Source organism: Bradyrhizobium sp. PMVTL-01, assembly GCF_051861855.1.
In the GTDB taxonomy this organism is placed as follows: Bacteria; Pseudomonadota; Alphaproteobacteria; order Rhizobiales; family Xanthobacteraceae; genus Bradyrhizobium.
In genome coordinates, this window is the sequence record NZ_CP193982.1 from 113,784 (window position 1) to 564,756 (window position 450,973).

At 64.8% G+C, this 450,973-nt stretch carries 407 protein-coding genes, 6 tRNA genes, 9 pseudogenes and 1 riboswitch (1 of these 423 running past the window's edge); of the genes and pseudogenes, 205 read left to right on the top strand and 217 right to left on the bottom strand.

From position 1 onward, the window contains the following. Positions 1 to 88 precede the first annotated feature (88 nt). The 4 genes from ACRQ5Q_RS00510 to ACRQ5Q_RS00525 all read right to left on the bottom strand — a co-directional run bounded on the left by ACRQ5Q_RS00510 (position 89) and on the right by ACRQ5Q_RS00525 (position 3,854). A complete protein-coding gene (locus tag ACRQ5Q_RS00510) occupies positions 89 to 838 on the bottom strand; it encodes an LptA/OstA family protein (RefSeq protein ID WP_439372417.1) in 750 nt (249 codons plus the stop codon). Between the two features lie 5 nt (positions 839 to 843). Continuing rightward, positions 844 to 1,566 carry an LPS export ABC transporter periplasmic protein LptC gene (lptC, locus tag ACRQ5Q_RS00515; protein WP_439395524.1) on the bottom strand — a complete coding sequence of 241 codons (723 nt, stop codon included), beginning with the start codon at positions 1,564 to 1,566 and terminating at the stop codon, positions 844 to 846. A 252-nt stretch (positions 1,567 to 1,818) separates the two neighbouring features. Next, entirely contained in the window at positions 1,819 to 2,433 is a 615-nt protein-coding gene (locus ACRQ5Q_RS00520) for a ribonuclease D (protein WP_439372415.1), read from the bottom strand. 101 nt (positions 2,434 to 2,534) lie between these two features. After that, positions 2,535 to 3,854: a UbiA family prenyltransferase gene (locus ACRQ5Q_RS00525; protein WP_439395526.1), complete on the bottom strand. Its 1,320-nt coding sequence runs from the start codon at positions 3,852 to 3,854 to the stop codon at positions 2,535 to 2,537. A gap of 264 nt (positions 3,855 to 4,118) precedes the next feature. Here ACRQ5Q_RS00525 and ACRQ5Q_RS00530 point away from each other — a divergent pair, with 264 nt between their 5' ends. After that, on the top strand, positions 4,119 to 5,390 hold the full coding sequence (locus ACRQ5Q_RS00530) for an MFS transporter (protein WP_439395528.1): 1,272 nt from the start codon (positions 4,119 to 4,121) through the stop codon (positions 5,388 to 5,390). Positions 5,391 to 7,112: 1,722 nt separating this feature from the next. On the opposite strand, the gene ACRQ5Q_RS00535 is transcribed toward ACRQ5Q_RS00530, so the two are convergent. Next, positions 7,113 to 8,201, bottom strand: coding sequence for a hypothetical protein (locus ACRQ5Q_RS00535; protein WP_439395529.1), 1,089 nt, complete (start codon positions 8,199 to 8,201; stop codon positions 7,113 to 7,115). Next, positions 8,198 to 10,711 (bottom strand): caspase family protein, encoded by a 2,514-nt coding sequence (locus tag ACRQ5Q_RS00540; protein ID WP_439395530.1) that lies wholly within the window; start codon positions 10,709 to 10,711, stop codon positions 8,198 to 8,200. Before ACRQ5Q_RS00540 ends, ACRQ5Q_RS00535 begins: the two co-directional genes overlap by 4 nt. Positions 10,712 to 11,354: 643 nt before the next feature. Between ACRQ5Q_RS00540 and ACRQ5Q_RS00545 the strand changes: the two genes are divergently transcribed. After that, positions 11,355 to 13,634, top strand: coding sequence for a caspase family protein (locus ACRQ5Q_RS00545; protein WP_439395532.1), 2,280 nt, complete (start codon positions 11,355 to 11,357; stop codon positions 13,632 to 13,634). 255 nt (positions 13,635 to 13,889) lie between these two features. On the opposite strand, the gene ACRQ5Q_RS00550 is transcribed toward ACRQ5Q_RS00545, so the two are convergent. Next, complete coding sequence (locus ACRQ5Q_RS00550; protein WP_439395534.1) at positions 13,890 to 14,360, bottom strand: hypothetical protein; 471 nt, start codon at positions 14,358 to 14,360, stop codon at positions 13,890 to 13,892. A gap of 203 nt (positions 14,361 to 14,563) precedes the next feature. Here ACRQ5Q_RS00550 and ACRQ5Q_RS00555 point away from each other — a divergent pair, with 203 nt between their 5' ends. The 10 genes from ACRQ5Q_RS00555 (at position 14,564) to ACRQ5Q_RS00600 (ending at position 24,331) form a co-directional block, all read left to right on the top strand. After that, positions 14,564 to 15,823, top strand: coding sequence for a patatin-like phospholipase family protein (locus ACRQ5Q_RS00555; protein WP_439395536.1), 1,260 nt, complete (start codon positions 14,564 to 14,566; stop codon positions 15,821 to 15,823). Between the two features lie 558 nt (positions 15,824 to 16,381). Continuing rightward, positions 16,382 to 17,098 carry an FAD-binding oxidoreductase gene (locus ACRQ5Q_RS00560; RefSeq protein WP_439395538.1) on the top strand — a complete coding sequence of 239 codons (717 nt, stop codon included), beginning with the start codon at positions 16,382 to 16,384 and terminating at the stop codon, positions 17,096 to 17,098. Between the two features lie 67 nt (positions 17,099 to 17,165). Beyond that, positions 17,166 to 17,828 carry a BBE domain-containing protein gene (locus ACRQ5Q_RS00565; protein ID WP_439395540.1) on the top strand — a complete coding sequence of 221 codons (663 nt, stop codon included), beginning with the start codon at positions 17,166 to 17,168 and terminating at the stop codon, positions 17,826 to 17,828. A 35-nt stretch (positions 17,829 to 17,863) separates the two neighbouring features. Further along, positions 17,864 to 18,817 (top strand): FAD-dependent oxidoreductase, encoded by a 954-nt coding sequence (locus ACRQ5Q_RS00570; protein WP_439395542.1) that lies wholly within the window; start codon positions 17,864 to 17,866, stop codon positions 18,815 to 18,817. A gap of 106 nt (positions 18,818 to 18,923) precedes the next feature. Further along, complete coding sequence (locus ACRQ5Q_RS00575) at positions 18,924 to 19,844, top strand: thiamine pyrophosphate-binding protein (protein ID WP_439395544.1); 921 nt, start codon at positions 18,924 to 18,926, stop codon at positions 19,842 to 19,844. A 19-nt stretch (positions 19,845 to 19,863) separates the two neighbouring features. Then, positions 19,864 to 20,598, top strand: a complete 735-nt coding sequence (locus ACRQ5Q_RS00580; protein WP_439395546.1) for a thiamine pyrophosphate-dependent enzyme — start codon at positions 19,864 to 19,866, stop codon at positions 20,596 to 20,598. 428 nt (positions 20,599 to 21,026) lie between these two features. Next, on the top strand, positions 21,027 to 22,004 hold the full coding sequence (locus ACRQ5Q_RS00585) for an AraC family transcriptional regulator (RefSeq protein ID WP_439399958.1): 978 nt from the start codon (positions 21,027 to 21,029) through the stop codon (positions 22,002 to 22,004). Positions 22,005 to 22,098: 94 nt separating this feature from the next. Further along, entirely contained in the window at positions 22,099 to 22,779 is a 681-nt protein-coding gene (locus ACRQ5Q_RS00590; RefSeq protein ID WP_439395548.1) for a nitroreductase family protein, read from the top strand. 34 nt (positions 22,780 to 22,813) lie between these two features. Next, positions 22,814 to 23,359, top strand: a complete 546-nt coding sequence (locus tag ACRQ5Q_RS00595) for a carboxymuconolactone decarboxylase family protein (protein ID WP_439395550.1) — start codon at positions 22,814 to 22,816, stop codon at positions 23,357 to 23,359. Between the two features lie 54 nt (positions 23,360 to 23,413). Continuing rightward, on the top strand, positions 23,414 to 24,331 hold the full coding sequence (locus tag ACRQ5Q_RS00600) for an NADP-dependent oxidoreductase (RefSeq protein WP_439395552.1): 918 nt from the start codon (positions 23,414 to 23,416) through the stop codon (positions 24,329 to 24,331). A 298-nt stretch (positions 24,332 to 24,629) separates the two neighbouring features. Here ACRQ5Q_RS00600 and ACRQ5Q_RS00605 read toward each other — a convergent pair whose 3' ends face one another. From ACRQ5Q_RS00605 to ACRQ5Q_RS00620, 4 genes and pseudogenes are all read right to left on the bottom strand, one after another. After that, positions 24,630 to 24,767, bottom strand: coding sequence for a hypothetical protein (locus ACRQ5Q_RS00605; RefSeq protein WP_439395554.1), 138 nt, complete (start codon positions 24,765 to 24,767; stop codon positions 24,630 to 24,632). Then, positions 24,767 to 25,255: a DUF899 family protein gene (locus tag ACRQ5Q_RS00610; RefSeq protein ID WP_439395556.1), complete on the bottom strand. Its 489-nt coding sequence runs from the start codon at positions 25,253 to 25,255 to the stop codon at positions 24,767 to 24,769. Before ACRQ5Q_RS00610 ends, ACRQ5Q_RS00605 begins: the two co-directional genes overlap by 1 nt. A 245-nt stretch (positions 25,256 to 25,500) precedes the next feature. Continuing rightward, a pseudogene (locus ACRQ5Q_RS00615) lies at positions 25,501 to 25,762 on the bottom strand (hypothetical protein). 169 nt (positions 25,763 to 25,931) lie between these two features. Beyond that, a pseudogene (locus ACRQ5Q_RS00620) lies at positions 25,932 to 26,590 on the bottom strand (SOS response-associated peptidase family protein). Between ACRQ5Q_RS00620 and ACRQ5Q_RS00625 the strand changes: the two are divergent. Then, positions 26,533 to 27,041: pseudogene (locus tag ACRQ5Q_RS00625) on the top strand (Ku protein); the annotation flags it as partial. The pseudogenes ACRQ5Q_RS00620 and ACRQ5Q_RS00625 overlap by 58 nt on opposite strands. A gap of 1,661 nt (positions 27,042 to 28,702) precedes the next feature. Here the strand turns inward: ACRQ5Q_RS00625 and ACRQ5Q_RS00630 are convergent. The 5 genes from ACRQ5Q_RS00630 to ACRQ5Q_RS00650 all read right to left on the bottom strand — a co-directional run bounded on the left by ACRQ5Q_RS00630 (position 28,703) and on the right by ACRQ5Q_RS00650 (position 33,683). Next, positions 28,703 to 29,122, bottom strand: a complete 420-nt coding sequence (locus tag ACRQ5Q_RS00630) for a hypothetical protein (protein WP_439395558.1) — start codon at positions 29,120 to 29,122, stop codon at positions 28,703 to 28,705. Between the two features lie 349 nt (positions 29,123 to 29,471). Next, positions 29,472 to 30,215, bottom strand: a complete 744-nt coding sequence (gene istB / locus ACRQ5Q_RS00635; RefSeq protein WP_439392912.1) for an IS21-like element helper ATPase IstB — start codon at positions 30,213 to 30,215, stop codon at positions 29,472 to 29,474. A gap of 15 nt (positions 30,216 to 30,230) precedes the next feature. Continuing rightward, the gene (istA, locus tag ACRQ5Q_RS00640; RefSeq protein ID WP_439392910.1) at positions 30,231 to 31,769 is read right to left on the bottom strand and encodes an IS21 family transposase; all 1,539 of its coding nucleotides are present in this window, start codon (positions 31,767 to 31,769) and stop codon (positions 30,231 to 30,233) included. Positions 31,770 to 31,919: 150 nt separating this feature from the next. Further along, on the bottom strand, positions 31,920 to 32,780 hold the full coding sequence (locus tag ACRQ5Q_RS00645; protein ID WP_439395559.1) for a hypothetical protein: 861 nt from the start codon (positions 32,778 to 32,780) through the stop codon (positions 31,920 to 31,922). 6 nt (positions 32,781 to 32,786) lie between these two features. Then, positions 32,787 to 33,683 (bottom strand): hypothetical protein, encoded by an 897-nt coding sequence (locus ACRQ5Q_RS00650; protein WP_439395561.1) that lies wholly within the window; start codon positions 33,681 to 33,683, stop codon positions 32,787 to 32,789. A 958-nt stretch (positions 33,684 to 34,641) separates the two neighbouring features. Between ACRQ5Q_RS00650 and ACRQ5Q_RS00655 the strand changes: the two genes are divergently transcribed. The 3 genes from ACRQ5Q_RS00655 to ACRQ5Q_RS00665 all read left to right on the top strand — a co-directional run bounded on the left by ACRQ5Q_RS00655 (position 34,642) and on the right by ACRQ5Q_RS00665 (position 36,703). Next, positions 34,642 to 35,769, top strand: coding sequence for a PGN_0703 family putative restriction endonuclease (locus ACRQ5Q_RS00655; protein ID WP_439395563.1), 1,128 nt, complete (start codon positions 34,642 to 34,644; stop codon positions 35,767 to 35,769). A 10-nt stretch (positions 35,770 to 35,779) separates the two neighbouring features. Continuing rightward, positions 35,780 to 36,118 (top strand): DUF2958 domain-containing protein, encoded by a 339-nt coding sequence (locus tag ACRQ5Q_RS00660; RefSeq protein WP_439395565.1) that lies wholly within the window; start codon positions 35,780 to 35,782, stop codon positions 36,116 to 36,118. 351 nt (positions 36,119 to 36,469) lie between these two features. Continuing rightward, positions 36,470 to 36,703, top strand: coding sequence for a hypothetical protein (locus ACRQ5Q_RS00665; protein ID WP_439395567.1), 234 nt, complete (start codon positions 36,470 to 36,472; stop codon positions 36,701 to 36,703). Positions 36,704 to 36,741: 38 nt separating this feature from the next. Here the strand turns inward: ACRQ5Q_RS00665 and ACRQ5Q_RS00670 are convergent. From ACRQ5Q_RS00670 to ACRQ5Q_RS00680, 3 genes and pseudogenes are all read right to left on the bottom strand, one after another. After that, positions 36,742 to 36,972, bottom strand: a pseudogene (locus ACRQ5Q_RS00670) (transposase); the annotation flags it as partial. 987 nt (positions 36,973 to 37,959) lie between these two features. After that, entirely contained in the window at positions 37,960 to 39,561 is a 1,602-nt protein-coding gene (locus ACRQ5Q_RS00675; RefSeq protein WP_439395569.1) for a DUF6538 domain-containing protein, read from the bottom strand. 84 nt (positions 39,562 to 39,645) lie between these two features. Then, a tRNA-Leu gene (locus tag ACRQ5Q_RS00680) sits at positions 39,646 to 39,732 on the bottom strand. Positions 39,733 to 39,884: 152 nt separating this feature from the next. Between ACRQ5Q_RS00680 and ACRQ5Q_RS00685 the strand changes: the two genes are divergently transcribed. Beyond that, on the top strand, positions 39,885 to 40,850 hold the full coding sequence (locus ACRQ5Q_RS00685) for a complex I NDUFA9 subunit family protein (RefSeq protein ID WP_439395570.1): 966 nt from the start codon (positions 39,885 to 39,887) through the stop codon (positions 40,848 to 40,850). A 162-nt stretch (positions 40,851 to 41,012) separates the two neighbouring features. Here ACRQ5Q_RS00685 and ACRQ5Q_RS00690 read toward each other — a convergent pair whose 3' ends face one another. The 3 genes from ACRQ5Q_RS00690 to ACRQ5Q_RS00700 all read right to left on the bottom strand — a co-directional run bounded on the left by ACRQ5Q_RS00690 (position 41,013) and on the right by ACRQ5Q_RS00700 (position 44,083). Then, positions 41,013 to 41,753, bottom strand: coding sequence for an SDR family oxidoreductase (locus ACRQ5Q_RS00690; protein WP_439395572.1), 741 nt, complete (start codon positions 41,751 to 41,753; stop codon positions 41,013 to 41,015). 3 nt (positions 41,754 to 41,756) lie between these two features. Continuing rightward, positions 41,757 to 43,088, bottom strand: coding sequence for an FAD-binding oxidoreductase (locus ACRQ5Q_RS00695; RefSeq protein WP_439395573.1), 1,332 nt, complete (start codon positions 43,086 to 43,088; stop codon positions 41,757 to 41,759). A gap of 188 nt (positions 43,089 to 43,276) precedes the next feature. Continuing rightward, positions 43,277 to 44,083: an undecaprenyl-diphosphate phosphatase gene (locus tag ACRQ5Q_RS00700; RefSeq protein WP_439372409.1), complete on the bottom strand. Its 807-nt coding sequence runs from the start codon at positions 44,081 to 44,083 to the stop codon at positions 43,277 to 43,279. Between the two features lie 169 nt (positions 44,084 to 44,252). On the opposite strand from ACRQ5Q_RS00700, the gene ACRQ5Q_RS00705 reads away from it, so the two are divergent. The 3 genes from ACRQ5Q_RS00705 (at position 44,253) to ACRQ5Q_RS00715 (ending at position 47,036) form a co-directional block, all read left to right on the top strand. Continuing rightward, on the top strand, positions 44,253 to 44,945 hold the full coding sequence (locus ACRQ5Q_RS00705; protein WP_439395574.1) for a glutathione S-transferase family protein: 693 nt from the start codon (positions 44,253 to 44,255) through the stop codon (positions 44,943 to 44,945). Further along, on the top strand, positions 44,894 to 46,069 hold the full coding sequence (gene queG, locus ACRQ5Q_RS00710; protein WP_439372407.1) for a tRNA epoxyqueuosine(34) reductase QueG: 1,176 nt from the start codon (positions 44,894 to 44,896) through the stop codon (positions 46,067 to 46,069). The genes ACRQ5Q_RS00705 and queG overlap by 52 nt, the downstream gene beginning before the upstream one ends. 169 nt (positions 46,070 to 46,238) lie before the next feature. Continuing rightward, on the top strand, positions 46,239 to 47,036 hold the full coding sequence (locus tag ACRQ5Q_RS00715) for an acyl-CoA thioesterase domain-containing protein (protein ID WP_439372406.1): 798 nt from the start codon (positions 46,239 to 46,241) through the stop codon (positions 47,034 to 47,036). Between the two features lie 9 nt (positions 47,037 to 47,045). Here ACRQ5Q_RS00715 and ACRQ5Q_RS00720 read toward each other — a convergent pair whose 3' ends face one another. Beyond that, a complete protein-coding gene (locus ACRQ5Q_RS00720; protein WP_439395576.1) occupies positions 47,046 to 47,513 on the bottom strand; it encodes a nuclear transport factor 2 family protein in 468 nt (155 codons plus the stop codon). Between the two features lie 135 nt (positions 47,514 to 47,648). Next, a complete protein-coding gene (locus tag ACRQ5Q_RS00725) occupies positions 47,649 to 48,437 on the bottom strand; it encodes an alpha/beta hydrolase (protein WP_439395578.1) in 789 nt (262 codons plus the stop codon). A 251-nt stretch (positions 48,438 to 48,688) separates the two neighbouring features. Between ACRQ5Q_RS00725 and infC the strand changes: the two genes are divergently transcribed. Then, complete coding sequence (gene infC / locus ACRQ5Q_RS00730) at positions 48,689 to 49,228, top strand: translation initiation factor IF-3 (RefSeq protein ID WP_439375776.1); 540 nt, start codon at positions 48,689 to 48,691, stop codon at positions 49,226 to 49,228. A gap of 236 nt (positions 49,229 to 49,464) precedes the next feature. Here infC and ACRQ5Q_RS00735 read toward each other — a convergent pair whose 3' ends face one another. Then, positions 49,465 to 49,869, bottom strand: a complete 405-nt coding sequence (locus ACRQ5Q_RS00735) for a hypothetical protein (protein WP_439372403.1) — start codon at positions 49,867 to 49,869, stop codon at positions 49,465 to 49,467. A gap of 271 nt (positions 49,870 to 50,140) precedes the next feature. Here ACRQ5Q_RS00735 and rpmI point away from each other — a divergent pair, with 271 nt between their 5' ends. Further along, positions 50,141 to 50,341 carry a 50S ribosomal protein L35 gene (gene rpmI, locus ACRQ5Q_RS00740; RefSeq protein ID WP_008539890.1) on the top strand — a complete coding sequence of 67 codons (201 nt, stop codon included), beginning with the start codon at positions 50,141 to 50,143 and terminating at the stop codon, positions 50,339 to 50,341. A gap of 84 nt (positions 50,342 to 50,425) precedes the next feature. Further along, the gene (gene rplT / locus ACRQ5Q_RS00745; RefSeq protein ID WP_027550107.1) at positions 50,426 to 50,785 is read left to right on the top strand and encodes a 50S ribosomal protein L20; all 360 of its coding nucleotides are present in this window, start codon (positions 50,426 to 50,428) and stop codon (positions 50,783 to 50,785) included. 8 nt (positions 50,786 to 50,793) lie between these two features. Here rplT and ACRQ5Q_RS00750 read toward each other — a convergent pair whose 3' ends face one another. Continuing rightward, positions 50,794 to 51,219 carry a hypothetical protein gene (locus ACRQ5Q_RS00750; RefSeq protein WP_439372402.1) on the bottom strand — a complete coding sequence of 142 codons (426 nt, stop codon included), beginning with the start codon at positions 51,217 to 51,219 and terminating at the stop codon, positions 50,794 to 50,796. A 151-nt stretch (positions 51,220 to 51,370) separates the two neighbouring features. Between ACRQ5Q_RS00750 and pheS the strand changes: the two genes are divergently transcribed. From pheS to ACRQ5Q_RS00770, 4 genes are all read left to right on the top strand, one after another. Continuing rightward, a complete protein-coding gene (pheS, locus tag ACRQ5Q_RS00755) occupies positions 51,371 to 52,453 on the top strand; it encodes a phenylalanine--tRNA ligase subunit alpha (RefSeq protein WP_439372401.1) in 1,083 nt (360 codons plus the stop codon). 80 nt (positions 52,454 to 52,533) lie between these two features. Continuing rightward, positions 52,534 to 52,995 carry an endonuclease domain-containing protein gene (locus tag ACRQ5Q_RS00760; RefSeq protein ID WP_439395580.1) on the top strand — a complete coding sequence of 154 codons (462 nt, stop codon included), beginning with the start codon at positions 52,534 to 52,536 and terminating at the stop codon, positions 52,993 to 52,995. After that, the gene (pheT, locus tag ACRQ5Q_RS00765) at positions 52,992 to 55,400 is read left to right on the top strand and encodes a phenylalanine--tRNA ligase subunit beta (protein WP_439395582.1); all 2,409 of its coding nucleotides are present in this window, start codon (positions 52,992 to 52,994) and stop codon (positions 55,398 to 55,400) included. Before ACRQ5Q_RS00760 ends, pheT begins: the two co-directional genes overlap by 4 nt. 20 nt (positions 55,401 to 55,420) lie before the next feature. Then, the gene (locus ACRQ5Q_RS00770) at positions 55,421 to 56,191 is read left to right on the top strand and encodes a sulfite exporter TauE/SafE family protein (protein ID WP_439372398.1); all 771 of its coding nucleotides are present in this window, start codon (positions 55,421 to 55,423) and stop codon (positions 56,189 to 56,191) included. Positions 56,192 to 56,215: 24 nt separating this feature from the next. Here the strand turns inward: ACRQ5Q_RS00770 and ACRQ5Q_RS00775 are convergent, their stop codons facing one another. Further along, positions 56,216 to 57,604 (bottom strand): flavin monoamine oxidase family protein, encoded by a 1,389-nt coding sequence (locus ACRQ5Q_RS00775; RefSeq protein ID WP_439395584.1) that lies wholly within the window; start codon positions 57,602 to 57,604, stop codon positions 56,216 to 56,218. Positions 57,605 to 57,795: 191 nt separating this feature from the next. Between ACRQ5Q_RS00775 and ACRQ5Q_RS00780 the strand changes: the two genes are divergently transcribed. Further along, positions 57,796 to 58,761 carry a YiiX/YebB-like N1pC/P60 family cysteine hydrolase gene (locus ACRQ5Q_RS00780; RefSeq protein WP_439372396.1) on the top strand — a complete coding sequence of 322 codons (966 nt, stop codon included), beginning with the start codon at positions 57,796 to 57,798 and terminating at the stop codon, positions 58,759 to 58,761. A gap of 166 nt (positions 58,762 to 58,927) precedes the next feature. Here ACRQ5Q_RS00780 and ACRQ5Q_RS00785 read toward each other — a convergent pair whose 3' ends face one another. Further along, the gene (locus ACRQ5Q_RS00785; protein ID WP_063198826.1) at positions 58,928 to 59,203 is read right to left on the bottom strand and encodes a metal-sensitive transcriptional regulator; all 276 of its coding nucleotides are present in this window, start codon (positions 59,201 to 59,203) and stop codon (positions 58,928 to 58,930) included. Between the two features lie 62 nt (positions 59,204 to 59,265). Here ACRQ5Q_RS00785 and ACRQ5Q_RS00790 point away from each other — a divergent pair, with 62 nt between their 5' ends. From ACRQ5Q_RS00790 to ACRQ5Q_RS00800, 3 genes are all read left to right on the top strand, one after another. Further along, positions 59,266 to 61,719: a heavy metal translocating P-type ATPase gene (locus ACRQ5Q_RS00790; protein ID WP_439395586.1), complete on the top strand. Its 2,454-nt coding sequence runs from the start codon at positions 59,266 to 59,268 to the stop codon at positions 61,717 to 61,719. A gap of 57 nt (positions 61,720 to 61,776) precedes the next feature. Further along, on the top strand, positions 61,777 to 62,223 hold the full coding sequence (nikR, locus tag ACRQ5Q_RS00795) for a nickel-responsive transcriptional regulator NikR (protein ID WP_439395588.1): 447 nt from the start codon (positions 61,777 to 61,779) through the stop codon (positions 62,221 to 62,223). Between the two features lie 173 nt (positions 62,224 to 62,396). Beyond that, positions 62,397 to 63,137, top strand: a complete 741-nt coding sequence (locus ACRQ5Q_RS00800; RefSeq protein ID WP_439395590.1) for a sulfate transporter family protein — start codon at positions 62,397 to 62,399, stop codon at positions 63,135 to 63,137. A gap of 22 nt (positions 63,138 to 63,159) precedes the next feature. On the opposite strand, the gene nth is transcribed toward ACRQ5Q_RS00800, so the two are convergent. Next, entirely contained in the window at positions 63,160 to 63,942 is a 783-nt protein-coding gene (nth, locus tag ACRQ5Q_RS00805) for an endonuclease III (RefSeq protein ID WP_439395592.1), read from the bottom strand. A 22-nt stretch (positions 63,943 to 63,964) separates the two neighbouring features. Here nth and ACRQ5Q_RS00810 point away from each other — a divergent pair, with 22 nt between their 5' ends. Further along, positions 63,965 to 64,483 (top strand): DUF2244 domain-containing protein, encoded by a 519-nt coding sequence (locus ACRQ5Q_RS00810; RefSeq protein WP_439395594.1) that lies wholly within the window; start codon positions 63,965 to 63,967, stop codon positions 64,481 to 64,483. A gap of 54 nt (positions 64,484 to 64,537) precedes the next feature. Then, positions 64,538 to 65,434 (top strand): methylated-DNA--[protein]-cysteine S-methyltransferase, encoded by an 897-nt coding sequence (locus ACRQ5Q_RS00815; protein ID WP_439372390.1) that lies wholly within the window; start codon positions 64,538 to 64,540, stop codon positions 65,432 to 65,434. 40 nt (positions 65,435 to 65,474) lie between these two features. Here the strand turns inward: ACRQ5Q_RS00815 and ACRQ5Q_RS00820 are convergent, their stop codons facing one another. The 8 genes from ACRQ5Q_RS00820 to dnaK all read right to left on the bottom strand — a co-directional run bounded on the left by ACRQ5Q_RS00820 (position 65,475) and on the right by dnaK (position 72,914). Next, positions 65,475 to 66,098: a 2,3-bisphosphoglycerate-dependent phosphoglycerate mutase gene (locus ACRQ5Q_RS00820; protein WP_439372389.1), complete on the bottom strand. Its 624-nt coding sequence runs from the start codon at positions 66,096 to 66,098 to the stop codon at positions 65,475 to 65,477. 23 nt (positions 66,099 to 66,121) lie between these two features. Further along, positions 66,122 to 66,937: a 4-hydroxy-tetrahydrodipicolinate reductase gene (gene dapB / locus ACRQ5Q_RS00825; protein ID WP_439395596.1), complete on the bottom strand. Its 816-nt coding sequence runs from the start codon at positions 66,935 to 66,937 to the stop codon at positions 66,122 to 66,124. Between the two features lie 130 nt (positions 66,938 to 67,067). Continuing rightward, positions 67,068 to 67,379 carry a DUF1330 domain-containing protein gene (locus ACRQ5Q_RS00830; protein WP_439395598.1) on the bottom strand — a complete coding sequence of 104 codons (312 nt, stop codon included), beginning with the start codon at positions 67,377 to 67,379 and terminating at the stop codon, positions 67,068 to 67,070. A 96-nt stretch (positions 67,380 to 67,475) separates the two neighbouring features. Beyond that, complete coding sequence (pyrF, locus tag ACRQ5Q_RS00835) at positions 67,476 to 68,189, bottom strand: orotidine-5'-phosphate decarboxylase (RefSeq protein WP_439372386.1); 714 nt, start codon at positions 68,187 to 68,189, stop codon at positions 67,476 to 67,478. 6 nt (positions 68,190 to 68,195) lie between these two features. Next, entirely contained in the window at positions 68,196 to 68,774 is a 579-nt protein-coding gene (locus tag ACRQ5Q_RS00840; RefSeq protein WP_439372385.1) for an NADPH-dependent FMN reductase, read from the bottom strand. A 171-nt stretch (positions 68,775 to 68,945) separates the two neighbouring features. Further along, positions 68,946 to 69,545: a class I SAM-dependent methyltransferase gene (locus ACRQ5Q_RS00845; RefSeq protein WP_439372384.1), complete on the bottom strand. Its 600-nt coding sequence runs from the start codon at positions 69,543 to 69,545 to the stop codon at positions 68,946 to 68,948. An 88-nt stretch (positions 69,546 to 69,633) separates the two neighbouring features. Continuing rightward, positions 69,634 to 70,767 carry a molecular chaperone DnaJ gene (gene dnaJ, locus ACRQ5Q_RS00850; protein WP_439372383.1) on the bottom strand — a complete coding sequence of 378 codons (1,134 nt, stop codon included), beginning with the start codon at positions 70,765 to 70,767 and terminating at the stop codon, positions 69,634 to 69,636. A gap of 245 nt (positions 70,768 to 71,012) precedes the next feature. Continuing rightward, on the bottom strand, positions 71,013 to 72,914 hold the full coding sequence (dnaK, locus tag ACRQ5Q_RS00855; RefSeq protein WP_197954174.1) for a molecular chaperone DnaK: 1,902 nt from the start codon (positions 72,912 to 72,914) through the stop codon (positions 71,013 to 71,015). Positions 72,915 to 73,306: 392 nt separating this feature from the next. On the opposite strand from dnaK, the gene ACRQ5Q_RS00860 reads away from it, so the two are divergent. Both ACRQ5Q_RS00860 and pncA read left to right on the top strand, forming a co-directional pair. Further along, positions 73,307 to 74,248, top strand: a complete 942-nt coding sequence (locus ACRQ5Q_RS00860; protein ID WP_439395600.1) for a hypothetical protein — start codon at positions 73,307 to 73,309, stop codon at positions 74,246 to 74,248. A gap of 85 nt (positions 74,249 to 74,333) precedes the next feature. Then, positions 74,334 to 75,056 (top strand): bifunctional nicotinamidase/pyrazinamidase, encoded by a 723-nt coding sequence (gene pncA / locus ACRQ5Q_RS00865; RefSeq protein WP_439375775.1) that lies wholly within the window; start codon positions 74,334 to 74,336, stop codon positions 75,054 to 75,056. Between the two features lie 131 nt (positions 75,057 to 75,187). Here pncA and grpE read toward each other — a convergent pair whose 3' ends face one another. Together grpE and hrcA are read right to left on the bottom strand one after the other, a co-directional pair. Then, on the bottom strand, positions 75,188 to 75,805 hold the full coding sequence (gene grpE / locus ACRQ5Q_RS00870; RefSeq protein WP_439372381.1) for a nucleotide exchange factor GrpE: 618 nt from the start codon (positions 75,803 to 75,805) through the stop codon (positions 75,188 to 75,190). Between the two features lie 96 nt (positions 75,806 to 75,901). Then, positions 75,902 to 76,990 carry a heat-inducible transcriptional repressor HrcA gene (gene hrcA / locus ACRQ5Q_RS00875; protein WP_439372380.1) on the bottom strand — a complete coding sequence of 363 codons (1,089 nt, stop codon included), beginning with the start codon at positions 76,988 to 76,990 and terminating at the stop codon, positions 75,902 to 75,904. A 182-nt stretch (positions 76,991 to 77,172) separates the two neighbouring features. Here hrcA and rph point away from each other — a divergent pair, with 182 nt between their 5' ends. From rph to hemW, 3 genes are read left to right on the top strand one after another with little or no spacing between them, the layout of a single operon-like run. Next, positions 77,173 to 77,886: a ribonuclease PH gene (gene rph / locus ACRQ5Q_RS00880; RefSeq protein ID WP_439372379.1), complete on the top strand. Its 714-nt coding sequence runs from the start codon at positions 77,173 to 77,175 to the stop codon at positions 77,884 to 77,886. Between the two features lie 11 nt (positions 77,887 to 77,897). After that, entirely contained in the window at positions 77,898 to 78,533 is a 636-nt protein-coding gene (gene rdgB, locus ACRQ5Q_RS00885; RefSeq protein WP_439372378.1) for an RdgB/HAM1 family non-canonical purine NTP pyrophosphatase, read from the top strand. A 16-nt stretch (positions 78,534 to 78,549) separates the two neighbouring features. Further along, positions 78,550 to 79,734 (top strand): radical SAM family heme chaperone HemW, encoded by a 1,185-nt coding sequence (gene hemW, locus ACRQ5Q_RS00890; protein WP_439399959.1) that lies wholly within the window; start codon positions 78,550 to 78,552, stop codon positions 79,732 to 79,734. A gap of 217 nt (positions 79,735 to 79,951) precedes the next feature. Here the strand turns inward: hemW and ACRQ5Q_RS00895 are convergent, their stop codons facing one another. Then, entirely contained in the window at positions 79,952 to 81,187 is a 1,236-nt protein-coding gene (locus tag ACRQ5Q_RS00895; protein ID WP_439395602.1) for a penicillin-binding protein activator, read from the bottom strand. A gap of 340 nt (positions 81,188 to 81,527) precedes the next feature. Here ACRQ5Q_RS00895 and rsmI point away from each other — a divergent pair, with 340 nt between their 5' ends. The 7 genes from rsmI to ACRQ5Q_RS00930 all read left to right on the top strand — a co-directional run bounded on the left by rsmI (position 81,528) and on the right by ACRQ5Q_RS00930 (position 88,591). After that, complete coding sequence (gene rsmI, locus ACRQ5Q_RS00900) at positions 81,528 to 82,478, top strand: 16S rRNA (cytidine(1402)-2'-O)-methyltransferase (RefSeq protein ID WP_439372376.1); 951 nt, start codon at positions 81,528 to 81,530, stop codon at positions 82,476 to 82,478. Beyond that, positions 82,465 to 82,866, top strand: coding sequence for a YraN family protein (locus tag ACRQ5Q_RS00905; protein WP_439372375.1), 402 nt, complete (start codon positions 82,465 to 82,467; stop codon positions 82,864 to 82,866). The genes rsmI and ACRQ5Q_RS00905 overlap by 14 nt, the downstream gene beginning before the upstream one ends. A 10-nt stretch (positions 82,867 to 82,876) precedes the next feature. Further along, on the top strand, positions 82,877 to 83,821 hold the full coding sequence (gene gshB, locus ACRQ5Q_RS00910) for a glutathione synthase (RefSeq protein WP_439395604.1): 945 nt from the start codon (positions 82,877 to 82,879) through the stop codon (positions 83,819 to 83,821). Positions 83,822 to 84,179: 358 nt separating this feature from the next. Next, entirely contained in the window at positions 84,180 to 84,992 is an 813-nt protein-coding gene (cpaB, locus tag ACRQ5Q_RS00915) for a Flp pilus assembly protein CpaB (protein WP_439372373.1), read from the top strand. 10 nt (positions 84,993 to 85,002) lie between these two features. Beyond that, on the top strand, positions 85,003 to 86,523 hold the full coding sequence (locus tag ACRQ5Q_RS00920) for a type II and III secretion system protein family protein (RefSeq protein WP_439372372.1): 1,521 nt from the start codon (positions 85,003 to 85,005) through the stop codon (positions 86,521 to 86,523). A gap of 44 nt (positions 86,524 to 86,567) precedes the next feature. After that, a complete protein-coding gene (locus ACRQ5Q_RS00925) occupies positions 86,568 to 87,302 on the top strand; it encodes a CpaD family pilus assembly protein (protein ID WP_439372371.1) in 735 nt (244 codons plus the stop codon). Then, positions 87,299 to 88,591 carry an AAA family ATPase gene (locus tag ACRQ5Q_RS00930; RefSeq protein ID WP_439395606.1) on the top strand — a complete coding sequence of 431 codons (1,293 nt, stop codon included), beginning with the start codon at positions 87,299 to 87,301 and terminating at the stop codon, positions 88,589 to 88,591. Before ACRQ5Q_RS00925 ends, ACRQ5Q_RS00930 begins: the two co-directional genes overlap by 4 nt. A gap of 223 nt (positions 88,592 to 88,814) precedes the next feature. Here ACRQ5Q_RS00930 and ACRQ5Q_RS00935 read toward each other — a convergent pair whose 3' ends face one another. Both ACRQ5Q_RS00935 and ACRQ5Q_RS00940 read right to left on the bottom strand, forming a co-directional pair. Continuing rightward, on the bottom strand, positions 88,815 to 89,594 hold the full coding sequence (locus ACRQ5Q_RS00935; protein WP_439395608.1) for a tetratricopeptide repeat protein: 780 nt from the start codon (positions 89,592 to 89,594) through the stop codon (positions 88,815 to 88,817). A gap of 132 nt (positions 89,595 to 89,726) precedes the next feature. Beyond that, on the bottom strand, positions 89,727 to 89,972 hold the full coding sequence (locus ACRQ5Q_RS00940) for a PilZ domain-containing protein (RefSeq protein WP_018644993.1): 246 nt from the start codon (positions 89,970 to 89,972) through the stop codon (positions 89,727 to 89,729). Between the two features lie 225 nt (positions 89,973 to 90,197). Between ACRQ5Q_RS00940 and ACRQ5Q_RS00945 the strand changes: the two genes are divergently transcribed. The 3 genes from ACRQ5Q_RS00945 to ACRQ5Q_RS00955 all read left to right on the top strand — a co-directional run bounded on the left by ACRQ5Q_RS00945 (position 90,198) and on the right by ACRQ5Q_RS00955 (position 94,655). Continuing rightward, complete coding sequence (locus ACRQ5Q_RS00945; protein ID WP_439395610.1) at positions 90,198 to 91,736, top strand: YifB family Mg chelatase-like AAA ATPase; 1,539 nt, start codon at positions 90,198 to 90,200, stop codon at positions 91,734 to 91,736. Between the two features lie 98 nt (positions 91,737 to 91,834). Then, positions 91,835 to 92,308 (top strand): hypothetical protein, encoded by a 474-nt coding sequence (locus ACRQ5Q_RS00950; protein WP_439372367.1) that lies wholly within the window; start codon positions 91,835 to 91,837, stop codon positions 92,306 to 92,308. 121 nt (positions 92,309 to 92,429) lie between these two features. Then, positions 92,430 to 94,655, top strand: coding sequence for an ATP-binding protein (locus ACRQ5Q_RS00955; RefSeq protein ID WP_439395612.1), 2,226 nt, complete (start codon positions 92,430 to 92,432; stop codon positions 94,653 to 94,655). Positions 94,656 to 94,908: 253 nt separating this feature from the next. On the opposite strand, the gene coaA is transcribed toward ACRQ5Q_RS00955, so the two are convergent. The 7 genes from coaA to hisB all read right to left on the bottom strand — a co-directional run bounded on the left by coaA (position 94,909) and on the right by hisB (position 99,809). Then, complete coding sequence (coaA, locus tag ACRQ5Q_RS00960) at positions 94,909 to 95,865, bottom strand: type I pantothenate kinase (protein ID WP_439372365.1); 957 nt, start codon at positions 95,863 to 95,865, stop codon at positions 94,909 to 94,911. 21 nt (positions 95,866 to 95,886) lie between these two features. Then, the gene (locus ACRQ5Q_RS00965; protein ID WP_212348423.1) at positions 95,887 to 96,213 is read right to left on the bottom strand and encodes a phosphoribosyl-ATP diphosphatase; all 327 of its coding nucleotides are present in this window, start codon (positions 96,211 to 96,213) and stop codon (positions 95,887 to 95,889) included. An 89-nt stretch (positions 96,214 to 96,302) separates the two neighbouring features. Continuing rightward, a complete protein-coding gene (hisF, locus tag ACRQ5Q_RS00970) occupies positions 96,303 to 97,076 on the bottom strand; it encodes an imidazole glycerol phosphate synthase subunit HisF (RefSeq protein WP_018646048.1) in 774 nt (257 codons plus the stop codon). A gap of 3 nt (positions 97,077 to 97,079) precedes the next feature. Next, on the bottom strand, positions 97,080 to 97,820 hold the full coding sequence (hisA, locus tag ACRQ5Q_RS00975; RefSeq protein WP_439372364.1) for a 1-(5-phosphoribosyl)-5-[(5-phosphoribosylamino)methylideneamino]imidazole-4-carboxamide isomerase: 741 nt from the start codon (positions 97,818 to 97,820) through the stop codon (positions 97,080 to 97,082). A gap of 154 nt (positions 97,821 to 97,974) precedes the next feature. After that, positions 97,975 to 98,625 carry an imidazole glycerol phosphate synthase subunit HisH gene (hisH, locus tag ACRQ5Q_RS00980; protein ID WP_439372363.1) on the bottom strand — a complete coding sequence of 217 codons (651 nt, stop codon included), beginning with the start codon at positions 98,623 to 98,625 and terminating at the stop codon, positions 97,975 to 97,977. Continuing rightward, complete coding sequence (locus ACRQ5Q_RS00985; protein ID WP_439372362.1) at positions 98,622 to 99,152, bottom strand: DUF2628 domain-containing protein; 531 nt, start codon at positions 99,150 to 99,152, stop codon at positions 98,622 to 98,624. Before ACRQ5Q_RS00985 ends, hisH begins: the two co-directional genes overlap by 4 nt. Positions 99,153 to 99,215: 63 nt before the next feature. Next, positions 99,216 to 99,809: an imidazoleglycerol-phosphate dehydratase HisB gene (hisB, locus tag ACRQ5Q_RS00990; protein ID WP_439375773.1), complete on the bottom strand. Its 594-nt coding sequence runs from the start codon at positions 99,807 to 99,809 to the stop codon at positions 99,216 to 99,218. A 240-nt stretch (positions 99,810 to 100,049) separates the two neighbouring features. Here hisB and hslV point away from each other — a divergent pair, with 240 nt between their 5' ends. From hslV to ACRQ5Q_RS01015, 5 genes are all read left to right on the top strand, one after another. Continuing rightward, positions 100,050 to 100,610, top strand: coding sequence for an ATP-dependent protease subunit HslV (gene hslV, locus ACRQ5Q_RS00995; protein ID WP_018646043.1), 561 nt, complete (start codon positions 100,050 to 100,052; stop codon positions 100,608 to 100,610). A 174-nt stretch (positions 100,611 to 100,784) separates the two neighbouring features. Continuing rightward, a complete protein-coding gene (locus tag ACRQ5Q_RS01000; protein WP_439395613.1) occupies positions 100,785 to 101,243 on the top strand; it encodes a GNAT family N-acetyltransferase in 459 nt (152 codons plus the stop codon). Beyond that, on the top strand, positions 101,240 to 101,857 hold the full coding sequence (locus ACRQ5Q_RS01005) for a DUF2585 domain-containing protein (RefSeq protein ID WP_439395615.1): 618 nt from the start codon (positions 101,240 to 101,242) through the stop codon (positions 101,855 to 101,857). The genes ACRQ5Q_RS01000 and ACRQ5Q_RS01005 overlap by 4 nt, the downstream gene beginning before the upstream one ends. A 53-nt stretch (positions 101,858 to 101,910) precedes the next feature. Next, positions 101,911 to 103,215 (top strand): ATP-dependent protease ATPase subunit HslU, encoded by a 1,305-nt coding sequence (gene hslU / locus ACRQ5Q_RS01010; protein ID WP_439372359.1) that lies wholly within the window; start codon positions 101,911 to 101,913, stop codon positions 103,213 to 103,215. A gap of 28 nt (positions 103,216 to 103,243) precedes the next feature. Beyond that, entirely contained in the window at positions 103,244 to 104,365 is a 1,122-nt protein-coding gene (locus tag ACRQ5Q_RS01015) for a hypothetical protein (protein ID WP_439395617.1), read from the top strand. Positions 104,366 to 104,487: 122 nt separating this feature from the next. On the opposite strand, the gene ACRQ5Q_RS01020 is transcribed toward ACRQ5Q_RS01015, so the two are convergent. Genes ACRQ5Q_RS01020 through ACRQ5Q_RS01030 form a run of 3 tightly spaced genes read right to left on the bottom strand, consistent with a single transcriptional unit; the run spans position 104,488 to position 107,289 of the window. Next, on the bottom strand, positions 104,488 to 105,078 hold the full coding sequence (locus ACRQ5Q_RS01020; RefSeq protein ID WP_439395619.1) for a Smr/MutS family protein: 591 nt from the start codon (positions 105,076 to 105,078) through the stop codon (positions 104,488 to 104,490). Continuing rightward, positions 105,075 to 106,604 carry a murein transglycosylase A gene (gene mltA / locus ACRQ5Q_RS01025; protein ID WP_439395621.1) on the bottom strand — a complete coding sequence of 510 codons (1,530 nt, stop codon included), beginning with the start codon at positions 106,602 to 106,604 and terminating at the stop codon, positions 105,075 to 105,077. Before mltA ends, ACRQ5Q_RS01020 begins: the two co-directional genes overlap by 4 nt. Then, complete coding sequence (locus ACRQ5Q_RS01030; RefSeq protein ID WP_439395623.1) at positions 106,582 to 107,289, bottom strand: Tim44/TimA family putative adaptor protein; 708 nt, start codon at positions 107,287 to 107,289, stop codon at positions 106,582 to 106,584. The genes mltA and ACRQ5Q_RS01030 overlap by 23 nt, the downstream gene beginning before the upstream one ends. 415 nt (positions 107,290 to 107,704) lie before the next feature. On the opposite strand from ACRQ5Q_RS01030, the gene secB reads away from it, so the two are divergent. Beyond that, positions 107,705 to 108,193 (top strand): protein-export chaperone SecB, encoded by a 489-nt coding sequence (gene secB, locus ACRQ5Q_RS01035; protein ID WP_018646030.1) that lies wholly within the window; start codon positions 107,705 to 107,707, stop codon positions 108,191 to 108,193. Between the two features lie 8 nt (positions 108,194 to 108,201). Here the strand turns inward: secB and dnaQ are convergent, their stop codons facing one another. The 4 genes from dnaQ to ACRQ5Q_RS01055 are packed head-to-tail and all read right to left on the bottom strand — an operon-like array spanning position 108,202 to position 111,038. After that, entirely contained in the window at positions 108,202 to 108,918 is a 717-nt protein-coding gene (gene dnaQ / locus ACRQ5Q_RS01040) for a DNA polymerase III subunit epsilon (protein WP_439395625.1), read from the bottom strand. Positions 108,919 to 108,958: 40 nt separating this feature from the next. Then, positions 108,959 to 109,558, bottom strand: coding sequence for a dephospho-CoA kinase (gene coaE / locus ACRQ5Q_RS01045; protein ID WP_439372353.1), 600 nt, complete (start codon positions 109,556 to 109,558; stop codon positions 108,959 to 108,961). Positions 109,559 to 109,581: 23 nt separating this feature from the next. Beyond that, a complete protein-coding gene (locus ACRQ5Q_RS01050; protein ID WP_439395626.1) occupies positions 109,582 to 110,190 on the bottom strand; it encodes a Maf family nucleotide pyrophosphatase in 609 nt (202 codons plus the stop codon). 8 nt (positions 110,191 to 110,198) lie between these two features. Then, positions 110,199 to 111,038 (bottom strand): pyruvate, water dikinase regulatory protein, encoded by an 840-nt coding sequence (locus ACRQ5Q_RS01055; protein WP_130364019.1) that lies wholly within the window; start codon positions 111,036 to 111,038, stop codon positions 110,199 to 110,201. A gap of 459 nt (positions 111,039 to 111,497) precedes the next feature. Here ACRQ5Q_RS01055 and hemJ point away from each other — a divergent pair, with 459 nt between their 5' ends. The 8 genes from hemJ (at position 111,498) to ltrA (ACRQ5Q_RS01095) (ending at position 122,357) form a co-directional block, all read left to right on the top strand. Next, the gene (gene hemJ / locus ACRQ5Q_RS01060) at positions 111,498 to 111,932 is read left to right on the top strand and encodes a protoporphyrinogen oxidase HemJ (protein ID WP_439372351.1); all 435 of its coding nucleotides are present in this window, start codon (positions 111,498 to 111,500) and stop codon (positions 111,930 to 111,932) included. Between the two features lie 245 nt (positions 111,933 to 112,177). Next, the gene (rho, locus tag ACRQ5Q_RS01065; RefSeq protein WP_011083462.1) at positions 112,178 to 113,443 is read left to right on the top strand and encodes a transcription termination factor Rho; all 1,266 of its coding nucleotides are present in this window, start codon (positions 112,178 to 112,180) and stop codon (positions 113,441 to 113,443) included. A 321-nt stretch (positions 113,444 to 113,764) separates the two neighbouring features. Further along, positions 113,765 to 115,117 (top strand): tRNA uridine-5-carboxymethylaminomethyl(34) synthesis GTPase MnmE, encoded by a 1,353-nt coding sequence (gene mnmE, locus ACRQ5Q_RS01070; RefSeq protein WP_439395628.1) that lies wholly within the window; start codon positions 113,765 to 113,767, stop codon positions 115,115 to 115,117. Positions 115,118 to 115,720: 603 nt separating this feature from the next. After that, positions 115,721 to 117,601: a tRNA uridine-5-carboxymethylaminomethyl(34) synthesis enzyme MnmG gene (gene mnmG, locus ACRQ5Q_RS01075; protein WP_439395630.1), complete on the top strand. Its 1,881-nt coding sequence runs from the start codon at positions 115,721 to 115,723 to the stop codon at positions 117,599 to 117,601. Between the two features lie 22 nt (positions 117,602 to 117,623). Beyond that, on the top strand, positions 117,624 to 118,397 hold the full coding sequence (rsmG, locus tag ACRQ5Q_RS01080; protein ID WP_439372348.1) for a 16S rRNA (guanine(527)-N(7))-methyltransferase RsmG: 774 nt from the start codon (positions 117,624 to 117,626) through the stop codon (positions 118,395 to 118,397). Positions 118,398 to 118,423: 26 nt separating this feature from the next. Beyond that, complete coding sequence (locus ACRQ5Q_RS01085; RefSeq protein ID WP_439372347.1) at positions 118,424 to 119,290, top strand: ParA family protein; 867 nt, start codon at positions 118,424 to 118,426, stop codon at positions 119,288 to 119,290. Positions 119,291 to 119,427: 137 nt separating this feature from the next. Then, a complete protein-coding gene (locus tag ACRQ5Q_RS01090; RefSeq protein ID WP_439372346.1) occupies positions 119,428 to 120,315 on the top strand; it encodes a ParB/RepB/Spo0J family partition protein in 888 nt (295 codons plus the stop codon). Between the two features lie 662 nt (positions 120,316 to 120,977). Further along, positions 120,978 to 122,357, top strand: coding sequence for a group II intron reverse transcriptase/maturase (gene ltrA / locus ACRQ5Q_RS01095; protein ID WP_439368145.1), 1,380 nt, complete (start codon positions 120,978 to 120,980; stop codon positions 122,355 to 122,357). An 82-nt stretch (positions 122,358 to 122,439) separates the two neighbouring features. Here the strand turns inward: ltrA (ACRQ5Q_RS01095) and holA are convergent, their stop codons facing one another. The 5 genes from holA to ACRQ5Q_RS01120 all read right to left on the bottom strand — a co-directional run bounded on the left by holA (position 122,440) and on the right by ACRQ5Q_RS01120 (position 128,972). Then, entirely contained in the window at positions 122,440 to 123,468 is a 1,029-nt protein-coding gene (gene holA, locus ACRQ5Q_RS01100; RefSeq protein WP_439395632.1) for a DNA polymerase III subunit delta, read from the bottom strand. A 133-nt stretch (positions 123,469 to 123,601) separates the two neighbouring features. Next, entirely contained in the window at positions 123,602 to 124,153 is a 552-nt protein-coding gene (gene lptE / locus ACRQ5Q_RS01105) for an LPS assembly lipoprotein LptE (protein WP_439372344.1), read from the bottom strand. Then, positions 124,140 to 126,776 carry a leucine--tRNA ligase gene (gene leuS / locus ACRQ5Q_RS01110; RefSeq protein WP_439395634.1) on the bottom strand — a complete coding sequence of 879 codons (2,637 nt, stop codon included), beginning with the start codon at positions 126,774 to 126,776 and terminating at the stop codon, positions 124,140 to 124,142. Before leuS ends, lptE begins: the two co-directional genes overlap by 14 nt. 288 nt (positions 126,777 to 127,064) lie before the next feature. Then, on the bottom strand, positions 127,065 to 127,253 hold the full coding sequence (locus tag ACRQ5Q_RS01115; RefSeq protein ID WP_439372342.1) for a hypothetical protein: 189 nt from the start codon (positions 127,251 to 127,253) through the stop codon (positions 127,065 to 127,067). Positions 127,254 to 127,268: 15 nt separating this feature from the next. Next, entirely contained in the window at positions 127,269 to 128,972 is a 1,704-nt protein-coding gene (locus ACRQ5Q_RS01120; protein WP_439395635.1) for a diguanylate cyclase domain-containing protein, read from the bottom strand. 109 nt (positions 128,973 to 129,081) lie between these two features. On the opposite strand from ACRQ5Q_RS01120, the gene ACRQ5Q_RS01125 reads away from it, so the two are divergent. Continuing rightward, on the top strand, positions 129,082 to 129,771 hold the full coding sequence (locus ACRQ5Q_RS01125; protein ID WP_439372340.1) for a YggS family pyridoxal phosphate-dependent enzyme: 690 nt from the start codon (positions 129,082 to 129,084) through the stop codon (positions 129,769 to 129,771). A gap of 162 nt (positions 129,772 to 129,933) precedes the next feature. Here ACRQ5Q_RS01125 and ACRQ5Q_RS01130 read toward each other — a convergent pair whose 3' ends face one another. Both ACRQ5Q_RS01130 and ACRQ5Q_RS01135 read right to left on the bottom strand, forming a co-directional pair. Beyond that, on the bottom strand, positions 129,934 to 130,719 hold the full coding sequence (locus tag ACRQ5Q_RS01130) for a 2-keto-4-pentenoate hydratase (protein ID WP_439395637.1): 786 nt from the start codon (positions 130,717 to 130,719) through the stop codon (positions 129,934 to 129,936). A 6-nt stretch (positions 130,720 to 130,725) separates the two neighbouring features. After that, on the bottom strand, positions 130,726 to 131,319 hold the full coding sequence (locus ACRQ5Q_RS01135; RefSeq protein WP_439372338.1) for a L,D-transpeptidase family protein: 594 nt from the start codon (positions 131,317 to 131,319) through the stop codon (positions 130,726 to 130,728). A 178-nt stretch (positions 131,320 to 131,497) separates the two neighbouring features. Between ACRQ5Q_RS01135 and ACRQ5Q_RS01140 the strand changes: the two genes are divergently transcribed. Then, positions 131,498 to 132,184 (top strand): response regulator transcription factor, encoded by a 687-nt coding sequence (locus ACRQ5Q_RS01140; protein ID WP_008142830.1) that lies wholly within the window; start codon positions 131,498 to 131,500, stop codon positions 132,182 to 132,184. Positions 132,185 to 132,242: 58 nt separating this feature from the next. Continuing rightward, positions 132,243 to 132,686: a cyclic nucleotide-binding domain-containing protein gene (locus ACRQ5Q_RS01145; protein WP_439395639.1), complete on the top strand. Its 444-nt coding sequence runs from the start codon at positions 132,243 to 132,245 to the stop codon at positions 132,684 to 132,686. Positions 132,687 to 132,809: 123 nt separating this feature from the next. Here the strand turns inward: ACRQ5Q_RS01145 and ACRQ5Q_RS01150 are convergent, their stop codons facing one another. From ACRQ5Q_RS01150 to ACRQ5Q_RS01185, 8 genes and pseudogenes are all read right to left on the bottom strand, one after another. After that, on the bottom strand, positions 132,810 to 133,625 hold the full coding sequence (locus ACRQ5Q_RS01150) for an exodeoxyribonuclease III (protein ID WP_439395641.1): 816 nt from the start codon (positions 133,623 to 133,625) through the stop codon (positions 132,810 to 132,812). A gap of 91 nt (positions 133,626 to 133,716) precedes the next feature. After that, the gene (locus tag ACRQ5Q_RS01155; protein WP_439375772.1) at positions 133,717 to 134,472 is read right to left on the bottom strand and encodes an outer membrane lipoprotein carrier protein LolA; all 756 of its coding nucleotides are present in this window, start codon (positions 134,470 to 134,472) and stop codon (positions 133,717 to 133,719) included. Between the two features lie 151 nt (positions 134,473 to 134,623). Continuing rightward, entirely contained in the window at positions 134,624 to 137,101 is a 2,478-nt protein-coding gene (locus tag ACRQ5Q_RS01160) for a DNA translocase FtsK (protein ID WP_439372336.1), read from the bottom strand. Positions 137,102 to 137,110: 9 nt separating this feature from the next. Further along, a complete protein-coding gene (locus ACRQ5Q_RS01165; protein ID WP_439395643.1) occupies positions 137,111 to 138,325 on the bottom strand; it encodes an aminotransferase class I/II-fold pyridoxal phosphate-dependent enzyme in 1,215 nt (404 codons plus the stop codon). A gap of 388 nt (positions 138,326 to 138,713) precedes the next feature. Beyond that, the gene (locus tag ACRQ5Q_RS01170; protein WP_439395645.1) at positions 138,714 to 140,162 is read right to left on the bottom strand and encodes an ammonium transporter; all 1,449 of its coding nucleotides are present in this window, start codon (positions 140,160 to 140,162) and stop codon (positions 138,714 to 138,716) included. Between the two features lie 37 nt (positions 140,163 to 140,199). Continuing rightward, entirely contained in the window at positions 140,200 to 140,538 is a 339-nt protein-coding gene (locus ACRQ5Q_RS01175; protein ID WP_008142813.1) for a P-II family nitrogen regulator, read from the bottom strand. A 314-nt stretch (positions 140,539 to 140,852) separates the two neighbouring features. Next, positions 140,853 to 140,990: pseudogene (locus tag ACRQ5Q_RS01180) on the bottom strand (ammonia channel protein); the annotation flags it as partial. A 113-nt stretch (positions 140,991 to 141,103) separates the two neighbouring features. Next, positions 141,104 to 141,442 (bottom strand): P-II family nitrogen regulator, encoded by a 339-nt coding sequence (locus ACRQ5Q_RS01185; RefSeq protein WP_439372333.1) that lies wholly within the window; start codon positions 141,440 to 141,442, stop codon positions 141,104 to 141,106. Between the two features lie 250 nt (positions 141,443 to 141,692). On the opposite strand from ACRQ5Q_RS01185, the gene ACRQ5Q_RS01190 reads away from it, so the two are divergent. Then, positions 141,693 to 142,580: a DUF4339 domain-containing protein gene (locus tag ACRQ5Q_RS01190; RefSeq protein WP_439372332.1), complete on the top strand. Its 888-nt coding sequence runs from the start codon at positions 141,693 to 141,695 to the stop codon at positions 142,578 to 142,580. A gap of 3 nt (positions 142,581 to 142,583) precedes the next feature. Here ACRQ5Q_RS01190 and tesB read toward each other — a convergent pair whose 3' ends face one another. After that, the gene (tesB, locus tag ACRQ5Q_RS01195; RefSeq protein ID WP_439372331.1) at positions 142,584 to 143,444 is read right to left on the bottom strand and encodes an acyl-CoA thioesterase II; all 861 of its coding nucleotides are present in this window, start codon (positions 143,442 to 143,444) and stop codon (positions 142,584 to 142,586) included. Between the two features lie 149 nt (positions 143,445 to 143,593). Between tesB and ACRQ5Q_RS01200 the strand changes: the two genes are divergently transcribed. Then, complete coding sequence (locus ACRQ5Q_RS01200) at positions 143,594 to 144,814, top strand: ubiquinone biosynthesis hydroxylase (protein ID WP_439372330.1); 1,221 nt, start codon at positions 143,594 to 143,596, stop codon at positions 144,812 to 144,814. 186 nt (positions 144,815 to 145,000) lie between these two features. Here ACRQ5Q_RS01200 and ACRQ5Q_RS01205 read toward each other — a convergent pair whose 3' ends face one another. Beyond that, positions 145,001 to 145,198 (bottom strand): Trm112 family protein, encoded by a 198-nt coding sequence (locus ACRQ5Q_RS01205; RefSeq protein ID WP_007598651.1) that lies wholly within the window; start codon positions 145,196 to 145,198, stop codon positions 145,001 to 145,003. A gap of 61 nt (positions 145,199 to 145,259) precedes the next feature. Continuing rightward, positions 145,260 to 145,790, bottom strand: a complete 531-nt coding sequence (locus ACRQ5Q_RS01210) for a TetR/AcrR family transcriptional regulator (RefSeq protein ID WP_439372329.1) — start codon at positions 145,788 to 145,790, stop codon at positions 145,260 to 145,262. Positions 145,791 to 145,897: 107 nt separating this feature from the next. Between ACRQ5Q_RS01210 and ACRQ5Q_RS01215 the strand changes: the two genes are divergently transcribed. The 4 genes from ACRQ5Q_RS01215 (at position 145,898) to ACRQ5Q_RS01230 (ending at position 150,079) form a co-directional block, all read left to right on the top strand. Further along, entirely contained in the window at positions 145,898 to 146,248 is a 351-nt protein-coding gene (locus tag ACRQ5Q_RS01215; protein WP_439372328.1) for a hypothetical protein, read from the top strand. Between the two features lie 192 nt (positions 146,249 to 146,440). Beyond that, entirely contained in the window at positions 146,441 to 146,719 is a 279-nt protein-coding gene (locus ACRQ5Q_RS01220) for a PepSY domain-containing protein (protein ID WP_439395647.1), read from the top strand. A gap of 61 nt (positions 146,720 to 146,780) precedes the next feature. Beyond that, a complete protein-coding gene (locus tag ACRQ5Q_RS01225; RefSeq protein ID WP_439395649.1) occupies positions 146,781 to 147,371 on the top strand; it encodes a cytochrome b/b6 domain-containing protein in 591 nt (196 codons plus the stop codon). A 206-nt stretch (positions 147,372 to 147,577) separates the two neighbouring features. Beyond that, positions 147,578 to 150,079, top strand: coding sequence for an EAL domain-containing protein (locus ACRQ5Q_RS01230; protein WP_439395651.1), 2,502 nt, complete (start codon positions 147,578 to 147,580; stop codon positions 150,077 to 150,079). A gap of 122 nt (positions 150,080 to 150,201) precedes the next feature. Here the strand turns inward: ACRQ5Q_RS01230 and ACRQ5Q_RS01235 are convergent, their stop codons facing one another. Together ACRQ5Q_RS01235 and trxA are read right to left on the bottom strand one after the other, a co-directional pair. After that, positions 150,202 to 150,879 carry an LON peptidase substrate-binding domain-containing protein gene (locus ACRQ5Q_RS01235; RefSeq protein WP_439372324.1) on the bottom strand — a complete coding sequence of 226 codons (678 nt, stop codon included), beginning with the start codon at positions 150,877 to 150,879 and terminating at the stop codon, positions 150,202 to 150,204. Positions 150,880 to 150,909: 30 nt separating this feature from the next. Beyond that, positions 150,910 to 151,833, bottom strand: coding sequence for a thioredoxin (gene trxA, locus ACRQ5Q_RS01240; protein ID WP_439395652.1), 924 nt, complete (start codon positions 151,831 to 151,833; stop codon positions 150,910 to 150,912). Positions 151,834 to 152,107: 274 nt separating this feature from the next. On the opposite strand from trxA, the gene ACRQ5Q_RS01245 reads away from it, so the two are divergent. The 4 genes from ACRQ5Q_RS01245 (at position 152,108) to ACRQ5Q_RS01260 (ending at position 155,705) form a co-directional block, all read left to right on the top strand. Continuing rightward, a tRNA-Gly gene (locus ACRQ5Q_RS01245) sits at positions 152,108 to 152,182 on the top strand. 75 nt (positions 152,183 to 152,257) lie between these two features. Then, complete coding sequence (locus ACRQ5Q_RS01250) at positions 152,258 to 153,244, top strand: NAD-dependent epimerase/dehydratase family protein (protein WP_439395654.1); 987 nt, start codon at positions 152,258 to 152,260, stop codon at positions 153,242 to 153,244. Positions 153,245 to 153,623: 379 nt separating this feature from the next. After that, a complete protein-coding gene (locus ACRQ5Q_RS01255; RefSeq protein WP_439372321.1) occupies positions 153,624 to 154,898 on the top strand; it encodes a PQQ-dependent sugar dehydrogenase in 1,275 nt (424 codons plus the stop codon). A 213-nt stretch (positions 154,899 to 155,111) separates the two neighbouring features. Beyond that, on the top strand, positions 155,112 to 155,705 hold the full coding sequence (locus ACRQ5Q_RS01260) for a c-type cytochrome (protein ID WP_439372320.1): 594 nt from the start codon (positions 155,112 to 155,114) through the stop codon (positions 155,703 to 155,705). An 87-nt stretch (positions 155,706 to 155,792) separates the two neighbouring features. Here the strand turns inward: ACRQ5Q_RS01260 and panE are convergent, their stop codons facing one another. The 4 genes from panE to ACRQ5Q_RS01280 all read right to left on the bottom strand — a co-directional run bounded on the left by panE (position 155,793) and on the right by ACRQ5Q_RS01280 (position 159,564). Further along, a complete protein-coding gene (gene panE / locus ACRQ5Q_RS01265; RefSeq protein WP_439395656.1) occupies positions 155,793 to 156,716 on the bottom strand; it encodes a 2-dehydropantoate 2-reductase in 924 nt (307 codons plus the stop codon). A 112-nt stretch (positions 156,717 to 156,828) separates the two neighbouring features. After that, positions 156,829 to 157,437, bottom strand: a complete 609-nt coding sequence (locus tag ACRQ5Q_RS01270; protein WP_439395658.1) for a 2-hydroxychromene-2-carboxylate isomerase — start codon at positions 157,435 to 157,437, stop codon at positions 156,829 to 156,831. 90 nt (positions 157,438 to 157,527) lie between these two features. Next, a complete protein-coding gene (locus ACRQ5Q_RS01275; protein WP_439395660.1) occupies positions 157,528 to 158,877 on the bottom strand; it encodes an MATE family efflux transporter in 1,350 nt (449 codons plus the stop codon). Between the two features lie 90 nt (positions 158,878 to 158,967). Further along, the gene (locus ACRQ5Q_RS01280) at positions 158,968 to 159,564 is read right to left on the bottom strand and encodes a DUF2239 family protein (protein WP_439372316.1); all 597 of its coding nucleotides are present in this window, start codon (positions 159,562 to 159,564) and stop codon (positions 158,968 to 158,970) included. A gap of 148 nt (positions 159,565 to 159,712) precedes the next feature. Between ACRQ5Q_RS01280 and ACRQ5Q_RS01285 the strand changes: the two genes are divergently transcribed. Next, on the top strand, positions 159,713 to 160,378 hold the full coding sequence (locus tag ACRQ5Q_RS01285; protein ID WP_439395662.1) for a glutathione S-transferase family protein: 666 nt from the start codon (positions 159,713 to 159,715) through the stop codon (positions 160,376 to 160,378). Positions 160,379 to 160,492: 114 nt separating this feature from the next. Here ACRQ5Q_RS01285 and ACRQ5Q_RS01290 read toward each other — a convergent pair whose 3' ends face one another. After that, a complete protein-coding gene (locus tag ACRQ5Q_RS01290; protein WP_439395664.1) occupies positions 160,493 to 161,788 on the bottom strand; it encodes an MFS transporter in 1,296 nt (431 codons plus the stop codon). A 95-nt stretch (positions 161,789 to 161,883) separates the two neighbouring features. Continuing rightward, positions 161,884 to 163,632 carry a gamma-glutamyltransferase gene (gene ggt / locus ACRQ5Q_RS01295; protein WP_439395666.1) on the bottom strand — a complete coding sequence of 583 codons (1,749 nt, stop codon included), beginning with the start codon at positions 163,630 to 163,632 and terminating at the stop codon, positions 161,884 to 161,886. Positions 163,633 to 163,734: 102 nt separating this feature from the next. Here ggt and ACRQ5Q_RS01300 point away from each other — a divergent pair, with 102 nt between their 5' ends. Further along, the gene (locus ACRQ5Q_RS01300; protein WP_439372313.1) at positions 163,735 to 165,120 is read left to right on the top strand and encodes an MFS transporter; all 1,386 of its coding nucleotides are present in this window, start codon (positions 163,735 to 163,737) and stop codon (positions 165,118 to 165,120) included. A gap of 153 nt (positions 165,121 to 165,273) precedes the next feature. Here the strand turns inward: ACRQ5Q_RS01300 and purH are convergent, their stop codons facing one another. The 3 genes from purH to ACRQ5Q_RS01315 form a co-directional block, all read right to left on the bottom strand. After that, on the bottom strand, positions 165,274 to 166,866 hold the full coding sequence (gene purH / locus ACRQ5Q_RS01305) for a bifunctional phosphoribosylaminoimidazolecarboxamide formyltransferase/IMP cyclohydrolase (protein WP_439395668.1): 1,593 nt from the start codon (positions 166,864 to 166,866) through the stop codon (positions 165,274 to 165,276). A 24-nt stretch (positions 166,867 to 166,890) separates the two neighbouring features. Next, positions 166,891 to 166,972, bottom strand: a riboswitch (ZMP/ZTP riboswitch). Positions 166,973 to 167,031: 59 nt separating this feature from the next. Further along, on the bottom strand, positions 167,032 to 168,750 hold the full coding sequence (locus ACRQ5Q_RS01310) for a heparinase II/III family protein (protein WP_439395670.1): 1,719 nt from the start codon (positions 168,748 to 168,750) through the stop codon (positions 167,032 to 167,034). Between the two features lie 158 nt (positions 168,751 to 168,908). Beyond that, on the bottom strand, positions 168,909 to 170,255 hold the full coding sequence (locus ACRQ5Q_RS01315; RefSeq protein ID WP_439372310.1) for an RsmB/NOP family class I SAM-dependent RNA methyltransferase: 1,347 nt from the start codon (positions 170,253 to 170,255) through the stop codon (positions 168,909 to 168,911). A 187-nt stretch (positions 170,256 to 170,442) separates the two neighbouring features. On the opposite strand from ACRQ5Q_RS01315, the gene ACRQ5Q_RS01320 reads away from it, so the two are divergent. After that, positions 170,443 to 170,643, top strand: a complete 201-nt coding sequence (locus ACRQ5Q_RS01320) for a DUF1674 domain-containing protein (RefSeq protein ID WP_439372309.1) — start codon at positions 170,443 to 170,445, stop codon at positions 170,641 to 170,643. Between the two features lie 89 nt (positions 170,644 to 170,732). Continuing rightward, a pseudogene (locus ACRQ5Q_RS01325) lies at positions 170,733 to 171,322 on the top strand (thermonuclease family protein). A gap of 54 nt (positions 171,323 to 171,376) precedes the next feature. On the opposite strand, the gene ACRQ5Q_RS01330 reads toward ACRQ5Q_RS01325, so the two are convergent. After that, entirely contained in the window at positions 171,377 to 171,892 is a 516-nt protein-coding gene (locus ACRQ5Q_RS01330) for a L,D-transpeptidase (RefSeq protein ID WP_439372307.1), read from the bottom strand. A 425-nt stretch (positions 171,893 to 172,317) separates the two neighbouring features. Continuing rightward, positions 172,318 to 174,264, bottom strand: a complete 1,947-nt coding sequence (gene acs / locus ACRQ5Q_RS01335) for an acetate--CoA ligase (RefSeq protein ID WP_439395672.1) — start codon at positions 174,262 to 174,264, stop codon at positions 172,318 to 172,320. A 392-nt stretch (positions 174,265 to 174,656) separates the two neighbouring features. Here acs and ACRQ5Q_RS01340 point away from each other — a divergent pair, with 392 nt between their 5' ends. Beyond that, the gene (locus tag ACRQ5Q_RS01340; RefSeq protein ID WP_439372305.1) at positions 174,657 to 175,826 is read left to right on the top strand and encodes a DNA topoisomerase IB; all 1,170 of its coding nucleotides are present in this window, start codon (positions 174,657 to 174,659) and stop codon (positions 175,824 to 175,826) included. Positions 175,827 to 175,839: 13 nt separating this feature from the next. On the opposite strand, the gene ACRQ5Q_RS01345 is transcribed toward ACRQ5Q_RS01340, so the two are convergent. Further along, the gene (locus tag ACRQ5Q_RS01345) at positions 175,840 to 176,295 is read right to left on the bottom strand and encodes an SRPBCC family protein (protein WP_439395674.1); all 456 of its coding nucleotides are present in this window, start codon (positions 176,293 to 176,295) and stop codon (positions 175,840 to 175,842) included. A 101-nt stretch (positions 176,296 to 176,396) separates the two neighbouring features. On the opposite strand from ACRQ5Q_RS01345, the gene ACRQ5Q_RS01350 reads away from it, so the two are divergent. After that, positions 176,397 to 177,488 carry an adenylate/guanylate cyclase domain-containing protein gene (locus tag ACRQ5Q_RS01350; protein ID WP_439399960.1) on the top strand — a complete coding sequence of 364 codons (1,092 nt, stop codon included), beginning with the start codon at positions 176,397 to 176,399 and terminating at the stop codon, positions 177,486 to 177,488. Between the two features lie 3 nt (positions 177,489 to 177,491). On the opposite strand, the gene ACRQ5Q_RS01355 is transcribed toward ACRQ5Q_RS01350, so the two are convergent. The 3 genes from ACRQ5Q_RS01355 to tsaD all read right to left on the bottom strand — a co-directional run bounded on the left by ACRQ5Q_RS01355 (position 177,492) and on the right by tsaD (position 180,141). After that, positions 177,492 to 177,905, bottom strand: coding sequence for an EVE domain-containing protein (locus ACRQ5Q_RS01355; protein WP_439372303.1), 414 nt, complete (start codon positions 177,903 to 177,905; stop codon positions 177,492 to 177,494). Between the two features lie 2 nt (positions 177,906 to 177,907). Next, positions 177,908 to 178,888, bottom strand: coding sequence for an NAD(P)H-dependent glycerol-3-phosphate dehydrogenase (locus ACRQ5Q_RS01360; protein WP_439395676.1), 981 nt, complete (start codon positions 178,886 to 178,888; stop codon positions 177,908 to 177,910). A gap of 179 nt (positions 178,889 to 179,067) precedes the next feature. Beyond that, complete coding sequence (gene tsaD, locus ACRQ5Q_RS01365; RefSeq protein WP_439395678.1) at positions 179,068 to 180,141, bottom strand: tRNA (adenosine(37)-N6)-threonylcarbamoyltransferase complex transferase subunit TsaD; 1,074 nt, start codon at positions 180,139 to 180,141, stop codon at positions 179,068 to 179,070. Between the two features lie 152 nt (positions 180,142 to 180,293). Here tsaD and ACRQ5Q_RS01370 point away from each other — a divergent pair, with 152 nt between their 5' ends. The 5 genes from ACRQ5Q_RS01370 (at position 180,294) to ACRQ5Q_RS01390 (ending at position 185,458) form a co-directional block, all read left to right on the top strand. After that, positions 180,294 to 181,037, top strand: a complete 744-nt coding sequence (locus ACRQ5Q_RS01370; protein WP_439372300.1) for a uroporphyrinogen-III synthase — start codon at positions 180,294 to 180,296, stop codon at positions 181,035 to 181,037. A gap of 89 nt (positions 181,038 to 181,126) precedes the next feature. Next, a complete protein-coding gene (locus ACRQ5Q_RS01375) occupies positions 181,127 to 182,341 on the top strand; it encodes a COG4223 family protein (protein ID WP_439395680.1) in 1,215 nt (404 codons plus the stop codon). A gap of 36 nt (positions 182,342 to 182,377) precedes the next feature. Continuing rightward, a complete protein-coding gene (locus ACRQ5Q_RS01380; protein WP_439372298.1) occupies positions 182,378 to 184,183 on the top strand; it encodes a heme biosynthesis HemY N-terminal domain-containing protein in 1,806 nt (601 codons plus the stop codon). A 100-nt stretch (positions 184,184 to 184,283) separates the two neighbouring features. Continuing rightward, positions 184,284 to 184,359 (top strand) — tRNA-Thr (locus ACRQ5Q_RS01385). 349 nt (positions 184,360 to 184,708) lie between these two features. Beyond that, on the top strand, positions 184,709 to 185,458 hold the full coding sequence (locus ACRQ5Q_RS01390) for a DUF3800 domain-containing protein (RefSeq protein ID WP_439395682.1): 750 nt from the start codon (positions 184,709 to 184,711) through the stop codon (positions 185,456 to 185,458). A gap of 538 nt (positions 185,459 to 185,996) precedes the next feature. Here ACRQ5Q_RS01390 and ACRQ5Q_RS01395 read toward each other — a convergent pair. Further along, complete coding sequence (locus tag ACRQ5Q_RS01395) at positions 185,997 to 187,064, bottom strand: hypothetical protein (protein WP_439395683.1); 1,068 nt, start codon at positions 187,062 to 187,064, stop codon at positions 185,997 to 185,999. A 582-nt stretch (positions 187,065 to 187,646) separates the two neighbouring features. Beyond that, positions 187,647 to 188,312, bottom strand: coding sequence for an integrase arm-type DNA-binding domain-containing protein (locus tag ACRQ5Q_RS01400; protein WP_439395684.1), 666 nt, complete (start codon positions 188,310 to 188,312; stop codon positions 187,647 to 187,649). A gap of 303 nt (positions 188,313 to 188,615) precedes the next feature. Here ACRQ5Q_RS01400 and ACRQ5Q_RS01405 point away from each other — a divergent pair, with 303 nt between their 5' ends. Then, positions 188,616 to 188,789, top strand: a complete 174-nt coding sequence (locus tag ACRQ5Q_RS01405; protein WP_439372297.1) for a hypothetical protein — start codon at positions 188,616 to 188,618, stop codon at positions 188,787 to 188,789. Between the two features lie 73 nt (positions 188,790 to 188,862). Here ACRQ5Q_RS01405 and ACRQ5Q_RS01410 read toward each other — a convergent pair whose 3' ends face one another. Continuing rightward, a complete protein-coding gene (locus ACRQ5Q_RS01410; RefSeq protein ID WP_439372296.1) occupies positions 188,863 to 189,918 on the bottom strand; it encodes a polysaccharide deacetylase family protein in 1,056 nt (351 codons plus the stop codon). 252 nt (positions 189,919 to 190,170) lie between these two features. Here ACRQ5Q_RS01410 and ACRQ5Q_RS01415 point away from each other — a divergent pair, with 252 nt between their 5' ends. Together ACRQ5Q_RS01415 and ACRQ5Q_RS01420 are read left to right on the top strand one after the other, a co-directional pair. After that, positions 190,171 to 190,479 (top strand): hypothetical protein, encoded by a 309-nt coding sequence (locus tag ACRQ5Q_RS01415; RefSeq protein ID WP_439395686.1) that lies wholly within the window; start codon positions 190,171 to 190,173, stop codon positions 190,477 to 190,479. A 173-nt stretch (positions 190,480 to 190,652) separates the two neighbouring features. After that, on the top strand, positions 190,653 to 190,868 hold the full coding sequence (locus ACRQ5Q_RS01420; protein WP_439395687.1) for a cysteine rich repeat-containing protein: 216 nt from the start codon (positions 190,653 to 190,655) through the stop codon (positions 190,866 to 190,868). A 95-nt stretch (positions 190,869 to 190,963) separates the two neighbouring features. Here the strand turns inward: ACRQ5Q_RS01420 and ACRQ5Q_RS01425 are convergent, their stop codons facing one another. Then, complete coding sequence (locus ACRQ5Q_RS01425) at positions 190,964 to 192,652, bottom strand: MFS transporter (RefSeq protein ID WP_439372293.1); 1,689 nt, start codon at positions 192,650 to 192,652, stop codon at positions 190,964 to 190,966. A gap of 147 nt (positions 192,653 to 192,799) precedes the next feature. On the opposite strand from ACRQ5Q_RS01425, the gene ACRQ5Q_RS01430 reads away from it, so the two are divergent. The 7 genes from ACRQ5Q_RS01430 to ACRQ5Q_RS01460 all read left to right on the top strand — a co-directional run bounded on the left by ACRQ5Q_RS01430 (position 192,800) and on the right by ACRQ5Q_RS01460 (position 200,619). Next, positions 192,800 to 194,173, top strand: a complete 1,374-nt coding sequence (locus ACRQ5Q_RS01430; RefSeq protein ID WP_439395689.1) for a hydrolase — start codon at positions 192,800 to 192,802, stop codon at positions 194,171 to 194,173. 35 nt (positions 194,174 to 194,208) lie between these two features. Continuing rightward, a complete protein-coding gene (locus ACRQ5Q_RS01435) occupies positions 194,209 to 195,576 on the top strand; it encodes a cytochrome P450 (protein WP_439395691.1) in 1,368 nt (455 codons plus the stop codon). 49 nt (positions 195,577 to 195,625) lie between these two features. Next, complete coding sequence (locus ACRQ5Q_RS01440) at positions 195,626 to 197,035, top strand: adenylate/guanylate cyclase domain-containing protein (protein WP_439395693.1); 1,410 nt, start codon at positions 195,626 to 195,628, stop codon at positions 197,033 to 197,035. A 232-nt stretch (positions 197,036 to 197,267) separates the two neighbouring features. Then, positions 197,268 to 197,756 carry a TerB family tellurite resistance protein gene (locus tag ACRQ5Q_RS01445; protein ID WP_439372289.1) on the top strand — a complete coding sequence of 163 codons (489 nt, stop codon included), beginning with the start codon at positions 197,268 to 197,270 and terminating at the stop codon, positions 197,754 to 197,756. A gap of 220 nt (positions 197,757 to 197,976) precedes the next feature. Continuing rightward, positions 197,977 to 198,756: an SDR family NAD(P)-dependent oxidoreductase gene (locus ACRQ5Q_RS01450; protein ID WP_439372288.1), complete on the top strand. Its 780-nt coding sequence runs from the start codon at positions 197,977 to 197,979 to the stop codon at positions 198,754 to 198,756. Between the two features lie 129 nt (positions 198,757 to 198,885). Then, positions 198,886 to 199,680 carry a glutamine amidotransferase gene (locus ACRQ5Q_RS01455; RefSeq protein WP_439395695.1) on the top strand — a complete coding sequence of 265 codons (795 nt, stop codon included), beginning with the start codon at positions 198,886 to 198,888 and terminating at the stop codon, positions 199,678 to 199,680. Positions 199,681 to 199,806: 126 nt separating this feature from the next. Continuing rightward, the gene (locus tag ACRQ5Q_RS01460) at positions 199,807 to 200,619 is read left to right on the top strand and encodes an enoyl-CoA hydratase (protein WP_439395697.1); all 813 of its coding nucleotides are present in this window, start codon (positions 199,807 to 199,809) and stop codon (positions 200,617 to 200,619) included. A gap of 97 nt (positions 200,620 to 200,716) precedes the next feature. Here ACRQ5Q_RS01460 and ACRQ5Q_RS01465 read toward each other — a convergent pair. Then, positions 200,717 to 200,792 (bottom strand) — tRNA-Ala (locus ACRQ5Q_RS01465). A 206-nt stretch (positions 200,793 to 200,998) separates the two neighbouring features. Here ACRQ5Q_RS01465 and ACRQ5Q_RS01470 point away from each other — a divergent pair. The 3 genes from ACRQ5Q_RS01470 to ACRQ5Q_RS01480 are packed head-to-tail and all read left to right on the top strand — an operon-like array spanning position 200,999 to position 202,558. Beyond that, the gene (locus tag ACRQ5Q_RS01470) at positions 200,999 to 201,289 is read left to right on the top strand and encodes a YggT family protein (RefSeq protein ID WP_018645113.1); all 291 of its coding nucleotides are present in this window, start codon (positions 200,999 to 201,001) and stop codon (positions 201,287 to 201,289) included. 15 nt (positions 201,290 to 201,304) lie between these two features. Continuing rightward, positions 201,305 to 201,664, top strand: a complete 360-nt coding sequence (locus ACRQ5Q_RS01475) for a DUF167 domain-containing protein (protein ID WP_439372286.1) — start codon at positions 201,305 to 201,307, stop codon at positions 201,662 to 201,664. Positions 201,665 to 201,673: 9 nt separating this feature from the next. After that, positions 201,674 to 202,558: a bifunctional methylenetetrahydrofolate dehydrogenase/methenyltetrahydrofolate cyclohydrolase gene (locus ACRQ5Q_RS01480; protein ID WP_439372285.1), complete on the top strand. Its 885-nt coding sequence runs from the start codon at positions 201,674 to 201,676 to the stop codon at positions 202,556 to 202,558. Positions 202,559 to 202,751: 193 nt separating this feature from the next. Here the strand turns inward: ACRQ5Q_RS01480 and ppa are convergent, their stop codons facing one another. Then, positions 202,752 to 203,288 carry an inorganic diphosphatase gene (gene ppa / locus ACRQ5Q_RS01485; protein WP_247299836.1) on the bottom strand — a complete coding sequence of 179 codons (537 nt, stop codon included), beginning with the start codon at positions 203,286 to 203,288 and terminating at the stop codon, positions 202,752 to 202,754. Positions 203,289 to 203,467: 179 nt separating this feature from the next. Continuing rightward, positions 203,468 to 203,977, bottom strand: coding sequence for a GNAT family N-acetyltransferase (locus ACRQ5Q_RS01490; RefSeq protein WP_008136728.1), 510 nt, complete (start codon positions 203,975 to 203,977; stop codon positions 203,468 to 203,470). A gap of 262 nt (positions 203,978 to 204,239) precedes the next feature. Here ACRQ5Q_RS01490 and ACRQ5Q_RS01495 point away from each other — a divergent pair, with 262 nt between their 5' ends. After that, positions 204,240 to 205,139, top strand: a complete 900-nt coding sequence (locus tag ACRQ5Q_RS01495; RefSeq protein ID WP_439395699.1) for an alpha/beta hydrolase family protein — start codon at positions 204,240 to 204,242, stop codon at positions 205,137 to 205,139. 137 nt (positions 205,140 to 205,276) lie between these two features. Beyond that, on the top strand, positions 205,277 to 205,684 hold the full coding sequence (locus ACRQ5Q_RS01500) for a thiol-disulfide oxidoreductase DCC family protein (protein WP_439395701.1): 408 nt from the start codon (positions 205,277 to 205,279) through the stop codon (positions 205,682 to 205,684). A 92-nt stretch (positions 205,685 to 205,776) separates the two neighbouring features. Here the strand turns inward: ACRQ5Q_RS01500 and ACRQ5Q_RS01505 are convergent, their stop codons facing one another. The 6 genes from ACRQ5Q_RS01505 to ACRQ5Q_RS01530 all read right to left on the bottom strand — a co-directional run bounded on the left by ACRQ5Q_RS01505 (position 205,777) and on the right by ACRQ5Q_RS01530 (position 212,762). Then, positions 205,777 to 207,021, bottom strand: a complete 1,245-nt coding sequence (locus ACRQ5Q_RS01505) for a flavin monoamine oxidase family protein (protein WP_439395703.1) — start codon at positions 207,019 to 207,021, stop codon at positions 205,777 to 205,779. Positions 207,022 to 207,242: 221 nt separating this feature from the next. Then, positions 207,243 to 209,069 carry a translational GTPase TypA gene (gene typA / locus ACRQ5Q_RS01510; RefSeq protein ID WP_439372281.1) on the bottom strand — a complete coding sequence of 609 codons (1,827 nt, stop codon included), beginning with the start codon at positions 209,067 to 209,069 and terminating at the stop codon, positions 207,243 to 207,245. Positions 209,070 to 209,308: 239 nt separating this feature from the next. Beyond that, complete coding sequence (locus ACRQ5Q_RS01515) at positions 209,309 to 209,590, bottom strand: hypothetical protein (RefSeq protein WP_439372279.1); 282 nt, start codon at positions 209,588 to 209,590, stop codon at positions 209,309 to 209,311. Continuing rightward, positions 209,587 to 211,032, bottom strand: coding sequence for a radical SAM protein (locus tag ACRQ5Q_RS01520; RefSeq protein ID WP_439395705.1), 1,446 nt, complete (start codon positions 211,030 to 211,032; stop codon positions 209,587 to 209,589). Before ACRQ5Q_RS01520 ends, ACRQ5Q_RS01515 begins: the two co-directional genes overlap by 4 nt. Next, the gene (locus tag ACRQ5Q_RS01525) at positions 211,013 to 211,729 is read right to left on the bottom strand and encodes a prolipoprotein diacylglyceryl transferase (RefSeq protein WP_439395707.1); all 717 of its coding nucleotides are present in this window, start codon (positions 211,727 to 211,729) and stop codon (positions 211,013 to 211,015) included. Before ACRQ5Q_RS01525 ends, ACRQ5Q_RS01520 begins: the two co-directional genes overlap by 20 nt. 271 nt (positions 211,730 to 212,000) lie before the next feature. Then, positions 212,001 to 212,762 (bottom strand): Crp/Fnr family transcriptional regulator, encoded by a 762-nt coding sequence (locus ACRQ5Q_RS01530; RefSeq protein WP_439372276.1) that lies wholly within the window; start codon positions 212,760 to 212,762, stop codon positions 212,001 to 212,003. A 185-nt stretch (positions 212,763 to 212,947) separates the two neighbouring features. On the opposite strand from ACRQ5Q_RS01530, the gene ACRQ5Q_RS01535 reads away from it, so the two are divergent. Continuing rightward, positions 212,948 to 213,331 (top strand): response regulator, encoded by a 384-nt coding sequence (locus ACRQ5Q_RS01535; protein WP_439372275.1) that lies wholly within the window; start codon positions 212,948 to 212,950, stop codon positions 213,329 to 213,331. A gap of 213 nt (positions 213,332 to 213,544) precedes the next feature. On the opposite strand, the gene ACRQ5Q_RS01540 is transcribed toward ACRQ5Q_RS01535, so the two are convergent. Both ACRQ5Q_RS01540 and ACRQ5Q_RS01545 read right to left on the bottom strand, forming a co-directional pair. Beyond that, positions 213,545 to 215,086 (bottom strand): alkaline phosphatase D family protein, encoded by a 1,542-nt coding sequence (locus tag ACRQ5Q_RS01540; RefSeq protein ID WP_439395709.1) that lies wholly within the window; start codon positions 215,084 to 215,086, stop codon positions 213,545 to 213,547. 101 nt (positions 215,087 to 215,187) lie between these two features. Next, entirely contained in the window at positions 215,188 to 216,633 is a 1,446-nt protein-coding gene (locus ACRQ5Q_RS01545) for a TAXI family TRAP transporter solute-binding subunit (RefSeq protein WP_439395711.1), read from the bottom strand. A 153-nt stretch (positions 216,634 to 216,786) separates the two neighbouring features. On the opposite strand from ACRQ5Q_RS01545, the gene ACRQ5Q_RS01550 reads away from it, so the two are divergent. Both ACRQ5Q_RS01550 and ACRQ5Q_RS01555 read left to right on the top strand, forming a co-directional pair. Then, positions 216,787 to 217,086, top strand: a complete 300-nt coding sequence (locus ACRQ5Q_RS01550; protein ID WP_439372272.1) for a 4a-hydroxytetrahydrobiopterin dehydratase — start codon at positions 216,787 to 216,789, stop codon at positions 217,084 to 217,086. A 103-nt stretch (positions 217,087 to 217,189) separates the two neighbouring features. Further along, positions 217,190 to 217,573 carry a YkvA family protein gene (locus tag ACRQ5Q_RS01555; RefSeq protein WP_439372271.1) on the top strand — a complete coding sequence of 128 codons (384 nt, stop codon included), beginning with the start codon at positions 217,190 to 217,192 and terminating at the stop codon, positions 217,571 to 217,573. Positions 217,574 to 217,749: 176 nt separating this feature from the next. Here ACRQ5Q_RS01555 and ACRQ5Q_RS01560 read toward each other — a convergent pair whose 3' ends face one another. The 3 genes from ACRQ5Q_RS01560 to ACRQ5Q_RS01570 form a co-directional block, all read right to left on the bottom strand. Beyond that, complete coding sequence (locus ACRQ5Q_RS01560; RefSeq protein WP_439395713.1) at positions 217,750 to 218,904, bottom strand: TAXI family TRAP transporter solute-binding subunit; 1,155 nt, start codon at positions 218,902 to 218,904, stop codon at positions 217,750 to 217,752. An 18-nt stretch (positions 218,905 to 218,922) separates the two neighbouring features. Further along, positions 218,923 to 219,822, bottom strand: a complete 900-nt coding sequence (locus ACRQ5Q_RS01565; protein WP_439399961.1) for a hypothetical protein — start codon at positions 219,820 to 219,822, stop codon at positions 218,923 to 218,925. Between the two features lie 426 nt (positions 219,823 to 220,248). Beyond that, positions 220,249 to 221,223, bottom strand: a complete 975-nt coding sequence (locus ACRQ5Q_RS01570; protein ID WP_439372269.1) for an NADPH:quinone oxidoreductase family protein — start codon at positions 221,221 to 221,223, stop codon at positions 220,249 to 220,251. A gap of 219 nt (positions 221,224 to 221,442) precedes the next feature. On the opposite strand from ACRQ5Q_RS01570, the gene ACRQ5Q_RS01575 reads away from it, so the two are divergent. The 6 genes from ACRQ5Q_RS01575 (at position 221,443) to argG (ending at position 227,360) form a co-directional block, all read left to right on the top strand. Next, a complete protein-coding gene (locus ACRQ5Q_RS01575) occupies positions 221,443 to 222,282 on the top strand; it encodes an SDR family oxidoreductase (protein WP_439395715.1) in 840 nt (279 codons plus the stop codon). A 116-nt stretch (positions 222,283 to 222,398) separates the two neighbouring features. Continuing rightward, a complete protein-coding gene (locus tag ACRQ5Q_RS01580) occupies positions 222,399 to 223,061 on the top strand; it encodes an invasion associated locus B family protein (protein WP_439395716.1) in 663 nt (220 codons plus the stop codon). Between the two features lie 177 nt (positions 223,062 to 223,238). After that, positions 223,239 to 224,441 (top strand): 23S rRNA (adenine(2503)-C(2))-methyltransferase RlmN, encoded by a 1,203-nt coding sequence (rlmN, locus tag ACRQ5Q_RS01585; protein ID WP_439372266.1) that lies wholly within the window; start codon positions 223,239 to 223,241, stop codon positions 224,439 to 224,441. Positions 224,442 to 224,574: 133 nt separating this feature from the next. Beyond that, positions 224,575 to 225,069, top strand: coding sequence for a hypothetical protein (locus ACRQ5Q_RS01590; RefSeq protein ID WP_439395718.1), 495 nt, complete (start codon positions 224,575 to 224,577; stop codon positions 225,067 to 225,069). Between the two features lie 82 nt (positions 225,070 to 225,151). Continuing rightward, positions 225,152 to 225,928, top strand: coding sequence for a phosphatase PAP2 family protein (locus ACRQ5Q_RS01595; RefSeq protein ID WP_439372264.1), 777 nt, complete (start codon positions 225,152 to 225,154; stop codon positions 225,926 to 225,928). Positions 225,929 to 226,022: 94 nt separating this feature from the next. Next, entirely contained in the window at positions 226,023 to 227,360 is a 1,338-nt protein-coding gene (argG, locus tag ACRQ5Q_RS01600; protein WP_439395719.1) for an argininosuccinate synthase, read from the top strand. A 245-nt stretch (positions 227,361 to 227,605) separates the two neighbouring features. Here the strand turns inward: argG and ACRQ5Q_RS01605 are convergent, their stop codons facing one another. The 10 genes from ACRQ5Q_RS01605 to sdhC form a co-directional block, all read right to left on the bottom strand. Further along, positions 227,606 to 229,846, bottom strand: coding sequence for an OmpA family protein (locus ACRQ5Q_RS01605; RefSeq protein WP_439372262.1), 2,241 nt, complete (start codon positions 229,844 to 229,846; stop codon positions 227,606 to 227,608). 187 nt (positions 229,847 to 230,033) lie between these two features. After that, positions 230,034 to 230,276, bottom strand: coding sequence for a hypothetical protein (locus tag ACRQ5Q_RS01610; protein ID WP_439395721.1), 243 nt, complete (start codon positions 230,274 to 230,276; stop codon positions 230,034 to 230,036). Between the two features lie 83 nt (positions 230,277 to 230,359). Beyond that, positions 230,360 to 230,746: a VOC family protein gene (locus ACRQ5Q_RS01615; RefSeq protein WP_439395723.1), complete on the bottom strand. Its 387-nt coding sequence runs from the start codon at positions 230,744 to 230,746 to the stop codon at positions 230,360 to 230,362. Between the two features lie 25 nt (positions 230,747 to 230,771). Beyond that, positions 230,772 to 231,596 (bottom strand): FkbM family methyltransferase, encoded by an 825-nt coding sequence (locus ACRQ5Q_RS01620; RefSeq protein ID WP_439395725.1) that lies wholly within the window; start codon positions 231,594 to 231,596, stop codon positions 230,772 to 230,774. A gap of 78 nt (positions 231,597 to 231,674) precedes the next feature. Then, positions 231,675 to 233,621, bottom strand: a complete 1,947-nt coding sequence (locus tag ACRQ5Q_RS01625) for an ABC transporter ATP-binding protein/permease (RefSeq protein WP_439372258.1) — start codon at positions 233,619 to 233,621, stop codon at positions 231,675 to 231,677. A 51-nt stretch (positions 233,622 to 233,672) separates the two neighbouring features. Beyond that, positions 233,673 to 235,826: an ATP-binding protein gene (locus ACRQ5Q_RS01630; RefSeq protein WP_439395727.1), complete on the bottom strand. Its 2,154-nt coding sequence runs from the start codon at positions 235,824 to 235,826 to the stop codon at positions 233,673 to 233,675. Positions 235,827 to 236,015: 189 nt separating this feature from the next. Continuing rightward, on the bottom strand, positions 236,016 to 236,798 hold the full coding sequence (locus ACRQ5Q_RS01635; protein ID WP_211405230.1) for a succinate dehydrogenase iron-sulfur subunit: 783 nt from the start codon (positions 236,796 to 236,798) through the stop codon (positions 236,016 to 236,018). A gap of 24 nt (positions 236,799 to 236,822) precedes the next feature. Next, entirely contained in the window at positions 236,823 to 238,658 is a 1,836-nt protein-coding gene (sdhA, locus tag ACRQ5Q_RS01640; protein ID WP_439372256.1) for a succinate dehydrogenase flavoprotein subunit, read from the bottom strand. A 3-nt stretch (positions 238,659 to 238,661) separates the two neighbouring features. Continuing rightward, entirely contained in the window at positions 238,662 to 239,066 is a 405-nt protein-coding gene (gene sdhD, locus ACRQ5Q_RS01645) for a succinate dehydrogenase, hydrophobic membrane anchor protein (protein WP_439372255.1), read from the bottom strand. Next, a complete protein-coding gene (sdhC, locus tag ACRQ5Q_RS01650; RefSeq protein WP_027561807.1) occupies positions 239,063 to 239,461 on the bottom strand; it encodes a succinate dehydrogenase, cytochrome b556 subunit in 399 nt (132 codons plus the stop codon). The genes sdhD and sdhC overlap by 4 nt, the downstream gene beginning before the upstream one ends. A gap of 509 nt (positions 239,462 to 239,970) precedes the next feature. Between sdhC and ACRQ5Q_RS01655 the strand changes: the two genes are divergently transcribed. Further along, a complete protein-coding gene (locus ACRQ5Q_RS01655; protein ID WP_439395729.1) occupies positions 239,971 to 240,831 on the top strand; it encodes a sulfite exporter TauE/SafE family protein in 861 nt (286 codons plus the stop codon). A 123-nt stretch (positions 240,832 to 240,954) separates the two neighbouring features. Here the strand turns inward: ACRQ5Q_RS01655 and ACRQ5Q_RS01660 are convergent, their stop codons facing one another. Then, positions 240,955 to 242,484 carry a malonate--CoA ligase gene (locus ACRQ5Q_RS01660; protein WP_439395731.1) on the bottom strand — a complete coding sequence of 510 codons (1,530 nt, stop codon included), beginning with the start codon at positions 242,482 to 242,484 and terminating at the stop codon, positions 240,955 to 240,957. 95 nt (positions 242,485 to 242,579) lie between these two features. Between ACRQ5Q_RS01660 and ACRQ5Q_RS01665 the strand changes: the two genes are divergently transcribed. From ACRQ5Q_RS01665 to ACRQ5Q_RS01680, 4 genes are all read left to right on the top strand, one after another. Further along, positions 242,580 to 243,341 carry an SDR family oxidoreductase gene (locus tag ACRQ5Q_RS01665; RefSeq protein ID WP_439372253.1) on the top strand — a complete coding sequence of 254 codons (762 nt, stop codon included), beginning with the start codon at positions 242,580 to 242,582 and terminating at the stop codon, positions 243,339 to 243,341. Positions 243,342 to 243,660: 319 nt separating this feature from the next. Continuing rightward, positions 243,661 to 244,215, top strand: coding sequence for a fasciclin domain-containing protein (locus ACRQ5Q_RS01670; protein ID WP_439372252.1), 555 nt, complete (start codon positions 243,661 to 243,663; stop codon positions 244,213 to 244,215). Positions 244,216 to 244,401: 186 nt separating this feature from the next. Then, on the top strand, positions 244,402 to 245,031 hold the full coding sequence (locus ACRQ5Q_RS01675) for a cytochrome b/b6 domain-containing protein (protein ID WP_439395733.1): 630 nt from the start codon (positions 244,402 to 244,404) through the stop codon (positions 245,029 to 245,031). A gap of 14 nt (positions 245,032 to 245,045) precedes the next feature. Then, positions 245,046 to 245,828: a molybdopterin-binding protein gene (locus ACRQ5Q_RS01680; RefSeq protein WP_439372250.1), complete on the top strand. Its 783-nt coding sequence runs from the start codon at positions 245,046 to 245,048 to the stop codon at positions 245,826 to 245,828. Positions 245,829 to 245,861: 33 nt separating this feature from the next. Here the strand turns inward: ACRQ5Q_RS01680 and ACRQ5Q_RS01685 are convergent, their stop codons facing one another. Continuing rightward, complete coding sequence (locus tag ACRQ5Q_RS01685) at positions 245,862 to 247,052, bottom strand: YbfB/YjiJ family MFS transporter (RefSeq protein ID WP_439372249.1); 1,191 nt, start codon at positions 247,050 to 247,052, stop codon at positions 245,862 to 245,864. A 132-nt stretch (positions 247,053 to 247,184) separates the two neighbouring features. Between ACRQ5Q_RS01685 and leuB the strand changes: the two genes are divergently transcribed. Both leuB and ACRQ5Q_RS01695 read left to right on the top strand, forming a co-directional pair. Beyond that, a complete protein-coding gene (gene leuB / locus ACRQ5Q_RS01690; protein ID WP_439372248.1) occupies positions 247,185 to 248,297 on the top strand; it encodes a 3-isopropylmalate dehydrogenase in 1,113 nt (370 codons plus the stop codon). A gap of 113 nt (positions 248,298 to 248,410) precedes the next feature. Beyond that, the gene (locus ACRQ5Q_RS01695) at positions 248,411 to 249,046 is read left to right on the top strand and encodes a DapH/DapD/GlmU-related protein (RefSeq protein WP_439395734.1); all 636 of its coding nucleotides are present in this window, start codon (positions 248,411 to 248,413) and stop codon (positions 249,044 to 249,046) included. Positions 249,047 to 249,261: 215 nt separating this feature from the next. Here the strand turns inward: ACRQ5Q_RS01695 and ACRQ5Q_RS01700 are convergent, their stop codons facing one another. Beyond that, positions 249,262 to 249,645, bottom strand: a complete 384-nt coding sequence (locus ACRQ5Q_RS01700; RefSeq protein WP_439372246.1) for a hypothetical protein — start codon at positions 249,643 to 249,645, stop codon at positions 249,262 to 249,264. Positions 249,646 to 249,801: 156 nt separating this feature from the next. Further along, the gene (locus tag ACRQ5Q_RS01705) at positions 249,802 to 250,596 is read right to left on the bottom strand and encodes a hypothetical protein (protein WP_439395736.1); all 795 of its coding nucleotides are present in this window, start codon (positions 250,594 to 250,596) and stop codon (positions 249,802 to 249,804) included. 116 nt (positions 250,597 to 250,712) lie between these two features. Between ACRQ5Q_RS01705 and ACRQ5Q_RS01710 the strand changes: the two genes are divergently transcribed. Then, on the top strand, positions 250,713 to 251,747 hold the full coding sequence (locus tag ACRQ5Q_RS01710) for an aspartate-semialdehyde dehydrogenase (RefSeq protein ID WP_212287415.1): 1,035 nt from the start codon (positions 250,713 to 250,715) through the stop codon (positions 251,745 to 251,747). Between the two features lie 235 nt (positions 251,748 to 251,982). Here the strand turns inward: ACRQ5Q_RS01710 and ACRQ5Q_RS01715 are convergent, their stop codons facing one another. Then, on the bottom strand, positions 251,983 to 252,627 hold the full coding sequence (locus ACRQ5Q_RS01715) for a carbonic anhydrase (RefSeq protein ID WP_439395738.1): 645 nt from the start codon (positions 252,625 to 252,627) through the stop codon (positions 251,983 to 251,985). 111 nt (positions 252,628 to 252,738) lie between these two features. On the opposite strand from ACRQ5Q_RS01715, the gene ACRQ5Q_RS01720 reads away from it, so the two are divergent. After that, the gene (locus ACRQ5Q_RS01720; RefSeq protein ID WP_439372240.1) at positions 252,739 to 253,620 is read left to right on the top strand and encodes an HpcH/HpaI aldolase/citrate lyase family protein; all 882 of its coding nucleotides are present in this window, start codon (positions 252,739 to 252,741) and stop codon (positions 253,618 to 253,620) included. Between the two features lie 48 nt (positions 253,621 to 253,668). Here ACRQ5Q_RS01720 and ACRQ5Q_RS01725 read toward each other — a convergent pair whose 3' ends face one another. The 5 genes from ACRQ5Q_RS01725 to ACRQ5Q_RS01745 all read right to left on the bottom strand — a co-directional run bounded on the left by ACRQ5Q_RS01725 (position 253,669) and on the right by ACRQ5Q_RS01745 (position 257,587). After that, complete coding sequence (locus tag ACRQ5Q_RS01725) at positions 253,669 to 254,433, bottom strand: Crp/Fnr family transcriptional regulator (RefSeq protein ID WP_439375769.1); 765 nt, start codon at positions 254,431 to 254,433, stop codon at positions 253,669 to 253,671. 378 nt (positions 254,434 to 254,811) lie between these two features. Then, positions 254,812 to 255,231, bottom strand: a complete 420-nt coding sequence (locus tag ACRQ5Q_RS01730; RefSeq protein ID WP_439395740.1) for a hypothetical protein — start codon at positions 255,229 to 255,231, stop codon at positions 254,812 to 254,814. A 363-nt stretch (positions 255,232 to 255,594) separates the two neighbouring features. Next, the gene (locus ACRQ5Q_RS01735; RefSeq protein ID WP_439395742.1) at positions 255,595 to 256,380 is read right to left on the bottom strand and encodes a hypothetical protein; all 786 of its coding nucleotides are present in this window, start codon (positions 256,378 to 256,380) and stop codon (positions 255,595 to 255,597) included. Positions 256,381 to 256,459: 79 nt separating this feature from the next. Further along, entirely contained in the window at positions 256,460 to 257,065 is a 606-nt protein-coding gene (gene leuD / locus ACRQ5Q_RS01740; protein WP_439372237.1) for a 3-isopropylmalate dehydratase small subunit, read from the bottom strand. Between the two features lie 123 nt (positions 257,066 to 257,188). After that, positions 257,189 to 257,587 carry a metallopeptidase family protein gene (locus ACRQ5Q_RS01745; RefSeq protein WP_439372236.1) on the bottom strand — a complete coding sequence of 133 codons (399 nt, stop codon included), beginning with the start codon at positions 257,585 to 257,587 and terminating at the stop codon, positions 257,189 to 257,191. Positions 257,588 to 257,759: 172 nt separating this feature from the next. On the opposite strand from ACRQ5Q_RS01745, the gene ACRQ5Q_RS01750 reads away from it, so the two are divergent. Together ACRQ5Q_RS01750 and ACRQ5Q_RS01755 are read left to right on the top strand one after the other, a co-directional pair. Next, a complete protein-coding gene (locus ACRQ5Q_RS01750; protein WP_439375768.1) occupies positions 257,760 to 258,053 on the top strand; it encodes a hypothetical protein in 294 nt (97 codons plus the stop codon). Positions 258,054 to 258,096: 43 nt separating this feature from the next. Continuing rightward, complete coding sequence (locus ACRQ5Q_RS01755) at positions 258,097 to 258,360, top strand: hypothetical protein (protein WP_439372235.1); 264 nt, start codon at positions 258,097 to 258,099, stop codon at positions 258,358 to 258,360. 4 nt (positions 258,361 to 258,364) lie between these two features. Here the strand turns inward: ACRQ5Q_RS01755 and ACRQ5Q_RS01760 are convergent, their stop codons facing one another. Then, positions 258,365 to 258,661 carry a DUF1330 domain-containing protein gene (locus ACRQ5Q_RS01760; protein WP_439372234.1) on the bottom strand — a complete coding sequence of 99 codons (297 nt, stop codon included), beginning with the start codon at positions 258,659 to 258,661 and terminating at the stop codon, positions 258,365 to 258,367. Between the two features lie 163 nt (positions 258,662 to 258,824). On the opposite strand from ACRQ5Q_RS01760, the gene ACRQ5Q_RS01765 reads away from it, so the two are divergent. After that, on the top strand, positions 258,825 to 259,364 hold the full coding sequence (locus tag ACRQ5Q_RS01765) for a hypothetical protein (RefSeq protein ID WP_439395744.1): 540 nt from the start codon (positions 258,825 to 258,827) through the stop codon (positions 259,362 to 259,364). 306 nt (positions 259,365 to 259,670) lie between these two features. Here the strand turns inward: ACRQ5Q_RS01765 and leuC are convergent, their stop codons facing one another. The 6 genes from leuC to ffh form a co-directional block, all read right to left on the bottom strand. Next, the gene (gene leuC, locus ACRQ5Q_RS01770) at positions 259,671 to 261,077 is read right to left on the bottom strand and encodes a 3-isopropylmalate dehydratase large subunit (protein WP_439372232.1); all 1,407 of its coding nucleotides are present in this window, start codon (positions 261,075 to 261,077) and stop codon (positions 259,671 to 259,673) included. A 408-nt stretch (positions 261,078 to 261,485) separates the two neighbouring features. After that, positions 261,486 to 261,866 carry a 50S ribosomal protein L19 gene (gene rplS / locus ACRQ5Q_RS01775; protein WP_018643929.1) on the bottom strand — a complete coding sequence of 127 codons (381 nt, stop codon included), beginning with the start codon at positions 261,864 to 261,866 and terminating at the stop codon, positions 261,486 to 261,488. Positions 261,867 to 261,975: 109 nt separating this feature from the next. Beyond that, complete coding sequence (gene trmD, locus ACRQ5Q_RS01780; RefSeq protein WP_439395746.1) at positions 261,976 to 262,731, bottom strand: tRNA (guanosine(37)-N1)-methyltransferase TrmD; 756 nt, start codon at positions 262,729 to 262,731, stop codon at positions 261,976 to 261,978. Positions 262,732 to 262,836: 105 nt separating this feature from the next. Continuing rightward, complete coding sequence (gene rimM, locus ACRQ5Q_RS01785) at positions 262,837 to 263,415, bottom strand: ribosome maturation factor RimM (protein WP_439395748.1); 579 nt, start codon at positions 263,413 to 263,415, stop codon at positions 262,837 to 262,839. A gap of 9 nt (positions 263,416 to 263,424) precedes the next feature. Further along, the gene (rpsP, locus tag ACRQ5Q_RS01790) at positions 263,425 to 263,754 is read right to left on the bottom strand and encodes a 30S ribosomal protein S16 (protein WP_439395749.1); all 330 of its coding nucleotides are present in this window, start codon (positions 263,752 to 263,754) and stop codon (positions 263,425 to 263,427) included. Positions 263,755 to 263,842: 88 nt separating this feature from the next. Further along, positions 263,843 to 265,390: a signal recognition particle protein gene (ffh, locus tag ACRQ5Q_RS01795; protein ID WP_439395751.1), complete on the bottom strand. Its 1,548-nt coding sequence runs from the start codon at positions 265,388 to 265,390 to the stop codon at positions 263,843 to 263,845. Between the two features lie 459 nt (positions 265,391 to 265,849). On the opposite strand from ffh, the gene ACRQ5Q_RS01800 reads away from it, so the two are divergent. Beyond that, positions 265,850 to 266,914 (top strand): MBL fold metallo-hydrolase, encoded by a 1,065-nt coding sequence (locus ACRQ5Q_RS01800; RefSeq protein WP_439395753.1) that lies wholly within the window; start codon positions 265,850 to 265,852, stop codon positions 266,912 to 266,914. Between the two features lie 227 nt (positions 266,915 to 267,141). On the opposite strand, the gene ACRQ5Q_RS01805 is transcribed toward ACRQ5Q_RS01800, so the two are convergent. Both ACRQ5Q_RS01805 and ACRQ5Q_RS01810 read right to left on the bottom strand, forming a co-directional pair. After that, complete coding sequence (locus ACRQ5Q_RS01805) at positions 267,142 to 267,843, bottom strand: SIMPL domain-containing protein (protein ID WP_439395755.1); 702 nt, start codon at positions 267,841 to 267,843, stop codon at positions 267,142 to 267,144. Positions 267,844 to 267,848: 5 nt separating this feature from the next. Further along, the gene (locus ACRQ5Q_RS01810; protein ID WP_439395757.1) at positions 267,849 to 268,607 is read right to left on the bottom strand and encodes a GyrI-like domain-containing protein; all 759 of its coding nucleotides are present in this window, start codon (positions 268,605 to 268,607) and stop codon (positions 267,849 to 267,851) included. Between the two features lie 233 nt (positions 268,608 to 268,840). Here ACRQ5Q_RS01810 and dapF point away from each other — a divergent pair, with 233 nt between their 5' ends. Continuing rightward, positions 268,841 to 269,716, top strand: a complete 876-nt coding sequence (dapF, locus tag ACRQ5Q_RS01815; RefSeq protein ID WP_439395759.1) for a diaminopimelate epimerase — start codon at positions 268,841 to 268,843, stop codon at positions 269,714 to 269,716. Continuing rightward, positions 269,716 to 270,969, top strand: coding sequence for a tRNA (N(6)-L-threonylcarbamoyladenosine(37)-C(2))-methylthiotransferase MtaB (gene mtaB / locus ACRQ5Q_RS01820; RefSeq protein WP_439395761.1), 1,254 nt, complete (start codon positions 269,716 to 269,718; stop codon positions 270,967 to 270,969). The genes dapF and mtaB overlap by 1 nt, the downstream gene beginning before the upstream one ends. Positions 270,970 to 271,138: 169 nt before the next feature. On the opposite strand, the gene ACRQ5Q_RS01825 is transcribed toward mtaB, so the two are convergent. Together ACRQ5Q_RS01825 and ACRQ5Q_RS01830 are read right to left on the bottom strand one after the other, a co-directional pair. Further along, the gene (locus ACRQ5Q_RS01825) at positions 271,139 to 272,248 is read right to left on the bottom strand and encodes a DUF2336 domain-containing protein (protein ID WP_439372222.1); all 1,110 of its coding nucleotides are present in this window, start codon (positions 272,246 to 272,248) and stop codon (positions 271,139 to 271,141) included. A gap of 164 nt (positions 272,249 to 272,412) precedes the next feature. Beyond that, the gene (locus tag ACRQ5Q_RS01830; protein WP_439395762.1) at positions 272,413 to 273,114 is read right to left on the bottom strand and encodes an RluA family pseudouridine synthase; all 702 of its coding nucleotides are present in this window, start codon (positions 273,112 to 273,114) and stop codon (positions 272,413 to 272,415) included. A 57-nt stretch (positions 273,115 to 273,171) separates the two neighbouring features. Here ACRQ5Q_RS01830 and ftsY point away from each other — a divergent pair, with 57 nt between their 5' ends. Continuing rightward, positions 273,172 to 274,116: a signal recognition particle-docking protein FtsY gene (ftsY, locus tag ACRQ5Q_RS01835; protein ID WP_439395764.1), complete on the top strand. Its 945-nt coding sequence runs from the start codon at positions 273,172 to 273,174 to the stop codon at positions 274,114 to 274,116. A 122-nt stretch (positions 274,117 to 274,238) separates the two neighbouring features. Continuing rightward, positions 274,239 to 274,841 (top strand): septation protein A, encoded by a 603-nt coding sequence (locus ACRQ5Q_RS01840; RefSeq protein ID WP_439395766.1) that lies wholly within the window; start codon positions 274,239 to 274,241, stop codon positions 274,839 to 274,841. Between the two features lie 9 nt (positions 274,842 to 274,850). Here ACRQ5Q_RS01840 and ACRQ5Q_RS01845 read toward each other — a convergent pair whose 3' ends face one another. The 5 genes from ACRQ5Q_RS01845 to ccmA form a co-directional block, all read right to left on the bottom strand. Then, a complete protein-coding gene (locus ACRQ5Q_RS01845; protein ID WP_439395768.1) occupies positions 274,851 to 275,444 on the bottom strand; it encodes a DsbE family thiol:disulfide interchange protein in 594 nt (197 codons plus the stop codon). Continuing rightward, positions 275,441 to 275,626, bottom strand: a complete 186-nt coding sequence (ccmD, locus tag ACRQ5Q_RS01850) for a heme exporter protein CcmD (RefSeq protein ID WP_439372218.1) — start codon at positions 275,624 to 275,626, stop codon at positions 275,441 to 275,443. The genes ACRQ5Q_RS01845 and ccmD overlap by 4 nt, the downstream gene beginning before the upstream one ends. Beyond that, complete coding sequence (locus ACRQ5Q_RS01855) at positions 275,623 to 276,408, bottom strand: heme ABC transporter permease (protein WP_439372217.1); 786 nt, start codon at positions 276,406 to 276,408, stop codon at positions 275,623 to 275,625. The genes ccmD and ACRQ5Q_RS01855 overlap by 4 nt, the downstream gene beginning before the upstream one ends. A 91-nt stretch (positions 276,409 to 276,499) precedes the next feature. Further along, positions 276,500 to 277,168 carry a heme exporter protein CcmB gene (ccmB, locus tag ACRQ5Q_RS01860; RefSeq protein ID WP_439372216.1) on the bottom strand — a complete coding sequence of 223 codons (669 nt, stop codon included), beginning with the start codon at positions 277,166 to 277,168 and terminating at the stop codon, positions 276,500 to 276,502. 265 nt (positions 277,169 to 277,433) lie between these two features. Then, the gene (gene ccmA, locus ACRQ5Q_RS01865) at positions 277,434 to 278,036 is read right to left on the bottom strand and encodes a heme ABC exporter ATP-binding protein CcmA (protein ID WP_439399962.1); all 603 of its coding nucleotides are present in this window, start codon (positions 278,034 to 278,036) and stop codon (positions 277,434 to 277,436) included. 241 nt (positions 278,037 to 278,277) lie between these two features. Between ccmA and acnA the strand changes: the two genes are divergently transcribed. From acnA to ACRQ5Q_RS01880, 3 genes are all read left to right on the top strand, one after another. Next, the gene (gene acnA / locus ACRQ5Q_RS01870) at positions 278,278 to 280,998 is read left to right on the top strand and encodes an aconitate hydratase AcnA (RefSeq protein ID WP_439372215.1); all 2,721 of its coding nucleotides are present in this window, start codon (positions 278,278 to 278,280) and stop codon (positions 280,996 to 280,998) included. A gap of 232 nt (positions 280,999 to 281,230) precedes the next feature. Further along, positions 281,231 to 282,007, top strand: coding sequence for a DUF1223 domain-containing protein (locus ACRQ5Q_RS01875; RefSeq protein ID WP_439372214.1), 777 nt, complete (start codon positions 281,231 to 281,233; stop codon positions 282,005 to 282,007). 636 nt (positions 282,008 to 282,643) lie between these two features. Continuing rightward, a complete protein-coding gene (locus ACRQ5Q_RS01880) occupies positions 282,644 to 283,015 on the top strand; it encodes a DUF2794 domain-containing protein (protein WP_439372213.1) in 372 nt (123 codons plus the stop codon). Between the two features lie 17 nt (positions 283,016 to 283,032). Here ACRQ5Q_RS01880 and ACRQ5Q_RS01885 read toward each other — a convergent pair whose 3' ends face one another. Then, complete coding sequence (locus ACRQ5Q_RS01885; protein ID WP_439395770.1) at positions 283,033 to 283,563, bottom strand: GNAT family N-acetyltransferase; 531 nt, start codon at positions 283,561 to 283,563, stop codon at positions 283,033 to 283,035. A 631-nt stretch (positions 283,564 to 284,194) separates the two neighbouring features. On the opposite strand from ACRQ5Q_RS01885, the gene ltrA (ACRQ5Q_RS01890) reads away from it, so the two are divergent. Next, on the top strand, positions 284,195 to 285,574 hold the full coding sequence (gene ltrA / locus ACRQ5Q_RS01890; protein ID WP_439371053.1) for a group II intron reverse transcriptase/maturase: 1,380 nt from the start codon (positions 284,195 to 284,197) through the stop codon (positions 285,572 to 285,574). A gap of 116 nt (positions 285,575 to 285,690) precedes the next feature. Here ltrA (ACRQ5Q_RS01890) and ACRQ5Q_RS01895 read toward each other — a convergent pair whose 3' ends face one another. The 3 genes from ACRQ5Q_RS01895 to ACRQ5Q_RS01905 form a co-directional block, all read right to left on the bottom strand. Next, the gene (locus tag ACRQ5Q_RS01895; protein ID WP_026312126.1) at positions 285,691 to 286,482 is read right to left on the bottom strand and encodes a Bax inhibitor-1/YccA family protein; all 792 of its coding nucleotides are present in this window, start codon (positions 286,480 to 286,482) and stop codon (positions 285,691 to 285,693) included. Positions 286,483 to 286,751: 269 nt separating this feature from the next. Continuing rightward, positions 286,752 to 289,322: an ABC transporter permease gene (locus ACRQ5Q_RS01900; protein WP_439395772.1), complete on the bottom strand. Its 2,571-nt coding sequence runs from the start codon at positions 289,320 to 289,322 to the stop codon at positions 286,752 to 286,754. Continuing rightward, complete coding sequence (locus tag ACRQ5Q_RS01905) at positions 289,319 to 290,035, bottom strand: ABC transporter ATP-binding protein (protein ID WP_439372210.1); 717 nt, start codon at positions 290,033 to 290,035, stop codon at positions 289,319 to 289,321. The genes ACRQ5Q_RS01900 and ACRQ5Q_RS01905 overlap by 4 nt, the downstream gene beginning before the upstream one ends. A gap of 55 nt (positions 290,036 to 290,090) precedes the next feature. On the opposite strand from ACRQ5Q_RS01905, the gene ACRQ5Q_RS01910 reads away from it, so the two are divergent. The 12 genes from ACRQ5Q_RS01910 to ACRQ5Q_RS01965 all read left to right on the top strand — a co-directional run bounded on the left by ACRQ5Q_RS01910 (position 290,091) and on the right by ACRQ5Q_RS01965 (position 304,245). Then, a complete protein-coding gene (locus ACRQ5Q_RS01910; protein ID WP_439372209.1) occupies positions 290,091 to 290,726 on the top strand; it encodes an arylesterase in 636 nt (211 codons plus the stop codon). Positions 290,727 to 290,900: 174 nt separating this feature from the next. Then, positions 290,901 to 291,437, top strand: a complete 537-nt coding sequence (thpR, locus tag ACRQ5Q_RS01915) for an RNA 2',3'-cyclic phosphodiesterase (protein ID WP_439372208.1) — start codon at positions 290,901 to 290,903, stop codon at positions 291,435 to 291,437. Between the two features lie 226 nt (positions 291,438 to 291,663). Next, entirely contained in the window at positions 291,664 to 292,851 is a 1,188-nt protein-coding gene (zapE, locus tag ACRQ5Q_RS01920) for a cell division protein ZapE (protein WP_439395774.1), read from the top strand. A gap of 261 nt (positions 292,852 to 293,112) precedes the next feature. Continuing rightward, positions 293,113 to 294,081, top strand: a complete 969-nt coding sequence (mdh, locus tag ACRQ5Q_RS01925) for a malate dehydrogenase (RefSeq protein WP_439372206.1) — start codon at positions 293,113 to 293,115, stop codon at positions 294,079 to 294,081. 211 nt (positions 294,082 to 294,292) lie between these two features. Further along, on the top strand, positions 294,293 to 295,489 hold the full coding sequence (gene sucC / locus ACRQ5Q_RS01930; protein ID WP_439372204.1) for an ADP-forming succinate--CoA ligase subunit beta: 1,197 nt from the start codon (positions 294,293 to 294,295) through the stop codon (positions 295,487 to 295,489). Positions 295,490 to 295,493: 4 nt separating this feature from the next. After that, positions 295,494 to 295,973 carry a DUF1579 family protein gene (locus ACRQ5Q_RS01935; protein WP_439395776.1) on the top strand — a complete coding sequence of 160 codons (480 nt, stop codon included), beginning with the start codon at positions 295,494 to 295,496 and terminating at the stop codon, positions 295,971 to 295,973. Positions 295,974 to 296,009: 36 nt separating this feature from the next. Next, positions 296,010 to 296,894, top strand: a complete 885-nt coding sequence (sucD, locus tag ACRQ5Q_RS01940; RefSeq protein WP_439372201.1) for a succinate--CoA ligase subunit alpha — start codon at positions 296,010 to 296,012, stop codon at positions 296,892 to 296,894. A gap of 136 nt (positions 296,895 to 297,030) precedes the next feature. Continuing rightward, entirely contained in the window at positions 297,031 to 299,988 is a 2,958-nt protein-coding gene (locus tag ACRQ5Q_RS01945; protein ID WP_439372200.1) for a 2-oxoglutarate dehydrogenase E1 component, read from the top strand. Between the two features lie 172 nt (positions 299,989 to 300,160). Continuing rightward, positions 300,161 to 301,405, top strand: coding sequence for a 2-oxoglutarate dehydrogenase complex dihydrolipoyllysine-residue succinyltransferase (gene odhB, locus ACRQ5Q_RS01950; protein WP_439372199.1), 1,245 nt, complete (start codon positions 300,161 to 300,163; stop codon positions 301,403 to 301,405). 55 nt (positions 301,406 to 301,460) lie between these two features. Continuing rightward, positions 301,461 to 302,222, top strand: a complete 762-nt coding sequence (locus tag ACRQ5Q_RS01955) for an SDR family oxidoreductase (protein ID WP_439372197.1) — start codon at positions 301,461 to 301,463, stop codon at positions 302,220 to 302,222. Between the two features lie 57 nt (positions 302,223 to 302,279). Further along, complete coding sequence (gene lpdA / locus ACRQ5Q_RS01960; protein WP_439372195.1) at positions 302,280 to 303,680, top strand: dihydrolipoyl dehydrogenase; 1,401 nt, start codon at positions 302,280 to 302,282, stop codon at positions 303,678 to 303,680. A gap of 34 nt (positions 303,681 to 303,714) precedes the next feature. Continuing rightward, complete coding sequence (locus ACRQ5Q_RS01965; RefSeq protein ID WP_439372194.1) at positions 303,715 to 304,245, top strand: hypothetical protein; 531 nt, start codon at positions 303,715 to 303,717, stop codon at positions 304,243 to 304,245. A gap of 139 nt (positions 304,246 to 304,384) precedes the next feature. Here ACRQ5Q_RS01965 and ACRQ5Q_RS01970 read toward each other — a convergent pair whose 3' ends face one another. Further along, positions 304,385 to 304,975, bottom strand: a complete 591-nt coding sequence (locus ACRQ5Q_RS01970; RefSeq protein ID WP_439372192.1) for a DUF4337 domain-containing protein — start codon at positions 304,973 to 304,975, stop codon at positions 304,385 to 304,387. Positions 304,976 to 305,062: 87 nt separating this feature from the next. Continuing rightward, a complete protein-coding gene (locus ACRQ5Q_RS01975) occupies positions 305,063 to 306,028 on the bottom strand; it encodes a tyrosine recombinase XerC (RefSeq protein ID WP_439372191.1) in 966 nt (321 codons plus the stop codon). Positions 306,029 to 306,149: 121 nt separating this feature from the next. Here ACRQ5Q_RS01975 and ACRQ5Q_RS01980 point away from each other — a divergent pair, with 121 nt between their 5' ends. Continuing rightward, entirely contained in the window at positions 306,150 to 308,360 is a 2,211-nt protein-coding gene (locus tag ACRQ5Q_RS01980) for a primosomal protein N' (protein WP_439395778.1), read from the top strand. A 211-nt stretch (positions 308,361 to 308,571) separates the two neighbouring features. Here ACRQ5Q_RS01980 and ACRQ5Q_RS01985 read toward each other — a convergent pair whose 3' ends face one another. Continuing rightward, positions 308,572 to 309,069, bottom strand: a complete 498-nt coding sequence (locus ACRQ5Q_RS01985) for a septal ring lytic transglycosylase RlpA family protein (protein WP_439372187.1) — start codon at positions 309,067 to 309,069, stop codon at positions 308,572 to 308,574. A 648-nt stretch (positions 309,070 to 309,717) separates the two neighbouring features. Here ACRQ5Q_RS01985 and ACRQ5Q_RS01990 point away from each other — a divergent pair. The 6 genes from ACRQ5Q_RS01990 (at position 309,718) to ACRQ5Q_RS02015 (ending at position 316,627) form a co-directional block, all read left to right on the top strand. Then, entirely contained in the window at positions 309,718 to 310,278 is a 561-nt protein-coding gene (locus tag ACRQ5Q_RS01990) for a F0F1 ATP synthase subunit delta (RefSeq protein WP_439372186.1), read from the top strand. After that, positions 310,278 to 311,807, top strand: coding sequence for a F0F1 ATP synthase subunit alpha (gene atpA, locus ACRQ5Q_RS01995; protein ID WP_439372184.1), 1,530 nt, complete (start codon positions 310,278 to 310,280; stop codon positions 311,805 to 311,807). Before ACRQ5Q_RS01990 ends, atpA begins: the two co-directional genes overlap by 1 nt. A gap of 143 nt (positions 311,808 to 311,950) precedes the next feature. Continuing rightward, complete coding sequence (locus ACRQ5Q_RS02000; protein WP_439372182.1) at positions 311,951 to 312,826, top strand: F0F1 ATP synthase subunit gamma; 876 nt, start codon at positions 311,951 to 311,953, stop codon at positions 312,824 to 312,826. A 34-nt stretch (positions 312,827 to 312,860) separates the two neighbouring features. After that, the gene (gene atpD / locus ACRQ5Q_RS02005; RefSeq protein ID WP_439372181.1) at positions 312,861 to 314,303 is read left to right on the top strand and encodes a F0F1 ATP synthase subunit beta; all 1,443 of its coding nucleotides are present in this window, start codon (positions 312,861 to 312,863) and stop codon (positions 314,301 to 314,303) included. Positions 314,304 to 314,392: 89 nt separating this feature from the next. Beyond that, on the top strand, positions 314,393 to 314,800 hold the full coding sequence (locus ACRQ5Q_RS02010) for a F0F1 ATP synthase subunit epsilon (RefSeq protein ID WP_439372179.1): 408 nt from the start codon (positions 314,393 to 314,395) through the stop codon (positions 314,798 to 314,800). A 147-nt stretch (positions 314,801 to 314,947) separates the two neighbouring features. Next, positions 314,948 to 316,627 (top strand): adenylate/guanylate cyclase domain-containing protein, encoded by a 1,680-nt coding sequence (locus ACRQ5Q_RS02015; RefSeq protein WP_439395779.1) that lies wholly within the window; start codon positions 314,948 to 314,950, stop codon positions 316,625 to 316,627. 385 nt (positions 316,628 to 317,012) lie between these two features. On the opposite strand, the gene ACRQ5Q_RS02020 is transcribed toward ACRQ5Q_RS02015, so the two are convergent. The 10 genes from ACRQ5Q_RS02020 to proB all read right to left on the bottom strand — a co-directional run bounded on the left by ACRQ5Q_RS02020 (position 317,013) and on the right by proB (position 326,640). Then, complete coding sequence (locus ACRQ5Q_RS02020; protein ID WP_439372444.1) at positions 317,013 to 317,513, bottom strand: RNA pyrophosphohydrolase; 501 nt, start codon at positions 317,511 to 317,513, stop codon at positions 317,013 to 317,015. Positions 317,514 to 317,576: 63 nt separating this feature from the next. Further along, positions 317,577 to 318,083, bottom strand: coding sequence for an RNA pyrophosphohydrolase (locus ACRQ5Q_RS02025; protein ID WP_439372445.1), 507 nt, complete (start codon positions 318,081 to 318,083; stop codon positions 317,577 to 317,579). Between the two features lie 72 nt (positions 318,084 to 318,155). Continuing rightward, the gene (locus ACRQ5Q_RS02030) at positions 318,156 to 319,364 is read right to left on the bottom strand and encodes a divergent polysaccharide deacetylase family protein (RefSeq protein ID WP_439395781.1); all 1,209 of its coding nucleotides are present in this window, start codon (positions 319,362 to 319,364) and stop codon (positions 318,156 to 318,158) included. Between the two features lie 161 nt (positions 319,365 to 319,525). Next, positions 319,526 to 320,881 (bottom strand): S41 family peptidase, encoded by a 1,356-nt coding sequence (locus ACRQ5Q_RS02035; protein ID WP_439372447.1) that lies wholly within the window; start codon positions 320,879 to 320,881, stop codon positions 319,526 to 319,528. Beyond that, the gene (locus ACRQ5Q_RS02040; RefSeq protein ID WP_439395783.1) at positions 320,878 to 322,236 is read right to left on the bottom strand and encodes a murein hydrolase activator EnvC family protein; all 1,359 of its coding nucleotides are present in this window, start codon (positions 322,234 to 322,236) and stop codon (positions 320,878 to 320,880) included. Before ACRQ5Q_RS02040 ends, ACRQ5Q_RS02035 begins: the two co-directional genes overlap by 4 nt. A 31-nt stretch (positions 322,237 to 322,267) precedes the next feature. Then, entirely contained in the window at positions 322,268 to 322,750 is a 483-nt protein-coding gene (gene rlmH / locus ACRQ5Q_RS02045) for a 23S rRNA (pseudouridine(1915)-N(3))-methyltransferase RlmH (protein WP_439372449.1), read from the bottom strand. A 97-nt stretch (positions 322,751 to 322,847) separates the two neighbouring features. Beyond that, the gene (rsfS, locus tag ACRQ5Q_RS02050) at positions 322,848 to 323,204 is read right to left on the bottom strand and encodes a ribosome silencing factor (RefSeq protein WP_439372450.1); all 357 of its coding nucleotides are present in this window, start codon (positions 323,202 to 323,204) and stop codon (positions 322,848 to 322,850) included. Positions 323,205 to 323,412: 208 nt separating this feature from the next. Next, positions 323,413 to 324,057 (bottom strand): nicotinate-nucleotide adenylyltransferase, encoded by a 645-nt coding sequence (locus ACRQ5Q_RS02055; RefSeq protein WP_439372451.1) that lies wholly within the window; start codon positions 324,055 to 324,057, stop codon positions 323,413 to 323,415. A 20-nt stretch (positions 324,058 to 324,077) separates the two neighbouring features. Beyond that, positions 324,078 to 325,385 (bottom strand): glutamate-5-semialdehyde dehydrogenase, encoded by a 1,308-nt coding sequence (locus tag ACRQ5Q_RS02060; RefSeq protein ID WP_439395785.1) that lies wholly within the window; start codon positions 325,383 to 325,385, stop codon positions 324,078 to 324,080. A gap of 133 nt (positions 325,386 to 325,518) precedes the next feature. Then, positions 325,519 to 326,640: a glutamate 5-kinase gene (proB, locus tag ACRQ5Q_RS02065; RefSeq protein ID WP_439372453.1), complete on the bottom strand. Its 1,122-nt coding sequence runs from the start codon at positions 326,638 to 326,640 to the stop codon at positions 325,519 to 325,521. A gap of 200 nt (positions 326,641 to 326,840) precedes the next feature. On the opposite strand from proB, the gene ACRQ5Q_RS02070 reads away from it, so the two are divergent. Then, positions 326,841 to 327,806, top strand: a complete 966-nt coding sequence (locus ACRQ5Q_RS02070) for a Bug family tripartite tricarboxylate transporter substrate binding protein (protein ID WP_439395787.1) — start codon at positions 326,841 to 326,843, stop codon at positions 327,804 to 327,806. Between the two features lie 208 nt (positions 327,807 to 328,014). Here ACRQ5Q_RS02070 and ACRQ5Q_RS02075 read toward each other — a convergent pair whose 3' ends face one another. The 3 genes from ACRQ5Q_RS02075 to ACRQ5Q_RS02085 all read right to left on the bottom strand — a co-directional run bounded on the left by ACRQ5Q_RS02075 (position 328,015) and on the right by ACRQ5Q_RS02085 (position 331,357). Beyond that, the gene (locus tag ACRQ5Q_RS02075; protein ID WP_439395789.1) at positions 328,015 to 329,649 is read right to left on the bottom strand and encodes an alkaline phosphatase family protein; all 1,635 of its coding nucleotides are present in this window, start codon (positions 329,647 to 329,649) and stop codon (positions 328,015 to 328,017) included. A 99-nt stretch (positions 329,650 to 329,748) separates the two neighbouring features. Continuing rightward, positions 329,749 to 330,789 carry a GTPase ObgE gene (gene obgE, locus ACRQ5Q_RS02080; protein WP_439372456.1) on the bottom strand — a complete coding sequence of 347 codons (1,041 nt, stop codon included), beginning with the start codon at positions 330,787 to 330,789 and terminating at the stop codon, positions 329,749 to 329,751. 85 nt (positions 330,790 to 330,874) lie between these two features. Beyond that, positions 330,875 to 331,357: a MaoC family dehydratase gene (locus ACRQ5Q_RS02085; protein WP_439372457.1), complete on the bottom strand. Its 483-nt coding sequence runs from the start codon at positions 331,355 to 331,357 to the stop codon at positions 330,875 to 330,877. Positions 331,358 to 331,611: 254 nt separating this feature from the next. Here ACRQ5Q_RS02085 and ACRQ5Q_RS02090 point away from each other — a divergent pair, with 254 nt between their 5' ends. Next, entirely contained in the window at positions 331,612 to 332,526 is a 915-nt protein-coding gene (locus tag ACRQ5Q_RS02090) for a DMT family transporter (RefSeq protein ID WP_439395791.1), read from the top strand. Positions 332,527 to 332,568: 42 nt separating this feature from the next. Here the strand turns inward: ACRQ5Q_RS02090 and ACRQ5Q_RS02095 are convergent, their stop codons facing one another. The 3 genes from ACRQ5Q_RS02095 to rplU form a co-directional block, all read right to left on the bottom strand. Continuing rightward, positions 332,569 to 333,162 (bottom strand): GNAT family N-acetyltransferase, encoded by a 594-nt coding sequence (locus ACRQ5Q_RS02095; RefSeq protein ID WP_439372459.1) that lies wholly within the window; start codon positions 333,160 to 333,162, stop codon positions 332,569 to 332,571. A 151-nt stretch (positions 333,163 to 333,313) separates the two neighbouring features. Next, positions 333,314 to 333,583: a 50S ribosomal protein L27 gene (gene rpmA, locus ACRQ5Q_RS02100; protein ID WP_018643862.1), complete on the bottom strand. Its 270-nt coding sequence runs from the start codon at positions 333,581 to 333,583 to the stop codon at positions 333,314 to 333,316. A gap of 102 nt (positions 333,584 to 333,685) precedes the next feature. Beyond that, positions 333,686 to 334,072, bottom strand: a complete 387-nt coding sequence (rplU, locus tag ACRQ5Q_RS02105) for a 50S ribosomal protein L21 (RefSeq protein WP_439372460.1) — start codon at positions 334,070 to 334,072, stop codon at positions 333,686 to 333,688. A 331-nt stretch (positions 334,073 to 334,403) separates the two neighbouring features. Here rplU and ACRQ5Q_RS02110 point away from each other — a divergent pair, with 331 nt between their 5' ends. Beyond that, a complete protein-coding gene (locus ACRQ5Q_RS02110) occupies positions 334,404 to 335,534 on the top strand; it encodes an ROK family protein (protein ID WP_439395793.1) in 1,131 nt (376 codons plus the stop codon). 190 nt (positions 335,535 to 335,724) lie between these two features. On the opposite strand, the gene ACRQ5Q_RS02115 is transcribed toward ACRQ5Q_RS02110, so the two are convergent. Next, positions 335,725 to 336,588: an alpha/beta fold hydrolase gene (locus ACRQ5Q_RS02115; protein ID WP_439395794.1), complete on the bottom strand. Its 864-nt coding sequence runs from the start codon at positions 336,586 to 336,588 to the stop codon at positions 335,725 to 335,727. Positions 336,589 to 336,724: 136 nt separating this feature from the next. Here ACRQ5Q_RS02115 and ACRQ5Q_RS02120 point away from each other — a divergent pair. Further along, positions 336,725 to 336,814, top strand: a tRNA-Ser gene (locus ACRQ5Q_RS02120). Between the two features lie 45 nt (positions 336,815 to 336,859). Here the strand turns inward: ACRQ5Q_RS02120 and ACRQ5Q_RS02125 are convergent. Further along, positions 336,860 to 337,621 (bottom strand): annotated as a pseudogene (locus ACRQ5Q_RS02125) (integrase core domain-containing protein); the annotation flags it as partial. Here ACRQ5Q_RS02125 and ACRQ5Q_RS02130 point away from each other — a divergent pair. Both ACRQ5Q_RS02130 and ACRQ5Q_RS02135 read left to right on the top strand, forming a co-directional pair. Further along, the gene (locus ACRQ5Q_RS02130) at positions 337,535 to 337,921 is read left to right on the top strand and encodes a hypothetical protein (protein WP_439395796.1); all 387 of its coding nucleotides are present in this window, start codon (positions 337,535 to 337,537) and stop codon (positions 337,919 to 337,921) included. The pseudogene ACRQ5Q_RS02125 and the gene ACRQ5Q_RS02130 overlap by 87 nt on opposite strands. Before the next feature lie 78 nt (positions 337,922 to 337,999). Beyond that, positions 338,000 to 338,980 carry a Bug family tripartite tricarboxylate transporter substrate binding protein gene (locus tag ACRQ5Q_RS02135; RefSeq protein WP_439395798.1) on the top strand — a complete coding sequence of 327 codons (981 nt, stop codon included), beginning with the start codon at positions 338,000 to 338,002 and terminating at the stop codon, positions 338,978 to 338,980. A gap of 126 nt (positions 338,981 to 339,106) precedes the next feature. Here ACRQ5Q_RS02135 and ACRQ5Q_RS02140 read toward each other — a convergent pair whose 3' ends face one another. From ACRQ5Q_RS02140 to ACRQ5Q_RS02150, 3 genes are all read right to left on the bottom strand, one after another. Further along, on the bottom strand, positions 339,107 to 340,321 hold the full coding sequence (locus tag ACRQ5Q_RS02140; protein ID WP_439372468.1) for an EAL domain-containing response regulator: 1,215 nt from the start codon (positions 340,319 to 340,321) through the stop codon (positions 339,107 to 339,109). A 286-nt stretch (positions 340,322 to 340,607) separates the two neighbouring features. Next, positions 340,608 to 341,033 (bottom strand): hypothetical protein, encoded by a 426-nt coding sequence (locus tag ACRQ5Q_RS02145; RefSeq protein WP_439395800.1) that lies wholly within the window; start codon positions 341,031 to 341,033, stop codon positions 340,608 to 340,610. 355 nt (positions 341,034 to 341,388) lie between these two features. Beyond that, positions 341,389 to 342,552 carry a hypothetical protein gene (locus ACRQ5Q_RS02150; RefSeq protein WP_439395802.1) on the bottom strand — a complete coding sequence of 388 codons (1,164 nt, stop codon included), beginning with the start codon at positions 342,550 to 342,552 and terminating at the stop codon, positions 341,389 to 341,391. A gap of 338 nt (positions 342,553 to 342,890) precedes the next feature. Here ACRQ5Q_RS02150 and ACRQ5Q_RS02155 point away from each other — a divergent pair, with 338 nt between their 5' ends. Further along, positions 342,891 to 343,514, top strand: coding sequence for a LuxR C-terminal-related transcriptional regulator (locus ACRQ5Q_RS02155; RefSeq protein ID WP_439395804.1), 624 nt, complete (start codon positions 342,891 to 342,893; stop codon positions 343,512 to 343,514). Between the two features lie 56 nt (positions 343,515 to 343,570). Here the strand turns inward: ACRQ5Q_RS02155 and ACRQ5Q_RS02160 are convergent, their stop codons facing one another. From ACRQ5Q_RS02160 to ACRQ5Q_RS02175, 4 genes are all read right to left on the bottom strand, one after another. Beyond that, complete coding sequence (locus tag ACRQ5Q_RS02160; protein ID WP_439372472.1) at positions 343,571 to 343,816, bottom strand: hypothetical protein; 246 nt, start codon at positions 343,814 to 343,816, stop codon at positions 343,571 to 343,573. A gap of 95 nt (positions 343,817 to 343,911) precedes the next feature. Beyond that, a complete protein-coding gene (locus tag ACRQ5Q_RS02165; RefSeq protein WP_439395806.1) occupies positions 343,912 to 344,289 on the bottom strand; it encodes an Hpt domain-containing protein in 378 nt (125 codons plus the stop codon). Positions 344,290 to 344,436: 147 nt separating this feature from the next. Next, positions 344,437 to 345,135 (bottom strand): Crp/Fnr family transcriptional regulator, encoded by a 699-nt coding sequence (locus ACRQ5Q_RS02170; protein WP_439372474.1) that lies wholly within the window; start codon positions 345,133 to 345,135, stop codon positions 344,437 to 344,439. Positions 345,136 to 345,323: 188 nt separating this feature from the next. Further along, positions 345,324 to 346,034, bottom strand: a complete 711-nt coding sequence (locus tag ACRQ5Q_RS02175) for a Crp/Fnr family transcriptional regulator (protein WP_439395807.1) — start codon at positions 346,032 to 346,034, stop codon at positions 345,324 to 345,326. A gap of 717 nt (positions 346,035 to 346,751) precedes the next feature. Between ACRQ5Q_RS02175 and ACRQ5Q_RS02180 the strand changes: the two genes are divergently transcribed. The 6 genes from ACRQ5Q_RS02180 (at position 346,752) to ACRQ5Q_RS02205 (ending at position 352,357) form a co-directional block, all read left to right on the top strand. Then, complete coding sequence (locus ACRQ5Q_RS02180; protein WP_439395809.1) at positions 346,752 to 349,541, top strand: hybrid sensor histidine kinase/response regulator; 2,790 nt, start codon at positions 346,752 to 346,754, stop codon at positions 349,539 to 349,541. A 24-nt stretch (positions 349,542 to 349,565) separates the two neighbouring features. Further along, a complete protein-coding gene (locus ACRQ5Q_RS02185) occupies positions 349,566 to 350,039 on the top strand; it encodes a chemotaxis protein CheW (protein WP_439372477.1) in 474 nt (157 codons plus the stop codon). A 33-nt stretch (positions 350,040 to 350,072) separates the two neighbouring features. After that, complete coding sequence (locus ACRQ5Q_RS02190; protein WP_028143851.1) at positions 350,073 to 350,459, top strand: response regulator; 387 nt, start codon at positions 350,073 to 350,075, stop codon at positions 350,457 to 350,459. Positions 350,460 to 350,521: 62 nt separating this feature from the next. Beyond that, on the top strand, positions 350,522 to 351,400 hold the full coding sequence (locus tag ACRQ5Q_RS02195; RefSeq protein WP_439372478.1) for a CheR family methyltransferase: 879 nt from the start codon (positions 350,522 to 350,524) through the stop codon (positions 351,398 to 351,400). Between the two features lie 2 nt (positions 351,401 to 351,402). Beyond that, positions 351,403 to 351,720, top strand: a complete 318-nt coding sequence (locus ACRQ5Q_RS02200) for a PilZ domain-containing protein (RefSeq protein WP_439372479.1) — start codon at positions 351,403 to 351,405, stop codon at positions 351,718 to 351,720. Positions 351,721 to 351,853: 133 nt separating this feature from the next. Continuing rightward, the gene (locus tag ACRQ5Q_RS02205) at positions 351,854 to 352,357 is read left to right on the top strand and encodes a response regulator (protein ID WP_439395811.1); all 504 of its coding nucleotides are present in this window, start codon (positions 351,854 to 351,856) and stop codon (positions 352,355 to 352,357) included. A 51-nt stretch (positions 352,358 to 352,408) separates the two neighbouring features. On the opposite strand, the gene ACRQ5Q_RS02210 is transcribed toward ACRQ5Q_RS02205, so the two are convergent. Further along, a complete protein-coding gene (locus tag ACRQ5Q_RS02210; RefSeq protein WP_439395813.1) occupies positions 352,409 to 352,714 on the bottom strand; it encodes a hypothetical protein in 306 nt (101 codons plus the stop codon). Positions 352,715 to 352,865: 151 nt separating this feature from the next. Here ACRQ5Q_RS02210 and ACRQ5Q_RS02215 point away from each other — a divergent pair, with 151 nt between their 5' ends. Then, a complete protein-coding gene (locus ACRQ5Q_RS02215) occupies positions 352,866 to 353,501 on the top strand; it encodes a response regulator transcription factor (protein WP_183248584.1) in 636 nt (211 codons plus the stop codon). Positions 353,502 to 353,584: 83 nt separating this feature from the next. Here ACRQ5Q_RS02215 and ACRQ5Q_RS02220 read toward each other — a convergent pair whose 3' ends face one another. Both ACRQ5Q_RS02220 and ACRQ5Q_RS02225 read right to left on the bottom strand, forming a co-directional pair. Further along, complete coding sequence (locus tag ACRQ5Q_RS02220) at positions 353,585 to 357,190, bottom strand: PAS domain S-box protein (protein ID WP_439395815.1); 3,606 nt, start codon at positions 357,188 to 357,190, stop codon at positions 353,585 to 353,587. Beyond that, entirely contained in the window at positions 357,168 to 357,587 is a 420-nt protein-coding gene (locus tag ACRQ5Q_RS02225) for a response regulator (RefSeq protein WP_439372482.1), read from the bottom strand. The genes ACRQ5Q_RS02220 and ACRQ5Q_RS02225 overlap by 23 nt, the downstream gene beginning before the upstream one ends. A 252-nt stretch (positions 357,588 to 357,839) precedes the next feature. On the opposite strand from ACRQ5Q_RS02225, the gene ACRQ5Q_RS02230 reads away from it, so the two are divergent. From ACRQ5Q_RS02230 to ACRQ5Q_RS02245, 4 genes and pseudogenes are all read left to right on the top strand, one after another. Next, a complete protein-coding gene (locus ACRQ5Q_RS02230) occupies positions 357,840 to 357,980 on the top strand; it encodes a hypothetical protein (RefSeq protein ID WP_439395817.1) in 141 nt (46 codons plus the stop codon). Positions 357,981 to 358,259: 279 nt separating this feature from the next. Continuing rightward, positions 358,260 to 358,373 (top strand): annotated as a pseudogene (locus tag ACRQ5Q_RS02235) (ABC transporter permease); the annotation flags it as partial. Further along, positions 358,370 to 360,106, top strand: coding sequence for an L-arabinonate dehydratase (araD, locus tag ACRQ5Q_RS02240; protein ID WP_439395818.1), 1,737 nt, complete (start codon positions 358,370 to 358,372; stop codon positions 360,104 to 360,106). The pseudogene ACRQ5Q_RS02235 and the gene araD, both read left to right, overlap by 4 nt. Positions 360,107 to 360,228: 122 nt before the next feature. Further along, a complete protein-coding gene (locus ACRQ5Q_RS02245) occupies positions 360,229 to 360,948 on the top strand; it encodes a ribonuclease activity regulator RraA (protein ID WP_439372484.1) in 720 nt (239 codons plus the stop codon). Positions 360,949 to 361,104: 156 nt separating this feature from the next. Here ACRQ5Q_RS02245 and ACRQ5Q_RS02250 read toward each other — a convergent pair whose 3' ends face one another. The 4 genes from ACRQ5Q_RS02250 to ACRQ5Q_RS02265 all read right to left on the bottom strand — a co-directional run bounded on the left by ACRQ5Q_RS02250 (position 361,105) and on the right by ACRQ5Q_RS02265 (position 367,326). Continuing rightward, positions 361,105 to 363,204, bottom strand: a complete 2,100-nt coding sequence (locus ACRQ5Q_RS02250) for a S9 family peptidase (RefSeq protein ID WP_439395820.1) — start codon at positions 363,202 to 363,204, stop codon at positions 361,105 to 361,107. A 229-nt stretch (positions 363,205 to 363,433) separates the two neighbouring features. Beyond that, positions 363,434 to 364,621 (bottom strand): pyridoxal-phosphate-dependent aminotransferase family protein, encoded by a 1,188-nt coding sequence (locus ACRQ5Q_RS02255; RefSeq protein ID WP_439395822.1) that lies wholly within the window; start codon positions 364,619 to 364,621, stop codon positions 363,434 to 363,436. 105 nt (positions 364,622 to 364,726) lie between these two features. Beyond that, positions 364,727 to 365,449, bottom strand: a complete 723-nt coding sequence (locus ACRQ5Q_RS02260) for a thermonuclease family protein (protein ID WP_439372487.1) — start codon at positions 365,447 to 365,449, stop codon at positions 364,727 to 364,729. Between the two features lie 149 nt (positions 365,450 to 365,598). Then, on the bottom strand, positions 365,599 to 367,326 hold the full coding sequence (locus tag ACRQ5Q_RS02265; protein ID WP_439395824.1) for a hypothetical protein: 1,728 nt from the start codon (positions 367,324 to 367,326) through the stop codon (positions 365,599 to 365,601). 422 nt (positions 367,327 to 367,748) lie between these two features. On the opposite strand from ACRQ5Q_RS02265, the gene ACRQ5Q_RS02270 reads away from it, so the two are divergent. Further along, positions 367,749 to 368,600 (top strand): caspase family protein, encoded by an 852-nt coding sequence (locus ACRQ5Q_RS02270; RefSeq protein ID WP_439395826.1) that lies wholly within the window; start codon positions 367,749 to 367,751, stop codon positions 368,598 to 368,600. A gap of 612 nt (positions 368,601 to 369,212) precedes the next feature. After that, positions 369,213 to 370,592 (top strand): group II intron reverse transcriptase/maturase, encoded by a 1,380-nt coding sequence (gene ltrA, locus ACRQ5Q_RS02275; RefSeq protein ID WP_439368145.1) that lies wholly within the window; start codon positions 369,213 to 369,215, stop codon positions 370,590 to 370,592. 45 nt (positions 370,593 to 370,637) lie between these two features. On the opposite strand, the gene ACRQ5Q_RS02280 is transcribed toward ltrA (ACRQ5Q_RS02275), so the two are convergent. From ACRQ5Q_RS02280 to ACRQ5Q_RS02295, 4 genes are all read right to left on the bottom strand, one after another. Next, positions 370,638 to 371,528, bottom strand: coding sequence for an efflux RND transporter periplasmic adaptor subunit (locus tag ACRQ5Q_RS02280; RefSeq protein WP_439395828.1), 891 nt, complete (start codon positions 371,526 to 371,528; stop codon positions 370,638 to 370,640). A 187-nt stretch (positions 371,529 to 371,715) separates the two neighbouring features. After that, entirely contained in the window at positions 371,716 to 371,886 is a 171-nt protein-coding gene (locus tag ACRQ5Q_RS02285; RefSeq protein WP_439395830.1) for a hypothetical protein, read from the bottom strand. Between the two features lie 68 nt (positions 371,887 to 371,954). After that, complete coding sequence (locus ACRQ5Q_RS02290; protein WP_439395831.1) at positions 371,955 to 373,079, bottom strand: lactonase family protein; 1,125 nt, start codon at positions 373,077 to 373,079, stop codon at positions 371,955 to 371,957. 123 nt (positions 373,080 to 373,202) lie between these two features. Then, positions 373,203 to 373,340, bottom strand: coding sequence for a hypothetical protein (locus ACRQ5Q_RS02295; protein WP_439395833.1), 138 nt, complete (start codon positions 373,338 to 373,340; stop codon positions 373,203 to 373,205). A gap of 145 nt (positions 373,341 to 373,485) precedes the next feature. Here ACRQ5Q_RS02295 and ACRQ5Q_RS02300 point away from each other — a divergent pair, with 145 nt between their 5' ends. The 3 genes from ACRQ5Q_RS02300 (at position 373,486) to ACRQ5Q_RS02310 (ending at position 376,122) form a co-directional block, all read left to right on the top strand. Further along, positions 373,486 to 373,662 carry a hypothetical protein gene (locus ACRQ5Q_RS02300; protein ID WP_439372493.1) on the top strand — a complete coding sequence of 59 codons (177 nt, stop codon included), beginning with the start codon at positions 373,486 to 373,488 and terminating at the stop codon, positions 373,660 to 373,662. A gap of 85 nt (positions 373,663 to 373,747) precedes the next feature. Then, positions 373,748 to 373,870 (top strand): hypothetical protein, encoded by a 123-nt coding sequence (locus tag ACRQ5Q_RS02305; protein ID WP_271580850.1) that lies wholly within the window; start codon positions 373,748 to 373,750, stop codon positions 373,868 to 373,870. A 152-nt stretch (positions 373,871 to 374,022) separates the two neighbouring features. Next, positions 374,023 to 376,122, top strand: a complete 2,100-nt coding sequence (locus ACRQ5Q_RS02310) for a methyl-accepting chemotaxis protein (protein WP_439395835.1) — start codon at positions 374,023 to 374,025, stop codon at positions 376,120 to 376,122. Positions 376,123 to 376,214: 92 nt separating this feature from the next. Here the strand turns inward: ACRQ5Q_RS02310 and ACRQ5Q_RS02315 are convergent, their stop codons facing one another. Beyond that, the gene (locus ACRQ5Q_RS02315; RefSeq protein WP_439372495.1) at positions 376,215 to 376,574 is read right to left on the bottom strand and encodes a hypothetical protein; all 360 of its coding nucleotides are present in this window, start codon (positions 376,572 to 376,574) and stop codon (positions 376,215 to 376,217) included. A 363-nt stretch (positions 376,575 to 376,937) separates the two neighbouring features. Between ACRQ5Q_RS02315 and ACRQ5Q_RS02320 the strand changes: the two genes are divergently transcribed. After that, positions 376,938 to 377,453, top strand: a complete 516-nt coding sequence (locus tag ACRQ5Q_RS02320; RefSeq protein WP_439372496.1) for a Spy/CpxP family protein refolding chaperone — start codon at positions 376,938 to 376,940, stop codon at positions 377,451 to 377,453. Between the two features lie 200 nt (positions 377,454 to 377,653). On the opposite strand, the gene ACRQ5Q_RS02325 is transcribed toward ACRQ5Q_RS02320, so the two are convergent. Continuing rightward, positions 377,654 to 380,317, bottom strand: coding sequence for a bifunctional diguanylate cyclase/phosphodiesterase (locus ACRQ5Q_RS02325; RefSeq protein ID WP_439395836.1), 2,664 nt, complete (start codon positions 380,315 to 380,317; stop codon positions 377,654 to 377,656). Positions 380,318 to 380,578: 261 nt separating this feature from the next. Continuing rightward, a complete protein-coding gene (locus ACRQ5Q_RS02330; RefSeq protein ID WP_439395838.1) occupies positions 380,579 to 381,274 on the bottom strand; it encodes a hypothetical protein in 696 nt (231 codons plus the stop codon). Between the two features lie 184 nt (positions 381,275 to 381,458). Between ACRQ5Q_RS02330 and ACRQ5Q_RS02335 the strand changes: the two genes are divergently transcribed. Next, on the top strand, positions 381,459 to 382,439 hold the full coding sequence (locus ACRQ5Q_RS02335) for a LysM peptidoglycan-binding domain-containing protein (RefSeq protein WP_439395840.1): 981 nt from the start codon (positions 381,459 to 381,461) through the stop codon (positions 382,437 to 382,439). Positions 382,440 to 382,620: 181 nt separating this feature from the next. After that, entirely contained in the window at positions 382,621 to 383,889 is a 1,269-nt protein-coding gene (locus ACRQ5Q_RS02340; RefSeq protein WP_439399963.1) for a Spy/CpxP family protein refolding chaperone, read from the top strand. Positions 383,890 to 384,216: 327 nt separating this feature from the next. Here the strand turns inward: ACRQ5Q_RS02340 and ACRQ5Q_RS02345 are convergent, their stop codons facing one another. Both ACRQ5Q_RS02345 and ACRQ5Q_RS02350 read right to left on the bottom strand, forming a co-directional pair. Then, positions 384,217 to 386,667 (bottom strand): adenylate/guanylate cyclase domain-containing protein, encoded by a 2,451-nt coding sequence (locus ACRQ5Q_RS02345; protein WP_439395842.1) that lies wholly within the window; start codon positions 386,665 to 386,667, stop codon positions 384,217 to 384,219. 210 nt (positions 386,668 to 386,877) lie between these two features. Next, a complete protein-coding gene (locus ACRQ5Q_RS02350; protein ID WP_439395844.1) occupies positions 386,878 to 388,941 on the bottom strand; it encodes an AsmA family protein in 2,064 nt (687 codons plus the stop codon). A 235-nt stretch (positions 388,942 to 389,176) separates the two neighbouring features. Between ACRQ5Q_RS02350 and ACRQ5Q_RS02355 the strand changes: the two genes are divergently transcribed. Beyond that, positions 389,177 to 389,851 carry a Crp/Fnr family transcriptional regulator gene (locus ACRQ5Q_RS02355; protein WP_439372501.1) on the top strand — a complete coding sequence of 225 codons (675 nt, stop codon included), beginning with the start codon at positions 389,177 to 389,179 and terminating at the stop codon, positions 389,849 to 389,851. Positions 389,852 to 389,921: 70 nt separating this feature from the next. Here ACRQ5Q_RS02355 and ACRQ5Q_RS02360 read toward each other — a convergent pair whose 3' ends face one another. The 4 genes from ACRQ5Q_RS02360 to ACRQ5Q_RS02375 form a co-directional block, all read right to left on the bottom strand. Next, positions 389,922 to 393,071: an efflux RND transporter permease subunit gene (locus ACRQ5Q_RS02360; protein ID WP_439395846.1), complete on the bottom strand. Its 3,150-nt coding sequence runs from the start codon at positions 393,069 to 393,071 to the stop codon at positions 389,922 to 389,924. Next, entirely contained in the window at positions 393,071 to 394,000 is a 930-nt protein-coding gene (locus ACRQ5Q_RS02365) for an efflux RND transporter periplasmic adaptor subunit (protein ID WP_439395848.1), read from the bottom strand. The genes ACRQ5Q_RS02360 and ACRQ5Q_RS02365 overlap by 1 nt, the downstream gene beginning before the upstream one ends. 157 nt (positions 394,001 to 394,157) lie before the next feature. Further along, positions 394,158 to 394,829: an OmpA family protein gene (locus ACRQ5Q_RS02370; protein ID WP_439372504.1), complete on the bottom strand. Its 672-nt coding sequence runs from the start codon at positions 394,827 to 394,829 to the stop codon at positions 394,158 to 394,160. Positions 394,830 to 394,975: 146 nt separating this feature from the next. Then, complete coding sequence (locus tag ACRQ5Q_RS02375) at positions 394,976 to 396,517, bottom strand: caspase family protein (RefSeq protein WP_439372505.1); 1,542 nt, start codon at positions 396,515 to 396,517, stop codon at positions 394,976 to 394,978. 413 nt (positions 396,518 to 396,930) lie between these two features. On the opposite strand from ACRQ5Q_RS02375, the gene ACRQ5Q_RS02380 reads away from it, so the two are divergent. After that, on the top strand, positions 396,931 to 397,737 hold the full coding sequence (locus ACRQ5Q_RS02380; RefSeq protein WP_439372506.1) for an N-acyl homoserine lactonase family protein: 807 nt from the start codon (positions 396,931 to 396,933) through the stop codon (positions 397,735 to 397,737). A 39-nt stretch (positions 397,738 to 397,776) separates the two neighbouring features. Here the strand turns inward: ACRQ5Q_RS02380 and ACRQ5Q_RS02385 are convergent, their stop codons facing one another. From ACRQ5Q_RS02385 to ACRQ5Q_RS02395, 3 genes are all read right to left on the bottom strand, one after another. Continuing rightward, entirely contained in the window at positions 397,777 to 398,805 is a 1,029-nt protein-coding gene (locus ACRQ5Q_RS02385) for a c-type cytochrome (RefSeq protein ID WP_439395850.1), read from the bottom strand. Positions 398,806 to 398,946: 141 nt separating this feature from the next. After that, positions 398,947 to 399,666 carry a class I SAM-dependent methyltransferase gene (locus ACRQ5Q_RS02390; RefSeq protein WP_439375778.1) on the bottom strand — a complete coding sequence of 240 codons (720 nt, stop codon included), beginning with the start codon at positions 399,664 to 399,666 and terminating at the stop codon, positions 398,947 to 398,949. Between the two features lie 83 nt (positions 399,667 to 399,749). Continuing rightward, complete coding sequence (locus tag ACRQ5Q_RS02395; RefSeq protein ID WP_439372508.1) at positions 399,750 to 400,292, bottom strand: MarR family winged helix-turn-helix transcriptional regulator; 543 nt, start codon at positions 400,290 to 400,292, stop codon at positions 399,750 to 399,752. A 110-nt stretch (positions 400,293 to 400,402) separates the two neighbouring features. Between ACRQ5Q_RS02395 and ACRQ5Q_RS02400 the strand changes: the two genes are divergently transcribed. From ACRQ5Q_RS02400 to fahA, 5 genes are all read left to right on the top strand, one after another. Further along, complete coding sequence (locus tag ACRQ5Q_RS02400) at positions 400,403 to 402,019, top strand: FAD-dependent oxidoreductase (RefSeq protein ID WP_439395852.1); 1,617 nt, start codon at positions 400,403 to 400,405, stop codon at positions 402,017 to 402,019. Positions 402,020 to 402,027: 8 nt separating this feature from the next. Beyond that, positions 402,028 to 402,261, top strand: a complete 234-nt coding sequence (locus ACRQ5Q_RS02405) for a DUF2783 domain-containing protein (protein WP_439372510.1) — start codon at positions 402,028 to 402,030, stop codon at positions 402,259 to 402,261. A gap of 18 nt (positions 402,262 to 402,279) precedes the next feature. After that, the gene (locus ACRQ5Q_RS02410) at positions 402,280 to 403,236 is read left to right on the top strand and encodes an MBL fold metallo-hydrolase (RefSeq protein ID WP_439372511.1); all 957 of its coding nucleotides are present in this window, start codon (positions 402,280 to 402,282) and stop codon (positions 403,234 to 403,236) included. A 2-nt stretch (positions 403,237 to 403,238) separates the two neighbouring features. Then, a complete protein-coding gene (hmgA, locus tag ACRQ5Q_RS02415; RefSeq protein ID WP_439395854.1) occupies positions 403,239 to 404,585 on the top strand; it encodes a homogentisate 1,2-dioxygenase in 1,347 nt (448 codons plus the stop codon). A 229-nt stretch (positions 404,586 to 404,814) separates the two neighbouring features. After that, positions 404,815 to 406,089, top strand: coding sequence for a fumarylacetoacetase (gene fahA, locus ACRQ5Q_RS02420; RefSeq protein WP_439395856.1), 1,275 nt, complete (start codon positions 404,815 to 404,817; stop codon positions 406,087 to 406,089). Positions 406,090 to 406,221: 132 nt separating this feature from the next. On the opposite strand, the gene ACRQ5Q_RS02425 is transcribed toward fahA, so the two are convergent. Beyond that, entirely contained in the window at positions 406,222 to 406,533 is a 312-nt protein-coding gene (locus ACRQ5Q_RS02425; protein WP_439372514.1) for a DUF1272 domain-containing protein, read from the bottom strand. A gap of 73 nt (positions 406,534 to 406,606) precedes the next feature. After that, entirely contained in the window at positions 406,607 to 407,086 is a 480-nt protein-coding gene (locus ACRQ5Q_RS02430) for an Lrp/AsnC family transcriptional regulator (protein WP_439395858.1), read from the bottom strand. A gap of 121 nt (positions 407,087 to 407,207) precedes the next feature. On the opposite strand from ACRQ5Q_RS02430, the gene hppD reads away from it, so the two are divergent. Further along, positions 407,208 to 408,326 carry a 4-hydroxyphenylpyruvate dioxygenase gene (gene hppD / locus ACRQ5Q_RS02435; protein WP_439395860.1) on the top strand — a complete coding sequence of 373 codons (1,119 nt, stop codon included), beginning with the start codon at positions 407,208 to 407,210 and terminating at the stop codon, positions 408,324 to 408,326. 104 nt (positions 408,327 to 408,430) lie between these two features. On the opposite strand, the gene ACRQ5Q_RS02440 is transcribed toward hppD, so the two are convergent. The 4 genes from ACRQ5Q_RS02440 to ACRQ5Q_RS02455 all read right to left on the bottom strand — a co-directional run bounded on the left by ACRQ5Q_RS02440 (position 408,431) and on the right by ACRQ5Q_RS02455 (position 413,529). Then, positions 408,431 to 409,543, bottom strand: coding sequence for a CaiB/BaiF CoA transferase family protein (locus ACRQ5Q_RS02440; protein ID WP_439372517.1), 1,113 nt, complete (start codon positions 409,541 to 409,543; stop codon positions 408,431 to 408,433). Between the two features lie 256 nt (positions 409,544 to 409,799). After that, positions 409,800 to 410,600, bottom strand: coding sequence for an FAD binding domain-containing protein (locus tag ACRQ5Q_RS02445; RefSeq protein WP_439372518.1), 801 nt, complete (start codon positions 410,598 to 410,600; stop codon positions 409,800 to 409,802). Between the two features lie 15 nt (positions 410,601 to 410,615). Then, positions 410,616 to 412,958 carry a xanthine dehydrogenase family protein molybdopterin-binding subunit gene (locus tag ACRQ5Q_RS02450; protein ID WP_439372519.1) on the bottom strand — a complete coding sequence of 781 codons (2,343 nt, stop codon included), beginning with the start codon at positions 412,956 to 412,958 and terminating at the stop codon, positions 410,616 to 410,618. A gap of 85 nt (positions 412,959 to 413,043) precedes the next feature. Further along, the gene (locus tag ACRQ5Q_RS02455; protein WP_439395862.1) at positions 413,044 to 413,529 is read right to left on the bottom strand and encodes a (2Fe-2S)-binding protein; all 486 of its coding nucleotides are present in this window, start codon (positions 413,527 to 413,529) and stop codon (positions 413,044 to 413,046) included. A gap of 529 nt (positions 413,530 to 414,058) precedes the next feature. Between ACRQ5Q_RS02455 and ACRQ5Q_RS02460 the strand changes: the two genes are divergently transcribed. The 5 genes from ACRQ5Q_RS02460 (at position 414,059) to ACRQ5Q_RS02480 (ending at position 419,534) form a co-directional block, all read left to right on the top strand. Beyond that, positions 414,059 to 414,508, top strand: coding sequence for an SRPBCC family protein (locus ACRQ5Q_RS02460; RefSeq protein ID WP_439372521.1), 450 nt, complete (start codon positions 414,059 to 414,061; stop codon positions 414,506 to 414,508). A gap of 356 nt (positions 414,509 to 414,864) precedes the next feature. Continuing rightward, positions 414,865 to 416,580 carry a PQQ-dependent methanol/ethanol family dehydrogenase gene (locus tag ACRQ5Q_RS02465; protein ID WP_439372522.1) on the top strand — a complete coding sequence of 572 codons (1,716 nt, stop codon included), beginning with the start codon at positions 414,865 to 414,867 and terminating at the stop codon, positions 416,578 to 416,580. Positions 416,581 to 416,719: 139 nt separating this feature from the next. Continuing rightward, the gene (locus ACRQ5Q_RS02470) at positions 416,720 to 417,898 is read left to right on the top strand and encodes a c-type cytochrome (RefSeq protein WP_439395864.1); all 1,179 of its coding nucleotides are present in this window, start codon (positions 416,720 to 416,722) and stop codon (positions 417,896 to 417,898) included. Between the two features lie 153 nt (positions 417,899 to 418,051). Beyond that, on the top strand, positions 418,052 to 418,741 hold the full coding sequence (locus ACRQ5Q_RS02475) for a response regulator (RefSeq protein ID WP_439395866.1): 690 nt from the start codon (positions 418,052 to 418,054) through the stop codon (positions 418,739 to 418,741). A gap of 103 nt (positions 418,742 to 418,844) precedes the next feature. Further along, positions 418,845 to 419,534 (top strand): response regulator, encoded by a 690-nt coding sequence (locus ACRQ5Q_RS02480; protein WP_439372525.1) that lies wholly within the window; start codon positions 418,845 to 418,847, stop codon positions 419,532 to 419,534. A 127-nt stretch (positions 419,535 to 419,661) separates the two neighbouring features. Here the strand turns inward: ACRQ5Q_RS02480 and ACRQ5Q_RS02485 are convergent, their stop codons facing one another. Both ACRQ5Q_RS02485 and ACRQ5Q_RS02490 read right to left on the bottom strand, forming a co-directional pair. Then, positions 419,662 to 421,017 (bottom strand): hybrid sensor histidine kinase/response regulator, encoded by a 1,356-nt coding sequence (locus ACRQ5Q_RS02485; protein ID WP_439399964.1) that lies wholly within the window; start codon positions 421,015 to 421,017, stop codon positions 419,662 to 419,664. Positions 421,018 to 421,022: 5 nt separating this feature from the next. After that, a complete protein-coding gene (locus ACRQ5Q_RS02490; RefSeq protein ID WP_439395868.1) occupies positions 421,023 to 422,189 on the bottom strand; it encodes an FIST N-terminal domain-containing protein in 1,167 nt (388 codons plus the stop codon). Positions 422,190 to 422,427: 238 nt separating this feature from the next. On the opposite strand from ACRQ5Q_RS02490, the gene ACRQ5Q_RS02495 reads away from it, so the two are divergent. Together ACRQ5Q_RS02495 and ACRQ5Q_RS02500 are read left to right on the top strand one after the other, a co-directional pair. Continuing rightward, a complete protein-coding gene (locus ACRQ5Q_RS02495) occupies positions 422,428 to 424,467 on the top strand; it encodes a methyl-accepting chemotaxis protein (RefSeq protein WP_439372527.1) in 2,040 nt (679 codons plus the stop codon). A gap of 251 nt (positions 424,468 to 424,718) precedes the next feature. Continuing rightward, on the top strand, positions 424,719 to 426,752 hold the full coding sequence (locus ACRQ5Q_RS02500; protein WP_439395870.1) for a methyl-accepting chemotaxis protein: 2,034 nt from the start codon (positions 424,719 to 424,721) through the stop codon (positions 426,750 to 426,752). 110 nt (positions 426,753 to 426,862) lie between these two features. Here ACRQ5Q_RS02500 and ACRQ5Q_RS02505 read toward each other — a convergent pair whose 3' ends face one another. Beyond that, positions 426,863 to 427,246, bottom strand: coding sequence for a DUF3175 domain-containing protein (locus ACRQ5Q_RS02505; protein ID WP_439395872.1), 384 nt, complete (start codon positions 427,244 to 427,246; stop codon positions 426,863 to 426,865). 174 nt (positions 427,247 to 427,420) lie between these two features. Here ACRQ5Q_RS02505 and ACRQ5Q_RS02510 point away from each other — a divergent pair, with 174 nt between their 5' ends. From ACRQ5Q_RS02510 to ACRQ5Q_RS02520, 3 genes are all read left to right on the top strand, one after another. Then, positions 427,421 to 428,908: an MFS transporter gene (locus tag ACRQ5Q_RS02510; RefSeq protein ID WP_439395874.1), complete on the top strand. Its 1,488-nt coding sequence runs from the start codon at positions 427,421 to 427,423 to the stop codon at positions 428,906 to 428,908. A gap of 4 nt (positions 428,909 to 428,912) precedes the next feature. After that, positions 428,913 to 429,734 (top strand): trehalose-phosphatase, encoded by an 822-nt coding sequence (otsB, locus tag ACRQ5Q_RS02515; RefSeq protein ID WP_439372530.1) that lies wholly within the window; start codon positions 428,913 to 428,915, stop codon positions 429,732 to 429,734. 239 nt (positions 429,735 to 429,973) lie between these two features. Continuing rightward, positions 429,974 to 431,437 (top strand): trehalose-6-phosphate synthase, encoded by a 1,464-nt coding sequence (locus ACRQ5Q_RS02520; RefSeq protein ID WP_439372531.1) that lies wholly within the window; start codon positions 429,974 to 429,976, stop codon positions 431,435 to 431,437. A 132-nt stretch (positions 431,438 to 431,569) separates the two neighbouring features. On the opposite strand, the gene ACRQ5Q_RS02525 is transcribed toward ACRQ5Q_RS02520, so the two are convergent. Further along, positions 431,570 to 431,911 (bottom strand): hypothetical protein, encoded by a 342-nt coding sequence (locus ACRQ5Q_RS02525; RefSeq protein WP_439395875.1) that lies wholly within the window; start codon positions 431,909 to 431,911, stop codon positions 431,570 to 431,572. 195 nt (positions 431,912 to 432,106) lie between these two features. Between ACRQ5Q_RS02525 and ACRQ5Q_RS02530 the strand changes: the two genes are divergently transcribed. Then, positions 432,107 to 432,196, top strand: a tRNA-Ser gene (locus ACRQ5Q_RS02530). A gap of 174 nt (positions 432,197 to 432,370) precedes the next feature. On the opposite strand, the pseudogene ACRQ5Q_RS02535 reads toward ACRQ5Q_RS02530, so the two are convergent. From ACRQ5Q_RS02535 to ACRQ5Q_RS02545, 3 genes and pseudogenes are all read right to left on the bottom strand, one after another. Further along, positions 432,371 to 432,598, bottom strand: a pseudogene (locus tag ACRQ5Q_RS02535) (LysR substrate-binding domain-containing protein); the annotation flags it as partial. 187 nt (positions 432,599 to 432,785) lie between these two features. Continuing rightward, a complete protein-coding gene (locus ACRQ5Q_RS02540) occupies positions 432,786 to 434,399 on the bottom strand; it encodes an amidohydrolase family protein (protein ID WP_439395877.1) in 1,614 nt (537 codons plus the stop codon). Beyond that, positions 434,396 to 435,214: a uracil-DNA glycosylase gene (locus ACRQ5Q_RS02545; RefSeq protein WP_439395879.1), complete on the bottom strand. Its 819-nt coding sequence runs from the start codon at positions 435,212 to 435,214 to the stop codon at positions 434,396 to 434,398. Before ACRQ5Q_RS02545 ends, ACRQ5Q_RS02540 begins: the two co-directional genes overlap by 4 nt. A 238-nt stretch (positions 435,215 to 435,452) precedes the next feature. Here ACRQ5Q_RS02545 and ACRQ5Q_RS02550 point away from each other — a divergent pair, with 238 nt between their 5' ends. The 5 genes from ACRQ5Q_RS02550 (at position 435,453) to recQ (ending at position 442,583) form a co-directional block, all read left to right on the top strand. Beyond that, the gene (locus ACRQ5Q_RS02550) at positions 435,453 to 437,024 is read left to right on the top strand and encodes an amidase family protein (protein WP_439395881.1); all 1,572 of its coding nucleotides are present in this window, start codon (positions 435,453 to 435,455) and stop codon (positions 437,022 to 437,024) included. 255 nt (positions 437,025 to 437,279) lie between these two features. Continuing rightward, the gene (locus ACRQ5Q_RS02555; RefSeq protein WP_439395883.1) at positions 437,280 to 438,581 is read left to right on the top strand and encodes an O-acetylhomoserine aminocarboxypropyltransferase/cysteine synthase family protein; all 1,302 of its coding nucleotides are present in this window, start codon (positions 437,280 to 437,282) and stop codon (positions 438,579 to 438,581) included. 12 nt (positions 438,582 to 438,593) lie between these two features. Further along, positions 438,594 to 439,595 carry a homoserine O-succinyltransferase MetA gene (gene metA / locus ACRQ5Q_RS02560; protein WP_439372537.1) on the top strand — a complete coding sequence of 334 codons (1,002 nt, stop codon included), beginning with the start codon at positions 438,594 to 438,596 and terminating at the stop codon, positions 439,593 to 439,595. A 106-nt stretch (positions 439,596 to 439,701) separates the two neighbouring features. Beyond that, positions 439,702 to 440,445 (top strand): polysaccharide deacetylase family protein, encoded by a 744-nt coding sequence (locus ACRQ5Q_RS02565; protein WP_439372538.1) that lies wholly within the window; start codon positions 439,702 to 439,704, stop codon positions 440,443 to 440,445. A gap of 272 nt (positions 440,446 to 440,717) precedes the next feature. Continuing rightward, a complete protein-coding gene (recQ, locus tag ACRQ5Q_RS02570) occupies positions 440,718 to 442,583 on the top strand; it encodes a DNA helicase RecQ (RefSeq protein ID WP_439372539.1) in 1,866 nt (621 codons plus the stop codon). A gap of 206 nt (positions 442,584 to 442,789) precedes the next feature. Here recQ and ACRQ5Q_RS02575 read toward each other — a convergent pair whose 3' ends face one another. Continuing rightward, on the bottom strand, positions 442,790 to 443,803 hold the full coding sequence (locus ACRQ5Q_RS02575) for a 1-aminocyclopropane-1-carboxylate deaminase (protein WP_439395885.1): 1,014 nt from the start codon (positions 443,801 to 443,803) through the stop codon (positions 442,790 to 442,792). A 160-nt stretch (positions 443,804 to 443,963) separates the two neighbouring features. On the opposite strand from ACRQ5Q_RS02575, the gene ACRQ5Q_RS02580 reads away from it, so the two are divergent. From ACRQ5Q_RS02580 to ACRQ5Q_RS02590, 3 genes are all read left to right on the top strand, one after another. Beyond that, positions 443,964 to 444,428 (top strand): Lrp/AsnC family transcriptional regulator, encoded by a 465-nt coding sequence (locus tag ACRQ5Q_RS02580; RefSeq protein WP_439395887.1) that lies wholly within the window; start codon positions 443,964 to 443,966, stop codon positions 444,426 to 444,428. Between the two features lie 45 nt (positions 444,429 to 444,473). Continuing rightward, a complete protein-coding gene (locus ACRQ5Q_RS02585) occupies positions 444,474 to 445,637 on the top strand; it encodes a PLP-dependent cysteine synthase family protein (protein WP_439372542.1) in 1,164 nt (387 codons plus the stop codon). Positions 445,638 to 445,746: 109 nt separating this feature from the next. Continuing rightward, a complete protein-coding gene (locus ACRQ5Q_RS02590) occupies positions 445,747 to 446,307 on the top strand; it encodes a carboxymuconolactone decarboxylase family protein (RefSeq protein WP_439395889.1) in 561 nt (186 codons plus the stop codon). 16 nt (positions 446,308 to 446,323) lie between these two features. Here the strand turns inward: ACRQ5Q_RS02590 and ACRQ5Q_RS02595 are convergent, their stop codons facing one another. Both ACRQ5Q_RS02595 and ACRQ5Q_RS02600 read right to left on the bottom strand, forming a co-directional pair. Then, complete coding sequence (locus ACRQ5Q_RS02595; protein ID WP_439395891.1) at positions 446,324 to 447,904, bottom strand: diguanylate cyclase; 1,581 nt, start codon at positions 447,902 to 447,904, stop codon at positions 446,324 to 446,326. Between the two features lie 185 nt (positions 447,905 to 448,089). Beyond that, the gene (locus ACRQ5Q_RS02600) at positions 448,090 to 448,962 is read right to left on the bottom strand and encodes a hypothetical protein (RefSeq protein ID WP_439375780.1); all 873 of its coding nucleotides are present in this window, start codon (positions 448,960 to 448,962) and stop codon (positions 448,090 to 448,092) included. 214 nt (positions 448,963 to 449,176) lie between these two features. Between ACRQ5Q_RS02600 and ACRQ5Q_RS02605 the strand changes: the two genes are divergently transcribed. Next, a complete protein-coding gene (locus tag ACRQ5Q_RS02605; RefSeq protein ID WP_439372545.1) occupies positions 449,177 to 449,425 on the top strand; it encodes a hypothetical protein in 249 nt (82 codons plus the stop codon). A 174-nt stretch (positions 449,426 to 449,599) separates the two neighbouring features. Here the strand turns inward: ACRQ5Q_RS02605 and ACRQ5Q_RS02610 are convergent, their stop codons facing one another. Next, the gene (locus tag ACRQ5Q_RS02610) at positions 449,600 to 450,535 is read right to left on the bottom strand and encodes an alpha/beta hydrolase (protein ID WP_439372546.1); all 936 of its coding nucleotides are present in this window, start codon (positions 450,533 to 450,535) and stop codon (positions 449,600 to 449,602) included. 141 nt (positions 450,536 to 450,676) lie between these two features. Here ACRQ5Q_RS02610 and ACRQ5Q_RS02615 point away from each other — a divergent pair, with 141 nt between their 5' ends. After that, positions 450,677 to 450,973, top strand: partial view of a branched-chain amino acid aminotransferase gene (locus ACRQ5Q_RS02615; RefSeq protein WP_439372547.1) — the 5' end (the start) only. Its footprint extends 591 nt past the window's final position; only the first 297 of its 888 coding nucleotides appear in the window; its start codon is at positions 450,677 to 450,679; its stop codon lies off the right edge, out of view.

Sequence of the window (450,973 nt, forward strand, 5' to 3'; positions counted from 1 at the left end):
CCCGTTTCGAAGGCCCTTCGCGCTAGATACAGTCTCGCCGGGCAAGCTTCAACCTCGGATCGGGGGCATCCGGAACAAGCCGCTGAATTTACTTTGGTTTACTTGCGCCGGGCAGTTGCGAAGGCGACCCCGCGGCGGGCTTGCCCCCCTGCCCGCCCTGGGCACCCGGGCCACAATCATTGCTGCCCCCCTGGGGCAGCAGCGCCTGTACCCGGCCGCTATCCGACTCCACCCGCGAGACGCCCGTCGTCATGTCGACCATCAGGCGGTCGCCGCGCAGCACGTTCTTGCACTGCGTCAGCACCACCTGGCCGCCGGTGCCCCCGAGCATGGTGATGAGGTTGGTCCTGGTGTCGAACACGGCGGTCTCGCCGGTCACCACCTGATCCTTCTGGGTGACCACCACATTACCGCGTGCCTCCAGCCGCTTGATCGACGAGCTGCCGCCGGGGCCCGGCGTCGCCGATTGCATCGGCGCACCGGTGCTGCTGTTCTTGGCGCCCTTCGCCGCGGGCGGCGGCGTGGCCGGCTTGTCGCCACCCGATTCGTAGAACACCACCAGCGTCTTCGAGGTCATGGTGGTGTCGCCCTGCACGACCTTCACGTTGCCGGCGAAGGTCGCCTCCTTCTTCTTGTCACGCATCTCGAGCGAAGCGGCCTCGATCTGGATCGGCTGATCGCGGTTTTGCGAGAAGCCCTGCATCGCATTCGGCACGCCCTGCATCGTGCTCTGCGCGATGGCCGCGCCACCAGCGAGCAGCGCGGCGCCCAAGGCCAGCGCGGCCGCAGCGATGATGGCGCGACGCTTGTCCTCGTTGCGCGGAAAAATCCTGATCATGAAAATCACTTCGAATTGGCAGACTTGTGCTTTGACTTGGCCGGCGGCGGCGCGGGCTCGGCCGGCGCAGGCTGCGCGGCGGCACCGTCGTCGAGCTTGTCCAGATGCATCACCACATTGCCTTCGAAGCGGATGACGTCGCCGCCCTCCGTGATTCGCAGGCGATCCGCGGTCAGCGTGCCGTTGGTCAGCTTGACGTCGACGCGCTCGTCGGAGGAGACCGTGCCCTTGCCCATGTCGACGAAGGCCGAGTTCAGCCGTGCCTCATAGCCGGTCGAGGTGCGCAGGAAGATGTCCTTGTGCAGGTCGAGCTGCTGCTGCTTGTTGTCGAAGCGGCCGGTGCGGGCATCGAGGAACAGGGTCGACTGATCCTCCATCAGCACCTTCGCGCGCAGATCGGCGAGATCGACATGATCGGGATCGGTGATGTCCTGCGTCGCGGTCCTGGCCCAGAGCTCGTAGGGCCGACGGTCCGGCGTGAAGCCGGACATATGCGGCGATTCCATCGTGATCCTGGTGCCTGTCACCACGAGGCTGCCGGAATCGAGCTTGATGGGGATTATGTAGGGATTGAGAAAGGTCGAGACGGCGACGATCGCGGCGATGGACGCGATCACCGTCGCCGGCACCGCGACGCGCAGAATCCGCACCATGCGGCTGTGCCGCGCCGCGCTGGCAAACTTCGCCGCAAGCGCGGCGTCGTAGGTGGGATTCTGGGCCGAATTCACCGCTGCTCCAGAGCGTTGCTCGCCTTGTCCGGTTGAAGGCCGCGCCATTGTACCCGGCGGCGACCGAATGTGCAGCCCGCGAGAGGCCGCAGGAAAGTGTCCGAAACGGGGCGGCCGTCTCTCCCGCTCCCGCTAGCGGGAGAGGGCTGGGCAGAGGGTGTCACCGCAATGGGACACTCCCCTGGAGGAGAAAACCCTTACCCGCGCCTTCGGCGCGACCTCTCCCGCAAGCGGGAGAGGTTAAAGCACCCCTCAGGAATGCGCAAAGATGTCCTCTTCGTCCCAGCCCTGGAGGTCGAGCAGAGCGCGGGTCGGCAGGAAGTCGAAACAGGCCTTTGCCAGCTGGGTGCGGCCCTCGCGGACCAGCATGGCGTCGAGCCGCTCGCGCAAGGCATGCAGGTGCAGCACGTCGGAGGCGGCGTAGGCGAGCTGCGGCTCGGTCAGGCTGTCGGAACCCCAGTCGCTGGACTGCTGCTGCTTGGAGAGGTCGACATTGAGCACCTCACGCACGAGGTCCTTGAGGCCGTGGCGGTCGGTATAGGTGCGGGTCAGGCGGGAGGCAATCTTGGTGCAATAAATCGGCCCGGTCATGACGCCGAAGGTCTGGTACAGCACCGCGACGTCGAAGCGGGCGAAGTGGAAGATCTTCGTGATGTCCGGATTGGCCAGCAGGGCCTTCAGGTTCGGCGCGTCGGTGTGACCCCTGGGGATCTGCACCACGTCGGCGCTGCCGTCGCCGGGTGAGAGCTGCACCACGCAGAGCCTGTCACGGTGCGGATCGAGCCCCATGGTCTCGGTGTCGATCGCCACCGCTCCGGTGTAACGGGACAGGTCCGGCAGGTCGCCGCGATGCAGGCGTACGGTCATGGCGTTTCAAAACCTCGGGTCGAATCGGTCTTCTGGAACAATAGGCTCATTTCGGATTGCCCGCGATGTATCCACTCGGGGCAGGCCGCGCAAGCGTCCGTTCAGATCGCGACCAGCATGATGCAGATCATCGCCGCGACCGCGGTGCGGCTGGGGCCGTCGCGGAAGGCATACAAAATCGGATCATCCGGCATCGCGCGGCGATGCGCCATCATCAGGGCCCGGCCGAACCAGTACAGCAGCAGCGGGGTCATCAGCCACAGCATCCAGGGACGGCTGTAGAGCGGCGTCACCGCGGACGAGGACACATAGAGCGAGAACACGGTCACCGCGTTCATGGCGCTCGCCGCCGCCATCGCGGCGATGACGTGCAGATCGGTGATCCGATAATCGCGGTTGGAGGGATCGGCGAGCCCGGCGCCCTCGCGCATGCTGAGCTCGCTGAAGCGCTTGATCAGCGCCAGCGAGGTGAACACGAACAACGAGAAGATCAACAGCCATTCCGACAGCACGACGCCGGCACCGACGGCGCCGGCCACGATGCGCAAGCTGTAGAGGCCGGCGAGCGTGACGACGTCGACCAGCATCTTGCGCTTGAGCGCGAGCGAATAGGCGATCGTGGTGGCGAGATAGGCGCCGAGCACGCCCAGGAACAGCGGCGAGATGAAGAGGGAAGCTGTGACCGCAAGCGACCACAGCAGGGGGATCGCCCACAGCGCGGACGAGATCGGCAAATCGCCGGCCGCGAGCGCGCGATGACGCTTGGTCGGATGCTGCCGGTCGGCCGCGAGATCGAGCAGATCGTTCATCAGATAGGCGCCGGAGGCGCAGGCCGAGAACGCCAGGAACGCGAGCAACGCGTAGCCGAGCGTCGAAAGATTCATCTGGTGCGCGGTGACAACAGGCACGAACACCAGCGTGTTCTTGGCGTATTGGTAGATGCGCAGCGCTTTCGCCCAGGTTTTAAGGCTCGCACGGTTGCCGTTGCGTGCGTCGATGCGCTCGATCGCGGCGCGATCGAACGGCAGATTGCCCGCGGCGAGATCGGTCGGCGTGACGACGCCATCGAAGCCGAGATGCGCGGCAATGCCGGCAGCGTGCCCGGCGAAGCGTGCGGCAACGAGATAGATCTTCTCACCCCGCGCCCGCGCCGCGAGCGCCCGGTTCAGCACGTCGGGATCATAGGGCAGATGAGCGTAGTCGATCCTGGCGCCCGCCAGGATCGCCGTGAGCGCCGCCATGCCGGGCCGTCCGCCCGCGCCGAAGCGGGCCAGCATGCGCCCGGGACTGGAGAACAGCGCCTCCATCAGCAGCTCGGAGCGCAGCAGGGCGCCCTCGAGATCGATGACGAGCGTCCGCGCCGCCGGGGTTGCCGACGGCTCTGATACGCCAGGATCGTAACTCCAGGCAGGCTGCTCCATCCGAAAACGCTCTCAACTGCCGCGACATGACCGGCCCCAAGGACTAGGGAGGACCGGGGAGCAGGACAATGGATGGCCGGAACCTTATGCGAGCATTCGCTAAAGGCGGCTTAACCAGGCGGCAGACGGGCTCTCTCCGTCCCTCCCGCCTTGTGGGGGAGGGAACGCAGCTTCTCGGGGGCGGTCGCCGGGCGCCCCGTGAAAATCGTCCTGGCATACCTATCTGTTGCGAGCTTCCCGCCCGCTCACTGTGAATGAAATGTGATGCCTGACCAAACGCTCGCCGCGCCGATTGACGATCAAAGGGAGCGCCAGCGCGGCTTTTCGCGCTACCAGGCGCTCCTCATCGCGCTGCTGGCGTTCACGCAATTCACGATCATTCTCGACTTCATCATCATGTCGCCGCTCGGCGCCATCCTGATGCCCGCACTCAGCATCACGGCCGCGCAGTTCGGCGTCGCGGTGTCGGCCTATGCGTTCAGCGCGGGACTTTCGGGCATCCTCGCCGCCGGCTTTGCCGATCGCTTCGATCGCAAGCGCCTCTTGCTGTTCTTCTATGTCGGCTTCACGCTCGGCACCCTGCTCTGCGCAATGGCGCAAAACTACCATGTGCTGCTGATCGGCCGCATCGTGACCGGATTGTTCGGCGGCGTGATCGGCTCGGTCGTGCTGGCCATCATCACCGATTTGTTCGCGCTGCATTTGCGTGGCCGCGTGATGGGCTTCGTGCAGACCGCGTTCGCCGCGAGCCAGGTGCTCGGGATTCCCGCCGGGCTGTTTCTCGCCAATCACTGGAGCTGGCAGGTCTGCTTCGTCGCGATCGTCGCGCTCTCGATCGTCACGATCGCCATCATCGCCTTCGTCATGGAGCCGGTCGACGCGCATCTGCGGCTCAAGCAGGACAGGAATCCATTCCAGCATCTGATCGCGACGATCGCAGAGCCGCGCTATACGCTGGCCTTCGCCGTCACGACGCTGCTTGCGACCGGCGGCTACATGCTGATGCCGTTCTCCAGCGCCTACACCGTGCACAATCTCGGCATCGACATGCTGCATCTGCCGACGATCTATCTCGTCTCCGGCCTGTTCAGCATCGTCACCGGGCCGCTGGTCGGCCGCGCCAGCGATGCCTTCGGCAAATATCCGACCTTCGTGTTCGGCTGCGCGATGACCGTGGTCATGGTGCTGATCTACACCCATCTCGGCCACGTCTCGCTGGCGACCGCGATCACCGTGAACGTGCTGATGTTCGTCGGCATCTTCTCGCGCATGATCCCGTCGCAGGCGCTGATGTCGGCGATCCCCGACGCGAGCCAGCGCGGCTCGTTCAGCGCGGTCAGCGCCTCGCTGCAGCAGCTCTCCGGCGGTCTCGGCTCGGTGCTCGCCGGCGCCATCATCGCGCAGGCGCCGGATGGCGCGCTGATCCATTTCGACCGGATCGGCTACGTCGTGGTCATGACTACGATCGTCACGCTGGTCGCGATGTATTTCGTGCAGAAGGCGGTGGCGGAGCGGGCGGGCAAGCGGGTGGTGTGAGGGGAAGGCCCATCGAGGACCGAAAGCGCGGCGATACGCGGATCGCCGCCCAGCCATCTCTATCGATCGAAGGTAGGTCTATTTTGGGACCAAATCCCGCAATGGTGCCCAGGAAAGGATTGGGACCGGATCCGTCAAACTATAGCAAAAACAGCCACTTACCTCTGCGCCAAGTTCGGCGTTTGTACCACTGGACTGTGCTCGTGTCGACCCCTGCTCTGATCGCCGAACCCCACGCACTCGCAGGGCAGCGAGACTGCGCGTGGGAGAGCGGGTTGGGACAGTTTAGCACGACAACGCTCGGCTCACTTCGTCCGAACGGCCTCGTGCCCGTTACCCTTCAGAGGCTCGGTGATCCTCTCGGGGTCCTCGCCATGGAAGTCGACCGACCCCTGAGCCCTCACGCTTTCTCAATTCGTCCGGCTCAGGCGCGGTTTGGCCTCGGTGCCCGCAGTACGCGTTCGGCCGAGTTCGTGCCGGCAGCAGCGGCACGCCCCTTGGGTGAGCCGGCGCGCCCGCCCGTCGAGGAGCCGCAGCGCTTCGGCGCGACCTGGTCCTCGATGTGGATTCCGGCGGGGGAATTTCAATTACATGGGATCGCCGGACGGAGGGCTGGTGCATTATGGCCTCTACGACAAGCCCGAACCGGCGGGACAGGCGCTCGCCAGGTACCATTCTTCAAGGAACATCTGGGGCAGCCCACAAGCCGGGAAAGGCAGCGTGAGGGAATCTGCCGTTGATCGGCTTCGACAAAGGCCGGCACCAACGATCTATCAGCCCTAACATTTTCATGTCGGGAAGAAAAAGATGCGTGTCGGCGTTCTCGGTTCAGGCCTGATCGGCGGCAAGCTGGCACTGTGTTTGCTCGGGCCGGCGATGACGTCGTGTTCAGCTATTCGCGTAGCAGCAAGAAGCTCGAACAGCTTGCACCCGAAGCCGAACCAAGGCACGCGCGGGAACGCCGGCGGAAGCTGCCCATGGCGCTGATCTTACACAGCTCCCGGTGCATTGCACGCGCGTGGGACGATGTCTTGAACCAGGGTGGCGCGTTGTTCGGCAACCGTGCTGACCTGCTCGTTGTCAATGAGCGAGGACGATAGCCCACTTTGCCATCGGTCACACCAGTTCCGGCGCAGAAACTCTGACAACGAAGGCCCATATGATGCCGGCCTTCAACGCTGCGACGCGCCCGTGGAAAGTACGGGATCGCTGCACACAGCGCGCCAATAGCCGACACCTCGGTTGGAGTTGCGATGCCCGTGTAGATCACGCCGGTGACTGCGCCGAGAAGCCCAAGCATCAGGCCCGACACGCTTCAGCAGCAGAAGCTCGAGCCGTGGGCATCGGAGCGTCATAAGCTGCTGGCGGCGAACGCGGCCAAATCCGCTCGTGAACAGCCAACTGTGAATCGGCATGGAGTCCCGACGCCGATCGGCACGATAAGTCACCGACAGCATTGAGATGGGTGCGGTCATCCATCGCGCCGATTCACAAGCGTTTCATCGTTCCTGATTGCCCCGAGCATTTCGATCCTGCGATCGAGGCCGGCGAGCGAGCAAGCGCCGTTCCGGCACGCCATGACCGGTCGGGTCGGCTCGGACTGCCGGGATTATGCCGCAAGTCGAACCGAATCCAAACTCAATATGCAAATCTGGGTGCGCCTACGCTCTCGCGGCCTCGACGTTCGCGTCCAAGCTCACCTCGAATCACAGATCCATCGGATCATACGTCAATCGTTACTCCGGAGGCATGTTTGGGCGGGATGACGCATTCGTAGTCGTACCGTGCCCGGAGATCCGGCCGATCCCAAATTGCCGCCTGATCTTGGTTGACATTGAAATAGAAAATTTTCTTCCTGGTCCGATCGTTGACCAGGATGCGTGCGATCGTCTCGGGATCGGGATGGTCGTGCCGCGTTCCATCAGTCGAGATCGCGAAACATGTGCAATCGAGTATCCGCAGGAGGGATGGCGAGGTATTGGCCTTGCTGCCGTGATGGCAAAGCTTGAACAGGTCTACCTTAAGGCGGTTCTGTTCGCTATAGCCGCGCGCTCGCAAAGAGCGCTCGATCACGCCCGGGTGGGCATCGGCTCCGAGCAGCACACTTCGGCCTCGGAACTCGGCAAGAAATGCGATGCTGGTGCCGTTCGGCTCCGACGTGTCGGCGACGAACGGCTTTCGCGCGAGCGCCTCGACGTCGAGGGTGCCTAGGCGCTCGAACCCGGACGGTGGGACGGCGGGACTCTCGTCGGGATCGAGCGGGCGGAGATGAGCCCTGGCAAGCTCCGTCAACCAGACCGGCTCCAGCGCGGCCAACTCACGGTCGCCTGGCGAAAGCAAGGTGACGCCGAGCCCGTCGATCAGGAATGGTGTGCGCGCCGCAGGGCTGTCGACCGACACGATGCCTTCGCGACCGAAGGCCTGATTCCAGGGCCAGCCAAACCGCAAGATGCCGGCCGAAAGCTTCTCGCCCTGCTTGGCGCTCAGCCTCTCCAGCGTCTCATTGCCCGCGAGTCGGTTCTGCGCGTTCTTGAGGTGGTGCCAAGCGTTGAACCAGACATCCGCGGGACGGAATGGCGCGGTGGGTTCTTTCATCAGTGGCATCGCACCTTCGATATGGTCGGCATCGATGTGGCTGATTGCGAAGAGTGCAAAGCGGTCGATATCTGCCAAGCGCGACCGCAGAGCCTTATAGTCACCACTACGGCCCAAGTCGATCAGCGCGTGGCTGAGGCCAGATTTCTCTCCCCAGCTTAACAATAGGGCATCGCCCTCCGAGGCGGGATTCATTGTCAGAGCGAAGACACTCATGCGTGGTCTTCCTGCACTTCAGGAGAAATACGAACCACCGTAAAGGCGCGCATAGGGTCGACGAGCTGTGACAAGGACCGGGCACTGTGGGCCAGCGCCTCCGCATCGGTATCACGGGCGAATAGTGCAAGTCCCTGCGCGAGCCAGTCGACCGAGAGCGAAAAGACTGGAACGCCGCGCCGGCACGCGTCGAGCAGCAGGGCCTTGGCCTCCGTGCGATGCGATGCAAAATCATGTCGCGAGAGAAGCCGCCGCGCCTTGATAACCGGACCGTCGGGCAGGCCCGGAAACCACGCAGCCAGATTCGAGAACCATTCCTCGGGAATGCGTGCCGTCGCCAGACGTTCGGTCCCCACGGCGACCAACGCAGCCGCAGTAGCGGCGAGCGGGTTATCTATCTTTTGGAGCAGAGCCGTCCTGATGGTCATCTGCGATAACAGGTGCTCAAGTATGACTGCGCTGCGCTCGAAATCGCGCGAGCCTAGGAAGGAGAGCAGCCCAGACCATTGTCGCGTTGGGACTTGAAGCTCGATGTGAGACGAGGCCGCACAGTGAGACGGCTCGACCTTCAGTTTAGGCAACCAAGGGGCCGGGCGGCCTGCCGAATCATACTGAAATCTGCCGGCGAACCCGCCAATACTGGGCACAAATGCCAGTTCACGCCATCCCGAGCCGGTGACCGCCACCCAAGCCGGCCAATCGGAAAGGCTCGGCGGCCGCTCGTTGGGGCCCGCTCCTAGCCGCCGCACTTCTTGGTCGTGAATGGCGAATCCAATCCCTGTTCCAGGCTCGGATGTAAAGGCTAGCTCCGCAACTCTGGGGGCGGCGCCCTCATCCGGGGATGCGCGGAGCAATTGGGGCGGTGCGACGTTGGCCAACAGAATGCGATCATCCCCCTCTCCGTGGGCCACGATTTTACTCTCGCTCGCTCCCAGGGTCGCGAGCCACGCGCGTCGGTCAGGCTCATCCGTTGAAGAGATCTCGCGAGAACGTTCCGCCGAGGCAATTTCGGTCGCCGCGGCGCTGACCGGCGCCGGTCGCCCGCCCTGGGTGAGACCTAGAAGGTCGAGATGTGCCGTTACTTGGCCGCCGGGTTTCACCTCGAACTCGGTGGAGAGTAACCTTCCGTCGCCTGCAGCAAAGTCGATCGCGTACCAGCCGGGATCGACTTCGAAACCCGTCTGGCTGGCGTCGGCCGAGACTGCGACCCGCATCGGCGAGCAAGCCTCCGCGCTCCGTTGCAGGGTCGCCACGACGCTCGTCACGTTCGGCAGTGACGCGCTCACCGAGAGAGAGATGCGCCCCTTAACGTCACGGCCTAAGCCCTTTGGCGCGCCGCCCCACACGATGTGGAAGCGTTCGGGCAACTCCGCAAAGGCCACTGGGGGCAATGGCTCAATTTGCGTCTGTCCGATCAGGGCTCCGCTCGAGTCGAGCGCCTGAATCGTCCGTGGCTGGTATTTCAGGAGCTGAAGACGCGCGAAAGGCGGATCGTCTTCACTTCCCACCACCTCCGTAACCAACGCCTCGCCATCCATGACCCGAATGCGGCTTCCCACGAAATCGAGATTAGGCGCGAGCGACACGAAAACGGTCGCAGTCTCCGTTGGAGGGGTGACGCTCACGAGGAAGCGCCGGGATATTTGGCTATCCGGTTCCTGCAATGGGGTACCATCGCGAAGATGCAGACCGAGCAGCCGGGCTGCAATGTCTGCCAACTTGTAGTTGTCGATCGCCCAGCGATCGGTCGGTGAAGCCGCCAGACCTTTGAGAGCATCCAATAGAGCTTGCGTGAAGAGTGTTGGCTTGTTCTTGCGTCCGAAGGCCTCCGCGCCAAGCGTGGTCGAGCGCAGTACGTACGGGCGGCGCGGCAACCCCGCGCGTGCCGGCGGCTCGACGAGAGTGATTCCGAACTGCTGATCGTAGCGAAGGCGCAGTGAGGTTGGTGATCGACAGCAATCGAAAATGAGCAGTTGGTTCTCTGATTCAATCTCCGCCAGCGCATCGACGAATTGCTCAATCTCCGTCATCCCAGCGGTTGGGCGCCTTTCGTTGCTTCCATAGTCTTCGAGCAGAACTGCGGTACGCCGGCCGAAGCTTTCTCCGTGGCTCGCTACGAAAAGAAGTAACAGGTTGCCGCGATGCGAGCCTGCGCGGGTCGTCCACGTCTCGACGGCGCGTTGGACATTTGTGAAGGTCGCGCGCGGAACGGTCGCGCCCTCGACTTCCGAGAGCGCGCCTCCCGGCTGCTCTGAGAGTAAAACTGCAAGGCTTCCAAGAGGGGTAAGCGGATTGCTGAAGCCGGCCCGATCGCGGCCCAGTGTGCCGTCAAGAATCCAAGCGGCGATGGCACGCGCCGATAATGAGGGCGAAGTCACAGAGGGTGGGTTGCCCGTCGAATACTCTCCGACGCCTATCACAAGCGCATGCGTTGCAGGTGCATTCTGCAAAGCCGGATCGAGATAGACTAGGCCAATGGCGCGATCGGCCTCGGATGAGAGGATACCCATTCCCCTTCTCTTTGCGATCCGCGGACTCGCGCTCGAAGCACCGTACCGTGCAGCAACGCGAGGGCAGCTCCAGTGAACCAAGGATGATCGATTGTAACGCTTGGTGTGAGGCTAACATGCCACTATCGGGAGAATAAAGCAAAATGCCTATGCATCTGCGAACGAACAACTTAGTGGCGAGTACGCACTCTACTGAGCCACGTCCTATCCATGCTCTTGCAGGTCACCTTGGCTGTCTCGGCTTCTCGTGAGAGTCACTGCCGCTTCCGGCCCTCGTCGACCAGCCAGGAGCGTGAGCGCCTCCCCCCACGCTTTGGACCTGGACGTCCAGTTACTCGACGCGCCCTCGGGCGGATAGCTCGCCGGCTCCTTTTGGGCGGCGCCGATCCGGTGCACGCTGGCAAGCTCGACGGAAGCATTCGATCTCAAGTGGATGTCATCATCGAGCCCTTGCTCCGGGCCATCAGCCAGAAGACCTTCTTCAACTTCGACCAGGATTGCGCTATCCTCTAGAACCGGTCGGGCCTGCTGCCGCAGTACAACTGCATGTGCGTTATTTCACGTTGGGCTCCCGCGGCCTGGCGAACGTTAAATATTTCGTAATGGAGTGATCGGCGCAGAGCCGCAGCTCCACGAGGTCAGAATGCCCAGCAAAGCGGAAAGGCGCGTCGCGCTCGTGATCGGCAATGCCGCCTACAGGGTGGCGACTGCCCTTGACAATCCGGTCAACGACGCGCTGCGAATGGCGGACACGCTCGAGCGGCTCCGCTTCGAGGTCAAGATGGTGTCCAACTGCGACATAAACGATCTCGACAGCAATTTGCGGGCTTTCACCCGCAGGCTCGAGGGCACCGATGTCGGCCTTTTATACTACTCGGGTCACGCGATCCAGTTCAACGGCGAGAACTACCTCATCCCAGTCGACGCGCGGCTTGAAGAGCCTGAGGACCTGGAGAAGCGAGCGTTCAGCCTCTCGGCGCAGCTGACCAACATGCGGCGAGTGGCGCACGTCAGTCTCGTATTCCTCGACGCGTGCCGCGACGATCCATTCCGTCTGGACCGCGCGGCCGCTTTTCCAGGAAGCCGCAGCGTCGCGGTCCAGCGCGCCGGTCTGAAGGAAGTAGAGAAGGACGCCCTCAAGGACGCGCTGATCGCGTTCGCGGCCGAACAGGGCCATGTTGCGGTCGACGGCGAGAAAGGTGGCCTGAGTCCCTTCACCCGGGCTCTCCTCGAGTGCATTGACAGGCCGGGCTTGGAAGTCACCGAAATGATGCGTCTTGTGCGACGCAGCGTCCGTGAGGCCACCAATGGCAAGCAAGTTCCTTGGTCGAACGACGCCCTCACGAGCGCCTTCTTCTTCGTCCCACCGGGCGAGTGGGCCACGCCCTGGGATGGTGCACCGTCGGAACGACCAACTGCGCCCGAAGACACCGGCGCTCGTGTGGCTCAAGCCGACGACCCGGGCTCGCGTGGGAACCAGAAAGACCAGCCGTCGTCGCCCCTGCGAAGTAACCATGACATTCCAGGCGCCATGAGTGCCTTTGTTGGAAGTGATCCAGTCACCGGCGAAGCCGCGGTTGCTGTTCTCGCGACTTTAGGACCAAGCGCATTGACGGATATCCTTAAGCAGACATCCGGGTCGTATCAGCAGAAGGTTCGATTGCGAAAGCTGTGCAGACGACTTGGGCCTGCTGCAGTCCCACACCTCTTGAATGCTATTGAGAATGGCGAGTGGCAATTGAAACTAGCGGCTGCGCCCTGCTTTTCGGCTTTCCGCGGCAATCGTAGCGCAATGGATGGGTTGTATCAGTTATTAAAGGTGCGGGATTTCGACGTGCAGCGACTGGCTATCGAAGCGATCGGTCATGTCGGTTATGACGTCATAACATCGGCAATTGTACGCCTGACCACTCATGATGACCTTGATGCGCGTTTTGAGGGTATTGAACCAGTAAATCGGTATTCGCTACAGAAGCTTCATACCTATGTCATAGAAGCTCTTATGCGTATTTTTGGGCAAACAGGGCAAGGTGCTATCTTGAACGAGATTGAGCAACTTGCGGATATTTGCGCAAAAGAGGGCTATGAAACTCACATTTCTAGCTCCATTCGGTATGCGAGAGACGATCTGGCGCCCGTCGCGGCCGACGCGCTGATGAATACTTGGCTCCGACATCCAGAGCAACAGTTTCGAGAATACGCGGTAGACTGCCTGGCTCATCTACGCCTTCGCCGAACGATGTCGTCTTTGGGCATCGTGCTGCTGAACCCGAATGAAGCAGCTCAACTGCGGCAAAGTGCAGCAATTGCAATTGGTGCTGTCGATAGTATCCACGCGGCCCGCTACCTTGCTACCTTGGTGGAGAAAAATCCGCAGGGCGCAAACATTAATTGGGCATTCTCTACTTTGTACTGCCAGCCGATCGAGTGGCCAGAAGCATCCCGCCATGTTGAATCTTCGCTTTCCTCAACGGCAGAGATACGACAGCAGATGCTGGTGTCGCTGGGTTGGCGCCGCGACGCTACATTTCGAAGTGATATTGAGAAAGGTCTTGACGGCGACGACTCATTCGACCGCGGAACCTGCGCTCTCGCCTTGGCGCATCTCTCAGGACGCGACGCGATTGATGCCCTGATGCACTGTGCCGATGAGGCCAGCACCGAAATAGAGAGGCTATTTGCCATCGCTGCACAGGTTCACGCCGGAACAGCTGGACGGGCCGATTCTCTACATCGAGCACTTCAAGAATTGCCGCAATTGCCGAGCTTACGTCCGATCTGGCGGCGAGAGGTGCTATCGGCTATGGCTTTCGCAGATAACGATCCGTTGCGGGCGCAGCTTTGGGCCGAGATTGCCGGGGAAGACCTTCAAGCGATTACTTCAAATGTCCGGACACTTCAATTAGCTGCCAGTCACGGCTAGGTTCAAGGGCGCGCGCCACTTCGCATTCGCATCCGGACAAAGCCTCGCTATTTCCGAGCGAAACGGATATCGCGCAATTGGCTAAGAGAAGAATTGGCTGCTGAGGTCATCGCCACGCGGCGGGGGCATCCCACGCCGACCTCGGCGAGCGTTGAAATAGCGCTACAAGGTCGGCGAATGCCTCGTGGAATGCGAGCACGTCCACGTTCGTTGGTTCGAGGAAGTAGCGGCGCAACCGGTGTACGATCGCGTGCGTCACTTCATGCGCAGTGACGTCATAAGACCGGCAAGTAAACACCATTTGCCCGGGCAATTAGGCCCCGGGTTCAAAGCGCTCGCCCTGAAGTATCCGAAGAAAACGGCATTGCAGTTGGGCTCGAAGAATGCAATTCGCGCCGTAGAATGCATGCGGAAAAAGCCTGATCTTCTTTTTGCTGCGACTGTGATAAAAGCTGATTGGCCGGCCCAATGCACGTCGGGCGGTCTCATGACTTTGATCGCGACCGCGTAAACCATCTGTTGATGGAATCGTGGGTCCGATTCCTTTGGGGAGAGCCCGTTTTCCATCAAAAGTTCGGGCTTGTTGAGATCAACAGGTGCGTAGAAGCGCGTGTGCTCGGCATCGTAACCAATGACTTCGATCACGGCGCCGGCGGGGCCTGCTTCGAGGAGAGGCTCGTGATTGACATCGATCGCCGTTCGGTAGCGCGGTCGGCGCCCTGACATTGGGTCGGCGCCGTAAATATTGCCTGTGGTCGGGCATCCGTTCGGCATACTGGGAGGTGAAACGCTTCCGCGAATCCATCGAACTTCCTTTCGTGATCCCGCTTCAGCGAATGGTCATAGTTCGGGTGGTAGCGCTTCAATGTTGCACGGGAACGATGTATTTTGACAAGGCCAAATACGTTCCCGAGGCGGCAGGAGGCACAATGGCTGTCATCCCGAAGGCGGACGAGCCTGTTCAGCGAGCCCGACACAGTCGCGATCTTGAGCTGGGTTTGTGCCTCTCCGGTGGCGGTTACCGGGCAATGCTATTTCACGCCGGCGCGCTCGCCCGACTGAACGAGCTAGGCTGGCTGCAAAGATTGGATGCAATTTCGTCCGTGTCAGGTGGATCTATAGCCGCCGGGCTCCTTGGAGCCGTGTGGAGTCGGATCACCTTCGATCAGAGTGGCGTCGGAACGAATTTCGCCCTGATGTATCTGTGCCCGCTACTCGAGTTTGCGAAAACTACGGCGGATTTTTCGTCGATTTTCCTTGGCGTTGCCGCGCCGTGGACGACGGCGTCGCAACAGGTTGCCAAGCGATACCAAGCGCTGCTCGGCGTCGGCGCGAACTTGCGAGCGCTGCCTGATCGGCCGCGCTTTATCTTCTGCTCAAGCAATCTGACGACAGGTTCGCTGTTTCGTTTCTCGAAGCGATACATTGCCGATTACCGACTAGGCCAGCATTTCGATCCAGATCTCGACCTAGCGATAGCGGTTGCTGCCTCGGCGGCTTTTCCCCCGGCGCTCTCGCCGTTGCGGCTGGATCTGCGCCCCTTTAAATTCGTCATGCAGCCGGTTGATGACAGGGAGCCCGAACCGGCCCATCCTTCCTTACTTCGCCGCGCGGTGCTGACGGACGGCGGCGTCTACGACAATCATGGTTTGCAGCCGCTGATCGAGCGCTGCCGCATGCTGCTGGTCAGCGACGGTGGCGCGCCGTGGTCGACATCAACGAGAGGATTTTATCGCTGGCTGCCCCAACTCAAACGCGTCCTTGACACTACCGATAACCAGGTCCGCGCACTGCGTCGGCAGGATTTGATAGGCCGTTTCATCGCTGCCGCCGACCCAACCCTGGACCAGCTTCCGGCGGACTCCAAGCTGAGGCGGTATCTTAGCCTGCGCGGTACATATTGGGCGATTTCGACCGATCCGGCGCGTTATCCGGCTGACCGCGGCGATCTTGCGCAGGATAGATGGCGGCGGCTTTCCAGTATCGGGACCTGGCTACATTTTCTGGGCGCGCGGGAGACAGAAGACCTAGTGAATTGGGGCTACTTGGTGAGTGATCTGGCCTTACGAAGCTTCATCGATCCCAAGATCCCCGCAGTCACCTCGCTGCCGATCCCTGCTGGCACCGTCAACGCCGGCTGGCAGGCGAAGGCAGCCAAATGGCTGGGCGATCACTTACCGCTGGGATGAGAAGAACATCTGGGACGCGTCGCTTTCATCCTTGCGTCGGCTCGATTGAGCAGCCGTACGACAACACCAGTTGCAATTGTTCGACTTACCAGCTTCGACTCCATGCCTAATTTAGAATCGCCTCAACGGAGTGATAAAGGCGCATTGCGTCGATGGCAGCCAATACTTGCGCCGCAGCGGTAGGCCAGCGCGTCCCCCACCTCTTCCCCCAGGCAGCACTGCGACTTAGCATTGCGCAGCCGCGATTTGAAAGTGCCCCGCCGGCCGCGCAGCGGCGAGTCGAAATCACTTCCCGTGTTCTCTTTGCGCACTTCGTTGAAGGTAGGCGGCACGCCACAATGAATATGATGGCATCACACGTTGCGCGATTGTCAACCAAAAATTGACAACGATGCGCACTCCATCTTACCGTAGCAGCCGTTGAACGTGACATCGAGAAGTTCGGAAGAGCAGACCGAGCGAATCGCTGCGTCGGGAAGAGCGCTTGCCGCTGGACCTTACCGTGCGGGCAAACTTCGCGGCGAGCCAGCGCGGCGCGGCTGGTGTTCATGGGGAGAGTTGGAAAGTCCCTATCATTTTCCGGACATGGATCGGGGGTCGGCGCCGTCCGATGAGGCAGCCGACGAACGGCCTTCGCCAGATACGTCGCCAGCGCCGATCCGTCTGCCGCCTTTGCCGACCATCCCCGGCTGCATCATGCTCCGTCCAGGAGACGCCGATTTCGCAACGTATGTCGGGGTCTACAACGCCCGGACGAGGATTGCACCGGCGTTGTTTGCGATATGCTCCACGACGAACGCCGTTGCCGCCGTCTTTGCGTGGGTCAAGGCGAACGATCTACCGTTCGCGGTGCGATGTGGGGGACATTCCTATGAAGGATTCTCCTGTAGCCCGGGAGTCGTCATCGACATCAAGAATCTCGGCAGCGTAACGTTCGATCGGAAGAGCATGACGGTGACAGTCGGTGCCGGCGCGTCGATCGGCGATATCCAGAAGGCGCTTAAGGGCAAGGACGTCGCATTCGTTGCGGGCACTTGTCCAGACGTCGGGATTTCCGGTCATGTCATGGGCGGCGGGTATGGTCTGCTTGCCCGAGCCTATGGGCTTGCATGCGACAACATGAAGGCGGTCACGTTGGTCACCGCTGCGGGAACCGTGGTGTCGGCAAGCAAGGACAAGATCCCGACCTGTTTTGGGCGTGCCGTGGCGGTGGCGGTGGATCGCTGGGCATCGCAACCGGATTCGTGTTCGGGGTGCATCCGATCTCGAACGTGACCGTCTTCGTACAACACTGGGTACTGCCGGTGGCGCGCGCGACGAGAGTCGTCGATGCCTGGCAGAAATGGGCGCCTACGGCGGATCCGGGCATCACGGCCTTGCTCAAGATCAGCCGGATCGACAGCCGCAGCGTTTCGCTACGATGCATCGGTCAAAGTATCGCGCCGCCTCAGGTGCTCGATATCGGCCTCCGGGCACTCGAAGCGATAGAACCGTTGAGCGGCGCGAGGACTCTACAAACCATGACGTTTGGGAGGCGTATAAGTTCTTTGCCGGCACAGGCTCCGACCCTCGGTATCAAAAGGAAAAGTCGGACTTCGTTCCTTCGCTTTCGCCCGCGGCCGTGACGACATTACTTGCGGCGCTCGTCGGCCAGTCATCCAGCCAGATCGCGCTGATCTTCAACGCCTACGGTGGTGCGATCGATGGCCTCGGCGAGGCCGATACCGCCTTCCCGCATCGTCGGAGCATCAGCTTCATGATCCATTACTATTCCGGTTGGGACAGCGCCGGCGCGACGAAGCAACGTGTCCGTGCCATGGCGGCGTTCTATGCCGGGATGCGACCGTACGCCCCGGGCAAGGCATATATTAACTACTGTGACAGCGAATTGCAGAACTGGCCGACCGCCTACTGGGGCCCGAACCTTGCCCGCCTCATGGCCGTGAAGCGCACCCTCGATCCTGGGAACGTCTTCCGCTTTCCGCAAAGCATACCGTTGGTCTAGCCCTATTCGATTTGAGTATTTGTTTGGAGCGATCAATGAAAGTCAGTCCAAACTTGGTCCTGCCGTCGCCCGACTTCACCTGTAATCCACCGGGGTGCGTCTTCAAGGCAGGAGTTCGACCGTTTCGGCGGAAGACCTATAGGCTGGAAATTCAGGCTTTCGGACCAAAACACGTCGTGCACAACTACGGCCACGGCGGCGCCGGCATCACCATGAGTTGGGGCTGCGCCGACGCCGTCACCAAACTCGTCGGAACGCTCGTGCCCACCGGTACTCGCGCGCGGATTGCGGTCATGGGCGCCGGTGTCATGGGCCTCACGGCCGCGACGCTGCTTCCGAACCACGACGTGACGATCTATGCCGATCGCGCGACAGGCACGACTTCCGACGTCGCCGGCGGACAATGGGCCCCGTCCGTTGTCAAATACGACGCAAAAAATGCCCAAGCCAAGCAGCAATTCGAGGATATCCTCCGGACCGCGTACGCCATGCACCAGTCTCGGGGACCAAGTTTCGGTGTTTATCCGCGTGTCAACTACACGAAGGTCGAGAGCGATACCTTCGGAAAGATACCCAACGACGTCGTCCGGCCTCCCGACAAACTAGATCACCTTCCTTTCCAGCACCTGAGTTCGCCCGGCTTCGGCTACCATACCCTGTTGGTCGAGCCTCCGGTTCTGCTGAAGCGCTTGAGAGACGACCTCGCGGCGGCGAACATCGTTCCGCAACACAGGATCTTCCGATCCGTCCAGGACGTGATCAACCTGCACGAAACGATCATCGTCAACTGTACCGGGTTGGGCTCGGGAAAGCTGTTCAACGACCCGGACGTCATTCCGATCACGGGCCAGCTCGTGTGGTTGCCGGCTCAGGGCGGGCTCGACTGGCTGTACAGCACGGGCAGACCTACGTCTTCCCACGTTCCGATCATGTCGTCGTCGGTGGCTCCTACGAATGCAAGGTCGACGACGAAAATCCCGATCCCGTGAAATGCGCTCACATCCTGAAGATGGCGCGTGACGTCTTTGCGGGCCGCTCCTTCGCTACCGCCGACGCGAGACCCTGGTTGATGCGCAACAAGTAGGAGATTGCGAGATGGCATTCAAAATCTCAGACTACGTCATCGCACGGCTGAAGGAGCAGGGCGTCGATACGCTTTTCGGTGTGCCATCCGTCTACAATGCCGCACTCTATTACTCCGCCGAAAAGGCGGCCGACTTTTCAACCATCGTCAACAGCAGCGATCTCGAAGCGGGTTATGCCGCCGACGGATATGCCCGCGTACGCGGCCTGTCGGTGGTCGCCGTTTCATACGGTCCGGGAACGCTCAGTCTCGCCAACGCCGTCGCCGGGGCATACGTGGAGCGCAGCCCGGTGTTCATCGTCAACGGCGGTCCTTCCGACAAGAACATTGGCGACCAAACGAGAACCGGCGTGTTGTACTCGCACTCGATAGGGCGGCCGCACACCGACATGGAAGTGCTTCAACCGTTAACGGCCTTCTGCGAGCGTGCCACGGACCCGGCGCTGATCCCCGGAAAGGTCGATCAAGCCATCCGCACCGCGATGGTACGCAAGCACCCGGTCTACCTCGAAATCCCGCAGATTATGCTGGGCGCGAACACCTCTCGACCTACTGCGCCCCTCGATCTCTCTATCCCCGCGGGAGCCGCAGCGAAGACCGCAAGCGCAATTCTGAAGGCGATCAAGGCCGCTAAGGCTCCCGTTCTGATCGTCGGCGTTGAGGTGCCGCGCTATGGCCTCGCCGCCGAGATGCTGTCGATCATCAATAAGCTGAAGATCCCGTGGGCCACCACCTTGCTTGCTCGAACGACGTTGTCCGAGCAGCACGCGAAATTTCTCGGCGTCTTCAACGGTGAGAAGGCCCCGCAGCCTTTGAAGGCGGCCATCAGCGGAGCGGATCTCGTCGTTTCGCTGGGAGCAGTGTTTGGCTCCGGTCACGCGACCATAATGGTTCCGCAGTCCACGAAGACGATCCTACAATGGCGCGCCTGAACAGCTGAGCTTCCCCGAATTGATCGCTCAGCTCGACCGCAATGCTGTCGCCGAAAGCGACAAGCCGTTGCCTGCTTTGCCGCCATACCGGGTACACGAACTCGGTGAGGCCGCCTGGGACGGTGACCGGGACGCGGCCTTGCCGCCTACCAGCCGGACCTCGGCGACAGTCACGACGGCCGTCGCGCCAGGGTTAAGCTACGACGAGTTGTTTAAGGTCATCGAGCAGAGCGTGGCGCCCGATCCCGGGTTGATCATGATCGCCGACACGTTCCTCGGCATCTATCCCTGCGCGCGCATCCGCATGCCGGGACCAAACAGCTTCCTGGCGAGCGCGATTTGGGCCTCGATCGGACATTCGGTAGCCGCGGCGGTCGGCGTTGCCGCAGCGAAGGCGAAGCGCCCGGTCGTGATCTGTGGTGATGGCGGCTTTCAGATGACCGCTCAGTCGCTGTCGACCATGGCACGTTATGCGCTCGACGCGATCGTGGTGGTCGTCGACAATGGTCTTTATGGCTATGAGCAATATCTGCTCGACCCCGGCTATTATTCCGGCACCTCGGCGCCGCTGCCGATCTCCGTCATTGGACGTTGGGACTACCTTGGTTTAGCGCGCTCAATGGGTATCGCTCAGGTCGCCGTCGCCACTACTGCGGCCGAGCTGAGCACGGAAATCGCTACCGCGAGGGCACAGAACGGGCCGGCACTTATTCAGGCCATAGTCCCGTCTCGATCCCTGCCGGCGGGGTTGTAGCCTTCGGTTCTATCTTGACTGGACACGCGATGGCCGGCGCATCGCCGCAGTAGCGGCGTAAAAGCGAACTCGCGCCGGGCGCGACTGACCGTCTCAACCGGCCAAACGATGCGCCCGTTCGATCAGCCTGACAGCACTGCGATTAGTCGACACGGCGAGTTCAGCAACGCTTAATCGGAGAAAGTTGCTGGCCTTGAGGATAGACCTGATCGTCGTGCAGCGCGCCGCCCGACCTCCGGCGCGAGTCCTGAGCACCCATGTTCTAACTGGGTATCGATGATAATTGAACCGAGCGCCGATAGGAAGGCAATCAGCAGGTGAGAGTGCTGGCCTTCATCGCCGCGACCAATGGGGACGAACTCGAAGCTTTCGCCGAAGGCGTTGCTAAAATTGATATGCTGCGTCGGCGATTCACGTCTCGAGGTCTTATGTCTCAAGTCGACTGGTTGAGTCATCTCCTGCAAATCATAACCGTTACCGGCCAACTCGAGGTCCGCTGCGCCTACGGCGCACCATGGCGAGTTCTCTGGCCCAGAGCGGCGGCGAACGAGATCCCCTACCATGTCATCGTCAAGGGCCGGGCCATTTTCGAGGACCCGGATTCGAGAACGGTGCAGGAGCTTGGGAGCGGGGATATCGTGCTGCTTCCTCACGGTTCGGCGCACATGCTGCACGACGGCAGCGGCAAAAAGCCAATCAGCACGCGTCAAAGCCGGGGCTCCGCAGGATGGATGTTGAGCGAGAACGATGGACCGGGTGAGCAACTCGATCTGCTGTGCGGACGGTTTTTCGTCGGGCCGCCCCATGAACGTTTGATCCGCAACTGCTTGCCAGCAAATCTGGTCGTGCGGGCTCTGAAAAACCACGGAGAAGAGGACATCGCCTCCGCATCGAGTCAACTTTCCGGACTGGTCAGCCTAATGCGAATGGAGTCCTCGGGCGACAGAGCGGGAGGACGCGCCATTCTCAATGCGCTTTCTTCGGTGTTATTCACTCTAGTTCTGCGCGCCGCGAGCGAAGCCGGAAAATCCACTGAGGGCCTGTTGGCCCTTGCTGGCCATCCGAGATTGGCAGCGGCCATTGCGGCGATGTTCGCTGATCCGGCGCGAGCTTGGAAGCTTCCCGATCTGGCCGATCTATGCGGCATGTCACGCGCGACATTCATGCGCCAATTTCAGGACAAGTTAGGTCGCTCCGCCCTCGACCTGTTGACCGATCTTCGCATGAGCATGGCCGCCAACGGGCTCAAGAACCCAGGGACCAGCACGGAAGCTGCGGCCGAAGCGGTCGGCTATCAATCCGTTTCGGCATTCCGGCGTGTGTTTGCGGAGAGGATGGGAATGACGCCAGGGGAATGGCGCCGACTGGCGCACAAGTGTGATGAGGCTAGGTCGCCATCAGATTGATCCTTTTAAGCATCAAATTGAGCATATAGAGGCTCGAAACGATCATTTCCATCGGTAAGTTGGGCTTCGTCATCACTGATAACGGAGCAACCCAATGCACGACACCGCTACAACTGCCGCCAATCGCGAAACCTCCCGCGGGCTCGCGGGGAAGCTGCCGACAAACGCCGTCATCGAAACCATACTGAGCCGCAGCGCTGCCAAGTACTATGACTCGACCGCCACCTTAAGCGATGATCAGATCCGTGACCTCGTGCGGATCGGCACTTCAGCGCCGACATCCTTCCATCTGCAGAACTGGCGCTTCATCGCCGTGCGCTCAAGCGAAGCGAAGGCGCGGCTGCTTCCGATCGCCTGGAATCAGCCCGCAATCACCGAAGCAGCCGTCACCTTCATCATCATCGGTCAGTTGGCCGATGCCAGCACTGTCCCTGAGCGCTTGGCGCCGGTCGTGGAAGCCGGGATCATGCCGGCACATATGGTGCCGGAATGGGAGGGGCCTGCGCGAGGCCTGTACGACAATCAACCGCAGCGCCAGCGCGACGAGGCCGTCCGCTCCGCGACCTTCGGCGCCGCAGCTATCATCTATGCCGCCCGCTCGCTCGGCCTGGGGTCGACTCCGATGATCGGTTTCGATGCAGAGGCCGTGCACAGAGAGTTCGGCCTGGCCGAAGACGAAGTCCCTGTGACGCTGCTAACCGTCGGGCCGGAGCGGCCCGGCAACTGGCCGCAGAAGCCGCGCCTGCCCGTGGCCGATGTGCTGCACTTCGCGTAACCGACCCTGAAATCAACCATCAAGGAGAAATACCATGGCTAGAGCTGTTGCTCTGAAGCCGGAACACGTGCCGGCCGCTTCGAAACCGACCCTCGATACGTTCACTAAGAACATCGGGTTCACGCCAAACATGATGGCGACCTTCGCGCAAACCCCGATCGCATTCAACGCATGGGCTGCGCTGCTCGGCTCGTTGAGCAAGGCGCTTGACGTCAAGACGCGCGACAGCATCGGCCTCGCGGTCTCCGAAGTGAACGGCTGCAATTACTGCCTGACGGTGCACAGCTTCACGGCGGAGCATATGGCCAAGCTGCCGGGCGAGGACATCATTCTCGCCCGAAAGGGTCACGCAACCGACCCAAAGCGGGATGCCGCCGTCCATTTTGGACGCAAGATCATCGAGAGCCGTGGTCATGTCACCGACTCCGATCTGCAAGCCGTCCGCGATGCCGGCTACACGGATGCGAACATCATGGAGATCGTCGCGCTTGTGGCCATGTACTCGCTGACGAACTTCTTCAACAACGTGTTCCATCCCGACAAGGACTTCCCAGCGGTCGCACCCGCCGGCTCAATCTAAGCACGGTCGGGAAGTTCGGAATCTGAAAACACACCACACATGAAGGAGTCGAAGATGAAAGCGATTATCGTGACGGACCAGGCTGCCGGGTTTGCCGGGATGAAGTTTGTGGAACGGCCCGACCCTCAACCAGCGATAAACGACGTTCTCGTAGAGGTTCACGCATCGGGATTCGTTCCGACGGAACTGGAATGGCCTTCGACGTGGAGGGATCGCCGCGAACAGGACCGAACTCCGTCGATCCCTGGGCACGAATTCTCCGGCATCGTTACCGCTCTTGGCTACGGCACCACGGGACTGTCGGTGGGGCAGCGCGTATTCGGCCTTGCCGACTGGTATCGCGACGGCTCGCTCGCCGAATATATCGCCATCGAGGCGCGCAATCTGGCGCCATTGCCGGGCGACGTCGATTTCAAGGTGGGCGCGAGTCTGCCGATCTCGGGCCTCACAGCGTGGCAAGGGCTTTTCCAGCACGGCCGTCTTCAGGGAGGCCAGAGCGTGCTTGCGCATGGCGCGGCCGGCGCAGTCGGCTCCATCGTGGTTCAACTCGCGCGAGAGGCTGGTGCCTATGTCATCGGAACAGGACGCGCGGCCGACCGGCAGAAAGCACTCGACTTCGGCGCGAATGAATTCGTCGACCTGGAGAACGATGCGCTCAAGGATGTCGGCGGGGTCGATCTCGCATTTGACGTCATCGGCGGCGACATCCAGAAGCAGTCTGCAGCCCTTGTGAGAGCCGGAGGCACGCTGGTGACTGTCGTCAGCCCGGTGGAGGCTCGGCCGCGAGACGGTTTAGCCATCGGCTTCGTTGTGGAGGCTGATCGTGGTCAATTGAGTGAGATCGTCCAGAGAGTGCGGGACGGAAGACTGCGGACAAACATCGGAAAGGTCTCCTCCCTCGACGATGCGGTCGCCACGTTCAACTCGGCCCAGCGACGTCAGGGTAAGACCATTATTCAGGTCCGCTCGTAAGAGCTTGGGCGGGACGAGACTCTCCCCAGCGAGTTATCGTCCCGCCTGTGGATCTGCCGAGTGTATCCAGGCGAAGGACGCGATCGTCGGTCTGGTTTGGTCAAACTCAACAAAACTCAAGATGAGCATCTTGCGTCCACTTCGGCGCATCTCGAAGCCGCGTCGGCCAGGGTTCACTTTGTCTGACTCCGGAGCCATGACGGCGGGGGCACCGACTCCGGATATCTTCGGAGCGCACGTTGTCACAGGGATCGTAGTGGGCGATCTCCGCAGAGCGGCCGCCAGTCGCCGGAAGCTGTCAATGACAGCGAGGCCCCGCGCCGCTCGGTCGCCCGATTGTACGGACGTCCCGGCTGTCGTCGCTAAGCCGGCTGTGACCATCATCGAATTGATGGCGGCCCCTGGGCGTGAGATCGAGCCACATGAAGGCACCCATCAAATTTTCAATGCCGCGGGAGTAGGCCGAGTAGGTGTGGAAGATCTAGCGGTCTCGTTCTTGGCAAAGATGCTGGCGCACATCATATCTTCGCTGCTCTTTAGCGGGATCGTATCGTAGTTGAACCTGGCTGCGCCAGCGACCAGGTCCTCCTTTTTGAATGACACCCCGAAATCATAGTTGAAATCGCTGCCATAGGATGACACCCACGGAAAGGTCCAGCCCAAAGCGCGTTTCACTTGCTGGATTCGCTCGATTGGCGCGCGTGAAATCACCGCAAATGACAGATCGGCATCATCGAAGTGCTTGCGCGCCGCGTCGAAATGATCGGCCACGAATGAGCATCCTTTGCAAACGTGGTTGGAGCCTGGTGTCAGCATGAAATGATAGCCGGCGAGCTGGCCGCGATCATCGAACAGATCGGCAAGTGTACACTTGCCATCCGGTCCCTCGAAGACGTAGGGCTTATCAATCTTAACCCACGGCAACTGGCAGCGCTTCTTCTAAGTTCGTCGAGTTTGTGCGTAATCTCCTTCTCTTCGGCGAACAATGCCTTGCGTGCGGAAAGCTATTCCTCACGTGAGACGATTTTTGGTGGGAAGAGGGTACCTGCTGCCATCGTCAAGACTCCTCTGATCGTGGTGTCTAAACGTAGGTCCTCGCCGGCCGGTTCCCGCCTCTGCCTGCAAGCACAGGCGATGTCGTCGCCTGGCTAAGCCGCGCACCGTTGGACCTAATCGACCTGTTGCGAACACTCCGGGCAGGTGTCGCCGATGCCGTCCAGCACTTCCGTGACCGCGCCAACTGTATCCTGCGCAGACGCGTCCTGAGGCGGGTCCCGACGAGCGATGTCGAAGGCGCGATCGCGGGCGTGCGGGTCCGCGCGGTCCTGCATCCAGCCGTGCTCCTCGCATTCGCGGATAGTGCCGATTTCCTGCAGCACGGAGGTCGCCCAGCCGCGGGTTCGCCGGTCTTCTCTGCTTCGTCATCAGCATCGAGATCGCTCCCGCCCGGACGAATCCTTGCGCCGCCGGCGTCGTTCCCGGCGGTTAGCACAGGGCAGGGATTCGAAATCGCTGGAGCCGCCGCTTGTCCACGTGTTCCGCCGCCCTGTGCACAGCCGCGAACTCAAACTGGCAGCAGCTTGCTGCCCAATAGCCTCGCTCACGCGGCCAGTGCCGGGTCTTCCTTCTCGCGAGTGGCGACAATCCGTAGCCCGCCGTCCGGGAGGGGCCGCTGCAGCGACTTCGCCTCGTCCCAAGGGGCGCGGAGCCAGACCTCGTACTCCTCCGCCGTCGCCAGGATCACCGGCATCGCCCTGGGGTGGACGGGCTTGACCTCCGCGTTCGGCTCACAGGTGAGGAATCCGAAGAAATCGGTGGTGATCTCGCCTTCCTTCGCCTTGTGCGCACACTGGTCCAATTGGTCCACAGCCCAGCAAATGCGATCAGAGGTCGCGTCTCGTCCAGCGCGAACCAGACCGGCATTTTCTTGCCGTCGATCGTGTCGGAGTCGCAAAACGACGTGAACGGCACCAGGCAGCGATGCTCCGGTCCGAGCCATCGCTTCCAGTGAGCGCTGCTGACATTCCTGATGTTCGTCTCCATCCGGAGCAATTCCTTGAAATCGACGATCTTGCCCTTGGCCTGCAATTTCTCCGCTCGCTTTTTCGTCGCATCCATCAGGGCCCGCTGCGAGCTCGGCATGCCCCAGCGTGCCATGACGATCTCGCGTAGATGGCCCCCGTGCCAACTGGAAAGGCTTCCTGCGTCTGTCGCTCGTGACGTGCCCAGTGGCGCTCTATCCGGCCACCTCCGAGTCAGAGAAGATCTCGTTCAATCAGCTCAACCGGCAGACGGGCCATCGCATCAAGTACTTGAAGGTCGACGCCGACACCGGCGACGAGGTGCCGAACGAGGACATCGTCAAAGGATATGAGCTGGACAAGGGCCAGTACATTGAGGTCACGAAGGGGGAACTCGAGGAGATCGCTACGCGCACCATCGAGATCGACGAATTCGTCGACAAGGCCGGCATCGACCCCCGCTACCTGATCCGCCCGACTACCTGCGGCCCGACGGAAAGGTGGGCCACGACGCCTTCGCGGTGATCCGCGAAACCATCCGTGAAATGTACAAGGTCGCGATCGGCCGGGTGGTGCTGACCAACCGCGAGCACATCATCGCGCTCGAGGCGCTGGACAAAGGACTCGTCGGCACACTGCTCCGCTATCCCTATGAGGTGCGCAGCGAGATGGGCCAATACCTTCAGATCGCAAGGCTGTTTAAGGCAAGCTGAAGGTATAACTCTGCGCTACGCCGAGTTTCCATCGACTTGGAACGCGATCGATGTTGCGAGCGCTCACGAGGCCAGCGCATCATGTTCTCTGCTCTGGTTTCGCAATAGCCGGGTGGGTGGAGTGGCAGAGGAGCATGGGGAAGATTATGCGCAATAGGGAGTCGGTTGAGGGCTTCGGCCTCGGTTGGTCCTCCTTCGCAGCCGAATAAAGGAAGATCCTGTCCCCTCTTGAATTCGCAAAGAGACCTACTTTGCTCAGTTGCGAAGATAAGGTCTACCCGCGATCGAGTTGTTGGCGTTTTGCGCAATCAGGACAAGACCGTTCCTGGGACCTTCCTCGGGATTTTATAAGGCACATCCAAGGCCGCTGTGAGGTTCGTCGTAGTGCCCGAGGTGGGCCCCACCTCCCCAAGGGGAGCTGTCTGACTGATCAATGCCACGAAAATCAATTCTTCTCTCGAAAACGAGGCAGCCTTTGGATAGAAGCCGCGGCTTTCATCATTTCAGTCGGCTAACGCCTTCATTAGGCACTAGCAACTGTTGAAGTGGTTAGTATTCTCCCTTGGCACATTCCTCGTCCGGCCTGAAGAGCATTTGCGTCCCGGTGTTCGATTAGACCTCGTCGGCAAAGCGCACTGAAACTTTGCGAAGCTTGCGCCGACGAGAATAACGCTCCCCTGGTAGGCCAAGAATGGTGGAGTTTCGGGCTGGTTGAAGCTAGCGAAGCGCAGCATATTATCAACCCCTTACGCCGGCATAGCCGGCGCCACCACCACCACTACTCCATTCCTACCTCGCCGGCTCCTCTCCGCTTCCCTCCCTCTTCCTCCGCCGACCGACCTCCTTGCACGTACTGAACGGGTTTCAGGGTTGCGCAATGTAGCAACGCCGCTCCTCGTACAGCCTAGATTTGCAAGCTCCGGATGAGCTCTTCCTCTTCTGCCATTAGTCTCAGGTTTTCGCGATGGTAGCGGCCCTCATCGAGCGATCGGCCGGCATACAATTCCAGTCATACCGCGCTTAGCGAGATACAAAGGCATCTCGCTTCTGAGCATCCTTCCCAAAATTATGGGATGCCTTACTCAACGAGATCTACCTCGAAGGGCGCCTTTGCGTGCAACCACCGGCGCGTTTCATGTAGGTAACGACCTAGAATTCTAGCTCCACTCTCCTCGTTCAAATCCATCACGGACCAGACAACGACGATGTGCGTATTCAGGATGATCCCTGCCACAGCGAAAAAGCAATTGCATCGTAGATTTTACGGACGTCTTTGTCCGTCAGCGGAGAGCGCTTTAACTTCGGTGGGGCCGACCAGAACGGATTGACCATTGCCCCCGTAGGCGATAACCGGGCGGTGGGCAGCCGAGCGACAACCCGGGGTCGGCTTGATCCGCGCAAGGTCGTCTTCCCTGCGGCGTAGCCGTACGTGAAGGATCGATGACGCTCCCGACCGATAATCGGCTGGCCAGTAGAAACCCGGATTTGCAACCCAAACTAAGCTGTTGATTTTACGTGGCATTTTTTCAACAAGGCAATTTTCGCTTCCAAAACGCCGTTATTACGCTTCCAAAACTCCGACGGAGGCGATCGCTTGGCACGTCTCCGTCTCAAGTCCCATTGCGCAGGGATGCAGCTTAGACTTGAAGAGACTGAATCAGCTCCTGGTGTTCCTTCTGCCAGCACTCGTCTGCGATGCGTTGTCGCCACTCGAACAGCTCGTGGCCAGAATAAATGCGCTCGAAATGACATGCCCCCCAAAAGGATACGTACTTGTCCTTACGCTGAGCGCCTGTACCGATGTTTCGAGAAACATTCGCTAGCGTCTGCAACGGAAGCGGCGGACTTTTGCGGATCGGCCACGGCTTAATGACGTCGCGCGCAAATGTTTCGTGAATCCCTGTCTCGCTGTCGCGCCAAAAGATCTTTTCATCTGGCCCGAGCTGCTTGCTTAAATACCGGAACCAGCCCCAGCCGCGCTTAATCGCGCCTTCCTCCGTCTTTTCGTAGCTCAAGACCAGACGAAAAGCTTTCCAGGGGAAATGCTTGCCGACCATCTCCGCAAGAGCTTTCCGCGACCATGTCTCAAAATCCTTTCGAGCGCTCCGCGGGAGACGAAGCAAGACATGCGAGTGAAAGCTGCGCATTCCAGGGATGGTGATCAGGTGTTCCAGGCGATGGTGATCACGGATTCCAGCGATCGTGATCAGATGCGGAGGCGAACACGACTGACGGGTTTATGTGTGCTGGAAATGGTCTCCTGGTCAAGGCTGGCGGGTTGGTTCGGAGATCGTTCCGGCGGTCCATGGGAGGGCCCCGTGCGCGGCGCGGAGTGCCCCCATGAGCGACGGAGCGACGCGCGCGGGAGGGGCCTGTGGGCCGGCGGGGCGATCGTGCGCGAGGTGCTCACGGTTTTTTCTTTTCGCCAGCCTGACGCCGTAGACTGTCGCCTTTGAGCTCGAGGCGGTGCGCATTGTGAATGATGCGGTCCAATATCGCATCGCCAAGGGTGGGATCGGCAATGACGTCGTGCCATTGCGACACGGGGACCTGACTTGTGATCAACAAGGATCCCTTGTCGTAGCGATCATCGACAATCTCGAGCAGATCGCGGCGCTGGTCGGCGGTGAGCGGTTCGGGTCCCCAGTCGTCAAGGATGAGGAGATTGACGCGCTCGAGCGCGGCGATCAGGCGCGCCAGACGGCCTTCGCCGCGCGCCTGGGCGAGATCGGCGAACAGGCGGGATGTTCGCTTGTAGAGGACGGAGAAGCCGTCGCGGCAGGCCTTGTTGCCGAGCGCACAGGCAAGCCAGGACTTGCCGGTGCCGGTTGGGCCGACGATGACCAGGTGGTTGGCCTCACGGATCCATTGGCAGGTGGCGAGGGTTTGGAAGAGCGAACGGTCAAGGCCGCGAGCGGTGCGATAGTCGACGTTCTCAATGGCGGCGGCTTGCCGGAGCTTGGCACTGGTCAAGCGGCGCGTGAGGCGGCGGTTGTCGCGGGCGGTGACCTCGCGATCGACGAGGAGGCCGAGCCAATCGGCGTGCGGCATCTCGGCCGCCTCGGGGTTGTTCTGCAGTTCAGTGAGGGTATCGGCCATGGCGGCGAGGCCGAGGGCGCGCAAGCGATCGACGGTGGGGTGAATAAGCATGCTGATCTCTCCTGATCAATTGTAGTAGCTGCGGCCACGGATGTTGGCGTGGAAGAGGATGGGCGCCTCCTCGGCGGGAGGCGCGGTTCTGTCGGTGCCGTTCTTGAGGATGGCGGCGACCGTTTTGTACGAGCGGGCGTTGAGCAGCAGGGCCCGGGCGCAGGCGGCGTCGACGCGTTCCTGGCCGTAGCGCTTGACCAGCCCGAGAATGCCGATCGCGGAGCGGAAGCCCTGTTCCGGATGCGGCCGCGACCGCAGGATGACGTCGATCAGGGTGTCGGCGTCGGGGCCGACCTTGGCGGCTTCGGAACGAATACGCTCATGGGTCCAGTCACGATAGCGGCGATGCGAACTCGGCATATGCTCGGCAATCGTGGTCGGGCGATGCGGCAAGGTGCTGCGCAGATGCGAGGCCACGCGCTTGCCACGGAGGAAGATCTCGACGGTCTTTTGGGTGATGCGAGCCTCGACCTCCTGATGCAAGAGGTTGTGAGGGACGCTGTAGTAATGCTTGGCGATCTCGACGTGATAATCGAGGTTGACCCGGCAGCGCTTCCACTCGGCATACTCGTACGGTTCATCCGGCAAGGGGGTGAGCGCCTGATGATCGAACTCTTCGAACAGATCGCGCCGACTTCGCCCCCAGCTCCGGAGAGGTCGATCGTTCAGCTCGACAAGGAGGCTGTGGATCGCCTCGTTGAGGGCGGCGAGCGAGAAGAAGCGGCGGTTGCGCAGACGCGCCAGAATCCATCGCCCGACGATTTGGACCCCGACCTCGACCTTGGCTTTGTCGCGCGGCCGATACGGCCGCGCCGGGACGATGGCGGTGCGGTAATGGCGGGCGAGATCGGCATAGGTCCGGTTGACCATCGGCTCGTGAAAGCAGGCCCGGGTGATGCCGGCCTTCAAATTGTCGCTCACCGTCTGCCGGGCCACACCGCCGAAAAAGGCAAAGGCCCGCACGTGCGAGGCGATCCAGTCCGGCAGGCTCTGGGTGAGGCTGGCCTCGGCGTAGGTGTAGTTCGAGGCGCCGAGCACGGCGACGAAGATCTGCGCGCTGCGCACCTCACCGGTGAGCCCGTCAACTACCTCCATGGTGTGGCCGGAATAGTCGACGAACAGCTTCTCGCCGGCGACATGGACCTGGCGCAGGGTCGGCTTGAGGCGGCCGGCCCATTCCTTATAGCGTTCGCAGAACCACGCATAGCTGAAGCTGTCGGAGTTTGCGTCGCAATACTCCTCCCACAACAGCATCAGCGTGACGTTCGGGCGCCGCAGCTCGCGATGCACGAGCGCCCAGTCCGGATGCGGACGCTCGTCGCTGGGCCGATCGGAAGGCGGCGGAAACAGGCGGTTCTCGAGCTGGACGTCGTCATCGAGCTCCGTTGGCAACGGCCAGGTCAGACCGGCGCGGCGGGCTCGGTTGACGTACTTACTGACCGTGCCCTGGGCCAGACCGAGGCTGCGGGCAACGGCGCGTTGCGACATGCCGACGCTGTAGTGCAGGCGTAGAACTTCGCGAATGTGGCGCATGGACAGTCTCTCTGTCGGCATCTCGATCCTCTGCGGTTGGGCAAAAGACCGAGCTACCCCGGTTGCAGACTGTCAGCGGTGGGCGCCTCCTGGTTGTCCCCGATCATGATCGCTGGAAATAGCGATCACGATCGGCTGGAAACGGTGATCACGATGCTCTGGAATGGGTGATCACGATGGCCTGGAATCGGTGATCACGATCGGCTGGAACGCGCAGTGAAAGCCACGCTTTTGGTCGTTTTCGTGGACCCAGACGTATCGAAGCTCACTACCCACGCGCGCGTTTGCAACACGCCGTTGACGAGGCTTGTTGCCGACGCGAAACCATTTTTGCGCCTTGTGCAGATATTTGCCCAGAATTGCGTCACCCTCCGCTGGGCTCAGCCCCATCATGGACCACACGATGATGAGATGTGCATTCATCAGGACTCCATCCTTCCACATGGCGTACGATATGGCGTTGTAAATTTTCCGTACTTCGTCCTTCGTCAAGTAGGCCGGCCGCATCGGACGGTTTGAAGCGCGCTGGGCTACCACCGGCCAAAAAGGATTGACCATCGGAGCACGAGGACGACCGCCGGGCACCGACTGGAATGGTCCGATGAAATGAGGCCAAATCTCGTGACCGCACGGGCTGTCCTTTAGATAATGCCCGAGTTGATCGTACGGCGTCGCAGGAACGGATCGATCTCCGGCCGGCGTCTTTGGTGGCGATCCTGCATTAGTGGGCATATCAACCCAATCATCCGTGTTCTCGTCGAAGAGCTTCGAGTTCGGGCTCGGACGACGGTACTTCACCCGGCGAAAGCCTGGACGATCCGGAGGACGGCTTAGCGGAAGCGGTTTGGGCGGGGGCAACAAAGCGCTTAAGATGCAGGCATATTCATTGCGTCCTGTAGTTGCGCCTCGGACGAGATCTTTGAACTCAGGATCGTTTTGGTCGAGAACACAAGCCTGGAGAAGGCTTTGGGCACGATCAACCGAAGGAATCGATTCAAGGTAAGCTATCAAATCGTTCTTTCTTTTACGCATTGCGATTCACTCCGACGTTTTCGCGCCGACGCGAATTGCAATCGGCCAGTTAAGAACTCGCCGTGTGCGTGGCGAACCCCAAGTGTTTTTGAGAGCTTTGGAGAAGTTCCAGAGATCAATGTTTGCAATCGATCCGCTTGCCTTGACTCTCCGCACGACTGGCCATCCCTCAATGAAGTGATGAAGAGTGAACAGATTCCATGCGGCGCGCATAAACATGCGCGAACGGAAATTGCCGCTCGCAGCAACGGCGACTTCGTTGAACGGAAAGCTGACGCTCCTATATCGATCCAGTAAATGGCGCTCGTCCGGCGTGACGAATGCGCCCAGAGCTTGCTCGAACCCATGCTCAAGCACATCGTTGATGAGCTTCGTCGTCGCGCTATCTTTGAGGGGCTTTTGCCGCGCGACTGCTTCGAACGGCAAATAGCCCAAAAGAACCACTTTTCCATTTTTCCGCAACAGTCGCTTCGCCTCGGCTAGAGCAGCAGCGATTCCGAATTCGTGTCCCTGCTCTATAATGACCGTGCCAAACGTTTCCGCTTTGAAAGCTGTTTGCGGCAGTTGGCACCAGCGATAGCCAATAGCAGGACGGATCTCGTGCCGCCGCAAGATCGCCGGGTCCCGTTCGGGGTCGCGGAGATGATTTACAACAGCGGATTTGCTGCCCAATACTCGCGCTTTCATTGCCTCAACTACGGCTGAGTTGTGGTGGACCACAACCGCGCCGTTGCAGAGACATTCAGCCAACTGAACGGCGAAAATGCCCTCACCCCCGGACAGTACAATCGTGGGGCCCGTGCCGCTGCTTAGCGAACCGATGTAGTCGATTAATTCACATGTGGCTTCGGGACCTTTTAGCCGATCCCTTAGCTGATGCTCCCGAAGTTCTTCGGAGGACATGGGAGACAATTCGACTGGCTTCGCTTCTCGTGTCTGGGCTGGTGACCCAGTGGAAGAGAAGAAATCAGACCAGGAAGTCTGCGATTTAGATGTATTCGACATTGGGTAATCCTCTGGATGTTGAATGCAGAGGACGCCACCGCTGTTGCCCAGCGCTATTGAGACGGACGGTACCGATCTCTGCGCTTAGTTATTCAAGTTGAGGGGTATAGAAATTGCGGATAAACATCGATCTGCGACGTTATTTCTAGCAGCATAAATAATTCAATTATTACAGGGGCATGGCTATGTTGATACGGGCTGCCCTGCTTCACTTTCGGTGAAAACAATGGCGGAATCAGGCAGTACCCCGTAGGGGTACGACAGGCTGCGACGGTTTTTAGACTGACTGCCAGGTCAAGGCACCCCGCCAGGAACTTTCACTCCAAACGTCTTCCCTGGCCGATAGTCTTTACGAACTTCCAACCACGCGCCTCGCGAGTGGGCGCGAGAAGATGGAAGCTGGCGAAGCGGGCTTCAGGTTAGAGACTTTTCAGATCTCAATTGCCGACAATTAGCAGAGGCTGTCAGCAGATATCGCCACTAATCTTTACGTCCGTTGTCGTTCTACTAAATTCACCGCGCGCAACACCCCTCTTCCAATCCAGGCGCGTCCGCTGGGCGCAGCAGGCAATGCTCACCCCGTGGCGCGAGAATAGGCGTGCACTAACTGATTGGAGACTGGTGAAGAAGATATATTTTTTAATAGGCCCCCCTTACCTACACCCGGCGCCACCGGCGCCGCTCCCTACTCTCCCTACTCTCCCTACTCTCCCTACTCTCCCTACTCTTGCCTCTAGCACCAGGCACGAAGCTCAAGCTTCTTGCGCCGCCACTGACGCCTGCATTTTTACAAAAGCCCGCAACTATTCTCGTCCGGCCCTGAATCTCTTTGGCAATCCCAGCCAACGAGGTTCATATGCAGACTTCATCCCTCGCGGACGTTAAGCCCCTCTCTCGCGTTCCGCTCATTCCCGAACACATCGTTCGGCGCCATAACGTTCATTTCGAGATCGATACCCGCTTCCGCCGCGCAGCTCGCTTGCTGCAGTACCTCTGGCTAACTGACCACAAAATTCCGACCGGTATTCATGTTCAAGGAACTGGGGAAGATGCCATTACGATGGACATCGGCTCCTGCCTGAGCGCCGAAGCCGCCGAAGCCGGTAAAAACTTCATGTCGCCGGCCATTCATGGCCTGGTGCGCCACGAGCTGATCATGCGCGAGGAAGGAGCCATGATCGATGAGGACCGTCTTTTCAGAAATGCGCTGAGCTCGATGCCATTGGTCTTCAACCTGTTTGGACCAATGGTCATCGACCTTCGTCTCGCCACCGCCGTCTTCCGCGTCCTTCTTCCGAACTTCGTGGATACAGTCGAGAGGATCCGCTTCGAGCACTCGCCTGGCCGCCACGAAGACCGGTTTCTCTCGGATGGAACCGCCTTCGATCTCGCGATGAACGTCATCACACCTGACGGTGAAGAGGCAACGGTCTACATCGAGGTAAAATATTCGGAGGATATGACGGGCCCCGCCGCACGGCTCCGCCCCCGTTATGATGAAGCATCAATCCAGGTTGGGCTCTTCAAGGATCCTGACAGCCAGTTGCTACGGTCTCTCGCCCTTGACCAGCTTTGGAGAGAGCACATGACCGCTCAACTGGCTGTCGATCACGGCATTACGACCCAAGCCAAGTTCATAACCATAGCTCCTAAGCTCAACCGTCGCGTGAATGCCGCCTGCCGCGTCTACCGCAGTGAATTGCTCGATATTGATGAAGAGAAAAGCGATCGCGTCGACTTTCGGTCCCTTGATCTAGAAGCTGTCATCAAGGAACTCGACAAGGCTGGCGCTTCCGAAATGGCCGGTAAGCTCTGGGCCCGGTACTGCGATTTCGACCGCGTCTATCACCTCGCCATGAATGAATTTCCGGACACTGCGTGTCTCGTTAACTTCATTGGCGAGCCCGAAGCAGTCCGGAAGGCGCGGACAACTCGACGTCGCCGATCGAGCTCGCCCAACCCTTCATCAAACGCAAACGAGTGAGGAGGGACTGATGTCTAGCGTCGATCTCCTCACTGTGGCTGACCGCGTCCAACTTCTGGTCAACGCAATCAACGGCGGCGACCATATGCCGGTGGCAAAACTATTTACACCAGACGCACAGGCGACGTGGCTTATCACTGAAGTCGATCCAGACGATCCCGACCGCCTCTTCGGATTGTGCGACCTTGGCCTCGGCTGCCCGGAACTCGGCTACGTTTCCCTCGCTGAACTGTCCGAGCTCCGCGGCCCGCTTGGCTTACCCATCGAGCGCGACGCGTATTTCATTCCTGAGAAGCCGTTGTCGGCGTACGCCGAAGACGCGCGGTCTCTAGGTAGAATCGTTGCATAGTCGTCCCCCGAAGGTGTTAGCCTCCGAAGGCCTAGTAGGCATGATCAAGGTGCTGGGCCCCTCGATGCCCAGCGCCTTTCGCTCGAGCTTGTGAGCCGAACTATGAGCATTAGGCAGTCAAGGTCACAGAGCAACGGCCAAGCGCTTTTTTATCCGTGTAGACAGCGCCATATTGACTGAATTCCCGGGTGACCAATCTCGAGAAGATCAATTCACCTTGGGCTTTGTCATGTACGACCGTCAAGCTCGCCGCTCGGGACCGGCCTACTTGCAGAGCGGTCTCCGAAGTAACCCAGCAGACCGGACCGAGACCGCTCACTGTTGCCGTGGGCCTTCTCCGGAGGCTTCGTAGTGTACTCAATCGGAGACATGGTCTATTTCTGGACCGGGCGTGGCTCGCACGGCTATGCCTCCATCACGCGTCTCACCGCCGATCGCATCTTCCTCGAGCCAGAGCCTGACGCGCACCGAGGCTCTGACTATCGCATCCTCCATTCAGGCGCGGAGTGGTGGTCGCCTCGCAGAAAAGGCGTGCCCGTCGACCAAGTCGATACGCCCCCGCGCTTCTGGTACTGTAACTTCTAGCTAACTTCTGGCGCTGCATCTTCATGTCCAGCGCCGCCCGGCGTGCCGTACTTCGCCAGCGCCTCTTCCAGAGCCGCCACGCAGAACGAGACGTCCATCGTGTTCGACAACCGCCACGCCAGAACCGCACGGCTCGCCCAGTCGATGATGGCGACGAGATAAAGAAAGCCGCGGCCGATGGGCAGATACGTGATGTCGGCCGCCCACACCTGGTTTGGCCGGTCGATCGTCATGTTGCGCAGCAGATAGGGATAGATCTTGTGGCCCGGCGCAGCCGCTTTAGAAGCTGGCCATACGTCATGCCTGCATCGGCTCCAAAATCCGAAATCCAGGGACTAACCAGAAAGACCTTGTGCCAGTGATGACTTCGAGCAAGAGCGTCGATAAAGGTTTTGATGACCCGGCTAGTTGATACTCGAAGCCAGGTGACCGTCTCGCCGCCTTCCATTGCTTGGATCTCCTAGCTTATACATAGGCATCCTTGGCGCCCAAATCGTCGGCTGGCGTTAGCACGCCGAACCTTGACGCCACAACCTAGGCAAACTCCTGACACTTTAGCCAAATCGTTCTATGACTAAAATTGTGTGATCCGCAACATCGGTCCGCGGTTGGCGTCGCCCCACTTCGGGCTGTTGCGTCTCGCTGCTGGCAACTTTATTGGCAGAGCACCTGAGCGGCACACTGCAAAATTGCTCTGGAAAAGGTAAGGTAGTCCGAGCAGCGAAGTTGCCACGTCAGAATTAGATCGTCGGAGCGAAACAATAAAATTTGTGCTGAGCCAGGTTTGAGTCACAGTGCGAGCCTGCCTGGCAGGACCATCGTTACCGCCTATTGAAAGCGAGATCCCGAGGCCTGATTGGGAGGCCAATTTGCGACGCATTGGACCTGCTTCGAAGTCGAAAACACCCCGGACATTTTCGACGAGGGCAAGGATCCGGGTGAGTCACGGGCCCGTAAGGGCCGGTATATGCTGGTGCTCCACAAGAGTGCTACAAAGAAATTCACCGGTTCTAAGCGAATAGCCAATTTCGCTGTGGTTCCCCAATGTCCTCGAAGACGTGGCGGAGAGGGAGGGACTCTCACCCTCGTTACCAAACTAGATCGGTCAGCAGGCGCAACCACTCCATTTAGCGGCCTTCACGATCTCTGCGACGTTCGGTGGGGCGTGATCTCACTCCGCATTTTCGCGATCCCCGACTGATTCGAACGTCCGGCACTCGGATTCGTGGTGCAAGGTTGCTCTGGCGAAATGCTACCTAGCTGACGTTGATGTTTGGGAATCGTCCGATGGCCTTTGCCTTGGCGGTGATGGTTACATCTCCATAGTCCTCCGAAGCGTTGCGCGGCGCATGCCCCTGTATGGCATCGAGCACGCGCATGGCCACCTCCTGTTCAATGCCGACAGTCTTGAAGCGATGACGCCAGCCGTGACTCGGATCTACGTTTGGGTCCTTCACAACCTCACGCACGAAAGCATTGACCTTATTTCGCGCGGTCTTCACCGCCTTGCGGACGCCAAGGTCGCCGGCTTTAGGGTCTATGAAGATATAGCCGCTCTTTGAGTTCTCGTAGAACTCCAAGAAGCCTTCCTCAATGATTTGCCGGTGCAGTACGACGTCTCTGGCTTCGTCCGTCTTCACGGGGCCAGCTTCGGGCGTCACGCGCACGACCCAATGCTTGCCCTCGCGTCGAACATCCTCCTTGCGAAGCTGAAGCATCTCGCCAACCCGCGCCCCCGTGAAGGCGCACAACCATGGCACCCACCGTTTGGCTGCTGCCAGCTTCGGCGCCTCCCTTCCGCCCGCAAAACTCCGCGCGTATTTGAGAATGGCGGATGCCTCCTGGTCGTAAAAGCCCTTCGACCTGAGCTTGCGTGACTTGCCGACCTTAATGGTAAGTCCTTCGGCAGGATTGCTGGCCATCCGTCGATTCATGACTGCCCAGCCAAAAACCATCTTTAGCCCCGCGAGGTCACTATCCTTGACCGTCTTCGCGCTGGCGCCGCCTTGAAGCCTGTGATCCTTGTACCGAACAATGTCCTGCGGCGTCACGCGGCTCGCTTGGTCATGCTTCAGAAACCCCACTAGCTTTGCCACAGTGTTGCGGTAGCTCTCGTAGGTGCTCTGCTTGCGACCAGCAGCCTTCGCCTCCTTCCACCAATGCTCGACCAGTGCCGATAGTGAATCGTCGGAGGCGGCGCTGTTGGCATCATTCTTCGCCTGCTCAGCCCGTGCCGACCATTCCGGGAACCGAATCACCTGAGGTAGTGGCGAGCCTTCGCCTTCCCCTCTTGCGAGCTTCGCCAAAGTCAAACTTGCACGCTGAATGGCAGCGCCCAGTGCGCGGGCCATGGTTCGGCGGTTCTGATCGTCGACGATAATCCCGTTGCTCGTCAGATAGCCGTTTGCAGCGTCCAAACACGCTTGCTCCATCCGGAAGACCTTGTCCTCGGGCAGCTCCGGGGCGCCGACCAACGCCCGTTGAGACGCAGCCAGGATCTCCTCCCTGGTCTGTGGGGGGCCAAATAGGCGTGCCCCAGCAACGGTATCCCAGTTGGTCTGCTGGCTTGGGTTATCCCTGTACTGCTCCAGCCATCGCTCATAGGCGACCATGGCAAAACGGTGCGCTTCTCGCTCGGTCAGAGGCACCGGGCCAGCGCGCAAATTCGCCCAGCGAGCTTCGAGCTCGGCAAGCGCTTTCGCATGCCGCACCTTTGCCTCTGCAGGATCGCGCGTCTGGAGGCTTACCTTTTCCTCGCGCTTGCCAACAAGCTTACGCAGATCCTCCGGAACGGCTCTCCGAAGCTGATAGATTCCAGTTTTGGGGTGCTTCCACGGACGCGACATAGCTAACGGCATTGTACCACTCTTCTGTACCACTGAGGAGCGGGTAAGCCGTTGATTTCGCTAATTGCTTTGGATTTCACGCTCTTAGAAGAGCGGTGGTGCCCAGGAAAGGACTCGAACCTTCACGGCCGTTAAGCCACTGGCACCTGAAGCCAGCGCGTCTACCAATTCCACCACCTGGGCATGCCGTTTGGGGCACGGAGGCGGTTACTACGGTTCGGTGACGCCGTTGTCAATTCATGCGTTGTGATGCCGATTGCGCATCGCAAACCGGCCCGATACAAGCCTGATATTACGCAATCTTCCCGCAGGAATGGACCCCAGGAATAGATCTCATGGCATCGAATCTGGAAACTCTCGTCACGGTTTTCGGCGGATCGGGGTTTTTGGGCCGGAATGTCGTCCGCGCGCTGTGCCGGCGGGATTACCGGGTCCGTGTTGCGGTGCGGCGGCCGGAACTGGCCGGCTACCTGCAGCCGTCCGGCAAGGTCGGGCAGGTCCATGTCGTGCAGGCCAATCTGCGCTATCCGGCCTCGGTCGAGGCGGCGCTGCGTGATTCGGACGTCGTGATCAATCTGGTCGGCATCCTGGCCGAAAGCGGCGCGCAGACCTTCGACGCCGTCCAGGCCAAGGGCGCCGAGACCGTCGCCAGGGCGGCCGCGGCCGCCGGCGCGCAACTGGTGCATGTCTCGGCGATCGGCGCCGACGCCGAATCGCCCTCGCACTACGCCAGGGCCAAGGCGGCCGGCGAGGCGGCGGTGCTGGCTGCGGTGCCCTCGGCCACGATCTTCCGCCCTTCCGTGATGTTCGGCCCGGAGGACCAGTTCACCAACCGCTTTGCCGCCCTGGCCCGGATGTCGCCGGTGCTGCCGCTGATCGGGGGCGACACGAAGATGCAGCCGGTCTATGTCGGCGACGTCGCCACCGCGATCGCGGATGCCGTGGACGGCAAGGCCAGGGCCGGCGCGACCTACGAGCTCGGCGGGCCGGAAGTGCTGACCATGCGCGAGATCATCGAGGCGATCCTGGCGATCACCGACCGCAAGCGCATGCTGGTGCCGCTGTCGTTCGGCCTCGCCCGCTTCCAGGCCACCTTCCTGCAATTCGCCCCCGGCGCGTTCAAGCTGACGCCGGACCAGGTCACGCTGCTCGGGCGCGACAATATCGTGTCCGATGCGGCGAAGGCGGCCGGGCTCACGCTGGAAGGCCTCGGCATATCAGCCGATTCGCTGGAGGCGATCGCCCCGCAATATCTCTGGCGCTTCCGCGCGGCCGGTCAGTTCCAGCGCATGAGCGTGTGAGTTGGGTTCACCGCTCCCGCTTGCGGGAGAGGTTCGATCGCGAAGCGATCGGGTAAAGGGGTACAGGTCTCACGAAGGCCGCACGTGTAGAGAGAGGCCCCTCACCCCAACCCTCTCCCGTAAGAACGGGGCGAGGGGGCGTACCGTCAGCGCGGCGACACCTCAAAACTTCAGCTTCTTGAACACCGCTTCGGGCAGCGTCTTGATGATCAGCATCACGAGGCGCCATTTGCCGCTGACATAGACGACGTCGGTCTTGTTCTGGACGGCAGCGAGAATCGCATCGCCCACGACCGGCGCCTCGACGGTGAGCGGGCCGATCAGCTTCATGCCTTCGGTCATCCTGGTGCGGACGAAGCCGGGCTTCACCGTGACGACGTGCACGCCGCCGCGGCTGGCACGGGCGCGCAGGCCCGAGAGAAACGCCGAGAAGCCGGCCTTGGCCGAGCCATAGACATAGTTGGAGGCGCGGCCGCGATCGCCGGCGACCGACGACACGCCGACGAGCGTACCGCTGCCGCGGCCCAGGAACTTTTCCGCGAACAGGCCGAGGATCAGCGACGGCCCCTCGTAATTGGAGCGCATGATCGTGGTGGCCTGGGCGAGATCGCTCTGCGCGCTCTCCTGCGTGCCGAGCAGTCCGACGATCGAGATGACGACATCAGGCAGCGCAGGGAGACTGCCGACAAAGCCCTCGAAGGAGGCCGTGTCGAGCACGTCGAACCTGTGGACACCGACATCGACACTGTAGCGCGCGCGCAGATCGGCGGCGTCAGGCTCCAGCGCGGTGACGTCACGGCCCGCGAGACCGACGTCGTAGCCTGCCCTGGCAAAGGCGCGCGCCGCGGCGCGGCCGATGTCGGAGGAGCCACCCAGCACCAGAACGGACTTGCGTGACGTCATGGCCTAGACCTCATCGAACAGGCGTTGTGAAAGCTTCGAGCGGATGTTGCCTTTGGGATCGAGCGATTTGCGGATCGCGTTGAAGCGCGGCAGAGCAGGATAACCAGCCTCGAACGTGGTGCGCGACTGGCGCGCGTCCTTGGCGAGATAAAGCCGGCCGCCGGCTGCGACGACCAGACGGTCGATCTCGTCGAGGAAGCTCAGAATGTCGCCCTTCACCGGAAAATCCAGCGCCAGCGTGTAGCCGGGCAGCGGAAACGACAGGAGGCCGTCGCCATGGCCGAGCCTCTTGAGCACGGCGAGGAAGGAGGCATCGCCGCGCCGCGCGACGCGATCGAGGATGTCGCCGAGCACGTCGCGGGCGCCGGCCTCCGGGATCACGCATTGGTGTTGCAGGAAACCGCGGCTGCCATAGATGCGATTCCAGTCGGCAACGCTGTCGAGCGGGAAGAAATAGGGATAGAGCGAGACCACATGGCTGCCGCCGGCGCGCCGCGCGCCCATGCGGTAGTAGAGCTCGTTGAAGGCGCGGATGCTGTAGCGGTTCAGCGTCATCGACGGCAAATCGATCGGCACGCCGAGGCCGAGACCTTTGCCGACCGGAAATGCCTCGGCACCTTCGGCAAGCTCATCCTTGCCGGCGTGCTCGCCGAGATTGATCAGTGAACGGCCGAGGTCGCGCCCGCGCGCCACGCAATCGATCCACGCCACCGAATAGGTCGCGGCATCGCCTGCATCGAGCGCGCGCATCGCCGCCTCGAGATCGGATGCGGCGATCACCCGCTCGCGGATCCATCCCGTTTCGACCCGCCGCAGCCGCATCGTTGCTTCAAGGATCACGCCGGTGAGGCCCATGCCTCCGACGGTCGCGAAGAAGGCATCGGAGTTCTGCTCGCGCGAGACCTCGATGGTTTCGCCCTCACCGGTGAGCAGCAGGATGCTGTCGACATAGCGGCCGAAGCCGCCTTCGCAATGATGGTTCTTGCCGTGCACGTCGGACGCAATGGCGCCGCCGATCGAGACGAAGCGCGTGCCGGGAACAACGAAAGGCAGGAAGCCGCGCGGACCAAAAGTGTCGATCAGGTCGGACAGCAGCACGCCGGCCTCGAGGCGAATGCGCCCGCTTGCGGTATCGAACCACCTGATCCGGTCGAAGCCGGTCATCGCCACGGTCCTGGCAGTTCCGATCGCGGCATCGCCATAGGCGCGGCCGTTGCCCCGCGCCACCGAGCCCGTCACATCACCGACGGCCTCGCCCACCGCCTCGAACGACCGCGGACGCAGCAGATCGGTATCAACGACCGGGAAGCGTCCCCAGCCGGAGACGAGGGTCATGGTTCAGCTCCTGTGCCGGGCGGGGCCGCCCTGCGCTCGAAACTGCCTACCGGTCAAAAGCTTATTTTGCGTTGAAGGCGCATGGTGAGTTTGCCGCTGTTGCCGGCGTCCACCTCTCCCCTTGCGGTCCCCTTGCGGGGAGAGCTGAAACCGAGAGCTTCGGTCGGCAGCGCCCCGACCATGGATTGCTACCGCCCCAGCGCCAGCGCGATCAGGCCGAGCGTGCCGACGATGACTCGCCACCAGGCGAACACCACGAAACCGTGGCGGGTGACATAGGTCAAAAACGTCTTCACCACGATGACGGCCGTGATGAACGACACGACGAAGCCGATCGCGACGATGCCCATGTGGTCCATCGTCATCTCGGAGCGGTTCTTATAGAAGTCGTAGGCGAACGCGCCGATCATGGTGGGAATGGCGAGGAAGAACGAGAACTCCGCCGCCGCGCGCTTGTCGGCGCCGAGCAGCATTGCCGCGACGATGCTGGCGCCGGAGCGCGACACGCCCGGGATCATCGCCACGCACTGCGCGATGCCGATATAGAGATACATCAGCAGCGGGAACCTGGTGGCATCGTGCTCGCGCGGCTTGAGGTCGAGCCTGTCGACCCAGAGCAGGATGGCGCCGCCGACGATCAGCGTGAAGCAGACGACCCAGGGGTTGAACAGCACGCTCTTGATGTATTTGCCGGCAACGAGGCCGATGACGACAGCGGGCAGAAACGCCACCAGCACGCCGATGACGAAGCGGCGCGCATAAGCATCGCCCGTGAACATGCCGATCGCGACATCCCAGAGCTTCCTGAAATACAGCCCGACAATCGCGAGGATCGCACCCAGCTGGATCAGAACGGTAAATGAATCCCAGAAGGCGCCTTCACCAAGATGGAAGAAACGCTCGGCGAGCAGAAGGTGGCCGGTCGAGGACACGGGAAGGAACTCGGTCACACCCTCGATGATGCCGAGGATCACTGCCCGTATTGCATCCGACATATTTACGGTCCATTTCGGCTGGAAAAGCGGGGCTCTTCTCGCCTATTCCCCCCAATGCTGCAATCGCAAAATGCGCCATCACGCTCTTGCTTCGCGGGTTTGAAGGACTAGTGTGGCGCCGCACAAACGTTGATGGATTCTTAAGCACCATCAAATAGTCAAAGGTTTCATGTTTACGCTGTTTCATCATCCGTTCTGCCCGCATTCGCGCTTCATCCGCCTGATCGCGGGCGAATACGGGCTCGACCTCAAGCTGGTTGAAGAGCGCACCTGGGAACGGCGCGAGGCATTTCTGCTGCTCAATGCGGCGGGAACGACGCCGGTCCTGGTGGACGACGAGCAGCCGCCGATCCCGGGCGCGGCCATCATCGCCGAATATGTCGACGAGGCCTATGGCGGGGGGATGGGACCCAAGCGCCTGATGCCGGAGACGACCTTCGAGCGCGTCGAGGTGCGCCGGCTGATGGCCTGGTTCAACGAAAAGTTCTTCGAGGAGGTCTCGCACCCTCTCGTCACAGAGCGCATCTACAAGCGCTTCATGAGCGAGGAGAATGGCGGCGGGCCGCCCTCGGCCGACGTGATGCGCGCGGCCAAGGCCAACGTGCGCTATCATCTCGCCTATATCGGCTGGCTGGCGCAGACGCGTAACTTCCTCGCCGGCGACCGGCTCACCTACGCGGATCTCGCCGCCGCGGCGCATCTCTCGGCGATCGACTATCTGGGCGACGTGCCATGGAGCGAGGACGACGCAGCAAAGGCGTGGTACGCGCGGGTGAAATCCCGCCCCTCGTTCCGTCCGCTGCTGAGCGAATGGCTGGCCGGCGTGCCGGCGTCGCGGACCTACGTGGACCTGGATTTCTGAACTCCGACCCGACTGAACTGAAGGCGCAACTCACGCGCGAGGCGCGCGCGCTCGGCTTCGACTGCATCGGCGTCACGGCACCGGGCACGATCGAAGCTGCCGGAAAGCACTTCCTCGAATTCATCGCCTCAGGCGGACACGGCGACATGGACTGGCTCGCGGCACAGCCGGAGCGCCGGGTCGATCCGCGCGGGCTGTGGGCCGACGTGCGCAGCGTGATCATGCTCGGCGTCAATTACGGCCCCGACTCCGATCCGCTGGCGATCCTGACCCAGCGCACGCGCGCGGCAATCTCGGTCTACGCGCAGGGCGACGACTATCACGATCTCATCAAGAAGCGGCTGAAGGCGCTGGCGCGCTGGCTGGTCGCGACTGCGCCAAGCGACGTGAAAGTGTTCGTCGACACCGCGGCCGTGATGGAGAAGCCGCTGGCGCAGGCCGCGCATCTGGGCTGGCAGGGCAAGCACACCAATCTGGTCTCGCGCGAGTTCGGCTCCTGGCTGTTCCTCGGCGCGATCTACACCACGCTGGAGCTGCCGCGCGACGATGCCGAGATCGACCATTGCGGCTCGTGCCGGGCGTGTCTCGACATCTGCCCGACTGCGGCGTTCCCCGCGCCCTACAAGCTCGATGCTCGGCGCTGCATCTCGTATCTCACCATCGAGAACAAGGGACCGATCCCGCACGAGTTTCGCAAAAGCATCGGCAATCGCATCTATGGCTGCGACGATTGCCTCGCGGCATGCCCCTGGAACAAGTTTGCGCAGGAGGGACGCGAGGCCAAGCTCGCGGCGCGTGACGAATTGCGCGCACCTGATCTCGCTGGGCTGGCACGGCTCGACGATGCCGCATTTCGTGCGCTGTTCACGAAGTCGCCGGTGAAGCGCATCGGCCGCGACCGGTTCTTGCGCAACGTGCTGATTGCGATAGGCAACTCCGGCGAGGTGGCGCTGGCGGAAGAGGCGCGGCGACTGCTGAGTGACGAGAGCGCGCTGGTGCGTGGCGCTGCGGTGTGGGCGCTGGCGCAGCTGGTCTCGCGGGAAGAGTTTGAGCCGATGAAGTTTGCCGCGGCGAGCAACGAGCGCGACGACAGCGTGCGCCGGGAGTGGCGAGACGCTTCCTAATTCTCGGTGTGACCCGGGCATCCAGTACGCCGCGACGCCTCGACTCAATCACTGCCTTGCCGGAGTACTGGATCGCCCGATCAAGTCGGGCGATGACACCTGTGTTGTGGCTGGCACGCACTCTCACCACCCTTGATTTCCCCGCGCGTTGCCTCAAAAGTCGCGCGCCATGACAAACATGCCTTTCTTCACCCGCGAGGGCGATACATTCCATGCGACGGAAGTCGCCAACGGTCCGTGGGACCCGAAATCGCTGCACGGACGCGTCATCGTCGGCCTGCTCGGCTTCGCCATCGAGGAACGCCATTCCGGTCCTGAATTCGTGCCGGCGCGGCTCACCGTCGACATGTTCCGGCTGCCGACCATCGACAAGCCGATCGAGGTGACGACGCGGCTCGTCCGCGATGGACTGCGCATCCGCCTGGTCGAAGCGGAGTTCGTTTCCGGCGGCGTCGGCATGGCGCGCGCCTCGTGCCAGCTGCTGCGCAAGACGCAGAACCCGGATGGCAATGTCTGGTCGCCGCCGAACTGGGACGTGCCGAAGCCATCAGACATTCCGAAGCCGACCGATCCCAGGCTCGGCATGAACGGCAAATGGACGACGCGCCCCATCGTCGGGCACATGGGCTCGCTCGGCCCGCGCCGGCTCTGGATGAGTGAGGTGCGCGAGCTCGTCGCGGGCGCTGCGATGACGCCGTTCGTGCATGTCGCGGTGGGCGCCGACTTCGCCAGCCCCTTTGCCAATGCCGGCGACAAGGGGCTCGGCTACATCAACAGCGACGTCACGATCTATCTGCATCGCCTGCCGGTGACGAACTGGATCGGCTTCGACGTGGTCAATCACCAGGCGACGGATGGCGTCGCGATCGGCGAGTGCTGGCTCTATGACGAACAGGGCCCGATCGGCACGGCGACGGTCGCAGCGCTGGCGCAGCGCAAGCCGATGCCGAAGGTGTCGCCGCCGTAGGTTCCGCCGTCAGGCCAGATGCCGCTTCATCTCCGGCCGCGCCTTCAGCTCGGCGCCCTGCTTGGCGACGATCCTGGCAATGCGCTCCGGCGCGAACTTCAGATCGACGAATGCCGGCGCGGTGTTGGCGACCTCGTGATACCGAGCGATCCTGCCGTCACGCAACGTCATGATCGCAACGCCCTCGAACATCGCCCGCGCTCCGTTCGCCTCCGGCAGGGTCGAACGATAGCTGAAAGTGTAGCGCGCATAGAGCGTGGTGCCGTCGGTGACGGGATCATGCATGTCCCAGCGGAAATCGGTCGCCGTGCGATAGAACCGGTCGTCGATCATTGCAGCGATCTTCTCTCGGCCTGCGAACGCGCCATAGAAGACGTCGTGATAGACGCCATCCTCGGTGAACAGTTCGGCGAAGGCTTTCCCGTTGCGCTGCTCGACGGCGTCACAAAAGGCGCGCAGCATGGCGGCGGTGGTCATTGGCGCTTCTCCCAATTTCTCCGTCATACCGGCTTGACCGGGGCGTCCGGTACGCAGCGGCTTCTCGGTTCGAGCACAGCCGCCTCTGGAATACTGGATCGCCCGATCAAGTCGGGCGATGATTGGGCAGCAGTTTCACCCGATCTCCGCGACCGCGGCAAGGATGCGTGCGATGTCCTGCGGGCGCGACAGGCGGTGATCGCCGTCCTGGATCATGGTCAGCACGACGTCGTCGGCCGGCAGGCGATGCGTCAGCGCAAAGGCGTGCTGCCACGGCACGTCGGGATCCTGCGCGCCCTGCAGGATACGGACGGGGCAGCCGAGATCGATGGCGCTGCCGAGCACGAGATGGTTGCGTCCTTCCTCGATCAGCTTGCGCGTGATCGGATAGGGCGAGCCGTCGCCATAGTCCGACGGCCGCAGCCAGAAGCCCTTGGTCTCGATCTCCTTCTTCACCGCCGACGGAAATTTCTTCCACATCAGTTCCTCGGTGAAGTCGGGCGCCGGCGCGATCAGCACGAGGCCTGCCAGTGAGGCCTTGCCTGCACGTTTCCTGATCTCGCGCGCGAGCAGGAGCGCCATCCAGCCGCCCATGGAGGACCCGACCAGGACCTGCGGGCCGTCGCAGAACCGCTCGAACACCGCGACGCTGTCCTCGAGCCAGCTTCCGATGGTTCCGTCGGCGAAATCACCGCTGGATTCGCCGTGGCCGGAATAGTCGAAGCGGACCACCGCGCGGCCATGCTCATGGGCCCAGGCGTCCAGCGCGACGGCCTTGCCGCCCTGCATGTCCGACTTGAAGCCGCCGAGCCAGAGGAGGCCGGGACCCTTTCCGGCGCGGTGGCGCACCGCGATCCTGCGCGCGGACGGACCCTGGCCCACATTGATGAACTCGAGCGCGGCATCGGGAATTGCGTCGGTCATGGAACGTTTACTCTGGCTGTGCGGTTTGAACCGTCTGGGCCTGTTTCGCAAGCACGCCCGATATCGGCATTGTCCCTTTGGGACGCTTGCGGAACAGAAGCAAGGTGTCTATGTCGAGCAACGTGCCGTTGGGCGTGACCAAAATGCCTCGCATTTGAGGGTTTTTCACTCGTCGCACGAGCGACTTGCTTGCCGGCAACCGCATCTTCCTTCAAAATAGCCGCTTCTTTCACAACTTTGGAGAACCACCCATTCGCCGTCCTAATAAAGCTCCGCCCGCTGCCAGCAAAGACGGGCCGCGCATCAATGATGATATTCGCAACGCGCAGATCCAGCTGATCGATCAGACCGGTGAGAACAGAGGCACGGTCGAGACCGTCGTCGCCATACGGATGGCCCAGGAAGTTGGCATGGATCTGGTCGAGATTTCGCCGAATACCAGCCCTCCCGTCTGCAAGATCATGGACTACGGGAAATACAAGTATTCCGCTCAGAAGAAAGCCGCGGAAGCCCGCAAGCGGCAGAAGACCGTCGAGATCAAGGAGATCAAGCTCCGCCCGATGATCGACGACCACGATTACGACGTGAAGATGCGCGCGATGCAGCGGTTCTTCGAAGAGGGCGACAAGGTCAAGATCACGCTGCGCTATCGCGGCCGCGAAATGGCGCACCAGGAGATCGGCACCAAGCTGCTGGACAAGATCAAGACCGACGTCGCCGAACTCGCCAAGGTCGAGCAGGACGCGCGGTTCGAAGGTCGTCAGGTCGTCATGGTGCTGGCGCCGCGCTGACCGCAGCGCATTGGGACTTTCTAAGAGTGCAACGGCCCGTCCGGATCTCCGGCGGGCCGTTTTGTTTTGGTCAAGGTGCAAGCCGCGAGCACTGCTGCGCCCTCTCCCGCTTGCGGGAGAGGGTGGCGCGAAGCGCCGGGTGAGGGCTCTCGCCTCTTGGGGGTCCTCACGAGAGGAGACACCTCTCCCCAACCCTCCCCCGCAGGCGGGGAGGGAGCGCACCTACTGCTTGGCGGTCAGCTCCTTGTCGCCTGCCAGGTTCCGCTGCAGTAATCGCCGGAGATGATGCCCCTCCACCAGCCGGCGCCGTACATGCCGGCGAGCCGGCCGCCGCCGCTCGCATGGGAGGCGCCGACCGAGACCTGGACCGCGACAGCGCCGGAGCGGTTGACCCGGCCCGAGACCCGGCCGCCGCCGGCCGACGAGACGCGGCTGCCTGACACGGTGAAGGGAACGCTGTAGCCCGAACTGCAAGTGCCGCGGGTGGTCGCGAAGGTGACGTTCCAGATGCCGTCATAGCCGCCGGCGCGAGCCTCGGCCGTTGACGGCAGCGCCGCCGTGGCGAGGACGGCGAACAGCGCCAGATGGCGCGGACGGGCGAAATCCGCCAGCGAAGTCAGAAATTGAGGGGACTGGGCCATTTTTGACCTGCTTCAGCGACAAGACTTGGATATGAGGATAGCAACTTCCAATAGTCGGCGGGCCGGTTTCGGCGGTTCATCGTTGCCAATTGGCCTGTCCTCTGTCATAAGCCCAGCCTTCATCGCCCGGCTGATTAAGGGCTGCCGTGGCGGTGTTTCGTGCGGGTTTCGCGCTGGTTCGTAAAACCTGAGCACAATCAACGCTCTAACGAGCATTTTTGACGGCCAGCCGCCTTCGCGGGCGGATCTCTATGGCCATTAGGAGAGCCAAATGCCCAAGCTGAAGACCAAATCGGGCGCTAAAAAGCGCTTCAAGGTGACTGCCACCGGCAAAGTGATGCACGCCCAGCGCGGCAAGCGTCACGGCATGATCAAGCGGACGAAGAAGCAGATCCGTCAGCTCCGCGGCACCCGCGTGCTGTTCAAGACCGACGGCGACAACGTCAAGAAGTACTTCTTGCCGAACGCCTGATCGCGTCCACGATCACTGCCGCCTCGCGCGCCGCAGCTTTCGCGGCGATCCGAAACCGAAGTCATCTCTGAAGGATTTTTTGTCATGTCTCGCGTCAAACGCGGTGTGACCGCCCACGCCAAGCACAAGAAAGTCTACAAGGCCGCCAAGGGTTTCTACGGCCGCCGCAAGAACACCATCCGCGCCGCCAAGCCGGCCGTGGAGAAGGCCCAGCAATACGCCTTCCGCGACCGCAAGCGTCGTAAGCGCACCTTCCGCGCGCTCTGGATCCAGCGTCTCAACGCTGCCGTCCGTCCGTTCGGCCTGACCTACAGCCGATTTATCGACGGTCTCGCCAAGTCGGGCATCACCGTGGACCGCAAGGTGCTGTCGGATCTCGCGATCCGCGAGCCCGCCGCGTTCCAGGCGATCGCCGAGAAGGCCAAAGCCGCTCTGGCTGCTTGAGGCTCGCGCTAGCGGGCCTTCGGGCCCGCAGCCTTCAGCGCGCGCTGCGAGAAGCGCTGGGCGACCTCCGCCCGGCAAAAAGCTGCGAACGAGAGATACATGGTGCCGGACTTGTTCCGGTACTTCTGGTCGCAGACGCGCATCTCGCGTTTGTAGGCCTGCTGCTTGGCCGTGTTGAGGCCGGGCATGAAGTCCGCCTCGCACTTCTTTTCGACGGCGGCGCCGAGCTGGACATCGCCGCTCGCGGTCAATTGGCAATCCTGAAACACCTTCATCGCGCTTTCGCAGCTCTTCTGCTTGGTGATGGTGTCGACGACCTCGTCCAGCGTCATGGATGTCTCCATGCAGACCATGGCGCGCGCAGGGGTGCCGGCGACCGAAAGGAAGACGGCCAGAACGGCAGGAAGAACGACAAGGCAGGGTCTCGACAGCATCGCAAAGGTCTCCTCGTATTCCCCTTGGTGCCGCCTCCCCGCGCGGGGTTCAACCCAGCCGGCCATGTGCCCGAAATGACCGGCTTTTTGCTTGACGTTACGGCCTTCGTGCGGCGACAACCCAGCCGAATTCAGAGCCAAGGATTTGACTGTGTCCGACCTCGCAACGCTCGAAACATCCATCCTCGACCAGATCGCCGCCGCCGGCGATGAAGCCGCCCTGGAGGCGGTGCGCGTCGCGGCCCTCGGCAAGAAGGGCTCGATCTCGGCGCTGCTTGCCACGCTCGGCAAGATGTCGCCGGACGAGCGCAAGACGCAAGGCGCCGCGATCAACCTCGCCAAGGACAAGGTCACGCAGGCGCTCGCAGCCCGGCGCGACGTGCTGAAGGCGGCGGCGCTCGATGCGCGGCTCGCGTCGGAAACCATCGACGTGACGCTGCCGCTGCGCGATACGGCCACTGATGCCGGCCGCATCCATCCGCTGAGCCAGGTCTGGGACGAGCTGACCACGATTTTCGCCGACATGGGATTCTCGGTGGCCGAAGGTCCTGACATCGAGACCGACGACTACAACTTCACCAAGCTGAACTTCCCGGAAGGCCATCCGGCCCGCGAGATGCACGACACGTTCTTCTTCCATCCGAAGGAGGACGGCTCGCGCATGCTGCTGCGGACCCACACCTCGCCGGTGCAGGTGCGCACCATGCTGAGCCAGAAGCCGCCGATCCGCGTGATCTGCCCGGGCCGCACCTATCGCATCGATTCTGACGCGACCCACACGCCGCAATTCCATCAGGTCGAAGGCCTCGTCATCGACAAGAGCTCGCATCTCGGCCACCTCAAATGGATCCTGCACGAGTTCTGCAAGGCGTTCTTCGAAGTCGATCACATCAACATGCGCTTCCGGCCGTCGTTCTTCCCGTTCACGGAGCCGTCGCTGGAAGTCGACATCCAGTGTCGCCGCGACAAGGGCGAGATCCGCTTCGGCGAGGGCGAGGACTGGCTGGAGATTCTCGGCTGCGGCATGGTGCATCCGAACGTGCTGCGCGCCTGCGGCATCGATCCCGACGAGTACCAGGGCTTTGCCTGGGGCATGGGCATCGACCGCATCGCCATGCTGAAATACGGCATAGCCGACCTACGCCAGCTGTTCGACAGCGACGTCCGCTGGCTGAGCCATTACGGCTTCAAGCCGCTCGAGGTGCCGACGCTCGCGGGGGGATTGAGCACGTGATGCTTGTGCCCACGCACGCGAACACTCTCTCCGTTCCCTCCCCCCTTGTGGGGGAGGGTCGGGGAGGGGGGTAGCCGCGGATGCCGCACGCAGTTGTGAGCGAGCGTCAGCGCAGCCGGGCGAAACAGCTTCGCCGAGCGATGACGCGTGCCGAAACACTGCTGTGGCGCTACCTGAAGGCTAACCGCATGGATGGCGTTGGCATCCGTCGCCAAACGCCCATCGGAAACTACATCGCCGACTTCGTGTGCTTCTCCTCAAAGCTTATCATCGAGCTCGATGGAGAATCCCACGATTTCGAGGAACGCCAGAAGAAAGAAGAGCGTCGCGACGCTTTCTTCGCAGCCGAGGGCTTTCAGGTTCTGCGCTTCACCAAGGATCAGGTGATGACCAACCTCGAGGGGGTTGTTGAGGTAATCCGCCAGGCAGCTTCCGGTGGAGCCCGCGGCTCACCCCACTCCCTGACCCTCCCCCACGAGGGAGAGAACACTGACACCGACCAAAGCCATTCAACCGACAAGAGCCGAGGCACACAGCCATGAAATTCACCCTCTCCTGGCTGAAGGACCATCTGGAGACCGACGAGCCGCTCGATAAGCTCGCCGACAAGCTCACCATGATCGGGCTCGAGGTCGAGAACATCGAGGACAAGGCGAAGGCGCTGAAGCCGTTCACAATCGCCAAGGTGATCTCGGCCGAGCAGCATCCGAATGCGGACCGCTTGCGCGTCTGCATGGTCGACACCGGCGACGGTGGCGCGCCCGTGCAGGTCGTGTGCGGCGCGCCGAACGCGCGTGCGGGCCTCGTCAGCGTGTTCTCGCCGCCCGGCACCTACATTCCCGGCAAGGACATCACGCTCGGCGTCGGCACCATCCGCGGCGTCGAGAGCCGGGGCATGCTGTGCTCGGCGGCCGAATTGCAGATATCCAACGACCATGACGGCATCATGGAATTGCCGGCGGACGCGCCTGTTGGCGCTGCTTACGCCGAATGGGCCGCGCTCGGCGATCCCGTGATCGAGATCAATTTGACGCCGAACCGGCAGGACTGCACCGGCGTTCACGGCATCGCGCGCGATCTCGCCGCCGCCGACATGGGCAAGTTCAAGGACCCGACGATCAAGCCGGTCAAGGGCGAATTCCCCTGCCCCGTGAAGGTCACGGTCGAGGACGCCACGCTGTGTCCCGGCTTCGCGCTCCGCCTCGTGCGCGGCGTCAGGAACGGGCCGTCACCGGAATGGCTGCAGAAGCGGCTGACCGCGATCGGGCTGCGCCCGATCAACGCGCTGGTCGACATCACCAACTTCATGACCTACGACCGCGCGCGTCCGCTGCACGTGTTCGACGCCAAGAAGGTGAAGGGCAATCTCGTGGTGCGCCGCGCGCGCAAGGGCGAGACGCTGCTGGCGCTCGACGGCCGCACCTACAATCTCGATCCCGCCATTTGCGTCATCGCCGACGAGCACGGCGTCGAATCGCTCGCCGGCATCATGGGCGGCGAAGCCTCGGGCTGCGACGAGAACACCACCGACGTGCTGATCGAATCGGCGCTGTGGAACGAGATCAACATCGCCCAGACCGGCCGCAAGCTCGGCATCAACTCCGATGCGCGCTACCGCTTCGAGCGCGGGGTCGATCCGGCCTTCATGGTGCCCGGCCTCGAGCTCGCGACGAAACTGGTGATGGAGATGTGCGGCGGCGCACCGTCCGAGAACGTCGTGGTCGGCAAGGCCTTCGGGGACGATCGCGTGATCGATTTCCCCGTCACAGAGGTCAAGCGCCTGTCCGGCATCGAGGTGCCGCAGGTCGAGATGAAGCGCATCCTGACCCATCTCGGCTTCATGATGGCGGGCCCCGGACCGGTCGTGAAGGTTGCAGTGCCGTCGTGGCGCTCCGACGTGCACGGCAAGGCCGACATCGTCGAGGAAATCGTCCGCATCTTCGGCGTCGACAAGGTGCCGATGACGCCGTTCGAGCGCGGCGAGGACGCGCGCAAGCCCGTGCTGACGCCGCTACAGCTGCGCACCCGCCGCGCGCGACGGGCGCTGGCGAGCCGCGGCATGGTCGAGGCCGTCACCTGGTCGTTCATCGCCAAGCCTGCGGCCGAATTGTTCGGCGGCGGCCAGCGGGTGCTCGAAGTGGCGAACCCGATCGCGTCCGATCTCTCCGACATGCGCCCGACCCTGCTCGCGGGCCTGATCGCGGCGGCGCAGGCCAATGCCGATCGCGGCTTCGGCGATGTCGCGCTGTTCGAAGTCGGCCAAGTCTTCAAGGGCGATCGCCCGCAGGACCAGTTCATGGCGGCAAGCGGCGTGCGCCGTGGCCTGGCTTCGTCCGAAGGTCTCGTACGGCACTGGACCGGCTCGGCAGAGGCCAATGTGTTCGACGCCAAAGCCGATGCACTGGCGGTGCTGTCTGCGGCCGGCGCGCCGATGCAGGCGCTGCAGATCGTCTCCGGCGGTCCCGGCTGGCTGCATCCGGGCCGCTCCGGCACGATCCAGATCGGGCCGCAGAACGTGCTCGGCTATTTTGGCGAAGTGCATCCGCGCGCGCTCGAGGCGCTCGGCGCCGACGGGCCGCTTGTCGTGTTCGAGGTCATCCTCGACCGGATTCCCGAGGCCAAGAAGAAGCCGACCCGCGCCAAGCCCTTGATCGAGCTGTCGGCCTTCCAGCCGGTGTCGCGCGACTTCGCTTTCATCGTCGATCGCAGCGTGAAGGCCGGCGACATCGTGCGCGCCGCGCAGGGCGTCGACAAGAAGCTGATCATCGGCGTCAACGTCTTCGACGTCTACGAGGGCAAGGGCATCGAGGACGGCAAGAAGTCGATCGCGCTCGCGGTCACGCTTCAGCCGCGCGAGAAGACCCTGACCGATCAGGAGATCGAGGCCGTCGCGGCGAAGATCGTAGCGGAGGTGACCAAGAAGACCGGTGGCACGCTGAGAGCGTAAGGGCTCTGGAATAGCAGGGCATGAGTATCACCGACTTCCTCCCGAAGGACGTCAGCCTCACCATCGCGGCGGCGCTCTGCGCCGTCGCTTTCATTTCCGGCACCGCGCGCGGCTTCTCCGGCTTCGGCTCCGCGCTGATCTTCATGCCGCTGGCGAGCAGCATCGCGGCGCCGCGGCTGGTCGCGGCGCTCCTGCTGGTGATCGATTTCGTCGCGGCTGCGCCGCTGCTGCCGGATGCGTGGCGCAAGGCGGACCGAAGAGCCACCGCGGTGATCGTGCTGGGCGCGCTGATCGGCGTGCCTGTCGGCACTTATTTCCTCAGCGTGCTCGAACCCGTCACCACGCGCTGGATCATCTCCTGCTTCGTCGCGGCGCTGCTGCTTCTGCTGCTGTCGGGCTGGCGCTATCGCGGCAAGGACCACGCCTGGCTCTCGGTCGGCATCGGCGGCCTCTCCGGCTTCTGCAGCGGTCTGGCACAGACCGGCGGGCCGCCGATCGTCGGCTACTGGCTCGGCCGCCCGATCGCGCCGATCGTCGCGCGCGCAAACATCCTGCTGTTCTTCGGCGCATCGGATTTCTTCTCGATGGTCAGCTATGCGACGACGGGCCTGATCAGCCGCGAATCGCTGGTGCTGTCGCTGATCGTCGGCCCGGTCTACGCCCTCGGCGTCGCCTTCGGTGCATCCCTTTTCGGCCGCGCCAGCGAAAAGGTGTTTCGCGGAATCTGCTATGCGCTGATTGCGCTGGCGGTGATCTTTGGGCTACCGGCGCTGGACGGCGTGTTGCGGTAAGATCGAGCGAGATGCGTCGAGGTCCTACTGCCGCGGTGCCCGCCGCTTCTTCGTCGACTGCGTCGGCACATCGGCCGGCTCGTCCCTGATCGCGCCGATCTTGCGGAGCGCGGCATCCGCGGCGCGTTCGCCGCTTTCCCAGGCACCGTCGACGGTGCCCCACAAAGTCTCGTGGGTGGCTTCGCCGGCGAGGAACACATTGCCGATCGGCTCGGTCAGGATCTTTCGCGAGAGCTGGCCGCCGGGCGCGGAGGCCGACATCGCGCCCATCACGTAAGGCGAGGCGTTCCAGCGCGTCGCGCTGGTCTTCTGCACGGTGGCCGCCGCTTCGCTGCCGAACAGCTTCGTGATCCATTCCTTCGCGAAGGCGGCCATCGCCTTCTCGCCCTGCTCGGAGAGATCGCGCCCGAACGAGCCGCCGACATCGATCGCGCACAGCGAGGAGCCGCCGATATTGGCGTACATCAGCGCCGTGCGGGTCGAATTGCTCTGCTCGATAAGGATGTCGTCGCGCGACAGGCCGAGCGGATTGCCGGACAGCTGCAGCACGATGTGGTCGTAGCTGCCCATGGTGAGCTTTGATGCTGCGTCCAGCGTCCGTCTGGGGATGTCGGGCGCGAACTTGATCGCGCCCGATGTCAGCACGTTGGTCGAGACCGTGAGCACGGCGGCGCGCGCGGCGATCTTGCCGGATTGCGTCTCGACGCTGACGTCCCGGTTGCTCCAGACGATCCGGCTCGCCGGGGTCGACAACGCGATCGGCGCCTGCTCGCCGAGCTTGGTGATCAGGGTGCCCAAACCCTGGCGGCAGGCGATCGCGGCATTGCGGTCCTGCGCGCGCGCCTTGTCGATCGCGGAGAGCTCCTTCAAGTCCTTGCCGGCAAAGCTCGCACCCAGCATGAACTCGGCCGCGCCGGCCCAGTCGCCGAGGTCCTTCGGCAGCACCGACGCGCAGGAGGTGTCGAGCTTGCCGCGCGCGGCCTCGTCGATGGCGCGGTTGGCGCGCACGAGCGCCGCCAGGAATTCCTCGGTCTCGCCCGCGCGTGCGTTGCGGCGGCCGATGCGCATCTTCTGGCCGGCCGGCGCCTGCACCACGTCGAGCCCGGCGCTGCGCGCGAGCCGGATCATCGGGTTGGTCTCGGGATTGTGCATCCAGCGCGCGCCGCGGTCGAACGGCACGTCGAAGGTCGTTGTATCCGTGATGCATCGGCCGCCGACCTGCGAAGCCGCCTCCAGCACGACGACCTTGCGATTGGCGGCCATGATGCGCCGCGCTGCGGCAATTCCGGCCGCACCTGCGCCGATCACGACGATGTCGGCCTCCCGCGGCAGGGGCGCGGCGTTTGCGCGCAGGACCGGCATCGCGGCAAGGGCCGCCGACGCCGAAAGGAAACCGCGGCGCGTGATTGTCATGTCATGGTTTCCGGAGACTTGCGGCGAACGGGAACAGCCAGCGAACCTTGCCGCATCTGATGTTGCACGGCAACCATCATGGTGAATCAATCGTGCTTGATCTCACAGACCGATGAACCGAATGGCAACACGTTTCGACCATGATAGAGAAGGAAAAAAGACGGCCGGAAAAGGCCGTGGGGGAGTTCGACATGGGGACGGTCCTTGATTCAGTCGGCAAGCTGATTGCCGCGTACCTCTCGAAGGAGGTGCCGGGCTACGAGCCGTTCACGCCCAGCGACCCCGAGCATCTGCGCGGCATCATCGAGCCAGGCGACGTGCTGCTGGTCGAGGGCAACAACCGCATCTCCGGCATCATCAAATATCTGACGCAGTCGACCTGGTCGCATGCCGCGCTCTATGTCGGTCCGGTCGAGGGCGCCGTGGAGCCCAACGGCGAGCCGCATGTGCTGATCGAGGCCAATATCGGCGAGGGCGTGACGTCGGCACCGCTGTCGAAATACTTTCCGTATCACACCCGCGTCTGCCGCCCGGTCGGACTGTCCTACGAGGACCGCACCACGGTCTGCCGCTACGCGATCAACCGCATCGGCTTCGGCTACGACACCAAGAACATCCTCGACCTGATGCGCTTCCTGTTCCCGCTGCCGGTGCCGCAGCGCTGGCGGCGGCGCATGATCGCGCTCGGCTCGGGCGATCCGACCAAGATCATCTGCTCGGCGCTGATCGCGCAGGCCTTCGACGCCGTGCGCTACCCGATCCTGCCGAAGATCACCAAGGCCGGCAGCCGCGCCGCTCGCCGCGAGATCCTGCACATCCGCGATTCCTCGCTGTACATGCCGCGCGACTTCGACATCTCGCCCTATTTCGAGGTGGTCAAGCCGACCATCGTCAACGGATTCGACTACACCGCCCTGCACTGGGCGGACAAGCAAAAGCCGCTCGAGGAGGTGGCGGGCACTTTCAGTGTGTTTCCAGAAACGCTCCGTGCGCCGCCGCTCGTTCCTGAAGCGATTGACGAAGAAGCGCCGGCTGAAGTTCCGGCTGAAGAAGTGAAAACAGAGCCTGCGGAGATCACCGCCGCGTTCTCCGAGCATTTCGTGCTGCTGAGCGAGCTCGCGACGTACCGCGCGCGGGCGCGGGAGATGGCGGCGTAGCTCCACGGTCGTCCTGGCGCAAGCCAGGACGACGCTGAGGGAAACGGCGCGCGCTCTCTCCACCGTCATTGCGAGGAGCTCTTGCGACGAAGCAATCCAGACTGCCCCTGCGGTAACAGTCTGGATTGCTTCGCTGCGCTCGCAATGACGGTGGAGAGAGCGCGCGCTACCGCTCCGCCCGTCCGATCACCGCCATCAGCTCCGCGATTTTCGCGCGCTGGTCCGCCTTGTCGCCGCTCGCAATCGCGTGCTCGACGCAATGGGCGACGTGGTCCTTCAGGACCTCCTCCTCGACCCGGCGCAGCGCGGCGCGCACCGCCGAGATCTGCGTCACGATGTCGATGCAGTAGCGGTCTTCCTCGACCATTTTCGAGAGGCCGCGAACCTGGCCCTCGATCCGACCGAGACGTTTTCCGACCGATGCCTTGATGTCCTTGCGCATGGCGTCTATATACCCCTACGGGGTATGGGTTGCAAGCCCCGAGGGAAGGCCGGAGCATGGGAATGAACAACAGAGAACACGGGCATCATCACGACGCGGAAACGCATTCCGGGTGCGGCTGTTCCACGAAGGCCGCGGCGACGGCGGCGGCCTCCTCATGCTGCGGCGGCGCTGGCGATCATTCCGGCCATGCCCATCATCACGGCCATGACCATGGTGATGCCGCAACTGAGGTCAAAGATCCCGTCTGCGGCATGACGGTCGATCCCGCGACGTCAAGACATCGCTTCCAGCATCACGGCGAGACCTTCCATTTCTGCTCGGCCGGCTGCCGCACCAAGTTCGCCGCCGATCCCGCCAAATACCTCGCCAAGGAGAAGGCACCAGAGCCTGATCTGCCGGCAGGCACGATCTATACCTGCCCGATGCATCCCGAGATCCGTCAGGTCGGCCCCGGCACCTGCCCGATCTGCGGCATGGCGCTGGAGCCGGAAGTGGCGAGCCTCGAGACCGGCCCCAATCCCGAGCTCGCCGACATGACGCGGCGGTTCTGGATCGGCGCCGCGCTGGCGCTGCCGGCCGTGGTGCTGGAGATGGGCGGCCATCTCGCAGGTCCGCACAACTGGATCGACCAGACGCTCTCGAACTGGATCCAGCTCGTGTTCGCAACCCCCGTGGTGCTGTGGGCCGGCTGGCCGTTCTTCGTCCGCGGCTGGCAGTCGCTGGTCACGCGCAACCTCAACATGTTCACCCTGATCGCGATGGGCACCGGCGTTGCCTACTTCTACAGCGTCCTCGGCACCGTCGCGCCGCAGATTTTCCCGGCGAACTTCCGCGGCCATGAAGGCGCGGTCGCGGTCTATTTCGAGGCAGCGGCCGTCATCACGGTGCTGGTGCTGCTCGGCCAGGTACTGGAGCTGCGCGCCCGCGACGCCACATCGGGCGCGATCAAGGCGTTGCTGCAACTCGCGCCGAAGACCGCGCGGCGCGTCGACGTCGACGGCGGCGAGCATGAGGTCGAGATCGACACGCTCCATGCCGGCGAACGCTTGCGCGTTCGTCCCGGCGAGAAGGTGCCGGTCGACGGCGTCATCATCGAGGGCCGTTCCTCGCTCGATGAGTCGCTCGTGACAGGCGAATCCATGCCGGTCACCAAGGAAACCGGCGCAAAGGTCATCGCCGGCACGCTGAACCAGTCCGGCAGCTTCATCATGCGCGCCGACAAGGTCGGGCGCGAGACGCTGCTGTCGCAGATCGTGCAGATGGTCGCGGATGCGCAGCGCTCACGCGCGCCGATCCAGCGCCTCGCCGACCAGGTCGCCGGCTGGTTCGTGCCCGCCGTGATCGTCGTCGCCATCGCCGCCTTTGCCGCCTGGGCCTGGTTCGGCCCGGAACCGCGGCTCGCCTTCGGCCTCGTCGCCGCCGTCAGCGTGCTGATCATTGCTTGCCCCTGCGCGCTGGGCCTTGCGACCCCGATGTCGATCATGGTCGGCGTCGGCCGCGGCGCGCAGGCCGGCGTGCTGATCAAGAACGCCGAGGCGCTGGAGCGGATGGAGAGGATCGACACGCTGGTGGTCGACAAGACAGGCACGCTGACCGAGGGCAAGCCCAAGGTGGTGACGATTGTGCCGGCGTCCGGCTTTGCCGAAGACGACATCCTGCGCATTGCGGCCACCGTCGAGCGCGCCAGCGAGCATCCCCTGGGCGATGCCATCGTGCGCGCGGCGAAGGAGAAGCAGCTCGCGCTTGGACAGGTCGAGCAGTTCGATTCGCCGACGGGCAAGGGTGCGACCGGCAAGGTCGACGGCAAGACCGTCGTGCTCGGCAACGCAAGATATCTGTCGTCGATCGGCATCGACACCGGGGCGCTCGACGCCGAGGCCGAACGGCTGCGCGGCGACGGCGCGACCGTGATCAACATGGCCGTCGACGGCCGGCTGGCCGGGTTGTTCGCGATCGCCGATCCGGTCAAGTCCTCGACGCCGGAGGCGCTGAAGGCGCTGGCCGCCGAAGGCATCAAGGTGATCATGCTGACCGGCGATAATCGCACGACGGCGGAGGCCGTGGCGCGCCGGCTCGGCATCGCCGAGGTCGAAGCCGAGGTGCTGCCGGACCAGAAGAGCGCGGTGGTGACGAAGCTGCAGAAGGCCGGCCGCAGCGTCGCCATGGCCGGCGACGGCGTCAACGACGCGCCGGCGCTGGCTGCCGCCGAGGTCGGCATCGCCATGGGCACCGGCACGGACGTCGCAATGGAAAGCGCCGGCGTCACCCTGCTCAAGGGCGACCTCGTCGGCATCGTGCGGGCGCGAAAACTGTCGCAGGCGACGATGAGCAACATCCGCCAGAACCTGTTCTTCGCCTTCATCTACAACGCCGCCGGCATCCCGATCGCGGCCGGCATCCTCTATCCGACCTTCGGCGTGCTGCTCTCCCCGATCATCGCGGCTGCGGCGATGGCGCTGTCCTCGGTGAGCGTGGTCGGGAACGCGCTGCGGCTGCGGGCAACGCGGCTGTGAGTGTCGCAAAATCCGTGTAAAACAGGTCCATTCGGCGATATGCGCGGAGAGGACCTGATGCAGCGGATAACGATCACGATCGAGGAGGACCTCCTGGCGGAGATCGACGCCGCGGCCGAGGCGCGCGGCTACCAGAACCGCTCCGAGATCATCCGCGACCTCGCCCGCGCCGGGCTGCAACTGAGCACAGAGGACACGGCGCTGACCGGCCAATGCGTGGCCGGTCTCGTCTATGTCTACGACCATGCCGCGCGCGATCTGTCGAAACGGCTGGTGCAGGAATTCCACGGCCATCACGACCTCGCGCTGGCGACGCTGCACGTCCATCTCGACGACAACAATTGCATGGAGATGACGGCATTGCGCGGCGCAGCCGACGAGGTCCGGCATTTCGCCGACCACATCATCGCCGAACGCGGCGTGCGCTACGGCCGCGTGGTGATGATCCCGACCGGCGAGGGCAAGCACGTGAAGGCCCGCAAGCAGGGGCACCGGCACGAGTAGGGACGAGCCACATACGCGGTGCCGACCCCTCTCCCCTTGTGGGCCCTTGTGGGGAGATGGTGGCTCACCGCGTAGCGGTGAGACGGGTCTCGTTGGTGGAGAGACCGCCCGCCCTTGCCGAAGCCGCATTCGGTATCTACCTGTCGCGGATAATCTACCTCAGAGGGTCGCCCATGCTGGATGCCGCCGTGAAGGCGCTGTCGCAAATGATCTCGCCGCCGATGCGCTCGATCCTGTGGCGATCGATCGGGCTTGCGCTCGTGCTGATCACCGTGCTGGCGATCGGCCTGCAGCGGCTCTTGAGCTGGTTTGCGACCTCTGGCGAGGTCTGGCTGGAGGGCCTGCTCGGGCCGGGCTGGCACGCCTCGCTCGAAGTCTTGTCCTGGATCGTCTCGATCGCGGCGGGGCTTGGCGTCGTGTTCGGCGGCATCTTCCTGATGCCGGCGATCACCTCGCTGGTGGCGAGCCTGTTCGTCGACGACGTCGCCGAGATCGTCGAGCGCGAGCATTATCCCGCCGAGCGCCCGGGCGTCGCGCTGCCATTCAGCCAGGCGATCTTGGAGGGCATCAAGACCGCGCTGCTGACGATCCTGGTTTATCTCGCCGCGCTGCCGCTCGTGTTCTTCGCCGGCGCCGGCTTCCTGATCTTCTTCCTCGCCGCCGCCTGGCTTTTGGGTCGCGAATATTTCGAGCTCGCCGCGATGCGCTTCCGCACGCCGGAGGAAGCCAAGGCGATGCGGCGCGGCAACGCCGCGACCATCTTCACCGCCGGCCTGTTCATCGCCGCCTTCGTCTCGATCCCGATCGTCAATCTGGCTACGCCGATCTTCGGCATGGCCTTCATGGTCCACATGCACAAGCGCCTGTCGGGCCCGCGCCCCGAGCTGATCGAGCCGGCGCGTCAGATGCGCTGACGACGGCCGGCGCGCGGCGTGCTCACACCGTCTTCTCCGGCCAGCGGCAGAGATCGTTGATCAGGCACACCTCGCAGCGCGGCTTGCGTGCGAGGCAGGTATAGCGGCCGTGCAGGATCAGCCAGTGATGAGCGTGCAGCATGAACTCGGCCGGGATCACCTTTTCGAGGCCAAGCTCCACTTCGAGCGGCGTCTTGCCGGGCGCAAGTGCCGTGCGATTGCCGACGCGGAAGACATGGGTGTCGACCGCGATGGTGTGCTCGCCGAAGGCCATGTTGAGCACGACATTGGCGGTCTTGCGCCCCGCACCAGGCAACGACTCGATCTCCGCGCGGGTGCGCGGCACCTCGCCGCCGAACTCGCTGAGCACCTTCGCCGACAGCGCCATGACGTTCTTGGCCTTGGTGCGATAGAGGCCGATGGTCTTGATGTAGTCGCGCAAGCGCTCCTCGCCGAGATCGAGCATCTTCTGCGGCGTATCGGCGACCTCGAACAAGGCGCGGGTCGCCTTGTTGACGCCGGCGTCGGTCGCCTGCGCCGACAGCACCACGGCCACCAGCAGCGTGAACGGATTGACGTGCTCGAGCTCGCCCTTCGGCTCCGGATTGGCCTTGCGAAACCGGCTGAAGACCTCGTGGATCTCCGCCGGCGTCCAGGGTTTCATGGCCTTGAGCGATTTCTTCGCGGGCGTCGTGGGCTTGGCCTTGGCCTTGGGCTTGGGCTTGGGCTTGGCGACCGCCGCCTTTGCCTTTTTCTTCGGCATGGCGGCTTTGCGCGGGACCGGCTTGCGGATGATTTTGGCCATGATCGGGATATACTGAGGGACGATGAGCACAGGCAACGAAATTGAGCGGGAGAAAGAACCTCAGATCTTCTCCGCGCTGCTGACGCCGCACCGCTCGCTGAACCGCACCGGCTTCCTCGCGGTGATGCTGTTCTTGAGCGTCGTCAGCTTTGCCACCGGCCTCGCCTTCCTGTTGAAGGGCGCCTGGCCCGTGCTCGGCTTCTTCGGCCTGGACGTGCTCGTGGTCTGGTGGGCCTTCAAGGTCAATTTCGGCACGGGGCGGGCGCGCGAGGAGATCACCGTCACGACCTCCGAGCTGCGGGTGCGGCGCATCAGCCATCGCGGCCAGGTCGCCGAATGGACCTTCAATCCGCTCTGGGTCCGCCTCGACATGGAGGTCGACGAGGATTTCGGCATCGAGCATCTCTATCTGATCTCGCGCGGCCACCAGATCCAGATTGCGAAGTTCCTCGGGCCTGAGGAAAAGGCAAGTTTTTACAAAGGCTTGGTTGAGGCGCTCAACGCCGCCAAGCGTGGACCGACCTACAATCCGATCAGCTGATCGCAGTCGGAAATCGGGTGGTTTCAGACCCGCCCCCCTCCTACATTTCCGGTCATGATGACACTCGCAATCCATGACCAGCGCCTGGCCAAGCCGGGCCCCCAGAACGCCGCGCTGCGCGACTATGATTCCGTGCGCCGGGCGATCGCGTTCATCTCGGAGAACTGGCGCGCGCAGCCGACCATCGAGGCGATGGCGGATGCGGCCGGCGTCACGCCGGACGAGCTGCACCATCTGTTCCGCCGCTGGGCCTCGATCACGCCGAAGGCTTTCATGCAGGCGCTTACCCTGGACCATGCGAAGGGCCTGCTGCGCGACTCCGCCAGCATCCTCGATGCCGCGCTCGACTCCGGTCTGTCGGGGCCGGGCCGGCTGCACGATCTCTTCGTCACCCATGAAGCGATGTCGCCGGGCGAATGGAAGAATGGCGGCGCGGGGCTCACCTTGCGCTACGGTTTCCATCCCTCGCCGTTCGGCACCGCCATCGTGATCGCGACCGACCGTGGCCTGTCGGGCCTCGCCTTCGCCGATCATGGCGAAGAGAAGATCGCGCTCGCCGACATGACACGGCGCTGGCCGAAGGCGACCTATGTCGAGGATCACGAAGGCACCGCGCCGCTAGCCGCGCGCATCTTCGACCCGAAACTCTGGCGGCCCGACCAGCCGCTGCGCGTGGTCCTGATCGGCACCGATTTCGAGGTGCGGGTGTGGGAGACGCTGCTGAAGATTCCGATGGGCCGCGCGGTGTCCTATTCCGACATCGCCTGCAACATCAACAGCCCGAAGGCCTCGCGCGCCGTCGGCGCAGCCGTCGGCAAGAACCCGGTCTCGTTCGTCGTGCCCTGCCACCGCGCACTCGGCAAGAGCGGCACGCTCACCGGCTATCACTGGGGCATCACCCGCAAGCAGGCAATGCTGGGCTGGGAAGCCGGGCGGGTCGGGGTGCAGTAGCTCTCCTCCCTCTCCCCGCACGCGGGGAGAGGCGAAGGGATCAGGCCGCCAGATCCAGCTTCGAGGCCACCGTCGAATCGGCGTTCAGCCGGTAGATGATCGGCACGCCCGTGGCGAGCTCGCGCTTCAGGATGCCCTCGGGTGACAGCTTTTCCAGCACCATGATCAGCGCGCGCAGCGAGTTGCCGTGGGCGGCGACCAGCGTGCGCTTGCCGTTGAGCACGCCGGGCAGGATCTCCTGCACGTAGTACGGCAATGCGCGCGCCAGCGTGTCCTTCAGGCTCTCGCCGCCGGGCGGCGGCACGTCGTAGGAGCGGCGCCAGACATGCACCTGCTCCTCGCCCCATTTCTTGCGCGCATCGTCCTTGTTGAGCCCGGAGAGATCGCCATAGTCGCGCTCGTTCAGCGCGAGGTCCTTCGAGGTCGGCAGGCCCTCCTGGCCGAGCTCGCCGAGGATGAGGTCGAGCGTGTGCTGCGCGCGCGTCAGGACCGAGGTGAAGGCGACATCGAACACGAGGCCCTGAGCCTTCAGCTTGCGGCCGGCTTCCCTGGCTTCCTTCACGCCGAGCTCGGTGAGGTCAGGATCCTTCCAGCCCGTGAACAGGTTCTTCAGATTCCATTCGCTCTGGCCGTGGCGCACGAGCACGAGGAGACGTTCGCTCATTGACTGCTTTCCGTTGGGTTCGATCAGAAATCGGACAGGCCGAGCACGTCGGCCATGGAGTAATGCCCCGCCGCCTTGCCATGCGCCCACAGCGCCGCCTTGAGCGCACCGTGCGCGAACAGCATGCGGTCCTCGGCCTGGTGCGACAGCGTCAAGCGCTCGAACGGACCGAGGAAGGTCACGCTGTGGTCGCCGGCCACGGTGCCGCCGCGCAAGGAGGCGAAACCGATATTGCCCGGCCGGCGCGCGCCGGTGATGCCGTCGCGACCACGCTCGGAATGTTCATCGAGCGTGACGCCGCGGCCGCTGGCGGCGGCCTGACCCAGCATCAGCGCCGTGCCCGAGGGCGCATCGACCTTCATGCGGTGATGGGTCTCGACGATCTCGATGTCGAAGCTCTCATCGAGTGCCTTGGCGACACGCTTGACCACGGCGGCGAGCAGATTGACGCCCAGGCTCATATTGCCCGATTGCACCACCACCGCCCGGTTGGTGACGCTCTTGATGACGGCATTGTCGGAGCCGGACAGCCCGGTGGTGCCGATGACATGGACGAGGCCGCGCTCGGCGGCGATCGCGACATTGGCGATGGTCGCGGCCGGCACGGTGAAATCGAGGATCCCATCGGCGTCCTTCGACATCGCCCAGAGATCGGCGGATAGCTTGATGCCGTTGGCCGGCAGGCCTGCGAGCACGGCGGCGTCCTTGCCGAGCAGATCGGAGGCCGGCGCCTCCAGCGCGCCCGCCAGCACCGCACCTTTGCTCTCGGCAATCGCCCGCACCAGCGCGCGGCCCATCCGGCCGCCGGCTCCTGCAACAATCAAGCGCATGTCGGACATGGTGTGATCCTCTTCAAGGGCCGTTGTAGCGGGGGGATGCAGTTCCGGCAACCGAGAGGCATCAGCGCGTGACATGCGCGCACCCTCCCCTCGAGGGGCCCTCCAAGGGAGGGTAAGACGAGATCGCGCCTCAGCCGTCCTGCGGCTGCGGGCCGTCGTAGCCCTCGATGATGATGAGGTCGGCGATCGAGTGCGGCTGACGCACCTTGATGTTGGCCTGGTATTCCGGCGAGTTATAGCAGGCGATCGCGGTCTGATAGTCCGGGAACTCGATCACGACGTTGCGGGTGCGGCTGGCGCCTTCGACGGTGGTGAACTTGCCGGCACGAACGACGAAGCGGCCGCCCCACTTCTTGAAGATCGGGCCGTTGGCGACGGCGTAGGGCTTGTAGCCCTCCTCATTGCTCACGTCGACGCGCCCGATCCAGTAGCCTTTTGCCATTGATCCTCTCCCTCGTTGTTGGTGGTCTCTATTTGAGCATGGTCTGATCGGACAACCGCTTCACACTTTGCGCTGGCGCGGCCGTTCGGGTCGGGATCATGCTCCGAGCGCCTGCGCGATCTCGGCGTGGATGGCGTCAGCGACGGCCTTTGGATCAGCAGCTTCCACCACTGGTCGCCCGACGACGAGATAATCGGCGCCCGCGGTGATCGCGCGGCCGGGCGTCATGATGCGCTTCTGGTCGCCGCTGGCCGAACCCGCCGGGCGAATGCCGGGGGTGACGAGGCTCATCTGATGACCGACGATCTTGCGCAAGGCTCCGACTTCCTCCGGCGAGGACACGAGGCCATCGACGCCGAGCACCTGCGCCTGCTGCGCGCGCGCCTCGACCAGTTCGGAGACGCTGAGCCGATAGCCGGCGGCGTGCAGATCATCGTCGTTGTAGGACGTCAGCACCGTGACGGCGAGAATCTTCAGGCTGGCATTGCCGCGGCCTTCGACGGCGCCCTTCAGGGTCTGCGGATAGGCGTGCACGGTGACGAAGGTCGCGCCCAGCTTGGCGACGCTTTCGACACCGCGCGTCACGGTGTTGCCGATGTCGTGCATCTTGAGATCGGCAAACACCTTCTTGCCCCTGTCGGCGAGCTTGCCGATCAGCGGCAGGCCGCCGGCATAGGCGAGCTGATAGCCGATCTTGTAGAAGGTGACGCTGTCGCCGAGCTTCGCGATCATCGCCTCCGCGGCATCAACGCTCGGCAGATCGAGCGCAACGATCAGGCGGTCTTTCGGGGCGATCTCGGCGGGCGTCATGTCACCTCACATCATGCGTTGGGAAACGTCGATCAACTGCGCGACCAGCTCCTTCAACGCGGTGATATCGCGCTCGTTCTTCAGCCTGTCCATATCGTCATAGGCCTGGTCGGCAAAGGCGAGCGCGAGCTGGCTGGCAATCACATTGGCGTGGCAGGAGGTCAGGATCAGGCGCAAGGCCTGGAGCGCGCGGGCGGCGCCCAGCCGGCTCTGCGAAGCGCCGGCGAGCGCAAAGGTGCGATTGCGGAACACCGCGCCGCGCACCTCGTGCAAATCGTGGACGCGGCTGACCCAGTCGATCGCGTTCTTGAGCAGCGGCGGCACCGAGGCATTGTATTCGGGCGAGACGATCAGCACGCCGTGATGCGCGCCGATCATGCGCTTCAGATTGATCGCGTTCTTGGGCACGCCGGACTTGGCCTGGAGATCGCCGTCATAGATCGGCAGCGGAAAATCGGCGAGCGAGATGCGGGTGACGTCGACGCCGGCCCGCACGAACTCATACGCAATGACCGCCGCCAGCTTCGCATTGTGCGAGCCCGTGCGCAGCGAGCCGGGAATGACCAGGATTTTCGGTGCGGACATCCGGGCGGCAAACTCCGATCCACCTCTCCCGCTTGCGGTGGAGGTCGACGCGCGAAGCGCGGCGGGAGGGGGCTTTCTCCCAACGGGGGACGATCTCGACTGCGGAGAGACCCCCACCCCGACCCTGCCCCCGCAAGCGGGAAAGGGGCGCGCCGCGTTCGCAGCGACAGATTAGTCCTTGCGATACACCCAGACGCGTGCCGGCGGAAGGTTCATCCAGATCCGTTCCGAGGCCTCCGTGGACACGCCCGGCAACGATTTCGGGATCGGCGGCACCACCGCGTAGGTGAACTGAACGAAGGGCGCGCCGGGCGCGAGCGCCGTGAAGGCATCGCGAATGAGCCGCAGCCGCGTCAGCATCGGTTTTGTGACGAGCGGCAGGCCCGAAACAACCGCGCTGGCGGGCGCGCTCAGCACGTTCCAGAGCGTGTCGCGGAGGCGGTAGGCGTCGCCCTGCACGACCTTGGCTTGCGGGTAGCGGTCGCGCAGCAGCGCGCAAAAGCCGGGATTGTATTCGACGAGGACGAGACGCTTCTGCTCGACGCCGCGCTCGATCAGCGCCGAGGTGATGGCGCCGGTACCGGGTCCGAGCTCGACCACGGGAGCATCCGAATTGATGTCGACGTAATGCGCCATGGTGCGGGCCAGGAGCTTGCCCGACGGCATCACCGCGCCCATGTGGAGGGGCTTTTCGATCCACGATCTCAGAAAGCGCACCTCGTCGTCGAGACGGGGCTTCTTCAACGCTCGCGCGGACGATGGCAATGGCATGTCTGGACCGGACGGGACCGCGGGACCGCGGCGTGTCAGAAAATGGTCATAAACAGGTATAGGCCGCAGGCGGTACGGTCAAGCCGGGTCAACTCGCCCGATTACCGAAGAAGTCCTTGACCTTGGCGAAGAAACCCTCGGATTCCGGCTGGGTGTTGCCAGAGGAGAGCTTTTCGAACTCGGCCAGCAACTCCTGCTGCTTCTTGGTGAGGTTCTGCGGAGTCTCGACCACGACCTGAACGTACATGTCGCCGGTCTGGCGCGAGCGCAGCACCGGCATGCCTTTTGATGCAATGCGGAATCGACGGTTGGACTGGGTCCCGGCCGGCACCTTCACCTTCGCCTTGGCCTTGTCGATGGTCGGCACCTCGAATTCACCGCCAAGCGCGGCGGTCACCATCGAGATCGGCACGCGGCAATGCAGGTCGGCGCCGTCGCGCTGGAAGAACTGGTGCTGGGCCAGCGACAGGAAGATGTAGAGGTCGCCGGGCGGACCACCGCGAACCCCGGCCTCGCCTTCGCCGGCGAGCCTGATCCGCGTGCCGTCCTCGACGCCGGCGGGAATGTTGACCGAGAGCGTGCGCTCGCGGGTGACGCGGCCCTGTCCCGCGCAGGACGGGCAGGCGTCCTCGATCATCTGGCCGCGGCCCTGGCAGCCCGGGCAGGTGCGCTCGAGCGTGAAGAAGCCCTGCGACTGCCGCACGCGGCCGGCGCCGCCGCAGGTCGAGCAGGTCTTCGGCTTGGTGCCGGCCTTGGCGCCGATGCCCGAGCAGGACTCGCAGGTGACCGAGACCGGGATCTCGATCTGCGCGGTCTTGCCGCTGAAGGCTTCCTCGAGCGTGATCTCCATGTTGTAGCGCAGATCGGCGCCGCGCTCGCGGCCGCCGCGGCCGCGCTGTCCGGCCATGCCGAACAGGTCCTCGAAAATGTCGGAGAAGGAGGAGGCGAAGCCGGCGCCGAAACCGGCGCCGCCGCCGGGACCGCCCTGCTCGAAGGCGGCATGGCCGAAGCGGTCATAGGCCGCGCGCTTGTCCTTGTCCTTCAGGACCTCGTAGGCCTCGTTGATTTCCTTGAACTTGATCTCGCTGGTGTCGTCCCCGGGGTTGCGGTCGGGGTGAAACTTCATCGCCAGCTTGCGGAACGACGATTTCAGCTTGGATTCGTCGGCGTCGCGGTCGACTTCGAGGGTCTCGTAATAGCAGCGCTTGGTGGACGTGGACATGCTGGGCTCGGTCTATCCAATCGCGATTCAAGTTGGGGCGAAGCAACGTTGCCACGCAACGATATAGGCACCCTTCGACCTCGCGGCAGAGGGTTGCTTGGCAGCGTTGAGAATAACGGCTGGGAATTGATTGATCGTAGCGGGCGCATCACCCGACGAGCCCGACACGACGGCCTCCCCCGTGAGGGAGGAGGCCGTTAGCGCGTGTGGGGTCCAAGTCGTCCGCATCGTCACCCTCTCGGGGTTCAGGCGGACTTCTTGTTGTTCTTGTCGTCGTCGACTTCGGTGAACTCCGCGTCGACGACGTCGTCCTTGGCCGCGTCCTTCTTGGCGTCGGCCTCGGCCTGCTGCTTGTACATGGCCTCGCCGAGCTTCATCGAAGCCTGAGCCAGCGTCTGGGTCTTGGCCTTGATCGCCTCAGCGTCGTCGCCCTTCAGCGCTTCCTTGAGGTCGCTGACCGCATCCTCGATGGCGCGGCGCTCGCTCTCGGCAACCTTCGAACCGTGCTCGGCCAATGCCTTCTCGGTCGAATGCACCAGACCATCCGCCTCGTTCTTGGCGGTGACGGCCTCGCGGCGCTTCTTGTCCGCCTCGGCATTGGCCTCGGCGTCCTTGACCATCTTCTCGATGTCGGCTTCCGACAGGCCGCCCGAGGCCTGGATGCGGATCTGCTGCTCCTTGCCGGTGGCCTTGTCCTTGGCCGAGACGTTGACGATGCCGTTGGCGTCAATGTCGAAGGTCACCTCGATCTGCGGCATGCCGCGCGGAGCCGGCGGAATGCCCATCAGGTCGAACTGGCCGAGCATCTTGTTGTCGGCCGCCATTTCACGCTCACCCTGGAAGACGCGGATGGTGACGGCATTCTGATTGTCTTCAGCCGTCGAGAACACCTGGCTCTTCTTGGTCGGGATCGTGGTGTTGCGGTCGATGATGCGGGTGAACACGCCGCCCAGCGTCTCGATGCCCAGCGACAGCGGGGTCACGTCCAGCAGCAGCACGTCCTTGACGTCGCCCTGGAGCACGCCGGCCTGGATCGCAGCGCCGATCGCCACGACTTCGTCCGGGTTGACGCCCTTGTGCGGCTCCTTGCCGAACAGTTGCTTCACGACTTCCTGGACCTTCGGCATGCGGGTCATGCCGCCGACCAGAACCACCTCGCCGATCTCACCGGCGGTGACGCCGGCGTCCTTCAGCGCCTTGCGGCAGGGTTCGATGGTCTTCTGCACGAGGTCGTCGACCAGCGCCTCGAACTTGGCGCGGGTCAGCTTCATCGTCAGATGCTTCGGGCCGGTCTGGTCCGCGGTGATGAAGGGCAGGTTGATCTCGGTCTGCGTCGTCGACGACAGCTCGATCTTGGCCTTTTCAGCGGCTTCCTTCAGACGCTGAAGCGCGAGCTTGTCGTTGCGCAGGTTGATGCCCTGCTCCTTCTGGAACTCGTCGGCGAGATAGCCGACCAGACGCATGTCGAAATCTTCGCCGCCGAGGAAGGTGTCGCCGTTGGTCGACTTCACCTCGAACACGCCGTCGCCGATCTCGAGAATGGAGATATCGAAGGTGCCACCGCCGAGGTCGTACACGGCGATCGTGCCGGCCTTGGTCTTGTCGAGGCCATAGGCGAGCGCGGCCGCGGTCGGCTCGTTGATGATGCGCAGCACTTCAAGGCCCGCGATCTTGCCGGCGTCCTTGGTCGCCTGGCGCTGGGCGTCGTTGAAGTAGGCGGGAACGGTGATGACGGCCTGCTCGACCTTCTGGCCGAGATGGGCTTCCGCGGTCTCCTTCATCTTCTGCAGGATGAAAGCGGAGACCTGCGAGGGCGAGTAGGTCTGGCCGTCGGCCTCGACCCAGGCGTCGCCGTTGGAAGCCTTCACGATCTTGTAAGGAACGAGCTTCTTGTCCTTCTCGACCATCGGGTCGTCGTAGCGGCGGCCGATGAGGCGCTTCACTGCGAAGAACGTACGCTCTGGATTGGTAACGGCCTGGCGCTTGGCAGGCTGGCCGACGAGGCGCTCACCGTCGTCCGTCACGGCGACGATCGAAGGCGTCGTGCGCATGCCTTCGGAATTCTCGATGACTTTGGCGTTTTTGCCGTCCATCACGGCGACGCACGAGTTCGTGGTGCCGAGGTCGATCCCAATGACCTTTCCCATGGTCCTGATATCCTTCTTTTTGCGGCAGGTTGGCTGGGCCCAGAAGGCACCCAAACCGAAACCCCCTAAGATCAAACATCCGCGATATTGCGATGATTGAGGCTCATATAGGAGGGGGGCAGGGGCCCGCAAGGACCGGAGCAACGTTTCGGCCGTGAAAACATTGGGTTTTAGGACATCATATCCGGGCTCGACCGCCCTTGCGGGTGAGGAGATATTAACAGGTCCGGCGGATCGCCACCCCGCCCCGGCAACCCGCCACACCCTGTTACGGCAAGGCCAAACCCGCTAAAAGTCGGCCGGCCGACCGCCGCGCCAAGGGCTGCTTCGCGCGACAAAGCGCCCGGCGCCGACCATCGAACGGCCTCAATGTGAACCAATCAGAGTGCCCAATGAAGCTGATCCGCCCCCTCGCCGCGCTCACCCTCCTCGTTGCCTCCGCGCTTCCGGCCATGGCTGCCGACGCCGTTTTCCCGCCGGGCCTGCGCCTCGGCATGGTGCCGCTGGTCGGCCTCGGCACGGCAAAAACCTTTCCGGGCTTCGAGAGCGAGGACGGCAGCGTCAAGGTGCTGATCACCGAGCTGCCGCCGGCGGCCTATGGCGAGGTCGTGAGCGCCTTCAATTCCAATCCGGCCGGCGCTGGCGGCGTCAAGCAGGATAAGATCGAGACGCCCGCGGGCCTTGCCTATTTCACCACCGAGAGCGGCAAGGCCGGGGAGACCCCGGTGAAACGCTATTCGATGATCGTGCCGGGCGCCGGCTTCTCCGGCTATGTCGCGGTGCAGATCCCGGAGAATGCGACCAAGATCTACACCGACGAGGCGGTTCGGCAGATGTTCGCGAGCGCCACCACCCGCAAGCAGGTCTCGACCGAGGAGCAGATCGCCTTGATGCCGTTCAAGATCACCGATCTCGCCGACTTCAAGGACATCCGCACGCTGGCGCCGGGCTCCAGCATCATCCTCGCCGACGGCAACGAGAGCGCAGGCTATGAGTCGAAGCCGTTCATGATCCTCGGCCTGATCGGCGCGACCCCGCAAGCCGCCGACGATCGCGCCCGCTTCGCCCAGGAGGCCGCGCTCCAGATCCCCGGCGTGCGCGAATCCCGCGTCACCATGTCGGAGCCGATCCGCATCAACGGCCAGCAGGGCTTCGAGACCCGGATTGACGGCGTCAGCGGCAAGGACAAGACGCCGGTGACCGTGGTGCAGTGGATCCGCTTCTCGAGCGGCGGCGCCTCGCTGCGCATCATCGCCAGCGCCCCGCGCGACCAGTGGCAAGCCGCCTTCACCCGCTTCCGCGCCGTGCGCGACGGGATCCAGCCGAAGGGGTAGCCCAAGCCCTCACCAAACCCGGCTGCATTTTCGGGCTTCTGTTCGTATACTTCCCCGGTTGGATCATCCCGGCGGGAGACGAATGATGCTGGATCGGCGACAAATCTTGGCAATGCTTGGAACGACGGCGCTGGCGACCCTCGCGCCAACCGCGCCGTTTGCAGCGGCATCGATCAAGCCGGACGATGCGTCCGCGCTGCTCGTGATCGACGTGCAAAACTGTTTCCTGCCCGGCGGCAGCCTTGCGGTGAAGGAAGGCGAACAGGTGGTGCCCGTCATCAACAAGATGGCCAAAGCGTTTGCGAACGTGGTGATGACGCAGGACTGGCACACGCCCGGCCACGTGTCGTTTGCGTCGGTGCATTCCGGCAAGAAGCCGTTCGAGACCATCGACCTGCCCTACGGCAAGCAGGTGCTGTGGCCGGATCATTGCGTGCAGGGCACCGATGGCGCCGCGCTGTCGAAGGACCTGTCGATCCCGCATGCCGAGCTCATCATCCGCAAGGGGTTTCACAAGGACGTCGACAGCTATTCAGCGTTCCTCGAAGCCGACGGCAAGACCTCGACGGGCCTCGCCGGCTACCTGAAGGGCCGCAAGATCAAGCGCGTGTTCGTCGCTGGCCTTGCGACGGATTTCTGCGTCGCCTGGACCGCGCTGGACGCACGCAAGGCGGGCTTCGAGGTCTATGTGGTGGAAGACGCCTGCCGCGGCATCGACACCCAGGGCTCGCTGGCAAAGGCCTGGGCCGACATGGCCAAGGCCGGCGTGAAGCGGATTCAGTCCGCGGATATCGCGGTGAGTGCGTAGGCGGCGCTGAGGAGCGCGCTCCTTCGCGCGCGCCTCGAAGGATGAAGGGCCCCGCCGTAACATCTTGCCCTTCATGGTTCGAGGCGCCGCGCAAGGGCGCGGCTCCTCACCACGAGGGAGGGTTCTAAGACTCAGTTCGTCGCGCCGCTCGACTCGTTGTTGTTCGCCGCGGGCGCAGGCTTCGCGCCGCCCTTGGCGACACCGACCAGCGCCGGGCGCAGCACGCGCTCGCCGATGGTGTAGCCGGCCTGCACGACCTGCACGACGGTGCCCGACGGCACCGACGCATCGGGCACTTCGAACATCGCCTGCTGGAAGTTCGGGTCGAATTTCTGGCCCAAGGGATCGAACTTCTTCACGCCGTGCTTTTCCAGCGCGTTGAGCAGCGAGCGCTCGGTGAGCTCGACGCCCTCGATCAGCGAGGTCAGCCCGGGATCGGCCGCAGCACGCGCTTCGGCCGGAACGGCATCGAGCGCGCGCTGGAGATTGTCGGCGATGTCGAGCACGTCGCGGGCAAAGCCGGTGATGCCATAAAGACGGGCGTCAGCGACCTCCTTCGTGGTGCGCTTGCGCAAATTCTCCATCTCGGCCAGCGTCCGCAGCATGCGATCGCGCGCCTCGGCTGCTTCCTTCTGCAATGTCTCCACCGAGCCGGGCTCGGGATCGTCGGGCATGATGTAGGGTTTTGACACCACGGGCTCGCCGGTCGCTGCAGTCGTGTCTTCGGGTTGCCGGTCTTGCTCGGTCATCGGCTCTGATCTCGAACTCGTTTCCAGGGATTGTTGGCCCGGATATCGTGCCTAAGCGTCCGAAAATCAAGCGCCCGTGATCGGCGCAAACGCCGGTCAGCCCCCCAGGAGGCGGCTGACGATGCGGGCGGCGTAGTCGACGGTCGGGATCACGCGGGCGTAATTCAGCCGCGTCGGCCCGATCACGCCCAAAACACCGACGATGTGGCCGGCGGCATCCCGATAGGGCGAGATGATCGTGGAGGAGCCGGACAAGGAAAACAGCTTGTTCTCGGAACCGATGAAGATGCGCACGCCCTCCGCGGTCTCGGCCCGGCCCAAGAGGTCGATGACGCCGCGCTTGGTCTCGAGATCGTCGAACAGCAGGCGCACGCGCTCCAGATCCTCCAGCGCGTGCAGATCTTCCAGCAGATTGGCGTGGCCGCGGACGATCAGCTGGCGGTCCTCGTTCTCGCCGCCGGACCAGCTGGCGATGCCGGCCGAGATCACTTTCTGCGTCAATTGATCGAGCTCGGCGCGGGCTTGCCCGAGCGCGGTTTCGAGCTCGAGCCGCGCCTCGGCCAGGGTCCGCCCGCGAATCCGCGCATTGAGGAAATTGCCGGCTTCGGTGATCGCGGACGATGGAACTCCGGGCGGCAGCGTCAGCACGCGGTTTTCGACCTGGCCGTCCTCGCCGACCAGGATCACCAGCGCCTTTTCCGGTTCCAGCCGGACGAATTCGATGTGCTTGAGCCGCGCATTGGATTTCGGGGTCAGCACCACCGCTGCCGCACGGGTCAGGCCCGACAGCCGCGTCAGCGCCTGGTCCAGTGCCGCCTCGACCGACTGGGCCTGGCCGACCGTGGCAAGCTGGCTCTGGATCGACTGCCGTTCGGCCTCGGTGAGATCGCCGACCTGCATCAGGGCGTCGACGAAGAAGCGCAGCCCGAGTTCCGTCGGCAGCCGGCCCGCCGAGGTGTGCGGGGCATAGATCAGGCCGAGCTGTTCCAGGTCCGCCATGACGTTACGGACCGAGGCCGGCGACAGCGGCGTGGCGATCAGGCGGGAAATGTTGCGCGAGCCGACCGGCTCGCCGGTTGCGAGATAGCTTTCGACAATTTGACGAAAGATGTCGCGGGAACGCTCGTTGAGCTGGGCGAGGCCTGCGCGCGGCGCGATCAGATGGATCGGATCGTGATGGGCCACAGACGGTTAACTCCTCTCAGATGCTCATAATTTGTCCATCCGGGACGGTTCTGACAAGCGTGGCGTTTGCGGGGTGGAAAACCGGGGGCGATTAAGCGCTGATCTTCCCCCTTGCCGCTCACCCTGACCCCACCTACAAGCACCGCGAACAGCCCTTTTCCGAAAGTTTTGGAGGATTTCCCATGCGGCCAAGCCGCCGTGCGCCCGACGAATTGCGCCCCGTGACGCTGGAGCGCGGCGTGGTCAAATATGCGGAAGGCTCGTGCCTGGTGAAATTCGGCGACACCCATGTGCTGGTCACCGCCACGCTGGAAGACCGCCTGCCGCCGTGGCTGAAGGGCCAGGGCCGCGGCTGGGTCACCGCCGAATACGGCATGCTGCCGCGCGCGACCTCCGAGCGCACCCGCCGCGAGGCCTCGGCCGGCAAGCAGAGCGGCCGCACCGTCGAGATCCAGCGCCTGATCGGCCGCTCGCTTCGCACCATCGTCGATCTCGAAGCGCTCGGCGAGCGCCAGATCACGGTCGATTGCGACGTGCTCCAGGCCGACGGCGGCACCCGCACGGCCTCGATCACCGGCGCCTGGGTCGCACTCGCCGATTGCATCAACTGGATGAAGGCGCGCAACATGATCAAGGCCAACGTGCTGCGCGACAACGTCGCCGCGATCTCCTGCGGCATCTACAACGGCACGCCGGTGCTCGACCTCGATTATGCCGAGGATTCCGAGGCCGAGACCGACGCCAATTTCGTCATGACCGGCGACGGCCGCATCATCGAGGTGCAGGGCACCGCGGAACGCGAGCCGTTCACGGAAACCGAGTTCCTGGCGTTGATGGCGCTGGCGCGCAAGGGCGTCGCGCGTCTCGTGGACTTGCAGAAACTGGCTGTCGCGTAGTCAATAGGCCCATGCACCGCCGAATCACCGGAAAGCTCGTCATCGCCACCCACAATCCCGGCAAGCTCGCCGAGATGGAGGAGTTGCTTGCGCCGTACGGGATCGAGGCGGTGTCGGCCGGTGAGCTCGGCCTGGACGAGCCCGCGGAAACCGGCAACGACTTCGGCAGCAACGCCGCGATCAAGGCGATCGCGGCGGCGAAGGCGACGAAGCTTCCCGCGTTCGCCGATGATTCCGGTATCGTCGTCGACGCGCTCGACGGCGCGCCCGGCATCTACAGCGCGCGCTGGGCCGGCCCGACCAAGGATTTCAACGCGGCGATGGCCCAGATCGAGCGGCTGTTGCAGGAACGGGGCGCGACCACGCCCGACCGCCGAACGGCGCATTTCGTCTCCGCGCTCTGCGTGGCGTGGCCGGACGATCATCTCGAGGAGGTCGAGGCCCGGGTCGACGGCACGCTGGTGTGGCCGCCGCGCGGCACTGCCGGCTTCGGCTACGATCCGATGTTCCTGCCCGATGGCCACAGCCGCACCTTCGGCGAGATGGAAAGCATCGAGAAGCACGGCCTGCCGCCGCTCGGCCTCGGCCTGTCGCATCGCGCCCGCGCCTTCGTGAAACTGGCGGAGATCTGCCTTGAGCCGCGCTAGAGCGTTGTCGAGCGAAGTGGATGCCGGTTCGCGCCGGGAAAACGCGTCAAGACAGGAATCGGAAGCCTTCGGCGTCTACGTGCACTGGCCGTTCTGCCTGTCGAAGTGCCCCTATTGCGACTTCAACAGCCATGTCCGCCACGCCGCGATCGACGAAGCGCGGTTTGCGTCGGCCTTCGCGCGCGAGATCGCAACCACGGCCGAGCGCGCGCCCGGACGTGAAGTGACCTCGATCTTTCTGGGCGGCGGCACGCCCTCGCTGATGCAGCCTTCAACAGTCGGCGCGGTGCTCGATGCGATCGGCAAGCACTGGACCGTCGCCGGCGACGTCGAGGTGACGCTCGAAGCGAACCCGACCAGCGTCGAAGCCACGCGCTTTGCCGGCTATCGTTCAGCCGGCGTCAACCGCGTCTCGCTCGGCGTGCAGGCACTCGACGATGCCTCGCTCAAGGCGCTCGGCCGCATGCACAGCGCGCGCGAGGCGCTCGATGCCGTCGCCATCGCGCGCCGCTCGTTCGACCGCTATTCGTTCGACCTGATCTACGCCCGCCCCGACCAGACGCCGGCGATGTGGGCCGACGAGCTCAGGCACGCCATCGATGAAGCGGCCGAGCATCTGTCGCTCTATCAATTGACGATCGAGGAAGGCACGCCGTTCTTCGGCCTGCACCAGGCCGGCAAATTGAAGACGCCGGACGAAGCGGTCTCACGCGCGCTCTACGACGTCACGCAGGAGACCTGCGACAAGCTTGGGCTACCCGCCTACGAGATCTCCAACCACGCGCGGCGCGGCGCCGAGTGCCGGCACAATCTGGTCTACTGGCGCGGCGAGGAATATGCCGGCATCGGTCCCGGCGCACACGGCCGTCTCGACATCGACGGCGTGCGCCATGCCACCGCCACGGAGAGGCGCCCCGAGGCCTGGCTGCTGCGGGTCGAGACCAACGGCGACGGCGTCGTCACCGACGATCTCCTCAACAGCGAGGAGCGCGCCGACGAATTCTTGCTGATGGGATTGCGCCTCGCCGAAGGCATCGACCCCGAGCGCTACAAGGCGCTGTCAGGCCGACCGCTCGACCCCAGGCGCATCGCGTTGCTGCGCGAGGAAGGCGCGATCACGGTCGATGCGACGGGACGGCTGCGCGTGACGAACAGCGGATTCCCGGTGCTGGATGCCGTGGTCGCGGATCTCGCGGCGTAGCGAGATCTTCGCATCTCCCCGCAAGCGGCAGGGCTATCGCATATGGCTCGTTGCGGCGGCCTGCGCGCACGCCTCGTCCTTCGAGACGGCGCTTACACGCCGCCTGAGGAGCCCGCCTGAAGCGGGCGTCTCGAAGGATGGCCGCGGGAAAAATTTTCAAATGTGAAAGCCTTGCCGCAAGCGGGGCGAGGGAGCGCAGCAGCATCCGCGGTGAGAACTACGCCCCAAAACTCTTCGGCGAGCCCGCCACCGCAACGCCGCCGCCGGACGTCACCTTCATCACGGCAAGGCCGCGCTCGTTGGTGCCGTCGGGGCGGAAGCGGAACAGGCCGTCGATGCCGGCGAAGCCGGAAGGATTGGTGAGGACATCGGAGGAGAAGCGCTGGCCACCTTGCGTGCGCGCCAGCGCGGCAACGAGTGCGACCGCGTCATAGGCGAGCGTCGCGGTGCGGATCGGCTCGGCGCCGTACTTCGTGCGGTAGCGGCCCGAGAACGCGCGAAAACCGGCCGGATCGGGCGCGGCATAGAGGCCGCCCTGCAGCGCCGAGTTCGCATAGACGCGCGGATTGTCCCACAGGCCGGTGCCGAGCAGCTGGATGTTGCGCAAGTTCGCCCCCGCCGCGGTCATCGCATCGGCTACCGAAACCACGGCATCGCCGTCGTCCGCAATGAACAACGCATCGGCGCTGCCGAGCTGCTGCGCCACGGCACGCGCGGGCGTGGCGCGATCGGCGCCGTATTTCTCGAACGCGACGATGCGGCCGCCGCGCCGCGGCACCGCCGCCTTCACCGCGGCCTCGACGACATTGCCATAGGCGTTATCGGGCAGCAGCACGGCAAAGGAGCGCTTTCCGATGCTCGCCGAATATTCGACGATGCGGTTGACGTCGGACTCCGGCAGGAACGAGAGCAGGTAGACGCCGCGGCCGGCGATGCTGGAGTCGGTCGAGAAGGCGATCACCGGGATGTTGCGCGTGCGCGCGACCTGCGCCACCGCCGGCACAGATTGCGCGAACAGCGGTCCCAGGATGATCTCGGCGCCTTCCTCCACCGCCTGCTGCGCGCCGGCTTGCGCGCCCTGCGGGCTGCCAGCGTCGTCCTTGATCAGGAGCTGGATGTTCGGGTTCTGGAACTCGGCCAGCGCCATCTCGGCGGCGTTGCGCATGGACTGCGCGGCAAGGCCGGCATTGCCCGCGGCCGAGAGCGGCAGGATCACCGCGACCTTGACCCCGCCGCTGCCCGCGGTCGTCCCCTGCTGGGGCGGACCTGCCGGCTGGGCCGGCGGCGCGGAGGAGCTGGAGAACGGGTTGGAGAACTGGCTGAGGCTCTGCTGCACGCCGGCGCACGCCGACAACAGCGGCGCGCCCAGCAACAGGCCGAGCGCGCTCCGCCGGGTCGCACCCAATGACAGGGGGTCCGGAACGGGAGATTTTGGATGACGCGGGCCCAGCATGACAGCTTCTCTTCCGGCCGGCTCTCGCCAGCCGGTTCACAACATTCCTTGCCGCGACACAAGCCGCGGATTCAGGCATAGTGTCGGTAAATAGTTAACCAAAACAAAAGGATAATGACCGCTTAACGCGGCCGTCTTCCCGTCCTGGCCAGCTCTTCGCCGTTCGTCGCGTAGCATCAAGGCGGCGTTCCCGTCGCGAATATGGCACGAGGGCCCTCACTCCCTCGCAACGTGACCTTGGGTCAATCACATTCCCGTCCGTTTATCGCCCCTCACCTCGGCACGATCTTTTCGAAGAGCAGTTCCCAGCCCTTCGGATCGTGCCTAAGTTGGCTCCATTATGCGCGCAAAGCCGGCCCCGATAAATACGCCTGAACGCCCAGACGCCCCCCCGCGCGGCTTCTCCATCGATGCCCATCGGCTCCCGGCCCCAAAGGCCGCGGCGGGCCTCCATCTGGTCGCGACCCCCATCGGCAATCTCGGCGATATCACCTTGCGCGCGCTGCAGACGCTCGCCGGCGTCGACGTCATCGCCTGCGAGGACACCCGCATCACCCGCCGCCTGACCGAGCGCTACGACATCGCGGCAACGCTCAGGCAATATCACGAGCACAACGCCGAAGCCGCGCGGCCGAAGATCCTGGAGGCGCTGGCGCAGGGCGGTTCGGTCGCGCTGGTATCGGATGCCGGCACGCCGCTGATCTCCGATCCCGGCTTCAAGCTGGTGCGCGAGGTCTGCGCCGCCGGTCATGCCGTGTATGCGCTGCCCGGCCCGTCCTCGGTGCTGGCCGCGCTGTCGGTCGCGGCCCTGCCGACCGACCGCTTCTTCTTCGAGGGTTTCTTGCCGGCGAAATCCGCCGCGCGGCGCAGCCGCCTCACCGAGCTCGCGCGCATCGATGCGACGCTGGTGATGTTCGAATCCGGCAACCGCGTCCAGGACACGCTCGCCGAGCTCGCCGAGATCATGGGGACGCGCGAGGCGGCGATCTGCCGTGAGCTGACAAAACTGCACGAGGAGATTTCGCGCGCGACGCTGCACGCGCTTGCGCGCGAGGCCGATACGCTGGAGACGCGCGGCGAATTCGTGCTGGTCATCGCTCCACCCGCGGCCGGCGCCGAGCTGCTGACGTCCGATGCGCTCGATGATCTGCTGCGCGAGCAGCTCGCCGCGCACAGCGTCAAGGACGCCGTTGCGCACGCAGTCGCGCTCTCGGGCCGGCCGCGCCGCGAAGTCTATGCCCGCGCGCTCGAGCTCGCAAAGGATCTGCGAGGCGGCGATGGCGAAGAGTGAGATGCCTGCGGAACCGAAGGTCGTCTCGCCCGAGCGCGTCGCCGCGTTCCGCACCGGCATCTCCGCGGAAAGCCGCGCCGCCGCCTATCTCATGGCCAAGGGCTACCGCATCCTGGCAAAACGCTACCGCACGCCGCACGGCGAGATCGACCTCGTCGCGCGTCGCCGCAACCTCATCGCCTTCGTCGAGGTCAAGGCGCGCGCCAGCCTGGACGATGCAGCCTATGCCGTGACGCGGCGGCAGCAGCAACGCATCATCGACGCCGCCCAAGGCTGGCTCGTGGCGCATCCCGAGCATGCCGAATTCGAATTGCGATTCGACGCCATGCTGATTGCACCGCGCTCACTTCCGCGCCATGTGTTGGCGGCATTCGACGCCTCGACCTGAAAGGCAGACCATGAAACTGAACGTCGCCGTCCAGATGGACCCAATCGCCCGCATCAACATCAAGGGCGATTCCACCTTCGCGCTGCTCCTGGAGGCGCAGAAGCGCGGCCATGGCCTGTCCTATTACACGCCCGACAAGCTTTCGATGGTCGGCGAAGAGCTCGTCGCGCCGGTGCAGCTCCTGACCGTGCGCGACGAGCCCGGCGACCATTTCACCCTCGGTGAGCCCAAGCGCGAGGCGCTGAGCGGCTTCGACGTGGTGCTGCTGCGCCAGGATCCGCCGTTCGACCTCGCCTACATCACCTCGACGCACTTCCTGGAGCGCATCCATCCGAAGACGCTGGTGGTCAACGACCCGGCCTCGGTTCGCAACGCGCCCGAAAAACTGTTCGTGATGAACTTTCCGCAGCTGATGCCGCCGACGCTGATCTCGCGCGACCTCGACGAAATCAACGCGTTCCGCGACAGGCACGGCGCCGTGGTGATGAAGCCGCTGCACGGGCACGGCGGCGCGGCGGTTTTCCGCGTGATGCCGCAGGACATGAATTTCGGCTCGCTGTTCGACATGTTCTCGGTGACGTTCAAGGAGCCCTGGGTGATCCAGCAGTTCATTCCCGAGGTGAAGCACGGCGACAAGCGCATCATCCTCGTCAACGGCGAGTTCGCCGGCGCGGTGAACCGCGTGCCGGCCGCCGACGACCTCCGCTCCAACATGGTGCGCGGGGGCGCCGCGCAGGAGACCGAGCTCACGGCGCGCGAGCGCGAGATCTGCGCCACCGTCGGACCCGCGCTGCGCGAGCGCGGACTCCTGTTCGTCGGCATCGACGTCATCAACGGCAACCTCACCGAGATCAACGTGACCTCGCCGACCGGTATCCGCGCCATCTCACGGCTCGGCGGCCCCGACGTGGCGGCGAAGATCTGGGACGTGATCGAGCAGAAGCGGAAGAAGTAGGGGCGCGCCATTCTCCTCATCGTCGTCGGGGCGAAGGCCGACCTTCGCCGGGACGACACTGATGATGTGGCGCAAATGCTTCCATCTCACGACCGTGTGCATTCGGCTCAAGCGAGCCACTAACCGCCCGTTCACCATGACGCCTCGCGCATCCCGGGAACGGGCGCGCCGGGATGCGTGATTCTACGGGGCCGCTGGCCGACTGAATAACGCCACGTTCACCATCTGCCGAAAACCAGCATCGTGACCGGCCGGCGCATTCGGCCTCGCAACAACCCTTATACTTTTACTCCCTACTCATCGAAGCAGGGGAACCCGCTAGGTGCGGTTCGAGTGACCCGCGTAAGAGTAAAAGCGTATGAACACCGCACGCATTGTCGTTCTCGTCATCGCGCTCGGCGCCGGCGGCGTCGCTGCGTATCTGGCGAGCGGGTATCAGAATGCACCCGCACCCGTCGCTCCCGTCGCCGAGAAGCTGCCGACGGTCGAGGTTCTGATCGCGAAGAACGACATCCAGCTCGGTCAGGCCGTAAAGCCCGACGACCTGCAATGGCAGACCTGGCCGGCGGCGACCGCGAGCAGCGCCTTCATCCGCCGCGACGCCAGGCCCGACGCCCAGATGCAGATCGCCGGCGCGATCGCACGCGTCCCGCTGATGCAGGGCGAGCCGATCCGCGAGCAGAAGCTGGTGAGGGCCGAAGGCTCCGGCTTCATGGCCGCGATCCTGCCCTCGGGCATGCGGGCGGTCTCCACCGAGATTTCCGCCGAGACCGCCGCCGGCGGCTTCATCCTGCCGAACGACCGCGTCGATGTCGTGCTGACGCGCCGCCTGAAGAATCCCGACCCCAGCGGCGCGAGCGCCGGCAACGACCTCATCGTGTCTGAGGTCATCCTGTCCAACATCCGTGTGCTCGCGATCGACCAGGCGCCGAAGGAAAAAGATGGCCAGACCGCCGTCATCGGCAAGACCGTCACGCTCGAGCTCAAGCCCGATCAGGTCGCGACGCTGTCGGCCGCGCGCCAGGGCGGCACGCTCCAGCTCGCGCTGCGCAGCATCGTCGATGTCAACGCAACCGAACTCACGGTCGAGGATCAGGCGGCCAAGCGTTCCGGCGGGGTGAACGTGATCCGTTACGGGGTGCAGGTGCGGCAACTGACGTCACAGAAGTGATGGGGATAGAATGAACTTTGGGGATGATCGGACGGGCCTGCGCATTCGGGGGAATCGCGCAAGCACGTTCTGGACGGGGGCGATGCTGATGCTGGGGCTGCTCGCAGCCCCCGAGATGGTCAGCGCTGCTGCAGATGCACCGGTCGGCGACCAGGCACCGATGCAGATGCCGGATCTCGGCGTCTCGACGGTCGGCTCGATCGCGCCGGCGAAGACGCGTTTTCTCTCGCTTGGCGTCGGCAAATCCGTCGTCATCGACCTGCCGCGCGAGGTCAAGGACGTGCTGGTGGCCGATCCCAAGATCGCCAATGCGGTGATCCGCTCGGCCCAGCGCGCTTACATCATCGGCGGCCAGGTCGGCCAGACCAACGTCGTTTTCTTCACCGCCGACGGCCAGCAGGTCGCCGCCTACGACATCGCAGTGAAACGCGATCTCAACGGCATGCGTTCGGCGCTGCGCCAGTCGCTGCCAGGCGTGCAGATCGAAGGCGTCGGCGACAGCGTGATGCTGACCGGCTCGGTGTCGAGCCCGGTCGAGGCCCAGCAGGCCGGCGACGTCGCCGCCAAGCTCGTCGGCGGCTCGGACAAGGTCGTCAACAATATCGTCGTGCGCGGCCGCGATCAGGTGATGCTCAAGGTCGTCGTCGGCGAAGTGCGCCGCGACATCGTCAAGCAGCTCGGCGTCGATCTCAGCGCCAGCCTGAATGCCGGCACCGCGGTAGTGAATTTCAACAACTCCAACCCGTTCTCGGTCTCCGGTGGCCCGCTCGTCAGCAGCAACGGGCTCGGTGTCACCGGGCTCGCAAAAGGCGTGGCCACGGTCAACGCCACGATGCGCGCGATGGAAAGCGCCGGCGTGATGCGGACCCTGGCTGAGCCCAGCCTGACGGCGATCTCCGGCGAGTCCGCCACTTTCATTGCCGGCGGCGAATTCCCGATCCCTGCGGGCTATTCCTGCGATCCGGTCACCCATGTCTGTACCACCCAGATCACCTACAAGAAGTTCGGCATCTCCCTGAACTTCACGCCGGTCGTGCTCAGCGAGGGACGCATCAGCCTGCGCGTGATGACCGAGGTCTCGGAGCTGTCGAATCAGAACGCCATCTCCGTGACGCAGGCGGTGTCCGCGGGCCAGACCAGCTCGATCACCATCCCGTCGATCCAGACCCGCCGCGCCGAGACGACGCTGGAAATTCCCTCGGGCGGCTCGATGGCGATGGCCGGCCTGATCCAGCAGCAGACCAAGCAGGCCATCAACGGCCTGCCCGGCGTCGACCAGGTGCCGATCATCGGCGCACTGTTCCGCAGCCAGGACTTCGTCAACAACGAAACCGAGCTGATGGTGATCGTGACGCCCTATGTGGTGCGCGCGGTCGCTCAGAAGGAATTGTCGCGGCCGGACGACGGCTTCGCGCCGGCCTCGGACGCGCAGACGGCTCTGCTCGGCCGCATGAACCGCCTCTATGGCATCGCGCGGCGCGTCGACCCGGTGGACGGCACGCCCGGCGATTTCGGCTTCATCATCGACTGAGACGACCGGACGGCTTGGGGAGCGGGGCAAGAGGGGATCAAGCGATGACGAACACGACAGAGGATCGACGTCGCGGCGTAAGCATCGCGCTGGTGCTGACGGGGCTCTCCGTCATGCTCGGCGCCTGCAACACCACAGGCGAGATCGTCACCGAGACGGTGCCGACCGACTATCGCCAGCGCCACCCGATCGCGGTGCAGGAAGGCAAGAAATCGATCGTGATCTTCGTCGGCAAGGCGCGCGGCGGCCTCTCGGACGCGCAGCACTCCGACGTCGCGGGCATCGCCCGGGACTGGGTGCGCGAGGGCACCGGCTCCGTCGTCGTCGACGTGCCGGTGGACACCGCGAATTCGCGCGCGGCCGCGGCGAGCTATCAGGAAATCCGTGCCGTGCTGGCAACCGGCGGCGTGCCGTCGCGCGCCATCGTCAAGCGTCCCTATCGGCCCGAGGATCCGGGCCTGCTGCCCACCATCCGTCTCAGTTATTCCAGGATCGCCGCGGTCGCCGGCCCCTGCGGGCTATGGCCGGAGGACATCGGGCCGTCCATTCTCGACCCCGGCTACAACGAGAACCACCCGTACTTCAATCTGGGCTGCGCCAGCCAGCGCAACCTCGCGGCGATGATCGACAATCCCGCCGACCTCGAGCAGCCGCGTTCGGAAACACCGGCTTACACCGCGCGGCGCGACATTGCCTTCGACCGCTATCGCAAGGGCACCCCGATCGCCACCATCAATCCCGACGCCGAGAAGGCCAAACTCAGCGACACAGGCAAATGACAGGCTTCAACGACGACGACGAAGCGGACGGTCCGCGGCACCCCGAGGAACACATTGCACCGGTTCCTCGCATCTCCGTGCAGGCTTTTTGCGAGACCGAGCAGACGCTCAAGGCGGTGACCGCCGCGGGCGAGGATCGAAGGCTCGCCAAGGCGCATCTCACCGCCAGGGAAGGCGGCTTAGCCGCGGCAATCGAAGCCTATGAATCGATGCCGACGCCGAACGTGATCGTGATCGAATCCGACGGCACGCGCGACATCCTCGAAGGCCTCGACGATCTCGCCGGCGTCTGCGATCCCGGCACCCGCGTGGTCGTGATCGGCAATCCCGGCGATACCGCGCCCTATCGCGAGCTGGTGCGGCGCGGGGTCAACGACTATGTGGTCGGCCCGGTCGAGACGCTCGACGTGGTCCGCTCGATCTGCAGCCTGTTCTCGGCCTCCGAAGCCATCATCACCGGCCGCGTCATCGCGGTGGTCGGCGCCAAGGGCGGCGTCGGCGCGTCCACCGTGGCGCACAACGTGGCCTGGACCATCGCCCGCGACCTTTCGCTCGATTCCGTCGTGATCGATCTCGACCTTGCCTTCGGCACCGCGGGTCTTGATTACAACCAGGACCCGACGCAGGGCATCGCCAATGCGGTGCTGTCGCAGGACCGGCCCGACACCGCGCTGATGGAGCGCCTGCTCGCGAAATGCACCGATCACCTCAGCCTGCTCGCTGCGCCCGCCACCCTCGACCGCGTCTATGATTTCGGCGCCGAAGCGTTTGACGCGGTGTTCGACACGCTGCGCATGACCACGCCCTGCATCGTGCTCGACGTTCCCCATCAATGGTCCGCCTGGACCAAGCGCGCGCTGGTCAACGCCGACGATATCGTGATCGTGGCCGAACCCGATCTCGCCAACCTGCGCAACACCAAGAACATGCTGAGCGTGCTGAAGGCGGCGCGGCCGAACGATCGGCCGCCGCTGTACTGCATCAACCAGGTCGGCATGCACAAGCGTGCCGAGATCGAGGTCAAGGCCTTCGCCAAGACCATGGAGAGCCAGCCGATCGCGGTGATCCCGTTCGATTCGAAGCTGTTCTCGACCGCGGCCAATAACGGCCAGATGATTGCGGAGGTCTCCAAGAACCACCGCACCACCGAGCTGTTCCAGACCATGGCCAACCGCCTCGCCGGACGTGGCGAGGTGAAGAAGCCGAAGCGTTCGCTGCTCGGCCCGCTCCTGAAGAAGCTGAAGGGCCGCTCGGGTCGCGGATCCGCCCCGCATCGCAAGGCGTCGTAGGCGCCACAACGATGTTCTCTCCGTTCCCTCCCCCTTTTGGGAAGGGACAGGGAGGGGGGTGCCACACGGGGACTCTTCCGTCGCGCACTCGCACCCGATGCATCGTCAACAACCGGCACCTTTTCCTGGGCTACCCCTCTCCCTAGCCCTCCCCCACAAGGGGGGCGCACCTCCGTCGAGGCGCGAGGCGAGGTTCATCCCATAAGGTCTCAAGAGAGGCGGGCTACTTCTCGGCCCGCTGCTGCTGCTTCTTCGCCAACAGCTGCCGCAGCGCCGCGACCTTGGCCGCGGCCTGGTCCGGCGGCAAATCTGCCTTCACGAGGATTTCAGCCTCGGCCTCGCGGCCTTGCAATCCCAGCACCAGCGCGAGATTGGCACGGATCCGCACATCGTTCTGATTGCGCTGATAGGCGCGGCCGAGCACCTGTTCGGCCTTCGGCAGATTGTTCTGCAGCATGTAGGACAGGCCGAGATTGGACAGAACCTGCGGCTCGTCAGGCACGATCTTCAAGGCGCTCGCGTAATATTGCTGCGCTTCCTCGTTGCGGCCGAGCTGATCGAGCGCCGCGCCCTGCGCCGACAGGATCCGCCAGTCGGGATCCTCGGGCGAATGCGCGCGGCCCAGAACATCGAAAGCCTGCTGGAAATTGCCGTTGTCGGCGAGCGCGCGGCCGTAGCCGGCGAGCAGCGCCTTGTTGCTGGGATGGGCGAGCACGGCCTGCTCGAGCACCGCGACCGCCTGGGCGCGCTGGCCGCTGCCGCGCAGCGCCTTGCCGTATTCGATCGCAATGGCGGGATCGCTGGGCTTGGCGCGATAGCGCTCGCGCAGCGCGTCCATGTCCGTCCTGGTGTCGGCCTTGCCGGCCGTTGTCTCCGTCTTGCCGCCGAGCGCGCCGGTGACGTCCTCGAGGCTCGTCGTCTGACAGCCGCCGAGGGCAAGCGCGACGAGGGCGGGAAGCAGCAATCTCGCCGGGCGGAAGGCGAGGGACGAACGCTTGGGCATACTCTGATCACTCGGCAACTGATCAGAGATGCTTACCGATTAACGCTAAAGTCCCGTTAAGGACGCGCGCCTGCCCTATTGTTTGAGCATGATCTTCCCGGAAAACCGCCTCAGACTTTTCCGGATCATGCTCTAGTCGACGAATTCGGCACCGAATTCGCAGCCGATGCGCCAGCGCAGGCGGCATTGGCGGGAATAGTCCGGCGCGAAGATGATGGTGAATTGCGGCGGCACTTCCAGAAATTCCGCCACGACCTTCACACCCCCGTCCGAGATATCCGTGATCGTGCAGTCCCTGGGCAGTGAGCCCGCCCCAAAATGAATCTTGGCGAGCCGGCTGCACACCCGACGTTCGCTTCTCCGGCGATTTGCAAGCATTGAACTGTTCACCCGTTAGACCACGGCCCATCCCGCAGCCTTAGGAGTAGCGGACATTCGTTGGGATGTGCTGAGGGCAGAAGCTCGCATTCGAAGCGTAGTGTCGGGATCGCGTTCACGGCTTGTTAGGGCTTTCCCCGCCGGGGCAATGTTCCTGTATTGTTCTTGCGGAGAGCGCCCTGCTCTGCTACCTTTGATTGTGCAAGAGGGGCAGGCTGGTTCGGCATGGTTCAACGGGTTTCTACCGTCGCCTTTGAGGGAATCGAGGCCCGCGCGGTCGACGTGCAGGTGCAAGTCGCGCCGGGCCTGCCGGCCTTCTCCATCGTCGGCCTGCCGGACAAGGCGGTGTCGGAGGCGCGCGAGCGGGTGCGCTCGGCGCTGATCGCCTCAGGGCTCGCGCTGCCGGCGCGGCGGATCATCGTCAATCTGGCGCCCGCCGACGTCCCGAAGGAAGGCAGCCACTACGACCTGCCGATCGCGCTCGGGCTGATGGCGGCGATCGGCGCGATCCCGCCGGATGCTCTGGCCGGCTTCACCGTGCTCGGCGAACTCGGGCTCGACGGCTCGATCGCAGCCGTCGCCGGCGCGCTCCCCGCCGCAATCGGCGCCAATCAGCGCGAGGAGGGCTTGATCTGCCCGGCCGCCTGCGGCTCGGAGGCGGCGTGGGCGAGCCCCGACATCCAGATCATCGCCGCACAATCGCTGATCCAGATCGCCAACCATTTCAAGGGCACGCAGGTGCTGTCGCGGCCCTCGCCGAAAGTGCACGAGGCCGCCACCTCAAAGCTCGACCTGCGCGACATCAAGGGCCAGGAAAGCGCCAAGCGCGCGCTGGAGATCGCGGCCGCCGGCGGACATCACCTCCTGATGATCGGCGCGCCCGGCGCCGGCAAGTCGATGCTGGCGGCGCGTCTGCCCTCGATCCTGCCGCCGCTGTCGCCGGGCGAAATTCTGGAAGTCTCGATGATCGCCTCCGTCGCCGGCGAGATCGAGGGCGGCGCGCTGACATCGCGGCGGCCGTTCCGTTCGCCGCATCACTCCGCCAGCATGGCTGCGCTCACTGGCGGCGGCATGCGCGCAAAGCCCGGCGAGATCTCGCTCGCGCATCAGGGCGTGCTGTTCCTCGACGAATTGCCGGAGTTCGATCCGCGCGTGCTGGATTCGCTGCGCCAGCCGCTGGAGAACGGCGAGGTCTCGGTTTCCCGCGCCAATCACCGCGTCACCTACCCTGCGCGCTTCATGCTGGTGGCGGCGATGAATCCCTGCCGCTGCGGCAACGCCTTCGAGCCCGGTTACGCCTGCAAGCGCGGCCGCATCGATCGCTGCACGTCGGACTACCAGGCCCGCATCTCGGGTCCCCTGATGGACCGCATCGATCTGCGCATCGAGGTGCCGGCCGTGACCGCCGCCGACCTGATCCTGCCGCCGCCGGCGGAGGGTTCGGCCGAGGTCGCAGCGCGCGTGGCCGCGGCGCGCGACATCCAGCTCGCGCGCTACACTGAAGCGGGCCTGCCCAACATCCGCACCAACGCCGAAGCGCCCGCCTCCGTGCTGGAGGAGATCGCAAAGCCCGATGCGCAGGGTCAAAAACTGCTCCGTGACGCCGCCGAGACCATGCGGCTGTCGGCGCGCGGCTATCACCGCGTGCTGCGGGTGGCGCGCACGCTGGCCGACCTCGATCACGCCGACAAGATCGGCCGGCTGCATCTCGCCGAAGCGCTGTCCTACCGCGCACTCGCGGAGGATGTACGCCAGCTCGCCTGATCATTCCGCGCGTCAACCCGGCGGTAACGAGTTTCCTTTACGCTCTGAAAACCATAAGGCCCGACGCGTTTTCCAAAGGGCCTGGCGAGTAGAGTGTCATGTTGCGTTTCAAGATCCTGGCCTCGGTTGTTCCCCTGTTGGCGGCTGCCGTGTTTTCCCGCGGCGAGATCGGATCGGTCTCGCATCCCTGCATCGCCTTCGGGGAAACCTCCGTCGAGCTGACATCACTGTTCTGGACCGCCGGCGTCCACGTCGCTTTCACCGACGATCCGGCGCGCGCCACGGTCAGGGTCCAGATCACCGACGACGCGGACGCCGCGGACTTTGCAGTCGTGGACGACGGCCTCGGTTCCGAGACCGACTCCTGCCAGCCCAATCCGGCAAATCGCCTCGTCACCATCGCGGCGCAGCCGGTCGATGGCGGCCCGGTCATCTATCTCTCGACTGAAGGCCCCGCCGATTACCGCATCTATGTACGCTCCAGGACGTTCTCGCAGCGCGAGGCCGCAGCGCTGATCGTCGGTGCGCATGCCGGTCATCGCCCGTTCCCGTTCCAGGCCGCCTCGCTCTGAGCCGTTAACACCTCGTCAACCCTGTTTGGAGGCGACCGCAAGACCTCAAGCTGTTCGCAAGGTCGGCGCGCCATCGTCGCAGGCAGCGGCGGTGGGGTTTCGGACAAGAGTCGGGGTGGCGATGGGTCGGACGTTCCGGATCAAGGTGCGCATGCGCCGCTTCAGGCGGCAGCATCCCCGAATCGCATTCGCGATTCGCTCCTTCATGATCTTCTCGGCCACGTTCGGCGGCGCCTATGGCTTCGTCTCCGGCAGTCGCTCCGAGAATTCCGGCTACGATCCCAACGCCTTTGCGATCGGTGCAAGCTTCCTGTTCGCCCTCGCCTGCCTCGGCCTTGCCACGCTGAGCATGCGCTTGCGCTTCGTCAGCAAGCGACTGCGTACCCTCGCCGTCCATAACGAGGCGCTGATCGACCGTAATTGGGAGCTGAAGGAAGCCGAGGAGCGCGCCCGCAGCCTGTTCGAGCAGCAGGGCGATCTGATCGTGCTGCGCGACCATCAGGGCCGCATCACCTTCGCCAACGACGCCTATTGCGCGCTCGCTGGACAGGCACGCGGCGCGCTGGTCGGCACGCGCTTCGATTTCGACGTGCTGGAACAGGGCGACAGCGCCCGCGAAAGCAACGGCACGCGCATCCACGACCAGAAGATCGCCACACCGCACGGCGCGCGCTGGATCGCCTGGCGCGAAGGCTATGTGCGGCTCGACGCCGGCCAGGCGGCCGAACTGCAGAGCGTCGGACGCGACGTCACCGATCGCACCGAGACCGAGCGTGCGCTATCGGAGGCGCGCGACCAGGCCGATGCTGCCAACCGCGCCAAGTCGCGCTTCCTGGCCATGGCCTCGCACGAGATCCGCACCCCCCTTAACGGCATCATCGGCATGGGCGGGCTCCTGCTCGACACCCATCTGACGCCGGAACAGGCGACTTATGCCAGAGCGGTGAAGACTTCCGGCGAAGCGCTGATGGCGCTGATCGAGGAGCTGCTCGACTATTCCAAGATCGAGGCCGGCAAGCTCGACCTCGAGCAGCGTCCGTTCGCGCTCTCCACTCTGATCGAGGAGATCACCGAGCTGCTGGCGCCGCGTGCGCAGGCCAAGCAGCTCGAGATTGCCGCCTATGTCGACGAGCGCCTGCCGCTGGAAGTCGTCGGCGATGCCGCACGGCTGCGCCAGGTGCTGCTCAACCTCGCCGGCAACGCCATCAAGTTCACAGCGAACGGCGGCGTTGCGCTGATGGTCGAGCCCGGCACCTGGCCGAACGAGATTTGTTTCCTGGTCCGCGACACCGGCATCGGCATCGCGCCCGAGGCGCAGCAGCGCATCTTCCGAGAATTCGAGCAGGCCGACGAGCGCGTCGCCCGCACCTATGGCGGCACCGGGCTAGGCCTCGCCATCAGCGAGCGCATCGTCAAGCGCATGGGTGGCCACATCACGCTGACCAGCGAGCCGGGCAAGGGCGCGACCTTCGAGGTCGCAGTGCCGCTCGCGCCGTCGCAGGGAGCCACAGGGCAGACGACGTTCCCGAGCCCTGATCTCGCCGGCAAGTCGATCCTCCTGATCGCCGAGGGCATCGAGGCCTCGCTGATCGCGCGGCGCCTGGAGCGCTGGGGCGCTCAGACCTGCCTGGTGACGGACGCCAGTGTCGCGGAGGCGCTGCTGCCGGAACGCTCCTGGCACGCGGTCCTGATCGATCGCGCCATCGGTCCTGCCGTCGCCGACCGGCTGGGCGAAACCGCCCGCGCGCATGCGCTGCAACGGCTGGTGCTGCTGACGTCGAGCTCGCGGCACGAGAAATTCTCGCTGGCCTTCACCGGCTTCCTGGTGAAGCCTCTTCGCGCCGCCTCGCTCGCCGCACGCCTCACGCTGACGACTGAGATCCCCTCGCCCGACCTCGCGCCGGAACCGCCGGCTGAAGCTCCCGGCGCAGCGCCGGCGCAAGGCCTGTCGATCCTCGTCGCCGAAGACAATGAGATCAACGCGCTGCTGATGCGCTCGCTGCTGACGAAGCTCGGCCACCGCGTCGTCATCGCCGTCCATGGCGAGGCCGCGCTGGAATCCTGGCTGGCGGCAAGCTCGGCCGGAACGCCCTACGATCTCGTCTTGATGGACATCCAGATGCCTCAGCTCGACGGCATCGAGGCGACCAAACGCATCCGCAGCCACGAGGCCTCGACCGACGGTCGGCATACGCCGATCCTGGCGCTGACCGCGAATACGCTGGTCGAGGATCGCTATGCCTGCTTCGAGGCCGGCATGAACGGATTTTTGATCAAGCCGCTGGATCGGGACAAGCTCGACGAGGCACTGGCGGGGCTGGCCGCGTCACGGCATCTGGCGATGTAGTCCCCGCTCTCTCCCCGTCATTGCGAGCGCAGCGAAGCAATCCAGAGTCTCTCCGCGGAGACAGTCTGGATTGCTTCGCTGCGCTCGCAATGACGATGTCGGAAGAGGCGTACTCAAGCAGAGATATCATAGGGTGGGGTTAGCCGAAGGCGTAACCCACCACTGGGTATCTCTGCGGACACGGAAGAGATGGGTTGCGCCGAGCGATGGCGCTTCGCGCATCGCCGGGCTAACCGACCCTCCGAACTGCGGCTCACAACCTCCGCAGCGCTACGCTCTCCACCACGTGATCCGGACCCTTCTTCAGGATCAGCGTCGCGCGGGGGCGGGTGGGCAGGATGTTGTCCTCGAGATTGGCGAGGTTCGTGCGCTCCCAGATCGCGGTCGCGGTCGCGGTCGCCTCTTCGTCCGAGAGCAGCGCATAGCGGTTGAAGTAGGACTTTGGATTGGTGAACGCGGTGTCGCGCAGCGCCAGGAAGCGCTTGATGTACCAGCGCCGCAGCGCGGCCTCGTCGGCGTCGATATAGACCGAGAAGTCGAAGAAGTCGGAGACGACGGGCACCGCCTTGCCGTCGCGCGGCAGCTTGCCGGTCTGCAGCACGTTGACGCCTTCGACGATCAGGATGTCGGGCTGGTCGACCTCGGCCCACTGGCCAGGCACGATGTCGTAGGTCAGATGCGAATAGACCGGCGCGCGGACATCGCGGCGCCCGGACTTGATGTCGGAGAGAAAACCGAGCAGCAGCGGCAGGTCGTAGCTTTCGGGGAAACCCTTCTTCTGCATGATGCCCTGCCGGTCGAGCACGGCATTGGGATACAGGAAACCGTCGGTCGTGATCAGGTCGACCTTCGGACGCGGCGACCAGCGCGCCAGCAGCGCCTGGAGCACGCGGGCCGTGGTGGACTTTCCGACCGCGACCGAGCCGGCAACGCCGATGATGTAGGGCACCTTGCGGTCGCGGATGTTGAGGAACTGGCGCTCCGCGTAATACAGCCGCTGCGTCGCATCGACGTAGATCGACAAGAGGCGCGACAGCGGCAGATAAATGTCCTCGACCTCCTGCAGGTCGAGGCGATCGTGCAGCGAGCGCAGCCGGTCGAATTCGCCCGGCTCCAGCGTCATCGGCGTATCGTCGCGCAGGCGCGCCCACTGCTCGCGCGTATAAACGCGGTACGGATTATACAGTTGCTCCGGTGCGCGGATATCCATGAAGCGACCTCTCCACCTCGGCTAGTTGCCGCTCTTGCGCGACGCCTTCTCTTCCAACCCTGACATGTTCGTCCGCTTGTCCAGCGCGGCTTCGACCTCTTCCAGCTTTATGCCGCGGGCCTTCAAAAGCACAAGGAAATGATAGAGCAGATCGGCACTCTCGGCGATCAGATGCGCGCGATCGTTTTCGACTGCTGCGATTACGGTTTCGACTGCTTCCTCGCCGAACTTCTTGGCGCAATGCTCGGCGCCCTTGTCCAGGAGCTTGCGGGTATAGGAGGCCTCGCCGCCGGACGCGGCGCGGGCGTCGATGGTCTCGGCCAGATCGTGGATCGTGAAACGCGACATCGGACTACTCAGAGACACACTTGGCAGCACACCCGGCCCACGGGGCCATTCCCCGCCGGCTTGTGTAGCATTTTTACGAACGGGAGTCGTCAGGCATCGAGGCGCATCGGCAGCCCGCGCCTCGCCATGTGCTCCTTGGCTTCGCGGATGGTGAACTCCCCGAAGTGGAAGATCGAGGCGGCCAGCACGGCCGTGGCGTGCCCGTCGCGGATACCGTCGACCAGATGGTCGAGATTGCCGACGCCGCCCGAGGCGATCACGGGAACGGGAACGCTGTCGGCAATCGCCCGGGTCAGCGGAATGTCGAAGCCTTGCCGGGTGCCGTCGCGGTCCATCGAGGTGAGCAGGATTTCACCGGCGCCGAGCGAGACCACCTCCTGGGCATATTCGATCGCGTCGATGCCGGTGGAGTTGCGGCCGCCATGGGTGAATATTTCCCAGCGGTCGCCGCCCGGGCGCTTGACGCGCTTGGCGTCGATCGCCACCACCACGCATTGCTCGCCGAATTTTTCGGCAGCTTCCTTGACGAATTCGCGCCGCGACACCGCGGCGCTGTTGATCGAGACCTTGTCCGCGCCGGCGCGCAGCAGCGTCTTGATGTCGTTGACCTCGCGCACGCCGCCGCCGACGGTCACAGGCATGAAGCAGGCCTCCGCCGTGCGTCGGACCACGTCGAGCATGATGCCGCGGTTTTCATGGGTCGCGGTGATGTCGAGGAAGGTGAGCTCGTCGGCGCCGGCGGCGTCATAGGCGATCGCGGCTTCGACGGGATCGCCGGCATCGCGCAGATCGACGAAGTTGACGCCCTTGACGACGCGGCCGTCCTTGACGTCGAGGCAGGGGATCACGCGCACCTTGAACATGTGTCAGCTCCCAGCGCGCGCGTTGCGGATCAGGGTGAGGGCGGCGGCGGGATCGAGCCGGCCGTCGTAGAGCGCACGGCCGGCGATCGCGCCGGCGAGCTTCTTCGCCCGCGGCGTCAGCATCGCCTCGACGTCCTCGATCGAGGCAAGACCGCCGGAGGCGATCACGGGGATCGAGATGGCATCGGCGAGCGCGATGGTCGCCTCCAGGTTCAGGCCCTTGAGCAGGCCGTCGCGCGCGATGTCGGTGAAGATGATGGCGGCAACGCCGGCATCTTCGAAGCGTTTTGCGATCTCCAGCACAGTCACCTGCGAAGTCTCGGCCCAGCCTTCGACCGCGACCTTGCCGTCGCGGGCATCGAGGCCCACGGCGACGCGGCCGGGGAATTTCCTGGCCGCCGACTTCACCAGTTCAGGATCGCGCACCGCGGCGGTGCCGATGATGACGCGGGTGATGCCCTTGTCGAGCCAGGCTTCGACGGTCTTCAGATCGCGAATGCCGCCGCCGAGCTGCACCGGGATCCCGATCGTCTTCAGCATCGCCTCGACGGCCTCGGCATTCACCGGCTTGCCGGCAAAGGCGCCGTCGAGATCGACGACGTGGAGATACTCAAAGCCCTGCTCGGCAAAGCTCTGCGCCTGGGCGGCGGGATTGAGGTTGAAAACGGTCGCGCGCGCCATGTCGCCTTGCTCGAGGCGCACGCACTGGCCGTTCTTGAGGTCGATTGCCGGAAAGAGAATCATGTCGTACCTGCTGTCGTCCCCGTCATGGGGACGGACTTGTCAGCTGAGCACTCCGTCATTGCGAGCGCAGCGAAGCAATCCAGACTGCCGCCGCGGAAAGACGCTGGATTGCTTCGCTGCGCTCGCAATGAAGAGGTGAAAGCCGTCGAATCCATCACGGTTTCCATCGCAAGAAGTTCGAGATCAGGGCCAAACCAAAGCGCTGGCTCTTCTCGGGGTGAAACTGCGTGCCGATTGCGGTGTCCTTCGCGACGATCGCGGTGACAGGCCCGCCGTAATCGGCGCGCGCGAGCACGTCCGCCTCGCTGGCGGGATTGAGGTGATAGGAGTGCACGAAATAGGCGTGCTGGCCCTCGGGGCCGAGCGGCAGCTTGTTCAGCACCGGATGGTCCCTCAGCACCTCGAGCGTGTTCCAGCCCATGTGCGGGATCTTCAGGCTTTCGTCGCGCGGCGTGATCTTCTCGACGTCGCCGCCGATCCAGTTCAGGCCTTCGGTGATGACGTGCTCCTTGCCGCGGCTCGCCATCAGCTGCATGCCGACGCAGATGCCGAAGAACGGCCGCGCCTTGACGCGCACCGCCTCGGTGATCGCCTCGACCATGCCGTTGACGGCATCGAGCCCGCGGCGGCAGTCGGCGAAGGCGCCGACGCCGGGCAGCACCAGACGGTCAGCCTCGTAGGCCTGATCGGGATCGCTGGTGACGAAAACCTTTTGCGGATTTTCGAGGCTGCGCGCCGCGCGCTCGAAAGCCTTGGCGGCGGAATGCAGATTCCCGGAACCGTAATCGATGATGGCGACGCTCATCTTGACCCTCCCGGTTCTGGAAACAATCCAATGATGCCGCCGGCCGGAATCGGCGGCGGGTTCGAAAACTGCTGGCCCGGCGTGTTGCGGGTCGGCGGCGGGCCGCCGCGGTCGACGGCCCATTGATCGTTGACGATGCCGTGCTGCTTCTGGCTCCAGCGCTCGAAGAAGCGACGCTCGGCGGTGTCATGGTCGTCGGCGATGACGATGTCGAGCTGCCGCCACTTGCCGCGGGACAGCGTCCAGCGCCGCAGGCTGGAGGCCTCGAGGCCCATCAGCAGCGCGAGGACGATATCGGCGAAGAAGATCGAGCTGCGGCCGAGACCCAGGCTGGAGAGCCCGGCATGGAAGGCCGCGATGAAGATCACCCAGCCGATCAGCGCCAGCCACAGCCGATTCCACAGCAGCCAGAACGGGCCGAAGATCATCGCCCAGAAATGGAAGCCGTCGCGCACGAAGACGAACTTGTCGGTCGCGCGCAGATCGGCTCCGCCAGGGAAGGGAGCATGTACTGTGTAGACAGGCATGGTGATGCCCCGCTCTCTATGTTCAGTGATGCCGCCGGCGGCGTTCGCCGCAAAACGGAGATGTCAGCCGCCGAGCGAGCCCTTGGTGGACGGGATTTCGCCCACAGCCTTCGGATCGATCGCAACGGCGGTGCGCAGCGCCCGCGCCAGACCCTTGAAGCAGGACTCGGCGATATGGTGGCTGTTATCGCCATATAGGGTCTCGACGTGGAGAGTCACGCCGGCGTTGATGGCGAAGGCCTGGAACCACTCGCGCACCAGTTCGGTGTCGAACTCGCCGATCTTGTCGCGGGGGAAGTCGGCCTTGAACACCAGGAACGGTCGGCCCGAGATGTCGATGACCACGCGCGACAGCGTCTCGTCCATGGGCATGTGAACGCCGGCATAGCGGGTGATGCCCGCCATGTTGCCGAGCGCCTGCTTGACCGCCTGGCCGAGCGCGATGCCGGTGTCTTCGGTGGTATGGTGATAATCAATGTGCAGGTCGCCCGCCGCCTTCACCGTGAGGTCGATGCGGGAATGGCGGGCGAGGAGATCGAGCATATGGTCGAAAAAGCCGATGCCGGTCGCGATATTGGCCACGCCGGTGCCATCGAGGTTCACGGACACCTCGATGTCGGTTTCCTTGGTCTTGCGCTTGATCGTCGCGGTGCGCATTGAAAGCTGGCTTTCGCTTCTATTGAGCATGATCCTCCCCGGAATCCGGTGCCCATTTTTCCGGATCATGCTCGGGGGCCGAAAACGCCAGTCTATTAACAGCCAAATGACACCTTCGCTACTGCGGGAACGGCCGGGCGGGCCTCTACTTCTGCCTATGGTGAGCGAAAATTCGGCCCGGAACGGCCCGTTGTGCCCCCGTCTCCGACCGCTTAAATCAAGCCGGACAGTGAGGTATTCATGCAGGACTCCCAGAACAGCTCGCCGGGCTGGCACGGCACCACGATTTTGACGGTCCGCAAGGGCGGCAAGGTGGTGGTCGGCGGCGACGGCCAGGTCTCGATCGGCCAGACCGTGATCAAGTCCAACGCCAAGAAGGTCCGCAAGCTCGGCAAGGGCGACGTGATCGGCGGCTTCGCCGGCGCCACCGCCGACGCCTTCACGCTGTTCGAGCGGCTGGAGAGCAAGCTCGAGCAATATCCGGGGCAGCTGACCCGGGCGGCGGTGGAGCTTGCCAAGGACTGGCGCACCGACCGTTACCTCAGGCGGCTGGAGGCCATGATGATCGTGGCCGACAAGGACGTCTCCCTGGTTCTGACAGGCACCGGCGACGTGCTCGAGCCCGAGGCCGGCGTGATGGCGATCGGCTCCGGCGGCAACTACGCCCTGGCCGCGGCCCGGGCCCTGCTCGACACCGACAAGGATGCCGAGACCATCGTCCGCCGCTCCCTCGACATCGCCGCCGACATCTGCGTCTACACCAACCGCAATCTGACCATCGAGAGCCTGGCGAGCGGCTAGGGCTTGATGGGAATAGCCTCAACTGGCGCATCGACGGTGGTGCGTTCCCTTCCCCCACAAGGGGGAGGGAACGGAGAGAGCGCTGCTGTCGGCCAAGGTCAATTCGACTCCAACTCGTCACGCCTTAGGCTATGGCGCCCACCTACACCTTCCGCCCCCTACACCTTCCGCCCGATGACCGCAGCCGACCTGCCGCTGATCCGGCGCTGGCTGGGCGAAGCCGATGTGCGGGAATGGTGGGGCGATCCGGACGAGCAGTTCGTGCTGGTGAGCGGCGATCTCGATGAGCCGGCGATGGACCAATTCATCGTCTTGGCCGGCGACAAGCCCTTCGGCTATCTTCAGTGCGATCGCCTGACCGCCTGGAACACGGGCTTCGGGCCGCAACCGGAGGGGACGCGTGGCATCGACCAGTTCATCGGCGAGGGCGACATGATCGCGCGCGGCCATGGCTCGGCGTTCGTCCGACAATTTGTCGATGAAGGTTTTCGGCAGGGTCTGCCGCGGATGGTGACCGATCCCTCTCCGCGCAACGCGCGCGCGATACGCGCATACGAGAAGGCCGGCTTCGTTCGCAACCGCATGGTCGAGACGCCGGACGGGCCGGCGCTGCTGATGGTGCGCGAGTCATGACGCTGGCGCACGCGCAGGAGAGCAAGGTCGCATTTCCGCCGCTCGCCTGGGCCGGCCTCGCGCTGCTGCTGCTGGCGCTGCAGGCCTCGATCTTGTTCGCGATGGGGCGGGTGCCGATCTGCACCTGCGGCTACGTCAAGCTCTGGCATGGCGTCGTGAACAGCTCGGAGAATTCCCAGCACATCGCCGACTGGTACAGTTTCTCGCACGTGCTGCACGGCTTCCTGTTCTACGGGCTGACCTGGCTGCTGTTCGCGCGTCTGCCGTCACTGACTTTGTCCTGGCCGGCCCGGCTGATCATCGCCATGCTGATCGAGGGCGCCTGGGAGATCGTCGAGAACTCGCCCTTCATCATCGAGCGCTACCGCGCCGGCACGATCTCGCTGGACTATTACGGCGACAGCATCGTCAATTCGGTGTCCGACAATCTGGCCATGATGCTCGGGTTCCTCGCCGCGCGCGTGCTGCCGATATCTGCGACCATCCTGCTCGGCCTTGCCTTCGAGATCATGCTGGCGCTCCACATTCGCGACAATCTGACGCTCAATATCCTGATGCTGATCCATCCGATCGAGGCCGTGAAACAATGGCAATCGGGCCCGCCGATCATCTGACGGCCGAAAAAAGCGGCTTGTCCCGGCCCGCATCTGACCCTAGCTAAGGTGCCATGACAGACTTCTCCCCCCGCGAAATCGTTTCCGAACTCGACCGTTTCATCGTCGGCCAGGGCGACGCCAAGCGCGCCGTCTCGATCGCGCTGCGCAACCGGTGGCGGCGGCAGCAGCTCGAAGGCTCCTTGCGCGAGGAGGTGCTGCCGAAGAACATTCTGATGATCGGCCCCACCGGCGTCGGCAAGACGGAAATCGCGCGCCGCTTGGCCAAGCTCGCGAATGCGCCGTTCCTGAAGGTGGAAGCCACGAAGTTCACCGAGGTCGGCTATGTCGGCCGCGACGTCGAGCAGATCGTGCGCGATCTCGTCGAGGTCGCGATCGCCCAGGTCCGCGAGAAGAAGCGCAAGGACGTGCAGGCGCGGGCCCAGCTCGCCGCCGAGGAGCGCGTGCTCGATGCGCTGGTCGGCGCCAATTCCAGCTCGGCGACGCGGGAATCCTTCCGCAAGAAGCTGCGGGCAGGCGAGCTCAACGACAAGGAAATCGAGATCGAGACGCAATCGTCCGGCGGCGGCATGCCGATGTTCGAGATCCCGGGCATGCCGGGCGCGCAGATGGGCGCGATCTCGATCGGCGACATCTTCGGCAAGCTCGGCGGCCGCAGCAAGACGCGGCGGCTGACGGTGGAAGGCTCGCACGAGATCCTGGTCAACGAGGAATCCGACAAGCTGCTGGACGCCGAGCAGCTCACACTGGAGGCGATCAGCGCGGTCGAGAACAACGGCATCGTGTTCCTCGACGAGATCGACAAGATCTGCGCCCGCGACGGCCGCGTCGGCGGCGACGTCTCGCGCGAGGGCGTGCAGCGCGATCTCCTGCCGCTGATCGAGGGCACCACGGTCTCGACCAAGCATGGCGCGGTCAAGACCGACCACATCCTGTTCATTGCTTCCGGCGCCTTCCATGTCGCCAAGCCGTCCGACCTGCTGCCGGAATTGCAGGGCCGCCTGCCGATCCGCGTCGAGCTGCAGGCGCTGACCCGCGACGACATGCGGCGCATCCTGACCGAGCCCGAGGCCTCCCTGATCAAGCAATATGTCGCGCTGCTGCAGACCGAGGGCGTGACGCTCGACATCACCGACAGCGCCATCGATGCGCTCGCGGACGTCGCGGTGGCCGTGAACTCCACCGTCGAGAACATCGGCGCGCGGCGGCTGCAGACCGTGATGGAGCGGGTGCTGGACGAGATCTCCTTCACCGCCCCCGACCGCAACGGCGAGACCATCAGAGTCGATGCCGATTACGTGCAGAAGCACGTCGGCGACCTCGCCAAGAACGCGGATCTCAGCCGGTTCATTTTGTAATTTTGGACGGTCACGCTATTGATGCGGCGTGACCGTCATCCTGCAAAACCCCTGGCGCCTGCTGCTCGCGATCAACGCCGCAATCATCGCCGGCGTGTTCGTCCACAAGATCCAGCTGCCGCCTTACGTTCCCTACATCCATCTCCTCGTCGACTATCATTTCGGCTTCATCAAGCGCGCGCTGATCGGGGCGATCGTCGCGCTGTTCACCGACAGGGTGCCGGTCTGGCTGGTGTTCGCGCTCGGCGGGGTGACGTGGCTGGTGACCTCAGGGCTCTATGCACAACTGTTTCGGAGGACGTTCGGCTTCACCGCGAAGACGCTGCCGCTGTTCGTCTTCACCGCGGGCTCGCCGTTCTTCCTGAAGAACTTCATGCACACGCTCGGCCATTTCGACATCTATGGCTGCGCGCTCGCGATCGTCCTGCTGCTGATGCCGGCCGGCTCGCTGCTGTTCGTCGCAACGGCGGCCCTGTTCTCGATCGTGCTGGTGCTGATCCACCACATTCATCTCTTGATGTACGTCCCGACCATCGTCACCATCGTGGTGATCAGGCACTACCTCGCTTGCGGCTGCGATCGCGGCAATGTCGCATTCGGCGGGATCGCCCTCGCCCTCGTCTCCGCGCTGTTCTTCGCCGCGCAATTTTTGGGAACGATGCCGATCCCGGAAGCGGAGTTCATCGAATTCCTGAAGACCCGGATGGCCGATCCCTCCCGCACCGACCTCTTGCAGTTCGCCTACATCTGGTACCAGCCGCTGGCGAAGGAGATTGCGGACACCTGGGGCCGACTGCCGCACAACATTCTCGGCGTGCCCGTGTTCGCGCTGCTGATCTGGCTGCACACGCCGCTGTGGCGCTTCTTCGCCAGCCTGATCGGCGCGCTCGCCAGCGATCTGCACAGGCGGCTCGTGGTCGCGGCACTAATAGGCATCAGCCTCGCCTATCTCGTGATGTTCGCGATGGTGTTCGACTATTCGCGCTGGATCTCGAACTGGGCGGTCTGCATGGTCCTGATCCTGCATGCGGTGAAGATGCTGCCGGCAAAGCAGGAAGCTCCGCTGATTCCGGCGGAGGACCGGAACACCAGCATCTTCGGCCTGGTCATCACCCTGATCCCGCGCGTCGGAATCGTCCGGCCGTTTTAGGCGGTGCGCTCCCTTCCGCTTGCGGGAGAGGGTGTGTCCGCGGGCGAGACCCCCGAGAGGAGAGAACCCTCACCCGTCGCTTCGCGCCGACCTCTCCCGCAAGCGGGAGAGGTGTAGAGCCGCTAACCTCTCGCCCGCCTGATCCGCACATACAGCGCGCCCTCGCCGCCATGGCCGATATGGGCGGTCTCGAAGCCGACGACGAAGGCGCGGAATTCCGGCAGGCTCAGCCATTCCGGCACCTGGCGGCGGAGCACGCCGCTTTCGCCGCCGCTGCGGCCCTTGCCGGTGATGACCAGCACGAAGGTCAGGCCGTCGTGATGGGCGCGGTGCAGGAAGCCGGTCAGCGCGTGATGGGCGCGCGTCTGGGTCATGCCGTGCAGGTCGAGACGCGCCTCGATCTCGCTGCGCCCGCGCGACAGTTTGGTGCGCTCGCGCTTGCCGAGCGGCGCCAAGGGCGGGACCTGCGGTTTCGCGGCGCGCGGCGCGGGTGGAGCGGCAACCGGCCTTGCCGGTGATGAAAGCCGGATCGGCTGGGCCACGGGCGAAGACCCGGCGGGCGGCGCAGCATGCGCCTTGGCCAGGCGATGCTTTCTGAGCGGCTTGACCTGCTTTGCGACCGTATCCCACAGCGCGCGCTCTTCCTCGCTCAGGGCACGGCGGCGCGGCGAGGGACGGGACTCCAGCACGGGCGGACGGGACGATCGCTTCATTGCTGCCGATGGGAACGATTCTTCACGGGCCGCCGCGGCTCGGGGACAGGCTCGATCGCGGGGCGCGGCACCGGTAGCGGGACAGGGCCGGCGACGGCAACCGTTTCGTTCCTGCCTTGCGCAACGGCGGCAGCAGGCGTGCCCGTCTTGGCCGGATCAGTTTGCGGAAACAGTTTTGCGATCTTCTCCGAGGGACGCGGATCCGGTACCGGCAGTCTTGCGGCGCGTAGGGAGGGATCGAGGCTCTTCGGCACCAGCATGACAAAGTGCATGGGATGACGCAGCCGTCCCGAGACGCGGCCGGCCTCCTGCCCGGCACCGAAATAGAGATCCGCGCGGGCAGGTCCGATGATGGCCGAGCCGGTGTCCTGCGCGATCATCAGGCGGTGAAACGGCGTCTTCGAGCGTTCCGAGTCGATCGGCAGCTCGCCCTCGATGAAGAACGGCGTGCCGTAGACATGCAGCGACTTGTCGACCGCGATCGAGCGTCCCGCGGTCAGCGGAATGCCTTGCGCGCCCACCGCCTCGTCCTTGTCGGAGAGGTTGACCTCGCGGAAGAAGATGTAGGCGCGGTTCTGGCGGCGCAGCTCCTTGGCGCCATCAGGATTCTGCGCCATCCACTCCCTGATCTTCTGCATCGACATCTCCTCTTTCGGAATGATGCCGCGCTCGATCAGGATGCGTCCCACCGCCGTGTAGGGATAGCCGTTATAGGCGTCGTAATTGAGCCGGAGCGTCGTGCCGTCCTCGAACTTGATCCGCGCCGAGCCCTGGATCTGCGCGAACAACAGATCGGTCGGATCCTTCAGCCAGGCGATCTCGAGTCCGCGCCCGGCGATCTTGCCATCCTCGATCTCGCCGCGGTCGTAATAGGGCACCAGCTTGCGGCGGCCGATCTTGCGGTAGACGGGGCCCTTGTTGGGCAGGCTGACGGAATCCTGCTTGTAGCCGCGCACGAACAGGTTCGAAGGCCGCCGATAGACCGGGACATTGAAGACGTCGGTCTGCGTCCGCGATCCCTCCAGCACCGGCTCGTAATAGCCGGTGACGAAACCATCGGGCTCCCCCAAGCGGGAGATGCGCAACGGCGCAAAATTATCCTCGAAGAAGGTTTTTGCTTTGGCGTCGTCGCTGAGCTCGAGCGATTTGGCGACGCGACAAGGCTCGCCCAGCGAAGCCCCCAGCGCTTTCGGCTCGGGCGCGCCGTTCTGGGCATTGATCGACTTGCAGCTGGCGCGAAACGTCTTGTAGGCGGCGAGATGATCGTCGTCGCCCCAGCCTTTCACGTCGGCCCAGGCCAGCGGCAGATATTGCGCGCCTGAGATCTCGAACGGCAGCGGCAGCTGCGGATAGGGCAAGGCCCGCGGCGGAGCGGCTGCCAATTGCGGGGGATGGTGATGGTGGCTGCGATAGTGGCGCCGCGCCGCCTCGGCGCCGAGCGAAAACGTCGACAGCACGACGACACCCGCGCAGAACGCCGTCGCGCTGTTCTTGAGGAAGAGTTTAATTCGCGCTTCCGGTGCCAACCAGCTTCCAGTTTGGATCGCGAGAGGTGGTGTCGCGGGCGAAAGTCCAGATATCGGTGATGTCGGCAACCGTGTCGGCGCTGCCGTCGACGATGTTGCCGGCCTTGTCGCGGGTTGCCGAGATCATCTGCGACACGAAGCGCACGGTGAGCTGCGCGGTGCGGTCGCGCAACTCGGCACCGACGAGTTCAGCCTTGTCGATCGAGACGAAGCGCGTCTCGGTCTTCTGCTCGTTCTTCTCGCGCTCCTTGATCGCGGCGTCGAAGCTTTCATAGACCTCCGACGACAAGAGGTCGCGCAGCGCGCGGCGATCACCATTGGCAAAGGCCAGCACGATCATCTCATAGGCACCGCGGGCGCCCGAGATGAAGTGGCGCGGATCGAAGGTGGGGTCCTTTTCGGCGATGGCATCGAGACCCCGGGCGAGTGCGGTGCCAGGTTCAGTCAGGCCCTTCCACCGGTCGCTGGGCACAACCGGCTCGGCCGCCGGCGCCAGCGGAGCCTGGTCGATCACCTTGCCCGGCATGGTCACGACGTTCTTGTCCTGGGCACCCCCCAGCGCATTGCGGGCGGCGGTGTGATCGAACGGCGGCCGTTCGTTGCCCGTGCGCTGTCCCAGCACGCTGCGCAGCCTCAGAAAGATGAAGACCGCCAGCGCCAGGAAGATGATGGTGTAGATATCCACGTCGTATTCGCTTTCTGGTCTTTGCTCTGGGTCTTCGCTTCGGATCGTCGCCGGAGAAAATCAATCCGGCCAGTAGACCGTTCCATACGGGAACGGCAAGTCTACATCACCATTTTAGGTCCGTGCGTCTGGTCCGTGGGATGTAGGCACGAAATCTTGCCCGGCCAATGGCGCCTTTTGGCACAGCGGCGAGTGTAGCGCGTTTTATGCTTAAGGGGAAACCCGATCCTGGGCGGAAATCGCGTATCTTCAATCGTTTAAGGCGCGACTTCGCCGAAAGCCCGCCTTGGACGCCATAGTTCCGGGCACGGTCTGGATTCTCCATCCGGGACCGTTCGTCCTTGTGGAACGAGGCGGCCCTATGTTAGCCAACCGCCGCGAAATTCAGCCCCAATCGGGTTAAGGAGACACTTCTATGACCAACGGTAACGGCACCCCTCCCGAGGCGGCTCAGGCTCCCCAGCTCAACGTTCTGGCGCAATATACCAAGGACCTGTCATTCGAAAATCCGAACGCGCCGAGCTCGCTCCAGCAGCAGGGCCAGCCACCCCAGATCAACATCCAGATCAATGTCGGCGCCAATAACCTCAGCGAGCAGGAGTTCGAGGTGACGCTGACGGTCGAAGGCAAGGCCGAGACCGCGGGCAAGGTGATGTTCTCGTTCGAGCTCGCCTATGCCGGCGTGTTCCGGATCGTCAACGTGCCGAAGGAAAACCTGCATCCGCTGGTCATGATCGAATGCCCGCGGCTCCTGTTCCCGTTCGCCCGTGAGATCATCGCAACCGCCGTGCGCGACGGCGGGTTCCCGCCCCTGATGCTGGACCCGGTGGATTTCGTCGGTCTCTATCGCCAGAACATGGAGCGGCAGATGGCCGCCCAGGGTGGCCAGACCGGCCAGGCCTAAGCGAAGGGTTAACCAGCCGCGGGGGCGACTGGAGCGGCGAGATATTCGTTCCAGATCGCCTTTTCGCCCATCGTTGCGATGAAGGCCCGGTGGGCCTCCCGCTCGGCATCCGAAACCCGCGGCGCGAGCGGCACCAGGCGCTGCCGCCGCGGCACATCGCCGGCGGTGCTGACGCGAATTTCTTCGGCATCCGACGCCAGCAGCAGCTGCGACTGCCGTGCCCCGACCAGATCGACATAGACTTCCGCAAGCAGTTCTGCGTCGAGCAGCGCACCGTGCTTGGTGCGGTGTGAATTGTCGATCGAATAGCGCGAGCAGAGATCGTCGAGACGGTTCGACACGCCCGGATGCTTGCGGCGCGCCAGCAGCAACGTATCGACCAGCCGCTCGCGCGGGATCGCCGCGCGCTTGATCCTGTCGAGCTCGGCATTGATGAAGCTGATGTCGAACGAGGCGTTGTGGATCACAAGCGGCGCATCGCCGATGAACTCCAGAAACGCATCGACGACCTCGTGGAACAGCGGCTTGGTCGACAGGAATTCGGCCGACAACCCGTGCACGGCGAAGGCTTCCGCCGGCATGTCCCGCTCAGGATTGATATAGACGTGATACGTCTGTCCGGTCGGCATGCGGTTGAATATCTCGACGCAGCCGATTTCGACCAGGCGATCACCGCGGAGCGGATCGAGGCCGGTGGTTTCGGTGTCGAGAACGATTTCGCGCATATTTCGGGATGCCGTGCAAGAAGCCGTGAAAGTCGGCGAATCAGGCTCGCCGCTGCGGCATCTTAACGACCTCGGCCAGGATGTGCTTGATTTGGGCGCGCACCGGCTCGAGTCCGTGTGAGGTATCCACCACGAAATCGGCCCGCTTGCGCTTCTCGGCATCCGGCGTCTGCTTGGCGATGATGGCGTCGACCTTGGCCTCGTCCATCGTGCCGCGCGCCAGCACCCGTTCGCGCTGCAGTTCCGGCGAGGTCGAGACGACAACGACCGCATCGACCCGCTTCTCGCCGCCGGTCTCGAACAGCAGCGGGATGTCCAGCACCACGACCGGCGCGTTGGCGGCCTCGGCGTCGGCAAAGAATTTCTGCCGGGAAGCACCGAGCATCGGATGGACGATCTGTTCGAGCTGCTTGATCGCCGCGGGATCGTGCACCACGCGCGCCGACAGCTTTGACCGGTTGACCTTGCCGTTCACGGTGGTGCCGGGGAAGGCGGCCTCGATCGCCGGCGCGGCTTCACCCTCGTAGAGCTGATGCACGGCGGCGTCGGCGTCATAGACGGGCACGCCAGCCTCCGCGAACAGCCTTGCGGTGGTGGATTTGCCCATCCCGATCGAGCCGGTCAGTCCCAGGATCCGCATCAGCGCCCAGCCTTCTCTCGCATCTACACCGCAATTAGCTGTTCATTCCGCAGGAACGCAAGCAGCGGCAGCAGCGGCAGGCCGAGAATGGTGAAATGATCGCCCTCGATGCGCTCGAACAGATGAATGCCGAGACCCTCGAGCTGATAGGCCCCGACGCTTCTGGTCACGGCATCGCCGGCGGCGTCGAGATAAGCCGAAAGCTCCGCCTCAGTCATTGGCCGCATGGTCATGCGCGCCACCGAGACATCCTCGAAAACGATCTTGCCGTCCCGCGCCACGGCTAAGGCGGAATTCAGCTCGTGGCTGTTGCCGGCGAGATCGCGCAGTTGCGCCAGCGCCTGTGCGCGGCCGGTCGGCTTGTTGAAGAGACGCCTGCCGAGCGCCAGCGTCTGGTCGGCGCCGATCACATAATTCCCGGGACGACCAGTGGAGACCGCCTTGGCCTTTTCGCGGGCCAGCATCAGAGCGATCTCGCGCGGATCGCCGAGATTGGAGCTCGCCTGGATGCCGCGCTCGTCGATGTCGGCCGTGACGGCCTCGAATGCGAGCCCCGCATTGGCCAGCAGCATTTTGCGCGCGCTGCTTTGCGAGGCCAGGATCAACGAAGATGTGCCGCGCCACAGAGCCATCGCGACAACTATTCCGAAGGCCGGTTGCGCTGGCGATCGCTGTAGAGCTTCATGATCGCCGCGGCGGTTTCCTCGATCGATCGCCGCGTGACGTCGAGCAGCGGCCAATCGTGCTTGGCGCTGAGCTTGCGCGCGAACGCGACCTCCTCGGTGACCGACTGCTTGTCGGTATAGGTGTCGCTGCCGGATTCGGCGCCCATGGAGAGCAGGCGGTTCTGGCGAATCTGGATCAGCCGTTCCGGCGTCGCATGCAGGCTCACCACCAGCGGACGCGTCAGCGTCTCGAGCTGCGCCGGCACGGGAATGCCGGGCACCAGCGGCACGTTGGCGGTGCGGATGCCGCGATTGGCGAGATAGATCGATGTCGGCGTCTTCGAGGTGCGGGACACGCCGACCAGAACCACGTCGGCGTCGTCGAGACCTTCGACATGCTGACCGTCGTCATGGATCATCGTGTAGTTCAGTGCGTCGATGCGCTTGAAATATTCCGCATTGAGCACGTGCTGGGCGCCGACGCGACCCGTGGTCGCAGCGCCGAGATAGGCTTCGAACAACTGCATCACCGGCCCGATGATCGACAGGCTCGGAACATTGATCTGCTTGCACTTGTCCTCGAGCCTGGCGACCAGATCCTTCTCGAGCAGCGTGAACAGCACGATCCCCGGCGCTTCCTCGATCTCGTCGAGCACGCGGTCGAGCTGCTTCTGGCTCCGCACCAGCGGATAGACATGCTCGACCGGCGTCACGTTCGCATATTGCGCGGCGACCGCGCGCGCGACGGTGATCAGCGTCTCGCCGGTGGAGTCGGACACCAGGTGCAGATGGAAATAATTGTTCGAGGTCGGCACAAAAACTCTTTGGATGAGGGCGGGGCGGTTTGTGGATTTCTGTGGAGCTTAACCGCTCGGAAAGGGATGTGCGACACCAGCGATGGGACAAGTGCCAATTTTCTTCACACCGCTGCCCGTCAGAACAAGTCCGCCGCCTCTCCAAGCGGGAAGCGGGATTGCGGATATAACCCCCTTGATAAGCTGCCGACAGGCGCAAGCAAGTCTTTGAGTCCGGACGACTTATCGGAACCGGCCGAACCAGCTCAGGATATGTTGATGGATGTGAACAAGCGCGCGTGAAGTCGCGGACGGATTTTCGTGAGTCCAATCCACGGTCACTCAGACTCAAACCTTTAAGAATCTAAGATTCTAGATTTGAGGAAGGCGCTACGGACGGATATGTGTGCAGGGCAAGACCTTAACGGGTTCTTACTATCCCCAGCTCCTTTCGCTGGGCATCAATCCGGACCCTCGAAAATGTTCGAAGACGTCTATCTCTGGATCAAGGCGCTGCATGTGATCGCCGTCATGTCCTGGATGGCCGGCATGCTCTATCTGCCGCGGCTGTTCGTCTATCATTGCGAGGCCGAGATCGGCTCGAAGCAGTCGGAGACGTTCAAGGTCATGGAGCGGCGGCTGTTTAAGGCGATCATTAACCCCGCCATGATCGTCACCTGGCTCGCCGGGCTGTTTCTCGCCTGGTCCGGCCACTGGTTCACCTTCGGCTGGCTGCACGTAAAACTGGCATTGGTCCTGGTGCTGTCCGCGGTCCACGGCTTTTTTTCGCGCTGGCTCAAGGATTTCGCCGCCGACCGGCGTCCGCGAAGTCAGAAATTCTATCGGATTATCAATGAGGTGCCGACCGTTTTGATGATTCTCATCGTCATCATGGTGATCGTGAAGCCGTTCTAGGCAGGCCACGCGCGGAATCGCTCAGCGCTTCGGCTTGCGGAGAAGGAAGCGATTTTCTATAGTATCGATATCCCACCCAACGCAGGCGGATGTGGTTGTGTCTGAGCTTTCCAGAGGCCGGACACCGCATCAGGTTTGAAGCCTCACCGGCACTCTCCTTGCCAGACCTGCGGACCTTATCTTCTCACGTCCGCATTTCAGAGCCTCCTCGCACCCCTCCAAGGTTACCCTACAGGACCACCCCAATGCGGGAAATTAAACTCCAGGACCTCAAGTCGAAGACCCCGGCCGAGCTCGTCTCGTTCGCGGAAGAGAACGGGGTCGAGAATGCCAGCACCATGCGCAAGCAGGAGCTGCTGTTCGCCATCCTCAAGCAGCTGTCGCTGGCCGAGACCGACATCGTCGGCGAAGGCGTCGTCGAGGTGCTCTCCGACGGTTTCGGCTTCCTCCGCTCGCCCGATGCCAATTATCTGCCGGGCCCGGACGATATCTACGTTTCGCCCTCGCAGATCCGCCGTTTCGGCCTGCGCACCGGTGACACCATCGAAGGCCACATCCGCAGCCCGAAAGAGGGCGAGCGCTACTTTGCGCTGCTGAAGGTCAACACACTCAATTTCGAGGACCCGGAAAAGGCCAAGCACAAGGTCAATTTCGACAACCTCACGCCGCTGTTTCCGAACCAGCGTTTCCGCATGGAGATCGACGATCCGACGCGGAAGGACCTGTCTGCACGCGTGATCGACATCGTGGCTCCGATCGGCAAGGGCCAGCGTGCGCTGATCGTTGCGCCGCCGCGCACGGGTAAGACCGTGCTGATGCAGAACATCGCGCACTCGATCACGCACAATCATCCCGAATGCTACCTGATCGTGCTCTTGATCGACGAGCGTCCGGAAGAAGTCACGGACATGCAGCGCTCGGTGAAAGGCGAGGTCGTGTCCTCGACCTTCGACGAGCCGGCGGTGCGTCACGTCCAGGTCGCCGAGATGGTGATCGAGAAGGCCAAGCGCCTGGTCGAGCATGGCCGCGACGTCGTGATCCTGCTCGATTCGATCACCCGCCTCGGCCGCGCCTACAACACCGTGGTGCCGTCATCCGGCAAGGTGCTGACCGGCGGTGTCGACGCCAACGCGCTGCAGCGCCCGAAGCGCTTCTTCGGTGCCGCCCGCAACATCGAGGAGGGCGGCTCGCTGACCATCATCGCGACCGCACTGGTCGATACCGGCAGCCGCATGGACGAAGTCATCTTCGAAGAGTTCAAGGGCACCGGTAACTCGGAGCTGATCCTCGACCGCAAGGTCTCGGACAAGCGCACCTTCCCGGCGATCGACATCTCGCGCTCCGGCACCCGCAAGGAGGAGCTCATCACCGATCCGCAGGTGCTCAAGAAGATGTACGTGCTCCGCCGCATCCTCAATCCGATGGGCACGATGGACGCGATCGACTTCCTGCTCGACAAGCTGCGCTCGACCAAGAGCAATTCGGAGTTCTTCGACTCCATGAACACCTGAACTTGAGCGCAGTGCAGCAAAGAATCAGAGGGCGCCTTCGGGCGCCCTTTTTTATTTTGCGGCTTTGCTGCAGCGAGCTCGCAGCATCGGATGCTGGCGGCGCCTTATCGAGACCCCCATTAATTCATTGATATATCTGAATAAAACTTGAATCCGTTTGGCCAAGCTCCTCCTGGAAGAAGCATTTCTGCTGCGAAAATGCTGCGGACATATTGCGGTGCAATAGAGAGATTCCGGCGATATTTGATGCACCAAAACTCTGCCTTCGGCGGAGCTGAAAACCGGTATTTGCCTTTTCACTGGCAGCCGGACAAATAGGCCATGCATCCGCGAGACCAGACCATTTTTGCGCTGTCATCCGGCCGGCCGCCCAGCGCGATCGCCGTGGTGCGCGTCTCTGGCTCGCAAGCCGGCCTGGCGCTGACGACGCTCGCGGGCCGGCTGCCGGCGCCGCGGCAGGCCAGCCGCCGGCTGCTCCGGGACGGGGCCGGCCAGGCGATCGATGACGCGGTCGTGCTCTGGTTTCCCGGGCCGGGCAGCGCGACCGGCGAAGACATCGCCGAATTTCACGTCCATGGCGGACGCGCGGTGGTGGCGGCTGTCCTAGTCGCAATTTCAGATATTCCGAATTCTCGCGCGGCCGAGCCTGGCGAGTTCACCCGGCGCGCCTTCGAGAACGGCAAGCTCGACCTCACCGAGGCCGAGGGCCTCGACGATCTCGTCCATGCTGATACCGACCGGCAGCGCCGCCAGGCGCTACGCCAGTTGCAGGGCCTGCTCGGCGACCGCGCGCGTGACTGGCGTGAGCGCATCATCGAGGCGTCCGCGCTGATCGAGGCCGGCATCGATTTTTCCGATGAAGGCGACGTGCCGGCGGAGCTGAGGGCGCCGGCGGTGAAAGCGATCCAGGCGCTGCACGCTGAAATCACAAAAGTCCTTGCGGCAAAGGGACATTCGGAACGCCTGCGCGACGGTCTCGTGGTTGCGATCGCCGGCGAGCCGAACGTCGGCAAGTCGACGCTGATGAATCAGCTCGCGCGCCGCGACGTCGCGATCGTCTCGCCACATGCCGGGACAACGCGCGATGTGATCGAGGTGCAGCTCGATCTGGATGGCTATCCGGTCACGGTCATCGACACCGCCGGCATTCGCGAAACCGAGGATCCGGTCGAGCAGGAAGGCGTGCGCCGCGCACGCGCGCGAGCCGAGGACGCGGACCTTGTGCTGTGGCTGGTGGAGGGCGGTCGAGCGATCGATCCGGAGGCGATGCGGTCGCTGAGGAAATCCGAAGACGATCGATCCAATGGCGCGGTCTGGGTCGTGCACAACAAGATCGATATCGGCGGGGCCGGAGGTGCCGAGCCGGCAGGCGAGTTCGCAATCTCGGCCAGCCGTGGCGACGGCATTCCCGAGCTAGTCGATGCCTTGGTAAAATTTGCCGCCAACTTCTTCGGGACAACCGAGGGCGCCTTGGTGACCCGGGTCCGCCAGCGCGATCTGTTGCGCGAAGCCTCGGATAGCTTGCGCCGGAGTCTCGACCTTGTAGAACAGGGCGAAGAGCTGGCCGCTGAAGAACTGCGTGCCGCCGCCTATGCCCTGGGTCGGCTATTGGGCCGGGTGGACGTCGAGGACGTCCTTGGGGCGATCTTCCAGAAATTCTGCATCGGAAAGTAGAGCTAGTTCTTGGTTGTAGAAATAGTCCTTGTTCCACTCCTTTTGTTTGACGTGAAACGCCCACAGGCGATTTCGGCTCTGTATACCTTGGAAGCATTCCTCGGGGTTCTCGCCGCGCCGGGAGTATCGTTCGCTTCGCCAACGAGAGAGGTTGCTTCTGTTTCACGTCAAACAGCGGGCGGCGCTGTCAGCAGCCTCCGTGGTTTCGCTTGAGGGGGTGTCTCTTTCTGTGAGCGGTGAGGGGTGAGGGCCGGCCGCCGCGCTCCGTCATTGCGAGGAGGCCTTGCGACGAAGCAATCCAGGCCGCCTCCGCGGAGCGAGCTTGGATTGCTCCGCTGCGCTCGCAATGACGGAGTGTGACGAGACCGTCTCGCCTCTGATTGGCACCTCGGCAACGGGCCGAGCAGGACGCGTCCATGCCCTCACGAGGGAAGCGTCGATCTTGTTTCACGTGAAACAGCAATCGGCTCAACCGCGCCTCTACGGTGCATGGGGTTGTTTTCGTCGGAAACCTTTGCCCTGGGCCGCCCCTGTTTCACGTGAAACACTGCTCCAACCAGTTTCCACTTCCGGCTTTTTCCGCTCTGGGATAGAAGTCCGCCGATGCAAACAGAGCGAGAGAGCTTCGACGTCATCGTGATTGGCGGCGGCCACGCCGGCTGTGAGGCCGCGGCTGCCGCTGCCCGGATAGGCGCAACCACCGCTCTGGTGACCCACCGCTTCTCCACGATCGGCGCGATGTCCTGCAATCCCGCCATCGGCGGTCTTGGCAAGGGTCATCTGGTCCGCGAGGTGGACGCCCTCGATGGCCTGATGGGCCGTGCCGGGGATGCCGGCGGCATCCAGTTTCGCGTCCTCAATCGCCGGAAGGGGCCCGCAGTGCGGGGTCCGCGCGCCCAGGCGGACCGGAAGCTGTATGCGGCGGCGATGCAGGCCGCGATCCTGGAGACCGAGGGCCTTTCCGTCATCGAGGGCGAAGCCGACGAGCTGATCCTGGTCGAGGGACGGGTCACCGGACTGCGTCTGGCCGACGGCCGGGAGCTTCGGGCAGGGGCCGTCGTCGTCACCACCGGCACCTTCCTGCGCGGTCTGATCCATCTCGGTGAGAAGAATTGGCCCGCCGGCCGGGTTGGAGAGGCGCCTGCGATCGGCCTTTCCAGCTCCTTCGAGCGGGCCGGCTTCGTGCTCGGGCGGCTGAAGACCGGGACGCCGCCGCGTCTGGACGGCACCACGATCGACTGGTCGGCGGTGGAAATGCAGCCCGGCGACGAGCCGCCGGAGCCGTTCTCGGTGATGACCGAGCGGATCACGACCCCGCAGATTCAGTGCGGGATTACCCGGACCACGCCGGCGACCCATGAGGTGATCCGGGCCAATGTTCATCGCTCCCCGATGTACTCCGGCCAGATCAAGAGCTCCGGTCCGCGCTACTGCCCCTCGATCGAGGACAAGATCGTCCGCTTTGGCGACCGCGACGGCCACCAGATCTTCCTGGAGCCGGAAGGGCTCGATGACAGCACCGTCTATCCCAACGGCATCTCCACCTCGCTGCCGGAGGAGGTCCAGCTCGCGATCCTCGCCAGCATTCCCGGCCTGGAGCGGGTGAAGATGGTCCGGCCGGGCTATGCCATCGAATACGACCATATCGACCCCCGCGAGCTCGATCCGACCCTGCAGACCAAGCGCCTGCGCGGTCTGTTCCTGGCCGGGCAGATCAACGGCACCACCGGATACGAGGAAGCCGCCGGGCAGGGCATCGTGGCCGGCCTGAACGCGGCGCTGTCCGCCAGCGGTGCCGCTCTGACGGTGTTTGACCGGGCCGATGGCTATCTCGGCGTCATGATCGATGACCTCGTCACCCGCGGGATCACCGAGCCCTATCGGATGTTCACCTCACGAGCCGAGTACCGGCTGACGCTGCGGGCCGACAATGCCGATCAGCGTCTGACGGAGAAAGGCATCGCACTTGGATGCGTCGGCAGTGCCCGGACCCGGCATCACCGCGCCAAGATGGACGCCCTGAACGCCGCCCGGATGTTGTCGAAGTCGCTCACCATCACACCGAACGAAGCGATCAGGCACGGGCTGTCCCTGAACCGGGATGGCCAGCGTCGCTCGGCCTTTGAGCTGATGGCCTATCCGGAGATCGGCTGGAGCCAGGTCCGCGCGATCTGGCCGGAGCTCTCCAGCATCGATCCCGTCATTGCCACCCATCTTGAGATCGACGCCAAGTACGATGTCTATCTGGAGCGCCAGAGCGCCGACGTCGAAGCCTTCCGGCGCGACGAGGGGATGGTGCTGGCGGAGGTCGACTACCAGCTGGTCCCCGGTCTCTCCAACGAGGTCCGCGCCAAGCTGGAGAAGGCGCGTCCGTTCACGGTGGGCCAGGCCGGCCGCATCGATGGCATGACGCCGGCGGCGCTCGGCATCCTCGCGGCCTATCTTCGCCGCGAGGCACGGAAGACTTCCAAGGCAATCGCATAAGCCAATTGGATAGGCGTTTCACGTGAAACAGCGCGGACCGGGCGGGGACAGGCCGCTATCGCGACGACCGGGAGCAGGCGAGGGCGTGGGTCGTCCATCCGAACCGACGCCGGCCAAACCCAGGATCGGCAAGGCCAGCGCGAACGATCAGTCGCTCGATTCAATCATCGCCGTGGACAAGATCGCGGCGCTCAAGCTCGCGCCCGTTTCACGTGAAACCGAGGACCGCCTCGATCGCTACATTGTGCTGCTGCGGGAGTGGCAGGCCAAGACCAATCTCGTCGCACCCTCGACCCTGCCGAAGCTCTGGAGCCGGCACGTCGCCGATTCGCTCCAGCTCGTCGACCTCGCGCCATCGGCAAAGCGCTGGGCCGACCTCGGCAGCGGCGGCGGCTTTCCCGGCGTCGTGCTCGCCTGCGCCATGGCCGGGACGCCGGGCGCCAGCGTCCACCTCGTCGAGCGAATCGCCAAGAAGGCCGCCTTTTTGCGCGAAGCTGTCCGCGTCACCGCATCTCCGGGAGTCGTACATCTCGCCGAGATCGGGGATAATGTGGATAGAATCACCGGCCCCGTCGATTGCGTCACTGCGCGTGCGCTGGCTCCGCTACATCAACTCATCGGCTTTGCGGAGCCGTTGATGCGCCAAGGCGCAAAGGCGCTATTTCCGAAGGGTCAAGATGTAGAGGCTGAATTGACCGAAGCCGCTAAATATTGGAATATTCAGCCCGAGCTCCACCATAGCCGCACGGGCGACGGCTGGATCGTGGAGTTGAATGCCGCCGAACGGCGCGGGTGAGACGTTCAGGGGAGTGGGGAATTTCGATGAGCGTGATGGACGAGCCGCAGCAAGACCAGACCGACCAAGAGAAGGCTGAGGTTCCGCACGGTCATCCGCGCATCCTCGCCCTGGCGAATCAGAAAGGCGGCGTGGGAAAAACAACCACAGCGATCAACCTAGGCACGGCGCTCGCGGCGATCGGCGAGCGCGTCCTGATCGTCGATCTCGATCCGCAGGGCAATGCGTCGACCGGCCTCGGCATCGACCGCCGCAACCGCTCCTGCTCGACCTACGACGTGCTCGTCGGCGAAGCGGCCTTGCGCGAGGCGGTGGTCTCGACCGCGGTGCCGCGGCTGCACATCGCGCCGTCGACCATGGATCTCTCCGGCCTCGAGCTGGAGCTCGGCACCACGCCCGGGCGCGCCTTCAAGCTGCGGGACGCGATCGGCGCGCTCAACAACAACGTCTCGCCGGATGCCGACTACACCTATGTGCTGATCGACTGCCCGCCGTCGCTCAACCTGCTCACCGTGAACGCGATGGCCGCTTCCGATGCGATCCTGGTGCCGTTGCAGTGCGAGTTCTTCGCCCTCGAAGGCCTGTCGCAATTGCTGCAGACGGTGGAGCAGGTGCGTTCGACGCTCAATCCGAACCTGTCGATCCACGGCATCGTGCTGACCATGTTCGACTCGCGCAACAACCTCTCCAACCAGGTTGTCGCCGACGTCCGCCAGTTCATGGGCGAGAAGGTCTACAAGACCATGATCCCGCGCAACGTGCGCATCTCCGAAGCGCCGTCCTACGGCAAGCCGGTGCTGGTCTACGATCTCAAATGTGTCGGCAGCGAAGCTTACTTGCGGCTCGCCACCGAAGTGATCCAGCGCGAGCGCGAGCTGCGCACGACGCATTGAAGATGCCGCAGGGTGAGCAAAGGCGTCTTTGCAGTGCCCACCGTCTTCCGCACATAAACAACCGGTGGGCACGCTTTGCCCACCCTACGCTGAATTCAGTTCTGGAGTGCTGCACCGTGAATCCAAGGGAGCTGGCGATGGCCGACGAAGCGCGTTCGCGACTGGGCCGGGGTCTTGCAAGTCTGATCGGTGACGTCGGCGGCGAAGCCCAGCATGTCGATCGTCCGCGCGCGCAGCGCAAGGTGCCGATCGAATTCATCAAGGCCAATCCCCGCAACCCGCGCCGCACGTTTTCGGACACCGAGCTCAAGGAGCTCTCTGACTCCATCAAGCAGCATGGCGTGATCCAGCCGATCGTGGTGCGTCCGGTGAAGGGCGCGCAGGATCGCTACGAAATCATCGCCGGCGAGCGGCGCTGGCGCGCCTCGCAGATGGCCGGCCTGCACGAGGTGCCGATCGTCCCGGTCGACATCAGCGACAGCGATGCGCTCGAGTTTGCGATCGTCGAGAACGTGCAGCGCGAGGACCTCAACCCGATGGAGGAGGCGCAGGGCTATCACGCGCTCGCCAACGAGTTCAAACGCAGCCAGGACGACATCGCGAAAGTCGTCGGCAAGAGCCGCAGCCACGTCGCCAACATGATGCGGCTGACGAAGCTGCCGGCCGAGGTGCAGGCCCTCATCGCGACTGGTGAATTGACGGCCGGTCACGCCCGCGCGCTGATCGGCGTGCCCGATCCGCTCAGTGCGGCCAAGCGCATCGTCGAGGAGGGCCTCAACGTCCGTCAGGCCGAGGCGCTCGCGCATGAAGAGGGCGTGCCTGAGCGCAAGCCCCAGAAGGCGCGCAGCACCGGGGGCAAGGAAAAGGACCCCGACACGATCGATCTCGAAAAGCGCGTCAGCGACGCGCTCGGCCTCAAGGTCACCGTCAATCACCGCGACCCCGGCGGCTCCGTGCAGATCAACTACCGCAACCTCGATCAGCTCGACGAGGTGATGAAGCGGCTCGCCAAGGGCGGGATTTAGGCTCACCTCGGTGTCGTCAGGGCCTGGTGCGCAATTGCGCACGGCGGCCAGGCCGACGGCTGAGGGCGTGGCGCGCATCTACGTCGACCCCGTCATTGCGAGCGCAGCGAAGCAATCCAGAGTCCCTTCGCGGAAAGATTCTGGATTGCTTGTGCGCCAGGCAAGCTGGCGTGGTCCAACCGGTGGAAGTCCGGTCCGGGTAAGCGGTAGCGAGCGCCCGGTAGTGAGTGTTGCGTGGCCGTCGGCAACGGCGGCTGCGAAGCGTACACAACGATGCTGTGGGGTGGGCTATTGAGCCGCGAAAGACAGAAACTCGCAGAGGCCGAGCCGGTAAGCAACGTCGAAGGCAACATGTGCGGCGCCGTTATGCGAGGCGCTGACGCTCTGCCGTGGTCGAAGACCCCATCACGCAGCAAAGGACCGCGTCGGAACCTGGGAGGTCCCGCATCTGACCGATGGCAACATGCCCCCAAGGTCCGCATCGGGAAGGCGAGGAGCCAAAGCCGATGACGAACGGATGCGGGAAGTCGGACGCGGCCGTAGTAGCGTCGAAGCCTGCGAACGAAGCGGAGCGATCCGCGGAGGAGTTGGTGGAGCGAAGGGCCGCGACCAAGGGGAATGCGGACCAGCAAAGCACGCCCCGGACGCCGAGCCGGACAAGCGTGACACAGGCGTTGGAACGCATACGGCGAACTGCAAGGGAAAGGAAGAAGGAGAGGTTCACTGCGCTGCTTCACCACATCACGCCTGAACTGCTCGAGGCGGAGTTCTTCGCGCTGAAGAAGCATGCCGCGCCGGGTGTGGACGGAATGATGTGGCGGGACTACGAGCAAGACCTCAAGGCCAATCTTGAGGACCTGCATGCTCGTGTTCACCGGGGAGCGTACCGGCCGCAGCCGTCGCGGCGGGTCCATATCCCGAAGCAGGATGGGCGGCAGCGACCGCTGGCGATTGCGTCCCTCGAGGACAAGATCGTTCAGCGGGCAACCGCTACGGTGCTCAACGCGATCTACGAGGAGGACTTCCTCGGGTTCTCGTATGGGTTCCGGCCCGGGCGCAGCGCGCACGATGCGATGGATGCGCTGCTGGTCGGAATCGAGAGCCGGCGGGTGAACTTCATTGTTGACGCCGATATCCGCTCGTTCTTCGACATGGTGGACCAGGAATGGCTCATCCGCTTCGTCGAACATCGGACCGGCGACCAGCGTATCATCCGTCTGATCCGCAAATGGCTCAAGGCGGGTGTTCTCGAAGAAGGAACGGTCAGGGTCAGCGAACAGGGGACGGCACAAGGGGCGGTGATCTCGCCGCTGCTTGCCAACATCTACCTGCACTATGCCCTCGATCTGTGGGCCGAACGCTTCAGACGGCGCGAGGCCGCGGGTGACATGATCATCGTGCGCTACGCTGACGACTTCATCGTCGGCTTCGAGCATGAGAATGAGGCCCGGCACTTCCTCGAAGAATTGCGCAAACGGCTGCAGGAGTTCGCGCTGTCACTGCACCCTGAGAAAACCCGGCTGATCGAGTTCGGACGTCATGCGGAGGACAACCGCAGGCGGCGCGGGCTCGGCAAGCCGGAGACCTTCAACTTCCTCGGCTTCACCTTCATCTGCAGCCGATCCAAGCAAGGCAAGTTCCAGATCAGGCGCAAGTCTCGCAAAGACCGCATGCGGGCGAAACTGCAAGCCGTGAAGCAGGGAATGCGACGGCGTATGCACCAGTCGGTGCTCGAACAGGGCAAATGGCTGCGGCAGGTCGTTACCGGGTACTTCAACTACCACGCGGTACCGACCAACAGCCGAGCGCTCAGCGCCTTCCGCTACTTCGTCACCGAACAATGGAGGCGGATGCTTCGGCGCCGCAGCCAGATTGACGGGACCACGTGGCAGCGGGTCGCGCGGCTTGCCTCCGACTTGCTCCCCAAGCCACAAATCCTCCATCCTTGGCCCCGAACACGCTTCACCGCTACTCACCCGAGGTGGGAGCCGTATGCGGGAAAGCCGCACGTACGGATCTGTGCGGGGGGCGCCCAGCAATGAGCGTCCCTACCGCGACCGCTGCGCTCGCAATGACGATTGAGAGAGTTGCGCTCGCAACGACGTGGAGCGAGCGGCGCCTATGCTAGCCCCGCCGCTTCGCATTCGCCGCGATCGCCATCAGCGTGCGCTGGGCGATGGCGGCGGCTAGCGTCGATTGCTTGCGGGTGTCGAGCGCGGCGGTTGCGAGCTGCTCGATCACGGCGGCGAGCCGTGCCACATTGAAATTGCGCAGCGCGGTTTCGACCATCGGCTTTCGTGAAAAGTGCAGCCGCGGATAACCGCCGTCGAGCACGGTGGAGGCAGGCTGGCCGTCGGCGATCGCGAGCGCGGATTTGTGCAGCCACGCGGCCTGGCGCTGCGCGGCCGAGATGATCACGCCGGGATAGGTGCCGGCGATCATGGCTTTTGCAAATTCGGTCTCGACGATGTCGGGTCGACCGGCGAAGGCGCCGTCCACGATCGGATCGAGCTTCAGCTCGGATGCATCCGCGACCACCGACATCACGTCATCGAGCGTGATCTCGCCCTTGCCATGGGCGTACAGCGTGAGCTTGCGCAGCTCGTTGCGCGACGCCTGGCGGTCGCCGCCGAGGAACGACATCAGCGCCGCGCGGGCATCCTGCGCGATGCGCAGGTTCGCGATGCGGAGCTCGTCGTCCATCAGCTTGGCGAGGTCGCGCTCGGTGTCGGGATAACAGCCGATCGCGACCGCCGTCTTGGCCTTCTCGCAGGCCTTGCGCAGCGGCGATTCCGGGCGCAACTCGCCGGCCTCGATCACGATGCGGCAGTCCTTCACGCTCATCTCGGCCAGTGTGTCGATGCCGGCGGCAAAGCTGCGCGAGCCGGCACGGATACGGAGGGCGCGGCGGCCGCCGAACAGCGGCACCGTCATCGCTTCGTCGACGAGGCGTGAAGGCTCGGCGGAGAGCTCGTCGCCGTCGAGCTTCACCAGCGAGAAGGGATCGTTGGGATCGTCGACCGCCGAGGCAATCAGCGCGTCGGCGCGTTCGCGCACGAGTCCGGCATCGGGACCGTAGAGCAGGATGATCGGCCGGCCCGCATCGGGGCGGGCGAGGAAGGCGTCGATCTCTTTTCCGCGCAGCGCGACCATCGGCCTAGATCGTCATTCCGGAGCGCCTCGTCAGAGGCGAACTACGGTGCGCAATTGCGCACCTGAGAATCCGGAGATTGGGCATCGAGATTCCGGGTTCATGCTTCGCAGGCCCCGGAACGACGGGAATGAACTACGTGCCCGCGGTGAAGAACGCGGCGAGCCGGGTGTTGATGTTCTCTGCGATTTCGTTGGCGGCACGATCCTCTGCATCGCGAACGGCACGATTGCGCGAGAAGCGCTGGTAGGAGCCGGGCATGTCGTAGGACACGCGCGAGAACGTGGTGCCGGTCATGACCGACCTGCCGCTGACGATCTCGACCAGATTGTACTGGCAGTCGATGCCGTAATTCTCGGTGCTCGGCAGACCCGTGTTGGGATCGACGATCAGGGACGAGCGGCTGGAGGTGAAGCGGATGTCCAGGCGGTGGGTCGGCGGCATGCCCGTGGCGCTGCCGTACAGCTTGAAGGCCAGGGCGTTGCGGACCTCGACGCCGACACGGGCCTCGCGGGAGGCGTTGGGCTTGTTGATTGGCGGCAACTCGACGCCCATCAGCTTCTCGCGCAGGCCGGGGGTGCCGTCGCCGCGCTCGGCATACATCGGCTGGAAGCAGCCAGCCGTCAGCGCCGCCAGTGCGGCGACTGCCAGCAGGCGGGCTGTGATGCGGATCCTAGCCGACAACATTCACGATCCTCTTGGGGACGATGATCACCTTGCGGACGGGCCTGCCGTCCAGGGCCAGCTTTACCGCATCGAGAGCCAAAACGGCAGCCTCGATTTCCGGATTCTGGGCCGCTGTTGCAACTGTGACCTCACCCCGCTTCTTGCCGTTGACCTGAACCACCAGGGTCACGCTGTCTTCAACCAACAAATCGCGTTCGATTTGCGGCCAACTGGCCTCCGAAACCAGCCCCTTTTGGCCCAGAACCTGCCAGCACTCCTCGGCCAGGTGCGGCATCATCGGGGAGAACAGCTGGATCAGGATCTGGCTGGCCTCCCGGATCGCCCAGGCCAAATCTGGAGTGAGGTCAGGGGCCGGCTGGCCGGGACGCTGGAGCACCTCTGAGAAGGCATTCGTGAATTCGCGGATATGGGCGAGGCAGACGTTGAAGTGCAGCCGCTCGATCCCGGTGGTGACCTTGTCCAGCGTGCCATGGGCGGCCTTGCGCAGGGCGGTCGCATCCGGGCCGAAGCTGGCGGGCCGGGCTGCCGGCGCGGCCTTGCCGAGCTCGACGGCGTCGTTCACCAGCCGCCACAGCCGCTGCACGAAGCGCGAGGCGCCCTGGACGCGCTCGTCGCTCCAGATCACGTCGCGGTCGGGCGGGGAGTCCGACAGCATGAACCAGCGGGCGACGTCGGCGCCGTAGGTCTCGATGATGTCGTCGGGGTCGACGGTGTTCTTCTTCGACTTCGACATCTTCTCGATCGGGCCGATCGTGATGTCTTCGCCCGACGCGAGCAGCGTCGCGCGGCGGCCGTTGCCGCCAACCTCGATCTTCACCTCGGCCGGCTGCACATAGGTGCCGTCGGCCGTCTGATAGGTCTCGTGCACAACCATGCCCTGCGTGAACAGGCCGGCGAACGGCTCGTCCAGCGCGATATGCCCGGTCGCCTTCATCGCGCGGGTGAAGAAGCGGCTGTAGAGCAGATGCAGGATCGCGTGCTCGACGCCGCCGATATACTGGTCGACCGGCAGCATCCGGTTGGCCACCTCGGGCGTCGTCGGCGAATTCTCGTTCCAGGGATCGGTGAAGCGCGCGAAGTACCAGGACGAATCGACGAAGGTGTCCATGGTGTCGGTTTCGCGCTGGGCCTTGCCGCCGCATTGCGGGCAGGTGACGTGCTTCCAGGTCGGATGATGGTCGAGCGCGTTGCCTGGCTTGTCGAAGGTCGCATCGTCCGGCAGCTTCACCGGAAGATCAGCAGCAGGTACCGGGACCACGTCGCACTTCGGGCAATGGATCACCGGGATCGGGCAGCCCCAATAGCGCTGGCGCGAAATGCCCCAGTCGCGCAGGCGGAAATTCACCTGCCGCTCGCCGACCGGCGCGTTGCCGCGCAGCTCGCTCTCCAGACGCTTCGCCACCTCTTCCTTGGCCTGATCGATGGTCATGCCGTCGAGGAAGCGGGAATTGATCATGCGGCCCTCACCGTCATAGGCGGTGTCGGTGATGACGAACGATTTCGGATCCTGGCCCTCGGGACAAACGACCGGCGTATTGCCAAGGCCGTATTTGTTGACGAAGTCGAGGTCGCGCTGGTCGTGCGCGGGGCAGCCGAAGATCGCGCCGGTGCCGTATTCCATCAGCACGAAGTTGGCGACATAGACCGGCAGCTTCCAGCTCGGGTCGAACGGATGCACTGCGCGGATGCCGGTGTCAAAACCCTGCTTCTCCGCGGTGTCGATGAGCGACTGCGCCGTGCCGATCTTCTTGATGTCGGCGATGAACTCCGCGAGCTCCGGGTTCTTGGCGCTAGCTGCCTGCGCCAGCGGATGATCCGCCGAGATCGCCATGAATTTTGCGCCGAACAGCGTGTCCGGGCGCGTCGTGAAGATCTTCAGCTCGCTTTCGCCAGCCGGCGTCGTCGCCGGATCCAGCGCGAACCGGATCAAGAGGCCCTCGGAGCGGCCGATCCAGTTGCGCTGCATGAGGCGCACCTTGTCGGGCCAGCGGTCGAGACCATCCAGCGCGGACAGCAGCTCCTGCGAGTATTTCGTGATCTTGAACACCCACTGGCTCATCTCGCGCTGTTCGACGATCGCACCGGAGCGCCAGCCGCGGCCGTCGATCACCTGCTCGTTGGCGAGCACGGTCATGTCGACCGGATCCCAGTTGAGCTTGCGCTTCTCGCGCTCGGCGAGGCCGGCGGCGAGCATGTCCAGGAACATCTTCTGCTGATGCTTGTAGTAGCTGGGATCGCAGGTCGCGAATTCGCGGCTCCAGTCCAGCGACAGCCCGATCGAGCGGAGCTGCTTCTTCATCGCGGCGATGTTGTCGTAGGTCCACGCCTTGGGCGCGACCTTGCGCTCGATGGCGGCGTTCTCCGCCGGCAGGCCAAAGGCGTCCCAGCCCATCGGGTGCAGCACGTTGAACCCCTTGGCGCGCATGAAGCGGGCCAGCACGTCGCCGAGCGTATAATTCCGGACGTGGCCGATATGGATGCGCCCGGACGGGTAGGGGAACATCTCGAGCACATAGTATTTCGGCCGCGGATCGTCGTTCTTCGAGACGAAGATCGCCTGCTGGTCCCAGGCAGCCTGCCAGCGCGGTTCGGAATCCCGGGCGTTGTAGCGTTCGGAGGTCATGGAATCGTTGGTTTTTCTTGGGTTCGGCCGTCTAAAGACGGCGGACTAGGCCATAGAAGCCCTCGGGGGGTCAATGGGTTGCCTCATGCAGGGAACCTGGGGCGCTGCTCCGCATAGCTACCGAGCCAGCTGTTGGGATGTGATTAAGGGGGCGATACGAGGTTGCGGCCCGCGGGGACCCCAAAATACTTGCAATGGACCCCAGCAACCCGACCATGATTATTTCCGCGTCCATCGCCGGACGGGCCATGCGGGGCGTGGCCGAGCAGCGGATTGCGCCGACGCCGATCAATTTTTGCCGTCTGGTTCCAATATTTCGCGGGCAGCCACGACGACTTGCGCAACGCCATCGATCTGCTGATCGACCACAATCGCCCGTTCGACGCCCGGACCAAGCAGAACCGGTTCGAGACCGCGCCGCAGGTACGCGCCCGTCGACACGTCCGAGCGGCTGCACGCCGTGATGGGTGCGACCAAGGAGTTTCTGGCTGGTCAGGCGCTCGCCGCCATCATCATGCCAGCCGCGCCGGTCTCGATCGCCTGCACGCCGTGCTCGACGACGTTGTTGCGGCCGCGATGTTTGGCGGCGTAGAGCGCGGCGTCGGCAGCTTCGATGAGATCGCCGGGGCGGAGCGCCTCGTTGGGCCTCGTCGCGGCAACGCCGATCGAGACGGTGACGATCATGTGGGCGGAGGTGATGTGCGGCAGGCACAGCTTCAGCACGGCCGCACGCACCTGCTCGCCGATCTCGACGGCGCGGTTCACGTCCGTGTTGGGCAAGAGCAGGCAGAATTCCTCGCCGCCATAGCGCGCGGCAAAGCCCATCGTGTCGGCGGCGATGCCGGAGAGCGACTCGCCGAGCCGGGTCAGGCAGGAATCGCCTTCGAGATGGCCGTAGGTGTCGTTGAACAGCTTGAAATGGTCGACATCGATCATCAGCAGCGCGAGGTCGCTGCCATATTGCTGCGCGCGCATCCACTCGAAATCGAGCCGGCTCTGGAAGCCGCGGCGGTTGGCGAGGCCCGACAGCATGTCGATCGAGGCCATCACGGTCAGGCGGTCGTTGCTCGCGATCAGCTCGCGTTCGCGCTGGCTGAGCTGCGCGGCCATCGCGTTGAAGGCGCGGGCCAGCGGCACGAACTCGGCCGGTAGGCGATTGCGCGCGGCGCGCGCCGACAGATCACCCTCGCCGAGACGCTTGGCCATGTCGGCGAGCATCTCGATCGGCTTGATCACGAGTTTCTCGGCCGCGATGAGCGCACCGAGCAGCACGAACACGACGACGAAAGCGAGCTGCAGATAGGCGGTACGGATGTCGCGGCTCACCGCAGCGGACACCTTGTCCTCGTCGATGCTGGCGATCAGGCGGGCATTGGTGTCGGCGATACGGATGTAGCTGACTGCGCGGCGGGAACCATCGGCGGCGAGAAAGGACAGCGAGCCCTCGTCCTGGTCCGAGCGCAGCGCCCTGTCGGCGATTGCGGACATCAGCGGCATGTTGTCGAGGGGACGGCCGACCGCGCTGTGCTGGTCGGCGGGGGTGGCCAGCACCGTGCCGGCGCTGTCGACCAGCACGGCGGTGATGCCGGCGCGGCCGCCGAGATTGTTCATGACCTTCGACATCCAGTCGAGGTTGACGGTCGCCAGCACGACGGCATCGGCGGCGCCGCTGAACGCGGACACCGGATAGACCGCCATCACGGTCGGCGACGGCACCGGCCGCGACAGGATGAAATCGCTCAGCACGAAGCGGCCGGTTTCCTGCGCCTTCTGGAAGTAGGGCCGGTCGCTGAGGTCGAGGCCGACATACATGTTGTTGGTGGCGCACTGGATGCGTCCGTCCTGGCCCGCGATCAGCAGCGTGCGGATCCAGGGCAGGTTCGAGGGCAGGCTCGCGCGCAGCACGTCGCAGCTCTTGCTGATGCCGCCCGCGGAGGCACGGATGAAGGCTTCCGATTTCAGGATGGTCTCGACCGACGAGATCACCTCGCGCTGCGCATCGGCGCTGTGCCGGGCGACGGTGATGAATTCGGCCGCGGCCTGCGCAATCTGCCGCGTGCGCGCGTCCTCGAGGGAACGAATGCGCTCGAGCATCAATGGCGCAACCAGAATCACGGCAAGCAACGCAAGCCGGGCCCGGATTCCGAGAACCTGCTTGAGTTTCGCTCGTTTGCGGTTGAAACTGACGTTTGCCATCTTCGCTGCCCACCCCGCGGGCTAAGGTAAAGCGAAGGGTTCAAAAACTCTTTCTTGAACTCGGTAAAATTGGACTTACCTCCCGTACGATCGCGGCCAACCCAACGTCATGACAGAAAAAAGCGCAGCGCCGATAACCGGCGATTCACCAAACGCACTCGCCTCGGTCGAGGCCGAAATTGCACGCGCCTGCAAGGACGCGCGGCGTGATCGCAGCTCCGTCACGCTGATCGCGGTATCCAAGACGTTCGCAGCAGATGCAATTACGCCGGTCATCGCCGCCGGGCACCGCGTATTCGGCGAGAATCGGGTGCAGGAGGCCAAAGGCAAGTGGCCGGCGTTAACGTCTGTTTACCCGGATATCGCGCTGCACCTGATCGGGCCGCTGCAGTCCAACAAGGCGAAGGAGGCCGTCGCGCTGTTCGACGCCATTCATTCTGTTGATCGTCCGAGCATTTGCCAGGCGTTAGCCAAGGAAATCGAATCCCAGAAAAAGCACCCGCAGTTGTTCGTCCAGATCAACACCGGGGAGGAGCCGCAGAAGGCCGGCGTCGCGCCCGGCGAGGCCGATGCCTTCCTCGCAAGCTGCCGCGACACCTATGGGCTGACGATTTCCGGACTGATGTGCATCCCGCCGGTCGACGAGCCGCCGGCCGCGCATTTTGCGCTGACCGCCAAGATCGCGGAGCGCAACGGCTTGAAGAATCTCTCGATGGGCATGAGCGCCGATTTCGCGACAGCCATCATGCTCGGCGCCACCCACGTGCGCGTGGGCAGCGCGATCTTCGGGCATCGGTAGGAGTCGTACGCGAGTCGCGTGCAGGACAACCGCTCTCGAATTCGTCATTGCGAACGTAGCGAAGCAATCCAGAATCTTTCCGCGGAGGGACTCTGGATTTCTTCTGCACTCGCAATGACGTGTGGAGAGAGATGGGCTCGCGATGACAGCGATGCGTGCCGCCTACGCAAACCCCACCGACACCTTCCCCAGCACGCCGAAGTCCGCGGCGATATCATCACCCGCTTGTATCGGCAGCGGCGGGTGGCACGTGCCTGTCGTCACCACCTCCCCTGCCCGCAAGGTGATGCCGAGCCCACGCAGCTCGTTGGCGAGCCAGGCGAGCGCAACGCGGGGATCACCGAGCACGTTCTTGCCGTGGCCGATATAGCGCTCGCCGCGCAGCGTGATCTGCGGCCGTTCCTCGACGAGATCTATCGCGCGCCAATCCGCAGACGTCGCCGCGCCCAGCACGAACAGATGCGCGCAGGCATTGTCGGCGATCAGCTGCGCCTCGCCCGCGCCGGCGAAATCGGTAAAGCGCGAATCCGGAATCTCGATCGCGGGATGGAAGCTGCCGACCGCGGCGAGCACCTCGTCGACCGCGTAAGGCGTCGCGCGCGGCGGCAGGTCGCGGCCCATGCGGAAGGCGAATTCCGGCTCGCCGACGCGCATCGCGTTGCCCTTCATCGACGCGGTGCCGCCATCGGCGATCACGGTGTCGCTCATGATGCGACCGGCCAGCGGTCCCGTGACATTGATATGCTTCTGCCCTGATACGCTCGTGGCCGCGATCTTCCAGCCGAACAATTTTCCGCGCGACAGCGTTTCGAGCCCGGCCTGAACGGCATAGCCCTCCGTGCGGCTCTGCGGCCGCAGCTTTGTCTCCAGCGCGTCGAGCTTGGTGCCGTCGCGCCAATGCTCAAAGAGGACGCGCGATGCGGCGGCGATCTGATCTTTCTCGAGCATGTGCCCTCACCCGATGATGATTCTTGTTCTTGGTCCCAGCCGCCGCAACAACTGCAGCATCGCCGCCTTGGTCATCGAGACGCAGCCCGCGGTTGGACCGAAATTGTCGCGGGCCAGATGCAGGAACACGGCGCTGCCGCGGCCGGCGATGCGCGGTCGCGTGTTGTGGTCTATCTCGATGATGAAGTCATAGAGATGGTCGGCCCGCTTGAGCCGGTCGCCGCCCTGCCCCGCGCCGAGCCGGATTCCCTGGTTGTAGTGTCGGTCGTGGGGATCCTCGCACCAGGCGTCCTCGCCGGTGATGATTCGCGCCGGCAGGAATGTCCGCGGTCGGCTGTGCCGGTCGCCGCGCCACCACAGGCGTTTGGGACGGAAGCTACCCCTTGGAGTACCGCCGTCGCCCTCGCGCTTGTTGGCGAGGATGCCGCCCCGCCCCAGCGCCACCGCTATCGTCAGCGGTCCGGCCATCAGCCAGCCCCGGCGCGGATTCCCGGCAGCAGGCTTAACGCGGATCGCCGACAGCGGTCCGGAGCTTCGATTTCTGGTGTAAGTCACTGAAACGACGTTGTTTTTCATGTGAACGTGCGATGTCGAATTCATTACAGGACATTCATCGAAGCGCCCTGCTATTCTGGGTTAGAGTGGTTCTGGCTTGAGAATCGGTAACAGCCCACTACTTCAACACGAACAACAATAATAACGGCGACCCTAAACTTCCCCTCGCGGCCGGGCGCGGCATGCATGCGCGCCGAGCCGGACTCCAAAAGGATGATACCCCATGGCCAATGCCCGCAAGATCCTGATCGTGGATGACGATACCGATCTGCGCGATACGTTGGTGGAGCAATTATCGCTGCACGAAGAATTCGAGGCCTCCGCCGTCGATACCGGCGCCAAGGGCGCGAGCGCCGCGAAGGCCAACTCTCCCGATCTGGTTCTGATGGATGTCGGCCTGCCCGACACTGATGGCCGCGAAGTTGTCCGCTCGCTGCGCAAGGGCGGCTTCAAGGCGCCGATCATCATGCTGACCGGGCATGACACCGATTCCGATACGATTTTGGGCCTGGAATCCGGCGCCAACGACTACGTCGCAAAACCGTTCCGCTTCGCCGTGCTGCTGGCCCGCATCCGCGCCCAGCTTCGCCAGCACGAGGCCAGTGAGGACGCGGTGTTCTCGGTCGGCCCCTACTCCTTCCGCCCGGGCTCGAAGATGCTGACGGCGGCCAATGCCCGCAAGGTGCGGCTCACCGAGAAGGAAACCGCCATCCTCCGCTTCCTCTACCGCGCCGGCCAGATGCCGGTGTCGCGCGAGACCCTGCTCCAGGAGGTCTGGGGCTACAATTCCGGGGTCACCACGCACACGCTGGAAACCCACATCTACCGCCTTCGCCAGAAGATCGAGAAGGACGCCGCCAACCCGGAGATCCTGGTCACCGAAGCCGGTGGCTACAAACTGGTGCCATGATACGCTTCAGGGGCGCACGAATCGTTTTAGATGGCGTGCCTTTGAACCTCGGACCTGAATGTCAATCGATGACGACGTAGCGCTTCTCGAGCGTGTCCCGACATTGCGCCTGTTGGGAGACGCCTCGTTGCGCATGCTGGCGATCGGCTCCGAGCAGCGTGACTTCGTCCGCGGCGACGTCCTCTTCAATCTCGGCGACGATGCCGATGCCGGCTACGTGGTCCAGCGCGGCGCCTTCCGGGTCGAGGACGGCGCCGGCGCCGAGATGATCGCCGGTCCCGGCGCGCTGATCGGCGAGCTTGCGCTGGTGGTGCCGATGAAGCGGCCGTCGAGCGCGATCGCGCTTGAGCATTCCTCCGTCATCCGTGTTGCGCGCAGCCTGTTTCAGCGCGTGCTCGAAAGCGACCCCCCCGCCGCCGTGCGTCTGCGCGACGAATTCGCGGTGCGCTCCAGCCAGATCGCCAGCGATATCCTGATGGCGGGCGCGAAGCTGACGTCCTAAGTCTCTCCGTTGTCATTCGGGGGCGCGCAACGCGCGAACCCGGAATCCATTCATCGACCAACTCTGCGGCTCGATGGATTTCGGGCTCGCGACGTCATCGCGCCCCGGAATGACGGCGGTGGCTCACACCTCCAGCGTCACCGTGACAGGCACATGATCCGACGGACGCTCCCAGCTCCGCGCATCGCGCAGAATCCTGAAGTCGGTGACGGCGTCCCTCAGCGCGCGCGAGACCCAGATGTGATCGAGCCGGCGGCCGCGGTCGCCGACGGTCCAGTCGGCGGAGCGGTAGCTCCACCACGTATAGACCTTCTCCGACATCGGGATGCGGTCGCGCGCGACGTCGACCCACTCGCCGGCCGCGAGCGCGGCCTTCAGCTTCTCGGTTTCGACGGGCGTGTGCGAGACCACTTTCAAGAGCTGCTTGTGCGACCACACGTCGTTCTCGTGCGGGGCGACGTTGAGATCGCCGACCAGGACGTGGCGATCCTCGCCGCGCGGATGCAGCGGCTCGCACGCTGTCATCTCGTCGAGGAAGCGGAGCTTGTGGTCGAATTTCTCGTTCAGCGCGGGATCGGGGATGTCGCCGCCCGCGGGCACGTAGAAATTATGCAGCACCAGCGGCTTTGCGATGCCGGCCTTTTCGCCGAACGATACCGAGATGTGCCGTGAATCGATCTTGTCGCAAAAGGTGCGGATGTCCTTCGAGTCGAACGGAATCTTCGAGACGATGGCGACGCCGTGATAGCCCTTCTGCCCGTTCAGCGCGACATGCTCGTAGCCGAGCCGCCTGAAGCGCTTCAGCGGAAAGGCGTCGTCGATGCACTTGGTCTCCTGCAGGCACAGCACCTCCGGCCGCGCGCTCTTGAGGAATTTCGCGACCAGGTCGATGCGCAGCCGCACCGAGTTGATGTTCCAGGTTGTCAGGGAAAGACGCATGGGGAATGCGTCTTAGCATGGATCGGCGCGGGGAAAATGCTTGTCCACAGGCGGTAGGCTGGGTGACGCCAGGGGACTGCGCTTCGCACCATCAACCCGGCGACGGGCCGTAGTTCGTGAAATCGATCTTGAACATGCTGGGATCGAGCTTCTTGCTCGTGTCCAGATTATAGACCGCAAACGTCGTGTCGTAGCCTTGCGGATCGGTTACCGTCCATTGCTTCAGCTGGCCGTCCTTGGCGCCGAGCATCAGCAGGAGGCGACTGGTGCCGACCAGCGCCTGCTTCTCCTCGATGGTGACGCTGATGAAGAGGTCGTCGGCCGTGACGCTTATGACGTTGGTGTCCTTCATCAGGTCGATGCGGTCGGACAAGAGGAAACGCAGCGGCGTCTGCGACAGCGGATAGACGTCCTGCGTCGCGAGCTTGCGGTCGCGCACCACCAGCGACGATCCATCGGCGACGATGTCGATCGGGCTCGGCGCGTCATATTCGACGCGCATTTTGCCGGGCTTCTGAATATAGAAATCGCCCTGCGTCTTGCTGCCGTCCGGGCCGACCTGGACGAAATTCCCGACCAGCGTCTGCAGCGAGGACAGATAGGCGCTGACCTTGGCGGCCTGTGCCTTCTGGTTGGCATCGAAGGTCTGGAAGATGCTGCTCGGCACGTTGCGGCGCGGATCCGGGATGATCGGATTTGGCGGCGCCTGCGTCGCGCCGGTGACGGCCGGTCCCCCGGCGGAGGTGCCGCCGTCGCGGCCCTTCGGCGCGGGCTTCGGTACCGGCACGGTTTGCGCGAGCGACGTTGCGGTCACCATCGCGGCGGTGACGAGAAGCACGCCGGCCACGCGCGCGCCTCGCGCGGCGATGGTGGCAGCGAATCGAATGTCCGGATGTCTGATCAACGCGTCGTCCTGTGTGGCTGGGCGCCCTTTTACCGTGATTTCGGGCAAAAGCAGATATCGATTTTGCGTGAAATTATGTTTAGGCGCCCCCGCCTCACATATGGCTGTCTTCTTCCTCGACCAGAATCTCGCGCTTGCCGGCGTGGTTGGCGGGGCCGACGATACCCTCCAGTTCCATGCGCTCCATCAGCGATGCGGCCCGGTTATAGCCGATTTGCAGGCGGCGCTGGATGTAGCTGGTCGAGGCCTTGCGGTCGCGTTTGACGATCGCAACGGCCTGCGCGAACAGGTCGCCGCCGCCATCGGCACCCATGCCGGTGGCGTCGAACACGGCGCCGTCCTCGTCCTCGCTCGGCTCCTCGGCCGTAACCGCCTCGAGGTATTCCGGCTGGCCCTGCGTCTTGAGGTGACGCACCACCTTCTCGACCTCCTCGTCCGACGCGAACGGTCCGTGCACGCGGCTGATGCGGCCGCCGCCGGCCATGTAGAGCATGTCGCCCTGGCCGAGCAGCTGCTCGGCGCCCATCTCGCCCAGAATGGTGCGGCTGTCGATCTTGGACGTGACCTGGAAGGCGATGCGGGTCGGGAAGTTTGCCTTGATGGTGCCGGTGATGACGTCGACCGACGGACGCTGCGTCGCCAGGATCACATGCAGGCCGGCGGCGCGCGCCATCTGCGCCAGGCGCTGCACCGCGCCTTCGATGTCCTTGCCGGCGACCATCATCAGGTCGGCCATTTCGTCGACGATGATGACGATGTAGGGCAGCGGGTCGAGCGAGAGCTTCTCTTCCTCGTAGATCGCCTTGCCGGTCTCCTTGTCGAAGCCGGTGTGCACCGTGCGCGTCGGCTCCTCGCCCTTGGCCTTCAGTTCGAGCAGGCGCGTGTTGTAGCCGTCGATGTTGCGCACACCGAGCTTGGCCATGTTCTTGTAGCGCTCTTCCATCTCGCGCACGGCCCATTTCAGCGCGACCACCGCCTTCTTCGGGTCGGTCACGACGGGCGTGAGCAGATGGGGAATGCCGTCATAGACGGAGAGCTCGAGCATCTTCGGATCGACCATGATCAGCCGGCACTGATCGGGGCGCAGCCGGTAGACCAGGCTGAGGATCATGGTGTTGATCGCGACCGACTTGCCCGAGCCGGTGGTGCCGGCGATCAGCATGTGCGGCGTGCGCGCGAGGTCGATGATGACGGGGTCGCCGCCGATGGTCTTGCCGAGGCAGAGCGGCAGCTTCGCAACCGTGTCGGTCGCTTCCTTCGCCACCAGCAATTCGCGCAGGTAAACCTTCTCGCGATGCGCGTTCGGCAATTCGATGCCGATCGCGTTGCGGCCGGGCACGACGGCGACGCGCGCCGACAGCGCACTCATCGAGCGGGCGATGTCGTCCGCAAGGCCGATCACGCGCGAGGACTTGATGCCGGGCGCCGGCTCCAATTCGTACAACGTGACGACAGGGCCCGGATTGGCCTTCACGATCTCGCCGCGCACGCCGAAATCCTGCAGCACGCCTTCGAGCGAACGGGAATTGGTCTCCAGCTCGGTCTTGCTGAGCGGCTGGCGGTCGCCGGCCTTCGGCGCGGCCAGCATCGAGACGGAGGGAAGGTCGAACTTGTCGGAGGATTTCTTGGAAGCGGCCTTTGGCGCAGCCTTCTTCTTCGGCGTGCGCGCGGCGGGCTCCTCCTCTTCCTCCTCGTCTTCCACTTCTTCCTCTTGCTCGTCCTCGTAGTCCTCGTCCTCGGACTGCGGCGAGATCGAGGGCGCGGTGCGGCCGCCACCCAGATTCGGTTCCTGGCGGCTGAACGCGGCCGCCTTGGTCTTCGGTCCGCTCGAGACCAGCGATCGATAGGCAGCGCCAAGCAGCCAGATCAGCCTTGCTTTCGTGCTCATCAGCGCATGGAATAGCCAGCCCAGCGAGACCGACCCGCGATCGCTCTCCTCGTCCTCGTCGAGCGGCTTGTCATCGTCCTCGATCTCGGGGAGCTCTTCGTCGTGCTCGCGTGCGCCGAGACCGCAGGCCATCGGGAAGGTCGCGGCCATGGCGGCGAACAGGATCGTACCGAGGATCATCCGATAGATCGTGCCGGGCGGTCCGAAGATCACCGCGGGCGCGCGCACCAGCGCGTCACCGACCACGCCGCCGAGACCGGTCGGCAGCGGCCAGGCGCCGCCATGCGGCCAGCAGCTGGCGAAGCCGGCTGCGATCGCGGTGCAGAGAATCCAGGAGCCGAGCCGCAGCGCCTCGCGATCGAACGGGCGATGCGTCATCATGCGCCAGCCCCAGACCGCGACGGTCAGGACCAGCATGATCGCGCCGAGCCCGAGGATCTGCATCGCGAGGTCGGCGCCGATGGCGCCGGCATAGCCGAGGATGTTGCGGATCGGCCGCGAGGTCGCGTGGCTGAGGCTGGGATCCTGCACCGACCAGGTCATCAGCGCCGCCGAAGCAACGCCCGACAGCGCGATCAGGCCGAGGCCGGTGAGCTCGCGCATGCGCCGCGCCAGCCCCTCGCGGATCGAGGGCGGCAGATGGCCGACCAGTGGAATGACACGTTCGATTGCCGACATGCTCACGGGCCCCGCCTAACCCAGAGTCTCGACCAGACGGTGCAGCGCCCGCGCCGTCGTTTCGCCATCCTGCACCAGCGCGAGGCGGATATAGTCTGCGCCGGGATTGAAGCCGTCCGGCTGCTGTCGCGCCAAGAAGCTGCCGGGCACCACGCGCACGCCCGCTTCCTTGAACAGCTTCAGCGTCACCGACACGTCGTCGCCGATCCCGGAGGTGTTGAGCCAGACGCAAAAGCCCGCATCGGGCCGGCGATAGCCGTAACGATTGCCGATGATCTGGTCGGCGAGATCGAACTTGATCCGGTACAGTCTGCGGTTCTCCTCGACATGCGCCTCGTCGCCATAGGCGACGGTCGCGACATGCTGCAGCGGTACCGGGACCTGGGGCGCTGCGATGTTGCGCAACTCGAGGAACGTGCCGATGAGCTTCTTGTCGCCGGCGGCGAAGCCGACACGCAGGCCCGGCAGGTTGGAGCGTTTCGACAGCGACTGGAACGCGACCACGCGGGTGAAATCGGGACCGGCGCATTCGAGCGCGCTGCCTGGGGCCTCGCGGGTGTAGATCTCGGAATAGCACTCGTCGCTCAGGATCACGAAACCGTAGCGGTCGGCGAGCTGTTTCAGGCGCTTGAAATAGTCGGGCCTTGCGACCGAGCCCTGCGGATTGGCGGGCGACGCCAGATAGAACGCCACCGTGCGCGCCAGCGTCGCCTCGTCGATCGCATCGAGATCGGGCAGGAAGCCGTTCTCGACCGTGGTCGGCAGATGGATCGGCTCGCAGGCGGCCGCGAGGGCGCCGGCTCCATAGACCGGATAGAACGGGTTCGGCATCAGGATCGCGGGCTTGCCCGGACGCGGGCCGACATAGCGCACGGCCGCGATCGCGGCGAGAAACAGCCCCTCGCGACTGCCATTGAGGACGAGAATCTCGCCCTTGGGGTCGAGCTGCCGTGGCAGGTTGAAGCGCGACGACAGCCAGGCGCTCGCAGCGTTCCGGAACGGCTCGGTGCCCTGGTTCATCGGGTAGCGGCCGAAATCGGCGATGTGCTTGGCCAGCACCGGGCCGACGAAGTCGGGCACGGGATGCTGAGGTTCGCCGACCGCAAGCGAAATCAAGGGCTTGCCCGGCTGATGCGGGGCCAAAAGCTCGTTCAGACGGACGAAGGGCGAGCGTGCGGAATCGGAGCTACCACCGCCCTGCGGCGCACGGGTTGAAGCGGTCAGAGCCATTCTGGGCGCCAGTACTCTTGGAACAGCCGGTCGCACGAAGGCGCCGGCGGGAAGCGGTTCAGTTCACCATAGATAGGGCGAGGTTAAGACGCGATTAACCATCGGCCGCCGCTCCCGTCCAGAGCGGGAAAAATGGGGCCGGATAACAACGGGATGTTATGGGCTACAGAGCCGGGCTGGTTCCTCCACCTCTCCCACTTGCAGGAGAGGTCGACGCGAAGCGTCGGGCAATCTTTTTCTTCGGCACGTGGTCAAAAAAGAAAATCTGCAAAAAGAAAGGGGCTCCAACTTGCGCTGGAGCCCCTCAACGGTCGGGGCATTGCCGGGTATGTGCCCAAACCGTAGTTGTGGACGCGGTCCTAGAGGAGACCACGTCCGGGAGGAGAGGTTACATGTTGTAGGCGCGCTCGGTGTGCTCGGTGATGTCGAGGCCTTCACGCTCACTCTCGACATTGGCGCGCAGGCCAACGATCACATCGACGACCTTGTAGAGGACCGCCGAACCGACGCCCGACCACACCAGCGTGGTGCCGACGGCCTTGAGCTGGGAGATCATCTGCGCCGCGAAGTCGTAATCGGCAACTTTCGGCGGGATCGCGGTGTAGTCGATGATGCCGGCGCCGCCGAGGGCGGGGTTGACGAGAATGCCGGTGCCGATGGCGCCGACGATGCCGCCGATGCAGTGCACGCCGAACACGTCGAGGCTGTCATCGTAGCCGATCGCGTTCTTCACGACGGTGCAGAAGAACAGGCAGACCACACCGACCACGAGGCCGAGGACGATCGCACCCATGACACCGGAGAAGCCGGCGGCAGGCGTGACGGCCACGAGGCCCGCGACAGCGCCGGAGATGACGCCGAGCACCGACGGATGACCCTTGACGATCCACTCCGCGAACATCCACGACAGCGCGGCGGCTGCGGTGGCGACGAAGGAGTTGGTCATGGCAAGCGCTGCGCCGCCGTTGGCTTCGAGGTTGGAGCCGGCGTTGAAGCCGAACCAGCCGACCCAGAGCAGCGAGGCGCCGATCATCGACATGGTCAGCGAGTGCGGAGCCATCAGCTCCTTGCCGTAGCCGACGCGCTTGCCGATCAGGAGGGCGCCGACGAGGCCGGCGATGCCCGCGTTGATGTGCACCACGGTGCCGCCCGCGAAGTCGATCGCGCCCGCCTTGAAGATCCAGCCGGCGTCGGCGTTGACCTCGTCGAGCTTGGCCTGCGCCGCGGTCTTCGCCGCCGCGTCACCCGCCGCAGCCAGAGCCTTGGCAGCGTCCTGGATCGCGTCCGGGCCGGGCCAGTACCAGACCATGTGCGCGATCGGGAAGTAGATCAGGGTGACCCAGAGCGGGATGAACAGAGCAATCGCCGAGAACTTCATGCGCTCGGCGAAGGCGCCGACGATGAGGGCGGGCGTGATCGCCGCGAAGGTCATCTGGAAGCACACATAGACGAGCTCCGAGATGTTGGCGTCGACCGAGAAGGTCGCGGCCTTCGAGTCGGTGGTGACACCCATCATGAAGGCCTTGGAGAAGCCGCCGATGAAGTCGGAACCGCCGGTGAAGGCGAGGCTGTAGCCGTACACGGCCCAGATCACCGTGACGACGCAGACGGTGTAGAACACCTGCATCAGAACGGAGAGCATGTTCTTGGAACGGACGAGGCCGCCGTAGAACAGCGCGAGGCCGGGGATGGTCATCAACAGCACGAGCACTGTCGATGTCAGCATCCAGGCGTTGTCTCCCTTGTTGACCGTTGGCTCGGCGTAGGCTGCGGTCGCAGCGAACAGGCCGGCTGCGAGAGCCGCCAATCCCGCGCCATAGGGACGCTTGAACGTCATATTGTTTACTCCTGATTGAATAAGGTTGAGCGCGAAATCAAAGGGCCGCGGCATCGGCCTCGCCGGTGCGGATGCGAACCGCATGGTCGAGATTGATGACGAAGATCTTGCCGTCGCCGATCTGCCCGGTTTTCGCAGCGGACGTGATGGCGTCGATGGTCTTGTCGACCTGGTCGGAGGCGACAGCGACCTCGATCTTGATCTTGGGCAGGAAGCTCACGGCATATTCGGCGCCGCGATAGATTTCCGTATGGCCCTTCTGGCGGCCATACCCCTTGACTTCCGTCACCGTGAGACCGTGAACGCCGATGGCGGTCAGGGCGTCACGGACTTCTTCCAGCTTGAATGGCTTGATAATCGCCATAACAATTTTCATGGGTCCTATCCCCGCTTGGGCCCGGTCCGGACGTGGCCGGGCGTTTCTCGACTGGTTCGCCACGAGGGAGAAGTTTCACTACGCGGGCACAGCCGGGACCCCTAGAATCAAATGCCGTGCCAGATCGGGCGTATTGCCTAACGGACTATGAAAACGGGTGTTTTCGCCCGTGGCCCCTATTGCGGTGCAGTGCGCTAATACGTCGCGCTCAAAAGCTGACCACCGCTGCTCAATATGCAGGCACGACAGGGTACCGACACAATGTTGCTCACGTGTCGGGCAGCAGGAAGGTAATTACGTAGCGTAGGCGCTTGTTGCAGGGCTTCGCCGTGCTGCGAAATATCAGGCCCTCGGAGCTCGTGCTCACGGGATACGCGCAAGGGCACGAACAGGCCGACCAGCTTGAGCAGGACGAAACTCACGCCCGCCGCCCAGACGAAGGTGACGGCGACGAGGAGCGCGCGCGCGCGCATCGCGAAGGATGGCCGCAGGCGAATCTTCGCCTTCATGGTTCGAGACGCGCGTTCCGCGCTCCTCACCATGAGGTCTCGTCCCGCGGTCAAATTCAGAGCGCGTCGCTGTCGGTCTCGCCGGTGCGGATGCGCAGCGCGTGGTCGATCGGCGTGACGAAGATCTTGCCGTCGCCGATCTGGCCGGTGCGGGCCGTCGCGGAGATCACGGCGACCGCCTTGTCGGCGACGTCTGAGGCGACCGCGATCTCGATGCGCAGCTTCGGCAGGAAGTTCACGACATATTCGGCGCCGCGATAGATCTCGGTGTGGCCCTTCTGGCGGCCATAGCCCTTCACCTCGGTCACGGTCATGCCGTGGACGCCGATCGCCGTCAGGGCCTGACGGACCTCATCGAGCTTGAACGGTTTGATGATCGCGACGACGAGTTTCATGGTCAGGCCTATTCCCCGGATGCGCCGCGCCGTATGTCCCCGGCGCCGGCGTCAATCTGGCATCTTTACGGGCAAATGGCACAAAAAAGTTGCAGGTTGAAGCGCAAAAACGTTTGGCCATGTGAATGGCCGCCTCTGTACAGGGCAGCTGTTCATCCTCCACAATGCATTTTTGGCATGGATGCGGTGAACCGAAGCGGTGAACCTAAGCGGTTTGGCCGGTACATAAGTAAGTTCGAGGGGACGTTTCATGGCGAGCTGGTTCTACGCATCCGAGGGCAAGCAGCAGGGGCCCTTTCCGGAAGGGCGGTTCCGCGATCTGATCGCCCAGGGCGTCGTCCGCCCGGACACGCTGGTGTGGACCGAGGGCATGGCCGGCTGGCAGAAGGCCCTCGAGATTCCCGGCCTGGTCGGCGGCGGCGGACCTCCGATGGTTCCGGCGGGCGGCCCGCCGATGATGGGCGGCAGTGGTTACGGGGGCGCGGCCGGCGGATCGCTGACGGCTGACTTCAGCGCGTTCGGTCTGCTCGGATGCAGCATCGTGTTCATTATTGGCATTCTGCTGGTGATCCCCGCACCCTGGGTCACGGTCTGGTTCTACAAATACATCACGTCGCACATCCAGGTGCCGGGCCGTCCGAATTTCGGTTTCGCCGGCCAGCCGATGGACGTCTGGTGGGCGTTGATGCTCAACGCGCTCCTGACCTACGCCGGTGCGACCGGTATTGCGTTCGCGCCGCTCCTTGCGGTGATCGCCAACGCCTTTCTCGCCTGGGTGATCCTGCGCTGGGCCGTCGCCAATCTCACCTCGAACGGCGAGCGGCTGCCGATCTCATTCCAGGGCAGCGCCATCGGCTATGTCGGCTGGTACCTGCTGATGATGATCTCGACCATCACCATCATCGGCTGGGCCTGGGTGCTTGCGTTCTGGATGCGCTGGAATTGCCGCAACATCGAGGGCACGCGGCGCGAGGTCGTTTTCAACGGCAGCGGCTGGCAGATCCTGTGGCGATCGGTGGTGTTCTCGCTGGCGTGCAGCTTCATCATCCCGATTCCGTGGATGCTGCGCTGGTACGGCCGCTGGTTCGTGTCGCAATTCGCACTGGTCGATCGCGGAGCAGCCGCTCGCGCCTATTGAGCGCTACCTCCGCTCGCGCACGGAGCCTTCCTGCGCGACGGAGGCGACCAGCGTGCCATCGGGCTTGAAGATCGAGCCGCGGGTCAGGCCGCGGCCTGATTGCGCGCTCGGCGAATCCTGCGCATAGAGCAGCCATTCGTCGGCCCGGAACGGACGGTGAAACCACATCGCGTGGTCGAGGCTCGCCGGCATCATGCGCTTGTCGAACAGCGTGCGGCCGTAACGCGCCATGATCGCATCGAGCAGCGAGAAGTCCGAGGCATAGGCGAGCGCGCACATGTGCAGCGCCGGATCGTCGGGCAATTTCGCCGCGGTTTTGATCCAGACGTGGATGCGGCCGTCGTCGATCTTCTGGCCGAAATAGCGGCCGAGCTCGACCGGGCGCAGCTCGATCGGGCGATCGGATTCGTAGTAGCGGCGAATGAACTCCGGCATCTCGCGGAACATCGGTTGCTTCGCCACTTCCTCCGCCGTGAGCTTCTCCGGCGGCGGCACGTCGGGCATCTTGTCCTGATGATCGAACGAGGTTTCCTCGTCGGCGTGGAACGACACCATGATCGAGAAAATCGCGTTGCCGTGCTGGATCGCGGTGACGCGCCGCGTCGAATAGCTCTTGCCGTCGCGCAGGCGCTCGACCTGGTAGATGATCGGGATCTGCGGATCGCCCGGCAGGATGAAATAGCAATGCAGCGAATGCGGCAGCCGGCCCTCGACCGTGCGGCAGGCGGCAACCATGGCCTGCCCGATCACCTGGCCGCCGAACACCCGCTGCCAGCTCGTCTTCGGGCTGTTGCCGCGGAACAGGTTCACCTCGAGCTGTTCGAGGTCGAGGATCGAGATCAGGTCGATCAGGCTTTTGGACATGAACACAACTCTCTGAAGCCGTCATTCCGGGCTCGCGACTTCGTCGCGCCCCGGAATGACACAGGTGGGCCGCTCCGCCCTTGTTCACCGCACTGTTTCGCCCAGCTCAAGTCTGCTAGCAAGGCCGAGAATTGACCGGGAAGCTTGGTATGTCGGTACAGGGAAGCATTGTCATTGGCGGCGGCGCATTTGCCGGCCTCGCACTGGCGCTGGCGTTGCGCCAGGGGCTCGGGCCGGAGATCCCCGTGATCGTCGCCGATCCCGCGCTCGGCACGCGGCCGAGCCGGGACCCGCGCGCCACCGCGATCGTCGCCGCCTGCCGCCGCCTGTTCGAGGCGATCGGCGCCTGGGACGACGTCAGGAGCGAGGCGCAGCCGATCCTCGACATGGTCGTCACCGACTCGAAGCTGGAAGATGCCACTCGTCCGGTGTTCCTGAACTTCGCCGGCGACGTCGCGCCCGGCGAACCGTTTGCGCACATGGTCGAGAACCGCCGCCTGATCGATGCGCTGGTGGTGCGTGCCGAGGCCGAGGGCATCGACCTTCGCGCCACAACAGTGTCGTCCTATGACGCGCGCGCGGAGGGCATCGACGTGACGCTCGGCGACGGCAGCGTGATCGCGGCCAGCCTTTTGGTCGCCGCCGACGGTGCGCGGTCGAAGCTGCGCGAGCGCGCCGGCATCGCCACCCACGGCTGGGAGTATGACCAGTCCGGCATCGTCGTCACGGTCGGCCATGAGCGCGATCACGAAGGCCGCGCCGAGGAGCACTTTCTGCCGGCTGGCCCTTTCGCGATCCTGCCGCTCACCGGAAAACGCTCATCGCTGGTATGGACCGAGCGCCGCAGTGAGGCCGCGCGGATCATTGCTCTCGGCGACGAGGAGTTTCACGGCGAGCTCGAACAGCGTTTTGGCCTGCATCTCGGCGAGGTGAAGGCGCTCGACAAGCCGCGGGCGTTTCCGCTGTCCTATTTCGTCGCGCGCTCCTTCATTGCCGAGCGCCTCGCGCTGGTCGGCGATGCCGCGCATGTCATCCACCCCATCGCGGGCCAGGGTCTAAACATGGGGCTGAAGGACGTCGCCGCGCTGGCCGAGGTCGTCGTCGATGCCGCGCGGCTCGGCATGGATCTCGGCGGCGCCGACGTGCTCGAGCGCTACCAGCGCTGGCGCCGCTTCGACACCATGGCGATGGGCGTTGCCACCAACTCGCTGAACTTCCTGTTCTCCAACCAGTCGACCCTGCTGCGCACCGTGCGCGACATCGGTCTCGGCCTCGTCGACCGCGCCCCGCCGCTGAAGAACCTCTTCATCCGCCAGGCCGCCGGCCTCACCGGCGAGGTGCCGCGGCTGCTGAAGGGCGAGGCGTTGTAGTCGTTGTTCTCGTCGTCCCGGACAGCCGCGCTCCCAAGCGCGCGCAGATCCGGGACCCTACGCCGCAGCATCAGTTTTGCGAAGACCCGGAGTTGCCAGCTCGCGCAACAACGCAGTTCGGGGATAACGGTCCTGGCTTTCCGCCAGGACGAGACTGACTGTGTTGCGCGGCCGTCGCGCAAAATCTCAATCGATCTTGCGCGCTTCTTCCGGCAGCATGATCGGGATGCCGTCGCGGATCGGATAGGCGAGCTTGGCGCTGCGCGAGATCAGCTCCTGCTTGGCAGAATCGAACTCCAGCGGGCCCTTGGTCAGCGGGCAGACCAGGATCTCCAGCAGTTTGGGGTCGACACTGGCTTCGGGGCGTTCGGTGGGCGCATTCATCATCGTCTCCGGCGGTCGGTTGCCTCTAGCACAGAAATCCGCCTCCGCCCATCGCGTCCGTTTACGCGGACACCATCTGCAGAAGCTCGTCGAGCAGGGTCTCGAGCCGGGCCGCCGGCAGCGGCGTTCCGGACAGGGCAAAGCCGAGAAAGGTCCAGTACAGGATCTGCGCGCGGGCCGTAGCCGTCGCGGGATCGAGCCCGCGCATCGCCAGCAGCTGCTCGATATAGTCGAGCCTGCGGCGGTCGATCGCGCGTACCGCTGCTTGCGCGCCCGAATCGAACGCCGCCCAGTTGCGCATCGCGCGCTCGAGATCGAGCCGGGCGCCGAACGAGCTGCGCAGCAGCGCCTGCAGCGGCTCGTCGCGGGCGGCCTCGACGTCGGCGATGATCTGTTCTGCCGCGATCTCGCGCCAGCGCTTCAGCACCGCGGCGTGGAACGCGCCGAGATCGGCAAAATGCCAATAGAAGCTGCCGCGCGACACACCCAGGGCTCGAGCCAGGGGATCAGCTTTCAAGGCGGTGAAGCCGTTTCTGGCGAGCGTCTTCAGGCCCTGGCTGGTCCAGTCGTCGGCTGAGAGCTGTTCGGTCATATCCGTTCCCGAAGATCACACCATACACTAGTGTATTGACAGGCCGTGCACCAGCGGTTACGTCACCATACACAGATGTATGGACGAAACCTTCGGGAGCCATGACGATGCGTGATCTCTTGCTCCAGTGCGCCGGCGTCCTGACCATTGCCGTGGCTCTCATCCACGGCTACCTCGGCGAGGCCAAGGTGTTCGTTCACGCCCGCATCGAGCCGGAACGGCTGCGCACCCTGATCCGCCTGGTCTGGCAGGCCTCGACCGTCGCCTGGATCGGCGGTGGCGTGCTCCTGATTGCGACGCCCTGGATGGGCTCGGAGCCGGCGCGCCACTGGATCGTCGCCACCATGGCCTGCGTGTTCTGCTTCTCCGCCTGCGCCAACGCATGGGCGACGCGCGGCCGGCACTTCGGCTGGATGATGCTCAGCGGGGTCGTCATGCTGGCGGTTGCGGGCTACTAGCTGCGCGCGAGGCGTTAGGCCGCAGAGGCGCGTCAAACTGCACGGCGCGCGGACAGCACTCGGCTTTTGGCTGATGTTAGAACTTATCTAAAGCGATCCGTGCCCGAACCCGATTGACTTCACCTCCTCCTTGGCTTCCTTCGGTGCCGCTCGCGGCTCCGCGCAGCGCCCACGACACAGGAGGAGAAGTTCGTGAAGGTCATTCGTGTTGTTGCCATTGCACTGACGCTCGGGATTGGCGCGGGATCGACCGCCATGGCCGACGGTTTCAAGGACTGCACCAAGCTCGACAAGGCGTCGTGGAAGCCGGCCAGCGAAGCTGAAGCCAAGGCCAAGGCTCTGGGCTACGAAGTGCGGCGCTCAAAGATCGAAGGCTCGTGCTACGAAGTGTATGGCGTCAAGGAAGGCAAGCTCTTCGAGCTGTTCTACAACCCGGAAGATCTCAGCCTGAAGCACACGATTGCCAAGTAAGGCTGCCGGTTGAGCTGCACGAGATCGTTCGCGCAGAGTGAGGCTTGAGGGTGGTCCCAGCTTGAACGAGGAAGCGGTGCCAGGGCCGCGCGGGGCGTCCGACAGGACCCCCGCGGATCGAACCGCCTCGCGGACGGTCGTGGTCTGGGATTTGCCGCTACGCCTCTGGCATTGGGCTTTCGCGGCCAGCATCCTGGCTGCGTGGTTCACGCCCACCGTCTATGACCGGCTTCACCGCATCGTCGGTTATACGGCGCTTGGGCTTCTCGCCTTCCGCCTGGTCTGGGGTTTCTGGGGCAGTCGCTACTCCCGCTTCCGCATGGTCGGCGTCCGGCTGCGTGCCGCGCCACGCTATCTCTGGAATCTGCGCCGCGGCATCATCGGCCGCTATATAGGGCTCAATCCCGCCGGCACGTTGATGCTGGTGGCGCTGCTGCTGGCGGTCGCCGTCTCGGCGATCACCGGCGCGATGTCGGTGACCGTGACCTTCTTCGGCCTCTGGTGGGTCGAGGACACCCACCGCTATTCATCGGACGCGGTCATCGTGCTGGTCGTGCTGCACGTGCTCGGCGTGCTGCTGATGGCTCTTCTTCAGCGCGAGAACCTGATCCGCGCCATGATCACCGGCCGCAAGCGCATCCGGCATCCGTGAGCGGAACCGGTTGAGTTCGGAGCAACGATGGTAGTTCCACGGGGCGGAACCATCCTGACCAGTGCAAACTACCTCCAACTTCCTGTGTCATTTGCCGGGAAAAGTTTACCTCACGATAGGCATGCAACTAGGCATTGCAGAAAATTAACGCGGACAAAGTCTGATCGGCTCAATCCTCGATAGTATTGACGAGGGAGCGATATTGAATGTTCCGCGTTTTTAATTGCCTCACGGCGGAGCACGACTGGCGGCTTGTCCTGCTGGCTGGCCTGGTTTGCTTCGCTGCAAGCATTGTAGCCGTCAGCATCTTTCATCGGGCAGTCGCCTCGCGAGCCTGGACGCGGCAGATCTGGATTGCGATTGCCGGCGCGTCGATCGGCTACGGAATCTGGGCAACGCATTTTGTCGCAATGCTCGCCTACGAGCCCGGCGTGCCGACCGGTTACGGCCTCGTGCTGACGGCGCTGTCGCTCGCCGCGGCGATGATCCTGACCTCGGGCGGGTTTGGCGTTGCCGTCAACAATTCCGGCCGTTGGCGCGCGGTTGCCGGGGGCGGCATCATCGGCGCCGGCATCGCAAGCATGCACTATATCGGCATGTGGGCCCTCGAGGTGCCGGGTCGTGTCACCTGGTCGCCGGCGCTGGTGTTCATCTCGATCGTCCTTGGCATGGTCCTGGGCTATGTTGCGCTCGCGGTTGCCTTGGACCGCAAGAACAAGTGGGGGACTTTTGCCGCGGCGCTGCTGCTCACGCTCGCCATCGTGTCGCATCATTTCACGGCCATGGGCGCGGTGCAGATCGTTCCAGACCCGACGCTGGCAAGCGATACATTGTCGCTTTCGCCGACCTTCCTTGCCGTCGCAATCGCGGGTGTGGCCCTGTCGGTGCTCGGAATGAGCTTCGTGGGCGTGCTCGCCGATCGCCGCCTTGCGGCCAGAACCAGCAGATTCGAGCAAATCATCAGTGAACTTTCGCTCGCCAGGCAGCAGGTGGAAGATTCGCAACGGGAAATCCAGGAGCAGAAACTCAGGCTGGATACGGCCATCAACAACATGGTCGAGGCGCTCTGCATGTTCGATGCGGAGAAGCGGCTTGTCGTCTGCAACGAGCGCTATGCCCTGCTCTATCAGCTGCCGCCGGAACTGCTGAGAACGGGGACCCCTCACGCCGACATCATCAGGCATCGCGTCATGACCGGTATCCTCAAGAGCGACAGCAGCGAGGGCGCCGCCGAGCAATTCATATCGAAACTGGCGGCCCTGCCGTTCAATGCCGTATCGAGCAGGATCGACGAGTTTTCGGATGGCCGGCTGATCTGCGTGACGCGACAGCCGATGGCCGGTGGCGGATGGGTGGCCACCCATCTCGACGTGACCGAGCAACGTCGGTCCGAGGCCAAGATCACCCATATGGCGCAACACGACGCGCTGACCGATCTGCCAAATCGCGTGCTGCTCAGGCAGCGGATGGAGCATGCGATTGCGGTGACGCGGAACGGCGGCCTCGATCTGGCCGTGCTCATGCTCGACCTCGATCGCTTCAAGGAAGTCAACGACACGCTTGGACATCCGGCGGGCGATGCGCTGCTGCGCGCCGTCGCTGCCCGTCTGCGCGAATGCGTCACGGAAACCGCGCTGATCGCACGACTGGGCGGCGACGAGTTCGCGGTGATCGATTACGTGACCAACCCGGCCGTGGAGGCCGCCGCGCTTGCCGAGAACATCAGAAAGGCGCTTTGCGAACCCTTCGATCTCGGCGATCACCGGGTCACGGTGGGTACCAGCATCGGCATTGCCATAGCACCCCGCGATGGCAACGATTCCGACGTGATCCTGAAGAGCGCGGATCTGGCCCTCTACTCGGCCAAGAGCGGCGGACGTGGTGCATTCCGCTTCTTCGAGCCGGAGCTCGACGAGCTCATGCATGCGCGACGCAATTTGGAGCGCGACATGCGGGCTGCACTCGCGGGGCGTCAATTCGAGCTTCACTATCAGCCGTTCGTCGACGCCGCGGCCGGAAAGACCTGCGGCTTCGAGGCCTTGCTGCGCTGGCATCACCCGCAGCGAGGCCTGGTCCTGCCGGGCGAATTCATCCCGCTCGCGGAGGAGACCGGCTTGATCGTGCCGCTCGGAGAATGGGTCTTGCGGACCGCCTGTGCGGAAGCGGCCACCTGGCCTCAACATGTCACGATCGCGATCAACCTGTCTCCCGCCCAATTCAGGAGCAAGGAGCTCGTTCCGGTCATTGTCGGCGCGCTGGCAAGCTCGGGGCTTGCGCCGCACAGGCTCGAGCTCGAGGTCACCGAGACGGTGATCATGCATGACAGCGAAGCCGTCTTTGCGGCGCTCGCCCAGTTGCGCGAGCTCGGCGTGCGCATCGCCCTGGACGATTTCGGCACCGGCTATTCATCGCTGAGCTTTCTGCAGAGATTTCCGTTCGACAAGGTCAAGATCGACCGCAGTTTCGTCAACGAACTATCAAGTCCGCGCGCAGAGGCGCGCCATCTCGCGCGCGCCGTGGTTCGTTTCGCGGTCAGCCTCGGCAAGACGACGACCGCCGAAGGCGTCGAGACGAAGGAGCAGCTCGACATCCTCCGCGAGGAAGGGTGCGTCGAAACGCAGGGCTATTATTTCAGCCGGCCGATGCCTGCATCCGACATTGCCGGAATGCTGCGGCGAGATTCCGGAGCAGCGATCCGCGCGGCGTGAGCCGTTGAAGCGCGATGAGATTGGGATGAATCGATTTGCGCTAAGGCTCGGTTCACCTCTCCCCGTCGGCGAGAGGTGAATCACCGACAGCCCGCCGACCTAATTTCATCATGTTTGGAGCCTCACTGCAGCGGCGGATCGCCGCTGGTGCGCTTCTTGGCGAGGTCCATCTCGGTGACCGCGATCAGGATCTCGGCGCGGGTCTTCAGGTCGGGCGCCTCGAGCATGGCCTGCTTTTCGGCGGGACCGTAGGGCGACATCATCGCCAGCGCGTTGACCAGCGCCTCGTTGGGCGCGCTCTCGACGCCCTCCCAGTCGACCTTGAGATTGTTGGCCTTCAGGAAGTCGGCGAGCACCGAGAGCAGCGCTTCGCGATCCACCTGGTCCTCGCCCATGCGCGCGGTGAAGTCGTCGACGAAGGCGAAGAAATCCACCTTGCACTGCCGGTAGGCGGTGAGCACCTCGAGCTCCTCGATCACCTTGAAGCGCGCGACGCCGGTGAGCTCGAGGATGTAGCGGCCGTCGCCGGATTCGGCGAGCTGGGTGATGCGGCCGACGCAGCCGACGCGGAACAGCGCCGGCTTGTCGGAATTCTTCGGCGAATGCGCCACGTCGGGCTGGATCATGCCGATCAGGCGATGGCCGTCGCGGAAGGAATCGTCGACCATCGCGAGATAGCGGGGCTCGAAGATGTTGAGCGGCATCTGGCCGCGCGGCAACAGCAGCGCGCCCGGCAGCGGAAACACCGGAATGATTTCGGGAAGGTCGGCGGGCCCGCGATATTCGATGTTGATCGGCATCTGGTCCCCGCTGACGCTGGTACGCTTTCCCTACGAAAACAGGATCGTCGACAGGCGCTTGCGTCCCTCGACGGTCGCATCATCCGTGCCGCCCCAGGCCTCGAAGAACTGCACGAGCTGCTTGCGGGCGCCGTCGTCGTTCCACTTGCGGTCGCGCTTGACGATCTCGAGCAGCTGCTCGGTTGCGGCGGCGCGATTGCCTTGCGCGTTGAGCGCGGTCGCGAGGTCGAACCTGGCCTGATGATCGAGCGGGTTTGCGGCGACTTTCTGTTCCAGCTCGGCCACGGGCCCGAGCTGCTCGGCCTGCTCGGCGAGATCGATGGTCGTCTGCACCGCTTTCACAGCGGGATCGTTGCGCTTGGATTCCGGCACCAGGGCCAGCGTCTGCTTGGCCTGCTCCATCGCGCCGGAGACGGCGTAGCATTTCGCAAGGCCCGCGAGCGCCGCGATGTTGGTCGAATCATGCTGCAGCGCCTCGGCATAGATCTGCGCCGCGGCCGCGGCGTCGCCCTCGGCAAGCACGGCATCGGCTTCCTGCACGATCTCGGCGACATTGACCTCGCCCGGAGCGGTGACGCCCTTGGTCAGCTTTTCGATGAAGGCGTTGAGCTGGCTCTCGGGCACCGCGCCCATGAAACCGTCGGCCGGCTGGCCGTTGACGAAGGCGATCACGGCCGGGATCGATTGGATCCCCATCTGGCCCGGGATTGCCGGGTGCTGGTCGATGTTCATCTTGACCAGCTTGACCTTGCCCTTGGCCGCCTTGACTGCCTTTTCCAGCACCGGGGTGAGCTGCTTGCAGGGGCCGCACCACTCCGCCCAGAAGTCGATCAGCACCGGCTGGCGCTTCGATTCCTCGATGACGTCCTTTACGAAGCTCTGGGTGGTGGTGTCCTTGATCAGATCGGCCGCAGCCGGGTTCGCGGCTCCGTTACCCTGGTCGATGATCGTCACGGGATCCCCTCGTCTGATGTCTGGAATGGCGGCTATTTAGCACGTCGCCAACGCCGATGCTTGTTGTCGGCTCCTAAATTGGGCCGAATGGGCCGAATTTCAATCCGTCCGGGCCGATTCTGCGGGTCCGGCGCGTTTCCGGGCCATTTGGCCGCATTCGGGGACCATTTAGGGCCCTTAATTGCGAATCTATGCTGCCGGTAGCTGTTGCATTCCCCTCCCGCTTTTGGCATACGACAGCCGTTGCCGGCGCGTCACGCGACCGACACAGGATGCGGGTGTAGCTCAGTGGTAGAGCACGACCTTGCCAAGGTCGGGGTCGAGGGTTCGAGCCCCTTCGCCCGCTCCAGTTTTTCCAGAGCACCCAGCTAGGCCGGATCGGACCGTGGTCTTCCACGCTGCTGGCGGCTGTATTGGGTTTGGAATGACAATTCTGGTCACCGGCAGCGCAGGGCACCTCGGCGAGGCCCTTTTGCGGACGCTCCAGGCGCGTGGCTCACCTGCCCGCGGGCTCGATCTGAAGCCCTCCCCCGTCACCGATGCCGTCGGCTCGATCGTCGATCCCGGCTTCGTGCGCGAGCAGATGGACGGCGTCGCGGCCGTGATCCACACCGCGACGCTGCACAAGCCGCATGTGGCGACTCACTCCAAGCGGGACTTCGTCGACACCAATGTCACCGGCACACTCAATCTGCTCGAGGCGGCCGCGGCCGCCGGCGTGAAGAGCTTCGTCTTCAGCAGCACCACCAGCGCGTTCGGCGCGCAGCTGCGCCCCGAAGCGGGACAGGCGGCGGTGTGGGTCACCGAGGAGCTGCCGCCGGTGCCCAAAAACATCTACGGGACGACCAAGCTGATGGCGGAGACGCTGTGCGAGCTGTTCTTTCGCGAGCGCGGCCTGCCGGTCGTCGTGTTGCGAACGTCGCGCTTCTTTCCGGAGGACGACGACGATCCGGCGCTGCGGTCGGCTTACCCGCTGGACAACGCGCAGGCCAACGAGCTGCTCTATCGCCGGCTGGACATCGCGGACGCGGTGAGCGCCCATCTGCTCGCCGTCGAGCGCGCGCCAAAGATTGGTTTCGCGCGCTACATCGTCTCGGCCACGAGCCCGTTCGAGCTGCATCATCTCGCGGCGCTGGCGGATGACGCGGCGGGCGTCGTGCGCGCGCTCTATCCGGATTGTGCGCCGCTCTACGCCGCGCGCGGCTGGCGCCTGTTTCCGCAGATCGACCGCGTCTATGTCAACGCGCGCGCCCGGCGCGAACTGGGCTGGCGGCCCGAATTCGACTTCGCGCATGTGCTGCAGAGCCTTCGTGGGGGCCAGGATTTTCGCAGCACGTTGGCGCGCCAGGTCGGGTCAAAGGGCTATCATGATGCGGTTTTCGACGATGGACCTTACCCCGTCGCCTTCTGATCACCGCTTTTGCAGTTTTGCTCGACCTGTCAAACGCCTGCGCGGTGTCGCCGCGCGCAAAATCGGCCTGAGGCATTCTACGGTGCATGGGGTTGTTTTCGTACTTTTGCTGGGGGCCTTCCCGCTGCGTGCAAACTGAACCACGCGCCATCTAGATTCCGCGTTGCAGCGAGATCGTCGCTGTTGCCGCGCGGGCGCCGGCAGCAAATCCGTCTCAACTTTTATTGAGCGCAACCGCAGCACATGCGATGCGCTTCTCACCGCTCGCAGATGTGCTAACCTTTTTGGGTCTGTCGTCCTGACAGACTCCGAACTTCGCCTACTCAAACAGCAAAACAAGAACGTGCAGCCCTGACGGCTGCCTTAGGGGAGTGACGCGATGACATCGATGTTCCATCGATCCGTGTTGGCGCTTGCAGCGGTTGCCCTTCTTGCCGGGACCAGCGTCGTCAATGCGCAGCAGCAGGACAAAAACCGGGCCCTGAAGAAATACGAATCCGGGACCAAGGAATTCTGGACCCATCCGCCGGATGACTGGTTCCTCGGCGACGAGACCGAGGCACAGAAAGGCCTCGCGCCGCCTTCGGGTCCGCCGACCGGCGCGTCGGAGGCCGAGCTGGCGGCGATGATGAAGAAGATCAAGCTGCCGCCGGGCTTCAAGATCGAGGTCTATGCGCCCGGCGTTCTCGCCGCGCGGCAGATGGCCTGGGGTGACAAAGGCACGCTGTTCGTCGGTTCGTTCGGCCTCGGCAACGTCTATGCCATCAAGGACAACAACGGAAAGAAGGAGGTCAAGACCATCCTCAAGGGGCTGAACATGCCCACCGGTCTCGCCTTCAAGGACGGCGCACTCTATGTCATCGCGGTCGACAAGCTGATCCGCTACGACAACGCCGAGGCCAATCTCGACAATCTCGGCGACGGCAAGGTCGTCTATGACGACATGCCGTCCTATGCCGCGCATGGCTGGAAGTACATCGCGGTCGACAAGGAGGGCTGGTTCTTCCTGCCGTTCGGTCCGCCCTTCAATGTCGGCATTCCCCCGACCAGCGTGTCGCAGATCCGCCGCGTCGATCCCAAGACCGGCAACGCCGAGATCTGGGCGCTCGGCGTCCGCAACTCGGTCGGCGGCGACGTCGATCCGCGCACCGGCAAGTTCTGGTTCACCGAGAATGCACGCGACTGGGTCAGCGACGATCTGCCCTCCGACAAGCTGAACATGATCAGCAAGATCGGCGAGCACTTCGGCTATCCCTATTGCCACCAGGGCGACCTGCCCGATCCGAAGTTCGCGATGGGCCACAAATGCTCCGAGTTCACGCCGCCGGTGCTGAACCTCGGCGCGCATGTCGCTCCGCTCGGCATGAAGTTCTACACCGGCGATCAATTCCCCGCCGAATACAAGAACAACATCCTGATTGCCGAGCACGGCTCCTGGAACAGGCACAAGTACCAGGGCGCACGCATCATGCGCGTGATCGTCGGGCCCGACGGCAAGAACGCCAAGCAGGAAGTGTTCGCATCCGGCTGGCTCGAGGGCGACCAGGGTTATCTCGGCCGGCCCAATGACATCGTCCTCGCCAAGGACGGCTCGATCCTCGTCGCCGACGACTGGGCCGGCGCGATCTATCGGATCAGCTACAGCAAGAAGTAGCGCTAGGCGAACCGGAGGCTGCGGTGGCCACGAGGCGGCCGCAGCCTCTTCCATTTTGAAGTCTCATGCTCTCGTTCCGGATTGCGCGCCAGCGCAGTCCGGAACCCATAACCCCGAGTCGTGTTTAGGATTGGCAGATGCGCAATTGCGCATCATAGCTCGTGCTCCGCACGCCACGGAACGACGACCAATCGATGGATCGGAAGCCTCATCATGCGCCGGCAGTTCATCTCGCACGTGATCAGCGTGGTTGCGGTCGCAGCGCTCGCATTCATCCCAGTCCAGGCTGCCGACAATTCCGCAATCAAGGACAAGGCATCCGTCTGCGCCGGCTGTCACGGTGAGAACGGCGTTTCGCAGACGGAGAACATTCCATCGCTGGCCGGCCAGCCCGATCAGTTCATCCAGTGGCAGCTGGTGTTCTTCCGCGCCGGCTCGCGCAAGAACGACCAGATGCAGCCGATCGCGGAGGAGATCACCAACGAGGACATCCGCAATTTCGGCGCCTATTTCTCGCAAATGACGCCACCGAAGGCAGCGTCAGACGACGATCCGGAGCTGTCGAAGAAGGGCGCCGAGGTCGCCGTCGGCCGCCGCTGCGCCTCATGCCACACCGACGGGTTTGCCGGCACCAAGGCGGTGGCGCGGCTCGCTGGCCAGCGCGAGGAATATCTCGTCAAGGCGCTGCACGACTACAAGGCGGGCGCGCGCGTCGGCGGCGGCGTCGCGGCGATGGCCGATGTCGCCTATCACATGAGCGACGAGGAAATCACGGCAGTCTCGCATTATCTGGCGAATTTCAAATAGCAACGAGGTCGTTGCGTCAAACTCTGCTGGTCGTCCCGGGCTCGCGCTGCGCGCGCCTCGGGACGACACCGAATGTGTGGCTACTACCTACCCCGCCCGCTGCCTCTCATACGCCTTCAGATGCGTGTACGCGATGCGAAGCTTCGGCACCGGCACCTTGGCGGCATCGGCGCGCGCGATGAGGTCGCCGATGACGTGATCGGCCTCGACCGGCAGGCCCGCCTTGATGTCGCGGAACATCGACGCCGTCATCGGCGAGCCCTCGGCGGTGAGGTTGCCTTTCACCCGCTCGAAGAACGGGCCACCCGGCGGGTAGCCGGACGCCGTGGCCACGGCGCTGGTCTCGTCGAGCATGCCGAGCAGGAAGTCCCGGCCGCCGGGCGCGGCGAGGATGTTGCCGACGGAGGTGCGCATCAGGCTGGTGCTTGCCGCGAGCGAGGAGAGGAACACCCACTTCTCCCACATGTCCTGCATGATGTTCTGGCTGGCAGACGCGCCATTGATGCCGCTCTTGAAGGCCTCGTCGATCGCCTTGACGCGATCCGACAGCTTGCCGTCGCGCTCGCCGTAATTGAGCGACTGCATCGGTTGGAGCTGCACCACCTCGCGCTTCTCGTTCAGCGTCGCGGCGATGGCGCACAGCCCGCCGAGCACCCGCTCCTTGCCGAATCTGGCATCGAGGATGTCGAGATGCTTCATGCCGTTGAGCGTGGGGATGATCGATGTGTTCGGCCCGACCGCGGGGGCGAACGATTTGATGGCGTCGTCGAGGTCGAACGCCTTGCAGCTGAGCAGCACGACGTCGAACTTGTCCTTGAGCGCGTCGGCCTGCACGGTCGGCGGATTCTTCAAGGTCACGTCGCCGTTCGGGCTCTTGATGACGAGGCCGTCGCTCGCAAGCTCGCCGGCGCGGCGCGGCCGGACCAGGAAGGTAACGTCGCGGCCGGCCTGTAACAGCCTGCCACCAAAATAGCCGCCGATGGCGCCCGCGCCGACCACGAGGATACGCATGGGATATTCCTTTTTGTTGCTATTGGCGGTCCATCTATAGTCGTCATTGCGGGCTAAGCGAAGCAATCCAGAATGCTGGCGCGATCACATTCCGTCGTCGGCGAAGGAGGGTCTACTTCTCCAGCACCATCTCCTCGACCTCGCGCAACTGCTCCTTGCCGAAGAACATCTCGTTGCCGACGAAGAAGGTCGGCGAGCCGAACGCGCCGCGGGCGACCGCCTCCTCGGTGTTCTTGATCAGCTTGCCCTTCACCTCCGGTTCCTGCGCGCGGGCGAACAACTTTTGCGCATCGAGGCCGGAAGACGTCAGCGCCTTTGCCGCGATCTCGGGATCGTCCATCTTCTTCGGTTCGCGCCACATGTGGTGAAACGCGGCCTCGACATATTTCTCGAACACGCCCTCGAGCTGCGCCGCGATCGCGGTTCGCATCAGGTTCAGCGTGTTGACGGGGAAGAAGGGGTTCATGACGTAAGGCTGCACCTTGAAGCGCTTGATGAAGCGCTCGGTCTCGACCTGATGGAATTCGCGCTTGTTCTTGATGCCGGCGAGTGTCTCGGCCGGCGATTTGTTGTTGGTCGACTTGAAGATGCCGCCGAGCAGGATCGGCACATATTCGAATTTGACGCCGATCCGCTGCTCGATTGCCGGGATCGCCAGATGGCTGAGATAGGCGTTCGGGCTGCCGAAATCGAACAGGAATTGCGGGGCTGTGCGGGGCAAGTTCGTTCTCCCTGGAGGCGCTTTTTTGGCATTGTGGCGCAGGCTGCGCCACAGGTCCATCGTTTAATGACGGCCATAATACTTTGACGGTCAGATCAGGCGCCGGATTGCCCGCTTGCGCCACACCAGAAGGTAATAGCCCATCTGCAAGAGGAACATGGCGCAGAACACGATGGGATATGCGGCCCACACGCCCTCGAGGCCGACGGTGCGGCTGAGGATGATCGCAGCCGGCAACTCGATCGCGACGACCGCGAAGATCGAGAGCAGCATGGGCGTGAAGGCGACACCGGCAGCACGCATCGCGCCCGAAAACACCGTGGCCAGACCGAACGGCACCGAGCTCCACAAGGCGATGTCGAGCAATTCCTTCGCCAGATCGAGCACGGCGCCGTCGGTGATGAAGATGCCGAGCACGGCGCGTGGTGCGAGATGGATCAGCGCGACCAGCCCGCCGGTCAGGGCGATGTTGAACGCAAGTCCGGTGCGCACGATGCCGTCGAGCCGTGTCCTGTCGCCGCCGCCGACGGCCTGGGCGCCGAGGATCGAGACCGCGATCGAAATCGACATCGCCGTGAACTGCGTGTAACCCATCACCTGGTTGACGGCGCCATAGGCGGCCGTGGCGTTCGAGCCAAAACCGTTGACGAGTCCGAGCAGCACCAATTCGGCGATCGCCATCACCATCATGCCGATCGCGCTCGGCAGCCCGATGCCGAGGATTTTTCCGAGCATGGCTCTGTTGAGCCGGAGATGACGCAGCAATGCAGCGTCCGGTGCGAGCGCATGCTTCTCCCGCAGCAAGTAAACGGCCAGCACGAGCAGCGTCAGTGCGTTCGCGATTGCCGCCGCCCATGCCGGGCCGGTGATGCCGACGGCCGGCAATCCGAACGTGCCGCGGATCAGCATCGGCGTCAGGATCAGGCCGATCGTGGTCGACAAGGCCAGCGCCAACAGCGGCCTCAGCGCGTCGCCGACGCCGCGGATCATTGCCGTCATCAGCAGGAAGACGAAGCCGAGCGGCATGGTGAACAGCATGATGCGGGCATACGCGCTGGCCTGGTCGAGAATGTCAGCGGGCGTCGCGAGCATCGTCATCAATTGCCGGCTGAAGATCCCGCCGACCAGCGCAACCGACATCGACAGCAGCAGGCCGACCGCGAGCGTCGTGCCGGCGACGCTTGTAATCTTGCCGTGCTCGCCCGCGCCAAAAGCCTGGCCGATCAGCACGGTGGCGCCGGTGCTGAGGCCCATGACGAAAGCGAACAGGAAGAACATCACCGGGAAGAACGCCGACACCGCCGCCAGTGCGTCGACGCCGATCATCTGGCCGAGATAGACATTGCTGACGGTGCCGAACAGCGATTGCAACGCATTGCTCAGCATCAATGGCGCGAGGAAGCGGAGGAACGTGGTCCAGTGTGGCTTTGGAGCAGACATTGGCTGGGCCTTTCATCAGGGCGTGCGAAGCCGTTGCCGCGCAAATGCGCGGCTTGGGCCGTCGATGGGGTGGAGAGAGGAGCGCCGCGCCTAAGCGCGGTCGCTGTAGGCGAGTTTGACGATGTGGTCGCGGATATCAGTCGGCCACTCGGCTATCAGGCCGGTGAAGCGTCGCCGGTCATCGGCGAACAGCGCGCGCGAGGCTTCCTCGAATTGCGGCAAATTGCCCGCCATGGTCGACATGAAGTGATAGGCCGCATCGCGCGCCTGCCGCGCGCGGTCCTTGTCGCCGCTGGCGCGCCTCGCCTCGTCGACGAGCCTCCGCAATGCGACCGAGGCGCCGCCCGGCTGCGCGCCGAGCCACTCCCAGTGCCGCGGCAGCAGGGTCACCTCGCGCGCGACCACGCCGAGCTTCGGCCGACCGCGTCCGCGCGGCTCGGCTGGCTCTGCGGTCACCTCAACCGGGGGCGGGACAAGCTTCGCGAGGCGCGCCAGCACCTCGCGGTCCCCGCCGCGCAGATCGAAGTCAATCGATCGGCCCGTGGCGTCCTCGAAGATGATGATGGGCTCGTCCGGCCGCGGCGCCACCCGCTTGACGACCAGCGCGACCTCGCCTGCCGGCCCGGACACCAGGCGCCGCTGGCCCTGGAAGGCGGTGAAAATCTTCTGCATTGGAAGCATTGCCATTTTGACGACGTTGGCAATTTAATACCCGGGTAAATTATCGACGTCAATATACCCGGGTGAAAATATCGCACCCGACGGCTCGACATTGTGTTCTTGGGCTGGCACGAACGCCCCGCCAACCGACCACGCCTAGCCCGGGGACCCCACGATGCTGACCGTTCACCACCTCAACAATTCGCGCTCCCAACGCGTGCTGTGGCTGCTCGAAGAGCTGGGCGTGCCCTATGAGATCGTGCGCTACCAGCGCCAGCCGGACATGCGCGCGCCGAAGGAGCTGCGCGCCATCCACCCGCTCGGCAAGTCGCCGGTCATCACCGACAGCGGCAACACCATCGCCGAGTCAGGCGCGATCATCGAATATCTCCTTGCCACCTCCGGCAACGGCCGGCTGATTCCGCCGCCGAACACGCCGGAGCGGCTGCGCTTCACCTATTGGCTGCACTATGCGGAAGGCTCGGCGATGCAGCCGCTGCTGCTGAAGCTGCTGTTCACGCTGATGCCGAAGCGCGCGCCGGCGCTGCTTCGCCCGCTGGTGCGCAAAGTCTGCAACCAGGCGCTGACCGCGCTGGTCAATCCGCAGCTCAAGCAACACATGGATTACTGGGAAGGCGAGCTCGCGAAGAGCGAATGGTTCGCCGGCAACGAGTTCACCGCCGCCGACATCCAGATGAGCTTCCCGCTGGAAGCGGCGCAAGCGCGTGGCGGCCTGGAGCAGGGCCATCCCAGGGCGATGGCCTTCCTGGAGCGCATTCATGCCCGCCCGGCCTATGCGCGCGCGCTGGAGAAGGGTGGGCCGTATCAGGTGGGGCGTTAAGCCACTCTTGTCATTCCGGGGCATGCGAAGCACGAACCCGGAAATCTCGAGACCTCAGGTGCGCAATTACGCACCAGAGTTCGCGCTCGCGTGCCCCGGGATGACCGCCAAAAACTAATCCGCGTGCAAAACGCGTCCGCGCGTCTCCGGCAGCGCAAACGCGGCGATGAAGAACACTGCATAGGCTACCACCGCGAACATCGCGATCGCATTCGCGAGCGACGTCGTCGCCGACAGCGCGCCGACGAGGAACGGAAACAGCGCGCCGATGCCGCGGCCGAAATTGTAGCAAAAGCCCTGACCGGAGCCGCGCAGCCGCGTCGGATAGAGCTCCGTCAGGAACGCGCCGATCCCTGAGAAATAGCCGGAGGCGAAGAACCCGAGCGGGAAGCCGAGCACCCACAGGATCTCGTTGGTCAGCGGCAGCTGCGTGTAGAGCAGCACCACCGCCATCGCGCCGATCGAGAAGATCAGGAACAGATTGCGCCGACCGATCCGATCGGCGAGCCAGGCGCCGGTGAGATAGCCGATGAAGGAGCCAATGATCAGCGTCGACAGATAGCCGGTCGAGCCGACGATCGACAGATGCCGCTCCTTCGTCAAAAACTGCGGCACCCAGAAGGTGATGGCGTAATAGCCGCCCTGGCAGCCCGTCGCCATCAGCGACGCAAGCACCGTGGTCTTCATGATCGGGAAGGTGAAGATCTCCCAGAGCTTCGGATGACTGCCGGTTTCCGCGTGCCTGGCGCGTGCCTCGGCCGCGATCTCCGGCTCGGTCACGGAGCGGCGGATGTAGAACACCAGCAGTGCCGGCAGCGCGCCGATCACGAACATCCAGCGCCAGGCCGTCTCCGCCGGCAGGATCGAGAACAGGATCGCCTGCGACAGTACGGCGAGGCCCCAGCCGACCGCCCAGCCGGACTGCACCGAGCCGACCGCGCGCCCGCGATATTGCGGCCGGATCGCCTCGCCCATCAGCACGGCGCCCGCGGCCCATTCGCCGCCGAAGCCGAGGCCGAGCACGGCGCGTGCGATCAGGAGCTGGTCGAAATTCTGCACGACGGCGCAGACCAGCGAGAAGAACGAGAACCAGATGATGGTGATCTGCAGCGTCCTGACCCGGCCGACATGATCGGAGAGATAGCCGCCGAGCCAGCCGCCGATGGCGGACGCCAGCAGCGTCACAGTGCCGGCGAGGCCTGCGGAGGCCGCATCGACCTTCCACAGCGCGATGATGGTGCCGATCACCAGCGGATAGATCATGAAGTCCATGCCGTCGAGCGCCCAGCCCGCGGCGCAGGCCCAGAACGTCCGCCGCTCCGGCGGGTTCATGTCTCGGTAGAACGCGAGAAGGCTGGTGTCCTCGATCTCGGCGCGTTCGATACGCTGGTTCGGATCGGCTGTCGTCATGTGCGTTTCCCCGGCAGTTTCTTGTCGCCGCGGTGGTAGCACGCGCCTCGGCCTGAGCAAGCGGGCGCGCGCTCCCTTGCCATGCAGCGCCGCGTTTACTGTCCTACGGCTTCCGCGCCGCGCGTGCGCGGATCGGGCGCGCCGAGGAGCCCGTTCGGCGTCACGAGAATCGAATTGGCCGACGTCTGCCCCATCGGCTCGACGATGACGTGGTCCATGGCCTTGAGCGCGGACAGGACCTCGTCGGAGAAGCCGCGCTCGACGCGCACTTCGTCCGGCAGCCATTGATGATGCAGCCGCGGCGTGGCGACGGCAGCGGCGACGTCCATTTTGTAATCGAGGACGTTGACGATCACCTGGAGCACGGTGGAGATGATGCGGCTGCCGCCGGGCGAACCCGTCACCAGCACCGGCTTGCCGTCCTTCAGGACAATGGTTGGCGACATCGAGGAGAGCGGCCGCTTGCCGGGGCCGGGTAGATTGGGCTCGTAGCCGACGAGGCCGTAGGCCTTGGAGGCACCAACCGCCGCGGTGAAATCGTCGAGCTCGTTGTTGAGCAGCACGCCGGTGCCTTCGGCGACGAGGCCGACCCCGTAGCTGAAATTCAGCGTGTAGGTGTTGCTGACCGTATTGCCGCGGCTGTCGACGACCGAAAAATGCGTGGTGTTGCTGCCCTCGCGCAGCGCGTCGACGGCTGAGGCCAGTTGCTTCGACGGCGTGGCGCGATCGGCGGAGATGCCTGCACGCAGCCTGGCTGCATAGTCCTTCGATGTGAGAGTCTCGATCGGCGCGTTGACGAAAGCGGGATCGCCGAGATAGCGCGCGCGATCCGCATAGGCGCGCTTCATGGCCTCGATCAGGAGATGCAGCGAGGCCGGCGATCCCTGCTTCAGGTCGCCGAGCTGAAAGCCTTCGAGGATGTTGAGCGTCTCCACCAGCACCACGCCGCCGGAGGACGGCAGCGGCATCGAGACGATGTCGTAGCCGCGATAGCTTCCGCGCGCCGGCGTGCGGATCACGGGCTGATAGGCCTTCAGGTCGGCCGTCGTCATGATGCCGCCAGCGTCGGACAGCGCCTTGGCGAGCTTGTCGGCAACCGGGCCCTCGTAGAAGCCGCGCGGCCCCTGTGCGGCGACGGCCGACAGCGTATCGGCAAGATCGCCCTGCACCAGTCGATCACCTTCGCCGAGCGAGCTGCCGTCCGGTCGTGAAAAGATCTTCGCCGACGAAGGCCAGCGCGCGAGACGCCGATGCCAGCCCGGCAGGCTGTCGGCGATGTCGTCGCTGACGACGAATCCGCCGCGGGCGAGCCCGATCGCGGGCTCGAGCAGTTGGGCCAGCGTGAACTGGTCCGAGCCGTATTTCTCCAAGGCCAGCGCCAGGCCTGCGACGGTGCCGGGCACGCCGACGCCGAGCGCGGAATCGCGCGACTTCGCGGCATCGGGCTTGCCGTCGGGACCCAGGAAGATTTCCGGCGTTGTCGCTGCCGGCGCGATCTCGCGATAGTCGATCGCGATGTCCTCGTTGCGCTCGGCGGAATGGATCACCATGAAGCCACCGCCGCCGATATTGCCGGCGCGCGGATAGGTCACCGCCATCGCAAACCCGGTCGCGACCGCGGCATCGACCGCATTGCCGCCACGCCGCAGGATGTCGGCGCCGACCTGCGCGGAGATCTTCTCCTGCGCCACCACCATGCCGCGCTCGGCGGCAACGGCGTGCACCGTATCGAGCGGCGGCGGAACATAGGCCCGCCGGGCATCCTGCGCGGTTGCAGGCGCAAGTCCGAACGCCAGAGTGGCCAGGAAGGCGACAAATGTCCGCCGGGTCCAATATGACGACATTATCGAATTTCCGCCGTGGTCTCGGGCCGGTTCACAAGCCTCTCCTTAAGCTATACCGTTTGCGCCAAGAGGGACAAAACTGTTCGTGATGAGGACTTCGGAATGACGACGATCGCCCCCGATGTGCGCATGGCCGGCGTGCAGCGGACCTATCCGCCGCGTGCGGCTGTCGTCAGCTGGATCTTCTTCGACTGGGCCGCGCAGCCCTATTTCACGTTGATCACGACCTTCGTGTTTGCGCCCTATTTCGCCACCAGTGTTGCGCCGGATCCTGCCACGGGCCAATCACTGTGGGGCTTCGCAATGGCGGCTGCGGGGCTCGCCATCGCACTGCTGTCGCCGGTGCTCGGGGCCATCGCGGATGCGTCCGGCCGCAGGAAGCCATGGATCGCAGGGTTCGGCGCGCTGCTGGTGCTGGCGTCCTGCACGCTGTGGATCGGCAAGCCCGGTGATCCCTCGGTCATTCCGCCGCTGCTCACGGCGGTGGCGCTCGCCAGCGTCGGTGCGGAATTTGCCACCGTCTTCAACAATGCGATGATGCCGACCCTGGTGCCGCCGGAGCGGATCGGCAGGCTCTCCGGCACCGGCTGGGCCACGGGCTACATCGGCGGTATCGTCAGCCTGATCATCGTGCTCGGCTTCCTCGCTGCCAATCCCGAGACTGGCCGAACGCTGCTCGGATTTACGCCACTGTTCGGGCTCGATCCCGTCAGTCATCAGGGCGATCGCATCGTCGGACCGCTGACCGGGCTGTGGTTCATCATCTTCGTGACGCCGTTATTCCTGTTCACGCCGGATTATCCGGCGAAGCTGCCGGTGCGTGAGGCGCTGCGCGAGGGCCTGCTGGAGCTCAAGCAATCGATCAAGGGACTGCCACAGCAGAAATCGCTCGCGGCGTTCCTGCTCGCCAACATGATCTACACCGACGGCCTGGTGTCGCTGTTCGCGTTCGGCGGCATTTACGCGGCCGGGACCTTTGGCTGGCACACGATCCAGATCGGCAGCTTCGGCATCATGCTCGCGATTGCCGGCACGTTCGGCGCGTGGCTTGGCGGCAAGCTGGACGATCATCTCGGGCCGAAGCGCGTCATCGCCGGCAGCCTGCTGGTGCTGCTGCTGTCGGTGGCGGCGATCCTTCTGGTCGACAAGGACAGCGTGTTGTTCGTCAAGGTGACGCCGCCGGAAGCAGGCGCGCCGCTGTTCTCGAGCGCGGCCGAGCGCGCCTATCTGGTGCTGGGTTGTCTGATCGGTGCCGCCGGCGGCCCGCTTCAGGCCGCCTCGCGCACGCTGCTGATCCGCCTCGCGCCAAAGGATCGCATCGCGCAGTATTTCGGCCTGTTCGCGCTGACCGGGAAGGTTACGTCCTTCATCGGCCCGTTGCTGATCGGCATGATCACCGCCGCGACCGCGAGCCAGAAGGCGGGTATGGCGGTGCTGGTGGTGTTCTTCGTTGCGGGGCTGGGGCTATTAGTGCGGGTGCGGGATTAGCCCCACTACGATCACACCCCATCATTGCGAGGAGCGAAGCGACGAAGCAATCCAGACTTCCTCTGCGGAAAGATTCTAGATTGCTTCGCTGCGCTCGCAATGACCGGGTCGATAGGATCGTCGTGGCTCTTGCGGCCCGCTCCGACCATCGGTTCAGTGCCTGAAGTGCCGCGTGCCCGTGAACACCATGGCGATGCCGTGCTCGTCGGCGGCCTTGATCACCTCGTCGTCGCGCATGGAGCCGCCGGGCTGCACCACGGCGGTGGCGCCGGCCTCGATGCAGGCCAGCATGCCGTCGGCGAACGGGAAGAATGCATCCGACGCGACGACAGAACCTTTTGTAAGCGGCTCGGCGATCTTCAGCTCGGCGGCCGCATCTTGCGCCTTGCGCGCTGCGATCCGGGCTGAATCCACCCGGCTCATCTGTCCCGCGCCGATGCCGACGGTGGCGAGATCCTTGGCATAGATGATGGTGTTGGACTTGACGTGTTTTGCGACCCGGAACGCGAACTTGAGATCGCGCATCTCGGCATCGGTCGGCGCGCGTTTGGTGACGACCTTGAACGTCATGTCGTCGACCACGGCGTTGTCGCGGCTCTGCACGAGCAGGCCGCCGGCGACCGTCTTGGCCGTGAGGCCGGGCGCGCGCGGGTCGGGCAGACTGCCGGCGAGCAGCAGGCGCAGGTTCTTCTTCCCGCCGATGATGGCGATCGCTTCCTCGGTCGCGTCGGGCGCGATGATCACCTCGGTGAAGATTTTGGTGATCTCGCGCGCGGTGTCGGCGTCGAGCGCGCGGTTCATCGCGATGATGCCGCCGAACGCCGAGGTGGAATCGCAGGCCAGCGCCCTGCGATAGGCCTCGACGAGGTTCGCACCTTCGGCGACGCCGCAGGGATTGGCATGCTTGACGATGACGCAGGCGGCAGTGCGCTTGGCGTCGAATTCGCCGATGCATTCATAGGCCGCATCGGTGTCGTTGATGTTGTTGTAGGAGAGCTCCTTGCCCTGGAGCTGCCGCGCGGTCGAGACGCCCGGGCGCTTGTCCGGCGTCGCGTAGAAGGCCGCGGTCTGGTGCGGGTTCTCGCCATAGCGCAGCGACTGGATCAGCCGACCGCCGAAGGCGCGGAAGTCGGGCGCGTCGATCTCGAGCTGCCGGTTGAACCAGTTCGAGATCGCGGCGTCGTAGGCCGCGGTGCGCGCATAGGCCTTCGCGGCGAGACGCCGGCGCAGCTTCAGCGTGGTGGCGCCGTCGTTGGTGGCGAGTTCGTCGAGCACGGCCTTGTAGTCGTCGGCCTCGACCACGACCGCAACGTCGTCGTGATTCTTGGCGGCGGCGCGGATCATCGCGGGGCCGCCGATGTCGATGTTCTCGATGCAATCCTCGAAGCCCGCGCCTTTGTCGACCGTCGCTTCGAACGGATACAGATTGACGACGAGCAGATCGATCGGCGCGATGCCGTGCGCCTTCATCGCCTCGGCATGTTCCTTGTTGTCGCGGATCGCGAGCAGGCCGCCGTGCACTTTCGGATGCAGCGTCTTGACGCGGCCATCCATCATTTCGGGGAAACCGGTGAGGTCGGAGACGTCCTTCACCTTGAGACCGGCAGCAGCGATGGCCTTGGCGGTGCCGCCGGTGGAAACCAACTCGACATCATGTGCGGCAAGCGCCTTGGCGAATTCGATCAGGCCGGTCTTGTCGGAAACGGAAAGCAGGGCACGGGTAACGCGGCGGGGATGGTCAGTCACGAGCAAGATCCTCTGCTAACGGAGTGTCTATGCCCAGGCGCGCGGCTGATATGTCCCGCGCTTCCCGATGGTGCTCCATCCAAGGTCGCCAGTCGCGCGAGCGAGGGCTCGATAGCAGCTTTTGGCGCTCGTCTCAACGGGTAGATAGGGCCGGATTACGCCTGTTTACAGCGGAAGTTCCGGCTCGCGCCTGGCGTTGCGGCGGGCATTGGTGACGGCCGGCGAGGCGGTGGAGCGGATAAAGCTCCAGCGGATCGAAGGGGACTGCCGTGCGTCCTGGCGGATCACGATCTGGGCAGTGCGGCGCGGGCCGTCATTGCCGGCCAGGAACACGCTGTCCTCGAGGTCCACCTTGTCGTCGAGCGCCTCGAAGGTCCAGACGTCGCGGTTCGGCAGCACCAGCATGACGCCGCGGGCATCCGACAGCCGGCTCGCCTTCACAGCCGGATGTAGATGAAAGCGCAGCGCGAAATCGGCATCGGCGCCCTTGAAGCGACCGCCCTGCGGCGGCGACAGCGTGTCCTCTCCATCGATGCGCGCGCCGTCATTGGTGATCATCAGCACGCGGCGATGGATCGCGCCGAATCTGGAGAGATAGCCGTCATGCGAGGTGGTGAGCAGCGTGCCGTCCTGCACGACCTCGCGATAGCTCTCGACCTGGACCGGACCGCTGGTGACGGGCGAGCCGTGCAGGAGCCGCTTCATCGCCGACATCTCGACGAACTGGCATGACGACGTGTCGCGATAGGCCAGCGTCGAATGCGCGGCGGTGCCACGGGCGAACGGCCGCCAATTGTCGCGGCCCGTGGTCGGCATGCCGCAATTGGTGACGATGCGGCTGCTGCCGGAGGACAATTCGAAGGACAGGCAGCCGGCATGGGCGTCGTGGCTGACGCCGGCCGGCGGCGGCGGGCCGGTGTCGATGATCAACGTGGTCTGGCCGGCATCGAGGCGCTGGAAGCCGGTATGCGGCATGTTCGCCATCGGCGCTCCGTGGGTGTCGTCATAGGCGAGCAGCGTCGCGAGCAGGTCGGAAGGCGTGGCGCTCATGCCGTTGAACAGCGCGAAATTGCCGTCTCCGTGGCGGAAGAAGCGCAGCATCGGCATCATGCGGTCGATGGCATTGAGCAGCGCCGGCGGCGGCGCGATGTTGCGCGCGGCAAAGGTCTGGCGCAGCGGCAGGAGGTCGATCAGGAGCTCGATGAGCGCGCCCGGATTGCGCGAGATGTGGCCGCCATCGGGCAGGATCTGCCGCTGCAATTCGTCCGAGAGTTTCTTCGAGGCGCTGCGGATGTGACGCGCCTGGTTGGCGAGGCACAACGCCGAATAGCACAGCGCGATCAGCACCTGCAGCTTCGGCACCCCGTCGGGGATGTCGACCATGGTGTAGCGCAGGAAGCGGATCTCGCGTGCGAGCGCGCGCAAATAGCGACGGTAGAATTTGTTGTCGGTGTCGTTGAGCACCAGCGGCGCCTGTGACAGCAGCGAGATCACGCGCCGCGCCAGCACGTCGGCGCGACGCGCGACGGGGCGGCGCTTGTTGGCGGGGTTGGCGATCCAGTCCTCGACCAGCGCGCGCGCATTGGCCCGCGTCAGCGCGGTGTCGGCAGCGCGCAAATGGCGCAGCCAGCCGAAGCCGAGCAGTGCGACCTCCCAATCCTCCGACGGCGGCTCGAGATCGAAGATCGAGCGACCGTGGCAATTGACGATCTTGCCGGCGAAGACGAAGCGGCCGGCATAGATCTCGGCGGCGCGGGTCGCATCCGCGGTGCGTAAATCATGCGGCGCGATGATCAGCCGGTCGGTGCGGCCGGGCCAGACCCGCGACAGCGCGACCGAGCCGCCACTCGCGCGCGCGAGCATGTTCCGCGCGAAGCGGTTCATGACCAGCGTCGAGATACGTCTGCGTTGAGCGACCGACACGCCTTGCCTTGAAGGGGGAGAGAGGATTCCGACGAATCCCTATTAATCCCAAAATCGGCCGCCTGACACCACCCTGAACGGCGCGAATCAGCGTCGGGATTGCAAAAACCAGTGCAAAATCAGGATTTAACGAGCCGGCTTGCAAAGAATCCATCGAGCCCGCCGAGCCTGGGATCGGCGTTCGGCAGATGGCTCGGCAGGGTGCGCAGGTCGCCATCGGCAGTGATGATCTCGCTAAGACCGGCGAGCTCGGAAGCATCGATCGGGACGCGGCGAAGCGAGGGCTCCGTGGCCAGCAGCGCGGCCACGGCCTGCTCGCCTTCCTCGGGTTCCAGCGAACAGGTGCAGTACACCAGCGTGCCGCCGGGCTTGAGCAGCGAGACGGATTTCTTCAGCAGCCGCTGCTGGAGCGCGGTCAGGGCGGCGATGTCCGATTCCTGCCGGAGCCAGGCGACGTCGGGATGACGGCGGATGGTGCCGGTCGAGGTGCAGGGCGCGTCGATCAGGATGCCGTCGAAACCTTCGGCAGGGCCGGCCCACTCCACCGCGTCGGCGACGACGGTCTCGGCCTGGAGCGACAGCCGCGCCAGATTCTCCCGCAGCCGCGCCACACGGACAGGCGAGCGGTCGATCGCCGTGACCTGCGCGCCTGATAGCGCCAGTTGCGCGGTCTTGCCGCCGGGCGCGGCGCAGAGATCGGCGATGGACTTGCCCTTGATGTCGCCGAACAGCCGGGCAGGCAATGCGGCGGCGGCGTCCTGCACCCACCATTGTCCCTCGGCGAAGCCGGGCAGCATGGTCACTGAGCCGTGCAGCAGCATCCGCACCGTCCCGGTCGGCAGCGTCTCGCCATGCAGGCGGCTCGCCCATTGTCCGGCGTCCGACTTCACGGTCAGATCGAGCGACGGCTCATGGCCGAGCGCCAGCGCCATGTCCCTCGCGGCGTTCTCGCCATAATGCGCGCTCCAGCGCGAAAGCAGCCAGGGCGGCAGATCCAGCGATTGCGCCGCGACCTCGTCGATCAGCGCCTTGCCCTCGCGCGCGCAGCGGCGCAGCACGGCATTGACGAGACCCGCATAACGGGCTGCGCGTCGGTCGGATTGCACGAGGCGGACGGAGAGATCGACGGCAGCGTGATCGGGCACGTCCATCCAGAGGATCTGGGCGGCGCCGATCAGGAGCGCGCTCTGCGCGCGCGGTGCGTCGGAGGGAATGCCCTTGTCGAGCAGGCGGGACAGCACATGGCCAAGCGTGCCGAGCCGGCGCAGCACGGTCGCAACCAGGCGGCGCATCAGTGCGCGGTCGCGGTCGGCCAGCGTCTTCAGTCCGGGATGGGCGCCGCCGCCGTCGAGCTGGTCGTCGAGCGTGCGGTGCTTGTGCAGCACGCCGTCGATGATGTCGGCGGCAATCCGCCGTGCCGCGAGACCAGGCACTTCGGATGGTGGGGCGAAACGTTGAGATGGCATGCGGAAGCAAGGTTCTGAGCGAGCGGCAGTTCCGCCGCTATGGCGCATGCCTAGAGAATTCGATCTGTGGCACGCGAATATGCCAAATGTAAGAATGGCGTCTCGCGTTTGCAGCCCGCCATGACCATTTCAGCAATGCGATTTTGGACCTCGCATGCCCCGTGATCTTGCGCTAGGGAGCGCCGACATGAGTGACCAACCCTCCGTTCCTGATCGCAAGCAGCTCCCGCCAGCTGCCCAGCGTGCGTTGGCCGAGGCCGACGCGCGCCGGCAGGCGGCTGCTGCGGCTCATGCCGAAGCGGGGCCCAAGGAATTGCAGGGACCGAAGGGGCCTGAGCCCACCCGTTACGGGGATTGGGAGCGCAAAGGCATTGCCTCCGATTTTTGAGCTGCAGATCCGGCATACCCTCGTCTTCCTACGTACTCTCCTCTTGAGGCACCTTGCCGGTTCGGCCGACTCAGCCGTAGCGTCTGCGCATGCCGCGCTTCGAGCCCAGCCCTCCACATCGGCGGTCCTACAGCGGCTCGCCCTTTGGCCGCCGCTTCTCCGGTTTGCTCCCGTGGATGTTCGTGGTCGGCGTCGCCGTCGCGATCGTGCTGACGTTCCGGCACGGAACCAACTGGCCCATTCCGCATGCGAATGACGGCCGGTCGCAGGACGTCGAGATCGTCCTGCAGCAGTCCGGCAACGCCAATGCACGCCAGCCGGTCGATGTCATCCGCACCATCGACGGCGATACTTTTCTCGCACGCGTGCTCCAGCGCAACGGCCGCGATCTCGTCGTGCGGGTTCGCCTTCGCGGCATTGACGCGCCGGAGATGAAAGCATCCTGTCAGGATGAACTGGACAAGGCCAAGGCCGCGACCGCCGCGCTGCGCGATTTGCTCGGCCAGGGTGACGTGACCATCAGCAATCTCGGAGCCGACAAATACGGCCGCGTTCTCGCCGACTCGCCACCAGGCGCACCGCCAACGTGTCCGCGGCGCTGCTCGCCGGCGGCTACGCGCGGAGCTACGATGGCGGCCACCGCGACGGCTGGTGCGCGCGGAGCAGACGCTTCTGGTAACAAAAAAGCCGCGTCGTTCGACCCGGCTTTTTCGATTCTCTGCGATCCTGGCGATCAGCGCGTCACGACAACCGTCGTGCCGACGGAGACGCGGCTGTAGAGATCGGTGATGTCGTCGTTGAGCATGCGGATGCAGCCATAGGAGACGAAGCCGCCGACCGAGCCCGGCACGTTGGTGCCGTGGATGGCATATTCGCCGCCGGCCAGAGTCATGGCGGCAACGCCCATCGGGTTGCGCGGCGAGCCGCCGGGAATGACGTCGGGTAGCTGCGGCTTGTCGCGCTTGACCTCGGCGGGCGGCGACCAGGCCGGGTTGCGATACTTGCCGTCGATGCGGGTGGTGCCGGCCCACTGCTTGCCGGACCTGCCGACGCCGACCGGGTAGCGCACGGCGTGACCGCTATCGAGGATGAGGTAGAGCTTGCGCTCGTTGGTCTTCACCACGATGGTGCCCGGCGAATAGTCGCCTGGATGCGCTCCCACCAGCTCCGGCCGTGCCTCGGCTGCCGTCGACATCACGACCCCTGCCCCGATGGTGGCGGCGACCGCCACAGCAATCCTCATCGACATCAATGCCTCCCTTCCGTTGGCCCGAACGGGTCGTCCAATCTACGCAAAATACCCGGCAACGGCCCGGCTCGCCCACACAGTATTGACCGCGCCCGTTAACCGGATGGTTTCCAAGCGTGGCCGCCCAGGGCCAGCCAATCGGTGAACAAAGGAAATGTTGGAAATAAAGTAAATGACCTGAAAACAACACTGGAGGGAAAGATGCGGCCACGCCGCCGCGCGCCCTGACAAGAGCGTGAGGATATGAATGGCTGTTGTTTCAGGCAGATCAACGCGAACCGCGGGTCGTGTCCCGGACAAGGCGCAGCACGAAGTGACGCGACGCAGCGCGGGGACCCAGGAGGCCGCAGGATCTGCCGTCGGGCCCAGCTCGGCAGCGCACCGCTGAAGGAGCGCTGCGCTGCGTCCGGGGCACGAGATCGGCCTTATGCCGACTTCTTGTTCTGCCGGTTCTTGACGAGATCGTCGACCACGGCGGGATCGGCGAGGGTTGAGGTGTCGCCCAGGCTGCCCGGCTCGTCCTCGGCGATCTTGCGCAGGATGCGACGCATGATCTTGCCGGAGCGGGTCTTGGGCAGGCTAGGGGCGAACTGGATCTGGTCGGGCGAGGCGATCGGGCCGATCTCCTTGCGCACCCAGGTCACGAGTTCTTTCCGCAGATCGTCGGTCGGCTGCACGCCGGCCATCAGCGTGACATAGGCGTAGATGCCCTGGCCCTTGATGTCGTGCGGGAAGCCGACCACCGCTGCCTCCGACACCTTCTCATGCGCAACCAGCGCACTCTCGACTTCCGCGGTGCCCATGCGATGGCCGGAGACGTTGATGACGTCGTCGACGCGGCCGGTGATCCAGTAATAGCCGTCGGCATCGCGTCGGCAGCCGTCGCCCGTAAAATACTTGCCCTTGTAGGTCGAGAAGTAGGTCTGCTCGAAGCGCGCGTGATCGCCATAGACCGTGCGCATCTGGCCCGGCCATGACCGCGTGAGACAGAGATTGCCGGTGGTCTCACCTTCCAGCACCTTGCCGTCGGCATCGACGATTTCAGGCACCACGCCGAAGAACGGCTGCGTCGCCGAACCCGGCTTGAGTTTCGTCGCGCCCGGCAGCGGCGTGATCAAAATGCCGCCGGTCTCGGTCTGCCACCAGGTGTCGACGATCGGACAGCGGTCCTCGCCGACGACTCGATGATACCATTCCCAGGCTTCGGGATTGATGGGCTCGCCGACCGAGCCGAGCAGGCGTAGCGAAGCGCGCGAGGTCTTCTTCACCGGCTCGTCACCGCTCTGCATGAGGGCGCGGATCGCAGTCGGCGCGGTGTAGAAGATGTTGACCTTGTGCTTGTCGATGACGTTCCAGAACCGCGAATTATCCGGGTAATTCGGCACGCCCTCGAACATCAGCGTGGTCGCGCCGTTGGCCAGCGGACCATAGAGAATGTAGCTGTGGCCGGTGACCCATCCGACGTCGGCGGTGCACCAGTAGATGTCGCCCTCGTGATAGTCGAAGACGTATTGATGCGTCATCGAGGCGAACACGAGATAGCCGCCGGTGGTGTGCAGCACGCCCTTGGGCTGGCCGGTCGAGCCCGAGGTGTAGAGGATGAACAGCGGGTCTTCGGCGTGCATGTGCTCGACCGGGCAATCCGCCGTCACCATCTTGGCGGCGTCGTGATACCAGAGATCGCGCGACGGATTCATATCGACCTGACCGCCGGTGCGCTTGACCACGACGACCCAATCGACGCCGTCCGCCTTGGCGAGCGCCGCGTCGACATTGGCCTTCAGCGGCACCTTCTTGCCGCCGCGCAGGCCTTCGTCGGCGGTGATGATCACCTTGGATTTGCAGTCGTTGATGCGCTGGGCGAGGCTGTCGGGCGAGAAGCCTGCGAACACCACGGAATGGATCGCGCCGATTCGCGCGCAGGCCAGCATCGCATAGGCGGCCTCGGGGATCATCGGCAGGTAGATGGTGACGCGGTCGCCTTTCTTGACGTTACGGGTGCGCAGGATGTTGGCCATCCGGCAGACCTCGTCGTGCAGCTCCTTATACGTGATGTGGCGGGATTGGGAGGGATCGTCGCCTTCCCAGATGATCGCGGTCTGGTTGGCGCGCCTGTGGAGATGCCGGTCGATGCAGTTGTGGGCGACGTTGAGGATGCCGTCCTCGAACCATTTGATCGAGATATTGCCGGGCGCGAAGGAAACGTTCTCGATTTTGGTCGGCGCCTTCATCCAATCGAGGCGCTTGGCCTGTTCGGCCCAGAAGCCGTTCGGGTCCGAGATCGAGCGCGCGTACATGTCCTTGTACTTGGCCTGGTCGACCCAGGCGCGTTTTGCCCATTCCGCCGGCACGTCGTAGATCTTCTCGGACATATTTCCCTCCACATGCGGCAAGCTCAGGCAATGCCGACCTTATCATTTGACGGATTATGCGTCGGGCTAACCGGACCCGACAAGGAGCACAAGCTGGACCTTCGGCGAGCCGCCGACCATGCGGAGGATCAAGGTCAGCCAGATTGGCTGTCGCAAATCTGAAACAGGCCGACAGGTGCCTTTCGGCTCTTTACTCAAATCGCCGGAACAGCCTCGTGCAGGGCGCCCATGCGTCGCAGACGGTATTTAGAAACCGCTTTTCATTGATTCGGGACTCGCAATACGGTTCGGGACACCCTAAGTGGCTACCCCGGGTCCAACGAGACCCCGCAGGGAACAAACATCAGAACAGCGGCATTGAACGGTAACACACAGGGCCAAGGCGTAAGACTATGATGGATCAGCAGAATCTCGGGACGATGCGGCCCGCTTCGGCCGATGCTGCTGCCATTGCGCTAGCTAAGGCCCTCGGACAATGGCCGAAACCGGCCGGTTCCACCCGCCCCAGCCCGAAAAAGGTGTTCGATTCGGCGTCCCCGGCGGCGGTCGAGGCGCTGGCCAAGGAGCTGGGGCTGCGGCTCGGCGACCAGAACGAGCTGACCATCCGCCGCATCAAGCGCGGCAAGGGCTATTCCTTCGTCCGCCCCAACGGTGCCCATATCCGCGACGCCCGCACCATCCGTCGGCTGCACGCCATGGCGGTGCCGCCGGCCTATCGCGACGTGCGTTACTCCGCCGACCCGAGCTCGCACCTCCAGGCGGTGGGTCGCGATGCCGCGGGCCGGCTGCAATACCGCTATCACGCCGATTGGGAGAAGGTCCGCGAGCACCGCAAGGCGCATCGCCTGGAGAAGCTCGTCGGCGCGCTGCCGAAAATCCGGCGCAAGGTCTCTGCGTTCCTCTCGGGCGACGAGCCGACGCGCGAATTCGCGCTCTCGGCCGTGATCGAGCTGATCGCCCGCACCGCGATCCGCCCGGGCAACGAATCCTATGCCCGCCTCAACGGCACCCGCGGCGCCACCACGCTGCTGAAGTCCAACGTCACGCTGGAAGACGACTGCTTCGTGCTGACCTTCAAGGCCAAGGGCGGCAAGGCGGTGCGCAAGGAATGCGACGCGGCCAAGCTGGTGCGCGCCATCGGCATTCTCCAGGGCGTCCCCGGCAAGCGCATGTTCCAGTACCGCGACGCCTACGGCATCGTGCGCGCGGTCAACACCACGCAGGTGAATGCGTTCTTGCGCGAAATCGCGGGCATCAAGATCTCGCTGAAGGATTTTCGCACGCTGATGGCGTCAGCCGTGGTCGTGGAATCGCTGTCGCGGATCACGCCGGCGACCAGCCAGCGCGGCCGCAAGAAGCAGGTGCTGGATGCGATCCGCGCCGCGGCCGACAAGCTCTCCAATACGCCGGCGATCTGCCGCAAGAGCTACGTGCATGACACCATCGTCACTGCCTTCGAAGAGGGCATCCTCGAGCGCTTTGCTGCGACGATGAAGGGCCAGCGCTCGCAGGCTCGGCGAGAGCAGCTGCTGGCGCAGGTGGTGGCCACCGCGGCGGTGTGACCCGCCCCCGTCGCTACATCTTGTCTGAAACACCTTTGTCGGGACCCGGATCGCGCCCCGCGGCGGCGTTCGTGAGCCGGGCTAGGTAGTGCGTCCATCCCTTCGCGTGCGCGGCCACCTGTTCCTCGGTCGGCAGCCCGCTATGCGTCATGCGCAGCAGCGTGCCACCATCCTGTTCGATCAGGTCGATCTCGATCAGGCTCGAGCCGGGCGGCACTTCCTGACCACCCTCCCAGCCGAACGTGTAAGCCAGACGATGCACCGGAACGACCTCGCGGAAGGCGCCGCGGGCGACGCTGGCGCGCGGGCCGATCCCCTTGAGCAGGTAGAGCCCGCCGGGATGAGGCTCGGTGGTCGCATCCGAGCCCATCCAGCTCAGGATTTTCTCAGGGTCGGTCAAATAGGCGAAGACGGTGGCGCGCGGGGCGGCGATCTGGGTCTCGCGTCGCAATACGAACTGCACGGTCATTTGCGATCATCCCTAAGGCGATACTGGCACATGGCGGCGCCAAGGCAGCCCGTCAAGGATTGCCCGTGACAAAGGCGGCCCTCCTTGGCCATCATCGGGGCATGCAATTCTCTCCAACCCTCGCCTGGCTTGTCGATGCCGCCTCCGATAGTCCCGGCGCCGACCGCCTGCTTGCGGACCTCGGTGCGCATCTGCTTGCCGACGGTGTGCCGCTTGCGGCAGGCGCCCTGACGCTGGAGGTGCCGCATCCGCTGATCGCGAAGCGGACTTGGCTGTGGCGCGCCGAGAGTGGCAGCGTCATCGAAGCGCTCGGCTTCGCGCCGGGTGGCCTTGCGCCCGATCCGCCCAACGATGCCGGCCGACGCTGGCTGCGCGACATCGCTGATGGCGAGGTGCATGAAGATGTTGTCGGGCGCGCAGCGCCGGTGCTCGGCTGGATCGCGCCGCGTCAATTCACGCCGGCCGAAATCGAGCAATTGCGCCAGGCCGCGCGCTTTGCCGCGACCCCGCTGGCTGTGCTCGCAGCGCGCGCCACCTTGCGGGCGACGCTGGAGGCTTATCTCGGCAAGCGCAGTGCCGAGCGGGTGCTAGCGGCACCGCTGCGGCGCGACCTCGGGGAGACCATCCAGGCGGCGCTGCTTTATGCCGATCTGCGCGGCTTCACCACCTTGTCGGAAACCAGTCTGCCCGCCGACATCATCGCCGCACTCGATGCCTGGTTCGACCGCATTGCCGGTGCCGTTCACGCCTTCGGCGGCGAGGTGCTGAAATTCATCGGTGACGGCGTGCTCGCGATCTTTCCGGTGGTCGAGGCGTCGCCGCGTCGCGCCTGCGAGGCGGCCCTGCGTGCCGCAGGCGCAGCCGAAGCCGGAATGGCGTATCTCAACGCAGAGCGACGGGCGCAAGGCTTGCCGCCGCTCGCGTTCGGCGCCGCGCTTCATCTCGGCGAGATGCTCTGGGGAAATATCGGCGCCGCCAATCGACTGGATTTCACCGCGATCGGTCCTGCCGTCAATCTCGTCAGCCGGCTCGAAGGCCTGTGCAAGCCGCTCGCCAGGACTGTGCTGGTCTCGGGTGCGCTCGCGGCGGAGACGGAGATGCCGCTGGTTGCGCTCGGGCGGCACAAGCTGCGCGGCATCGCCTCGCCCTGCGAGGTCTTGGCGTTGCCGGAGGCGCAAGCTGGGACTTCGTAGTTCCTACAGTCCGCCCATCTTGCAAACCAGCTTCCATTCCTCGGCCGTCACCGGCTGCACCGACAGGCGCGCATATTTCACCAGGGCCATGTCGGCGAGTTTCTTCTCCGCCTTGATAGCGGCCATCGTCACCGGTGTCTTCAGCGGCTTGTCGGCCTTGATGTCGACGCAGACGAATTTTTCGGTCTTGTCGGTTGGGTCGGTGTAGGCCTCCTTGATGATCTCGACGATGCCGACGATCTCCTTGCCCTCGTTGGAATGATAGAAGAACGCCTTGTCGCCCTTCTGCATGTTCACGAGGTTCTGACGCGCGGTGTAATTGCGCACGCCGGTCCAGGCTTCGCCCTTGGCGCCCTTCGCCACCTGCTGGTCCCAGGACCACACCGACGGTTCGGATTTCACCAGCCAGTACGCCATGCTCATTCCTCTGCCTTGAAGGGACGCGTCAACAATCCCGAAATGGCGGCGTCGATCGTGCTCCGGCCGCCCAGGATCGAAGCGACCGCTTCTGATACCGGCATCTCGATGTTTTGCGAAGCCGCGAGCTCGATCAGCACCGGCGCGGTGAACTCGCCCTCGGCGAGCTTGCCTGCAGACGGCTGCTCGCCGCGCCCGAGGGCGAGGCCGAGCGCGAAATTGCGCGATTGCGGGCTCGAGCAGGTCAGGATGAGGTCACCGAGGCCGGACAGGCCGGTGAGCGTCTCGCCGCGCGCGCCGAGCGCGCGGCCGAGGCGCGTCAGCTCGGCAAAGCCGCGCGTCGTCAGCGCCGCCTGGGCCGAGGCGCCGAGCCTGCGCCCGACCGCAATGCCGACCGCGATCGCCAGCACGTTCTTGGCCGCGCCGCCGATCTCGACGCCGCGGATGTCGGTGGAGTGATAGGGGCGGAATGTCGGTGAGCCCAGCGCCTGCACGAGGCTGCTCGCCAGCGCGTCGTCCTTCGCCGCCAATGTCACCGCCGTCGGCAGGCCGCGCGCGACGTCGTCGGCAAAGCTCGGACCCGACAGGATCGCCGGCATTGCATGCGGCGCGGCCTCCGCGATCACGTCGGTCATGAACTTGTGGGTGCCGTGCTCGATGCCCTTGGCGCAGGCGATGATCGGAATTGGCTTTGCGAGGTGCGAGGCCAGCATGTTGACCGCGCCGCGCAGATGTTGCGCAGGCGTTGCGATCAGCAGCATCTCCGCGCGCGATGCCTCCGCGAGATCGCTCGTCACCACGATCTCCGGCACCAGCCGCACGCCTGGTAGCCGCGGATTGTCGCGCGTCGAGGCAATCCGCGTCGCATGCTCCGCGTTGCGCGCCCAGAGCGTGACGCGTCGCCCTGCCCGCGCCGCCACCGTCGCCAGCGCGGTCCCCCAGGCGCCCGCTCCGATCACCGCGACGGATTGTAACGCGGTCATGGCTCGAGCCCTCCACTCCCTCGCGCTTGCGGGGAGAGGGTCGGGGTGAGGGGGAGTCTCTGCAGGGATGGTGACAGAGAGAGAAGGTCCCCCTCACCCGAATTCGATCTGCGATCGAATTCAACCTCTCCCCGCAAGCGGGGCGAGGTGAAGTGGAGCTCACGGCGACACCACAACATTCAATATCCCGCCCGCGTCTTGCCGTAGCCGGCCGGCGCCGTCGCATTGGCGTCGAGCAGCCAGCGTGCGCGCGGCTGCGCCTCCATCGTGTCGGTCAGTCCCAGCGCGAGACGTTCGGCGCCGGCCCAGGCGATCATCGCGCCATTGTCGGTGCAGAGCGCCGGCGGCGGCATGATCAGTTGCGTCCGGGCCTCCCGCGCGACGTCGTGCAGCGCGCCGCGGATCGCCTGATTGGCGGCGACGCCACCGGCGGCCACGAGCGCGCGCGGCGCGCCGAATTGCTCGCGGAAAAGCTTGAGGCCGATGCTGAGCCGGTCGGCGGTCGAATCCAGCACCGCGGCCTGGAAGCTCGCGCAGAGATCACTGATGTCCCGCGGCGTGATCTCGGCGAGCCGGCTTGCTTCGGTGCGGACGGCCGTCTTCAATCCGGACAGCGAGAAATTGGCATCGGGGCGCCCCTGCATCGGTCGCGGGAAGGCGAACCGCGCAGCATCGCCGCTTGCCGCCGCGCGTTCGACCTGCGGGCCGCCGGGATAAGGCAGCCCCAGCATCTTCGCGACCTTGTCGAAGGCTTCGCCGATGGCGTCGTCAACGGTGGTGCCGAGCCGCACATACTCGCCGACGCCGGTGACCGCCACGATCTGGGTATGGCCGCCCGAGGCGAGGAAGAGGCAGTAGGGAAAATCGATGCCGTCGGTGAGACGCGGCGTCAGCGCGTGTGCTTCCAGATGGTTCACCGCGACCAGCGGGGTGTCATGCACCATCGCGATCGCCTTCGCGGTGGTGAGCCCGACGATGACGCCGCCGATCAGCCCCGGCCCTGCCGCCGCGGCGACGCCGTCGAGCTGGGCATAGTCGATGCCGGCCTCGTGCATGGCGCGGTCGATGATCCCGTCGAGCACGTCGACATGCGCGCGCGCGGCGATCTCCGGCACCACGCCGCCGAAGCGGGCATGCTCCTCGACCTGCGACCGCACGATGTTGGACAGGATCTTGCCGCTGCCGCCGGGCGCGCGCTCGATCACCGCCGCGGCGGTCTCGTCGCAGGTGGTTTCGATACCCAATACCAGCATTGGCGAATCGTTATCCAATTTGCGCCCTTGCACTGAGCCATAAAGCAGCGTTCTGGTAAGTCCGGTAGCATCCCGGGGTCGGCTTGCGCAATCGTCACGCGCAGCCATCCTGATGGATGCTTCACCCGTCACGCGCCTCGGGAACAGCAGCGATGTCCATTCTTGTCACACGGCCGCATCCCGACAATGAGGCGACGGCGGAAAATCTGCGCGCGCGGGGGCATGTGGTGCTGCTCGCGCCGGTGCTCAAGTTCGAGCCCGTCGCCTTCCACGACGAGAGTGAAGCGGGCTATGGCGCCGTCATCGTCACGTCGGCCAATGCGATCCGCGCCGTCGCGCCGCAATTGCGGGACCTCGGTCTTCTGGAGCTGCCGCTGTTCGCGGTCGGCGAGCACACCGCGTCTGCCGCGCGCGACGCCGGCTTTGGCGAGATCATCGTCGCCGGCGGCAATGCCGCAGCCTTGCGCGATAAGGTCGTGCAAAGTGCGCGCGACAAGCTGAAGAAGAGAAGCACGTTGCTCTATCTTGCCGGTGCGGATCTGTCGCGCGATCTCGGCGGTGAGCTCGGTGCGGAAGGATTTAACGTGGTTACGCAAACGACCTATCGCATGGCGCCGGTCAAGCACCTGCCGCCCGAGGTCTGCGAGGGCTTTGCCGCCCACCGCGTCGAGGCGGTGCTGCACTACTCCCGGCGCAGCGCGCGGGCGTTTCTGGATGCAGCGCGGGATGAAGGCGTCGAAATTTCGGCGCTGGCGATCCCGCAATGCTGCCTGTCCGAGACGGTCGCCGGCGTGCTGCGCGATGCCGGTGCGCCGCAGGTTCTGGTGGCCGCGACGCCGGACGAAAATGCCTTATTTGACACCTTGGAGCGTGCTTTGCGTACCCGTTTGGCGTAAGAGGTCGGGCCGAATCCGACGCAATCGGGTCCGTTTAAGGATCTATGCCAGGATGTGTGCAAGGTATGGAAGTGTGAGGAACCGTCACGATGGCCGACGACAAGCCTGAAGAGGCAGGATTGGCTCCCGACACCGGTCGTGCCAAGCGCACCCCGCCCACCATCGATTTGGAGGCAACCGAAGTCTCGACCCAGCCGCAGGAGGCGGCGGGCGAGCCCGGGGCTCAGCCGGCGGCCGAGCAGGCCGCGCCTGAGCAGGAAAAGGTCGAGCAGACCAAGCCCGAGCCTCACCCCGAGTCAGCCGAGGAGCAGCCTTCCATTGCGCCCGCATCCGCCTCGCGGCCGGTTTCCCCCTGGGTCATCGCACCGTTCTCCGGTGCGGCGGCGGCAGCGCTCGTGATCGGGGTCGGCTGGATGCTGGGCTGGCCCGCGGTGCAGGCGCCGCCGGCCGAGCCGCAAGTGACGAGCGCGACGGTCGATGCGCTGAGCGGTCGCCTCGCCGCGGTCGAGGCCAAGACCGGCAAGCCCGTCGCCGATCCGGCGATAGTGGCGCGGATCGACGCGCTGGAGAAATCGACGAGCGCTCTGCGCGGCGACATCGCCAATTTGCGCGCGCAGTCCGACAAGACCGCAAGCGCGCTGAACGATGCGAAATCAGCGTCACCGGCCGCGCCCGATCTTGGCGCACTCACCGACCGCGTCGCGCAGCTCGAGCGCGCCAGCAAGACTGAACGCGCCGAGCTCGCGCAGCAGGGCGAGAAGATCGCCGAAGCAAAAAAGATCGATGACAAGCCGTTGCGCTTCGTGGTGGCGGCGGCCCTGCTCGATGTCGCGGTGCGCCATGGCGATCCCTATCAGTCGCAGCTGTCGGCGGCGCGGTCGCTCGCCGCCAGGCCCGACATGCTGAAGCCGCTCGATACGTTCGCATCGTCGGGCATTCCGACACCGGTGGCGCTGAGCCGCGAGCTTCTCAACATCGTGCCGAAATTGTCGCCGCCGGCGGAAGCCCCGGCCGCGAATGCCGGCATCGTCGAGCGCTTGCAGGCCGGCGCGTCGAAACTCGTGCGCATCGAGCGCACCGACGGCGTCGGCAACGATCGCGGCGCCATCGTCGCCCGGGTGACGGCCGCGGCGCTCCGCAACGATTTCGTCGAGGCGCGGCGCGAGCTGAAGACCTTGCCCGAGGCCGATCGCGCACCGGCGCAGGCCTGGCTCGACAAGGCCGATGCCCGCGACGCCGCGCTCGCCGCCTCCCGCAAATTCGCCGACGATGCCATGGCGGATCTCGCCAAATCTTCTCAATAAGATTCGCGCAACAATCGGCGCGTAATAGGGATCGCCATGCTTCGCATCGTCCTTTTCCTTGTCCTGATTGCGCTGGCGGCGGCCGGCGCGGCCTGGATTGCCGACCAGCCCGGTGATCTCGTCCTGACCGCGGGCAGCTTCCGCGCTTCGACGACGCTGCCGAGGTTCGTGTTCTTGCTCGGCCTGTTTGCCGCGGCCGTCGTGCTGGTCTGGAGCATCCTGACCACGATCTGGCGTACGCCGGGCCGCATGCGCCGCCGCCGTCAAGAAAAGCGTCACGCGCGCGGTCGCCACGCCATCACCCACGGCCTGCTCGCGATCGGCCATGGCGACACCGCGCTCGCCCGCCGGCACGCCGAGGCGGCGCGGCGGCACGCGCCGAACGATCCGCTCGCGCTGCTGCTGCATGCGCAATCGGCCCAGCTCGAAGGCAAGCGTGACGAGGCCCAGCGCGTGTTCCGCGCCATGGCCGAGCGTGAGGATACGCGCCTGCTCGGCCTGCGCGGCCTGTTCATCGAGGCGCAGCGCGCCGACGATGCGGTCGGCGCCGTGATGATCGCGGAGGAAGCGCTCAAGCTGTCGCCGTCCTCGACCTGGGCCTCGCATGCGGTGCTGGGCTTCCGCTGCGCCCGCGGTGACTGGAGCGGCGCGCTCGCGATCCTCGATTCGAATCTGTCCGCTGGCCTGATCGACAAGCCGGCCTATCGCCGCCAGCGCGGCGTTCTGCTCACGGCGCGCGCGCTGGAATTGGAAAAGATGGACCGCGACGTCGCGCGCGAGAGCGTGAGGGAGGCGGTCAAGCTCGCGCCGACCCTGGTGCCGGCCGCGGTGCTTGCCGCAAAATTCGAGAGCGAGGCGCATCAGGTGCGCCGCGCCATGAAGCTGGTCGAGACAGCCTGGCTCGCCAATCCGCATCCCGATCTCGCGGACGCCTATGCGCATGTGAAGCTCGGCGATTCCGCGCGGCAGCGCCTGCAGCGGGTCGAGACCCTTGCTGCGAAGACATCGGCCGACAAGCCGGGCCATGTCGAGGGCCAGCTCGCGATCGCACGCGCCGCGATCGATGCCTCCGAGTTCGCCCGCGCGCGCCAGGTGCTCGCGCCCTATCTCAACGATCCGACCCAGCGCGTCGCGCTGTTGATGGCCGAGATCGAGCGCGCCGAGCATGGCGATAGCGGCCGTGCCCGCGCCTGGACCCTGCGCGCGGTGCGCGCCCGCCACGATCCGGCCTGGACCGCGGACGGCTATGTCAGCGATCGCTGGCGCCCGGTCTCCCCGGTCACCGGCCGGCTCGACGCCTTCCAATGGCAGACGCCGGTCGCCAGCCTGCCCTCGGACAAGGCGACCACGATCGAATCCTCGGCCTTCGAGGAAGCCATGCTGGCGGCCCCGCCGCCGAAGCGGGTGACGGCGGCTCCGAGCGAGAGCCCGGTGGAACCGGTCGTGCCTACACCGGCTCCGGCACCCGCCGCCCAGGACAATTCTCCTCCTGAGACCAAGGAAACCGCCAAGGAGGACGTCAAGGAGGACGTCAAGGAGGCCGCCAACGAAGCCGTCAGGGACGAGCCGGCGGCGGAACCTGCCGACCCGGTCACTCCGGCCCCCGATCCCGCCGAATCAGCACCGCCGGCGGCAACGCCGGTGTTCCGGCCCCGCGCCGACGGCAAGCCGGCCCCTGCCCCGATCCCCGCCGTGATCCCGATCGTCCGCGCGCCCGACGATCCCGGGATCGACGACGACGGCCCGAGCGACGAATTTACGGAACAAATCGGCACACCCAAGGCCCAGGCAAAGGCCCAGGCCGGCGGCTGGCGCGGATTCTGGTCCCGCTGGGGCGCGTGAAGCGCATTTCGCGTCCCGCTTGTCCTTGCCAATTCAGGCCATGCCCGATATCAGGAGCGCGCGTATCGGGACCGGCATCGCCCCGGTCCCGGCAGGGTTCGCCGCAATAGCTCAGTCGGTAGAGCACGTCATTCGTAATGACGGGGTCGGGGGTTCGAATCCCTCTTGCGGCACCACCTTGAAATTTCAAGAGAATTCGGTTTCTTTTTGCGTGGGCGAATTTCGCCAAGGCCAGGCTCGGGTCAGCGCCGGGTCAGCAGCCAAGCGAAAAATCGCTCGCGGAGGAGCCTCACGTCCCGCCAAAGGCGGGCCATCCAGCCTGCCTAATCCGGAACGGCTACCCTGCCCTGTGAACAGCGGGATGACGGTCCGCACCATCACGGAAGGCAAATTTTTTCGGGTAGGAATCCCTGAGGAGTCACTGATGCCGCTTTGCAGCACCCGTATCGCTCCAGTGGAAGGGGTATTGGTAGCGGGCTATTGCGCGAACCTCATAGCTCATGCAACCTGCAAAGAATGTATTTGATGTATGTCGATGAAAGCGGCGATAGCGGTTTAGTCAACTCGCCAACCGAATATTTTGTTCTCTCAGGCCTTGTCGTGCACGAAAGCAGATGGCGCGACTTTTTGGCTGCCCTTATCGCCTTGCGGCGCAAGTTGCGCGCCAACTACGGACTGCCTGTGAGAACTGAGATTCATGCTGCCCATTTCATCAACAAAAAACCCATAGATCTGCCGAGAAATACAAGGCTGGCAACACTCCGGGTTACAATCGATGAATTGGCGAAACTGGATTATGTTTCAATCACAAACATCGTCACGAAAAAGGCGGGCAAGGCCGCTGACTATGATGTCTTCCTGCGTGCGTGGCAAACCCTTTTCCAGAGGTTTGAAAATACGCTGACAGCGGGAAATTTTCCGGGCGGCCACCGAGACGACTATGGGATAGTTATTACCGACGCGACTTCTGGCAAAAAGCTGTCTCAGCTCGTCAGAAAAATGGCGGTTATAAACTATATTCCGAACAATGCATGGTTCGGTGCAGGTTCTAGAAACCTTCCGATTACGCGCGTGATTGAAGACCCTTATGGGAAAGATTCAGCGCATACACTGCCGGTGCAGATGGCAGACGTTGCGGCGTACTTCCTTCATCAGAAATATAAGCCGAGTGCCTACATTAAACGGCAGCACGCAGAGATGTACTTTGACCGTTTGCAGCCCGTTTTGAACCGTGTGGCAAGCCGGAATAACGCGCTGGGAATTGTAGAGCTATAAAAATTGGGGGCGGATGGTTGCCCACCCGCCCAGGGCAATCCTACTACTAGGATGTGCCTAGGTTCAGATCACCGCCGGTATATATATCGGATTCATGTTGAAAAATCAATAGGATAGTAAGCGATTCAAATCGCTGCACTATTTCCAAGCATGTGCTGCCCCGGCCCAACGCTCTTGTCCGAGCTTCATCCCACGTGGGCAACTGCTACCGTACTGAATCCAGCATTAGAACTCGCCCCGCAGCTCCGCACGTCTTAATGTTTATCACTGCGGTGCGCCCTTCCTGTATTAACGTATTCATGCCTTGGCGAATCCAACCGCTTGTGGCCGCGTCAGAAGCTCCGAACTCTACGGAAGCATTTACGAACTCGCGATTTCCATCGGCCCCTTCGATGACGAACCCAGTCAAGGCTAGTCCATCCTCCGAGAAACTTCGTTTCACGATTTTGCCGGTTGTCTGACCTGCGGTGTGGCATTCTGCATCTGGATAAAGGTTGGTGAGGCTTACGACTTTGTCGCCTGACTGATCCAAATGATACTATGGCAGATTTGATGATCCGGAAGCTTCGCTTCCGTTGCGAGATACGCTGCGCGAAATAACCTTAGACGTCTCGGATCGAATCTTCCAGACACCAGCTTCCAAGCTCCAGCCATACGAGAAGGCTGCGCTCCCCTGAGAGGTCGCCTTAGGATTGGTTGTGCTCCATTCCACTTTACCTTCCGAGCTACAGCTCGTCTGCATGTCACATATGACCCGGAGCGAGTCAGCGACTAAAGAATAATTCCGCACTGGCCATCTCTGAAAGAATGTCCTTTTGTCGCTAACGACGTTGGCCTTGGACAAAGTCTTCCCGAAGTAGCTGACCTGCTCGGAATATTTCTGCTGCACGTAGGCAATTGCAGCGGCGTTCGGCTTATTTGTCGCGCTAAATAGGTTGCGCGTCTCCTCAGCTATCAAGGCGCGCAGATCGCCTGAGCTGGTAACGGCTGAATTCGACTGCACCGGAGACCGGGACGCATTCGCATCGCTGGTAAGATTCAGTCTCTTTACTTCAATGCCAACACGCTGTGCGTCAGCAAAGTTGAGCCACTGCATACCGTCCGGCGGAGCGCCCGTAATGTAGATGATGGCTGACATCGGAAGCCCCAGCTGATTGAGGTAGGCACCCGCAATCGCATTGCCCGCCGAACTAACTCGCGTTTGCCCATCTTCCGACGTGTAGACAGCATGGAATCCTACTCGCGCCGTATCGCTCATCAATCGAACGCGGCCCGCAAGCCACGCCAAGGCGCAAGCGGACGCGCAATACATATTGTCGGGTACCAGAGTGGAGAAACCCTTTAACCGGATCGCCTTCCCGATCTCTATCCCGGCCAACAGATTGCCCCCGCCGCTGTGGAAGACCACGATTGCGTCAGCACTCTTGATGGCCACCTCGATGAACTTTGCCTCATCGCCTTGGATGAGTTCGCCCACCACCTCGATCAGATCAGGAGCGCTCGCACCTAAAGACGACTTTCTAAACTCTGCTGAAAGCGCCCGTTGCGGGATACACAGACAAAGTAAGGTCGAGGCCGTGACCAGTGTGCGAACGAAGGTACTCATGAGTATCCAGTTACGTATGATTATACGACGAATGAGTCCCGGTACATAAGCCTTTTGCCAGCCGCGCCCCGAACAGCCAAGGCGCTGCGCTGCACATCATCAATGCCAAGTGAGCTGCTGCCAGTAAGTTCAGCCGAGAGTTCAAGATCGAGGCGGTCAAGCTTGTCAAGGAGCACGGAGTATCCGGTGACGCAAGCCGGCCATGGCCAGATGAAGCCGGAGCGGGGAGATCGAGTGGCTGCTGGCGCGAGCCGAGGGAGGGTCGCGAGGTGTTTTGACATCAAACCCTTCTCACCCACCCCCATTCTTCGCGTCTGAGAGGGACAATCGCTATCCGGCAGACTCTGGATGCGCGTACGAGTCGGCGGCAGTTGATCCGATGCCGCGCCATCAGTCAGTCACTCGACGTTCGGCGGGGGTTGCAAGGCCAGCGAATGTCACCTCGGGCTGGCGCGCCTGACGACATCATCGAATGGCCCGATGGCGAGCGGGCAAAGGTCGTCTGGGTCTCGGAAGATGGCAGCAGATTCCGCGTCGAGGGTCTGCCGTCGTTGCTGCGGGCGACAGACAGTATTCGGGTATTCAGGAGAGGACGAATACCCGTTCCGGATTGAGCGCGCTGCAGGCGTCGGTCAGGATGCGTTGCCGCCGTCGCTGGCTCGGGCTGGTGCGGGCAATCCCGCGCACAATTGGACTGCGAAAATCATCACTACGCGAGGCATGCCACGTCATGACCCGGCGCAGATGCGCGAGCACGTGATCGGCCATCGGCGCGCCGGTCTCGTCAGCGATGCGGTCGAGCATGCGGACGATATCGGTGCGGGTAATGTCCCCGATCTGCCGGGTGCCGAGGCTCGGCAGCACGTGGCGCTGTAGCGTCGCGCGGCGCTCGTTGATGCTGCGCAGCCGTTTGCCCTCACGGGTCAGATATTCCTCGACTACGGCCCTGAGCGTGTCGCTCTCGGCGCGCTCCGCCTTTCGCCGCTCGCTCAGCGGATCGCGGTTTCTGGCAACATCACCGAGGATTGCCTTCGCTTCCTTGCGAGCCGCAGTCAACGTGAGGCCCTTCTTAAGGTGCATACGTCGCGAGCGTAGGCCGGTGCGGTATTGGATCACATAGCTACGGTGACCATTGCGCGTGACCATCAGGCCAAAGCCCGGCTGCGCCTCATCCCAATACGTTGTTCGGTCAGCACCGGGCGCGGCGGTTGCCTCAGTCACAAATGAGGGCGTCAGCTTGGCTTTCATGATGATGGTCCGCCTGTTTTCCGCGCAGACCGGCCCGCTCGGGTCGGCAATCGGGTCCGGGACATTGGTCGGCCAAAAACTGCTCGGGTCAGCGCCGGTCAGCACTTCAACGGAATATAGGCGGAAATACGCGGAAGCCAAGCGAAGCGATAAGCTGTTGTATAAGCATGAAGAATTGGCGCCGCAGTCGACAAGAGGAAACGTCCGGAACCACGCGGAAGGCAAGGACACACAATTCGTAATGACGGGGTCGGGGGTTCGAATCCCTCTTGCGGCACCAGCGCCTTGTTTCAGCAGACCGCCTTGAAACGTATGCCCACGGCAGCAGGCTCGCATGACCGCGCGTTGCAGACCGCCGCAGCGTCGGCGACCGCCAAGGCCGCGGGGACCACAATGGCTGAGAAGCCGAAGCACAAGCACGACTGTACCGAACGCCGCATCATCAGCGAGCTGCATCGACACGGCATCTACTGGTAGGCGCCACCTCCAAAACAAATGGCCGGGCAAAAGCCCGGCCATGATTCGCCTTGAGAAAGCGTTTCGAGCGCGCCTACTGCGACACCGTCTGCACCACGCTCGAGATCGGACGCATGCTCGTGCCGGCCGTCGGCACCTTCATGTCCTTCATCAGCGCCTCGTCATATTCCGGCAGCGTCTGAAGCGTCGTCTTGGCTTTCATCTGCACGACCTTGTAGCCGCCGGCCTTGAGGCGCGCGAGCAGAGCGGGCAGCGCTTCGCCGGTGTGCTTCTGGAAGTCGTGCATCAGGATGATGCCCTTGCCGAGCTTGTCGAGCCGCGTCATCACCGTCTCGATGATCTTCTCCGGCGTCGCGCCCTTGCGGAAATCGAAGGAGTCGATATCGGTCGAGAACATCGCGACGTTGCGGGTGGCGAAATAGGTCACGATTGCCGGATTGTGCTGAAGCTGCGGGAAGCGGAAGAACGGCGCGGGGTTGGCACCGAGCGCGAATTTCACCGCACTGATACCCTTTTCAACTTCGTCCTTGGCCATCTGCTCGGTCATCTTCTTGCCGTTCAGATTGACGTGCGACCAGGTGTGGGTGCCGACCGTGTGGCCCTGGGCCAGCACCTGGCGCAGGATTTCCGGATGATAGGTCGCATGCTTGCCGACCGAGAAGAACAGGCCCTTGGTGCATTCATCCGCGAGCGCCTTCAGCACCGCGGGCGTATTCACCGGCCAGGGACCGTCGTCGAAGGTCAGCACCACCTCCTTGTCGGTCAGGAAGTCGAACTGCTTGAAATGGTCGAAGCCGAAGCCGGGGCCGCCGGTGGTGTCGATCTCGACCACGCGGGAGACGCCCAGCGCGTTCGGATTGGCGCAGGCCTGCTTCGGCTGAACTGGCGCGGCCGGGGCAGGCGCGGCTGCCTGGGCAACGGTCGTTGGCCTCGCCGCGATCGCCGCGGTGGTCTCGACGTCGTCTCTGGCGGCGAGCTTCGCCTGTGCCGGCAATTGCTCGGCGGCACGGGCGGCAACTGTCTTGGGGGCGCCCTGATCGGCGCTGGCGGAATAATAAAACCAACCGCCGGCGGCGATCACGACCGCCGCAACTACACTGGCCAGCATCAGGCCCAACGCATTACGCATCGCTACTCTTTCCAATTACGCAACCAAACCGGCGGAATTTCCCGCGCGACGAGCCATTAATGCGAAGGAACGGTTAACGTGACACCAACACGACAGCGGATGCGGAGAAATTTCAGCGAGGTGCGCCAAAGTGACCGAGGTCACAGAAGCCGGGCCGCCCGTGACCGTCATCACGGTGGGAACGGTTTTGCGGGAGCATCGTAGCTCCCGTTGACAACGGGCCCGCCATCGCGGCGCCAATGGGAGCTTCAAATGACCACGTCCTGCACGACCAAGTCCCTGAGTAGCAAGATCCGCGACACCGGCCTGGCGCTGGGCTTTGCCGTCTTCGTCTCGATCGTCTCGACGACCTCGAGCTTCGCCTTCACGGCCGAAGCGCAGCAGATGTGCACCGGCGATGCCTTCCGCCTGTGCTCGTCGGAGATCCCCAACATCCCGAAGATCACCGCGTGCATGTTCAAGCATCGCTCGGATCTCAGCGCCGGCTGCCGTGCGGTGATGGACAAGGACCTCGCAAAGGGCGCCTCGCGCAAGATCGCTGACGCGCAGGACAAACAGTAAGCGAGCGCGAAACGCCGCAGGCGTTGCGATTTGAGAGCTCCCTCGCGCTGCGCTCCGGCGTCGAGCCGGGGCCACGCGGCGCTATCATGCAGCCTGCCAATAAAGCCGTTGCGGCCAAGGCATCGTCGCACTAGCTTCGCCCGCTCATTCTTCCGGGTAAGAGGCATTACGCGATGACCAGATCTCTTTTCGCTATTTCCATGCTCTTGTGCGCATCCGCTGCGTCCGCGCAACAGCAGCCCGGACACGACGCCTGCGCGCGCGATGTCAGCCGCTTCTGCCGCGCCGTGATGAACAATGGCGATGGCGCCGTGCTGGCGTGCCTGAAGCAGAACCGCACCCGCCTCGGCAAGGCCTGCGACAAGGTGCTGACGGATCACGGGCAGTAGTGATTGCCGTAGCCCGGATGAGCGCCGATATCCGGGAGGCTTGCCCCGCATGTCGCTTCGCTCATGCGGGGCAAGCAGCTACGGTCTGAGAAAATCTACGTACTGCTTCCCGCCGCAGTTGCGACCACCGGCAGCACGTCGCCGCCCGCGCGGTCCGGCGTCTCGTCCTTCCAGCGCACCGAGCCGAACGGGCGCTCCAGCATGCGGCGGACGCGCACCGGGTCGGGGCCGATGTGGAAATCGATCGCCTGCTGGTGCAGCGCGCGTTCGGACAGGGTCGAGCGATTGCGCTGGCGCAGGTAATCGAACCAGGTCGGGCAGTGATATCGCTCGGTCCACAATTCGGGATCGGCGATGTCGCGCGCGATCGACCAGCCATAGGCGCCGTTGCGCTGCCGTGAGAGCTGCACGTCCTGCATCACGTTGTGGAAGGCGCGCGCGTTCTCCTGGGCGACGCGGTACTCGATCTCGACCACCAGCGGCCCGCTGCGGCCGGTGAGTGACAGCCGGACCTCGGGATCGGCCAGCACCTCGGCATCCTCGTTGCGGGCGCCGACGCGCGGCATCGTCAGCCAGATCCCGAGCAGCGGCGAAAGCAGCATCAGCCCGGCGGCCGTTAGCAGCGCGACTTCGACGCCGGCATAGTCGGTGAGATGGCCCCAGCCCCAGGCGCCGATCGCGATGCCGCCGGAAATCGACGCCTGGAACGCGGCCAGCGAGCGGCCGGCGACCCAGCGCGGTGCCGAGAGCTGCACGCCGATATTGAACAGCGCCACCGCCGCCATCCAGACCGCGCCGGCGAGCACCAACGCGGTGGCTGTCAGCACCGGCTCGGTGCTCACGGCGAGGGCGGCCATCGCGAACGCCATCGAGATGGTGCAGGCGCGGATCGCGGCCTCGCCGCTCATGCGCTTGCGCAGTTCGTGGATGTTGAGCGCGCCGACCACCGCGCCCATGCCGAAGGCACCGAGCATGATGCCGTAGGTCTGCGCGCCGCCATGCAGGAGGTCGCGCGCCACCAGCGGCATCAGCGCCATGATGGCGCCGCCGATCAGGCCCATCACCAGCGTGCGCAACAGCACGATCTTGATCGGCGGCGAATTGGTGATGTAACGGAAGCCCGACACCATGGCGCGGTTGAGCTTTTCCCGCGGCAGCCGCGAGGGTTCGACCGAGCGGCGCCAGAGCAGCAGCACCACCAGCAGCGGCAGATAGAGGAGGGCATTGCAGGCGAAGGCGGCGACTGCGCCGAGCGCGGCGACGATGACGCCGCCGACTGCGGGGCCGAAACTGCGCGCGATATTGTAGCTGATGCCGTTCAGCGCGACCGCCGACGGCAGCGCTTCCGGCGGCACCTGCTCGCTGACCGAGGATTGCCAGGCCGGCCCGAACAGCGCGTTGCCGCTGCCGACGACGAAGCAGAAAGCGAGCAGCGTTTCCGGCGTGATGAGCTTCAGGCCGGCCAGGATCGTCAGCGCGCTCGCGCCCGTCAGCGCGATCGCGAGCGAGACCAGGGTGACGACGCGGCGGTCATACATGTCGGCGATGGCGCCGGCTGGCATCGAGATCAGCATGATCGGGAGCATCAGGGCGGTCTGCACCAGCGCCACCTTGTCCGCCGAAGCCGCCATTTGCGTCATCGCCCAGGCTGCGCCCACGCCCTGGATCAGGAGGCCGAGATTCGAGAGCAGGCTGGCGAGCCAGATGCGCCGGAATACGGTGAACCGCAGGGGGGCGGCGATGCCCTCGCCGGCGAATTTCTGACGGTTCGGCTGCTCGGTCATATCCCCTTCCATATGGGCTGGCAGACGTGGATCGGAGTGGTCTTCAGGTGATTCCGGCAAATTCAGTGATGCCCGCGAAAGTCCTTCGCTGTCCAGTGGTTAGGCCGGTATAAGCGGTGCAAAGATGGTTTTGCCGGGGAGGAACATATGAAGCCGTCGCGACGGACGATCCTGCTGGGGGCCGCAAGCTTGCCTTTCGCGGCTGCGAGCTTGCGGACGGGCGCGCTGGCACAATCGGCGCCGATAGCGGCGCAGCTTCCGGAGATACCACCGATCCTGTTCGTCCACGGCAATGGCGACTATGACGCGCTCTGGATGACCACCCTGTGGCGGATGGAATCCAACGGCATCGCGCGCGATCGCATGATGGCGATCAATTTCACCGACCCGCTGGCGCGCAGCGATGACAAGGTCGAGCAGGCGAACCGCTCTTCGACCGAGGACCAGCGCCGCGAGCTCACAGCGGCCATCGCTGAACTGAAACGCCGCACGGGCGCGCCCCGCGTGGCGCTGGTCGGCAGCTCGCGCGGCGGCAATGCGATCCGCAATGTCATCAAGAACGGCGGTGCGGGCGATGTCAGCCACGCCGTGCTGTGCGGCACGCCCAATCACGGCGTGTTCGCGACTGACGACCAGCCCAACAACGAGTTCAACGGCCGCGGCGCGTTTCTGCGCAGCCTGAACGAAGGCGAGAGCGAGGTCACGCCCGGCGTTGCCTTCCTCACGCTGCGCAGCGATGGCATGGACAAGTATGCGCAAGCCGACGGCCGCTTCATCGGCAAACCGGGAACGCCGACCAACGTCACCGCCGAGGGGCCGGAGCTGAAGGGCGCCACCAATCTCATGCTCGGCGCGCTCGACCATCGCGAGGTGGCGTTCCATCCGCGCGCTTTCCGCGAGATCTACAAGTTCATCGCCGGCCGCGAGCCCCAGCGAATCGCGATCGTACCGGAGCAGAGTGTCCGCCTGAGCGGACTCGTCACCGGCACGCCCGGTGGCGTGTCGACCAATCGCCCGGTCGCCGGCGCAACCGTCGATGTTTTCCGCGTCGATCCTGATACCGGTGAGCGCAAGGGCGGTGCCGTGCACAGCGCGAAGACCGGCGCCGACGGCCGCTGGGGGCCGGCGCAGGTCGAGCCGTCCTGGTCGCTCGAATTCGTCCTGGCGGCACCGGACGCGCCGACCACGCACATCTATCGTTCGCCCTTTCCGCGCTCGTCCGACGTCGTGCACCTCCGGCCCGCACGCCCGCTCGGGCCGGCGGACAACGACGCAGGTGCGGTCGCGATCATGTCGCGTCCGCGCGGCTATTTCGGCCTGCCGCGGGACGTGGTGCTGTTCGACGGCAAGGAGCCGGCCGACGTCAAGCCGGGCGTGCCCACCGATGCGGCAGCGACATTGCGGCTTCCGGCCGCGGAGATCGGCCGTAACATCGTGGCCCAGTTCGGCGAAGAACGGATTGTGGCACGGCTCTGGCCGGCCGCCGAGAACAGGATTGCGATCGCCGAGCTGACTTACTAGCTATTGAACTGCGACAGAACTCTCGGGAGTGAGCCATGAATATCGCCAGTGTGCGTCGGCCCATCGTCCCCCCGGCCCCGCCGCGTGCGCCCGACGACATGTCGTTTCTCGGCAAGCTCGCCGTGATCCGACGCAACATGATCGCGACCTGGGGGCAGCGTGCCTACGAGGAGGAGGTCATCCCGGGCCGCTTCGTCCTCCGCAACAGCTTCATCCTGAACCAGCCGGATGCGATCCGGCATGTCCTGCTCACCAATTACGAAAACTACACGCGCACGCCGGCCGGCATCCGCATGCTGCGTCCGGTGCTCGGCGACGGCCTTCTGATCGCGGAAGGCCACTCATGGACGTTCCAGCGCCGCACGCTCGCGCCGGCGTTCACGCCGCGCGCGACCGCGAACCTCGTTCCGCACATGACCGCGGTGCTCGACGAGACCATCGCCAAGCTCGATGCGCGCACGAGCGAGCCGGTCGATCTACGCGAGATCATGCAGCGCATGACGCTCGAGATCGCCGGCCGCACGATGTTCTCGTTCGGCATGGACCGGCACGGCGCAACGTTGCGCAATTTCGTGATGGAATACGGCGAACGGCTGGGACGGCCGTACTTCCTCGACATGCTGCTGCCGGTGTCCTGGCCGACCCCGATGGATCGTGCCCGCGCCCGCTTCCGCAAGCGCTGGACCGAATTCGTTGCGATGCTGATCGCCGAGCGGCGCAAGATGGGCAAGAAGGACGGCGCGCCGCCGCGCGATTTGTTCGATCTCATGGATGAGGCGCGCGATCCTGAAACCGGCAAAGGCTTTTCCGACGCACAGCTCATCGACGAGGTCGCCACCATGATTCTCGCCGGGCACGAGACCACGGCGACGGCGCTGTTCTGGGCACTCTATCTGCTCGCGCTCGATCCGCAGACGCAGGAGGAAGTCGCCTCCGAGACGCGGGGCGAGCATCTCGACAGCATGGCCGATATCGACCGCCAGAAATTCACCCGCGCCGTGATCGAGGAGACGATGCGGCTCTATCCGCCCGCGTTCCTGGTCGCGCGGGCCGCGCGCGAGAAGGACAATGCGGCCGGCGTCCAGATCGGCAAGGGCGACATCATCATGATCGCGCCGTGGCTGCTGCACCGGCACGAGAAGTTGTGGGATCAGCCGAACGCGTTCATTCCCAAGCGCTTCATGTCGAAAGAGGCGCCAGACCGCTTCGCCTATCTGCCGTTCGGCGCCGGCCCGCGCGTCTGCATCGGCGCGCCGTTTGCGCAGGCCGAATCCGTGCTGGCGCTGGCCCGGCTGATCGGCGCCTTCCGCGTCGAGTTGGCCGACACGACCCCCGTGATTCCGCTTGGCGTCGTCACGACCCAGCCGGATCACTCACCCATGTTCCGCATCACGCGTCGATGACAGGCGATTGCCGGGTCGATGGCGTGATCACGCAAGATAGAGTTACGCCATGAGCGACATTCAGGCCCAGTTTTCCGTTCTGAAGCAGACCGCCGATGCGAAGGTGGTCGATGCGATTGCAGAGCTCATCGAGCACGGCGAGGATCACGAGCTCAATCGCGTCAACGTGCTCGATTTCTCCACGCAGCACAGTCTCGACGAGGAGCACGTGATCTCGGCCTTCCTGCATTCCGCGCGGCTCGGGCTGTTCGATCTCGGCTGGAACGTGCTGTGTCCGGGCTGCGGCGGCGTGCTCGGGGCGCACTCGACCCTGAAGGCGCTCAAGCCCGACGACTATCACTGTGCGCTCTGCGCCTGCGGCTACAAGGCCTCCGTCGACGACCAGGTCGAGGTTTCCTTCACCGTGAATCCGCGCGTCCGGCGCATCGCGGCACATGATCCCGACACGCTTCCGGTGTGGGAATATTTCAAGCAGGTGTTCTGGAGCTCCGGCGTCGACTTCAACAAGGAATCGTTTTCGACGCTCGCCAACGAGGTCACGCTGGATACGATGGAGCTGCCGGCCGGCGAGAAGGCGACCATGTCGCTGCAACTGCCGAGCGACTTCGTCATCATCTTCGAGCCGGTGACGCACGCCGCTCATTTCATCGACGTCCAGGGTGAACCGACCAAGGACCGCCAGCAGCTTGCCATCATGTACAACAAGGTGCAGGCGCCGACCGGGACCACGACGATGCGGCCGGGCCCGCTGCGGCTGTCGCTGGAGAATCAGGCCGGCGTGCGCGTGCTGCCGTCGGTGTTCATCGCGGCCGAGGCGCTTCATCATCTCATCGGCAAGCGCAAGCCGTTCCTCACCGCCAAGCGGATGCTGTCGAACCAGACGTTCCGCGATGTGTTCAAGGCGGACAATCTCAGTCTCGACCAGCGGCTCCAGATCACCTCGCTCACCTTCCTGTTCACCGATCTGAAGGGCTCGACCGCACTCTACGAACGCGTCGGCGATCTCGCCGCCTTCGACCTCGTGCGTGCCCATTTCCACGCGCTGCTCGAGATCATCTCCTCCGAGAAGGGCGCGGTGGTGAAGACCATCGGCGATGCCGTGATGGCGACCTTCGTCCGTCCCGAGCACGCGATCGTCGCGGGCCTGCGGATGCGCGCGGCGATGGACGAGCTCAACAAGCAGCGCGGCACCACCGACCTCATCGTCAAGATCGGCATCCATGAGGGGCCGTGCCTCGCGGTGATGCTCAACGAGCGGCAGGATTATTTCGGCCAGACCGTCAACATCGCCGCGCGCGTGCAGAGCCTGTCGACCGCGCAGGAGATCCACATCACCGGTCCGGTGGCGGACGCACCGGCGGTCGCCGAACTGCTGCAGCAGCGCGAGATCAAGCCGATCCAGAAACAGGCCGCGCTGCGCGGCATCGCCGACAAGCTGGTGGTGTACGAGATACCGTGAGGCACAGGAGGGGATTGCCGCACTCTCCGTCATTGCGAGGAGCCCTTGCGACGAAGCAATCCAGGCTGTCTCCGCGAAAAGATTCCGGATTGCTTCGCTGCGCCGCGCGCCCAGATTGCCGAAACGTAATACTCGCGCGAAACTGACGGACGTTGCGCCGGTTGAATTTCCCGCTCATATAATGCTCGGTAGCCGCCGCACCCCGCGGCGGCATCGATTTCGGTAGGACCTTATGCTCGACGGCCTGCGCCAATTCATCGCCGACATTGTTGCCCCCCAGGGCGGGGATCGCGCGTTCGGCGACAGCGATTATCGGCTCGCGGCGACCGCGTTGCTGGTCCACGTCGTCTCGCTGGACGGCCGGCCGAGCGCGGCCGAGCAGCGCAAGTTGCACAGCCTGATCGAAAGCCATTTCGGGCTCGATCGCGGCACGGCAGATCGCCTGATCGCCGATGCGACCCAGGTCGAGGGCGATGCGGTCGATCTCTACCATTTCACCAGCGTCATCATGCGCTCGCTCGACGAAGCGGGCCGCAAGCGCATCGTGCAGATGATGTGGGAGCTGGTCTATGCCGACGGCCAGGTCTCTGAGTTCGAGGACAACGTCGTCTGGCGCGCCTCCGATCTGCTCGGCATCTCCCAGCGCGACCGGATCGACCTCAAGCATGCCGTGGCGGAGCGTGCCGGTGGGCAGGTGAAGGACAGTGCCGTCGGCGGTTGATCCGAGCAAACCGGCCGATGGCCGCTTTTGCGGATGACATGACGAAACTTTAATGTGAGCGATGCCTACCCGGATTTGCCCGTAAATTCCCGGGTCTTCTGCTTGCCCTGACCTCCGCTCAACTGGCCATGCGGCCGGCGCCGCTTGCCTGTCGCGCACGGCCTATGCTCTCGTTCCGCGATTGCGGGAACACAAAACTTCAATTCAAGAGACATCGATCGTGACTGAGCGGGTAACGTTGATCACCGGCGCCTCGGCGGGCATTGGGACGGAGCTGGCGCGTGTGTTCGCCGCCAACGGACATCGCGTAGCGCTTACGGCGCGGCGGGCCGACCGGCTGGAGGCGCTCGCCAGCGAGCTCGCCGCCAAGGGCGGCAAGAAGCCGATCGTGATCGCCTGCGATCTTCAGGACGCCGGCGCCGGCGACAAGATCGCCGCAGCGCTCAAAGCCGAGGGCGTCGAGCTCGATCATCTCGTCAACAATGCCGGCTTCGGTGTGTTCGGCGATGCCGTCGAGTGTGACCGCGCCGAGCAGGTCGGCATCGTCGATGTCAACGTGCGGGCATTGACGGATCTGTCGCTGCGCTTTGCCGATCAGCTCGTCAGGAACAAGGGCGGACTTCTGAATGTCGGATCGGTCGCCGGCTTTCTGCCCGGCCCGGGCATGGCCGTCTACTACGCCTCCAAGGCCTATGTGATTTCCCTCACCGAGGCGCTGCGGGCGGAGCTCGCGCCGCGCGGCGTTCGTGTCACCGTCCTTTGCCCGGGGCCGGTGCCCACCGAATTCCAGGCGCGTGCCGGCGTGGGATCCGGGCACAATACCGCGCTTCTCAACGTGTCGGCGCCCGATGTTGCCAGGCAGGCCTATCAGGGCCTGATGGCCAACAAACGGGCAGTGCTGCCAGGTCTCGGCATCAAGATTGTGCCATTCGCGCTGCGGTTCTTTCCGCGCAGCTTCATCCTGTGGGCCACCAGCCGGTTCCAGCGGCAGCGACGCTGAGGCAATTCTGAACGTCCCTAGTGGCCCGGAGCTTGCTTCAGTCCAGGAAGCGTGTGTGCGCAAACTCACACGATGTTAACCATCGCTTAGCTATGCTGGCGGTCTGAACTGATAGCACTCGCAGAGGCCATGTCGTTCCGGACGGACAGGTTTGGTGGCGCAGAAGTGGTGCCCTTCCGAAACAGGGCGCCGAACGCCGCCGCCTCCGAAAACCGGCTGCCGGTCCTGATCGTCCTGCACCAGGAATCCTCGACACCCGGCCGCGTCGGCAATGCGCTGCGCGCGCTCGGCCATCGCCTCGACATCCGCCGTCCCCGCTTCGGCGATCCCCTGCCCGAAACCCTCGACCAGCATGCCGGCGCCGTGTTCTTCGGCGGCCCGATGAGCGCCAACGATCCTGACGACTACATCCGTCGCGAGATTGACTGGATCGAAATTCCGCTGCGCGAACAGCGGCCGTTCCTCGGCATCTGCCTGGGCGCGCAGATGCTGGCGATGCAGCTCGGGGCCCGCGTCGCGCCGCATGCGGAGGCGCTGACCCAGATCGGCTATTACCCCATCCGCCCGACGGCGGCGGGACACGCGCTCTGCCCGGACTGGCCGGCGCAGGTCTATCACTGGCACCGCGAGGGCTTCACGTTGCCCGCCGGTGCCGAACTGCTTGCGGAAGGCGATGACTTTCCCGTCCAGGCCTATCGCGCCGGCAATGCCTTCGGCGTGCAGTTCCATCCTGACGTGACCTACGCGATGATGCATTGCTGGACCACGCGCGGCTACGATGGCCTCAGTGCTCCCGGCGCGCGCGAGCGGCACCATCACTTTGCCGACCGTGCCGTCTATGATGCGGCGGAACGCGCCTGGCTCGATCATTTCATCGACGGCTGGCTGGCGCGCCGGCCGGTGCTGGCGCAAGCCGCCGAGTAACCCGCGCCTTAACGCAGGTCCTTCGCACAAGGCCTTGGCGCAAGTCCTTGGCTCATCGCTGGATATGCTAGGCTCGCTGACAACGAGCGCGCGCAGACGCGTGCCGGCAGATAATGGGAGAGCGCCGTGGCCTACGAACACATTCTCTATGGGGTGAGCGACAGGATCGCGACCATCACGCTCAATCGCCCCGATCGCATGAATGCCTGGACGCCGATCATGGAGCGCGACGTGCGTCATGCAATGGAAACCTCGAACGCCGACGACAATGTCCGTGTCATCGTGCTGACAGGCGCGGGCCGCGCCTTCTGTGCCGGTGCCGACATGGATGCACTGAAGGGCCTCGATCCCGATGACGTCAGGCGCGCATCGAATTTGCCGCCGTTCGACATGAACCGTCGGCCCGACTGGCAGACGCGCTACGGCTTCTATCCATCGATCAAAAAGCCCGTCATCGCCATGCTCAACGGCGCGACCGCCGGCATTGGTCTCGTCCACGCGCTCTATTGCGATTTGCGCTTTGCCGCCGACAACACCGTGTTCACCACGGCCTTCGCGCGGCGCGGACTGATCGCCGAGCATGGCATCAGCTGGATGCTGCCGCGCATCGTCGGCCACGCCAACGCGATGGACCTGTTGCTCTCGGCGCGCCGCGTGTCGAGCGACGAGGCTCTGCGCATCGGACTCGTCAACCGGCTCTGTTCGCCCGAGAAGCTGCGCGAGGAGACCTATGCCTATGCGCGCGATCTCGCCGATTTCGTCTCGCCCAGCGCGATGGCCGTGATCAAGCGCCAGCTCTACGAGGTCCCGTTCCAGACGCTGGCGGAGGCAACGATCGAGGCCAACAGGGAGATGATGGTGGCGTTGGCCGGCAGCGACTTCCGCGAGGGCGTGGCAAGCTTCATGGAGAAGCGGCCGCCAAGATTTACGGGCAGGTAGGGGATTCGAGGGAGCCGCGTCGCCCTTCGGGCTACGGCGCGGCAGCCTTCGCTACGAAGCGGCTTGCCGAGCCGAAGCAGGCGTAGCCTGCGAAGGCTGGTGGAGCCAGGCGGGATCGAACCGCCGACCTCGTCATTGCGAACGACGCGCTCTCCCAGCTGAGCTATGGCCCCTTTTGCTGACCGCTCTGGTGAACGCGGCCGACAACCGGGCGCCATTTAAGTCCCTGCCAAGGTCAAGTCAAGGACGGGTGTAACCCGCTTTTAGCCATTTCGCTGCCCGAACTTGACTTGTTTGGGCCGGGGGGAACCGATATCTAGCAAAAGGCGTCACTCCCGACCAAGCCAGAGTTTTTCATAAGCCAGAGGCCTCAAAAGCCATGCGTGCCGTTCTCGACATCGTCATCATCGTGCTCGACCTCTACGTCTGGCTGCTGATCGCCTCCGCGATCCTGTCCTGGCTGATCGCCTTCAACGTCGTGAACACGCGTAACCAGTTCGTGTCGGCGGTGGCTGAGTTCCTGTACCGGATCACCGAGCCGCTACTGGCGCCGATTCGCAATTTCCTGCCCAGCCTTGGCGGTCTCGACATCTCGCCGATCATCCTGATCCTGATCATCATGTTCATCGAGCGGGTGATCCTGTACTACATCTACCCGAACGTGATCTGAGCAGGCTGGAGCCCTTTGATCGCGAAAGAGGCTGGCAAGGAACCCTGGCGTTACGCGGCCTCGGGAATCAGCATCGCGCTGCGGGTGACGCCGCGCGGCGGCCGCGACGACATCGACGGGATCGAGCAACTGGCCGATGGCCGCAGCGTGCTCAAGGTGCGGGTGCGTGCCATTGCCGATGGCGGCGAGGCCAACAAGGCCGTTCTGGTGCTGCTGGCGAAGTCGCTTGGCGTGCCCAAGGCCAGCGTCAGGCTCCTGTCGGGGGCGACGTCTCGGCTGAAGCAGATCGCGGTCGACGGCGATCCGGCGCGGCTGGGCGAAGCCCTGCGCCGGCTCGTCCAGGCCAAAGCAGCGGACGACAAATCGACAGACTGAGGAACTGACATGACCGCTGAGATCATCGATGGAAAAGTCATCGCCGCGGAACTCCGCGCCCGCGTCGCCGACGAAGTCGCCCGGGTCAAGCGCGAGCACAATCTGGTGCCGGGCCTGGCGGTGGTGCTGGTCGGCAACGACCCCGCCAGCGAGGTCTATGTCCGCTCCAAGCACACCCAGACCCAGGCTGCGGGCATGGCCTCGTTCGAGCACAGGCTGCCGGCCGACGTCTCGCAGGCGGACTTGCTGGCCGTCGTCGCGAAACTCAACCGCGATCCTGCCGTGCACGGCATTCTCGTGCAGCTGCCGCTGCCGAAGGGGCTGAACACCGAGGCCGTCATCAACGCCATCGATCCCGCCAAGGACGTCGACGGCCTGCATCCGAACAATGCCGGTCGTCTCGCCGCCGGTTTCGAAGCGCTCTCGCCCTGCACGCCGCTGGGCTCGATCATTTTGACCAAGAGCGTGCACGCCTCACTCGAAGGCATGAACGCCATCGTCATCGGCCGCTCCAACCTGGTCGGCCGTCCACTGGTGCAGTTGCTGTTGAACGAGAATGCCACGGTGACGATCGCGCATTCGCGCTCGCGCGATCTGCCCGGCCTGGTGAAGCGGGCCGACCTGGTCTACGCCGCCGTCGGCAAGGCCGAGATGGTGCGCGGCGACTGGCTGAAGCCCGGTGCAACCGTGATCGACATCGGCATCACCCGGATCCCGAAGGAGGATGGCAAGACGCGCCTCGTCGGCGACGTCGCCTACCAGGAAGCGCTCGGCGTGGCCGGTGCCATCACGCCGGTGCCGGGCGGCGTCGGCCAGATGACGGTGGCATGTCTCCTGGTGAATACGCTCCGCGCGGCGTGTGCGATTGCAGGGCTGCCGAAGCCGGCGGTGTAGGTTTTCTTCACCTCGCCCCGCTTGCGGGGAGAGGTCGGATTGCGAAGCAATCCGGGTGAGGGGGACTCTCCGCGAGAGAGCTGTCACCGTGCTCGCAGAAGCAGCCCCTCACCCAACCCTCTCAGCGCGAGCGAAGCTCGTCGCGGCCCCGTAAGAACGGGGCGAGGGAGCAAACCTTGTCCGGGCCGATGCCTCAGCCCTTCTTCTTCTTCTCGCGCTCGATGCCCTCGAGGATCAGCTTGTGTGCATCCTCCGGGCCGCCCCAGCGCAGGATCTTCACCCACTTGCCCTTCTCGAGATCCTTGTAGTGCTCGAAGAAGTGCTGGATCTGCTGCAGCGTGATGTCGGGCAGGTCGGAGTACGACTTCACCTTGTCATAGCGCTGCGTCAGCTTCGACGACGGCACCGCCAGGATCTTCTCGTCGCCGCCGGCTTCGTCCTCCATGAACAGCACGCCGACCGGGCGCACGCTCATGACGGCGCCGGGGATGATGGCGCGGGTGTTGATGATCAGCACATCGCAGGGGTCGCCATCGTCGGACAGCGTGTGCGGGATGAAGCCGTAGTTACCGGGGTAACGCATCGGCGTGTACAGGAAGCGGTCGACCACCAGCGTGCCGGCCTCCTTGTCCATCTCGTACTTGATCGGTTCGCCGCCCACGGGGACTTCGATGATGACGTTGACGTCGTGGGGGACGTTTTTTCCGATCGAGACCGCATCGATACGCATTCAAGGCTCCGTTGTTGCCGAGGTTAAATCGCGCCCGGCAGCGATTTTGGCGCTGTCATACGCGGGCTTGGCCCGCCAATCCATCGCGTTTTTGTGAAATAATGAATCCAGCGATCACCGGCGCAAGGGGCGGGCGGTATCGCGGGAAAGGAAAGCGCTACCGGCTGGACTTCAGCAGCTCAATTGGTCCAGGCGAAGGCAACCTTGTCGAGCGACTTCGGCCCGAAACGCTCCGAGGAGCGCGCCACCATGCGGCCGCCCAGGGCACGGTAGAACTCGGTCGCAGGATCGTTGTCCGAGAGCGCCCACACCACCATGCTCTTCAGGCCGCTCTGCATCAGGTCGCGCCGGGCTGCGGCGAACAGGCGGCGGCCGAAGCCGAGACCCTGGAATTCGGGACGGAGATAAAGTTCGTAGATCTCCCCGTCGAAGTGCAGGCTGCGCGCGCGGTTGCGACCATAGTTCGCATAGCCCGCGATCTTGTCGCCGAACACCAGCACGCTGACGCGGCTGCCCTTGCGGATCGCGCTGTCCCACCACTGCGGACCACGGCGGTTGATCAGCTTCTCCAGCTCGGCGCCGGGAATGATGCCCTGATAGGCCGAGCGCCAGGCTTCGTCATGGGTCGATGCCACCGCAGTTGCATCTGCAGCTTTGGCCGGCCGGACCTCGATCAGGGTTGTGCTCATGGACGCGATCAAACCAAGTCGCCGCGCCGGCGGCAAGACCTATCGTTAATTATCGGTTAACCTGTGGACTTTCTGCATCAGTATTATGGCCATGTTGTCCCGAAAGAGAACAAGGCGCTGCCTTCAACGGCAACCGGCTGCTACGCGCCGGTGCAAAACTGCGTTGCAGCAACCAATGAACGGCAATTGCAACGCAGAAAGTCCGCCCAGAATGATTCGTTCCTACTAGTCTGGTGCTGTCCGTGCTCGCCTTTGGCCATTCATGCGGCTCTTCAACATCCCTGCACTCTTGCCTCTGCTGGCCCTGCTGACCGCGTCCCCTCTGTGCGCTCAGGTCACGTTCGGTGCATCGGGCGCGGAAGGCGAGCCGTTTCGCCGGCAGGCGTGGAATCTGCCCTCGCCGGACGCTGCTATCGCCGCGCATGCGCTGCTGTTTCGTCCCGCTGGTGCCGGTCCATTCCGCGTTGCGGTCATCGCGCATGCCTCGACGCAGAACGCGTTGCGTCGCGCGCAGATGTCGCAACCGGAATACCGCGCGCTCGCGGCGTTCCTCGTCGCGCGCGGGTTTGCCGTGCTGGTGCCGGAGCGGCTCGGTCACGGTGCGACGGGCGGCCGTTACGTCGAAGACCAGGGCGGCTGCGACGAGCCGGACTATCTGCGTTCCGGCCGTGCGACGGCCGAAGAAATTTCGCTCGCGCTGGATCATGTGCGCAAGCAGGATTTCATCCGCAAGGATGCCGCGATCGTCATCGGCCATTCCGCCGGTGGATGGGGTGCGCTGGCGCTCAGCAATGCCGATCCAAAAGCGATTTCCGCCATCGTCGCGTTCGCGCCGGGGCGCGGCGGCCGCGCGAATGACGAGCCGAACCGGATCTGTGCGCCACAGGCGCTTCTGGCGGCGGCGACCGAATTCGGCCGGTCGGCGCGCATTCCCGTCACATGGTTCGCCGCGAGCAATGACAGCTATTTTGCGGCGGCATTCTCGAAGTCGTTGGCAGATGCCTTCCGCAGCACGGGCGGCAAAGTCGATTTCCGCGTGTTGCCTGCGGTTGGCAGCGAAGGGCACTGGATGATCGAGACTGAAGCCGGGGTGAAAGCTGCAGCCGCCGAGCTCGAACGTGCGCTGAACCCGTCGAAACCAATGGCGACCAAGAAACCATGACACCGCACCGCTCGTGGCGGGCATTGTGGCTTCGCTCGGCTCCATGGTGGCGCCGGTCGCGCTCCTGATGCTGGATAATTTTCGAGCGAAGTGGATCCCGGTTCGCGTGAAGAAACGCGTCAAAGAGAGAGAAGCTGATGCGTAAGTGGCCCGACGACGATTTGATCCTGTTCGACGGCGTCTGCATCTTCTGCTCGCGCTGGGTGCGCTTCGTCGCCAAGCGCGACACGGCGAAGCGGTTTCGCTTCACGCCGATCCAGTCGGACTATGGCGCGCGTTTGGCGGGCACATTCGGCATCGACCCCGGCGACCCCGATACCAACGCCGTGGTCCATGGCGGCGAAGTCTTCATGAAGTCGGATGCCGCGCTGACGGTGCTGTCACAACTCCCCGGCTGGGGCTGGGTGCGGATGCTGTTGGCCGTGCCGAAGCCGCTGCGGGACCCCGTCTACAGCCTGATCGCGCGCAACCGCTATCGCATTTTTGGGAAATACGATGCGTGTTTCGTGCCTGACGCGGATCTGCGGGCGCGGGTGATTGAGTAGTTCGTCATTGCGAGCGCAGCGCAGCAATCCAGACTTCCACCGGGGAAAGATCCTGGATTGGTTCGCTGCGCTCGCAATGACGGAGTGTGGTGCTACGGCTTGCCCAGCGCCGCCAGCACTTCCTTCGCCGCGCGCTCTCCACTGTCCCGCGCGCCATGCGCCGTCGTGAAGAAGGTCGGCGACGTCGCTTCGCCCGCGAAGAACAGCCGGTCATCCGCGGGCGCGGCCAGCAAGGCGCGGTCGCCTGCGTGCCCAGGCAGCGCGTGCGAATACGATCCCCGCGCGTAGGGATCGCGTGCCCAGCGCGACTCGTACAGCGGCTTCAGCTTGCGCCTGATCTCGTTGCCGAGAAAGCCCGTGATCTCGTCGATGCTGTGCGCGGCGATGGCGCCTTCGCCGGAATCTTCCAGCGCGCGGGCGAAGCTGCCGCCGAAGAAGCCTTCGATACAGGGCTGGCCGAACGGGCGGATGTGATAGGTGCCCATCTCCGTGCGCATGGTGGCGCCGCGCAAATTGCCTTCTTTCGGGAAGGCTTCGGCATCCTCGAGCGCCAGCGTCACCTTGTCGTCGACGCCGAGCGGCAGGCCGGCTGCGGCATCGACCTTGGCGGGGAGCGGCGGCGAGAAGCGGATCGCCTCATCGGCGATCAGATTTGTCGGGACGGTGACGATCACTTTGCCGGCATCCAGCGTGCCCTGCGACGTCTCCATGCGGATGCGTTTGCCGGAATGATCGACCAGCGTCACGTTGCAGTTCAGCGCCACCGGGCAGGGCGCGCCATAGGCCGCAACCAGGGCGCCATAGCCGCGGCGGACGCGCCAGTTGAGGCCCGTGTCTTGATAGGCGTCCCAGTCCAGTGTCGACATGTTCTTGAGTTCGCAGCCGTTGATATAGGTCGAGATCGCATCGATCATCGGGTTCCAGCGATTGCCGGCCTCGAGACTGAGGCTCGCGGGCTCGTCCTTCCCCTTTTTTGCGGCCTGCCAGAGACGTCCATAGAACGCGTCCATCGCGCGCATGAAATCGTCGCGCTCGCTTTGCGGAAAGGCATTGCCGTAGGCGCGCTCGCGCCAGGGCGGCAGGTCCTTGTTGAGCTCGAAATCGAGCTGCCTTGCGATCGTCGCGAAGGAATTCTTGTCCGCCGAATGCAGCCAGCCGCAGCCGACGTCGAAGGTCACCTCGGGCGAGGCCTGCACGGTCCAGGCCCGCCCGCCGAGCCTGTTACGCGCCTCCAGCACGATCATCGAGAGGCCGGAGCCATCAAGCGCATGCGCCGCGCCGAGGCCGGCGGCACCGGCGCCGATGATCGCGACGTCCACGGAGGAGGGGAAGGGCATGGAAGGGCTCTAGCACGTTCGGGAAGAGTGCTGAAGCCGCCGCGAGTCGGCTCTCGTCACCCGCGAAAGCGGGTGATCCAGTATTCCAGAGGCAGCCATGATAGAGCCGAGGCCGCAGCGTACTGGATGCCCCGGTCCCGTCTCCGCCAAGGCTACGCCGGGGCCACAAGGCTGCTCGGCCCGCCGGAGCTTTAGCGAAGGCGGGAGCGAGAGCGGTAGCCTTACGCCACCGCTTCCTTGGCCTTTTCCGCGCGCTTGCGCTCGTTCGGGTCGAGGTGCTTCTTGCGCAGGCGGATCGACTTCGGGGTGACCTCGACGAGCTCGTCGTCCTCGATATAGGCGAGGGCCTTTTCCAGCGTCATGCGGATCGGCGGGGTCAGGCGGACGGCTTCGTCCTTCGAGGTCGTGCGGATGTTGGTGAGCTGCTTGCCCTTGAGCACGTTGATCTCGAGATCGTTGTCGCGGGTGTGCTCGCCGACGATCATGCCCTTGTAGACCTTCCAGCCCGGCTCGATCATCATCGGGCCGCGGTCCTCCAGCTTGAACATGGCGTAGGCCACCGCTTCGCCCTGGTCATTGGAGATCAAGACGCCGTTGCGGCGGCCCTGGATCTCGCCCTTGTACGGCGCATAGCCGTGGAACAGGCGGTTCATGATCGCGGTGCCGCGGGTGTCGGTGAGCAGTTCGCCCTGATAGCCGATCAGGCCGCGGGTCGGCGCGTAGAATACCAGACGCTGGCGGTTGCCGCCCGACGGCTTCATCTCGATCAGCTCGGACTTGCGCTCGCTCATCTTCTGCACGACGACGCCGGAATGCTCCTCGTCGACGTCGATCACGACCTCCTCGATCGGCTCCATGGTGGCGCCGGTCGCCTCGTCCTTCTGGAACACGACGCGCGGACGCGACACCGAGAGCTCGAAACCTTCGCGGCGCATGGTCTCGATCAGGATCGCGAGCTGGAGTTCGCCGCGGCCGGACACTTCCATCGCGTCCTTGTCGGCGGATTCGACGACGCGCAGCGCGACATTGCCTTCGGCCTCGCGGAGCAGACGGTCGCGGATCATGCGGCTCGTCACCTTGTCGCCTTCGGTGCCGGCGAGCGGCGAGTTGTTGACGATGAACGACATCGACACGGTCGGCGGATCGATCGGCTGCGCCGGCAGCGGCACCTCGACGGCCGGATCGCAGAAGGTGTCGGCGACGGTGCCCTTGGTGAGGCCCGCAATCGCGACGATGTCGCCGGCTTCGGCTTCATCGAGCGGGGTGCGCTCGAGGCCGCGGAACGCCAGGATCTTGGTGATGCGCCCGGACTCGACCAGCTTGCCCTCGGCGTTCAGCACCTTGACCTGCTGGTTCGGCTTCAGCAATCCGGAGGAGATTCGGCCGGTGATGATGCGGCCGAGATAGGGGTTGGCTTCCAGGATGGTGCCGATCATCTTGAACGGACCTTCCTCGACCTTGGGCGGCGCGACGTGGCGCAGGATCAGGTCGAACAGCGGCTCCATGCCCTTGTCCTTCGGACCCTCGGGGCTCTCGGCCATCCAGCCCTGCTTGGCCGACCCGTAGAGGATCGGGAAGTCGAGCTGCTCCTCGCTGGCGTCGAGCGCCGCGAATAGGTCGAACACCTCGTTGATGACTTCGGTCGGGCGCGCGTCCGGGCGGTCGACCTTGTTGATGACGACGATCGGCTTGAGACCGACCTTGAGGGCCTTGGAGACCACGAACTTGGTCTGCGGCAGCGGACCTTCGGCGGCGTCGACCAGCACCAGGGCGCCGTCCACCATGTTGAGGATGCGCTCGACCTCGCCGCCGAAATCGGCGTGTCCGGGGGTGTCGACGATGTTGATGCGGGTGTCCTTCCACTGCACCGAGGCCGCCTTGGCCAGAATGGTGATGCCGCGCTCGCGCTCCAGGTCGTTGGAGTCCATGGCGCGATCCGTCACCTTCTGGTTCTCGCGGAACGTGCCGGACTGCTGGAGGAGCTTGTCGACGAGGGTCGTCTTGCCGTGGTCGACGTGGGCGATGATGGCGACGTTGCGAAGGTTCATGTGTGAGCTTCTTTGCGGTCGAACAATGGGTTAAGCGCGATCTCGCCGGTCAGACCGGGACCTCTTCACGGACAACGCTGGAAACGTGGAAAACGGGGCCTGCTTCGCCCAAAAAGGAAGCCCGGTCAGCTCGACCGGGCACCTTACGCGTTTGCGGCGCAATATATGCAAAAACCGCCAAAAAACAATGTGTTCTTTGCCGGTTGGTTGACTGAATTTTATCCGCGGATTCCCGGGGCTTAAGGCCGGGTTCCGGGATGGGTCGGGGCCTTTCCCCCCTTGATCGCCGCCCAGATCAGGACGACGCCCCCGATGCCGACGACCAGCCCCAGGAAGACCAGCGGGGCGATGTCGGAATCGATCTTGCCGTCGTCGATCACCGAGGCCCCGCCGACCAACAGGGCGCAGAGACCTGGAAGCAGCAGGATCACCCCCGCAGTCGCCATGAGCGCGGTGAGGCAGCCGCTGCGGGCGTCGCCGGGCGTCCGGACGGGCGGCAGAATCGGCGGCGTGTCGCTCATCGTGGCGCCTCCTCGCTTTGCCTTGCCTCGCGATACGTCGGCCCTTCGAGCCCGGCGCGGATCCTGCCGATCGCACCGTTGCGGTAGAACAGGTTGTAGGTGTCGAACGGAATGATCGCGCCCTGCTCGGTCACGAAATGGATGCAAGAGCGCTTGACGTTGCCGACGCAGAAATTGAAGCGGTCGAGAAACTGCACGATCGTCACGCGGAAGACGTTCTCGTAGGACAGCCCTTGCGGCACGTTGAAGCCCGGCAGGCAGCACAGCAATTCGCAGACGCGCTCGCTCGTGTTCAGCGGCCCTGACGACAGCGAGAACAGATCGACGAACTTCTCCCGCAGCATCGGATATTTTTCCGGGCTGATGGTGTTGGGCATCACCGCAACCAGTTGCTCCTGCGGAATCAGCGAGGTCAGCGGCAGCACTTTCTCGCCGTTGCGCAGGCCATAGCCGATCGAGATGCTTTCGGGGTTGCAGGGCAGCGGGATCATGTCCTTGTCGCCGAACACGCCGGTCTCGACCACGCGCTTGCGGATCTCCGACAGCATGATGCGGTCGGTGGTCTTGTCGAAACCCTCGTTGCGTCCGGCATCCTGCACCGGCTGCAAGGTGACGCCGCGCACGCACTTCCATGTCAGCGCGTGACGGACGATGTCGCCGATCTCGGCGTCGTTGAGCCCGCGTTTGATGGTGGCGACCAGCGTGGTCGAGACGCCGTAATGCTCGAGATGCTCCAGCGCCTGCTGGCGAATTTTCCGCAAATCCGCGCCGCGCAGGTTGCTCAGCGCATCGCGCTGAAGCGAGTCGAACTGGAGATAGACTTCCAGCCCGCGCTTGTTCTCGGCCAGCCGCGCCACGAAATCCTTGTCGCGGGCGATGCGCAGGCCATTGGTGTTGATCATGACGTGGCGGATCGGGCGGGCGCGCACGGCGTCCATGATCTCGAAGAAATCCGGATGCAGCGTCGGCTCGCCGCCCGAAATCTGCACGAGGTCGGGCTCGCCTTCGCTGGCGACCAGCGCGTCGAGCATCTTCTCCACCGTCGCGAGCGGGGTGAATTTCGTTCGTGCGGGCGAGGATTCGGCGAAGCAGACCGGGCAGGTGAGATTGCAGTGCTCGGTGATCTCGATCAGCGCCAGGCAGGAATGCTGCTCGTGGTCGGGACAGAGGCCGCAATCATAGGGGCAGCCGAATTCGGTGCGCTGCTGGAATTGCAGCGGCCGGTCGCCCGGCTTGATGAAATCCTTGCACAGGCGCCAATAGGCGGCGTCCGTCGACACCAGCGTCGACTGGACGCCGTGCTCCCTGCAGCGCTTTTCGAACCAGACCTCGTTGCCCTGGATCTGGATCTTGGTCGGCGCCAGCTTCAGGCAGGTCTCGCAGAGCGATTGGGTCTGGCCCCAGAAGATGTAGGGGCGCGACTTACGCAACGGCACGTTCATGCACGGGTCTCGCTTTGGGCGCCGTCGCCAGCATGAATGCGGCATAGAGCAGGATGGACAGCGACAGCAGGTGAAACAGGGTGAAAGGTCCGATCAGCGTGCCGTAGGGCTTGATGAATTCCCACAGCAAGCGTTGCGCTCCGTAACAGGCGAGCACCAGGTAGAATCCATTGGTGATCGCGAACGTATTCCGGTTCAAGACCGCCAGCACATAGGCAAGCGCGAACAAGCCCATCGCCGCGCTCTCATAGAGCTGCACGGGATGGCGGAGAACGCCGTCGCCGAAATCATGGGCCCAGGGCAGCGCCGTCGGCGTGCCGTAAGTGAAATCGTCGAGGCCCGCGAAGTAGCAGCCGAGCCGCCCGATCGCGATGCCGAGCGCCAGCGGCAGCGCAAAGCGCGCGCCGGTTCGTAACCTGATCCCCGCGGTCCATTTGTAGAGCTCGACCGCCACGATGCCCCCGGCAAGCGCGCCCTCCACCGAGCGCGCAATGCCGCTCTGCCCGGAGAGCCACAGATTGGCGGACCCGAACAGATAGGCGCCGAGGCCGGCGCCGAACACCAGCGCGGCGACATAGGGCAGCTCGAAGGATTGCGCCGGAAACTGCAAGCCGCGCCGCGACAGCCAGGAGAGTGCCGCTGCCGCCGCCAGCCACGCCGCGATGTCGAAGACCGTGTGAAGAAAAGCCCCGCTCATGCGAGAAGGATTATAGCACGGCAGACGTCGAGAAGCGCGCGGCACATTTTTGTGCCCTCTCCCCTTGTGGGAGAGGGCAGCTCCGCCATTAGCCACAAGCTCATTTGGGTGAGGGGGTATCTCTCCACGAACTCAAACAACCGTGGGGTTCGCGGAGAGAACCCCTCATCCGGCGCGATAGCCGAAGCTTTGCTTCGGCGTTCTGAAGAACGGCGGCCGTAGCCGCCTCTGCCACCTCTCCCGCAAGGCGAGAAGCAAGAAGCAATAACCGCTACCCAGCCTCCCGCTCCTCGGTCGGGTACACCCCGCGCAGCACCTCCTCGAAGTGCATCTTCACGGCATCGTTGCACAGGCAGGCGCGCAGGCGCAGGCCGTCGCGATTGCGGACCAGGATCGATCCGCGCCGCGTGTCGAGCACGCCCTCGGCCCTGAACGACTGGAGCACTCGGCTGGCATAGCTGCGCCCGACCCCGAGCAGTGTCGCGAGCTGCTCATGGGTCAGCGGCACGCTGCTCTCGTCGCCGGTGCGCTCCATCGCCGCCAAAATCCATTTCGCCGTGCGCTGCTCGATCGAGTGGATGGCGTTGCAGGCGGTGGACTGGAATATCTGCGCCAGCATGCAGTCGGCGTAGCGGGCAAAAATGTTACGCAGCGACGTCGACCGCAGCTTGGCTGCTTCGAGCTTGCCGACATGAATGCGTGCAAAGGGACCGCCGAACTTCACGCAGATGCGGGTGTACGCGGGCAGATATCCTTCGCTGACGATGCCGCCCACCGCGCCCTCGCGGCCGACCAGGATGGTCTCGACATCGCGGCCATCCTCATTGGGCACCAGAAACGTCGCGAGCGCCGGCCCGCAGGGGAAGTGGACGACCTGGACGTCGTCGCCGGGATTGTAGAGCAACTGGTGCGCGGCCGAATCTTCAACAGTGACGTGAGGCGCGAGCAGGGCGTAGTCCGCCGCATTCAAGCGCCGCAACAGATTGTTGGCCGGCCGGCTCTCGATCTCGGTAACCATGGTGCGCGCGTCCATCGTAGATCCCCCTGCTCTCCTTTCGACACTAGCGAGTTCCGTTCGCGGGCTGTGTGCACAAGTGGACAGACGTGGAAACTGTTGTGTGGTGAGTTTCGTTCCGGGAACCCTTCGATGCGCTGGGCGCAGGTGTCGGGACGGGGCTGCCTAAAGGACAAAACATGCAGCCCTCGATAGCCAGGATTATGATACCTCCTCCCCCGGACAGCCCGTCCGATGTACCCGCCGACGTTCTGATCGTCGAGGACGACCCGATCATTGCGATCGATTTCGAGGACCGCCTGCTCGGATTTGGCGTGAAGAGCGTGCGCACGGTGGGGTCGGTCGCGCAGGCGTTGAGCGAGATCGCGGCGCGTGCGCCGAATTTCGCGTTGCTCGATGTCGAGCTGATCCGCGAGACGAGCTTTGCAATCGCCGAGCGGCTGGTCGCGCTGAAGATTCCGTTCGTCTTCGTCACCGGCTACGGTGCCGACGCGCGGATTCCGCCCGAACTCGCGGGCCAGCCGCGCCTGCAAAAGCCGTGCTCCAGCGAGGCGCTTGAGGCCGCGCTACAGGCGCGGGGCGCCTGACGACCTGATTGCCGGAGCGAATGCAGAGCTCGGCGAGGTCGGTGTCGACGCCCCTGAAGAATGTGTGCGGGAGCGGCGGCGGGGACGAGATCGTCTTGATCGCCGCGGCCTGCGCGCCTGCCGCCTGCTCCGGCAACGAGAATGCACCGGCGCCTGCAATTGTCGTCCCGGCCGACCGGATGGTTCACCGCCATCCGGCTTCCGAATTGGTCGTCACGCAAGCTTGGGATCGAGCGTGGTCGACCACAGCGCGACATCGGCGCGGTCCCGCAAGGTCACCGTCATCTGGCCGGACGCGCCGTCGATCTTGACGTGACCGAAGAACTGCATGCCCGCGGACGGCGGCAGGTTCTGGCTGTCCTTGCCCGGCGCCTTGACGAACCGTACCTCGGGCCCAAAGGTGTTGTCGAGCGCGTTGGGTCCGAAAGTGCCGGCGTGCAGCGGACCCGAGACGAATTCCCAGAACGGCTCGAACTCCTGAAATTGTGCCTTGTTCGGATCGTAGTAGTGCGCGGCGGCGTAGTGCACGTCCGCCGTCAGCCACACGGTGTTGTTGATCGGCGCCGTCTTGATGAAGCGGAGGATGTCGGCAATCTCGAACTCGCGGCCGCGCACCGGGCCGTCGCCCTGCGCAATGGCTTCCGAGCCGCCCTGCGGCGTGTCCGGCACGATCAGGCTGATCGGCATGTCGGAGGCGATCACTTTCCAGGTCGCGCGCGAATTCAAAAGGCCGCGCTTCAGCCAGGCGATCTGGTCGGGGCCGAGGAAGTAGCTGGCGGGACCGTAGGCGGTCTCGAGATTGGCGCCGTTCGGGCCGCGATAGCTGCGCTCGTCGAGCACGAACACGTCGAGATGCGGTCCGTAGGAGATCTGGCGGTAGACGCGGCCGGGCTCGGTGATGCTCTCCCGCATCGGGTACATCTCATGAAAGGCGCGGCCCGCGCGAGCCGCGAGCAGCGAGATGTCGCGCACCTTGTAGGCAGCCGGCAGCTCTTTGGAGAGCGACCAGTTGTTGGTCACCTCATGGTCGTCCCACTGCACGAAGATCGGCACTTCGGCATTGAAGGCGCGCAAGTTCTCGTCGGTGAAATTGTATTTGTGCGCGGCGCGATACTCGTCCAGCGTCTCGGCGACCTTGGCCTTTTCGGGAATCGTGACGTTCTTCCAGATCTTGCCGTCGGCGAGCTTCACTTCGGATGCAATGGGACCGTCGGCATAGATCGTGTCGCCGGAGTGCAGGAAGAAATCCGGACGGTGCTTGCGCATCGCCGCGAAGGTGAACATGCCGCCGTCGTCGGGGTTGATGCCCCAGCCCTGGCCGGCGACATCGCCGCCCCAGACGAAGCTGACGTCGCGGCGGTCGGCCGGCGCGGTGCGGAAGCGGCCAGTCACCGGCTCGCCCTCGATCGCGCTGTGCGAGAGATCGCGGAAGCGGACGCGGTAGAAGATGTCCTGTCCGCCCGGCAGGTTCTCGATCAGCAGCTTTGCGGTGAAATCGCTCTCGGGCAGCGCGGCGATCGGCGGCAGCGTGCGGGCGTCCTTGAAGGACTCGGTCGTCGCCACCTCCACCAGCATCTGCGAGGGACGGTCGGCGCGCGCCCACACCACGCCGCCGTCGACGGTGACGTCGCCCGACTGCACACCATGTGTGACCGCCGGCCGGTCGGCCGCGCGCGACAGATAGGGCATGGCGATGGCGCCGAGCGCGCCGGCGCCGGTGGTGAGGAAACCGCGGCGGGAGAATTTGATGTTCATGGGATGGCCTCGATATCGCGTGCGACGGCCGCTAGGCGGGCCGCCGGTCAAGTCAGACGCTATATTGGGACAATGTGACGCAGCGATAACGCGGCTAAGCTTTACGCGTTGCCGGCGGCCCTGAACTGTGCACCCGCGCGCTGCAGGTTTTGTGGCAGGCTCATCAGCACCGCCTTGCGGTCGGCGACGGCGGCGTGGAACTGGTCGAGCGCGATGTTGAAGGCGGTGAGCCCGCCTTCCTCGATCGCGCCGTGATCGAAGCAGTGCAGCGTGTCGCGCAGGATCTCGTCGGCCTCGGCCTGCATCTGATCGAGCTCGTCCGTCGTCTCGCTCTTGCGGGCGGCCGCAATCATGTCGAGCAGGCGTTCGCGCAGATGGCTGTTGTTGTCGCGCTCGTCCTTCTTCAGGTAGCCGGCGAACCAGGCGCCGATCGAGCCCATCGCGGAGAGCGCCATCAGGCCCCACCAGATGTAATCGCTGTATCTGTCGAGGAAGGTCTTTTCCTCGCCGTCGACGAAGGCGGCGGCGCCGGGATGCACGGGGATCACCGCGTCCTTGTCGGTGTCGGGCGTCTCGATCTTGGCCGCCAGCGGGAATTCCGTGACCAGCTGCTGCCGCACGGCGAACAGCTGGCGCGTGAACGCCGCGATGGTGGTATCGGACACGGCTTTGCGCGCCACGATGTGGTGCGAGAAGCTGATGGTCTTGACCTCGTCGTCGGGGCGATCGGGCGAGCCGCCATAGGTGCCGGCGGGAATCTCGGAGGCTTCATAGACCGGGTGGTTCTGCGCGATCGCATCCGCAGAATCGATCGCGAGGAAGATCGGCGTGCCGAAATCCTTGGTGGAGGCGGCGATCGCTTCCGCCGTGATCTTACTGTTGACGGGGCCGGCGGCAAGATAGACATCGGCCTTCTGGGACTTGATCGCCTCGGCGGCTTCGGTGGCCGGAAACTGGATGATCTCGACCTTGGCGGGATCGACGCCGTATTGCTGCAGGATCACGTTGAGCAGGTTGACGTTGGCCTGGGTGCGGCCGACCACGCCGACGCGATGGCCGGCGAGCTGGGCGATCTTGGTGATCTTGGCGCCCTTCTTCTTGCCCTTGCCCTGGACCGACCACAGCACCACGACGTTCTTGCGCAGGGTCGCGACCGCCTGCGCGTTCTTCGGCACGTCGACATCGCCGCGCACGATGGCGAGGTCGACCTTGCCCTCCGCGAGCGCCTGGGCGCTGGCGGGGGCGCCGTCGGTCTGGATCGGACGCAGCCGCACGTAGCTCTTGTTCTGCGAGAAAGCCTGCGTCAGCGCCTGCACGACCTTGACGTCGTCGCCGTTGGCGGGGCCGACCGCGACCTTCAGCGTCACCGGACGCATCGCGAAGTAATAGCCGCCGACGAGCGCGCCGATGATCGCAAGCACCAGCGCGAGGGATACGAGCGCCGTCTTCCGCGCCGCTGATCGCGGCGAAGGCGGAGTGGGCGCTTCGGCCAGGTCCAGACCCCCGGTCATCGATCTCCCAAACAGGCGTTTCAGGCTCAGCTTCATCTCGGCCGGCGACTTAGGCCCGCAATTGTAGCAAATTTCTTGTCCGGCGGGGTTACATCTCCGTCATGGTTAGCGGATCGAGGAAATCCCCCGGTGAACCCGGACCGTAAACACGGCGTTAGGGTAAAGTTCCCCTGAAGCATGGAGACGATCATGGCAGAACGGCTGGCGGCGGAAGCACGCAAGCAGGCACTGGGTGGTATCCCCGGCTGGAGCGAAGTCGCGGGTCGCGACGCAATCGCGAAAACCTTTGTCTTCAAGGATTTCAACGAGGCGTTCGGTTTCATGACCCGCGCGGCGCTGGTCGCCGAGAAGATGGACCATCACCCCGAATGGCGCAACGTCTACAAGACCGTGGAGGTAGTGCTGTCGACCCATGATGCCGGAGGCGTCACGGCGCGCGACATCGAGCTCGCGAAGGCGATGAATGCGATCGCCAGGCTGTCGGCTTAGCTGACACCAGGCTGACATCTTGCAGCGGCCGGCCGCATCCCCATGTTGTGATCAGCAGGGCACGCGGCGATCCGCCGCCCCTCGGTGAACGGGGAGTTGAAGCATGGCTGCCGAGCACAGCGTCGGCTTCGAGCCGGCCGACCGGCTTGCGGAGGATCGCGAGAGCGTCCGCCGCCGCTTCTGGCGCAAGCTGAAGCGTGTCGCCGCGCAGCTGCCGTTCGCCGAGGATCTCCTCGCGGCCTATTACTGCGCCTTCGACCGGCAGACGCCGCGCCATGTCCAGGCGTCGCTGCTCGGCGCGATCGCCTATTTCGTCCTGCCGTTCGACTTTGTTCCCGACGTGATGCCGATCCTGGGCTTCACCGATGACGCCGCCGTGCTCGCCACCGCCATCCGCATGGTTGCCAGCCACATCACGACCGAGCACCGCGAAGCCGCCCGCGCCGCGCTGAAGCGCGGCGTGGAGGAGGGCGAGGCGGCGCAGTAGGCGTTGTTGCCACGTCGTAGCCACGCCCACGGCCGTCATGCCGGGCGATGACAGCAAGAGGGTGGGTGCTGCTTGCCCGAAGCATCGTCATTGCGAGCGAAGCGAAGCAATCCGGACTCTTTCCGCGGAGGGATTCCTGCATTGCTTCCTCGCTCCGCTCCCCGCAATGACGGCCGCTATTTCTTCTCCGCCCGCGCCTTTTCCGCGTCCCATGCCTGGAATTGCTTGAACAGCGTTTCCTTGTCCGTGTCGGACACCTGCGCAGCCGCGGGGCTCTGCTTCAAAAACGCCTCGAAGCGCTGGCGCGTCACCGGCTCGACGCCGTGCTTGTCGAGCCATTGCTGCGCCACCGGCAATCTGTTCCAGCCGGACAGCGGCGCCGCGAGCGAGACCTCCTTCCACTTGGGATGGAAGGGCGGGTTCTGCAGCGCCGGGAATTTCGTGAAGAATGCGTCCACGAACAGCGCGAGCTTGCGATAGCGCTCGGTGTTGGGCGCCCAATTATAGGCCGCGAGCACCGCAGGCACCGCGATCGTGTCGACGCTCTCGCCTTCCTTGATCAGGTTCGGATAGTCCTTCGCGGTCAGCGTCGCCGGCAGATAGTCGCTCTGCAGCGGCTTTGCGTAGTCCACCTTGGCGAGATGGAAGCGGCCGTCATTGCCGAAGGTGGAGACTGATTTGTACGGCTTGCCGCCGACCACGATGACCGCGTCGATCTCGCCGGCTTTCAGCTTCTCCATGGCGATGCGCTGCTCGACATAGACGAAGTTCGCCTTGATCCCGAGCCGCTCGAACACCGTCAGTGCGGTGACGAAGGTGCCGCCATTGGGCAGATCGACGCTGACCTTCTTGCCCTCGAGCTCCTTCAGCGTCGCGATCGACTTCGGCGCGATGACCTGCATTTCTTCATTGTAGAGCTTGGTCACGTAGGTGAACTGCTTCTTGATGTCCTTGGCAAAACCCTTGCGCTCGAGATAGTCGAGCGTATCGGCGCGCACGACGCCGAGATCGACGCCCTGCAGGAACAGGATGTCGGCGACGCTCTGCACCGAACCGCGGCCGACGATCGGCAGCACGCGGATCTTGTTGCCGTCGTCGAGCACCGAGGCGAGGTCGGCGCCGAACTGCACATAGGTGCCGCCGATCGTGCCCGTGATCAGCGTGACGGTGTTGGCGTTCAGCGACTGCTTGGTCGAGCTCGAGCCGAACTGGAAGATGGCCTTCAGGCTGTCAGAGACCTTGGCCGGATCGTATTCGCCCTGCTCGGCATGGGCCGCGAAGGCACAGATGGTCGTGATGGCGGCAAGCGCCATTTTCAAAACGTTGCGCATGATGTCCCCTGAAGTGATCTAGTTCGAGAGCTGGGCGAGGCGCTTGCGCGCTTCCGCCGATCCGAGGCTGGCGGCGCGCTGGTACCAGTCACGGGCGGCTGCCGCATCGGCAATGACGCTCCGCGCATCGCTGGTACCGAGCACTGCCGGATCATAGGTTTGCGCCAGCAGCAGCGCGGCCGTTGCGTCCTTCGCGTTGGCGGCGCGTTCGAGCAGCAGGCGCGCGGCGGCGATGTCGCCGACGCCGATCAGGCGTTTCGCGCGCGTCATCAATCCTGCCAGCGTGTCGGCGTCGAGCGTCCTCGCAGGCTCGGGCGGTGCGGGCTGTGCCGCGACGGCAGCCGGAGCCGGCGATTCGACTTGGCTCTGGGCCTGACCTTGCACCTGGCTTTGGACCTGGCTTTGGACTTGGCTCTGGCTTTGGGCTTGCAGCGCGGTCTGGTAGGCGGTCGCAATCGCTTCGCGGCTTGGCGTCGAAGGCGCCGCTAGCTCTTGCTTGTCGGCGCTCACCAGCATCGCGTTGGTTGCGCGGGCGGGATCCTTGAACTCGGTCTGAGATGGTGCGACCGCCAGACTGGCCTGAGCCGCGCCTGTTGCGCCGAAGGCATAGTCGGCGACGAGGCTGCGCAGGTCGGATTCAGACAGCACGGCCGCAATCGCTGCGGCGGATATCACAAGTCCCGCGACGATAAGACGAGGCGCGGTCCTGGCCGTGCGACGCAACGCCATCGGCGCATATTCCCGTGGGTCGGGTGCTCCGCGCGGATCGGACAGGAACAGTGGAATTGGATCGTCCTGTGGTAGTTCGGCTCGCCTGGCGCGCGCCCGGATGTAGTCCGCCGTGGACGTAGGTGATGCGGATCGATCGGAGTCGAGCGCGTGCGACTCCTTCGACGGACGGTGGGCCGTCGTTTCCATGGTCTGATGCTCCCCATTACTGACGCAACGCAGGGGCCATGCCGGTTTCAGTCTTCTTGCTTTTGTCCAGAAGTGCCCCGCAAACTGGAACCGTAAATCGCCGTCCGATTCAGCCCAAAAAACGACGGCCGTTGGGACGAATCTGGAGATATTTGGGTTTGATTGCGGCGGCGCGGCGACATGCACCGCGATTTTGCCCGCCGTGGTTGAGGGATTTTTTTCCGGGCGCCGATGTGCGCAACCTTGCGATGTCGCGGACGCTTTCCACGCCCGCCGCTGTCATGCCCCGGCTTGACCGGGCATCCAGTACGCCGGGGCCCTTCCGCATCTCACCGTCGCCTCGGAGTACTGGATCGCCCGGTCAAGCCGGGCGATGACAGTTGAGTGCGTGGCGATGGCGTCGCGATTCCATTCGCCGCTGCATCCTCACGGATGCAGGATCACCTTGCCCATGGCCTGGCGTCCCGCCAGCACCTTCAGCGCATCCGCCGTTTGCGCCAGCGGGAAGGTGCGGTCCACATGCGATGAGATCTTTCCTTCCGCGGTCCACTTCACGAGCTTCTCGAGATTGGCGCGGTTCTTGGCCGGATTGAGCCGGGTCCAGGCGCCCCAGAACACGCCGCGGATGTCGCAGCCCTTCAAGAGCGCGAGGTTCAGCGGCATCTTCGGAATGTCGCCGGCGGCAAAGCCGATCACGAGGAAGCGGCCTTCCCAGGCGATCGAGCGCAGCGCCTGCTCGGCATATGCACCACCCACCGGATCGAAGATGATGTCGACACCCTTGCCGCCCGTGAGCTTGCGCAGGCCTTCCTTCAAATCTTCCTTGCCGTAGTTCAGCGTCAGCTCGGCGCCATGCGCTTTCGCGAACGCTAGCTTCTCGTCAGAGGAGGCGCAGGCGATCACCTTCAGGTCCATCAGCTTGCCGAGCTCGCAGGCGGCCAAACCGGTGCCGCCGGCCGCGCCGAGCACCGCGAGTGTCTCGCCCGGCTTCGGGCTGGCGCGATCCTCCAGCGCATGCAGCGCGGTGCCATAGATGATGATGATGCCGGCCGCGCGGTCATAGTCGAGATTGTCGGGAATCTTGACGATCGACGCCGCCGGCAGCGCGATTTTCTCGCGCGCGCCGTTGTGGCCGCAGGAGGCGACGACGCGGTCGCCGACCTTCAGGTCCATCACGCCGGGGCCGATGCTCTCGATCACGCCGGCGACTTCGGCGGCGGGTGAGAACGGGAACGGCGGCTTGATCTGATACTTGCCCTGGATCATCAGGATGTCGAAGAAGTTCAGCGCCGCCGCCTTGATCGCGATCACGGCTTCGCCGGGACCCGCCACCGGATCCGGCACGTCCGCCAGAACGAGATCGTCGGGCTGGCAATATTGCGAGCAGAGGATGGCTTTCATGGCAGCACCTTGAGGCGTTTCGAGGGGAATTATAGTTGGATCGTTTCTGCCGGATTTGCTGCGGCCGGACAATCCGGATTCTTTGTTTGGGTCAGCACGACGGCCTATCTTCCGTCATTGCGAGCGCAGCGAAGCAATCCAGAATCCGTCCTGCGGAAATAGTCTGGATTGCTTCGCCGCGCTCGCAATGACGAAATCCGCGGAGAAAGGATTCAAACCATGTTTGAAACAGGCCTGCTCGAGAACAAGCGTATCCTCGTCACCGGCGGCGGCTCGGGCCTCGGCGCGGCGATGGGACGCCGCTTCCTCGCGCTCGGCGCCGAGCTCGTGATTTGCGGCCGCTCGCTCGACCGGCTCGAGGCAGCGGCAGCCGAGATGCGCGAACAGACCGGCGGCAAGCTCACGACGATCGCCTGTGATATCCGGGACGGCGCAGCCGTCGACAGCATGATGGATCAAATCTGGCGCGAGGCGCCGCTCGACATCCTCGTCAACAATGCCGCTGCCTCCTTCATCGCGCAGAGCGAGCATCTCTCCTTTCGCGCCGCGGATGCGATCCTGGCGCCGACGCTGCATGGCGCGATGTATTGCACGCTCGCCGCGGGCAGACGCTGGATCGAGGCCAGGCATGGTGGCGTGGTGCTCTCGATCCTTTCGACCTCCACTATCACCGGCCGCGCCTTCACCGTGCCATCGGCGATGGCGAAATCGGCGGTGCTGGCGATGACCAAAAGTCTCGCCGTCGAATGGGGCCCGAAGGGCATCCGCACCGTCGCGATCGCGCCGGGGCCGTTCCCGACCGCCGGCGCATCGGGGCAGCTCCGCCCCGAGGGCCGCGACGAAGGCTGGACCGCGCGCAATCCGCTTGGCCGCACCGGTGAGCACGGCGAGCTCGCCGATCTCGCCAGCTTCCTCGTCTCCGACCGTGCCGGTTACATCAACGGCGAGATGGTGGTGATCGACGGTGGCGCGCATTTGCGCAGTTCCGGCGCCGAAGACCTGCTCGGCTGGACCGACGCGCAATGGGCCGCCCAGCGCGCCGCGCGATCCAGAAGCTGACCGCCGACACTTCCGCTAACTGCCTTCCCAAATTGAGCTTTCCCGGTTATCCCTAGCCGGGGACAAAGCGCGGCCGGGCCATCTTCCAGTCACAATATTGAGGGAACCACTCCAGCATGTGGCGGGTGCTATCTTTCATTTTGCTGGTCGGCATGACGACGTGCGGGATCGCCGGTCTCGCGCGGGCGCAGACGGCGCAACCGGCGCCCAAAACGGCACCCAAGGAGACCGCACCGAAAGCGGCTGCGCCGGCCGCCAATACGGCCGCAAAGACCGCTGCAAAGCCCGAGAGCAAACCGGCGGGCCCGGCCGCGGCGGTTGCCGGCGGCGCGGAGCCGACCCTGATCGGCCAGTTCGGCACCTGGGGGGCCTATTCGGCCACCCCGAACGGCAAGAAGGTCTGCTTTGCGCTGGCAAAGCCGTCATCGTCCAAGACCAACCCGCCGAATCGGCCGCGCGATCCTGCCTATGCCTTCGTCTCGACCCGGCCGGCGGAAAAGGTGAGCAACGAAGTCTCGGTCATGATCGGCTACGCGCTGAAGCCGGGCTCGGAATCGACGGTCGAGGTCGGCGGCGCTGCTTTCGCCATGTACACGCAGGGCGACGGCCTCTGGATCAAGAACGCGGCCGAGGAGGAGCGGATGGTCGAAGCCATGCGCAAATCCGCCGATCTCGTGGTCAAGGGCGTCTCGGCCAAGGGGACGGAGACGACCGACACCTTCTCGCTGAAGGGCCTCGCCCAGGCGCTCGACAAGATCGCCCAGGATTGCAGGCGGTAACGCCTGGTCGTTAAAGCTGAGGGCGATAAGGTCGCAATCGGATGTTCCGGTTGCTATATAGGGGCGGTTCCAAGTTTTTCCGTCATTCCGCGATGGTCCGAAGGGCCAGATCGGAATCTCGATGTTCCAGGTTCAGCTCTTCGAGCTCCGGAACGACCAAGCCATTAGGTCCATTCAATGCAACCGACGACCGAGCCGCACAACGCAATCTTGGTGGAGAAGACTCCGCTTGAAACCTATGTGCCGCCGGCAAAACCGTCGCTGATCGGCCTGTCGCGCACCGAGCTTGCCGATCGACTCGGCGAGATCGGCGTCGCGCCGGCCCAGCGCAAGATGCGCGTGCAGCAGCTCTGGCACTGGCTCTATTTCCGCGGCGCCCGGAGTTTTGACGAGATGACCTCGATCTCGAAGGGCATCCGCGCCGATCTCGCGCAGCACTTCACCGTCGATCGGCCCGAAGTCGTGGCCGAGCAGATCTCCAACGACGGTACCCGCAAATGGCTGCTGCGGCTGCCGAGCGGCGACAATGTCGAGAAAGCGCATGAAGTCGAGTGCGTCTACATCCCCGAGACCGACCGCGGCACGCTCTGCGTCTCCTCGCAGGTCGGCTGCACGCTGAACTGCGCCTTCTGCCACACCGGCACGCAGCGCCTGGTGCGCAACCTCACCGCCGGCGAGATCGTAGGCCAGGTGATGGTCGCGCGCGATCGTCTCAACGACTGGGCCGATCGCGAGGACGGCACGCGCCGCGTCACCAACATCGTGATGATGGGCATGGGCGAGCCGCTCTACAATTTCGACGCGGTGCGCGACGCGCTGCTGATCGTCGGCGACAACGAAGGCATCGGCATCTCCCGCCGCCGCATCACGCTGTCGACTTCGGGCGTGGTGCCGAACATCGTGCGCGCCGGCGAGGAGATCGGCGTCATGCTCGCGATCTCGCTGCACGCCGTGCGCGACGAGCTGCGCAACGAGCTGGTGCCGCTCAACCGCAAATATCCGATCAAGGAGCTCCTGCAGGCCTGCCGCGACTATCCCGGTGCGTCGAACGCGCGCCGCATCACGTTCGAATATGTGATGCTCAAGGGCGTCAACGATTCGCTCGACGACGCGAAGCTGCTGGTGAAGATGCTCAAGGGCATTCCGGCCAAGATCAACCTGATCCCGTTCAATCCCTGGCCCGGCACCGCCTATGAATGCTCGGACTGGGACCAGATCGAAAAGTTCTCCGAATACATCTTCAACGCCGGCTATTCCTCCCCGGTGCGCACCCCGCGCGGCCGCGACATCCTCGCCGCCTGCGGCCAGCTCAAGTCGGAGACCGAAAAGCTCTCGGCCCGCGAGCGCCAGGCGCTGCGCGCCATGGCGATGACGGACTAGTTTCTCATGCCCAGCTCTCGCCTCCTCGTCGTTGCGAGCGAAGCGAAGCAATCCAGAATGTCGCCGCGGAAGCAGTCTGGATTGCTTGGTCGCAAGTGCTCCTCGCAATGACGGCAGAGGTGGTTTTGACGCCATGTCCCTGATCCGCCGCCTCATCGTCATCTTCATCGGCTTCCTCGCCGCCTGCTTCGTCGGCGGCATGATCGTGGTCATGGCGCTGCTGTTTCCGGAATTCGCCGATCTCGGCGCGGGCCCCGTCGACCAGGGCCCGATCGACATCCTGCTCGGCTTCGGCTTCATTTTCGTCTCGGGCTTCGCGCTGGTGCCGGCCGCGGTGATCGTCGCCATCACCGAAGCGCTCTATATCCGCAGCGCGCTCGCCTATGCCGTCGGTGGCGGCCTCGTCGGGCTCGCCTGCTATCTCGGCCTCGTGCCCTTCCATTCCGACACGCTGCAGTTCGAGGGCATCGTGCGGCGTCACCTCGAGATCATGACCGGAGCCGGCATTGTCGCCGGCGTCGTCTACTGGCTGATCGCCGGCCGCAACGCCGGTGCCTGGCGCGAACCGCCAACCCCGCGCAAGCCGCCTCCGCCATTGCCGGCGAATTCAAGGCCGGATGCAAGGTGACCTGCTTACCCTGCCCTCCAGGGCAGGATGGCTACCTCCCGTGGGGTTTCCATCCCCGCCCCACTCCGCTAAACCGCGCGCCATGAACCGGACTGGACTCTTCATCGCCTTGGCACTGTGGCTCGTGATCGGCGTCGTTTTCGGCCTCTATCCCGAGCTCGATCTCAAGCTGGCGTCGCTGTTCTTCGATCCCGAAACCAAAACCTTTCCGCTTAAAGCGATCGGCTGGGCGGGGTTTGCGCGGGATGCTGCGATGTGGATCGCCTGGGCGTTTGTGATGCCGTCGCTGGTGGCGCTGGTGGTCAAGATGGTCCGGCCCGACCGGCCGCTGCTAGTATCGGGACGCGCGATCGTGTTCCTGCTGGTGACGATCGTCCTGTCGGCCGGCATCCTCACCAACCTCGCCTTCAAGACCTATTGGGGCCGGCCGCGCCCGGTGGTGGTGACGGAGTTCGCCGGCGACCAGCAGTTCGTGCCGTGGTGGGATCCGCGCGGCGGCTGCGCGCGCAATTGCTCGTTCTTCTCGGGCGAGGGCGCGACCGCGTTCTGGACGCTGGCCCCTGCGGCGCTCGCTCCTCCGGCATGGCGGCCGCTCGCCTACGCCGGCGCCGTGATCTTCGGCGCGGTCACCAGCGGGCTGCGCATGGCCTTCGGCGGGCATTTCTTTACTGATGTGTCGATCGCCGGCCTCGTCACTTTCGTCGTGATCTGGTTCGCCTACGCGCTGATCTACCGCTGGCCGCGGACCCGGTTCTCGGACGAGGCGATGGATGCCGCCCTGACCCGGCTGAACATGCCCGCCTACCGGCTCCGCCAGCGCCTGTTCGGCCGCAAGACGGGCCCCGCGCCCTCGATTTGAGCCATTAAATGCGTGCCCAGCCCCGCGAAATTTGATATTCGCGCGGTCAAGTTCGCCCCGAAATCAGACCCTTTGAGACCCGATTGGAAGCTCCATGACCACGATCCTGAAAAGCCTGCCCAAGGGCGAGAAAGTCGGCATCGCTTTTTCGGGCGGCCTCGACACCAGCGCGGCGCTGCTCTGGATGAAGCAGAAGGGCGCGCGCTGCTACGCCTACACCGCCAATCTGGGCCAGCCCGACGAGGCCGACTACAACGAGATCCCGCGCAAGGCCAAGGAGTTCGGCGCCGAGAACGCGCGCCTCGTCGATTGCCGCACGCAGCTCGTCCACGAAGGCATCGCCGCGATCCAGTCCGGCGCCTTCCACATCTCGACCGGCGGCATCACCTATTTCAACACCACGCCGCTCGGGCGCGCGGTCACCGGCACGATGCTGGTTGCGGCGATGAAGGAAGACGGCGTCAACATCTGGGGCGACGGCTCGACCTTCAAGGGCAACGACATCGAGCGCTTCTACCGCTACGGCCTGCTCACCAATCCGGGCCTGAAGATCTACAAGCCCTGGCTCGACCAGCAGTTCATCGACGAGCTCGGCGGCCGCGCCGAGATGTCGGCCTTCATGACCGCGCAGGGCTTTGCCTACAAGATGAGCGCCGAGAAGGCGTACTCGACCGACAGCAACCTGCTCGGCGCCACGCATGAAGCAAAGGATCTCGAAAGCCTCGACAGCGGCATCAAGATCGTCAACCCCATCATGGGCGTGCCGTTCTGGCGAGATGACTGCAACGTCAAGGCCGAGAAGGTCGTGGTGCGCTTCGAGGAAGGCCAGCCGACCGCGCTGAACGGCCAGACCTTCTCTGATCCGGTGGCGCTGTTTCTCGAAGCCAACGCGATCGGCGGCCGCCATGGCCTCGGCATGAGCGACCAGATCGAGAACCGCATCATCGAGGCCAAGAGCCGCGGCATCTACGAGGCGCCGGGCATGGCGCTCTTGCACATCGCCTATGAGCGCCTCGTCACCGGCATCCACAACGAGGACACCATCGAGCAGTACCGCATCAGCGGCATGCGTCTCGGCCGTCTGCTCTATCAGGGCCGCTGGTTCGACTCGCAGGCGCTGATGCTGCGCGAGACCGCACAGCGCTGGGTCGCGCGCGCCGTCACCGGCGAGGTGACGCTGGAGCTGCGCCGCGGCAACGACTATTCGATCCTCAACACCGAGAGCCCCAACCTCACCTATGCGCCGGAACGGCTCAGCATGGAGAAGGTCGAGGACGCCGCCTTCACGCCGGCCGACCGCATCGGCCAGCTCACCATGCGCAATCTCGACATCGCGGATACGCGGACGAAGCTGAAGCTCTACAGCGACACCGGCCTGCTCTCGGGCAGCGAAGGCTCGCAGATCTTCAAGCTCGAGAGCGACAACGGCTGAGGCGCTCGTAGCCCGGATGAGCGAAGCGATATCCGGGACGTTCTCGCCAAGTGGATAGACCCACAAGCGATAAGCTTCATTCGTCATTGCGAGCGAAGCGAAGCAATCCAGAATCTCTACCCGGTGACAGTCTGGAATGCCTCGTCGCACCAGGGCAAAATTGCCTCGCGATTTCGTCGCGGGCTCCTCGCAATGACGAAAAAATGGCCGGGATCGCTCCCGGCCATTTGCGTTTGTGTGTGCCCTTACCGCGGCGGCGCGGTGCCGGGCGGGGGCGGCGGCAGCGCGGCCTGGCCGCCGTTGAGCAGCGGCGTGATGCGGCGGATGGTGACGCGCCGGTTGATCAGGCTCGGCCCCTGCGTCTGCTCCTTCAGGTACTGCTCGCCATAGCCCTGCGACGTCAGGTTCTCCGCCGGCACATTGAACTGCTGCGTCAGCAACTCCGCCGCGGCCTGCGCACGGCGATCCGACAGCGACAGATTGTCCACGTCGTTGCCGACCGCGTCGGTGTGCCCCTCGATCAGGAACACCTCGCGCGGGTTGCGCTGGATCGCCTGGTTGAGGCCGTCGGCGATCACCTGCAGCCGGGCCGCCTGGTCCGGCGGGATGGTCCACGATCCCGTTTCGAAGTTGATCGTGTTGACGTCGATGCTCGGCATCTGCATGCGAACATTCGGGCTGTAGCGGATCTCGTCGAGCGAGTAGCGCCGATCGATCCGCTGCACCGGCGGTGCCTGCATGGTCGCGTAGATCACGTCCGGCGACGCTTCCTGCGCGTCGACGATGTAGCGATCGTAGGGGATGGTCACGACCGGCGGCGGCACGTCGACATAGAAGCCGCCGACCGACCGCGGATCGCGGTAGCTGTTGTCGATGATGACGATCTCGCGCCCGCCGGGGTCCCTGCGGATGCGTCGCAGCAGCGAGCCGTCCGGACCGACCACGGTGATCACCTCGCTGCCATCAGGACGGATCACCACGGTGCGGGTCTCGCCGCCGATCGTGTCGGTGCGGATGTCGCGGGCGCCGTAGCGGAAGCGATAGAGATCGTTGCCGCGGACATAGGCCTGCCCGCCGGGATCGCGGATGATGATGCGGTCCGGCTCGGTGTAGACGGTGCGGCCGCCTTCGACGATTTCCTGCCGCTGGTTGCGGTAGTCGGCAATGGTGGCGCCGATCACGGCGCCGGCCACCACGCCGGCACCGATCGCGAGCGGCGTCAGATCACGCTGCGGCGGCCGGGGCGGAGGCGGCAGGGGTGCTGCGACCGTTGGCGCGGCCTGGAAGGCCGGCGCAACCGTCGGCGGACGGTACTGGGCCCGGTCGGGCGGCGGCGTAGCAGCCGGGGAGCCGGGGACGACCGTCGGAGCTGCAGCGCCGGCAGGGGCCGCGGGCCGGGGCGGGAGGCCGCCGGCCTGAGGCGGTGCAGCCGGGGTTCCGGCAGCGGGCGCGCCGGCAGGAGGCGTTCCACCCTGTTGGCCGGGCGTTGGCGTCGCCGTCGGGGCAGGGGCCGCGCCGGGAGCCGGGGTCGTGCCGGGAGCGGGGGTCGCTGATCCCGGACGTCCAGGCGGCGGCGTCGGAGCGCCGGTCGGGGCCGGCGTTGCCGTTGGAGCGGGTGCAGCACCGGGCGCCGGCGTTCCCGCCGCCGGAGGCGCGCCGGGACGTACGCCGGGAGGCGGTGCACCGGGGCGGCCGGCCGGCGGTGCGCCGGGCGTGCTGCCCGGAACCGGCGTTGCGGTCGGCGCAGGTGTCGCGGTCGGTGCCGGTGTTGCAGTCGGTGCGGGTGTCGGAGCGGGAGTGGCCGCGGGCGCAGACGCGCCGGGGCGGACCGCAGGTGCAGCGGGCGGAGCCGCGGTGGGCGTCGCCGTAGGCGCAGGCGCGGGCCGCGCCGAGGGCGGCGCTGGAGGCGGCGGCGGAGGTGTTGGCGTCGGGTGCGCGGCAGCAGGAGGCGGTGCCGATGGCGTGGGCCGTGCCGCAGGCGCAGCCGGAGGCGGCGTCGGGGCATGCTGCTGCGGGGCCGCGGCCGGAGGCGGGGCCGGCGGTGTTGGAGCCGGCCGTGCTGCAGGCGGTGCCGGAGGCGGCGGTGTCGGGGCGTGCTGCTGCGGAGCGGCGGCGGGAGGCGGCGACGGCTGCTTCGGAGCGGCAGGCGGCGCAGGCGGAGCCGGACGGGCTGCAGGAGGCGGGGGCGGCGGAGGTGCTGCAGGACGCGCCGGTGCGGCAGCCGGCGGAGGTGCAGCGGGCGGATGGGGCGGTGCAGCCGCGGGCGGCGGTGTCGCCGGGCGCGCAGGCGCGCCGGGCGGCGTTGCCGCAGGCGGGCCCTTCGGCGGCTGCTTCGGTTTTCCGTCAGGGCCGGTCTCTTGCGACGGAGCCGGCTGCGCCTGCGCGACCACGAGCGGCGACGCGCTCTGCGCATGCGATGCGGTGTTGGCCAATTGCATCGCGGTGAGAGCCGTCGTCGCAAGCAGCACGAAACGAAGGTTGGTCATGGTGGTGAACTTCCCCGGAAGGTTCTTTGACGAAGTGGTTGGGATGAACAGCTACGCGTTAGGCCGCATTGTGGCGGGCGAAGTGGTCGCGGCCCGATTTATTTCTGCACGCAAATCAACTCACTATGGTGACGTTCATTGCGCATTCAGACGCACGTTGCAATCGCCTGACATGTGATGCGTCGCCTCATATGTGATTGTCCGGCGGCATTGCGTCCGTAGCAGGATTGGGCGTGAGCGGACCATTCGGGCCGCGCGATGGAATCTCTTCGGGCACGTGGCCCGGCAATTCGTCGGGCCGCGGTGATTCGCCGGGCTCGCGCACCGGGGGCGTGATGTCGGGCTGCGGATTGCCCGGCGGAATTCCCGGCGGCGGCTCGGTCGGAGTGCCCGGTGTCGACGGCGGAATCTCGGGCGGTTCGATCGGCATCGGCATCATCGAGATCATTGTCCAGAGGACGATAACCACGATGCCGTGCCGATGTTCCTCCTCGCATCGGGTCGAAGCGCGCCCTATTCGGGCAGATGACAGACCGCCTCGATGTTGTGGCCGTCAGGATCGAGCACGAACGCGCCGTAGTAGTTCGCGTGATAATGCGGCCGAATCCCGGGCGGCCCGTTGTCGCGTCCTCCGGCCGCCATCGCCGCCTTGTAGAAGGCATCCACAGTGGCGCGGTCCCTGGCCGCGATCGCGATGTGCACCGGCTTGTTCATCGCGCCTTCGCCGCCGAACCAGAGATCCGGCTTGCCGTTGGCGCCGAAGCCGGCCGCCGCAGCATGACCGGTCTGCTCCGCCGTGACCTCCATGATCAGGCCGTAGCCGAGCGGGGCGAGCGCCTTCGCATAGAACGCTTTCGCGCGCTCGTAGTCGGAGACGGAGAAACCCAGATGGTCGATCATCGCAACCTCCCTCAGTTTGTCGCTGTCAGCGCGACAGGAACGTATTGCTTCGTGTCTTGCGCGCGACCGTAAAGCCGCGCGCGACCATGTCGGCAATACAATCCTGCTGCCATTCGTTTTGTGACAGATGCTCGATCACCACAGCGCGCGGCCACAGCGATTGCGGCGCGTCGCGGAAGAAGCCGATCAGCACGCGGTCCTCAAAGCCCTCGACGTCGATCTTGAGCGAATCGACCTGTGTGACGCCGGCCTCATCGAGAATGCGCGTCAAGCGCAGCGACGGCACCTTGATGGCGTCGGCACTCGCGGCGCCGGTCACGACATGCGTCGCGCCGAGATTGCCGCCGCCGCTCTCGATCATCAGCTCGCCGTCGCGCTCGCCCGCGGCGGCCTGAACCAGCCGCACCTGCGTTGCCTTGGATGCAGCATGGTTGAAGGAGAGCCGTCCGAAGGTCAGCGGATGCGGCTCGATCGCGACCACCTTGCCATGGGTGCCGACCTGTTGCGCCATCACCAGCGCAAACGTGCCGACATTGGCGCCGACGTCGACGAATACGCCGCCAGCAGGCGTGTGCTGGCGCAGGAAGTCGAGCTCTTCGAGATTGTAGTCGGGATTGAACAGGGCGCCGCGCTCGGTCGCGCTGCCCTGGTGATAGAAGCGGAACGAGGCGCCCTGATATTGCACATCGATCGGCCCGCCGCGCAGCCAATTGACCAGCCGCGACAGCCAGGGCCGGAACGCGCCGCGCTTCAGCCCCGATCGTGTCGCGAGGCGGATGATCGCGGCCTGAGCCGCATTCGGCGCAAACGCGCCGAACGGCGCGGACGAAGGGGCATTGTCGGGCGTCAAGCAGCAGGTCCTCGTTGCAGGCGGCGCATGCATAGCCGGTTTTGGCGGCGACTCCAACGCTGGACGACGGAGCGAGCCTCACGCCGCCTTCTTCCGCTGCCTCAGGAATCGCCCGAGCAGCCTGCGCCGGCCCTTGCGCGGAATCAGGTCGACGTCGCTGACGAGCTTGGCGCCGCCCTTGCGGCGCTCCAGCACGATCTTGCGGCTGTGAAAGGCTTCCAGCTCGACGCGATGCGCGACACTGACGATGGTCGCCTTCGGCAGCTCGTCCGTGACCATCTTCATCATCTTGTCCTGGCTCTTCTCGTCGAGCGCCGAGGTTGCCTCATCGAGCACGACGATATCAGGGCTGTGCAGCAGCAGCCGCGCGAACGCGAGGCGCTGCTTCTCGCCGCCCGACAGCGTCTGGTCCCACGCGGCTTCTTCCTCGATCTTCTGCTTGAGATGGTCGAGGCCGACCTTGTGCAGGGCTTCCCCTATCTCCTCGACGGTCCAATCCTCTGCGGCTCCGGGATAGGCGACGGCGCGGCGCAGCGATCCGGTGGGCACGTAGGGCCGCTGCGGCAGCATGAACAGCCGCCGGTCGGGATGGAAGTTGACGCTGCCGCCGCCCCACGGCCACAGCCCGGCAATGGCGCGCACCAGCGTGCTCTTGCCGGTGCCGGATTCGCCGGCGACCAGCAGCCGCTCGCCGGGCTCGATCACCACCTCGGTCTCGCCGACCACTGCGGTGCCGTCATCGAGCGTGACCGAGAGATCGCGCAGCTCCAGCATCGCCTCGTTGCGGGTCTCGCCGCGCTGGATGCGGCCGAGGCCGTCGCCCTGCTCGGCGCGTTCGAGGCCGTCGAGCGACATCATCAGCGAGGCGATGCGGCGCGCGCAGGCGTTCCAGTCGGCGAGCCGCGGATAATTGTCGACCAGCCAGCCGAACGCACTCTGTACGATGGTGAAGGCGGAGGCCGCCTGCATGACCTGCCCAAGGGTCATGCTGCCGTCGAGGAATTTCGGCGCGCAGAGCAGCAGCGGCATGACCGGTGCAACGAGGCTCGACCCTTGCGATACCAGCGTGGTGCGCATGTGCTGGCCGGCGAGCCGCGCCCATTGCCGCAACACGTTGGTGAAATTGCGGTCGAGGCCGTCGCGCTCCTCCTCTTCGCCCCCGAGCAGCGCGATGCTCTCGCCGTGCTCGCGCACGCGTGTCAGCGTATAGCGGAAATCGGCCTCGGCCTGGTTCTTGTCCTCCGAGACCTGCACGAAGCGCCGGCCGATCACCATGATCGAGCCGGATGCGATCGCGGCGTAGAGGATGGCGGCGATCACGAGGAAGCCGGGAATGGTCACCGACGAGCCGCCGAGCGTGATGGTGAGCGCGCCGCCGATGGTCCAGAGCACGACGATGAAGGTTGCGGCCGACAGCAGCGCCGAGGTGACGCCGGCGAGGAAATCGACCGGTGCGTCGGTCGCAATGCGCAGGTCCTCCGCGATGCGGTATTCCGGATTCTGGTGGTCGCCGCCGACGAGGTTGAGCTGGTAGTAGCGTCCGCTGGTGAGCCAGCGCGTCAGCACGCTGCTGGTGAGCCAGGCCCGCCAGCGCCGCTGGATGCCCATGCGCGCGAACACCTGCGCCACGCCGAGCACGATGCTGCCGATCGCGAGCGGGAGGAACACTGCTGTGAGATGGAAGACGCTCGTCGCGTCGCGCTGCTCGATGGCATCGAAGATCGCGCGATTCCAGACGTTGATGCCATATTGGAAGCAGACGATGAGGACGATCAGCACGCCGAGGCCGACCGAGAACGGCCAGGCGAGGCGGTCGCCGTTGCGGCCCCAGAAGCCGCGCGCGCTGATCCAGAACCGCTTCAGCAGATAATCCCTGCGGGCCCGCTCGGCCTCTTCGGGAGAGAGCTCGGGATCGGGTTCGAGCACCTCGGGCGGCGGCGGAGCCACCTCCTCGCCATTCTCGCCTTTGATCTCGATAATGGGTGGCGTCCTGCCCTGGTCGCGCTTGCCGGCTGGCTTTTGCATGGCCGGATAACGCGAGACAAATCAGCCGGTTCCCGTCGGTTCCCGAATACCCTATTCGGCGGCGCCGTCACGCACCCGCCGCAGCCGCGCAGCCCGGTGGAGCACGCGCGACAGCTCCTCGATCGAATAGGGCTTTTGCACGAGATCGAAACCGAAATTGCCTTCCTGGGACAGTGCCTGGCTGTAGCCGGTGGTCAGCACGACCGGCACGCCGATGCCGCGATCGCGGATCGCCCGCGCCAGATCGAGCCCGGTCATTCCTGGCATCACGATGTCGGAGAACACGACATCGAAACGGCCGGCGTCCACGACGAGCTCGGCCAGCGCATCGGCGGCATTGTCGAGCAGCGTGATGCTGTAGCCGAGCGCTGTGAGACCATCGGCGGCGAAATTGCCGAGCTCGATATTGTCTTCGACCAGCAGCACCGACATGCCGCTGCCGGCGACCGCAGGCGCGGTGTTCGGCGCCTGCTGCTGCGGCAAGAGGTCCGCGGGCACGCGGGGGAGATAGAGAGAGAAGGTGCTGCCCTGGCCGACTTCGCTCGTCACCGTCACCTCGCCGCCTGATTGCCGGGCGAAACCGAACACCTGGGACAGGCCGAGACCCGTGCCCTGGCCGACCTGCTTGGTGGTGAAGAACGGCTCGAAGATCCGCCCGAGCCGCGCGGGTGGAATGCCGACGCCGGTGTCGCTGACGATCACGCCGACGAAGCCGAGGTGTCCCGGGACAGGACCGTACGAGACGTGCGCCGGCGTGTCGGGAATGGTCGCGGCCCTCTCGACGGTGAAGCTGATCCTGCCCTTGCCCTGCATGGCGTCGCGCGCATTGGTCGCCATGTTGATCAGCGCGGTCTCGAACTGGCTGGCATCGGCATTGACGAGGCAAGGCTCGGCCGGCAGCCGCATCGCGATCTCGATGGCCGGTCCCAGCAGCGTGGCGAGCATGTCGTGCAGCGACTGCAGCCGCTCGCCGACGTCGAACACTTCCGGCTTCAGGGTCTGGCGCCGCGCAAAGGCGAGCAGCTGCGAGGTCAGCTTGGCGGCGCGCGCCACCGCGTCCGCAATCGCCGTGATGTAGCGCTGCCGTCGCTCTTCGCTCAGCTGCGGCCGGTTCAACAGATCGACCGAGGCGCGGATCACGGTCAGCAGGTTGTTGAAGTCGTGCGCGACGCCCCCGGTGAGCTGGCCGAGCGCCTCCAGGCGCTGGCTGTGCTTGAGCGCCTCCTCGGCCTCGCGCCGCTTTGCGGCCTCCATCTGCAGATGCTGGGTGCGCCGGAAAGCGAATGCCAGCAGCAGGAACAGCAGCGCGGTGGCGGGCACGCCGAACACCAGATGCTGGCCCATGGTGGCGAGCCAGCGCGCGCGGATCGCCGACGTCTCGAAGCCGGCGCTGACATAGATCGGATATTCGGCGACGCGCCTGTAGCCGATGCGGCGCTCGATCCCGTCCGACGGCCAGGCGATGGTCATGAGCCCCTGCGCGGGGTGCGCGGCGATCTCGCGGCCGACCGGGCCCCCCGGATCGAGCCGGAGGTCGCGGTCGAGCCGCGGGAAATGCGCCACCACGACGCCGTCGGTGCGCCCCATCGCGAAGAAGCTGCCGGGTTCCGAGCCGATCCTGGCGTAGAAACTCTCGAAATATTCCGGCAGGACGGAGGCCTGGATCACGCCGGTGAAGCGGCCGTCGTCGGAGTCGCGGCGGCGGCTCATGCCGAAGAAGCGCGCGCCCTGATAGGGCGGACGCGGCGTCAGCGGCATGCCGATGAAGGTGCCGATGGTCTGGTCGACATGGACGTAGAAATAGTCGCGGTCCGCAAAGCCGAGCTCAGGCGGCGGCGAAACGAGGCTGTTGACCAGCGCCTTTCCGTCCGCGTCGAAGATCCAGGCCGATTTGAGCTGCGGCAGCGAATCGGTCAGCCGCTTCAGCCGGCGGTGCAGCGCCGCTTCGCGCGCGCGGATGACGTCGTCGGGAAGGCCGCGCACGACCTCGTTGAGCTCGGACAGGCTGCGGTCGATGGTCTCGAACACCTTGAGCGCATGCTCATGCGCCACGTCGAGCGTGCGCTCGATCTCGCGGTCGGCCATCTCCCTGGTCGAGGTGTAGGAGATCGTGGAGGCGATCGCGAACAGCGCAATCGGCAGCGCCAGGGATGCAACCATCATCCACTGCAAAAGCCTCAGCGAATTGCGTTGCGCTCCCTGCACGGTCGCTCCGGTCCCTGACCGGAGAGCTTACTTGAATTTCCCGCCGGGAAGGAAGCGGCTTGTGGCGATAATCTCGGGTTGTATTCCGACGAATCGCGCGCAAGGCGCGTCCGGGCAAAATCTACTCGGACTGACCCGGATCGTGGCATGCCCCGGCCGCGCCGGCCGGCGGCCGTAGCATGAACGGTGCTAGACCTGCCGCTCGACCATCTTGAGCTTGAGCTCGGCGATGGCTTCTGCCGGGTTGAGGCCCTTCGGGCAGGCCTTGGCGCAGTTCATGATGGTGTGGCAGCGATAGAGCCGGAACGGATCCTCGAGATTGTCGAGGCGCTCGCCGGTGGCTTCGTCGCGCGAATCGGAGACCCAGCGGTTGGCCTGGAGCAGCGCAGCGGGACCGAGATAGCGCTCGCTGTTCCACCAATAGCTCGGGCAGGAGGTCGAGCAGCAGGCGCAGAGAATGCACTCGTAGAGACCGTCGAGCTTCTCGCGGTCCTCGTGGCTCTGGCGCCATTCCTTCTGCGGCGTCGGCGAGGTCGTCTTCAGCCACGGCTCGACGGAGGCGTACTGCGCGTAGAAGTTCGTCAGATCCGGGACGAGGTCCTTCACCACCGGCTGGTGCGGCAGCGGGTTGATCTTCACCGCCCCGTCCTTGACGTCGTGCATCGAGCGGGTGCAGGCGAGCGTGTTCTGGCCGTCGATGTTCATGGCGCAAGAACCGCAGACGCCTTCGCGGCAGGAGCGGCGGAAAGTCAGCGACGGGTCGATGTGGTTCTTGATCCAGATCAGGCCGTCCAGCACCATCGGACCGCAATCATTGGTGTCGACGTAATAGGTGTCGACGCTCGGATTCTTGCCGTCGTCAGGATTCCAGCGATAGACCTTGAACTCGCGGAGCTCGGTCGCGCCCGCGGGCTTCGGCCAGGTCTTGCCGCCAGTGATCTTGGAGTTCTTCGGAAGTGCGAATTCAACCATTTCGATAGGGCCTTCGCTGTTCGATCAGTACACGCGCGCCTTCGGCGGGATGTACTGCACGTCGTTGGTCATGGTGTAGTTGTGAACCGGGCGGTACTCGATCCTGACCTTGCCGGCATCGTCCAGCCAGGCCAGCGTGTGCTTCATCCAGTTCTTGTCGTCGCGCTCGGAGAAGTCCTCGCGGGCGTGCGCGCCGCGGCTCTCGGTGCGGTTGGCGGCCGAGTTCATCGTCACCACCGCCTGCGAGATCAGATTGTCGAACTCCAGCGTCTCGACGAGGTCCGAATTCCACACCAGCGAGCGGTCGGACACGGCGATGTCGGTGATGCCGCTGTGGACCTTCTGGATCAGGTTCTGGCCTTCGCTCAGCACCTCGCCGGTGCGGAACACCGCGCAATTGTTCTGCATCACGTGCTGCATGCCTTCGCGCAGCTTGGCGGTCGGCGTGCCGCCGGAAGCATAGCGATAATGGTCGAGACGGCCGAGCGCGAGCTCGGCCGAGTTCGCCGGCAGCTCGGGCTGCTTGGCGTTGGGCGTGAGCTTCTCGGCGAGGCGGAGCGCGGCGGCGCGGCCGAACACGACGAGGTCGATCAGCGAGTTGGAGCCGAGCCGGTTGGCGCCGTGCACCGAGACGCAGGCGGCTTCGCCGATCGCCATCAGGCCCGGAATGATGGCGTTGTCATCGCCGTCCTTCTTGGTCAGCACTTCGCCGTGATAGTTCGTCGGGATGCCGCCCATGTTGTAGTGCACGGTGGGCACGATCGGGATCGGCTCGCGCGTCACGTCGACATTGGCGAAGATCTTGGCGGATTCGGAGATGCCCGGCAGGCGCTCGGCGAGCACGGCGGGATCGAGATGGTCGAGATGCAGGAAGATGTGGTCCTTCTTCTTGCCGACGCCGCGTCCTTCGCGGATCTCGATGGTCATCGCGCGCGAGACGACGTCGCGCGAGGCGAGGTCCTTCGCCGACGGCGCGTAGCGCTCCATGAAGCGCTCACCCTCGGAGTTGACGAGATAGCCGCCTTCGCCGCGCGCACCCTCGGTGACGAGACAGCCCGAGCCGTAGATGCCGGTCGGGTGGAACTGCACGAACTCCATGTCCTGCATCGGCAGGCCGGCACGCAGCACCATGCCGCCGCCGTCGCCGGTGCAGGTGTGCGCCGAGGTGCAGGAAGCGTAGGCGCGGCCGTAGCCGCCGGTCGCCAGGATCGTGGTCTGGGCGCGGAAGCGGTGCAGCGTGCCGTCGTCGAGCTTGAGCGCGATGACGCCGCGGCAGGTGCCCTGGTCGTCCATGATCAGGTCGATGGCGAAGAACTCGATGAAGAACTCGGCGGCGTGGCGCAGCGACTGGCCGTACATCGTGTGCAGCATGGCGTGGCCGGTGCGGTCGGCGGCGGCGCAGGTGCGCTGCGCCTGGGCCTTGCCGAACTCGGTGGTCATGCCGCCGAACGGGCGCTGGTAGATCTTGCCGTCCTCGGTGCGCGAGAACGGCACGCCCCAATGCTCGAGCTCGTAGACCGCGTCGGGCGCGTTGCGCACCATGTATTCGATCGCATCCTGGTCGCCGAGCCAGTCCGACCCCTTCACGGTGTCGTACATGTGCCAGCGCCAGTCGTCCTTGTGCATGTTGCCGAGCGAAGCCGAGATGCCGCCCTGCGCCGCGACCGTGTGCGAACGGGTCGGAAACACCTTGGTGATGCAGGCGGTGCGAAGACCGGCCTCGCTGCAGCCGACCACCGCGCGCAGGCCCGCGCCACCGGCGCCGACCACGACGACGTCATAGGTGTGGTCTTCGATCGGATAGGCCTTGCCGTTGGTGGCGGGAGCGCCGTTGCCCTTGCCATTCGTCTCTGTGGCCATGGGTTACACTCCGGCTGACAGTTGGAGAATCGCGTAGATCGAGGCGAGCGCGACCGCGACCGAGAAGAAATTGTTGAGCATGATCGAAGCGAGCTTCAGCTTCTCGTTGTGGACGTAGTCCTCGATCACGACCTGCATGCCGATCTTCATGTGCCAGGCGCTGGCGACGATGAAGAGCACCATGATGATGGCGATCGGCAGCGAGCCCAGGATCTGCTTGGCGCCGGCCTGGTTGCGGCCGAGCGTCATCATGATGACGACGATCACCGGGATCATCAGCAGCACCATGGCCACCCCAGTGACGCGCTGGCGCCAGAAGTCGCCGGTGCCGGAGTGGGCGGCGCCGAGATTGCGGACGCGGCCGAGCGGGGTGCGCATGCTGCGCTTCGACGTATCAGCTGTGCTCATCGTCCACCCCCGATCGCGTAGGCGATGATCCAGATCAGCACCGTCAGGGCGATGCCGCCGATCGCTGCGCCCCAGGTCAGCGCTTCGCGCTCATTGGCCTTGAAGCCGTAGCCGAGGTCCCACACGAAGTGCCGGATGCCGCTCAGCATATGGTGCATCAGCGCCCAGGTGTAGCCGAACACGATCAGTCGGCCGATGATGCTGCCGGTGAAGGCCTGGACATGGGCATAGGCGGCGGGGCCGGAGGCCGCCGCGATCAGCCACCAGGCCAGCAGCAGGGTTCCGACATAAAGGGCGATACCGGTGGCGCGATGGACGATGGACAGCGCCATCGTCAGCGTCCAGCGGTAGACTTGCATGTGTGGTGAAAGCGGTCGTTCGATCCGTGCGGTCATGGGCTTTGATGTTGTATGGCGGCCCTCGAGGGCGCGCGCGGGGATCGCGGAAGGTCGGCTCTATTTACGGAGTCGATTTCGCCTGCGCAATCACCAAATCGCCATAAATCGAACCCGGGGTTCAACTCTACGGCGTTGATGACACAAGCCAATCAGTGGCTTGGTATACCAGAGCCGCGGTCCGTCAACAAAGAAACGAATACCCATTCATACTTTTCCAAGGCGCCGTGCGTGTTGAAATTGCTATTGGAACACCTCTAAACGGACCATGCCGTCCAAACCGGGCAGAGATTGGCCAGACGCGTCGCCAGCCCAGCTTCTCCCCAAGGCCAACCTCCTCCTCACGAGCCAATTTCATCCGCTCGGGATATGCGCACCCAGCATTCCACCCCAGCCGAGGGGTGCGCCGTGTCGACCGCGGGAATCAGATCGCTTACAGCTTGGCACGCAGCCAACTCCGGGCGCACGTTTCGGAGCCGCTGCGGACCAGTCGCCGGGGCGGGTCAGGGGTGATTGCAGGTCTTGATATCAAGGAGATCGTCGAGCTCGCGCTGCTGCTGATCGCGACCGGTGCGCTCTCGGGATTCCTGGCCGGCGTGTTCGGCATCGGCGGCGGCGCGATTCTCGTGCCGGTGTTCTACGAGTGCTTCCGCATCGCGGGTGTGCCGCTCGAGCTGCGAATGCCGCTCTGCGTCGGCACCTCGCTCGCCGTGATCATCCCGACCTCGATCCGCTCCTTCCAGGCGCACTACAAGCGCGGCGCCGTGGACATGTCGGTCCTGCGCGTCTGGTGGCTGCCGATCGTGATCGGCGTCGCCGCCGGCAGCGTCATCGCGCGTTTCGCGCCGGAGCGGCTGTTCAAGATCGTGTTCGTCTGCGTCGCCTGGTCGGCGGCCGCACGTCTCGTCTTCGCGCGCGAAGGCTGGAAGTTCGGCGATGACCTGCCGCAAGGACCCTTGATGCGATTCTACGGTTTCTGCGTCGGCATCCTGTCGACGCTGATGGGCATCGGCGGTGGCCTGTTCTCGAACCTGCTGATGACCTTCTACAGCCGCCCGATCCACCAGGCGGTCGCGACCTCGTCGGCCCTCGCGGTGCTGATCTCGATTCCCGGCGCGCTCGGCTACATCTATGCCGGCTGGCCGGCGGCGGCTACCTATCCGGCCGTCGCAGCGCTGCAGATCCCGTTCGCGCTCGGCTACGTCTCGCTGATCGGCGCCGTGCTGGTGATGCCGATGAGCCTCGTTACCGCGCCGCTGGGTGTGCGAGCCGCGCATGCGATGTCGAAGCGCACGCTGGAAGTCGCGTTCGGGTGCTATCTGTTCATCGTCGGCAGCAGGTTTGTGATGAGCCTGGCGGGCGGGCAGTAGCCGCCGGAACCTCCGTCATTGCGAGCGCAGCCAAGCAATCCAGGAGTCTTTCCGCGGCGGCAGTCTGGATTGCTTCGCCGCAAGAGCTCCTCGCAATGACGAGGCGAGAGAGCTGGGCCCTTCTCACTTCTTCGCGTAAATATCCTTGTACGTATCCCGCAGCACGTTCTTCTGCACCTTGCCCATCGTATTCCGCGGCAGCTCGTCGACGACGAAGACGCGCTTGGGCATCTTGAATTTTGCCAGGCGGCCGTCGAGCGCCTTCAGCACCGAGGCTTCGCTGACGTCGGCGCCCTTGTTGCAGACCAGCACCGCGGTGACGCCCTCGCCGAAATCCGCATGCGGCACGCCGATCACGGCGGACTCCACCACGCCCGGCATGGCGTCGATCTCGCTCTCGATCTCCTTGGGGTAGACATTGAAGCCGCCGGAGATCACGAGATCCTTGCCGCGGCCGAGGATGTGGACGTAGCCCTTGTCGTCGATCTTGCCGAGGTCGCCGGTGATGAAGAAGCCGTCGGGCCGGAATTCGGATTTGGTCTTCTCCGGCATGCGCCAATAGCCCTTGAAGACGTTCGGGCCCTTCACCTCGATCACGCCGATTTCCTCGCGCGGCAATTCCCTGCCGGTCTCGGGATCGGTCACGCGCACGGATACGCCGGGGAGCGGGAAGCCGACCGCGCCGGGCACGCGCTCGCCGTCGTAAGGATTCGACGTGTTCATGTTGGTCTCGGTCATGCCGTAGCGCTCCAGCACGGCATGTCCCGTGCGCGCCGACCATTCGCGATGGGTGTCGGCGAGCAGCGGCGCCGAGCCCGAGATGAACAGCCGCATGTGCTTGGTGGTCTCGTGCGACAGCCCGGGGTTCTGCAGCAGGCGGGTGTAGAAGGTCGGCACACCCATCAGCACCGTCGCGCGCGCCATCAGCCTGATGATCAGGTCCGGATCGAGCTTCGGCAGGAAGATCATCGACGCGCGCGCAAACAGCGTCACGTTGGTGGCCACGAACAGGCCATGCGTATGATAAATCGGCAGCGCGTGGATCAGCACGTCCTTGTCGGTGAAGCGCCAATAATCGACCAGCGAGAGCGAGTTCGACGCGAGATTGTCGTGCGTGAGCATCGCGCCCTTGGAACGGCCGGTGGTGCCCGAGGTGTAGAGGATCGCGGCGAGATCGTCGCCCGCGCGTTGCACCGACGCAAATTCGCTGCTCGCCTTGTCCGCGGCCTCCGTCAGCGAGCCCTTGCCGTCAGCGCCGAGCGTCTCGACCTTGGCCTTCACCTTTGCGGCGATCTGCGCGAGCCCTTCCGCCTTGGAGGGATCGCAGACCACCAGCGACGGTTCGGCATCGCCGATGAAGTAATCGAGCTCGTTCAGCGTATAGGCGGTGTTCAGCGGCAGATAGACCGCGCCAGCCCGCACGGTCGCCAGATACAGCACGATGTTGGCAACGGATTTCTCGACCTGCACCGCGACGCGGTCACCCGGCTTCACGCCGCGGGCAACCAGCACGTTCGCCATCTGCCCGGCGCGCGCGACCAGATCGCCATAGCTGATTTGGGCGCCGTCCTGCGTCTCGATCGCGAGGCGCGCAGGGTTATCGAGGCCGTCGAACAGGCGGGAAAACAGGTTGGCGTTGGCTGCGTGGTTCATGCAAGATTTCCTCGACCGCAGGACTGACAAGGCCGGTCAAAACCGAGGGCTGGATTAGCAAAAACCGCCCCAATGAAGCAACGGAGACAGTTTGCATGTCAAAAAACGGGAAACGCGTGGCCTGGGTGACGGGCGGCGGCAGCGGGATCGGGGAAGCCGGCGCCGAGGCGCTGGCCGCCGACGGCTGGATCGTCGTGGTTTCGGGCCGCCGCAAGGACGCCCTGGATACCGTGGTCGCCAAGATCACGGGGGCCGGCGGGGTGGCGGAAGCCATCGCGCTGGATGTGTCCGATGCGGCTGACGTCCAGGAGGTGGCCGATCAGATCGTCGCCAGGCACGGCCGCATCGACCTTCTGGTCAACAATGCCGGCATCAATGTTCCCAAGCGCAGCTGGCAGGACATGGAACAGGAGGGCTGGGACAAGCTCGTCCAGGTCAATCTCAACGGCGTGCTCTATTGCATGCGCGCAGTGCTGCCGACGATGCGCAAGCAGCAGGACGGCTCGATCATCAACGTCTCGTCCTGGGCCGGCCGCCACGTCTCCAAGATGCCGGGCCCGGCCTACACAACGACAAAACATGCGGTGCTGGCGCTGACCCATTCCTTCAACATGGACGAATGCGTCAATGGCCTGCGCGCCTGCTGCCTGATGCCGGGCGAGGTGGCGACACCGATCCTGAAGCTGCGCCCGGTGGTGCCGAGCGAGGCGGAGCAGGCCAGGATGCTGCAGCCCGAGGATCTCGGCCGCACCATCGCCTTCATCGCTAGCATGCCGCCGCGCGTCTGCATCAACGAGCTGCTGATCAGCCCGACACATAATCGCGGCTTCATTCAGACGCCGCAGAACAGGGATTGATGGTTCGTAGCCCGGACATCCGGGCTATGCCTCGTCATTGCGAGCGAAGCGAAGCAATCCAGGAATGTGTCCGCGGTGACAGTTTGGCTTGCTGCGTCGCTTCGCTCCTCGCAATGACGGGGCGGACGCACCCCCACGAACATCCCCCCGCATAGTTTCACGCATCACAAAGAATTTTTCTCCGAAACCGCATCGCAAACCCTCCCGTAGTTCGGTCCGACGACGGCGCTGCTGCTTCACGCCAAGGGGGACGCAAGCTCCGTTGTTGCCCAACTCAAACACCGGCCATCGCCGGCTCAATTCAATCGGGAGACACTCCATGTCGAAGCGCATTGCCTATCTCGCTGCCGCCGCCTTCAGCGCCCTCGCCGTCACCGCGACCGTCGTCGCGCCGGTGCGTGCCGAGGAGAAGACCGTCATGGTCGGCGGCGCCGCGATGTTCCCGTCGAAGAACATCGTCCAGAACGCGGTCAACTCGAAGGACCACACCACGCTGGTCGCGGCGGTGAAGGCGGCCGGCCTGGTGCCGACGCTGGAGAGCAAGGGCCCGTTCACGGTGTTCGCGCCGACCAACGCCGCCTTCGGCAAGCTGCCGGCCGGCACCGTCGACAATCTGGTCAAGCCCGAGAACAAGGCGACCCTGACCAAGATCCTCACCTACCATGTCGTGCCCGGCAAGCTCGAGGCCTCCGACCTCACCGACGGCAAGAAGCTGAAGACCGCCGAAGGCGAGGAGCTGACCGTCAAGAAGATGGACGGCAAGACCTGGATCGTCGATGCCAAGGGCGGCACCTCGATGGTGACGATCACCAACGTCAACCAGTCGAACGGCGTCATCCATGTGGTCGACACCGTGTTGATGCCGGCAACGTAACACCGCGCCCCCCCCCTGTTTCATCCCCGAACAGGGTGCTTTGCCGAGGCGAGCCGGGGGTGCCCGGCTCGCCTTCTTGTGACCATCATAGCCCGCGGGCATCGATTCCATGGCCAACGGGGCGTAACGAAAGCGGACGCACCGGCGTATACTCGCTGTCACACGGACGTTCAGGACGGAACCATCATGGCGAGCCTCACGGTCACCGACGAGCAGGTCAGGTCCACCCCGACCAAAGTGATCCAGCCGGCCTGGGTCCGCGTCATGCATTGGATCAACGCCCTCGCCATGATCCTGATGATCCTGTCGGGCTGGCAGATCTACAACGCCTCGCCGTTGTTCGGCTTCAGCTTCCCGCGCGAGTACACGCTCGGCGGTTGGCTCGGCGGCGCCCTGCTCTGGCACTTTGCGGCGATGTGGCTGTTGATGATCAACGGCCTCGCCTATCTCATAACCGGCTTCGCCAGCGGTCGCTTCCGGAAAAAGCTGCTGCCGATCACGCCATCAGGCGTGCTGCGCGACGTCAGGGCCGCCCTGACCTTCAAGCTCGGCCATGACGACCTCACCGTCTACAATTACGTGCAGCGCCTGCTCTATGCCGGCATCATCGTGGTCGGCGTGCTGATCGTGCTCTCGGGCCTCGGCATGTGGAAGCCGGTGCAGCTCTACTATCTCGTGATGCTGTTCGGCGATTATCCGACCGCGCGCTACGTCCATTTCTTCTGCATGGCCGCGATCTGCGCCTTCCTCGTCATTCACGTCCTGCTCGCGCTGCTGGTGCCGAAGAGCCTGCGCGCGATGATCATTGGCCGCTGATTAGGAGAATCATCATGGCCAAGCGCTCATTCCTCATCCCCGGCGTCGACAAGCGGCTGCTCATCAAGGACGCCATCAAGACGATGCCGGATTTCACCCGTCGCCGCTTCATTGCGGGCGGCGCCAGTCTCGGCGCGCTGACGCTGCTGACCGGCTGCGACGTCGTGGACTCGTCCTCGGCCGATACGCTGCTGGCACAGGTCTCGAAGTTCAACGACGCGGTGCAGTCCTTCATCTTCAATCCGGACGCGCTGGCGCCGACCTTCCCCGAGAGCGCGATCACGAAACCGTTCCCGTTCAATGCTTATTACGAGCTCGACGACGCGCCCGATGTCTCGGCTGCGGACTGGAAGCTCGAGGTCCGCGGCCTCGTCGACAACAAGAAGTCATGGACGCTGGAGGAGCTCTATCATTTGCCGCAGGTGACGCAGATCACCCGTCACATCTGCGTCGAGGGCTGGAGCGCGATCGGCAGCTGGACCGGCACGCCCTTGCGCGATTTCCTCAAGCTGATCGGCGCCGACACGCGCGCCAAATATGTCTGGTTCCAGTGCGCCGACAAGGACGGCTACAACTCGCCGCTCGACATGCGCAGCGCGCTGCATCCGCAGACGCAGATGACGTTCAAATACGCAAATGAGATTCTCCCACGCGCCTACGGCTTCCCGATGAAGATCCGCGTGCCCACGAAGCTAGGCTTCAAGAACCCGAAATACGTGGTCTCGATGGAAGTCACCAACGAGTACAAGGGCGGCTATTGGGAGGACCAGGGGTATAATTCGTTTAGCGGGAGTTAGTTGTCGTCCCGGCCTCCGCCGGGACGACATCGGTTACTTGGCCGGTCCCACCTTCCTTTGGCACAGCGCCGCCACGGCCCCGAGCGCCAGCAATGCCGCCGACACATTGAGCGCGTAACTCAAGCTCCCCAGCGCGTCCGTGATCGCGCCCACCACGATCGGCCCCAGCGTCTGGCCGACGCCGAACGAGATCGTCATCGCCGCGATCGCGGTCGGCCACACCTCGGGCGGGTAGTTGAAGCGCACGAAGGCCGTGGTCGAGCCGACCACGGCGAAGAAGGCGACGCCGAACACGATCGCGGACACCGCGAGCCAGGCCGGCGAATGCCCCAGCATCGGCAAGGCGGCGCCGAGTGCGTTGGTGCCGAGGATGATCGCCGTGGCGAGCCCGCCGCGGTCGAGCGCCAGCACGCTGCGCCAGGCCCAGGGCGTGACGAAGGCGGACAGGCCGATCAGGCTCCAGAACGCCGCCTGCGCCGCGGCGCCGCCGCCGCCGTCGCGCACATAGGCGATCATGAAGGTCATGTAGGCGATGTAGCCCGCGCCGAACAGGAAATAGCCGGCGAGATAAATCAGCACGGGCAGGATCGCAAAAGCGGCGTGGCTGCCTTCGGAGAAGCGCGCGCCGCTCTCGATGCGGATCAGGAACAGCGGGATCGTCATGGCGACGGACAGCAGCGTCAGCGCCCACCATACCAGCCACCACGAGCCCGGCCCGAAATGTTGCAGCGTGAACGGGGCGATCAGCCCGGAGGCGAGAATGCCGATGCCGGGCCCGGCATAGAACAGGCTGAGCAGGAAATTGGCCCGCTCGGGGCGCGACTGCGCGATCGCCGCAGCCAGCGCACCACCGGCGACGAAGCCGGCCGCCGCCCCCAGGCCCAGCACGAGCCGGGCAAGGCTCAGCGCGACGAAATTCCCGGTCAGCGCGCAGGTGGCGAGCGCCGCGACGCAGGCCAGGGTTCCGCCGCGGATGGCGGCCGACCAGCCGACGCGCCGGATCAGCCGCGACGCCAGCAGGGCGCCGACGAGGTAGCCGACGGCGTTGATCGTGTTCATGAAACCGGCCGCCGAGTAGGACCAGCCGAGGTCCTCCCGCATATCAGGCAGCACCAGCGCATAGGCAAAGCGGCCGATGCCGAGCCCGACCGTCGCCGCCAGCGACAGGGTCAGGATCAGCCGCGCAGGATGCGCGTCGGGCGGGGGGCGATCAGGCGCGTGCAAGGGGTACTCCGGCAGGCCGCACTGTGGCAGCCCCTGCCGGTCTTGCACAGCCGCGGCGCGGCAATGGTGTCTTGCCAAGCGCGCAACGCCGCTCTAGCACTCCGGCCGAATTCGATCTCAAAGGAAACGACCATGGCGACCCACAAATTGCTGCTGCTCCCCGGCGACGGTATCGGCCCGGAGGTGATGGGCGAGGTGAAGCGGCTGATCGATTGGCTGAATTCGGCCGGGATCGCCAAATTCGAGACCGACACCGGCCTCGTCGGCGGCTCCGCCTATGACGCCCACAGGGTGTCGATCTCCGAGGGCGATATGGCCAAGGCCAAGGACGCCGACGCGGTGATCTTCGGCGCGGTCGGCGGCCCGAAATGGGATGCGGTGCCTTACGAGGTGCGCCCGGAAGCCGGCCTCTTGCGCCTGCGCAAGGATCTCGCCCTGTTCGCCAACCTCCGTCCGGCCGTGTGCTACCCGGCGCTGGCGGATGCCTCCAGCCTGAAGCGCGAGGCGGTCGAGGGCCTCGACATCGTCATCGTGCGCGAGCTCACCGGCGGCGTCTATTTCGGCGAGCCCAAGACCATCACCGATCTCGGCAACGGCCAGAAGCGCGCCATCGATACCCAGGTCTACGACACCTATGAGATCGAGCGCATCGGCCGCGTCGCCTTCGAGCTTGCCAGGAAGCGCAAGAACAAGGTGACGTCGATGGAGAAGCGCAATGTCATGAAGTCGGGCGTGCTCTGGAACGAGGTCATGACCCAGGTCCACAAGCGCGAATATCCCGACGTCACGCTCGAGCATCAGCTCGCCGATTCCGGCGGCATGATGCTGGTGAAGTGGCCGAAGCAGTTCGACGTCATCGTCACCGACAATCTGTTCGGCGACATGCTGTCCGACATTGCCGCGATGCTGACCGGTTCGCTCGGCATGCTGCCGTCGGCCTCGCTCGGCGAACTGGACGTTAAGACCAAGAAGCGCAAGGCGCTGTACGAGCCCGTGCACGGCTCGGCCCCTGACATTGCCGGCAAGGGCCTCGCCAACCCGATCGCGATGATCTCGTCCTTCGGCATGGCGCTGCGCTATTCCTTCGACATGGGCGATCTCGCCGACAAGGTCGACGCCGCGATCGCCGCCGTGCTGGCGAGCGGCCTGCGCACCGCCGACATCAAGTCGGAAGGCACCACGGCCGCCTCCACCACGCAGATGGGCGAAGCGATCCTGCAGGAATTGCAGAAGCTGCACGCGTAAGGCGGGCACCGCTATCGTAGCCCGGATGAGCGAAGCGACATCCGGGACCTTGCCTGCAGTGTTCCCGGGTGTCGCTACGCTCACCCGGGCTACGACTTCATCGGAGCTCCTTCATGGATTCACCCCGCCCCAAGATCGCGGAAACCATCATCCATGAAACGGTGCGCCGGCGCGAGGCGCAGATCGGGCGGCGCTGCGAGGTCCTCGCCAACACCCGAATCGAATATGCCTCGCTCGGCGACTACTCCTATCTCGGCGAAAATTGCGACGTCGCCGATGCCGCCATCGGCAAGTTCACGGCGATCGCCAATTCGGTGCGGATCGGGGCGCCCAATCATCCGATGGGCCGCCCGTCCCAGCATCGCTTCACCTATGTCCCCGAATATTACCAGGCGAGCGCCACGCGTGATCGCGACTTCTTCGCAGGCCGCCGCGGCGATCGCGTCATCGTCGGCAATGACGTCTGGATCGGCCACGCCGCCATCCTTCTGCCGGGCGTGAAGGTCGGCGACGGCGCCGTGATCGCCGCGGGCGCGGTCGTCAGCCGCGATGTCGAGCCCTACACGATCGTCGGCGGCGTCCCCGCGCGTCCCATCCGCAAGCGCTTTCCCGATGCCGTTGCGGAGAGCCTGCGCCGCATCGCCTGGTGGGATTGGCCGGATGCGCTCATCTTCGAGCGCCTCGCCGATTTCCGCTCCGAGGCGATCGAGGAGTTTTGCCGGCGTTATGACCCGGCGGCGAATGCGTGACGCCTGGCCTCGGCCGTCATTGCGAGGAGCCCGCGCCAAAATTGCGCAGCAATTTTGCGCGGGCGACTAAGCAACCCAGAATCCTTCCGCGGAGAGATTCTGGATTGCGCCGCTGCGCTCGCAAAGACGACGGAGAGGCAGGAGTGCATGCGGCATCCTCTCGAACAAAAAGGCCGGGCGTGAGCCCGGCCTTTTGATTCGATGGTGACGCCCGCTCAGTACAGCGGGAAATTCTGCGGATAGCCGCCGACATCGGCCGGGGTCGAGAGCGGCTGGCGATCGATCGGGCGGTTGAGGTTTTCGCGGCCGAAGGACGGATAGCCGACCGCCGGCGGGAAAGCGTAGTCGGTGAACTTGCGGTCGCCAGGATTGACCTCGGTGCCGCCGTCGAGCCAGGAGCGCTTGCTGACATAGATGCGGGTGCGGCCCTGTTGAAAGACCGCGTTGGGGCCGCTCGGGCCGTAATAGGGCCGGCCGCGCTCGTCATAGCGCTTGGTCTTGGTGTCGGCCGCAGCCGGCGTCGCGAAGGCGATCGCAACCACGGCCCCCGCCGCAAGCCAGATCGCCAGTTTGTTCGCGGCAGAAATATTCGAGCTCATCACGTCCCCTTCAGGCGGCATGCCGCCAGTCGATTTCGCCCCATACTAGCCCGGCCGGGGTGGTTGCAACTAGGTCTATTGGGTCACACCAGCGCGGAATAATCGTGCCCGCCGGCAAAAGTCGCATGCAAACCAGCCACTTGAGCTTGATGCCGGTCAAAGCGCCCCGCGCAATTGCGCATTCGCGGCGCCGAGCAGCCAGTCCGGCGCGCCCCGCGACGCCCCTTGGGACTCGCAACCCCGGCGCTTCAGCTCGGCATGGGCGAACAATTCCGCCAGCTTCGGCTCGTTGCCGGAGGTGAGCAGCGTCAGCCGGTTCAGCGTGCAGGCGATCGCGGCGCGCTGGGCGGGCAGGGTATCGCCGTGGCAGGAGAAGCCGGAGATCTGCAGCGCCGGCTCCTCGCTGCGCTTGAGGTAGCCGAGGCAGGCCGCCGTCGCCGTGCCGCTCGGCCGGAACAGGGCAACGGGGCCGAATTTGGTGTCGATCAGGCCGGCCTGCTCGAGCGGGGTGTCCGCAGCCAAACCCATCTGGACGGCGAGGTCGGCTGCCGCCGGGCGGGCCACGTCGAATTCGCCGCCCTCGCGGTAGATCTCGAGCTGGGCCGCCGGCTTGTCCGCCTCGCCTGGCCAGCGCATCACGTCCTTGCGGCCTCCTTCCGGATGCCGGAGGATCGTATAAGAGACTGTTTTCTCAGCTGAATCGAGCCTGCTGAGGACGAAGGCCGGATGCGAGCGGTCGGCCACGCTCCAGCCCGGCTTTGGGGCGGGCTCATCGTCGCGCAAGGGAGGCAGCTGGCCGAGTCCCGCCAGGGCCAGGATGGCAAACAGCAGCAGCGCCCCCACATAGGCGAACAGGCGTGCCACCGTGCCGACCACCTCGTCGGCGAAGGCTGCGAGCGTCAGATGGATCTGGGTAGGGCTAACGGCCGTTCTGGCCTCTGGCGACTGCATCCACGGCCTTCGGGCATGGTCCAACGTTGTCTTGAGGCCGGTTCTCGCATAGAAGCGCTGCTCTTCCTGTTTAAGCGTCAGCTTCAGGAACGGGCTTTTTCATCGGAGAGTGAACGATGGGTTACAAAGTCGCAGTCGTCGGCGCGACCGGCAATGTCGGACGGGAAATGCTCAACATCCTGGATGAGCGCAAATTCCCGGCGGACGAGGTCGTGGCCCTGGCCTCGCGCCGCAGCGTCGGCGTCGAGGTCTCCTATGGCGACCGCACCCTGAAGGTCAAAGCGCTCGAGCATTACGATTTCTCCGACGTCGACATCTGCCTGATGTCGGCGGGCGGCTCGGTGTCCAAGGAATGGTCGCCGCAGATCGGCGCCGCCGGCGCGGTCGTGATCGACAATTCCTCGGCCTGGCGCATGGACCCGGACGTGCCGCTGATCGTCCCCGAGGTGAACGCGGCCGCGACCGAAGGCTTCAAGAAGAAGAACATCATCGCCAACCCGAACTGCTCGACCGCGCAGCTCGTGGTCGCGCTGAAGCCGCTGCACGACAAGGCGACGATCAAGCGCGTCGTGGTCTCGACCTATCAGTCGGTGTCCGGCGCCGGCAAGGACGCGATGGACGAACTGTTCTCGCAGACCAAGGCCGTCTACACCAATGACGAGCTGGTCGCGAAGAAATTCCCCAAGCGCATCGCCTTCAACGTCATCCCCCACATCGACGTCTTCATGGAGGACGGCTACACCAAGGAAGAGTGGAAGATGATGGCGGAGACCAAGAAGATCCTTGATCCCAAGATCAAGCTCTCCGCGACCTGCGTGCGCGTGCCCGTGTTCGTCGGCCACTCCGAAGCCGTCAACATCGAGTTTGAGAATCCGATCAGCGCGGACGAAGCCCGCGAGATCCTGCGCAAGGCGCCCGGCTGCCTCGTCATCGACAAGCAGGAGCCCGGCGGCTACGCCACGCCTTATGAAGCGGCCGGCGAGGACGCCACCTATATCAGCCGCATACGCGAGGACGCGACCGTGGAGAACGGTCTTGCGCTGTGGTGCGTGTCCGACAACCTGCGCAAGGGCGCCGCCCTCAACGCGATCCAGATCGCGGAAGTGCTGATCAACCGCAAGCTGATCAGCGCGAAGAAGAAGGCGGCGTAGGCCGTCGTTCTCTGCTCTCCTCGTCCCGGACAAGCGGGCCAAAGCGCGCGCAGATCCGGGACAGGCTCGCGCCGTTGCGCGGGCTGGCAACCACGAGTCTTCGCCAAGCAACTTCCTGTGGTTATGGGTCCCGGATCGGCGCAGCGCTCTGGACAACGCTGCGCGTTGCCAAGAGCTCCGCTCGGCCGGGACGACGATCGCATCTGAGGCGGCAGTTGCCCGCCTTCGAGCGATCCTAAGCCACGCTGCGCGCGTTCTTGAATTCCTTGCTCGCCTTGTCCAGCACGAACAGCGATCCCTCCGCGACACCGAAATAGGCGCCGTGGGTCTGCAATTGGCCGCTCTCCACGGCCTTGCGCACGAACGGGAAGGTCATCAGGTTTTCCAGGCTGCGGAACACCGCGGCCTTCTCGATGCGTTCGACGAATTGCGCCATGCTCTCGTGGTCGCGCTGCTCGACCACCTCGCCGGGCTTGATGAACATCTGCATCCATTTGCCGATGAAGTCGCCCGGCGTCAGCGGCTCGATCTTGTCGACGAAGGCGCGGATGCCGCCGCATTGCGCGTGGCCGAGCACCACGATGTGCTTCACCTTCAGCACCGTCACGGCATACTCCAGCGCCGCCGACACGCCATGCGCGTTGCCGTCGGGCTGATACACCGGAACGAGGTTGGCGATGTTGCGGACGACGAACAATTCGCCCGGGCCGACGTCGAAGATCACCTCGGGCGAGACGCGGCTGTCGCAGCAGCCGATCACCATCACTTCCGGGGACTGCCCCTTCAGCGACAGCTCGCGGTAGCGGGTCTGCTCGGTCGGCAGCCGCTGGGTGGCGAAGCCCTTGTAGCCTTCCAGCAAATGCTTCGGGAATGTCATCATGACCTATGCCTAACCATAGAGCCCGGGAACGAACAAGCCTTTCGAATGGGCAGGCCAGATGCTATCGGCTTCGGTCGGAAGACAGACGAGGAAACAGCAAGGAACGATCGCATGACCCGCCCGCGCCGCAGCCACCTGTTCATGCCCGGCTCCAACCCCCGCGCGCTGGAAAAGGCGCGGAACCTGGCCGCCGACGGCCTGATCCTCGATCTGGAAGACTCCGTCGCCCCCGAGGCGAAGGCGGTGGCCCGCGACGGGATCGCCGCCGCGATCGCGGCCAAGGGCTTTGGGAGGCGCGAGGTCCTGATCCGCACCAATGGTCTCGATACGCCCTGGTGGGCCGATGACGTCGCGATGGCCGCAAAGGCCTCGCCCGATGGGATTCTGGTTCCAAAAGTTTCAAGCATCGAAGATCTCGATACCATCGGCCGCCGCCTCGCCGAGCTCGGCGCCGCCCCCACCGTGAAGGTCTGGGCCATGATCGAGACCGCGCAGGCGGTGCTGCACGCCGAGGAGCTGGCCGCCGCCGGGCGCGATCCGAAGACCCGCCTCTCCGGTTTCGTGTTCGGCCCGAACGACATCTCGCGCGAGACGCGCATCCGAATGCTGCCGGGCCGCGCCGCGATGATCCCGATGATCACCCACTGCATCCTGGCGACGCGCGCCCATGGCCTCGAGATCCTCGACGGTCCCTATAGCGACATCGCCAATCCCGACGGCTTCGCCACCGAATGCGCGCAGGGCCGGGACCTCGGCTTCGACGGCAAGACGCTGATCCATCCCTCGCAGATCGAAGCCTGCAACGCGATCTTCACCCCGCCGGAGGAGGAAGTCGCGCGTGCGCGCAAGATCATCGCCGCGTTCGAATTGCCGGAGAACGCCTCGCGCGGCGCGATCCGTCTCGATGGTGCGATGGTCGAGCGCCTGCACGCCGAGATGGCGCGGCGCACGATCGAGATCGCGGATGCGATCGCCGCGATGGGGAAGGGCTGAGGCGCTTTACGCGCCAGGCGGAAATCTCCTGTCCCTCCAAGTGGAGGATCAAGCGGTCATCGCGGTTTCCCGGGAGGGCGTATCGGCAGGCTGCGGCGCGGCCAACTCCTGGCAATACATCCGATCGATGTTGCGCTGCATGAGCGCATAGCAATCGCATGCGACGCTCTCGAGCCGCGCCCGATGGATCTCGACAAACCCGCGCCGCTCGGACGGGATGGCACCGGCCTCTCGTAGCTTGTTCATCGTCAGAGTAACGGTCGGCCGCCGCACTCCCACCAATTGCGACAGCGCCTCCTGCGTCACCGGAAGCAGGTCCTGGGGGACGCGGTCGTGAAGCTGCAGGAGCCACCGCGCCATGCGGCCATCAACCCGGTGCAGCGCGTTGCAGGCGGCGACGTGCTGGAGCTGCAACAGCACGGCACGGGCGTGGACCTGCACGACATTCCTGATGGCTGCGCTTTGCGCATGGGCAGCGCGAAATTTGGCGGCGGAGATCACCGATGCAGTGCCGGCTATGCGGGCAATCGCAGTTACCGATGAAGGCGACGGGCCGAGCACGGAGAACGAGGCCAAAGCGCCCTCCCGTCCCATCAAGGTGGTCGCGACCGTTTGTCCGTCCGGCATATCGAGCATGAAGGCGATGGCGCCGCTATGGGGAAAATAGACCGGGTCGAGCTCATCGCCCGATCGCACCAGGACGGCATCGGGTTCGAACGAGACTTTCTGGAAGTGGGGCGTCAGCAAACCGAGATCCGCCGGCGGCAGCGCCGCCAACAGCCGATTCCCGATGCCCTTCCGGTGGGCAGTCACGGTGTCCTCGGTTGGACGAGCACCCAATGAACGACGGGATCCATCTGGTTCATTTGCCATGATTATCCGAAATACGAATTGCCCCGAACGGTAACGATCCAAACAGAGCCAAGAGGCGAGATCAAGCACGGATAATTGCCGTGAGCTTTCCTGCATCCTCACCGCGCAACAGTCATACTATTACCGCCCCGCTGCTGCCCGGCGAGGTTCGCACGAGGTGGGAGCTCCGCTGTACGCTGCCGTCAGCGGTGCGGCGGATGGCCGGGTCTTCGGACCGCAACCTGAAGGATTCGGCTACTCGTCGCAGCACTACAGGATGTTGAAAGAGCGGCTTTACGAGATCGTCGAAAAGTGACCACGACATCGCACAAACGCGCGTCAGCGCGGCGCGAGGTCGGCGCGGTCGAGCGATTCCAGCGTCGCGGCGTTGCCGCAATAGCCGTGATAGTTCTCCGCGGCGGTGCCGCCAGCGAGGTCGCGGTCGCACTCTCCCTTGTGATTGCAGAGCGAGCAGACCCGCTCCATGTCGCGCAGCAACAGCGGCTGTGCGCGGGCGAGGCCTTCGGCGCTGATGCCGAGCTGTTCCAGCATCTTCGGCAGCTCGTCGGCAGCATGCTTGCCGTTGCGGACCAGCTCTTCGAGATCATCAGGCGCGATCCTGAGATCGGCCGCGATCCGGTCGAAATCGGCGTGATCGAGCTGCCGCATCTCGTTCATCTCGCGGCGATGCTTCAGCCAGTTTGCGAAGGACTCGATGAGGTCCTGAACGATGGGATAAGGCCTGCTTGCGGTGCTCATGCGAGGCTCCGTTGGGATCGTGCAATTGGAGCCAGACTAGGCACAATGGTGCAGGAGCGCGTTGCGCTGGATCAAATTGGGAAGAGCGGCCGCGAGCGCTCAACCTTTTCTAAACGTAGAGCTATCGCATTGAGAGCGGGTTTCCCGGCGGCCCATCCTTCGAGACGCCCGCCTTTGGGGCGGGCTCCTCAGGATGAGGACGGAATGCGCGGCAGCGATTTCGACAAGCACCGATGCCGATTAGCCTCATCCTGAGGAGGCGCGGAGCGGTCGTCTCGAAGGACGAGGCGTGCGCTCCGACCATTCCAAAGGCCATATGTGACAGCCCAGCGTGCAAGCTGGAGAGCGCTTACGGCACAGCAGCTAGCCAAACCTCTCCGCCGCCCAGGCATAAAGGCTGCCCGGAATTGGCTTCTCGCCGCCGCGCCCCTTGGGCGAGATGTGCAGGCCGATGATCTCGGGGTTGGTGACGAGGTCGAGATAGCTGGAGGGATCGAAGAACAGTTTTGGCTGCGCATGCACGGCGTAGAACGACTGCTTCGGGAGTGCGTTCCGCAATTCACCGGTGCGGCGCGCGAGCGCGGTGAGCGCCGCGGGTCCGTAGATGGCAACACGAATATCCGAGAGCCTGTTCGAGCCACCGCGCAGGCGGCGCATCATGAAGGTGATGCGATGGCGCAGCGACAGCCAGTTCGGCGTCAGCTCCTCCTGCTCCATCAGCTCCTCGAACGCGCGCACGATGCCATGGTCGGGCGGCAGATAGATCACGGAATTGCCGAGCTGGCGTGGCCGCTCCCAGGCGAAGTAGGGCTTTGCCGGATCGATCTCGACGGGCTTCAGGAGCAGCACGTCGGCATCGAGCCAGAGGCCGAGGCCCTTCGCCATCAGCTTCATGCGGAAGAAGTCGCTGAACTGCAGCGTGGTCCAGTCGCGCCAGCTGCCGTCCGGCTGCAGCGGCCGCAGCCGTTCCGAGAACGCGTGCGGCAGGATCGCCTCTGCCTCGGCATTCGCGACACCCGCCGGCAGGCCGGGAATGGGGTCGAAGCTGTAGACCGTGACCTTGTGACCGGCCGCGAGCTGCGAGCGCAGACAGGTCTGGCGCAGTGCGTCCATCGGGCCATGCCAGAAGGTGACGATCTCGGGCAGCATGCGCACAAACCAGGAGATAAGCCGGGCAAAGAAAAAGCCCCGGCGCTTGGAACGCCGGGGCTCGGACGAAAACTTAAGATCAGGCCCAGGCGCGCTCGCGCTTGAGCTTGTCTTCGTAGCTGTCGATCGAGGCCTTCTTCTCCATGGTGAGACCGATGTCGTCGAGGCCGTTGATCAGGCAGTGCTTGCGGAACGGGTCGATCTCGAACTTGACCTTGCCGCCGTCGGGGCCGCGGATCTCCTGGTTCGGCAGGTCGATCGTCAGCGTCGCGTTGGCGCCGCGCTCGGCGTCGTCGAACAGCTTGTCGAGGTCTTCCTGCGACACGCGGATCGGCAGAATGCCGTTCTTAAAGCAGTTGTTGTAGAAGATGTCGCCGAACGAGGTCGAAATCACGCAGCGGATGCCGAAATCGAGCAGCGCCCAGGGCGCATGCTCGCGGCTCGAGCCGCAGCCGAAATTGTCGCCGGCGACGAGCACCTTCGCATTGCGATAGGCGGACTGGTTGAGGACGAAATCCGGGTTCTCGCTGCCGTCGTCCTTGTAGCGCTGCTCGGAGAAGAGCCCCTTGCCAAGGCCGGTGCGCTTGATGGTCTTGAGGTACTGCTTCGGAATGATCATGTCGGTGTCGACATTGATGATCTTCAGCGGCGCCGCGACGCCTTCCAGCGTGGTGAACTTGTCCATGGTTGCGCTTTCCCGGGTGGGTCTGGGGGAACCGGGTATTTATCGCGATCGGGGGAGAAATCCTAGGCCGAATTCGGCAGGTCTCGTCTGCTTGGCCGGATCAAGCCACGACCGAGGCGCGCTCTAGTCTGCCTTGGCCTCAATCGCCGCCATATCGGCGTCCGAGAGGCCGAAATGGTGGCCGATCTCGTGGATCAGGACGTGGCGGACGATGTGGCCGAGGCTCTCGTCGTGTTCGGCCCAGTAATCCAGGATCGGCCGGCGGTAGAGCCAGACCATGTTCGGCAGTCGCGCGACGTCGCCGAGGCTTTGCTGCGGCAGGCCGACGCCCTGGAACAGGCCGAGCAGGTCGAACTCGCTCTCGCAGTCCATCTCGTCGAGGACCTCCTCGGTCGGGAAGTCGTCGACGCGGAGAATGACGCCCTCGCAGAGGCTGCGGAATTCTGCCGGCAGGCGCTCGAACACATCATGGGCCATCGCTTCCATCTCGGCGAGCGAAGGCGCTTTCAATTTTGTCCACATGGGTCTCTCTTAACGCGGGTTCCGCGGCGATGCATCCCGCTTTATAGGATCGGGCCAAGAAGCAGCGTTGACGCCGCGCGCGAAAACGAGGAGCGTACGGCGCATCAAGGGGTTGGCTCAGGTCGGTGGTGGTGTGATGCGGGCGGGAACAGTGGTACCGGTTCTACTGTGCATGGGGTTGTTTTCGATCTTTCTTGTCGGCGCGGGCGCCAATGCTCAAGTGCAGACGGCTGGCCCCGAGATCCGGCTGGCCCAGGCGGCCTCGCCCGATGACCTCCCCCCGCCGCGCAGGCGGCCTCCGGCGCGCCTGCGGGTGACGCCCTATTACACCCCTGACGGCGTCTATCCCCGCTACAATCCGGGCCCCGACGCGGTCCGCGAGTGCAACGCCACCTACGTGCAGGAATACAGGCCGAGCGGCACCGTGATCGTGCCGCATATGCACTGCTACTGGCGGCGGGGCTGACGCCCGCGCCAGCGAGCATCGCGGTGGCCTCGTGAGGATCGTCATGGCGAGATGGATTGCACTGGCCGCCGTTTGCGTCGCGCTTGCCGCCGGCCTGCCTCGAGTTTCCGCTTCACACAGGGTGGCGATACCCGAGGCCTCCGCGGGGATCGCGGTTTTCGATGCGCGGCGACACGCGCGAACTCCTGACATCGTACGGCCCGCCCTGCGCCGTGACCCGCGCTATTACGCGCGGCCGGTTTACTACCGTCCCTATCCTTACGGCGTGCCCGCACCCTTCGTGTTCGGCTACGGGCCGTTCTGGTGATCCGCTAGCCGGGCACCAATCCCTTCACCAGCAGCACCGTCGCCTGCGCGCCCGCCTTGCGGTCGCGCGAGATGTCTTCGTATTCGGGCGAGTTCGAGAAGGCGAGGAATGCGGCCTCGTCCGGAAACGACATCATGACGAGCTTGTCATGCGGCCAGGTGCCTTCGAGCACGCGCGGATGTTCATCGGCAGCGAGCAGCCGCCCGTTGTACTTCCTGAACACGTCGAAGAACCGCGCCTGATAGCGGTCGTAGGCCGCGCGGTCGGTCATCTTCAGTTGCGCAATCGCGTAGACGGTCATCTCGAATATTCCTCGGGCTACGACAGCGTCGTCCGGAGACTCATTCATTCATGAGGCATTCACGTCGCTGTCCCTAACTTAATCTCGGGAGCGACTGCAAATGAACAGCGGCGGCGCGAGATGCTGCGCGACAATGCCGCTGTCCACATACAGGGAGGAGTCCATGCTGAGGAGTTTGGGTCTCAGGGCAGGCCCGATGCGCGTGCTCGGGATTGCGGCCGCCGCGACGCTGATGCTGTCGGCCGGGAGCGCGGATCGCGCTGAAGCGCTCACCTTGATCAATCCGGCGACGGCATCCGCGGCGAAAGCTGCGGCCGACGATCTCGTCACGCAGGTCCGGCATGGCGGCGGCGGTGGACATGGTGGTGGCGGACATTTTCACGGCGGCGGTGGCTTCCACGGTGGCGCCGGACATTTCGGCGGCTTCCACGGTGGCGGCTTTCATGGCGGCGGCTTCCGCGCCGCGCCGGCCTTTCACGGCGGCGGCATTCGCTACGGCGGATTCCGTCATTACGGCGGCTATCACCGTCACTGGGGCTATCGCCCATATTACGGCTATCGCCACTTCCACCGGCGCTATTATTACGGCGGCTACTATCCCTACTATCACTATCCGCGCCGCTGCCGGATCATCTGGACCTATTACGGCCCGCGCCGCATCTGCCGCTGGCACCGCTGGCACTATCCGTACCGCTATTGGTGAGCACGATCGAAATGAAAAGGGCGCCGCGACGGCGCCCTTTGTCTTGATGCAGCCTAAAGCCAATCCTTCAGCTTCCACGAAGCCGACTTCCACCGCATCAAATTCTCGAGCTTCCACTGCCGCAACATCGCCGGCGGCCAGCGGCTGAGCGCGCCGCCGGTGCTGGCGCGTGACTTCGCTGATCAGATCGACATATTCAGGCTTGTTGGCCATCGCTCGCGTCCTCGCGAACCGTCGCGAGGACGCCGTATCGTTGCAGGCGCTTAACGGCGCTTTGCCGCGATCGCTACAATTGCAGGAACCGGCTTACCGCCAATCCCTGACGTCGACGAAGTGACCAGCGATCGCCGCGGCCGCGGCCATCGCCGGCGACACCAGATGCGTGCGGCCCTTGAAGCCTTGGCGGCCCTCGAAGTTGCGGTTCGAGGTCGAGGCGCAGCGCTCTTCCGGCTTCAGCTTGTCCGGGTTCATGGCGAGGCACATCGAGCAGCCCGGCTCGCGCCATTCGAAGCCGGCCTTGATGAATATCTTGTCCAGACCCTCGGCTTCCGCCTGCTCCTTCACGATGCCGGAGCCCGGCACCACCATGGCGTTGACGTTCGCTGAAACGGTCTTGCCTTCCGCGATTTTCGCGGCCGCGCGCAGATCCTCGATGCGCCCGTTGGTGCAGGAGCCGATGAAGACACGGTCGAGCTTGATGTCGGTGATCTTCGTTCCGGCGGTCAGGCCCATGTATTTCAGCGCGCGATGCTTGGAGATGCGCTTGGCCTCGTCCTCGATCTTGTCCGGATCAGGCACGATGCCGGTGACCGAGATGACGTCCTCAGGCGAGGTGCCCCAGGTCACGATCGGCGGCAGTTTTGCCGCATCGAGGCGCAGCTCGTGGTCGAAATGCGCGCCTTCGTCGGAGCGCAGCTTCTCCCAATAGCGCATCGCCGCGTCCCAGGCCGCGCCCTTCGGCGACTTCGGCCGGTCGCGCAGGAAGTCGTAGGCCTTCTGGTCCGGCGCAACGAGGCCGGCGCGCGCGCCGCCTTCGATCGACATGTTGCAGACCGTCATGCGGCCCTCCATCGAGAGCGCGCGGATCGCGTCGCCCGCATATTCCAGCACGTAGCCGGTGCCGCCCGCGGTGCCGATCTCGCCGATGATGGCCAAAATAATATCCTTGCCAGTCACACCGTCAGGCAGTTTTCCGTCGACGGTGACGCGCATGTTCTTGGCCTTCTTCTGGATCAGCGTCTGCGTCGCCAGCACATGCTCGACTTCCGAGGTGCCGATGCCGTGCGCGAGCGCGCCGAACGCGCCATGCGTCGAGGTGTGGCTGTCACCGCAGACGATGGTGGTGCCGGGCAGCGTAAAGCCCTGCTCGGGGCCGATGACGTGGACGATGCCCTGGCGCTTGTCGAACTCGTTGTAATATTCGATGCCGAATTCCCTGGCGTTCTCGGCCAGCGCCTTGATCTGCTCGATGCTTTCAGGATCGGGATTCGGCTTGGTGCGGTCGGTGGTCGGCACGTTGTGGTCGACGACTGCGAGCGTCTTCTCGGGCGCGTGGACCTTCCGGCCCGTGGCGCGCAGGCCTTCGAACGCCTGCGGCGAGGTGACCTCGTGCACCAGGTGGCGGTCGATGTAGAGCAGGCAGGTGCCGTCGTCGGCTTCGTGCACCAGATGGTCGTTCCAGATCTTGTCGTACAGGGTGGTCGGCTTGGACATGAGCGTGAGCTCCGAACAATGTGTGAAAGCGATGAGCGCGGTTCGCGCGCGGGCAACAAAATCGTCAGCGCAGCTTTTAGGCTGCGCGGCTAAGCTCTGACGTTGCCGAGGTCGCGAAGCGTCCGAAGAACCGTCCAGGCAGCCGCGAGCGATCGTCGATGACGATGCGCCGGACGGGTGCGAAGCTGGTCAGATCTGGAAACATTCTAGAAGCTATATAGCACGCGGAAGATAAAGGGCGAGAGTTTCAGCTCGTCATTGCGACCGGAGCGAAGCAATCCAGAAACGCATCCGCGGAGACAGTCTGGATTGCTTCGTCGCAAGGGCACCTCGCAATGACTGCGGAGCCAAACAAAAAAGCGCGGAGCCGAGCCCCGCGCTTTGGAAAGACATGCCTGGTGGCGAAGCTTACTCGCCCACGGCGGCCTGGCGGTCCTGCTTCTCGACGATGCGGGCCGACTTGCCGCGAAGGTTGCGCAGGTAATAGAGCTTGGCACGACGCACCTTGCCGCGGCGCACGACCTTGATCGAGTCGATCATCGGGGAGAGCAGCGGGAACACGCGCTCGACGCCCTCGCCATAGGAGATCTTGCGGACGGTAAAGCTCTCGTTGAGGCCACCGCCGGAACGGCCGATGCAGACGCCCTCATAGGCCTGCACGCGGGTGCGGTCGCCTTCGACGACCTTCACGTTGACGATCACGGTGTCGCCGGGGGCGAATTCCGGGATCTCCTTGGTGGCGGAGAGCTTCTCGAACTGCTCTTTTTCAAGCTGTTGGATCAGGTTCATGGGTAAATCTCCATCGGCGCGCCCAGCCTTCGAAACGGGGGCTGCGTGAAATTCGTCTATCCAGCCATTGCGGATGTGGCCGCTCCTATAAGGCAACCCGGAGCGTTTGTCACCCGTCTGTCTTGTTTTTTGGCGTTTTTTGGCGACGGGGCCGATTCGGGGGCTTGGGCGGGATTTGGGCCCATAAATCGGGCCGCCGGGCTTTCGTCAGGGCCTCGGATTGCGCCCGCCGCCAAGCTGCAACCTTAGCATGGTCGCCCGAGGTCAGGATTTCCGGGATCGGGACCCCCTCGAACTGCTGCGGGCGGGTGTACTGGGGGTATTCGAGCAGGCCGTCGGAAAAGCTTTCCTCGGTTCCCGAGGCTTCCTTGCCCATCACCCCCGGCAGCAGCCGGACGCAGGCGTCGATCAGGGCCAGAGCTGCGATTTCGCCCCCCGAGAGTACATAATCGCCGATCGAGACCTCCTCCAGGCCCCTGGCGTCGATCACCCGCTGGTCGATCCCCTCGAACCGTCCGCAGACGATCAGCGGCCCGGGGCCTTGCGCAAGCTCGGTGACGCGAGCCTGGGTCAATGGCCGACCCCGGGGGCTCATCAGCAGGCGCGGCCGCTCGGGGGCAATCTCGGCTGCATCGATTGCGGCCGCCAGAACATCCGCCCGCAGCACCATGCCCGGGCCGCCGCCGGCCGGAGTGTCGTCGACGCTGCGGTGGCGATCGATGGCGGAGGCCCGGATGTCCCGCGCCTCGATCTCCCAGAGCCCTGAGGCCAGCGCCCGGCCAGCGAGGCTCACGCCGAGCGGTCCCGGAAACATCTCCGGAAACAGCGTCAGCACCGTCGCGCGCCAGGGTGAGGGGTTGGTCATTCGATCTCAGTTCTCGTCGTCCCGGCGAAGGCCGGGACCCATAACCATCGCAGTTCGTTTTGCGATGGCTGGAACTGCCAGCTTAGCCAAAACCACGATTTGTAGTTATGGGTCCCGGCCCCCGTGCGCCTTGCGCACCAGGCCGGGGCGACTTGCGGAGGGCTCATCGTCCTCGTCCCGGTCGCCCACGACCTCCTGCGGCAGTTCGATCACCACGCGTCCGCCCTTGAGGTCGACCTCCGGCACCACCGCATTCGAGAACGGCAGCAGCATCGTCGCGCCCTTGAGCGGTGCGATCTCGATGATGTCGCCGGCGCCGAAATTATGGATCGCGAGCACGCGGCCGAGCGCCTCGCCGTCCGTAGTGACGGCGGCGAGCCCGATCAGGTCGGTGTGGTAATATTCGTCCTCGTCCGTCGCGGGCAGTTTTTCGCGCGGGACGTAGAGCTCGATGCCGTTGAGGCGCTCGGCCTCATCGCGGGTCGTGACGCCCTTGAACGTCGCGACCAGATGGTCTTTCGCCTCGCGCGCCGTCGCGACCTCGAACTGGCGCTTGCCGTCCTTGGCGAGAAGCGGACCGTAGCGGCGGACGGCAAACGGATCCTCGGTGAAGGTCCATAGCTTGACCGCACCGCGCACACCATGCGCGGCGCCGATCCGCGCGACGCAGACCAGCGCCGACATGATCTAGCCTTAGCCCTTGGCGGCTTCGGCCTGCGCCTTGCGCTCCTTGCGCGGCACGGCCTTCTCGGGGTTGTTGCGCGCTTCGCGCTTCTTGACGCCGGCGGCATCGAGGAAACGCATCACGCGGTCCGACGGCTGCGCGCCCTTGGCGAGCCAGGACTTCACCTTTTCCATGTCAAGCTTGAGTCGGGTCTCGTTGTCCTTCGGCAGCAGCGGATTGAAATAGCCGAGACGCTCGATGAAGCGGCCATCGCGCGGAAAACGCGAGTCGGCGACGACGACGTGATAGACGGGACGCTTCTTGGTGCCTGCACGGGCAAGGCGGATAACGACGGACATTCAGTTCTCCTTCGGAAGTGACGTTTTGTTCGGTTGATTGGTGTTCCGCGTCACGCGAGACCGGTTGCGATCCCGCGCGACGAATCCCTCATTTCTTCTTGCCCGGGAAACCGCCGAGGCCCGGCAGCGTCGGCTTGCCGCTCAGCCCGGTCAGTCCGGGAAGGTTGGGCAGGCCGCTGCGAAGGCCGGGCGGCAGATCCTTCGGCAAATTCGGCAGGCCTTGTCCGCCGCCGCTCTGCATCTTCTCCTGCAGCGCCTTCATCTCTTCGGGTGACGGCATCTTCATGCCGCCGCCAAAGCCCATCGCCTGCGCGATGCCGGCGAGCGGGCCGCGCTTGCCCGAGCCCATGGCCTTCATCACGTCGGCCATGTTCCGGTGCATCTTGAGCAGCTTGTTGACGTGCTCGACGCTCTGGCCGCTGCCGGCCGCGATGCGCTTCTTGCGGCTCGCTTTCAGCAGGTCAGGATGACGGCGCTCGTCGCGCGTCATGGAATCGATGATCGCGACCTGGCGCTTCAAAATCTTGTCGTCGATGCCGGCCGCCGCGATCTGGTTCTTCATCTTGGAGATGCCGGGCATCATGCCCATCAGGCCGCTGATGCCTCCCATGTTGGACATCTGCAAAAGCTGCTCGCGCATGTCGTTCAGGTCGAACTGACCCTTGCGCATGCGCTCGGCGGTGCGCGCGGCCTTTTCGGCGTCGATATTGGCAGCGGCGCGTTCGACCAGCGAGACCACGTCGCCCATGCCGAGGATGCGGCCGGCGATACGGTCGGGGTGGAAATCCTCCAGTGCATCGGTCTTTTCGCCGGTGCCGATCAGCTTGATCGGCTTCCCCGTGACCGCGCGCATCGACAGCGCGGCGCCGCCGCGGCCGTCGCCGTCCACGCGTGTCAGCACGATGCCGGTGAGGCCGACGCGCTGGTCGAACGAGCGCGCGAGATTCACCGCGTCCTGGCCGGTGAGCGAGTCCGCAACCAGCAGCACTTCATGCGGGTTGGCGGCGGCTTTGATCGCCGCGGCTTCCGCCATCATCTCTTCGTCGAGCGTGGTGCGGCCGGCGGTGTCGAGCAGCACGATGTCGTAGCCGCCGAGCTTGCCGGCTTCCAGCGCGCGCTTGGCAATCTGCGGCGGCTGCTGGCCCGCGACGATCGGCAGCGTCGGAATGTCGAGATCGCGGCCGAGCACGGCCAGCTGCTCCATCGCCGCCGGGCGATAGACGTCGAGCGAGGCCATCAGCACCTTGCGCTTGTCGCGCTGGACCAGGCGGCGGGCGAGCTTGGCGGTGGTGGTGGTCTTACCGGAGCCCTGCAGGCCGACCATCATGATCGGCACCGGCGGCACGGCATTGACGTCGATGGTCTGGCCTTCGGCGCCGAGCGTGTTGATCAGCTCGTCATGGACGATCTTGACCACCATCTGGCCGGGGGTGACCGACTTGACGACGGTGGCGCCGATCGCCTGCTCGCGCACGCGCTCGGTGAAGCTGCGCACGACTTCGAGCGCGACGTCGGCCTCCAGCAGCGCGCGGCGCACTTCGCGCATCGCGGCGTCGACGTCCTTTTCGGTCAGCGCACCGCGCCCCGTCAGACGATCGAGAATGCCACCAAGCCGTTCCGACAGATTGTCGAACAATGCCGTTGTCCTGCTGCTGTCTTCCCGACGGGAAGCGCTCCGTTATTCACCGCTGTCATGCCCCGGCTTGACCGGGGCATCCAGTACGCCGCGGCACCTCGGTTCCAGCCGAGCCGCCTCTGGGATGCTGGATCGCCCGATCAAGTCGGGCGATGACCACTTCCTTGGATTAAACGATCTTCCAAAACACCTTTGCGCCCGAGGGCGCACAGCGCTGTCGGGCGTTGACCTCCGGCCTCGAGGACCGGTCGGCGGGTCGAAAAGAAAACCTTTCCGAGAAAGTGGCGGGGTTAAACGCCGCTCTCGCCCAAAAGTCAAGGAAAGTTAGGGTGCCGGGATGCCTCTGGTAGGGCAAGACTCTGAACCTATGTCCCTTTTTGCGGCGGGTTCCTTTTCTGGCGGCCCGTCCCATATAGGCCGTGATGTCTTACCACCCTGACCATCCCTAGAAGCCCGCCCGTGCCGGTCACCCGCCGCCGCCTTTTTGGACTGCTTGCCGCAGCCGGTGCCCTGGTCGGCGTCCCCTCGCTCTGGATGTCCCGCATGAAGACCTATGACGGCCCCGCCTCCGACCATTTCAACGGCCTGCACTTCTTCGATCCGGACGGGGCCCCGCCAAAGTCGCTTCGCGAGGTGCTACGCTGGCAGTTCAGCGGCAAGCGCCAGCGGGCGGCCTGGCCGGACTGGGCCCCGAGCCCGCATGCCGACACCCCGCCGGAGCGGGTCGATGGCGACAAGGTGCGGCTCTCCTTCATCGGCCACGCCAGCTGGCTGATCCAGGCCGGCGGCCTCAACATCCTCGTCGATCCCGTCTGGTCCTCGCGGGTGTCGCCGGTCGCATGGGCCGGGCCGAAGCGGCACAACGATCCTGGCATCGCCTTCGAGAAGCTGCCGAAGGTCGACGTCGTGCTGGTCTCGCACGGTCACTACGATCATCTCGACATGGCGACGCTGTCGCGCCTCGCCAAGAATTTTGGCCCGCGCGTGGTCACCCCCCTCGGCAACGACGTGACGATGCGCGGCGCAGATCCCACGATCAGGGCGGAAGCGTTCGACTGGCACGACCGCGTCGAGCTCGGCGAAGGCGTCGCCGTGCACCTGGTGCCGACCCGGCACTGGACCGCGCGCGGCCTGTTCGACCGCAACAAGGCGCTGTGGGCGAGCTTTGTATTGGAGACGCCCGCCGGGAAGATCTACGTGGTCTGCGATTCCGGCTATGGCGACGGCCGGCATTTCCGCCGCGTCGCCGAGAAGCACGGCAAGCTCCGTCTCGCGATCCTGCCCATCGGCGCCTACGAGCCACGCTGGTTCATGCGCGACCAGCACATGAACCCGGAAGATGCGGTGAAGGCGCTGGCCGATTGCGGCGCCGAGGCCGCGCTCGGGCATCACCATGGCACGTTCCAGCTGACGGACGAAGCCATCGACGCGCCGGCCAAAGCCCTGGTCGAAGCGCTGGATGCCGCGAAGATTCCGCAGGAGCGATTCGTGGCGATGAAGCCCGGACAGGTGGTGGAGATTTGACGGCCCGCGGTTTAACTCCGCTGTCGCCGCACATGCAGCTCGTCGTCCCGGGGGCGCGACGAAATCGCGAGCCCGGGACCCATAGCCACAGCGAGATGTTTGGCGAAGACTCGGAGTTGCCGACTCCGCGCACAGCCACTTCCTCTGGCTATGGGTCCCGGACCAGCGCGCGCTTGTGCTTGTCCGGGACGACAGTTGTGGTTGCCGGGCAGCTCTCAGCAATCGCCTTACGGCGCCGCCTTGATCGCCCAGCTCACATTCACCGTCACCGACAGCGTTTCCTCGCCCGGTGCGACCGCCGCAGGCGCGGCCATCGGCGCTGTTGCCATCCGTGCCTTGAACAGCGGCACCGGAGCGCCGCCTTCGGACACGCTTAGCGGCGCGCCCAGCGTGACGCCGGTGGCCTTCGCATAGATCTCGGCCTTGCGGCGCGCGTCCGCCACCGCCTGCTCACGCGCATCGTCGAGCAGCTTTGACGCCTGCGTCACCTCGAACGAGATGTTGCCGATGTCGTTCGCGCCGGCGGCAACCAACGTGTCGATGATGGTTGCCACCTTGGTCACGTCGCGGATCTTCACCGTGACGCGGTTGGAGGCGCGGAAGCCCGTTACGGGCGAGGCGCCGGTGGCTTTGTTCTGGCCGTATTGCGGCTGCAGCGACAGGCGCGAAGTCTGGTAGTCCTTCTCGGCGACGCCGGCGCCCTTCAGTGCCAGCAACACCTTGCCCATCGCGGCGTTGTTGGCGTCGGAGGCTTCCTTCGCCGTCTTGGCGTCGCTCGCGACGCCCGCGTCGATCTGCGCGAGATCAGGCGCCGCTGACACGGAGGCTTCGCCGCTGACCGAGATCGCGGCGGGAAAATCGTCGGCGCGCGCGGGTGGGGCCAGCAGCGTGGCGGCAAGGACGGCGGCGATTATTGCAGGCTTTTTCATCAGTCTCACTTCAGCGGCACGAAAACATTGATCACGAGCTTGTCCTCGGCCGTCTTCAGGGGATCGGTGAGGTACTCCTCGATGAAGGTGTCCTTGGCTTCCAGTCTCTTGTCGTCGAGGTGATTGGTGATCGCCTCATAGGTATTGTCCATGTTGTCGTAGGAGCCGCGATGGACGAATTTCAGCGCCTTGCCCTCCGGCGATTTGCCGATGCTCACGTCCTTGGGCAGGTTCTTGGGATCCTGTTCGACCGGGATCTCGGCGAGGAAGGTGAAGCCGGTGTCGTCCGTCGAGGTGTAGACGATCATCGAATTGCCGGCGTGCTTGATGCCCTGCTTGTCCAGCAGCGTGTCGAGCGCCTTGAAGGCATCGATCAGCGTGTCGAAGGCGGAGTCCCAATTGGCGGTGCCCTTGACCATCACGACCTTCTTCGGCTCGAGCGTGGTCTCGAGGCCGAAGGGGTCGGCGGTCTGCACCGGGGCAGGGGTGGCGGCCGCAGCCGGCGGCGGGGTGGGCGACGCGCTGGCTGCGGGTGATGGCGAAGCTGCAGGCGCGGGCGAGGCGCTCGCCGCAGGCGACGGCGTAGCAACAGGGGCGGGCGATGCGCTCGCGGCCGGTGCCGGCGAAGCCGATGGGGCCGGCGAGGGGCTTGCCGAGGCAGCGGGCGCCGGGCTCGGGGACTGCGCCAGAGCGCCTGACAGGCCAAGCGACAAGGCCGCTGCCGGGATCAGCGCGGCCAGAGCGAGACGACGAAAACTGGTCATTTTATTCTCCCAAGGCCCCGGTTCGCCAGGGCCTCAATTCATCAAGACCTTACCCACCAAGGCCTTAACCCGGCCGCGCGTCCCGGTCCGCGCGAACTGCGCCGTTCTAACACGCGAGCGCCGCATTCGTCCCATGACAGATGCGTCATGGCCGATGTCCTGCTGGTCGTGGCAAATCACTGGCCAAGCCGCCTGGGATCACCATATAAGACGGGCGAAATTCGGGAATTTTCATGAGCGCGCTGGCCAATCACGTATTTGCCAAGATGAACGGCATCGGTAACGAGATCGTCGTTGTCGACATGCGCGACTCCGCGGCAAGGGTGACGCCTGACGACGCCCGCGCCGTGGCGTCCGCGCAGGGCGGCGTGCCCTATGACCAGCTCATGGTATTGCAGAAGCCGCGGCTCGTCGGCACCGAAGCCTTCATCAGCATCTACAACAATGACGGCTCCGAGGCCGGTGCCTGCGGCAACGGCATGCGCTGCGTGGTGCGCCGCATCTTCGAGAAGACCGGGCAAACCACGGCGACCTTCGAGACCGCCGCCGGCCTGCTCAACGCATGGCAGGGTCCGGCGCCCGATCTCTACACCGTCGACATGGGGGCGCCGAAGTTCGGCTGGCAGGACATTCCGCTGGCGGAAGAATTTCGCGACACCCGCTACATCGAATTGCAGATCGGGCCGATCGACAATCCGATCCTGCATTCGCCCTCCGGGGTGAGCATGGGCAATCCGCACGCGGTGTTCTGGGTCGACGACGTCGACGCCTACGATCTCGGCCGTTTCGGTCCGCTGCTCGAGAATCATCCGATCTTCCCCGAGCGCGCCAATATCACGCTGGCCCATATCGTCGATCGCGAGCACATCACCATCCGCACCTGGGAGCGCGGTGCGGGCCTGACCCGGGCCTGCGGTTCGGCGGCCTGCGCGACGGCGGTTGCGGCCGCACGCCTCAAGCGCGCCGCGCGCAAGGTCGAGATCACGCTGCCGGGCGGCAAGCTCGGGATCGAATGGCGCGAGCGCGACGACCATGTGCTGATGACGGGCACCGCGACCTTCGAATATGAGGGCAATTTCGATCCGGCGCTGTTCGCGCCGGTCGGGTAATGCCTGTCGACATCGTCACCTTCGGCTGCCGCCTCAACGCCTTCGAGGCCGAGGTGATCCGGCGCGAAGCCGAGGGCGCGGGGCTTTCCGACACCATCGTCATCAACAGCTGCGCCGTCACCAGCGAGGCGGTCGCGCAGGCGCGCCAGTCGATCCGCAAATTGAAGCGCGAGCGCCCCTCGGCGCGCATCGTCGTCACCGGCTGCGCGGCGCAGACGCAAAGCCAGATGTTTGCCGATATGGCCGAGGTCGATCGCGTCGTCGGCAATGACGACAAGATGCGCGGCGAAGCGTGGCAGGAAACGCGCAGCGCGTTCGACATCGGCCCGAGCGAGAAGATCGCCGTCAGCGACATCATGGCCGTGAAGGAGATGGCGCCGCATCTCATCGACGGTTTTGCCAGCGGCCTGCCGCGCGTGTTCGTGCAGGTGCAGAACGGCTGCGACCATCGCTGCAGCTTCTGCATCATTCCGTTCGGCCGCGGCAATTCGCGTTCGGTGCCGATGGGCGCCGTGGTCGAGCAGGTGCGCGCCCTGGCCGAGCGCGGCCATGCCGAAATCGTGCTGACCGGCGTCGATCTCACCAGCTATGGCACGGACCTGCCCGGCGCGCCCAAGCTCGGCATGCTGACGAAGCAGATCCTGCGGCATGTGCCTGAGTTGAAGCGCCTGCGCATCTCCTCGATCGATTCGATCGAGGCCGATCATGACCTGCTCGACGCCATTGCGGCCGATGTGCGCCTGATGCCGCATCTGCACCTGTCGCTGCAGTCAGGCGACGACATGATCCTGAAGCGCATGAAGCGGCGGCACTTGCGGCGGGATGCGATCGCGTTCTGCAACCAGGTGCGCCGCCTGCGTCCCGATGTCGCCTTCGGCGCCGACATCATCGCGGGTTTCCCGACCGAGACCGAGGAGATGTTCTCGCGCTCGCTCGATCTCGTCGAGGAGTGCGGCCTGACCTTCCTGCACGTCTTCCCCTATTCCCCGCGCCCCGGCACGCCCGCCGCGCGGATGCCGCAGGTGGCGGGTCCGGTCGTCAAGGAGCGCGCGAAGCGATTGCGCGCTGCGGGAGAGGCGGCGTTGCGGCGGAGGCTGCAAGGCGAGATCGGTGCGACACGAGAGGTGTTGATCGAGAGTGAGGCTCAGGGCCGCACGGAGCACTATCTGCCGGTGGCGATTGCGGGCGAGCGGATGGGAACCATCGTGCCCCTCATGATCACCGGCAGCGATGGCGAGCGGTTGACGACGTAAGCCGGGGCCTTCTTCCTTCTCTCCTTGCGGGAGAAGGTGGCGCGAAGCGCCGATGAGGGGTTGCTTCCGCGAATTCAACTGCGTGAAGGTGCGCGCCGCGAGAGACCCCTCACCCGTCTCGCCGCTACGCGGCGAGCCACCGTCTCCCGCAAGGGGAGAGGGGAAGAGTCTACGACGCCCTTACCTGCCAGAACCTGAGCGTCCGCCTTGCATTCTCCGCCGTCATGCGCGCGTAGTGCCCCTGCGCCCTCGCCACGTCTGCAGGCTTCATCGCACCCGTCGCAAAGCGGCTTTCGAGCACGGCGGCTGTCGTCTCCCAGCTGAGCTGGGCCGCCTTGCACGGCACCAGAAGGCCGTCTTCGCGCAGGCTCTGCATCAGTGGACGGATCACCTCGACCGTCGATCCGGACAACGCCGCCAGGGCGGCGGCGGTCTCTTCATAGCGCCGCTGCCTGGCAAAGCCGAGCAGCGTTGCCTCGTTGAGCTGGCCGGTGGCCTTGAGGCCGGCGATGGCGCGCTTGGCGCCCTCGAAATCGCGAACGCCCGACATCTCGCGCTCGACGCCGACGGTGACGGCTGCGATCGCGCTCTGGATCTCCTCGAACAGATGCGGCGGCGCGCGCGACAGCAGGCGCGTGCGCACCGCATCCGTCGCCGAGCGCAGCAATTGGCGGCGCAGCTCCGAAGGCAGGTCGACACGAACGCCGACACTCACGGCGAGCTCGGGATCGCTTTCGGCCTGGCCGACGATGACGGCAAATCCGTTTCCGGAGACGCGCGCGCCGGGATTGGCGGCAAGTCGCCGGCTGACGCTGGGATAGCGCCGCGCCAGCAGCGCATCGGTGACGATCTCCTTCAGCCACCAGCGACCGGCAACCGCGAGCAGATGCGGCTCGCTTTTGCTGGAGGCGATCTTCACCAGCTCGCCATCGTCGAGGCGCGCTGATTCCTGCAGCACGGGGCCGGCGATGCGGATCTCGTCATTGTTGGCGAGGCGGCGGATCACGGAAGGCGGCGCCTGGGCGATCGGTGCGAGCTGCATGCTGATCTCGGCCAGCGCGACGCGTGCGCCCATGTCGGCAATCGCGCGCAGCTCGATGGTGCGAATCAGGCGCTCGAGCACGTCGTCAAACAGCGCGATCAGCTCGTCGCTAAAACTGCCGGCGGAGGACAGGAACAGGTCGGTGACGCGGCGCGCCGTTTCCAGGCCCTTTTCCGGCGAGCCGATCCGAAGTGCGGATTCGACCTCGTCGATGATCGATAGCTCGGCCTTGGGCATGAAGCGCGGCTCGTCCTGAGCGGATTGACGGAAGCTTGTTCTAAGCAACCGTGATCATTAGAGGCGAGCACTGAACGTTTCGTAAACCATGGGGCCATGAGAACGAGGTGTCACCGCGGAGACGCTGCGCTCCCTCTCCCGCAAGCGGGAGAGGTAAACGACAGCTACTTCCCGTTCCATCCGCAGGCCCTGAGCTTCTCGTGCATATGCGGCGGGGCCGGGGCCACCACGCGGACCGGCTCCTTGTTCCGGGAGATCGGCACCACGATCTCGCGTGAATGCAGGTGTAGCTTCGGCTCGCCGAAGCGCGGGCCGTTGCCGTAAATGTTATCGCCGAAGATCGGCCATCCGCTCTCGGCCGAATGCACGCGTAATTGATGGGTTCGCCCGGTCACCGGTTCCATGGCGAGCCAGGTGAAACCGTCCCCCCGGCCCATCACCTTCCAGTTGGTGATCGCCTTCTGCCCGTCCGGGTCCGGCTTCTGCCACCAGCCGCGTTCCGCATTGAGCCTGCCAAGCGGCATGTCGATGCTGCCTTCATCTTCAGCAGGGCCGCCCTCGACCACGGTCCAGTAGGTCTTGCCGATCTTGCCGTGCTTGAACAGCAGCCCGAGCGATGCGGTCGCCTTGCGATGGCGCCCGAGCACGAGGCAACCGGAGGTGTCCTTGTCCAGCCGGTGCGCAAGCACCGGCGGCCGCGGCAGGCCGAACCGGAGCGCGTCGAAGGAATCCTCCAGATTGGGACCGCCCTTGGGGCCGCGATGCACCGGCAGGCCGGCCGGCTTGTCGATGATCAGCATCAGCCCGTCGCGATGGAGCACGCGGGCCAGGATTTCATCGGCGGTCAATTCGGGAACATCGAGCAATTGCAAGACTTTCGGTCAAGGCTTTCGTTTGCGAGCCGGAACGGCTAACACGCCCCCATGAACGATACCACCTCCGACACCCCCAAGCTGAGCTGGTGGCGCCGCCTGTCCAACGGGCTGAAGCGCACCTCGTCCTCGCTCGGGACCGCGGTCGCCGACCTCGTCACCAAGCGCAAGCTCGACCGCGCCATGCTCGACGACATCGAGGACGTGCTGCTGCGCGCCGATCTCGGCACCTCGGTCGCGGTGCGGATCGCGGATGCCGTCGGCGCCGGCCGCTACGACAAGGCAATCTCTGCGGACGAGGTCAAGGACGTCGTCGCAACCGAGGTCGAGAAGGTGCTGGCGCCGGTCGCCAAGCCGCTCGTGATCGATGCGGGCAAGAAGCCTTTCGTGATCCTCGTCGTCGGCGTCAACGGCTCCGGCAAGACCACCACCATCGGCAAGCTCTCGCAAAAATTCGCATCGGAAGGCCGCAAGGTGATGCTGGCCGCCGGCGACACGTTTCGCGCCGCCGCCATCGAGCAGCTCAAGGTGTGGGGTGAGCGCACGAAGACGCCCGTCATCGCCGCCGCGCAAGGCTCGGATTCGGCAAGCCTCGCCTTCAACGCACTGACTGCGGCGAAAGAGCAGGGCATGGACGTGCTCCTGATCGACACCGCCGGCCGCCTGCAGAACAAGGCCGAGCTGATGAACGAGCTCGAGAAGGTCGTGCGCGTGATCCGCAAGGTGGATGACACTGCGCCGCATGCCGTGCTGCTGGTGCTGGATGCTACTGTCGGCCAGAACGCGCTGTCGCAGGTCGAGGCGTTCCATCGCACCGCCGGGGTCACCGGCCTCGTGATGACCAAACTCGACGGCACCGCGCGCGGCGGCATCCTGGTGGCGCTCGCGGAGAAATTCAAACTGCCGGTGCATTTCATCGGCGTCGGCGAAGGCGTCGACGATCTCGCGCCGTTCACTGCGCGCGACTTCGCCCGTGCCATCGCCGGAATCGAATAGCGTCATCCTTCGAGACGCCGCTTGCGCGGCTCCTGAGGATGAGGTCGTGCCACACATGAGGTCCGCATCCTGAGGAGACCGCGAAGCGGTCGTCTCGAAGGTTGGGAGAGACGGAAGAGAGAATGGACAAGACCCAGCCGCATCCGCTGTTCAAGCTTGCGACCGAGCTCGGGCCGCTGCTCGTGTTCTTCTTCGTCAATGCGAAGTTCAACTTGTTCGTCGCGACCGGCGCCTTCATGGTCGCGATCGTCGCGGCGATGGCGGCCTCCTACGTGGTGACGCGACACATCCCGATCATGGCGATCGTGACGGGCGTGATCGTGCTGGTGTTCGGCACGCTGACCCTGGTGCTGCACGACGAGACCTTCATCAAGCTCAAGCCGACCATCATCTACGGCCTATTCGCGGCGATCCTCGGCGGCGGCCTGCTGTTCGGCCGATCCTTCATCGCCGTGATGTTCGACCAGATGTTCAATCTGACGCCGCAGGGCTGGCGCATCCTGACGCTGCGCTGGGCGCTGTTCTTCGCCGGCATGGCGATGCTGAACGAGATCGTCTGGCGCACCCAGAGCACGGATTTCTGGGTGAACTTCAAGGTGTTCGGCGTCACCCTGATCACGATGATCTTCGCCATCGCCCAGATGCCACTGACCAAACGCTACGGGATCGAGCCGGCATCGCTGGAAGCGAGCGAGGCCGAGGCCGGGGACGTAAGGAAGGGCTGACGGTCTCGGCTAAGACCCCGCCTTCAGCGCCTTCTCCATCTGCGGCAGCAGCACGCTCCGCAGATTGTCCGGCGTGATCGGCCCGACCAGCTTGTAGACGATCGTGCCCTCGCGCCCGACCACGAACGTCTCCGGCACGCCATAGACGCCCCATTCGATCGAGGCGCGGCCGTTGGCGTCGACGCCGACGCGGCTGAACGGGTTGCCGTAGCGCCCGAGGAAGCGGCGCGCGTTGTCGGCTGCGTCCTTGTAGTTGATGCCGACGAGCTGAAAGCGCTTGTCTTTTGCCAGTTCGGTCAGCAGCGGTGCTTCGTCATGACAGGGCACGCACCAGGACGACCAGACATTGACGAGGCTGACCTTGCCCTTGAAGGCGGCGGGATCGAGCCCCGGCACCTGTGCGCCGTTGTCCTGCAATCCCTCCAACTGCGGCAGCGCGGTCTGCGGCGCCGGCCTGCCGATCAGTGCGGACGGAATCCGCGAGATATCGCCGCTGCCGAGCCGGAACCAGAACAGCAGCGCCAGTCCGACGAACGCGATCAGCGGCAGCACCATCAGGAAGGTGCGGCGCTGCGGCGCGCCGGAGGTCGATTGATCGCTCATGACGCGTCCATCGCCCCGCGGCCCGAGCGGCGGGTGACGCCGCTACGGTCGAGCTCGCGCAGGCGCTGCGTCTGGCTGCGAAAGTCGAGCACGATCCAGCCGATCAGGATCACGATCACGAGGGCCGCAGCGGTATAGGACGCTACGATGAAGGAGGCGTAGGGACCGAGCGACATGATCACGCCGCCCCTTTTGACGCATTTTCCTGACGCGAACCGGTGCCCATTTCGCTCGAAAACGCGACCCGGCTCGCCTGCATCATCTGCAGCGAGCGGACCCGGCGGCGCAAAATCTCGTTGCGCATTGCCGCCAGGTGCAGCGTGACGAACAGCAGCGTGAATCCGATCGCCATCACCAGCAGCGGAACCAGGAAGGACTTGTCGAGCGTCGAGCCGCCCATGCGCATCACCGAAGCCGGCTGGTGCAGCGTGTTCCACCAGTCGACGGAGAACTTGATGATCGGCAGGTTGATCGCGCCGACCAGTGTCAGCACCGCCGCGGCGCGTGCCGCGCGCGAGGGATCGTCGACCGCACGCCACAGCGCCATCAGGCCAAGATACATCAGGAACAGAATCAGCACCGAGGTCAGCCGCGCGTCCCATTCCCAATAGGTGCCCCACATCGGCCGGCCCCACAGCGAGCCCGTCAGCAGCGCGAGGAAGGTGAAGCCGGCGCCGATCGGAGCCGCCGCCTTCGCGGCGACATCGGCGAGCGGATGCCGCCACACCAGCGTGCCGAGGGAAGCGATGCTCATCACGCCCCACACGAACATCGACAGCCAGGCATTGGGCACGTGGATGAACATGATCTTCACGGTCGCGCCCTGCTGGTAGTCGTCGGGCGCGTAAGCGGATTGATAGAGGCCGATGGCGAGCAGGATGACGGTCGCACCCGCAAGCCATGGCAACACCCGCGCTGTCAGCGCGAGGAACCGCGTGGGGTTGGCGAGGTCGATCAGCGACATGGTATCGTGATAATCACCGGGGGCTGCTCACGCAATCAGCATGAAAGCGGGCAGCGAAAGTTGATCGGGGTCAAGGTCAGTCCAGTGCAATTCAATCCAGTCCATGCCGCAGGCTCGCGGCCGCCGCGAAGGGGCCGACCACGAGGCTGACCAGCGACAGCGCGCACAGGATCGAGAACGGCGCCCCGAAAGTCATGGGACCGACGATGGCGGCCTGCGAAGCCGCAACGCCGAAGATCAGCACGGGGATCGACAGCGGCAGCACCAACACCGCCATCAACAGCCCGCCGCGATGCAGCGTCACCGCCAGCCCCGCGCCGATCATGCCGGTGAAGGTCAGGGCCGGAGTGCCTACCAGCAGCGTCAGCGCCACCGCGCCGGTCGCGACCATGTCGAGGTTCAGAAGCAGGCCCAGGACGGGGGTTGCGACAATCAGCGGCAGGCCGGCGGCCAGCCAATGCGCCAGCGCCTTGGCGGCACAGGCGAGTTCCAGCGGGGTCCGGCTCATCGTGATCAGGTCGAGCGAGCCGTCCTCATGGTCGGCCATGAACAGCCGGTCCAGGGTGAGCAGGCTCGCCAGCAGCGCGCCGAGCCAGAGGATCGCCGGCCCGAGCCGCGACAGCAGCGCCAGGTCCGGCCCGACCGCGAACGGCATCAGCACCACCACCGTCAGGAAGAACAGCACCCCGATCAGCGCCCCGCCGCCGACGCGGAGCGCGATCCGGATGTCCCGGCGGATCAGGGCGGACAGGGCGGTCATGGGGTGCTCCCAATGACTGGGAAAACATCCGCCGCCAGTTCCGGGCACACTGCGCTCCCCCTGTGGGGGAGGGCAGGGGAGGGGGGTAGCCCCGGGCGAGATGCTTGTCGGCGGCAGGCAGCGAGCAACAGAGCGCCCACTTTCCCAACGCTAGAACCGAGAGGTTTTGCCGCGTGGCACCCCCCTGCCTTGCTCTCCCCCACAAGGGGGGAGGGAAAGGAGAGGCCGGCGCCCGGCCGCTTGGAAAGCTGAGGGTGCCCGAAGTTCACGCCATCCCCCCGATCTGCAGCGCCCGCGAACTGATCCCGAGCGGCGCGTGGGTCGCCGCGATGATCATGCCGCCATGGGCGAGGTGCTCGCGCATCAGGCCGCCGAACATGTCCTGGCCGGCGAGATCCAGCGCCGTGGTCGGCTCGTCCAGCAGCCAGATCCGGCGCCTGATAGTGAGCAGCCGGGCCAGCGAGAGCCGGCGTCGCTGGCCCGCCGACAGGAAGGCCGCGGGCAGATGGGTGGCGTGGTCGAGGCCGACGGCCTCGAGGCTCGCGGCGGCGTCGCCCCGCTCTCCGCCCAGAAAATCACCCCAGAATGCCAGATTTTCGGCCACGCTCAGCGCCGGCTTCAGCGCGTCGCGGTGGCCGAGATAGTGGCACTGTTCGGGCAACGTCATGTCGGCATCGCCCCCGTCCAGTACGATCGTGCCGCCGGCCGGAGCGAGCAGGCCTGCGATCAGCCGCAGCAGCGAGGTCTTGCCCGCGCCATTGCGCCCCATCACCGACACGGCCTCGCCCGAGACGGCATGGAAGTCGAGCCCGGAAAACACCTCGCGCCCGCCGCGCACGCAGGCCACCCCGCGTCCGGACAGCTGCATCTTGGCCTGGTCCAGTCCGCTCAACGCCAGGCCTCAGGAAATCTTGGGGTAGCGCATGGGAATTTTTGGCTCAGCAATTGCTGCGGCACGATTGTGGCTGTGGCGGTGCGGTTAGAAAGCTTCTATAAGCCCGGAACTACTTGATGCAGCAACTCAACCTGCTCCTGCAAGCGACCCAGCCTGCTACGCTGACGGTGTTAAAATACCCTGCCGGGTATAACTAACAATTGGGATTTCCTACATGACCTCGCTCGACAGCTTCAAATGCAAAAAGACCCTCAAGGTCGGCGCCAAGACCTATGTCTATTACAGCCTGCCCACGGCCGAGAAGAATGGTCTGAAGGGAATTTCGAAACTCCCATATTCGATGAAGGTCCTGCTCGAGAACCTGCTGCGCAACGAGGACGGCCGCTCGGTCAAGAAGGAAGACATCGTCGCGGTGTCGAAGTGGCTGCGGAAGAAGTCGCTGGAGCATGAGATCGCCTTCCGCCCCGCCCGCGTGCTGATGCAGGATTTTACCGGCGTTCCGGCCGTCGTCGACCTGGCTGCAATGCGAAACGCCATGCAGAAGCTCGGCGGCGAGCCTGAGAAGATCAATCCGCTGGTGCCGGTCGATCTCGTCATCGACCACTCCGTGATCGTGAACTTCTTCGGCGACAACAAGGCCTTCGCCAAGAACGTCACCGAGGAATACAAGCAGAACCAGGAGCGCTACGAGTTCCTGAAGTGGGGCCAGAAGGCGTTCTCGAACTTCTCCGTCGTCCCGCCGGGCACCGGAATCTGCCACCAGGTCAATCTCGAATATCTCTCCCAGACGGTCTGGACCAAGAAGGAGAAGATGACGGTCGGCAAGAAGACCGGCACCTTCGAGGTCGCCTATCCCGACTCGCTGGTCGGCACCGACTCCCACACCACCATGGTCAATGGTCTCGCCGTGCTCGGCTGGGGCGTCGGCGGCATCGAGGCGGAAGCCTGCATGCTCGGCCAGCCGCTGTCGATGCTGCTGCCCAACGTCGTCGGCTTCAAGCTGAAGGGCGCGATGAAGGAAGGCGTCACCGCCACCGACCTCGTGCTGACCGTCACGCAGATGCTGCGCAAGCTCGGCGTCGTCGGCAAATTCGTCGAGTTCTTCGGTCCGGGCCTCGACAACCTCTCCGTTGCCGACAAGGCGACCATCGCCAACATGGCGCCCGAATATGGCGCGACCTGCGGCTTCTTCCCGGTCGACGCCGCCGCGATCGACTACCTCAAGACCTCCGGCCGCGCCGCGCCGCGCGTTGCGCTGGTGCAGGCCTATGCCAAGGCGCAAGGGCTCTTCCGCACCGCCAAGTCTCCCGATCCGGTGTTCACGGAGACCCTGACCCTCGACCTCGCCGACGTCGTACCGTCGATGGCCGGTCCGAAGCGTCCCGAGGGCCGCATCGCGCTGCCGTCGGTCGCGGAAGGTTTTTCGCTCGCGCTCGGCACCGAGTACAAGAAGGCCGAGGAGCCCACGAAGCGCTTCCCCGTCGAGGGCAAGGACTTCGAGATCGGCCATGGCGACGTCGTGATCGCGGCCATCACCTCCTGCACCAACACCTCGAACCCGAGCGTGCTGATCGGCGCCGGACTTTTGGCGCGCAACGCCGCCGCCAAGGGCCTCAAGGCCAAGCCGTGGGTCAAGACCTCGCTCGCTCCGGGCAGCCAGGTCGTCGCGGGCTATCTCGCCGATTCCGGCCTGCAGAAGGATCTCGACAAGGTCGGCTTCAACCTGGTCGGCTTCGGCTGCACCACGTGCATCGGCAATTCCGGTCCGCTACCGGAGGAGATCTCGAAGTCGATCAACGACAACGGCATCGTCGCCGCCGCCGTGCTCTCCGGTAACCGCAACTTCGAAGGCCGCGTCTCGCCGGACGTGCAGGCGAACTATCTGGCCTCGCCGCCGCTGGTCGTCGCCCACGCGCTCGCCGGCAGCGTCACCAAGAACCTCGCCGTCGAGCCGATCGGCGAAGGCAAGGACGGCAAGCCGGTGTACCTGAAGGACATCTGGCCGACCACGAAGGAGATCAACGCCTTCATGAAGAAGTTCGTGACCTCGGCGATCTTCAAGAAGAAGTATGCCGACGTGTTCAAGGGCGACGCCAACTGGCGCAAGATCAAGACGGTCGAGAGCGAGACCTATCGCTGGAACATGTCTTCGACCTACGTGCAGAACCCGCCCTATTTCGAAGGCATGAAGAAGGAGCCGGAGCCGGTCACCGACATCGTCGAGGCGCGCATCCTTGCCCTGTTCGGCGACAAGATCACCACCGACCACATCTCGCCGGCCGGTTCGATCAAGCTCACCTCGCCCGCGGGCAAATATCTCAGCGAGCACCAGGTGCGTCCGGCCGACTTCAACCAGTACGGCACGCGTCGCGGCAACCATGAAGTCATGATGCGCGGCACCTTCGCCAACATCCGCATCAAGAACTTCATGCTCAAGGGTGCGGATGGAAATATCCCCGAGGGCGGTCTCACCAAGCACTGGCCCGACGGCGAGCAGATGTCGATCTACGACGCCGCGATGAAGTACCAGCAGGAGCAGGTGCCGCTGGTGGTGTTCGCCGGCGCCGAATACGGCAACGGCTCCTCGCGCGACTGGGCCGCGAAGGGCACCCGTCTGCTCGGCGTCCGCGCCGTGATCTGCCAGAGCTTCGAGCGCATCCATCGCTCCAACCTGGTCGGCATGGGCGTGCTGCCGCTGACCTTCGAGGAAGGCACCTCCTGGCAGTCGCTCGGCCTGAAGGGCGACGAGAAGGTCACGCTGCGCGGCCTCGTCGGCGACCTCAAGCCGCGCCAGAAGCTGACGGCGGAAATCGTCTCCGGAGACGGTTCGTTGCAGCGCGTTTCGCTGCTCTGCCGCATCGATACGCTGGACGAGCTCGACTATTACCGGAACGGCGGCATCCTGCACTACGTGCTGCGCAAGCTCGCGGCTTAAGCGCGAATTTGTGAACGGTGGCTCACTGCGACGTGAGTAGAAGGTTAAACGAAGGCGGCCTATCACAAGGCCGCCTTCGCGCGTTTGCGGCATGCTTTGGATGGGCCCATCCGGCGGAAAATCGGCTCGGCACGGTTTCCTGGGTGGTTGAGCAGGTCGCGCCCGTAAGACTACGGTGACCATCATTCGATAAGATTCCCCCTCCCACGAGCTTTGGTGTGCGGCGTTCGACATGACAACAATGACGGCTTCTCATCTGATTTCACGTTGGTCCGGTGCCCTCTGGTCGGGAGCACTCGGTATCTGTGCGATCGTCGCCGTCATCCGTCCCGCTCACGCCGATCCGCGCGCCGTCGTCGAATTGTTTACCTCGCAGGGCTGCTCGTCCTGCCCGCCCGCGGACAAGATCATCGGCGATCTCTCCAGCGACCCCTCGATCATCGCGCTGAGCATGCCGATCGATTATTGGGACTATCTCGGCTGGAAGGACACGCTGGCCGATTCGCGTTTCTCTGCGCGGCAGCGAGCCTATTCACGCATGCGCGGTGACCGCGAGGTCTACACGCCGCAGGTCGTCGTCAACGGCTCCACGCATGTCATCGGCAGCGATCGCGCCGGCATCGAGAGCGCGATCGGCAAGTCCGAAAAGGGCTCCGGCGTGATGAGCGTTCCGGTTACGATGTCGCTCGCGGGCAAGCAGATCAACGTGTCGGTAGCCGAAAGCAAGGAGCCGGCGGTCTCGCACGGCGAGGTCTGGATCTGCTCGATCTCCAAGTCGGTGCCGATCGCGATCAGCCGCGGCGAAAATCGCGGGCAGCAGATCACCTACCACAACGTGGTGCGCAACCTGCTCAAGGTAGGCGACTGGAACGGCCGTCCGGAAAGCTGGACCGTGCCGATCGAGAACCTCACGCGTGACGGCGTCGACGGCGCGGTGGTCTACGTCCAGGACGGCAGCCGCGAAAGGCCGGGCCCGATGCTCGGCGCGGCGTACACGTCGCTGCACTGATTCGAATTCCTCTCTCTCGTTCTCGAGCGTCGCACTCGTTCGCTCCTCATGGTGAGGAGCGCGCCCTTGCGCGCGTCTCAAACCATGAAGGGCGGCGCTGATGCAGCGGGGGGCCTCGATCCTTCGAGACGCCGCGCGAATGGCGCGGCTCCTCAGGATGAGGGGGGAGAGTCTTTCCGCTGATGTCTGGAGAGAGGGGGCGAGCCGCAAACATCCCGACACAAACAAAAAAGGACCAACTTGCGTTGGCCCTCCTTGTCGCGCGTACAGACCCGATCCTGTTCGACCCCGGGGGGCTGGGGGCTGAGGAATCCGGAACCGAAAGGACCGGGTCAACGCACATCAGCCTTTTCGCAATGCAGGGCGGCGGGCGCTGGGCGGAAAAGCGGCGAGACTAAGATTCTTGCGCACGATCCCGTGACGGTTCGTCCCGACGGAGTTCCACTCCTGCGTGTGGTGCAATTCCGCCGGTTGAGCCCCGAAACCCTCTGGAAACTCTTCGGATTTTGTCCCCGAGTTCCATCGAGAGCCCTTGCGAAGGACAGCGGTTGGCGCGATCATGCAACTGTCATGATCCGCGGTTCCGGGGACGATTTTCGCGGACGTGGTCATGTTGTGCGAGGAGGAGGCGCTCCCATGAGCCTGATGCCGGAGGATGCCGATCCGAGCGGGCAGCGTGCGGCGGCGCGTCCCGCCGCTGCGAACGCGCAGTCGAGCCGGGTGACCTTCAACCGACTCGAGCTGCATCGTATTCTCAATCTCTATGGCCGCATGGTTGCCGACGGCGAGTGGCGCGACTACGCCATCGACTTCCTCAGGGATCGCGCGGTGTTCTCGGTCTATCGCCGCGCCTCGGAAGTGCCGATCTATCGCATCGAGAAGGACCCGCGCCTGGCGCGCAAGCAGGGCATGTACAGCGTGATCTCGGCCACGGGCCTGATCCTGCGCCGCGGCCACGAGCTCGAGCGCGTGCTGCTGGTGATCGATCGCAAGCTGGCGGTGGTGTAGCGGCCTACGGGACTACCCTACTTCCCCGGCACCGTCTTCGCGCCCTCGCCGAGGTCGCGCTGCATCATCACGGTGTCCAGCCAGCGCCCGAATTTCAGCCCGACATTGGGATGCGTGCCGATCATCTTGAAGCCGCCCCTGGTGTGCACGCCGATCGAGCCCGCATTGGCGGAATCGCCGATCACCGCGATCATCTGGCGGAAACCGCGCGCCTCGCATTCGGTGATCAGCCGCTCCAGCAGCTTTGACCCGACGCCACGGCGGTGGAAGGAGGGATCGAGATAGATCGAGTTCTCCACGGTGAAGCGATAGGCCGGCCGTGGCCGGTAGGCGCCGGCATAGGCATAGCCGGCCACGCGCCCGTCGAGGATCGCGACGAAATAGGGATAGCCGCCATCGACCAGTGCGCGGTAACGGCGCGTCATCTCGGCAAGGTCGGGCGGGTCCAGCTCGAACGTCGCCGTGCCCTCGCGGACGGCCTGCTGGTAGATGGCGGTGATGGCGGGGAGGTCGGCCTCGGTCGTGGGCCTGATTTCAGGTGCGGACATGGGGCGGGAGGATAGAGCCTTCGTCCGACTGCTGGAAGGGGCAACAGTGCCTCCAACTCGTCATTGCGAGCGCAGCGAAGCAATCCGGAAATGCATCCGCGGAGAGACTCTGGATTGCTTGTGCGCCAGGCAAGCTGGCGTGGTCCAACCGGTGGAAGTCCGGTCCGGGTAAGCGGTAGCGAGCGCCCGGTAGTGAGTGTTGCGTGGCCGTCGGCAACGGCGGCTGCGAAGCGTACACAACGATGCTGTGGGGTGGGCTATTGAGCCGCGAAAGACAGAAACTCGCAGAGGCCGAGCCGGTAAGCAACGTCGAAGGCAACATGTGCGGCGCCGTTATGCGAGGCGCTGACGCTCTGCCGTGGTCGAAGACCCCATCACGCAGCAAAGGACCGCGTCGGAACCTGGGAGGTCCCGCATCTGACCGATGGCAACATGCCCCCAAGGTCCGCATCGGGAAGGCGAGGAGCCAAAGCCGATGACGAACGGATGCGGGAAGTCGGACGCGGCCGTAGTAGCGTCGAAGCCTGCGAACGAAGCGGAGCGATCCGCGGAGGAGTTGGTGGAGCGAAGGGCCGCGACCAAGGGGAATGCGGACCAGCAAAGCACGCCCCGGACGCCGAGCCGGACAAGCGTGACACAGGCGTTGGAACGCATACGGCGAACTGCAAGGGAAAGGAAGAAGGAGAGGTTCACTGCGCTGCTTCACCACATCACGCCTGAACTGCTCGAGGCGGAGTTCTTCGCGCTGAAGAAGCATGCCGCGCCGGGTGTGGACGGAATGATGTGGCGGGACTACGAGCAAGACCTCAAGGCCAATCTTGAGGACCTGCATGCTCGTGTTCACCGGGGAGCGTACCGGCCGCAGCCGTCGCGGCGGGTCCATATCCCGAAGCAGGATGGGCGGCAGCGACCGCTGGCGATTGCGTCCCTCGAGGACAAGATCGTTCAGCGGGCAACCGCTACGGTGCTCAACGCGATCTACGAGGAGGACTTCCTCGGGTTCTCGTATGGGTTCCGGCCCGGGCGCAGCGCGCACGATGCGATGGATGCGCTGCTGGTCGGAATCGAGAGCCGGCGGGTGAACTTCATTGTTGACGCCGATATCCGCTCGTTCTTCGACATGGTGGACCAGGAATGGCTCATCCGCTTCGTCGAACATCGGACCGGCGACCAGCGTATCATCCGTCTGATCCGCAAATGGCTCAAGGCGGGTGTTCTCGAAGAAGGAACGGTCAGGGTCAGCGAACAGGGGACGGCACAAGGGGCGGTGATCTCGCCGCTGCTTGCCAACATCTACCTGCACTATGCCCTCGATCTGTGGGCCGAACGCTTCAGACGGCGCGAGGCCGCGGGTGACATGATCATCGTGCGCTACGCTGACGACTTCATCGTCGGCTTCGAGCATGAGAATGAGGCCCGGCACTTCCTCGAAGAATTGCGCAAACGGCTGCAGGAGTTCGCGCTGTCACTGCACCCTGAGAAAACCCGGCTGATCGAGTTCGGACGTCATGCGGAGGACAACCGCAGGCGGCGCGGGCTCGGCAAGCCGGAGACCTTCAACTTCCTCGGCTTCACCTTCATCTGCAGCCGATCCAAGCAAGGCAAGTTCCAGATCAGGCGCAAGTCTCGCAAAGACCGCATGCGGGCGAAACTGCAAGCCGTGAAGCAGGGAATGCGACGGCGTATGCACCAGTCGGTGCTCGAACAGGGCAAATGGCTGCGGCAGGTCGTTACCGGGTACTTCAACTACCACGCGGTACCGACCAACAGCCGAGCGCTCAGCGCCTTCCGCTACTTCGTCACCGAACAATGGAGGCGGATGCTTCGGCGCCGCAGCCAGACTGACGGGACCACGTGGCAGCGGGTCGCGCGGCTTGCCTCCGACTTGCTCCCCAAGCCACAAATCCTCCATCCTTGGCCCCGAACACGCTTCACCGCTACTCACCCGAGGTGGGAGCCGTATGCGGGAAAGCCGCACGTACGGATCTGTGCGGGGGGCGCCCAGCAATGAGCGTCCCTACCGCGACCGCTGCACTCACAATGACGGTGTTTGTGGCTGCTACCGGGGCGCAAACAAAAACCCCGGCCGCGCGGCCGGGGTTCGTGTCGTTCTCTCGGGTCTATCGCTCAGTCGCGCTGGCCGAGGAGCTGCAGCAGCAGCGTGAACAGGTTGATGAAGTTCAGGTACAGCGACAGTGCGCCGGTGATGGCCGCACGCTCTGCGATGTCACCGCCGGCCGAGGCGTAGCCGTAGATGTAGTCGTTCTTCAGCCGCTGCGTATCCCAGGCGGTGAGGCCCGCGAACACCAGCACGCCGACCACCGACACGATGAACTGCAGCATCGAGCTCGCCAGGAACAGGTTCACCAGGCTCGCGATGATGATGCCGATCAGGCCCATGAACAAAAATGAGCCCATGCCGGTCAGGTCACGCTTGGTGGTGTAGCCGTAGAGGCTGAGCGCACCGAAGGTCGCCGCGGTGATGAAGAACACCCGCACGATCGAGGTGTGGGTGAACACCAGGAAGATCGACGACAGCGAGATGCCCATCAGCGCCGAGAACACCCAGAACAGGATCTGGGCGGTCGAGGGGGCGAGGCGGTTGATGCCCGCGGAGATCACGAACACCATCGCCAGCGGCGCGAGCATGAACAGCCACTTCAGGGGGCTGACGAACATCGCGTAGCCGAACGGCGTCAGGAACAGCTTGCCGACGCGAACGGCGTCCGCCGTCGGGACGTCGGTCACGGCGGCCATGTAGACGCCGAGCGCGGCCAGGCCCGTGATGGCGAGGCCAATGCTCATGTAGTTGTAGATGCGCAGCATATAAGCGCGCAGGCCGGCATCGACCGTCGCGGCGTCGACACGCCCGGCGGCCCTGCCGAAGGGAGAAGCGTAGTTACGGTCTAGGTCCGACATGGTCGAATTCCCGTTGGTTGGCCGGTCCGGCATGAGGGTCGCCATGCCGCCGGTTCGTCAAACTCTATCTCGGATACCGCTGCCTGCCGACTAAATTTTGGCTAACAATCGGGGCTCCGAACCCATTCGATATGTGGGAAACTAACACATCCGCTGCAACCGTCCACGCGCGGCTGAATGTCGCCCTTGGCTGCAATCCCGACGGGCGGACGTGGTTAATCGCAGGAATCGTGCGATTTCGCACCCGCGCGGCCGCCCGCTACCATTTGTCACAAATTTCGCAACACCGTGGCGGGCTTTTTGTTCAACGCCAGCAGCGTGCCGGCCAGCCCGAGCCCGACCGTGACGACCAGGGCGGCCGCCACCACGCCGGCCGCGCTGCCGGCCTGCCAGACGAAGCTGAGCGTCATCAGCCGCGTCACGATCATCCAGGCCGCGATGCTGCCGGCGATCACGCCGAACACCGCCGTGGCGAGCCCGATCAGGAGGTATTCGAGCGCATAGGCGCCGAGCAGCCGCAGCCGGGTCGCGCCCAGGGTCTTCAGGATTACCGCATCGTAGACCCGGTGACGGTGGCCGGCGGCGAGCGCCCCGCCCAGCACCAGGATCGCCGAGATCAGGGTCACGGCGCTGGCGCCGCGGATCGCCAGGGCCAGATTGGTCACGACCGAGCCGACCGTCTCCATCACCTCGCGCACGCGCACGCTCGTCACCATGGGGTAGGCGTCGGCCACCTGCTTGATGATCTTGCCGTCGCCGGCGGCGTCGCCGCCCGCCTCGGTCAGCGTCGCGATGTGGGTGTGGGGGGCGCCCCTGAAGGCGTTGGGCGAGAACACCAGGACGAAATTGATGCCCATCCCCTGCCAGTCGATGTTGCGCAGATTGCTGATCTTCGCCGGGATGTCGCGGCCGAGCACGTTGACCACGACCTCGTCGCCGAGCTTGAGGCCGAGCCCGTCGGCGATCTTCTTCTCCATCGAGACCAGCGGCGGGCCGGAATAGTCCGCGCTCCACCACTCGCCTTCGACCACCTTGGAGCCCTTCGGCATCTCGGCCGTATAGGTCAGGCCGCGGTCGCTCTGCAGGACCCATTCGGAATCGGTGGTGGGCTTGAGCTCCTCGGCCCGCACGCCGCGCGCGGCGACGATGCGCCCGCGCAGCATCGGCACGTCCTCGACCTTCGCGCCAGGGGCGATCTGGCGCAGATAGCCGTCGAACCGCTCGGCCTGCGTGCTCGGGATGTCGATGAAGAAGAACGACGGCGCCCGGTCGGGCAGCGCCGCGAGGAACTGCCGGCGCAGATTGCCGTCGATCTGGGTGATGGTGACGAGCACGGCGAGCCCGAGACCCAGCGACAGCACGACCGAGGGCGTCAGCGCGCCCGGCCGGTGGATGTTGGCGATCGCAAGCCGCAGCATCGGCAGCCGCGTCCGCGGCAGCCGCCGCGTGGTTGTCATCAAGAGGGCGGCGATGCCGCGCAGCAGGGCGAACACGACGACGGAGGAGGCCACGAACACGGCGGCGATGCGCTTGTCGAACGAAAGCCCGATCACGACCGCGACGAGCAGGACGATCACGACGCCCATGAACAGGAGGTAGCTCGCCCGCGGCCGGTGCCATTCGGAGCTGATGGTGTCGCGAAACAGCGCCGCTACCGGCACGTCGTGCACGCGCCCGAGCGGCCACAGGCCGAAGGCGAGCGCGGTGAGCAGGCCGTAGACGAAGGACAGCGCGAGCTCGTCTGCATGCACGGCCGGCACCACCGGCAGCGGCAGCAGCTTGCCGAACAGCCCGACGATGGCGAACGGCATGGCGGCGCCGAGCGTAAGCCCGATCACGGACCCGATCGCGGCCAGCAGGATCACTTGCGCCAGATAGATGCCGAACACGTCACGGCCGGTGGCGCCGACCGCCTTGAAGGCGGCGATCACCTCGAGCTTGCGGTCGATATGGCTCTTCACTGCATTGGCGACGCCGACGCCGCCGACCAGCAGCGCGGCGAGGCCGACCAGCGTCAGGAACTGCGTGAAGCGGTTGATGTTGCGCTCCAGCTGCGGCGAGGCATTGGAGCGGCTGCGGATCTCCCAGCCGGCCTGCGGCGCGGCGTTGCGCGCGTCTGCGATGAAGGCCTCGGTGGCGCGCTCGCTGTTGGCGGTATCGGGCAGCTTCACCCGGTAGACCCAGCGCACCAGGCTGCCGGGCTGGATCAGGCCGGTGGCGCGCAAGGCATCCTCGCTGATCAAAAAGCGCGGGCCGAAGCCGATGCCGCCGGCGAGCTTGTCGGGCTCGGCCTCGACGGTCGAGCGGATCTGGAAGGTCGCAGATCCAATGGTGACGCGGTCGCCGGCCTTGAGCGAGAGGCGTGCCAGCAGAGTCGGATCGGCGGCGGCGCCGAATGCGCCGTCGTGCTCGGCGAGCAGATCGGACATCGCCAGCTGTGGCGCCAGTGTCAACTGCCCCAGCATCGGATAGGTGCCATCGACCGCCTTCATCTCGACCAGCGCCAGCTTGCCGTCGGCCGAGCGCGCCATGCCGCGCAGGGTGGCGGCGGTCGAGACGGTGCCGCGCGAGCGCAGGAACGCGACCTCGTCGGGCTTGGCCTCGCGCTGAAACAGCACGAACGAGACGTCGCCGCCGAGCAGCGTGCGGCCCTCGCGGGCGAGGCCGTCGGACAGGCTCGCCGAGACGGAGCCGACGCCGGCGATCGCCATCACGCCGAGCGCGATGCAGGCGATGAAGACGTAGAAGCCGCGCAGGCCCCCGCGCAATTCGCGCAGCGCATAGCGCAGCGACAGTGCGACGGCGTTCGGCTTCGCGAACGGTTCGGCAGCAGCGCTCATGCGGGCGCGGACTGCGTGTCGATGCGCCCGGAGCGCAGACGGATGACGCGATCGCAGCGATGCGCCAGCGAGGAATCGTGCGTCACCAGCACCAAGGTCATGCCGCGCTCGGCATGCTTGGTGAAGAGCAGGTCGACGATCTGCTTTCCGGTGGCTTCATCGAGATTGCCGGTCGGCTCGTCCGCGACCAGGATGGCGGGATCCGGCGCCAGCGCGCGCGCGAGCGCGACGCGCTGCTGCTCGCCGCCGGAGAGCTGGCTCGGATAATGATGCAGGCGATCCCCGAGGCCGACCGATTGCAGCTCCTCCGCCGCGCGCTTGCCGGCGTCCGGATTGCCGGCGAGCTCGAGCGGCACGGCGACGTTCTCCAGTGCCGTCATGGTCGGGATCAGATGGAACGACTGGAAGACGATGCCGACCTGGCGGCCGCGGAAGCGGGCCAGCGCGTCCTCGTCGAGGGCATTGAAAGGCGTGCCATTGACCACCACCTCTCCGCTATCAGGACGCTCCAGCCCCGCCATCAGCATCAGCAGCGTGGATTTGCCCGACCCTGACGGGCCGATCAGACCGATCGTCTCGCCCGAGGCGACGCGCAGGCTGATATCCTTGAGGATGTGAACGCGCGCCGCGCCCGTGCCCAATGAGAGATTGACGTTGGAGATGGCGATGGTGTCCATCGCGGTCGTGGCGAGCGAAGAGGAATAGGTGTCCATGGTCCGGTCATATGGCAACTCCGATAGCGCGGTCGAGAGGCGTTACGGATTGTTCATGCACATAGCCGTGTTGGTGCTCGCCTTCATGACAATTGCGAACCCGGCCGGGGCGGACGCGACAAAGCCGGTCAAGCTTGTCGTTCTCGGCGATTCCTTGAGCGCCGGGCTCGGCCTCCCGGCCCGGGAGGCGTTTCCCCAAAAGCTCCAAAAAGCCTTGCAGGACAAAGGCATAGCGGTCGACATGACCAATGCCGGGGTGTCGGGCGACACCGCCTCCGGCGGCCGCGACCGGCTCGACTGGTCGGTCCCCGATGGAACCGATGGCGTCATCGTCGAACTCGGCGCCAACGACGCGCTGCGCGGCATCGATCCCGCCCTGACGCGCACGGCGCTGACCGACATCGTGCAGCGGCTCAAGGCGCGCAAGATTCCGGTGATGCTGTGCGGCATGCTGGCGCCGCCAAATTACGGGGCCGACTACGCAGCGCGCTTCAATTCGATTTATCCGGATCTGGCCAAGGAATTCGGAGTGCCGCTCTATCCGTTCTTCCTCGCGGGCGTCGCAGCCGACGCCAAGCTCAACCAGGCCGACGGCATCCATCCGACCGCGGCGGGCGTCGACATCATCGTCGGCAACATCATGCCCATGGTGGAGGCATTCATTGGCACGATAACCGAGCAACGGCGTTGAAAAGCAGGCAGCGCTAACCCTAATTCCCAGGGTTTTCCCGGGGTTGGGCGCGCGAAGCTTCGCAGAGTCACACAACTGCGATAGGAATCAGGTTACCGGTGATTCGTCGCCGGCTCTAATTTGGATATGGTCCTCGCCTCGAGGGCCGTGCCCAAGCATCGGGAGTGCGAAACGATGCCGCGTTTGTTCACTGGTCTGGAAATTCCGGCCGACATCGGCCAGTCGCTTTCCAATCTTAGGGGCGGCCTTCCCGGCGCCCGGTGGATCGATCCCGAAAATTATCACGTCACCCTGCGCTTCATCGGCGATATCGACGGCGTCTCCGCCAACGAGATCGCCTCGATGCTGTTTCGCGTCGACCGCAAGCCGTTCGAGGTGAAGGTGCAAGGGCTGACCAGCTTCGGTGGCCGCAAGCCGCGCGCGGTGGTCGCCACCATCGCGCCGAGCAAGCCGCTGATGGAATTGCAGGCCGAACTCGAGCGCATGATGCAGCGGATCGGCCTCGATCCGGAGGGACGCAAGTACATCCCGCACGTGACGCTGGCGCGGTTGCACGACGCTTCCGACCGCGACGTCGCCGACTATCTGTCGCTGCGCGGCTACTTCCCGAGCAAGGCCTTCACCGCCGAACGTTTCGTGCTGTTCTCCTCGCGCGCATCGACGGGCGGCGGCCCCTATGTCGTCGAGGACGCCTACGAACTCTGTGAGTAGCTCTTCACCTCTCCCCGCTGGCGGGGAGAGTCGGATCGCTCTTGCGATCCGGGTGAGGGGCTACAGGTCCTTCGATGGATCTCATACGCGGATAGAACCCACCCCGACCCTCTCAGAGCGAACGAAGTTCGTCACGGGCCAGAACGGGCGAGGGAGAAGAAGCGCGCATACCCCGTCCACCATTTCACGGCTTGCAATTTCCGCCCATCTCTGGCCGTAAGGGGCCATGCTCTCCACCGAAAACTCCTCATTCCGCGAGGCATACCAGGCCGAGATCGCATCGGGCGCGATCGAGCCCGATGCTGCGCAGGCCGAGGTCGCCGAGGCCTATGCGGCGCTCGACCAGCGGCTCGCCGCTTACAAGCCCGCGCGCAAGCAAGGGCTGCTCAGCCGCCTGTTCAGCAGCAGCGACAAGGACGAGGCGCCGCGCGGGCTCTACATCCATGGCGAGGTCGGCCGCGGCAAGACCATGCTGATGGACCTGTTCTTCCAGCACTCCTCGGTCGAGCACAAGCGCCGCGCGCATTTCCACGAATTCATGGCGGATGTGCATGAGCGCATCTACGAATATCGCCAGAGCATCGCGCGCGGCGAGATCGCCGACGGCGACGTCATTGCGCTGACGGCGACGGCGATCTTCGAGGAGAGCTGGCTGCTCTGCTTCGACGAATTCCACGTCACCGACATCGCGGACGCGATGATCCTGGGACGCCTGTTCGCAAAACTGTTCGAGCTCGGCACCGTCGTGGTCGCGACCTCGAACGTCGCGCCCGACGATCTCTACAAGGGCGGCCTGAACCGCTCGCTGTTCCTGCCCTTCATCAAGCAGATCACCGACCACATGGACGTCGCGCGGCTCGATGCGCGCACCGACTTCCGGCTGGAGAAGCTGCAGGGCGTGCCGATGTGGCTGACACCGGCCGATGGCGATGCGGATGCCGCGCTCGACCGCGCCTGGTCGAAGATGTCAGGCGGCGCCAAATGCAGATCGCGCGACATCTCGATCAAGGGCCGCATCCTGCACGTGCCGTGCTCGGCGCACGGCGTGGCACGGTTCTCCTTCGCCGATCTCTGCGAGAAGCCGCTCGGTGCATCCGACTACCTCAGGCTGGCGCACGACTATCACACCATCCTGGTCGACCATATTCCAGTGATGGACTTCTCCCAGCGCAACGCCGCCAAGCGCTTCATCACGCTGATCGATACGCTCTATGACAATGCCGTGAAGCTGATGGCCTCGGCCGATGCCAACCCGATCTCGCTCTACCTCGCCACCGAGGGCAACGAGGCCATGGAGTTCAAGCGGACGGCGTCGCGCCTGATCGAGATGAGCTCGGAATCCTATCTGGCGCTGGCTCACGGCCGCAAGGATTCCACTGCCAGCGGCTCCACCAAGGGCCTGGTGGAGACTTAAGTCCTATTCCATCATCTTCGCCGGCGTCATTCCGGGGCGCGACAAAGTCGCGAGCCCGGAATCCCATCGCGCCGCCCCACTCTGCCGCCCGATGGATTCCGGACCTGCGCCTGTCGGCGCATCCCGGAATGACGGAAGGGTATGCTGGCTGCCATCGCGCCCAGCCCGACAAATGGGCATTCGCCGACTTGAACGCGGGAAGCGAAAGGGATAACCACCCATCAGTTTTCCCTCCTTCGGATGTCTAAAGGACAGGTTCACATGGCGCGCGACAAGATTGCTTTGATTGGCTCCGGTCAGATCGGCGGAACGCTGGCTCATCTCATCGGCCTGAAAGAACTGGGCGACGTCGTGATGTTCGACATCGCCGAGGGCGTGCCGCAGGGCAAGGCGCTCGACATCGCGCAGTCCTCGCCCGTCGACGGCTTCGACGCCCGCTACGCCGGCGCGAACTCCTACGAAGCGCTCGACAACGCCAAGGTCTGCATCGTCACCGCCGGCGTGCCGCGCAAGCCCGGCATGAGCCGCGACGACCTCCTCTCCATCAACCTCAAGGTCATGGAGCAGGTCGGTGCCGGCATCAAGAAGTACGCCCCTGACGCCTTCGTCATCTGCATCACCAACCCGCTCGACGCGATGGTCTGGGCCCTGCAGAAGGCGAGCGGCCTGCCGCACAAGAAGGTCGTCGGCATGGCCGGCGTGCTCGACTCGGCGCGCTTCCGCTACTTCCTGGCCGACGAATTCAACGTCTCGGTCGAAGACGTCACCGCCTTCGTGCTCGGCGGCCACGGCGACACCATGGTGCCGCTGGTGAAGTACTCCACCGTCGCCGGCATTCCGCTGCCCGACCTCGTCAAAATGGGCTGGACCTCGCAGGCGCGCCTCGACGAGATCGTCGACCGCACCCGCAACGGCGGCGCCGAGATCGTCAATTTGCTCAAGACCGGCTCGGCCTTCTACGCCCCCGCCGCTTCCGCGATCGCGATGGCCGAGAGCTACCTGAAGGACAAGAAGCGCGTCCTGCCCTGCGCCGCGTACCTGAACGGCGAATACAGCGTGAAGGACATGTATGTCGGCGTGCCCGTCGTGATCGGCTCCAAGGGTGTCGAGCGCGTCGTCGAGATCGAACTCGCCGGCAAGGACCGCGAGGCCTTCGACAAATCGGTCGGTGCCGTGCAGGGCCTGGTCGATGCCTGCAAGAAGATCGCACCCGATCTTCTCGGCCGCTAAGGCTCCAACAATACCCCGCCGAAGATCGAAAAACCGGTCTTCGGCGGTTTCAATTCCGGGACCCCGCTGCCGGGCGGGTTCCGTCCAAGCCGTCCAGATCTCGATCGATGTCAAAGAATCCGGGTTGCAGTTCCTGTGGTATATGGTATGCCAGACACAAGACTGAGGTGGGCCCAAGAGGTCACCGCCCGCGGGTTCAGGGAGCGACCATATGAATATCCATGAATATCAGGCCAAAGCGCTGCTGGGTGAGTTCGGCGTGCCGATCTCCAAGGGCGTGCCGGTCCTCAAGGCGGCCGACGCGGAAGCCGCCGCCAAGGCGCTGCCCGGTCCGGTCTGGGTGGTGAAGAGCCAGATCCATGCCGGTGGCCGCGGCAAGGGCAAGTTCAAGGAAGCCTCGGCGGGCGACAAGGGCGGCGTCCGCATCGCCAAGTCGGCCTCGGAAGTCTCCGAGTTCGCCAAGCAGATGCTGGGCGCCACGCTGGTGACGGTGCAGACCGGCCCTGCCGGCAAGCAGGTCAACCGCCTCTATGTCGAGGACGGCTCGGACATCGACAAGGAGTTCTACCTCTCAATCCTGGTCGACCGCGAGACCTCGCGCGTCTCCTTCGTCGTCTCGACCGAAGGTGGCGTCAACATCGAGGACGTCGCGCACAACACACCTGAGAAGATCGTGACCTTCTCCGTCGATCCCGCCACCGGCGTGATGGGCCATCACGGCCGCACGGTTGCGAATGCGCTGAAGCTCTCCGGCGATCTCGCCAAGCAGGCGGAAAAGCTCACCGCGCAGCTCTACGCCGCCTTCGTCGCCAAGGACATGTCGATGCTGGAGATCAACCCGCTGGTCGTGACCAGGCAGGGCCAGCTCCGCGTGCTCGACGCCAAGGTGTCGTTCGACGACAACGCGCTGTTCCGTCACCCCGAGGTCCTCGCGCTGCGCGACGAGACCGAGGAAGACGCCAAGGAGATCGAGGCCTCCAAGTACGACCTCAACTACGTCACCCTCGACGGCAACATCGGCTGCATGGTCAACGGCGCCGGACTTGCCATGGCGACGATGGACATCATCAAGCTCTACGGCATGGCCCCGGCGAACTTCCTCGACGTCGGCGGCAGCGCCAGCAAGGAGAAGGTCGCGGCCGCGTTCAAGATCATCACCGCCGATCCGAACGTGAAGGGCATTCTGGTCAACATCTTCGGCGGCATCATGAAGTGCGACGTGATCGCCGAGGGGGTCACGGCTGCGGTTCGTGAAGTCGGCCTCAGCGTGCCGCTGGTGGTCCGCCTCGAAGGCACCAATGTCGAGCTCGGCAAGAAGATCATCCGTGAATCCGGACTGAACGTGGTGCCGGCCGACAATCTCGACGACGCCGCGCAGAAGATCGTGAAGGCCGTCAAGGGAGGCTGAGGCCATGGCCCAGGACCATCTCGCCACATCATCTCCGCTCCCCGAGCACGCGCGCCTCGCCGCGTTCGCGGGCGAATGGGATGGTGAGGAGATGGTCTTCCCGTCGCGCTGGACGGCGGGCGGGCCGGCCACCTCTCGCGTCGTCGCGCGCATGGACCTGAATGGATTTTATCTGATCCAGGACGCGGTCCAGATGCGCGACGGCAAGCAGAGCTTTGCCACCCACGGCATCTTCACCTTCGATCGCGACGACCGGACCTACAAATTGTTCTGGTACGATTCGCTCGGCTACACGCCGCCCTCGCCCGCTTCCGGCGGATGGGTCGGCAAGACCCTGACGCTGGTGCGCGGCTCGCTCCGCGGCAATGCGCGCCATGTCTACGAGATCATCGACGACAATTCCTACTCGTTGAAGATCCAGTTCTCGCCGGACGCGGAAGGCTGGACTGACGTCCTCACCGGCGTCTACCGCCGCATCCACTGACCCCCTCACTCTGTTAGTTTCGCGAAAGCAGACCTCATGTCCATCCTGATCGACAAGAACACCAAGGTCATCTGCCAGGGCTTCACCGGCAAGAACGGCACCTTCCACTCCGAGGCCGCGATCGCCTACGGCACCAAGATGGTCGGTGGCACCTCGCCGGGCAAAGGCGGCTCGACGCATCTGGGCCTGCCGGTGTTCGATACCGTGCGCGAGGCGCGTGAGAAGACCGGCGCCGACGCCTCGGTGATTTACGTGCCGCCGCCTGGCGCGGCGGATGCGATCTGCGAAGCCATCGACGCCGAGATCCCGCTGATCGTCTGCATCACCGAAGGCATTCCGGTCTTGGACATGGTCCGCGTCAAGCGCTCGCTGACCGGCTCCAAGTCGCGCCTGATCGGGCCGAACTGCCCGGGCGTCATGACCGCCGGCGAGTGCAAGATCGGCATCATGCCGGCCAACATCTTCAAGACCGGCTCGGTCGGCATCGTCTCCCGCTCCGGCACGCTCACTTACGAAGCGGTGTTCCAGACCTCCCAGGAAGGGCTCGGCCAGACCACCGCGGTCGGCATCGGCGGCGACCCGGTCAAGGGCACCGAGTTCATCGACGTGCTCGAAATGCTGCTGGCCGACCCCAAGACGGAATCGATCATCATGATCGGCGAGATTGGCGGTTCCGCCGAGGAGGACGCTGCCCAGTTCCTCAAGGACGAGGCCAAGCGCGGCCGCAAGAAACCGATGGTCGGCTTCATCGCCGGCGTCACCGCCCCTCCCGGTCGCCGCATGGGACATGCCGGCGCGATCATCTCAGGCGGCAAGGGCGACGCAGGTTCCAAGACCGAAGCGATGAAATCGGCAGGGATTACAGTGTCCCCGTCGCCCGCCCGCCTCGGACACACGCTTGCCGAAAAGTTGAAAGGGTAATTCATTTCTTCGTGCTTTTCCGGGCGAAGTTTCGCAGCAAATAGGGTAAAGGGTGCCTGTCGCGTCGAGCCCTGTCGGGAAGCTCGGCGCCAGCGCCGTTTGTTATGCGCGAACCGAAATCGCCAGGAACTCAAGTATGTCTCGCCAGGACGCGAACGCAGCCTTTGCCCTGTCATCCTTTTTGCAGGGCACCAACGCCACCTACATCGACGAAATCTACGCCCGCTATGAGCAGGACCCGTCCTCGGTCGACGCCGAGTGGCAGGAGTTCTTCAAGAGCCTCAACGACCAGCCCGCCGACGTCCGCAAGAACGCCGAGGGGCCGTCCTGGGAGCGGGACAACTGGCCGCTGACGCCGAAGGACGAGCTCACGTCTGCCCTCGACGGCAATTGGGCGGAAGTCGAGAAGGCGGTCGGTGCCAAGATCGCCTCCAAGGCGCAGGCCAAGGGCGCCGACGTCTCCTCCGCCGACGTGCTTCAGGCGACGCGCGACTCGGTCCGCGCGCTGATGCTGATCCGCTCCTACCGCATGCGCGGCCACTTCCATGCCAAGCTCGATCCGCTCGGCATCGAAGCCCAGCGCAACCGCGAAGAGCTCGATCCCCGCACCTACGGCTTCAGCGAAGCCGATTTCGACCGCAAGATCTTCCTCGATCACGTGCTCGGCCTCGAATACGGCACGCTGCGCGAGATCACGGCGATCTGTGAGCGCACCTACTGCCAGACGCTCGGCGTTGAGTTCATGCATATCAGCAATGCCGCGCAGAAGGCCTGGATCCAGGAGCGCATCGAGGGACCCGATAAGGAGATCTCGTTCACTCCCGAAGGGCGCCGCGCCATCCTGACGAAGCTGATCGAAGCCGAGGGTTTCGAAAAGTTCTGCGACACCAAGTTCACCGGCACCAAGCGCTTCGGCCTCGATGGCGGTGAAGCGCTGATCCCCGCGCTCGAGCAGATCATCAAGCGCGGCGGCAATCTCGGCGTGAAAGAAATCGTGCTCGGCATGCCGCATCGCGGCCGCCTCAACGTGCTGACCCAGGTGTTGGGCAAGGCCCATCGCGCCCTGTTCCACGAATTCAAGGGCGGCTCGGCCAACCCCGACGCGGTCGAAGGCTCGGGCGACGTCAAGTACCACCTCGGTGCCTCCTCGGACCGCGAGTTCGACGGCAACCGCATCCATCTGTCGCTCACCGCCAACCCCTCGCATCTCGAGATCGTCGATCCCGTGGTGCTCGGCAAGGTCCGCGCCAAGCAGGACCAGCACGGCGATCCGCCTGATATGCGCATCTCGGTGATGCCGCTCTTGATGCACGGCGACGCTGCGTTCGCCGGCCAGGGCGTGGTCGCGGAGTGCTTCGGTCTCTCTGACCTGAAGGGCTACCGCACCGGCGGCTCGGTGCACTTCATCGTCAACAACCAGATCGGCTTCACCACCTATCCGCGTTACTCGCGCTCCTCGCCCTATCCGTCGGATGTGGCGAAGATGATCGATGCGCCGATCTTCCACGTGAACGGCGACGATCCGGAAGCCGTCGTGTTCGCCGCCAAGGTCGCGACCGAATTCCGTCAGAAGTTCCACAAGCCGGTCGTCATCGACATGTGGTGCTATCGTCGCTACGGCCACAACGAGGGCGATGAGCCGGCGTTCACCCAGCCGGTCATGTACAAGCGGATCGCCGCCCATCCCTCGACCCTCACTCTCTATGCCAAGCGCCTGATTGCCGAAGGCGTGGTCACCGAGGGTGAAGTCGACAAGCAGAAGGCCGACTGGCGCGCGCGGCTCGATGCCGAGTTCGAGGCCGGCACCTCCTACAAGCCGAACAAGGCCGACTGGCTCGACGGCAAGTGGTCCGGCTTCAAGATCGCCGACCAGGAAGAGGATGCACGACGCGGCGTCACAGGCGTCGACATCGCCACGCTGAAGGATATCGGCCGCAAGATCACCAAGGTGCCTGACGGCTTCCGCGTTCACCGCACCATCCAGCGTTTCCTCGACAACCGCTCCAAGGCGATCGAGACCGGCACCGGCATCGACTGGGCAACCGGCGAGGCGCTGGCGTTCTGCTCGCTGCTCAACGAAAACCATCACGTCCGCCTGTCCGGGCAGGATTCGGAGCGCGGCACCTTCTCGCAGCGCCACTCCGTCCTGATCGACCAGGAGGACGAGAGCCGCTACACCCCGTTCAACCATCTCGGCCACGAGCAGGGCCATTACGAGGTCATCAACTCGCTGCTGTCGGAAGAAGCGGTGCTCGGCTTCGAATACGGCTACTCGCTCGCCGAGCCGAACACGTTGACGCTGTGGGAAGCCCAGTTCGGCGACTTCGCCAACGGTGCGCAGGTCGTGTTCGACCAGTTCATCTCTTCGGGCGAGCGCAAATGGCTGCGCATGTCCGGCCTCGTCTGCCTGCTGCCGCACGGCTATGAGGGCCAGGGTCCGGAGCACTCCTCGGCGCGCCTCGAGCGTTACCTGCAGATGTGCGCGGAAGACAACATGCAGGTGGTCTATCCGACCACGCCGGCGAACTATTTCCACGTGCTGCGCCGGCAGCTGCATCGCGAGATCCGCAAGCCGCTGATCATGATGACGCCGAAGTCGCTGCTGCGTCACAAGCGGGCGGTGTCGCGTCTCGAGGAGCTCGCGAAGGGAACGACCTTCCACCGCATCCTGTACGATGACGCCCAGATGCTGCCGAACGAAGCCATCAAGCTCGTTCCGGACGAGAAGATCCGCCGCATCGTGCTGTGCTCCGGCAAGGTCTACTACGACCTCTACGAGGAGCGCGAGAAGCGCGGCATCGACGACATCTACCTGATGCGCGTCGAGCAGCTCTATCCGGTGCCGCTGAAGGCGCTGGTGGCCGAGCTGTCGCGCTTCAAGAAGGCCGAGATGGTGTGGTGCCAGGAAGAGCCCCGCAACATGGGTGCCTGGCACTTCATCGAGCCCTATCTGGAATGGGTGCTGAACCAGGTGAACGGCGCGAGCCGGCGTCCGCGTTATGTCGGCCGCGCCGCTTCCGCCGCGACCGCTACGGGTCTGATGTCCAAGCATCAGGCTCAGCTGAAGGCGTTCCTGGACGAAGCACTGAGCTGAACTTTTTGAACTGCGTCATGCCCCCCCTTGTGCGCAACCAGCGCACCGGAGCGGGGCATCCAGTCGTCGTGACGTGAGTGCGAACGTCCCGGCTTGCTGGAAGGCCGGCTTTCCGCCGGCCGATGACACCTGAATTCATGACTGCTACCGGCGATCCCTTAAGGAAGAGACCATGACTGAAATTCGTGTGCCGACGCTCGGCGAATCCGTCACCGAGGCTACCATCGGCCGCTGGTTCAAGAAGGCCGGCGATCCCGTCGCCGTCGACGAGCCCTTGGTGGAGCTCGAGACCGACAAGGTCACCATCGAGGTCCCCGCGCCCTCCGCGGGCACGCTGAGCGAGATCATCGCCGCCGATGGCGCGACGGTTGCCGTGGGTGCGCTGCTCGGTCAGATCACCGACGGTGCCGGCGCCGCCAAGCCCGCCGCTGCTCCCGCCAAGCCTGCCGCCGCGCCCGCTCAGGCTGCTGCGGCCCCGGCGGCTGCCGCCGCTGCCGCGAAGGCGCCGCCGGTCGATGCGCCGCTCGCTCCGTCCGTACGCAGGCTGTCGGCCGAGACCGGTATCGACGCTTCGACCGTTCCCGGCTCCGGCAAGGATGGCCGCGTCACCAAGGGCGACATGTTAGCTGCGATCGAGCGTGCTGCCTCCGCACCGACGCCGGTCAACCAGCCCGCCGCCGCCGTGCAGGTGCGCGCGCCGTCGCCGGCCGACGACGCCGCCCGCGAAGAGCGCGTCAAGATGACCCGCCTGCGCCAGACCATCGCGCGCCGCCTCAAGGACGTGCAGAACACCGCGGCCATGCTCACGACCTTCAACGAGGTCGACATGACCAACGTCATGGCGCTGCGCGCCCACTACAAGGACGCGTTCGAGAAGAAGCACGGCGCCAAGCTCGGCTTCATGGGCTTCTTCACGAAGGCCGTCGTGCAGGCGCTGAAGGACGTCCCGGCAGTCAACGCCGAGATCGACGGCAGCGACCTGATCTACAAGAACTACTATCACATCGGCGTCGCCGTCGGCACCGACAAGGGCCTGGTCGTGCCCGTGGTGCGTGACTGCGACCAAAAGTCGATCTCCGACATCGAGAAGAGCATCGCCGATTTCGGCCGCCGCGCCCGTGACGGCCAGCTCAAGATCGACGAGATGCAGGGCGGCACCTTCACCATCACCAATGGCGGCATCTACGGCTCGCTGATGTCGACCCCGATCCTGAACGCGCCGCAGTCGGGCATTCTCGGCATGCACAAGATCCAGGAGCGGCCGATGGTCGTCGGCGGCAAGATCGAGATCCGCCCGATGATGTATCTGGCGCTGTCCTACGATCACCGCGTCATCGACGGCAAGGAAGCCGTCACCTTCCTGGTTCGCGTCAAGGAGAGCCTTGAAGATCCGGCGCGGCTGGTGCTGGACCTCTGATCCCTGATGCTCTGCGAGCGCCGTCGCTCTGTCGTGCGACGGCGCGTGTCGAACCATGGAGGCGCGCGTGACGGATAAAGTCGTTGTCATCACCGGCGGCGGCCGCGGCATCGGCCGTGCGACCGCGATCGCGGCGGCCGCGCGCGGCTTTCGCGTCGTGGTCGGCTATGCCAGCAACAAGACGGCGGCCGACGAGGTGGTCGCGCAGATCGAGGCGAGCAACGGCAAGGCCATCGCGGTGAAATGCGATGTCGCCGAGGAAAGCGACATCCTCAACCTGTTCCAGGAAGCGGACAGGTTCGGCACCCTCGGCGCGCTCGTCAACAATGGCGGCATCGTCGGCAAGAGCGGCGTGCGCGTCGACGAGATGTCGGCCGAACGCATCCAGCGCGTGATGGCGGTCAATGTCACTGGCTCGATCCTCTGCGCACGCGAGGCGGTGAAGCGGATGTCAACCAAGCACGGCGGCAAGGGCGGCGTCATCGTCAACCTGTCGTCGGTTGCTGCGAGGCTCGGCGCCCCCAACACCTATGTCGATTATGCCGCGTCCAAGGGCGCGGTCGATTCCTTCACCGTCGGTCTGGGCTACGAGGTCGCGAACGAAGGCATCCGCGTCGCCGCGATCCGTCCCGGCCTGATCGACACCGAGATTCACGCCGCCGGCGGCGAGCCGGACCGCGCCCATCGTCTGGCCCACATGGTGCCGATGAAGCGCGTCGGCACCGCCGACGAAATCGCCAATGCCATCGTCTGGCTGCTGTCGGACGAGGCCTCCTACGTCACCTCAGCCATTCTCGATGTGTCCGGCGGACGCTGACGCGCCGCGCGGACGCTGACACATCCTCGTCACGCTAAACCTACGGGACTTTCTCTCATGGCTACCTACGATCTCGTCGTCATCGGCACCGGACCGGGCGGTTATGTCTGCGCAGTGCGCGCGGCCCAGCTCGGCATGAAGGTCGCCGTGGTCGAAAAGAACGCAACGCTCGGCGGCACCTGTCTCAATGTCGGCTGCATGCCGTCCAAGGCACTGCTGCATGCGTCCGAGATGTTCGAGGAAGCCGGGCATTCTTTCGCGAAGATGGGCGTGTCGGTCTCCGCGCCGAAGCTCGATCTTCCCGCGATGATGAACTTCAAGCAGCAGGGCATCGACGGCAACGTCAAGGGCGTCGAGTTCCTGATGAAGAAGAACAAGGTCGACGTGCTCAAGGGCACCGGCAAGATCTTGGGGACGGGCAAGGTCGAGGTCTCCGCCGACGGCAAGTCGCAACTTGTCGAGACCAGGAACATCGTGATCGCCACCGGCTCCGACATCGCGCGCCTGAAGGGCATCGAGATCGACGAGAAGCGCATCGTGTCCTCGACCGGCGCGCTGTCGCTGGAGAAGGTGCCCGGCAGATTGCTGGTCATTGGCGCCGGCGTGATCGGGCTCGAGCTTGGCTCGGTGTGGCGCCGGCTCGGATCCGAGGTCATGGTGGTCGAATTCCTCGATCGCATTCTGCCCGGCATGGACGGCGAGGTCGCCAAGCAATTCCAGCGCATCCTTGAAAAGCAGGGATTCGCATTCAAGCTGGGTTCGAAGGTCACCGGCGTCGAAGCGAACAGCAAGGCATTGCTCGCGAAGATCGAGCCGGCTGCGGGCGGTGCCGCCGAGACCATCGAGGCCGACGTCGTTCTGGTCTGCATCGGCCGCACGCCCTACACGGACGGGCTCGGCCTGAAGGAAGCCGGCGTTGCGCTCGACCCGCGCGGCCGCGTGCAGATCGATCCGCATTTCGCCACCAGCCTGAAGGGCGTCTATGCCATCGGCGACGTCGTCGCCGGCCCGATGCTCGCCCACAAGGCCGAGGACGAAGGCGTTGCGGTCGCCGAGATCATCGCCGGTCAGGCCGGCCACGTGAACTACGACGTGATCCCGGGCGTCGTGTATACCACGCCGGAAGTGTCCTCTGTCGGCAAGACCGAGGAGGAGCTGAAACAGGCGGGCACAGCCTATACCGTCGGGAAGTTTCCCTTTACCGCCAACGGCCGCTCCAAGGTCAACCAGACCACCGATGGCTTTGTGAAGATTCTCGCAGATGCGAAGACCGATCGCGTGCTCGGCGTGCACATTATCGGCCGTGAAGCCGGCGAAATGATCCATGAAGCCTGCGTTCTCATGGAGTTTGGTGGCAGTGCGGAAGATCTCGCGCGGACCTGCCACGCCCATCCGACCCGCTCGGAGGCCGTCAAGGAGGCCGCGCTTGCGGTCGGCAAGCGGGCCATCCATATGTAGGCGCGTGCCCAGCGACGAATCGGGCGGGAAACACATGCTGCGCCGCCTTCTGCAACCGGTCTGGGTCCTGCTTGCGATCGTCTTCCTGATCGAAGCCTGGCTGTGGGACCACCTCGAACCGATCGTCGCGCGGGTTGTCGCAGCCATCCCGCTCGCACGTTTCAAGCAATGGCTGACGGAGCGTGTCGACGCGCTGTCGCCGGCCATGACGCTGATCGTGTTTGCGGTCCCGATCATTCCGCTGTTTCCGCTCAAGCTGGTCGGCCTGTGGCTGCTCACGCACGAGTACTGGACCAGCGCGGTCTTCACGATGGTGTTCGCAAAGCTCGCCGGCGTCGGCGTCACCGCCTTCGTGTTCGACGTCACGCGCGACAAGCTTTTGGAGATGCCCTGGTTCGAGCGGATCTACGATCTCGTGCTGAAGGTGCGCGCCAAGGCGCACGGGCTGGTCGACCCGATCAAGCGCCGCATCCGCGAGCTGGTCGCCGGTAACGGCGAAGGCTGGTCCGCCCGCACGCTGCGTTTGATCCAGCGCTTCCGCAAGAGCGTGCACGAAGCGCGCTAGCTGCGCTGCCAGAGGCACGCGCCTCTATCCTCTCATTGCGAGCGCAGCGAAGCAATCCAGAGTCTTTCCCCGGAGGCAGTCTGGATTGCTTCGTCGCAAGGGCTCCTCGCAATGACGCGATGAGAACCCTGCCTCAGCCCTAATGCAGATGCAGCAGATGCGGCCACCACAGGCCGAGGGCGGTCATGATCAGGCCGGCGAGCGTCAGCACGCCGCCGACATAGGCCAGCGCGATCATGCCGGTGATGATGGTGGCGGACGCCAGCACGATGCCGATCTGGAAGGCGGCGGATGCGAGTTCGAAGTGGTGGTACTTCGCGGTCGCCTCGTCGCGCTCGTGCTCGGCATGCTTGGCCTTCTCGGCGAGCTGCTCGGTGCCTTCGCCGGTCTCGGGCTCGGAGCGGTAGCGCGCCGCGGTCTTGGTCCAGTCGTCGACCTGCTTCTGCACGGTCGCCTTCAGGGTATCGTCGGTGGTACCGGCCAGCGTGAGCTTGCCCTGCTCGGCTGCGGTCACGACCACGGTGCGGCGGATGCTCTTGGCCTGGAAAAACGCCCAGAGATTGGCGGCCTCGACGTTCTTGCTGATCGATTCGGTCTGGGCGCCCTTGCCGAGCGTCTCCGAGATCGCAAGGAACAGCGCCAGCACGGCGATCAGAAGGGCGATCTTCTTGTTCGAGCCGGAGGCGTGCTCGGCGTGCTCGGCATGCTCCATGCTTTCATGTGCGCTCATGTTACCTCCTGTCTGGTTCCCCACGATTGACTGAACCGCAGGTGGCGCGCAAGAGGCATGCGCGGGATGACAGCTTGATGTCAGGATTCAGCGTCGCGGATGCGCGCTGGCATAGACTTCGAGGAGCCGCTCCGAATCGATCCCGGTATAGATCTGCGTGGTCGAGAGCGAGGAATGGCCGAGCAGTTCCTGGATGGCGCGCAAGTCCCCGCCGCGCGACAGCAGATGTGTGGCGAAGGAGTGGCGGAGCGCGTGCGGCGTGGCGCTGTCGGGTAGCCCAAGCGCGCCGCGCAGCCGCTCCATCGCGAGCTGGATGATGCGCGGACTGAGTGGGCCGCCGCGCGCGCCGACGAAGATCGGCCCTTCCGCGGGCAGCGGATACGGGCACATCGAAACATATTCCTGCACCAGCTCCAGCACGTTCTGCAGCACCGGCACCATGCGCGTCTTGTTGCCTTTGCCGGTCACGACCAGCACGTCGCCTTCGCCGGGCTTCGGCACCTCGCGGCGCTTCAGGCCGAGCGCTTCGGAGATGCGCAGGCCGGAGCCGTACAGCAGCGCCATCACCGCGGCATCGCGCACCAGGATCCAGGTCTCGCGTTCCTCGCCGGCGCGCTCGTCGGCATCGGCAAGACGCTTTGCCGATGCCATCGGCAGCGGTTTCGGCAGGCTCTTCGCAACTTTCGGCGCGCGGATCGCGGACAATGCACCGACCTTGCCCTTGCCCTCGCGCTCGAGAAAACGGCCGAACGAGCGCAGGCCCGCCAGCGCGCGCATCAGCGAGCGGCCGGCGATGTCGTCGGCCCTGCGCATCGCCATGAAGGCGCGCACGTCCGTCGCCTCCAGCGCGGCGAATCGCTCGAGCGTCACGCGCTCGCCCCAATGGGTGCAGAGGAAATCCAGGCACTGCCGCAAGTCGCGGCCGTAAGCCTCGAGCGTCTTCGGCGACAGCCGCCGCTCGGCGCCGAGATGCGACAGCCAGCGCGTCATCTCCCGCGCGATCGAGGGATCGGCGCTGGCGAGCTCGATCAAGGGGGAGGCCGCTTTGCTCATGCGCTCTGGACGTAATGATTCCGCACAGTATATCGCATCACACAAGTTTACCGTTCGCTAAGGCCGCTTCATGGCGCTAGCCTGAGGCCGCAAGGTTCCGATTCTCCCTCCAAGACCGTTGATGGATCATTCGTCGCGCAGCAACGCCGCCCCCGCCAACGCGACCCGCATGGTCGACGTGCTGGTGCCGGTCGCGCTCGACCAGACCTATTCCTACAAGGTGCCGCGCGGCATGGAGCTGAAGGCCGGCGATCTCCTCAGTGTGCCGCTCGGGGCGCGCGAGGTGCTGGCCGTGGTCTGGGGCGAGAACGCCAATCCCGATCCGCGCCTGCACAACCGTCTCAAGGAGGTCAGCGAGAAGCTCGACATTCCGCCGCTCAAACCCGAGTTGCGCGCGGTCGTGGACTGGGTCGCCGATTACACGCTGAGCCCGCGCGGCATGGTGCTGCGGATGTGCCTGCGGATGGGCGAAAATCTCGGCCCCGAGCGGGTGCGGCCCGGGGTGCGCCTCGTCGGCGATCCGCCGCGGCGGCTGACGCCGGCGCGGGCGCGCGTGATCGAGGTGCTGTCGGACCGGCTGCTGCACGGCAAGTCGGAAGCCGCGAAGGAGGCCGGCGTGTCGGCCGGCGTGATCGACGGCCTCGTCGACGAAGGCACGCTGACGGTCGAGCCGATGCCTCCGCCTGCGCCGCCGCCGGCCCCCGATCCGGATTTCGGCCGTCCGGATTTCTCGCCGCTTCAGCGCACGGCTGCCGATACGATGCGCGGGCTCGCGGCCAATGGCACCTTCCACGTCGCGCTGCTCGACGGCGTCACCGGCTCCGGCAAGACCGAGGTCTATTTCGAGGCCGTGGCGGAAGCGATCCGCCGCGGCAAGCAGTCGCTGATCCTGATGCCGGAGATCGCGCTCACCGGCCAGTTCCTCGACCGCTTCGCGCAACGCTTCGGCGTGCGGCCGATCGAATGGCATTCCGAGCTGACGCCGCGCACCCGCGCGCGCAACTGGGCAGCGATCTCCGAGGGAAGCGCGCCGGTCGTGGTCGGCGCGCGCTCGGCCTTGTTTTTGCCTTACGCCAATCTCGGCCTCATCGTCGTCGATGAAGAGCACGACCAAGCCTACAAGCAGGACGAGGGCGTGCATTATCACGCCCGCGACATGGCGGTGGTGCGGGCGCATATCGCCAAGATCCCGGTCGTGCTGGCCTCGGCGACGCCGTCGGTCGAATCCGAGGTCAATGCGCGCAAGAACCGCTATCAGCGCATCGCGCTGCCCTCGCGCTTCGGCGGCCAGCACATGCCGCATATCGAGGCGATCGACTTGCGCCGCGAGCCGCCTGCGCGCGGCCGCTATATCTCGCCGCGCTTGGCCTCCGAGATCAGAACCGCGATCGAAAAGCGCGAGCAGGCGCTGCTGTTCCTCAATCGTCGCGGCTATGCGCCGCTGACGCTGTGCCGTGCCTGCGGTCATCGCTTCGCCTGCACCATCTGCGACTCCTGGCTGGTCGACCACCGCTTTCGCCAGCGCCTGGTCTGTCACCATTGCGGCTTCTCGATGCCGCGCCCGCACATTTGTCCGAACTGTTCGGCGGAGGAATCGCTGGTCGCGGTCGGTCCCGGCGTGGAGCGCCTGCAGGAGGAGGCGGCCGCGCTGTTCCCGGAAGCGCGCACCATGGTGCTGTCGAGCGATCTCATCACCTCGATCGAGACGATGCGCTCGGAGCTTGCCGAGATCGCGGAGGGCCGCGTCGACATCATCATCGGCACGCAGCTGGTGGCAAAAGGCCACAATTTTCCGCGGCTCAATCTGGTCGGCGTGGTCGATGCCGATCTTGGTCTGTCCAACGGCGATCCGCGCGCGGCGGAGCGCACCTGGCAATTGCTCAACCAGGTGATCGGCCGCGCCGGCCGCGAGCAGGGCCGCGGCGTCGGCTACCTGCAGACCCATCAGCCCGATCACCCCGTCATGAAGGCGCTGGTCGCCTGCGACCGCGAGGCCTTCTACGACAGCGAGATCGATCTGCGCGAGAAGACGCTCTATCCGCCGTTCGGCCGGCTCGCGAGCCTGATCATTTCGGCAGGCGATCGCCCGAGCGCGGAAGGCCTCGGCCGCCGTCTCGTCGCGCTCGCCCCGCGCGACGAGCGCGTCGTGGTGCTCGGGCCGGCCGAGGCGCCGCTCGCGGTCATCAAGGGCCGCTACCGCTTCCGCATCCTGGTGAAATCGGCGCGCGGCTTCGATCTCTCGGATTATTTGCGCAACTGGCTCGCCGTCTGCCCGAAGCCGACGGGCAACCAAAAGCTCGAAGTCGACGTCGATCCACAGAGCTTCTTGTAGGTCTCGATCTATCCCTCGTCATTGCGAGGAGTCCTTGCGACGAAGCAATCCAGAATCCCTCCGCGAAAAGGTTCTGGACTGCTTCGCTGCGCTCGCAATGAGGACAGCAAACACCAAAAAGCCCGCGGTCCCCCAAGACCGCGGGCTTGTTTCATGCGCGCATCAAACTGATGGAAAGTGCGCGCTTAATGTGAGGCGCTTGAAGGGCGCCTTAGGAGACGACTTCCGCGGTGACGCGGCCGACGCCCGCGCCGGTGAGGCCGATGGCGCGGGCAGCGCCGGTGGAGAGATCGAGGACCCGGCCCCGGATGAACGGGCCACGGTCGTTGATGGTGACGACCACGCTCTGGCCGCGGTGGGTGACGCGCAACTTGGTGCCGAACGGCAGCGAGCGGTGCGCAGCAGTCAGGGCATTCTGGTTGAAGCGCTGGCCCGACGCGGTCCGGCTGCCGGACTCGTTGCCGTAATAGGAGGCCATGCCGGAGAAGCTGTGCCCCGTGCCCGACGACGGCGTCATCGCCGCATTGGCGTTGCGCCAATCGGAGGTCGCGTTGGTGTCAGCTTGGGCTTGGTGGCTGTGATGATGCCGGTGATGCCTGGATTTGGCGGAAGCCTCGGTGGCAGTTCCACCGACGATGACAGTTGCGGCGACGAAAGCGAGCGCCGTGCGCGGCCGGGTCGCAAAGCCCAGCGTCTTCAAAGACAGCATTTATTGGTCCCTAAGCTAGTATTGCCACATATGTGGCTAGTGGAGCCCCCATCAGTTTGTGAGCGGGTTGGCGTTTCGATTCCTAATGAGGCGTGAATTGGGCAGTAAATCCCCATGTGGCGTGATGAAATATCTTGTTACCGCAGCACGGTATTCAGCCGATGTTCCGTAAACGTGGGCTTTAACGATTTGTTAACCTCATTATTACTTATTAATACTGTAAAACGAAGTCATAGCTGGCAGCGTTTAGAATTGGGAAAGTATTCAGCCAGTGGAATGGGGTGGCCGAAAATCACGCCTCAGCGATCCGTGTTCATGGCGGGTATGCGCTGGCGGCAGGAACCAAAGCTCGGCATGCCGCCGTCAGGGCTGATGGCAATTCCGTGGCGCGGCAAGCCCCGTCGCCTTCGAGCGCCGGGAGTTCCCGCGGAGTGCGAGCACTGCGACAGAACCCATGCCTTTAATTTGGCGTCATGTTGCACGTGCGCGCCTGCTATGTTAGCAAAGCCGCGATTTTAACGGATCCGGCACCTCCCGTGCCGGCCGAAAATCGAAGTCCCGCTTGAATTCCAAGGGCTTGGATCGCTAGGCGCCGCTTCGTGGCGACGGTTTTTCCCTTGCGAGTTTGACAGCAAAAAGAGCGCGTCTGTGGCTGCAGAAGATACGTCCGTTTCAGGTGTGTCCGGCCGTTATGCAACGGCCTTGTTTGAACTGGCCCGCGACCAGAAACTGGTCGACGAGGTCAAAGCCGATCTCGACAAATTCGATGCCTTGCTGACCGAGAGCGCCGATCTGAAGCGCCTCGTCCGCAGCCCGGTGTTCGCGGCTGACACCCAGTCCAAGGCTCTCGCGGCCGTGCTGGACAAGGCCGGCATCGCCGGGATCTCCGCCAATTTCCTCAAAGTGCTGACCGCCAACCGCCGCCTGTTCGCGGTGTCCGACGTCATCCGCGCCTACCGCGTCCTCGTCGCCAGGTTCAAGGGCGAGACGACGGCCGATGTGACCGTGGCGGAAGCGCTCTCTGACAAGAATCTCGACGCCCTGAAGGTTGCCCTGAAGTCGGTGACCGGCAAGGACGTCGCGCTGAACGTGAAAGTCGATCCCGCGATCATCGGTGGCCTCGTCGTCAAGCTGGGCAGCCGCATGGTCGATGGTTCGCTTCGCACCAAACTCAATTCGATCAAGCACGCGATGAAAGAGGCAGGCTGATGGACATCCGCGCCGCGGAAATTTCCGCGATCCTCAAGGACCAGATCAAGAATTTCGGCCAGGAAGCTGAAGTCTCCGAAGTCGGACAGGTGCTGTCCGTCGGCGACGGTATCGCCCGCGTCTACGGTCTGGACAACGTTCAGGCCGGTGAAATGGTCGAGTTCGAGAACGGCACCCGCGGCATGGCGCTGAACCTCGAGACCGACAACGTCGGTGTCGTTATTTTCGGTGCCGACCGCGAGATCAAGGAAGGCCAGACCGTCAAGCGCACCCGCGCCATCGTGGACGCGCCGGTCGGCAAGGGCCTGCTCGGCCGCGTCGTCGACGCGCTCGGCAACCCCATCGACGGCAAGGGCCCGATCCAGGCCGACAAGCGCATGCGCGTCGACGTCAAGGCGCCCGGCATCATTCCGCGCAAGTCGGTGAACGAACCGATGGCGACCGGCCTCAAGGCGATCGATGCCCTGATCCCGATCGGCCGCGGCCAGCGCGAGCTGATCATCGGCGACCGACAGACCGGCAAGACCGCGATCGCGCTCGACACCATCCTGAACCAGAAGCCGCTCAACGCGCAGCCCGACGAGAACATCAAGCTGTACTGCGTCTACGTCGCGGTCGGCCAGAAGCGCTCGACCGTCGCGCAGTTCGTGAAGGTGCTGGAAGAGCAGGGCGCGCTCGAATATTCGATCGTCGTCGCCGCTACCGCGTCGGATCCGGCGCCGATGCAGTACATCGCGCCCTTCACCGGCTGCACCATGGGCGAGTATTTCCGCGACAACGGCATGCACGCGGTCATCATCTATGACGATCTGTCCAAGCAGGCCGTCGCCTACCGCCAGATGTCGCTGCTGCTGCGCCGCCCGCCGGGCCGCGAAGCCTATCCCGGCGACGTGTTCTATCTGCATTCCCGCCTGCTCGAGCGCGCGGCGAAGCTGAACAAGGACCAGGGCTCGGGCTCGCTGACGGCGCTGCCGGTCATCGAAACCCAGGCCAACGACGTGTCGGCCTACATCCCGACCAACGTCATCTCGATCACCGACGGCCAGATCTTCCTGGAGACCGACCTGTTCTTCCAGGGCATCCGTCCGGCGGTGAACGTCGGTCTGTCGGTGTCGCGCGTGGGTTCGTCGGCGCAGACCAAGGCCACCAAGAAGGTCGCCGGCAAGATCAAGGGCGAGCTCGCGCAGTATCGCGAAATGGCGGCGTTCGCGCAGTTCGGCTCCGACCTCGACGCCTCGACCCAGCGCCTGCTCAACCGCGGCTCGCGCCTCACCGAGCTCCTGAAGCAGCCGCAGTTCTCGCCGCTGAAGATGGAAGAGCAGGTCTGCGTGATCTGGGCCGGCACCAACGGCTATCTCGATCCGCTCCCGCTCAACAAGGTGAAGCCGTTCGAGGACGGCCTGCTCTCGCTGCTGCGCGGCAAGCATGTCGACATCCTCAACTCGATCCGCGACAGCCGCGATCTCTCCGACGACACCGCCGGCAAGCTGAAGTCGGTGGTCGAAGGCTTTGCGAAGAGCTTCGCCTAATTCAGGCATGGCCGGAGCCGTCCGGCCATGACTGCTTCGCGAGAGGCAACCAATAAGACGCGTGCCCGGCGCCCGGCCGGGCATTGCGATAGGGACAGGCTAGCGGTCCGACGCTTCAGTCGAACCGCCGGGGTGAACGAAGAATGGCCTCACTTAAAGACATGCGCGTCCGCATCGCCTCCACCAAGGCGACGCAGAAGATCACCAAGGCCATGCAGATGGTCGCGGCATCCAAGCTGCGCCGTGCGCAGACCGCGGCGGAAGCCGCGCGTCCCTATGCTGACAAGATGGGCGCGGTGATCTCCAACATCGCCAGCGCCGCGGCGGGCTCGCCCGGCGCGCCGGCGCTGCTGGCCGGCACCGGCCGCGATCAGGTTCACCTGCTGCTGGTCTGCACCGGCGAGCGCGGCCTGTCCGGCGCCTTCAATTCCTCGATCGTCCGTCTTGCCCGCGAGCGCGCGCTCGCTCTGATGAACCAGGGCAAGGAGGTGAAATTCTTCTGCGTAGGCCGCAAGGGCTACGAGCAGCTGCGCCGCCAGTTCGACAAGCAGATCGTCGAGCATCTCGACCTGCGCAGCGTGCGCCAGCTCGGCTTCGTCAACGCCGAGGATATCGCCAAGAAGGTGCTGGCCCGTTTCGACGCCGGCGAGTTTGACGTCTGCACGCTGTTCTACTCGCAATTCAAGTCGGTGATCGCACAGGTCCCGACCGCCCAGCAGATCATCCCGCTGGTCGTCGAGGAAGGCGCTGCGAACGGCAGCGCGACCTCTTACGAATATGAGCCGGAGGAGGACGAGATCCTCACGCGCCTGTTGCCGCGCAATCTCGCGGTGCAGATCTTCCGCGCCCTGCTCGAGAACAACGCTTCGTTCTATGGCGCGCAGATGTCGGCGATGGACAACGCCACCCGCAACGCCGGCGAGATGATCCGCAAGCAGACGCTGGTCTATAACCGCACGCGTCAGGCTCAGATCACCAAGGAACTCATCGAAATCATCTCCGGCGCAGAAGCAGTCTGACCGGACACGAAATTCGGATCGAAGGAGACAGTAAATGGCTACAGCAGCCACACAGATCGGTCGCGTTACCCAGGTCATGGGCGCCGTCGTCGACGTGCAGTTCGAAGGCCACCTGCCGGCCATTCTCAACTCGCTCGAGACCAAGAACGGCAACAACCGCCTGGTGCTGGAAGTCGCGCAGCATCTCGGCGAGTCGACCGTCCGCACCATCGCGATGGACGCCACCGAAGGTCTGGTGCGCGGCCAGGAAGTGACCGACACCGGTCAGCCGATCTCGGTTCCCGTGGGTGACGGTACGCTGGGCCGCATCATGAACGTCATCGGCGAGCCGATCGACGAGGCCGGCCCGATCAAGTCGGAAGGCACCCGCGCCATCCACCAGGAAGCGCCGACCTATACCGACCAGTCGACCGAAGCCGAAATTCTCGTCACCGGCATCAAGGTCGTCGATCTGCTCGCTCCGTATGCGAAGGGCGGCAAGATCGGCCTGTTCGGCGGCGCCGGCGTCGGCAAGACCGTGCTGATTCAGGAGCTGATCAACAACGTCGCCAAGGCGCACGGCGGTTACTCCGTGTTCGCCGGCGTCGGCGAGCGTACCCGCGAGGGCAACGACCTCTATCACGAGTTCATCGAATCCAAGGTCAACGCCGACCCGCACAATCCGGATCCGAGCGTGAAGTCGAAGTGCGCGCTGGTGTTCGGACAGATGAACGAGCCGCCGGGCGCCCGCGCCCGCGTCGGCCTGACCGGTCTGACTGTCGCCGAGCACTTCCGCGACCAGGGCCAGGACGTGCTGTTCTTCGTCGACAACATCTTCCGCTTCACGCAGGCGGGTTCGGAAGTGTCGGCGCTGCTCGGCCGTATTCCTTCGGCGGTGGGTTATCAGCCGACGCTCGCCACCGACATGGGCGCGCTGCAGGAGCGCATCACCACCACGCAGAAGGGTTCGATCACCTCGGTCCAGGCCATCTACGTGCCGGCCGACGACTTGACCGACCCGGCGCCCGCGACCTCGTTCGCGCATCTGGACGCCACCACGGTGCTGTCGCGCGCGATCTCGGAAAAGGGCATCTATCCGGCCGTCGACCCGCTCGACTCGACCTCCCGCATGCTCTCCCCGCTGGTCGTCGGCGAGGAGCACTACGCCGTCGCCCGTCAGGTCCAGCAGGTGCTGCAGCGCTACAAGTCGCTGCAGGACATCATCGCCATTCTCGGCATGGACGAGCTTTCGGAAGAGGACAAGCTGACGGTGGCCCGCGCGCGCAAGATCGAGCGCTTCCTGTCGCAGCCGTTCCACGTCGCCGAAATCTTCACGGGCTCGCCCGGCAAGTTCGTCGACCTCGCGGACACCATCAAGGGCTTCAAGGGCCTGGTGGAAGGCAAGTATGACCACCTGCCGGAAGCTGCCTTCTACATGGTCGGCACCATCGAAGAGGCGGTCGAGAAGGGCAAGAAGCTGGCGGCCGAGGCCGCCTAAGCTGGCGAATAGCGAATCGGGAGTGGCGAATAGCTGCTCCCATTCGGTTCGCTGTTCGCCATTCGCTATTCGCTATTCGCAGGTACATCATGGCCACCTTCCACTTCGATCTCGTCTCGCCGGAAAGGCTCGCATTCTCGGGCGAGGTCGACCAGGTCGACGTCCCCGGCTGGGAAGGCGATTTCGGCGTGCTCGCCGGGCATGCTCCTCTCGTGGCCGCGGTGCGGCCGGGCATCCTGACCATCATTGTCGGCGGCCAGAAGCAGAAGGTCATCGTGACCGGTGGCCTCGCGGAAGTGTCCGACGATCGCCTCACCGTCCTGGCCGATGTCGCCACGTCGATCGAGGAGCTTGATCGGGCGCAGTTCGCCGACAAGATCGCCGAAATGCAGGAAAAGCTGTCCGAGCAGGAAGGCTCCGAGCTCGATCTCGCGATCGCGCGGCTCGATCATTACAAGAGCATCCAGCACGAGCTCAACACGACGGCTATGCACTAAGCCCCGGGGCACCGCTCCGGGGCTCAGCTCAAAATTCCTGAATAAGTTCAGCGCTCGCCACCGACCGTGGCGGGCGTTGAACTTTGTTGCGCCGCGCTGGAGATAGCGGCATTCTGCGCCCGCGAATTTGTTCCGGGCGGGTCACAGATGAAACGCAAGATCGCGGCGATTTTCGCAGCCGATATTGCCGGTTATTCGAGGCTGGTCGCGGAGGACGAAGAGGAGACGCTGCGGCGTCTCGCCTCCTATCGCGAGGTTATCGACGATTTCATCGCCAAGGCCGGCGGGCGCATCTTCAACACGGCGGGCGATGCCGTGCTCGCGGAATTCCCGAGCGCGGTCGATGCCGTGCGCTGCGCGATCGACATCCAGGAGAGCTTGCGGACCCGCAACATGGCGTACCCGCCGAGCCGGCAGATGTCGTTCCGCATCGGCATCACCATCGGCGACGTGGTCGAGCGCAACGGCGATTTATTGGGCGACGGCGTCAACATCGCGGCGCGGCTGGAGGGCCTTGCCGAGGTCGGCGGCATCTGCGTCTCCCGCGCCGTGCACGAGCAGGTCGCCAACAAGCTGTCGGTTCAGTTTGCCGATATCGGTGCGCAGGAGGTGAAGAACATCCCGACGCCGGTGCACGCCTACATGGTGGCGATGCGGCGCGACGACGGCAGCTATTCCAAGCCGCAACTGAAGAAGGCGGCCTCGAAGGTGGCCGCCGCGCCGGTGTGGATGTGGCCGCTGGTGGTTGCCGTGGTCTCGATCGTCGGCATCGTCGTCACCGGCTTCCTCTACAACACCAAGCTCAAGCAGACCGCGACCGCCGCATCGACGCCGGCCGCGCCAGCCGTTGCCACGCCGAGCGCAACACCGACGGCGATGACGGCGTCGCCGAGCCCGATGCCGACCCAAATGGCAAAGGCGCCGATGGCTCCGATGCCTGCGTCGAATGCCGGCGCTGCGATGGCGCCGGTGCCCGCGCCGTCACCATCCGCATCGCCGATGACAGGCAAGCTCTCGGCCGACAGCGTGCCCTTCATCAACGAGCGCGTCCGCAACTATCTGGCTGGCGATTATGCCGCGGCCGGCGACTACAAGGCGTTCGCGCTCAATGTCGGCGGCTTCACCGGCTCGGTGTTGAACCAGCCGAGCGAGGAGGCCGCGCGCAACGGCGCGCTCGAGCAGTGCCAGAAGCGCGCCGATGCCGCGCAGTCGCCGCGGCGCTGCGAGCTCTATGCGGTCGGCAACAACGTCGTCTACGCGCACGGCAAGCCGCCGATGCCGCCGGCGCCCTACTTCCGGCACGACGCCATGACCGAGCGGGCGTTCGCCTCGAGGGATTTTCCGATCGTGCGCGATCCGCAGAAAGTCCGGCTCGAGAACATGTTCGTGCCGGCCGCGAAATCCCGCTCGGTCGCGCTCGGACCGGCCGGACAATACTTCATGGTGCTGGGCGCATCATCCGCCGAGGAATCGGCGCGGCGTTCGCTTGAATCGTGCGGCGCGATCGCCGGCGTCGCCTGCATGATCGTCGCGGTCGACGACAATTTCGTCGTGCCGATCCCGACCCTGCTCAGGATTACCGGCTTCTTCCACGCCGCGAGCAATCCCTCGATCGTGGCCGATGCCCGCGACGAGGTCGTGCGCAAGCTCGGTGACGCCATGGGCTGGAACGCCGTCGCCGTCGGCACCGCCGGCCGCCCGGGCCTCGGCCTCAAGGCCGCCGAGGAGCAGACCGCCGTCAACACCGCGCTCGCCGACTGCGCCAGGCGCGACAGCGACTGCCACGTCATCGCGATCGGACCGTTCACGGTGGGGCCGATTAATTAGTCTGTCGGCTCGAAAGGTGCGCCCCCTCGCCCCGCAAGCGGCAGGACTATCGCGTTTGAAGCTTTTCCCGCGGCCATCCTTCGAGACGCCCGCTTCAGGCGGGCTCCCCAGGATGGGGACGGAGTGCGCGGCAGCAGTTTCAACGGGCACTGACGCTGATTAGTCTCATCCTGAGGAGGCGCGTAAGCGCCGTCTCGAAGGACGAGGCGTGCGCGCAGGCCGCCGCCACGCGTCATATGCGATAGCCCTGACGCAGGCGGGGAGAGGTGAAGCGACCATTGCGCCCCGTTACCGATTCTGCGCGACCCTTCAGTCACTTTGCCGCAACCACCGCCCCTCGCGCCGTCGGCGGCGTTCTACTGTGCATGGGGTTGTTTTCGCAGTTTCATTTTCCGAAGGCCGCAAACTCTCGCGCCACGGCCTGATAGACCTCGCGCCGGAACGGCACCACGAGGTCGGCGACACGGTCGAGGCGCTCCCAGCGCCAGGCGTCGAACTCCGCGGGCTGGCCGTTGCGCGGCGTCAGCGGATCGATCTCGTCGTCCTTGCCGGTGAAACGCAGCGCGAACCATTTCTGCCGCTGGCCGCGGAATTTTGCGAGGCGATGCGTCTGCGGTCCGTCATAGGGCGGGAATTCATAGGTGAACCAGTCCGTCTCGGCGAGGAATTCGACGCTGACGACGTTGGTCTCCTCCCACAGTTCGCGCATCGCCGCATCGCGCAGATTCTCTCCCTGGTCGACGCCGCCTTGCGGCATCTGCCAGTCGAAGCCCGGCAGGATGATCTCCGGCCCGTCGCCCTTGAAGCGGTGCCCGATCAGGACGCGACCGTCGGCATTGAACAGGGCGATGCCGACGTTGGGGCGGTAGGGCTTTGCATTCGTCACGCGTAAATCTCTCGTCGTCATTGCGGCGATGCAATAGCACCGAAGCCGGGACGACAATTTGATTTATTGATCCGCCAGCGCGGAAAATTCCTTCACCACGCGCTCGTAGACCGGGCGCTTGAACGGAATGATCAGCCCGGGGAGGTTCTTCATCGGCTCCCAGCGCCAGCTCACGAATTCGGCCTTGTGGCCGCCGCCGCCGGGCTTCTCGACGTTGATCTCGCTGTCCTTGCCGGTGAAGCGCACCGCGAACCACTTCTGGCGCTGGCCGCGGTAGCGGCCTTTCCAGGCGCGGCCTGCGACCGTGCGCGGGATGTCGTAGATCAGCCAGTCCGGGACCTCGCCGAGCCGCTCGACCGAGCGCACGCTGGTCTCCTCGTAGAGCTCGCGCTTGGCGGCTTCCCAGGTGTCCTCGCCGGGATCGACGCCGCCCTGCGGCATCTGCCAGACATGGGCATCGTCGACATGCTCGACGCCGCCGGCGCGGCGGCCGATGAATACCAGCCCCTTCGCATTGATCAGCATCACACCGACGCAGGTCCGGTAGGGCAGATCCTCGTAACGCGCCATTCCGCCAGACCTCTTCCCTGCACTTGGTGGCATGCCGGTCCCGCGCGACCCGTGCCGTACCAATCCGTTGATTTAGCTGGATTTTGATTTCAGCATCGCGGTTGTCAATGGCACCAAGAGGATACCTCGGTCGCCCAATGTCTTGGTCCAGGCACTGACGCGCTCGATCGAGACCGGCAGGGCCGAGGCGATCCCGACCGCGACGCCGCGCTCGCGGGCCGTCGATTCCAGCTTGGTCAGGGCGCGGTCGATTTCGGTCGGGGTCGGCACCACGTCGATCGCGATGTCGCCCTTGCCGAACGGCATCGACGCGTTCGCCGCGGCCTGGGGCGCGATGCTGCGGGGCGAGGAACCATCGTCGAAGAAGCCGAGGCCGCGCTTGGCCGCCTCGCGGATGATCGGCTGCATCGCCGGCTCCGTCGCGATGAAGCGGGCGCCCATGAAATTGGTGAGGCCGGCATAGCCCTGCATCCGGCTGAGGTGCCAGTACAGGCGGTCCATGTTCTGGTCGGGGCTGAGCGAGGTCAGCAGCGTCTGCGGCCCCGGATCGTTGTCCGGGAAGTCGTAGGGCTCCATCGGGATCTGCAGGAAGATCTCGTGGCGCTGGGCCCGCGCCCGCTCGGCGAGCTTGCCGGGATCGGCGCCATAGGGCGTGAAGGCCAGCGTCACCGCTGGCGGCAGCTTCATGATCGCATCCACGGTCTTGGCGGCGCCGACGCCGAGGCCGCCGATCACGATCGCGACCACGGGCATCCTGGCGGCCTTGGCGCGGTCGGCATCCGCCGCATAGACGTTGAACGGCTTCATGTCGCCGGCGGCCGCGGGGATCATGCCGTAGCGCGACTTCTCCAGCAGCTTGGGATCGATCCCGGCCATGACAGGCGGCGGGGCGGACGCCGCCTCGCCCTTGTCGGCGGCCTCGCCGGCGCCGATCACCACGTCGTGCCGCGCGCCGGTCGAGCCGTCGATCATGGTGACGGTCTTCTGCTCGCCGGGCGCGGCCTGCTTGGGTGCCGTCTCGTGCTTGCCCTCTGGCTTGCTTTCCTGGCTCGAGGCCGGCTTCTCGTCCGTGACCTTCGGCTCGCGAATCGCGATCCGCGTCATCGGCTCGCCGCCGAGCGGGTCCTTGTTGAAGATGGCAAAGCCCGCAAAGGTCACCAGGAACAGGCCGAGCAGGCCGGCCAGCAGCTGCATGGCGGTGAACGGCAACCGCAGCCGGCGCTTGCGGCGCGGCTTGTCCTGTCCGAGCGGGGCGCTCAGATCATCGGCCGTTTCAGTCATGCCCGATCCCGAATCACTGGTCTCGACGATACCACGGCGCGGTCAAGCGGCGGCAGGCCGGGATAGGCCGGGGACGACAGGAGTTCCAAGCAAAAAGGGCGGCTCCAGGAGCCGCCCTTTTCGTGAGATCGCGCGGTGCGCCGACTTAGTTCGTCGCCTTGTTAGTTTGCCGCCTTGGGCTTGTCGGCCGCCGCCTTGTCGCTGCCCGGGGTGGGCGCGGCGGAGGCGCTGTTCTTGATGCCGTGGAGCAAATCGTCGGCGAGCTTGAGCGCCTTGTCGTCCTTGGCGTCCGGCGGCACGTAGGACTGCGAGCCGGTCTTCTCGTCGCCGTCGTTCTTGAGATGGCCTCGCAGCGAAGCCTCGCCCTTGGTGTCGGTGCGCGACTTCAGCTCGTCCGGCACGTCCTGCAGCACTTCGATGTCGGGCACGATACCCTTGGCCTGGATCGACTTGCCCGACGGCGTGTAGTAGCGCGCCGTGGTCAGGCGCAGCGCGCCGTTGCCCGAGCCGAGCGGGATGATGGTCTGCACCGAGCCCTTGCCGAACGAGCGCGTGCCGACGATGGTCGCGCGCTTGTGGTCCTGCAGCGCGCCGGCGACGATTTCCGAGGCCGAGGCGGAGCCGCCATTGACCAGCACGATGACCGGCTTGCCCTTGGTGAGGTCGCCCGCATGCGCGGTGCGGCGCTGGGTCTCCTCGGCATTGCGGCCGCGGGTCGAGACGATCTCGCCCTTCTCAAGGAACGAGTCGGAGACGGTCACCGCTTCCTCGAGCAGGCCGCCCGGGTTGTTGCGGAGATCGATGATGTAGCCCTTCAGCTTGTCGCCGATCTGATTCGAGAGGTTGGCGACCTCGCGCTTCAGGCCTTCGGTGGTCTGCTCGTTGAAGGTGGTGATACGGATATAGGCGATGTCGTCGGCCTCGACGCGCGCACGCACCGAGCGGACGCGGATGTTGTCGCGCACCAGCGTCACGTCGATCGGATTGTCCTGGCCCTTGCGGATGATCTTGAGCTTGATCTTGGTGTTGACAGGACCGCGCATCTTCTCGACCGCCTGGTTCAGGGTCAGGCCCTGCACCGCCTCGTCGTCGAGATTGGTGATGATGTCGTTGGCCATGATGCCGGCGCGCGAGGCCGGCGTGTCGTCGATCGGCGAGACCACCTTGATCAGGCCGTCCTCCATCGTGACCTCGATGCCGAGGCCGCCGAACTCACCGCGGGTCTGCACCTGCATGTCGCGGAAGCTCTTGGCGTCCATGTAGCTCGAATGCGGATCGAGCCCGGTGAGCATGCCGCTGATGGCGGATTCGATCAGCTTGGTGTCGTCGGGCTTCTCGACATAGTCGGAGCGCACGCGCTCGAACACGTCGCCAAACAGATTGAGCTGGCGATAGGTGTCCGCGGTCGCGGCTCGCGCGCTGGAGCCCATGAACACCGCGCGCGGCTGGGTCACGAACAGCGTCAGCGCCGCACCGGTGGCTGCGCTGAGGAGGATTACTGAAGTCTTGCGCATCATCCGCGAACCTTCTCGCCTTCATTTGCGGCCCACCATGGGCCTGGATCGATTGGAGTGCCGTCTTTACGGAACTCGACATACAGCACAGGTTGACTCGCGTTCGTGGCGAGAATGGAGGCGACTTGAGAGGTCGACCCCATGGTCGCGACAGGCTCCCCCGTGAGCACAAACTGTCCGATGTTGACCGAAATGCGCTCCATCCCGGCGATCAGGACATGATACCCGCCCCCGGCGTTGAGGATCAAGAGTTGTCCATAGCTGCGGAACGGGCCGGCATACACAACCCAGCCATCGCACGGCGTCGTGACCTGGGAGCCGGGCTTGGTCGCCAGCGAAATGCCCTTCTGCACCCCGCCGACCCCGTCGGAACCGCCAAAGTCCCTGATCTTGTTACCGTTAACCGGAAGGGGCAGGAGGCCCTTGGCCGAGGCGAAGGCGATCGCGGGGGTGGTCCGGGACCGGTCCTTGAAAGCGGCGGGGCCGGATTTGGCGCTGGCGGCCGCATTTGCCGCCGCTTTGGCCTCGGCCTGCCTTGCGGCCTCGGCGGCCTTCTCGGCCTTCTCGGCAGCCTTGGCGGCGCTCTGCAGGTCCTGCTCCATCTTGGTGATGAGCCCCTGGAGGTCGCCGACCTGCCTTGAAAGGGCGATGGCGCGCGAATTCTCGGCGTCGAGATCCTTTTCGCGCGCCGCCTGCTGGCGCTGCCGCTCCTCGACCAGAGCGATGAGGCGGGTCTGGTCGCTCCTGACCCGGTCGCGGTCGGCGGCGAGCTGGTCGCGTTCGCTCGCGATGTTCTTGCGCAAGGCGATGAGCTCGCCGAGCTCGCCTGCTATTTTTTCCGCGCGGCCGCGCAATTCCGGCACGACGGCGCCGAGCAGCATCGCGGTGCGTAAGGATTGCAGTGCATCCTCAGGGCGCACCAGCAGCGCCGGCGGCGTGCGCCTTCCGGCCCGTTGCAGTGCCGCCAGCACCTCGACGATGTCGGCGCGGCGCGAATCAAGCGAAGAGCGCATCTGCTGCTCACGGCCGTTCAGCGCCTTCAGCCGCGTTTCGGCTTCGTCGATCTTGGCCTCGACGCCTCGCACATTGGCGGCCGTGTCGATCAGCTGCTGATTGAGCTGGGTGCGGTCCTGGCCGAGCGCCGTGATCTCGGCCTTCAGCTTGGCTTGCGCTTCCTCGGCGCTCTTCTGTCTTGCGCGCGCAGCTTCCAGCTCCTGCTCGCGCTGCTTGATGGCGTCGGGCGAGACGGCTGCGGTCTGCGGCGCAGGCGCTGCCGCCTGAGCTTGTGCGAGGCTTGTGCCTGCGAGGTTTGCGCCTGCGAGGCTTGCAATCAGCAGGTTGAGGACGGGCGCTCGCATCGCTTCAGGCAAAGGCTCGTTGTGGCGCGCATCACGCGCGGTGATAGGGGTGGCCGGCCAGGATGGTGGCGGCCCGATAAAGCTGTTCCAGAAGCATGACGCGGACCATTTGGTGCGGCCAGGTCGCAGAGCCGAACGCGATCGCGAGCTTCGCCTTACGGCGCAATTCGGGCGAAAGTCCGTCCGCCCCTCCGATCACGAAGATAGTATGTCCGGCACCCTCGTCGCGCCAGCGCCCGAGATGCCGTGCGAATACGGTGGAGTCGAGATTCTGGCCGCGCTCGTCCAATGCCACCAGGACGGATTTTTCAGGGATATGCGTCGAGATCGCCGCGGCTTCTTCAGCCATTCGCGTCGCGGCGTCGCGCGCGCGGCTTTCGGGAATCTCGTGGATGCTGAGCTCGCGGAAACCAAGCTTGCGGCCGGCCTCGTCGAACCGCTCGAAATAGCGGTCGGCAAGCTCCCGTTCGGGGCCCTGCTTCAGCCGGCCCACCGCAATGACTGCAACGCGCATGATGGTTTCAGCGTCGGGTTTTCGAGGTCGCGCGCATCAGGCGCGCGCACGACGCTAGCATGCGCGTCAGCCGATTCGAAATCGGCTTCGTCAGCCTCTAGATCGCCTTCGCCGCCCCTGGGCCCTGCGTGTACAATCTCTCGAGATTGTAGAACTCACGGACCTCGGGTCTGAACACGTGCACGATCACATCGCCGGAATCGATCAGCACCCAGTCGCAATTGGGCAAGCCCTCGACATGGATGTTCCTGATGCCGGTTTCCTTGAGGCCCTTCGTCACGTTCTCCGCGATCGCACCGACGTGCCGGTTCACCCGGCCGGTGGTGACGATCATGTAGTCGGAGTATGCCGATTTGCCGCGAAGGTCGATGGTGACCGTCTCTTCCGCCTTCATATCCTCGAGGCGGGAGAGGATCAGGCTCAGCGTCTTGTCGGCGTCGGGTTGCGCCTGCAAGGCCGCAGCTTTGGTCGATGTTTTACGCGTAGGCTTAGCAACCTTGGGTAAAACAGACTTGGACAATACAGATGTGGCCAGGGACCATTCCTTTCACTGTATCGCGAGGACCGAATCCGGCGCTCGCTTGTGACACTACATCATGTGGGGTTAAGGGTTTCAATATGCCAGAGAGGCCGACATCCCCAGGAAGCCTGCACACTCCATCTCATTTCGTACCTTTCCAGCTCCCGTCCGGGTTCCGCAGCCCGGTCGAGGACAGATTCAGCTTCAATCCGGTCAGGAACACCCAGGACGGGGCCGGCCGGTCCGCAAGCAGCGCTGCCTTGTTCTCCGGCAGACGGTAACGAGATAGCGCTTGGGCGGCGGGCGAGGCGAGGGCGCGAAAACTCTGCGGCGGGCGATCGATGACCGCCATCGGCACCTGGCCGGCGATGCGCCGCCAGTCCTGCCAACGATGGAATTGAGCGAGGTTGTCGGCGCCCATGATCCAGACAAAGCGCAGGCCCGAGAAGCGGCGGCGCAAGGTGTTGATCGTGTCGATAGTATAGCGTGTGCGAATGACGGATTCGAGACAGCTCACCTCGATGCGCGGATCATCGGCGACATCGCGCGCGGCCTGCATGCGCGCACCGAGCTCGTGCAGATTGCCGTTCTCCTTGAGCGGATTGCCGGGGGTCACCAGCCACCAGACGCGATCGAGCTGAAGACGCTTCAGAGCAAACCGGCTGATCGCGCGATGCGCCTGATGCGGCGGGTTGAAAGAGCCGCCGAGCAGGCCGATGCGCATGCCCTCCGTGTGGGGCGGGACCGCTTGCGCCACAAAACGCGGCACGACGAATTTGTTGCTCAATGCCCGCCCTGCAACATGGCTTACGGCCGCGTCTGCCCGGTTCCGTGGACGCGATACTTGAAGCTCGTGAGTTGCTCGGCGCCCACAGGGCCGCGGGCGTGGAAGCGGCCGGTGGCAATGCCGATCTCGGCGCCGAAGCCGAACTCGCCGCCATCGGCAAACTGCGTCGAGGCGTTATGCAGCACGATAGCGGAATCGACCTCGCTCAGGAATTTCTTCGCCGCACGCTCGTCAGCGCTCACGATCGCATCGGTATGATGCGAGCCGTGATTCTGGATGTGCGCGATCGCGCCGTCGACGCCGTCCACCACCTTCGCCGCGATGATCGCGTCGAGATATTCGGTGTCCCAATCCTCGTCGTTTGCAGGCTTTACGCGTGCATCGGCCTTCTGCACGGCATCGTCGCCGCGCACTTCGCAGCCGGCCTCGATCAGCATCTCGACCAGCGGCTTCAGGCTCGATCCAGCAGCCGCGCGATCGACCAGCAGCGTCTCGGCCGCGCCGCAGACGCCAGTGCGGCGCATCTTGGCGTTGAGCACGATGGACTTCGCCATGGCGAGGTCGGCGCTGGCATCGACATAGACGTGGTTGACGCCTTCGAGATGCGCGAACACAGGCACGCGCGCCTCCTGCTCGACGCGCGCGACGAGGCTCTTGCCGCCGCGCGGCACGATCACGTCGATGGTGCCGTTCAACCCCGACAGCATCATGCCGACCGCCGCGCGGTCGCGTGTCGGCACCAGCGTGACCGCAGCCTCGGGCAGGCCGGCCTCGCGCAGGCCCTGCACCAGGCATTCATGGATCGCGCGGCACGAACGGAAACTGTCCGAGCCGCCGCGCAGGATCACGGCATTGCCGGACTTCAGGCACAGCACGCCGGCATCCGCCGCAACATTCGGGCGGCTCTCGAAGATCACGCCGACGACGCCGAGCGGCACCCGCACGCGTTCGATGGTCATGCCGTTCGGCCGCTGCCAGCTCTCGGTGACGACGCCGATGGGATCGGCGATGCCGCGCACGATGCCGATGCCCTCGGCCATCGATTCGACCCGCGCCGGCGTCAGCGTCAGGCGGTCAATGAAGGAGGAGGTCATGTTGCCGGCGGTGCGGGCCTCGGCGACGTCCTCGGCATTGGCGGCGAGGATCGCCGCCGAGTTGGCGCGGATTGCCCGCTCCATGGCTTCCAGGGCCCGGTTCTTCTGCTCCGGCGGCGCCAACGCCAGCGCGCGCGCGGCAGCGCGGGCACGGGTTCCGAGGTCGGACATCAGCGCCAAGAGATCGCTAGTACGATCGGCATTGCCGTCAACGGCTTTGAGGGGGGCGGCCATGGGGTTCAACCTTCTGCTAAGGCGGTGTCCTAGCACGGAAATCCTGCTTTTGCGAAGGGCGGGGAGGGTATGGCAGGTCTCCCCGGTGGCGGGCTGGCCAGGTCACTGGCCTAGCAAAAAGGGCCGCAGGGCCTTACCCGCCCACCACCAGATCGTCACGGTGGATCATCTCGGCCCGGCCGCTGATGCCGAGGATGGTCATCACGTCCGGCGAGGAGCGGCCCTTGATGCGTTCGGCGTCGTCGGCGTCGTAGGCGATCAGGCCGCGGCCGATCTCGCTGGTATCGGGGCCGCGCACGATCACGGCATCGCCGCGCGCGAACTGGCCCTCGACCTTGATCACGCCGGCCGGCAGCAGGCTGGCGCCGGCGCGCAGCGCCGTCACCGCACCGGCGTCGATCGTCAGCGTGCCCTTCGGCTCCAGCGTGCCCGCGATCCAGCGCTTTCGCGAGGTGATGGGATTGGCGGGCGTCAGGAACCAGGTGCAGCGGCCGCCATCGGCGATCGCCTGCAGGGGATGCTCGATCTTGCCGGAGGCGATCAGCATGTGGGTGCCGCCTGTCGTCGCGATCTTGGCCGCTTCGACCTTGGTGCGCATGCCGCCGCGCGACAACTCGGACTCGGCATCGCCCGCCACGGCCTCGATCTCCGAGGAGATGCTGTCGACGACGGGAATGAGCTTGGCGTTCGGGTTGTTCTTGGGCGGGGCGTCGTAGAGCCCGTCGATGTCGGACAGCAGCACCAGCAAATCGGCACTCGCCATGGTGGCGACGCGCGCGGCGAGGCGGTCGTTGTCGCCGTAGCGGATTTCGGTGGTCGCGACCGTGTCGTTCTCGTTGATGACGGGGATGGCGCGCCACTCCAGCAGCTTGCCGATGGTGGAGCGCGCATTGAGGTAGCGACGGCGCTCCTCGGTGTCCTGCAGCGTGACCAGGATCTGGCCAGCGCCGATGCCGTGCGCCCCCAGCACCTCCGACCAGATCCGCGCCAGCGCGATCTGCCCGACCGCGGCGGCGGCCTGGCTCTCTTCCAGCTTCAGCGGGCCGCGTGGCAATTTGAGCCGGCTGCGGCCGAGCGCGATCGAGCCGGAGGACACGACGAGGACGTCGCGTCCTTCCTTGTGCAGCTTGGCCATGTCGTCGGCGAGCGCGGCGAGCCAGGACGCCCGCACCTCGCCCTTGTCGGAATCGACCAGCAGCGCGGAGCCGACCTTGACGACGATGCGGCGGAATTGACTGAGTTCGGGGCTGGCCATGTGTGTATGTGCTGGGCGCTACGGGACGAAATTGCTCTGAAAACGGCGGCGCGACGGGCGGTGCCGACGAGGCTGCTTTTGCAGCAGGACGATGGCCGGCGCAAGGCGGCCGGAATGGTAAAGGGCGAAGGTCGGCCTTGTGTTGCCCGCTGACCCGGCTCTAATGCCGCCAACCAATAACGGGCTGGACGAGGAAACGAATGGATCGCCGCAAATTCCTGGCCGGATGTCTCGGATTGCCGCTGCTAGCGCATGTGGATGCGGGACATGCGCAGGTTGGCCTCACCAAGATCATCTTCCCGTTTGCGGCGGGGGCCGGCGGCGACACGCTGTGCCGGCTGATAGCGCAAGAGATCGCGCCGGTGCTGCAACGGACCGTCGTGGTCGAGAATCGCACCGGCGGTGACGGCCTGATTGGGATCAAATCGGTGAGGGGCGCGAGCCCCGACGGCAGCATGGTGCTGGTGACGACAGGCCCGACCATGTACCTGCTGCCGATGGTGGAGACGACACCGAGTTTCGACTCGGCCAAGGACTTCGTGCCGGTGTCGCTGCTTGCGCGGTTCGAGTTCGCAGTGGTGATCGGCCCGGCCATCGATGCCGCCGATTTCAAGGGATTTGTCGCGTGGCTGAAGGCGCATCCCGACAAGACCTCGTTCGGTGTGCCGAGCAACGGCACCATTCCGCATTTCATGGGCTCCAAGCTTGAGAAGGACCTCGGCATTCCCCTGACGCGCGTACCCTATCGCGGCAGCGCGCCGATCCTCAACGACCTCGTAGGCGGTCACATCTCCTTCGGGATCACGACATTGGCCGATGCGCTGCCTCAGCATCGCGCCAAGGGCGTGAAGATCGTTGCGGTGTCGAGCGCGCAGCGTTCGCCGTTTGCGCCTGAGGTTCTGACGCTGAAGGAGAGCGGCATCGATCTCGTCGCGGACGCCTGGTACGGAATGTGGCTTCCCGCCGGCAGTCCGCCGGAATTCGCGAGCAAGCTCGGCGCCGCCGCAAGCGCGGCGCTTGCGAAGCCGGAGGTGAAGGAGAAGCTCACCGCGATCGGCCTGATCCCGGTCGGCAGCAATGCGGAAGGACTGTCGAAAGAGCTCGCCGCGAACACGGCGTTCTGGCAGCCGATCGTCAAGGCGACAGGATACAGGATCGAGAATTGAGGTCCGCTCCCTCGCCCCGCTTGTGGGCAGAGGGGCGGGTGAGGGGGAGTCAGCGCGGGGCGGTGAGAATCGAATTCTTCGATGCTGCCCATCGTCATTGCGAGCGGAGCGAAGCAATCCAGTGTCTTTCCGCGGAAGGATTCTGGATTGCTTCGCTGCGCTCGCAATGACCTGCTGAAAGATCGGGGTTCGAGAGGCGAAGACTAGCTCACATCTTCGCGCGCTCGGCGATGCCGTCCTTGATCGCGGCGAGCTCTTTCTCATCCCAGATGCCGATCAAGATCCCGCCCTTCACCTGGAGCTGGTTGTCGGCATAGGCAGCGATTTTCTCGCGCGACGTCGTGATGTGGTCGCTCGGATGCAGAGCCCAGTCGAACAGCTCGGCCTGCAACCGCGCGATGACGCCGGCGCATTCGGGATCATCGCCGCGGTCGACGTACTCTTCCGGATCGGTTTCGAGGTCGTACAACATCGGACGGAAGCCGGAGGCGTGGATATATTTCCAGCGGCCGTCGAACACCATGAACAGGCGGCAGCGTTCGATCGGCTGGTTCAGCTTCAGCCGCACGTCCTGCATGGCGTAGTCGTATTCGGAGAACACGACCTTGCGCCAATCCGGCGGCCTCTCGCCGCGCAGCAGCGGCAACAGCGAGCGTCCTTCCAGGATGTGGCCCGGCACCTTGCCGCCGAAATAATCCACGAAGGTCGGCGCAAGGTCGATGCCTTCCACCAGCGCGTCGCTGCGCGTGCCGCGCGTAGCGTCGGCTTCCCTGGAGGGATCGATGATGATCAGCGGAATCTTCGCCGACTGTTCGTGGAACAGGTCCTTCTCGCCCATCCAGTGATCGCCGAGATAGTCGCCGTGATCGGAGGTGAACACGATCGTGGTGGTCTCCAGCAGGCCGCGTTCACCCAAGAACTTCATCAGCACGCCCATCTGGTCGTCGATCTGGGTGATCAGGCCCATATAGGTCGGGATCACCTTCTCGCGGGCATCGTCGCGCGCCATGTTGCGGGAGTAGCGCATGTCCATATAGGCGCCGAACACCGGATGCGGATTTTGCCGCTCGCGCTCGGAGCGGATCACCGGGATCATGTCGTCGGTCGAATACATGCTGGCATAGGGCTCTGGCGCGATATAGGGCCAGTGCGGCTTGATGTAGGACAGATGCAGGCACCACGGCCGTCCGTCCGTCTCGGCCTCGGCAATGAAGTCCATCGCGCGCCGCGTCATGTAGGGCGTCTCGGAATGCTCCTCCGGCACGCGCGCGGCCTTGTCGGCATGCACCAGCAGCCAGCCGTTTTGCAGCGAACCATCCTCGGCCGCGCCCGAATTGGCCCAGTGCTCCCAGGGATTGGTCGCTTCAAAGCCTTGGCTGCGCAGATACTCGTCGTATTTCGGGCGCGGCCGTCCGGTGGGGTGCAGACCGTCATCGCGCTCATAGGGCTCGAAGCCGCATTCGGCGACGTGCACGCCGATCATCGATTCCGGCGGGATGCCCAGCGCCTTCATGCCTTCGAGGTCGGGCGCCATGTGGGTCTTGCCGACCAGCACGTTGCGCACGCCGATCTTCTTGAGGTGATCGCCGAGCGTGGGCTCGCCGACGCGCAGCGGCCAGCCGTTCCAGTGTGAGCCGTGCGAGCGCATGTAGCGCCCGGTATAGAACGACATCCGCGACGGACCGCAGATCGGCGATTGCACATAGGCCTTGGTGAAGAGCACGCCGCGCTTCGCCATCGCGTCGATGTTCGGTGTCTTCAGCGTGGGGTGGCCGGTACAGCCGAGATAATCATAGCGAAGCTGGTCGCACATGATCCAGAGAACGTTCTTCGCGCGCGCCATGCTTGTCGCTCCGTCACTTCGTTTGCCGGATATTGCGCTATTGATGGCGCGAAGAAAACCTCTCCCGAAGGGAGAGGTGTCGAGAGAGCGGTGCTTAACTCACGCCGACCACGGCTCCGCTTCGGCCGCGCTCTTCGCCTTGGCGGAGACCGGGCTTTCGCCGATCACATCGGCCAATGCGCGCAAGGCTTCCTTGACGCCCTGGCCGGTGACGCCCGAGATCAACAGCGGGGTCTTCTTGGCGGCGCGCCTCAGGCGGTCCTTCTGCTTCTTCAGCTCGTCCGGCTCGACCGCGTCGATCTTGTTCAGCGCCACGATCTCGATCTTGTCGGTGAGCTGCCCGCCATAGGCGTCGAGCTCGTTGCGCACCGTCTTGTAGGCCTTGCCGGCGTGCTCGCTTGTTGCGTCGACGAGATGCAAGAGCACGCGGCAGCGCTCGACATGGCCGAGGAAACGATCGCCGAGGCCGGTGCCTTCATGCGCGCCTTCGATCAGGCCGGGAATATCGGCGAGCACGAACTCGCGGCCGTCGGCATTCACGACGCCGAGTTGCGGATGCAGCGTGGTGAAGGGATAGTCCGCGATCTTCGGCCGCGCCGCGCTGACCTTGGACAGGAAGGTCGACTTGCCGGCATTGGGCATGCCGACGAGGCCGGCATCGGCAATGAGTTTCAGCCGCAGCCAGATCCAGCGCTCCTCGCCGGGCTGGCCGGGATTGGCGTTGCGCGGCGCGCGGTTGGTCGACGACTTGAAATGCGCATTGCCGAAACCGCCATTGCCGCCCTCGGCCAGCACGAATTTTTCGCCGACCTTGGTGAAGTCGTGGATCAGCGTCTCGCGATCCTCGTCGAAGATCTGCGTGCCCAGTGGGACCTTCAGCACGATGTTCTTGCCGTTGGCGCCGTGACGGTCCGAGCCCATGCCGTTCTCGCCCTTCTGGGCCTTGAAGTGCTGCTGGTAGCGGTAGTCGATCAGCGTGTTCAGCCCGTCGGCGACCTCGATGATGACATTGCCGCCGCGGCCGCCATTGCCGCCGGAGGGACCGCCGAATTCGATGAACTTCTCGCGGCGGAACGCCACGCAGCCGTTCCCGCCGTCACCGGAGCGGATATAGACCTTTGCTTCGTCGAGGAATTTCATGGGCCATAGGTAGGCCAGCCGGCCCCCTCCGGCAACCCGGATTGACCCGCAAATCGGCTGAAATTCCGCGAATTTCGGCCCTTGCTTAACCAGTCGGCCGGCGCCGGATCAGGAATTTCTGCATGCCCTCCAGCACCAGCTCCTTGCGCTGGTTGAACACGGTGCTGCGAAGCGTCACCACGCCGGTGGTGCGTCCCGGCACCAGCTCGGTGACCTCGAGCGCGGGATAGATGGTGTCCTCGGCGAAGACGGGTTTGAGGAACCGGCTCGATTGCTCGAGGAAGCCGACCAGGGAGTCCTCGACCATGAACGGAAACAGGCCGGCGCCGGGCGCGGTGTGGATCAGGGTCTGGAAGCCGTGGGCGAGCAGATGCGGCATGCCGCGGCTGCGGCAATATTCCACGTCGTAGTGCACGGGATGGGTGTCGCCGCTCGCGGCCTGGAATGCGGCGAACACGGCCGAGGTCTGGGTGCGGCTCGGCAGCACGAAGCGCTCGCCGACCACGAAATCCTCAAACCAGCGTTGTGTAGGGATCATGCGATGCTGGGTCGGATCGAAATCGGTCATGTCCAAGCTCTCTTGTCGGTGCGGGGCTTATCGCTACCGCGACGCGAACGGTGCGACAATCCGTTCAATTCAGCGGTAGTGGGCTTGTCGCGGTCGCTCACGTCATTAAAACGACCGCAAGCGACACTATTCGCCGATTCCTGACGCTCTCTCCCCGTCATTGCGAGCGCAGCGAAGCAATCCAGGCTGCTGCGGCGGAAAAATTCCGGATTGCTTCGCTGCGCTCGCAATGACGATCCCTCGCAGTCCGATCGATGCCCTTCTTCAAGAACCTCTCCGCCTACGACGATCGTTCCGCGCGCCTTGCCGGCATCGCGCTGATGGTGCTGTCGATCTTCATGTTCTCGTTCGGCGATGCCATGGGCAAGTTCCTGGTCGGGACTTATTCGGTGGGGCAGCTGCTGTTCCTGCGCGCCTGCGCGGCGCTGCTGTTGCTGTCGCCGCTGATCTGGAAGCAGCGTCACCGGTTCCTGCATCTGGAGCGGCCGGGCCTGCAGCTGTTTCGCGTCGTGCTCTCGACGCTCGAGGTCGCTGCCTTCTTCCTCGCGACCGTCTATCTGCCGCTTGCCGACGTCATCACCTATTATCTCGCCGGCCCCATCTTCGTCACCGCGATGTCGGCGATCTTCCTCGGCGAGAAGGTCGGCTGGCGGCGCTGGACCGCAATCCTGATCGGCTTCTGCGGCGTCCTGATCGCGCTGCGGCCGTCGGCCCAGACCGTCAGCCTGCCGGCGCTGATCGCGCTCGGCGGCAGCCTGTCCTTCGCAACCCTGATGCTGATCACGCGCAGCCTGCGCAAGACGCCCGACATCGTGATGGCGTCCTCGCAATTCATCGGCACGTTCTCGCTCGGCGCGGTGCTGTCGGCATTCCACTGGGTGCCGCCGACGCCGGGCAGCCTCGTGTTCTTCGCGCTGGCGGGGCTCATCTCGGTGACGGCGCTGTTCTGCGTCAACCGCTCGCTCAAGCTCGCGCCGGCGAGCGTGGTGGTACCGTATCAATATTCGATGATCGTCTGGGCCGTGATCTTCGGCTTCATCGTGTTCGGGGATGTGCCCTCGATCGCGACCATCGTCGGCGCGGCGATCATCATCGGCGCGGGATTCTACATCTATGTGCGTGAGCGTGATCTCGGGCGCGAGAGCACGGAAGTGAATCCGCCGGCGTGATGCCCATCCTCCCCTGAAGGGCCGGGGGAGGGTGATCGGGACCTACCTCACCCGTCGCGCGCTGCTCCAGCTCTTCAGCGACGCCCACACGCCGCGGGAGAGGCGGAAGCAGTCGACAGGCGTCGAGGAGCCCAGCGCCAGGAAGCGGTGCAGCTGGACGCCGCTCCACTGGAAGCCGCACTTCTCCAGCACCTTGCGCGAGGCCGGGTTGGTGACGCGGGCGCCGGCATGGAGATGGTCGTCCTCGTACTCCTCGAAGAAGAAGTCGATCGCGCCGCGCGCAGCTTCGGTGGCGAAGCCCTGGCCCCAATGCTCGACGCCGAGCCAGTAGCCGAGTTCGGCGTGGCCGGGCTTGGAGCAGTCGATCCCGACCATGCCGACCGGGCCGCTGTCGTGCTCGATCAGGAACACGGTCTCGCTGCCGGGCTCGGCGGTGGCGCGGATGAACTCGATGGCGTCGTCCTGCGAATAGGGATGCGGCAGGCGGCGCGTGTTCTCGGCGACGCGGCGGTCGTTGGCGAGCCGGGCGATGGTCCTGACGTCGGCGAGGGTCGGCCGCCGCAAGGTCAGCCGCTCGGTGGCGACGACGCTGGGTCTCGCCTCCCGCAAGGTCACGCTCGAGAAGTCCTGCAACATGTCCGGCTCCGTGAAAGTCACTAAATCAAAGTGAGCAAGTCAAAGAAAAGGGGAGGCCGGTTTCCCGCCTCCCCTGGAGCCTTCGATCTGTTGATCTCTGGGACTCCGCCGGTTTGGTAGGACCCGGCGGACTCCGATTTGATCCACCGTTCTATTCAGCCGCCTCTGCGATCGGGAGCACCGATACGAAGGTGCGGCCGTTGGCTTTGGCCTGGAACGCAACACGACCTTCAACCTTGGCGAACAAAGTGTGGTCCGTGCCCATGCCGACATTAAGGCCGGGGTGCCAGGTGGTGCCGCGCTGACGCGCAATGATGTTGCCGGGAGTGACGATCTCCCCGCCGAACGCCTTGATGCCGAGGCGCTTGCCCTTCGAATCGCGTCCGTTGCGCGATGAACCGCCTGCTTTTTTGTGAGCCATGGCTCGTCTCCGAAATCCTGCGTATTTCTAGATCAATTCCTTGACGGAATCATTTCACGATTTCTCACGCATCAATTCGTGAATTGGCGTGATCACATCCCGTTATTCGGCGGCTTCCGCTGCCGGCTCCTTGGCCACCTTCTCCTTCTTCGGACGCGGGCCCTTGGTGGGCTTGGCGCCGTCAGTCAGAATCTCGGAGATACGGAGCACCGTGATCTCGTCGCGGTAGCCGCGCTTGCGGCGCGAGTTCTTGCGGCGGCGCTTCTTGAAGGCGATGACCTTCGGGCCGCGCTTGTGGTCGAGCACCTCGACCGCAACGGACGCGCCTGCGACCGTCGGAACGCCCAGCACGGGCGTGTCGCCACCGACCACCAGGACTTCATTCAACTGCACGATCGTGCCGACTTCGCCGGCGATCTTGCCAACTTCGAGAACATCATCCGGCACGACGCGGTATTGCTTGCCGCCGGTTTTGATGACTGCGAACATCGTTCTTTCTCCGTGTTCAATCCCGGCCTCGGGACGAGCATCGTCCGGGTCGGCTTTTTGTCAGTCGCTATGGGTTTATATGCGTTTTGTGCGGACGGGAGTTATCCCATTGAAAGCCCACGCAAAAACATGCGGCGCGAGAAACGCCCCGCGCCGGCTGGGGGACTTATAGCGGCCAACAGCCGCAAGTCAAGGAAAACCGGGCGAAAACGGCCCGGATTTGAAGGATTTGGCTGCGCCGGCGGCCTTCCGCCAAATCTCGGCCGGCTTTGCAACAAACCGGTTCCCCCGCAGTTAGTTCGCCGCAACAGATATGCGGGCAAGGGCTCCCATGGCAACAGACGAACTGGTCAAGACGACGGGCATCGCCCAGCACGGGGCGAGCCGCCTGCCGTCGGTCGATGTCGACAGCTTCAACATCGAGATCAAGGACGACGACGGCTTCCTCGGCGATCGCGCCAGCAAGGGTGCGTTTCGCGAGATTCTCGAACGGTGGCGCAAGCCGCTGCGCAAGAGCGGCGAGGACCCCTTCGGCGACGAGCCGTCTGACAAGATCAGCAAGAAGGTCCTCGATGCCGTTCTGGTCGGCGACGACACGGAGGCAACGGCCGTCGTGCACAGCGCGATCGAGGATTTTGCCCAGGAGCTCGCTTACGTCACGCGGCGGTTCCTCAAGACCAAGGCCTGGGCCAAGACCGAATGCATCGTGGTCGGTGGCGGCTTTCGCGCCAGCCGGCTCGGCGAAATCGCCATTGCCCGGGCCGAGATCATTCTGAAAGCGGAAGGCTTCAAGGTCGACCTGCTGCCGATCCGCTTCGATCCCGATGATGCCGGCCTGATCGGAGCCCTGCATCTCGCGCCGTCCTGGATATTCGAGGCCTATGACAGCATCCTCGCGGTCGACATCGGCGGAACCAACATCCGTTGCGGCATCGTCGAGACGCGCTGGAAGAAGGCGCCTGACCTGTCGAAGGCGGTGGTCTTCAAATCCGATCTGTGGCGCCACGCCGATGATGAGCCGAGCCGGGAAGCGGCAGTCAAACGGCTGGTCAAGATGCTCCAGGGCCTGATCGATGACGCCCAGGCCGAAGGCTTCAAGCTGGCGCCCTTCATCGGCATCGCCTGTCCCGGCGTGATCAACGCGGACGGTTCGATCGAGAAGGGCGCGCAGAACCTGCCGGGCAATTGGGAAAGCAGCAAGTTCAACCTGCCGGCGAGCCTGGTCGAGGCCATCCCCGAGATCGGCGGGCACGACACCGCGATCCTGATGCACAATGACGGCGTGGTTCAGGGCCTCTCCGAGGTGCCGTTCATGCAGCATGTCGAGCGCTGGGGCGTGCTGACCATCGGCACCGGGCTCGGCAATGCGCGCTTCACCAACCGCCGCAAGGAGAACGGCAACGGCAAGGACCGGGACTCTACGGAGAACGGGAAGAAAAAAGGTAAAGCAGAGAAGGAGTAACCTTGATCGGTTAGGTTAAGGACGGGATTGCGTTGCGCGTCGCGGTGGCTGCACGCTAGGGTGGAACCGTCGCTTCACCTGGCCGGCGAAGCCGCCCTTCACGGCCAGTATTGGAATGAGCGGCACGGGACCGCCAGTGTTTACCGCGTCTGGCGGTCCCACCCCGCTTTTTTTTGGATGTCCGTGAGCCTCAGCTCCAGCCGACGCGCTGAAAGAAGGCCCCGATCTCCGCCGCCGCGCGATCCGGATCTTCCCGATGCGGGAAATGGCCGACGCCGGGAAACATCGCGAGATCGAGCGCGCTGAAGGTCTCGGACAGCCGATCGGTCCACGCGTAGGGAAACAGCGGATCGTGCTCGGCCCAGCGCACGCAGGTCGGCACCATGATCGGCGGAAGCTTTGGTGCTTCGCCCTTCATCATCGCGACCCGCCCGGCATGCGAGGCCCGATAGTGCGCAAAGCCGCCGGCGAGATTGCCTTCCTTGAAGTAATTGTCGGCGAAGGCGTCGAGCACGTCGTCGAACGCGTCCTTCCGGTGCGCCCAGCCCTTCAGGAAATGGCGGATATAGAGCCGGCAGCTCTCGCGGCTCGCCCCGATGAGCGCCGGCGCCATCTCCATCTGGTGGAAGGACTGGTACCAGATGTGGTTGAGCCGATCAGGCGCCGCCATGCGCCCCCCGATCCCGGGATAGACGAAATCGAAGAAGAACAACCCGGCGAGCCGCTCCGGCGCCTGCCGCGCCAGCGGCTGCATCACGGCGCCGCCGACATCGTGGCCGACGACGCCGAATCGCTCGGTGCCGAGCGCCTCCATCAGCGCCAGCATGTCGGCCGCATGGCCGTCCGGCCCATAAGGCCCGTCCGGCTTGTCGCTGTCGCCGAAGCCGCGCAGATCAGGCGCGATCAGGGTGAAGCGGTCGGAAAGCCGCGCCATCACCGGCTCCCAGGTCAGCCAGAATTCCGGCCATCCATGCAGCAAAAGCAGCGGTTTGCCGCGTCCGGCGCGAACCAGGTGGAAATCGGCGCCGTTGGCGCGGGTCGTCAGGTGCTCCATGGCAGTTCCTTCCCAAGGAGGCGGATGGAGGTGAAAGAGGCAGCTGATTTTCCCCCTTCGCGCCTTGTCTGGCCCGCCATCCTCGCCTATTAACGCCCCCAACCACGGGGGCCGCAGCTCCTATATGGCGCCTTCAGGAGAGGTGGCAGAGTGGTTGAATGCACCGCACTCGAAATGCGGCATAGGTGCAAGCCTATCGGGGGTTCGAATCCCTCCCTCTCCGCCATCGTGACCGGTTGTCCAGCCCGGACACATAGGTAACGGGTCGTACCTAAGACATGGGTGACAACCTCGTGCCGAACGGGTTGTCGAGAGGCTGCAGGGTTTTCTGCTCCAGGTCGAAATATCCAAGATCATAGTGCATGAAGCTGACGAGCCAAATGCCATCGTCGACTTCCTTGATGCCGAGTTTCTGGCCGGCCAGCACGAGGGAGATATTGATTCTCTTGCGGTACAGGCAGAGGCGACCGCAGGAGGTGACGACGACGTCGCGGTCATGGAAGGGATAAGCCAGTTCCGGCAAGCCGTCGTAGCGGCGGGTTGAGGCTGAGTAGAGGTCTGCGGGGCGTTTCATGTCGAGAGCCTCATGCGGCCGCTCTTCATTGAACTCGTGCAGGAAGCTGTCGAAGCGGTCTTGCTGTTGCAGGCTGTTGAATCCCGGCGGGCGGGTCGCTTCCTTTTTGAGAGTGAGGTGCATCCGCTCATGACGTCCGTTCTGCTGTGGATGGCCCGGTTTGATGCGCTCGATGGCAATGCCGAGCCTGAGCCACCACACCGATAGCTTTGAGAGATTGAACAGAGCGTTGGGACTGGCAAAAGGCACGCCATTGTCGGAACGAATGGCAAGTGGCAGCCCGCGGTCGCGGAACAGCCGCTCAAAGGCCGTTATGGCAGGTTCTTCGCGTGTCGAGTCCAGAGCTTCGCAGAGCAGCAGGAAGCGCGAGGCATGGTCGGTGACGGTCAGCGGATAACAGTATCGGCCATTGCCGAGCTTGAACTCGCCTTTGAAGTCAGCACACCACAGATCGTTCGGGGATGCGCCCGCGCGCCGCATCTGTTCCTGCGCGACGGACGATCGCTCTACGATGCGTTCGGCGCGGGCTACACATTGTTGCGGTTCGACCCGGCGATGGATGTGACACGGCTGCAATCCGCAGCAAGGGAGCGCGGCATGCCGCTCGCGCTGGTCGATATCGCGCCAGAGGATGCGAACGGCGAGTATGCTGAAAAGCTGGTGCTGGCGCGGCCCGATCAGCACATCGCGTGGCGCGGGCAGGCCGCGCCCGACGATCCAATGGGCTTGCTGGCGCGGATCATCGGCGCTGCGGCGTAAGGCGACTTCAAACGGACGGCCTGGCGGCGAACGCCGCCAGCTGTGTTGCAAGAACAAAAGCACACTGAGGAGGAGAACGTGTTTCACGTTGCAAGGCGCCGCATCCTGCCCGTGCTGACGGCTGCGACTTTCGCCCTGTTGCCGCTGGAGGCGGGCCGCGCCGCCTATCCGGAGCAGTTGATCAAGATCATCGTGACCTTCCCGCCCGGCGGCGGCGCCGACACCGTGATCCGCGCGCTCGAACCGCTTGTCACCGCCGAGCTCAAGCAGAGCCTGGTCATCGAGAACCGCGCGGGCGCCGGCGGGAACATCGGCATGGCCGCGGTCGCGCAAGCCAAGCCCGACGGCTATACGCTCGGCGTGGCGCCGGCGGGTGCGCTCACGGTGAATCCGCATCTCAATGTCTCGATGCCGTTCGAGCTGAAGGATCTCGCGCCGATCACCCTGCTTGCGGAAATTCCCTTCGTGCTGGTCGCATCCGCGAATGTCCCGGCGCACTCCACCGCGGAGACGATTGCGCTCGCCAAGGCCAAGCCGGGCGCGCCGTCGATCGGGCATGGCGGCAACTCGACGGCGATGCATCTGACCGCCGCGCTGTTCACGCAGAAGACCGGGACCGCCATGGAGTTGGTCCCGTATCGCGGGACCGCGCCGGCGACGGTCGATGTTCTCGCAGGCCATGTCCCCTTCGCGGTGCTGGACATTCCGTCGTCGCGGCAATTGATCCTCGACGGCAAGCTCAACGCGATCGGCGTGTCCTCGGCGCGCCGCCTTCCGTCCTTGCCAGATGTACCGACGCTGGCAGAAAGCGGAATCGCCGGTTTCGAATCCGTGGGCTGGTTCGGGCTCGTTGCTCCCGCCGGCACGCCCGCGGAAGTCATTGCCAGGCTGAGCGAAGCCTTCACCAAAGCCCTGAAGGATCCCTCGGTGGCGGAGAAGATCAGGACCCTCGGCGCGGAGCCGGCACCCATGGCGCCCGAGCAGTTCGGCCGCTTCATTCAGAGCGAAAGCACGAAATGGGGCAAGCTCATCAGTGAGGCCGGCATCAAGGGAAACTAGACACGAGACGGTGACGCTGCACGTTACTGTGACACTGGGGCAACGGGCTCCTCGCCGTCATCATCTTCAGCGCTCGCTGCCGGCGACACGCGTGGCCGCGCGGCGGTTGGCCTGAGGCTGAAAGCCTCAGGCCTGTCCCAGCACCGTTCGCGCCTGCGCGCTCTTTGCGAATTTCTTCAGCGGCATCGGCTTGCCGAACAGAAAGCCCTGCACGAGGTCGAAGCCGAGCTCGTTGGCGGCGACGAGGTCGGCGCGGCTCTCGACGCCTTCGGCGATGGCGCCGACACCGTAGCCTTGCGCAAGCTCGACGATGTGGCGGCACACCGTGCGCTTCAGCCGGTCATCGCCGCTGCCGGTGACGAAGTGCCGGTCGGCCTGCAGCTTGATGAAGGGGATCTTGCCGAGGTCCATCAGCGACGGCCAGTTGGCGCCGAGATTGGCGATCGACAGGCCGATATTGTGCAGACGCACCTCGCGGGCGACCTCGACGAGCAGATCGAGGTCGCGGATCGCCTCCTCGCTGTCGATCTCGATCGTCAGTCCGCCGAAGGCCGGATGCGTCGGCACACGGCGGCAGAGATCGCGCACGGCCTGCGGCTCCTTCAGGTAGGAGGCCGGCAGGTTGATCGAGAGATCGACCGGGCCCTGCCGCTCCAGCAGATAGTGCCAGTCCTGCACGGCGCGCTCGATCACGAATTCCGACAGGCTGCGCAGATGCGGATCGTCCGCTTCGGGAATGAAATAGGCGGGCGGCACCACGCCCCAGGTCGGATGCCGCATCCGCACCAGCGCCTCGGCGCCGCTGCGGATCAGCGTCCTCGCGTCGATCTTGGGCTGGTACCACAGCTCGAGCCAGCCGGCATGCAAGGCCTCGCCGACATGCACGGCCGGGCTCGGCGCCGGCTCCTCCGGCAGCAGCATCGCGACGCGGTCGCGCAGCGTCTCCGCGGCAAAGGGCGTGGTCAGCGGCGGCAGCATCGCAAGACCGTATTCCTCGCCGACCTGCTGCACGGCCCTGACGATGATCGACTCGCGCGCGCCGACGGCGAGGACCTTGCCGTCGAAGGACTCGCGCACCAGCGTCTCCAGGAATTTCCCGGGCTCGATGCCGTCGGCGGCGATGCCGAGCAGGATCAGGTCCGGCAATTCGCGCGTCAGCACGGATTGCAGCTCCTCCGCGCTGGCGCATTCGCTGGTGACGAAGCCGAGGTCCTCCAGCACTTCGGCGAGGAATGCACGCAGGTGGCGCTTGCCGTCGGCGACGCAAGCGCGCGGCGTCATCTTTCGCCGCCCGAAGGTTTTGGGCCTTCGTCCGGCGAGCTCAACAATTTCATCGTTCATCGCAAACCACTCCCGTTCCGCGAACGGTGTTAGCGACGGGAGCAGTTTCAAATATGGAGAGCTTCGGCCGATTGTTGAATTATCTGGGTAACGTTAAAGCGCGCACCACGTCTAAAATTGTCCGGATCTCGTTGGAGAAGTTTTTACGCCTCACCTCGCGTGACGGCCGCGTGACGCCGTCATCGCGGAAGAATCTCGAATGATGCGACTAGCCGCTGGCGCGAGGTCGGTGTCCTGCAATAGGACGAGCCCGTTCGCGGTTCGCCCAATTGAATAATGGACGCCCTCAATTGCTTGTGGCCTTGTCGTGTTGAGCCATCCCGACCGCCTTGTAGTCGTAGGTCGGATAGAACTCGGTGCGGTACGGACCCCATGCGGTATCCTCGATCACGCGATTGACCTCGCGCAGCCGCGAAGGGGGCAGGCGCAGCGTGACGACCTGGCCGATGCCCATCACCACGTACCAGCTCACGACCTCGATGCCGGGCGGCGGAAACGCCTTGCGGAAGCCCTGCTTGTCGAGCTGAGCATTCAATTCGCTCAAGGGACGCCACTGGTCGTGCTTGAAGAAGATGGTGAGCAGCACCGCATTGTCCGCGGTCGGCGCCGCATCGCCCTGCGGCGGCGACGTCTGCGCCATCGTCGTCGATGTCAGCGCCAGCGCGACCGTCAGCAGGGCAGCCATCGTCAACGTCCGTCGGTTCGATCTCATCGCGGATTCCTTCCCATGCTCGTGCGATGGACTGGAGCATAGAAGCGACGCACGCAGCGGGAGAACTCATAATCGCGCGATGCGCGCATGTTCCGCCGCCGCCCGTGACGGTTCTGCGACAATTCGGGCGGGCGAGACGGCGCGCGTGTGAACCAGATCACATATGCATTGCCGCAGCTGCGCTATTGCTCAGCTCAGCCGATGGTGGGCTGTGTTTGGGATTACAGCTATGTCGATGCGGCGAATGATGTATTGGTGGTTCAGGTTCGTGCTGTCAGGGCGGTTTATGGATCGCTTCCTGTGCCTGCCGCGTTAGCGCGCTGCGCAACGTGGCCCTCTGCCGCCGAATCCCGATCTAGGTCTGTCCGATCAATTTGCGAAACGCCGCCGCGCCGTCCTGCACGGCGTCGCGCCCCTTCCAGGCGAGATAGGAGAGCTTGCCGCCGAGCGTGTCGTGGCTGCGCAGCCGGCGCGAGCCGAGGATGTGGCCGACATTGGCCGGGAAGCGGCTCACCTCCGCGGACACCAGCGCCGCGATCGCGTCCATCAATCGCTGGAGGCGGATGCCCCATTCGCTGGCCTCGATGCCGTCGATGCAGACCTTGAGCGCATGTTCGGTGTCGTAGATCTCGGTGAGCAGGTCGCGGGCGACCAGCACCCGGTTGTGACGGAGTGCCATCCTGAGAGCGAGGCGCTTGTCGTCGAGCCGGTCGAGCACCATGTGCACGACACAGGCATAGGGCGTGGCGGCGACGTGGGCCGCAGCCTTGCTCGCGGCGGGCCGTGTGGCAAGGCGCACCAATTGCCAGGACGTCTTCAGCCGGCGCGCCACCAGCGCCAGCGCAAAGGGCAGCGCATCCGGGTGAGATTTCTTGAAGGCATCGAGCTGCGCGGTGATCCTGGCCACCAGGCCGTCGTCGAACTTCGCGATCTTCTCGGGCAGCTTTTCGTTGAACTTCGGCAGCGCGTCGCCGGCGCGCAGCACATGCTGCATCTTCCTCACGTCGTCGAAGGCGGTGCGCGAGGCCGTGTACTGCGCGAGCTTGCCGCGGGCGAGTTCGGTGCTCTCCACTGATGCAAGGGTGTTCTCGAGCACCTTGACGACCTTGATCTGGAAGCTCGACGCGATCTTTTGCACTTCCTTCGGGTTGTTGGCGGCGACCTGGTCGTTGATCGCCTTGATGTAGTCGCGCGCCATGGTCGGCAGCAGGTCGCGGCAGATCCACTCCCAGATCGGGGTCAGGGTGTTGCGCGAGATGCGTCCCGCATTGGCATGCTCGGGCGCGCCATCGATCAGCAGCAGCTCGAGCGGGGCGAAGAAATAGCGCGAGGGGCTGGCCGCGCGCGCCTGGGTCGATCCGTCCTTGCGAAATTCGGCGCGCAGGCGGGCCTGAACCTCGGCCGAGCCGGGCATGTCGATGCCGCACAGCTCGAGCCGCTCGAGTTCGCTGAGCAGACAGCTGCGCGACAGCGGCGTCAGCCTCTGCAGGAATTCCGACAGCCGATCGATCTCGTTCATGGCACGCAATCTTCCGCAACGATTCCAGCAGGCTGACCAGCCCAATGCATGGAGGCATTTGCGCGCTCGCAATCCTGCCTAGAGAAGCAAGTCGCCGTTAATTAATCCGTAAAACCTGGGGCCGGGGCGTCCGGGCCGGGGGCGACCAATCGGCGAGACTTGGCCTGTTTGCCCGGGATTTGGGCGAAGTTCTCAACCCCTGCATGGTCGAGACCTGCCGCGCGCAAGCATAAATTGTGCCCATGCCCACGTTTTAGCGCAAAACTGACAAAATCACCGTAATCATACGGAGCAAAAAGTTAACCACAGACCGACCCCGGTTCCGCTAAACAGGTCACATGGGGTCACAGAATGATACGGCCGCCGATTCGCGGCCGTCGGAATGGTACGACAGCAGCACCGCTCCGGCTGAAGAGCTCGATTTCGTCCGCCTGAACGCCGTCCGGGCCAAGGCAGCCGACGAAATGGCGGCCGCCATCGCCCGCGAGCTCAACGGACCCCTGACTGCGCTCCTGCTCTACATGGGCGAGATCAAGCATCACAGCGATCAGCTCGCGCCTGTCACGGCCGACCGCGCCTATCTGCAACGGGTGGTGGAGAATGCGCTGACGCAGACCGAGCGCGTCTGCGGCCTGGTCAAGCAGCTTGCCGGCCCCCACAAGGGTGCCCCGCCGATTCCGTCCCGGATCGAAGACGCAGAATCGAACGCCCCGCGCGCACCGCAAGCCCGGCGCGTGCCCAGCGCCGAACCGATGGGCCTGTCGGGCCAGAAACGGCTCACCAAGCGCGAGCGCGAGGTGCTTCGCCTGATCAGCGAGGGGTGTTCGAACAAGCAGGGTGCGCTTCGGATGCAGATCAGTCCGCGCACGTTCGAGAGTCATCGCGCCGAGGCGATGCGCAAGCTCGGTGCGCGCAACACGGCGGATCTCGTCCGGGCGGCGCTGCTGCATTCGATCGACTGAGGTTCTTCTCTTGCGCTGCCGCCGGTTGTGCGGGGGCGGGAGAAGCCCGATCGCGGTCAGAAACAATCTTCTGTGAAGGGACGTGCGCGCGATGTGGGCCGCAGCGGCTTGAGGTCTTCCTTCGGCGCATTCGGGATGATCGTGATGGTCCAGCGCGGAGGGCTCGATTCCTGTTCCAGCACCGAGCGTACGAAGCCAGTCACCGTCGAGTCGCCGGACTTCACGGTCGCCATTCGACCGTTGAACTGAGCGATGCGGAAGCGACGGACCTCCTTCTGGTCCGCAGTCTCATAGGTGAACATGGAAACCCTCCTGGTTTCCCGCGACTATCGCCACCTATGATTAGTCATCTCTAAAAATCGCAAACCGTAGAAGTACGGCGGGTTTAGCCCGCGCTTTAGCCTTGCGGCTCCTGCGCACGCGCGGCGGCGTAGGCCGCATCCATCCGGTCCAGGAGATCGCGGAATTCGGTCTCTTGAAGCGTCTCCGCAGTCTTCTCCAGCCGCAACGCCAGCGCCGCGAGCCTGACATAGCCGAACGTTCCCGCCGCGCTCTTGAGCGAATGCGCCTCGCGCGCGATTTTGCCGTGGTGCTGCCAAAGCGGAAGCGTGCGAAACAGCTGCAGACGCGCACAGGTCTCGCTCCAGAACACGGCGCGCACCTCGCCGGCGCCGTCCTCGCCGATCTCGCGCACCAGCGCCGCGTATGCGCCCGGCTCGCGTGCGGGCTCGAAATCGAAGGTTCCCTGCGCGGGTGCAACGGTCACGTCAAACATGGTCTCGCCCTGGTCACGGTTCACCGGTCGCGCGGCGCATGCAGCGCGCGACTCGCCCCCGTGTCTACGGCGTCGGAATTTCAGTTCCGGTAGTGGGACCGAAGGTGTTTGCAGGCCGCCGTTAGCCGCCGGTTTACCACGTGCCGCTCAGCGCTGGCCGAGCAGGCGGTCGTACTGGGCCTTCACCGCGCCGTAGCACTCGCAAGCCGTCTGGCGCAGGCCGTCCAGGTTCAGGATCTGGATGTGCCCGCGGCTGTAGTGGATGAAGTTGGCATGCTGCAGGGTGTTGGCCACCAGCGATACGCTGTTGCGCCGCGCGCCGATCATCTGCGCCATCGCCTCCTGGGTCAGCAGCAGCCGGTAGTCGCCCGACAGATCATGGGTGTGCAAGAGGCAGCGCGACAGCCGCGATTCCACGGGATGGGCGGCGTTGCAGCCCGCGGTCTGCTGGACCTGCGCGTAGACCGCCAGCCCGTGGCGGGTGAGAAAGGTGCGCAGGGTCCCGCTCTGGTCGGCCGCGGCGCGCAGCCGGTCGAGATCCATCACGGACGCGGTGCCGGGAACCAGCACGATCGCCGTATTCAGGGCGCAGGCATCGCCCATGGACGAGAGCGCGCCGAGCAGGCTGTCGCGGCCGATCATGGCGACCTGCACATGCTCGCCCTTGGCGAGCTTCACCACCAGCGAGATGACGCCCCGATGGGGAAAGTAAGCGCGCTTGAGCGTCTCGCCGGCCGCGACCAGCACGGCCTCATGCGGCAGCTCGATCGTGCGCAGGTACGGCCGGAGCAGTTCATAGTCGCCCGCCGACAGCGCGGACAGGAAACCGTTGGAAGGGCGCACCATCGTTTCCAAAGCTGCCTCCCGTCTCCTCATCGGTCAGTCGCGGCGAGCGAGATTGCTCCCGGCGCGGGTAAGTTCCATCATGTTCACGTCGGGATATATTGGCAATTGGGACAAGATGTCCGAGTGCAGCAATCGCGCCTGCGGTGCTGTGTTCACCGCAGCATGCAGGTGACTGCGCCCGGCTCGCGTCACTGCCGTGCTCCGAGCAGGCGGGAATGCGAGGCCTTCACCGCCGAATAGCAGTCACAGGACGTCGCTTTCAGCGCGGGCAGATCGACGATTTCGATTTGTCCGCGGGTGTAGCGAATGATGCCCGCCCGCTGCAGCGCATGCGCGACCATGGAGATGGCGTTGCGCCGCACCCCCATCATCTGCGCCAGCGCTTCCTGCGTCAGCGGGAGGCTTGCGCCGTCGGACAGGTCGCGGGCTCGCAACAGCCAGCGCGCCAGCCGCGCCTCGACCGAATGCAGCGTATTGCAGAGCAACGATTGCTGCGCGTGTGCAAGCAGGACCTGCTCATGGCGCACCATCAGGTTTCGAAACGACGGGCTTGCAGCGGCGATCTTCCGGAATGTCGCGGCTTCCAGCGCAGAAGCAGTGCCCGGGAAGAGCACGACCGCATCCGTCGGTGCGATGCCGTCGGCAAGCGCCGCGCCGCCGCCGACGACGCTGTCGCGTCCCAGCGTCGCAACCTCGATCGTCTGCCCTTCGGACAAGCTCACCAAGATCGAAATGGAGCCGCCGTGCGGGAAGTAGGCGTGTCTCAGTGCGGCGCCGGCCGCGCCCAGGACAGATTGCCTGACCATTTCGACGGTCGCCAGATGGGGGCGCAGCCGGTCGAGATCTGCGGCGTCGAGCATTTGCAGCAACTGATTGGGTGGGCGGCCGCTCGCCGTCATGCAGGATCAATCCCAATGCGCTCAAGCTACGATCGAAGCCGCGTCAAGTTGCAAGCAAGATAGATCTTATCCTAGAGGTTGTGGTAATGTCCATAACGGGCAGACACGCCGGAGCGTGTGCGGCGGAACTAAGAGTTGCGTTCTGATTCGCGCACGCGCTTGGCGCATCGGTCCAACGGCGCCACTCGGGAAGAACCTGCAGGGGGCCTCGATGAGCCGGAAGCTTTCGGTCGGCGGCAGAGATCGGTTGTCAATGCCATCGGACGTCGGGCGATCCGCGCAGCCTCCTTTGCCAACCAATTTACATGAACCATCAGCGATTGCTTCGCGCCAGTCCGTGACACCGCATGTAAGCGTTCGTTGACCCTAAATGCCGATCCTGCGGACTTCAGCAGAGCACGACGCGCTGGCCATCTGAGCACCCGCGATTGCCCGCGAGCCGCGCCTATCGTCCCCAAGAGTCGGACATTTTCGCGCACATCGTCCCGCCTTTCCGGACACGTTTACCCAACCTCAATCGTCGTCACCTCGCGCTGCGGGTTTTGCCGAAAAGCGGTTGCCGTGTGCGGCCGAACCGCAAACTTGTCTTCAATATCCGTATTAGCACGGAGGATGAAATTAACGGGACCGTGAAAGGGGTTGTCTAACGATCTAGAGGCTTCCGCCGATTCCAGGCTTGGCGCAGGCCTCGAAGTCCAGCTCAGTAAGGCGTACCCCATGGATGATCTGTTGCGGGAGTTTTTGACGGAGACCAGCGAGAGCCTGGACACCGTCGACAATCAGCTGGTGAAGTTCGAGCAGGAGCCGAACAACGCCAAGATCCTGGATAACATCTTCCGCCTGGTCCACACCATCAAGGGCACGTGCGGCTTCCTCGGCCTGCCCAGGCTCGAAGCGCTGGCGCATGCCGGCGAGACCTTGATGGGCAAATTCCGCGACGGCATGCCGGTGACCGCCGAAGCGGTGACGGTGATCCTGTCCTCGATCGACCGCATCAAGGAGATTCTGGCCGGCCTCGAGGCGACCGAAGCCGAGCCGGAGGGTACCGACCGCGACCTCATCGACAAGCTGGAAGCGATGGTCGAGCAGGGCATGGCGGCCATGTCAGGCTCGGCGCAGCCGATGCCGGCCGCCGGGGCCGCTCCCGCCGTCGAGGCGCCGCCGCTGGCGCCGGAGGCCCCCATTGCCGCGCCGGCCAAAGCGATGACCACGGGCTCGCTGGTCGAGCAGACCCTGGAGCGCCCCTTGCGTCCCGGCGAGGTCTCGCTCGACGAACTCGAGCGCGCCTTCCGCGAGACCGCGATCGAAGCCCCGGTCCCCGCGCCCGCCGCGCCGGCGCCGGTCGCCGCGGCCCCTGCCGCGAAGCAAGCTGCAAAGCCCGCCGCCAAGGAGAAGGCCGCGCCGAAGAAGTCGATGGCCGACGAGACCGCGAGCGAGGGCGACCGCGTCGCCAACCAGTCGATCCGCGTCAACGTGGATACGCTGGAGCATCTGATGACCATGGTCTCCGAGCTGGTGCTGACCCGCAACCAGCTGCTGGAGATCTCCCGCCGCAACGAGGACACCGAGTTCAAGGTGCCCTTGCAGCGCCTCTCCAACGTCACCGCCGAGCTGCAGGAGGGCGTCATGAAGACGCGCATGCAGCCGATCGGCAATGCCTGGCAGAAGCTGCCCCGCATCGTCCGCGACCTCTCGAGCGAACTCGGCAAGCAGATCGAGCTGGAGATGCACGGCGCCGACACCGAGCTCGACCGCCAGGTGCTCGATTTGATCAAGGACCCGCTCACCCACATGGTGCGCAACTCCGCCGATCATGGCCTCGAGACCCCCGCCGAGCGCCTGGCGAGCGGTAAGGGCGAGCAGGGCACCATTCGCCTCTCCGCCTATCACGAGGGCGGCCACATCATCATCTGCATCGCCGACAACGGAAGAGGCCTCAACACCGAGAAGATCAAGGCCAAGGCGCTCTCGTCAGGTCTCGTCACCGAGGCTGAGCTGGAGAAGATGTCGGAAGCCCAGATCCACAAGTTCATCTTCGCCCCGGGCTTCTCGACCGCGGCCGCCATCACCTCGGTGTCCGGCCGCGGCGTCGGCATGGACGTGGTGCGCACCAATATCGACCAGATCGGCGGCACCATCGACATCAAGAGCGTGGCGGGCGAAGGCTCCTCCGTCACCATCAAGATCCCGCTGACGCTCGCCATCGTCTCGGCGCTGATCGTCGAGGCCGCCGGCGACCGCTTCGCCATCCCGCAGCTCTCGGTGGTCGAGCTGGTCCGTGCCCGCGCCAACAGCGAGCACCGCATCGAGCGCATCAAGGACACCGCGGTGCTGCGCCTGCGCAACAAGCTGCTGCCGCTGATCCACCTCAAGAAGCTCCTGAAGATCGACGACGGCGCGGCCTCCGATCCCGAGAACGGCTTCATCGTGGTCACGCAAGTCGGCAGCCAGACTTTCGGCATCGTCGTCGACGGCGTGTTCCATACCGAAGAAATCGTCGTGAAGCCGATGTCCACAAAACTCCGTCACATCGACATGTTCTCCGGCAACACCATTCTGGGCGATGGCGCGGTGATCATGATCATCGACCCCAACGGCATTGCCAAAGCGCTCGGCGCCGCCGGCTCCTCGGCCCATGACATGGGCGACGAGAACGGCGCGCACCACATCGGCTCGGGCGAGCAGACCACCTCGCTCCTCGTCTTCCGCGCCGGCTCCTCGCAGCCCAAGGCGGTCCCGCTCGGCCTCGTCACGCGCCTCGAAGAGCTGCCGGCCGACAAGATCGAGTTCAGCAACGGCCGCTACATGGTGCAGTACCGCGAGCAGCTGATGCCGCTGGTGGCCATGGAAGGGGTCACCATTGCGAGCCAGGGTGCCCAGCCGATCCTGGTGTTCGCCGACGACGGCCGCTCCATGGGCCTCGTGGTCGACGAGATCATCGACATCGTCGAGGAGCGCCTCAACATCGAGGTCGGCGGCTCCAGCCCGGGCATTCTCGGCTCGGCCGTGATCAAGGCCCAGGCCACCGAAGTGATCGACGTCGGCCACTTCCTGCCGATGGCGTTCGCCGACTGGTTCACCCGCAAGGAGATGAAGCCGTCGATGCATTCGCAGTCGGTGCTCCTGGTCGACGACTCGGCCTTCTTCCGCAACATGCTGGCGCCGGTGCTCAAAGCGGCCGGCTACCGCGTCCGCACCGCGCCGACCGCGCAGGAGGGCCTGGCGGCGCTGCGCGCCCAGAGCTTCGACGTGATCCTGACCGACATCGAGATGCCGGACATGAACGGGTTCGAGTTTGCGGAAGTTATCCGCTCCGACAACAACCTCGCCGCGACGCCGATCATCGGCCTCTCGGCGCTGGTGTCGCCGGCGGCGATCGAGCGCGGCCGGCAGGCCGGCTTCCACGATTACGTCGCCAAGTTCGACCGCCCCGGTCTGATCGCGGCGCTGAAGGAGCAGACCGCGGGCGCCGCCGGCGCCTCGGAGCTGAGCCGTGCGGCGGCCTAACCAGCGGGATCAGGAGATACGCTTATGAGCAGCAAGACCCAGTCCGGCGGAGGCGCCATGGTCGAATACGTCACCGCGATGATCGGCGGCCAGCTGTTCGGCCTGCCGATCTCCCGGGTCCAGGACGTGTTCATGCCCGAGCGCGTCACCCGCGTGCCGCTGTCCTCGCGCGAGATCGCCGGCGTCCTCAATCTGCGCGGCCGCATCGTCACGGTGGTCGACATGCGCTCGCGTCTCGGCCTGCCCAGGGACGAGGACGGCAAGACCCCGATGGCGGTCGGCGTCGATCTGCGCGGCGAATCCTATGGCCTGCTGATCGACCAGATCGGCGAGGTGCTGCGCCTGCCCGAGGACGGCAAGGAAGAGAACCCCGTCAATCTCGATCCCCGCATGGCCAAGCTCGCCGGCGGCGTCCACCGCCTCGACGGTCAGCTCATGGTCGTGCTCGACGTCGATCGCGTCCTCGAGCTCGAAACCAAAGTGCAAGTGGCAGCGTAAGCCAACGAAAACATCGAAGCCGGAGAACCAGAAATGAAAACGTGTTTGGTGGTCGATGATTCCAGCGTCGTACGCAAGATCGCGCGCCGGATCCTGGAAGGCCTCGAATTCCAGGTCACCGAGGCCGAGGACGGCTCGAAGGCGCTCGAGATCTGCCAGCGGCAGCTGCCCGATGCGGTGCTGCTCGACTGGAACATGCCGGTCATGGACGGCTTCGAGTTCATGGGCCACATGCGTCGCTTGCCCGGCGGCGACCAGCCCAAGGTGGTGTTCTGCACCACCGAGAACAACGTGGCTCATATCGCTCAGGCGCTCAGCGGCGGCGCCAACGAGTACATCATGAAGCCGTTCGACAAGGACATCATCGCCGACAAGTTCGCTGAAGTTGGTTTGATCCCGGTCGGACAAGCCATGGTCTGAGTGTGTCTGGCCCAAAGTGTTTGGGCCAGAGTGTTCCAGTACAGCTTTCCGAGAGGCCATCCGTGACCCCGACCGAGTACGAGTATCTGCGTAAGTTTCTGAAGGACAATTCCGGTCTCGACCTGTCCGCAGACAAGCAATATCTGATCGAAAGCCGCCTGCTGCCGCTCGCCCGCAAGGCCGGGCTCTCCGGCATCGCCGAGCTCGTGCAGAAGCTGCAAGCCGGCTCGCGCCAGCTGATCACCGACGTGGTCGAGGCCATGACCACCAACGAGACCTTCTTCTTCCGCGACAAGGTCCCATTCGATCATTTCCGCGACCACATCATGCCGGAGATCATCAAGGCCCGCGCCGGCAAGCGCAGCGTGCGGATTTGGTGCGCCGCCGGCTCGACCGGGCAGGAGCCCTATTCGCTGGCGATGTGCCTGAAGGAGATGGCCGCGGCGCTCACCGGCTGGCGGGTCGAGATCATTGCCACCGATCTGTCGCAGGAAGTGCTGGAGAAGGCCAGGGCCGGTGTCTACAGCCAGTTCGAGGTGCAGCGCGGCCTGCCGATCCAGATGCTCGTGAAGTATTTCAAGCAGACCGGCGAGACCTGGCAGATCAATCCCGAATTGCGGGCGATGATCCAGCACCGGCAGCTCAACCTGCTGCATGATTTTGCCCAGCTCGGGACGTTCGACGTCATCTTCTGCCGCAACGTGCTGATCTATTTCGACCAGGACACCAAGATCAACATCTTCAACCGTCTGGCGCGCCAGATCGAGCCCGACGGTTTCCTGGTGCTTGGCGCGGCGGAAACCGTGGTCGGATTGACCGATACGTTCAGGCCGATTCCGGACCGGCGTGGCCTCTACAAGCCGAACGAACCGCGTGCTGCGGTTGCCAAGCCGGCGCTCGCCGGCGCGGCGGCGCGCATGGCGGTGATGGCAGGACGATAGGCATGACCGAGGATGGCAAGGGCGCCGAACGCGTCACGTTCAGCCGCGGCTATGATGTCTGCATCATGGCCATCGACGGCACCTGGCGTCGCGACTGCAAGCTCAACGCCATTTCCGACACCGATGCGGTCCTGACGGTTGAAGGCTCGATCCAGGGGCTGAACCTGAAGGAGTTCTTCCTGCTGCTGTCGTCGACCGGCCTTGCCTACCGTCGCTGCGAGCTGGTGCGGGTCAACGGCGCCGAAATGGACATCCAGTTCCTGCGCGGCAAGAACCGCAAGAAGCGCGGCGCAGCCGGCGGTCACGACGCGGCAGCCTGATCCGGCACGCCCAGCTCTTTCCGCCAGTTACTTTATATTTGCTGAAACATCCGGATGAATTTGCCGCAGCGGTTTTACGGGGCCGAAGCGCGCGCCGTGTATCCATTGCCCGTCTCAATCTCAGGATCCGGCAATGCCCAGAAGTTCCCTCTCCCCCGTCACATCGAACCTGCCCGACGTCGCCGAGCGGCGTGCACTTCAGCTCCTGGTCGTGGACGACGACGCCACGCAGCGCAGCCTGATCACCGTCGCCGCCAAGCAGGCCGGCCACGAGGTCACCGTGGCGCCGTCGGTGGCCGACGCGATCGAGAAGCTCCGCGCAGCGCGCTTCGACTGCGTGACGCTGGATCTCGTGCTGGAGGATGGCGACGGCATCGACGTGCTGCGCGAGATGGCCGAGGCGAAATTCGCCGGTGCGGTGATCGTCATCAGCGGCATGGACGGCAAGCGCCGCAGCGCCGCCCGCAGCTTTGCCCGTTCGGTCGGGATCGAGCTGCAGAGCCTGCCGAAGCCGCTCGATCTCGCAGCCCTGCGCATCAGCCTCGCCAATCTCGGCAAGACCGCGATGGGACTGCCGGCGATTCACACCTGGGGTGGTGTCGCGACCGACGCGATCGTGGAGCGGCACCGCGCCTGACTCGCGGAGCTGCCATGCGGTAGATCGCGGCAGACAACGCGCGATTGCGGCTTACGCGGGATTATCCGATAACCACAGCTGCTGCAGGGCGCGGTCGAGCTCCGCTCGGCAGGCGTTGAGAGCGGCGCCTGCCGTGGCAAAACGGGGCGTGACGTCGTCGAGCACGAAGATCTCGGTGGAACCCGCGGTAGCGCTGTCGTCCTTCGGCTCCATGTCGTCCTCGGTCATGGCCGCGTCGATCAGACGCATACTGAGGTCGATGCGCGCGATCAGAGAGCGAAGTTCGGCTGCGATCAACTGACGGCTGTCGGTATCAGCCATCGCGGCGAGCGGGGGCGCGCCTGCGTAATTTAGCATGGATATTCTCCGTCTCCCGCAATAAGGCACCCACCCGCTACTTGTGCGTTAAGTCCATGTCCCGTACAAATACGGGTGGGCCGAATCCGCGCCGAACGCCATAACGGGAGGCGCGGACGCGAGTCCTTCATGCCAACTGGATGTGTGGCACATGGCCGAACAAAGCTCTCGCGGTGAAATCTTCGTAGTCGATGACGACCCTGCCGTTCGCGACACCTTGTCGATGGTGTTGAAGGCGGCGGGCTATGAGGTGATCTGTTTTGCGGACGGTGCAGCGCTGCTGTCCGTTGCGCGAAACCGCACACCGGCAGCGATCCTGCTCGACGTGCACATTCCCGGAAAGTCGGGTCTCGACATTCTGAGGGAGCTGCACGGCGAGGATTACCCGGCGCCCATCTTCATGATCTCCGGGCAGGGCGACATCGCCATGGCGGTGAGCGCCATCAAGAACGGAGCGCTCGACTTCATCGAGAAGCCGTTCCGCGGCAGCGAGATCGTCGGTCGTCTCGACGAGGCGATCGGCGCTTATGCACGCCGGCAGGCGGAGAACGCGTCGCCGAAATTCGGCTCGCTGCATTTCCCCGGACGCGAGCCGTTGACGCGCAGGGAACGTGAGGTGCTCGAGCAGTTTGCCTCCGGTGCCTCCAACAAGGAGGCCGGCCGCACCCTCGGCATCAGCCCGCGCACCATTGAGGACCACCGCGCCAACATCATGAAGAAGCTCGGTGCGCGCAATGCCGCCGACCTGATCCGCATCGTGATGACCGCGGCCCAGCGCGCGTCGTAGCCTTTACGCGAGATGTCGTAGCCCGGGTCAGCGAAGCGACACCCGGGACTGCCGGCGCAGGATGTCGCTTCGCTCATCCGGGGCTACGGTGCCTCAGCCGTCAACGCCCTGCGGATGATCCGCGCCAGATCCGACTTGCGATAGGGCTTTGCCAGCAGCAGAACACCGGAATCCAGCCGGCCGTGATGGATGATCGCATTCTCGGTATAGCCTGACGTGTAGACCACCTTGAGATCGGGGCGCGTCTTCATCATCTCGTCGGCGAGCTGCCGTCCATTCATCTTGCCGGGCATGATGACGTCGGTGAACAGCAGGTCGAAGCATTTTCCGGCGGCGACGATCGCGAGCGCCTCCGCGGCGTTCGCAGCCTGCAGGGTGACGTAGCCCAGCGCATGCAGTTGCGCGAGCACGTAGTCGCGCACCAGGCGGTCGTCCTCGACCACCAGGATCGTCTCGTGTCCACCCTCGATCGTTGCGGGCGTCACGCCGTCGCCGACTACAGTCGCGGTCTGGCCCGGCGGCAGGTACATCTTGATCGTGGTGCCGTGGCCTTCCTCGCTGTAGATCTTGATGTGGCCGGCGGACTGCTTCATGAAGCCGTAGACCATGGAAAGCCCGAGCCCGGTGCCCTTGCCCGGTCCCTTCGAGGTGAAGAAGGGATCGAACACCCGCGCCAGCATGTTCGCCGGAATGCCGGTGCCGGTATCGCTCACGGCGATCAGCACGTAGTTGCCGGGCCTGATATCGTTGACGCTGGCATAGACCTCGTCGAGATAGGCGGTGCCCGTCTCCAAGATCAGCTTGCCGCCGCCGGGCATGGCATCGCGGGCATTGAGCGCGAGGTTGAGGATCGCGGTGGTGAGCTGGTTGGGATCGACGATCGCGACGCAGCTCTCGTCCTCGAACACCGATTCGATCTGGATCTGCTCGCCCAGCGTCGGCCGCAGCAGCTTGGCGGTGTCGACGATCAGCGAGTTGATGTCGATCTCGCGCGGCTGCAGCGGCTGCTTGCGCGCAAACGCGAGCAGGTGCTGGGTCAGCTCGGCGCCGCGTCCGGCCGCCTCGTCGATCATCCTGGTGATCGTCGCGAGCTCGGGTTCCTTGGCCACCGCTTCGCCGAGAATTTCGATCGTCCCGGTGATCACGGTGAGGATGTTGTTGAAGTCGTGCGCCACGCCGCCGGTGAGCTGGCCGACGGCCTCCATCTTGTCGGCGTGGCGGATGCGCTCCTCGGCCGCGATCTTGTCGGTGAGGTCGCGGTAGAAGACGTTGAACAGGATGCCCTCGCGACGCTTCAGTGCCGTGACGCTCAGCTCGGCCTTGAACTCCGTGCCGTCGCGGCGGCAGCACATCAGCTCGCGGCGGCGGTTGATCATCTGGCCGTCTCTGGAATCGAGGTAGCGCGCAAGGCCTTCGCTGAACTTGTCACGGTCACCGGGAGCGACGATGAGTTCGATCGAGCTACGGCCCAGCGCTTCGTCGCGGCGCCAGCCGAACAGCTCTTCGGCCCGCGAGCTCCAGTTCAGGATGATGGCGCGCTCGTCGGTCTGGACGAAGGCGTCGAGCGCGGTCTCGACGATGTTGCGCGCGAGCTGCTCGCTCTCGCGCAGGGATTCTTCCGCGAGTCTCGCCTCGGTCATGTCGCGGCCGACGAAGAAGAAGCGCTTGGCCTTCTCGGACCAGTTGCCGAGCCATGACAGCCAGACCTCATGCCGGTCCTTGTGGAAGCAGCGGGTGTCGCCGAGCTTCGGGTGTTCGCCACGCCTGAGCGCGCGCATCTCCTCCTGGGATCGCTTGAGATGCGAGGGATGGACGAAGTCCGCGCCGCTGCGGCCGATCATCTCGTCCGGCCGGTAGCCGAGAATGGCCTCGCAGCTCGGGCTGACCTGCACGACATGGCCCGCCGGGTCCATGATCATGATCAGATCCTGCGAGGCGTCGAAAAGCTGTCGCCGCTCCTCGAGCTGCTGTTGCAGCGCCCGCTCGGCCCGTCGCGCCTCGGTGAGGCTGCGCGCGACTCCGGAGGCGCCGACGATTTCGCCCGACGGCCCCTTGATCGGTGAGAGGCTGAGCGAGATTTCGACCGGCGTGCCGTCCTTGCGCAGGCGTATCGTCTCGAAGCGTTCGATCGGCTCGCCCCGGGCGATCCGTCGAAGATAGTCCTTGCCCTGCTCGCGGCGGTCGGGCGGCACGATGATCGCGGTGGATTGCCCGATCGCCTCGCTCGCCGCATAGCCATAGAGACGTTCGGCGGCGGGATTCCATCCCGTGATGACGGCATCGAGCGATTGCATGACGATCGCATCGTCGGATGATTCGACGGCCGCGCTGAACAATTGCTCGCGCGCCGCATGATGGCTTCGTGCCGCCTCGGTGCGGCGATGCTCCCGGATCTCGCGTTCGAGCGCGGCCGTCTTCGCCTGCGTCTCCTCGACCATCCGGGCAAAGGCCCGCGCCAGCACGCCGGTCTCCCCGCTCGCGTCGACGGGAATGTCCGCGGGCCGCCCGCTGCCGATTGCCTCCACCGCCGCGGTCAGGCGCCCGATCGGACGAGTCAATGAGCGCGCCAGCAGCACCGCGAGCGCGGCCGCGGCGAGCACGGCAAGAATCCCGACGAGAAGGGACGTCTTTTGAATGGCAGCCGGCACGCGACCGAAGACGGACGGGGGAACGGTCACGATGATGGCGACCCACTCCTTGCCCGCGAGCAGCGCCGGCGCGATCGCCGCGCCGCTCGGCCGGCCTGACTCGTCGGTTGTGAGCCGCGTGACTAGGTCCGGCGTGCCGGCCAGCGCCGACAAGAACGGAAAGTCTTTGCGCCAATCGGTGGGGTGGCCGCGCAACGAGCCGAATTCCTGCGTCCGGTCGGGATGGACGAGATAGTCGCCGCGCGAATTCACGACGTATATCTCTCCTCCCGGGCTCCTGGTCGAGCGGACGCGGTCGAGCGCGGGACGCATGTCGATATTGGCGATGACGATCCCGAACGGCTTGCCGTCCGACGTGAACAGGGGCATCGCGACGCGAAGAGTCGGGATGTGGAGGCCCGTCGTGCCGCCCTGGCGGGTGGCAAGATCGATGGACGAGACATAAACCTCGCCGGGTGGCAGCCGTATCGTTTCCTGAAAATAGGCTCGCTCGCTCTTGTGCTCCAGTTCGCTGTCGGGGACGATCCGTACCGTTCCATTCGGGCCGGATCGATCGACGCGGACCAGCTCGCGCTGGTTATCGTCGAGACCGATGACGCGAAACTGCGCATAGCTGGGTTTGGCCTCGATCTCGGCTACGAGCCGCGCCGCGATGCGCTCGCGCCAGGTCTGCTCCGAAACGCCGTCGGTAGGGTCAATGCCTCCACCGAGGTGGGCGCGGATCAGGCCGTTGATGGCTGCGGCGGAGCGATAGCCGGTCAAATCGCCGCGAGCGCCGGCGACGTAGGATTCCAGATTGGTGGCCAGCAGGCGTGACTGGGCCTCGACCCGCTCCAGGACTCGCGGAATGACCGCTTGCGTGATGTTGCGATAGCCCAGCCAGCCGACGGCGCCCACGGTCATCGCCACCAGCAGGATCATCGCGATCGCCAGCCGCGTTGCGAGCGTCATGCGGACGTTCGCAGGACCTGCCGGACGGCCGCGCCTGCTCCGGTCCGGTGCAGAAAGGAGGGGCTCGTCATCGGCGGCCGGAACTGACATCGGATTCTTCCGGCTCGCTCGACTTCAGGCAGCCATCGACCGCGGCGAGCAGCGCGTCGGGCCGGAACGGCTTCTGAAGACTCGCCACCGCGCCGAGCCTGGTCGCCATTTTCAGGAAATCCGGCTCCGCATAGACGTCCGGCGTGATCGAGCGCCCGGAAACGACGATGATAGGAGTGCCGGGGGCCAGCGCCCGGATGTGGCGCATCGTCTCCAGCCCGTCCATGGCGGGCATGAAGATGTCGAGAAACAGCAGGTCGAACGGGCTGGCCTCGAACAGCGCAAGCCCCTTGTGGCCATCGCCAGCGACAGTGACGTGATGGCCGGCCCTTTCCAGAAGCAGCCGGACGGTGATCTGCACGGCCGGGTCGTCATCCACGATCAGGATGTTGGCCACGTCAAGAATCCTCCGGGTCGCATGGAACGTTCCAGCGACCTCAAATCACAAATGCGAAATTGTTGCGCGGATTCTGGCTGCGCCGCAAGCGCCTCGCGTTTGCTCCGACTGCCTTTCCTGCCACCCCGGAGAGACCATGCCTCGCAGATCATACGCACTCTTGCGTGCATATGAGGCGGAACCTCGGACAAGGCCGAGTTCGCGCCCTTCACCCCGTCGGCTATCCGGCGGGAGATCTCGCAGAACGTCCAGATGGCGGCATCGGGAACGCAGACGCTGGCAACCAGCATCGGTGCCGTCTCCGGCGCCATTGCAGAAACCAACCGCTCGCCCGACGACGTGATGGGGGCCGCGAACCAGGTATCGGGCGTGGCCGAACGCCTCGCCACCTAGGCCCGGGCCATCTCTCAGGCTGTGCACCGGTCCGGTGGACCGGCGCGACGGCGACGATGCCGATGATCGCGGCCGGAAAGGCGACTGCGTGGTTTAACGCAGAGCAGCATTAAGCCACCGGCCGCGGGCTCGTTCGAACCTCTCCCGCTTGCGGGAGAGGTCGCGCCGAAGGCGCGGGTGAGAGCTGTCTCCTCGTGGGGAGTCTCACTGCGGAAGCGCACCCTCTCTCCAACCCTCTCCCTCAAGCGGGAGAGGGAGCCCACGTCTGCCGTCTCGCTCAAGGCGGTCTTCGCCGGGCTCTTGACGGTGATCATCATCGGGCTCTTTGTCGAGAACCTGATCTTCCGCGCAATCGAGCGGAACACCGTCCAGAAATGGGGCACGCAGTCATGACCAAGAAGAAAACACCCGATCAGCTCCGCAGCGCTCGCTGGTTCGCGCCCGACGATCTCCGCTCGTTCGGCCATCGCTCCCGCACCATGCAGATGGGCTACGCGCCCGAGGAGTGGAAGGACCGCCCGATCATCGCGATCCTCAACACCTGGTCGGACGCCCAGCCCTGCCACATGCACTTCAAGTCGCGCGTCGACGATGTCAAGCGCGGCATCCTGATGGCCGGCGGCCTGCCCCTGGAATTGCCGGCGCTGTCGCTGTCGGAATCGCTGCTCAAGCCCACCACCATGCTCTATCGCAATTTGCTCGCGATGGACGCCGAAGAGCTGCTGCGCAGCCATCCCGTCGACGGTGTCGTGCTGATGGGCGGCTGCGACAAGACCACGCCGGCGCTGCTGTTGGGCGCGACCTCGATGAACATCCCGGCGATCTACCTGCCGGCAGGTCCCATGCTGCGCGGCAACTGGAGGGGCAAGACGCTCGGCTCCGGGTCCGACGGCTGGAAGTACTGGGACGAGCGCCGCGCCGGAAAGATCTCGGAAAAAGACTGGCTCGACATCGAAGCCGGCATCGCCCGCAGCTACGGCACCTGCATGACCATGGGCACGGCTTCCACCATGACCGCGATTGCTGAGGCGATCGGCATGACCCTGCCCGGCGCCTCCTCGATTCCGGCTGCCGACGCGAACCACATCCGCATGGCCTCTGAATGCGGCCGCCGCATCGTCGAGATGGTCTGGGAGGATCTGACGCCGAAGGTGATCCAGACCCGAAAAGCCTTTGAGAACGCGATTGCGGTCGCGATGGCGATGGGCTGCTCCACCAATGCGATCATTCATCTCATCGCGCAGGCCCGCCGCGCCGGGCAGGACATCGGGCTCGACGATTTCGAGATCGCCAGCCGCAAGGTGCCTGTCATTGCCAACGTGCGGCCGAGCGGCGATGCCTATCTTATGGAGGACTTCTTCTATGCCGGCGGCCTGCCGGCGCTGATGGGGCAGATCAAACAGCATCTGCATCTCGACTGCGTCACGGTAACAGGCAAGACGCTGGGCGAGAACATCGACGGTGCCGAAGTGCACAATGCCGACGTGATCCGCTCGGTCGACAATCCCATCTACAAGGAAGGCGCGCTCGCGGTGCTCAAGGGCAATCTCGCGCCTGACGGCTGCGTCATCAAGCCGAGTGCCTGCGCGCCGCGCTTCCTCAAGCATACCGGGCCGGCGCTGGTGTTCGACGACTATCCTTCGATGAAGAAGGCGGTCGACGATCCCGATCTCGACGTCACCGAGGATCACATTCTGATCCTGCGCAATGCCGGGCCGCAAGGTGGCCCGGGCATGCCGGAATGGGGCATGCTGCCGATCCCGACAAAACTCGTGAAGCAGGGCGTGCGCGACATGGTGCGCATCTCGGACGCGCGCATGAGCGGCACCAGCTACGGCGCCTGCATCCTGCACGTCTCGCCCGAATCCTACATCGGCGGCCCGCTGGCGTTGGTGCAGAACGGCGACCGCATCACCCTCGACGTCGCAGCCCGCACCATCAATCTCGATGTGCCCGAGGCAGAGCTCGAAAAGCGCCGCGTCGCCTGGAAGCAGCCCGAGCGCCGCTTCGAGCGCGGCTATGGCTGGATGTTCACCAAGCACATCAAGCAGGCCAATGACGGCTGCGACTTCGACTTCCTGGAGACGGATTTCGGCGCGCCGATTGGCGAGCCGTCGATTTACTAGCAACCTGTCATTCCGGGGCGCCGCGAAGCGTCGAGCCCGGAATCCATAACCACGATCGGGAGTATGGATTCCGGGCCCATCGCTTCGCGATGCCCCGGAATGACGAGAAAAGAGAGCACTACATGTCAAAACTTTCCGAAGCCACCCGCAACAAGCTCAAGTCCGTCTCCACCGCCACGGTCGCCACCGCGCTGTTCAAGCGCGGCCTGCGCATCCAGATGATCCAGGATGTGCATCCCGTCGGCCCCGGCCAGCCGACCATGGTCGGCGAGGCCTTTACGCTGCGCTACATGCCGGCGCGCGAGGACCTCAACACCATCGACGTCTTCAAGGACCGCTCGCATCCGCAGCGCAAGGCGGTGGAGGATTGCCCGCCTGGCGCGGTGCTGGTGATGGACAGCCGCAAGGATGCGCGTGCGGCCTCGGCCGGCGCGATCCTGGTGACGCGGCTGATGAAGCGCGGCGTTGCCGGCGTCGTCACCGACGGCGGCTTTCGCGATTCCGCCGAGATCGCCAGGCTCGGCATTCCCGCCTACCATCATCGCCCGAGCGCACCGACCAATTTGACGCTGCACCAGGCGATCGAGATCAACGTCCCGATCGGCTGCGGCGACGCGCCGGTGTTTCCCGGCGACGTCATCCTCGGCGATGCCGACGGCGTCATCGTGATCCCCGCTCATCTCGCCGACGAGATCGCCAGCGAAACCTTCGAGATGACCGCGTTCGAGGACTTCGTCACCGAGGAAGTCGGCAAGGGCCGCAGCATTTTCGGTCTCTATCCGGCGACCGATCCGCAGACGCTCACCGATTTTGCGGCGTGGCGGAAGAGGAACGGGAGGTAGTCACTTCGCCTCCCCGCGTGCGGGGAGAGGCCGGAATGCGCGCTGCAAGCGTGGATTCCGGGCGAGGGGGCTCTCCGCGCAGTCTGTCTCTCACCGTGATTGCGGAGGCAGCCCCTCACCCCGACCTCTCTCCGTAAGAAACGGGGGAGAGGGAGATCAGGCCTCCGCCATTCCCGCCGCCCACAGCGCGAACGCATAGACGATCGCGACTTCATCGAGCCGGTCGAACCGCCCCGACGCGCCGCCATGGCCGGCGCCCATGTTGGTGCGCAGGAGAACCGGGCCGCCGCCTTTCATGGTGGCGCGCAGGCGCGCGATCCATTTGGCGGGCTCCCAATAGGTGACGCGCGGATCGGTCAGGCCGCCCATCGCCAGGATCGCCGGATAGTCCTTCGCCGCGACATTGTCGTAGGGCGAGTAGGACAGGATGGTGCGAAAATCCTTCTCGCTCTCGATCGGGTTGCCCCATTCCGGCCATTCCGGCGGGGTCAGCGGCAGCGTGTCGTCCAGCATGGTGTTGAGCACGTCGACGAACGGCACCTCGGCGACGATGCCGGCGAACAATTCGCCGGCGCGGTTGGCGACCGCGCCCATCAGCATGCCGCCGGCCGAGCCGCCATGGCCGACGATGCGTTTCGCGCCGGTATATTTCGCATCGACCAGCGCGCGGGCGCTGGCGGCGAAATCGTCGAACGTGTTGGTCTTCTTCTCGCGCTTGCCGTCGAGATACCAGCCCCAACCCTTGTCGGCGCCGCCCCGGATATGGGCAATGGCGTAGACGAAGCCGCGATCGACCAGCGACAGGCGGTTGGCGTTGAAGGAGGCGGGCATCGCCATGCCGTAGGAGCCGTAGCCGTAGAGCAGCAGCGGCGCCGTACCGTCGAGCTTGAGCCCGCGGCGATGGAGAATCGAGACCGGAACCTCGGCGCCATCATGCGACTTCGCCATGATGCGCGTGGTGACGTAGTCGGCCGCGTTATGGCCTGACGGAATCTCCTGTCGCTTGCGCAGGGTGCGCGTGCGCCTGACCATGTCGTAGTCGTAGACTTCCGACGGCGTCGTCATCGACGAATAGGCAAAGCGCAGATTCGTCGTCTCGAATTCGTAGGAGCCCATCGTATCCAGCGAATAGGCCGCCTCGTCGAAGGCGATGGCGTGCTCTTCCTTGCTCGCGAGATCGCGGATCACGATCGACGGCAGCGCATTGGCGCGCTCCAGCCGCACCAGGTGGCCGGCATAGAGATCGAGATCGATGATGTAGATGCCGGGACGATACGGGATCAGGTCGCGCCAGTTCGCCCGCTCGGGCGAGCCAAGCGGCGCGGTGACGATCTTGAAGTCTATGGCGTCGTCGGCGTTGGTGAGGATGAACAGCTCGTCGCCGCGATCGGCGAGCGAATATTGCACGCCTTCCTCGCGCGCTGCGACGAGGCGCGGCGGCGCTTCGGGATTTGCGAGATCGATCAGCCGCTGCTCGCTCGTCTCGTGGTCGCCGCCCGCGATCACGCAGAACCGGCCGCTGGTGCTCTCGTGCAGATGGGTGAACCAGCCGGCGTCCTGCTCCTCGTAGACCAGCGTATCGTCGGCCTGCCTGGTGCCGAGCTTGTGTCGCCACACTTGCATCGGCCGGTGATTGTCGTCGAGCTTCACATAGAAGAAGCTCTTGCAGTCGGCGGCCCAGACCACCCCACCGTCGGTCTCCTCGACGAGATCGTCGAGATCCTTGCCCGTGGCCCAGTCGCGCACGCGGATCGAGAAATATTCCGACCCCTTGGTGTCCGCGCTCCAGGCCTGCAGCTTGTGATCGTACGAGTGCCGGCTGCCGCCGAACTTGAAATATTTGTGGTCTTTTGCGAGCGCATCGCCGTCGAGCACGATCTCGCCCTCACCGCCGTCGCGCGGCATGCGGCCGAACAATTCGTGCTGCCCGCCTTCGCGGAACCTGCGGAAATAGGCAAACGGCCCGTCCGGCGACGGCACGCTGGAATCGTCCTCCTTGATTCGTCCGCGCATCTCGCCGACCAGCGTCTTCTGCAGCGCCGCGGTCTGGCCGAGCAGGCTCTCGGTGTAGACGTTCTCCTCGTCCAGATATTTGCGGATGTCCGGATCGAGGACCTTGGGGTCGCGCAGAACCTCTTGCCACTTCGCGTCCTTCAGCCAGGCATAATCGTCGGTCACGGTGATGCCGTGCCGCGTGAAGGAATGCGGCCGGCGCGGGGCGACGGGGGGCTTCGAAGGTGTGTTGGCTTGTGTCACTCGGTCCTCGTTCAGGTACGTGTCGCGGCGTCGCCCTTCTTCACCTCTCCCCGCCTGCGCCCCCTTGCGGGAGAGGATGGCTCTGCGCGGAGCGGCGAGACGGGTGAGGGTATCTGTCCGCAAGCCCAACTCGCTCTTGCGTTCGCGGAACAACCATCTGGCGCTTCGCGCCACCTTCTCCCACAAGGGGAGAAGGAAGAATAAGCGAGGCCTTCGCAGAGACCGCGCCTTACGCCGCCACCTCCTCACCGAGATACGCGACCGCTGCTTCCAGTCCGCCCTTGCCGTGCGGGATCTTCAGCGCATTCAATCCGATCTCGATCACGCCGAGCGTGCCGAGCAGCATCGGCGCATTCACATGGCCCATATGGGCGATGCGGAAGGCCTGTCCGGAGAGGTCGCCGATGCCGGTGCCGAGCACGACGCCGCACTTGTCCTTGCAATAGCGTTGCAGCACTGCGGGATCATGGCCGTTGTTCATGGTCACCGTGGTCACGGTGTTGGAGCGCTCGCTCGCCTCCGCAACGTTGAAGCCGAGCACCTGGCCTTCCGACCACATCGCGACCGCGCGGCGCGCGGCTTCGCCGAGCAGGCTGTGGCGGCGGAAGGCGTTTTCCAGCCCTTCCTCGTGCAGCATGTCGATCGCCTTGCGCAGCGCGAACAGCAGATGCACCGGCGCGGTGCCGGCATATTTGCGATAGTTCTCGGTGCCCTCGCGCTCGCTCCAGCTCCAATAGGGCGTCGACAGATCGGCCTTCCTTTGCACCTCGAGCGCGCGCGCATTCGCCGCGACGAAGCCGAGGCCGGGCGGCGTCATCAGGCCCTTCTGCGAGCCGGACATCGCGACGTCGACGCCCCATTTGTCCATCTCGAATGGCATGCAGCCGAGCGAGGCAACGGTGTCGACCATGTAGAGCGCGGGATGGCCGCTCGCCTTGATCGCCTTGCCGATCGCCTCGATGTCGTTCTGCACCCCCGATGCCGTGTCGACCTGGACGACGACGACCGCCTTGATCTTGTGCTCCTTGTCGCGGCGCAGGCGTTCCTCGACCTCGTGCGGCCGCACCGCGCGGCGCCAGTCGCCCTTGAGCACCTCGACCTCGGCGCCCATCAGCGCCGCCGCATTGCCCCAGCCGATCGCGAAGCGGCCGCTCTCCAGCACCAGCACCTTGTCGCCGCACGACAGCACGTTGCTCAGCGCCGCTTCCCAGGCGCCGTGACCGTTGGCGATGTAGATGTAGGACTTGCCCTTGGTCGCAAACAGCTTCGAGATGTCTGCGAGCAGCGTATCGGTCAGCTCGTGCATCTCCCTGGAGTAGATGTCGATCGCCGGACGATGCATCGCCCGCAGCACCTCGTCGGGCATCGTGGTGGGCCCGGGGATGGCCAGAAATTCCCGGCCCGCGCGAACGGTCATTGCTGTCGGTCCTTGTTGCTTGAGAACAGGATGGTGTCGTTGATTCACGCTTTTACGTGGCGCTGGGAGCCAGGAAAAGCCCGGAAAACGCAGGTCTGAACTGGGTTATCTCTTGGTCTCGCGGCAACCGGCGGCTTCAGCCTCTTCCACCGAGCAGAACCAGCGGGTGCCCTTGCTGATCTTCATCTTGATCTGGGTGTACCAGCGGCTGGTCGGCTGGTGATAGATGCACTCCCCGGCGCTGTTCACATTGCCCTTGATGGTGCAGTCGGGCGAGGGCGCGACCGGCCCCGAGGCCGAAGCGAGCAGCACGGCATGCGCGCCCTCCGGCGGCTTGGTGGCGCCCAGGATGGCGGTTTTCTTGTTGCGCACGCGCCAGTCCCAGGGCGCGATGAAGGCGCCCTGCCACATGCCGGCTTTTGCCTCGCGCGCGGCGACTTCATCGGGTTCATAGTCCTTGGAGACGCGGGTGTAGGCCAGTGCCCAGCCGTTGCGCACCAGCCATTTCTGGATGTCCTCGCCGCCGACCTCGCAGCGCGCCACGGTGCGACCGCGCCGGTCGATCGCGCGGGTGTGGCAGACCCAGGTCTTGCCTTCGGTGTATTTGGCGAGCTCCTCGCGCGCCGCCACGCCACAAGTCCAGCGCTCGCTCTTGGTGTTGAGACAGAGCTGGTCGGACGACGGCGCGTCGATGCCGCCGAGCCGGACCCGCGTATTGCCGATCACGACCGAATCGCCGTCGCGGACCTTTGCCGTGCCGGTGATGTCGGCGGCCTGGGCGAGCGACGGGGCGAGCAAGGACAGCGCAATCAGGAATTTTCGCAGCATGCCGGTCCGGTGTTCAGGAAATCTCGATAAGCCGCGCAATTGTGGTCGGCTTTTGGCCGCGCGGCCAGCATCCGCCTAACGGACGGGCTTTCAACTTCCCGTCATTGCGGCTCTCTCTTACCCTTCCCTGGAGCGGGAGGGTAAGATGATCACCCCCGCGCCATCGCCCGCTTCGCCACCGCCAGCCCCATCAGCACGAAGGCCGAGGTTACCTCCGGGCCGCCGACCAGGATCCGCGTCGGCGTCTTCATCTTGTTCCATTCATAGGCGCGGAACGGGCCGCGGCGGCCGCCCTCGCCGATGGCATCGATGATGACGTTCAGCGCCGGTGCGAAGGCACGCGGGTCGGCGCCGAGATGGCCGAGCGCGATCAGCGCCAGTGCGGCGTCGAACACGTTCATCTCCGCGCCCATCAGCTCTCCCTTGACGTAGGTGAGCACGCGGTGGCGGATGAAATCGAAATCGCCGTCCGGATCGATCGCCGCCTGCGCCGCCAGCGGCAGCGCCAGGAACGCCGCATAACAGCGGCCGAAATAGGCGCTGTAGAGCTCGGGCAGATAATAGATGTGCGAGCGCGGATTGGCGAAGGCGCCGCTCGCTGCCAGCCGCTTCTGGAAGCCGATGATCCGCTGCACCGTGGCGAGCCGTGTCGGTGTTTCCAATATTTTCCAGCGCGTCAGGTTGCGGAAGCTCACCTCGAGAATGTCGAGATTGAGCGTCGGATCGAGATCGTTGCCGTAGGGCCGCTCGCCCTTGAGATTGTCGATCCAGGTGGCGACGCCGCCTTCATAGTCGATATTGTCGTTCAGCGGCACGGTGACGCGCGGCGCGTTGACACCCGCACGCACCTGATAGCCGCTGTAGAAGTCGAGCAGCGGCTGGTCGATGATCGCATCAAGGCAGCCGGCCTGCGTCGCCGCGGAGATCGAGCATGCCGTGGTGTCGCAATCCGGCACGTAGACGCCGAAGCCGAGGTCCTGCTTGATCTGGGCGAAGAAGCGGGAAAAGCGCGGATGCGGCGCGGGCGCGAGCGCGGTGATGACGTTGAAGCGCGCGCCGCCCAAGCCCTCGACTTCCTCGCGGCTGATGTTGACGCAGAAATCGACCATGTCGGCGATGGCGCGCTCCGCAGCGATCTTGTCGCCCGGCGAGGCGAGCCCGGTCTCGACATAGCCGAGCAGTGCCTCGATGAAGAACGCATCGTAATAGGCCGAGCGGTGGCGGATCTGCACCGGCTCCCACATCGGCTCGGCGATGCCTTTCCAGGGCGGATTGACCACGGCGCGCGCGTGCGAGCGCGCGATGAAGACGCGGGCGAAGTTGAACAGCAGGGAGGAGTTCTTGTAGCCGCGCGCGTTCAGCCCGGTCAGCGCCATGATCAGCTCGCGGCCGCGGCAATCGGGGTCGCCGATCAGGTTGAAGGCGGCATAGGTCGGCAGGAAGCCGTTTCGGCGGTACGAGCCGAGCAGGTGCTGCGCGCAGTCGCGGATCACGGCGTCGATCTCAGCGGGCTGCGGCATGGTGCCGGTGAACATCGCCGGCGGCGGCTTCGGGTGATCGAGCGCGATGCTGTCGACGAGATCGGCCACGGGCTGGCCGACCGCCGCCCAATCCGGCTCGGCATCATCGCTTGCGCGCGTGAGCGCCTCGCGCAGCCGCGCGAGCCTCGTCTCGTCGCGCAGCTCGGGCAGTCCGGCCCGGCGGAGCAGCATCCGCAGCGCGGGATTGCCCAGCGCGGTCTTATAGAATTTTGCCAGATGCGGATCGCCGCTGGTGCTGGCCGCCAGCACGGGATCGCAGACCTCATAGAGAGAGGGACCGTCCTTCCGCGCCGTCAGCGCCCGGCAGGCGGCGCCGGCAAAATAATGAAAGCTCATGAAATACCTGGTCGCGGGGCCTTGCCCGGAAGCGGGAGCGCGCACGCGTCCGCCCACCACCCCCTGCAAGTCTTTGAAAAGCTACCCGGATTCGCAGGAAAAACAAATGTGATGGACGTCACGGACATAACCGGCCGAGGCCCGCACGATGAGACCCCCGGGAGGGGTACGGGGATGCCATAAACCGAGAAATTCGACCCGGAAAATTAGCAAATAGCTTCAGAGGCTTAGCTCAAATTTTGGACGATCTATTGCCGGCAGGGCGATATCCGGTTAAGGGTTTGTTTGGTGCGGCGCCGCAAATTGCGCGCAATTCGGGGGCGCTCCCCGGCCGATCCCTCAAACCCAAAGACGCCATCGCGCTACTCAAACCAGTGTGCGCGCGCTTGGCCGGTCTTTGGCACTGACAGGAATGAACCGAGATGAATGTAAGGCAGCTCGACATTTCCCGACGCACCATCGCGGCGGCCGCAGCCCTCATCGGCACGGTGTCGCTGGTGATCGGCGCCCATGCTGCCCTCAACATGCGGGCGCTCGATGCCGCCAAGGCCGTTACGACCGACCAGATCACCGGCTCGGTCGGCCAGACCTCGCGTCTCGCCCTCGTCATCGGCAATGGACATTATCCCGACGCCAGCGCGCCGCTGACGCAGTCGATCAACGACGCTCGTGCGCTGTCCTCGGCGCTGCGCAAGAACGGCTTTGACGTCGACATGGTGGAAGACGCGACCAGGGACGACATGGTGCGCGCCGTCAATCGCCTGAAGTCCCGGATCAAGCGCGACACCGTCGTCATGCTGTTCTTCGGCGGCTTCGGCGTGCAGGCGGGGCGCGAGAGCTACATGCTGCCGGTCGATGCCGTGATCTGGAAGGAAAGCGACGTCCGCCGCCACGGCGTCTCCATCGAGGGCGTGCTCGAGATGATGAAGGAGCAGGGCGCCAAGGCCAAGCTCGTCGTCGTCGACGCCTCGCGCCGTAACCCCTATGAGCGCCGCTTCCGTTCCTACAGCCACGGCCTCGCGCCGATCAGCGCGCCCGAAAATGCGCTGATCCTGTCCTCGGCCTCGCCCGGCAAGGTCGTCGACGACGCCAACGGCGAGCACAGCGTGCTGGTCGGCGAGCTGCTCGGCAATCTCAATGCGCAGAGCGGCAGCGCCGAAGCCGTCTTCAACAAGACCCGCGTCGCCATCTCCCGCGCCTCCGAAGGCGGCCAGGTCCCGACCGTGTCGTCCTCGCTGCTCGAGGACGTGCAGTTCGGCGAAGCCGGCGGCTAGTTTTTCTTTCGGCAATCGCAGCTGCCTCTCCACCCTCATTGCGAGGAGCTCTTGCGACGAAGCAATCCAGGATTCCTCCCCGGACAGACTCTGGATTGCTTGTGCGCCAGGCAAGCTGGCGTGGTCCAACCGGTGGAAGTCCGGTCCGGGTAAGCGGTAGCGAGCGCCCGGTAGTGAGTGTTGCGTGGCCGTCGGCAACGGCGGCTGCGAAGCGTACACAACGATGCTGTGGGGTGGGCTATTGAGCCGCGAAAGACAGAAACTCGCAGAGGCCGAGCCGGTAAGCAACGTCGAAGGCAACATGTGCGGCGCCGTTATGCGAGGCGCTGACGCTCTGCCGTGGTCGAAGACCCCATCACGCAGCAAAGGACCGCGTCGGAACCTGGGAGGTCCCGCATCTGACCGATGGCAACATGCCCCCAAGGTCCGCATCGGGAAGGCGAGGAGCCAAAGCCGATGACGAACGGATGCGGGAAGTCGGACGCGGCCGTAGTAGCGTCGAAGCCTGCGAACGAAGCGGAGCGATCCGCGGAGGAGTTGGTGGAGCGAAGGGCCGCGACCAAGGGGAATGCGGACCAGCAAAGCACGCCCCGGACGCCGAGCCGGACAAGCGTGACACAGGCGTTGGAACGCATACGGCGAACTGCAAGGGAAAGGAAGAAGGAGAGGTTCACTGCGCTGCTTCACCACATCACGCCTGAACTGCTCGAGGCGGAGTTCTTCGCGCTGAAGAAGCATGCCGCGCCGGGTGTGGACGGAATGATGTGGCGGGACTACGAGCAAGACCTCAAGGCCAATCTTGAGGACCTGCATGCTCGTGTTCACCGGGGAGCGTACCGGCCGCAGCCGTCGCGGCGGGTCCATATCCCGAAGCAGGATGGGCGGCAGCGACCGCTGGCGATTGCGTCCCTCGAGGACAAGATCGTTCAGCGGGCAACCGCTACGGTGCTCAACGCGATCTACGAGGAGGACTTCCTCGGGTTCTCGTATGGGTTCCGGCCCGGGCGCAGCGCGCACGATGCGATGGATGCGCTGCTGGTCGGAATCGAGAGCCGGCGGGTGAACTTCATTGTTGACGCCGATATCCGCTCGTTCTTCGACATGGTGGACCAGGAATGGCTCATCCGCTTCGTCGAACATCGGACCGGCGACCAGCGTATCATCCGTCTGATCCGCAAATGGCTCAAGGCGGGTGTTCTCGAAGAAGGAACGGTCAGGGTCAGCGAACAGGGGACGGCACAAGGGGCGGTGATCTCGCCGCTGCTTGCCAACATCTACCTGCACTATGCCCTCGATCTGTGGGCCGAACGCTTCAGACGGCGCGAGGCCGCGGGTGACATGATCATCGTGCGCTACGCTGACGACTTCATCGTCGGCTTCGAGCATGAGAATGAGGCCCGGCACTTCCTCGAAGAATTGCGCAAACGGCTGCAGGAGTTCGCGCTGTCACTGCACCCTGAGAAAACCCGGCTGATCGAGTTCGGACGTCATGCGGAGGACAACCGCAGGCGGCGCGGGCTCGGCAAGCCGGAGACCTTCAACTTCCTCGGCTTCACCTTCATCTGCAGCCGATCCAAGCAAGGCAAGTTCCAGATCAGGCGCAAGTCTCGCAAAGACCGCATGCGGGCGAAACTGCAAGCCGTGAAGCAGGGAATGCGACGGCGTATGCACCAGTCGGTGCTCGAACAGGGCAAATGGCTGCGGCAGGTCGTTACCGGGTACTTCAACTACCACGCGGTACCGACCAACAGCCGAGCGCTCAGCGCCTTCCGCTACTTCGTCACCGAACAATGGAGGCGGATGCTTCGGCGCCGCAGCCAGATTGACGGGACCACGTGGCAGCGGGTCGCGCGGCTTGCCTCCGACTTGCTCCCCAAGCCACAAATCCTCCATCCTTGGCCCCGAACACGCTTCACCGCTACTCACCCGAGGTGGGAGCCGTATGCGGGAAAGCCGCACGTACGGATCTGTGCGGGGGGCGCCCAGCAATGAGCGTCCCTACCGCGACCGCTGCGCTCGCAATGACGATCGTGGCTGCTACTTCGCCGCTTCCGCGCTCGCCATCGCCGGGCGCACGGGGTCGCCTTCGCGCAGTAGCGCGCCGGCGCGGGCGACGACGACGTCGCCTTCGTTGAGGCCGTCGCGGACCTCGATATTGCCGCCCGACATCAACCCGATCTCGACGCGCTTGGTCTCGACGCGGTTGCGGCGGATCACCTGCACCACGGTTCCGGCGGACGAATATTGCACGGCGGTGAGCGGCACCGCGACGTTGCAGCTCTGGCCGGTCTTGATCAGCGCGCGCCCGCTCGCGTTCAGCAGCAGCCGCTTCTGCGAGGAGATGCCGATATAGACCATGCCCTGCTGGATGTTCGGCTCGACGGTCGGCCCGATGCGGCGCACCTTGCCTTCGAGGTCGCCGGCGCCGGCGATACGCACGCTCGCCGGCTGATTGACGGCGAGCTTGCGCACGTCGGTGGTCGCGACCAGGCCGACGAGATCGTATTCGCTGCGCGCCACGATGGTGAACAGCGCCTCGCCCCTGGCCGAGGCGAAATTGCCGATCTGGGCGGTGGAGGTGGCGATCACACCGGCCACGGGCGCGGTGACCTGAAGCGTGCCACCTTCGGGCAGCGCGAGGCGCGCCAGCACCTGACCGGCCGTGGTGGTATCGCCGGCTTCCGCCAGCACCTCCGTTACCTTCAGGCCCGGACGTTCGGGCCGCACCGAGCTTTCCTCGCGCGCGACGATGGTGCCGGTGGCCTCGACGATGTCGGAGAAGCAGGATTTTGCGACCTTGAGCACCGTGACCGCCGGCCCCTTGGGCGCATCGTCGTCGGCGGCAGGCGCGCCTTGCACGCCGAGGACGAACACTCCGGCGACGGCGGGAAACAGGCTTCGAACGACGGAACGGGGCAGACGGCGCATTGGAAATTCCACGGGGGCGATGCCTCCAACCGATAGCAGATGGCGGGAGCCCGGACTACGGCAGCGTTGTCTCGGAGCGGGGTGCCACGCCGCCCGGGCTGGCGCGGCAAGTCCTTGATTAGTCGCTGGATTGGGAAACAGGTTCGCTCCCGGCAAGCCGGCCCCCAAGGGTGCCAAAGGGGACAGCTCAGCTCCGGCGCTCGCCGAGCAATCTGCCCGTGGAAGTGTCGATCAGGTGCAGTCGCGTGCAGGCCGGGCACGCCACGGAGACGTGCGTGCGGTCGCCTGGCCCGACCTCGAGCCGATGCTGCACGTTCATGCCGGTCTGCGGGCATTTGAAGAGGATATGGCGGTCCATGACCGCCATATGATGGCAACGCCGGGTCCTGCGAAATTGCGGATGATTACGTAGGTCCGTCGCGGCCCTCACGGCAGGCCCAAAAACTCCACCCAGTTCGGCTTCTTGCCGGTGGGGTAGGATTTCAGCCTGGCGAGCGCGCCGCTGCCCTGGTCGATCGCATAGACGGTCATGCCGTCGGAGAGTTCGCCGACCGCGGCAAGGTAGCGTCCGCCGGGATCGATGTTGAAGCCGCGCGGCTGCTTCTCGGTCAGTACGCTGCCGATCGTGGTCAGCTTCCCGCTAGACGCATCGACCTTGTAAGCGGCGATCGTGTTGGTGGTGCGCTCGGAGGCGTAGAGGAAGCGCCCGTCAGGCGTGATGTGGATGTCGGCGGCCCAGGGTTTTCCGGTGAACCCTTCAGGCAGCGCCGTGGTGCGCTGGATCTCGTCCCACGCGCCGCTCCTGGCCTCATAGGTGAACGCGGCGACATCGCCGTTCAGTTCGTGCAGGAGATACACGAACTTGCCATTGGGGTGGAACACGAAGTGCCGTGGCCCCGATTTTTCCGGCAGCTTGTAAGCCGGCGGATCGCTCGGCGTGAGCGCACCGGTGGTGGGCTCGAACGTAAAGCTCAGCACCTGGTCCGAGCCGAGATTGGTCGCGAACACGAAGCGGTTGTCGGGTGACGGCAGGAAGGCGTGCGCGTTCAGCCCGGTCGGGATCACCTGCGTCGGCGCGGCCACGACGCCGTTCGCTCCGAGCGGATTCACGGCGACCTTGCTGCCGCCATAGGAGGCGCTGAACAGCACCTTGCCGCCGCGGTCGGTGGCGATGTTCGCCATGCTGTCGGCGAGCGGTCCGTTGCCGACATGGCTGAGCTGGCCCGTCTTTTCGTCGATCGAAAAGCTCACCGCCTGGAATGGCTGCGAGCGGACGCCCGCAATCAGCACGCGGTGGTCGGGCGTGATCGCGAGCGGCGTCGAGGAGCCCGGTTTCTCCACCCCGGTGAAGGCGGCGGTCTGCACGGGTGTCATCTCGCCGTTCTCGGCCAGCTTGAACACGCTGATATCGTTGCTGTCGGCATTGCCGACATAGGCAAAAGTCTCGGCCATGCCGGCACGGGCTCCCAAAGTGAGGGCAAGAAAGGTGAGCGTGGTGGCGATCGCAGCGCGAGGTGTTCTGGCTGCGATGCAGCGTGTCGAACTCGACATGGGCGTTCTCCTCGGGACCAAGTGTTGCCGTTTTGCCGGAGAGGATAGCGGGCAGCCCGTTGCCGCACCAAATTCCAATTGAGATTGATCGATACCGGAATTGTATCGGTCGCACCGGTGCGGCTATCGCACCGCCGCCGTCAAATCGCGGGAGGGCAGATGCGGGCCGGCCGGGCGGTCAGGCGGCCCGAGCACGGTCCACACCGCGACCGCGAGCAGGGTGCAGGTCAGAAGCGTCCAGGCGACCAGTCGTTTCTGCATCAGCCCAAATCCCGTCCGTCAAATGCATGCGGCGACGCACGCAGGGACATCGTGCACTGCAACGGACGCCGCTTCTATGAACTCGTTCACAGGCGAGAACAGTGCGGGCGCAGCGAACCAATGCCGCGCACAGGCATTAACGGGCATGCCCCGCGAAAACGATCTCGAAGGCAAGCCCGACATGGGCGGCAAGCATGGCGGTCAGGCCGGCCAGCCGAAGCTGCCGCCGCGCCCGCATGAAGGGCCGCGCGATGAGGATGTCGTGGCAAAGCGCCACACCGGTGAAACCGACCGCCGCTCCCCGCCGACCAAATCAAAATAGCGCCTCGCCCGCGTCAGGAACGGCAGCTTCATCTTGCCGTTACCGTGATCCCGCAGGCGGAGGACGCCAATACGGAGGGTGGAACGTGTTTTGGATTTATTGGGACACCGCCTGGTCGATCATCATCAGCGGCATCATGTTCACGACGATCGTCACGCATCCCGACGCCGAGTTCGTCGAGATCCAGGCGGCCAAGCAGGTGAAATGAGCCGGTCCGGCTTCAGGCTTTCATCTCCGTAGCTCGGCTCGGTATTGGCAGGCATTCCCGTAGGCGGCCGGCGGGAGCGCATTTGGTGAACGGAATCTTAGGGAGCGCCCGGTATTTTTCTTCATCTTTTTGAGAAGAAACCGGCGCTCCCAATGGCATTGTTCGGCAATCCCTCCATTCGTTCCGTTCTCGGCGCCATCATCGGCGTCCTCGGCCTGTTCCTGGTCGGGCAGCTCGCAGCCGGTTTGTTGGGGGCCGTTGAACGCAACGGCGCCGCGCAGAAGGTCGAGCGTTTCGCCAGCACCGACCAGCAGCTGTTTGCGACCCTGCTCGGCTTCCGGCTCGAGCGCGGCACCTTCCTGTCGGCGCTGGTCGCGGACGCGCCGGCCAACGCCAACGCCGATAACCGCATCGCCACCAACCGGCAGTTGTCCGAAGCCGCCTACAAAAGCGTGCTCGAGCGTCTCGATGGCGTAGCCGATCCGCGCCTCGCCGGTGCGCTCGGCAAGCTCGGCGCGATCCATGACGCGCTCGTGCCGCTGCGGCCCAAGGCGGAAGCCGCCATTCACCAGGCCAAGGCGGAGCGTGATCCGAAGGTCGGCGACGAATTTCGCAAGGCCGCGCAGGACTATCTCGACGCGATCCTGGCCCTGACAAGCGAGATCGAGAACGCACTCAAGCTCACCGATCCCGTGGTCGATCATCTGCTCGCCGTCAAGCAGTCGGCCTGGGCCGCGCGCAATTTCGGCGGCCTCGTCGCCATCCGCCTGGAAACTGCGGCCGCGAGCGGCAAACCCTGGAGTGCCGCCGACATGGTCGGCGCCGCCGAGGACACCGGCCGCGCCAAGCAGGCCTGGAGCCAGGTGCTCGACGCAGCCGCGCGCGCCGATGCGCCGGCAAGCCTCACCGACGTCATCGCGCGCTCGAGGCAGGCCGACGCCGCTTCCATGGCCGAGCGCCAGCAGGGCTTCATCAAGGCCCTGAGCAACAACCAGACCATCGACATCAAGATCGAGGATCTGTCGAAGCTCAACACGGCCCTCCTCAATTCCACCGTCGAGGCTGGCCAGGCCGCGCTCGCCGAGATGGTCGCCCGTGCCGGGCAGCAGATGACGTCAGCGAGATGGAGCCTGGCGCTCAATGGCGGCATGATGCTGGTTGCGCTCGCCGTCACGGTGTTCGGCTTCATCCTCGTCAATCGCCGCGTCAGCACGCCGATCCGCAAGATGACGCAGGCCATGCGGCGCCTCGCCGAGCGCGATTATGCGATCGAGCTCGCCGGCATCGAGCGCGGCGACGAGATCGGAGAGATGTCGCGCGCGGTGGCCGTGTTCAGGGAGAACATGATCACCGGTGACCGTCTCGCCGAGGAACAGGCCGCCGAGCAGGCAAAGAAGGAGCGGCGACAGCTCGCCGTCGAACGCCTGATCGAACAGTTCGAGAAGACCGTGACGGAATCGCTGCACACGCTCGCCTCGGCCTCGGGCGAGTTGAACGCCACCGCGCAGTCGATGTCGTCGACCGCCGAGCAGGGTTCGTCCAAGGCCGCTTCGGTCGCAAGCCTCTCGGGCGATGCTTCCTCGAACGTTCAGACGGTGGCCGCCGCCACTGAGGAGCTCTCGGCCTCGATCAGCGAGATCAGCCGTCAGGTCGCCGAATCCTCCAGCATTGCCGGTGCCGCTTCGGCCGAAGCCGACCGCACCAATGCCGAGGTGCAGGCGCTGGCCGATGCCGCGCAGCGCATCGGCGACGTCGTCGCGCTGATCACGGGCATTGCCGAGCAGACCAACCTGCTCGCGCTCAATGCCACCATCGAGGCCGCCCGCGCCGGCGAAGCCGGCCGCGGCTTTGCGGTGGTCGCATCCGAAGTGAAGAACCTCGCCACGCAGACCGCGAAGGCGACCGAGGAGATCACCGGCCAGGTTGCCGCGATCCAGGGCGCGACCCAATCCTCGGTGACCGCGATACGGTCGATCGGCTCCACCATCCAGCGGGTCAACGAGATTGCGGCCGCGATCGCCGCCGCTGTCGAACAGCAGGGCGCCGCGACGCGCGAGATCGCACGCAACGTGCAGCAGGCCTCGCAAGGCACGAGCGAGGTCTCGCGCCACATCTCCGGCGTCTCGCAGGCCGCCGGCCAGACGGGCGCTGCCGCCGGCGAGGTGCTGGATTCCGCAAAAATGCTGGCGCGCCTGTCGGACGATCTCAAGCGCGACGTCGACCGCTTCGTCGGCGACCTCAGGGCGGCGTAGTCAACAGGTCCGTAGGGTGGGTTAGGTCACCTCACCGCAATCGTCGGTGCACCATGAGCGCCACGAACGGCCGCGGCATGCGCGTCCGGGTCTCACGTCATGCTGCCCGGGATGAAGCAGCGGATCATGGCGCGGCCGTTGACGTAGTAGGGCCAGACGAAGGGGCGGCCCGCGCGGTTCGGCTCGTTGATCACGGCATCATCAGGCACGGTGACCCACTGGCCGAGAAGACGCACGCGGTAGTGTCCGTCCAGCGTGTCCCAGTCGACGTCATCCAGCGCGGTGCCGTCGGCGTCGGCGCAGCACGGACCTCCAGCCTTGCTCTTCAGGCTTTCGAACCAGCCCTTGAGCGGAGAATTCGCGTAGCGGCCGTCGTCGCGGGCCTCCGCCGACAGGCCGATCATGGCGATCGCCGCCAGCAGAGGAATCATCCTGAAGGTCACGCTCACCATCTCGCCTCGCTCGATCCGCGCATGCGCGCAACAACGCAGGCGCCAGTCGCCTGCGATGCGTGTGACGTGATGCCGGCTGACGCTCGCCGGCCGAGGTTCCGGCCGGTTCAGCGGAACGATAACTACGATCCGCAGGGTTTGATCCTATTTTCCGGAAAGGGCCGATCGCCGCGCAATTGCAGGTGGAGAGATTGGCCTCACGCCGCCACCGCCTGCTTCGACGGCAGTTGCGTCAGCTTCGTCTTGCTCGGCCTGCGGGACACAATTTCTTCTCCAGGTCCCTTGATTTGAATCAATGTGACATCGCCCTGCCGACCATTCTTAGCGCTGGTGCCTGGGGGCTACTCACCTAGGAGGTCGCCGATGATGAAGATAGTCGTGATCGGAACAGCTGCACTCCTTCTTGCCGCACCGTCGATTGCCAGCGCGCAAGCTCCGTCCCCTTCGACGCCGGAACGGCTCAACGCAGTGGACCGGAATACATTGATCGACATGCGGATCGATTTGACCAAGGCCGCGTTGCAGCTGACACCCGACCAGGAAAAGCTCTGGCCGCCTGTCGAGAGCGCCATTCGTGCCAGAGCGGAGGATCGGAAGGCCCGTGTTGCGAAAATCTCGGAAACCGTGGGTCGACGGGCCGACCAAAATGCCGTCGAAACGATACGCAATCGTGACCCCATCGCCTTCCTGCAACGACGTTCGGAGGCATTGGCTCAACGATCAGCCGATTTGGATAAACTCGCCGAGGCATGGCAGCCACTCTACAAGACCCTCAATCCCGAACAGAGGCAGCGCATGGGGGCCCTCGCGGTCCTCGTCCTTCACGACATGAGCGATGTCGTGGAACGACGTCGTGCGCAGGCCGAGGATGAGGACTGAAGCAGGATGTTGATTCATACAAGCCGCGTGATGGTCTGAACCTGCGCGGCTAACTTTGAGTCTGGGGATGTCCCCTTTGCCAGGGTCGGCATTCCCAGGCCACATGCTGCTCGGTGCTATGTCGCGGCTGGGGCTGGCCGATCGTCTCGGGCGCTACAGGATTTCTCGAAACCTTGCCTTGCCCGAACAACCCTGCTGATCTAGGCCGCCGCCGCCTCCGCCGAGAGAAGCTGCTTCAGCTTCGCCGCCGGCACGGCCGGGCTGAACAGCCAGCCCTGCATCTGGCTGCATCCGAGCTGCCGCAGCACTTCGCGCTGCGCCTCGGTCTCGACGCCTTCGGCGGTCGTCGCCATGCGGCGGGCTGCGGCCATGTGCACCACGGCCTGCACGATCGGCGAGGAATCCTCGGGCTCGCCGATGTCGCTGATGAAGCTGCGGTCGATCTTGATCTTGTCGAAAGGGAAGCGGTGCAGATAGCTCAGCGACGAATAGCCGGTGCCGAAATCGTCGAGCGCGATGCGCACGCCGAGCTCGCGCAGCTGCTGCAGGATCGTCAACGCCTCCTCGTCGTCACGGATCAGCACGGTCTCGGTGATCTCCAGCTCGAGCCGTCCGGGCGCGAGGCCCGACTCGGCGAGCGCGGCTGCCACTTTCAAGGCCAGTGACCGCGACCGGAACTGCACCGGCGAAACGTTGACGGCGACGTGGATATTGCCCGGCCAGCTCGCAGCCTCAAGGCAGGCCTGTCTCAGGACCCATTCGCCGATCTCGCCGATCAGTCCGGTGTCTTCCGCGACCGGAATGAAATCGGCGGGCGAGACCATGCCGCGCTCGGCATGGCGCCAGCGCAAAAGGGCCTCGCAGCCGGTCACGACATTGGCGGTGAGATCGACCAGCGGCTGGTAGTGCACCTCGAACTCGCCGCGCGCGAGCGCCTGGCGCAGATCGAGCTCGAGCTGGCGCCGCCGCCGCGCCCTGGCGTCGTATTCGGGCACGAAGATGCGGCAGGTACCGCGGCCTTCCGATTTCGCCGCGTACATCGCGAGATCGGCGCGCTTGAGCAGATCGTCGAGATTGTCGCCGTGCTCCGGCGCGATCGCGATGCCGATGCTCGCGTCGGTCAAAACTTCCTGGCCCTTGCAGCTCACGGGCGTACGCAACGACGACAGGATCGTGTCCGCCAGCGCCGTCAGCTCGTCCTGATCGCTGGTGCCGGCCTTGACGATGGCGAATTCGTCGCCCCCTAGCCGCGCGACGAGGTCGTTGCCGCTGACGCACGCGCGCAGGCGGTTTGCGACCTGGCGCAGCAGCTCGTCGCCGACCTCGTGTCCCAGCGAGTCGTTGACGCCCTTGAATTCGTCGACGTCGATATAGAGGATCGCGAACGGCCTGCCCTGGGAAAGCTCCGCGACGCGGCGCTCCAGATGGCCGCGCATCAGCACGCGGTTGGGCAGGTCGGTCAGCGCGTCGTAATGCGCCAAATGCGCGATGCGTTCGGCGGCGCGGATGCGCTCGGTGACGTCGTCGTGTGTGGCGAGCCAGCCGCCGGCGGCGCTGGGCTGGTTCTTGATCTCGATCAGGCGGCCGTCAGTGGTCTCGACGATCGCGCTCTGGGTACGGCCGACATTGTCCAGTACGTCGTCACAATAGGCGTCGACGTCGCCGTGGAATGAGCCGGTGTTGTGGCGGTGCTGGATCACGTCGCGGAAATAGGCGCCTGGCTTCACCACGCCGGGGGACAGGCCATACATCTCGACGTAGCGCCGGTTGCAGACGATCAGCCGCTCGTCCTGGTCGAACATCAGGAGGCCCTGCGTCATCGTGTTCATCGCGGTGTCGAGCCGCTGCTTCTCGAGCGAAAGCCTGTGCGTCACCTGGCGGAAGATCAGGAACAGCGTCAGCACGAGCAGGCCGATCGACGTCACGCCAACCGTGACGAAGAATTTCGTCTGCGTGCGCCAGGTGGCGAGTGTCGCGTCCAGCGACCTCGTCGCCACCACGACCAGCGGCTCGCCGGTCAGCAGGCGCGAGGCGACGATGCGGTCCTTGCCGTCGATCGGGCTCGCGAGCTGCGTCGTGACGAAGGTGCGCTCGAACACCGCCATCTGCTCCGGCGCGCCGGTCCGGAAATTCTGGCCGATCATCGCCTCGACATGCGGAATGCGTGCGAGGAGCTGGCCGTTCTGGTGATGCATCGCGATCGAGGAGTCCTCGCCTAGCCCGGTCGAGGCAAAGAAGGATTCGAGCTGTTCGGGGGTGATCGCGCGCGAGACGATGCCGAGGAATTCGCCGTGCGGGCCGGAGACGCGCCGCGCGAATACGATGGCCGGTCCGCTGCCGAACCGTCCGGGCACGACTTCCACCTCTTCCTGCAAGGTGGGATCATTCTTGAGCCGATTGAAATAGCTGCGGTCGGCAACCGAAATGTCGGCGACCGGCCATTGCCGCGACGAATTGATCAGCCGCCCGTTGGCGTCGAACAAATTCGCGCCGGCGACGTCGGACCAGCCGCTGGCCTTGGCGCGCAGCACCTCGTGCATGGCGAGCGTGCCCATCTCGCTGCGGAAGATTCCGGCGGACTCGATGCCGTGGCTTTCGAGCTCCGCGATGATGCTTTTCTGCAGCACCGCGAAATCCGCGAATTCTCGATCGAAGTGACGGGCGAGCAGCCGCACCGCGCTTTCCAGGCCGTCGCGGCCGCTCTCGATTGCGTTCTGCCTAAACCGGTCGACGGTGAGCGCGGTGCCAATGGCGGTCGCGGCCATCAGCACGAAGCCGCCGGCGATCAGCCATGTCAACGGCGCTCTGCGCCAGCGGCGCAGCAGCGCACGCGTCCGCGCGGTCCATCGGATCGATGTGCCCATCCAGCCCTCCCGTGGGATGCAAGATGCAGCAAAACCGACAAGACCGCGTTACCATTGAGGGTTAGAGAAATATGAATTGGAATAGAATCAGTGGGTTGGTTCCATCGCACGGAATACCGGGACCGTGGAGACCGTAGATGGGCAAGGGCGCGCGCTCTTCGCGCGACGTGCCCACCTTCCGCAGAAGCTGAAGAGGTGGGCACGCTTCCGCGCTTGCTCTTCGAGCTATGGCGGACAGTCGGTTTACCGACGAAGCCGGCTCTACCGCTTGATCTCCCAGTTCAGCGCTTCCGCATTGCCCTTGGCGAACATCGCCGGGACGTCGAACTTGCCGGTCTTGAGGTCATAACGGCATTTCCAATCCGCCAATCCCTTCACCGCGACATTCTTCGGATGCTTGTCCATCTCGCCCGACAGCGAGATCAGGAGGTAGCGGTTGTTGGGCCCGTCGACGCCGAGCCAGCGATAGGCATCTTCGGTGCCCTTCATTAAATTGGCCGAGATGTGATAGTCGAGCTTCATGTTCTTCGTATCGGGCCGGCTGTGAAAGTAGGCCCAGGCGAGATCGCTGAGCGATCTCTTCGTCGCGTTCACGAAGGCGCCGTTCTCGAAGTGGTAGAGAAAAAGATCCTGCGAGCCCGAACCGGTCTTCTGCATGCGTACGAGCCATTGCGAGTCACTGGTGAAGCGGAAGCCGGCGCCAAAGCCCTGCTCGGGCTTCAACTCCGTCATCTGATCGCCGCGCCGCGCCCAGGCCTGCCATTTGACGCCGAAAAGGTCTTCACTGTCCTTCATGTACTGCTCGAGCCTGGTGGCGCCGTCGGGCGAGGTGAAGGCGAGGTCGGCATTGTCCGTGAGAACGAACCCCGGCGGCGGGCCGGAGGCCGCGAGTGCGGGGGAGGCGGCGAGCATCAGGGCGAGCGCCAGCCATGGCGCGGGGCGAAACAATGCGGTCACGGGAAAGCCCTCGAAACATAGCCGCAGAGCGGCCTCGCTGATTGGACGCGGAAAGGGCCGTGCCGGTTCATCCGCACCGCGCCCGGAGCGTTGGCCGATCATCCCTTTGAGCGACTTGCTGCCGGAGCCAAATCGGCGCAATTTGCCGTCATTGGCTGATTTGCCAGCAAGGATTCGACCTCCGATGTTGACCGCAACCAAGGCCCTCATTGCGTTCTGCCTGCTCGCATTGGTCGGCACCGTCCTTGTGATCGGTCCGGGCGAACTGCGCCGGCTGTTGCCGGGCGGAGCGGGCACCGAGAGCGCTGTCGCCGCGAAGCCCGAGGCCAAGGCCATGGTGGCCGCAAAGCCTGAGGCCAAGCTCGAGGCCAAACCCGAAGAACCGAAGCTCGCCGCAGAGTCCGCGCCGTCTCCGTCGAAGCCCGTGGCCGAAACCCAGAAGCAGGTCACGGCCGCGCTCGCCGATCTCGCGCCGGTCAAGCCGTCAACGGCCGCGACCGACGCCGGACCCCGCTTCGACGTCGCCCGCGTCGACGATCATGGCGAAGCGGCGGTGATCGCGGGCCAGGCCGCGCCGGGGTCCAAGGTCGAGCTGCTGCGCGACGGCCAGCCGCTTCATTCGGTCATGGCCGATGCGTCGGGCCAGTTCGTCATGACGCCGCCGCAGCTTCCCGCCGGCAGCTACGAGCTGGCGCTGCGCGCCAGGGCGCCCGATGGCACCGTCACGCAGTCCAGCCGGACCATGCCGGTGACGATCGCGGAAATCGCGCCGCCGCCCGCGCGCCCCGCGCCGGTTGCGAAGCAGGCCGACAAGGTGGACGACAAATCGGACGTGGTGGCGTCGCTGCCGTCGGCCGCACCGCACCTGGCGTCAACGTCTCCCGCGGTTCGGCCCAGGATGATGGGTGCGGCAAAGCCAAGCGCCATGGCGCGGGCGCCTACGGTCGCATCGGCCTCGCCGGCCGACGCCCTCAGCGCCGTACCGACTGAAGCGGGCGGCACCCGGGTGATCTCCCGCGGCGACAGCCTTTGGGCGCTCAGCCGGCTCGCTTATGGCGACGGTGCCCGCTATGCAGTGATCTTCAAGGCCAACCGCGACAAGATCCACAATCCGAACCTGATCTACCCAGGCCAGACCTTCGTGTTGCCGCAGAAGCCGCAGTAAGCGTGGTCTCTCCTCTCCCTCTCGCCGCAAGCGGGCGGGGTTAGCGCGGCTCCCGGCGACGCTTCGCCTGTCCACTCCGGAACATTTGGTTCCCTCGCGCGTCATTGTGGATGAGGCGCATTGTGCTTCGTGCGGGAGGGAGGGCCAGGACGTGGCCAGGTCGGCACTCAGATCGGCGATCATGTCGGGACGCATGGGACTGGCGCTCGCCGGCGCGACCCTCCTGATTGCGGCAGTGCTGCTGCCGAATACGGCGCAGGCCCAGTTCGGATTGCGCGGCGGTCCGCTCGGCGTCGCGCGCTTCGCCGTTGGCCACGTGATCGGTCTGTCGCGCCTGCGCCATGCCCGCATGGCGGTGCGGGGCGGCCGCTACCGCTCTGCCGCGTTGCGCTCGCAGGATCCGCGCGGCGCCGAGCGGGGCCAGCCCGCCAATCCCTACATCCTGCGTGCGGCACTCACGGCGCAAGCTGCGCTGTCGGGCTGGCGCGGTGGCCGCAGCCCGCAGGGCTGGTGGCGTCACCCCGACGGCAGTTATGGCTGGGCCGGCCCGGTGTTCTGGCCGTTCGCATATGACGATCTCGCCAATGCAGTCATCTTCGGCGACAGCACCAGCCTCTCGCTTTATGGCTATGGCGACATCTATGCCGCGCTCTTCTCGCCCTATGCCGCCACCGAGCTCGCCGCCTACACCGCGCCGCAAGGCAGGCGCGCACGCAAGGTCCCCTCGCTCGAGAGCATTTGCGACGCCAGCGACACCGGTGGCCTGCCCGTCGATCGCATCGCTGCGACTGTGGCCCCCAACGAGCTGCAGCGCGTCGCGCTCGACGAGCTCGCCGCCGCCTGGAATGCAGCGCGCGACACCATCCGCACGGCCTGTCCGGCGCAGGCGCCCGCGACCGCGTCGGAGCGTCTCGGCCTGATGCGCGAGCGCATCGCGGCCATGATCAAGGCGACGGATGCGATCGAAGCGCCGCTCGCGAAGTTTGCAGCTCTCCTCAGCGACGACCAGAAAGCCAGGCTCAACGCCCTCGCCAATGATCGTCGCGCTGCGATGGCGTCTCGCCAGCCCAAGGACGCGCAGGCTGCGGCCGCTTGCCAGCCGGACTACGATCCCCGCTACGATGAAAAGGCGCAGCGCCAGTATGAGCAGCTCGTGCAGCAGCAATGGCCCGCGGACGAGATTGCGTCCACGCTCCGCCTCGACGAGATCGCCCGCGCCCGCTTTGAGGTGCTTCAGGACACCACGCTGCGAACCATGGAAACACTGAGCGCCTGCCCGGCAGAGGTCGCCGCGACACCGCTGGCCCGCCTCGCGGCCGTGAAGGCGCGGCTGGCGACGATGCTGCAGGCCGTGAACGGCGTCGCTGATGCGGTCGACGATTTCGAGGCCGATCTGAGCGACGAGCAGAAGGCGCGCTTCGAGGCGATCGGGCCGAAGCGGGGGGCGTGATCACCCGCACGCCCAGTCGAACTTCATGTCGTTGAAGTCGAGCTGCGCGTTGCCGCTACCGGCTCATCTCCGGCGCCGTCTGGCACGGCCGCATGGTGCCGCCGAGATGGTTGCGGGCGTGGTCCTTTCCAGTCGTGCAGGCGGAAATTATCGCGGCCCGGCGCGCCGCGCATCTCTTCGCGGAGAGATGTGGTTCGTGGGGAGGTGGAAGACGATACCCGCCGGTGTTTTGCCCGACGGGTCAAATCACGCCAGCGCCCGCGCAAGCCATTGATTCCACAGCACCCGTCTACTTTGCATGGGGTTGTTTTCGCGCTTTTGTTTCGGCTATCCCCGCCGGCGCGCCGCCGCGGCAGCATCCACCACGTTCTGGACTTCCTCGCGCCAGGACAAAATCTCCATCGCCAGCACCGGGTGATTGAAGCCCTTGAGCTGGAGATCGTCGAGCGCGCGGGCCTCGACCCAGGGCTCGACCATGCCGTAGACGCGGCGGCTGACCACGATCTGGTTGGGCTTGGCTTCGCTGCAGAGGCGGGAGGCGAGGTTGGTGACGCTGCCGATCGCGGCATATTCCAGCCGCTGCTCGAAGCCGACCTGGCCGAGCGTCGCATAGCCAAGCGCGATGCCGATGCCGAAGCCCAGGCTATGCCCGCGGTTGCGCCAGCGCTCGGTCAGCGGGCCGATGGTGTCGCGCATCTCCACCGCCATCTTCACCGCGCGCTGGGTGTGGTCTTCGAACTGGATCGGCGCGTTGAACAGGATCATCACGCCGTCGCCGGCATATTTGTCGAGCGTGCCTTCGTATTTGAAGATCAGCTTGCCGAGCGCGGCGTGATATTCGCGCAGCACGTTCATCGCCTCTTCCGGCTCGGTCGCTTCCGTGAAGGCGGTGAAGCCGCGCAGGTCGCAGAACACGACCGTGACCTCGCGGCGCTGGCTGGTGAGCAGCCCCTCGGAACTGTCGGAGGAGGCGATCAGCTGCGCCACCTGCGGCGCCAGGAAACGTTCGAGCTTGCGGATGCGCTCGATCTCGCCGAGCTGGGTCTTGACGCGCTCCTCCAGCGACTTGTTCCAGTCCTTGAGCTGCTCGGTCTGCTGCTTGAGCTTGTCGGCCTGGGCGCGCACGGTCTCGTGCGCCGCCTCCAGCGCGTGGCTCTTGTGATCGACCTCGGTGAACAGCCGCGCATTGCGCATCGCCAGCACCGCCTGGTTGGCGAAGGTGCGCATCAATCCGATGAGGCTGCCGGCGAACTCGCCACTGGGGCGTCGCAGCACCACCAGCGAGCCGAGCGTGCCCTGCTGGTCGACCAGCGGCACCACCAGCACCGAGTGGAAGCCGGCCGCGATCGCGGCGTCGCGCAGCGGCTGCTCGGCCGCATGATCGAGATGGGCGATCGCGATCGGCTCGCCGCTATTGGCGGCCTCGCTCAGGATGTTGTCGCCTTGATCGATCGAGACATGGGCGCCCTCGGCCGATCTGTCGATGCCGCCTGCCTCGACCAGGTTGAAGCGTCGCGTCTCGGCGTCATAGCCGTAGATCAGCACCGCATCGGCATGGGTGATCTCGATCGCGCGGGTCGCGATCGTGGGCAGCACGGCGTTGAGATCCAGCGAGGACGAGAGCGCGCGGCCGACCTCTTCCAGCACCTTGAGCTCGTTGATCGACTGCGCTAGATCGCGGGTGCGCTCCTCGACCTTGGTCTCGAGGCTCGAATAGATTTCCTGGAGTTGCGTGGCCATGCGGTTGAACTGACCCGCGAGGTCTTCCAGCTCGTCGGAGGTGTGCACGTCGATGCGGTGGCTGAAGTCGCCTTCGCCGAGCTTGTGCGCGCCGTCCCGCAATGCGGTGATCGGGATGATCATGCGGCGGGCGAGCAGCGTGCCGGCAAGGATCGCGACCATCAGGCCCATGCCGATCAGAAGCGCGACGCGCACCAGCTGGTCGCGGATCGGCGTCAATGCCTGCGTGGTCGGCTGCTCGAACATCACGCTCCAGCCGAGTTTCGGCACGGTGCTCCCAGCTGTCAGCACCGCATGCCCGTTGAAGTCGGTGCCCGACATCTCGGACGCGCGGCCCGGCGAAATCGCGGCCGCCACCTGCGGCAGCTTCGACAAATCCTTGCCGACATCGGGGCCCTTGGCGGACGTCGCCAGCACGCGGCCGCGCGGATCGATCACATAGGCGAAGGCGGCTTTGCCGACCTGGGCGTCGGACAGGAAGTCGGAGAGAAAGCTGAGGTCGATCTCGGCGACCGTGACGCCGGCGTTGAAGCCCGAATGCGCCACCGAGATCGACATGAACGGCGTCCGGTCGGAGAACCAGGCCGGCGCGTAGCTGACGCCGCGCGCGACGGTGTCGGTGAAGCGCATGTCGCGGGACAGATCGGCATTGCCGCCGGTCGTGGTCGACTGCCGCGAGACGCGCAGCACCTCGCGGCCGTCGCCATTGAGCTGGAATAGCTGGTTGACGACCGAGACCTGGTGCAGCAGCTGGGCGTAATCGGCGCGGCGCTTCTCGAGCGTGTCCTGGCTCGCCCGCGTCACCCAGCTGATCTGGCGCTCGAGCTCGGAGATCGACTGTTCGATCCGCCGGGCCGCGGCCTGCGCCTTGTCCTCAAGCCCGCCCGTCAGCTGCGTCTTGGTGGCCCGATAGGAGATCCAGGTCTCCATCGCGCCGTTGACGGCCAGCACGAACACGACGAGGCCGACGAGGGAGACGACGTATTTGGCGAACAGGCCCTCGCGCAGAAACCTTGTCTTGTCGTTCGCCCCAGCCATCCGGATCCTCTCGCGCCGTCGCCGCTGGCGCTACGGGCCGCGCAGCCCGATGCCCCTTCTACCACAATTTGGGCCGGCGGACGGGTGGACCGCCGGCGTGGTTACCCGTTGTGGGGCCGGGATGGGCCGAAGGGTGGTGAATTGTCGCAGCCTCATCCGTTCCGAGGAACCAGCAAAACGGGAAGCCGATGTAGGGGGCTCGGCGTAACATCATCGATTGAAGAGCTGCCGCAGCACGTCGTTCATCGGCTGGCTGTCCTGCTGCGCCACCGGCGGGTCCGCTTGGGCGGGGGGCGCGGGCGAAGCCTGCGGCGCCGGTTCGGGCGGTGTTGCCGGCAGGCCGCGGCTACGGCCGGTGCCCGTTGCGGTGCCAGTGCCTGTTCCTGCTCCACTGGAGAGCCCCTTCTGGATCAGATTGCCGATCGCCTCGCCGAGAGGACCGCCGAGCAGGTTATTCTGTTTCGGTTGCTGGACCTGCGGATTCGCATTGCCGGTTGCATTGTCGCCCGGCGCGGTGGCGCTGCCGAGACCCAGGCTTCCCAATATATTGCCGAGCCCGGCGCCGTCTGGCCCGAACAGGCCCTTGCCCATCTCGCGCAGCTTGGCATAGGCGGCGTCCGGATTGTCGAGCATGCCGGCCATGTCGGGGTAGATCTTCGGCTGCGACCAGCTGCCCTGGATCATCACGGGGATGCCGAAGCCGACCGGGTCGGAGGTGCGGCCCTGGCCTTCGGTCGTCATCACCAGCTTGGGCTCGACGCGGAAGCCCATCATCTTGGTGTCGAGCGCAATGGTGCCGGCGCCGGTGACGCGCACCAGCGGCCCGATCAGATTGAGATCGGTCGTCACCGCCTGGCCCTTGTCGATGCGGAAGGAGGCCGAGAGCTGCGACAGATCCGTGCTCTGCTCCTGGCCGCCGTTCTGGTTATCCTGCCAGCCGGACAACGTGCCCGTCGTCAGGGAGCGGATCATCTGCGCGACATTGATGCCGCGGATGGCGCCGTCCTCGAAATTGACGAAGGCCGTGCCCTGCATGTTCGCCATCAGCGCGCGCTGGCTGGTGCCGGCGCTGCGCAGGGCGAGCTTGGCCTGCAGCTTGCCGTCGATCCGGTCGAATTCGGCGAGCCCCTGCAGCAGCGGCAGCGCGCGCACGCCGATGATGTCGGAATGCATGGCAAAGCTCGGCGCGCCGGTGGTCGCATCCAGGATCACCTCGCCCGAGACCTGGCCGCCATAGGCGCCGAGATTGGCGGTGCCGGCCTTCAGCACGCCGCCGGCGAGCTTTGCGTCAAGCGCCAGCGGCGCGATGCGCGCATCGCCGATCACGGCCTCGTTCGCCGAGATCCTGATTTGGGCATCGACGTAATTGAGCCCGGACACGTCGATCGGCGCACTGCTCCATGGCTGTCCCGACCCGCCGTCAGGCGTTTTCGCCAGCGGGATCGCGAGGCGCTGGAAATCGAGATCGACCTTGACCAGTGGCTTGCTCGCGATGTCGACCGAAGCCCAGCCGTTGAAGGCGCCGTCGCCGAGCCTGCCGCTCACGCCGTTGATCATCACGACATCGCCATTGAGCCGCATCTCGGCATGGCCGGCGAGCTGGGACTTCAGCACGTCCGGCATGTCGATGGCGAAATCCACCGGAACGGTCGGCCGCTCGGCAGGCTGCGTCGGCGTCGCCGCCTTGATATCGAACTTGGTCGGGTGATCGCCGACGCGCGCGGTGCCGGTGATGTCAACCTTGCGGTCGCGCCGGACGACGGCGTTGGCGTTGATGGTGCTGATGCGGCTCTCGACGCGTTCGCGCACGCGCGCAAACGCGACCTCGCCGTCGATGATCTTGACGCGGTCGATGGTCGCACCGGCGGTGTCGAGCGCGATCGGCTTCGTCGCGGCCCCGGCGTTCGGCAGGCGCTCGCGCAGCAGCGGCTGGTAGAGCACGGGATGGGTCACGACGAGCTCGCTGATCCCAGGGGTGCCCGACCACACGCTGGAGAGCGACATGTCGGCCTGCACGCTGTCGACGGTGAGACGCGTGATGCCGCTGCGATCCTTTGGGTCCTGGAGCGTGAGGTCGTTCAGCGTGACGTTCAGCGTCGGCCACAGGCTGATTTTCGTGGCGCCATCGATCGAGAGGCGATAGCCGGTCGCGTTCTCGACGCGGGCGGCAATCGTCGAGGTCAGGAAGCCCGAGGGGATTCCGACCACGAGCAGAAGCGCGATCACGATGATGATGGCGGCGACCGCGGCGCCGGCGAATTTCACTGCTCTCATGTCGACTTTCCAACGACGGACGAACGGCGCCGAACCCGGCCGCTCACCCGTCCCTTGCACGTGAGTTTATCCCCGGACGGGAAGCCGCTCCAAGCGGTCAAAAATTGTCAGGGGGTGCTGCAAAGTTATGTGACTTATGACACACTTCTCCGGCGCGGTTTCACGCAAAACTGATGCCGATGGTTCCAAGCGATTTGCCGGCGAAAATGACAAGCAAATTCACGAGGACGTTGAAATGAGCAAACAGGCCGAATTTGCGGTCATCCTGAAGATGAACCCGATGTTCGCCGATCTCGGCGCGGACGAGCTCCAGCGGCTGTCCAATCTCTGCCACACCCAGCATCTGGCGAATGGCGAGGTGCTGTTCCAGAAGGGCGATCCCGGGGATGCGCTGTTCGGCGTGCGCCGCGGCCAGGTCCGCATCGAGACCGGCGCCTCCGATGGCAGCCGGCTGACGCTCAATTTCATGGGGCCCGGCGATCTGTTCGGCGAGGTCGCGGTGCTGGACGGGCAGGACCGTACGGCGGACGCGACCGCAGGCGAAGCCAGCGAATTGTTCGTGCTGCGACGCGAAGACTTTCTCGGCTTCCTAGAGCGCGAGCCGAAGGTCGCGATCAAGATCATCGCGCTCTTGTGCCAGCGCATCCGCTGGCAGAGCGAGCGCATGGAAGAGTCCATGCTGCAGCCGCTGCCGGTGCGCCTGGCGCGGCGGCTCTGCGCGCTCGCCGCCGATTTCGGCTCGGAGGTGCACATCTCTCAGGAGCAGCTCGGCGTCTTCGTCGGCGCCGCCCGCGAGAGCGTCAACCGCCAGCTCCAGGCCTGGCGCAAGGAAGCCATCCTCGATCTCCAGCGCGGCCGGATATTGCTGCGGAACATGACGAAGCTGACCGCGATCGCGCGGAACGAGTAAGGTGGCTGAGTTGCGTAATGCAACGTCAGTAACTCAGATCGCGGGCACGGGGCGCCGCCCATCGCAGAGCCTACTCCGCCGCCGGGTGCACGATGTTCTTCGGCCCCGGCCGCGCCTCCGCAGGCGCAGCCCCATGATGCTCCGTGGTCGCCACATCCTCACTGTGCACGATCAGCCGCTTGCCAAAACGCCAGATCAGGGCGCCGAGATCGTCCATCACCATGAACATCGCGGGCACGAACACCAGCGACAGGACCGTCGAGAAGAGCAGGCCTCCGATCACCGCGAGCGCCATCGGCGAGCGGAACTCGCCGCCGGCGCCGACCGCGAGCGCGCTCGGCATCATGCCTGCGGCCATCGCGATCGTGGTCATCACGATCGGGCGGGCGCGCTTCATGCCGGCGTCGATCATGGCCTCCTCGCGCGGCTTGCCGTCGCGGATCGCTTCGATCGCGAACTCCACCAGCATGATCGCGTTTTTGGTGACGATGCCCATCAGCATCAGGATGCCGATCCACACCGGGGTCGTGAGCTGCTTGCCGGTGATGAGCAGGGCGGCGATGGCGCCGCCGATCGAGAGCGGCAGGGAGAACAGGATGGTGATCGGCTGCAGGAAGGTGCCGAACAGCAGCACCAGCACGGCATAGACCATCATCAGGCCCGCCGTGATCGCGGTGGCGAAGCCGTCGGACAATTCGTTCAGGCTTTCGGCGTCGCCTGACGGAGAGACCTTCACGCTCTTCGGCAAGGTCTTCATCACCGGCAGGTCGTAGATCTTCTTGGTGGCATCGCCGAGCGCGGCGGAGCCGACGAGGTCGGCTGCGACCGTTGCCTGGCGCTCGCGGTCGTAGCGGTTGATGCTGGTCGGACCCTGGTCGAGCTTGACGTCGGCGATCACCGAGAGCGGCACGCCGCCCTTCTCGCCGCGCTCGCCGAGCGGCACGCGCAATTGCTCGAGCGTCTTCAGATTGCCGCGCGCGGCGTCCTCGAGCTGCACCCGGATCGGCACCAGACGGTCGCCGACGTCGAACTTGGCGAGCGCGGGCCCGACGTCGCCGATGGTGGCGACGCGGATGGTCTGCGACAGGCTTTCGGTGGAGACGCCGAGGCGCGCGGCGAGATCGGCGCGCGGCTCGATGCGCAGCTCGGGCCGCTCCAGCGTGGTTTCCGAGATCACGTTCGAGATGGTCGGAATCCGCTTCATCTGCGTCGCGAGCTCGCTGGCGACGTTGTTGACGATGTTGGCGTCGACGCCGGTCACGACCAGCGAGATCGCGCGCAGGCCGTTCTCGTCGAGGAACCAGAAGCGGATGTCCGGAATGTTCTCCAGCTCCTGGCTGATCGAGAATTCCAGCTCGCGCTGGGTGATGTCGCGGTCGGCCTTGGGCGTGTAGTTGATGATCAGGGCGGCGCGGCGGACCTCCTGGGTGCCGGGCGGAACGCGGCCGCCGTCGACGAAGATGCTCTTCACCTCGGGCCGCTTGCGCAGCCGGGCGACGATGTCCTCGGTGACCTTCTCGGTATAGGCGAGCTGGGTGCCCGGCGGCAGCTCGAGCGCCAGCAGCGAGCGCGCGCTGTCCTGCGCGGGCAGGAAGCCCTGCGGCAGCAGCGTGATGCTCCAGATCGAGGCGGCGAAGATGCCGAAGCCGATCAGCACCGTGATGAAATAGTGCTTCACCGACCAGGCCACGATCCCATGATAGGACCGCAAGATGCGGCCGGGCGGCGGCTCCTCGTGATGGCCATGCTTGAGGAAGTAGGCGGCCAGCACCGGCGTGACGAAGCGCGCGGCGAGCAGCGAGAAGAACACCTGCACCGAGACGGTGATGCCGAACTGCTTGAAGAACTGCCCGGCGATGCCGGACATGAAGCTCGCGGGCGCGAAGATCGCGATGATCGTGAGCGAGATCGCGATCACCGCGAGGCCGATCTCGTCGGCCGCTTCCAGCGCGGCACGATAGGGCGATTTGCCCATGTTCATGTGCCGGACGATGTTCTCGATCTCGACGATGGCGTCGTCGACGAGGATACCCGTCGACAGCGTGATGGCGAGGAAGCTGACGAGGTTGAGCGAGAAGCCGAGCAGGTCCATCGCCCAGAACGCCGGGAAGATCGACAGCGGCAGCGAGATCGCGGCGATGATGGTGGCGCGCAGGTCGCGCAGGAACAGCAGCACGATGACGACGGCGAGGATGGCGCCCTCGAACAGGGTGGAGATCGCCGCTTCGTAATTGCCGTTGGTGTAGTCGACCGAGGTGTCGATCAGCTTGAGGTCGACGTCGGGATAGGCCGCCTTGAGCGCGTCGATGCGCTTCTGCACGGCGGCGGCGACCTTCACGTCGCTGGCGCCCTTGGAGCGCTTGATGCCGAGCGCGACCACCGGCTCGCCGTTGAAGCGGGCGAAGGTGCGGCGGTCGGCGATGGTGTCGGTGACGGTGCCGAGATCATCGAGCCGCACCTCGCCGCCGCCGAACAGCGGAACCATGGTGCCGGCGAGGTCGCCCAGCGTCTTGGCGCCGGCGAGGGTGCGGATCGCCTGGTCGTTCTTGCCGATCTCGGCGCGGCCGCCGGCGACGTCGACATTGGTGCCGCGCAGGCTCTGGCTGACATTGACCGCGGTCAGTCCCATCGCCTGCAGGCGGTCGGGATCGAGCGAGACGAGGATTTCGCGCTCGACACCGCCGATGCGCTCGACCTGGGCGACGCCGCGCACGCCCTGCAGCGCGCGCTTGACCACGTCGTCGACGAAATAGGAGAGCTGCTCCGGCGTCTTGCCGGGCGAGATCGCTGCATAGGTGACGATCGGCAGGCCGATCACGTCGACGCGCTGGATCAGCGGCTCGGTGACGTTCTGCGGCAGGTTCGAGCGCACGCGCGTCACCGCGTCCTTGACGTCGTTGAGCGCGCGATCGGTGTTGGTCTCCAGCGCGAACTGGATGGTGGTCAGCGACAGGCCGTCGGTGATCGACGATGTGATGTGCCTGACGCCCTCGACGCCGGAGACCGCGTCTTCGATGGTCTTGGTGACCTGGGATTCGAGCTCGGCGGGCGCCGCGCCGAACTGCGACACCGCGACCGAGATCACGGGGATGTCGGCCGAGGGCAGCCGCGTTACCGCGAGCTTCACGAAGGAGGTCCAGCCGAGCACCAGAAGGATGATCGAAAAGACGACCGACGGCAGCGGATGTCGGATCGACCATGCCGAAATATTGAGAGCCATCAGCGTACCCGCGTGCGATCGAGTTCATCGGCGAACATGGTCTTGATCTGGTCGCCGTCATGGAGCGAAGAGCCGGCGTCGGCCACGACGATTTCGCCGACCTCGAGCCCTTCCAGGATTTCGGTCGCGGTGTCGGACGACAGTCCGACCCGCACCTTGCGCGTCTCGACCGTGTTGCCTTTGACGACCTGCACGGTGCGATGGTCGATGGCGGTCTTGGGGACCGCGACGCCGCAGCTTCGCTTGGCGTCGATCGAGGCGCGCGCGAACACGCCGACCTTCAGCGAGGGATTGTTGGTGACGCTGATGCGGACGCGGCCGAGCTGCGTGGCGCGGTCGATCTCGGGCGCGACCAGCCGTACCCGCCCGATCAGATCGGGCGCGTCGTCGCGGCTGATGCGCACGGTCGCGCCGGGACTGAGCTTGGGCATGTGGACCGCCGGAACCTGAGCGTCGAGCTCGATCTCGTTGTTGACGGCGATGCGGAACATCGGGCCGGCCTGTGGGGAGGCGGGCGCGCCGACGATGGTGCGGACCTCGGTGACGAGACCCGGCGCAGGCGCCTTCAGCGGGATCGGGCCTTGCGGGCCGGGCCGCTGCGGCTGGCCCGGAATCTGCGGCGGCGCGGTCAGGCGCGCCAGTTCCTGGTTGTCGGTGACCAGAGTACCTTCGGTGACGAAGAGGTCGGTGACCTTGGAGCCTTCCTGGTCGGCGATCACCACTGCTTCGCGGCGCGGCACGAAGAAGCCGGTCACCCGCACGAGGTCGGAGAAGCAGGCATTGGTCGACTTCGTCACGATGACGAGCGCCGCGCTCGGCGTCTCCTTCACCTCGGGGCGGCGCCGATGCTCGAACAGATAATAGCCGACGCCAAGGGCCACGACGAAGGCCACGGTTCCGGCTGGCTTGAGATATTCGGAGAGGTTCATCGCCGGATCATCCTGGCCTGGCTCACGGCCGTCCGCACGAGGCCCATGAAGAGCATTTCCCTGCAATAAAGCGGCGTCCCGCAAGGCTGCGGGACGCGCTTTGGACGCGAGACGTTACACCACATCGCGGCGGGTCATTCAAAGGATTGCGTCGTGCTTACTTCGACGCAGTGGCCTTGTTTTCCATGTTGACCACCTGCACGCGGCGGTTGACCTCGGCCAAGGGCTGGCTCGGGTCCTTCAGCTTGCTCTTGCCGTAGCCGACGGTGACGAGGTCGGTCGCCGGGATGCTGTACTTCTCGACCAGGTAGCGCTTGATCGAATCCGCGCGGCGCTCCGACAGGTCCTGGTTGTAGGCCTCGCCGCCGGCGGCGTCGGTGTGGCCGGCGACCACGAAGGTCGAGTCCTTCAGGTCGGGACTGGTCAGCGCGCGGCCGAGCGCCTGCACCGAGGGCAGCGACTTGGCGCTGATATTGGCGGAGTTGTAGTCGAAGGTGATTTCGAGATCAATGTTCGGCTTGTCCTTGGCGACCGACGCGATCTCCTCGCGCTCGGTCGACGACAGCGAGCGCGTCGAGCGGCCGCGCACGGACTGGATCAGCTTGGTCTCCGCCGCGTTTGGCGCGGGATCGGCCTGCGGGGCCATCGAGAGACCGCGGGTCAGCGGCTTCTTCGCCGGCGGGGCCAGCGCGCGAACGATCTCGTCCTCGGTGACATTCTTGCTGATGCCGTCATCGCCGGCGAATGCGGGCGCGGCCGGCAGTGACAGGGTCGCGCCAATGGCCATGATGGACAGGATCGCGGTCAGTCCCTTTGCAGCCAATCTCATTGCTAGTCCCTCCTGCGCAGCGTGCCCGCGCGGTTCCAAAATTCCTGCAATACGCCCCCCGGGAAAGGCCGCTGCGGCATCCGACCGTTAGTCTTCCGTGGGCCGCCAAGGGTTCGAGGCGGCTGACGCCTCAACCCAAAAAAATACTAGCGTACTCCGTAGCTTGCGAATTCCTGAACGATGTTCGGATCCATCGCCTTGGCATTGGCAATGTCGAGCGCGCCTTCCTGGGTGGAGCCGTTACGCTGCTTGGCAAGGCCACGGCCGTAGAGCGAGGAGGTCAGCCGCGGATTGATCCTGAGGGCCGCATCGAAATCGGCGATCGCGTTCTTGACCGCGCCCGACTTCAGGTTGACGAGCCCGCGGCTGTCCAGCGCATCGACGAAGTTCGGCCGCAGCCGCAGCGCCTCGTTGCAATCCTTCAGCGCGCCCTGGAGGTCGCCGACCACGGTCCGGGTCCAGCAGCGGTTGTTCAGCGCCTCGACGTCCTTCGAATTGATCCGGAGCGTGTCGTCGAAATCCTTGATTGCGAGGCTGTAGGCGCCCTTGCTGGCATAGACCTGGCCGCGCCGGTACAGCGCGTTCACGTCATCAGGATTGGCCGCGATCTTGGCCGTCAGGCCCTTGATGGTGGGATCTTCCGCCAGGACGGCCGCGTTCGGCCCGCCATCCGCGTTCGGGGCCGGCGCGGGATCGACCGGTTTCACCGGCGGTGGCGGCGGAGGCAGGGCGGCCTCGACCTGCGGCTTCGGTGACGGAGCCGGTGCGGGCGCCGGCGGAGGGGCAGGCGCAGCAATCGTGTCGGCCGGCTTCGTCGGCGCGGGCGGAGCTGGCGGTGACGGCGGCGCGGGTGGTGCCGGCGGTGGGTTGTTGGCGACGACGGGCGGAGCAGGCGGCGGGGGCGTCGTCGTTGCTGTCGTCGGGCGCGACCCAGCGGCGCCCGGAATGAAGGAGAAATCCTCGGCCAGTGAGGAGGAGATCCACGGCACCTGCTCGCCGCGCGAGGCGCGGGTGACGCCCATCTTGGTGCGGTTCAGCGTCTCCTCGGCCATCAGGTCGGGGACGCGGATTTCCTTCAGCAGTTCCTGCACGAACAGGCTGTGGTCGCCGCCGGCGTCCGAGACCACCGAGGCCAGCGCCGCCGAATACATCACCAGCGTGCCGTTCGGCGCGATGACGGGCGTGAGGCCGGCCGAGAAGCTGCGGAACCGGCGCTCGAACGGGTTGCGCCTGGAGGCATCGATCAGCGCGATCTTGACGCCGGCACCGCGCGTGTTGAGCTCGCCGAGCACGGTCTCGAGGCTGAACCCGTCGCGGCGCACGTCGGATTCGGTCCAGATCTGCGCATCGACCGGCAGCATGTAGCTCTGGCGCGCCGACTGGATGCCGAAGCCGCTGAAGAACACCAGCGCCACCGAACCCGGCTTGATCTTGCCATAGAGCCTGTCGAAGGCGCGGCGCATGCCGTCGCCGGTCAGGTTCTCGCCGATCTCGACCGAGAAGCCGTCGCGCTTGAGCTCGTCGGCGATGTCGCGTGCATCGTTGATCGGTTCCTTCAGCGGAGCATCCGCATCCGGATATTTGGCGTTGCCGATGACCAGCGCATAGCGGTCGCCGGCCGCCAGCGCTGGCGCAGTCGGGACGAGCGAAACGAGCAACGGGAGAAGGAAAAGAAAGCGAATTTTCATAATCAGCGCGGTCCAGCCAAAAAGGCGCCGTTCCAGCTTGCGCCGCGGCGACCTTAACTTACGCCCCATGCATTATCAGACCGGGGGGAGGGGGCGTCAACCTCTTGGAGATTCGGCATTATCGCGGCGATTGAGCGCAGCGCAGGGGGGCATCGGTAGCGGGATGAACGGGCTGTCATGTTCGGTTCGAACCGACCTGGTTGGGCATGGCAAGCGGCCATGTTGCAGCAGTGATCCCAGGGCACTCATGTTAGGGCGCTCATGTTAGGGCGCTCATGGCGATGAAAATGTGATTGGTCTCACATTGCAGGTCCGCGGTCGTAGCAAGCCTCGCTGTTTGACCTTTGCGGCGGACGATGGCTTGGTGCGTCTGGTCGTTCAGCTCCCCTCACAAAAGAGCAAAGCCAAGAGCCATGGGAAACGTCTACGAAATCTACGCCCTGCGCTATGCGACGATGTCGCCGCGTACGCCCAGCATGAACTTCCTGGTCCCCGATCCGCATGACAGCGCGGCGCAGGATCTCGACTATTTCGTCTGGCTGATCCGAGGGTACGGCCGCGACATTCTGGTCGATACCGGCTTCAATGCCGAGGAGGCGAGCGCGCGGGCACGCAAGCTGACGCTCAATCCGGTCGATGCGCTGGAGCGCTTTGGCGTCGCGGCTTCGAGCATTCGCGAGGTCATCGTGACGCATCTGCACTACGACCATGCCGGCAATCTCGACCGCTTCCCGAATGCGCGCTTCCATCTGCAGGAGCGAGAGATGGCTTACGCGACGGGGCGCTGCATGTGCAACGGTCTGCTGCGACATCCGTTCTCGGTCGAGCACGTCACGCAGATGGTGCGCCATGTCTATGGCGAGCGTGTCACGTTCTATTCGGGCGCCGGCGAGGTCGCGCCCGGCGTCACCGTGCACCGCGTCGGCGGCCATTCCGACGGCTTGCAGGTGGTCAAGGTCGAGACCGCGCGCGGCTCCGTCGTGCTGGCTTCCGATGCCGCGCACTACTACGCCAATCTTCAGCGCCGCAGCCCATTCCCGATCGTCTACAATGTCGGCGACATGGCCGCCGGCTGGGAGACGATCGAGCGCCTCGCCGGTCATCCTGACAGGTACATTCCCGGCCACGATCCGATCGTGACCGAGATCTATCCGCGCGCCAGCGATGAGGTCGATGCATGGGCGCTGCACCTGCCGCCCTCACGCTCGTTTGCGAAATAGCAGCTGAGTCCTGCGCCACCGAGTCTTCGCCAAACAGCTTCACCGCTCGAGCGTGGCGAGATAGGCGGCAAGTGGCAAAAAGTCCGCCTCGTTGAGCGTTTTGACCACATCGATCATCGGCTTGCTCTCCGGCCCGGCGCGAAAGCCGTTCCGGTATTCGTAGAGCTGGCGGAAGATGTAGGTTGGCGAGCGCCCGGCGATGCCCGGCACGACGTCGGTGCCGGTCAGCTTCTCGCCATGGCAGCTGGCGCAGGCGATCTCCGGCTTCAAGGCCAGCTCACGACCGGCAGCGACGCTACCGGGCGGCACGTAGGCGGTAAAGCGGACGCGCGCGTCGCGGTTGACGAAGCGGCCAACGTCCGCCGGGGTCTCGATGATGCGCATGCCGATCAGCTCGCGTTCGTCGCCTTGAGTGACGAAGAACCAGCCCGCGACCGTCGGTTTCGGCACGGTCTCAGTCTCCACCACATCAACCAACTTCTTTGGCTTGATGGCGGCAAAATATTCAGCCGCCGCCTTGATCTCGTCGTCGTTCGATGCCTTCGCGACCGAGATCATCCATGCCTGCGGGATGCGGTCGGGTAGTGCTGTCGCGCGTTTGCCGCTCCTGAAGTCTTGCATCTGTTGAATAAAATAGGCCACCGGCAGGCCGGCGATGTCGGCGTTCTCCGGACCACCCGTTCCAGAGGCACGATGACAGAAGCCGCAGGCGTAGACGTCAGGCGCGCGGCCGCTCGCCACCACCGTCGGCATCGCCGGATGGTCACCCGGGTGCCAATCCGGTGCGAGGAAGCGATCGCGCGTTTGTGGAACCGTATAGCTCACCGTGCTGTCGGGCACCCGGCGAGGCTGGCCGTCATCGGGGGCCGGCTTGAAGTCAGGCGGATTGTAAGTGTAAGCCCAGAACGGCGGCTTGTCGGTGGTCTGCGCTTGCGCGCCCACCGCGGATACGAAAATGATGGGCAGCGCAACCAACGCCTGAACGGCCGCTCCCAACCGTGCCATGTTCGCCTCCGGCTTTCGGGCAGCGAAGGGAAATAAACTAGCCTTGAATCCGCGCGGGAACAATCGGCTTGCTTGTCATTGAGGCCGGCCGTCCCGAGGCCCGATTTGGGTCAAAAAGCGCCGGTTTGAGTCTCGGCCGACGACTTCCGGTCTGACCGCTTCTTCGGACAGGTTCAGCCTCTCAGACAGGTGGCTGGTGCGGCGTCAACGAGCGCTGGGAGGATTCCTGCAAGCAACGATATCGCGGGGAGATTTTCGAGCCGCTAGCTCCGGCGGAGAGAAGACCGCCAGGTACCCTCCGTCCCCTGCGAGCTCATATGTGGCGACCTCGCGATAGCCAACGGCGGTCAATTCGCAGCGCAAGAGCTCAATTGGCGTGCCATGCTTCGACGTCGGAAGCTCGAGATCGACAATTCCGACCCGCGCACCCGGCTTCAAGGCCGGCGCGAGATTGTAGAGGAAGGCATAGGGTTGGGCGATCTCGTGATACATGTGCACGAGGATTGCGGCATCCAGCGAGGAAGCGGGCAGACGCGGGTCGTGTGGCTCGCCGAGCGCGAATTGCACGTTCGTCAACTTCAGGCGTTCTGTTCGCCTGGCGAGTTCGATGAGGTAGTCCCGCGTGACGTCCTGGGCAACGACAGAGCCGGCGGGTGCGACGAGGTGCGAGAGCCTGACGGTGTGGTAGCCCTCGCCTGCTCCAATGTCGCCGACCGTCATGCCTGGTTTCAGTTCGAGCATACGTGCGATTTGACCGACCTCGTCGAGAGCGTCGCGGCGCTCTTCGGCGGCGCGGCGTGGGCTGACGATCCGTGCAACAGGACGCTGCGGCGAGGGAAACTCGTTTGCAGCGACTCCAGGGGGAGCCAGATAACCTATGTCAGCGGCGCATGCGCGAGGCGCGGCAAGCGCCACAATGAGCATCGCTATATAAGCCAGTGCCGTCACGGGCCTACAGGCCTCCTCAAACGGCCCCCAAACGCCGACGTCCGCGGCTCTCTACGTCCCTAATACGCCTGCTTGGCGTCGGCCTCTTCGCTGGTCTGGATCAGGTCGAGACTCGCTTCGATCTTGCCGAGCAGCGCCGAGAGCTGCTTGCGCTCCTGCGCGGAGAGGCAGGCGAGGATCTCGTCCTCGCGCCGCAGCAATTGCGGGAACAGCTCCTCGTACAGCGCGCGGCCCTTCTTCGTCAGTTGCAGGCGGAATTCACGGCGGTCGGCCTCGTTCTCGACGCGCTCGATCAGCTGCTCATCGAGCAGCGTGGTCACCGCGCGGCTGATGGTGGATTTGTGCGTGCGGGTGCATTGGGAGATGTACTGCGCGCTGCAGGCATCAACGCGAAAGCCGAGCGTGGCGATCACGCGCCAGGCTGGAATGTCGAGGCCGTGACGTTCCTGATATTCGACCGCGAGCGCGGAACTCACCTCGGCCGCCAGCCGGTTGAGACGGAACGGCACGAACTTGAACAGGTCGAGCCGTGCCTTCGGTCGCGGCGAAGCCTCGCCGGGGTCGCGTGTCTTCAGCGCGATGTCGCTGGATGTCCTCGCCAAGGAGAGCGCTCCGATTTCCAGTTGACGGCCGGCCGGCTCCGGTCCAAAATAGTTGCACGTGAGACTATCTAGCAGATTAGTCCTGTTCTGACCAGAGCCGAGGTTAGTGTATGGCGGGCGCCAATACGCATCAGGCCCAAACCCAGTTCGGCTATCGCCGTCATCCCGATCAGGACCGCGCCGGGTCAAGCCCCGCGGCGCATCCGGTCGTGATTGTCGGAGCCGGTCCGGTCGGCCTGTCGCTGGCGATCGATCTCGCTCAGCGCGGCCAGCGCGTCGTCTTGCTGGATGATGCCGACCGCATCGGCGAAGGCTCGCGCGCGATCTGCTTCTCGAAACGCTCGCTGGAATACTGGGATCGGCTCGGCGTCGGCGATCGCATGGTCGACAAGGGCGTGGTGTGGAGCGTTGGCCGGATCTTTCACGGCGAATCCCAGCTCTACCAGTTCAACCTCCTGCCGGAAGACGGCCACAAGCGGCCGGCCTTCATCAATCTCCAGCAATATTACGCCGAGGCCTATCTGGTCGATCGCATCAACGAGCTGCCCGAGATCGACCTGCGCTGGCGCAACAAGGTGACGGCGCTCGAGCAGCGCAACGATTCCGGGCTGCTGACGATCGAAACGCCTGAAGGCTCCTATCGCCTGAATGCGCAATATGTCGTTGCCTGCGACGGCGCGCGGTCCTCCCTGCGGCAGATGGTTGGCGCGGAATTTGCGGGCCAGGTGTTCGAGGATCAGTTCCTCATCGCCGACGTCAAGATGACCGCGGAATTCCCGACCGAGCGCTGGTTCTGGTTCGATCCGCCGTTTCATGCCGGACGTTCGGCGCTGCTGCACCGGCAGCCCGACGATGTCTGGCGCATCGATCTCCAGCTCAATCGCTATGCCGATCCGGTTGTCGAGAAGAAGCCGGAGAACGTGCGGCCGCGGATCGCGCGCATGCTCGGACACGACGAGTTCGAGTTCGAATGGATCTCGCTCTACAAATTCCAGTGCCGGCGGATGGACCGCTTCATCCACGGCCACGTGATCTTCGCCGGCGACTCCGCGCATCAGGTTTCGCCCTTCGGCGCGCGTGGCGCCAATTCCGGACTCGAGGACGCCGAGAACCTGTCCTGGAAGCTCGATCGCGTGCTGCGTGGCAAATCGCCCGCCAGCCTGCTGGAGAGCTACCATATCGAGCGCAGCATGGCGGCGGACGAGAACATCCGCGAGTCCACCCGCTCGACCGACTTCATGGCGCCGAACTCGCATCAGGAGGCGCGGCTGCGCAAGGCGGTGCTGTCGCTGGCCAAGGAGACCGAGTTCGGCAAGCGCATGGTCAATGGCGGCCGGCTCTCGGTGCCTTGCAGCTACGACACGCCGCTGTCGTCGCCCGACGCCGATGCATGGCGCGGCGGGCCTCGTCCCGGCTGTTCGATGCTCGATGCGCCCATTGCCGAGCGGAGCTATCTCACGGATGCCTTCCGCAAAGGTGGAACGGACTTCACGCTGCTGTCATTCAGCAATGGCGCGGCGCTCGATGCGTCCGACGGCGTCAAGAATATCCGCGTCGGCGGAGAGGGCGGACTTGGCGATCCCTCCGGTCTCGTGGCAAAGCGCTACGACGCAGAGCCGGGGACGACTTATCTGCTCAGGCCCGACGGCTATGTTGCGGCGCGCTTCCGGCATCCGACGCGCGATGCTGTTCAAGCAGCGCTGTCGCGCGCCGCAGGCATGAATTGAGGTTTCGCATGCCGCTTTCCACCAGCTCGAACTTCGCGCGCCCGGACGATGCCTTCCGCACCATCGTCGAGGCGCACCGCGGACTCACGGAGGAGCAGAGCGCCGATTTCGATGCGGCACTGGTGCTGATCCTCGCCAACCATATCGGCGACATCGACGTGCTGCAGGAGGCGATCGGGCTTGCCAAACGCCGGGTGATCGACGGCCAGCAGCAACAGCAGCAGCAGCAGCAGCAACAATAACCTCGTAAGGACGAATAGATGGCGAAGAACTTCGCATCCACCGGCGATCTCTCCGAGAAACAGATCACCTTCTCCGAGATCGGCACCGATCTCTATGCCTTCACCGCCGAGGGCGATCCGAACACGGCCGTGATCGTCGGTGACGATGGCTGCCTCGTGTTTGACGCGCAGGCGACGCCGGCGATGGCGAACAAGGTGATCGAGCGCGTGCGCGCGGTCACCGACAAGCCGATCAAGTATGTCGTGCTGTCGCACTATCACGCCGTCCGCGTGCTCGGTGCCTCCGCCTACAAGGCGCAAGGCATCGTCGCTTCGCAGGAGACCTATCGTCTGATCGAGGAGCGCGGCAAGCAGGATTGGGATTCCGAATACGGCCGCTTCCCGCGCCTGTTCCAGGATGCATCGAGCATTCCCGGCCTGACCTGGCCGACGCTCACCTTCGAGGGTGAGATGTCGATCTATCTCGGCAAGCGCGAGGTGCGGCTGATGCAGCTGGGCGCGGGCCACACCTCGGGCGACATCGTCGCCTGGGTGCCGGATGCCGAGGTGATGTTCTCCGGCGACCTCATCGAGTATCACTCGGCCTGCTATTGCGGCGATGCGCATCTGCGCGAATGGCCGATCACGCTGAACGAGATCCGTAACTTCAATCCGAAGGCGATCGCGCCGGGCCGCGGCGATGCGCTCAAGGGCACCGCCACGGTGCGCGAAGCCATCGCGATGACGCGCGACTTCGTCACCTCGCTCTATGGCGCCGCCGAAATCTCGGTCGCCAAGGGCCGCACGCTGAAGGAATCGATGGCGGCGACGCGCGAGGTGATGGATCCGAAATTCTCGAGTTTTGCCATCTACGAGCACTGCCTGCCGTTCAACGTGTCGCGCGCCTATGACGAGGCGTCGGGGATCGACGACCCCGTGATCTGGACCGACAAGCGCGACCAGGAAATGTGGGCCGCCCTGCAAGGAGGAGGATAGTCATGAACATCAATACCTCGCCTGACCAGATCGTTCGAAGCTCGGCCCAGGTGACGCCGGGCTACATGTCCGGCTTCGGCAACAGTTTTGAGACCGAGGCGCTGCCGGGCGCGCTGCCGATCGGGCGCAACTCGCCGCAGCGCTGCGCCTACGGGCTCTACGCCGAGCAATTGTCCGGCTCGCCCTTCACCGCGCCGCGCGGCACCAACGAGCGCTCCTGGCTCTATCGCATCCGCCCCTCGGTGAAGCATTCCGGCCGCTTCGAGAAGGTCGATGCCGGCCTGTGGCGCTCGGCGCCGTGCCACGAATACGATCTGCCGATCGCGCAATTGCGCTGGGATCCGGCGCCGCTGCCGAAGGAGGAGGTGACCTTCCTTCAGGGCGTGCAGACCATGACGACGGCCGGTGACGTCAACACGCAGGCCGGCATGGCCGCGCATGTCTACCTCATCACCAAATCGATGGTGGACCAGCACTTCTACAATGCCGACGGCGAGCTGATGTTCGTGCTGCAGCAGGGCAATCTGCGCCTCGTCACCGAGTTCGGCCGCATCGATGCCCAGCCCGGCGAAATCGTGGTGATCCCGCGCGGCGTCAAGTTCCGTGTCGAGATTCCGAACGGGCCGGCGCGCGGCTATCTCTGCGAAAACTATGGCGGCGCCTTCACGCTGCCGGAGCGTGGCCCGATCGGTGCCAACTGTCTCGCCAATGCGCGCGATTTCCTCACCCCGGTCGCGAACTACGAGGACAAGGACACGCCGACGGAGCTGTTCGTGAAATGGGGCGGCTCGCTGTTCAGGACGATATTGCCGCATTCGCCGATCGACGTCGTCGCCTGGCACGGCAACTACGCGCCCTACAAATACGATCTGCGCACCTTCTCACCCGTCGGTGCGATCAGCTTCGATCACCCCGATCCCTCGATCTTCACCGTACTGACCTCGCCGTCGGAGACCGCAGGCACCGCGAATATCGACTTCGTCATCTTCCCCGAGCGCTGGATGGTCGCCGACAACACCTTCCGTCCGCCCTGGTACCACATGAACATCATGAGCGAGTTCATGGGCCTGATCTACGGCGTCTACGACGCCAAGCCGCAGGGCTTCGTGCCTGGTGGTGTCTCCTTGCACAATTGCATGCTGCCGCACGGCCCCGACCGCGATGCCTTCGAGCACGCCAGCAACGGCGAGCTGAAGCCGGTGAAGCTGACCGGCACCATGGCGTTCATGTTCGAGACCCGCTACCCGCAGCGTGTGACAGCGCATGCCGCGAAGTCGTCGACGCTGCAGGACGATTACGCCGATTGCTGGAAGGGTCTGGAGAAGCGCTTCGATCCGAGCAAGCCTTAGCTTTCTTCCCCTCTCCCCTTGTGGGAGAGGGTGGCATGGGCGGCCCTTGGCCGCCGTCTCTTAAGAACGCCGATGCTTTGCATCGGCTACCGCGTAGCGGCGAGACTGGTGAGGGGTCTGTCTCCGCGAGTGAACCTCTCACATTCGGATACGTGGATAGAACCCCTCATCCGGCGCTTCGCGCCACCTTCTCCCACAAGGGGAGAAGGAAGAAAGAATCGAGCCGAACGTGACAACCCACCCCAACGACCCCAGCCTCCGCTCCTTCATCGAGGTCGATCCCGCCTCGGACTTCCCGATCCAGAACCTGCCCTATGGCGTGTTCTCGACCGCTGCCAATCCGACGCCGCGGGTCGGCGTCGCGATCGGCAATTACGTGCTCGATCTCTGGGAGCTCGAACAGGATTCCCGGCTCGATGTCGGCCCTCTCGGCGTGTTCTCCGGACCTTCGCTCAACCGCTTCATGGCGCTGGGGCAGAAGGTGTGGACGGAGACGCGGGCTCGGATCAGCGAGCTGCTGCGTCACGATCATCCGGAGCTGCGCGACAACGAGGAGCTGCGCAAGCAGGCGCTGGTGCCGATGCGCGATGCAAGGCTGCATCTGCCGTTCGCGGTCTCCGGCTATACCGATTTCTATTCGTCCAGGGAGCACGCCACGAATGTCGGCGTGATGTTCCGCGGCAAGGACAATGCGCTGCAGCCGAACTGGCTGCACATGCCGATCGCCTACAACGGCCGCGCCTCCACCGTCGTGGTCTCCGGCACGAGGGTGAAGCGGCCGCGCGGACAGCTGAAGCCGCCGAATGTGGAGCTGCCGAGCTTTGCGCCGTGCAAGCGACTCGATTTCGAGCTGGAGATGGGCGTCGTGATCGGCCAGCCCTCAGCCATGGGCGGCATGCTGACCGAGAGCCAGGCCGAGGAGATGATCTTCGGCTTCGTGCTGCTCAACGACTGGAGCGCGCGCGACATCCAGCAATGGGAATATGTGCCGCTCGGCCCGTTCCTGGCAAAAGCGTTCGCGACCTCGATCAGCCCTTGGGTGGTGACGCGCGAGGCGCTGGAGCCGTTCCGGCTGAAGGGACCGGAGCAGGAGCCGGTGCCGCTCGACTATCTGAAGCAGATCAAGCCTCAGAATTACGACGTCGAGCTCGACGTGTCCTTGCGCGCCGCAGGCGTCAACGCGCCCGCCAGCATCAGCCGCACCAATTTCAAGTACATGTACTGGTCCTCCGTGCAGCAATTGATGCACCACGCCTCGAGCGGCTGCGCCATGAACGTCGGCGATCTCTTGGGGAGCGGCACCATCTCCGGTCCCGAGAAGAACCAGCGCGGCAGCCTGCTCGAGATCAGCTGGAACGGCACCGAGCCGGTCGAGCTGCCCGGCGGCGCCAGGCGTTCGTTCCTGGAAGACGGCGACAGCCTCGTCATGCGCGGCTGGTGCCAGGGCAACGGCTATCGCGTCGGGTTCGGCGAGGTCGAGGGAACGATCGTGGCGGCGGAGTGATTGCGACATTGAGGGGAGGCTCCGTCCTCATTCTGCGTCATTGCGAGCGCAGCGAAGCAATCCCAAGTCTTTCCGCGGCGGCAGTCTGGATTGCTTCGTCGCAAGGACTCCTCGCAATGACGTGGAGAGAGCCTACCGCTTCTCCGGGGGCACGTCGCGCACCCGTGCGCAATGCGCAGCGACGTCCTCAAGGCTGTACTTCAGATGCACCCGCTTGTCCGACGGCGCCTGCTTCGTCGTGCACACGCCCGGCCGCCATTCCTGCGTCGGCCTGATCGGGCGCGGGGCGAAGCCGCCGCCGCAGTTCGGGCAGACGTTGAAGAGCTTCGTCTCGACGCAATCCGCACAGAACGTGCATTCGTAGGAGCAGATCCGCGCATCCGTCGCGTTCGGCGGCAGATCGCGGTCGCAATATTCGCAATTCGGTCGCAGCTGGAGGGCCATGGTTAATCTCCGCAAGATGGCCGCGATCATCGCAGACCGTGCGCGCAGCGCGAATGCCCTAGTTCCCTCGATTTCAGCCAGGCTTTAAATCCCTCAGCGGCAGCTTGGCGCTTTCCTTCAACCTGTCGAGCACGATCGAGGAGCGCACATGCGCCACGCTCTGGTGCGGCATCAGCACGTCGTTGACGAGGTTGGAGAGCCCCTTGAGATCGCGCAGCACGGCCTTGAGCACGTAGTCGGCATCGCCCGTCAGCGAATAGGCTTCCTGGATCTCGTCGATCCGGTTCACCAGCGCGCGAAAACGCTTGGAATTGTCCGGCGAGTGGGTCGCGAGCCCCACCTGGATGAAGGCGATCACGCCGAAGCCGAGCGCCTCGCTGGAGAGATCGGCGTGATAGCCCGAGATCACCTTCTCCTCCTCCAGCCGCATCCGCCGCCGCGAGCATTGCGAGGCCGACAGGCCCGCGAGCTCGGCGAGCTCCTGGTTGGTGAGGCGGCCGTCGTCCTGCAGAGCGGTCAGGATCTTGAGGTCGAACGCGTCCACGGAGATCATGCGTGTTTTGTCCATTGCATGCACGGATCGTGCACATACTAGCCAAATCACGTGCCGTTTGCACGCTCCTTGCGTCCCAGACGAAGGATAATTCCTCCCTGCAGCAATCTGGGAGAGCAGCATGGGTCCGTTTCCGCACGATGCACCGCCGGCCACGATCAGCGCCGACAATCCGATGGGCACCGACGGCTTCGAGTTCGTCGAATACGCGCATCCCGATCCGGGCGAGCTGCACGCGCTCTTCAAGCTGATGGGCTATACGCCCGTCGCGCGGCACAGGACAAAGAAGATCACGGTCTATCGCCAGGGCGACATCAACTCCCTCGTCAACGAGGAGCCCGGCACCCACGGTTATGAATTCGTCGCCGCCCACGGCCCCTGCGCGCCGTCGATGGCGTTTCGCGTCGTCGATGCCAAGGCCGCCTACGACCGCGCGATCGCTCTCGGCGCCGAGCCTGCCGATGTGTCATCGGCGCAGAAGACGCTCGACGTGCCCGCGATCAAGGGCATCGGCGGCAGCCTGCTCTATCTGGTCGACCGCTACGGCGCCAAGGGCTCGGCCTATGATGCCGAGTTCGAATGGCTGGGCGCGCGCGATCCGCGCCCCGTTGGCGCCGGCCTGTTCTATCTCGACCACCTCACCCACAACGTCCATCGCGGCCGCATGGATGTCTGGGCCGGCTTCTACGAGAAGCTGTTCAACTTCCGCCAGATCCGCTTCTTCGACATCGAGGGCCGCGCCTCCGGCCTGTTCTCGCGCGCACTGACCAGCCCGGACGGGAAGATCCGGATTCCGATCAACGAGGACGCCGGCGATTCCGGACAGATCGAGGAATATCTGAAGACCTATCGTGGCGAGGGCATCCAGCACATCGCCTGCGGCTGTCGCGACATCTACCGCACCATCGAGGACCTGCGCGAGGCCGGCCTGCCCTTCATGCCGTCGCCGCCAGACACCTATTTCGAGAAGGTCGACACGCGCCTGCCTGGGCACGGCGAGGACCTCGCGCGTCTGCACAAGAACGGCATCCTGATCGACGGCGAAGGCGTGGTCGACGGCGGCCAGACCAAGGTGCTGCTGCAGATCTTCTCGGCGAATGCGATCGGCCCGATCTTCTTCGAGTTCATCCAGCGCAAGGGCGACGACGGTTTTGGTGAGGGCAATTTCAAGGCCCTGTTCGAATCGATCGAGGAAGACCAGATCCGGCGCGGCGTGCTGAAGGTGGGGAACGCGGCGTAGGCACGGCCTGATAACGCTCGCGCGTCATAAGCTGTCGTCCCGGATCTGCGCTCCGCTCCGCTCGCTTGTCCGGGACGACAGTGGAGATGTTGGCGAGAGCATCCCTACTTCGCCGCCTTCCACGCCTCCGTCACCGCCGCGATCTCCGCCGCCTCCGGCTCGCGCACCGCCGACGGCGTGCGCGAGAAGCGCGGCGCCGGTGCCGGCTGCTTCACGCCGTGGCGCTCGACGAAGACGTTGCGGGCGACCATGTGCGGATGCTTCGTCGCTTCCGACATGGTCAGCACCGGCGCGAAACAGATGTCGGTGCCTTCCATGATCTTGCACCAGTCCTCGCGGGTCTTGCTCTTGAACACCGCTTTCAGCTTCTCCCTCAGCGCCGGCCAGGCCTTGCGATCCATCTGCGCGTCGAAATCCGCGTCCGTCAGGCCCGCATGCTCGCGCAGCAGCGCGTAGAACTGCGGCTCGATCGAGCCGATCGAGACGAAGTTCCCGCAGGCGCATTCATAGACGCCGTAGAAATGCGCGCCGCCGTCGAGGAAGTTCTGGTTGCGGCCCTCGGTCCAGCGTCCCAGCGTGGTCATGTCGAAGAAGAACGACATCAGCGAGGCAGCGCCGTCGCACATCGCGGCGTCGACGACCTGGCCCTTGCCGGATTTCTGCGCTTCCAGCAATGCCGCGAGCACGCCGACGACGAGATAGAGCGCGCCGCCGCCGAAATCACCGACCAGATTGAGCGGCGGCACCGGCGCTTCCTTCGTGCCGATCGCGGCGAGCGCGCCGGTGATGGAGATGTAATTGATGTCGTGGCCCGCGGCATTCGCGAGCGGGCCTTCCTGGCCCCAGCCGGTCATGCGCCCGTAGACGAGCTTTGGATTCCGCGCGAGCACGACGTCCGGCCCGAGCCCGAGCCGCTCCATCACGCCGGGACGAAAACCTTCGACCAGCGCATCGGCGCTGGCAAGCAGCTCGAGCACGTCGGCGATCGCCGCCTTGTCCTTGAGGTCGAGCTCGATCACCTTGCGGCCGCGGCCGGCCACCGACTTCATGCTCTTCCTCGCACCGACACGGTCGAGCGTGACGACGTCCGCGCCCATGTCGGCCAGCAGCATGCATGCGAACGGGCCGGGGCCGATGCCGGCGAATTCGACGATGCGGAAGCCCGAGAGCGGACCGGAGGTGCGGACGGACGAAGTGGGGGCTGATTTATCGAGCACGTTGTTGTTTCCTCGGGTCGCGGGCAGGTGCCGGTGTTCCGTCAGGCGCCTCGCGTTGCTCTTGGGGGCGAGTTAATCGGCTGATTAACTTTTCTCGCCTTCCCGCCAGCGAGGCAAGCGGTTTTCATGCCGCATGGTCAAAATAAAGCAGCGCGCACGGGAGTGCGCGCCGCGGAAAATTTGTGTCGAGACGCTGGAGCGCTCTATTCGCGCATGATCTTGCCGGAAAAAAGCTTCGCACTTTTCCGGATCATGCTCAGCCCGCAGCAGCCACCGCGCGCTGCGCCATCACCTTGACGAGGTTGGCGCGGTACTCCGACGTGCCGTGGATGTCGGACAGAAGTCCGCTCGCGGGAATGTTGACGCTGTCGATCGCTGACGGCGACCAGTTCGCCTTCAGCGCAGCCTCGATGGCGCCAACCCGCATCACCCCGCTCTGCGACGCCCCGGTTGCGGCGACGCGAATCTCGCCGGACTTCGTCTGCGCGACGAACACGGCGGTGAGCGCGAAGCGCGAGGCCGGATGCCGCATCTTGGCGTAGCCCGCCTTCGCCGGAACCGGGAACGACACGGCGGTGATGATCTCGCCGTCTTCGAGCGCGGTGGTGAACAGGCCCTTGAAGAAATCGTCCGCCGCGATCGACCGCTTGTTGGTCTTCACGGTGGCGCCGAGGGCGAGCAGCCCGGCCGGATAATCCGCGGCGGGATCGTTGTTGGCGATCGAGCCGCCGATCGTGCCGCGATAGCGCACGGCGGGATCGCCGATCAGCGAGGCCAGATAGGCGAGCGCGGGAATCGCCTTCTTCGCGGCCTCGCTGGTCGCCACATCGTAATGCGGCGTGGCCGCCTTGATCGTCAGCGTGTCGCCGGATGCCTCGACGCCGATCATGTCCTTGATCCTGCCAAGGTCGATGACGTCTGTGGGACCTGCGAGGCGCTGCTTCATCACCGGCAGCAATGTCTGCCCGCCGGCAAGGAATTTGGCCTCGCTGCTCTTGCCGAACAGGGTGGCGGCCTCGTCGACCGAGGAGGCGCGATGATAGGTGGTCTGGTACATCTTCGGTCCTCCTCTTCAAGCCGCGTGGATCGTGCGCCACACCCGGTCAGGGGTTGCGGGCATTTCCAGATTGTTCTTGCCGATCGCATCCGTGATCGCGTTGATCACGGCCGCTGACGCCCCGATCGCGCCTGCCTCACCGCAACCCTTGATGCCCAGCGGATTGCCCGGGCACAGCGTCGTGGTGTGGGAGAGATTGAACGAGGGCAGATCGTCGGCGCGCGGCATGGAATAGTCCATGAACGAGGCCGTCACCGGCTGGCCGTTGGAGTCGTAGATGGCATGCTCCAGCAGCGCCTGCCCGATGCCTTGCGCAAGGCCGCCATGGACCTGGCCCTCGACGATCATCGGATTGATCAGCCGGCCGAAATCGTCGGCCGCGACGAAGTTGACGAAGGTGGTCTTGCCCGTACCAGGGTCGACCTCGAGCTCGCAGATATAGGCGCCGGCCGGGAAGGTGAAGTTGGTCGGGTCGTAGAAGGCGCTTTCCTTCAGGCCAGGCTCCATCCCGTCAGGCAGATTATGCGCAGTATAGGCTGCGAGTGCGACCATCGGGAAGGCGATCGCCTTGTCGGTGCCGGTCACCTTGAACTCGCCGTTCTCGATGACGATGTCGGCTTCCGACGCCTCCAGCGCATGCGCGGCGATCTTCCTGGCCTTGGACTCGACCTTCTCCATCGCTTTCAGGATCGCGGTGAGGCCGACGGCCGCCGAGCGCGAGCCGTAGGTGCCCATGCCGAACTGCACCTTGTCGGTGTCGCCATGCACGATCGAGACCTGGCTGATGGGCACACCCAGGCGATCGGCGACGAGCTGGCAGAACGTCGTCTCGTGGCCCTGGCCGTGGCTGTGCGAACCGGTGAGGATCTCGATGGTACCGACCGGGTTGACGCGCACTTCTGCGGACTCCCACAGGCCGACGCCCGCACCCAGGCTGCCGACCGCCTTCGACGGCGCGATACCGCAGGCCTCGATGTAGCAGGACACGCCGATGCCGCGCAGCTTGCCGTCGGCTTTGGCCTTGGCCTTGCGGGCGGCGAAGCCGGCATAGTCGATCGCCTTCATCGCGGCATCGAGCGAGGCGTTGAAGTCGCCGGTGTCGTAGGCCATGATCACCGGCGTCTGGTGCGGGAACTGGGTGATGAAGTTGTTCCGGCGCAGTGCGGCCGGATCGACGTTCAGCTGCCGCGCCGCCGTCTCCATCAGACGTTCGAGCAGGTAGCTCGCCTCGGGCCGGCCCGCGCCGCGATAGGCATCGACGGGCGTGGTGTTGGTGTAGACGCCGATCACCTCGGCATGGATCGCCGGAATGTTGTACTGGCCCGACAGCAGCGTCGCGTACAGATAGGTCGGCACCGACGAGGAGAACAGCGACATGTAGGCGCCGAAATTGGCGTAGGTCTTTACCTTCAGGCCGATGATCTTGTTGTTGGCGTCGAACGCCATCTCGGCATGGGTGACATGGTCGCGGCCATGCGCGTCGGTGAGGAAGGCTTCGGTGCGGTCGCCGGTCCATTTCACGGGACGGCCGACCTTCTTCGAGGCCCACAGCGCCACCATCTCCTCGGGATAGATGAAGATCTTCGAGCCGAAGCCGCCGCCGACGTCGGGCGCGATCACGCGCAGCTTGTGCTCGGGGGCGATGTTGTAGAACGCCGACAGCACGAGGCGGGCGACGTGGGGGTTCTGCGACGTCGTGTAGAGCGTGAAATGCTCTTCCGCCGCGTCGTAGTCGGCAATCGCCGCGCGCGGCTCCATCGCGTTGGGCGCGAGGCGGTTGTTGGTGACGTCGAGCTTCACGACATTGGCAGCCTTGGAGAAGGCGGCGCTCACCGCGCCCTCGTCGCCGATCACCCAGTCATAGACCTGGTTGCCGGGAGCCTCGGGATGAAGCTGCGGCGCGCCGGCCTTGATCGCGGCTTGCATGTCGGCGACCGCCGGGAGCTCTTCGTAGTCCACGACGACGGCTTCCGCCGCGTCACGCGCGAGGTTCTTGCTGTCGGCGATCACGACGGCGACGGCCTGGCCGACGAAGCGCACCGTCTCCGGCGCCATCGCCGGCCATGCGCCCATCTTCATCGGGCTGCCGTCCTTGGAGGTGATGGCCCAGCCGCAGATCAGGTTGCCGACCTTGTCGTCGACCAGCTGCTGGCCGGTGAGCACCGCGACCACGCCCGGCATCTTCAGCGCGGCGGAGGAGTCGATCCCCTTCACCCTGGCATGTGCATGCGGGCTGCGGATGAAATGGGCATGGGTCATGCCCGGCAATTTGATGTCGTCCACGTACCGGCCCTTGCCGGTGATGAAACGCTTGTCTTCCTTGCGCACGACGCGCGCGCCGATGCCTTCAACACCCATGTCTGGTCCTCCCGACCGGAAATTGTTTCGACTGCGCCTTCCTTCGAAAGCAGCAGCGGTGGTTCTTTGTTCGAGGCGGGCGGCCTTACTCGGCCGCCTGCGAGACCTTCATGCGCCCGGCCGCATCCAGCACGGCCTTGACGATGTTGTGGTAGCCGGTGCAGCGGCAGATATTGCCCTCGAGCTCGCTTCGCACGGTGGCCTCGTCGAGCTGGCCGCCATGACGCTGCACGATGTCGATCGCCGACATGATCATGCCCGGGGTGCAATAGCCGCACTGCAGGCCGTGATTGTCGCGGAAGGCGTCCTGCATCGGGTGCAGTTCGTCGCCCTTGGCGATGCCCTCGATCGTGGTGACGTTGGCACCGTCGGCCTGGCCCGCCAGCAAGGTGCAGGACTTCACCGCGCGGCCGTCCATGTGCACGACACAGGCGCCGCACTGGCTGGTGTCGCAGCCGACATGGGTTCCGGTGAGGTTGAGGTGATCGCGCAGAACGTGGACCAGCAGCGTGCGGTCCTCGACGTCGACGGCAACGGCCTTGCCGTTGACCGTCAGTTTGACTGTAGACACGGCGTACTCCTCCCGAATGTTTGTAGTTATTCCAATTAGAGACAGCGCGAACGGAACTTTGCAACTGGGATTTTGCCGACCGCGCGTCATGGAAAGGTCATCGTGGTGGTCGCCACAGATGCACGATTCGGTCGCGACATCTCGTGCCGCCACCAGCGCATGGCGCGACCTTGCAATGAGCTCAGCGAAAACGGTGTCCACGTCGTCAGCTGCGACCTGCGTCCAGCCGCTACCGCGCGAAGCCCTTGGCCTTGAGCGCTGGACGTCGCGCCTCGCGCGTCGTTTCTCCCTTTGATGCCTTGTTCCTTGCCAGGAATAGGAGCACGCGCTCACGCCCTTGTAATCGCGATCTTGGTAGTAGGCTGAGGCGAGCTAAGTCGTTGATTTTGTTCGCTGCGATGCAGCGAAGCTGCGCCCGAACGAGGCCGCCCGCAAGCCGCACGACCTCCTAGTACTTCCTGGCGATTGATCGCAGCCGGGCATCCTCCTAGTCGAGCCGTACAAGCAACGGTCAAAAGGGGTGGAAGCGATGCAGATGAACGACAGTCAGCGGATCCCGGCGTCGAAGGCCAAAGTGTGGGACGCGCTCAACGATCCCGATATTCTCAGGCGCTGCATTCCCGGCTGCCAATCGCTCGAGATGGCATCGCCGACGGAGATGACGGCAACCGTGGTGCTGAAGGTCGGCCCGGTGAAGGCGACGTTCAGCGGCAAGGTGACGTTGACCGACATCGATGCGCCCAACGGCTACCGCATCGTCGGCGAAGGCGCCGGCGGCGTCGCCGGCTTTGCCAAGGGCGGCGCGAAGGTGAGGCTGGAAGAAGAATCGCCTGACGTGACCATCCTGCATTACGAGGCCGACGCGCAGATCGGCGGCAAGCTCGCGCAGCTCGGCTCGCGCTTGATCGACTCGACTTCGCGAAAACTTGCCGCGAACTTCTTCGAAAGTTTTGCAGGACTGGTAGCGCCATCATCGTGACCGACGTGCAGCATCGCTGCACGCGACGATGCAAGATCGCCACAAACTCACCCGTCGTCCGGGATCAGCGCTCACTTCGTTCGCCCGTCCGGAACGACGACCGAGTGTGAGGCGATGTCGTCGTCCCCACACCGCTTGGTGCGTTTGCACTGTAAATCCAGGCAAAGACGCAAGCAGGCCAACGAGATAAGCGGCGCACGCCGCCGGTGATCTGCACTACTACCTTCCGCCTATACTAAGCGCGAAAAGCCGATGCTGTAATTTCGAACGATGGCTCGCAGGCGAACTGCGCATCACGAGCGCAGCGCGCTCAGGCGTCCAACGAGGCGTTCACAACAACATCGCGGAGGGAATACATGACCTTTGGAACGAAGGGCTTCTTGGCCGGCATCTCGATGGTTGCGATGCTGGCCGCCGCTACATCCGGCACGCGCGCCAACGAGACCGTGCTCAAGGCGCAATCCGATTCGAACCAGTGGGCGGTCGCCGGCCACGACTACGGCAACACGCGCTTCAGCCCGCTGAAGCAGATCAACACCGAGAACGCGGGCAAGCTGACGCTCGCCTATTCGTTCTCGCTGGCATCGCTGCGTTCGAACGAATCCTCGCCGATCGTCATCGGCAACACGCTCTATGTTTCGAGCTCGTGGGGCCCGAAATACGTCTACGCGCTCGATGCGGCCACCGGCGCACGCAAATGGACCTGGGAGCCCGACATTCCCGAGGACGTGCTGCAATACGCCTGCTGCGACGTGAACAATCGCGGCGTCACCTATGCCGACGGCAAGATCTTCGTCGGCCGTCTCGACGGCAAGCTGACGGCACTCGATGCCACGACCGGCAAGGCGTTGTGGACGACGAAGGTGGTCGACTACAAGCAGGGTTCGGTCATCACCTCGCCGCCGCTCGTCGTGCGCGACAAGGTCATCACCGGTTTCGGCGGCGGCGAATACGGCGTGCGCGGCTCGCTGCAGGCCTTCGACATCAACACCGGCAAGCAGGTGTGGCAGACCTTCACCGTTCCTTCCCCGGACGAGCCCGGTGGCGACTCCTGGAAGGGCGATTCCGCCCAGCATGGTGGCGGCGCGGCCTGGCTGGTCGGCTCCTACGATCCGAAGAGTGACACGGTCTATTGGGGCACCAGCAATCCTGGTCCGTGGAACACCGCGGTGCGCTCGACCGGCGACGGCAATTTCGGCAAGCTGACCAACCTCTACACCGCCTCGACGGTGGCGTTCGATCCCAACACCGGCAAGATCAAGTGGCACATCCAGACCACGCCGGCCGATGCCTGGGACTATGACGGCGTCAACGAAGCCGTGCTCGCGGATCTGAAGATCGGCGGCAGCACCGTGCCGGCCCTGATGAAGGCGGATCGCAACGGGTATTTCTTCGTCGCCAATCGCGAGACCGGCAAGGTGTTGTCGGCGGAGAAATACGTTTTCTCCAATTGGGCCAAGAAGTGGGACGTCGCCACGATGCGCGCGGTCGAGGATCCCGACAAGCGTCCAGGGCCGAATCATCCCGCCAAGGACATCTGCCCGAACCTGATCGGCGGCAAGAACTGGCAGCCGATGTCGTTCAATCCGCAGACCGGCCTCGTCTACATCCCGTCCAACAATGTCTGCATGGACTGGTCCGTCTCCGACGTCGCCTACAAGCGCGGCGTGTTCTATCTCGGCGCCGAATTCCCGACCAAGGAAGGCCCCGGCGGCTTCCTCGGCGAGCTCGTGGCCTGGGATCCGGTCGCGCAGAAGAAGGTCTGGTCGATCAAGGAAGACCTGCCGTTCAACGGCGGCACGCTGACCACCGGCGGCGGTCTCGTGTTTGCCGGCAACATCCATGGCGACTTCCGTGCCATCGATGCGAAGTCCGGCAAGGTGCTGTGGAGCAAGAATCTCGGCTCCGGCATCGGCGCGGGTCCGGTGACCTACCAGGTCGACGGCAAGCAATATGTCGCCATCGTCGTCGGCCGCACGGCTGCGCTGCCTGCGTTCCTGGGCGAGGTAGGAAAGAAGATGACGGCCGCAGCTCCCGAGGGCGGTTCGCTCTTCGTGTTCTCCGTCCAGTGACCACTCGCGCGCGTATCCTCTCGAGGTGACGGGATACGCGCGCGCTTTTTCCAGATTTAAGTTGCGGCATCGGCCGATGCCTGATGCCGCAGCGCCTGGCTCAACGAACTCCGGCCCTACAACGTCATGGGAGACGAGGATGCGTGCCAATCATTCTGCCATCGGTGCGAGCCGACATCGCTCCATCTCAGCCTTGCTCGCATGTGCCGTCGCGGCGCTGATCGTTCCGGCCTCGCCGCTGCACGCCGACGAGGCGCAGCCGTTCCGTCTCTGCGCCGATCCGACCAATCTTCCATTCTCGAGCGATAGTCCGTCGCAGCCGGGCTTCTATGTCGAGATCGGGCAGGCCCTGGCGCAGGCGCTCGGCCGGCCGATCTCTTACGACTGGTACAAATCCTATTTCGGCAAGCGCACCGTGCGCGTCACGCTGCTCGGCAAGCAATGCGACGCCATGATCGGTCTGCCGCGCTCCGAGGATTTCATGGGACCGGCCGTGATCTTCTCAAACACCTTCGCGAAGGAGGGCTATGCGCTCGTCGCCGCCAAGGGCCAGGCACCCGGCGGCATCGACGGCCTTCGGGGCAAACGTGTTGCCGTGCAGTTCGCCAGCACGCCGCAAAACCTGCTCGCGAGCCGCGACGACGTCCAGAAGGTGACGGTGCTGTCGCCGGAGGAAGGCATGCAGGCGCTCGACCAGGGCAGGGCCGACGTCGCCTTCATCTGGGGCCCGGTCGCCGGCTGGCTGAACAAGACCGCCTATAACGGCCGCTATCAGATCGAACTCACCGAAGGTGAAGGCCTGTCGTGGGACGCCGCCATCGGCTTTGCGAAGACCTCGACCGAGCTGCGCGATCGCGTCGATGCCGTATTGCCGCAGCTGCAGAGCACGATCGGCGAGCTCGCGGAGAAATACGGCCTGCCGACCGGCGCGCCGGTTCGCTTTGGCGCGGTGCCGGCGGGAACGACGACGGGGACGGGAACGGGAGCTCGCGTGGCGCAGGTCGCCAATGTGGTGGCGACCGAGACCAAGGGCGATGCGGCAGCGCCAGGCGCAGACGCCGTCGGCGCGGGCAAGGAGATCTTCAACGGAACCTGTGCGCATTGCCACGGTCCCGACGCGATCCAGAGCGAGCGGAAGATCGATCTGCGGCTGCTGCGTCACCGCTACGGGGACGAGATGCGCGAGAAGTTCTGGACGACCGTGCATGAGGGACGGCCGACCAAGGGCATGCCGGCCTGGAAGGAGGTCTACACCGACGACCAGTTCGACAGCATCTATGCCTTCCTGCTGACGGTCCAGTCCGAATCGAACGACTGAACGATCTTGACCGAACCTGATCGGGAGGATGTGCTAGCGTCCGTCCGGCACCATCCCGGTGCCGGACGGGTGCCGCATGGTTCCGCCTCTTCCGCTACGGCGGCGGATCCCTGTACGGTGCAGCATTCAGCGGTGCAGTCCTGTGAAGGCGCCATGACCAGCTTCCTGATCATCGACGATCATCCGCTGTTTCGCGAGGCCCTCGGCAATGCGGTGCGTCTCGCCTTGCCGGAGGCGCGGATCTTCGAGGCGATGTCGATCGAGGATGCCCTTCATATTCTGACGGCCGAGCAGGGCGAGGGCATCGACCTCGCGCTGCTCGACCTCCTGCTGCCGGATTCGACCGGCTTCTCCGGCTTTTTGCGTTTGCGCGAGGCCTATCCGCGCCTGCCTGTCGCCATCGTATCGAGCGACGAGGACCAGCGCATCGTCCGCGAAGCGCTGGAGCTGGGGGCCGCCGGCTATCTGCCGAAGTCGATGTCCAAGCGCGAGCTGGCGCAATCGATCGAGGGCGTGCTGAAGGGATCGGTGTCGGTGCCGAAGGATTTCGTGGCGACGCCGCGGCGGCGGGCCGAGGCCAGCAAGGCGCTCGAGGTCAAGCTGCGCGATCTCACGCCGCAGCAGCTTCGCGTGCTCGATCTCTTGCGGCGCGGCTATCCGAACCGCCAGATCGCCCAGGAGCTTCAGCTGGCCGAATCCACGGTGAAGGCGCACATCACCGAGATCCTGCGCAAGCTCGGCCTGTTCAGCCGCAACAAGGCGATCATCGAGGTCGGCAAGATGGACTTGCCGGATCCAAAGGGCCGGCCCCATGCGCGGGCCGACCGCGGGCGGGCGCAATGACGCGCGATGTCGTGCTTGACCTGGATCAAGTCGGTCTGACCGGACTGGGACATTCTCGTTTCGACGTCCAACCCGGCAATAATCAGGGAATGGCTCACGCGTGATGCGATTTCTGATTGTCGAAGATCATCCGCTGTTTCGCGAGGCCCTCGAGGGCGCGCTCCAGATGGTGGCGCCCGCGGCCGAGATCCTTCAGGCGACGTCGATCGACGGTGCGCTCGAGCAGGTCGCGGCGAGCACCGAGCTCGATCTCATCCTGCTCGATCTGTCGATGCCGGGCACCACAGGGCTTTCCGGCATCATCCGCATCCGCAAGGCGTTTCCCAGGATCCCCGTCGTCGTCGTATCCGGACACCAGGATCCGCAGATCATGTCGGGCGCCTTGTCGCTCGGCGTCTCCGGCTACATCCTCAAATCGTCGTCCAAGCAGGATCTGGCGCAGTCGATCGGCGAGGTGCTGCGCGGCGCCGTCAGTGTCCCCGCCGCCTATCGCGGGCTTGTGCGCCCGCAACGTGCTGCCGGCCCCGCGCAGGATCTGTTGAAGCGTTTGCACGATTTGACGCCGCAGCAATTGCGCGTGCTCGAGATGGTCAAGCGGGGTCTGCAGAACAAGCAGATCGCCTATGAGCTGAAGATTTCCGAGACCACCGTGAAGGTCCACGTCTCCGACATCCTGCGCAAGCTCAACGTGCTGAGCCGCACCAAGGCGATCGTTGAAATGTCCCGGATCGATTTCGCGACGCTGGCAGCCGAGAGCACCAGGCGCGAGCGCGCGCAGCCGGACCAGCAGTGACGTGATCGTTTTCTGACTTGCCTCGCAGACCGGGCCCGCACGATCGATGATCTTGGATTCAAATCATCGGCTTGATCGCATGTAAGATATTACCGGTACTGTGCATGGGGTTGTTTCGGGGGCCTTGCTAGCTCAGCAGGAAGGACAGCAGCGCCCGCATCTCGGCCGGCTTGATCGGCTTCTTCAGCACCTCGAGGCCGTGGAGGCTCGCTTCCTTGGCCGCCTTTTCGGAATAATCGGCGGTGATGATCATGGCGGGGGTGTCGAGCTTCAAGTGCTGGCGCACATCGGCGATGGCCGACAGGCCACTCTCGCCGTGATCGAGATGGAGGTCGGCAATCACGGCATCGGGCGCGCCGCCGAGCTCGTTCAGGCGCACGAGCGCGTCCGCGCCCGATCGCGTGGTCGCGACGTCGCAGCCCCACCCCTCCAGCAGTGCGGCCATCGCCTCCGAGCCGTTCGGATCGTTCTCGATCAGCAGGATCTTGGCGCCTTCGAGCCCGCTATAGTTGTAATGCCGCTCGGCGAGCTTGACCTCATGCACCTCGTCGCCGACTTGAGTGAGGTCGGCCGGCTCCAGCTCCAGGGTGAAGGTTGATCCCCTGCCGAGCTGCGACGACAGCCGCACCTCGTGCCCGAGCACGGTCGCGAAACGGCGGACGATGGAGAGGCCGAGCCCAAAGCCGGCCTGGTCGGTCGCGCTGGCCTCGCCGCGCTGGAATTCGCGGAAGATCGCCTCCTGCTGTGCCCGTGCAATTCCCGGTCCGGTGTCGGAGACCTGGACGCAGATATGGTCGCCCCGCGGCCGGCATCCCATGACGACGCCCCCGCTGCTTGTATAGCGGATGGCATTGGCAAGCAGGTTCTGCAGGATCCGCCGCAGCATCATCGCATCCGACATCACCGCCAGCTGTGAGCTGCGGATGCGCAAGGACAGGCCTTGCCGCGCCGCGATCGGCTCGAACTCGGTGCGGAGCTGCTCGAACAGCGGCGCCAGCGCGATCGCGCGCACGTCGGGCTTGAGCGCGCCGGCGTCGAGCTTGGCGATCTCCAGCAGCGACCGCAGCAGGTCCTCCAGCATCAGCAGCGAGCGGTCGACCTGGTCGATGAGCAGGCCCGCCTCCTGCGACTCCATCATCTCGGTCAGCGCGGACAGGGTCAGGCGCGCTGCGTTGAGCGGCTGCAGCAGGTCGTGGGTGACCGAGATCAGCACGGAGGATTTCAGCGAGCTTGCGGCTTCGGCCTGCTGCTTGGCGCGGTAGAGTCCCTCGTTGGCGCGCTCGACCGAATGCAGCGCCTCGCGCAACTGGTGCGTCCGGTCGCGGACCTTGTGGTCGAGCGCAATGGCGGTTTCGAACAGCGAGAAGGCGTTGAGCTGCTGGTCCATCGAGCGCTCGACGCGCGACATCAGCGCGGCATTGATCTTCCTCAGCTTGGCGGCCTCGCGCCGCAGCTGGTCGACCGCGTCGGGGCCCTGCAGCATGTCGGTCACGACGGGCGCCTTCCGATCGCCACGCCCGTGAAGGTCTGGTTCACATGCATGGAGCCGAACTGCTCGCCATAGGTGTGAAAGCCGACGACCCGGTTCTGCCGGTACAATTCGGACATGTCGCGGGTGAGCTGATGCTGCTCGGCGTCGAGCCGGCGGAGCAGGCACTCGAAACCGATATAGAGCGAGACCTCTCCGATCTGGTCGCGGATGTCGGCAAAGGTCTCGCGGGTCGCCCCGACCAGGCTTCGCGACGTCGCGGCCGTCAGCACCATGCCCTCGTCGATGGCGCAGAAGAAATGCAGCGAGCCGTCCGGCCCGACGCGCTGGATCGATCGCGCGTAATAGGAGCCGCCGACACGCACCAGCACCGGATGCGAGGCAAAGGAGAACGGATCGAGCTTGGCGTCCATGATGCCGACCACACGCGAATATTCCAGTGCGGCAGGCTCCGCGTTCAGCTCCCTGACCATTCGATTTTCGATGTCGGCCTCGGTCACGACCATCTTCTGCGCCCGCGGCTCGAAATTGTCGCACTTGAAGACGCGGAACGGCAACGATGTGTTCAGCAGGATCAGCAGGGCGGCATTGGTGTGCGCCTTGCCGTCAAAGAACACCCAGGTCTTCTCGAAGCGCATCCCGTCGCCTGCGGACCCGCCGACGACCGGGATGTCGTCGAGCGAGGCATAGAGCGCGGACATCACCGCCTCTTCCCGGCGGCACAGGCCGTCGATCAGGACGAGGCCGAAGGGGTTGCCACGGTCGACCTGCGGGGTGGCCCGCAACAGCTCGTGCCGGAGCTCGCCGCCGATCCTGCGGCCGTCCTCGACGCGGAAGCTGTCGAGGTTGAAAATCGGCCGCACCGCGGCGGAGAAGTCGGTACGGCTGAACGCCAGCGCCACCACGCTGTTCTCGTCCCAGCCATCAGGGGCAAGCTCGCCCGCGGTGGTACAACCGCAGACCTGGGTCTCGTCGAACTGCCGGGTGATCTCGGCGATGAAGTCATGGGGGTCGTAGCTGGGGGAGAGGAACACCAGGATCAGCGCCAGCCCGTCGGAGGGAAGCTGGGCCGCCAGTTCGGCCACGGCTTCATCGACGCTCGCAGCCTTCGACTTGGCCACGGCAACGCCAGACGCACCGCCAAACCGAAAATCGGTTTGCCCCACTCCGTTTCTCCCTCGAGGACCAGCTCGGTCTAACGCCAAGTGCCTGATAAGTATTCGAGAGTAAGGCGTTTTCCGGTGAGCCGCAACACGGCGCCCGGTCTTGCAAGGTCGGACAAGCGTGCGGACGACCGGATGGATTTACCACCCCTTGACGTTTCTGCCTTAATTTTCCCCACGGTTCGGAGAGGGCTGCTTCCGGGCCGCAGAATGGTTGCAGAACATAAGGTGGGGGTTGGGAATGTCCGGGCGTACCGCGTCGCCGTCGAAGCGTGCACTATTTCCGACCCTCAGGTTCCGCGCGAAAATCATTCTCGGCTTTGCCGCCGTGCTGGTGATTTCGGCCGGCAGCATGGCCTTTGCCTATTTCGGCTTCGAGCGGGTGTCGTCCGGGGTCGGATCCTACCGCACCAGCGTGTCCGAAGCGGACCTCGCCCGCAATATCGACCGCGAGCTCCTCGCCTATCGTTCGGCCGTCAAATATTTCGTCGTCACCGGCAAGGAAGACGACGCCAAGGCGGCGCTCGATGCCGAGGCCAGCCTGAGGAGCGCCATCGACCAGGCCGTCAAGGGTGCCAAGAAGCCGGCGCGGCAGGAGAGCCTGGGCAAGCTCGCCAAGGAGTTCTCCAACTTCTCCGCGACCTTCGCCAAGGTGCTGCAGGCCAAGCGCGACAGCGCGCTGCTGGTTCAGAATCAGCTGACGCGCCAGGCCAATCTCCTGAAATACAAGCTCGACGATATCGGCAACAATGCCTCCGATTCCGAGGCGCAGTCGATCGAGTTCGGCACCAAGCAGGTCAACGCCCAGTTCCAGACCGCGAGTGCGGCCGCGACCAATTTCGTACTGACGTCCGACCAGACGATCGCCACCAGCGCGCTGGCGCGGCTGAAATTCGTCGAGAACTCGCTCGGCGCGGTCTATTCCATGGACGACAAGATCGTCGCCGGCCTGAAGGACGCCAAGTCCATCCTTGTGGCTTATCGCGAAGCGCTGGAGAAGCTGATCGCCAACGCCAAGATGGTCGATGAGCTCGTCGCGGAGATGAGTGGCTCGGCCGGAGCGATCCTGCAAGGCGCGACCGCCATGAAGGCGGACCTCGTCGCCGAGCAGCAGCGGCTGGATTCCGAATCGGAAGCGACCATCGGGAAGACCGAGCAGCTGGTGCTGATGCTGGCCATCGGCGGCACGCTGCTAGGTGCGATCCTCGCCTTCCTGCTCGGTACCGGCATCTCGCGTCCGATGATCGCGATGTGCAAGGCGATGCGCGAGCTGGCCTCGGGCAATTTCGACGTCGTGCTGCCCGGCTTGGGGCGCAAGGACGAGATCGGCGAGATGGCCGGCGCGGTGGAGGAATTCAAGGTTCAGGCGGTCGCCAAGGCCGAGCGCGATGCGGCCGCCAGCGAGGTCCAGAACCGGGAGCAGGCCGCCAGCCGCCGCGCCGAGCTGATCCGCTTTGCCGACGATTTCGAGAGCGCCGTCGGCGCCATCGTCTCCAACGTCTCGGCCTCGGCCGTGCAGCTGGAATCGGCGGCCTCGACGCTGACCCGCACCGCCGAGACCACGCAGAGCCTGTCGAGCCAGGTCGCCGGCGTGTCCGAGCAGGCTTCCTCCAACATGCAGTCGGTCGCAACCGCAACCGAAGAGCTCTCGGCCTCGGTCGAGGAGATCGGCCGCCAGGTGCGCGATTCCAGCCGCATCGCCGAAGCCGCCGTGGTGCAGGCCAGAGAGACCGACAGCCGCATCGGCAAGCTGTCGCATGCCGCCCAGCAGATCGGCGAAGTGGTCAAGCTGATCACGGCAATCGCCGAGCAGACCAACCTGCTGGCGCTGAACGCCACCATCGAGGCGGCACGCGCCGGTGATGCCGGCCGCGGCTTTGCGGTGGTTGCGAGCGAGGTGAAGTCGCTGGCAAGCCAGACCGCCAAGGCCACCGACGAGATCTCCTCGCACATCGCCGGCATGCAGGGCGCCACCGCCGAATCGGTCGCGGCGATCAAGGAGATCGGCGCGACCATCGGCCAGATCTCGTCGATCTCGACCTCGATCGCGAGCGCAGTCGAGCAGCAGGGCGCCGCCACCCAGGAGATCGCCAGGAGCGTCCAGACCGTCGCGCAGGGCACCCAGACCGCGGCCACCGACATCGGCCAGGTCAACCGCGGCGCCGCCGAGACCGGCTCGGCCTCGGAGGAGGTGCTGAACTCGGCCAAGACGCTGTCCAGCGAAAGCACCCGCCTGCGCGCCGAGCTCGACCGCTTCATGGGGAATATTCGCGCGGCCTAAGCGCGCTGTTTCTGAAGTCCCCGCGGTCGCATCACTCCCCGCTGTCGTCCCGACGAGCGGAGATGGCGCCGGCACTCAATTGTAGCAGCGCGAGAAAGCGCATCTTGACATTCCCCGCGACACCTAACCGCTAGTTGCGGCACCACAAATTTACTGCAGCTTATCCTTTGCCAACTACCGTGCATCCGACTCGGGGAGCGGGCTGCTCCCGGGCTGCGCCTGGTTTTCCGCGAATGGAATGGGGTGGGGGAATGACCGTCAAGTCGAAGCCGAACACATCGAAGCTGCTCACCTTGCGTTTTCGCGCAAAAATCATCCTCGGCTTCGTGGCGGTGCTGGCCATCCTCGCGGTCAGCATGGCTTTCGCCTATTTCGGCTTCGAGCGGATCCAGGCTGCCGTGGCCTCCTACCGGACGAGCGTATCCGAAGCGGACCTCGCGCGGACCGTCGACCGCGAGCTGATCGCCTATCAGGGGCTGGCGCGGGCCTATACGCTGACCGGCGCGACCGATGACGAGACCGCGGCCAAGGCGGCGGAAGAGAATCTGAGGGGCGCAATCGCCAAGTCCATGGCCGCCACGACCGATGCTGCGCGCCGCGAGCAGGTCGGCAAGCTCGAGGCCGAGTTCCAGCGCTTCACCAAGGTGTTCGGTGAAATCGTCACCCTGACCCGCGAGAACAACAAGATCGCGGCGGACGAGCTCAACAGCGTCGGCAACAAGATCCGCTTCAAGTTCGATGACCTCGCCGACACCGCGGCGCTTGCCGGCCTCGCCTCGGTCCAGACCACGGCCAAGGACGTCACCTCGCAATATCTCGCGGTCTCCACCTCGGTCAGCGCCTTCGTTGCCAAGCCGGAGCCGAAGACCGCCGACGGCGTGATCGCGCGCATCAAGTTCCTGGAGACCCTGCTGGTCTCGATCTATGCCAACGACCAGAAGATCACCGACCGCGTCACCGAGATCGGCAATCTGCTGAAGCAGTACCGCACCTCCTTCGCCAAGCTGACCGAGAACGTGAAGGTCATCGTCAAGTCGAATGGCGAGATGACCAAGACCGCTGCGTCCATCCTCAAGCTCTCGGCCGATCTGCGCTCGGATCTGACTGCCGACCAGCAGCGCATCGAGGCCAGCGCCAATGCGACGATCGTGGAGACCGAGCGGCTGATGCTGATGCTGGCGCTCGGCGGCCTTGCGGCCGGCGTCGTGCTGGCGCTGATGCTCGGCAACGGCATCTCGCGTCCGATGATCGCGATGTGCAAGGCGATGCGCGAGCTGGCCTCGGGCAATTTCGACGTCGTGCTGCCCGGCTTGGGGCGCAAGGACGAGATCGGCGAGATGGCCGGCGCGGTGGAGGAATTCAAGGTTCAGGCGGTCGCCAAGGCCGAGCGCGATGCGGCCGCCAGCGAGGTCCAGAACCGGGAGCAGGCCGCCAGCCGCCGCGCCGAGCTGATCCGCTTTGCCGACGATTTCGAGAGCGCCGTCGGCGCCATCGTCTCCAACGTCTCGGCCTCGGCCGTGCAGCTGGAATCGGCGGCCTCGACGCTGACCCGCACCGCCGAGACCACGCAGAGCCTGTCGAGCCAGGTCGCCGGCGTGTCCGAGCAGGCTTCCTCCAACATGCAGTCGGTCGCAACCGCAACCGAAGAGCTCTCGGCCTCGGTCGAGGAGATCGGCCGCCAGGTGCGCGATTCCAGCCGCATCGCCGAAGCCGCCGTGGTGCAGGCCAGAGAGACCGACAGCCGCATCGGCAAGCTGTCGCATGCCGCCCAGCAGATCGGCGAAGTGGTCAAGCTGATCACGGCAATCGCCGAGCAGACCAACCTGCTGGCGCTGAACGCCACCATCGAGGCGGCACGCGCCGGTGATGCCGGCCGCGGCTTTGCGGTGGTTGCGAGCGAGGTGAAGTCGCTGGCAAGCCAGACCGCCAAGGCCACCGACGAGATCTCCTCGCACATCGCCGGCATGCAGGGCGCCACCGCCGAATCGGTCGCGGCGATCAAGGAGATCGGCGCGACCATCGGCCAGATCTCGTCGATCTCGACCTCGATCGCGAGCGCAGTCGAGCAGCAGGGCGCCGCCACCCAGGAGATCGCCAGGAGCGTCCAGACCGTCGCGCAGGGCACCCAGACCGCGGCCACCGACATCGGCCAGGTCAACCGCGGCGCCGCCGAGACCGGCTCGGCCTCGGAGGAGGTGCTGAACTCGGCCAAGACGCTGTCCAGCGAAAGCACCCGCCTGCGCGCCGAGCTCGACCGCTTCATGGGGAATATTCGCGCGGCCTAAGCGCGCTGCTTCTGAAGTCCACGCCGTCGCCTCACACTCCGCTGTCGTCCTGGACAAGCCCCCCAAGCGCGCGATGATCCGGGACGACGGCGGAGTAAAGCGCGGAAGTCTCACGCCCTCCCGAACGCCAGCTTCAGCTCCACCTTCGCGCGCTCGAGCCGCGAGCGCTGGGTCTTCGGCAGCGTCTTGCCGGCACGGTTGATGTAGAAGGTCAGCATCGATAACGCCGAGCGGTACGCGCCGGTCTTGCGGCGCGAGCTGTGCCCGGCCGAGCGCTTCAGTGACGCCGCGATCTTTTTCGCACTCGTCAGCTTGAACACGCCTTGTTCGAGATCGAGCGCGTCGCTTTCCCTCGTGACGCGCTGTGACCAGCGCTTCGGCGTCGCGCGCTTCGTGCTCCTGCGCGCGGTGCTGCGCCTCGCGCGGATCTTTCGGCGTGCAGTCTTGTGCGCGCCGCTCTTTCGCGAATGTGTCGTCTTTCTGACATGAGCCATGCGTCAACTCCTTGCGGCTCCGTCGCAAACGGGCGGCCGGTGGGACTGTTCCTGCGGGAACCTGACATCGCCGCGGGCGTTGTCGCAGGTGGCAGGCGAGATGCCGCACCCCGATGATCGGATCGGCCCGTCCACGTCATCTGAACGGGGGCCCCTTCCTTGTCAGATCCAACGATGGAATTGCAGCAAACCCCAGCGCTGAACTACGGACCTGCCGTCTCCGTGGCGGTCGCGGCCGATCGCATCGTCGAGACCAGCATTCCCTCGCGTCTCGACGCGTTGCCGTGGAGCGGCTTTCACACCCGCGTCGTCCTGGCCCTCGGCATCACCTGGATCCTGGATGGGCTCGAGGTCACGCTTGCCGGGGCGCTCTCCGGCGCGCTGAAGCAGAGTCCTACCCTGCACTTCTCCAATCTCGATCTCGGCATCGCCAACTCCGCCTATCTCGCCGGCGCCGTGCTCGGTGCGCTCGGTTTCGGCTGGCTCACCGACCGCATCGGCCGCAAGAAGCTGTTCTTCATCACGCTAGCGCTCTATCTCTCGGCGACCGCCGCGACCGCGTTGTCCTGGGATATCGCTAGCTACGCGCTGTTTCGCTTCCTCACCGGCGCCGGCATCGGCGGCGAATACACCGCGATCAACTCGACCATCCAGGAGCTGGTGCCCGCGCGCTATCGCGGCTGGACCGATCTCGTCATCAACGGCAGCTTCTGGATCGGCGCCGCGATGGGGGCGGTGGCGGCCATTGTGCTGCTCGACCCCGCATTGATGGGCCCCGATCTCGGCTGGCGGCTCGCCTATCTCATCGGCGCCGCCATCGGCCTCGTCGTGCTCCTGATGCGGATGTGGATTCCCGAGAGCCCGCGCTGGCTGATGATCCACGGGCGGCCGGACCAGGCCCATGCCATCGTCGAGGATATCGAGCGCTCGGTGATCGGGCATGATCAGGATGCGGGCAAGGGGCGCTTCACGAAGATCCGGCTGAAGATGCGCGATCACACGCCGATCCGCGAAGTCGTGCACACGCTGTTCTCCACCTATCGCCAGCGCGCGCTGGTCGGCCTCGTGCTGATGAGTGCGCAGGCGTTCTTCTACAACGCCATCTTCTTTACCTTCGCGCTGGTGCTGACCGATTTCTACGGCATCAGCGCCGATCACGTCGGCTGGTACCTGCTGCCCTTTGCCGCCGGTAATTTCCTTGGCCCGCTGCTGCTCGGCCGTCTGTTCGACACGCTCGGACGGCGAACCATGATCATGTTCACCTATGGCATCTCGGGCCTTTTGCTGGCGCTCTCGGGCTATCTGTTTACGATCGGCGCGCTCAGCGCGCGGGGACAGACCATTGCCTGGATGGTGATCTTCTTCTTCGCCTCGCCCGCCGCGAGCGCGGCCTATCTCACCGTCAGCGAGACCTTCCCGCTCGAGGTGCGCGCACTGGCGATCGCGGTGTTCTATGCCGTGGGCACCGGCATCGGCGGTGTGATTGGGCCGGCATTGTTCGGCGCGCTGATCGACACGGGATCACGCACCAGCGTGTTCGCCGGCTATCTGCTGGGTGCCTTCCTGATGATTGCGGCCGCGATCGTGGCGTGGCGCTATGCCGTCTCCGCGGAACGAAAGTCGCTCGAACAAATCGCACGGCCGCTCGCCTTTATGGAGTAGACTGATGAAACCGGAACTTGCGGACATGTCGATGGTCGACGAACGCGCTGTGCGCGACGACAACGAGAAGCCGGATGCCGTGCCGGTGCCGCATGCGCTCGTCCCGCATCTCGACGAGACCGCGATCCTGCTCGACATCGACGGCACGCTGCTCGACCTGATGCCGACGCCGCGCGAGGTGTGGGTGCCGCCCGGCCTGTCGGAGACGCTCAACCAGCTGGTGCAACGCACTTCCGGAGCGCTGGCGCTGGTCAGCGGCCGCTCGCTGAACGACATCGACCTGATCTTCGCACCCGACGTCTTTCGCGCCGTCGCAGGCCACGGCGCGGAGATGCGGTTGTCGGTGGACAATGAAGCGGACGACGTGCACGCGCCGCCTCTGGACAAGGAGCTGAAGCGGCGCCTCGCCGCGATCGCGAAGCTTTCGCCCGGCATTCTGCTCGAGGACAAGGGCTATTCGCTGGCGCTGCATTACCGGCTCGCGCCGCATGCGGAAAAGGCGATCTACGAAGCCGTCTCGTTGATCCGCGCCGACCTGCCCAGCGCGCCCATCGAGGTGCTGCCGGGCAAGTTCGTCTGCGAGATCAAGCATTCCGGATTCACCAAGGCGAGCGGCGTGCGCGAATTGATGAAACATGAACCTTTCAGGGGGCGCCGGCCGCTGTTCATCGGCGACGACGTCACCGATGAGACGGTGTTCGCGATCATGCCCGACATGGACGGGCTCGCTTTCTCGGTCGGCCGCCGCGCCATGGGCGTGAACGGTCACTTCGATGCGCCCGCTGATGTGCGCATGTTCCTGGCGCGCCTGCTCGATCCGAGGTGAAACGAAGGCACCGCCACGTCACAGACACAATGCTATCGGCAAGGCACCAGCGCGCTGCGCAGTGCCTGCTGCGCGAGGCGCCCGCGAATGCTGTCTTTGCAGTGAAATTTCGGGTTCCGCCGGAGAAACCTGTTCCAACGCGCATGCCTGATTTTGGTTTCAATCCGAAGAAATCATGACAGGAACCATATTGATGAACGGCAGTTAAACGGGGTGGAATGAACAGGAGGGGACGACCTGTGAACTTAGTCGTCGTTTCGAATCGCGTTGCCCGCGGCAAGCCGAACGAGCCCATGACGGGCGGCCTTGCTGCGGCGTTGTTGCCGGTCGTCGAGCATTCGGGAGCCATTTGGGTAGGGTCTTCAGGCCGTGTGCGGGACGGCCATCAGAAGGAACCGTTTGCCGAGATCGAAGCACTGGGTACGGGCGCGATCGCAACGCTGGATCTGCCGGCGGCGCATTACGGCGGCTATTACGAAGGTTTTGCCAATTCGGCGCTGTGGCCGGCCCTGCATTCGCGCAGCGATCTGATTCGCGTCTCACGCGAGGATTATGTCAGCTATCGCGAGGTCAACGCCTTCATGGCGCGCGCCTTGATGCGTTTCCGCAAGACCCGGACGGCGTTCTGGGTGCAGGACTATCATTTCCTCGCGCTCGGTGCGGAGCTGCGCGAACTCGGCGTCGACGATCCGATCGGCTTCTTCCTGCATACGCCGTGGCCGGTGGCCGCGGTGATGCAGGGCGTTCCCAATCATCGCGAGCTGATCACGGCGATGCTGGCCTATGATCTGCTCGGCTTCCAGACCGACGAGGATCGGCAGAATTTTCTCGGTTATGTCGGCGGCGAGCTTGGCCTCGCCGTCGAAGACGGCATCGTGATCTCGCAGCATGGTCGCACGCGCTGCGAAGTCTTCCCCATCGGAATCGATGCGGAGAAATTCGCAGCCTATGCGGCCAAGTCGGCGTCGCATCCGGACGTGTCGCGACTGCGCCGCAGCCTGAATGGTGAGCGTCTCGCGATCGGCGTCGATCGGCTCGACTATTCCAAGGGTCTCGTCAACCGCATCAGCGCGTTCGACCGGCTCTGGACCGAGCAGCCGCAGTTCTTGCGCAGCATCTCGCTGCTTCAGATCGCCAATCCCTCGCGCGGCGCGATCGAGGCCTATGGCAATCTCCAGAACGAGGTCGCGCGCCTCGTCACCGACGTCAACGGCCGCCACGGCGAGGTCGACTGGACGCCGATCCGCTACTTGAACAAAGGCTTCAGCCAGGCCGTCCTTGCGGGCCTCTACCGCACCGCGCAGGTCGGCGTGGTGACGCCGCTGCATGACGGCATGAACCTGGTTGCCAAGGAATATGTCGCAGCCCAAAATCCGTCGGATCCCGGCGTGCTCGTGCTGTCGAAATTTGCGGGCGCCGCCAACGAGCTCGATGCCGCGCTGCAGGTCAATCCGCACGACATCGACGGCATGGCGCGCGCGATCGCGATCGCAGCCTCGATGCCGCTCACTGAGCGCAAGATGCGCTGGGACGCGATGATGAAGAAGCTGCGCGGCCACACCATCCAGCAATGGTCGGCCGATTTCGTCACTGAACTGGAAAAGTGCCGCACGCAGAAGGCCGCGGTCGCCCCGCTCGCCGCCCAACCGCCGCAAGCGCTGCGCTGGCTGAAGTCGGCGATATCGGGCGTGCGGTTGATCTAGTTCTTCTCCCTCCCCCGTTCTTACGGGGAGAGGGGCCTGTACCCCCTCACTCCAATCGCGCCGGACGATGCTTCGCATCGCCGGGGGCGATCCGACCTTTCCCCGCAAGGGGGCGAGGTGAAAAACGACGCCTCAATAACAATACGACACGCCCTCCAGGATCGCGCACCGCCGCTTGTTCGGCGCGTTGGGATCGTCCATCGGTACCACGCCCTTGCCCTGGCCGACGTACACGCCGGGCCCGACATGGATCGAGCTCTTGTTGCCGATGATGACGCTCTGATGCGGCGTCGAGCTCGAGCGGGTCCCGTCCGGCCAGAGGATGGCGTCGCCCGACAGCACCCCGCGCCGTCCGTCGTCGCAGCTGACATCGACGCCTTGCCGGGTGCAGACCTGTGCCCCGGCCGGCATGGCGAAGGCGGAGCCGAGGGCCGAAATCAGGCCCAGCGCGGCGATGGTCTTGCGGATGGTCATGGCGTCCCCGGTCGTGTTTGGTGGCCTCAGGTGGATCGTCGCGCCAAACCCGCCTCCGGTTCAGTCCGCGGCGGTTCCACAGAGGTTGTTGCCACCCGATATTCTTTATCGGAAACAATATCTTACGGAAAATTCACCCGATTTCCCCGCGATCCCTTGCAAAATCACCGCCGCCCCTTCAAGAGAGGGCGCTCCGGAGAGATGGCCGAGTGGCTTAAGGCGCACGCTTGGAAAGCGTGTGTGCGGGAAACCGTACCGTGGGTTCGAATCCCACTCTCTCCGCCAGCCTTCGCAAACGAAGTTTGGGCAAGGCTGTCGCGCCGAAGCCCGCAGGGCGAAGGCGGACTCGTCGCGTTTGCTTCGGCTCTCTGCGCGGTCGCCGCGCTTGAATGGCCAGCCGCGGATGCTGCGCGGAAAGGTCCAGCCGATGCGGCGGTGATCGGCGAGATCGGCAGCTGTCTTCGGCGTGCCGAAGCGAGCGAGATAATTCGGCGCACCGACCACGACCATGCGGCTGGTGCCGAGCTTGCGCGCGATCAGGCGCGAGGCGCGCAAGGGCCCGACACGGATGGCGACGTCGGCCCGCTCCTGTATCAGGTCGATCAGCGTATCGGTCAGCACCAGGTCGAGCTTGACGTCGGGATGTTGCGCCATGAAACGCGGGATCAGCGGCATCACATGCAGCATGCCGAAGGGGATGTTGCTGTTGACGAAGCGCAGCCGCGCGATCTCGGCGCCGTCGGCTGGACGCTGAGCGCGGACCAGATCAGGCGGCTCGACGAGGTCAGCGCGGTCAAGCCCGCCTATCCCTACTACCCCTATCGCATCCAGGAGGGCTTTGCGCGGCTGAATCCGCCACTGGTGTGAGAGATCGCTAATAGAAGGCGGCGATCGCAGCGCCAATTCCTTCCGGAAGATTGGGTTCGCTCTTCAGCGTGTCGATGAAGACGGGATCGTCAACCACGGTGAGGCCATCGAGTTTGATCGGGTGCAGCGGCTCGGGCGCCGCCGCTGCGGTGGCGAGCAGATCAGGACCGGTCCGGACACCGGCATATTCCAGCCGCGGACGCAGTTGGACATTGTTGCCGAATTGCTCGTCCAGTGCGAGACGCCATCCGGTGCGCGACACGGCTCCCCGAGCGATCGCAGCGCTCATGGCGAGGCTATGCGGCCGCAGCGTGCCGAGATTGCCGAGCGCGGCTTTCAAGCGGGTGGTCGCCTCGGCCAGCGAGACTTTCTCGATCCCTGGATCCTGGTCAGGTGAGGAGAAGTCGATGACCCGCGCGCTGCCGCCGATCTTGAAGGCCTCACCGCTTCCGCCCGCCTTTTGCATGACCGTCTTCGTTCCGTAGCGCGGTCGCCCGCCGATCGTGACCAGAACGACGTCCTGCTCACGCGACTTGATCAGATGGCGGTAGGGGTCGCCGGTGACGCCCTTCACGACCAGGAGGTCAGCGAACTTGCCCTGGGCGATCGTGCCGAGCTTGGCGTCCCATTTGAGGATCGCGGCGGGATTGCACGTTGCCATCGAGACGATGTCGTAGTCGCTGAAGCCAAGATTGGAATGGGCGGCCACGACCTTCGCCGCCTTCAGCTCGCCGAGCAGGTTCTTGCTGCCTGACGGCGACCAGTCCGAGCCGAGCGCGATGGTGAGGCCGGCCGTGCGGGCGGCCGCGACGTCGGTCGTCTTGCCGTAGAGCAGCAGATTGCTCAGCGGCGACCAGACGACCTTGGCATGATTTTCGGCCATGGTTCCGAAGTCGGTCGCGTCCAGCGCCGTGCAATGAATGCCGGCCAGCGACGGTTCGATCGCCCAGTCGCCTTGAGGATTGCGCAAGGCGAGGAAGTGGCTGTGCGCCTTGGCGTCGATGCCCTCGCTGAGGTGCAGCAGGAAGCACGACGACGATTTCAGCTCGTTGTCGAACTTCGCCCAGTCCTCGGCGTCGATGTCGGGAATTTTCGAATGGGCGCGCGGCAGATCCGGCGGACTGCCGATCTCGGCGGCGCGCAACGCGCCCTTGTAGTATTTGTGGATCGTGCCGCTCCAGTTCGACAGCGTGATCCCCTGGCTCGTCGTCGTCCCCGCGACCATGCATTTGGCCTCGACATACCGGACGAGGGCCGGCAGCAGCGAGCCGTCATCGGCCAGCGCGATCGCGCTCATCGGGCCGGTTACGGACGTCTTGTAGGATTTGGCGTTCTGCCACTGGTCGCGATTGCCGTAGAGCTGCGGCACCTGCCAGAGCGGCAGGATGTTGTAGCTCAAATGATTATGCAGCTCGATCAGTCCGGGATAAATGGTGCCCCCGGTCGCCACCGGGTCTGTGGTCTCGAAGCCCGCCGGGGCCGGTTCTCCTTTGGGGACCACAGCGGCGATGCGGCTATCATCGATGAAGATCGTCCCGCTTTTGATGACGTCGCCCTCGGTGGCCATCGTCACGATCCGGCCGCTCAGCGCCCAGCGCGTCGGGCTTGCGGCAGGGCTCATGGGATCACTCCGTCGGGAATGGTGATCGTGATGTTGCGCCGCTTGGTGGCCGCGTCGGTGCCCTGGCGCACGGCCCATGGCGTGTCTCCGCGCATCCAGGCCGGCAGGCCTGCCGGGAGGTCCTTGGCGATGATGTCGACGAGCTCGGATGGCTTGAAGGCATCGCCATAGGGCACGAGCGATGTCTGGACGTCGGGATGCTTGACCGCGGGCGCGAGCGCGGCGAGTGCCGCATTCCATTTGGTCAGCATGATCTTGGTGTTGGCGGCTTGGGTGGCGGCATCATGGGCGGAGCTTTCCGGCCAGGTCGGATGCGTGATGTGCTGATAGGCGAGCGTCTTGTAGGCCGCGCCATCGGCGGTCTTCAGCCATGCTTTCCAGGCCTCGTCTGCAAGGCCGCCGAGCGAGACCACGACCCCGATGTTGCCGGGCGCGAGCACGGCCTTGAGCCATTTGTTGCGATACTCGACGATGCCGGGCTCGTTGTTGTGCTTTGAGCCGCCGCTCTGCCCGTAAACGCTGTACAGGAACGTGTTGACCATCACGTAGCTCTGCGTGATGCCGAGCTTGGCCAGAAAGCCCTGCGTCCGGCGCCCCGCGGTTCCGACCAGGATCCGGCGCACGATCGTTTCGTGCTGGGCGGGATCCTGACCGACGACCAGGACCCGCGCCGATCCGTCGAGGCGGCCCCGGTGGAATATCGGTCCCCATTCAATGCGGAAATCGTGGGGATCGTAGGCTTCGGGGCCGGGATGGTCGGCGCACAGATCACGAAAGGGTTGTTCGCCGTATCCGGCATCGAACTCTGTGAGCATGGCAATGCTCCAATCTGTCGAGGTCAAAATAGCTGCGTCAATGAATCTGCCGATGCGGCAATCTTGACGCTCATGTCCTAAATCACTCAACCAGTATATAGGTCGATCCAGATCGCCCTGAGGTTCACGGTCGTCCGGGCGTGACAGTGCGTCGCGACAACGCGCCATGCAGAAACGCACCTGTACACGGTCGCGTGATCTCCATAACCTCCGCGGCGCAATTTTTTGGAGATGCGACGTGGCGAAGAAGGCGGCAGCCAAGAAGACAACGACCGCAAAGAAGGTGACGAAGACCTCGAACGAGACGAGCAGCGCCCGGAAGGGCACCGTCGCGAAAACGGCGAAGAAGGCCAGCAAGGCCGCACCGCGCAAATCGGGGACGGCGCGCCGTCCGAAGGGACCGGTCTGGCAATGGTCCGCGGTCGAGACCGCGGCCGCGATCCGCTCCGGCGCAATCTCCGCCGTCGAGACCGTCGAGGCGCATCTGGACCGGATGCGCGCGGTCAATCCCAGGCTGAATGCGGTGGTCGTCGATCTCGGCGAGGAGGCGCTGAGGGCGGCGCATGCGGCCGACAAGCAGCGCGCCAAGGGCGGCGAGCTCGGCCTCCTGCACGGCGTCCCCATCACCATCAAGGAGAACGTCGACTACGAGGGGCGGCCGAACTTCAACGGCGTGCCGGCGAACAAGGATCTGATCGCGCCGTCGGATTCGCCTGTCGTCCGCAACCTCAAGAACGCGGGCGCCATCGTCATCGGCCTCACCAACACGCCGGAATTCTCCTTCCGCGGCTTCACCGACAATCCCTTGCACGGGTTGACGCTCAATCCCTGGGACCCTCACATCACCTGCGGCGGCTCCTCGGGCGGCGCGGGTTCGGCGGTTGCCGCCGGCATCGGCACCATCGCCCATGGCAACGACATCGGCGGCTCGCTGCGCTGGCCGGCGCATTGCAACGGCGTTGCCACCATCAAGCCGACGCAGGGCCGCATCCCCGCCTTCAACGGCAGCGCAACCGCCGAGCGGCCGATGCTGGCGCATCTGATGTCGGCGCAAGGGCCGCTCGCGCGCCATGTCGCCGATGTTCGCCTCGCGCTGGAGGCGATGAGCCAGCGTGATCCGCGCGACCCCTGGTGGGTGCCGGCGCCGCTGGTCGGGCCAAAGCCGAAGGGGTCGATCAAGGTCGCGCTGGCGAAGATTCCAGAGGACATGGATGTCGATCCCTCGGTCGCCGCGGCGCTGCGCCAGGCTGCCGATCACCTCGAGCGTTCCGGCTATCGCGTCAGCGAGGTCGAGGTGCCGGACATCAACGGCGTCTGGCAGACCTGGTGCGACATCATCACCAACGAGACGGTGGTGATGCAGGAGGCCAGCATGCTGAAGGTCACGACCGAGGACTTCCACAAGGCCTGGGGCGGCATGAGGGCCAAGGCGAACGGACTCGATCTCAAGGCCTGGATGCAGGCGACGGCCGCGCGCAACGGCCACATCCGCGCATGGCAGCTGTTCTTCGAGGAATATCCGGTGGTGCTCGCGCCGACCACGGTGAAGCCGACACCGGGCCCGCGCGACGACACCGTCAGCGTCGAGCGGGTGCAGGAGATCTTCTGGGGCGAGATTCGCTTCATCTCCGCGATCAACGTGCTGGGCCTGCCCGGCGCTGTCGTGCCGGTCGCCGTCCACGCGGGCAAGCCGATCGGCGTGCAGCTCATTGCCGGCCGCTATCGCGAGGACCTCGCCCTCGATGCCGCAGCCGCGATCGAGAAGCGTGCCGGTGTGATCGCCCATCGCCTCTGGGAAACGATGGCCTGAGCCCTCGCTTGCGGACTCCGCGCGCTACGCGCGGAGTCCGGTCAGCTTTCAGCAGGGCCGTCATGGCGCATCAATTCATCAATCCGATTTCACTCGAATTTTAGCCAATTCACCAACAACCGTTAGGGTTACTTCCTCGATCTCTAAGCGAATTATTGTCCGCTTTACCACCCGCCTCTAACAGAGGGACGGCGGACAACGCACACGCCTCATACAGGCCCATAAGTGCGGCCCGCTCCACGCGGAGGTGGCACGATGCGCAACGAGACGATCGCTATTCACGCCGGCTACGAACCCGAAGCCACCACGCACGCGGTCGCCGTGCCGATCTACCAGACCGCGGCCTACGCTTTCGACAGCGCCGATCACGGCGCGGCCCTGTTCAATCTCGAAGCCGAAGGTTTTCGCTACAGCCGTATCGCCAATCCGACCAGCGCGGTGCTGGAGAAGCGCATCGCCCAGCTCGAAGGCGGCGTCGGCGCGCTCGCGGTCGCGACCGGCCAGGCGGCGCTGCATTTCGCCTTCGTCAACGTCGCCGACCACGGCGGCAACATCGTCTCGGTGCCGCAGCTCTACGGCACCACGCACACGCTGCTCTCGCACATCCTGCCGCGCCAGGGCATCACCGGCCGCTTCGCCGAGAGCGACAAGCCCGAGGCGATCGAGAAGCTGATCGACGAGAACACCCGCGCGGTGTTCGCAGAGACGATCGGCAATCCCGCCGGCAATGTCTGCGACATCGAGGCGCTGGCGAAGATCGCGCATGCGCATGGCGTGCCGCTGATCGTCGACAACACGGTTGCGACGCCGATCCTGCTCAAGCCGTTCGACTACGGCGCCGATATCGCCGTACACTCGCTGACCAAGTTCCTGGGCGGCCACGGCACCACGCTCGGCGGCGCCATTGTCGATTCCGGGAATTTTCCGTGGGCGAAATACGCCGATCGCTTCCCCGCCTATAACAAGCCGGACGCCTCCTATCACGGCCTCGTCTATGCCGAGCGCTTCGGCAAGACCGCCTATATCGAGCGCGCGCGCAGCGTCTATCAGCGCACCATGGGCTCGGTCCTGTCGCCGTTCAGCGCCTTCCTGCTGCTTCAGGGCATCGAGACCGTGGCGCTGCGCATGGAACGCCATGTCGAGAACGCCCGCAAGGTCGCCGAATTCCTCCGCGGTGATCCGCGCGTTGCCTGGGTCAACTACACGGGCTTCCCCGACAGTCCCTACTATCCGCTCGTCCAAAAGTATCTCGACGGCAACGCCTCGTCGCTGTTCACCTTCGGCATCAAGGGCGGCATGGAAGCCGGCAAGACCTTCTATGATGCGCTGAAGCTGATCACCCGCCTCGTCAATATTGGGGATGCGAAGTCGCTGGCCTGCCATCCGGCCTCGACCACGCACCGGCAGATGTCGGTGGAGCAGCAGCGCGCCGCCGGCGTGCTGCCGGAGACGATCCGCCTCTCGATCGGCATCGAGCATTCCTTTGACATCATCGAGGACATCGACCAGGCGCTGGAAAAAGCCTGTCCGTCGTCACGCCTCCAGGCCGCGGAGTAGGCGAACGGCCCGATGACGATCTTGATCGACAGGGATCAAGGCATATCGAGCCCGGCGCTGGTGCCGGCCGAGGGCGATCTGGCGCGCGATCATGCCGGGCCTGCGCTCACCATCGGACTGATCAACAACATGCCCGATCCGGCGCTGAAGGCGACTGAGCGGCAGTTCATGAAGCTGCTGCAGGCCGCCGCCGGCGCGCGCCGCATCCGCCTCCACTGCTTCTCGCTGCCCTCGGTCAAACGCTCGGCGGAAGCGAAATGGCATGTCGAGAGCGAGTATTCCGATCTTGCGGATCTCAAGCCCGGGCGCTTCGACGGGCTGATCGTGACCGGTGCCGAGCCGGTCGCGCCCGAGCTCTCCCAGGAACCGTATTGGCGCGATCTCACCGAACTTATCGACTGGGCCAGGGCCAACACGCGCTCGACGATCTGGTCATGCCTCGCGGCGCACGCGGCGGTGCTGCATCTCGACGGTATCGAGCGGCGGCGTTTGCCAGCCAAATGCCATGGCATCTTTGATTGCGAGGCAGTGGCGGACGACGCGCTGACGCAGGCGGCGCCTGCCCCGCTCAAGGTGTCGCATTCGCGTCTGAACGAGCTCGCCGAAAGCGACCTCGCGCAGGCCGGCTACCAGGTGCTGACCCGCTCGGCCCTCGCCGGCGTTGACGTCTTCGTCCGCCAATACGCCAGCCGCTTCGTGTTCTTCCAGGGCCATCCGGAATATGACGCGCTGTCGCTCCAGCGCGAATATCTGCGCGACATCGGCCGCTACCTCGCGCGCGAGCGCGAAACTTATCCGCACGTACCCGTGAGTTATTTTGACGCAGTAACCGAAGAGAAGCTGGCGCGGTTCGAGAAGCGGGCGAAGCACGAGCGCCATCCGGCGCTGACCAATGACCTGCCGGCGCTGAACTTGCGTCCTGATATCGCGGCCGGAATCGCGGCGGCGGCGCTGTTCCGCAACTGGCTGCAATATCTCGGCGCGAAATCCGATGCCTCGGTCACGGCGCGCTAGTCCGGGGGGCGTTGGTTCGGCATTAGGATTACCAAAGCGTTAGGCTTGCCTCGCCCGGCGCACGAATGTTTCAGTACAGAAATACGGAATCACGGGAAGCGCAGTCGTGTGGTCGGCACTCCAGGGACGCGTGAGCAATCGGCTGGCCCGGCATTTCCGTGCCGCGCCGCACCGGCTGCCTGCGCATGCCCCGATGGTGAGCTTCACCTTCGACGATGCGCCCGATAGCGCCGCCGGCGAGGGCGCCTCGCTGCTGGAAGCGCATGGCGGACGCGGCACGTACTACATCGCGGGCAGCCTGATCGATCAACCGTCGGATCACTGGCATGGGCTGTCGAACGATGCAATCGTCCGGCTCCACCACACTGGGCACGAGATTGCGTGCCACACCTTCTCGCATCGGAGTTCGGCCGATCTCGATGAGGCCGCCATGGCCGGCGAGATCGAGCGGAACCGCAGCCATTTCCGCAGCATCGATTCTTCGATCAGGCTTGAGAACTTCGCCCACCCTTACGGGATCGCCTCGGTCTGGCGCAAGCCGCAGTTGGCGAAGGCGTTCCGCTCGGCGCGCGGCATTCTTCCCGGCGTCAACTGCGGCGTCATCGACCTCCAGTTCCTGCGTGCGTCGCCTCTCGTGGATTGCGAGATCGATGCGGCAGGCGTCGATCGCTATTGCGACGAGGCGGTCGCAAGCGGCGGCTGGCTCATCTTCTACAGCCACGACGTCGCCGATGCGCCGAGCCCCTATGGCTGCACGCCGCACCTGATGCGCCACGCGCTGGAGGCGGCGGACAAGCGCAACATGCCGATCGTCACGGTCGCAGAGGCGCTGCGACGAATCGGGGCGTAGCTGCTTCACCTCTCCCCGATTGCGGGGAGAGGTCGGATCGCATCGTCAGACGTGATCCGGGCGAGGGGGTACAGGTCCATCGGCGGCTTCAAATGTGGAGAGAAGCCCCTCACCCCGACCCTCTCGGCGCGAGCGAAGCTCGTCGCGACCCCGAAAGAACGGGGAGAGGGACTGGAAGCAGCGGTGCAAGCCCCTCCAAACAGTCTTGCCACGGCCGCGCCGTCATGCGACTGGCCTTGTGACGAATCCCACGGCCGCCCTCCGACACGCCCATGAACGCCCCTTCCACCGCTCCGCTGCCCGCGCCGGCCAACGGCCGCGATGCGATGTCGGTGCTGCATTCGGTCTTCGGCCTGCCGGGGTTCCGCGGCGCGCAGGGCGACATCATCCGCCACGTCACCGATGGCGGCAATTGCCTCGTGCTGATGCCGACCGGCGGCGGCAAGTCGCTGTGCTACCAGCTGCCGTCCCTGCTGCGCGAAGGCTGCGGCATCGTGGTCTCGCCGCTGATCGCGCTGATGCGCGACCAGGTCGCGGGCCTGCTGGAGGGCGGCGTCAACGCCGCCGCGCTCAATTCGTCGCTGTCGCCACAGGAAGCTTCCGACGTCGAACGCCGTCTGATCGCCGGCGATCTCGACCTGCTCTATGTCGCGCCGGAACGGCTGGTAACCCCGCGCTGCCTGTCGCTGCTGGCGCAGGCGAAAGTGGCGCTGTTCGCGATCGACGAAGCCCATTGCGTCTCGCAATGGGGCCATGACTTTCGTCCCGAATATGTCGGTCTCTCCATCATCGCGGAGCGCTTTCCCGACGTGCCGCGGATCGCGCTCACCGCGACTGCCGACGAGTTGACGCGCAAGGAGATCGTCGAGCGGCTTCATCTGACCGGCGCGCCGCAATTCGTCTCCAGCTTCGACCGCCCCAACATCCGCTACGAGATCGTCGACAAGCGCAACGCGGTGTCGCAGCTCAAGGAATTCATCCGCGAGCGCCATATGGGCGACGCCGGCGTGGTCTACTGCCTGTCGCGCAACCGCGTCGAGGAGGTCGCCACCGCGCTCGACGAAGCCGGCATTGCCGCGCTGCCCTATCATGCCGGGCTCGACAGCAGCGTGCGCTCGTGCAACCAGGATCGTTTCCTCAACGAGGACGGCATCGTCATCGTCGCGACCATCGCCTTCGGCATGGGCATCGACAAGCCCGATGTGCGCTTCGTCGCCCATCTCGACCTGCCCAAGAGCATCGAGGCCTATTACCAGGAGACGGGGCGGGCCGGCCGCGACGGCAAGCCGTCGGCGGCCTGGATGGCCTACGGCCTCTCCGACATCGTGCAGCAGCGCCGCATGATCGACGAGTCGGCCGGGTCAGAGGATTTCAAGCGGGTCTCGATCCGCAAGCTCGATGCGCTGGTTGGCCTCGCCGAAACCGCGCATTGCCGGCGCAGGCGGCTGCTCGGCTATTTCGGCGAGGTCGTGACGGCCGAGACCTGCGGCAATTGCGACAACTGCCTGACGCCGCCGAAGATGCGCGACGGCAAGGTGCTGGCGCAGAAGCTGTTGTCCTGCGTCTACCGCACCGGACAGCGCTTTGGCGCGATGCACCTGATCGACGTGCTGGTCGGGCGTCTGACCGAGAAGGTCACGCAGTTCGGTCATGACAAGCTATCGGTGTTCGGCATCGGGCGCGAGCTCAACGAGAAGCAATGGCGCACGGTGCTGCGGCAGCTGGTGGCGATGGGCCATTTGCAGAGCGAAAGCGAGGCCTATGGCGCGCTGACCCTGACGGAGTCGGCGCGCGGCGTGCTGCGCGGAGAAACGGAAGTCTGGCTGCGGGAGGAGGCGCCCGGCACCCGCATCCGCTCCGGCCGCGCAAAATCCCGCCGCGGCGATCTCGCGCCCGCAGCGAGCGCACCGCAGGGCGACGTCGATCCCGAATTGCGCGCGCGCCTGCGGTCCTGGCGCTCGGAGGTCGCACGCGAGCGCGGCGTGCCGGCCTATGTGGTGCTGCACGATGCCACCATCGACGGTATCGTGCGGGCCTGGCCGACCACGCTGGACGAGCTGCGCAACGTCCCCGGCATCGGCGACAAGAAGCTCGAGCATTACGGCGACGAGCTGCTGCAGATCATCAGGACGCGGTAGGTCGCCCCGATCTCTCCACATCGTCATCCCGGACAAGCGCGCTTAAATCGCGCGCTGATCCGGGATCCATAGCCACAGGACGATGTGGTTATTGCAAGCTGGTAACTGCGAGTCTCCGGCAAACGCAATTCCGTGGATATGGGTCTCGGGTCTGCGCTGACGCTTGCCCGGGACGACCCCGGTGTACGCGGCGTGAACTCGGCTACTCACCCGTTCCGGAACGCGTAGCCATAGCCGTTCAGCGCCGGCGCGCCGCCGAGATGGGCGTAGAGGATCTTCGCGCCCTTTTCGAAACAGCCCTTCTTCGTCAGGTCGATCAGGCCCTGCATCGACTTGCCCTCGTAGACGGGGTCGGTGATCATGGCTTCGAGGCGCGCGGTGAGGCGGATCGCTTCCTTGGTCTCCTCCGACGGCACGCCATAGGCAGGATAGGCGTAATCCTCGATCAGCACGACGTCGTCGGCGACAATGTCCTTGCCGAGCTCGACGAGCTTTGCGGTGTTCTGCGCGATCGAGAGCACCTGCGCCTTGGTCTGCGCCGGCGTGAAGGACGCGTCGATGCCGATCACCTTGCGGGCGCGGCCGTCGGCGGCAAAGCCGACCAGCATGCCGGCATGGGTGGAGCCGGTGACGGTGCAGACGATGATGTAGTCGAACTTGAAGCCGAGTTCCTTCTCCTGCTGGCGCACTTCCTCGGCGAAGCCGACATAGCCGAGCCCGCCATATTTGTGCACGGATGCGCCGGCGGGAATCGCGTAGGGCTTGCCGCCCGCCGCCTTCACTTCTTCGATCGCCTGCTCCCAGCTCTTGCGGATGCCGATATCGAAGCCGTCGTCGACGAGGCGCACGTCGGCACCCATGATGCGCGAGAGCATGATGTTGCCGACGCGGTCATAGACGGCGTCCTCGTGCGGCACCCAGGCTTCCTGAACGAGCCGGCACTTCATGCCGATCTTGGCGGCGACGGCGGCGATCATGCGGGTGTGGTTGGATTGCACGCCGCCGATCGACACCAGCGTGTCGGCATTGGAGGCGATCGCATCCGGGATGATGTATTCGAGCTTGCGCAGCTTGTTGCCGCCATAGGCGAGGCCGGAATTGCAGTCTTCGCGCTTGGCATAGATCTCGACATTGCCGCCGAGATGCTTTGACAGCCGCTCCAGCTTCTCGATGGGCGTCGGGCCGAAGGTCAGCGGGTAGCGCGCGAATTTTTCCAGCATGGTCAGGTCATCCCGATTGGCGTTGATCTCCGGCTGGCTAGCATTGCCGCGGGAAAATGTGCTCTCAAATATTGCGTCGATATTGCACGCCTCCTTGCGTTAACAATGCCATTGGATATCATTTCTTCCGTAATAGTCCGTATTTTCGGAAGCTTCTTCCATGGCCACCCGACTCGATCGAACTGACCTTAAGATCTTGAGATTGCTGCAAAATAATGGCCGGCTCAGCAATGCCGAGCTGGCCGAAACGGTCGCGATCAGCCCCGCCACCTGCCACCGCCGCACCCAGCGCCTGTTCAAGGACGGGTTCATCGCCACTGTGCGCGCCATGGTCGCCCCGAAGAAGGTGGCGAAGGGCACGCTGGTGATGGTTGGCGTCGTGCTCGACCGCTCGACGCCGGAGAGTTTTGCCATCTTCGAGCAGGCGGTCGCCAAGCTGAAATTCGTGCTCGACTGCCACCTCGTCGCCGGCGATTTCGACTACTTCCTCAAGATCCGGGTCGGCGACATGGAGGACTTCAACCGCATCCATGGCGAGCAGCTCATCGCGCTGCCCGGCGTGCGCCAGACCCGCACCTTCTTCGTGATGAAGGAGGTCGTCGACAACGCGCCGCTGGAGTTCTAGGCCTCGGCTATTGATGCGCGATCCGCATCATGAGAGATTCGGGCGATGCAGACATTCCCCTTCCGCCAGCACAACCCGGCCGGGCCGGCCTACCGGCGCGGCTGGGTCGACGAGGCCGTCGCCGCGATCGAGGCCGACCAGTGCCGCACCGCCGATACGCACCTGATCCGGCTGATCGTGCCGGCGCTGTCAGGCATCGATATCTATCTGAAGGATGAATCCACGCATCCGACCGGCAGCCTGAAGCATCGTCTGGCGCGCTCGCTGTTTCTCTACGCGCTGTGCAACGGCCACATCCGCGAAGGCACGCCCGTCGTCGAGGCGTCGTCGGGATCGACCGCGGTGTCGGAGGCCTATTTCGCGCAGATGATCGGCGTGCCCTTCTATGCCGTGATGCCGCGCACGACCTCGGCGGAGAAGATCGCGGCGATCGAGCACTACGGCGGCAACTGCCATCTGATCGACGACGGCCGCGCGCTCTATGCGGAGGCTGCCGCGCTCGCCGCCCGGCTGAACGGCCATTACATGGACCAGTTCACCTTCGCCGAGCGCGCCACCGACTGGCGCGGCAACAACAACATCGCCGAATCGATCTTCACGCAATTGGCGGGCGAGCCGCGGCCGATCCCGGACTGGATCGTGATGGGCGCGGGCACCGGCGGCACCTCTGCCACCATCGGACGCTATCTGCGCTATCGCCAGTATCCGACGCGGCTGTGCGTCGCCGATGTCGAGCAATCCGCCTTCTTCGACTGCTTCCGCTCGCAGGACCGTTCCCGGGTTTGTGACCGTCCGTCGCTGATCGAAGGCGTTGGCCGTCCCCGCTGCGAGCCATCCTTCGTGCCGGGCGTCGTCGACCGCATGATGAAGATCCCGGATGCGGCGACGATCGCGGCGATGAACGTGCTGTCGCGCCGGCTGCGCCGCGTGGTCGGCGGCTCCACCGGCACCAATTTCTTGGCGCTGTGCCGGCTTGCCTCGGAGATGCGCAAGGCGAATGTGACGGGATCGCTGGTGACGCTGATCTGCGATTCCGGCGAGCGCTACCGGCAGACCTACTATGAGGGCGAATGGCTGAAAGCGCGCGGCCTCGATCCGGCACCGGTCGAGGCGGCGCTGTCCTCGTTCCTCGACACAGGTGAGCCGCTGGCCCTTGACGTCGACGACGTCGTCAATCCGCAGGGCGCACGAGGTCCAAAGGCCTCGTAGCTGATATTTCCCTGCAATTTGCGAAATGGCACGGTCGTCACGGCAACTTCACTTGCCATGTGCAGGCACGCGGGCGACCGTTCGCTCTTCTCAACGAGGAGATCCCGCCGTGCGCCTTCCCATTCTCGATCCCAAGGATCTGACCAGCGAACAGAAGCCGCTCTATGACGACATGCAGGCCGGCATCAAGGACCACTTCAAGGGCTTTGTGAACCTGCGCGACGACGGCGCGCTGCTGGGGCCCTGGAATCCCTGGATCCGCGAGCCGCGCTTCGGCACGCCGGTATGGGAGCTGGTCAAGGCGATCGCGTCGAATCCGCTGCTGCCGGCGGCCGTGCGCGAGGTCGCGATCCTCGTCACCGGCTCGCATTTCCGTTCCGGCTACGAGCTCTATGCCCATGTGCTGGTGGCCGAGCAGCGCGGCCTTTCCGACGAGAAGCTCGCGACCATCGTCGCCGGCCAGCGGCCGGTCGATCTCACCAAGCAGGAGGCGGTCGCCTACGACATGGCCTCGGCCCTGGTGAGAGGCGGCGTGCTGCCGGAGCTGACTTATCGCGCGGCGGTGAAGGAGTTCGGGGAGCACGGTGCGGCCGAGCTGTCTTATCTCGTCGGCGTCTACTGCATGGTCTCGGTCACGCTCAACACCTTCGACGTGCCGGTGCCGGATTAGACGCAGCTTCCGCAGGTCACTCCGCCGCCTTGCTTGCAGGCGGCGGGGGCGCGAAGGCGATGCAGCGATTGCGGCCTTCAGTCTTGGCCCGATAGAGCGCTTGATCGGCGGCGCCCATCAGCGCGTCGATGCCGGACATGCTGGCGGTGGCCGCGGCGATGCCGATGCTTAGGGTGAGGCCGAACTGGATCTTCTCGGCAAAGAGCTGCGTATTCATCACGCGCTTGCGGATGCGCTCGGCCACCGTCCTCGCCCGGGACAGGCTGGTCTCGGGCAGCAGAACGGCGAATTCCTCGCCGCCGAGACGGCCGACGATGTCCGACTTGCGCTTGCCGTCGAGGCACGCGGCCGCAACGGCCTTGATCGCTGCATCGCCAACGGCATGGCCGTAGCGATCATTGACCGATTTGAAGTGGTCGATGTCCAGCATCAGCACCGAGACGGAGCGGTAGTAGCGCTGGAAGCGGCTCCATTCCGCATCGAGGCTCTCGAGGAAGTGGCGACGGTTGTAGAGGCCGGTGAGGGGATCGGTGGTGGCGAGCGTCTCCAGCATCGCGGCTTTTTGCGTAAGATCGGTGATGTCGACATAGGTCAGCATGCGCCCGCCATTCGACATCGTGGTGCAATGGGCCCTGATGCGGCGGCCGTCCGGCGTCTGCAGGTCGCGCACATGATCGCCGGCCTTGACCTCTTCGACGCGCCGCGCCGGAAACTTCGCGAGCTCGCTGTTTGGAAGATTGGGCGCGCTGGCGCGATGCAGGCGCCGCACCAGCGATGAATAGGCCGGCCGGCTCGCTGCCTCGTCTTCGCTGACGTCCCAGAACCGCCGCATCCGCCGGTTCATGAAAGTGGCGTGCAGGTCGGAATCGAGAAGGAGCACGCCGTCCTGGACATTCTCCAGCGCATCCCGCAGCAGCTTCAGCTCGTCGGAGGTACGCACGATGTCGGTGACGGGCGTATAGGTCAGCATGCGGCCGCCGTCGGGCAATGGCGTGACCTGGACGCGCACGACATCGCCATTGGTCCGGCGCAGGTCGATCGGGGTCGGATCACCCGCCTCGATCACGCGGACGCGCTCCGTGACCAGCGCATCGAGCTCGGGGTCCGGCACCTCGTAGGCACCGGTGTCGCGTCCGTGGTGAAGCAGCGTGAGAATGGATGGATTGCTGTCGGCAACCTCGTCGGGCAGGCGCCACATCTGGCGAAACGACCGGTTGATCAGGCGTGCCCTGAGGTGAGGGTCGAGCAGCACGATGCCGGTCGGCACATGATCGAGCGCGGCGCGCAGCGCCAGCATCTGGCCGCGCATCAACGCGTCGGACGAGCGTTCCCGCTCCTCGCCCGCCGCCCGCTCGCTGCCCGGCCGCTCGAAGGCGACCCCCACCTGGCGGTCGGATCGCCAGACCGCGCGACAGGCCAGAATCTCGCGCCCCGCGAGCCTGAGCTGGAACCGCTCGGGCACGCCCAAGCCGCTCTCCATTTCGAGCGTCGCGGCCTCCTCGGTCAGCCGGCGTACGATGCAATCGATCGACGACTGGCCGAAATCGAAGAAGATTTTCCCGGCGAGGAACGTCCGTTCCGAAACCAAGCGGGACATTCGCAGACTCCGACACGTAACGCGGTGAAAAGCTCGCGTAGTGTCGCGCAACGTTCCTTGCATCGGGGTAACGCGATGGATGTTTTGGGATGAGGATTAACGATTCCTTGACGGGTGATACGGGACGCGTTCCGCCCGATCGATAGCAGCCGCCGCGCTCGATCAGAAATCCGCTACGACCCCAGTCAGTTGCGCACCGCGTAAAGCGGCGTGCGCAGCGTCAGCTGGTAGGCTGGCTTCGGCGTCCACGCGATCTGCGCTGTGATGCCGAACAGGCGGTTGTCGTTGTCGTCCATGCGGTCGAGGTCGAGGCGCAGGGTCGGCTGGGTGAAGGACGCAGCCAGCGTTCGCCCGGCGAACTGCGCGCCGCCGAAAGACTGCAGGCCGAGCCGCCCGGTGAACTTCCAGTTGCTCGGCCATTGGTAATAGCCGCCGGCATAGAGGATCGTGTTCGGCCGGATGCTGGCGAACGGGCTGGCGATGGTGGTGTGGGTATATTGCACGCCGGCCAGCCAGCCCCGCGTCTCGTCCTCGTCGAGCGCGTAGTCGAATTCCAGGATGTTGTTGAAGGAATTCGTCATGCCCTGTTCGTTCGGCACCGACTGCGTCAGGGTCGATTGCAGCGTGATGGTCGGGATCTTGCCGCCATTCTGCTGGTAGAGGTCGGCCTGCACCCCGATGTTCCAGCTGGTGATGTCGAAGGACGACCAGCCGCTGCCGATGTCCACGGTCGAGCCCGACACGCCGCCATAGAGCGAGACGCGGTCGGTGACGTCGACGGTCAGCGGCAGGTCGACGGCGATCGCCTTTGCCGCCGGCAAGCCGTTCGGCAGCGTCGTGCCTCGTCGTACCGCCAGGGATTCGAAGGCCGCCGACAGCGAGGTGGTGCCGAAGCCGAGCCCGAGCGTGCCCGCCGGGATTGCCGCGTAGCTGGTGCGCAGGTCGAGATAGATGTTCGGCACAGCCGGCTTTGCCGGCTTGTCCTCCTCATCGTCGGCCGCGAAGGCGGCGCCTGCCGGGATCGCCAGCCACAGCAGTCCCGTCGCGGCACCGCGCAAAGCCGGACGACGGGATTGGCTGCGATGGGGCACGTGACGATCCGACGCGTTACGATTTGATGGCAAATCCGTTGTTAGATGGAACGTGATCGCTTCCGTGGTCAAGCGCTATCCGCAGACGATGGACGACGCGGATGCGCGCGGGTACCCTGCCGTGATCGCACTGACACACCCGCCGGCCAGAGTGCAGGCCGGACAAAGGAGAATGACAGCCATGAACACGTCACGCCGCATCCTGCTCACCGGTCTGGCGGGGCTCGCTGTTGCTCCGACCGTTGCTGCCGCCGCTGCACCCATGGCCGAACCCGCCGACGTGACGGTCGCCGAGGAGCGTTTCGCGCGCACGATTGCGGCCGCGCATGCGCCCGACATTACCTGCGCGCGGCAGGCCCAACGCTATGCGGACGCACACTGGCTGGAATATGTCGTGGCGGCGAGGGCGGTAATTGGGTCGAGGGCGTGACGTTGCTATCTTCCTTCTCCCCTTGTCGGAGAAGGTGGCGCGAAGCGCCGGATGATGGGTCCTCTCCACGAATTCACTGCGCGATTTTGTTGCGCGGAGAGAGAGCCCTCACCCGTCTCGGCGCTGCGCGGCGAGCCACCCTCTCCCGCAAGGCGAGAGGGTTAACGAAGTGCCTCACCTCTCCACCGCCCGCCTGACCTGCTCGCCGATCTGCGACAGCACGAGCTGCGCCTGGGGCAGGATCGCGCCCATGGCGTGGAAATTGTGGACCATGCCGTCATGGCAGACGTGCTCGACGGCAACGCCCGCGGTGAGCAGCTTGCGCGCATAGGCGTTGCCTTCGTCGCGCATCGGGTCGAACTCGGCGGTGTGGATGATCGCGGTAGGCAGGCCTGTGAGCCTGCTTGCGCGCAACGGCGAGATGCGTGGATCGGAAGCATCGAAGCCCCCGGGCAGGTAGTCGGCGAGATCGGCTTCGATCGTGATGCGGTCGATCAGGTGGCCTTCGGCAAATTCCTCGCGCGAGGGTGAGGTCTCCTCGAAATCCAGCACCGGGCAGATCAGGCATTGCGCCACGATGGAGAGGCCGGCGTTTTGCAAAGCTTCCTGGCACACGATCGCCGCCAATGTGGCGCCGGCCGAATCGCCGCCGACAACCAGCCGCTCCGCATCGATGCCGAGCGAGGGCGCCTGGCGCGCGACCCATTCGGTCGCGGCGATCGCATCGTCCACGGCTGCGGGAAATTTGTGCTCGGGCGCGAGCCGGTAGTCGACCGAGACCAGGCGGCATCCGGTCGCATGCGCAAGTGCCGCGGCGATGCGGTCATGCGTGGCGATGCTGCCGGCGACGAGGCCGCCGCCATGGAAGAACACGAAGCCCGGCGCGCGCTCGCCTGCAGAGGGAGGCGAATAGAGCCGATAGGGAAGCGCTCCGCCGGGGCCGGGCAGCATGCCGTCGGACGCGGTCACGTCAGGCGCATCAGTGCGTGCGAACTGCATCAGTTTTGCCAGCGATTGCCGCCGCGCCTCGACGCTGGGCCTGCTTCGTGCTTGCGGCCCAGCCGCAGCCATCATGGTCAACAAACGCTTTGCGAGCGGGTCGAGTGGCATGCTGCTTCCCTCTCTCCTTTATGGAAAACGCGTGGCCTACCTCATGGGGAAGGGTAACCTACCTCTTCTGCGCAGGGAATCATTTAGAAGTTCCACCAATAGTGACGCTATACTGCGGCATCGTGCCAAGGGAGGTAGGTCATGGCCGAGATCAAGAAGCCAATCGAATATTCACCAAGCTGGACCTTCTTCGATGGCAAATGGCATGACGGCAACGTGCCGATCATGGGGCCGCGCACGCATGCGGCCTGGCTCGGCTCGGTCGTGTTCGACGGCGCCCGTGCGTTCGAAGGCGTCGCGCCCGATCTCGACCTTCACATGGCCCGCACCAACCAATCCGCGATCAGCTTCGGCCTGAAGCCGGTGGTCGATACCGGCACCTGGCTCGCGCTCGCAAACGAAGGCATCGCGCGTTTCGCGGCGAATGCCGAGCTCTAT

Coding starts and splice junctions, on each gene's coding strand:
- ACRQ5Q_RS01290 (WP_439395664.1), bottom strand. CDS start 161,788: ATGACGACAGCCGATCCGAACCAGCGTATCGAACGCGCCGAGATCGAG.
- ACRQ5Q_RS00905 (WP_439372375.1), top strand. CDS start 82,465: ATGGCGAAGAGTGAGATGCCTGCGGAACCGAAGGTCGTCTCGCCCGAG.
- ACRQ5Q_RS01235 (WP_439372324.1), bottom strand. CDS start 150,879: ATGCCGATCAACATCGAATATCGCGGGCCCGCCGACCTTCCCGAAATC.
- ACRQ5Q_RS00675 (WP_439395569.1), bottom strand. CDS start 39,561: ATGCCGTTAGCTATGTCGCGTCCGTGGAAGCACCCCAAAACTGGAATC.
- ACRQ5Q_RS00550 (WP_439395534.1), bottom strand. CDS start 14,360: ATGTCAGGGCGCCGACCGCGCTACCGAACGGCGATCGATGTCAATCAC.
- ACRQ5Q_RS02315 (WP_439372495.1), bottom strand. CDS start 376,574: ATGGTGAGCGTGACCTTCAGGATGATTCCTCTGCTGGCGGCGATCGCC.
- ACRQ5Q_RS01445 (WP_439372289.1), top strand. CDS start 197,268: ATGCTCGACGGCCTGCGCCAATTCATCGCCGACATTGTTGCCCCCCAG.
- hmgA (WP_439395854.1), top strand. CDS start 403,239: ATGAACATCAATACCTCGCCTGACCAGATCGTTCGAAGCTCGGCCCAG.
- ACRQ5Q_RS01530 (WP_439372276.1), bottom strand. CDS start 212,762: ATGGACGCGCGCACCATGGTTACCGAGATCGAGAGCCGGCCGGCCAAC.
- typA (WP_439372281.1), bottom strand. CDS start 209,069: ATGAACCTTCGCAACGTCGCCATCATCGCCCACGTCGACCACGGCAAG.
- ACRQ5Q_RS00520 (WP_439372415.1), bottom strand. CDS start 2,433: ATGACCGTACGCCTGCATCGCGGCGACCTGCCGGACCTGTCCCGTTAC.
- ACRQ5Q_RS02230 (WP_439395817.1), top strand. CDS start 357,840: ATGGCGGCATCGGGAACGCAGACGCTGGCAACCAGCATCGGTGCCGTC.
- ACRQ5Q_RS02605 (WP_439372545.1), top strand. CDS start 449,177: ATGAACACGTCACGCCGCATCCTGCTCACCGGTCTGGCGGGGCTCGCT.
- hisF (WP_018646048.1), bottom strand. CDS start 97,076: ATGTTCAAGGTGCGCGTGATCCCCTGCCTCGACGTCAAGGACGGCCGC.
- ACRQ5Q_RS01805 (WP_439395755.1), bottom strand. CDS start 267,843: ATGAAAAAGCCTGCAATAATCGCCGCCGTCCTTGCCGCCACGCTGCTG.
- ACRQ5Q_RS00700 (WP_439372409.1), bottom strand. CDS start 44,083: ATGTCGGATGCAATACGGGCAGTGATCCTCGGCATCATCGAGGGTGTG.
- dapF (WP_439395759.1), top strand. CDS start 268,841: ATGAGCGCGCTGGCCAATCACGTATTTGCCAAGATGAACGGCATCGGT.
- ACRQ5Q_RS01275 (WP_439395660.1), bottom strand. CDS start 158,877: ATGTCTGCTCCAAAGCCACACTGGACCACGTTCCTCCGCTTCCTCGCG.
- mtaB (WP_439395761.1), top strand. CDS start 269,716: ATGCCTGTCGACATCGTCACCTTCGGCTGCCGCCTCAACGCCTTCGAG.
- ACRQ5Q_RS02110 (WP_439395793.1), top strand. CDS start 334,404: ATGGCAACAGACGAACTGGTCAAGACGACGGGCATCGCCCAGCACGGG.
- ACRQ5Q_RS01490 (WP_008136728.1), bottom strand. CDS start 203,977: ATGAGCACAACCCTGATCGAGGTCCGGCCGGCCAAAGCTGCAGATGCA.
- ACRQ5Q_RS00605 (WP_439395554.1), bottom strand. CDS start 24,767: ATGGGTGCCTTCATGTGGCTCGATCTCACGCCCAGGGGCCGCCATCAA.
- ACRQ5Q_RS02185 (WP_439372477.1), top strand. CDS start 349,566: ATGAGCAGCAAGACCCAGTCCGGCGGAGGCGCCATGGTCGAATACGTC.
- ACRQ5Q_RS00575 (WP_439395544.1), top strand. CDS start 18,924: ATGGCATTCAAAATCTCAGACTACGTCATCGCACGGCTGAAGGAGCAG.
- ggt (WP_439395666.1), bottom strand. CDS start 163,632: ATGTCGTCATATTGGACCCGGCGGACATTTGTCGCCTTCCTGGCCACT.
- sucD (WP_439372201.1), top strand. CDS start 296,010: ATGTCCATCCTGATCGACAAGAACACCAAGGTCATCTGCCAGGGCTTC.
- ACRQ5Q_RS01255 (WP_439372321.1), top strand. CDS start 153,624: ATGACATCGATGTTCCATCGATCCGTGTTGGCGCTTGCAGCGGTTGCC.
- ACRQ5Q_RS00940 (WP_018644993.1), bottom strand. CDS start 89,972: ATGCTTGCAAATCGCCGGAGAAGCGAACGTCGGGTGTGCAGCCGGCTC.
- ACRQ5Q_RS01380 (WP_439372298.1), top strand. CDS start 182,378: ATGCTTCGCATCGTCCTTTTCCTTGTCCTGATTGCGCTGGCGGCGGCC.
- leuD (WP_439372237.1), bottom strand. CDS start 257,065: ATGGACAAGTTCACCACGCTGGAAGGCGTCGCGGCGCCGCTGAAGATC.
- ACRQ5Q_RS02015 (WP_439395779.1), top strand. CDS start 314,948: ATGAAACGCAAGATCGCGGCGATTTTCGCAGCCGATATTGCCGGTTAT.
- pyrF (WP_439372386.1), bottom strand. CDS start 68,189: ATGACGCCCGCCGAGATCGCCCCGAAAGACCGCCTGATCGTTGCGCTC.
- ACRQ5Q_RS00545 (WP_439395532.1), top strand. CDS start 11,355: ATGCCCAGCAAAGCGGAAAGGCGCGTCGCGCTCGTGATCGGCAATGCC.
- ACRQ5Q_RS01370 (WP_439372300.1), top strand. CDS start 180,294: ATGTCCATTCTTGTCACACGGCCGCATCCCGACAATGAGGCGACGGCG.
- ACRQ5Q_RS02425 (WP_439372514.1), bottom strand. CDS start 406,533: ATGGCCCTCCAGCTGCGACCGAATTGCGAATATTGCGACCGCGATCTG.
- ACRQ5Q_RS02580 (WP_439395887.1), top strand. CDS start 443,964: ATGGCCACCCGACTCGATCGAACTGACCTTAAGATCTTGAGATTGCTG.
- rimM (WP_439395748.1), bottom strand. CDS start 263,415: ATGTCGGCGCTGGTCTGCGTCGCGCGGATCGGCGCCGCGCATGGTGTG.
- thpR (WP_439372208.1), top strand. CDS start 290,901: ATGCCGCGTTTGTTCACTGGTCTGGAAATTCCGGCCGACATCGGCCAG.
- ACRQ5Q_RS02325 (WP_439395836.1), bottom strand. CDS start 380,317: ATGGGCACATCGATCCGATGGACCGCGCGGACGCGTGCGCTGCTGCGC.
- rplS (WP_018643929.1), bottom strand. CDS start 261,866: ATGAACCTGATCCAACAGCTTGAAAAAGAGCAGTTCGAGAAGCTCTCC.
- ACRQ5Q_RS02405 (WP_439372510.1), top strand. CDS start 402,028: ATGCCGCTTTCCACCAGCTCGAACTTCGCGCGCCCGGACGATGCCTTC.
- ACRQ5Q_RS02295 (WP_439395833.1), bottom strand. CDS start 373,340: ATGCAGAAACGACTGGTCGCCTGGACGCTTCTGACCTGCACCCTGCTC.
- leuB (WP_439372248.1), top strand. CDS start 247,185: ATGGCGACCCACAAATTGCTGCTGCTCCCCGGCGACGGTATCGGCCCG.
- ACRQ5Q_RS01130 (WP_439395637.1), bottom strand. CDS start 130,719: ATGCTCGAGAAAGATCAGATCGCCGCCGCATCGCGCGTCCTCTTTGAG.
- ccmB (WP_439372216.1), bottom strand. CDS start 277,168: ATGACCGCCCTGTCCGCCCTGATCCGCCGGGACATCCGGATCGCGCTC.
- ACRQ5Q_RS01455 (WP_439395695.1), top strand. CDS start 198,886: ATGTCGTTCCGGACGGACAGGTTTGGTGGCGCAGAAGTGGTGCCCTTC.
- ACRQ5Q_RS01390 (WP_439395682.1), top strand. CDS start 184,709: ATGTATGTCGATGAAAGCGGCGATAGCGGTTTAGTCAACTCGCCAACC.
- ACRQ5Q_RS01695 (WP_439395734.1), top strand. CDS start 248,411: ATGGATTCACCCCGCCCCAAGATCGCGGAAACCATCATCCATGAAACG.
- ACRQ5Q_RS01480 (WP_439372285.1), top strand. CDS start 201,674: ATGACCGCTGAGATCATCGATGGAAAAGTCATCGCCGCGGAACTCCGC.
- ACRQ5Q_RS01230 (WP_439395651.1), top strand. CDS start 147,578: ATGTTCCGCGTTTTTAATTGCCTCACGGCGGAGCACGACTGGCGGCTT.
- ACRQ5Q_RS01965 (WP_439372194.1), top strand. CDS start 303,715: ATGCTGCGCCGCCTTCTGCAACCGGTCTGGGTCCTGCTTGCGATCGTC.
- ACRQ5Q_RS00650 (WP_439395561.1), bottom strand. CDS start 33,683: ATGTCCTCCGAAGAACTTCGGGAGCATCAGCTAAGGGATCGGCTAAAA.
- ACRQ5Q_RS00695 (WP_439395573.1), bottom strand. CDS start 43,088: ATGACCCTCGTCTCCGGCTGGGGACGCTTCCCGGTCGTTGATACCGAT.
- ACRQ5Q_RS01980 (WP_439395778.1), top strand. CDS start 306,150: ATGGATCATTCGTCGCGCAGCAACGCCGCCCCCGCCAACGCGACCCGC.
- ACRQ5Q_RS01885 (WP_439395770.1), bottom strand. CDS start 283,563: ATGTCCGCACCTGAAATCAGGCCCACGACCGAGGCCGACCTCCCCGCC.
- panE (WP_439395656.1), bottom strand. CDS start 156,716: ATGCGTATCCTCGTGGTCGGCGCGGGCGCCATCGGCGGCTATTTTGGT.
- ACRQ5Q_RS00645 (WP_439395559.1), bottom strand. CDS start 32,780: ATGCGTAAAAGAAAGAACGATTTGATAGCTTACCTTGAATCGATTCCT.
- ACRQ5Q_RS02160 (WP_439372472.1), bottom strand. CDS start 343,816: ATGTTCACCTATGAGACTGCGGACCAGAAGGAGGTCCGTCGCTTCCGC.
- ACRQ5Q_RS02300 (WP_439372493.1), top strand. CDS start 373,486: ATGCCCCGCGAAAACGATCTCGAAGGCAAGCCCGACATGGGCGGCAAG.
- ACRQ5Q_RS01350 (WP_439399960.1), top strand. CDS start 176,397: ATGCAATTCTCTCCAACCCTCGCCTGGCTTGTCGATGCCGCCTCCGAT.
- ACRQ5Q_RS01595 (WP_439372264.1), top strand. CDS start 225,152: ATGAACCGGACTGGACTCTTCATCGCCTTGGCACTGTGGCTCGTGATC.
- dnaJ (WP_439372383.1), bottom strand. CDS start 70,767: ATGTCCACGTCCACCAAGCGCTGCTATTACGAGACCCTCGAAGTCGAC.
- ACRQ5Q_RS00760 (WP_439395580.1), top strand. CDS start 52,534: ATGCCGCACGCAGTTGTGAGCGAGCGTCAGCGCAGCCGGGCGAAACAG.
- ACRQ5Q_RS01090 (WP_439372346.1), top strand. CDS start 119,428: ATGGCCGACGAAGCGCGTTCGCGACTGGGCCGGGGTCTTGCAAGTCTG.
- ACRQ5Q_RS02165 (WP_439395806.1), bottom strand. CDS start 344,289: ATGTTTGACGTGACCGTTGCACCCGCGCAGGGAACCTTCGATTTCGAG.
- ACRQ5Q_RS00585 (WP_439399958.1), top strand. CDS start 21,027: ATGTCTCAAGTCGACTGGTTGAGTCATCTCCTGCAAATCATAACCGTT.
- ACRQ5Q_RS01810 (WP_439395757.1), bottom strand. CDS start 268,607: ATGACCAGTTTTCGTCGTCTCGCTCTGGCCGCGCTGATCCCGGCAGCG.
- ACRQ5Q_RS00945 (WP_439395610.1), top strand. CDS start 90,198: ATGGTTCAACGGGTTTCTACCGTCGCCTTTGAGGGAATCGAGGCCCGC.
- ACRQ5Q_RS02210 (WP_439395813.1), bottom strand. CDS start 352,714: ATGCTAAATTACGCAGGCGCGCCCCCGCTCGCCGCGATGGCTGATACC.
- ACRQ5Q_RS00955 (WP_439395612.1), top strand. CDS start 92,430: ATGGGTCGGACGTTCCGGATCAAGGTGCGCATGCGCCGCTTCAGGCGG.
- ACRQ5Q_RS00780 (WP_439372396.1), top strand. CDS start 57,796: ATGGGGACGGTCCTTGATTCAGTCGGCAAGCTGATTGCCGCGTACCTC.
- ACRQ5Q_RS01310 (WP_439395670.1), bottom strand. CDS start 168,750: ATGAACCGCTTCGCGCGGAACATGCTCGCGCGCGCGAGTGGCGGCTCG.
- ACRQ5Q_RS01135 (WP_439372338.1), bottom strand. CDS start 131,319: ATGAATTCGACATCGCACGTTCACATGAAAAACAACGTCGTTTCAGTG.
- ACRQ5Q_RS02525 (WP_439395875.1), bottom strand. CDS start 431,911: ATGACCATCCGCAAGACCATCGCCGCGCTGGGCCTGATTTCGGCCCTC.
- ACRQ5Q_RS02585 (WP_439372542.1), top strand. CDS start 444,474: ATGCAGACATTCCCCTTCCGCCAGCACAACCCGGCCGGGCCGGCCTAC.
- ACRQ5Q_RS01470 (WP_018645113.1), top strand. CDS start 200,999: ATGCGTGCCGTTCTCGACATCGTCATCATCGTGCTCGACCTCTACGTC.
- ACRQ5Q_RS02575 (WP_439395885.1), bottom strand. CDS start 443,803: ATGCTGGAAAAATTCGCGCGCTACCCGCTGACCTTCGGCCCGACGCCC.
- ACRQ5Q_RS02180 (WP_439395809.1), top strand. CDS start 346,752: ATGGATGATCTGTTGCGGGAGTTTTTGACGGAGACCAGCGAGAGCCTG.
- ACRQ5Q_RS01500 (WP_439395701.1), top strand. CDS start 205,277: ATGCGTAAGTGGCCCGACGACGATTTGATCCTGTTCGACGGCGTCTGC.
- ccmA (WP_439399962.1), bottom strand. CDS start 278,036: ATGCAGCTGTCCGGACGCGGGGTGGCCTGCGTGCGCGGCGGGCGCGAG.
- ACRQ5Q_RS01505 (WP_439395703.1), bottom strand. CDS start 207,021: ATGCCCTTCCCCTCCTCCGTGGACGTCGCGATCATCGGCGCCGGTGCC.
- ACRQ5Q_RS02280 (WP_439395828.1), bottom strand. CDS start 371,528: ATGCGCCGTCTGCCCCGTTCCGTCGTTCGAAGCCTGTTTCCCGCCGTC.
- ACRQ5Q_RS01570 (WP_439372269.1), bottom strand. CDS start 221,223: ATGAAAGCCATCCTCTGCTCGCAATATTGCCAGCCCGACGATCTCGTT.
- ACRQ5Q_RS00950 (WP_439372367.1), top strand. CDS start 91,835: ATGTTGCGTTTCAAGATCCTGGCCTCGGTTGTTCCCCTGTTGGCGGCT.
- coaE (WP_439372353.1), bottom strand. CDS start 109,558: ATGCGGATCCTGGGACTGACCGGCTCGATCGGGATGGGCAAATCCACC.
- ACRQ5Q_RS02200 (WP_439372479.1), top strand. CDS start 351,403: ATGACCGAGGATGGCAAGGGCGCCGAACGCGTCACGTTCAGCCGCGGC.
- ACRQ5Q_RS01150 (WP_439395641.1), bottom strand. CDS start 133,625: ATGCGTCTTTCCCTGACAACCTGGAACATCAACTCGGTGCGGCTGCGC.
- ACRQ5Q_RS01125 (WP_439372340.1), top strand. CDS start 129,082: ATGACAGAAAAAAGCGCAGCGCCGATAACCGGCGATTCACCAAACGCA.
- ACRQ5Q_RS01895 (WP_026312126.1), bottom strand. CDS start 286,482: ATGTCGGACCTAGACCGTAACTACGCTTCTCCCTTCGGCAGGGCCGCC.
- rplU (WP_439372460.1), bottom strand. CDS start 334,072: ATGTTCGCAGTCATCAAAACCGGCGGCAAGCAATACCGCGTCGTGCCG.
- ACRQ5Q_RS02025 (WP_439372445.1), bottom strand. CDS start 318,083: ATGGCGCGTTACGAGGATCTGCCCTACCGGACCTGCGTCGGTGTGATG.
- ACRQ5Q_RS00595 (WP_439395550.1), top strand. CDS start 22,814: ATGGCTAGAGCTGTTGCTCTGAAGCCGGAACACGTGCCGGCCGCTTCG.
- ACRQ5Q_RS01555 (WP_439372271.1), top strand. CDS start 217,190: ATGGCTGCCGAGCACAGCGTCGGCTTCGAGCCGGCCGACCGGCTTGCG.
- ACRQ5Q_RS02350 (WP_439395844.1), bottom strand. CDS start 388,941: ATGAGAGCAGTGAAATTCGCCGGCGCCGCGGTCGCCGCCATCATCATC.
- rpmA (WP_018643862.1), bottom strand. CDS start 333,583: ATGGCTCACAAAAAAGCAGGCGGTTCATCGCGCAACGGACGCGATTCG.
- ACRQ5Q_RS01440 (WP_439395693.1), top strand. CDS start 195,626: ATGAGCGACATTCAGGCCCAGTTTTCCGTTCTGAAGCAGACCGCCGAT.
- ACRQ5Q_RS02095 (WP_439372459.1), bottom strand. CDS start 333,162: ATGTTGCAGGACTTCTCGAGCGTGACCTTGCGGGAGGCGAGACCCAGC.
- ACRQ5Q_RS00590 (WP_439395548.1), top strand. CDS start 22,099: ATGCACGACACCGCTACAACTGCCGCCAATCGCGAAACCTCCCGCGGG.
- ACRQ5Q_RS01000 (WP_439395613.1), top strand. CDS start 100,785: ATGACCGCAGCCGACCTGCCGCTGATCCGGCGCTGGCTGGGCGAAGCC.
- ACRQ5Q_RS01410 (WP_439372296.1), bottom strand. CDS start 189,918: ATGCGTAATGCGTTGGGCCTGATGCTGGCCAGTGTAGTTGCGGCGGTC.
- ACRQ5Q_RS01260 (WP_439372320.1), top strand. CDS start 155,112: ATGCGCCGGCAGTTCATCTCGCACGTGATCAGCGTGGTTGCGGTCGCA.
- ACRQ5Q_RS02400 (WP_439395852.1), top strand. CDS start 400,403: ATGGCGGGCGCCAATACGCATCAGGCCCAAACCCAGTTCGGCTATCGC.
- dnaK (WP_197954174.1), bottom strand. CDS start 72,914: ATGGGAAAGGTCATTGGGATCGACCTCGGCACCACGAACTCGTGCGTC.
- ACRQ5Q_RS01050 (WP_439395626.1), bottom strand. CDS start 110,190: ATGGCTCTGTGGCGCGGCACATCTTCGTTGATCCTGGCCTCGCAAAGC.
- ACRQ5Q_RS00770 (WP_439372398.1), top strand. CDS start 55,421: ATGAGTATCACCGACTTCCTCCCGAAGGACGTCAGCCTCACCATCGCG.
- odhB (WP_439372199.1), top strand. CDS start 300,161: ATGACTGAAATTCGTGTGCCGACGCTCGGCGAATCCGTCACCGAGGCT.
- ACRQ5Q_RS02265 (WP_439395824.1), bottom strand. CDS start 367,326: ATGAGCTTTCATTATTTTGCCGGCGCCGCCTGCCGGGCGCTGACGGCG.
- ACRQ5Q_RS01200 (WP_439372330.1), top strand. CDS start 143,594: ATGTCGGTACAGGGAAGCATTGTCATTGGCGGCGGCGCATTTGCCGGC.
- nikR (WP_439395588.1), top strand. CDS start 61,777: ATGCAGCGGATAACGATCACGATCGAGGAGGACCTCCTGGCGGAGATC.
- ACRQ5Q_RS01660 (WP_439395731.1), bottom strand. CDS start 242,484: ATGAACCACGCAGCCAACGCCAACCTGTTTTCCCGCCTGTTCGACGGC.
- mnmE (WP_439395628.1), top strand. CDS start 113,765: ATGCATCCGCGAGACCAGACCATTTTTGCGCTGTCATCCGGCCGGCCG.
- ACRQ5Q_RS02215 (WP_183248584.1), top strand. CDS start 352,866: ATGGCCGAACAAAGCTCTCGCGGTGAAATCTTCGTAGTCGATGACGAC.
- araD (WP_439395818.1), top strand. CDS start 358,370: ATGACCAAGAAGAAAACACCCGATCAGCTCCGCAGCGCTCGCTGGTTC.
- ACRQ5Q_RS01970 (WP_439372192.1), bottom strand. CDS start 304,975: ATGAGCGCACATGAAAGCATGGAGCATGCCGAGCACGCCGAGCACGCC.
- ACRQ5Q_RS01625 (WP_439372258.1), bottom strand. CDS start 233,621: ATGCAAAAGCCAGCCGGCAAGCGCGACCAGGGCAGGACGCCACCCATT.
- ACRQ5Q_RS01560 (WP_439395713.1), bottom strand. CDS start 218,904: ATGCGCAACGTTTTGAAAATGGCGCTTGCCGCCATCACGACCATCTGT.
- ACRQ5Q_RS02360 (WP_439395846.1), bottom strand. CDS start 393,071: ATGGCTCTCAATATTTCGGCATGGTCGATCCGACATCCGCTGCCGTCG.
- ACRQ5Q_RS02465 (WP_439372522.1), top strand. CDS start 414,865: ATGACCTTTGGAACGAAGGGCTTCTTGGCCGGCATCTCGATGGTTGCG.
- ACRQ5Q_RS00820 (WP_439372389.1), bottom strand. CDS start 66,098: ATGAGCGAACGTCTCCTCGTGCTCGTGCGCCACGGCCAGAGCGAATGG.
- ACRQ5Q_RS01280 (WP_439372316.1), bottom strand. CDS start 159,564: ATGGCAATGCTTCCAATGCAGAAGATTTTCACCGCCTTCCAGGGCCAG.
- ACRQ5Q_RS02365 (WP_439395848.1), bottom strand. CDS start 394,000: ATGAACCTCTCCGAATATCTCAAGCCAGCCGGAACCGTGGCCTTCGTC.
- ACRQ5Q_RS01700 (WP_439372246.1), bottom strand. CDS start 249,645: ATGAGCTCGAATATTTCTGCCGCGAACAAACTGGCGATCTGGCTTGCG.
- ACRQ5Q_RS00705 (WP_439395574.1), top strand. CDS start 44,253: ATGTTTACGCTGTTTCATCATCCGTTCTGCCCGCATTCGCGCTTCATC.
- ACRQ5Q_RS02010 (WP_439372179.1), top strand. CDS start 314,393: ATGGCCACCTTCCACTTCGATCTCGTCTCGCCGGAAAGGCTCGCATTC.
- ACRQ5Q_RS00790 (WP_439395586.1), top strand. CDS start 59,266: ATGAACAACAGAGAACACGGGCATCATCACGACGCGGAAACGCATTCC.
- ACRQ5Q_RS02335 (WP_439395840.1), top strand. CDS start 381,459: ATGTTGACCGCAACCAAGGCCCTCATTGCGTTCTGCCTGCTCGCATTG.
- ACRQ5Q_RS02610 (WP_439372546.1), bottom strand. CDS start 450,535: ATGCCACTCGACCCGCTCGCAAAGCGTTTGTTGACCATGATGGCTGCG.
- ACRQ5Q_RS00725 (WP_439395578.1), bottom strand. CDS start 48,437: ATGACCGACGCAATTCCCGATGCCGCGCTCGAGTTCATCAATGTGGGC.
- ACRQ5Q_RS02190 (WP_028143851.1), top strand. CDS start 350,073: ATGAAAACGTGTTTGGTGGTCGATGATTCCAGCGTCGTACGCAAGATC.
- ACRQ5Q_RS01875 (WP_439372214.1), top strand. CDS start 281,231: ATGACAACAATGACGGCTTCTCATCTGATTTCACGTTGGTCCGGTGCC.
- sdhC (WP_027561807.1), bottom strand. CDS start 239,461: ATGACCGCACGGATCGAACGACCGCTTTCACCACACATGCAAGTCTAC.
- leuS (WP_439395634.1), bottom strand. CDS start 126,776: ATGACCTCCGAACGCTACAACGCCCGGGATTCCGAACCGCGCTGGCAG.
- ACRQ5Q_RS02450 (WP_439372519.1), bottom strand. CDS start 412,958: ATGGGTGTTGAAGGCATCGGCGCGCGCGTCGTGCGCAAGGAAGACAAG.
- ACRQ5Q_RS00840 (WP_439372385.1), bottom strand. CDS start 68,774: ATGTCCGCACCGAAAATCCTGGTCATTCCCGGCTCGCTGCGCACGGGC.
- queG (WP_439372407.1), top strand. CDS start 44,894: ATGGCTGGCCGGCGTGCCGGCGTCGCGGACCTACGTGGACCTGGATTT.
- ACRQ5Q_RS02480 (WP_439372525.1), top strand. CDS start 418,845: ATGCGATTTCTGATTGTCGAAGATCATCCGCTGTTTCGCGAGGCCCTC.
- ACRQ5Q_RS02320 (WP_439372496.1), top strand. CDS start 376,938: ATGATGAAGATAGTCGTGATCGGAACAGCTGCACTCCTTCTTGCCGCA.
- nth (WP_439395592.1), bottom strand. CDS start 63,942: ATGGCCAAAATCATCCGCAAGCCGGTCCCGCGCAAAGCCGCCATGCCG.
- ACRQ5Q_RS00630 (WP_439395558.1), bottom strand. CDS start 29,122: ATGGTCGGCAAGCATTTCCCCTGGAAAGCTTTTCGTCTGGTCTTGAGC.
- ACRQ5Q_RS02245 (WP_439372484.1), top strand. CDS start 360,229: ATGTCAAAACTTTCCGAAGCCACCCGCAACAAGCTCAAGTCCGTCTCC.
- ACRQ5Q_RS00930 (WP_439395606.1), top strand. CDS start 87,299: ATGACAGGCTTCAACGACGACGACGAAGCGGACGGTCCGCGGCACCCC.
- ACRQ5Q_RS00860 (WP_439395600.1), top strand. CDS start 73,307: ATGAAGCTGATCCGCCCCCTCGCCGCGCTCACCCTCCTCGTTGCCTCC.
- holA (WP_439395632.1), bottom strand. CDS start 123,468: ATGGTCGCGCTGCGCGGAAAAGAGATCGACGCCTTCCTCGCCCGCCCC.
- ACRQ5Q_RS01250 (WP_439395654.1), top strand. CDS start 152,258: ATGACAATTCTGGTCACCGGCAGCGCAGGGCACCTCGGCGAGGCCCTT.
- ACRQ5Q_RS00655 (WP_439395563.1), top strand. CDS start 34,642: ATGCAGACTTCATCCCTCGCGGACGTTAAGCCCCTCTCTCGCGTTCCG.
- ACRQ5Q_RS01205 (WP_007598651.1), bottom strand. CDS start 145,198: ATGAATGCGCCCACCGAACGCCCCGAAGCCAGTGTCGACCCCAAACTG.
- ACRQ5Q_RS01535 (WP_439372275.1), top strand. CDS start 212,948: ATGATACCTCCTCCCCCGGACAGCCCGTCCGATGTACCCGCCGACGTT.
- mdh (WP_439372206.1), top strand. CDS start 293,113: ATGGCGCGCGACAAGATTGCTTTGATTGGCTCCGGTCAGATCGGCGGA.
- ACRQ5Q_RS00735 (WP_439372403.1), bottom strand. CDS start 49,869: ATGGCCCAGTCCCCTCAATTTCTGACTTCGCTGGCGGATTTCGCCCGT.
- ACRQ5Q_RS01955 (WP_439372197.1), top strand. CDS start 301,461: ATGGAGGCGCGCGTGACGGATAAAGTCGTTGTCATCACCGGCGGCGGC.
- ACRQ5Q_RS01395 (WP_439395683.1), bottom strand. CDS start 187,064: ATGAGTACCTTCGTTCGCACACTGGTCACGGCCTCGACCTTACTTTGT.
- ACRQ5Q_RS02205 (WP_439395811.1), top strand. CDS start 351,854: ATGCCCAGAAGTTCCCTCTCCCCCGTCACATCGAACCTGCCCGACGTC.
- ACRQ5Q_RS01185 (WP_439372333.1), bottom strand. CDS start 141,442: ATGAAACTCGTCGTCGCGATCATCAAACCGTTCAAGCTCGATGAGGTC.
- ACRQ5Q_RS00715 (WP_439372406.1), top strand. CDS start 46,239: ATGACAAACATGCCTTTCTTCACCCGCGAGGGCGATACATTCCATGCG.
- ACRQ5Q_RS01910 (WP_439372209.1), top strand. CDS start 290,091: ATGCACATAGCCGTGTTGGTGCTCGCCTTCATGACAATTGCGAACCCG.
- rpsP (WP_439395749.1), bottom strand. CDS start 263,754: ATGTCCGTCGTTATCCGCCTTGCCCGTGCAGGCACCAAGAAGCGTCCC.
- ACRQ5Q_RS01165 (WP_439395643.1), bottom strand. CDS start 138,325: ATGGCTCTGACCGCTTCAACCCGTGCGCCGCAGGGCGGTGGTAGCTCC.
- ACRQ5Q_RS01175 (WP_008142813.1), bottom strand. CDS start 140,538: ATGAAAATTGTTATGGCGATTATCAAGCCATTCAAGCTGGAAGAAGTC.
- coaA (WP_439372365.1), bottom strand. CDS start 95,865: ATGGATATCCGCGCACCGGAGCAACTGTATAATCCGTACCGCGTTTAT.
- ACRQ5Q_RS01550 (WP_439372272.1), top strand. CDS start 216,787: ATGGCAGAACGGCTGGCGGCGGAAGCACGCAAGCAGGCACTGGGTGGT.
- ACRQ5Q_RS01720 (WP_439372240.1), top strand. CDS start 252,739: ATGACCCGCCCGCGCCGCAGCCACCTGTTCATGCCCGGCTCCAACCCC.
- ACRQ5Q_RS02085 (WP_439372457.1), bottom strand. CDS start 331,357: ATGACCGATTTCGATCCGACCCAGCATCGCATGATCCCTACACAACGC.
- grpE (WP_439372381.1), bottom strand. CDS start 75,805: ATGACCGAGCAAGACCGGCAACCCGAAGACACGACTGCAGCGACCGGC.
- sucC (WP_439372204.1), top strand. CDS start 294,293: ATGAATATCCATGAATATCAGGCCAAAGCGCTGCTGGGTGAGTTCGGC.
- ACRQ5Q_RS00565 (WP_439395540.1), top strand. CDS start 17,166: ATGGGCGCCTACGGCGGATCCGGGCATCACGGCCTTGCTCAAGATCAG.
- ACRQ5Q_RS01495 (WP_439395699.1), top strand. CDS start 204,240: ATGCGGCTCTTCAACATCCCTGCACTCTTGCCTCTGCTGGCCCTGCTG.
- ACRQ5Q_RS02500 (WP_439395870.1), top strand. CDS start 424,719: ATGACCGTCAAGTCGAAGCCGAACACATCGAAGCTGCTCACCTTGCGT.
- ACRQ5Q_RS02505 (WP_439395872.1), bottom strand. CDS start 427,246: ATGGCTCATGTCAGAAAGACGACACATTCGCGAAAGAGCGGCGCGCAC.
- ACRQ5Q_RS01730 (WP_439395740.1), bottom strand. CDS start 255,231: ATGAGCACCGCAAGCAGGCCTTATCCCATCGTTCAGGACCTCATCGAG.
- ACRQ5Q_RS02260 (WP_439372487.1), bottom strand. CDS start 365,449: ATGCTGCGAAAATTCCTGATTGCGCTGTCCTTGCTCGCCCCGTCGCTC.
- ACRQ5Q_RS02460 (WP_439372521.1), top strand. CDS start 414,059: ATGCAGATGAACGACAGTCAGCGGATCCCGGCGTCGAAGGCCAAAGTG.
- hppD (WP_439395860.1), top strand. CDS start 407,208: ATGGGTCCGTTTCCGCACGATGCACCGCCGGCCACGATCAGCGCCGAC.
- ACRQ5Q_RS02000 (WP_439372182.1), top strand. CDS start 311,951: ATGGCCTCACTTAAAGACATGCGCGTCCGCATCGCCTCCACCAAGGCG.
- ACRQ5Q_RS02485 (WP_439399964.1), bottom strand. CDS start 421,017: ATGCTGCAGGGCCCCGACGCGGTCGACCAGCTGCGGCGCGAGGCCGCC.
- ACRQ5Q_RS01905 (WP_439372210.1), bottom strand. CDS start 290,035: ATGGACACCTATTCCTCTTCGCTCGCCACGACCGCGATGGACACCATC.
- zapE (WP_439395774.1), top strand. CDS start 291,664: ATGCTCTCCACCGAAAACTCCTCATTCCGCGAGGCATACCAGGCCGAG.
- rph (WP_439372379.1), top strand. CDS start 77,173: ATGCGGCCAAGCCGCCGTGCGCCCGACGAATTGCGCCCCGTGACGCTG.
- ACRQ5Q_RS02140 (WP_439372468.1), bottom strand. CDS start 340,321: ATGAACGATGAAATTGTTGAGCTCGCCGGACGAAGGCCCAAAACCTTC.
- ACRQ5Q_RS02060 (WP_439395785.1), bottom strand. CDS start 325,385: ATGGCCGCCCCCCTCAAAGCCGTTGACGGCAATGCCGATCGTACTAGC.
- ACRQ5Q_RS01760 (WP_439372234.1), bottom strand. CDS start 258,661: ATGACCGTCTACGCGATTGCGCAACTGAAGATGACCGACCGCGCGGCC.
- otsB (WP_439372530.1), top strand. CDS start 428,913: ATGAAACCGGAACTTGCGGACATGTCGATGGTCGACGAACGCGCTGTG.
- ACRQ5Q_RS00660 (WP_439395565.1), top strand. CDS start 35,780: ATGTCTAGCGTCGATCTCCTCACTGTGGCTGACCGCGTCCAACTTCTG.
- ACRQ5Q_RS01635 (WP_211405230.1), bottom strand. CDS start 236,798: ATGGTTGAATTCGCACTTCCGAAGAACTCCAAGATCACTGGCGGCAAG.
- ACRQ5Q_RS01355 (WP_439372303.1), bottom strand. CDS start 177,905: ATGGCGTACTGGCTGGTGAAATCCGAACCGTCGGTGTGGTCCTGGGAC.
- ACRQ5Q_RS02390 (WP_439375778.1), bottom strand. CDS start 399,666: ATGCTCATTGTGGCGCTTGCCGCGCCTCGCGCATGCGCCGCTGACATA.
- ACRQ5Q_RS00920 (WP_439372372.1), top strand. CDS start 85,003: ATGAACTTTGGGGATGATCGGACGGGCCTGCGCATTCGGGGGAATCGC.
- ACRQ5Q_RS00510 (WP_439372417.1), bottom strand. CDS start 838: ATGATCAGGATTTTTCCGCGCAACGAGGACAAGCGTCGCGCCATCATC.
- ACRQ5Q_RS00775 (WP_439395584.1), bottom strand. CDS start 57,604: ATGACAATCACGCGCCGCGGTTTCCTTTCGGCGTCGGCGGCCCTTGCC.
- ACRQ5Q_RS01020 (WP_439395619.1), bottom strand. CDS start 105,078: ATGAAGCGATCGTCCCGTCCGCCCGTGCTGGAGTCCCGTCCCTCGCCG.
- ACRQ5Q_RS01210 (WP_439372329.1), bottom strand. CDS start 145,790: ATGACCGAACAGCTCTCAGCCGACGACTGGACCAGCCAGGGCCTGAAG.
- ACRQ5Q_RS00690 (WP_439395572.1), bottom strand. CDS start 41,753: ATGACGTCACGCAAGTCCGTTCTGGTGCTGGGTGGCTCCTCCGACATC.
- ACRQ5Q_RS02495 (WP_439372527.1), top strand. CDS start 422,428: ATGTCCGGGCGTACCGCGTCGCCGTCGAAGCGTGCACTATTTCCGACC.
- proB (WP_439372453.1), bottom strand. CDS start 326,640: ATGGCCAGCCCCGAACTCAGTCAATTCCGCCGCATCGTCGTCAAGGTC.
- ACRQ5Q_RS01900 (WP_439395772.1), bottom strand. CDS start 289,322: ATGAGCGCTGCTGCCGAACCGTTCGCGAAGCCGAACGCCGTCGCACTG.
- ACRQ5Q_RS01170 (WP_439395645.1), bottom strand. CDS start 140,162: ATGACGTTCAAGCGTCCCTATGGCGCGGGATTGGCGGCTCTCGCAGCC.
- ACRQ5Q_RS01300 (WP_439372313.1), top strand. CDS start 163,735: ATGACGACGATCGCCCCCGATGTGCGCATGGCCGGCGTGCAGCGGACC.
- secB (WP_018646030.1), top strand. CDS start 107,705: ATGACCAACGGTAACGGCACCCCTCCCGAGGCGGCTCAGGCTCCCCAG.
- lptE (WP_439372344.1), bottom strand. CDS start 124,153: ATGTTGTCGGCTAGGATCCGCATCACAGCCCGCCTGCTGGCAGTCGCC.
- ACRQ5Q_RS00750 (WP_439372402.1), bottom strand. CDS start 51,219: ATGCTGTCGAGACCCTGCCTTGTCGTTCTTCCTGCCGTTCTGGCCGTC.
- acnA (WP_439372215.1), top strand. CDS start 278,278: ATGACCTCGCTCGACAGCTTCAAATGCAAAAAGACCCTCAAGGTCGGC.
- ACRQ5Q_RS02030 (WP_439395781.1), bottom strand. CDS start 319,364: ATGACTGAAACGGCCGATGATCTGAGCGCCCCGCTCGGACAGGACAAG.
- ACRQ5Q_RS01615 (WP_439395723.1), bottom strand. CDS start 230,746: ATGATCGACCATCTGGGTTTCTCCGTCTCCGACTACGAGCGCGCGAAA.
- ACRQ5Q_RS02310 (WP_439395835.1), top strand. CDS start 374,023: ATGGCATTGTTCGGCAATCCCTCCATTCGTTCCGTTCTCGGCGCCATC.
- cpaB (WP_439372373.1), top strand. CDS start 84,180: ATGAACACCGCACGCATTGTCGTTCTCGTCATCGCGCTCGGCGCCGGC.
- argG (WP_439395719.1), top strand. CDS start 226,023: ATGACCACGATCCTGAAAAGCCTGCCCAAGGGCGAGAAAGTCGGCATC.
- ACRQ5Q_RS02035 (WP_439372447.1), bottom strand. CDS start 320,881: ATGATGCGCAAGACTTCAGTAATCCTCCTCAGCGCAGCCACCGGTGCG.
- ACRQ5Q_RS01340 (WP_439372305.1), top strand. CDS start 174,657: ATGATGGATCAGCAGAATCTCGGGACGATGCGGCCCGCTTCGGCCGAT.
- ACRQ5Q_RS01855 (WP_439372217.1), bottom strand. CDS start 276,408: ATGTCGCTGATCGACCTCGCCAACCCCACGCGGTTCCTCGCGCTGACA.
- ACRQ5Q_RS02150 (WP_439395802.1), bottom strand. CDS start 342,552: ATGAACGAGATCGATCGGCTGTCGGAATTCCTGCAGAGGCTGACGCCG.
- ACRQ5Q_RS01935 (WP_439395776.1), top strand. CDS start 295,494: ATGGCCCAGGACCATCTCGCCACATCATCTCCGCTCCCCGAGCACGCG.
- ACRQ5Q_RS01145 (WP_439395639.1), top strand. CDS start 132,243: ATGTCAATCGATGACGACGTAGCGCTTCTCGAGCGTGTCCCGACATTG.
- ACRQ5Q_RS01605 (WP_439372262.1), bottom strand. CDS start 229,846: ATGACCAACCTTCGTTTCGTGCTGCTTGCGACGACGGCTCTCACCGCG.
- rdgB (WP_439372378.1), top strand. CDS start 77,898: ATGCACCGCCGAATCACCGGAAAGCTCGTCATCGCCACCCACAATCCC.
- gshB (WP_439395604.1), top strand. CDS start 82,877: ATGAAACTGAACGTCGCCGTCCAGATGGACCCAATCGCCCGCATCAAC.
- hisA (WP_439372364.1), bottom strand. CDS start 97,820: ATGATTCTCTTTCCGGCAATCGACCTCAAGAACGGCCAGTGCGTGCGC.
- ACRQ5Q_RS01705 (WP_439395736.1), bottom strand. CDS start 250,596: ATGCAGTCGCCAGAGGCCAGAACGGCCGTTAGCCCTACCCAGATCCAT.
- ACRQ5Q_RS01120 (WP_439395635.1), bottom strand. CDS start 128,972: ATGGCAAACGTCAGTTTCAACCGCAAACGAGCGAAACTCAAGCAGGTT.
- ACRQ5Q_RS02595 (WP_439395891.1), bottom strand. CDS start 447,904: ATGTCCCGCTTGGTTTCGGAACGGACGTTCCTCGCCGGGAAAATCTTC.
- ACRQ5Q_RS02430 (WP_439395858.1), bottom strand. CDS start 407,086: ATGATCTCCGTGGACGCGTTCGACCTCAAGATCCTGACCGCTCTGCAG.
- rpmI (WP_008539890.1), top strand. CDS start 50,141: ATGCCCAAGCTGAAGACCAAATCGGGCGCTAAAAAGCGCTTCAAGGTG.
- ACRQ5Q_RS02355 (WP_439372501.1), top strand. CDS start 389,177: ATGAGCAAACAGGCCGAATTTGCGGTCATCCTGAAGATGAACCCGATG.
- ACRQ5Q_RS02540 (WP_439395877.1), bottom strand. CDS start 434,399: ATGAGCCCTGCCGCAAGCCCGACGCGCTGGGCGCTGAGCGGCCGGATC.
- ACRQ5Q_RS02130 (WP_439395796.1), top strand. CDS start 337,535: ATGGTCGGTGACGGTCAGCGGATAACAGTATCGGCCATTGCCGAGCTT.
- ACRQ5Q_RS01765 (WP_439395744.1), top strand. CDS start 258,825: ATGCTGAGGAGTTTGGGTCTCAGGGCAGGCCCGATGCGCGTGCTCGGG.
- ACRQ5Q_RS01825 (WP_439372222.1), bottom strand. CDS start 272,248: ATGCCCAAGGCCGAGCTATCGATCATCGACGAGGTCGAATCCGCACTT.
- ACRQ5Q_RS01945 (WP_439372200.1), top strand. CDS start 297,031: ATGTCTCGCCAGGACGCGAACGCAGCCTTTGCCCTGTCATCCTTTTTG.
- sdhD (WP_439372255.1), bottom strand. CDS start 239,066: ATGAGCACAGCTGATACGTCGAAGCGCAGCATGCGCACCCCGCTCGGC.
- ACRQ5Q_RS01985 (WP_439372187.1), bottom strand. CDS start 309,069: ATGCTGTCTTTGAAGACGCTGGGCTTTGCGACCCGGCCGCGCACGGCG.
- ACRQ5Q_RS00540 (WP_439395530.1), bottom strand. CDS start 10,711: ATGGGTATCCTCTCATCCGAGGCCGATCGCGCCATTGGCCTAGTCTAT.
- ACRQ5Q_RS02410 (WP_439372511.1), top strand. CDS start 402,280: ATGGCGAAGAACTTCGCATCCACCGGCGATCTCTCCGAGAAACAGATC.
- ACRQ5Q_RS01005 (WP_439395615.1), top strand. CDS start 101,240: ATGACGCTGGCGCACGCGCAGGAGAGCAAGGTCGCATTTCCGCCGCTC.
- ACRQ5Q_RS00800 (WP_439395590.1), top strand. CDS start 62,397: ATGCTGGATGCCGCCGTGAAGGCGCTGTCGCAAATGATCTCGCCGCCG.
- ACRQ5Q_RS02115 (WP_439395794.1), bottom strand. CDS start 336,588: ATGGAGCACCTGACGACCCGCGCCAACGGCGCCGATTTCCACCTGGTT.
- ACRQ5Q_RS01360 (WP_439395676.1), bottom strand. CDS start 178,888: ATGACCGCGTTACAATCCGTCGCGGTGATCGGAGCGGGCGCCTGGGGG.
- ACRQ5Q_RS00525 (WP_439395526.1), bottom strand. CDS start 3,854: ATGGAGCAGCCTGCCTGGAGTTACGATCCTGGCGTATCAGAGCCGTCG.
- ACRQ5Q_RS01375 (WP_439395680.1), top strand. CDS start 181,127: ATGGCCGACGACAAGCCTGAAGAGGCAGGATTGGCTCCCGACACCGGT.
- ACRQ5Q_RS01345 (WP_439395674.1), bottom strand. CDS start 176,295: ATGACCGTGCAGTTCGTATTGCGACGCGAGACCCAGATCGCCGCCCCG.
- atpA (WP_439372184.1), top strand. CDS start 310,278: ATGGACATCCGCGCCGCGGAAATTTCCGCGATCCTCAAGGACCAGATC.
- rsmI (WP_439372376.1), top strand. CDS start 81,528: ATGCGCGCAAAGCCGGCCCCGATAAATACGCCTGAACGCCCAGACGCC.
- ACRQ5Q_RS00810 (WP_439395594.1), top strand. CDS start 63,965: ATGAGCACAGGCAACGAAATTGAGCGGGAGAAAGAACCTCAGATCTTC.
- ACRQ5Q_RS01190 (WP_439372332.1), top strand. CDS start 141,693: ATGGCGAGCTGGTTCTACGCATCCGAGGGCAAGCAGCAGGGGCCCTTT.
- ACRQ5Q_RS00570 (WP_439395542.1), top strand. CDS start 17,864: ATGAAAGTCAGTCCAAACTTGGTCCTGCCGTCGCCCGACTTCACCTGT.
- hslU (WP_439372359.1), top strand. CDS start 101,911: ATGACAGACTTCTCCCCCCGCGAAATCGTTTCCGAACTCGACCGTTTC.
- ACRQ5Q_RS01140 (WP_008142830.1), top strand. CDS start 131,498: ATGGCCAATGCCCGCAAGATCCTGATCGTGGATGACGATACCGATCTG.
- ACRQ5Q_RS01845 (WP_439395768.1), bottom strand. CDS start 275,444: ATGAGCGATCAATCGACCTCCGGCGCGCCGCAGCGCCGCACCTTCCTG.
- ACRQ5Q_RS01430 (WP_439395689.1), top strand. CDS start 192,800: ATGAAGCCGTCGCGACGGACGATCCTGCTGGGGGCCGCAAGCTTGCCT.
- ACRQ5Q_RS02470 (WP_439395864.1), top strand. CDS start 416,720: ATGCGTGCCAATCATTCTGCCATCGGTGCGAGCCGACATCGCTCCATC.
- recQ (WP_439372539.1), top strand. CDS start 440,718: ATGAACGCCCCTTCCACCGCTCCGCTGCCCGCGCCGGCCAACGGCCGC.
- ACRQ5Q_RS02075 (WP_439395789.1), bottom strand. CDS start 329,649: ATGGCGCGCGCGAAGAACGTTCTCTGGATCATGTGCGACCAGCTTCGC.
- ACRQ5Q_RS02220 (WP_439395815.1), bottom strand. CDS start 357,190: ATGTCAGTTCCGGCCGCCGATGACGAGCCCCTCCTTTCTGCACCGGAC.
- dapB (WP_439395596.1), bottom strand. CDS start 66,937: ATGTCCGACATGCGCTTGATTGTTGCAGGAGCCGGCGGCCGGATGGGC.
- atpD (WP_439372181.1), top strand. CDS start 312,861: ATGGCTACAGCAGCCACACAGATCGGTCGCGTTACCCAGGTCATGGGC.
- ACRQ5Q_RS02340 (WP_439399963.1), top strand. CDS start 382,621: ATGTCGGGACGCATGGGACTGGCGCTCGCCGGCGCGACCCTCCTGATT.
- ACRQ5Q_RS02285 (WP_439395830.1), bottom strand. CDS start 371,886: ATGGACCGCCATATCCTCTTCAAATGCCCGCAGACCGGCATGAACGTG.
- ACRQ5Q_RS01580 (WP_439395716.1), top strand. CDS start 222,399: ATGTGGCGGGTGCTATCTTTCATTTTGCTGGTCGGCATGACGACGTGC.
- ACRQ5Q_RS02255 (WP_439395822.1), bottom strand. CDS start 364,621: ATGACCGTTCGCGCGGGCCGGGAATTTCTGGCCATCCCCGGGCCCACC.
- ACRQ5Q_RS02375 (WP_439372505.1), bottom strand. CDS start 396,517: ATGAAAATTCGCTTTCTTTTCCTTCTCCCGTTGCTCGTTTCGCTCGTC.
- ACRQ5Q_RS01285 (WP_439395662.1), top strand. CDS start 159,713: ATGCTGACCGTTCACCACCTCAACAATTCGCGCTCCCAACGCGTGCTG.
- acs (WP_439395672.1), bottom strand. CDS start 174,264: ATGTCCGAGAAGATCTACGACGTGCCGGCGGAATGGGCAAAACGCGCC.
- hslV (WP_018646043.1), top strand. CDS start 100,050: ATGCAGGACTCCCAGAACAGCTCGCCGGGCTGGCACGGCACCACGATT.
- ppa (WP_247299836.1), bottom strand. CDS start 203,288: ATGCGTATCGATGCGGTCTCGATCGGAAAAAACGTCCCCCACGACGTC.
- ACRQ5Q_RS01400 (WP_439395684.1), bottom strand. CDS start 188,312: ATGAAAGCCAAGCTGACGCCCTCATTTGTGACTGAGGCAACCGCCGCG.
- ACRQ5Q_RS01610 (WP_439395721.1), bottom strand. CDS start 230,276: ATGCCGATCGAACCGCCCGAGATTCCGCCGTCGACACCGGGCACTCCG.
- ACRQ5Q_RS01590 (WP_439395718.1), top strand. CDS start 224,575: ATGTCCCTGATCCGCCGCCTCATCGTCATCTTCATCGGCTTCCTCGCC.
- pheT (WP_439395582.1), top strand. CDS start 52,992: ATGAAATTCACCCTCTCCTGGCTGAAGGACCATCTGGAGACCGACGAG.
- hisH (WP_439372363.1), bottom strand. CDS start 98,625: ATGAGCGTCGCCATCATCGATTACGGTTCCGGGAATCTGCATTCCGCC.
- ACRQ5Q_RS02290 (WP_439395831.1), bottom strand. CDS start 373,079: ATGTCGAGTTCGACACGCTGCATCGCAGCCAGAACACCTCGCGCTGCG.
- ACRQ5Q_RS02175 (WP_439395807.1), bottom strand. CDS start 346,034: ATGACGGCGAGCGGCCGCCCACCCAATCAGTTGCTGCAAATGCTCGAC.
- ACRQ5Q_RS02445 (WP_439372518.1), bottom strand. CDS start 410,600: ATGTACCAGACCACCTATCATCGCGCCTCCTCGGTCGACGAGGCCGCC.
- ACRQ5Q_RS01665 (WP_439372253.1), top strand. CDS start 242,580: ATGTCAAAAAACGGGAAACGCGTGGCCTGGGTGACGGGCGGCGGCAGC.
- ACRQ5Q_RS02475 (WP_439395866.1), top strand. CDS start 418,052: ATGACCAGCTTCCTGATCATCGACGATCATCCGCTGTTTCGCGAGGCC.
- sdhA (WP_439372256.1), bottom strand. CDS start 238,658: ATGGCCACAGAGACGAATGGCAAGGGCAACGGCGCTCCCGCCACCAAC.
- lpdA (WP_439372195.1), top strand. CDS start 302,280: ATGGCTACCTACGATCTCGTCGTCATCGGCACCGGACCGGGCGGTTAT.
- ACRQ5Q_RS02370 (WP_439372504.1), bottom strand. CDS start 394,829: ATGAGATTGGCTGCAAAGGGACTGACCGCGATCCTGTCCATCATGGCC.
- ACRQ5Q_RS00785 (WP_063198826.1), bottom strand. CDS start 59,203: ATGCGCAAGGACATCAAGGCATCGGTCGGAAAACGTCTCGGTCGGATC.
- ACRQ5Q_RS02345 (WP_439395842.1), bottom strand. CDS start 386,667: ATGGCTGGGGCGAACGACAAGACAAGGTTTCTGCGCGAGGGCCTGTTC.
- rplT (WP_027550107.1), top strand. CDS start 50,426: ATGTCTCGCGTCAAACGCGGTGTGACCGCCCACGCCAAGCACAAGAAA.
- ACRQ5Q_RS00935 (WP_439395608.1), bottom strand. CDS start 89,594: ATGCCCAAGCGTTCGTCCCTCGCCTTCCGCCCGGCGAGATTGCTGCTT.
- ACRQ5Q_RS02040 (WP_439395783.1), bottom strand. CDS start 322,236: ATGCGAGCGCCCGTCCTCAACCTGCTGATTGCAAGCCTCGCAGGCGCA.
- ACRQ5Q_RS01435 (WP_439395691.1), top strand. CDS start 194,209: ATGAATATCGCCAGTGTGCGTCGGCCCATCGTCCCCCCGGCCCCGCCG.
- leuC (WP_439372232.1), bottom strand. CDS start 261,077: ATGTCCAAGCCGACCACCCTGTACGACAAGATCTGGAACGACCATCTG.
- rho (WP_011083462.1), top strand. CDS start 112,178: ATGCGGGAAATTAAACTCCAGGACCTCAAGTCGAAGACCCCGGCCGAG.
- dnaQ (WP_439395625.1), bottom strand. CDS start 108,918: ATGCGCGAAATCGTTCTCGACACCGAAACCACCGGCCTCGATCCGCTC.
- ACRQ5Q_RS01680 (WP_439372250.1), top strand. CDS start 245,046: ATGGCCAAGCGCTCATTCCTCATCCCCGGCGTCGACAAGCGGCTGCTC.
- pncA (WP_439375775.1), top strand. CDS start 74,334: ATGCTGGATCGGCGACAAATCTTGGCAATGCTTGGAACGACGGCGCTG.
- ACRQ5Q_RS00600 (WP_439395552.1), top strand. CDS start 23,414: ATGAAAGCGATTATCGTGACGGACCAGGCTGCCGGGTTTGCCGGGATG.
- ACRQ5Q_RS01710 (WP_212287415.1), top strand. CDS start 250,713: ATGGGTTACAAAGTCGCAGTCGTCGGCGCGACCGGCAATGTCGGACGG.
- ACRQ5Q_RS00985 (WP_439372362.1), bottom strand. CDS start 99,152: ATGCCTGTCTACACAGTACATGCTCCCTTCCCTGGCGGAGCCGATCTG.
- ACRQ5Q_RS01545 (WP_439395711.1), bottom strand. CDS start 216,633: ATGAAGCTGAGCCTGAAACGCCTGTTTGGGAGATCGATGACCGGGGGT.
- rlmH (WP_439372449.1), bottom strand. CDS start 322,750: ATGCGCGTTGCAGTCATTGCGGTGGGCCGGCTGAAGCAGGGCCCCGAA.
- ACRQ5Q_RS01425 (WP_439372293.1), bottom strand. CDS start 192,652: ATGACCGAGCAGCCGAACCGTCAGAAATTCGCCGGCGAGGGCATCGCC.
- ACRQ5Q_RS01715 (WP_439395738.1), bottom strand. CDS start 252,627: ATGATGACATTCCCGAAGCATTTGCTGGAAGGCTACAAGGGCTTCGCC.
- tesB (WP_439372331.1), bottom strand. CDS start 143,444: ATGTCCAAAAGCCTGATCGACCTGATCTCGATCCTCGACCTCGAACAG.
- ACRQ5Q_RS01215 (WP_439372328.1), top strand. CDS start 145,898: ATGCGTGATCTCTTGCTCCAGTGCGCCGGCGTCCTGACCATTGCCGTG.
- ACRQ5Q_RS02545 (WP_439395879.1), bottom strand. CDS start 435,214: ATGCTCACAGAGTTCGATGCCGGATACGGCGAACAACCCTTTCGTGAT.
- ACRQ5Q_RS00965 (WP_212348423.1), bottom strand. CDS start 96,213: ATGTCGCGTTTCACGATCCACGATCTGGCCGAGACCATCGACGCCCGC.
- ACRQ5Q_RS02380 (WP_439372506.1), top strand. CDS start 396,931: ATGGGAAACGTCTACGAAATCTACGCCCTGCGCTATGCGACGATGTCG.
- ACRQ5Q_RS00530 (WP_439395528.1), top strand. CDS start 4,119: ATGCCTGACCAAACGCTCGCCGCGCCGATTGACGATCAAAGGGAGCGC.
- ACRQ5Q_RS01320 (WP_439372309.1), top strand. CDS start 170,443: ATGAGTGACCAACCCTCCGTTCCTGATCGCAAGCAGCTCCCGCCAGCT.
- ACRQ5Q_RS02155 (WP_439395804.1), top strand. CDS start 342,891: ATGGGGTCACAGAATGATACGGCCGCCGATTCGCGGCCGTCGGAATGG.
- ACRQ5Q_RS00535 (WP_439395529.1), bottom strand. CDS start 8,201: ATGAGTGTCTTCGCTCTGACAATGAATCCCGCCTCGGAGGGCGATGCC.
- ACRQ5Q_RS02090 (WP_439395791.1), top strand. CDS start 331,612: ATGCCCTTCTTCAAGAACCTCTCCGCCTACGACGATCGTTCCGCGCGC.
- ftsY (WP_439395764.1), top strand. CDS start 273,172: ATGAACGATACCACCTCCGACACCCCCAAGCTGAGCTGGTGGCGCCGC.
- ACRQ5Q_RS01415 (WP_439395686.1), top strand. CDS start 190,171: ATGACCACGTCCTGCACGACCAAGTCCCTGAGTAGCAAGATCCGCGAC.
- hisB (WP_439375773.1), bottom strand. CDS start 99,809: ATGCGCACCGCGACGATCAAGCGCAAGACCAAGGAAACCGACATCGAG.
- ACRQ5Q_RS00815 (WP_439372390.1), top strand. CDS start 64,538: ATGATGACACTCGCAATCCATGACCAGCGCCTGGCCAAGCCGGGCCCC.
- ACRQ5Q_RS01750 (WP_439375768.1), top strand. CDS start 257,760: ATGGGGTTGTTTTCGATCTTTCTTGTCGGCGCGGGCGCCAATGCTCAA.
- ACRQ5Q_RS02145 (WP_439395800.1), bottom strand. CDS start 341,033: ATGAGATCGAACCGACGGACGTTGACGATGGCTGCCCTGCTGACGGTC.
- trmD (WP_439395746.1), bottom strand. CDS start 262,731: ATGACCAACCCCTCACCCTGGCGCGCGACGGTGCTGACGCTGTTTCCG.
- ACRQ5Q_RS02510 (WP_439395874.1), top strand. CDS start 427,421: ATGGAATTGCAGCAAACCCCAGCGCTGAACTACGGACCTGCCGTCTCC.
- hemJ (WP_439372351.1), top strand. CDS start 111,498: ATGTTCGAAGACGTCTATCTCTGGATCAAGGCGCTGCATGTGATCGCC.
- ACRQ5Q_RS00830 (WP_439395598.1), bottom strand. CDS start 67,379: ATGGCAAAAGGCTACTGGATCGGGCGCGTCGACGTGAGCAATGAGGAG.
- ACRQ5Q_RS01330 (WP_439372307.1), bottom strand. CDS start 171,892: ATGTCGATGAGGATTGCTGTGGCGGTCGCCGCCACCATCGGGGCAGGG.
- ACRQ5Q_RS01670 (WP_439372252.1), top strand. CDS start 243,661: ATGTCGAAGCGCATTGCCTATCTCGCTGCCGCCGCCTTCAGCGCCCTC.
- ACRQ5Q_RS00845 (WP_439372384.1), bottom strand. CDS start 69,545: ATGCCATTGCCATCGTCCGCGCGAGCGTTGAAGAAGCCCCGTCTCGAC.
- ACRQ5Q_RS01315 (WP_439372310.1), bottom strand. CDS start 170,255: ATGCCATCTCAACGTTTCGCCCCACCATCCGAAGTGCCTGGTCTCGCG.
- ACRQ5Q_RS01420 (WP_439395687.1), top strand. CDS start 190,653: ATGACCAGATCTCTTTTCGCTATTTCCATGCTCTTGTGCGCATCCGCT.
- ACRQ5Q_RS00720 (WP_439395576.1), bottom strand. CDS start 47,513: ATGACCACCGCCGCCATGCTGCGCGCCTTTTGTGACGCCGTCGAGCAG.
- ACRQ5Q_RS02070 (WP_439395787.1), top strand. CDS start 326,841: ATGGATCGCCGCAAATTCCTGGCCGGATGTCTCGGATTGCCGCTGCTA.
- ACRQ5Q_RS01880 (WP_439372213.1), top strand. CDS start 282,644: ATGAGCCTGATGCCGGAGGATGCCGATCCGAGCGGGCAGCGTGCGGCG.
- ACRQ5Q_RS01565 (WP_439399961.1), bottom strand. CDS start 219,822: ATGGAAACGACGGCCCACCGTCCGTCGAAGGAGTCGCACGCGCTCGAC.
- ACRQ5Q_RS01085 (WP_439372347.1), top strand. CDS start 118,424: ATGAGCGTGATGGACGAGCCGCAGCAAGACCAGACCGACCAAGAGAAG.
- ACRQ5Q_RS02270 (WP_439395826.1), top strand. CDS start 367,749: ATGAATGTAAGGCAGCTCGACATTTCCCGACGCACCATCGCGGCGGCC.
- mnmG (WP_439395630.1), top strand. CDS start 115,721: ATGCAAACAGAGCGAGAGAGCTTCGACGTCATCGTGATTGGCGGCGGC.
- ACRQ5Q_RS01840 (WP_439395766.1), top strand. CDS start 274,239: ATGGACAAGACCCAGCCGCATCCGCTGTTCAAGCTTGCGACCGAGCTC.
- ACRQ5Q_RS01575 (WP_439395715.1), top strand. CDS start 221,443: ATGTTTGAAACAGGCCTGCTCGAGAACAAGCGTATCCTCGTCACCGGC.
- ACRQ5Q_RS01755 (WP_439372235.1), top strand. CDS start 258,097: ATGGCGAGATGGATTGCACTGGCCGCCGTTTGCGTCGCGCTTGCCGCC.
- ACRQ5Q_RS00685 (WP_439395570.1), top strand. CDS start 39,885: ATGGCATCGAATCTGGAAACTCTCGTCACGGTTTTCGGCGGATCGGGG.
- ACRQ5Q_RS01540 (WP_439395709.1), bottom strand. CDS start 215,086: ATGAACATCAAATTCTCCCGCCGCGGTTTCCTCACCACCGGCGCCGGC.
- ACRQ5Q_RS02170 (WP_439372474.1), bottom strand. CDS start 345,135: ATGGTGCGCCCTTCCAACGGTTTCCTGTCCGCGCTGTCGGCGGGCGAC.
- rlmN (WP_439372266.1), top strand. CDS start 223,239: ATGCAACCGACGACCGAGCCGCACAACGCAATCTTGGTGGAGAAGACT.
- ACRQ5Q_RS01745 (WP_439372236.1), bottom strand. CDS start 257,587: ATGTGGACAAAATTGAAAGCGCCTTCGCTCGCCGAGATGGAAGCGATG.
- ACRQ5Q_RS01515 (WP_439372279.1), bottom strand. CDS start 209,590: ATGAGCGACACGCCGCCGATTCTGCCGCCCGTCCGGACGCCCGGCGAC.
- tsaD (WP_439395678.1), bottom strand. CDS start 180,141: ATGCTGGTATTGGGTATCGAAACCACCTGCGACGAGACCGCCGCGGCG.
- ACRQ5Q_RS00925 (WP_439372371.1), top strand. CDS start 86,568: ATGACGAACACGACAGAGGATCGACGTCGCGGCGTAAGCATCGCGCTG.
- ACRQ5Q_RS01735 (WP_439395742.1), bottom strand. CDS start 256,380: ATGCTGCCCGAGATCGTCACCTTCTGGCATGGCCCGATGGACGCACTG.
- ACRQ5Q_RS02555 (WP_439395883.1), top strand. CDS start 437,280: ATGCGCAACGAGACGATCGCTATTCACGCCGGCTACGAACCCGAAGCC.
- istB (WP_439392912.1), bottom strand. CDS start 30,215: ATGCTTATTCACCCCACCGTCGATCGCTTGCGCGCCCTCGGCCTCGCC.
- ACRQ5Q_RS01525 (WP_439395707.1), bottom strand. CDS start 211,729: ATGAGCGGGGCTTTTCTTCACACGGTCTTCGACATCGCGGCGTGGCTG.
- obgE (WP_439372456.1), bottom strand. CDS start 330,789: ATGAAATTCCTCGACGAAGCAAAGGTCTATATCCGCTCCGGTGACGGC.
- ACRQ5Q_RS01520 (WP_439395705.1), bottom strand. CDS start 211,032: ATGAACGTGCCGTTGCGTAAGTCGCGCCCCTACATCTTCTGGGGCCAG.
- ACRQ5Q_RS01675 (WP_439395733.1), top strand. CDS start 244,402: ATGGCGAGCCTCACGGTCACCGACGAGCAGGTCAGGTCCACCCCGACC.
- metA (WP_439372537.1), top strand. CDS start 438,594: ATGACGATCTTGATCGACAGGGATCAAGGCATATCGAGCCCGGCGCTG.
- istA (WP_439392910.1), bottom strand. CDS start 31,769: ATGCCGACAGAGAGACTGTCCATGCGCCACATTCGCGAAGTTCTACGC.
- ACRQ5Q_RS01975 (WP_439372191.1), bottom strand. CDS start 306,028: ATGAGCAAAGCGGCCTCCCCCTTGATCGAGCTCGCCAGCGCCGATCCC.
- ACRQ5Q_RS00895 (WP_439395602.1), bottom strand. CDS start 81,187: ATGCTGGGCCCGCGTCATCCAAAATCTCCCGTTCCGGACCCCCTGTCA.
- ACRQ5Q_RS00555 (WP_439395536.1), top strand. CDS start 14,564: ATGGCTGTCATCCCGAAGGCGGACGAGCCTGTTCAGCGAGCCCGACAC.